The 436,294-nt window shown below is 54.7% G+C and carries 417 protein-coding genes, 7 tRNA genes, 1 other RNA gene and 2 pseudogenes; 252 read left to right on the top strand and 175 right to left on the bottom strand.

All coding sequences use genetic code 11. The features are described from left to right. The first annotated feature begins 168 nt into the window (after positions 1-168). Positions 169-245 (top strand) — tRNA-Met (locus HED22_RS11985). Between the two features lie 230 nt (positions 246-475). Here the strand turns inward: HED22_RS11985 and HED22_RS11980 are convergent. Together HED22_RS11980 and HED22_RS11975 are read right to left on the bottom strand one after the other, a co-directional pair. After that, positions 476-2,437 carry a 3-hydroxyacyl-CoA dehydrogenase NAD-binding domain-containing protein gene (locus HED22_RS11980; RefSeq protein WP_167722415.1) on the bottom strand — a complete coding sequence of 654 codons (1,962 nt, stop codon included), beginning with the start codon at positions 2,435-2,437 and terminating at the stop codon, positions 476-478. Between the two features lies 1 nt (position 2,438). Further along, positions 2,439-3,275, bottom strand: a complete 837-nt coding sequence (locus tag HED22_RS11975) for an alpha/beta hydrolase (RefSeq protein WP_167722413.1) — start codon at positions 3,273-3,275, stop codon at positions 2,439-2,441. Between the two features lie 179 nt (positions 3,276-3,454). On the opposite strand from HED22_RS11975, the gene HED22_RS11970 reads away from it, so the two are divergent. The 15 genes from HED22_RS11970 (at position 3,455) to HED22_RS11900 (ending at position 18,169) form a co-directional block, all read left to right on the top strand. Further along, positions 3,455-5,749, top strand: a complete 2,295-nt coding sequence (locus HED22_RS11970) for a bifunctional salicylyl-CoA 5-hydroxylase/oxidoreductase (protein ID WP_167722411.1) — start codon at positions 3,455-3,457, stop codon at positions 5,747-5,749. Between the two features lie 6 nt (positions 5,750-5,755). Beyond that, positions 5,756-6,514, top strand: coding sequence for an SDR family NAD(P)-dependent oxidoreductase (locus tag HED22_RS11965; protein ID WP_167722409.1), 759 nt, complete (start codon positions 5,756-5,758; stop codon positions 6,512-6,514). 2 nt (positions 6,515-6,516) lie between these two features. Continuing rightward, entirely contained in the window at positions 6,517-7,002 is a 486-nt protein-coding gene (locus HED22_RS11960) for a MarR family winged helix-turn-helix transcriptional regulator (protein ID WP_254869978.1), read from the top strand. Between the two features lies 1 nt (position 7,003). Next, positions 7,004-7,816 (top strand): enoyl-CoA hydratase family protein, encoded by an 813-nt coding sequence (locus HED22_RS11955; protein WP_167722405.1) that lies wholly within the window; start codon positions 7,004-7,006, stop codon positions 7,814-7,816. Further along, positions 7,816-8,967 (top strand): acyl-CoA dehydrogenase family protein, encoded by a 1,152-nt coding sequence (locus tag HED22_RS11950; RefSeq protein WP_167722403.1) that lies wholly within the window; start codon positions 7,816-7,818, stop codon positions 8,965-8,967. Before HED22_RS11955 ends, HED22_RS11950 begins: the two co-directional genes overlap by 1 nt. A gap of 25 nt (positions 8,968-8,992) precedes the next feature. Continuing rightward, positions 8,993-10,618: an AMP-binding protein gene (locus HED22_RS11945; protein ID WP_167722401.1), complete on the top strand. Its 1,626-nt coding sequence runs from the start codon at positions 8,993-8,995 to the stop codon at positions 10,616-10,618. Then, positions 10,615-11,808 carry a kynureninase gene (gene kynU, locus HED22_RS11940; RefSeq protein WP_167722398.1) on the top strand — a complete coding sequence of 398 codons (1,194 nt, stop codon included), beginning with the start codon at positions 10,615-10,617 and terminating at the stop codon, positions 11,806-11,808. Before HED22_RS11945 ends, kynU begins: the two co-directional genes overlap by 4 nt. Positions 11,809-11,810: 2 nt before the next feature. After that, positions 11,811-12,656, top strand: coding sequence for a tryptophan 2,3-dioxygenase (kynA, locus tag HED22_RS11935; protein ID WP_167722396.1), 846 nt, complete (start codon positions 11,811-11,813; stop codon positions 12,654-12,656). A gap of 137 nt (positions 12,657-12,793) precedes the next feature. Further along, on the top strand, positions 12,794-13,933 hold the full coding sequence (locus tag HED22_RS11930; protein ID WP_167722393.1) for an ABC transporter substrate-binding protein: 1,140 nt from the start codon (positions 12,794-12,796) through the stop codon (positions 13,931-13,933). Positions 13,934-14,011: 78 nt separating this feature from the next. Next, on the top strand, positions 14,012-14,929 hold the full coding sequence (locus HED22_RS11925) for a branched-chain amino acid ABC transporter permease (protein ID WP_175581207.1): 918 nt from the start codon (positions 14,012-14,014) through the stop codon (positions 14,927-14,929). Further along, on the top strand, positions 14,929-15,915 hold the full coding sequence (locus HED22_RS11920; protein WP_167722391.1) for a branched-chain amino acid ABC transporter permease: 987 nt from the start codon (positions 14,929-14,931) through the stop codon (positions 15,913-15,915). The genes HED22_RS11925 and HED22_RS11920 overlap by 1 nt, the downstream gene beginning before the upstream one ends. Beyond that, positions 15,908-16,657 carry an ABC transporter ATP-binding protein gene (locus HED22_RS11915; RefSeq protein WP_167722389.1) on the top strand — a complete coding sequence of 250 codons (750 nt, stop codon included), beginning with the start codon at positions 15,908-15,910 and terminating at the stop codon, positions 16,655-16,657. The genes HED22_RS11920 and HED22_RS11915 overlap by 8 nt, the downstream gene beginning before the upstream one ends. A 1-nt stretch (position 16,658) precedes the next feature. Beyond that, positions 16,659-17,348 (top strand): ABC transporter ATP-binding protein, encoded by a 690-nt coding sequence (locus HED22_RS11910; protein ID WP_167722387.1) that lies wholly within the window; start codon positions 16,659-16,661, stop codon positions 17,346-17,348. Position 17,349: 1 nt separating this feature from the next. Next, the gene (locus tag HED22_RS11905; RefSeq protein ID WP_167722385.1) at positions 17,350-17,781 is read left to right on the top strand and encodes a thioesterase family protein; all 432 of its coding nucleotides are present in this window, start codon (positions 17,350-17,352) and stop codon (positions 17,779-17,781) included. Continuing rightward, positions 17,774-18,169 (top strand): RidA family protein, encoded by a 396-nt coding sequence (locus tag HED22_RS11900; RefSeq protein ID WP_167722383.1) that lies wholly within the window; start codon positions 17,774-17,776, stop codon positions 18,167-18,169. The genes HED22_RS11905 and HED22_RS11900 overlap by 8 nt, the downstream gene beginning before the upstream one ends. Before the next feature lie 83 nt (positions 18,170-18,252). Here HED22_RS11900 and HED22_RS11895 read toward each other — a convergent pair whose 3' ends face one another. The 4 genes from HED22_RS11895 to HED22_RS11880 all read right to left on the bottom strand — a co-directional run bounded on the left by HED22_RS11895 (position 18,253) and on the right by HED22_RS11880 (position 22,726). Beyond that, the gene (locus HED22_RS11895; protein WP_167722381.1) at positions 18,253-19,413 is read right to left on the bottom strand and encodes an ABC transporter permease; all 1,161 of its coding nucleotides are present in this window, start codon (positions 19,411-19,413) and stop codon (positions 18,253-18,255) included. Next, a complete protein-coding gene (locus HED22_RS11890; protein ID WP_167722379.1) occupies positions 19,410-20,330 on the bottom strand; it encodes an ABC transporter permease in 921 nt (306 codons plus the stop codon). Before HED22_RS11890 ends, HED22_RS11895 begins: the two co-directional genes overlap by 4 nt. A 13-nt stretch (positions 20,331-20,343) precedes the next feature. After that, positions 20,344-21,441 carry an ABC transporter ATP-binding protein gene (locus HED22_RS11885; protein WP_167722377.1) on the bottom strand — a complete coding sequence of 366 codons (1,098 nt, stop codon included), beginning with the start codon at positions 21,439-21,441 and terminating at the stop codon, positions 20,344-20,346. 142 nt (positions 21,442-21,583) lie between these two features. Then, complete coding sequence (locus HED22_RS11880) at positions 21,584-22,726, bottom strand: extracellular solute-binding protein (protein ID WP_167722375.1); 1,143 nt, start codon at positions 22,724-22,726, stop codon at positions 21,584-21,586. 235 nt (positions 22,727-22,961) lie between these two features. Here HED22_RS11880 and HED22_RS11875 point away from each other — a divergent pair, with 235 nt between their 5' ends. Continuing rightward, positions 22,962-24,476: a PLP-dependent aminotransferase family protein gene (locus tag HED22_RS11875; protein ID WP_167722373.1), complete on the top strand. Its 1,515-nt coding sequence runs from the start codon at positions 22,962-22,964 to the stop codon at positions 24,474-24,476. A gap of 124 nt (positions 24,477-24,600) precedes the next feature. On the opposite strand, the gene HED22_RS11870 is transcribed toward HED22_RS11875, so the two are convergent. Further along, positions 24,601-25,920, bottom strand: coding sequence for an aminotransferase class III-fold pyridoxal phosphate-dependent enzyme (locus HED22_RS11870; protein ID WP_167722370.1), 1,320 nt, complete (start codon positions 25,918-25,920; stop codon positions 24,601-24,603). 196 nt (positions 25,921-26,116) lie between these two features. On the opposite strand from HED22_RS11870, the gene HED22_RS11865 reads away from it, so the two are divergent. From HED22_RS11865 to HED22_RS11850, 4 genes are all read left to right on the top strand, one after another. Continuing rightward, positions 26,117-26,851, top strand: coding sequence for a sulfite exporter TauE/SafE family protein (locus HED22_RS11865; RefSeq protein WP_167722368.1), 735 nt, complete (start codon positions 26,117-26,119; stop codon positions 26,849-26,851). A 39-nt stretch (positions 26,852-26,890) separates the two neighbouring features. Beyond that, complete coding sequence (locus HED22_RS11860) at positions 26,891-27,649, top strand: SDR family oxidoreductase (protein WP_167722365.1); 759 nt, start codon at positions 26,891-26,893, stop codon at positions 27,647-27,649. A 138-nt stretch (positions 27,650-27,787) separates the two neighbouring features. Next, positions 27,788-29,221, top strand: coding sequence for a sigma-54 dependent transcriptional regulator (locus HED22_RS11855; protein ID WP_167722363.1), 1,434 nt, complete (start codon positions 27,788-27,790; stop codon positions 29,219-29,221). A gap of 5 nt (positions 29,222-29,226) precedes the next feature. Further along, entirely contained in the window at positions 29,227-31,239 is a 2,013-nt protein-coding gene (locus tag HED22_RS11850) for a cache domain-containing protein (RefSeq protein ID WP_167722361.1), read from the top strand. Positions 31,240-31,309: 70 nt separating this feature from the next. On the opposite strand, the gene HED22_RS11845 is transcribed toward HED22_RS11850, so the two are convergent. After that, on the bottom strand, positions 31,310-31,858 hold the full coding sequence (locus tag HED22_RS11845) for a GNAT family N-acetyltransferase (RefSeq protein WP_167722359.1): 549 nt from the start codon (positions 31,856-31,858) through the stop codon (positions 31,310-31,312). 429 nt (positions 31,859-32,287) lie between these two features. Between HED22_RS11845 and HED22_RS11840 the strand changes: the two genes are divergently transcribed. The 8 genes from HED22_RS11840 (at position 32,288) to HED22_RS11805 (ending at position 42,510) form a co-directional block, all read left to right on the top strand. Then, on the top strand, positions 32,288-34,021 hold the full coding sequence (locus tag HED22_RS11840; RefSeq protein WP_167722357.1) for an OFA family MFS transporter: 1,734 nt from the start codon (positions 32,288-32,290) through the stop codon (positions 34,019-34,021). Between the two features lie 311 nt (positions 34,022-34,332). After that, a complete protein-coding gene (locus tag HED22_RS11835) occupies positions 34,333-35,226 on the top strand; it encodes a LysR family transcriptional regulator (protein WP_167722355.1) in 894 nt (297 codons plus the stop codon). Positions 35,227-35,337: 111 nt separating this feature from the next. Then, positions 35,338-35,802, top strand: coding sequence for a formate dehydrogenase subunit gamma (locus HED22_RS11830; protein ID WP_167722353.1), 465 nt, complete (start codon positions 35,338-35,340; stop codon positions 35,800-35,802). Continuing rightward, positions 35,799-37,355, top strand: a complete 1,557-nt coding sequence (locus HED22_RS11825; protein WP_167722351.1) for an NADH-quinone oxidoreductase subunit NuoF — start codon at positions 35,799-35,801, stop codon at positions 37,353-37,355. The genes HED22_RS11830 and HED22_RS11825 overlap by 4 nt, the downstream gene beginning before the upstream one ends. 4 nt (positions 37,356-37,359) lie before the next feature. Then, on the top strand, positions 37,360-40,239 hold the full coding sequence (gene fdhF, locus HED22_RS11820; protein WP_167722349.1) for a formate dehydrogenase subunit alpha: 2,880 nt from the start codon (positions 37,360-37,362) through the stop codon (positions 40,237-40,239). A 93-nt stretch (positions 40,240-40,332) separates the two neighbouring features. Next, positions 40,333-40,557 (top strand): formate dehydrogenase subunit delta, encoded by a 225-nt coding sequence (locus HED22_RS11815; RefSeq protein WP_167722347.1) that lies wholly within the window; start codon positions 40,333-40,335, stop codon positions 40,555-40,557. After that, the gene (gene fdhD / locus HED22_RS11810; RefSeq protein WP_167722345.1) at positions 40,554-41,363 is read left to right on the top strand and encodes a formate dehydrogenase accessory sulfurtransferase FdhD; all 810 of its coding nucleotides are present in this window, start codon (positions 40,554-40,556) and stop codon (positions 41,361-41,363) included. Before HED22_RS11815 ends, fdhD begins: the two co-directional genes overlap by 4 nt. Before the next feature lie 235 nt (positions 41,364-41,598). After that, positions 41,599-42,510, top strand: a complete 912-nt coding sequence (locus HED22_RS11805; RefSeq protein ID WP_167722343.1) for a dihydrodipicolinate synthase family protein — start codon at positions 41,599-41,601, stop codon at positions 42,508-42,510. Between the two features lie 26 nt (positions 42,511-42,536). Here the strand turns inward: HED22_RS11805 and HED22_RS11800 are convergent, their stop codons facing one another. Next, on the bottom strand, positions 42,537-43,247 hold the full coding sequence (locus tag HED22_RS11800; protein WP_167722341.1) for a GntR family transcriptional regulator: 711 nt from the start codon (positions 43,245-43,247) through the stop codon (positions 42,537-42,539). A 227-nt stretch (positions 43,248-43,474) separates the two neighbouring features. On the opposite strand from HED22_RS11800, the gene araD reads away from it, so the two are divergent. The 3 genes from araD to HED22_RS11785 all read left to right on the top strand — a co-directional run bounded on the left by araD (position 43,475) and on the right by HED22_RS11785 (position 47,529). Then, positions 43,475-45,208: an L-arabinonate dehydratase gene (araD, locus tag HED22_RS11795; RefSeq protein ID WP_167722339.1), complete on the top strand. Its 1,734-nt coding sequence runs from the start codon at positions 43,475-43,477 to the stop codon at positions 45,206-45,208. A gap of 11 nt (positions 45,209-45,219) precedes the next feature. After that, positions 45,220-45,939, top strand: coding sequence for a ribonuclease activity regulator RraA (locus HED22_RS11790; RefSeq protein WP_167722337.1), 720 nt, complete (start codon positions 45,220-45,222; stop codon positions 45,937-45,939). 72 nt (positions 45,940-46,011) lie between these two features. Beyond that, positions 46,012-47,529, top strand: coding sequence for an aldehyde dehydrogenase (NADP(+)) (locus tag HED22_RS11785; RefSeq protein WP_167722335.1), 1,518 nt, complete (start codon positions 46,012-46,014; stop codon positions 47,527-47,529). A gap of 63 nt (positions 47,530-47,592) precedes the next feature. Here HED22_RS11785 and HED22_RS11780 read toward each other — a convergent pair whose 3' ends face one another. From HED22_RS11780 to xylF, 5 genes are all read right to left on the bottom strand, one after another. Further along, positions 47,593-48,852 (bottom strand): ROK family transcriptional regulator, encoded by a 1,260-nt coding sequence (locus tag HED22_RS11780; RefSeq protein ID WP_167722333.1) that lies wholly within the window; start codon positions 48,850-48,852, stop codon positions 47,593-47,595. Between the two features lie 56 nt (positions 48,853-48,908). After that, positions 48,909-50,090, bottom strand: a complete 1,182-nt coding sequence (locus HED22_RS11775; protein ID WP_167722331.1) for a fumarylacetoacetate hydrolase family protein — start codon at positions 50,088-50,090, stop codon at positions 48,909-48,911. 17 nt (positions 50,091-50,107) lie between these two features. Further along, positions 50,108-50,935 (bottom strand): ATP-binding cassette domain-containing protein, encoded by an 828-nt coding sequence (locus HED22_RS11770; protein WP_167722329.1) that lies wholly within the window; start codon positions 50,933-50,935, stop codon positions 50,108-50,110. A gap of 11 nt (positions 50,936-50,946) precedes the next feature. After that, positions 50,947-52,212, bottom strand: a complete 1,266-nt coding sequence (locus HED22_RS11765) for a sugar ABC transporter permease (protein WP_217701883.1) — start codon at positions 52,210-52,212, stop codon at positions 50,947-50,949. Between the two features lie 101 nt (positions 52,213-52,313). Beyond that, positions 52,314-53,345 carry a D-xylose ABC transporter substrate-binding protein gene (gene xylF, locus HED22_RS11760; RefSeq protein ID WP_167722328.1) on the bottom strand — a complete coding sequence of 344 codons (1,032 nt, stop codon included), beginning with the start codon at positions 53,343-53,345 and terminating at the stop codon, positions 52,314-52,316. A gap of 241 nt (positions 53,346-53,586) precedes the next feature. On the opposite strand from xylF, the gene HED22_RS11755 reads away from it, so the two are divergent. Beyond that, on the top strand, positions 53,587-54,348 hold the full coding sequence (locus tag HED22_RS11755) for an SDR family NAD(P)-dependent oxidoreductase (protein WP_167722326.1): 762 nt from the start codon (positions 53,587-53,589) through the stop codon (positions 54,346-54,348). 60 nt (positions 54,349-54,408) lie between these two features. Further along, complete coding sequence (locus tag HED22_RS11750) at positions 54,409-56,571, top strand: dihydroxy-acid dehydratase (RefSeq protein WP_167722324.1); 2,163 nt, start codon at positions 54,409-54,411, stop codon at positions 56,569-56,571. Between the two features lie 97 nt (positions 56,572-56,668). Here HED22_RS11750 and purU read toward each other — a convergent pair whose 3' ends face one another. The 6 genes from purU to HED22_RS11720 all read right to left on the bottom strand — a co-directional run bounded on the left by purU (position 56,669) and on the right by HED22_RS11720 (position 62,912). After that, complete coding sequence (gene purU, locus HED22_RS11745) at positions 56,669-57,553, bottom strand: formyltetrahydrofolate deformylase (RefSeq protein WP_167722322.1); 885 nt, start codon at positions 57,551-57,553, stop codon at positions 56,669-56,671. Between the two features lie 82 nt (positions 57,554-57,635). After that, on the bottom strand, positions 57,636-58,940 hold the full coding sequence (glnT, locus tag HED22_RS11740; protein WP_167722320.1) for a type III glutamate--ammonia ligase: 1,305 nt from the start codon (positions 58,938-58,940) through the stop codon (positions 57,636-57,638). Positions 58,941-59,026: 86 nt separating this feature from the next. After that, the gene (locus tag HED22_RS11735; RefSeq protein ID WP_167722318.1) at positions 59,027-60,355 is read right to left on the bottom strand and encodes an FMN-binding glutamate synthase family protein; all 1,329 of its coding nucleotides are present in this window, start codon (positions 60,353-60,355) and stop codon (positions 59,027-59,029) included. Positions 60,356-60,421: 66 nt separating this feature from the next. Beyond that, positions 60,422-61,108: a GXGXG domain-containing protein gene (locus tag HED22_RS11730; protein ID WP_167722317.1), complete on the bottom strand. Its 687-nt coding sequence runs from the start codon at positions 61,106-61,108 to the stop codon at positions 60,422-60,424. 84 nt (positions 61,109-61,192) lie between these two features. Then, complete coding sequence (locus HED22_RS11725; protein WP_167722315.1) at positions 61,193-62,089, bottom strand: glutamine amidotransferase family protein; 897 nt, start codon at positions 62,087-62,089, stop codon at positions 61,193-61,195. 118 nt (positions 62,090-62,207) lie between these two features. After that, positions 62,208-62,912: an XRE family transcriptional regulator gene (locus HED22_RS11720; RefSeq protein WP_217701882.1), complete on the bottom strand. Its 705-nt coding sequence runs from the start codon at positions 62,910-62,912 to the stop codon at positions 62,208-62,210. Between the two features lie 397 nt (positions 62,913-63,309). Between HED22_RS11720 and HED22_RS11715 the strand changes: the two genes are divergently transcribed. From HED22_RS11715 to HED22_RS11695, 5 genes are all read left to right on the top strand, one after another. After that, on the top strand, positions 63,310-64,443 hold the full coding sequence (locus tag HED22_RS11715; protein WP_167722312.1) for an aminomethyltransferase family protein: 1,134 nt from the start codon (positions 63,310-63,312) through the stop codon (positions 64,441-64,443). An 83-nt stretch (positions 64,444-64,526) separates the two neighbouring features. Then, on the top strand, positions 64,527-65,138 hold the full coding sequence (locus tag HED22_RS11710) for a dimethylamine monooxygenase subunit DmmA family protein (protein ID WP_175581206.1): 612 nt from the start codon (positions 64,527-64,529) through the stop codon (positions 65,136-65,138). After that, on the top strand, positions 65,135-66,100 hold the full coding sequence (locus tag HED22_RS11705; RefSeq protein WP_167722310.1) for a PDR/VanB family oxidoreductase: 966 nt from the start codon (positions 65,135-65,137) through the stop codon (positions 66,098-66,100). The genes HED22_RS11710 and HED22_RS11705 overlap by 4 nt, the downstream gene beginning before the upstream one ends. A 14-nt stretch (positions 66,101-66,114) precedes the next feature. Further along, positions 66,115-67,155, top strand: a complete 1,041-nt coding sequence (locus HED22_RS11700; RefSeq protein ID WP_167722308.1) for a DUF3445 domain-containing protein — start codon at positions 66,115-66,117, stop codon at positions 67,153-67,155. A 67-nt stretch (positions 67,156-67,222) separates the two neighbouring features. Beyond that, entirely contained in the window at positions 67,223-68,584 is a 1,362-nt protein-coding gene (locus HED22_RS11695) for an NAD(P)-binding domain-containing protein (protein WP_167722306.1), read from the top strand. A gap of 138 nt (positions 68,585-68,722) precedes the next feature. Here the strand turns inward: HED22_RS11695 and HED22_RS11690 are convergent, their stop codons facing one another. The 4 genes from HED22_RS11690 to HED22_RS11675 form a co-directional block, all read right to left on the bottom strand. Next, positions 68,723-71,107, bottom strand: coding sequence for a DUF1989 domain-containing protein (locus HED22_RS11690; protein WP_167722304.1), 2,385 nt, complete (start codon positions 71,105-71,107; stop codon positions 68,723-68,725). 255 nt (positions 71,108-71,362) lie between these two features. After that, positions 71,363-71,527 carry a hypothetical protein gene (locus tag HED22_RS11685; RefSeq protein WP_167722302.1) on the bottom strand — a complete coding sequence of 55 codons (165 nt, stop codon included), beginning with the start codon at positions 71,525-71,527 and terminating at the stop codon, positions 71,363-71,365. 37 nt (positions 71,528-71,564) lie between these two features. Then, positions 71,565-72,911 carry an ammonium transporter gene (locus HED22_RS11680; protein ID WP_167722300.1) on the bottom strand — a complete coding sequence of 449 codons (1,347 nt, stop codon included), beginning with the start codon at positions 72,909-72,911 and terminating at the stop codon, positions 71,565-71,567. Between the two features lie 290 nt (positions 72,912-73,201). After that, complete coding sequence (locus HED22_RS11675) at positions 73,202-74,212, bottom strand: GlxA family transcriptional regulator (RefSeq protein ID WP_217701881.1); 1,011 nt, start codon at positions 74,210-74,212, stop codon at positions 73,202-73,204. A 406-nt stretch (positions 74,213-74,618) separates the two neighbouring features. Here HED22_RS11675 and HED22_RS11670 point away from each other — a divergent pair, with 406 nt between their 5' ends. The 4 genes from HED22_RS11670 to HED22_RS11655 are packed head-to-tail and all read left to right on the top strand — an operon-like array spanning position 74,619 to position 79,676. Continuing rightward, the gene (locus HED22_RS11670; protein ID WP_167722297.1) at positions 74,619-75,869 is read left to right on the top strand and encodes a sarcosine oxidase subunit beta family protein; all 1,251 of its coding nucleotides are present in this window, start codon (positions 74,619-74,621) and stop codon (positions 75,867-75,869) included. 12 nt (positions 75,870-75,881) lie between these two features. Next, a complete protein-coding gene (locus tag HED22_RS11665; RefSeq protein WP_167722295.1) occupies positions 75,882-76,160 on the top strand; it encodes a sarcosine oxidase subunit delta in 279 nt (92 codons plus the stop codon). Next, positions 76,157-79,132, top strand: coding sequence for a sarcosine oxidase subunit alpha family protein (locus tag HED22_RS11660; RefSeq protein WP_167722292.1), 2,976 nt, complete (start codon positions 76,157-76,159; stop codon positions 79,130-79,132). Before HED22_RS11665 ends, HED22_RS11660 begins: the two co-directional genes overlap by 4 nt. Continuing rightward, a complete protein-coding gene (locus HED22_RS11655) occupies positions 79,125-79,676 on the top strand; it encodes a sarcosine oxidase subunit gamma (protein WP_167722290.1) in 552 nt (183 codons plus the stop codon). Before HED22_RS11660 ends, HED22_RS11655 begins: the two co-directional genes overlap by 8 nt. 103 nt (positions 79,677-79,779) lie before the next feature. Here HED22_RS11655 and HED22_RS11650 read toward each other — a convergent pair whose 3' ends face one another. Beyond that, positions 79,780-80,517 carry a hypothetical protein gene (locus HED22_RS11650; protein ID WP_167722288.1) on the bottom strand — a complete coding sequence of 246 codons (738 nt, stop codon included), beginning with the start codon at positions 80,515-80,517 and terminating at the stop codon, positions 79,780-79,782. 194 nt (positions 80,518-80,711) lie between these two features. Here HED22_RS11650 and HED22_RS11645 point away from each other — a divergent pair, with 194 nt between their 5' ends. Continuing rightward, the gene (locus HED22_RS11645; RefSeq protein WP_167722286.1) at positions 80,712-81,266 is read left to right on the top strand and encodes a TetR/AcrR family transcriptional regulator; all 555 of its coding nucleotides are present in this window, start codon (positions 80,712-80,714) and stop codon (positions 81,264-81,266) included. A gap of 46 nt (positions 81,267-81,312) precedes the next feature. Here the strand turns inward: HED22_RS11645 and argE are convergent, their stop codons facing one another. Further along, on the bottom strand, positions 81,313-82,491 hold the full coding sequence (gene argE, locus HED22_RS11640) for an acetylornithine deacetylase (protein WP_167722285.1): 1,179 nt from the start codon (positions 82,489-82,491) through the stop codon (positions 81,313-81,315). Next, on the bottom strand, positions 82,488-83,255 hold the full coding sequence (locus HED22_RS11635; RefSeq protein ID WP_167722282.1) for an NAD kinase: 768 nt from the start codon (positions 83,253-83,255) through the stop codon (positions 82,488-82,490). Before HED22_RS11635 ends, argE begins: the two co-directional genes overlap by 4 nt. Before the next feature lie 211 nt (positions 83,256-83,466). Here HED22_RS11635 and HED22_RS11630 point away from each other — a divergent pair, with 211 nt between their 5' ends. The 7 genes from HED22_RS11630 to HED22_RS11600 all read left to right on the top strand — a co-directional run bounded on the left by HED22_RS11630 (position 83,467) and on the right by HED22_RS11600 (position 91,531). Beyond that, positions 83,467-84,201, top strand: coding sequence for a TetR/AcrR family transcriptional regulator (locus tag HED22_RS11630; RefSeq protein WP_167722280.1), 735 nt, complete (start codon positions 83,467-83,469; stop codon positions 84,199-84,201). A gap of 154 nt (positions 84,202-84,355) precedes the next feature. Next, a complete protein-coding gene (locus tag HED22_RS11625; protein WP_167722278.1) occupies positions 84,356-85,291 on the top strand; it encodes a sulfurtransferase in 936 nt (311 codons plus the stop codon). A gap of 94 nt (positions 85,292-85,385) precedes the next feature. Further along, complete coding sequence (locus tag HED22_RS11620) at positions 85,386-86,597, top strand: YeeE/YedE family protein (protein WP_167722276.1); 1,212 nt, start codon at positions 85,386-85,388, stop codon at positions 86,595-86,597. A gap of 905 nt (positions 86,598-87,502) precedes the next feature. After that, positions 87,503-89,284, top strand: a complete 1,782-nt coding sequence (locus tag HED22_RS11615) for a DEAD/DEAH box helicase (protein ID WP_167722273.1) — start codon at positions 87,503-87,505, stop codon at positions 89,282-89,284. A 78-nt stretch (positions 89,285-89,362) separates the two neighbouring features. Beyond that, positions 89,363-89,572, top strand: a complete 210-nt coding sequence (locus HED22_RS11610; RefSeq protein ID WP_008892034.1) for a cold-shock protein — start codon at positions 89,363-89,365, stop codon at positions 89,570-89,572. Between the two features lie 202 nt (positions 89,573-89,774). Continuing rightward, positions 89,775-91,016 carry an MFS transporter gene (locus HED22_RS11605; RefSeq protein WP_167722271.1) on the top strand — a complete coding sequence of 414 codons (1,242 nt, stop codon included), beginning with the start codon at positions 89,775-89,777 and terminating at the stop codon, positions 91,014-91,016. Positions 91,017-91,057: 41 nt separating this feature from the next. Continuing rightward, complete coding sequence (locus tag HED22_RS11600; protein ID WP_167722269.1) at positions 91,058-91,531, top strand: YaiI/YqxD family protein; 474 nt, start codon at positions 91,058-91,060, stop codon at positions 91,529-91,531. A 175-nt stretch (positions 91,532-91,706) separates the two neighbouring features. Here the strand turns inward: HED22_RS11600 and HED22_RS11595 are convergent, their stop codons facing one another. After that, the gene (locus HED22_RS11595; protein ID WP_167722267.1) at positions 91,707-93,164 is read right to left on the bottom strand and encodes an aldehyde dehydrogenase; all 1,458 of its coding nucleotides are present in this window, start codon (positions 93,162-93,164) and stop codon (positions 91,707-91,709) included. A gap of 533 nt (positions 93,165-93,697) precedes the next feature. Here HED22_RS11595 and HED22_RS11590 point away from each other — a divergent pair. Beyond that, entirely contained in the window at positions 93,698-94,531 is an 834-nt protein-coding gene (locus HED22_RS11590) for a helix-turn-helix domain-containing protein (RefSeq protein WP_254869974.1), read from the top strand. Positions 94,532-94,689: 158 nt separating this feature from the next. Next, positions 94,690-95,529 (top strand): DUF3750 domain-containing protein, encoded by an 840-nt coding sequence (locus HED22_RS11585; protein ID WP_167722263.1) that lies wholly within the window; start codon positions 94,690-94,692, stop codon positions 95,527-95,529. Between the two features lie 87 nt (positions 95,530-95,616). On the opposite strand, the gene zigA is transcribed toward HED22_RS11585, so the two are convergent. The 4 genes from zigA to HED22_RS11565 form a co-directional block, all read right to left on the bottom strand. Further along, on the bottom strand, positions 95,617-96,831 hold the full coding sequence (gene zigA, locus HED22_RS11580; RefSeq protein ID WP_167722261.1) for a zinc metallochaperone GTPase ZigA: 1,215 nt from the start codon (positions 96,829-96,831) through the stop codon (positions 95,617-95,619). Between the two features lie 117 nt (positions 96,832-96,948). After that, positions 96,949-97,464 (bottom strand): TspO/MBR family protein, encoded by a 516-nt coding sequence (locus tag HED22_RS11575; protein WP_167722259.1) that lies wholly within the window; start codon positions 97,462-97,464, stop codon positions 96,949-96,951. Between the two features lie 18 nt (positions 97,465-97,482). Further along, positions 97,483-98,691 carry a carboxylesterase gene (locus HED22_RS11570; RefSeq protein ID WP_167722256.1) on the bottom strand — a complete coding sequence of 403 codons (1,209 nt, stop codon included), beginning with the start codon at positions 98,689-98,691 and terminating at the stop codon, positions 97,483-97,485. Between the two features lie 178 nt (positions 98,692-98,869). Next, a complete protein-coding gene (locus HED22_RS11565; RefSeq protein WP_167722254.1) occupies positions 98,870-99,568 on the bottom strand; it encodes a glutathione binding-like protein in 699 nt (232 codons plus the stop codon). Between the two features lie 153 nt (positions 99,569-99,721). Between HED22_RS11565 and HED22_RS11560 the strand changes: the two genes are divergently transcribed. After that, complete coding sequence (locus tag HED22_RS11560; protein ID WP_167722252.1) at positions 99,722-100,414, top strand: glutathione S-transferase family protein; 693 nt, start codon at positions 99,722-99,724, stop codon at positions 100,412-100,414. Between the two features lie 111 nt (positions 100,415-100,525). Here the strand turns inward: HED22_RS11560 and HED22_RS11555 are convergent, their stop codons facing one another. After that, a complete protein-coding gene (locus tag HED22_RS11555; RefSeq protein ID WP_167722250.1) occupies positions 100,526-101,866 on the bottom strand; it encodes an MFS transporter in 1,341 nt (446 codons plus the stop codon). Positions 101,867-102,317: 451 nt separating this feature from the next. Here HED22_RS11555 and cyoA point away from each other — a divergent pair, with 451 nt between their 5' ends. From cyoA to HED22_RS11530, 5 genes are all read left to right on the top strand, one after another. Beyond that, entirely contained in the window at positions 102,318-103,448 is a 1,131-nt protein-coding gene (cyoA, locus tag HED22_RS11550) for a ubiquinol oxidase subunit II (RefSeq protein WP_217701880.1), read from the top strand. A gap of 90 nt (positions 103,449-103,538) precedes the next feature. Further along, a complete protein-coding gene (cyoB, locus tag HED22_RS11545) occupies positions 103,539-105,548 on the top strand; it encodes a cytochrome o ubiquinol oxidase subunit I (protein ID WP_167722247.1) in 2,010 nt (669 codons plus the stop codon). Positions 105,549-105,558: 10 nt separating this feature from the next. Then, positions 105,559-106,179, top strand: a complete 621-nt coding sequence (cyoC, locus tag HED22_RS11540) for a cytochrome o ubiquinol oxidase subunit III (RefSeq protein ID WP_167722245.1) — start codon at positions 105,559-105,561, stop codon at positions 106,177-106,179. Next, complete coding sequence (locus HED22_RS11535; protein ID WP_167722243.1) at positions 106,176-106,556, top strand: cytochrome o ubiquinol oxidase subunit IV; 381 nt, start codon at positions 106,176-106,178, stop codon at positions 106,554-106,556. The genes cyoC and HED22_RS11535 overlap by 4 nt, the downstream gene beginning before the upstream one ends. 94 nt (positions 106,557-106,650) lie before the next feature. After that, on the top strand, positions 106,651-107,430 hold the full coding sequence (locus tag HED22_RS11530; protein ID WP_254869973.1) for an SURF1 family protein: 780 nt from the start codon (positions 106,651-106,653) through the stop codon (positions 107,428-107,430). Here the strand turns inward: HED22_RS11530 and HED22_RS11525 are convergent. Then, positions 107,427-108,680, bottom strand: coding sequence for a DUF2235 domain-containing protein (locus HED22_RS11525; protein ID WP_167722241.1), 1,254 nt, complete (start codon positions 108,678-108,680; stop codon positions 107,427-107,429). The genes HED22_RS11530 and HED22_RS11525 overlap by 4 nt on opposite strands. A 271-nt stretch (positions 108,681-108,951) precedes the next feature. Here HED22_RS11525 and HED22_RS11520 point away from each other — a divergent pair, with 271 nt between their 5' ends. Then, positions 108,952-109,590 carry a glutathione S-transferase family protein gene (locus HED22_RS11520; RefSeq protein ID WP_167722238.1) on the top strand — a complete coding sequence of 213 codons (639 nt, stop codon included), beginning with the start codon at positions 108,952-108,954 and terminating at the stop codon, positions 109,588-109,590. A 93-nt stretch (positions 109,591-109,683) separates the two neighbouring features. Here HED22_RS11520 and HED22_RS11515 read toward each other — a convergent pair whose 3' ends face one another. The 5 genes from HED22_RS11515 to HED22_RS11495 all read right to left on the bottom strand — a co-directional run bounded on the left by HED22_RS11515 (position 109,684) and on the right by HED22_RS11495 (position 113,113). Then, positions 109,684-110,241: a peroxiredoxin-like family protein gene (locus tag HED22_RS11515; RefSeq protein WP_167722236.1), complete on the bottom strand. Its 558-nt coding sequence runs from the start codon at positions 110,239-110,241 to the stop codon at positions 109,684-109,686. A 123-nt stretch (positions 110,242-110,364) separates the two neighbouring features. Then, positions 110,365-110,988, bottom strand: coding sequence for a bifunctional 2-polyprenyl-6-hydroxyphenol methylase/3-demethylubiquinol 3-O-methyltransferase UbiG (locus tag HED22_RS11510; protein ID WP_167722234.1), 624 nt, complete (start codon positions 110,986-110,988; stop codon positions 110,365-110,367). A gap of 108 nt (positions 110,989-111,096) precedes the next feature. After that, on the bottom strand, positions 111,097-111,678 hold the full coding sequence (locus HED22_RS11505; protein WP_167722232.1) for a TetR/AcrR family transcriptional regulator: 582 nt from the start codon (positions 111,676-111,678) through the stop codon (positions 111,097-111,099). Between the two features lie 116 nt (positions 111,679-111,794). Beyond that, on the bottom strand, positions 111,795-112,319 hold the full coding sequence (locus tag HED22_RS11500; protein WP_167722230.1) for a dihydrofolate reductase: 525 nt from the start codon (positions 112,317-112,319) through the stop codon (positions 111,795-111,797). Next, positions 112,319-113,113, bottom strand: a complete 795-nt coding sequence (locus tag HED22_RS11495) for a thymidylate synthase (RefSeq protein WP_167722228.1) — start codon at positions 113,111-113,113, stop codon at positions 112,319-112,321. The genes HED22_RS11500 and HED22_RS11495 overlap by 1 nt, the downstream gene beginning before the upstream one ends. 209 nt (positions 113,114-113,322) lie before the next feature. Between HED22_RS11495 and HED22_RS11490 the strand changes: the two genes are divergently transcribed. The 5 genes from HED22_RS11490 to HED22_RS11470 all read left to right on the top strand — a co-directional run bounded on the left by HED22_RS11490 (position 113,323) and on the right by HED22_RS11470 (position 117,886). Continuing rightward, positions 113,323-113,883, top strand: a complete 561-nt coding sequence (locus HED22_RS11490) for a putative glycolipid-binding domain-containing protein (protein WP_254869972.1) — start codon at positions 113,323-113,325, stop codon at positions 113,881-113,883. A 79-nt stretch (positions 113,884-113,962) separates the two neighbouring features. Further along, positions 113,963-114,329, top strand: a transfer-messenger RNA (tmRNA) gene (ssrA, locus tag HED22_RS11485). Between the two features lie 139 nt (positions 114,330-114,468). Then, entirely contained in the window at positions 114,469-115,008 is a 540-nt protein-coding gene (locus HED22_RS11480) for an SspB family protein (protein WP_167722224.1), read from the top strand. Positions 115,009-115,185: 177 nt separating this feature from the next. Beyond that, a complete protein-coding gene (locus tag HED22_RS11475; RefSeq protein ID WP_167722222.1) occupies positions 115,186-116,802 on the top strand; it encodes a fumarate hydratase in 1,617 nt (538 codons plus the stop codon). A 163-nt stretch (positions 116,803-116,965) separates the two neighbouring features. Further along, entirely contained in the window at positions 116,966-117,886 is a 921-nt protein-coding gene (locus HED22_RS11470) for a DMT family transporter (protein WP_167722220.1), read from the top strand. A gap of 12 nt (positions 117,887-117,898) precedes the next feature. On the opposite strand, the gene HED22_RS11465 is transcribed toward HED22_RS11470, so the two are convergent. After that, complete coding sequence (locus tag HED22_RS11465) at positions 117,899-119,023, bottom strand: AbrB family transcriptional regulator (protein ID WP_167722218.1); 1,125 nt, start codon at positions 119,021-119,023, stop codon at positions 117,899-117,901. 186 nt (positions 119,024-119,209) lie between these two features. On the opposite strand from HED22_RS11465, the gene HED22_RS11460 reads away from it, so the two are divergent. After that, the gene (locus HED22_RS11460) at positions 119,210-119,842 is read left to right on the top strand and encodes an alpha/beta fold hydrolase (protein WP_175581203.1); all 633 of its coding nucleotides are present in this window, start codon (positions 119,210-119,212) and stop codon (positions 119,840-119,842) included. Between the two features lie 69 nt (positions 119,843-119,911). Here HED22_RS11460 and HED22_RS11455 read toward each other — a convergent pair whose 3' ends face one another. Next, positions 119,912-120,349: a VOC family protein gene (locus HED22_RS11455; protein ID WP_167722216.1), complete on the bottom strand. Its 438-nt coding sequence runs from the start codon at positions 120,347-120,349 to the stop codon at positions 119,912-119,914. 124 nt (positions 120,350-120,473) lie between these two features. Here HED22_RS11455 and HED22_RS11450 point away from each other — a divergent pair, with 124 nt between their 5' ends. From HED22_RS11450 to HED22_RS11435, 4 genes are all read left to right on the top strand, one after another. Then, the gene (locus tag HED22_RS11450) at positions 120,474-121,178 is read left to right on the top strand and encodes a YafY family protein (RefSeq protein WP_167722213.1); all 705 of its coding nucleotides are present in this window, start codon (positions 120,474-120,476) and stop codon (positions 121,176-121,178) included. Then, complete coding sequence (locus HED22_RS11445; RefSeq protein WP_167722211.1) at positions 121,162-121,554, top strand: TfoX/Sxy family protein; 393 nt, start codon at positions 121,162-121,164, stop codon at positions 121,552-121,554. Before HED22_RS11450 ends, HED22_RS11445 begins: the two co-directional genes overlap by 17 nt. 110 nt (positions 121,555-121,664) lie before the next feature. After that, positions 121,665-123,617, top strand: coding sequence for an EAL domain-containing protein (locus HED22_RS11440; RefSeq protein WP_167722209.1), 1,953 nt, complete (start codon positions 121,665-121,667; stop codon positions 123,615-123,617). 184 nt (positions 123,618-123,801) lie between these two features. Further along, positions 123,802-124,413: a hypothetical protein gene (locus HED22_RS11435; RefSeq protein WP_167722207.1), complete on the top strand. Its 612-nt coding sequence runs from the start codon at positions 123,802-123,804 to the stop codon at positions 124,411-124,413. A 5-nt stretch (positions 124,414-124,418) separates the two neighbouring features. Here the strand turns inward: HED22_RS11435 and HED22_RS11430 are convergent, their stop codons facing one another. After that, positions 124,419-126,488, bottom strand: a complete 2,070-nt coding sequence (locus tag HED22_RS11430) for a SpoIIE family protein phosphatase (RefSeq protein WP_167722205.1) — start codon at positions 126,486-126,488, stop codon at positions 124,419-124,421. Positions 126,489-126,491: 3 nt separating this feature from the next. After that, a complete protein-coding gene (locus HED22_RS11425; RefSeq protein WP_167722203.1) occupies positions 126,492-126,797 on the bottom strand; it encodes an STAS domain-containing protein in 306 nt (101 codons plus the stop codon). A 181-nt stretch (positions 126,798-126,978) separates the two neighbouring features. On the opposite strand from HED22_RS11425, the gene HED22_RS11420 reads away from it, so the two are divergent. Continuing rightward, entirely contained in the window at positions 126,979-128,589 is a 1,611-nt protein-coding gene (locus tag HED22_RS11420; protein ID WP_167722201.1) for a sigma-54 dependent transcriptional regulator, read from the top strand. An 18-nt stretch (positions 128,590-128,607) separates the two neighbouring features. On the opposite strand, the gene cobD is transcribed toward HED22_RS11420, so the two are convergent. Further along, on the bottom strand, positions 128,608-129,696 hold the full coding sequence (cobD, locus tag HED22_RS11415) for a threonine-phosphate decarboxylase CobD (RefSeq protein WP_167722199.1): 1,089 nt from the start codon (positions 129,694-129,696) through the stop codon (positions 128,608-128,610). Positions 129,697-129,824: 128 nt separating this feature from the next. Between cobD and HED22_RS11410 the strand changes: the two genes are divergently transcribed. From HED22_RS11410 to HED22_RS11390, 5 genes are all read left to right on the top strand, one after another. Further along, on the top strand, positions 129,825-130,697 hold the full coding sequence (locus HED22_RS11410) for a phytanoyl-CoA dioxygenase family protein (RefSeq protein WP_254869968.1): 873 nt from the start codon (positions 129,825-129,827) through the stop codon (positions 130,695-130,697). Positions 130,698-130,785: 88 nt separating this feature from the next. Continuing rightward, positions 130,786-131,127, top strand: a complete 342-nt coding sequence (locus HED22_RS11405) for an Hpt domain-containing protein (RefSeq protein WP_167722197.1) — start codon at positions 130,786-130,788, stop codon at positions 131,125-131,127. A 238-nt stretch (positions 131,128-131,365) separates the two neighbouring features. Then, positions 131,366-131,563, top strand: coding sequence for a hypothetical protein (locus tag HED22_RS11400; protein ID WP_175581190.1), 198 nt, complete (start codon positions 131,366-131,368; stop codon positions 131,561-131,563). Between the two features lie 266 nt (positions 131,564-131,829). Beyond that, the gene (locus HED22_RS11395) at positions 131,830-132,963 is read left to right on the top strand and encodes an ABC transporter substrate-binding protein (RefSeq protein ID WP_167722194.1); all 1,134 of its coding nucleotides are present in this window, start codon (positions 131,830-131,832) and stop codon (positions 132,961-132,963) included. A gap of 96 nt (positions 132,964-133,059) precedes the next feature. Then, the gene (locus tag HED22_RS11390; RefSeq protein ID WP_254869966.1) at positions 133,060-134,481 is read left to right on the top strand and encodes a diguanylate cyclase; all 1,422 of its coding nucleotides are present in this window, start codon (positions 133,060-133,062) and stop codon (positions 134,479-134,481) included. Positions 134,482-134,530: 49 nt separating this feature from the next. Here HED22_RS11390 and rodA read toward each other — a convergent pair whose 3' ends face one another. The 8 genes from rodA to HED22_RS11350 all read right to left on the bottom strand — a co-directional run bounded on the left by rodA (position 134,531) and on the right by HED22_RS11350 (position 143,516). Further along, positions 134,531-135,694 carry a rod shape-determining protein RodA gene (gene rodA / locus HED22_RS11385; protein WP_167722190.1) on the bottom strand — a complete coding sequence of 388 codons (1,164 nt, stop codon included), beginning with the start codon at positions 135,692-135,694 and terminating at the stop codon, positions 134,531-134,533. Between the two features lie 3 nt (positions 135,695-135,697). Continuing rightward, the gene (gene mrdA / locus HED22_RS11380; RefSeq protein ID WP_167722188.1) at positions 135,698-137,614 is read right to left on the bottom strand and encodes a penicillin-binding protein 2; all 1,917 of its coding nucleotides are present in this window, start codon (positions 137,612-137,614) and stop codon (positions 135,698-135,700) included. A gap of 165 nt (positions 137,615-137,779) precedes the next feature. Further along, positions 137,780-138,295 (bottom strand): rod shape-determining protein MreD, encoded by a 516-nt coding sequence (gene mreD / locus HED22_RS11375; protein WP_167722186.1) that lies wholly within the window; start codon positions 138,293-138,295, stop codon positions 137,780-137,782. After that, entirely contained in the window at positions 138,292-139,287 is a 996-nt protein-coding gene (gene mreC, locus HED22_RS11370; RefSeq protein ID WP_167722184.1) for a rod shape-determining protein MreC, read from the bottom strand. Before mreC ends, mreD begins: the two co-directional genes overlap by 4 nt. A gap of 125 nt (positions 139,288-139,412) precedes the next feature. Continuing rightward, positions 139,413-140,453, bottom strand: a complete 1,041-nt coding sequence (locus tag HED22_RS11365) for a rod shape-determining protein (protein ID WP_008892088.1) — start codon at positions 140,451-140,453, stop codon at positions 139,413-139,415. Positions 140,454-140,652: 199 nt separating this feature from the next. Continuing rightward, positions 140,653-141,558, bottom strand: a complete 906-nt coding sequence (locus HED22_RS11360) for an alpha/beta hydrolase (RefSeq protein ID WP_167722182.1) — start codon at positions 141,556-141,558, stop codon at positions 140,653-140,655. A gap of 114 nt (positions 141,559-141,672) precedes the next feature. Beyond that, positions 141,673-143,223: a 2-isopropylmalate synthase gene (locus HED22_RS11355; RefSeq protein WP_167722180.1), complete on the bottom strand. Its 1,551-nt coding sequence runs from the start codon at positions 143,221-143,223 to the stop codon at positions 141,673-141,675. A gap of 146 nt (positions 143,224-143,369) precedes the next feature. After that, on the bottom strand, positions 143,370-143,516 hold the full coding sequence (locus tag HED22_RS11350; RefSeq protein ID WP_167722178.1) for a hypothetical protein: 147 nt from the start codon (positions 143,514-143,516) through the stop codon (positions 143,370-143,372). A 337-nt stretch (positions 143,517-143,853) separates the two neighbouring features. Between HED22_RS11350 and HED22_RS11345 the strand changes: the two genes are divergently transcribed. Together HED22_RS11345 and HED22_RS11340 are read left to right on the top strand one after the other, a co-directional pair. Further along, positions 143,854-144,477 (top strand): LysE family translocator, encoded by a 624-nt coding sequence (locus HED22_RS11345; RefSeq protein ID WP_167722176.1) that lies wholly within the window; start codon positions 143,854-143,856, stop codon positions 144,475-144,477. A gap of 125 nt (positions 144,478-144,602) precedes the next feature. Continuing rightward, positions 144,603-144,935: a hypothetical protein gene (locus tag HED22_RS11340; RefSeq protein ID WP_167722174.1), complete on the top strand. Its 333-nt coding sequence runs from the start codon at positions 144,603-144,605 to the stop codon at positions 144,933-144,935. Between the two features lie 94 nt (positions 144,936-145,029). Here HED22_RS11340 and HED22_RS11335 read toward each other — a convergent pair whose 3' ends face one another. Then, positions 145,030-146,064 (bottom strand): hypothetical protein, encoded by a 1,035-nt coding sequence (locus tag HED22_RS11335; protein ID WP_167722172.1) that lies wholly within the window; start codon positions 146,062-146,064, stop codon positions 145,030-145,032. A gap of 216 nt (positions 146,065-146,280) precedes the next feature. After that, positions 146,281-147,306, bottom strand: a complete 1,026-nt coding sequence (locus HED22_RS11330) for a GGDEF domain-containing protein (RefSeq protein WP_167722170.1) — start codon at positions 147,304-147,306, stop codon at positions 146,281-146,283. Between the two features lie 317 nt (positions 147,307-147,623). On the opposite strand from HED22_RS11330, the gene HED22_RS11325 reads away from it, so the two are divergent. The 4 genes from HED22_RS11325 (at position 147,624) to HED22_RS11310 (ending at position 150,540) form a co-directional block, all read left to right on the top strand. After that, entirely contained in the window at positions 147,624-148,367 is a 744-nt protein-coding gene (locus HED22_RS11325) for a hypothetical protein (protein ID WP_167722168.1), read from the top strand. Positions 148,368-148,579: 212 nt separating this feature from the next. After that, on the top strand, positions 148,580-149,320 hold the full coding sequence (locus tag HED22_RS11320; RefSeq protein WP_167722166.1) for a hypothetical protein: 741 nt from the start codon (positions 148,580-148,582) through the stop codon (positions 149,318-149,320). 200 nt (positions 149,321-149,520) lie between these two features. Next, on the top strand, positions 149,521-149,727 hold the full coding sequence (locus tag HED22_RS11315) for a cold-shock protein (protein WP_008892097.1): 207 nt from the start codon (positions 149,521-149,523) through the stop codon (positions 149,725-149,727). 141 nt (positions 149,728-149,868) lie between these two features. Then, the gene (locus HED22_RS11310) at positions 149,869-150,540 is read left to right on the top strand and encodes a 5-formyltetrahydrofolate cyclo-ligase (protein ID WP_167722164.1); all 672 of its coding nucleotides are present in this window, start codon (positions 149,869-149,871) and stop codon (positions 150,538-150,540) included. Positions 150,541-150,563: 23 nt separating this feature from the next. On the opposite strand, the gene HED22_RS11305 is transcribed toward HED22_RS11310, so the two are convergent. From HED22_RS11305 to HED22_RS11295, 3 genes are all read right to left on the bottom strand, one after another. Continuing rightward, a complete protein-coding gene (locus HED22_RS11305) occupies positions 150,564-150,884 on the bottom strand; it encodes a GFA family protein (protein ID WP_254869965.1) in 321 nt (106 codons plus the stop codon). A gap of 159 nt (positions 150,885-151,043) precedes the next feature. Next, a tRNA-Gln gene (locus HED22_RS11300) sits at positions 151,044-151,117 on the bottom strand. An 80-nt stretch (positions 151,118-151,197) separates the two neighbouring features. Further along, positions 151,198-151,271: transfer RNA gene (locus tag HED22_RS11295), tRNA-Gln, on the bottom strand. Positions 151,272-151,517: 246 nt separating this feature from the next. Here HED22_RS11295 and HED22_RS11290 point away from each other — a divergent pair. From HED22_RS11290 to HED22_RS11270, 5 genes are all read left to right on the top strand, one after another. Continuing rightward, the gene (locus tag HED22_RS11290) at positions 151,518-152,708 is read left to right on the top strand and encodes a Ppx/GppA phosphatase family protein (RefSeq protein ID WP_368484498.1); all 1,191 of its coding nucleotides are present in this window, start codon (positions 151,518-151,520) and stop codon (positions 152,706-152,708) included. 60 nt (positions 152,709-152,768) lie between these two features. Continuing rightward, the gene (locus tag HED22_RS11285; protein WP_167722160.1) at positions 152,769-153,575 is read left to right on the top strand and encodes an RlmE family RNA methyltransferase; all 807 of its coding nucleotides are present in this window, start codon (positions 152,769-152,771) and stop codon (positions 153,573-153,575) included. Between the two features lie 187 nt (positions 153,576-153,762). Then, entirely contained in the window at positions 153,763-154,287 is a 525-nt protein-coding gene (locus tag HED22_RS11280) for a PAS domain-containing protein (protein WP_167722158.1), read from the top strand. Positions 154,288-154,483: 196 nt separating this feature from the next. Beyond that, the gene (gene guaB, locus HED22_RS11275) at positions 154,484-155,950 is read left to right on the top strand and encodes an IMP dehydrogenase (RefSeq protein WP_167722156.1); all 1,467 of its coding nucleotides are present in this window, start codon (positions 154,484-154,486) and stop codon (positions 155,948-155,950) included. A 199-nt stretch (positions 155,951-156,149) separates the two neighbouring features. After that, positions 156,150-157,487 (top strand): RsmB/NOP family class I SAM-dependent RNA methyltransferase, encoded by a 1,338-nt coding sequence (locus tag HED22_RS11270; RefSeq protein WP_167722153.1) that lies wholly within the window; start codon positions 156,150-156,152, stop codon positions 157,485-157,487. Positions 157,488-157,618: 131 nt separating this feature from the next. Here HED22_RS11270 and HED22_RS11265 read toward each other — a convergent pair whose 3' ends face one another. Then, on the bottom strand, positions 157,619-157,912 hold the full coding sequence (locus HED22_RS11265) for a hypothetical protein (RefSeq protein ID WP_167722151.1): 294 nt from the start codon (positions 157,910-157,912) through the stop codon (positions 157,619-157,621). A 290-nt stretch (positions 157,913-158,202) separates the two neighbouring features. Between HED22_RS11265 and guaA the strand changes: the two genes are divergently transcribed. From guaA to HED22_RS11235, 6 genes are all read left to right on the top strand, one after another. Next, on the top strand, positions 158,203-159,756 hold the full coding sequence (gene guaA / locus HED22_RS11260; protein ID WP_167722149.1) for a glutamine-hydrolyzing GMP synthase: 1,554 nt from the start codon (positions 158,203-158,205) through the stop codon (positions 159,754-159,756). A 164-nt stretch (positions 159,757-159,920) separates the two neighbouring features. Continuing rightward, positions 159,921-160,523, top strand: a complete 603-nt coding sequence (locus HED22_RS11255; RefSeq protein WP_167722146.1) for a formyltransferase family protein — start codon at positions 159,921-159,923, stop codon at positions 160,521-160,523. 1 nt (position 160,524) lies between these two features. Then, on the top strand, positions 160,525-161,589 hold the full coding sequence (pseI, locus tag HED22_RS11250; protein WP_167722145.1) for a pseudaminic acid synthase: 1,065 nt from the start codon (positions 160,525-160,527) through the stop codon (positions 161,587-161,589). Continuing rightward, positions 161,586-162,179, top strand: coding sequence for a YdcF family protein (locus tag HED22_RS11245; RefSeq protein WP_167722143.1), 594 nt, complete (start codon positions 161,586-161,588; stop codon positions 162,177-162,179). The genes pseI and HED22_RS11245 overlap by 4 nt, the downstream gene beginning before the upstream one ends. Positions 162,180-162,370: 191 nt before the next feature. Next, a complete protein-coding gene (locus HED22_RS11240; protein ID WP_167722141.1) occupies positions 162,371-163,057 on the top strand; it encodes an SDR family oxidoreductase in 687 nt (228 codons plus the stop codon). After that, a complete protein-coding gene (locus HED22_RS11235; RefSeq protein ID WP_167722139.1) occupies positions 163,050-164,168 on the top strand; it encodes an FAD-dependent oxidoreductase in 1,119 nt (372 codons plus the stop codon). The genes HED22_RS11240 and HED22_RS11235 overlap by 8 nt, the downstream gene beginning before the upstream one ends. Positions 164,169-164,409: 241 nt before the next feature. On the opposite strand, the gene HED22_RS11230 is transcribed toward HED22_RS11235, so the two are convergent. Then, complete coding sequence (locus HED22_RS11230; RefSeq protein WP_167722137.1) at positions 164,410-165,171, bottom strand: SDR family NAD(P)-dependent oxidoreductase; 762 nt, start codon at positions 165,169-165,171, stop codon at positions 164,410-164,412. 325 nt (positions 165,172-165,496) lie between these two features. Between HED22_RS11230 and HED22_RS11225 the strand changes: the two genes are divergently transcribed. Continuing rightward, entirely contained in the window at positions 165,497-167,971 is a 2,475-nt protein-coding gene (locus HED22_RS11225) for an FAD-dependent oxidoreductase (RefSeq protein WP_368484497.1), read from the top strand. Between the two features lie 51 nt (positions 167,972-168,022). Here HED22_RS11225 and HED22_RS11220 read toward each other — a convergent pair whose 3' ends face one another. Then, positions 168,023-168,232, bottom strand: a complete 210-nt coding sequence (locus tag HED22_RS11220) for a helix-turn-helix transcriptional regulator (RefSeq protein WP_167722135.1) — start codon at positions 168,230-168,232, stop codon at positions 168,023-168,025. After that, positions 168,232-168,711, bottom strand: a complete 480-nt coding sequence (locus HED22_RS11215; RefSeq protein WP_254869964.1) for a DUF2975 domain-containing protein — start codon at positions 168,709-168,711, stop codon at positions 168,232-168,234. The genes HED22_RS11220 and HED22_RS11215 overlap by 1 nt, the downstream gene beginning before the upstream one ends. A 321-nt stretch (positions 168,712-169,032) precedes the next feature. Between HED22_RS11215 and HED22_RS11210 the strand changes: the two genes are divergently transcribed. After that, on the top strand, positions 169,033-169,470 hold the full coding sequence (locus HED22_RS11210) for a helix-turn-helix transcriptional regulator (RefSeq protein ID WP_167722131.1): 438 nt from the start codon (positions 169,033-169,035) through the stop codon (positions 169,468-169,470). A gap of 107 nt (positions 169,471-169,577) precedes the next feature. After that, the gene (locus tag HED22_RS11205) at positions 169,578-171,992 is read left to right on the top strand and encodes a heavy metal translocating P-type ATPase (protein ID WP_167722129.1); all 2,415 of its coding nucleotides are present in this window, start codon (positions 169,578-169,580) and stop codon (positions 171,990-171,992) included. Between the two features lie 81 nt (positions 171,993-172,073). Here the strand turns inward: HED22_RS11205 and HED22_RS11200 are convergent, their stop codons facing one another. After that, on the bottom strand, positions 172,074-172,985 hold the full coding sequence (locus HED22_RS11200; RefSeq protein ID WP_167722127.1) for a sugar kinase: 912 nt from the start codon (positions 172,983-172,985) through the stop codon (positions 172,074-172,076). A 21-nt stretch (positions 172,986-173,006) separates the two neighbouring features. Continuing rightward, positions 173,007-174,053 carry a D-TA family PLP-dependent enzyme gene (locus HED22_RS11195; protein WP_167722125.1) on the bottom strand — a complete coding sequence of 349 codons (1,047 nt, stop codon included), beginning with the start codon at positions 174,051-174,053 and terminating at the stop codon, positions 173,007-173,009. A 171-nt stretch (positions 174,054-174,224) separates the two neighbouring features. On the opposite strand from HED22_RS11195, the gene HED22_RS11190 reads away from it, so the two are divergent. The 6 genes from HED22_RS11190 to HED22_RS11165 are packed head-to-tail and all read left to right on the top strand — an operon-like array spanning position 174,225 to position 178,414. After that, the gene (locus HED22_RS11190; protein ID WP_167722123.1) at positions 174,225-175,073 is read left to right on the top strand and encodes a transporter substrate-binding domain-containing protein; all 849 of its coding nucleotides are present in this window, start codon (positions 174,225-174,227) and stop codon (positions 175,071-175,073) included. 27 nt (positions 175,074-175,100) lie between these two features. Beyond that, a complete protein-coding gene (locus tag HED22_RS11185; RefSeq protein ID WP_064790506.1) occupies positions 175,101-175,763 on the top strand; it encodes an amino acid ABC transporter permease in 663 nt (220 codons plus the stop codon). Positions 175,764-175,774: 11 nt separating this feature from the next. Then, the gene (locus HED22_RS11180; RefSeq protein ID WP_167722121.1) at positions 175,775-176,434 is read left to right on the top strand and encodes an amino acid ABC transporter permease; all 660 of its coding nucleotides are present in this window, start codon (positions 175,775-175,777) and stop codon (positions 176,432-176,434) included. Positions 176,435-176,444: 10 nt separating this feature from the next. Beyond that, positions 176,445-177,209: an amino acid ABC transporter ATP-binding protein gene (locus tag HED22_RS11175; protein ID WP_167722120.1), complete on the top strand. Its 765-nt coding sequence runs from the start codon at positions 176,445-176,447 to the stop codon at positions 177,207-177,209. Between the two features lie 18 nt (positions 177,210-177,227). After that, positions 177,228-177,614 (top strand): RidA family protein, encoded by a 387-nt coding sequence (locus HED22_RS11170; RefSeq protein ID WP_175581201.1) that lies wholly within the window; start codon positions 177,228-177,230, stop codon positions 177,612-177,614. A gap of 41 nt (positions 177,615-177,655) precedes the next feature. Further along, positions 177,656-178,414, top strand: a complete 759-nt coding sequence (locus HED22_RS11165; protein WP_167722118.1) for an IclR family transcriptional regulator — start codon at positions 177,656-177,658, stop codon at positions 178,412-178,414. A 450-nt stretch (positions 178,415-178,864) separates the two neighbouring features. Here the strand turns inward: HED22_RS11165 and HED22_RS11160 are convergent, their stop codons facing one another. The 4 genes from HED22_RS11160 to HED22_RS11145 all read right to left on the bottom strand — a co-directional run bounded on the left by HED22_RS11160 (position 178,865) and on the right by HED22_RS11145 (position 184,042). Further along, complete coding sequence (locus HED22_RS11160; protein WP_167722115.1) at positions 178,865-180,004, bottom strand: DUF1513 domain-containing protein; 1,140 nt, start codon at positions 180,002-180,004, stop codon at positions 178,865-178,867. A gap of 29 nt (positions 180,005-180,033) precedes the next feature. After that, on the bottom strand, positions 180,034-181,161 hold the full coding sequence (locus tag HED22_RS11155) for an imelysin family protein (RefSeq protein WP_167722113.1): 1,128 nt from the start codon (positions 181,159-181,161) through the stop codon (positions 180,034-180,036). Between the two features lie 56 nt (positions 181,162-181,217). Next, positions 181,218-182,681 carry a di-heme oxidoredictase family protein gene (locus HED22_RS11150; RefSeq protein WP_167722111.1) on the bottom strand — a complete coding sequence of 488 codons (1,464 nt, stop codon included), beginning with the start codon at positions 182,679-182,681 and terminating at the stop codon, positions 181,218-181,220. A 92-nt stretch (positions 182,682-182,773) separates the two neighbouring features. Then, a complete protein-coding gene (locus tag HED22_RS11145; RefSeq protein ID WP_167722109.1) occupies positions 182,774-184,042 on the bottom strand; it encodes an imelysin family protein in 1,269 nt (422 codons plus the stop codon). Positions 184,043-184,383: 341 nt separating this feature from the next. Between HED22_RS11145 and HED22_RS11140 the strand changes: the two genes are divergently transcribed. Beyond that, positions 184,384-185,085 (top strand): cytochrome b/b6 domain-containing protein, encoded by a 702-nt coding sequence (locus tag HED22_RS11140; RefSeq protein ID WP_167722107.1) that lies wholly within the window; start codon positions 184,384-184,386, stop codon positions 185,083-185,085. Positions 185,086-185,219: 134 nt separating this feature from the next. On the opposite strand, the gene HED22_RS11135 is transcribed toward HED22_RS11140, so the two are convergent. Next, entirely contained in the window at positions 185,220-185,684 is a 465-nt protein-coding gene (locus HED22_RS11135) for a cytochrome c (protein ID WP_167722105.1), read from the bottom strand. 201 nt (positions 185,685-185,885) lie between these two features. On the opposite strand from HED22_RS11135, the gene HED22_RS11130 reads away from it, so the two are divergent. The 4 genes from HED22_RS11130 to HED22_RS11115 all read left to right on the top strand — a co-directional run bounded on the left by HED22_RS11130 (position 185,886) and on the right by HED22_RS11115 (position 189,705). Beyond that, the gene (locus HED22_RS11130) at positions 185,886-187,424 is read left to right on the top strand and encodes an NAD-dependent succinate-semialdehyde dehydrogenase (RefSeq protein WP_175581200.1); all 1,539 of its coding nucleotides are present in this window, start codon (positions 185,886-185,888) and stop codon (positions 187,422-187,424) included. A gap of 533 nt (positions 187,425-187,957) precedes the next feature. Then, entirely contained in the window at positions 187,958-188,119 is a 162-nt protein-coding gene (locus HED22_RS11125) for an RSP_7527 family protein (protein WP_167722103.1), read from the top strand. Positions 188,120-188,283: 164 nt separating this feature from the next. Further along, positions 188,284-189,072, top strand: a complete 789-nt coding sequence (locus HED22_RS11120) for an alpha/beta fold hydrolase (protein ID WP_167722101.1) — start codon at positions 188,284-188,286, stop codon at positions 189,070-189,072. A gap of 15 nt (positions 189,073-189,087) precedes the next feature. Beyond that, positions 189,088-189,705, top strand: a complete 618-nt coding sequence (locus tag HED22_RS11115; protein WP_167722099.1) for an NUDIX domain-containing protein — start codon at positions 189,088-189,090, stop codon at positions 189,703-189,705. Positions 189,706-189,711: 6 nt separating this feature from the next. Here the strand turns inward: HED22_RS11115 and HED22_RS11110 are convergent, their stop codons facing one another. After that, complete coding sequence (locus HED22_RS11110; RefSeq protein WP_167722097.1) at positions 189,712-190,437, bottom strand: SDR family oxidoreductase; 726 nt, start codon at positions 190,435-190,437, stop codon at positions 189,712-189,714. Between the two features lie 124 nt (positions 190,438-190,561). Here HED22_RS11110 and HED22_RS11105 point away from each other — a divergent pair, with 124 nt between their 5' ends. Beyond that, entirely contained in the window at positions 190,562-190,945 is a 384-nt protein-coding gene (locus HED22_RS11105; protein WP_167722095.1) for a hypothetical protein, read from the top strand. A 77-nt stretch (positions 190,946-191,022) separates the two neighbouring features. Here the strand turns inward: HED22_RS11105 and HED22_RS11100 are convergent, their stop codons facing one another. Both HED22_RS11100 and HED22_RS19740 read right to left on the bottom strand, forming a co-directional pair. Then, positions 191,023-192,312 (bottom strand): polyhydroxyalkanoate depolymerase, encoded by a 1,290-nt coding sequence (locus tag HED22_RS11100; protein ID WP_167722093.1) that lies wholly within the window; start codon positions 192,310-192,312, stop codon positions 191,023-191,025. Between the two features lie 701 nt (positions 192,313-193,013). After that, positions 193,014-193,145, bottom strand: a complete 132-nt coding sequence (locus HED22_RS19740) for a hypothetical protein (RefSeq protein WP_303047729.1) — start codon at positions 193,143-193,145, stop codon at positions 193,014-193,016. A gap of 809 nt (positions 193,146-193,954) precedes the next feature. On the opposite strand from HED22_RS19740, the gene zwf reads away from it, so the two are divergent. The 5 genes from zwf (at position 193,955) to HED22_RS11075 (ending at position 199,683) form a co-directional block, all read left to right on the top strand. Further along, complete coding sequence (gene zwf, locus HED22_RS11095; RefSeq protein ID WP_167722090.1) at positions 193,955-195,448, top strand: glucose-6-phosphate dehydrogenase; 1,494 nt, start codon at positions 193,955-193,957, stop codon at positions 195,446-195,448. 74 nt (positions 195,449-195,522) lie between these two features. Next, entirely contained in the window at positions 195,523-196,242 is a 720-nt protein-coding gene (gene pgl / locus HED22_RS11090; protein WP_167722088.1) for a 6-phosphogluconolactonase, read from the top strand. 5 nt (positions 196,243-196,247) lie between these two features. After that, complete coding sequence (edd, locus tag HED22_RS11085; RefSeq protein WP_167722086.1) at positions 196,248-198,080, top strand: phosphogluconate dehydratase; 1,833 nt, start codon at positions 196,248-196,250, stop codon at positions 198,078-198,080. After that, a complete protein-coding gene (glk, locus tag HED22_RS11080) occupies positions 198,080-199,018 on the top strand; it encodes a glucokinase (RefSeq protein WP_167722085.1) in 939 nt (312 codons plus the stop codon). Before edd ends, glk begins: the two co-directional genes overlap by 1 nt. A gap of 23 nt (positions 199,019-199,041) precedes the next feature. Beyond that, on the top strand, positions 199,042-199,683 hold the full coding sequence (locus HED22_RS11075) for a bifunctional 4-hydroxy-2-oxoglutarate aldolase/2-dehydro-3-deoxy-phosphogluconate aldolase (RefSeq protein WP_167722083.1): 642 nt from the start codon (positions 199,042-199,044) through the stop codon (positions 199,681-199,683). A gap of 113 nt (positions 199,684-199,796) precedes the next feature. Here the strand turns inward: HED22_RS11075 and HED22_RS11070 are convergent, their stop codons facing one another. Continuing rightward, positions 199,797-200,030: a hypothetical protein gene (locus HED22_RS11070; RefSeq protein WP_167722081.1), complete on the bottom strand. Its 234-nt coding sequence runs from the start codon at positions 200,028-200,030 to the stop codon at positions 199,797-199,799. 148 nt (positions 200,031-200,178) lie between these two features. On the opposite strand from HED22_RS11070, the gene HED22_RS11065 reads away from it, so the two are divergent. Further along, a complete protein-coding gene (locus HED22_RS11065; protein ID WP_167722078.1) occupies positions 200,179-201,048 on the top strand; it encodes a LysR family transcriptional regulator in 870 nt (289 codons plus the stop codon). Positions 201,049-201,236: 188 nt separating this feature from the next. Here the strand turns inward: HED22_RS11065 and HED22_RS11060 are convergent, their stop codons facing one another. Beyond that, positions 201,237-201,515, bottom strand: a complete 279-nt coding sequence (locus HED22_RS11060; RefSeq protein WP_167722076.1) for a DUF1127 domain-containing protein — start codon at positions 201,513-201,515, stop codon at positions 201,237-201,239. Between the two features lie 176 nt (positions 201,516-201,691). Between HED22_RS11060 and HED22_RS11055 the strand changes: the two genes are divergently transcribed. Beyond that, on the top strand, positions 201,692-202,561 hold the full coding sequence (locus tag HED22_RS11055; protein WP_167722074.1) for a LysR family transcriptional regulator: 870 nt from the start codon (positions 201,692-201,694) through the stop codon (positions 202,559-202,561). On the opposite strand, the gene HED22_RS11050 is transcribed toward HED22_RS11055, so the two are convergent. The 7 genes from HED22_RS11050 to HED22_RS11020 form a co-directional block, all read right to left on the bottom strand. Beyond that, the gene (locus tag HED22_RS11050) at positions 202,562-203,596 is read right to left on the bottom strand and encodes a nickel/cobalt transporter (RefSeq protein WP_254869958.1); all 1,035 of its coding nucleotides are present in this window, start codon (positions 203,594-203,596) and stop codon (positions 202,562-202,564) included. Continuing rightward, positions 203,544-204,239, bottom strand: a complete 696-nt coding sequence (locus HED22_RS11045; protein WP_167722072.1) for a DUF1007 family protein — start codon at positions 204,237-204,239, stop codon at positions 203,544-203,546. Before HED22_RS11045 ends, HED22_RS11050 begins: the two co-directional genes overlap by 53 nt. After that, entirely contained in the window at positions 204,199-205,350 is a 1,152-nt protein-coding gene (locus tag HED22_RS11040; RefSeq protein WP_167722070.1) for a zinc ABC transporter substrate-binding protein, read from the bottom strand. The genes HED22_RS11045 and HED22_RS11040 overlap by 41 nt, the downstream gene beginning before the upstream one ends. 334 nt (positions 205,351-205,684) lie before the next feature. After that, entirely contained in the window at positions 205,685-206,734 is a 1,050-nt protein-coding gene (locus tag HED22_RS11035) for a hypothetical protein (protein WP_254869956.1), read from the bottom strand. Between the two features lie 38 nt (positions 206,735-206,772). Next, entirely contained in the window at positions 206,773-208,341 is a 1,569-nt protein-coding gene (locus HED22_RS11030) for a SpoVR family protein (protein WP_167722068.1), read from the bottom strand. Further along, complete coding sequence (locus HED22_RS11025) at positions 208,338-209,675, bottom strand: YeaH/YhbH family protein (protein ID WP_167722066.1); 1,338 nt, start codon at positions 209,673-209,675, stop codon at positions 208,338-208,340. Before HED22_RS11025 ends, HED22_RS11030 begins: the two co-directional genes overlap by 4 nt. 99 nt (positions 209,676-209,774) lie before the next feature. Then, a complete protein-coding gene (locus tag HED22_RS11020; RefSeq protein WP_167722064.1) occupies positions 209,775-211,718 on the bottom strand; it encodes a PrkA family serine protein kinase in 1,944 nt (647 codons plus the stop codon). 611 nt (positions 211,719-212,329) lie between these two features. Here HED22_RS11020 and HED22_RS11015 point away from each other — a divergent pair. The 8 genes from HED22_RS11015 (at position 212,330) to HED22_RS10980 (ending at position 218,484) form a co-directional block, all read left to right on the top strand. Then, positions 212,330-212,689: a rhodanese-like domain-containing protein gene (locus HED22_RS11015; RefSeq protein ID WP_167722062.1), complete on the top strand. Its 360-nt coding sequence runs from the start codon at positions 212,330-212,332 to the stop codon at positions 212,687-212,689. Positions 212,690-212,824: 135 nt separating this feature from the next. Then, positions 212,825-213,379 carry a helix-turn-helix domain-containing protein gene (locus tag HED22_RS11010; RefSeq protein ID WP_167722060.1) on the top strand — a complete coding sequence of 185 codons (555 nt, stop codon included), beginning with the start codon at positions 212,825-212,827 and terminating at the stop codon, positions 213,377-213,379. A gap of 14 nt (positions 213,380-213,393) precedes the next feature. Next, entirely contained in the window at positions 213,394-213,948 is a 555-nt protein-coding gene (locus HED22_RS11005; protein ID WP_167722057.1) for a GNAT family N-acetyltransferase, read from the top strand. A 302-nt stretch (positions 213,949-214,250) separates the two neighbouring features. Further along, the gene (gene dctP, locus HED22_RS11000) at positions 214,251-215,240 is read left to right on the top strand and encodes a TRAP transporter substrate-binding protein DctP (protein ID WP_175581199.1); all 990 of its coding nucleotides are present in this window, start codon (positions 214,251-214,253) and stop codon (positions 215,238-215,240) included. 177 nt (positions 215,241-215,417) lie between these two features. Continuing rightward, positions 215,418-215,906, top strand: coding sequence for a TRAP transporter small permease (locus tag HED22_RS10995; protein ID WP_167722055.1), 489 nt, complete (start codon positions 215,418-215,420; stop codon positions 215,904-215,906). Further along, positions 215,903-217,174 (top strand): TRAP transporter large permease, encoded by a 1,272-nt coding sequence (locus tag HED22_RS10990; RefSeq protein ID WP_167722053.1) that lies wholly within the window; start codon positions 215,903-215,905, stop codon positions 217,172-217,174. The genes HED22_RS10995 and HED22_RS10990 overlap by 4 nt, the downstream gene beginning before the upstream one ends. A 6-nt stretch (positions 217,175-217,180) precedes the next feature. Next, a complete protein-coding gene (locus HED22_RS10985) occupies positions 217,181-218,065 on the top strand; it encodes an oxaloacetate decarboxylase (RefSeq protein ID WP_167722051.1) in 885 nt (294 codons plus the stop codon). Positions 218,066-218,076: 11 nt separating this feature from the next. Further along, the gene (locus HED22_RS10980) at positions 218,077-218,484 is read left to right on the top strand and encodes a GFA family protein (protein WP_167722049.1); all 408 of its coding nucleotides are present in this window, start codon (positions 218,077-218,079) and stop codon (positions 218,482-218,484) included. A gap of 62 nt (positions 218,485-218,546) precedes the next feature. Here HED22_RS10980 and HED22_RS10975 read toward each other — a convergent pair. Continuing rightward, a tRNA-Thr gene (locus HED22_RS10975) sits at positions 218,547-218,623 on the bottom strand. A gap of 109 nt (positions 218,624-218,732) precedes the next feature. After that, entirely contained in the window at positions 218,733-219,605 is an 873-nt protein-coding gene (gene rlmB / locus HED22_RS10970) for a 23S rRNA (guanosine(2251)-2'-O)-methyltransferase RlmB (RefSeq protein WP_167722047.1), read from the bottom strand. A 195-nt stretch (positions 219,606-219,800) separates the two neighbouring features. Here rlmB and HED22_RS10965 point away from each other — a divergent pair. The 44 genes from HED22_RS10965 to HED22_RS10750 all read left to right on the top strand — a co-directional run bounded on the left by HED22_RS10965 (position 219,801) and on the right by HED22_RS10750 (position 253,954). Then, positions 219,801-219,885, top strand: a tRNA-Tyr gene (locus tag HED22_RS10965). 36 nt (positions 219,886-219,921) lie between these two features. After that, positions 219,922-219,995, top strand: a tRNA-Gly gene (locus HED22_RS10960). 82 nt (positions 219,996-220,077) lie between these two features. After that, on the top strand, positions 220,078-221,268 hold the full coding sequence (gene tuf, locus HED22_RS10955; RefSeq protein ID WP_167722020.1) for an elongation factor Tu: 1,191 nt from the start codon (positions 220,078-220,080) through the stop codon (positions 221,266-221,268). A gap of 131 nt (positions 221,269-221,399) precedes the next feature. Beyond that, a tRNA-Trp gene (locus HED22_RS10950) sits at positions 221,400-221,475 on the top strand. Between the two features lie 50 nt (positions 221,476-221,525). Then, on the top strand, positions 221,526-221,723 hold the full coding sequence (secE, locus tag HED22_RS10945; RefSeq protein ID WP_022734396.1) for a preprotein translocase subunit SecE: 198 nt from the start codon (positions 221,526-221,528) through the stop codon (positions 221,721-221,723). Positions 221,724-221,726: 3 nt separating this feature from the next. Next, the gene (nusG, locus tag HED22_RS10940; RefSeq protein ID WP_167722044.1) at positions 221,727-222,257 is read left to right on the top strand and encodes a transcription termination/antitermination protein NusG; all 531 of its coding nucleotides are present in this window, start codon (positions 221,727-221,729) and stop codon (positions 222,255-222,257) included. A 105-nt stretch (positions 222,258-222,362) separates the two neighbouring features. Next, complete coding sequence (gene rplK, locus HED22_RS10935) at positions 222,363-222,791, top strand: 50S ribosomal protein L11 (RefSeq protein WP_062955407.1); 429 nt, start codon at positions 222,363-222,365, stop codon at positions 222,789-222,791. 4 nt (positions 222,792-222,795) lie between these two features. Next, positions 222,796-223,494, top strand: a complete 699-nt coding sequence (rplA, locus tag HED22_RS10930; RefSeq protein WP_167722042.1) for a 50S ribosomal protein L1 — start codon at positions 222,796-222,798, stop codon at positions 223,492-223,494. A gap of 279 nt (positions 223,495-223,773) precedes the next feature. Beyond that, entirely contained in the window at positions 223,774-224,292 is a 519-nt protein-coding gene (gene rplJ, locus HED22_RS10925; RefSeq protein WP_167722040.1) for a 50S ribosomal protein L10, read from the top strand. A gap of 55 nt (positions 224,293-224,347) precedes the next feature. After that, positions 224,348-224,725 carry a 50S ribosomal protein L7/L12 gene (rplL, locus tag HED22_RS10920; protein WP_167722038.1) on the top strand — a complete coding sequence of 126 codons (378 nt, stop codon included), beginning with the start codon at positions 224,348-224,350 and terminating at the stop codon, positions 224,723-224,725. Positions 224,726-225,103: 378 nt separating this feature from the next. Beyond that, the gene (gene rpoB, locus HED22_RS10915) at positions 225,104-229,270 is read left to right on the top strand and encodes a DNA-directed RNA polymerase subunit beta (RefSeq protein WP_167722035.1); all 4,167 of its coding nucleotides are present in this window, start codon (positions 225,104-225,106) and stop codon (positions 229,268-229,270) included. Between the two features lie 108 nt (positions 229,271-229,378). Continuing rightward, the gene (gene rpoC, locus HED22_RS10910) at positions 229,379-233,572 is read left to right on the top strand and encodes a DNA-directed RNA polymerase subunit beta' (protein WP_167722025.1); all 4,194 of its coding nucleotides are present in this window, start codon (positions 229,379-229,381) and stop codon (positions 233,570-233,572) included. 371 nt (positions 233,573-233,943) lie between these two features. Further along, positions 233,944-234,315 carry a 30S ribosomal protein S12 gene (gene rpsL, locus HED22_RS10905; RefSeq protein ID WP_007092427.1) on the top strand — a complete coding sequence of 124 codons (372 nt, stop codon included), beginning with the start codon at positions 233,944-233,946 and terminating at the stop codon, positions 234,313-234,315. A gap of 12 nt (positions 234,316-234,327) precedes the next feature. After that, complete coding sequence (rpsG, locus tag HED22_RS10900; RefSeq protein ID WP_167722023.1) at positions 234,328-234,795, top strand: 30S ribosomal protein S7; 468 nt, start codon at positions 234,328-234,330, stop codon at positions 234,793-234,795. Between the two features lie 27 nt (positions 234,796-234,822). Then, the gene (fusA, locus tag HED22_RS10895; protein WP_167722022.1) at positions 234,823-236,904 is read left to right on the top strand and encodes an elongation factor G; all 2,082 of its coding nucleotides are present in this window, start codon (positions 234,823-234,825) and stop codon (positions 236,902-236,904) included. A gap of 28 nt (positions 236,905-236,932) precedes the next feature. Continuing rightward, a complete protein-coding gene (tuf, locus tag HED22_RS10890; RefSeq protein ID WP_167722020.1) occupies positions 236,933-238,123 on the top strand; it encodes an elongation factor Tu in 1,191 nt (396 codons plus the stop codon). Between the two features lie 119 nt (positions 238,124-238,242). Continuing rightward, positions 238,243-238,551, top strand: coding sequence for a 30S ribosomal protein S10 (gene rpsJ, locus HED22_RS10885; protein ID WP_008892173.1), 309 nt, complete (start codon positions 238,243-238,245; stop codon positions 238,549-238,551). A gap of 16 nt (positions 238,552-238,567) precedes the next feature. Then, positions 238,568-239,284 carry a 50S ribosomal protein L3 gene (gene rplC, locus HED22_RS10880; RefSeq protein WP_033067188.1) on the top strand — a complete coding sequence of 239 codons (717 nt, stop codon included), beginning with the start codon at positions 238,568-238,570 and terminating at the stop codon, positions 239,282-239,284. 5 nt (positions 239,285-239,289) lie between these two features. After that, positions 239,290-239,910 (top strand): 50S ribosomal protein L4, encoded by a 621-nt coding sequence (rplD, locus tag HED22_RS10875; protein WP_167722018.1) that lies wholly within the window; start codon positions 239,290-239,292, stop codon positions 239,908-239,910. Continuing rightward, the gene (locus HED22_RS10870; protein ID WP_062953730.1) at positions 239,907-240,209 is read left to right on the top strand and encodes a 50S ribosomal protein L23; all 303 of its coding nucleotides are present in this window, start codon (positions 239,907-239,909) and stop codon (positions 240,207-240,209) included. The genes rplD and HED22_RS10870 overlap by 4 nt, the downstream gene beginning before the upstream one ends. 3 nt (positions 240,210-240,212) lie before the next feature. Further along, positions 240,213-241,040: a 50S ribosomal protein L2 gene (gene rplB, locus HED22_RS10865; RefSeq protein ID WP_167722016.1), complete on the top strand. Its 828-nt coding sequence runs from the start codon at positions 240,213-240,215 to the stop codon at positions 241,038-241,040. A 16-nt stretch (positions 241,041-241,056) separates the two neighbouring features. Next, positions 241,057-241,335, top strand: a complete 279-nt coding sequence (gene rpsS / locus HED22_RS10860; RefSeq protein ID WP_008892178.1) for a 30S ribosomal protein S19 — start codon at positions 241,057-241,059, stop codon at positions 241,333-241,335. A 2-nt stretch (positions 241,336-241,337) separates the two neighbouring features. Continuing rightward, the gene (rplV, locus tag HED22_RS10855; RefSeq protein WP_167722014.1) at positions 241,338-241,718 is read left to right on the top strand and encodes a 50S ribosomal protein L22; all 381 of its coding nucleotides are present in this window, start codon (positions 241,338-241,340) and stop codon (positions 241,716-241,718) included. After that, positions 241,718-242,404, top strand: coding sequence for a 30S ribosomal protein S3 (gene rpsC, locus HED22_RS10850; RefSeq protein ID WP_167722012.1), 687 nt, complete (start codon positions 241,718-241,720; stop codon positions 242,402-242,404). Before rplV ends, rpsC begins: the two co-directional genes overlap by 1 nt. A 12-nt stretch (positions 242,405-242,416) precedes the next feature. Then, entirely contained in the window at positions 242,417-242,836 is a 420-nt protein-coding gene (gene rplP, locus HED22_RS10845; RefSeq protein ID WP_068518266.1) for a 50S ribosomal protein L16, read from the top strand. Positions 242,837-242,842: 6 nt separating this feature from the next. Next, positions 242,843-243,043 carry a 50S ribosomal protein L29 gene (gene rpmC, locus HED22_RS10840; protein WP_008892182.1) on the top strand — a complete coding sequence of 67 codons (201 nt, stop codon included), beginning with the start codon at positions 242,843-242,845 and terminating at the stop codon, positions 243,041-243,043. A 26-nt stretch (positions 243,044-243,069) separates the two neighbouring features. Next, positions 243,070-243,303: a 30S ribosomal protein S17 gene (gene rpsQ, locus HED22_RS10835; protein ID WP_008892183.1), complete on the top strand. Its 234-nt coding sequence runs from the start codon at positions 243,070-243,072 to the stop codon at positions 243,301-243,303. 34 nt (positions 243,304-243,337) lie between these two features. Further along, a complete protein-coding gene (gene rplN / locus HED22_RS10830) occupies positions 243,338-243,706 on the top strand; it encodes a 50S ribosomal protein L14 (RefSeq protein ID WP_033067181.1) in 369 nt (122 codons plus the stop codon). Next, a complete protein-coding gene (gene rplX, locus HED22_RS10825; protein ID WP_008892185.1) occupies positions 243,706-244,023 on the top strand; it encodes a 50S ribosomal protein L24 in 318 nt (105 codons plus the stop codon). Before rplN ends, rplX begins: the two co-directional genes overlap by 1 nt. A gap of 11 nt (positions 244,024-244,034) precedes the next feature. Then, on the top strand, positions 244,035-244,574 hold the full coding sequence (rplE, locus tag HED22_RS10820; RefSeq protein ID WP_008892186.1) for a 50S ribosomal protein L5: 540 nt from the start codon (positions 244,035-244,037) through the stop codon (positions 244,572-244,574). A 13-nt stretch (positions 244,575-244,587) separates the two neighbouring features. Continuing rightward, a complete protein-coding gene (gene rpsN, locus HED22_RS10815) occupies positions 244,588-244,893 on the top strand; it encodes a 30S ribosomal protein S14 (RefSeq protein ID WP_033067178.1) in 306 nt (101 codons plus the stop codon). Between the two features lie 12 nt (positions 244,894-244,905). Next, positions 244,906-245,304, top strand: a complete 399-nt coding sequence (rpsH, locus tag HED22_RS10810) for a 30S ribosomal protein S8 (protein ID WP_062953735.1) — start codon at positions 244,906-244,908, stop codon at positions 245,302-245,304. Positions 245,305-245,316: 12 nt separating this feature from the next. Next, the gene (rplF, locus tag HED22_RS10805) at positions 245,317-245,853 is read left to right on the top strand and encodes a 50S ribosomal protein L6 (protein ID WP_167722010.1); all 537 of its coding nucleotides are present in this window, start codon (positions 245,317-245,319) and stop codon (positions 245,851-245,853) included. Between the two features lie 11 nt (positions 245,854-245,864). After that, positions 245,865-246,218 (top strand): 50S ribosomal protein L18, encoded by a 354-nt coding sequence (gene rplR, locus HED22_RS10800; protein ID WP_167722008.1) that lies wholly within the window; start codon positions 245,865-245,867, stop codon positions 246,216-246,218. 11 nt (positions 246,219-246,229) lie between these two features. Beyond that, on the top strand, positions 246,230-246,805 hold the full coding sequence (gene rpsE, locus HED22_RS10795) for a 30S ribosomal protein S5 (protein ID WP_033067174.1): 576 nt from the start codon (positions 246,230-246,232) through the stop codon (positions 246,803-246,805). Positions 246,806-246,811: 6 nt separating this feature from the next. Next, positions 246,812-247,006: a 50S ribosomal protein L30 gene (gene rpmD / locus HED22_RS10790; RefSeq protein WP_007091489.1), complete on the top strand. Its 195-nt coding sequence runs from the start codon at positions 246,812-246,814 to the stop codon at positions 247,004-247,006. Between the two features lie 29 nt (positions 247,007-247,035). Further along, positions 247,036-247,521, top strand: a complete 486-nt coding sequence (rplO, locus tag HED22_RS10785) for a 50S ribosomal protein L15 (RefSeq protein ID WP_167722006.1) — start codon at positions 247,036-247,038, stop codon at positions 247,519-247,521. An 80-nt stretch (positions 247,522-247,601) separates the two neighbouring features. Continuing rightward, positions 247,602-248,948 carry a preprotein translocase subunit SecY gene (gene secY, locus HED22_RS10780; RefSeq protein WP_064790745.1) on the top strand — a complete coding sequence of 449 codons (1,347 nt, stop codon included), beginning with the start codon at positions 247,602-247,604 and terminating at the stop codon, positions 248,946-248,948. Between the two features lie 30 nt (positions 248,949-248,978). Then, positions 248,979-249,623 carry an adenylate kinase gene (locus HED22_RS10775; RefSeq protein WP_167722004.1) on the top strand — a complete coding sequence of 215 codons (645 nt, stop codon included), beginning with the start codon at positions 248,979-248,981 and terminating at the stop codon, positions 249,621-249,623. A 119-nt stretch (positions 249,624-249,742) separates the two neighbouring features. After that, entirely contained in the window at positions 249,743-250,111 is a 369-nt protein-coding gene (gene rpsM / locus HED22_RS10770) for a 30S ribosomal protein S13 (protein WP_008892195.1), read from the top strand. 15 nt (positions 250,112-250,126) lie between these two features. Continuing rightward, entirely contained in the window at positions 250,127-250,519 is a 393-nt protein-coding gene (gene rpsK, locus HED22_RS10765; protein WP_008892196.1) for a 30S ribosomal protein S11, read from the top strand. Positions 250,520-250,642: 123 nt separating this feature from the next. Continuing rightward, positions 250,643-251,659, top strand: a complete 1,017-nt coding sequence (locus HED22_RS10760) for a DNA-directed RNA polymerase subunit alpha (RefSeq protein ID WP_008892197.1) — start codon at positions 250,643-250,645, stop codon at positions 251,657-251,659. A gap of 196 nt (positions 251,660-251,855) precedes the next feature. After that, on the top strand, positions 251,856-252,287 hold the full coding sequence (gene rplQ, locus HED22_RS10755; RefSeq protein ID WP_167722002.1) for a 50S ribosomal protein L17: 432 nt from the start codon (positions 251,856-251,858) through the stop codon (positions 252,285-252,287). Positions 252,288-252,496: 209 nt separating this feature from the next. Beyond that, on the top strand, positions 252,497-253,954 hold the full coding sequence (locus HED22_RS10750; RefSeq protein WP_167722000.1) for a DegQ family serine endoprotease: 1,458 nt from the start codon (positions 252,497-252,499) through the stop codon (positions 253,952-253,954). 59 nt (positions 253,955-254,013) lie between these two features. On the opposite strand, the gene HED22_RS10745 is transcribed toward HED22_RS10750, so the two are convergent. After that, a complete protein-coding gene (locus HED22_RS10745) occupies positions 254,014-255,237 on the bottom strand; it encodes an MFS transporter (protein ID WP_167721998.1) in 1,224 nt (407 codons plus the stop codon). 206 nt (positions 255,238-255,443) lie between these two features. Between HED22_RS10745 and HED22_RS10740 the strand changes: the two genes are divergently transcribed. The 9 genes from HED22_RS10740 (at position 255,444) to HED22_RS10700 (ending at position 263,071) form a co-directional block, all read left to right on the top strand. Beyond that, positions 255,444-256,754, top strand: a complete 1,311-nt coding sequence (locus HED22_RS10740) for a replication-associated recombination protein A (RefSeq protein ID WP_167721997.1) — start codon at positions 255,444-255,446, stop codon at positions 256,752-256,754. 118 nt (positions 256,755-256,872) lie between these two features. Beyond that, positions 256,873-257,478 carry an FMN-dependent NADH-azoreductase gene (locus tag HED22_RS10735; RefSeq protein WP_167721995.1) on the top strand — a complete coding sequence of 202 codons (606 nt, stop codon included), beginning with the start codon at positions 256,873-256,875 and terminating at the stop codon, positions 257,476-257,478. 214 nt (positions 257,479-257,692) lie between these two features. Next, on the top strand, positions 257,693-258,202 hold the full coding sequence (locus HED22_RS10730) for a DUF1499 domain-containing protein (protein WP_167721993.1): 510 nt from the start codon (positions 257,693-257,695) through the stop codon (positions 258,200-258,202). A 157-nt stretch (positions 258,203-258,359) separates the two neighbouring features. Beyond that, positions 258,360-258,752 (top strand): fluoride efflux transporter CrcB, encoded by a 393-nt coding sequence (gene crcB / locus HED22_RS10725; protein ID WP_167721990.1) that lies wholly within the window; start codon positions 258,360-258,362, stop codon positions 258,750-258,752. Then, a complete protein-coding gene (locus HED22_RS10720; RefSeq protein WP_167721989.1) occupies positions 258,749-259,852 on the top strand; it encodes an RluA family pseudouridine synthase in 1,104 nt (367 codons plus the stop codon). Before crcB ends, HED22_RS10720 begins: the two co-directional genes overlap by 4 nt. Positions 259,853-260,043: 191 nt before the next feature. Continuing rightward, positions 260,044-260,427, top strand: a complete 384-nt coding sequence (locus tag HED22_RS10715) for a hypothetical protein (protein WP_167721987.1) — start codon at positions 260,044-260,046, stop codon at positions 260,425-260,427. Then, a complete protein-coding gene (locus tag HED22_RS10710; RefSeq protein ID WP_167721986.1) occupies positions 260,424-261,767 on the top strand; it encodes a nucleoside 2-deoxyribosyltransferase in 1,344 nt (447 codons plus the stop codon). The genes HED22_RS10715 and HED22_RS10710 overlap by 4 nt, the downstream gene beginning before the upstream one ends. Further along, positions 261,760-262,383 (top strand): 7-cyano-7-deazaguanine synthase, encoded by a 624-nt coding sequence (locus HED22_RS10705; protein WP_167721984.1) that lies wholly within the window; start codon positions 261,760-261,762, stop codon positions 262,381-262,383. The genes HED22_RS10710 and HED22_RS10705 overlap by 8 nt, the downstream gene beginning before the upstream one ends. Positions 262,384-262,399: 16 nt before the next feature. Beyond that, a complete protein-coding gene (locus HED22_RS10700; protein ID WP_175581198.1) occupies positions 262,400-263,071 on the top strand; it encodes a hypothetical protein in 672 nt (223 codons plus the stop codon). Positions 263,072-263,136: 65 nt separating this feature from the next. On the opposite strand, the gene HED22_RS10695 is transcribed toward HED22_RS10700, so the two are convergent. Further along, a complete protein-coding gene (locus tag HED22_RS10695; RefSeq protein ID WP_167721982.1) occupies positions 263,137-263,403 on the bottom strand; it encodes a hypothetical protein in 267 nt (88 codons plus the stop codon). Positions 263,404-263,633: 230 nt separating this feature from the next. On the opposite strand from HED22_RS10695, the gene HED22_RS10690 reads away from it, so the two are divergent. Beyond that, positions 263,634-264,332: an HAD-IA family hydrolase gene (locus HED22_RS10690; RefSeq protein ID WP_167721980.1), complete on the top strand. Its 699-nt coding sequence runs from the start codon at positions 263,634-263,636 to the stop codon at positions 264,330-264,332. Further along, positions 264,319-264,792, top strand: coding sequence for an SRPBCC domain-containing protein (locus tag HED22_RS10685; RefSeq protein WP_167721978.1), 474 nt, complete (start codon positions 264,319-264,321; stop codon positions 264,790-264,792). The genes HED22_RS10690 and HED22_RS10685 overlap by 14 nt, the downstream gene beginning before the upstream one ends. On the opposite strand, the gene HED22_RS10680 is transcribed toward HED22_RS10685, so the two are convergent. Continuing rightward, a complete protein-coding gene (locus HED22_RS10680; protein ID WP_167721976.1) occupies positions 264,793-265,407 on the bottom strand; it encodes an HAD family hydrolase in 615 nt (204 codons plus the stop codon). It lies immediately after the preceding gene. A gap of 272 nt (positions 265,408-265,679) precedes the next feature. Here HED22_RS10680 and HED22_RS10675 point away from each other — a divergent pair, with 272 nt between their 5' ends. Then, a complete protein-coding gene (locus tag HED22_RS10675; RefSeq protein ID WP_167721974.1) occupies positions 265,680-266,504 on the top strand; it encodes a dienelactone hydrolase family protein in 825 nt (274 codons plus the stop codon). A gap of 69 nt (positions 266,505-266,573) precedes the next feature. Here HED22_RS10675 and HED22_RS10670 read toward each other — a convergent pair whose 3' ends face one another. The 3 genes from HED22_RS10670 to HED22_RS10660 all read right to left on the bottom strand — a co-directional run bounded on the left by HED22_RS10670 (position 266,574) and on the right by HED22_RS10660 (position 269,279). Next, complete coding sequence (locus HED22_RS10670; protein ID WP_167721972.1) at positions 266,574-267,344, bottom strand: ABC transporter permease; 771 nt, start codon at positions 267,342-267,344, stop codon at positions 266,574-266,576. Positions 267,345-267,362: 18 nt separating this feature from the next. Further along, on the bottom strand, positions 267,363-268,148 hold the full coding sequence (locus tag HED22_RS10665) for an ABC transporter ATP-binding protein (protein WP_167721970.1): 786 nt from the start codon (positions 268,146-268,148) through the stop codon (positions 267,363-267,365). 108 nt (positions 268,149-268,256) lie between these two features. Then, a complete protein-coding gene (locus HED22_RS10660) occupies positions 268,257-269,279 on the bottom strand; it encodes an ABC transporter substrate-binding protein (RefSeq protein ID WP_167721968.1) in 1,023 nt (340 codons plus the stop codon). 275 nt (positions 269,280-269,554) lie between these two features. Here HED22_RS10660 and HED22_RS10655 point away from each other — a divergent pair, with 275 nt between their 5' ends. Both HED22_RS10655 and HED22_RS10650 read left to right on the top strand, forming a co-directional pair. Next, positions 269,555-270,277 carry an ATP12 family chaperone protein gene (locus tag HED22_RS10655; protein WP_167721966.1) on the top strand — a complete coding sequence of 241 codons (723 nt, stop codon included), beginning with the start codon at positions 269,555-269,557 and terminating at the stop codon, positions 270,275-270,277. A 397-nt stretch (positions 270,278-270,674) separates the two neighbouring features. Then, positions 270,675-272,870: a diguanylate cyclase gene (locus HED22_RS10650; protein WP_167721964.1), complete on the top strand. Its 2,196-nt coding sequence runs from the start codon at positions 270,675-270,677 to the stop codon at positions 272,868-272,870. A gap of 13 nt (positions 272,871-272,883) precedes the next feature. Here HED22_RS10650 and HED22_RS10645 read toward each other — a convergent pair whose 3' ends face one another. Continuing rightward, on the bottom strand, positions 272,884-273,849 hold the full coding sequence (locus HED22_RS10645) for an ABC transporter ATP-binding protein (protein WP_167721956.1): 966 nt from the start codon (positions 273,847-273,849) through the stop codon (positions 272,884-272,886). Between the two features lie 347 nt (positions 273,850-274,196). Between HED22_RS10645 and HED22_RS10640 the strand changes: the two genes are divergently transcribed. The 6 genes from HED22_RS10640 to HED22_RS10615 all read left to right on the top strand — a co-directional run bounded on the left by HED22_RS10640 (position 274,197) and on the right by HED22_RS10615 (position 280,742). Continuing rightward, complete coding sequence (locus HED22_RS10640) at positions 274,197-275,729, top strand: acyl-CoA carboxylase subunit beta (RefSeq protein WP_167721954.1); 1,533 nt, start codon at positions 274,197-274,199, stop codon at positions 275,727-275,729. A 21-nt stretch (positions 275,730-275,750) separates the two neighbouring features. Next, on the top strand, positions 275,751-277,751 hold the full coding sequence (gene accC, locus HED22_RS10635; protein ID WP_167721952.1) for an acetyl-CoA carboxylase biotin carboxylase subunit: 2,001 nt from the start codon (positions 275,751-275,753) through the stop codon (positions 277,749-277,751). Between the two features lie 491 nt (positions 277,752-278,242). After that, positions 278,243-278,977 carry an HAD family hydrolase gene (locus HED22_RS10630; protein ID WP_167721950.1) on the top strand — a complete coding sequence of 245 codons (735 nt, stop codon included), beginning with the start codon at positions 278,243-278,245 and terminating at the stop codon, positions 278,975-278,977. 16 nt (positions 278,978-278,993) lie between these two features. Then, entirely contained in the window at positions 278,994-279,353 is a 360-nt protein-coding gene (locus tag HED22_RS10625; protein ID WP_167722433.1) for a DUF1244 domain-containing protein, read from the top strand. A 50-nt stretch (positions 279,354-279,403) separates the two neighbouring features. Next, a complete protein-coding gene (locus tag HED22_RS10620; protein WP_167721948.1) occupies positions 279,404-279,718 on the top strand; it encodes an acylphosphatase in 315 nt (104 codons plus the stop codon). Between the two features lie 172 nt (positions 279,719-279,890). Next, positions 279,891-280,742, top strand: coding sequence for a 5'-nucleotidase, lipoprotein e(P4) family (locus tag HED22_RS10615; protein WP_167721946.1), 852 nt, complete (start codon positions 279,891-279,893; stop codon positions 280,740-280,742). 57 nt (positions 280,743-280,799) lie between these two features. Here HED22_RS10615 and HED22_RS10610 read toward each other — a convergent pair whose 3' ends face one another. The 6 genes from HED22_RS10610 to amrB all read right to left on the bottom strand — a co-directional run bounded on the left by HED22_RS10610 (position 280,800) and on the right by amrB (position 287,281). Next, positions 280,800-281,549, bottom strand: a complete 750-nt coding sequence (locus tag HED22_RS10610) for a DUF4336 domain-containing protein (protein ID WP_167721945.1) — start codon at positions 281,547-281,549, stop codon at positions 280,800-280,802. 99 nt (positions 281,550-281,648) lie between these two features. Further along, entirely contained in the window at positions 281,649-283,061 is a 1,413-nt protein-coding gene (locus HED22_RS10605) for an FAD-binding oxidoreductase (protein ID WP_167721943.1), read from the bottom strand. A 12-nt stretch (positions 283,062-283,073) separates the two neighbouring features. Continuing rightward, entirely contained in the window at positions 283,074-284,069 is a 996-nt protein-coding gene (locus HED22_RS10600; RefSeq protein ID WP_167721941.1) for an L-threonylcarbamoyladenylate synthase, read from the bottom strand. A gap of 428 nt (positions 284,070-284,497) precedes the next feature. Then, a complete protein-coding gene (gene cysQ, locus HED22_RS10595) occupies positions 284,498-285,313 on the bottom strand; it encodes a 3'(2'),5'-bisphosphate nucleotidase CysQ (protein ID WP_167721939.1) in 816 nt (271 codons plus the stop codon). A gap of 111 nt (positions 285,314-285,424) precedes the next feature. Then, a complete protein-coding gene (locus HED22_RS10590; protein WP_167721937.1) occupies positions 285,425-285,808 on the bottom strand; it encodes a DUF2750 domain-containing protein in 384 nt (127 codons plus the stop codon). Between the two features lie 6 nt (positions 285,809-285,814). Continuing rightward, positions 285,815-287,281 carry an AmmeMemoRadiSam system protein B gene (amrB, locus tag HED22_RS10585; protein ID WP_167721935.1) on the bottom strand — a complete coding sequence of 489 codons (1,467 nt, stop codon included), beginning with the start codon at positions 287,279-287,281 and terminating at the stop codon, positions 285,815-285,817. Between the two features lie 90 nt (positions 287,282-287,371). On the opposite strand from amrB, the gene HED22_RS10580 reads away from it, so the two are divergent. The 4 genes from HED22_RS10580 (at position 287,372) to HED22_RS10565 (ending at position 290,272) form a co-directional block, all read left to right on the top strand. Continuing rightward, positions 287,372-288,196: a hypothetical protein gene (locus tag HED22_RS10580; RefSeq protein WP_167721933.1), complete on the top strand. Its 825-nt coding sequence runs from the start codon at positions 287,372-287,374 to the stop codon at positions 288,194-288,196. Positions 288,197-288,212: 16 nt separating this feature from the next. Continuing rightward, the gene (gene amrS / locus HED22_RS10575) at positions 288,213-289,289 is read left to right on the top strand and encodes an AmmeMemoRadiSam system radical SAM enzyme (RefSeq protein ID WP_167721931.1); all 1,077 of its coding nucleotides are present in this window, start codon (positions 288,213-288,215) and stop codon (positions 289,287-289,289) included. A gap of 36 nt (positions 289,290-289,325) precedes the next feature. Next, positions 289,326-289,724: a cupin domain-containing protein gene (locus tag HED22_RS10570; protein WP_167721929.1), complete on the top strand. Its 399-nt coding sequence runs from the start codon at positions 289,326-289,328 to the stop codon at positions 289,722-289,724. Between the two features lie 83 nt (positions 289,725-289,807). After that, the gene (locus HED22_RS10565; RefSeq protein WP_167721927.1) at positions 289,808-290,272 is read left to right on the top strand and encodes a GNAT family N-acetyltransferase; all 465 of its coding nucleotides are present in this window, start codon (positions 289,808-289,810) and stop codon (positions 290,270-290,272) included. Between the two features lie 11 nt (positions 290,273-290,283). On the opposite strand, the gene HED22_RS10560 is transcribed toward HED22_RS10565, so the two are convergent. Further along, positions 290,284-290,538: a DUF2798 domain-containing protein gene (locus HED22_RS10560; RefSeq protein WP_167721925.1), complete on the bottom strand. Its 255-nt coding sequence runs from the start codon at positions 290,536-290,538 to the stop codon at positions 290,284-290,286. A gap of 256 nt (positions 290,539-290,794) precedes the next feature. On the opposite strand from HED22_RS10560, the gene HED22_RS10555 reads away from it, so the two are divergent. Further along, positions 290,795-292,264, top strand: a complete 1,470-nt coding sequence (locus HED22_RS10555; protein WP_167721923.1) for a leucyl aminopeptidase — start codon at positions 290,795-290,797, stop codon at positions 292,262-292,264. 85 nt (positions 292,265-292,349) lie between these two features. Next, positions 292,350-292,805, top strand: coding sequence for a DNA polymerase III subunit chi (locus tag HED22_RS10550; RefSeq protein WP_167721920.1), 456 nt, complete (start codon positions 292,350-292,352; stop codon positions 292,803-292,805). 34 nt (positions 292,806-292,839) lie between these two features. Here HED22_RS10550 and HED22_RS10545 read toward each other — a convergent pair whose 3' ends face one another. Together HED22_RS10545 and HED22_RS10540 are read right to left on the bottom strand one after the other, a co-directional pair. After that, positions 292,840-293,445, bottom strand: a complete 606-nt coding sequence (locus HED22_RS10545; RefSeq protein WP_167721918.1) for a GNAT family N-acetyltransferase — start codon at positions 293,443-293,445, stop codon at positions 292,840-292,842. Positions 293,446-293,494: 49 nt separating this feature from the next. Continuing rightward, positions 293,495-294,451: a homocysteine S-methyltransferase family protein gene (locus HED22_RS10540; protein ID WP_167721916.1), complete on the bottom strand. Its 957-nt coding sequence runs from the start codon at positions 294,449-294,451 to the stop codon at positions 293,495-293,497. Positions 294,452-294,686: 235 nt separating this feature from the next. On the opposite strand from HED22_RS10540, the gene HED22_RS10535 reads away from it, so the two are divergent. Further along, entirely contained in the window at positions 294,687-295,334 is a 648-nt protein-coding gene (locus HED22_RS10535; RefSeq protein WP_167721914.1) for a TetR/AcrR family transcriptional regulator, read from the top strand. Positions 295,335-295,406: 72 nt separating this feature from the next. Here the strand turns inward: HED22_RS10535 and HED22_RS10530 are convergent, their stop codons facing one another. The 3 genes from HED22_RS10530 to HED22_RS10520 form a co-directional block, all read right to left on the bottom strand. Further along, entirely contained in the window at positions 295,407-296,045 is a 639-nt protein-coding gene (locus HED22_RS10530) for a hypothetical protein (RefSeq protein ID WP_167721912.1), read from the bottom strand. A gap of 30 nt (positions 296,046-296,075) precedes the next feature. After that, a complete protein-coding gene (locus HED22_RS10525; protein ID WP_167721910.1) occupies positions 296,076-298,271 on the bottom strand; it encodes a protein-arginine deiminase family protein in 2,196 nt (731 codons plus the stop codon). 202 nt (positions 298,272-298,473) lie between these two features. Next, on the bottom strand, positions 298,474-299,370 hold the full coding sequence (locus HED22_RS10520) for a hypothetical protein (protein WP_167721908.1): 897 nt from the start codon (positions 299,368-299,370) through the stop codon (positions 298,474-298,476). A 589-nt stretch (positions 299,371-299,959) separates the two neighbouring features. On the opposite strand from HED22_RS10520, the pseudogene HED22_RS10515 reads away from it, so the two are divergent. The 4 genes and pseudogenes from HED22_RS10515 to HED22_RS10500 form a co-directional block, all read left to right on the top strand. Beyond that, positions 299,960-300,682 (top strand): annotated as a pseudogene (locus HED22_RS10515) (methionine ABC transporter ATP-binding protein); the annotation flags it as partial. A gap of 99 nt (positions 300,683-300,781) precedes the next feature. Further along, positions 300,782-301,441 carry a methionine ABC transporter permease gene (locus HED22_RS10510; RefSeq protein WP_167721903.1) on the top strand — a complete coding sequence of 220 codons (660 nt, stop codon included), beginning with the start codon at positions 300,782-300,784 and terminating at the stop codon, positions 301,439-301,441. A gap of 79 nt (positions 301,442-301,520) precedes the next feature. Continuing rightward, on the top strand, positions 301,521-302,321 hold the full coding sequence (locus HED22_RS10505; protein WP_167721901.1) for a MetQ/NlpA family ABC transporter substrate-binding protein: 801 nt from the start codon (positions 301,521-301,523) through the stop codon (positions 302,319-302,321). 334 nt (positions 302,322-302,655) lie between these two features. Then, on the top strand, positions 302,656-304,752 hold the full coding sequence (locus HED22_RS10500; RefSeq protein WP_167721899.1) for an autotransporter outer membrane beta-barrel domain-containing protein: 2,097 nt from the start codon (positions 302,656-302,658) through the stop codon (positions 304,750-304,752). Between the two features lie 43 nt (positions 304,753-304,795). Here HED22_RS10500 and HED22_RS10495 read toward each other — a convergent pair whose 3' ends face one another. The 6 genes from HED22_RS10495 to HED22_RS10470 form a co-directional block, all read right to left on the bottom strand. Further along, positions 304,796-305,833 (bottom strand): helix-turn-helix domain-containing protein, encoded by a 1,038-nt coding sequence (locus tag HED22_RS10495; protein ID WP_167721896.1) that lies wholly within the window; start codon positions 305,831-305,833, stop codon positions 304,796-304,798. A gap of 661 nt (positions 305,834-306,494) precedes the next feature. After that, positions 306,495-307,223, bottom strand: a complete 729-nt coding sequence (locus HED22_RS10490; protein WP_167721894.1) for a thioredoxin family protein — start codon at positions 307,221-307,223, stop codon at positions 306,495-306,497. Between the two features lie 66 nt (positions 307,224-307,289). Beyond that, positions 307,290-308,954 (bottom strand): MFS transporter, encoded by a 1,665-nt coding sequence (locus tag HED22_RS10485; protein WP_167721892.1) that lies wholly within the window; start codon positions 308,952-308,954, stop codon positions 307,290-307,292. Positions 308,955-309,172: 218 nt separating this feature from the next. Beyond that, the gene (locus tag HED22_RS10480) at positions 309,173-309,658 is read right to left on the bottom strand and encodes an SRPBCC domain-containing protein (RefSeq protein ID WP_167721890.1); all 486 of its coding nucleotides are present in this window, start codon (positions 309,656-309,658) and stop codon (positions 309,173-309,175) included. Further along, a complete protein-coding gene (locus HED22_RS10475; protein WP_167721888.1) occupies positions 309,658-310,044 on the bottom strand; it encodes a helix-turn-helix transcriptional regulator in 387 nt (128 codons plus the stop codon). The genes HED22_RS10480 and HED22_RS10475 overlap by 1 nt, the downstream gene beginning before the upstream one ends. Positions 310,045-310,294: 250 nt before the next feature. Further along, positions 310,295-312,196, bottom strand: a complete 1,902-nt coding sequence (locus tag HED22_RS10470) for an ABC-F family ATP-binding cassette domain-containing protein (protein WP_167721886.1) — start codon at positions 312,194-312,196, stop codon at positions 310,295-310,297. Between the two features lie 420 nt (positions 312,197-312,616). Here HED22_RS10470 and ndk point away from each other — a divergent pair, with 420 nt between their 5' ends. Further along, complete coding sequence (gene ndk / locus HED22_RS10465; protein ID WP_033067122.1) at positions 312,617-313,039, top strand: nucleoside-diphosphate kinase; 423 nt, start codon at positions 312,617-312,619, stop codon at positions 313,037-313,039. A 93-nt stretch (positions 313,040-313,132) separates the two neighbouring features. Here ndk and HED22_RS10460 read toward each other — a convergent pair whose 3' ends face one another. Further along, positions 313,133-313,270 carry an aa3-type cytochrome c oxidase subunit IV gene (locus HED22_RS10460; RefSeq protein WP_167721884.1) on the bottom strand — a complete coding sequence of 46 codons (138 nt, stop codon included), beginning with the start codon at positions 313,268-313,270 and terminating at the stop codon, positions 313,133-313,135. Positions 313,271-313,649: 379 nt separating this feature from the next. Here HED22_RS10460 and HED22_RS10455 point away from each other — a divergent pair, with 379 nt between their 5' ends. Then, the gene (locus HED22_RS10455; RefSeq protein ID WP_254869936.1) at positions 313,650-314,204 is read left to right on the top strand and encodes an ATP-binding protein; all 555 of its coding nucleotides are present in this window, start codon (positions 313,650-313,652) and stop codon (positions 314,202-314,204) included. A 71-nt stretch (positions 314,205-314,275) separates the two neighbouring features. Here HED22_RS10455 and HED22_RS19595 read toward each other — a convergent pair whose 3' ends face one another. The 4 genes from HED22_RS19595 to purM form a co-directional block, all read right to left on the bottom strand. Beyond that, a complete protein-coding gene (locus HED22_RS19595) occupies positions 314,276-314,404 on the bottom strand; it encodes an aa3-type cytochrome c oxidase subunit IV (protein ID WP_197145299.1) in 129 nt (42 codons plus the stop codon). 413 nt (positions 314,405-314,817) lie between these two features. Continuing rightward, positions 314,818-315,192: a hypothetical protein gene (locus HED22_RS10445; protein WP_167721879.1), complete on the bottom strand. Its 375-nt coding sequence runs from the start codon at positions 315,190-315,192 to the stop codon at positions 314,818-314,820. Positions 315,193-315,370: 178 nt separating this feature from the next. Beyond that, the gene (gene purN / locus HED22_RS10440; RefSeq protein WP_167721877.1) at positions 315,371-316,045 is read right to left on the bottom strand and encodes a phosphoribosylglycinamide formyltransferase; all 675 of its coding nucleotides are present in this window, start codon (positions 316,043-316,045) and stop codon (positions 315,371-315,373) included. Continuing rightward, the gene (gene purM / locus HED22_RS10435) at positions 316,033-317,106 is read right to left on the bottom strand and encodes a phosphoribosylformylglycinamidine cyclo-ligase (RefSeq protein ID WP_167721875.1); all 1,074 of its coding nucleotides are present in this window, start codon (positions 317,104-317,106) and stop codon (positions 316,033-316,035) included. The genes purN and purM overlap by 13 nt, the downstream gene beginning before the upstream one ends. Before the next feature lie 372 nt (positions 317,107-317,478). Here purM and HED22_RS10430 point away from each other — a divergent pair, with 372 nt between their 5' ends. From HED22_RS10430 to rnd, 7 genes are all read left to right on the top strand, one after another. After that, on the top strand, positions 317,479-318,603 hold the full coding sequence (locus HED22_RS10430; protein WP_368484496.1) for a DUF2066 domain-containing protein: 1,125 nt from the start codon (positions 317,479-317,481) through the stop codon (positions 318,601-318,603). A gap of 24 nt (positions 318,604-318,627) precedes the next feature. Continuing rightward, a complete protein-coding gene (locus HED22_RS10425; RefSeq protein ID WP_167721872.1) occupies positions 318,628-319,722 on the top strand; it encodes an AI-2E family transporter in 1,095 nt (364 codons plus the stop codon). Positions 319,723-319,757: 35 nt separating this feature from the next. Next, positions 319,758-320,474, top strand: coding sequence for a DnaA/Hda family protein (locus HED22_RS10420; protein ID WP_175581196.1), 717 nt, complete (start codon positions 319,758-319,760; stop codon positions 320,472-320,474). A gap of 97 nt (positions 320,475-320,571) precedes the next feature. Beyond that, positions 320,572-321,072: a RimK/LysX family protein gene (locus HED22_RS10415; protein WP_167721870.1), complete on the top strand. Its 501-nt coding sequence runs from the start codon at positions 320,572-320,574 to the stop codon at positions 321,070-321,072. 148 nt (positions 321,073-321,220) lie between these two features. After that, positions 321,221-322,126 (top strand): 30S ribosomal protein S6--L-glutamate ligase, encoded by a 906-nt coding sequence (gene rimK / locus HED22_RS10410; protein ID WP_167721868.1) that lies wholly within the window; start codon positions 321,221-321,223, stop codon positions 322,124-322,126. 15 nt (positions 322,127-322,141) lie between these two features. Then, complete coding sequence (locus HED22_RS10405) at positions 322,142-323,227, top strand: succinylglutamate desuccinylase/aspartoacylase family protein (protein ID WP_167721866.1); 1,086 nt, start codon at positions 322,142-322,144, stop codon at positions 323,225-323,227. A gap of 116 nt (positions 323,228-323,343) precedes the next feature. Then, positions 323,344-324,507 carry a ribonuclease D gene (rnd, locus tag HED22_RS10400; RefSeq protein ID WP_167721864.1) on the top strand — a complete coding sequence of 388 codons (1,164 nt, stop codon included), beginning with the start codon at positions 323,344-323,346 and terminating at the stop codon, positions 324,505-324,507. An 80-nt stretch (positions 324,508-324,587) separates the two neighbouring features. Here the strand turns inward: rnd and HED22_RS10395 are convergent, their stop codons facing one another. Next, a complete protein-coding gene (locus HED22_RS10395) occupies positions 324,588-325,166 on the bottom strand; it encodes a TetR/AcrR family transcriptional regulator (protein WP_167721862.1) in 579 nt (192 codons plus the stop codon). 197 nt (positions 325,167-325,363) lie between these two features. On the opposite strand from HED22_RS10395, the gene HED22_RS10390 reads away from it, so the two are divergent. Next, positions 325,364-325,912 (top strand): carboxymuconolactone decarboxylase family protein, encoded by a 549-nt coding sequence (locus tag HED22_RS10390; protein ID WP_167721860.1) that lies wholly within the window; start codon positions 325,364-325,366, stop codon positions 325,910-325,912. A gap of 108 nt (positions 325,913-326,020) precedes the next feature. Continuing rightward, on the top strand, positions 326,021-326,485 hold the full coding sequence (locus tag HED22_RS10385) for a DUF1348 family protein (RefSeq protein WP_167721858.1): 465 nt from the start codon (positions 326,021-326,023) through the stop codon (positions 326,483-326,485). 296 nt (positions 326,486-326,781) lie between these two features. Here the strand turns inward: HED22_RS10385 and HED22_RS10380 are convergent, their stop codons facing one another. Then, positions 326,782-327,648 carry an SDR family oxidoreductase gene (locus HED22_RS10380; RefSeq protein WP_167721856.1) on the bottom strand — a complete coding sequence of 289 codons (867 nt, stop codon included), beginning with the start codon at positions 327,646-327,648 and terminating at the stop codon, positions 326,782-326,784. A 100-nt stretch (positions 327,649-327,748) separates the two neighbouring features. Between HED22_RS10380 and HED22_RS10375 the strand changes: the two genes are divergently transcribed. Further along, positions 327,749-328,663 carry a LysR family transcriptional regulator gene (locus tag HED22_RS10375; RefSeq protein ID WP_167721854.1) on the top strand — a complete coding sequence of 305 codons (915 nt, stop codon included), beginning with the start codon at positions 327,749-327,751 and terminating at the stop codon, positions 328,661-328,663. 18 nt (positions 328,664-328,681) lie between these two features. Here the strand turns inward: HED22_RS10375 and HED22_RS10370 are convergent, their stop codons facing one another. The 10 genes from HED22_RS10370 to HED22_RS10325 all read right to left on the bottom strand — a co-directional run bounded on the left by HED22_RS10370 (position 328,682) and on the right by HED22_RS10325 (position 340,007). After that, complete coding sequence (locus HED22_RS10370) at positions 328,682-329,266, bottom strand: CatB-related O-acetyltransferase (protein ID WP_167721852.1); 585 nt, start codon at positions 329,264-329,266, stop codon at positions 328,682-328,684. Further along, positions 329,256-330,161 (bottom strand): NAD(P)-dependent oxidoreductase, encoded by a 906-nt coding sequence (locus HED22_RS10365; protein WP_167721850.1) that lies wholly within the window; start codon positions 330,159-330,161, stop codon positions 329,256-329,258. The genes HED22_RS10370 and HED22_RS10365 overlap by 11 nt, the downstream gene beginning before the upstream one ends. Further along, positions 330,158-330,694, bottom strand: coding sequence for a dTDP-4-dehydrorhamnose 3,5-epimerase (gene rfbC / locus HED22_RS10360; protein ID WP_167721848.1), 537 nt, complete (start codon positions 330,692-330,694; stop codon positions 330,158-330,160). Before rfbC ends, HED22_RS10365 begins: the two co-directional genes overlap by 4 nt. Continuing rightward, positions 330,691-331,923, bottom strand: a complete 1,233-nt coding sequence (locus HED22_RS10355) for a class I SAM-dependent methyltransferase (RefSeq protein WP_167721846.1) — start codon at positions 331,921-331,923, stop codon at positions 330,691-330,693. The genes rfbC and HED22_RS10355 overlap by 4 nt, the downstream gene beginning before the upstream one ends. After that, the gene (gene rfbG, locus HED22_RS10350) at positions 331,920-333,005 is read right to left on the bottom strand and encodes a CDP-glucose 4,6-dehydratase (protein WP_167721844.1); all 1,086 of its coding nucleotides are present in this window, start codon (positions 333,003-333,005) and stop codon (positions 331,920-331,922) included. The genes HED22_RS10355 and rfbG overlap by 4 nt, the downstream gene beginning before the upstream one ends. Positions 333,006-333,010: 5 nt before the next feature. Beyond that, positions 333,011-333,781 (bottom strand): glucose-1-phosphate cytidylyltransferase, encoded by a 771-nt coding sequence (gene rfbF / locus HED22_RS10345; protein ID WP_167721842.1) that lies wholly within the window; start codon positions 333,779-333,781, stop codon positions 333,011-333,013. A gap of 42 nt (positions 333,782-333,823) precedes the next feature. Beyond that, positions 333,824-334,717, bottom strand: coding sequence for a glycosyltransferase family 2 protein (locus HED22_RS10340; RefSeq protein ID WP_167721840.1), 894 nt, complete (start codon positions 334,715-334,717; stop codon positions 333,824-333,826). A 143-nt stretch (positions 334,718-334,860) separates the two neighbouring features. Beyond that, complete coding sequence (locus HED22_RS10335) at positions 334,861-336,156, bottom strand: DUF1835 domain-containing protein (RefSeq protein WP_167721838.1); 1,296 nt, start codon at positions 336,154-336,156, stop codon at positions 334,861-334,863. A gap of 186 nt (positions 336,157-336,342) precedes the next feature. Continuing rightward, entirely contained in the window at positions 336,343-337,821 is a 1,479-nt protein-coding gene (gene ppx / locus HED22_RS10330) for an exopolyphosphatase (protein WP_167721836.1), read from the bottom strand. Between the two features lie 38 nt (positions 337,822-337,859). Next, positions 337,860-340,007 (bottom strand): RNA degradosome polyphosphate kinase, encoded by a 2,148-nt coding sequence (locus HED22_RS10325; RefSeq protein ID WP_167721834.1) that lies wholly within the window; start codon positions 340,005-340,007, stop codon positions 337,860-337,862. A 185-nt stretch (positions 340,008-340,192) separates the two neighbouring features. Between HED22_RS10325 and HED22_RS10320 the strand changes: the two genes are divergently transcribed. The 4 genes from HED22_RS10320 to HED22_RS10305 all read left to right on the top strand — a co-directional run bounded on the left by HED22_RS10320 (position 340,193) and on the right by HED22_RS10305 (position 345,009). Then, a complete protein-coding gene (locus tag HED22_RS10320) occupies positions 340,193-340,729 on the top strand; it encodes a histidine phosphatase family protein (RefSeq protein ID WP_167721832.1) in 537 nt (178 codons plus the stop codon). Between the two features lie 502 nt (positions 340,730-341,231). Further along, on the top strand, positions 341,232-343,019 hold the full coding sequence (gene aspS / locus HED22_RS10315) for an aspartate--tRNA ligase (protein WP_167721830.1): 1,788 nt from the start codon (positions 341,232-341,234) through the stop codon (positions 343,017-343,019). A 164-nt stretch (positions 343,020-343,183) separates the two neighbouring features. Then, complete coding sequence (locus HED22_RS10310) at positions 343,184-344,155, top strand: SPOR domain-containing protein (protein WP_167721828.1); 972 nt, start codon at positions 343,184-343,186, stop codon at positions 344,153-344,155. Positions 344,156-344,178: 23 nt separating this feature from the next. Beyond that, complete coding sequence (locus HED22_RS10305) at positions 344,179-345,009, top strand: DUF1849 family protein (protein ID WP_254869935.1); 831 nt, start codon at positions 344,179-344,181, stop codon at positions 345,007-345,009. Between the two features lie 78 nt (positions 345,010-345,087). Here the strand turns inward: HED22_RS10305 and HED22_RS10300 are convergent, their stop codons facing one another. After that, positions 345,088-345,405 (bottom strand): helix-turn-helix transcriptional regulator, encoded by a 318-nt coding sequence (locus tag HED22_RS10300; RefSeq protein WP_167721824.1) that lies wholly within the window; start codon positions 345,403-345,405, stop codon positions 345,088-345,090. A 704-nt stretch (positions 345,406-346,109) separates the two neighbouring features. Between HED22_RS10300 and HED22_RS10295 the strand changes: the two genes are divergently transcribed. The 5 genes from HED22_RS10295 (at position 346,110) to dxs (ending at position 351,381) form a co-directional block, all read left to right on the top strand. Beyond that, the gene (locus HED22_RS10295; protein ID WP_167721822.1) at positions 346,110-347,042 is read left to right on the top strand and encodes a histone deacetylase family protein; all 933 of its coding nucleotides are present in this window, start codon (positions 346,110-346,112) and stop codon (positions 347,040-347,042) included. A gap of 139 nt (positions 347,043-347,181) precedes the next feature. Next, positions 347,182-347,445 carry an exodeoxyribonuclease VII small subunit gene (locus HED22_RS10290; RefSeq protein ID WP_044828501.1) on the top strand — a complete coding sequence of 88 codons (264 nt, stop codon included), beginning with the start codon at positions 347,182-347,184 and terminating at the stop codon, positions 347,443-347,445. A 27-nt stretch (positions 347,446-347,472) separates the two neighbouring features. Beyond that, complete coding sequence (locus HED22_RS10285; RefSeq protein ID WP_368484495.1) at positions 347,473-348,366, top strand: polyprenyl synthetase family protein; 894 nt, start codon at positions 347,473-347,475, stop codon at positions 348,364-348,366. Between the two features lie 25 nt (positions 348,367-348,391). Further along, positions 348,392-349,360 (top strand): alpha/beta fold hydrolase, encoded by a 969-nt coding sequence (locus HED22_RS10280; RefSeq protein WP_167721820.1) that lies wholly within the window; start codon positions 348,392-348,394, stop codon positions 349,358-349,360. Positions 349,361-349,461: 101 nt separating this feature from the next. After that, positions 349,462-351,381, top strand: a complete 1,920-nt coding sequence (gene dxs / locus HED22_RS10275; protein ID WP_167721818.1) for a 1-deoxy-D-xylulose-5-phosphate synthase — start codon at positions 349,462-349,464, stop codon at positions 351,379-351,381. 79 nt (positions 351,382-351,460) lie between these two features. On the opposite strand, the gene HED22_RS10270 is transcribed toward dxs, so the two are convergent. The 7 genes from HED22_RS10270 to dctP (HED22_RS10240) form a co-directional block, all read right to left on the bottom strand. Continuing rightward, positions 351,461-352,249, bottom strand: a complete 789-nt coding sequence (locus tag HED22_RS10270) for an SDR family oxidoreductase (RefSeq protein WP_167721816.1) — start codon at positions 352,247-352,249, stop codon at positions 351,461-351,463. A gap of 101 nt (positions 352,250-352,350) precedes the next feature. Continuing rightward, positions 352,351-353,070 (bottom strand): YkgJ family cysteine cluster protein, encoded by a 720-nt coding sequence (locus HED22_RS10265; RefSeq protein ID WP_167721814.1) that lies wholly within the window; start codon positions 353,068-353,070, stop codon positions 352,351-352,353. A 254-nt stretch (positions 353,071-353,324) separates the two neighbouring features. Continuing rightward, on the bottom strand, positions 353,325-354,851 hold the full coding sequence (locus HED22_RS10260; RefSeq protein ID WP_167721812.1) for a malonyl-CoA synthase: 1,527 nt from the start codon (positions 354,849-354,851) through the stop codon (positions 353,325-353,327). 12 nt (positions 354,852-354,863) lie between these two features. Next, the gene (locus HED22_RS10255) at positions 354,864-356,180 is read right to left on the bottom strand and encodes a malonyl-CoA decarboxylase (protein ID WP_167721810.1); all 1,317 of its coding nucleotides are present in this window, start codon (positions 356,178-356,180) and stop codon (positions 354,864-354,866) included. Further along, positions 356,180-357,496, bottom strand: a complete 1,317-nt coding sequence (locus HED22_RS10250; protein WP_167721808.1) for a TRAP transporter large permease — start codon at positions 357,494-357,496, stop codon at positions 356,180-356,182. Before HED22_RS10250 ends, HED22_RS10255 begins: the two co-directional genes overlap by 1 nt. A gap of 12 nt (positions 357,497-357,508) precedes the next feature. After that, on the bottom strand, positions 357,509-358,198 hold the full coding sequence (locus HED22_RS10245; RefSeq protein WP_167721806.1) for a TRAP transporter small permease: 690 nt from the start codon (positions 358,196-358,198) through the stop codon (positions 357,509-357,511). A 100-nt stretch (positions 358,199-358,298) separates the two neighbouring features. Further along, entirely contained in the window at positions 358,299-359,306 is a 1,008-nt protein-coding gene (dctP, locus tag HED22_RS10240; protein WP_167721804.1) for a TRAP transporter substrate-binding protein DctP, read from the bottom strand. A gap of 20 nt (positions 359,307-359,326) precedes the next feature. Between dctP (HED22_RS10240) and HED22_RS10235 the strand changes: the two genes are divergently transcribed. The 3 genes from HED22_RS10235 (at position 359,327) to HED22_RS10225 (ending at position 361,103) form a co-directional block, all read left to right on the top strand. Beyond that, entirely contained in the window at positions 359,327-359,614 is a 288-nt protein-coding gene (locus HED22_RS10235) for a hypothetical protein (RefSeq protein ID WP_167721802.1), read from the top strand. A gap of 8 nt (positions 359,615-359,622) precedes the next feature. Next, the gene (locus HED22_RS10230) at positions 359,623-360,300 is read left to right on the top strand and encodes a GntR family transcriptional regulator (RefSeq protein WP_064790068.1); all 678 of its coding nucleotides are present in this window, start codon (positions 359,623-359,625) and stop codon (positions 360,298-360,300) included. Positions 360,301-360,362: 62 nt separating this feature from the next. Continuing rightward, positions 360,363-361,103, top strand: coding sequence for a TlyA family RNA methyltransferase (locus HED22_RS10225; RefSeq protein ID WP_167721800.1), 741 nt, complete (start codon positions 360,363-360,365; stop codon positions 361,101-361,103). A gap of 33 nt (positions 361,104-361,136) precedes the next feature. On the opposite strand, the gene HED22_RS10220 is transcribed toward HED22_RS10225, so the two are convergent. The 3 genes from HED22_RS10220 to HED22_RS10210 all read right to left on the bottom strand — a co-directional run bounded on the left by HED22_RS10220 (position 361,137) and on the right by HED22_RS10210 (position 362,824). Continuing rightward, positions 361,137-361,565, bottom strand: a complete 429-nt coding sequence (locus HED22_RS10220) for a heme-binding protein (RefSeq protein ID WP_167721798.1) — start codon at positions 361,563-361,565, stop codon at positions 361,137-361,139. Between the two features lie 119 nt (positions 361,566-361,684). Further along, entirely contained in the window at positions 361,685-362,161 is a 477-nt protein-coding gene (locus HED22_RS10215) for a DUF2269 family protein (RefSeq protein ID WP_167721796.1), read from the bottom strand. 57 nt (positions 362,162-362,218) lie between these two features. After that, positions 362,219-362,824, bottom strand: a complete 606-nt coding sequence (locus HED22_RS10210; RefSeq protein WP_167721795.1) for a TetR/AcrR family transcriptional regulator — start codon at positions 362,822-362,824, stop codon at positions 362,219-362,221. Between the two features lie 173 nt (positions 362,825-362,997). Between HED22_RS10210 and HED22_RS10205 the strand changes: the two genes are divergently transcribed. Then, the gene (locus tag HED22_RS10205; RefSeq protein ID WP_167721793.1) at positions 362,998-364,086 is read left to right on the top strand and encodes a hypothetical protein; all 1,089 of its coding nucleotides are present in this window, start codon (positions 362,998-363,000) and stop codon (positions 364,084-364,086) included. A 31-nt stretch (positions 364,087-364,117) separates the two neighbouring features. Here HED22_RS10205 and HED22_RS10200 read toward each other — a convergent pair whose 3' ends face one another. The 4 genes from HED22_RS10200 to fabI all read right to left on the bottom strand — a co-directional run bounded on the left by HED22_RS10200 (position 364,118) and on the right by fabI (position 368,202). Then, positions 364,118-364,732: an intradiol ring-cleavage dioxygenase gene (locus HED22_RS10200; RefSeq protein WP_167721791.1), complete on the bottom strand. Its 615-nt coding sequence runs from the start codon at positions 364,730-364,732 to the stop codon at positions 364,118-364,120. Between the two features lie 180 nt (positions 364,733-364,912). Then, a complete protein-coding gene (locus HED22_RS10195) occupies positions 364,913-366,136 on the bottom strand; it encodes a hypothetical protein (RefSeq protein WP_167721789.1) in 1,224 nt (407 codons plus the stop codon). A gap of 48 nt (positions 366,137-366,184) precedes the next feature. Beyond that, positions 366,185-367,288 (bottom strand): chorismate synthase, encoded by a 1,104-nt coding sequence (gene aroC, locus HED22_RS10190; RefSeq protein WP_167721787.1) that lies wholly within the window; start codon positions 367,286-367,288, stop codon positions 366,185-366,187. An 83-nt stretch (positions 367,289-367,371) separates the two neighbouring features. Next, the gene (gene fabI / locus HED22_RS10185) at positions 367,372-368,202 is read right to left on the bottom strand and encodes an enoyl-ACP reductase FabI (protein WP_167721785.1); all 831 of its coding nucleotides are present in this window, start codon (positions 368,200-368,202) and stop codon (positions 367,372-367,374) included. A 204-nt stretch (positions 368,203-368,406) separates the two neighbouring features. Here fabI and HED22_RS10180 point away from each other — a divergent pair, with 204 nt between their 5' ends. Next, entirely contained in the window at positions 368,407-369,765 is a 1,359-nt protein-coding gene (locus HED22_RS10180) for a YihY family inner membrane protein (RefSeq protein WP_167721783.1), read from the top strand. A gap of 76 nt (positions 369,766-369,841) precedes the next feature. On the opposite strand, the gene HED22_RS10175 is transcribed toward HED22_RS10180, so the two are convergent. The 7 genes from HED22_RS10175 to HED22_RS10145 all read right to left on the bottom strand — a co-directional run bounded on the left by HED22_RS10175 (position 369,842) and on the right by HED22_RS10145 (position 377,272). Beyond that, positions 369,842-370,510, bottom strand: coding sequence for a tetratricopeptide repeat protein (locus HED22_RS10175; protein ID WP_167721781.1), 669 nt, complete (start codon positions 370,508-370,510; stop codon positions 369,842-369,844). After that, positions 370,507-371,310, bottom strand: a complete 804-nt coding sequence (locus HED22_RS10170) for an SDR family NAD(P)-dependent oxidoreductase (protein ID WP_254869930.1) — start codon at positions 371,308-371,310, stop codon at positions 370,507-370,509. The genes HED22_RS10175 and HED22_RS10170 overlap by 4 nt, the downstream gene beginning before the upstream one ends. Beyond that, a complete protein-coding gene (locus tag HED22_RS10165) occupies positions 371,282-373,327 on the bottom strand; it encodes an AMP-binding protein (RefSeq protein WP_167721779.1) in 2,046 nt (681 codons plus the stop codon). The genes HED22_RS10170 and HED22_RS10165 overlap by 29 nt, the downstream gene beginning before the upstream one ends. 2 nt (positions 373,328-373,329) lie before the next feature. Beyond that, a complete protein-coding gene (locus tag HED22_RS10160) occupies positions 373,330-374,028 on the bottom strand; it encodes a thermostable hemolysin (protein ID WP_167721777.1) in 699 nt (232 codons plus the stop codon). Between the two features lie 107 nt (positions 374,029-374,135). Beyond that, the gene (locus HED22_RS10155; RefSeq protein ID WP_167721775.1) at positions 374,136-375,476 is read right to left on the bottom strand and encodes a mechanosensitive ion channel family protein; all 1,341 of its coding nucleotides are present in this window, start codon (positions 375,474-375,476) and stop codon (positions 374,136-374,138) included. 171 nt (positions 375,477-375,647) lie between these two features. Next, entirely contained in the window at positions 375,648-376,565 is a 918-nt protein-coding gene (locus tag HED22_RS10150) for a DnaJ C-terminal domain-containing protein (protein WP_167721773.1), read from the bottom strand. A 215-nt stretch (positions 376,566-376,780) separates the two neighbouring features. Continuing rightward, positions 376,781-377,272: an RT0821/Lpp0805 family surface protein gene (locus tag HED22_RS10145; protein WP_254869929.1), complete on the bottom strand. Its 492-nt coding sequence runs from the start codon at positions 377,270-377,272 to the stop codon at positions 376,781-376,783. Positions 377,273-377,403: 131 nt separating this feature from the next. Between HED22_RS10145 and pdxH the strand changes: the two genes are divergently transcribed. Continuing rightward, a complete protein-coding gene (gene pdxH / locus HED22_RS10140; protein ID WP_167721771.1) occupies positions 377,404-378,024 on the top strand; it encodes a pyridoxamine 5'-phosphate oxidase in 621 nt (206 codons plus the stop codon). A gap of 81 nt (positions 378,025-378,105) precedes the next feature. Here pdxH and HED22_RS10135 read toward each other — a convergent pair whose 3' ends face one another. Beyond that, entirely contained in the window at positions 378,106-378,414 is a 309-nt protein-coding gene (locus tag HED22_RS10135) for a helix-turn-helix transcriptional regulator (protein ID WP_167721769.1), read from the bottom strand. A gap of 327 nt (positions 378,415-378,741) precedes the next feature. On the opposite strand from HED22_RS10135, the gene HED22_RS10130 reads away from it, so the two are divergent. Both HED22_RS10130 and HED22_RS10125 read left to right on the top strand, forming a co-directional pair. Continuing rightward, entirely contained in the window at positions 378,742-379,599 is an 858-nt protein-coding gene (locus HED22_RS10130; protein WP_167721767.1) for a universal stress protein, read from the top strand. Between the two features lie 206 nt (positions 379,600-379,805). Then, on the top strand, positions 379,806-379,988 hold the full coding sequence (locus tag HED22_RS10125; protein WP_167721765.1) for a hypothetical protein: 183 nt from the start codon (positions 379,806-379,808) through the stop codon (positions 379,986-379,988). A gap of 84 nt (positions 379,989-380,072) precedes the next feature. Here the strand turns inward: HED22_RS10125 and HED22_RS10120 are convergent, their stop codons facing one another. Then, positions 380,073-380,750: an SOS response-associated peptidase gene (locus HED22_RS10120; protein WP_167721763.1), complete on the bottom strand. Its 678-nt coding sequence runs from the start codon at positions 380,748-380,750 to the stop codon at positions 380,073-380,075. Positions 380,751-380,953: 203 nt separating this feature from the next. On the opposite strand from HED22_RS10120, the gene HED22_RS10115 reads away from it, so the two are divergent. Continuing rightward, entirely contained in the window at positions 380,954-381,697 is a 744-nt protein-coding gene (locus HED22_RS10115; RefSeq protein ID WP_167721761.1) for an SDR family NAD(P)-dependent oxidoreductase, read from the top strand. Here HED22_RS10115 and HED22_RS10110 read toward each other — a convergent pair. The 9 genes from HED22_RS10110 to HED22_RS10070 form a co-directional block, all read right to left on the bottom strand. Beyond that, a complete protein-coding gene (locus tag HED22_RS10110) occupies positions 381,694-382,674 on the bottom strand; it encodes a hypothetical protein (RefSeq protein WP_167721759.1) in 981 nt (326 codons plus the stop codon). The genes HED22_RS10115 and HED22_RS10110 overlap by 4 nt on opposite strands. A gap of 11 nt (positions 382,675-382,685) precedes the next feature. Beyond that, on the bottom strand, positions 382,686-383,189 hold the full coding sequence (locus HED22_RS10105; RefSeq protein WP_167721757.1) for a GNAT family N-acetyltransferase: 504 nt from the start codon (positions 383,187-383,189) through the stop codon (positions 382,686-382,688). 72 nt (positions 383,190-383,261) lie between these two features. Then, positions 383,262-383,801: a hypothetical protein gene (locus tag HED22_RS10100; RefSeq protein WP_167721755.1), complete on the bottom strand. Its 540-nt coding sequence runs from the start codon at positions 383,799-383,801 to the stop codon at positions 383,262-383,264. 233 nt (positions 383,802-384,034) lie between these two features. Continuing rightward, positions 384,035-385,228 (bottom strand): 5-aminolevulinate synthase, encoded by a 1,194-nt coding sequence (gene hemA, locus HED22_RS10095; RefSeq protein ID WP_167721753.1) that lies wholly within the window; start codon positions 385,226-385,228, stop codon positions 384,035-384,037. Between the two features lie 619 nt (positions 385,229-385,847). Next, positions 385,848-385,991 (bottom strand): hypothetical protein, encoded by a 144-nt coding sequence (locus HED22_RS10090; RefSeq protein ID WP_167721751.1) that lies wholly within the window; start codon positions 385,989-385,991, stop codon positions 385,848-385,850. Between the two features lie 57 nt (positions 385,992-386,048). Further along, positions 386,049-387,353: a hypothetical protein gene (locus HED22_RS10085; RefSeq protein ID WP_167721749.1), complete on the bottom strand. Its 1,305-nt coding sequence runs from the start codon at positions 387,351-387,353 to the stop codon at positions 386,049-386,051. A gap of 322 nt (positions 387,354-387,675) precedes the next feature. Then, complete coding sequence (locus HED22_RS10080) at positions 387,676-388,518, bottom strand: universal stress protein (RefSeq protein ID WP_008891315.1); 843 nt, start codon at positions 388,516-388,518, stop codon at positions 387,676-387,678. A 156-nt stretch (positions 388,519-388,674) separates the two neighbouring features. Continuing rightward, complete coding sequence (locus HED22_RS10075; RefSeq protein WP_167721747.1) at positions 388,675-389,262, bottom strand: hypothetical protein; 588 nt, start codon at positions 389,260-389,262, stop codon at positions 388,675-388,677. 192 nt (positions 389,263-389,454) lie between these two features. After that, positions 389,455-390,336 (bottom strand): LysR family transcriptional regulator, encoded by an 882-nt coding sequence (locus tag HED22_RS10070; protein WP_167721745.1) that lies wholly within the window; start codon positions 390,334-390,336, stop codon positions 389,455-389,457. A gap of 120 nt (positions 390,337-390,456) precedes the next feature. Here HED22_RS10070 and HED22_RS10065 point away from each other — a divergent pair, with 120 nt between their 5' ends. Both HED22_RS10065 and HED22_RS10060 read left to right on the top strand, forming a co-directional pair. Next, positions 390,457-390,828: a VOC family protein gene (locus tag HED22_RS10065; RefSeq protein WP_167721743.1), complete on the top strand. Its 372-nt coding sequence runs from the start codon at positions 390,457-390,459 to the stop codon at positions 390,826-390,828. Then, positions 390,737-391,555, top strand: coding sequence for a glutathione S-transferase family protein (locus HED22_RS10060; RefSeq protein ID WP_167721741.1), 819 nt, complete (start codon positions 390,737-390,739; stop codon positions 391,553-391,555). The genes HED22_RS10065 and HED22_RS10060 overlap by 92 nt, the downstream gene beginning before the upstream one ends. A 102-nt stretch (positions 391,556-391,657) precedes the next feature. On the opposite strand, the gene HED22_RS10055 is transcribed toward HED22_RS10060, so the two are convergent. Then, positions 391,658-392,347: an orotate phosphoribosyltransferase gene (locus tag HED22_RS10055; protein ID WP_167721739.1), complete on the bottom strand. Its 690-nt coding sequence runs from the start codon at positions 392,345-392,347 to the stop codon at positions 391,658-391,660. Positions 392,348-392,620: 273 nt separating this feature from the next. On the opposite strand from HED22_RS10055, the gene HED22_RS10050 reads away from it, so the two are divergent. From HED22_RS10050 to HED22_RS10040, 3 genes are all read left to right on the top strand, one after another. After that, on the top strand, positions 392,621-392,893 hold the full coding sequence (locus HED22_RS10050; RefSeq protein WP_167721737.1) for a helix-turn-helix domain-containing protein: 273 nt from the start codon (positions 392,621-392,623) through the stop codon (positions 392,891-392,893). 131 nt (positions 392,894-393,024) lie between these two features. After that, positions 393,025-394,758, top strand: a complete 1,734-nt coding sequence (locus HED22_RS10045) for a SulP family inorganic anion transporter (protein WP_167721735.1) — start codon at positions 393,025-393,027, stop codon at positions 394,756-394,758. 164 nt (positions 394,759-394,922) lie between these two features. Beyond that, positions 394,923-395,708, top strand: coding sequence for an enoyl-CoA hydratase-related protein (locus tag HED22_RS10040; RefSeq protein WP_167721732.1), 786 nt, complete (start codon positions 394,923-394,925; stop codon positions 395,706-395,708). A gap of 28 nt (positions 395,709-395,736) precedes the next feature. Here HED22_RS10040 and HED22_RS19640 read toward each other — a convergent pair whose 3' ends face one another. Both HED22_RS19640 and HED22_RS19805 read right to left on the bottom strand, forming a co-directional pair. Further along, entirely contained in the window at positions 395,737-396,252 is a 516-nt protein-coding gene (locus tag HED22_RS19640; protein WP_254869926.1) for an EamA family transporter, read from the bottom strand. Positions 396,253-396,258: 6 nt separating this feature from the next. Continuing rightward, positions 396,259-396,699, bottom strand: a pseudogene (locus HED22_RS19805) (EamA family transporter); the annotation flags it as partial. A 70-nt stretch (positions 396,700-396,769) separates the two neighbouring features. On the opposite strand from HED22_RS19805, the gene HED22_RS10030 reads away from it, so the two are divergent. Beyond that, positions 396,770-397,678, top strand: coding sequence for a LysR substrate-binding domain-containing protein (locus tag HED22_RS10030; protein WP_167721728.1), 909 nt, complete (start codon positions 396,770-396,772; stop codon positions 397,676-397,678). Between the two features lie 59 nt (positions 397,679-397,737). Here HED22_RS10030 and HED22_RS10025 read toward each other — a convergent pair whose 3' ends face one another. From HED22_RS10025 to HED22_RS10000, 6 genes are all read right to left on the bottom strand, one after another. Continuing rightward, positions 397,738-398,250, bottom strand: coding sequence for a DinB family protein (locus tag HED22_RS10025; protein ID WP_167721726.1), 513 nt, complete (start codon positions 398,248-398,250; stop codon positions 397,738-397,740). Positions 398,251-398,419: 169 nt separating this feature from the next. After that, positions 398,420-399,829 carry a TRAP transporter large permease gene (locus HED22_RS10020; protein ID WP_167721724.1) on the bottom strand — a complete coding sequence of 470 codons (1,410 nt, stop codon included), beginning with the start codon at positions 399,827-399,829 and terminating at the stop codon, positions 398,420-398,422. Between the two features lie 22 nt (positions 399,830-399,851). After that, on the bottom strand, positions 399,852-400,421 hold the full coding sequence (locus HED22_RS10015) for a TRAP transporter small permease (protein ID WP_167721722.1): 570 nt from the start codon (positions 400,419-400,421) through the stop codon (positions 399,852-399,854). 47 nt (positions 400,422-400,468) lie between these two features. Then, positions 400,469-401,461, bottom strand: coding sequence for a TRAP transporter substrate-binding protein (locus HED22_RS10010; protein ID WP_175581195.1), 993 nt, complete (start codon positions 401,459-401,461; stop codon positions 400,469-400,471). 308 nt (positions 401,462-401,769) lie between these two features. Continuing rightward, a complete protein-coding gene (locus HED22_RS10005; protein WP_167721720.1) occupies positions 401,770-403,146 on the bottom strand; it encodes a sigma-54 dependent transcriptional regulator in 1,377 nt (458 codons plus the stop codon). A gap of 47 nt (positions 403,147-403,193) precedes the next feature. Continuing rightward, positions 403,194-405,113 carry an ATP-binding protein gene (locus HED22_RS10000; protein ID WP_368484494.1) on the bottom strand — a complete coding sequence of 640 codons (1,920 nt, stop codon included), beginning with the start codon at positions 405,111-405,113 and terminating at the stop codon, positions 403,194-403,196. A 335-nt stretch (positions 405,114-405,448) separates the two neighbouring features. Between HED22_RS10000 and HED22_RS09995 the strand changes: the two genes are divergently transcribed. Together HED22_RS09995 and HED22_RS09990 are read left to right on the top strand one after the other, a co-directional pair. Then, complete coding sequence (locus HED22_RS09995; RefSeq protein WP_167721716.1) at positions 405,449-406,453, top strand: mitochondrial fission ELM1 family protein; 1,005 nt, start codon at positions 405,449-405,451, stop codon at positions 406,451-406,453. Positions 406,454-406,522: 69 nt separating this feature from the next. Continuing rightward, entirely contained in the window at positions 406,523-407,458 is a 936-nt protein-coding gene (locus HED22_RS09990) for a DMT family transporter (protein ID WP_167721714.1), read from the top strand. Positions 407,459-407,513: 55 nt separating this feature from the next. On the opposite strand, the gene hemN is transcribed toward HED22_RS09990, so the two are convergent. From hemN to HED22_RS09970, 4 genes are all read right to left on the bottom strand, one after another. Further along, a complete protein-coding gene (gene hemN, locus HED22_RS09985) occupies positions 407,514-408,869 on the bottom strand; it encodes an oxygen-independent coproporphyrinogen III oxidase (protein WP_167721712.1) in 1,356 nt (451 codons plus the stop codon). Between the two features lie 70 nt (positions 408,870-408,939). Beyond that, complete coding sequence (locus tag HED22_RS09980; protein WP_167721710.1) at positions 408,940-409,296, bottom strand: DUF3088 domain-containing protein; 357 nt, start codon at positions 409,294-409,296, stop codon at positions 408,940-408,942. A 53-nt stretch (positions 409,297-409,349) separates the two neighbouring features. Continuing rightward, positions 409,350-409,778: an HIT domain-containing protein gene (locus tag HED22_RS09975; RefSeq protein ID WP_167721707.1), complete on the bottom strand. Its 429-nt coding sequence runs from the start codon at positions 409,776-409,778 to the stop codon at positions 409,350-409,352. A gap of 70 nt (positions 409,779-409,848) precedes the next feature. Continuing rightward, positions 409,849-410,868: an NAD(P)H-binding protein gene (locus HED22_RS09970; RefSeq protein ID WP_167721705.1), complete on the bottom strand. Its 1,020-nt coding sequence runs from the start codon at positions 410,866-410,868 to the stop codon at positions 409,849-409,851. Positions 410,869-410,963: 95 nt separating this feature from the next. Between HED22_RS09970 and HED22_RS09965 the strand changes: the two genes are divergently transcribed. Beyond that, complete coding sequence (locus HED22_RS09965; protein ID WP_167721703.1) at positions 410,964-411,890, top strand: LysR family transcriptional regulator; 927 nt, start codon at positions 410,964-410,966, stop codon at positions 411,888-411,890. A gap of 50 nt (positions 411,891-411,940) precedes the next feature. Here HED22_RS09965 and HED22_RS09960 read toward each other — a convergent pair whose 3' ends face one another. Continuing rightward, positions 411,941-412,630, bottom strand: a complete 690-nt coding sequence (locus tag HED22_RS09960; protein ID WP_167721701.1) for an FMN-dependent NADH-azoreductase — start codon at positions 412,628-412,630, stop codon at positions 411,941-411,943. 123 nt (positions 412,631-412,753) lie between these two features. On the opposite strand from HED22_RS09960, the gene gcvA reads away from it, so the two are divergent. Together gcvA and otnI are read left to right on the top strand one after the other, a co-directional pair. Further along, positions 412,754-413,662 (top strand): transcriptional regulator GcvA, encoded by a 909-nt coding sequence (gene gcvA, locus HED22_RS09955; RefSeq protein ID WP_167721699.1) that lies wholly within the window; start codon positions 412,754-412,756, stop codon positions 413,660-413,662. Between the two features lie 64 nt (positions 413,663-413,726). After that, positions 413,727-414,518, top strand: coding sequence for a 2-oxo-tetronate isomerase (gene otnI, locus HED22_RS09950; protein ID WP_167721697.1), 792 nt, complete (start codon positions 413,727-413,729; stop codon positions 414,516-414,518). Between the two features lie 10 nt (positions 414,519-414,528). Here otnI and HED22_RS09945 read toward each other — a convergent pair whose 3' ends face one another. Both HED22_RS09945 and HED22_RS09940 read right to left on the bottom strand, forming a co-directional pair. Further along, positions 414,529-415,791: a glycerate kinase gene (locus tag HED22_RS09945; RefSeq protein ID WP_167721695.1), complete on the bottom strand. Its 1,263-nt coding sequence runs from the start codon at positions 415,789-415,791 to the stop codon at positions 414,529-414,531. A 44-nt stretch (positions 415,792-415,835) separates the two neighbouring features. Continuing rightward, positions 415,836-416,585 carry a FadR/GntR family transcriptional regulator gene (locus HED22_RS09940; RefSeq protein ID WP_167721694.1) on the bottom strand — a complete coding sequence of 250 codons (750 nt, stop codon included), beginning with the start codon at positions 416,583-416,585 and terminating at the stop codon, positions 415,836-415,838. Positions 416,586-416,882: 297 nt separating this feature from the next. Between HED22_RS09940 and HED22_RS09935 the strand changes: the two genes are divergently transcribed. The 8 genes from HED22_RS09935 (at position 416,883) to HED22_RS09900 (ending at position 425,007) form a co-directional block, all read left to right on the top strand. Then, the gene (locus HED22_RS09935; RefSeq protein WP_167721692.1) at positions 416,883-417,683 is read left to right on the top strand and encodes an N-formylglutamate amidohydrolase; all 801 of its coding nucleotides are present in this window, start codon (positions 416,883-416,885) and stop codon (positions 417,681-417,683) included. Position 417,684: 1 nt separating this feature from the next. Beyond that, positions 417,685-418,854 carry a carboxylate-amine ligase gene (locus HED22_RS09930; protein WP_167721690.1) on the top strand — a complete coding sequence of 390 codons (1,170 nt, stop codon included), beginning with the start codon at positions 417,685-417,687 and terminating at the stop codon, positions 418,852-418,854. Between the two features lie 112 nt (positions 418,855-418,966). Beyond that, complete coding sequence (locus tag HED22_RS09925; RefSeq protein WP_007090950.1) at positions 418,967-419,212, top strand: DUF2312 domain-containing protein; 246 nt, start codon at positions 418,967-418,969, stop codon at positions 419,210-419,212. A 78-nt stretch (positions 419,213-419,290) separates the two neighbouring features. Continuing rightward, entirely contained in the window at positions 419,291-419,737 is a 447-nt protein-coding gene (locus HED22_RS09920) for an MmcB family DNA repair protein (RefSeq protein ID WP_167721688.1), read from the top strand. A 296-nt stretch (positions 419,738-420,033) separates the two neighbouring features. Beyond that, positions 420,034-421,176 (top strand): patatin-like phospholipase family protein, encoded by a 1,143-nt coding sequence (locus HED22_RS09915; RefSeq protein ID WP_167721686.1) that lies wholly within the window; start codon positions 420,034-420,036, stop codon positions 421,174-421,176. Positions 421,177-421,212: 36 nt separating this feature from the next. Then, positions 421,213-422,913 (top strand): methyl-accepting chemotaxis protein, encoded by a 1,701-nt coding sequence (locus HED22_RS09910; protein WP_167721684.1) that lies wholly within the window; start codon positions 421,213-421,215, stop codon positions 422,911-422,913. 42 nt (positions 422,914-422,955) lie between these two features. After that, a complete protein-coding gene (locus HED22_RS09905) occupies positions 422,956-423,426 on the top strand; it encodes a cache domain-containing protein (protein ID WP_167721682.1) in 471 nt (156 codons plus the stop codon). Positions 423,427-423,828: 402 nt separating this feature from the next. Then, positions 423,829-425,007 carry a patatin-like phospholipase family protein gene (locus HED22_RS09900; protein ID WP_167721680.1) on the top strand — a complete coding sequence of 393 codons (1,179 nt, stop codon included), beginning with the start codon at positions 423,829-423,831 and terminating at the stop codon, positions 425,005-425,007. A 43-nt stretch (positions 425,008-425,050) separates the two neighbouring features. On the opposite strand, the gene HED22_RS09895 is transcribed toward HED22_RS09900, so the two are convergent. Further along, positions 425,051-428,536, bottom strand: a complete 3,486-nt coding sequence (locus HED22_RS09895; protein WP_167721678.1) for an indolepyruvate ferredoxin oxidoreductase family protein — start codon at positions 428,534-428,536, stop codon at positions 425,051-425,053. A gap of 391 nt (positions 428,537-428,927) precedes the next feature. On the opposite strand from HED22_RS09895, the gene HED22_RS09890 reads away from it, so the two are divergent. The 5 genes from HED22_RS09890 to HED22_RS09870 all read left to right on the top strand — a co-directional run bounded on the left by HED22_RS09890 (position 428,928) and on the right by HED22_RS09870 (position 434,808). Further along, positions 428,928-429,374, top strand: coding sequence for a VOC family protein (locus HED22_RS09890; protein WP_167721676.1), 447 nt, complete (start codon positions 428,928-428,930; stop codon positions 429,372-429,374). 143 nt (positions 429,375-429,517) lie between these two features. Next, a complete protein-coding gene (locus HED22_RS09885) occupies positions 429,518-430,171 on the top strand; it encodes a Crp/Fnr family transcriptional regulator (RefSeq protein ID WP_167721674.1) in 654 nt (217 codons plus the stop codon). 222 nt (positions 430,172-430,393) lie between these two features. After that, positions 430,394-431,278: an MBL fold metallo-hydrolase gene (locus tag HED22_RS09880; RefSeq protein ID WP_167721672.1), complete on the top strand. Its 885-nt coding sequence runs from the start codon at positions 430,394-430,396 to the stop codon at positions 431,276-431,278. Positions 431,279-431,302: 24 nt separating this feature from the next. Next, positions 431,303-432,976 carry a bifunctional protein tyrosine phosphatase family protein/NAD(P)/FAD-dependent oxidoreductase gene (locus tag HED22_RS09875; RefSeq protein WP_167721670.1) on the top strand — a complete coding sequence of 558 codons (1,674 nt, stop codon included), beginning with the start codon at positions 431,303-431,305 and terminating at the stop codon, positions 432,974-432,976. A 65-nt stretch (positions 432,977-433,041) separates the two neighbouring features. Then, positions 433,042-434,808 carry a SulP family inorganic anion transporter gene (locus tag HED22_RS09870; protein WP_167721668.1) on the top strand — a complete coding sequence of 589 codons (1,767 nt, stop codon included), beginning with the start codon at positions 433,042-433,044 and terminating at the stop codon, positions 434,806-434,808. 22 nt (positions 434,809-434,830) lie between these two features. Here the strand turns inward: HED22_RS09870 and HED22_RS09865 are convergent, their stop codons facing one another. Continuing rightward, a complete protein-coding gene (locus tag HED22_RS09865; protein ID WP_167721666.1) occupies positions 434,831-436,021 on the bottom strand; it encodes a benzoate/H(+) symporter BenE family transporter in 1,191 nt (396 codons plus the stop codon). Positions 436,022-436,294 lie beyond the last annotated feature (273 nt).

Here is a 436,294-nt window from a genome sequence, read left to right as displayed (position 1 = left end):
GAAACCAGCCTGCGCCGATGGTACTTTGTCTTAAGGCACGGGAGAGTAGGTCACCGCCGGGCCTTCCAAATACAGCAATTCATATTCCCTATAATCACACCCAAACATCCAACGCCGCATCACTCCAGACGCGGCGTTATCTGTTTGAAAACAGATATATCACCCTGACGCGGGGTGGAGCAGTCCGGTAGCTCGTCAGGCTCATAACCTGAAGGTCAGAGGTTCAAATCCTCTCCCCGCAACCAACATTAGAAAAGCTCGCCCTCGTGGCGGGCTTTTTTAATGTCTGGTAGGTGGGAGCGGGCGTTTTGAGCCCCTTGTTCAAACCAAGCAAAGCATCGCTTTGCGCTGGTTCAGCGAAGCACGCAGGGCGTAGCTAAATCCTCTCCCCGCAACCAAAACAACAAACCCCGCCATTGGCGGGGTTTGTTGTTTTAGCCTTGTGGAAAGGATTTGAACCTCTGCAGTTGCCTCCCTAGTTGGAAGAGCTTGTCATAAACATCGGCCCGCCCTTGTGGCGTGGGAAGCCATAACCGTTGACCATCACGACATCAATGGCTTCGGCATTGGTGGCAATTCCTTCGGACAGGATTTTATCACCTACGTCGCGCATGGCGCCGAGGATGACATTCATGATTTCAGCATGTGTGAAGTCGCGTCGGGTGATGCCTTTTTTCTCGGACTCGGCTATCACCAGTGCGTCAACTTCCGGGTCCGGCTGAGCCTTGCCGTTTTCATCATAGCGATACCAGCCAAGGCCGTTCTTTTTGCCAAAACGTCCCATTTCACAGAGGTAATCGCCCAAGGCGACATAGCGTTCGGACGGATTGCGGAATGGGGCAAGGCGTTTGCGCGTGGCCCAGGAAATTTCAAGGCCAGCCATATCCTGCATGGCAAACAGACCCATCGGGAAACCGAATTCCACCATGGCAGCATCAATCTGATGAGGTAGAGCCCCATCTTCGAGCATGTATTCGCAATGCTTGCGATAGGCCGACATGATCCGGTTGCCGATAAAGCCATCGCAAACCCCGCATGGCACGGCAATTTTGCCAAGGGCACGGGCAAACTCGAAAGCGGTTACAAGGCTTTTGGCATCGGCCGTCTCGGTGCGGACTACTTCTAGCAGCTTCATGATATGGGCCGGAGAGAAGAAATGCAGGCCAATCACGCGGTTGGGATTTACGCAGTTGGCGGCAATCTCATTAATGTCGAGGTAGGATGTGTTGGAGGCCAAAACAGCATTCGGCTTGCAATGTTTGGAAAGCTTGCCAAACACATCATGTTTCACGGCCATATCTTCGAACACGGCTTCGACCACCAGATCGGCGTCGGCCAAGGCCGCATAATCGATGCTGGTGGAAAGAGCGGCCATCAGAGCGTCAAAGCGATCCTGATTAATCAGGCCACGCTTGAGGCTGCCGGAAAGATGTTTTTCGACGGTGGCCCGCCCATTTGCACATGCATCTTCATCACGTTCGATAATGGTGACAGCATATCCTGCCAGCAGCGATGCCGTGGCAATACCGGCCCCCATGATGCCGCCGCCGATGACGCCAACATGACGGATCGGGTTGGGTTTGATGCCCTTGAGTTCGGGTAGTTTGGCAACCGAACGCTCGGCAAAGAAGATATGGCGGAGCGCCTTTGACTGTTCGCTGTCGCGCAGTTTGATGAATTTTTCGCGCTCAAAAGCAAGGCCGGTATCGGCACCTTGCTCGATCCCGGTTCGAATGGCCGAAATGGCAGCAAGGGGGGCAGTTTGACCGCGTGCTTTCTTTTTCGCGCTCGCAGTGATGTCATCCCATTCCGTCGCGTTTGGCGTATTGACGGGGTCACGGTCAACAAGCGGTATCGGCGTTTCACGATCAAGAATGGTCTGGGCAAAATCGCGGGCGGCATCGCGGAGCGCGCCATGGGCAATTGCATCGAGTAAACCGATCGCATTGGCCTTATTGGCCGATATCGGCTTACCGCTGGTAATCATCGAAACGGCTTCAGAGATCGAAACCAGCCGTGGCAAGCGGATCGTGCCGCCTGCACCGGGGATCAGGCCAAGATTTACTTCCGGCAGACCAAGCTTCGCAGCACTGTCGGCAATGCGGTAATGGCAGCCAAGCGCAACTTCCAGTCCGCCGCCAAGGGCATGCCCGTGAATGGCAGCGATGACCGGTTTGGTTGCGGCCTCAAGGCGTTTGATCACATCGGGCAGGATGGGGGCCTTGGGCGGTTGGCCGAATTCACTGACATCTGCACCGGCAATAAAGGTTTTGCCCTCGCAAATCAGGATCGCAGCCCGGATGTCGTTATTCGCGTCAATCTGATCAAGTGCATTGACCAGGCCTTCGCGGACCGAATGGCTGGTGGCATTGATCGGTGGATTGTTGATCGTGATGAATGCAATGGCGTTTTCAAATGTCAGTGTGACGGTCGACATATTATGCATCCTCCGCACGGATGGGCGTAAGCAAGCAAGCGACGAGATCGGAGTCGGGGGCAGCCAGATCAGCAATGACATTGAAATGATGTTTGTCCGGGGCGTGCACACTGCGCGTACTTGCGCCAAGACCAGTCCAGATATTGGCAAGCAGATCATTTTGTCGAACAAATTCGGGCCGTTCATCCGCGCCAACCCAGCACGTTATCGAGCACGGTAAGGCAGGCTTCAGAAGGGCAGCGCTTTCATGTGCAGCCTCGTCCTCATCGAGATGCAGAACCTCATTCATCTTGGTTTTGAGAAGTGGGCGCAGATCATGCAGGCCACTGATCGAAACGGTGTTCGCAATCCGGCCCAGAACCGATGCTGATAGTGGTGAGGTATGGCTCACCATGCGGCTGACAAGATGTCCCCCGGCCGAGTGGCCGGTGATATGGATCGGCCCTGCAATCTGATCGGCGGCATGGGTGATGGCAGCGCCGATCTGGCGCGTGATTTCCGAAAGGCGTGCTTTGGGTGCGAGTGTGTAGCTTGGCATACAAACAGCCCAGCCCTTGGCAACTGCACCATTTGCCAGATGCGACCAGCTGGATTTGTCAAAGGCCTTCCAATAGCCACCATGTACAAACACGGCTAATCCTCTGGGCGTGCCGGTCGGCAGAAACAGATCATATTTTTCGCGTGGCGCATCGCCATAGGCAATATCAAGCCGGGCGCGATCATCATTTGTGAGCTCTTTGCGAAACTGTGCTGATTGGGTTGCCCAAAGATCCGGATAGGTTGCGGCATCGGCGATGTGATCGCCATTGGCATAGGCATCGTCCCAGTCGGTGATCATGGTCGGTTCCCTGAAATTCGGTGTTGTGGCGCAGAACGCATTCTATTTATCTGCCAAATTCTAGGCAAATCGACAGATATTTCAAACTTAAAATATTTGTGCTTGAAATAAATGAAATCGAGGCGTACCGTTTTATCAGTTTCCCGAAACAACCAAACAAATCAGGAAGGGAAAAGCTGGTGAGAGTAGCTTGTCTGGGTGGCGGTCCTGCGGGGCTTTATTTTGCAATCTCGATGAAATTGCGCGACCCCGCGCATGAGGTTGTTGTGATTGAGCGCAACAAGCCCGATGACACATTTGGCTGGGGCGTGGTGCTGTCTGACGAGACGCTGGACAATCTGGCGGAGAATGACGCCAGAAGTGCCGAGGCCATTCGCGCCAACTTTTCCTATTGGGATGACGTCGCGGTTCAGTATCGCGGTGAAAAGACGATTTCCACCGGTCACGGGTTCTGCGGCATTGGCCGTAAGAAGCTTTTGGTTCTGTTACAGGAACGTGCCCGCGAACTGGGTGTAGAGCTCCGGTTTGAAACCGAGGCGGAAAGTGCAGCCCATTATGCCAAGGAATTTGATCTGGTTGTTGCCAGCGATGGCCTGAATTCGAAAACCCGTACCGAGTTCGCCGAACAGTTTCAGCCTGATATCGATACCCGAAAGTGCAAATTTGTCTGGCTTGGAACGCATCAGAAATTCGATGATGCCTTTACCTTTATCTTTGAGGAAACCGACAAGGGTTGGGTATGGGCGCATGCCTATCAGTTTGATGATGACACCGCGACCTTCATTGTCGAATGCACGCAGGAAACCTGGGAAGCCTATGGTTTCGGCGAGATGTCCAAGGAAGAGTCGATTGCGACCTGCGAGGACATCTTCAAGGAGCATCTGGGTGGTCATGACCTGATCAGCAACGCGCATCATATCCGTGGTTCGGCCTGGCTCAGCTTCCCGCGGGTTCTGTGCAACAGCTGGTCACATGAAAACATCGTCCTGATGGGTGATGCAGCGGCAACAGCCCACTTCTCTATCGGGTCTGGCACCAAGCTTGCGCTTGAAAGTGCGATTGCGCTGGCCAACTATCTGCATTCCGAAAGCGACCTTGCGTCTGCCTTTGGCAAATATGAAGACGAACGCCGTCTTGAGGTCCTGCGTCTGCAGTCGGCTGCGCGCAACTCGATGGAATGGTTTGAAGAAATCGAACGCTATTTCGATTTTGACCCTGTGCAGTTCACCTATTCGCTTCTGAGCCGATCACAGCGTATCAGCCACGAAAACCTGCGTCTGCGTGATGCAAAATGGCTTGAAGGTGCGGAAAAATGGTTCCAGACGCAGGCGGGCCTTCCGGAAACCGCACCGGTTCGCCATCCGATGTTCGTGCCTTATCAATTGCGCGACATGTCGCTTAAAAACCGCATCGTCGTATCGCCGATGGCACAGTACAAGGCGGTTGATGGCTGCCCGACTGACTGGCATCTGGTGCATTACGCTGAACGTGCAAAAGGCGGGGCGGGTCTGGTGTATACCGAGATGACCTGTGTTTCGCCCGAAGGGCGCATTACGCAGGGCTGCCCGGGGGCATATGATGCCACCCACGAGCAAGCCTGGAAACGGATCACGGATTTCATCCACGGCGAGACTGATGCCAAGGTCTGCATGCAGATCGGCCATTCAGGACGCAAGGGTTCCACCCAGCTTGGCTGGGAAGAAATGGATGCGCCCCTTTCCGACGGCAACTGGCCTTTGATATCGGCATCCGCCATTGCTTGGTCGGATCGAAATGCCGTGCCCAAGGCCATGACGCGCGACGACATGGATATGGTCCGTGAACAGTTTGTCGCATCTGCCAAAATGGCGGATCGCGCAGGCTTTGACATGGTCGAGGTTCATGCGGCCCACGGCTATCTTCTGTCATCCTTTATCAGTCCGGTAAGCAATATCCGCGATGATGAATATGGCGGGTCGCTTGAAAACCGGATGCGTTATCCACTTGAAGTCATCAATGCCGTCCGTGCGGCATGGCCCAAGGGTAAGCCGATGTCGGTACGTATTTCGGCCAATGACTGGGTCGGGGATGCCGGCATCACGCCAGAAGAAGCGGTCGAGATTGCCCGGATGCTGAAAGCCAATGACGTCGATATTTGTGACGTTTCGGCCGGTCAGACGACAACTGATGCCAAGCCGGTTTACGGCCGTATGTTCCAGACGCCGTTTTCCGATCGTATCCGCAACGAGGCCGGTATTCCGACCATGGCGGTTGGCAATATCTATGAGGCCGATCACGTCAATTCAATCCTGATGGCTGGTCGTGCTGATCTGGTGTGTCTGGCGCGTCCGCATCTGGCCAATCCGTACTGGACGCTGCATCAGGGAGCGATGCTTGGCAACCGCACTGAAAACTGGCCAGCGCCGTATTATGCCGGGCGTGACCAGATGTACCGCTTGGCCGAGCGGGCTGAGACCATGACGGGAAAGGTATAAGCACCGATGTCTGATCTTGCCGTTCATAACGCATTGATCACTGGCGGCGGTTCCGGTGTCGGGGCCGTGATGGCCCGGATGTTGGCCGACGCTGGCGTGAAGGTTGTTGTATCCGGACGGCGATCAGATGTGCTGGCCGAAGTTGCCGAGCATCAAAACATCAGCGCCATTGTGGCTGACGTGACAGATGAAACCTCGGTACGTGACATGTACACCACGATGGTGGATGTCGTCGGCACACCCGACCTTGTGATCGCCAATGCCGGGATGGCCGAAAGTGCGCCGGTTGGCAAAACGTCGGTCGATTTGTGGCAACGGACCATGGATGTCAACCTGACTGGGACGTTCCTGACATTCCGCGAAGGACTGGCGGTGATGGACCCGGCCAAGCCGGGACGTCTGATTTCAATTGCTTCGACCGCGGGGCTGAAGGGGTATGCCTATGTCACCGCGTACTGCGCGGCCAAACATGGGGTTGTGGGTTTGGTCAAAGGTATGGCCGCCGAACTTGCCAGCAGCCCGATTACGATCAATGCGGTCTGTCCGGGCTTCATGGAAACGCCGATGTTGGCGAAATCGGTGGAAAACATCGTTGCCAAAACTGGCATGAGTGCTGATGCCGCGCGCACAAGCCTTGCCAAAATCAATCCGCAAAACCGTTTCATTCAGCCCGAAGAAGTGGCTGAAACCGTGATGTGGCTTTGTAGCCCGAATGCGGCATCGATAACGGGACAGACGATTTCCGTTTCGGGAGGAGAAGTATGAACATGAACAAGTCCGAAGCGATTTCAGGCCAAGCGGCTAATGAAACTTCCGATCTGTCCAAGGCACGCCTGCGGGCCTGGCTGCAAATCCTTAAAGTGTCGCGCAAGATCGAAGGCGAGTTGCGCGAAAAGATGCGCCTTGAATTCGGATCGACCCTGCCGCGCTTTGATGTTCTGGCCGCCCTTTATCGCGAACGTGATGGCATGCGCATGAGCGAGCTTTCCAAGTCGCTAATGGTTTCAAACGGTAATGTCACAGGCATCGTTGATCGTCTGGTCGCCGAGGGCCTCGTTGTCCGCATGCCGGTGGAAAATGATCGCCGCGCATCCATCGTGAAACTGACCAAAGCCGGTGAGAAAGACTTTGCTGAACGTGCGCTGGTGCATGAAGGCTGGGTGTCTGATCTGTTTTCCGATCTGTCATCTGGTGATGCTGATGCCCTGATCCGTATCCTGCGCAACATATCCCACCATAACGAGGCGCCCTAACATGACTAAGATGGCAAACATCACGCCCAAACATTTCAACTGGCGCATGGAAGGTGACGTCGCGGTTATTTCGCTTGATCGTCCCGACCGCAAGAACCCGCTGACATTCGACAGCTATGCGGAGCTTCGCGATACTTTCCGTGACCTGGTCTATGCCGATGATGTCAAGGCAGTTGTGTTTGGTTCCAACGGGGGCAATTTCTGTTCTGGCGGGGATGTGCATGACATCATTGGTCCGCTGATCGACAAGGACATGAAAGGCCTTCTGGAATTCACCCGCATGACTGGCGATCTGGTCAAGGCGATCATTGGCTGTGGAAAGCCGGTCATTGCCGCAGTTGACGGCATTTGTGTCGGTGCCGGGGCCATCATTGCCATGGCATCGGATCTGCGTCTGGCGACGGCGGCATCCAAAACCGCCTTTCTGTTTACCCGTGTCGGGCTTGCTGGCTGTGACATGGGGGCGTGTGCCATCCTGCCACGCATTATTGGTCAGGGCCGTGCGGCTGAACTTCTTTATACCGGGCGCTCCATGTCGGCTGAAGAAGGCGAACGCTGGGGCTTTTATAACCGGCTTGTTGATGCAGATGTTCTGGAAGCCGAAGCGATTGATCTGGCAACCCGCATTTCGAAAGGCCCGAATTTTGGTCACATGATGACCAAAACCATGTTGGCTCAGGAATGGAACATGTCGATCGAACAGGCGATTGAGGCCGAAGCGCAGGCGCAGGCAATTTGCATGCAGACCGAGGATTTCAATCGCGCCTACAAGGCATTCGTTGCCAAGGAAAAACCGATATTCGAGGGCGACTGATGGCAGACAAGACCTATCTTGATTGGCCCTTCTTTGAAGACCGTCACCGCGAACTGGCGGCAAAGCTTGATGATTGGGCTGCGGCCAACATCAAGGGCATCAATCACGAAGATGTCGATGCAGCCTGTCATGATCTTGTTGCGCGATTGGCAAGTGGCGAATGGTTGCGCCATGCCGCGATTGATCCCGGTGATGCGGGGTCGAAACTTGATGTCAGATCACTTTGTCTGATCCGCGAAACACTGGCGCGGTATGACGGGCTTGCTGATTTTTCCTTTGCGATGCAGGGGTTGGGGAGTGGCGCAATCTCCTTGTTCGGAACAAGTGACCAGAAAAGTCATTGGTTGCCAAAAGTACGTTCCGGTAAGGCGATTGCCGCCTTTGCGCTGACCGAACCGCAATCGGGTTCGGATGTTGCCAATATCGCACTTGAAGCAAAGCGCGATGGCAATGACTTTATCCTCAATGGTGAGAAGACCTGGATTTCCAACGGTGGTATTGCCGATTTCTATTGCCTTTTTGCCCGTACCGGCGAGGCACCCGGTGCCAAGGGGCTGTCGGCCTTTGTAGTACCGGCAGGCATTCTGGGCTTTGAGATCGTCGAACGTCTGCACACCATTGCCCCACATCCTTTGGCGCGCTTGAAGTTTACCGATTGTCGTATTCCGGCCTCCGCCCTGATGGGCAAGGGTGGGGATGGGTTCAAGATCGCGATGTCGGTTCTGGACGTTTTCCGGTCCACCGTTGCCGCCGCCGCCCTTGGATTTGCCAGACGTGCGCTTGATGAAACCGTCACACGTGTTCAGGAACGCGAGCTGTTTGGTGCGCCACTTTTTGATCTGCAGATGGTGCAGGGGCATGTCGCGGACATGGCACTTGATATCGATGCCTCAGCCCTTCTGGTTTATCGCGCCGCCTGGCTTAAGGACAGTGGTGCGCCGCGCGTCAGTCGCGAAGCCGCAATGGCCAAACTTTATTCAACTGATCATGCACAAACCGTCATTGATAAGGCGGTGCAAATTCATGGCGGCGATGGTGTGCGCAGTGGCCACATCGTCGAGACGCTATACCGGGAAATCCGCGCCCTTCGCATTTATGAAGGCGCATCAGACGTCCAGAAAATAATCATCGCACGGCAAACGCTGGCGTAATAATGGCTGTATCAGGGACTTCACAATGCTCGGACCAACCGCACATACCGATAGCTTCACACGGGACAAGTTGCCCCCGTTTGCAGAATGGCCGGATATCAATCTGGATGGCTTTGACTATCCCGAATATCTGAATGCCGGGGTCGAACTGACCGACAAGATGGTCGAACAGGGTTTTGGTGATAACACAGCCCTGATCGGCAACGGCCGCCAGCGCACCTATAAGGAATTGGCAGACTGGACCAACCGGATCGCCCATGCACTGGTTGAGGATTATGGCGTTAAGCCGGGCAACCGTGTTCTGATCCGTTCTGCCAACAATCCGGCGATGGTGGCGTGCTGGTTGGCAGCGACGAAGGCAGGCGCGGTTGTGGTCAATACCATGCCGATGTTGCGTGCGGGTGAGTTGGGCCAGATCGTTGACAAGGCCGAGATTGAATTTGCCCTGTGCGACACGCGCCTGATGGATGAAATGGTGGCCTGTGCCAAGGACAGCAAGTTCCTTAAAACAGTGATCGGGTTTGATGGTACGGCCAATCATGATGCGGAGCTTGATCGCATTGCGCTGACCAAATCGGTCAAGTTCGAAGCGGTCAAAACCGGGCGTGATGATGTTGCCTTGCTTGGTTTTACATCGGGCACCACGGGCAGTCCCAAGGCGACCATGCATTTCCACCGTGATCTTCTGATCATTGCCGATGGTTATGCCAAGGAAGTACTGAATGTCACCCCCGATGACGTGTTTGTCGGGTCACCGCCACTGGCCTTTACCTTTGGTCTTGGCGGCTTGGCGATTTTCCCATTGCGGTTCGGGGCGACGGCGACCCTGCTTGAAAAGGCATCGCCGCCCAACATGATCGAAATCATCGAAACCTATAAGGCAACAGTGTGCTTTACCGCGCCGACCGCCTATCGGGTTATGTTGTCTGCCATGGATGAAGGTGCTGATTTATCCTCGCTCCGCGCAGCCGTTTCTGCCGGTGAAACCCTGCCGGCGCCGGTCTATGAAGCGTGGATGGAAAAAACCGGCAAGCCGATGCTCGATGGCATCGGTGCGACCGAGATGCTGCATATCTTTATCTCCAACCGTTTCGGCGACAGCCACCCGGCCTGCACCGGTCGCCCGGTGACGGGATACGAAGCCAAGATCGTCGATGACAAAATGAACGAAGTGCCGGTCGGAACTGTTGGGCGTCTGGCCGTGCGTGGTCCTACCGGGTGCCGTTATCTGGATGATGTGCGCCAGCACGTTTATGTCCGCGATGGCTGGAACCTGACCGGTGATGCGTTCTATGTTGATGAAGATGGCTACTATCACTTCGCCGCGCGCAACGACGATATGATCGTCTCGTCGGGCTATAACATCGCCGGGCCAGAGGTCGAAGCAGCCCTTCTTTCCCACGCGGCGGTTGCCGAATGTGCCGTGATTGGCGCACCGGATGAAGAACGCGGTACGATTGTCCAGGCCCATGTGGTTCTGATGGAAGACTTCGAACCAACGCCCGAGATGGCCAAATCGCTTCAGGATCATGTAAAAGCGACCATCGCGCCGTTTAAATATCCGCGCTCCGTCGTCTTTATCGAGGCGTTGCCAAAAACCGCGACTGGAAAAATCCAGCGCTTCAGACTGAAACAGGAACCGTCTGCATGACCGACTTTGCCGCCACCAAATCCCTGTTCCATATTCCCGAAGGTGTGATTTACCTTGATGGGAACTCACTTGGCATGCTGCCAAAAAGCGCAGCAAACCGTGCCAAGGAGATGATCGAAAAGGAATGGGGGGAAATGCTTATCCGTGGCTGGAATGATGCCAAATGGATGGAGCAACCCGAACGTATCGGCAATCTTGTCGCACGTTTGATCGGGGCGGCACCCGGTACTGTGGTGATGGGCGATACCTTGTCGATCAAGGTTTATCAGGCGTTGGCAAGCGCGCTTGAAATGCGCCCGGATCGCAAGGTGATTGTTTCTGATAACGGCAACTTCCCGACGGATCTTTATATGGCTGATGGCCTGATCAAGTCGCTTGACCGTGGTCATGTGCTGAAAACGCCGAACCCGGAAGATGTCGAAAGCCTGATCAACGAAGATCTGGCTGTTCTGATGCTGACCCAGGTGGATTACCGCACGGGCCGCATGCATGACATGAAACGTATAACGGATCTGGCCCATGCGGCCGGTGCCTTGGTGATCTGGGATCTGGCACATTCCGCCGGTGCGGTTCCGGTTGATCTTGCGGGCTGCAATGCCGATTTTGCTGTGGGTTGTACCTATAAATACCTTAACGGCGGTCCCGGTGCGCCAGCCTTTATCTATGTCCGCCCGGACCATGCCAAAATGGTTCGCCCGGCACTTTCGGGCTGGCTGGGCCATGCGGCACCCTTTGCCTTTGATCCCGATTACACGCCGGCACCGGATGTTTCGCGCATGCGCGTTGGCACCCCGCCGGTCATTCAGATGACTGTGCTTGAAGAAGCCATGAAGGCTTGGGACGGCGTTGAGATGGCTGACATCCGCAAACGCAGTATCGAATTGTGTGAGCAGTTCATCGCCGGTGTTGAAGCAACCTGTCCGATGCTGGAACTGGCGAGCCCGTGTAATTCAGAAGAACGCGGATCGCAGGTATCGTTCAAATTCGATCAGGGCTACGCCGTTATGCAGGCCCTGATTGCAAGCGGTGTGATCGGTGATTTCCGTGCACCCGATATCATCCGGTTTGGCTTTACTCCGCTTTATATCGACAACGATGATGTCGAGGGTGCCGTGAAAATTCTGGCTGAAATCATGGAAACCAAGGCTTGGGACAAGCCGGAATTCCACAAACGCAATGCGGTGACCTGATCATGACAAAGCACAGCTCGCCATATGATCCCAGCACTGAGGGGGCTCGCACGGATTTCTCTGATCAGATGTCCTATGGGGATTATCTGTCGCTTGATGCGATCCTGACGGCCCAGCATCCGCAGTCGGATGCCCATGATGAAATGCTGTTTATCATTCAGCATCAGACGTCCGAACTTTGGATGAAACTTGCGATCCGTGAAATCAGTGCGGCGCGTCAGGCGATCCATGGCGGTGACGTCCGCCCGGCGTTCAAAATGCTGGCGCGCGTGTCGCGCATCTTTGAGCAGCTCAACAATGCCTGGGATGTCCTGCGCACCATGACGCCAAGCGATTACACGACCTTTCGTGATGCGCTTGGGCCGTCGTCAGGGTTTCAGTCCTATCAGTATCGCCAGATCGAATTCATGCTGGGCAATCGCAATCACGCCATGTTGCGCCCCCATGCGCACCGCGAAGACATCACCGAGATGCTCAAGGCGGAACTGGCAACGCCCAGCCTTTATGACGAAGCCCTTCGCTTGCTAAATGCCGAGGGGGTCGAGGTGCCGGCCGATGTCCTGAACCGGGATGTATCGGCCCCCTATGCGCCAGATGATGTGGTCATCGCCGCCTGGCAGAAGGTTTACAGCGACCCGGCCAAGTACTGGTCGCTTTATGAATTGGCGGAAAAGCTGGTCGATTTCGAAGACTATTTCCGGCGATGGCGCTTTAACCATGTCACGACTGTCGAACGCGTGATCGGGTTCAAGCGTGGAACTGGCGGCACGGGAGGCGTCAGTTACCTGAAGAAAATGTTGGAAGTTGAACTGTTTCCGGAACTCTGGCGGGTCAGAACCGCGCTTTGAGGATGGACGGACCGGATGCAAATACTGCAAAATCAGGGGCAGGCATCAGGTTCACAAAAACCGTGACGCACAAACACATAAATGTCGCGGGATCAACGTGTTGCTAAACGAAAAATTGTATAAACACGGAGGCTTAAATGAAGGGTTTTAAGACAACCATCGCAGCAGCGGCGGCTTTGCTTGCCGCTGGTGCGGCGCAGGCCGAGCCGGTCAAGGTGGGTATGATCACCACGCTTTCAGGCGGTGGTGCAGGACTTGGGATTGATGCACGTGACGGCTTCATGCTTGCTGTAAAACAGGCAAACAATCCGGATCTCGAAGTCGTAATTGAGGATGATCAGCGTAAACCGGACGTAGCGGTTCAGCTGGCTGATAAAATGATCCAGCAGGAAAAGGTTGATGTTCTGACTGGTATCATCTGGTCGAACCTTGCGATGGCAGTGGTGCCGTCGGCGGTTGCTCAGGACAAGATTTATCTGTCTGTTAACGCTGCGCCGTCCCAGCTTGCTGGTCGTGGCTGCAATAAGAACTATTTTGCTGTTTCCTATCAGAACGACAACCTGCATGAAGCGGCAGGTGGTTATGCGTCAAGCGCTGGCTATAAAAAGGCCTTCATTCTTGCGCCGAACTATCCGGCAGGCAAAGATTCCCTGACCGGTTTCAAGCGTTTCTTCTTTGGTGACATTACCGACGAAGTTTACACCAAGCTTGGTCAGACCGACTATGCAGCCGAAATCGCACAGATCCGTGCCTCAGATGCTGATCACGTGTTCTTCTTCCTGCCGGGCGGCATGGGCATCGCGTTCATGAAGCAGTATGCTCAGTCTGGTGTCGACAAACCGCTGATCGGTCCGGCCTTCTCGATGGATCAGGGTATTCTTGGTGCCGTTGGTGACGCAGCACTTGGCGTGAAAAACACTTCGAACTGGTCCAAGGACATCGACAATCCGACCAACAAGGCGTTCGTTGAAAGCTTCCAGGCTGAGTATGATCGTCTGCCGTCGCTTTATGCGTCGTTTGGTTTTGATACCGCGAACCTGCTGCTTTCCGCGATGGACAAGGCTAGCATTTCGGACAAGGACGCATTCCGTGCGGCCATTCGCGCAGCTGATTTTGACTCCGTGCGTGGCAAGTTCATCTTTGGCCCGAACCAGCATCCGGTTCAGGATCTTTATGTTCGTGAAGTCGTCAAAGAGGGCGACATCCTGACCAACAAGATCGTTGGAACCGCGCTGACGGATCACTCTGACGCCTATGCGTCGGAATGCTCGATGTAATGACGAGCTGACAAGAGGTTAGGGGCCGGTTTCGATTTTGTCATCGGCCCCGACCACCTTGTGACGGAGTTTCCAATAATGTTCTCTCTTTTTCTGGAGCAGCTGCTAAACGGCCTTCAGTCCGGGGTGATGCTGTTTTTGATGGCATCGGGTCTGACGCTGGTTTTCGGCGTGATGGGGCTGATTAATCTGGCCCATGGCTCGCTCTATATGGTTGGTGCATTTGCCTGTGCCGCTGTGGCTGCGTGGACCGGTTCGTTCTGGCTCGGCCTTGTTGCCAGCCTGATGGCGGCTGCCATCGCCGGTGCGCTGGTCGAAATGTTGATTATTCGCCGTCTTTATAATCGTGATCATCTCGATCAGGTTCTGGCGACTTTTGCGCTTATTTTGATTTTTTCCGAAGGCACACGCTGGATTTTCGGATCCTTCCCATTGTTTTTAAGTGTTCCCGATTTTCTGACCGGCACCGTTATCCTGCCGGGCGGATCGCAATACCCTATTTTCCGTTTGGCCATTATTGTGGCCGGGCTTCTTGTCGCCGCCGGTTTGTTCCTGCTGATTGGTAAAACCCGTCTTGGCATCCGTATCCGTGCGGGCGAGGCTGACCGTGGCATGATTGCAGCCCTTGGTGTCGACATTGATCGACTTTACACGATTGTCTTTGCCCTTGGCGCGGCCTTGGCCGGGTTGGCTGGTGCCTTTGTCGGTACGACCCAATCGGTGCAGGTTGGTATGGGCGAGCCGGTTTTGATTTTGGCCTTCGTCGTGATCGTCATCGGCGGTATCGGTTCTATCAAGGGGGCCCTGGTTGGTTCCCTGCTGGTTGGCTTTACCGATACGATGGGCCGGTTTTTGTTGCCGCACGCCTTTGCAACCTTCCTTGATCCGTCAAGTGCCACGGCCATTGGCTCGGCACTGGCATCCATGTTGATTTATATCGTGATGGCGCTGGTTCTGTTCCTGCGGCCAAGCGGTCTGTTCGGGGCGACTTCCTGATGACCATGAACCGCGAATTTCTGATTAATACCATTCTTGCCTTTGCGCTGGTCGCGGTACCGCTGATCGCGCTTGGCATGGATGAACCTTTCATCATTACTCTTGCCACCAAGGTTGCGATCTTTGCCATGGCAGGTGTCGGGCTTAACCTTGTGCTTGGCTATGGCGGGCTTGTGTCGTTCGGCCATGCGGCGTTCTTTGGCATTGGCGGTTATGCGGCCGGGATCCTTGCCAGCCATGCGCTGAATTATGAGCCGATCATGGAAAGCCCGTTCCTGATCGAAGGCACGACCCAGATGATTGTCATCTGGATTGTTGCCTTGATCGCGTCGGCATTGATTGCGCTGGTAATCGGGGCGATCACGCTTAGGACAAGCGGGGTCTATTTCATCATGATCACGCTGGCCTTTGCGCAGATGATCTATTACTTCGCGATTTCCTGGCCTGCCTACGGCGGTGAAGACGGGTTGTCGATTTATGTTCGCAATGGCTTCCCGGGCATCAATACCCTTGATCCGATCAGCTTCTTTGCGCTCTGTGCCGTGATGCTGGCGATTACGATGGTGTTCTCGGCCGTGCTGATCCGCTCTCGCTTCGGGCTCGCCCTTCAGGGCGCGCGGCAGAACCCGCAACGCATGACCGCCGTTGGTATTGCGCCGTTTCGCATTCGTCTGGTCGCCTTTGTGATTTCGGCAATGATCACTGCCCTTGCCGGGGCGCTTTATGCTGACCTCAATCGTTTTGTCAGCCCGACAATGCTGTCCTGGCATATGTCCGGTGAAATCATGGTGTTTGTCATTCTGGGCGGGGTAGGCCGTTTGTTTGGCCCGCTTGCTGGGGCGGCCCTTTATATCATTCTGGAACATCTTCTGGGGGGTGTTTGGGAATTCTGGCAGTTGCCGCTGGGTGTCCTGTTGCTTCTGGTCGTGCTGTTTGCACGCGGTGGACTTGTCGGTGTTCTGGCGGGGGAGCGTAAACATGTCTGATGCCATTCTTTCGCTTTCCAATGTCACCAAACAGTTCGGATCGCTTCTGGCCAGTGACAATGTCACGCTTGATTTGCGCCCGGGTGAAATCCACGCTCTGATCGGTCCGAACGGGGCGGGTAAATCGACCTTGATCAAACAGATCGCGGGCGAGATTAAGTCTGACAGTGGCGATATTCATTTCGACGGTCAGAACATCAACGGGTTTGATGCGGTGGCACGGTCGCGTATGGGGCTTGCGCGAACGTTTCAGGTGTCATCGCTGATGCCGGAATTCTCGGTCCTGCAAAACGTCATGCTGGCGCGCCAATCGGTCAGTGGCCAGATATTCCGGATCTTCAAGCCGGTTCTGGGTGACAAGTCGCTGGTCGAACCGGCGATGGCGCAGCTTGAACGGGTTGGATTGGCAGATCGGGCGCAAATGCGTGCTGCCGATATATCGCACGGCGAACGTCGCCAGCTTGAAATGGCGGTCGCCCTTGCACTTGAACCCAAGGCGTTCCTGCTGGACGAACCGATGGCCGGGATGGGGCCGGAAGGTTCCAAACGTCTGACCGGTTTCCTTGATGGATTGCGCTCACAGGCTCCGATCCTTTTGGTTGAACATGACATGGATGCGGTCTTTGCCTTGGCAGACCGGATTTCGGTTCTGGTCTATGGCCGGATCATCGCCACTGGCACGGTTGATGAAATTCGCGGCAATGATGATGTCAAACGTGCCTATCTCGGGGAGGACGCCTGATATGACTGCACTTCTCGAACTGAGTGGCGTGACTGCTTTTTACGGCGCTTCGCAGGCCCTGTTTGGCATTGATTTGTCACTCAATGAGGGCGAGGCGGTGGCACTCATGGGCCGCAACGGCATGGGCAAGACGACAACGATCAAGACCATCTGTCGCATGATGGATCATCGTGATGGTTCGATCCGCTTTGCTGGGCAGGATCTGGCAAAGATGCCATCACATAAGGCCGCCCGCCTTGGCCTTGGTCTGGTGCCAGAAGGGCGCCGGTGCTTTGCCCAACTGAGTGTGACCGAAAATCTGATCGCAGCGGCCCGTCCGGGCGAATGGGATTTTGACAGGGTGGCGGGGCTTTTCCCGCGTTTGGCCGAACGGCGCGATCAAAAGGCGTTGACCCTTTCTGGTGGCGAACAACAGATGCTGGCAATTGGTCGGGCACTGATGACCAATCCGCGTTTGCTGATCCTTGATGAAGCAACCGAGGGCTTGGCACCGGTCGTGCGTCAGGAAATCTGGGCGGCGATCAATCAGCTTAAAGCATCGGGTCTGACGATCCTTGTCGTCGACAAGTCGCTTAAGGAACTTTCGGGTGTCGCCGATCGCTATGTGATCGTCGAGAAGGGCATTACGGCTTGGACCGGGGCGGTGAATGAGCTGACCGACGACCTTGCCGACCGGTATCTGGGGGTCTGACATGGCGGCATTCACCCATCAACAGAAAGTCATGTTTCAACATTGCGATCCGGCGGGGATTGTTTTTTATCCTCGCTATTTCGAGATGGTGAATGCCACGGTCGAGGAATGGTTTGATCAGGTCATCGGGTTCGGGTTTCCGACCATGCATGGCCCGATGCAGGTGGCTGTTCCGACCGCAGCCCTGAGTATCGCTTTTACCGCACCAAGCAAGCTTGGCGATATTCTGGAATTTTGTCTGGTCCCAACGCGGATCGGGCGGTCCAGCCTTGAACTGGACATCACCGCACGGTCAGGTGCCGAGCAACGCCTGAAAACAACCGTGACCCTGGTCTTTACAAAGCACGGGGCCGGAAAGTCAGTGGCATGGCCAGATGATTTGCGTGCCAAAATCGAAAAAGAAATCAATCAAGTGGTAGAAAACAATGCATAAAATCATTCAGCCAGACGGATGGAAACAGCCCAAGGGGTATGCCAACGGCGTATTGGCCGATGGCGCACGACTTTACATTGGCGGCCAGATTGGTTGGAACGAAGACCAGGTCTTTGTTGCCAAGGATTTTGTCGGACAGATGGAACAGGCGCTTAAAAACATTGTCGCCGTTCTCGAAGCCGCCGGTGGCAAACCGGAACACCTTGCCCGTCTGACCTGGTATGTCACCGACAAGAAGGAATATCTCGCCCATCAGCGCGAAGTCGGGCAGGCCTATCAACGTATCCTTGGCAAGCATTTCCCGGCCATGACCATGGTCGTCGTCAAGGAACTGGTCGAAGACGAAGCGGTGGTCGAGATCGAGGCAACCGCCGCCATCCCGTCCTGATTACGATTTCACGCTTCTTAACGCAAAAGGGCAGCACATGATGTGCTGCCCTTTTTGTTGGTCAGGTTGCCGGGAAGCCCGTTTTACTGGCCGTCCGGCGCACTTGTCCCAAGGTTTTCGGGCGAGAAGATGTTGCTGCCAAACGGGCTTGGCGCCGACGCACCACCTTCATCACCACCGACTGGGCCAAGGTTGGGCATGGTCGGTGCCGGAACAGTTTGTTCCTGCGTGTTCAATGATTGCTCTTCCATCAGCTTTTGCTGCAGAGCACGCTTTTCTTCAAGGATCTGAGCCGTGCAGACACTTGAATCATGGTTCTGGATGAACAGAACGGCAGCAAGTGTCAGAACACCCAAGATCGCAGCAATCGTTCCCGGATGGGTTGCGATTTTCAAAGCCGGACGTTCGGCAATCACATGTGCCCAGCCCTTGGTGTGATAGCGATTACGGCATTCATAAATGATCGCCCCGATCAGGGTGATGGCAATAATGATTACCGCGACAGCCGAGATCGATGGATCAAGACCATAGCGCACCTTCGATGACAGAACGGTGGTAAAGGTGCTGCTTGAGACAATCGTAAACACCGTGGTGTTGTAGTTTTCAAGCGATGCCAGAAACGCCAGAACCGTGGCCGAACCAATTGCCGGTGCCATGAACGGCAAAAGCACTTTAACAAAGGCCTGCGTCGGGGTTGCCCCCATATCAAGGGCCGCCTCGGTGAGCGTGGTGTCAAACCGCTGAATGCGCGACAGGAACACCAGCATCGAATAGGCCGCGATAAAGGTGACCTGACCAAAGATCGTCAGGAACGTCCCGTCATAGAAGAAACTCTCATAGGGCGCATTGAACAATGTGCCAATCCGGTCCCAGAAAATCAGGGTCGAAAGACCAATCACAACGCCCGGAACCAGAATGGGGGCAATAAAGATCGTATAAAGCGCTGCCCGCAATTTAGGCCCAACCTGCGAAAGCGTGATCGCCGCAGCCAGACCAATCGGGATGGCAACACACACAACACCAACCCCGATCAAAAGCGAATTGCCAAGACCGGAAAGAAGCTTGTCATCGCTTGCAAGTTTGCCAAACCAGTCGGTGGTAAAGCATTCCCAAGGTGACACGCGCGGGAAGGTGGATGAGTTGAACGCAGTGATCACCATAATGATCAGCGGTCCGAACAAATAGGCAAAGAACAGGGTCAGATACAGACCGGGTATCAATGCAGTCGGGGATTTCATCTTCATTGTTTGATCTCCCCGATCGAAACCTTGAACAGGCGCATCACCAGCAGGACAAGCGCGATACAAACAATCAGAAGGACCATCGCGTAGGCCGACCCGCGCGGCCAGTTGCCGCCGGAGTTAAACCATTGATAGACCAGCTGCGTGAACCACAGGTTCGATGGGCCACCCAAAATTTGCGGTGCGGCAAGTGCGCCGGATGTCAGCATGAAGACCATGGTCATGCCGGATGCAATTCCCGGCTTGGCGTAGGGAATGACCACCTTGGCATGGACCTGCCACCAGCTTGCCCCCATGTCACGCGCCGCTTCGATCTGGTTGCGATCAAGGCTTTCAATCGCGTTATAAAGCGGGAAGATCATCAGAAGGATGTAGGCATAGGCCAACCCGGCATAGAGCGCGACATCCTGACGGATAAAGTCAATCGGTGTATCCCAAAGCCCAAGCCCCATGCCGGTTTCATTGATCACGCCCGTCGCGCCAAACAGAATACGAAATGCAAAGGCACGCAGGATTTCGTTGATCCAGTACGGGACAATAAGGGCCAGAACCAGCAAGCGTGCCTTGGCACCGGTTGAAGATTTCGCCAGAACAAAGGCAACCGGGTAACAGATGATCAAATCGAAAACTGTGACAAACACCGCCGCAAGCAATGTTTTGAACAGGATGCCGATATCAAGGGCGTTAAACCCGTCCGAAGCGCCACTTCCCTGGAAGAAGTATCGATATTGCTCAAGGGTATAAACGTCTTCCGGTCCACCAATTTTGGCCGGTGGCAGGTTAAAGCGGAACGAATAGTCCAGCATGGTCAACTGCGGCAGGATGATCAAGATGAACACCCAAAGGCTGACAGCAAGCATCAGATAGATCGAAACCGCCATCCCGTTGCGTCTGACAAGATCGTAAAAAAGATCACGCATGATACGGGCCCCCTTACGCGCTGGCCAATTCGCCCGGCTTGAGCGCAATGCCCATTTCCGGTGCGAAATCGAGTTTGACCGGGGCATTGGCATCAATCGCGTTGGTGCCATCATTGATCAGCGAAAGTTTGAGGTCCTTGCCATTCGCGTTCATCACGATGTGGCGCATGTTGCCTTCGAACTCTTCGGTGACGAAATTGGTGCTGAACTGATTGATGGCACTTTCGTCCTTTGATAGCCGAAGGGCTTCCGGACGCACGAACAGATGACACGCATCGCCGGGTGCCAAGGCCGGTCCACCCGCCGGATGGTTTTCGACCGTAAATGGTGTTCCCAGACCGGCATCAACTTGCATCGCCTTGCCGTCATTGGAAAGAACCGTTGCTTCAAGCACGTTGTTTTCACCGACAAAGGATGCCACGAAGCTTGTTGTCGGGTGATCATAGATCGCCTTGCCATCACCGATCTGTTCGATCTTGCCCTTGTTCATCACGGCAATGCGGTCTGACATGGTCAGCGCCTCACCCTGATCGTGGGTGATATAGATAAAGGTCAGACCAACCTGTTTTTGAATGGCGCGCAATTCTGTGCGCATGTGTTGACGCAGTTTAAGGTCAAGCGCCGAAAGTGGTTCGTCCAGAAGCAGGATGTCCGGTTCAACCGCAAGGGCGCGCGCAATCGCAACGCGCTGTTTCTGACCACCGGAAAGCTCGCTGACCTTTTTGTCGCCCTGACCAGGCAGGGCAATCAGTTCAAGCAACTCATCAGCGCGTTTACGCCGGGTTTTCTTGTCAACACCGCGCACTTCCAGCGGGAAGGCGATGTTGTCGGCAATCGAACGCAGTGGGAAAAGCGCAAGGTTTTGGAAAATAAGGGCAGTGGGCCGTTTGTTCGGTCCGACACCGCGCATGTCCTGACCGCCGATCTTGACCTTGCCGCGTGTGGGTTCCTGAAAACCGGAAATACAGCGCAGTAGTGTTGTCTTGCCACAGCCCGACGGGCCAAGGAATGAAAAGAACTCGCCACCCGCGATGTTCAGATTTGCTTTATGGACAGCGGTGAATTCGCCGAACTCCACCCAGACATGCTCAAGCGAAACTTCTTTGGTCATAGAACTGACAACCCCCTGAAAACGTCAAAGCCCCGATCACCGAAATGACAGGCGACACCGGAATTATTGTTGTTTGAAATGGATCAGGCCGAAAACCCAAAAAGGGCGGCACGCGCCAAGTCGTGCCGCCCCAAAATCGGATTTAAGCGCTTTCGAAGCGGTTCACATACTCGGTACGCATGTCGGCATACCACTGCGGTTCAGACGGCCACGGGTTGAGGTTGGCCAGTGCTTCGCCCGGATAGGCATCGGCAAAGTTCTTGGCATAGGCTTCGCCAGCGAACTTGTCGGCACCCAGAACCGGGGAGTTGTAACCGTGATGGTCAATTGCCTCACCTGCCAGTTCCGGCATGTAGGCATATTTGATGAACTCATAAACCTGTTCGATGTTCTCGGCACCAGTCGGCAGTGCAAGGCCATCGACCCATGCCAAGGCACCTTCTTTCGGTGCACGGTACATGACCGGCTCACCTGCGGTTTTCAGGGCAAGCGGCGGGCCATCCCAGGTCTGACCGACGATAACGCCCTCGTTCAGAAGACCGTTCTTCTGGGTGTCGGCATCGTTCCAGATCAGTTTGATATTGCCTTTGCGCGCGATGCACCATTCGGTGATCTTGTCCCAAACAGGGCGCATTTCCTCTTCTGAGGTGTAGGCTTTCCAGACCGAACCCGGTGCCAGTTCGCCGATGGTTTCCATGTAAAGACCAGCACCGAGCATCATGGAATGCGCACGGCCCATGGTTTTGCCAGCGTTTTCTTCGGCCCAGACATCACCATAGGACGGGAAGGTGCCGTCCGGCTGGAACTGGTCGGTACGCCATGCCATGCCCTCGGTGCCCCAGATGTGTGGCAGCCAATAGGTGGTGCCAGCTTCGAATGCCCAATCGGTGCTGCCGATTTTCGCCATTGCCGGGTTGACGGCCTCGATGGCGACTTTGGACATGTCGAACGGCTGAAGCAGTTCCAGTGCCTTCCACTGAAGGGCACGGTTGTTGGTCGGCGACACGATATCAAAGCCACGACCTTTGGAAGCCTTCATCTTGTTGATGATTTCCTCGTTCGAACCGATGCCGGTGTAGTTCACGGTGATGCCCGTTGCATCGGTAAACGATTTGAGGAACGTTTCCGGCAGGTAATCGGACCACATCAAAATGTTGATTTCGCCCGACGAAGCGAGTGCTTTTTTGCTGATAATCGCAGGCATTGCGAATGCCGAGCCGGCGGCAAGCGATCCTTTAAGAAGTGTGCGCCGGTTAAGTTTGGGGCCGGAATTGAACTTGGTCATCCGTATGTCTCCTGATAGCCGGGATTTTACCCTTATGTGCGGCGCACCATGCGCCTCCCTGGTGGACATAACTTCCCTGAACCGACCGCATTATGATCGCGATTCTTGTTCCTGCTTTATCGCATTGACAAAATGGTATATCTGCCGGTTACTCTAGTAATAGAGCCACAAGGCAAAAACTATGGTGCCACGCCGATAAACGTGCTGCGGTGCCGAAGTAAAAGGCGTGTTCCCGATGCTCGACATCCGACTTGAGGACCCGGCAATTGCCGGTCAGACCCTGCAGCAACAGCTGCATCAGGGGCTTGTCGATGCGATTCTGGAAGGCAGGCTGCCCTCGCATGAACCCTTGCCATCAACCCGTGATCTGGCGTCCGCACTCAAGGTGTCGCGCAACACGGTGGTGCTGGTGTATCAACGGCTTCTTGATGATGGATATCTGACAGCGGTCTGGCGGCGCGGGCATTTCGTCAATGAACAATATATCCGCCAACAACTGCGCCTGAGTGTGGACACGCGCACCGCCTCGCTGTTTTCAAAGGAACGCGATCCCGATCTTTGGCGACGCCATTTGCAGTTTCGCCCGACAGAGGCACGCAACATCGTCAAACCGGCAAACTGGCGGGATTTCCCCTATCCGTTCATTTACGGGCAGGTTTCACCGGACAAAACAACCATTTCGCGCTGGCGCGATTCGATGCGACTGGCAGGGTCACTTGCCCATTCTCAAAGCTGGGTTGGTGATCAGGTTGATATGGATGACCCGCAACTTCTTGAACAGATCATTACCCGTATTCTGCCGCATCGGGGATTGCGCGCCCATCCGGAACAGTTGCTGATCACCATTGGCGCGCAGAATGCCCTGTATCTGGTTGGGCAGTTGCTGGCCGGGCGGGGGCGCACGGTGGGTGTCGAAGATCCGGGTTATGTTGATGCGCGCAATATTTTTGCCTCGACTGGGGCGGATATCTGCCCGCTTCCGATTGACAGCGAAGGTCTTGCCAACTCATCGGCACTGTCAAACTGCGACATGGTCTATACCACGCCGTCGCATCAGTGCCCGACAAGTGTCACCATGTCGCTGGATCGCCGTTTGCAGCTGGTTGAACGGGCGCGCAAGGATGACTTCATTCTGGTTGAGGATGATTACGAGCACGAGCTCAACTATCTCGGTCATCAGCGCGCGGCGCTAAAAAGCTACGATAATTCCGGTCACATCATCTATATCGGCAGTCTGACCAAACTGATGTTCCCGGGCCTCAGGATTGGTTACATCCTCGCCGACAGTGAACTGATCAAGGAATTGCGCGCACTACGCCGTCTGAATTACCGTCATCCATCCGCGCAGGATCAGCGCGCGATGGCGCTTTTTATCGGGGAAGGTCATCTGGACTCACACCTGCGACGCACGCGTGATCGGCTGTCGGAGAAATGGCAACTGATGCAAAATGAAATTGCCCGTCAACTTCCTGAATTGCATGTAACCCCGACAACCGGTGGGTCGGCGGTTTGGGTGAAGTTGCCGGGTGACATGGATGCGTGGGCGGTGCATCGAGAGGCAGCCAAACGGGGCGTTCTGGTCGAACCGGGGGATGTGCATTATTGCGATCCTGATAGCGCTCCGCGCAATCGCCTGCGGCTTGGATTTGCCGTGATCGAACGTGATCAGATCGCACCGGGGATTACCCAATTGCGCAATGCCATCATGGCGGTACTGGCGGAAAACAGGAAAGGGACCGCCGCACAGTAAACTGTATGGCGATCCCTAGGGGCCAAGCTCACTCAGTTGCCGGGGCAATTATGAGAATGAGTTTGGACCCTAATCCCGATCCCACTCCCCCGAGACCGGAATTTGTACCCCCCCTATGGGGCGATTACATTGGCTGGCCAAGAACCTTCTGAAGGATGCCAACCATGTCATCGATGTCCTGTTCAGTGCTGACAAAGGCGGGGGCGAAGATAATCGCGTCCCCGGTAGCCTTGACATGCAGGCCTTCGTCAAACAGCGCGCGCTGGGCCCAGCTTCCTTTGGCACCCGGTGCATCGCCCGGTGTCAGCTGAATACCCGACATCATGCCATAGCCGCGAAGATCGCTGACATGGGGCAGGTTACGCAGGCCAAACACACCATCAAGGAAGTGCGATGACAGGGTTTTGGCGCGTTCAAACAGGTTGTCGTTGGCATAGATATCGAGTGCCGCAATGCCGGCAGCACACGCTACCGGATGGGCTGAATAGGTATAGCCATGGAAGAATTCCGGACGATCCGCGTCGCCCGCCGCTTCAAACACAGCCCCTTGAATTTCGGCACTGGTGGCAACCGCACTCATTGGAATCGCGCCGTTGGTCAGTGCCTTGGCCATAGTGATCAGGTCCGGCTTGACTGCGAATGCCTGGGAGGCGAAAGCAGAACCTGTTCGGCCAAAACCGGTAATCACTTCATCAAATACCAACAAGATGCCGTATTTGTCGCAAATCGCGCGAAGCTTCTCGAGATAACCTTTGGGTGGCACAATGGTGCCAATTGAACCGGCAATCGGTTCAACAAAGACCGCCGCAATGGTATCGCCGCCATAGGTCTTGCAGATTTCTTCCAGATCATCGGCGAGATCAGCATCTGTTTCCGGCTGACCACGGGTGAATTTCTGTTCTTCGGTCCAGGTGTGGCGCATATGGACAACGTCACAGGTAATGCCCGAAAAATCGCGACGGTTATTGACCATGCCCGCAAGCGACGTACCGCCAAGGTTCACACCATGGTAGCCCCACGAACGCGAAACAAAGCGGGTGCGCTGTGCGTTACCGGTGGCGCGGTGATAGGCCAGACACATCTTCATTGCAGTATCAACGGCTTCGGAACCTGATCCGGCAAAGAAAACACGATCAAGACCATCGGGCAGAATACCAGCCAGCTTTTCGGCAAATTCGAACGAAACAGGGGCGGCGCGCTGGAAATGCGGTGAGTAGTCCAGCGTGCTCAGCTGCTTGTAAACCGCATCGGCAATTTCCGGCCGTCCATGGCCAGCCGCACAGCAAAACAGACCCGATGAACCATCCAGAATTTCACGGCCTTCCGGTGTCCAGTACTTTACGCCTTCTGCCTTGGCAAACATCTGTGGTTCTTCTTGAAACAGACGGTTGTTGGTGAAGGGCATCCAATGGTTGGTCATGTTCGGCTTGACGGACACGTTCATGCTGGCTCCTGTCGGCAAGAGTGTGGGGCGGAAATATTATGCTGCTAGCTAAACCCGTCCCCCGACACAGCGTTAGTGCCAGAACTCGACAATATTTAGGTCCAGATGGCTATGTGGCTCCATTAAAAGGGCTGTTGTGGCTCTATTGTCGGGGCAGACAGTGGCGTAATTCAGGTCTGTAACAACGAGGAATTCCATGGAACTGATCTTGTCTGGCATGGTTGTCGCGGTTGCTGCCCTGTTTCGTGGAGTCACCGGTTTCGGCTTTGCGCTGCTTGCGGCGCTTGGCTTGTCAACGGTACTTGCTCCGGCAACGGCCACACCGGTCATTCTGGTTATCGACATTGTTCTGACGGGATTGATCCTGCGTGATTTTGATCGGGCCAAGGTCGACTGGCGCGCATGCACGATCCTTTTGACCTTTGGGCTTTTGGGCGCGGTACTCGGACCCTATGTCGCCTTTTCACTCGATGATCAGACCATTCGGATTGCCACCAACCTTGCTATTGCGGTGGCTGCACTGGTTGCCATGCTGCATCATCCGCCAAAATGGATGGGCCATTTTATCATCGGAGCCCTTTTGGCCTGTTCGGTCGGGATCCTGATGTCGGGTTTTGCAGTCGGTGGCCCATTGGTCGCCGCCTGGCTTCTGGCAGGTGGCACGCAGGATGTCCGGGTGCGCAACACGCTTGCGATCTATTTTGGCTCGGTCGATGTGCTTGGATTTATCACCCGGGCGGCCTCGGGCATGTTGCCAGACGATTTCATCCCGCTTGTTTTGCCATTGTTGCTGATTGCGGTGATCGCCTATTTCCCCGGCGAGATGATCTATCGCCGGATGTCAGCAGCTGTTTGGCGCCGCGTCTGCGCCACAAGCCTCGTTATCATCGCCATTATCGGGTTCGTTCAGACCATCGCGATTGGTCTGTGAGCCCCTCAATACGTTTGAATTAAACCACCGGAGATTCCCATGACCAAAACAGCACTCATTACCGGCGCAACTTCTGGCTTTGGCGCGGCAACGGCCCGCCGCTTTGTCAAGGAAGGCTGGAAAGTCATCATCACCGGGCGTCGTGCCGACCGTCTTGATGCACTGGTTGCTGAACTGGGCGAGGCATCGGTTGCGCATGCGCTGTGCTTTGATATTCAGGATGCCGATGCCATCCAGAAGGCGATTGATAGCCTTCCTGCCGATTTCGCGGAAGTCGATCTTCTGGTCAACAATGCTGGCCTGGCATTGGGCACCGGCCCGGCACAGGATTGCGATCTGTCAGACTGGATGACGATGATTGATACCAATACCAAGGGGCTGGTCGCAATCACACGCATCCTGCTTGATAAGCTGATCGTGCGCAAAGGGGCCATCGTCAATCTGGCCTCTATCGCCTCGAACTGGCCCTATCCGGGCGGCAATGTGTATGGTGCGACCAAGGCCTTTGTGCAGCAATTCTCGCTTGGTATTCGCTGCGATCTGGCGGGCACCGGTGTGCGGGTGACCTCGATTGAGCCAGGTCTGTGTGAGAGTGAATTTACCCTCGTTCGTACCGGCGGTAACCAAGAAGCTTATGACAAGCTCTATAATGGGGCGGATCCGATCCAGCCCGAAGACATTGCCGAGAGCATCTTCTGGGTCGCCAACCTTCCAGCGCATGTGAATGTCAACTCGCTTGAAGTTATGCCGGTCAGCCAAAGCTGGTCACCCTTTGCCATCCATCGCAAGGAAGGCTAGGTCGCAAAACAGGTTATTCCGTTGGTGATGTGCAACCTTTCCTTGTAATGAGGTTGCCACCATCAACGGTTTTGCTTTTCTCTTTCCGCTGAACTAAGCTTTGAAAAAATAAAAAGCATGTTTCAGCGGAGGGGCATTATGAGATCGACCGTTCTGGGTTCGTCGGACCGGACTGCGCCGCCTGCGGGCAATGACGCAGGCTATAATGGGCCGGGTCCTGAATTCGGCCCGTGGCTTGAAAAGGCATCCATTCTGGTCGTCGATGACGAACCGGGCATGCGCAATTTCCTTGTCCGTACCCTTGGTCCGCGGGCCAAGCGGGTCGAAGAAGCCGCCGACTGCGAAGAAGCCACCGCCCTTCTCGATGAACACCATTTTGATGTCGTGATTCTCGACAACATCATGCCCGGCAAAAGCGGGGTGGAGTGGCTGACCGAACAGCGCGAGATCGGTTTTTTCTCTGACGCTATCCTGATGACGGCCTATGCCGATCTCGATACTGCGATCAAGGCGCTTCGTGCCGGCGCGGTCGACTTTGTCCTGAAGCCCTTTCGTTCCAACCAGATTTTGAACGCGGTGGCGCGCTGTCTCGATCGAATGCGGTTGCGCCGTGAAAACCATGTCCTGCGCCACGAACTGCGTGCGACATCCGATCATGTGTTGTTGCGGGACAAATTGATTGGCTATTCGTCACAAATTCAGGAAATCCGTGAAACCATTGCCCGTGTGGCACCGCTGCCGACCTCTATCCTGATTTCCGGTGAAAGCGGGACGGGCAAGGAAGTCACGGCACGCTCGCTGCATGCGCTTTCTGATCGCGCGGAAAAGCCCTTTGTCCCGATCAACTGTGCCGCCATTCCGTCCGAAATGATCGAGGCGGAATTGTTTGGCCACATCAAAGGCGCCTTTACCGGCGCACAGGCCGCGCGCGATGGTCTGTTCATGCATGCGCAGGGCGGCACCCTGTTTCTTGACGAGGTCGGTGAATTGTCACTGGCAACGCAAAGCAAACTTTTGCGCGCAATTGAAAGCCGTCGGATCCGTCCGGTGGGCTCGGAACGCGAAGCCCCTGTTGATCTGCGTTTTGTCTTTGCCACAAATGCCGACCTTGAGGCCGAAGTCGAAGCGGGCCGTTTCCGCGCGGATCTGTTTTATCGCATCAATGTCATGCATATCGAAATGCCGCCACTTGCGGCGCGCGGCGATGATGTCCTTGAACTGGCGGAATTGTTCATGACCAAGCTTTCCAAGCAGCTCGGTGTGCGCGAGGTGCCAATGGATGCGGCTGTTCGTGCCGGGCTGACGCGTTATGACTGGCCGGGCAATGTACGTGAATTGCGCAACCTGATCGAACGGACCCTGATCCTTGGCAAATTCCCCGCCGAGTTCCGAGAAGAACTTGCCGATCAAGGGGTACAGGCCGAGCACGATGAAACCCTGGACGAGATGGAGCGTCGTCACATTCTGGCGATGCTGCACAAGACCAACGGCAATCGTAACGAAGCCGCAAGGCGCTTGGGGGTATCGCGCAAGACGATTGACCGCAAATGCGCAAGCTGGGAACAGGAATGACAGAAATGTCATCGCCAGTCGCCACCGGCGTCACCACGTCCCCCGCCAAAAGAACACGTTCTGTCCGTTTCAAGTTGCTGGCAATTGCGCTTTTGCCAACGCTTGTGATCCTGCCCTTGTTGCTGGGCGTGATGATGGTGCGCTGGAACACGAAGTTCGATGCGCTGTTAACATCGAAGGTCAGCGGTGACCTTACGATTGCCCACCAGTATTTCACGCACATTCTTGAAAATACCGGTGAACAGATCGAGGCCCTTGGTCAATCGGTTGCCTTTCGCGATGTGTTGCGTGCGGGCAATCAAGCTGAAATTGATCGCTTGCTGACGGAACGGCAACGCGCACTCGGTCTTGATTTCCTGTATCTGTCCCCCGGAAACGGCAGCGAAAGCGGTGACCGTCCTGAGGGTGAATGGCCGGTGATTGCCAGTGCCTATGGCGGACAGTCTTCAACCAACATTGATATTTTCAGCAATGCTGATCTGGCGGCCATTTCACCCGATTTGGCGGAACGGGCACGTCTCGACCTGATTGAAACCCCCAATGCCGTTCCCACAACGCGCGATGCGGAAACGCGCGGCATGGTGGTGCATTCGGCAAGTCATGTCGAATTGCCAACAGGCGAAAATGCGGCACTGGTGGGCGGTATTTTGCTCAATCAGAATTTGGGCTTCATCGATACGATCAATGATCTTGTCTATCGTCAAAGCAGCCTGCCTGAAGGCAGTCAGGGCACCGCGACGCTATTTCTTGATGATGTGCGCGTCAGTACCAATGTCCGCCTGTTTGCTGATCGTCGTGCCTTGGGCACGCGGGTATCAGGTGTGGTGCGCAAGACGGTGCTGGAAGATGGCAAGGTTTGGCTGGACCGCGCCTTTGTCGTCAATGACTGGTATATTTCGGCTTACGAGCCGATCAAGGACAGCTATGGCAAGCGGGTCGGCATGCTGTATGTCGGGTTCCTTGAGGCACCCTTTGCCCAGACAAAATATGAAAGCCTTCTGATCCTGATTGGGGCTTTTCTGTTTGTGGCGGCCCTGTCGGTGCCGATTTTCCTGCGTTGGGCGCGCGGTATTTTCAAGCCGCTGGAACGCATGACCAATACCATTCGTCGCGTTGAGAGTGGTGATTTCTCGGCCCGAACCAGTATTGACCAGGTTCAGGACGAAATATCACTGGTGGCGGAACATCTTGATGATCTGCTTGATCAGGTACAGGAACGCGATAAACGTCTGCGCGCCTGGAATGATCAGCTAAACGCGCGCGTTGATGCCCGCACCAGCGAGTTGCAAGAAGCCAACCGTCAGCTCGAAGCCACCACCAAGCAATTGATCATGTCCGAAAAGCTTGCCGCGATTGGCGAAATCACTGCCGGTGTCGCCCATGAGATCAACAATCCCGTGGCGGTACTTCAGGGTAACCTTGATGTCTTGCGCGATCTGTTGGGCGAGCATGCCAAATTGGGCGATACCGAGTTCCGCCTGATTGATGAACAGGTCAATCGCATCAATCTGATCGTGACCAAACTTCTGCAATTCGCCAAGCCAGAGGAATATGCCGGCTTTGTCGAGCGCCACAGCGTTGCCGAGGTGATTGACGATTGCATGCCGCTGGTTGCCCATTTGCTCAGTCGGGCCGATATTGAGGTCGTGCGTGAACATCAATCAACCCGACTGGTTCTGATGAACCGGACCGAGTTGCAGCAAGTGCTTGTCAATCTGATGGTCAATGCCCTGCATGCCATGCCTGAGAGCGGCACGCTGACATTGATTGATGCCGATGTTGATCAGGCTGGCAAGCCCGGCATAAAGATCACCGTGCGCGATACGGGAACCGGTATGGATGCCAAGGTGCTTAATCGCATTTTTGATCCGTTTTATACCACCAAGCGGCGCGAAGGCACGGGACTTGGTCTGTCAATCACCCGGACCCTGATTGATCGGCAGGGCGGGTCACTTGATGTTGAAAGTGAACCGGGCAAGGGCACGACCTTTACCATCTGGCTGCCCGAAGCAGATTAAATGAACCATGTTTTAGTAGTGGGCCGGGTCTAAGTCACGGAACGTGGTAACGCGTTGGAATTTTGTTTTTTTAGGTGTGTTGGCGCAACCATTCCTTTTTCAGGATGGCGTATTGAAAAGTGTTTTCGTATTTCGGCGTGCCGTCAGGATTGTTAACAAACGAAACAAACTCCATGAAGCAAGCTTCTTTGCGCATACCAAGTTTTTCGCAAAGCTTCTGCGATTTGAAGTTATCGTCCTCGACATAGGCATAGAGCCTTCGTGCGTTCCGTTGCGTAAACAGATGCTCGAATAAGGCACGTGCGCTCTCACTGGCGTATCCCTTGCCTTCAAACTTTCCATTGAAGTTCCATCCAACGGAATAGGTGTCGGCTTGGTGCTCGTCATCTTGATGGAGCATGAGCTCACCAATTAAAGCGCCTGTTTCTTTCAGGCACACGGCGACACACGACGCATCGTTCGCACGTTTTTGGGCCATTACCTTCGCTTGTTTCAAAGTTGAGACTTTATCAGCCATAAAGCAATTTGCGCGCGGGTTGGAGATATACTCAAAAAGCTCGGCGGCATCGGCCTCTGAAAAACGCCTGATAATCAATCTGTCGGTAACAATGTCGCGCATGTGGAGCCTATGTTTGTCGGTCAATCGTCAAAGTGCCAAGCCCTTATCGTATTAACGTTAAGGCATAATCAAAAGATTATCGCGAGCGGTAGACTGTCTTGCCGGAAGCGTATCTTGCTGATGATGTGGTGGCCTTCAATGTTTGGATTTTCAGGTTAAATTTGCTGCAAATGCGAGTGGACATTTTGTCTCTATGCAATTTATGCGCGCATAAATCCATGGACATTTTGTCCATGCGCGTGCGCTGCAGCAACCCGTTTCAGTCTGGAAGAATGACAGAAAACCGGGCTTGTTTCGCTATGGCATGGCGATTGCCACGATGAGAACTCCGGATTTAACCTTGTTTGCCTTGCACCATGACCAATCTTGGGCCAATCGCGTGACGGGGACGGGCAGGGTAAATCCCGATACAGGGAGGACAACATCGTCATGTTTGACAAGCTCAAGAAAGAACACATCGTCGCTGGCGACGATTTCAATCGCTGGAAAGTACCACCAGCATCCATCGCCATTCATTTGTGCATCGGCTCCGTTTATGCCTGGAGTATCTTCAACCCGCCACTAATCAAGGAATTTGGCGTGGTCAGTGCAAGCTCCGGTGACTGGGGCCTGCAATCCGTTGTCTGGATTTTCTCCGTGGCCATCGTGTTCCTTGGCCTTGCTGCGGCATTTGGCGGCAAATGGCTTGAAGAAGTCGGCCCGCGTATGGTCGGTGTTGTTGCGGCCTTCTGCTGGGGTGGTGGTTTCATCATCGGTGGCCTTGGCATCATGACCCATCAGTTGTGGCTGGTGTATCTGGGTTATGGCGCGCTGGGGGGCTGTGGTCTTGGTCTTGGCTATGTGTCGCCGGTATCAACGCTGATCCGTTGGTTCCCGGACCGCCGCGGTATGGCGACCGGTATGGCAATTATGGGCTTTGGCGGTGGTGCGATGATCGCAACCCCGATCAAGGAAAGCCTGCTGTCCGCGTTCTACAAGGTGCCGGAATATCTTGGTCCGGAAAGTGCCGTAAACCTCGTTACCGAGGGTGGCAAGCGCATGGCCGAAGTCGGTGGTCAGATGGTTGAAGTCGTGGTTGCAGGTGCCGCGCAGGTTGCCGCAGCACCGGTACCCATCGAAGAAGGCGTTTATGTTGCCGGAACCGGGAATACCGGGGCAGCTGCAACCTTCTTTACGCTCGGCGTTGCCTATTTCATCGTGATGATTATTGCCTCCTTCTCCTATCGCGTGCCGCGCGAAGGATGGCTGCCGGCTGGCTGGACCCCGCCGACGGCGGATACAGCTTCCAAACGTATGATCACGCATGCAAACGTTCACATTGATCAGGCGCTTAAAACCCCGCAGTTCTATCTGCTGTGGATTGTGCTCTGCTTTAACGTGACAGCTGGCATCGGGGTGATTGGCGTTGCCAAAACCATGATGACGGAAATCTTTGGCACGACGTTGCCGCTTGTTGTGAACTCTGCCTTTGCAGCGACTTATGTGTTCATGATTTCAGTGTTCAACATGTGCGGCCGGTTCTTCTGGGCGTCGATGTCTGACTATATCGGGCGCAAGAACACCTATTACTGCTTCTTCATTCTGGGCATCGTTCTTTATCTGTCGATCCCGTTTGCCGCAGAACAGGTCAGCATCAATCCGGCTGTGACATGGCTTGTCATGTTCTATGCCGCAACCATGATCATCTTCACGATGTATGGCGGTGGCTTTGCAACCATTCCGGCCTATCTTGCCGATATCTTCGGCACCAAATATGTCGGCGGTATCCATGGTCGTCTTCTGACCGCATGGAGCACGGCCGGTGTTCTTGGTCCGCTTGCCATTACCCAGCTGCGTCAGGCCTCGGTCACCAGTTCGATCAAGGATCTGGCCGCAAAGGTTGACCCGGCAGCGTTCCAGGAAAAGTTCGGTGCTGGTATTGCCCAGCTTGATCAACTGGTTGCGGCCAAAACGGTGACCATCGGACGTCTGATGGAAATCGCACCGGCAGGCACGGTCGATCCGACCTCAAGCCTCTATAACACCACCATGTATGCCATGGCGGCTCTTCTTGCAATTGCGCTGATTGCCAACAAGCTGGTCAGCCCGATCCATGAAAAGCACCACATGGAAACAGAGACTGGTGGTGCTGCGAGCACGGGCGAAGCAGCGTCCAAAGCTTAACCTGACCAGAGGCGCCAGCCAACACACCCTTGGCTGGCGCCTGTTTTACTGGCTCTGTCCACTTGCCGGTAAAACAGGGCATGAGTGGGACATCATGCCAAAGCGTCAGGGGCCAGATCCGGGTTCCGTTCATCCAGCCCGGATCTGCGTTCTGTTGCAGGAATAACCTTTATGCCCGAAGGGGTAATCGGTTATCCTGCACTCAGAACACTTTCCCGTTGAAACCAAGTGTTCAACCCGAACAACGCGATCAGATACTGCGGTCGCCGCCAATGCCCTAAAGAGCATCCACGAGCGATGCCGGATACGCCATGATTGATAAACTCGAAATGTTTATGGTCCTCGCCCGCGAGCAGCATTTTGGACATGCTGCCGAACATTGCGGCGTGACCCAACCAACCCTTTCAAGCGCCTTGCGCCAGCTTGAAGATCATCTTGGCGTCGTATTGGTCAAACGCGGATCACGTTATCAGGGGCTGACACCCGAAGGCGAAAGGGTTCTTGAATGGGCGCGCCATATTGTCGGCAGCACCCGTTCAATGCGCGATGAAATGCGCGCCATGCGGTTCGGTTTGACCGGGCAGGTGCAGATTGCCGTTATCCCGACCGCCCTTGCGATGATCCATGAACTGACGACACCATTTCGCGAAAAACACCCCGATGTCAGCTTTGCCATCCTGTCGCGAACCTCGGCCGAAATTAAGGCATTGCTGGATGACCTTCGGATTGATGCTGGCATAACCTATCTTGATAATGAGCCGCTCGGGCGGGTAACCGCCATACCGCTCTATCGCGAACGGTATCAGTTGGTGACCTCAAACCTCGATGATCTGGCCGGTAAGGAAACGATCACCTGGCGCGAAGCTGCCAAATTGCCGTTGTGTCTTCTGACACCGGACATGCAGAACCGCCGCATCATTGATCAGCATCTTGATGCCGCCGGCGCGAAGGTCAGTGCGACGCTAGAAAGTGATTCGATGATTGCGCTGTTTACCCACGTTCAGACCGGCAACTGGGCCAGCATCATGCCTGAAAAAATGGTCGAAAGTTTTGGAATGCGCGACCGGGTAAAATCGATCCCGATCATTGAACCGGACGCCACGCATAAAGTCGGACTGATCGCGGCAAAACGCGAACCTGCAACCCCTGTGGTTTCAGCACTTTTAAAAGAAGCCGCCCGAATTTCCGAGCTGCAAACCGCTTGATAGGTTTTCGCTATCGCGTAACGGGATGGCTTTATTGAACAGGTGGGCACAATGCCTGACACTGTTCAGAATAAACAAGAATTTGATAACATGCTTGAGAGAGAGGCTTGCATGTCGGAAACGACCGAGGACCAAAATGTCCGCGTCGCTGCCATTTGTGATCGGTTGATCACTTTGGAAGGGCCGCTATTGCCAATTCTGCACGAGGTGCAGGAAGAATTTGGCCATATCCCTGATGGCGCGCTTCAGACGATCGCAAAGAAGCTGAACCTCAGCCGGGCGGAAGTCCATGGGGTGGCAAGTTTCTATCATGACTTCCGCGAAGAAAAAGCTGGCAAGCATGTCATCAAAATCTGCCGGGCCGAAGCCTGCCAGGCGATGGGGGCCGATGCCCTTGGTGATGAGATCCGCCGTCATCTGAAAGTTGACTGGTCGCAAACCACGGCTGATCACAAGATCACGCTGGAACCTGTTTTCTGTCTTGGCCTGTGCGCCTGTGCGCCGGCTGCCATGGTTGATGGCAAGGTTGTTGGCCGCGTCAGTGCGGATCGCATTCTTGAAAAGGTGGGATCATGAGCATCAAGGTTTACGTTCCGCTTGATTCAGGTTCTGTCGCACTTGGGGCTGATGATGTTGCATCCGCCATTGCCGACAAGGCATCCGATGCCGGTGCCGATGTCAAAGTTGTGCGCAACGGATCGTTTGGCATGTATTGGCTGGAACCTATGGTCGAGGTCGAAACGCCGCGCGGACGTGTGGCTTATGGTCCCGTCAGTACCGATGACATCGACGCATTGTTTGACGCCGATTTTCTGACCGGCGGCGCACATAAGCTTTATCTTGGCCGCACACAGGATATCCCGTTCCTTAAAAGCCAGTCACGTCTGACCTTCCAGCGTTGCGGCATTGTTGATCCGGTGTCGCTTGAAGATTACCGTGCCAATGAAGGCCTGACCGGGCTTGAAAATGCGCTGAAGATGACGGACGAAGAAATCGTCAAGGCCGTTACCGACAGTGGCCTGCGCGGTCGCGGTGGTGCCGGTTTCCCGACAGGCATTAAATGGAATACCGTCCGCGAAGCCAAAGGCGATCAGAAATACATCGTCTGCAATGCTGATGAAGGCGACAGTGGCACCTTTGCCGATCGCATGATCATGGAAGGCGAACCGTTCGTTCTGATCGAAGGCATGATCATTGCCGGTCTCGCAACTGGCGCGACCAAGGGCTATGTCTATACCCGTTCGGAATATCCGACTGCGATTGACGTGATGAACGAGGCGATTGAAGTCGCCCGTGCGGCCGGTGTTTTGGGCGATAACATCCTTGGCTCGGGCAAGGCGTTCGATATGGAAGTCCGCATGGGGGCGGGTGCCTATGTCTGCGGCGAGGAAACATCGCTTCTTAACAGCATGGAAGGCAAGCGCGGTGTTGTCCGTGCCAAGCCGCCATTGCCTGCCCTTGAAGGGTTCCTTGGTCGCCCGACCGTGGTCAATAACGTGATTTCGCTGTGCTCGGTTCCGGTCATTCTGGAAAAGGGTGCGGAATATTACCGCGATTATGGCATGGGCCGGTCGCGCGGCACCATCCCGATCCAGATTGCCGGCAACGTCAAACATGGCGGGCTTTATGAAGTCGGCTTTGGCCTGACGCTAGGTGAAATTGTTGAGCAGCTAGGCGGTGGCACCGCATCGGGTCGCCCGGTCAAGGCGGTTCAGGTCGGTGGTCCATTGGGGGCCTATTTCCCCAAGGAACTGTTTGATACACCGTTTGACTACGAAGAATTCGCCAAGCGCGATGGCCTGATTGGTCATGCCGGTGTTGTCGTGTTTGATGACACGGTCGACATGATGAAACAGGCCCGCTTTGCCATGGAATTCTGTGCGATTGAATCGTGTGGCAAATGCACGCCATGTCGCATTGGCTCTGTGCGCGGGACCGAAGTGGTCGACAAGCTTGAACGCGGTGAAGAGCCGGAATTGCAGATCGAACTGCTGCATGATCTGTGTGAAACAATGAAGTTCGGATCGCTGTGCGCGCTGGGCGGCTTTACGCCGTATCCGGTCCTGAGCGCACTGACCCATTTCCCTGATGACTTCAAGCCACGCGCGCTTGATATAGCTGCGGAGTGATACGATGTCCTTGATCAAAGAAGTTGACTACGGAACCCCCGCCAAGAAGTCCGAAAAGACGGTAACCCTGACCATTGATGGCAAGGACGTTACCGTGCCCGAAGGCACCTCTGTCATGCGCGCCTCGATGGAGGCCGGTATTCAGGTCCCGAAACTGTGCGCGACCGATATGGTTGATGCGTTTGGGTCGTGCCGCTTGTGTCTGGTGGAGGTCGAAGGCCGCAACGGAACACCGGCATCCTGCACGACACCCGCGGCAGAGGGCATGGTTGTCCATACCCAGACCGAGCGGCTTAAGAAAATCCGCAAAGGCGTGATGGAGCTTTATATCTCTGACCATCCGCTTGATTGCCTGACCTGTGCCGCCAATGGCGATTGCGAATTGCAGGACATGGCAGGGGCGGTTGGCCTGCGTGATGTCCGTTATGGTTATGAGGGTGAAAACCACGTTGAGGTGCGCCAGAACGGCGAAGAAAATCCGCGCTACATGGCCAAGGATGAAACTAACCCGTATTTCACCTATGACCCATCCAAATGCATTGTCTGTTCGCGTTGTGTCCGTGCTTGCGAGGAAGTGCAGGGCACCTTTGCACTGACCATCGAAGGTCGCGGCTTTGAGTCCCGCGTTTCGCCGGGCATGCATGAAAACTTCATGGATTCCGAATGCGTGTCGTGCGGTGCCTGTGTGCAGGCCTGCCCGACCGCAACGCTTCAGGAAAAATCAGTCATCGAAATTGGCCAGCCGGAACATTCGGTTGTTACCACCTGCGCCTATTGCGGGGTTGGTTGTTCGTTCAAGGCGGAAATGCGCGGCGAAGAATTGGTGCGCATGGTTCCTTACAAGGATGGCAAGGCCAACCGCGGGCATTCCTGTGTGAAGGGGCGCTTTGCCTATGGCTATGCGAATCACAAGGACCGCATCCTGAACCCGATGATCCGCGAAAGCGTTGATGAACCGTGGCAGGAAGTCAGTTGGGAAGAAGCCCTTCGTTTTACTGCCGACAAGTTCAAGGGCATTCAGGCCAAATACGGCAAGGGTGCGTTGGGTGGTATTACCTCGTCGCGTTGCACGAACGAGGAAACCTTCCTGGTTCAGAAACTGATCCGTGCCGGGTTTGGCAACAACAACGTTGATACCTGCGCACGTGTTTGCCATTCACCGACCGGTTATGGTTTGAAAACCACGTTTGGGACATCGGCCGGGACGCAGGATTTTGATTCTGTTGAACAAACCGATGTTGTCATCCTGATCGGGGCAAACCCGACCGATGGCCACCCTGTCTTTGCCTCCCGCCTGAAAAAGCGTCTGCGTCAGGGCGCGAAACTGATCGTGATCGATCCGCGCCGGATTGATCTTGTGCGTTCCCCGCATATCGAGGCGGTTGCCCATATCCCGTTGCGGCCGGGCACCAACGTTGCGGTTCTGACGTCGCTTGCACATGTGATCGTCACCGAGGGCCTGTTTGACGAGGCGTTCGTGCGTGAACGTTGCGACTGGGACGAATTCCAGGATTGGGCGGCGTTCGTATCCGATCCGAAACACAGCCCCGAAGCCGTTGCCGACATGATCGGTGTTGACGGTGAAACCATGCGCAAGGCCGCGCGTACCTTTGCCACCGGTGGCAATGGCGCGATCTATTACGGTCTGGGTGTGACGGAACACAGTCAGGGTTCGACCACTGTGATGGCGATTGCTAACCTTGCCATGGCGACCGGGAACATTGGTCGTCCGGGTGTGGGGGTGAACCCGCTGCGCGGTCAGAATAACGTGCAAGGTTCGTGCGATATGGGATCCTTCCCGCACGAACTGCCGGGCTATCGCCATATTCAGGACAGTGCCACCCGCGATATCTTTGAAGATATCTGGGGCGTCAAACTGGATGACGAACCGGGTCTTCGTATCCCCAACATGCTTGATGCCGCGGTCGAAGGTACGTTCAAGGGTATCTATATTCAGGGCGAAGATATCCTTCAGTCTGATCCTGATACCAAACATGTGGCGGCGGGCTTGGCGGCGATGGAATGTGTGGTCGTCCATGACCTGTTCCTCAACGAGACCGCCAACTATGCCCATGTATTCCTGCCGGGTTCGACCTTCCTTGAAAAGGATGGCACGTTCACCAACGCCGAACGTCGCATCAACCGTGTGCGCAAGGTCATGACGCCATTGAATGGCTTTGCCGATTGGGAAGTCACCCAGAACCTGGCCCGCGCAATGGGTCTTGACTGGAACTACACCCATCCGTCGCAGGTCATGGACGAGATTGCGACGACCACGCCAAGCTTTGCCAACGTGAACTATGACCTGCTTGAAGAAAAAGGATCGGTTCAGTGGCCGTGCAATGACAAGGCCCCAGAAGGGACCCCGGTCATGCATATTGATGGCTTCGTCCGTGGCAAGGGCAAGTTCGTTGTCACCGAATATGTCGCAACGGATGAGCGCACCGGTCCGCGCTTCCCGCTTCTGCTGACCACGGGACGTATCCTTAGTCAGTATAATGTGGGGGCCCAAACGCGCCGCACGGAAAATTCGGCCTGGCACCAGGAAGATCTTTTGGAAATCCATCCGCACGATGCCGAACAGCGTGGCATTCGTGAAGGTGACTGGATCCGTTTGGCATCCCGGTCGGGCGAAACATCCCTTCGCGCCACCATTACCGACCGTGTTGCACCGGGTGTGGTTTACACCACTTTCCACCATCCGGGGACACAGGCCAACGTGATCACCACCGACTATACCGACTGGGCGACCAACTGCCCGGAATACAAGGTAACCGCCGTTCAGGTTTCGTCATCCAATGGCCCGACCGAATGGCAGGTGGAATATGATCGTCAGGCCGAACAGTCGCGTCGGATCAAACCACGCGTCGATGCCGCCGAATAGGATAACGAGCCAGACATTGTGCTATACTCCCTTGGCATGATGTCTGGCGCGTCCTGCTTGAACACGAAGTTTACAGTCAAAGAGTGAACCGCAATGGCACCCGACAAACTTGTCTACATGGCCAATCAGATCGCGACCTTTTTCAAATCCCAGCCCGAGAGCGAGGGTGTTGAAGGTGTTGCCAATCATATCAGCGATTTTTGGGAACCGCGCATGCGCAAGCAGCTGTTTGACATGATCGCCGAAGGTCGGGCCGACTTCCATCCTTTGGTCATCAAGGCGGCTCCCATGATCCGGAAGGTCAAGGAAACTGCATGACGGCCAAGCCATCGGAAAACCGTATTCTGGATGGACGCGATGTTGATCTTGCGCGTGCCGTTTCAGGCGATGATGGCAATGACGACGCACCGATCATGTTGCAGCCGGAAGTTCCGGCTGCTTTGACGTTTAATGGGCATTCCCACGCGGTGATGATGGTCTCCCCCCATGATCTCGAAGACTTCATGGTGGGCTTTGCCTTGTCCGAGGGGATTGCAGATGACATTTCCCAAATTACCCTGCGCGACGTGCGCAAGACCTTGCAAGGTTATGTGATCGAGGCCGATCTGCATGACGAAGTTTTTGATCGTCTGGCTGATCGTCAGCGCACACTTGAAGGCCGGTCAGGCTGCGGGTTGTGTGGTGTCCAATCCCTTGAAGCTGTTGCAATGGACAAGATCGGGTCGGTCACGCCATCCAACATGGCACAGGATGTCGTCTTGCGTGCGATCGACGCCCTTCCGGACCATCAGACCCGAAACCGCGAAGGCGGTGGTTTGCTTCATGCCAGCGCCTTCGTCGATGATCGCGGTAACATCGTTCTGGTCCGCGAAGATATCGGACGCCACAATGCACTGGACAAGGTGCTTGGCGCCTTGGCGCGACAGGGCATTGATCCGACCGGCGGCTTTGTCCTGATGACCAGCCGCTGTTCCTATGAGATTGTCACCAAGACCGTGCAATTCGGGGTAGGCGGGCTTGTAACCCTTTCCGGTCCGACATTGACGGCGGTAAATCTGGCGCGTAAGGCCGGTCTGACAATGATCTGCCGCGAACGGCGCGGGCTGTTTCGCCGCTTTTCCTGATCGCACGCAGTCTTTCCCAACTTGTCATTTTATTTCCCGGCGCGTTCAAACCGTTGGCATGGGTGCTGATGGCGTTGACGCACGCGCCCTCAGGCCTGTTTGCATGACAAAGGGAATTGCCATCTCCGCGCATACTTGTTATTCAAGATGTAATTAAATATTACAAGGTGAATTGGCCGTCAGTTGGATTTGTGATCCGCTGCGCACGGGTCACCGCACGGGGATCAAGGAAACCATGGCACTTTCAAAAACTGAATTGCGCGCCGTCTTGTCCGGCATCTCGGGCATTCTGGTCACGCCCTATGATGACAATGGCGATGTGGCGCCCGAAAAGCTTGTCCCGGTGATTGATCGTGCGCTGGCGGCTGGCGTGCATTTTCCGGTCGTGAATGGCAATACCGGCGAATTTTATGCTCTGACCACCGACGAGGCGATTACGATGGCAAAGTCGGTGGCCGAAATGCTGGGTGGCCGGGCACCGATGTTGGCCGGGATTGGACGCGGGGTGCGGGATGCCTGCGCCTTGGCCAAGGCATCGGCAGACGCCGGGGCAGAGGCGCTGATGATCCATCAGCCGCCAGACCCGTTTGTCGCACCACGCGGAGTTGTTGACTACATCAAACGGGTTGCGGATGCGTCCGGTGGGCTGCCGATGATGCTGTATCTGCGCAACGATGCCATCGGTACCAAGGCCATTACGGAACTGTGCGCGGTCGAAGGTGTTGCCGGGGTTAAATGGGCAACGCCCAACCCGATGAAACTGGCCGAGGCAATCCATGCCTGCGATCCGGATATTGTCTGGGTCGGTGGCCTTGCCGAAACATGGGCGCCCGCATTCTATGCCGTTGGGGCGCGCGGCTTTACCTCGGGCCTGATCAATGTCTGGCCGGAACGTTCGATGGCCATTCATGCTGCCCTTGAGGTCAGCGATTATGCCAAGGCGCGCCAGTTGATCACCGAGATGAAGGCATTCGAGGAAGTTCGGGCCGAAGAAATGAACGGCACCAACGTCACCGGCGTGAAGGCAGCGTTGAAATTACTTGGTGATGACTGTGGTCCCACCCGTCCACCTTCAGCCTGGCCGCTGACTCACGCACAGCAGGAAAAACTCGCAGCCTTCATGAAGGGAAACGGCCTGATTGCATAGGTCGTGCGGGGATCAGCCGCACCGTCCTAGAAAAAGGACGGATGGCGTTCGCGGATGGCATCGACCTTGGCAAGGGTTCCCATCAGATGTTCGCGAACGACCGCGCAGGCCGTATCGGCATCACCCTTGTCAATCGCGTCAAGAATGCGCGCATGACAATCAAGGATGGAGGCCGACTTTCCCGGGTCCGGCAGGTTGAGCTTGCGCAGGCGGTCAATATGACCCGACCGGGCTTCGATCACGCCGTAAAGTTGGGCAACACCGGCAGCCTCATAGAGCGCGAAGTGAAAATCGCGATCAAGCCTGCCAAAGGTATCAAGATCGTTCGCGGCACTGACCGCATTTTGCTGGGCAAGAATGGAGTGCGCTTTGACAGTCAGGGCAGGGTCTTTGGCATCGGCAAGACGGCGGGTGATTTCAAGTTCGACTGACAAGCGCAGGAACTGGGTTTCAAGCGCGTGTTCGACGTCGATGCGCGAAACCTCTGTCTTGGATTGCGGAAAGGTGTCGACAAGACCTTCTTCCTCAAGCTTGAGCAACGCATCGCGCACCGGTGTCTGGCTGACCCCGTATTCCTCGGCAATTTCAACCCGCGACAGGTACTGGCCAGGTGCCAGTTCCAGATCAATGATGCGCTTGCGCAAGGAATCATGGAGTTGCGTACTTGCCGAGCCCCGCTTGAGTTTGGGCAGGCGCTTTTTCGGACTTGGTGCGTCTTTGAACAGGTTTTCGACCATGATGTTCCCGCAATTCGTGTCAGGTCACGCAATTTGTATACAGGCGTCTTGCTCGATATGCACTAATATATTACTATATCAAGCAGTCACAAGTGAATATCTTTCTGTGCCTGTCAGCGGTGGCCAAAACCCTCAGACAAAGGCGTTTACGTTCAAGACCGGAGATCGCCTTTCTGATCGCCGCCCGTTGCATGCATGGTCGCGTTTTACATTCCGAGGATAAGACAATGAGTAAGAAACAGCCTCAGGACCTGAGATCGGCACGCTGGTTCGCCCCCGACGATCTGCGGACATTCGGGCATCTGTCCCGCATGATGCAGCTTGGCTATTCCGAAGACGATTTTCGTGGGAAACCGATTATCGGAGTCCTGAACACCTGGTCGGAACTCAACACCTGTCACTCTCATTTCCGCGAACGCGTTGTTGATGTGAAACGTGGGGTTACCCAGGCTGGCGGCTTTGCCGTCGAGCTGCCGTCGCTTTCGGTCGATGAAAGCTTCACCAAGCCGACCTCGATGCTCTATCGCAACCTGCTTGCCATGGAGACCGAGGAAATGATCCGCTCGCACCCGCTTGATGGCGTGGTTCTGATGGGCGGCTGCGACAAGACCACCCCGGGTCTGGTCATGGGCGCGATTTCGGCCGGTGTGCCGATGATCTACCTGCCAGCAGGCCCGATGTTGCGTGGCAACTATGCGGGCAAAATCCTTGGGTCCGGCTCGGACGCATGGAAATACTGGGATGAACGTCGCGCAGGAAATATCAGCGATGACGAATGGCTTGGCATTCAGGGCGGGATCGCGCGTTCTGCGGGGACCTGCATGACCATGGGGACCGCATCGACGATGACGGCGATTGCAGATTCCATGGGGCTGACGCTGCCCGGTGCATCCTCGATCCCGGCAGTCGATAGCGGGCATCAGCGCATGTCGGCTGATTGCGGACGCCGGATTGTCGATATGGTCTGGGAAGACCTGACACCGGATCAGATCATTACCGATGGCTCCTGCCGAAATGCTGCGATTGTTGCCATGGCGACCGGTTGTTCGACCAATGCGGTGGTCCATCTGATTGCGATGGCCAAGCGTGCCGGTGTGGGGCTCAAACTTGAAGACCTTGATGAACTTGGCCGCACGACCCCGCTGATCGCCAATGTCCGGCCATCAGGCAAGGATTACCTGATGGAAGACTTCTTCTATGCGGGCGGCTTGCGTGCGCTGATGAAGCAGATGGAAGATCGTCTGGATATCAGTTGCATGACGGTCACCGGCAAGACCCTTGGTGAAAACCTCGAAGGGGCTGAGGTTTATAATGATGATGTCATCCGCCCGCTTGATAATCCGGTCTATAAGGAAGGCTCGCTTGCCGTGCTTAAGGGCAACCTTTGCCCGAACGGGGCGGTGATCAAACCGGCCGCCTGTGATCCCAAATACCATGTGCATGAGGGACCGGCACTGGTGTTTGACAGCTATCCGGAGATGAAAAAGGCTGTTGATGACGAGAACCTTGAAATCACGCCAGATCACGTGATGGTTCTGCGTAATGCCGGACCACAGGGTGGCCCCGGCTTCCCGGAATGGGGCATGCTGCCCATTCCCAAGGCCCTGATCAAACAGGGGCATCGTGACATGTTGCGGATTTCCGATGCCCGCATGTCTGGCACATCATATGGCGCGTGTGTTTTGCATGTAAGCCCGGAAAGTTATGTCGGTGGACCGCTCGCCCTTTTGAAAAATGGCGATACGGTTCGCCTTGATCTGCCAAATCGCTCGCTTGATATGCTCATCCCCGAGGAAGAGCTTGAAGCGCGGCGCAAGGCTCTGACACCGCCCGAACCGCGTTTCGAACGTGGCTATGGCTACATGTTCTCGCGTCATGTGACCCAGGCTGATCAGGGCTGTGACTTTGACTTCCTTGAAACCGATTTCGGCAAAACTGCCGGCGAACCTGATATTTTCTGAGGACTTCGACCATGACGGAATATGTATTGTCTGATGCCACGCGCGAAAAACTGATGCGCACGTCCACGGCATCTGTTGCCACCCAGCTATACAAGCGCGGCCTGCGCAACCAGTTTATTCAGGGTGTCAGACCGGTGTCGCCGAAAAAGAAAAACATGGTCGGGCAGGCTTTTACGCTGCGCTATATCCCCGCACGTGAAGACCGCAACCCGATCGAGGTGTTCCGTGATGAAAACCATCCGCAGCGCGTTGCCATTGAAACCTGCCCGCCGGGCCATATTCTCGTTATGGACGGGCGCAAGGACGCGTCTGCGGCCTCTGCCGGTTCCATCCTTGTAACCCGTCTTGCGGTTCGGGGTGGGGCGGGCATCGTATCCGATGCCGGTTTCCGTGATGCCGAGGGCATCGGTGAGCTCGACATGCCTGCCTATTATGCCGGTCCGTCGGCACCGACCAACCTGACCAAGCACGAAGCCTTTGATATCAACGTTCCGATTGCCTGTGGCGATGTTGCTGTCTTCCCGGGCGACGTTCTTGTGGGCGATACCGACGGGGTTATGGTCATCCCGGCACATCTCGCAGACGAGATCGCCGATGCCTGTGCGGGCATGGAAAGTTACGAGGCCTTTGTGATTGAACAGGTCGCCAATGGTGCATCAATCATCGGACTTTATCCCTGCACCAAAGACGAGAATCAGAAAAAGTATGAGGAATGGCTGGCAAGTCGGTAAAGTCGCGGTTACGTTGAGGATTACGTAGTCATTTTTTACCCCCTATCCGAGAATTCCAGAGGATTGATTGAAATGTCTTATACCCTGACAGGAAAACATCTCATTGCTGGCGAATGGGTCGCCGGTGAGACGACCTTCCAGTCCGAACCTGCCCACGGGCCGGTCAATACGTTCCCGGTCGGAACGCCCGCTCTTGTTGATCAGGCCGCCAAGGCCGCCGAGGAAGCATTCTGGACGTACGGTTATTCGACCCGCGAAGAACGCGCGAAGTTTCTCAACACCATTGCCGATGAAATCGACGCACGTGGTGATGAAATCACCGAAATCGGCACCCAGGAAACCGGTCTGCCCGAAGCCCGCCTTCAGGGCGAGCGCGGCCGTACCGTTGGCCAGCTTCGCCTGTTTGCCAGCCACATCCTGGATGGTGCGTATCTTGATCGTCGTTATGACGAAGCCCTGCCGGATCGTGCGCCACTGCCGCGCCCGGATCTGCGTTTGATGCAGCGTCCGATTGGCCCGGTTGCCGTATTCGGTGCATCGAACTTCCCGCTGGCCTTCTCGGTCGCGGGCGGTGATACCGCATCGGCACTGGCTGCTGGTTGCCCGGTTGTTGTCAAAGGCCATTCGGCCCATCCGGGAACCGGTGAAATCGTTGCCCAGGCGATTGATGCCGCGATCAAGAAATGTGGTGTTCATCCGGGTGTCTTCAGCCTTATTCAGGGCGGCAAGCGTGACGTTGGTCAAAGCCTTGTGCAGCATCCGATGATCAAGGCGGTCGGCTTTACCGGCTCGCTTGGCGGTGGTCGTGCACTTTATGATCTGTGTGCTGCCCGTCCGGAGCCGATCCCGTTCTTTGGTGAACTTGGTTCGGTCAACCCGATGTTCTTGCTGCCGAAGGCGGTTAAGGCACGTGGTGCTGACCTTGGCAAAGGTTGGGCAGGGTCGCTCACCATGGGTGCTGGCCAGTTCTGCACCAATCCGGGCATTGCGGTTGTAATTGATGGTCCGGATGCGGATGCCTTTGTTGATGCAGCCAAAGCTGCCTTGTCTGAAGTCAGTGCGCAAACCATGCTGACTGATGGTATGGCGGAAACCTATCGTTCCGGTGCCAAACGTGTCGCCGCAACGGCAGGTGTCAAAGAAGTCCTGACAACCTCATGCGATCTGCGTAATGCGACGCCGTATTTGTTTGAAACCACCGGTGAAAACTGGTTGTCCAATCATGAACTCGGTGAAGAAGTCTTTGGGCCGCTGGGTCTTGTGGTTCGGGTCAAGGATGTTGCAGAAATGCGCACCATTGCCAAATCGCTTGAAGGTCAGCTGACCTGCACCCTGCATCTTGATGCTGATGATGCAGCCAATGCCCGTTCACTTCTGCCGATCCTTGAACACAAGGCAGGTCGCGTTCTGGCCAACGGTTTCCCGACCGGTGTGGAAGTTTCCGATACCATGGTTCATGGTGGCCCGTATCCGGCGTCAACCAACTTTGGCGCAACCTCTGTCGGGACCATGGCGATCCGTCGCTTCCTGCGTCCGGTTTGCTATCAGAACATCCCGACCGATGTTTTACCGGCAGACATCGCGTCGTAATCGACCCGATTTGGACTTGCAAAGGCTCAATGAAAAAGCCGCCCAATTGGGCGGCTTTTTTTATTAGTCCCGAACAGTTGCCGTGGCCTGAAACATGTTTTCGTCATGGCGTAGCAGGCTTTGGCCAATAGCCCCCTGAAGGGCAAGGTCCTTGTCCCATGGCAGATATGTAATTGTCGGATTTCGACTGAGCTCGGGCACCTGTGCCTCTTCGAGACCACGTCGGAGTTCCGGCTCCATCATGTCGAAGGCGCGCGCACCCGATCCGGTAATAAAGATCTGTTTGGGCCCCAGAAGAGCAATCAGGTTGGCAATGCCATATCCCAGAACTTTGCCGGCATGACGGAACAGTTCGGCAAGGCCGGTCTCGCCCCGCCTCGCACGGTCGACAAGATCCATCATCTGGTTTTCGCTGGGATGCAGGTTGTTGGTGTCGGGCAGGTCAATCACACCGCGCGCATCGCGCAGGATCGCATAGTCCCCGATATAGGCTTCAAGGCATCCGCGTCGGCCGCAATTGCAAAGGGGCCCGTCAGGCTGGTATTTGGTGTGACCAAACTCCGCAGCGGTTCCGAAGTCGCCATTATAAACCTTGCCGTTGAGTACCAACCCCATGCCAATACCGTAACCCAGCATGATCACGGCAAAGTCGCCATCATTATGCAGATGGGTATTTTGCGAGATTGCGGTTGCGATACAGTTCGCATCGTTCGACATCTGAACAATGCGGCCATATCGTTCGCTCAGCGATTTGACCAAGGGAATGTGGCGATGACGCAAGGCCGGTGACCAGATGATTTCGCCGCTGTTGCTGTCGGTCACACCCTGAACGGCAATGCTGACACCTGCTGGTGGATGAATGCAGAAATCGCGATTGCGTTCGAGAAAACGATCGATCAGCGCAATCAGGGTGCTGGTCAACTCGTTCGCACCAAGATCGCGGGTATTGATGCTGTGCTCGATACTTCGCTCAATCTCGCCTTTAAAGTTACCCAGCGCAATTTCGATCTGATTGATCGTAATTTTGACCCCGATGACACAGGCAGCATTCGGCACCAGATCCAGCAGGACCTTGGGGCGGCCACGCGTGGTGGCTGTCCCATTTCCGTTGCCGTTTCCATTGCCGTTATTGTTGCCACCTTCGCTTTCCTGCACCAGGCCCTGCGCCATCAGGTCGGCCGTCAGTGACGTAACGGTCGCAGGGCTTAGTCCGGTTGCCGTACCGATATCAATGCGTGCAGCAGGGCCATGCATCCGCAAATAGCGCAAGATCGCTGTCTGGGACGGCTGACGCGGGATTTCACTTTCTGTACGGCGCATCATGTGTTTGTTCAGTATCCTTATCAAGACGCCCGCTCGGGCAATTCACGTGGCCGCACTCAGAGCAATCCGCGACGCGCGAGGTTGTTCATCAAAGCACTGATCCCGAACTTCCAGGGCTGAATGGCGTCTGACCGGTCGACCTGGTTGACCAGTTTGCCAAGGCTCGGGGTGGAGATGCTGACAAGATCGCCCATTTCGTGGGTGAAGCCTTTGCCCTTGCCGCCGCGATCATCAGTCGGGGCAAACATCGTTCCAAGGAACAGCATGATGCCATCCGGGTACTGGTGATGTTTGCCAATGGCCTGCGACACAAGGCTTTCGGGTGTGCGGCTGATCTGGCTCATCGAGCTGACCGCATCAAGGTGATATCCCTCTGGTCCGTCAACGGCCATGGCAATATCGGCCGATTTAACGGTTTCAAGCGTGAACTTGCCATCAAACAACCGGATGAATGGCCCAATGGCACAAGACCCGTTATTGTCCTTTGCCTTACCGAGTAGCAGGGCAGAGCGCCCTTCGACATCACGCAGATTGACGTCATTGCCAAGCGTGGCGCCGACGATCTTGCCCTTCGAGGTCACGGTCAGAACAACTTCCGGTTCCGGGTTGTTCCAGTTTGAAATCGGGTGCAGACCGACATGGGCACCATGCCCGACGGCCGACATGGCCGGTGCCTTGGTAAAGATCTCCGCATCCGGGCCAATGCCGACTTCAAGATATTGCGACCACGCCCCTTTTTCGAGCAGCACGGTTTTGATGTCGGTCGCCTTTTGCGACCCCGGTTCGATTTGCGACAGGTCATCGCCAATAATGCCGGTAATTTCGGTGCGGATCTGATCGGCCTTGCTGGCATCCCCGCGTGCCTGTTCCTCGATCACGCGTTCAAGAAGGCTTGCAACAAAGGTGACACCACTTGCCTTGACCGCCTGCAGATCATTGGGCGACAAAAGGTGCGGGGTGTTTTCATCGGCACCCGGGCGCGACTGGTCAAGGATATCGCCAAGGGTCGCAACGGTCGGAAAACTTGCGGCATTGGAAAGCTTTGCCAGCAGGTCATCAAGCTCGAGGATTTCACTGACGGTTGGTGCAACGCTGCTGATATCGCGCAGCGTTTCACCATCAAGAAGCACCGGTGTCGGCCCGGAGACGCGCGGGTCCCAGATGCGCCCGATCAGGACGGCATCACTTGCGTCATTGGGCAGGATGTCTTGGGCTTTGAAAGGGAATCCTGTGGTCATCTCGGTGTCTCGCTTGTTTAACTGTTAGGGGCGCCATTTGATGCACCCGTCGCATTTGTCGCACCGGGGCCAGCCAGATGCAGAAGGTGCTCGGGCATTTTGCCCAGAATGATCATCCCAAGTACGTCGTCGTGTGTGACATCTTCGGTTCTTACGCTGCCGACCAGTTTTCCGTTCTTCATGACATGCAACCGGTCAGAAAGGTCAAACACATCATGAAGATCGTGGCTAATCAACAAAATACCCAAACCTTCACGTTTTAATTGGTCAATCAGTTCGCCGACCATTTTTGTTTCATGGACACCAAGTGCGGCACAAGGTTCATCCATGATCAGAACGCGGGCTTCAAACAACAGGGCGCGGGCGATCGCAACCGACTGACGCTGGCCACCAGAAAGGGCGGATACAGGGGATGTGAACTTCTTGAAGTTCGGGTTCAGGCGGTGAAGAACTTCGCGCGCCTTGTGTTCCATGGCTGCGTCATCAAGAAACCCGAACTTGTCGGTCACTTCACGTCCCAGAAACAGGTTCTGTGCGGCGTCAAGATTGTCGGCAAGTGCCAGGTTCTGATAGATCGTTTCGATGTTGTTGTCGCGCGCATCGCGGGCATTTTCGATCTTGGCTTCCTTGCCATCGACAATGATCTTGCCGCTATCGGCCTGATAGGCCCCAGACAGGATCTTGATCAACGTCGATTTCCCGGCACCATTGTGGCCAAGAACACCAACCACTTCGCCGGGATAGAGGTCGATCGATACGCCGTCAACGGCCTTAACCCCGCCAAAGCTGACATGGATATCATGCATTTCCACCAGCGGGTCTTTGGTCATGTTTGGATCAGTCATCACTGGTCTCCTTACGCGGTCGGGTCGCTGTAACGGCGATGGAAATACTTGTCGCTAAAGACAGCAAGGACAAGGACAAGGCCGATGACGATGCTTTGCAATGAGGTATCTACCCCCAAAAGCGCCATGCCACTTTGCAGGCTTTGCATCACCAGTGCGCCGATCAGCGCGCCATAGATCGTCCCCAAACCACCGGCAAGCGATGTGCCGCCAATAACCACAGCTGCGATCACGCGAAGTTCGTCAAGCGTCCCCAAATCGTTGCCCGCTGATTGCAGGCGGGCCGATGAAATGGCCGCACTGATCGCGCACAGAACCCCCATCAGGGCAAAGACTGCAACCGTCATGCGCTTGACATTGATACCTGCCAATTCGGCGGCCTGCGGGTTGCCACCCATCGCAAAGACGTAACGCCCGAACCGGGTGCGTTTGACGACAACGGTCAGAATGATCGCAACCAGGGCAACAATCAGAAGCGGGATCGGAATGCCGTGGGAAATCTGAAGGTTTTCTGGCGTGACAGGGATGCCCTTGTTTTCAAGAAGGCGCTCTGCCGCACGCGTTGGAAGGTGATAGGCATTCAAGGTCGCGATAACAATCAGAACCAGTCCTGCCTTGATCAGGGCATTGGTATATTCAGCCCATATCGGCTTGACCGGGAATTCAAACGACAGGCGACGACGGCGTTCCATGATCGCTGCATAAATGATCGCGACAATGGCCAGTAGAGCAACTATCCAGCTCCAGGTTGCGCCGATTGTGCCTTCAATACCGCCGCCAAGCAGAATGAAATTGTGATCAAGTGGTGCAACTGTACGGCCCTGGGTTACCCACCAGGCTGCCCCGCGCCAGACCAGCAGACCGCCAAGTGTGACGATGAAGGCGGGGACGCCAAGATATCCAACAGCAACCCCCTGGATACCACCGATCAGGGCGCCGATACCGATGCCGATCAAAAGCGTCAGGATCCAGGTCATTGGGTGGTTGTAGTCAAAAAACTGCGGCAGGAAATCTGTCTGCACAACGCCCATGATCATGGCCAATACGCCAAGGACAGCGCCGACCGAAAGGTCGATGTGGCGCGTCACAATGATCAGGACCATGCCGCATGCCATGACCGCGACAGAGGCCGTCTGGACCGACAGGTTAAAAATGTTTCGGGGCGTGATAAAGCGACCGCCCGAGGCAATGTCAAACCCGACCCAGATGATCAGCAGGACAACGGCAAGGCCAACCAGACGACGGTCGACTTCCATTTTCGAAAGTAGTCGTGACATGAAAAAGCTCGTAAAGCAGCGGGGCCGAACTGCGATATCTGCGCGATGCGTGAAATGCAGTCGGCCCCGGGTTTATGCAAGGTCGAAGGAAACAGGTTGGCCTAGTTGCAGGCCGCAACCTTGCTGTTGGTCACACCCTGGCAAACGACGTCTTTTGAAACCCACCCGGCATCAATCACCAGGTCGAGCTTGTCCTGCGTGATCGCGACAGGATCAAGGAAGTAGGATTTCATCGTCACGCCATTCGGGCTCTGCCAGTCTTCGGTGCCCTCGACATCGTCAAGCTTGGTGCCTTTGGCAAGTTCAACTGCGATTTCAGCAGCGCGTTTACCCAGAAGGCGTGCATCTTTCCAGACCGAAACCGTCTGGGTGCCAAGTGCAACGCGGTTCAGTGCTGCATGATCGCCATCCTGACCCGACACCGGAATGCCCTGCATGCCCTGTGCAGAAAGGGCAGCAACAACACCACCTGCGGTGCCATCGTTTGAGGCAACCACAGCGTCAACCTTGTTGTCTGCGGCGGTCAGGAACTGTTCCATGTTGCGCTGTGCGATGGCTGGCTGCCAGCTGTCGGTATAGGCTTCGCCAACCACTTTGATATCGCCTGAATCAATCGCATCCTGCAAGATTTCAAGCTGGCCTTCATGCAGAATGTTGGCATTCGGATCGGTCGGGGCGCCTTTGATGAAGACGTAGTTGCCTTTGGGCTGGGCGGCAAAAACAGCCTCTGCCTGCAGGCGTCCGACTTCCTTGTTGTTGAACGTAATGTAATAGGCGTTCGGATCTTCGATCAGGCGGTCATAGCCGACCACCGGAATACCTTCGTTCAGTGCAAGTCCAACCGCCGGGCCAATGGATGCTGAGTCCTGTGCCAGGACGATCAGGGCATCGGCGCCACGTGCGATCAGGCTTTCAATGTCGGAAAGCTGTTTGGATGGGTTGCTTTGTGCGTCGGCACTAATGTAGTCGGCGCCTGCGGCCTCAAGGGCGGCCTTGATGGCGGCTTCATCGGTTTTCCAGCGTTCTTCCTGGAAGTTCGACCAGCTGACGCCAACCGTCAGGTCAGCAGCAAAGGCATTTGCAGACAACAGGACTGTTCCGGCCAGCATGGCCGTCGATAGGAGTTTTTTCATCGGTTTCTTCCCTGAATGAATGTGTCTTCTGGTGACATTTATTTTTGTTATCGAAAAAATGTTGACGTGAAGAAGTCGTCCTGTCAAATATTTTTTAGTGAATAAATTAAAAACATCGCTTTTCACGCATTTTTATGTCGCATATCGCGATCATGGGTTGAATTATCGGTGTTGGCTGCGTGTTGCGCCGCAGCATTTAATTTGTTCACCTAAAATAATATTAAAAGAGGCAGGGAACGTTATGACAGCGACTTATCACGACATAGACGGCAAGTCCGTGCTTGTAACCGGCGGTGCATCCGGGATCGGTGCGTCGATTGTGCGCGCATTCTGTGCGCAGGGGGCCCGTGTCGGATTTTTCGATATTGATGATGGTGCTGCGCAAAAACTGATCGCATCCATCAAGGAAGAGCACGGCGTAAGCCCGGTCTACAAGTCGCTTGATTTGCGGCAGCAATCATCGATTTCCGATGCGGTTCGCGATATGTCCGTTGCGATTGGTCCGATTGATGTTCTGGTCAACAATGCGGCGCGCGATGATCGCCATTCCCCCGAAGACGTCACGCCTGACAAGTGGCGTGATGGTCTTGATGTTAACCTGAACCACCATTTCTTCTGTGCCCGGGCCGTGGCGTCGGGAATGAAGGAAAAACGGTGCGGAAGTATTATCAATTTCAGTTCTGTGAGTTATATGATGGGGCTGCCGGATCTGGTAACGTACGAGACCGCAAAGGCCGGTATTATCGGCCTTACGCGTGCGCTTGCCCGGGACTGGGGTGAATATGGCATTCGCGTGAACGCGGTGACGCCGGGTTGCATTATGACACAGCGTCAGCTTGATCTTTGGATTTCTCCCGAGGATGAAGAACGCATTCAGGAACAGCAATGCGTCAAACGCCGACTGGTGGGGGATGATGTTGCGCAGATGGTCCTGTTCTTGGCATCTGATGTTTCTTCGGCCTGTTCATCACAGAACTTCATCGTTGATGGCGGCATCGTCTGATCGTGTGTTTTGACGGGCGTTCGCCCCAAGACCGCTGCTCGAACATGGAAAAAACTGTTTATGTCGCCTGCAAACTTGTCTGCCTCACCCATCATCATTGATGAAAAAGCCAACCCGTATCGCGATTGCATTCAGGGTCTCGCCAATCAGCCGATCACCGTGGTTCGACTGTTGCGCGATGCTGTGAACGAAAATCCGGCTGTTGCCAAGGGGCGCAACTTTGCCGTGCCCGAAATCAAGGACGTGGTTGGTCGTCTGGTGGAAAACCGCCCGCGGATTGCGATCATTGGCGGTGCACCTGATCATCCGGCCCATCTTCTTGATCGCCCGCAGGCATTGATGGCGGCAATCCGCATCTGGGAAATGGGGGGCGTTCCGTTCCTGTTTCATGTTCCGGTGATTTGCGATGGCACCGCGCAAAACAATATCGGCCAAAGCTATTCACTGGCATCGCGCAACCATACGGCTGCTGCGGTCAATATTACCTTCGAGGGGCACAGCTATCATGCGGCCTATGTGATTGCCGGGTGCGACAAATCGCCCGCCGCGGTGGTTGCCGGTCTGGCTGCGGCCGATCATGCACGCGCCTGGCGCGGTGATCAGGCGCCGGTCTGGGCGGTGTTTGCCCCGTCGCACGTTCTTAAGGGCGGTGAAATTCCCGAAGGCACGCGTCGTTTGCTAGATAAGATAGCAGCCGACTCTGATGCCGCCGGGCATGATGATCTTGGCGCGGATATCCGTGAAAACATGCGCTATATCTTGCAATGCACGTCAGACGAGGCCTTTGCCGGGTTGTTGGAGCGTGCAAGGCTTCTGGGGATCATCGACGCGGCGCTTGAGCGGCGTGTACTTGACGAGCTTGCCACTGCGACCTGTGATTCCAAAGGCGGCATTTGTGCCTTTAACGGGACGGGTAATTCGTCGCGTACCATGCTGGCGGCGTTCGGTCTGACCCCGCCGGAGCTTGAATTGCTGACCGATGTCCCACCGTTTGAGGCGGTGGCCGCAGGGATTGATGCCCTGTTTGGGGTGTTTAACAAGCCGGAATATGCGATTGGCAATTTGCTTAAAGCCAACTTCGCCAATTTCGTGCGCGTTCATAATGCCACGGGATCAAGCAGCAACATGCTTTTGCATCTGCCCTTCATGATGCGCTACGCCGGTTTTGATATTTCGATTGATGATTATCAGGATGTCCGGACCCAAACCCCGGTGCCAGAGATTTTCGCCCACAGCCTGACCGAAAATCGCGACACCTTTGTTCTGGCCCAGCAAATGGCCGAAGGCAAAAACCGTGGGATGGAAAGCATCTATCGCATTCTGGCCGACCTCGGGGTGGCGATGGATCTGGATGCGCCAACCATCCTTGGAAAAACCTGGGCAGAGCGGATTGAAAATCTGGAAAACCCGGTTGATCTTGCGCTGGGCGATGCATCGGTCATTCGCGCCAATCCGGTCAGACAGCGTTCCGGTGTTGATGTCCTGACGGGAAGTTTCTTTGAAAACTGTGCTGTCAAGTCATCGGGTATGAGTGACCGGTTATTGTCGCACTTTGACGATCATGTCTTCATCGTGCGTTACTACGAAAACGAACATGTCTGTAATGCTGACTTTGCCTCGCCCGATCTGATCACTCGCCTGATTGAAACCGATGGGGTTGATGAAGAATTGATTGCGGCTGTCGTGCAGCGCAATGGCGGCAACCGCGTTGATATGGATGCGCCAAAGGACATGCTGGAACAGGGTCATCTGTCCTTTGCCTTTGTCATTGGCGGGCAGGGGCCGGAAGCCTATGGCATGCCGGAAATGTTTTCGCCGTCGCAGAATTTGCGCCATCACCGCATTCTCGAAGCTTCATCGATGTTGATCACCGATGGGCGTTATTCCGGCGTCACCAAGGGGGCGTGTATTGGCCATATGGTGCCAGAGGCCTTTACAGGTGGGGCAATCGGCTATCTCAAGGATGGCGATGTACTGCGTTTGGACCTGACCGGGCTTACGTTGGATTGGCTTGATCCCGAGGCCTTCAAAAATGGCCAGGAGCGGGCATCGGACCCGCGTGAAGTTTCAGACCGCAAGCCAATATTTGATGCGCGGTTCAAACGCATGGCGGATCGTCAATGCGATATCGCGGCAAGTAACGTGCTTGACGGGATCGGCAATGCCGCGCGCGGTATTGTGCCCCGTGCCGTGGATCGTCGGGCCACCAAATCCTGGCGCTAATAACCGCCAAGCAGTGTTAGTGCTAAAACGCAAAACGCCCCGTGCCATATCTTGCCGGGGCGTTTTTTCTAATACATCAGTAGGCTGGCTTATCGCTTTAACCCATGCGCTCGGATGCGTAGCTGCCCGGGCTTGGCGGGAAGACAATCGTGCGATTGCCGTTGATGAACGAACGGTGGTGGATATGGGCATGCACCGCGCGCGCCAGTACCTGGCTTTCAACATCGCGGCCAATCGACACATAATCAGCCGAGTTCTGGGCATGGGTGATGCGTGCAATGTCCTGCTCGATAATCGGACCTTCATCAAGGTCGGCGGTTACATAATGTGCGGTCGCACCAATCAGTTTGACCCCGCGCTCATAGGCCTGACGATAGGGGTTGGCCCCCTTGAAGCTTGGCAGGAAGGAATGGTGGATATTGATGATCTTGCCACTCATTTTCTTGCACAGGCTATCGGACAGAACCTGCATGTAGCGGGCCAGAACGATCAGTTCGACATCGTAATCCGAGACAAGATCCAAAAGCTTTTTCTCGGCTTCGGGCTTGTTGTCCTTGGTGACTGCGATGTGGTGGAAGGGAATGTCGTGATTAACGACAACCTTCTGATAATCAAGGTGGTTTGATACCACACCAACGATATCAATCGGCAGGGCACCGATTTTCCAACGATACAGCAAATCGTTCAGGCAATGGCCAAAGCGCGACACCATCAGAAGAACTTTCATCTTCTCGGAGCTGTCACGAATTTCAAACTTCATGCCAAGTTCTGCTGCGGGTGCCTCGAACCCTTTGGTCAGGGTTTCTTGATCGACACCTTCTTCGCTAACGAAGGCAACCCGCATGAAGAACAGGCCGGTTTCCAGATCATCAAACTGGGAGCTATCGGTAATGTTGCAACCGTGGTCGGCCAAATAGGTGGAAATAGCAGCAACCACCCCGCGTTGTGAGTCGCAGGAAACAGTCAGAACGTAGCTTTTCATCGCGTCTGGCTTTCTCGTTTGGAATATTCAAAAATTGCCCGGCCCCGTCCATCGGGGAATGAGATAAGGCCGGGCAGAAACATTAAATATCAAGTGTGTTCTCACGTTCCCAGCGGGAAAAGTGAGAAACGTAAGAATTCCACTCGGTTTGTTTTAGTTTGAGATAGGCACTTGAAAATTCCTTGCCCATTGCAAGTTGCAGCTCTTCGTTCGAGCCCATCTCGCGCAGGGCATCAAGAAGGTTCAGCGGCAGACGCGGTGCATCCTTGATCAAATGCCCTTCCTGATACATGTCGATATCGTAATGCTGTCCCGGATCGGCATTGGTTGCCATGCCATCCAGACCAGCCGCAATGATTACGGCCTGCAAAAGATAGGGGTTGGTTGCCCCGTCGGGCAGGCGCAACTCAAAGCGGCCCGGCCCCGGAACGCGCACCATGTGGGTTCGGTTATTGCCCGTCCAAGTGACCGTATTTGGGGCCCAGGTCGCACCCGACATGGTGCGCGGCGCGTTGATCCGCTTATAGGAATTAACCGTCGGGTTGGTGATGACCGCCATGGCAGACGCATGCTTCATTATGCCGCCAAGGAAATGCTTGCCCTTGGCCGACAGGCCAAACGGCATGTCATCATCGGCAAAGGCATTGGCACCGTCATTGTCCCAAACCGATACATGGCAGTGGCAGCCATTGCCGGTCAGTCCCGGGAAGGGTTTTGGCATGAAGGTCGCGCGCAGGCCGTGCTTTTCGGCAATTGATTTGACCATGAACTTGAAGAAGGAATGTTTGTCGGCGGTTTTAAGCGCGTCATCAAATTCCCAGTTCATTTCAAACTGGCCGTTGGCGTCTTCGTGGTCGTTCTGATACGCCCCCCAACCGAGTTCAAGCATATAGTCGCAAATCTCGGCAATAACATCATAGCGGCGCATGACGGCCTGCTGGTCATAGCATGGCTTCTCGGCGGTATCGGCCGGGTCGGAGATTTCCGAACCGTCGGTCGTGATCAGGAAGAATTCCGCTTCGACACCGGTTTTGACATTCAGGCCAAGCTCGGCTGCCTTGGCGATCTGGGCTTTCAGCACATTGCGCGGTGCCTGTTCGACCGGTGTGCCTTCCATGATGCAATCAGCAGCAACCCATGCGACTTCCGGTTTCCAGGGCAACTGGATGACGGAATCCGGATCAGGAATGGCGAACATGTCCGGGTGGGCCGGGCTCAGGTCAAGCCAGGTGGCGAAGCCTGCAAAGCCGGCACCTTCTTCCTGCATGTCGGCGATTGCCTGGGTCGGGACAAGTTTGGCGCGCTGGCCGCCAAACAGGTCGGTAAAGCTGATCATGAAGTATTTGATGCCGCGTTCCCGGGCAAAGGCTGATAGATCCTTGGTCATCGAAGTCCCCTGACGAATTTTTCAATATCCATCGGTTGCCCGGGCACGCCATGGGGCGCACCCGGTCCGGTGGTACGTTAACTGTTCTAGAATCCTCCCTGTCCCGGAACCCAGTTGGTCCCGGCAAGCGGTACACCCGCCATGGCGGCCGCTTCGATATTCAGTGCGCAGAGATCCTCGGGTTCGAGGTTGTGCACATGATTTTTGCCACAGGCGCGCGCAATTGTTTGCGCTTCAAGGGTCATGACCTTCAGATAGTTGGCCAGTCGCCGCCCGGCGGCAATCGGGTCAACCCGCTTCATCAGGTCGGCATCCTGTGTCGTGATGCCTGCGGGATCACGACCTTCATGCCAGTCATCATAGGCACCGGTTGTGGTGCCAAGCTCTTTATATTCTTCTTCCCATTTCGGGTCGTTATCGCCAATCGCGACAAGGGCAGCGGTTCCGATGGACACCGCGTCTGCGCCAAGGGCAAGCGCCTTGGCAACATCGGCACCATTTCGGATGCCGCCCGATACGATCAACTGTACTTTGCGGTGCATGCCCATGTCTTGCAATGCTTTTACCGCCGGGCGGATGCAGGCAAGGGTCGGCTGACCGACGTGTTCAATAAAGACTTCCTGGGTCGCGGCCGTACCGCCCTGCATGCCATCAAGCACGATGACATCGGCCCCGGCCTTCACCGCAAGGGCGACGTCGTAATACGGGCGTGCGCCCCCGACCTTGATGAAGATCGGCTTTTCCCAATCGGTAATTTCGCGGAGTTCCTGAATTTTGATCTCAAGATCGTCCGGGCCGGTCCAGTCGGGATGGCGGCAGGCGGAACGCTGATCAATGCCCATCGGCAAGTTACGCATTTCTGCGACGCGGTCGGAGATTTTCTGACCCAGCAGCATACCGCCACCGCCCGGTTTCGCGCCCTGACCAATAACGATTTCAATCGCATCGGCGCGTTTCAGATCGCGTGGGTTCATGCCATAGCGTGACGGCAGATACTGATAGACAAGCTGGGTGGAATGGCCGCGCTCTTCCTCGGTCATGCCGCCATCGCCCGTGGTGGTCGAGGTGCCCGCCGCCGACGCGCCGCGTCCAAGGGCTTCCTTGGCCGGTCCCGACAGGGAGCCAAAGCTCATACCAGCAATCGTGATCGGAATTTTCAGCTCAATCGGTTTCTTGGCAAAACGGGTGCCAAGCGTGACGGCGGTTTCGCATTTCTCGCGGTAGCCTTCCAGCGGGTAGCGCGACATGGATGCGCCAAGGAACAAAAGGTCGTCGAAATGCGGGACCTTGCGTTTGGCGCCACCGCCACGGATGTCATAGATGCCGGTCGCGGCTGCGCGACGGATTTCCGAAAGGGTGTAGTCATCAAAGGTTGCCGATTTGCGCGGCGTCGTAACGGGATTTTTGTAGCTCATCTTCTGATCCTGTCTTTGGGCTGAACCGCAAAGTTTATGTTTTTGGGCCGGGTTCAGCGTGCCGCATCAATAGGCGTCGAAGTTATCGACATTGAAGTTGTAAAGCGTTCTGGCGGAGCCATATCGCGTGAATTCTTCGGGCTTCACATCGGTAATTCCGGCATCGGCAAGAAGCTTGGTCAGCACTTCGATATGCTCGGCCCGCATTTCCTTTTTCTCGCAATCGGCGCCAAGACTTTTGACCGTGCCGCGCACGAAAAGCCGTGCTTCATAAAGCGAATCACCAAGCGCATCACCGGCATCGCCCAGAACAACAAGATTGCCCGATTGCGCCATGAAGGCTGACATGTGGCCGATATTGCCCTTAACGACGATATCGACACCTTTCATCGAAATGCCGCAACGTGACGACGCATTGCCTTCAATCACCAGCAACCCACCGTGCGCCGTGGCCCCGGCATACTGGCTGGCGTCGCCCTTGATCACGACTTTGCCCGACATCATGTTTTCGGCGACCCCCGGCCCGGCATTGCCATTGACCGTGATGTTGGCCTTTTCATTCATGCCCGCACAGTAATAGCCGACACTGCCGTCGATTGTGACGTTGACCGGGGCGTCGATGCCGACAGCAACGGCATGGGCGCCACGCGGATTGGTAACTTCGAAATTCTCAGACGCACCACTCTTATCAAGCGCATGAAGCGCCTGATTGAGCGCGCGCAATTCGGTGGTGGCAAGATCAAACACTGGCATATGTGTTCCTTCCTTATGTGACCGCGCGATAACTTGCGGTCGGGTCAGCGCGCGCGTGGCAGCAGCCGACAGGGTTCGTGTTAATCAGTGTTCCCAGAAATAAACGGTGGCCGGTTCCGGTTCCCAGACCTTGGCGTCTTCGATGCCTGGCAGGTTCACAAGCGCTCGGTACTCGGACCCGAATGCAACATAGGCATCGGTTTCCGCCATCACGGCCGGTTTGCAGGCAATCGGATCACGGACAACGCCAAAGCCCGATTTGGTGCCAACCACAAAGGTGAAGAAGCCATCAAGGTCATCGAGCGCACTGGTCAAAGCTTCGCCAAGGTTCTTGCCCTTGGCCATCTCACCGGTCAGATAACCAGCAGCGACTTCTGAGTCGTTCTGGGTCTCAAGGCGGATGCCTTCGCGCGTCAGTTCACGGCGCAGGTTGTTATGGTTCGACAGCGAACCGTTATGCACAAGGCACTGATCCGAACCGGTCGAAAACGGGTGTGCACCAAGGGTGGTTACCGCACTTTCGGTCGCCATGCGGGTATGGCCAATGCCGTGGGTGCCAGTCATGTCGGAAATCTTGAAACGTTCAAGTACGTCCTTGGGCAGCCCGACTTCCTTGTAAATTTCCATCGCGCTGCCGGTGCCCATGATGCGCACATCCGGGCGAAGCTCTTCAAGGGCAGTTCGGGTCGCATCAAGCTGATCGCCTGAAACGGTGATTACTGCATGGGTGCTTTTAGGCAGGATCGATGCGTTTGTGATCCCTGCCTTGCGCAGGTCTTCGGTCAGTCCGGCAAAATCTGTTTCCGGCGCCGGAGACTGGATCGTGAGTTTGACCAGATCATTCTGGTCCGCACCATAAATTGCGATGCCCGCGCTATCGGGACCACGGTCGGTCATGGTCACCAGCATTTCGGACAGCAAAGTGCCGAGTTGCGGTTCCAGACTTTTATCTTTGAGGAATAAACCAACAATGCCGCACATGGCAGGACAGTCTCCATTCTGTTTCTGAAATGGAGACTACCTGTTCGCGAATGCGGAATCAACTATGAAGAATAAAAATTTCTTCTCAGTGAATTGATTTTTTCATCCGGGTGAATGCTTATCCCCGGGCGGGATAGCAGATAATGGACAGATAACGTATTGGAAATGAAAGAAGTTCTTCCGGGCCATGACGGGCATCGGCATCAAAGAACAGGCTGTCGCCTTCTTTCATGTAGTAAAGCTGATCGCCGTGGCGGTAACGAACTTCACCTTCAAGCAAATAGATGAATTCCATGCCTTCATGCTGGAAGGCGGGGAAGCTGCTCGACTCCTCGGTAAGGGTCAGCAAATAGGGCTCAACCACCACGCCGCTGGTGTTGTTATCGATATGGCCAAGCAGATTGTATTCATGGCCGGCACGCGTGCCGCGGCGTTCAATCGCAATGCCTTCGCCCGCTTTGACAAAGACCGCATTGCGCGGTTCTTCATAACGGCGGAAGAAATCGGTCAGCGGCACACCCAGCGCACTTGCCAATGCCTGAAGCGATGTCAGTGACGGCGATGTCACACCGTTTTCGATCTTGGACAACATCCCCATCGAAATCCCGGTCGCAGACGCCAGATCGGAAATCGTGATGCCCAGTTTCTTCCGAAGCGCACGAACTTCATGGCCGATGGCGATTTCCAGATTGTTTTCCTTGGGTTCACGAAGCGCATGCGGGTCCTGGGTGAGGGCGACGGGTTTGCTCATAGTGTCCATGCCTGATCCTTGATCGCTATTGGCGTCGGTCTGCGGTGATTGTGTTTTTTTGGTCTGTGCCATGCTGGCTTATCCTCCGTCACCGGTTCTGTCCCGGTGCGGGTCCTGCTCGTTTCTGGTTTCCTCGCGCGGCCCCTTTGATGGGGTCTGCTTATATGTCGGTCGTATGGTGCCCGGGCTTTTGCCATTTCGGGTCGCAGATACGCCATAGCCATGACTTACACTGGCAGGAAATATTTATCAACTGCAGGGAAAGAATATTTGCCAATTACTTATACCAATGGCGTTGGGCGAAGTTGCTGCAATGCCGCAGAAAATAGCCTTTGAGGAATAAAAATTGAATAATATGAAAAATAATTATTGCGTTCGCGAACAAGTTGCCGCCAAAATATGGAACAAAATAAGCCAGTATTAGCGCGCTGATTGTGCGCAAAGGCGATCATATCAGGAGGCCATCACTATGACTGCAAGCTGGAGATTTTCAGCCCTTGCCGATCGGCATCGTGCGCTTGGTTCCAACCTTGAGGATTGGAGCGGCATGGGAACCGCCTGGACCTATGACAAGGACTGGGACGAGGAATATATCGCAATCCGCACCAAGGCCGGGATCATGGATGTATCGGGCCTGAAAAAGGTTCACATCACCGGTGCGCATGCCTCCCACGTGATTGACTATGCCACCACGCGTAATGTCGAGAAAATCTATCCCGGTAAATCGGTCTATGCCTGCATGCTCAATGATCAGGGCAAGTTCACCGACGATTGCGTGATTTATCGTATGGGGCCGAACTCATGGATGGTCGTTCACGGATCGGGCACCGGGCATGAGGAACTGACGAAGGCGGCAGTCGGCCGTGACGTATCGGTTCGCTTTGATGACAACCTGCATGATTTGTCCCTGCAAGGTCCGCTTGCGGTGGATTATCTGGCGGAATATGTGCCGGGCATTCGTGATCTGCCCTATTTCCATCATATGCAGACCCAGTTGTTTGGCGCGCCGGTGATGATTTCGCGTACCGGTTATACCGGTGAACGCGGCTACGAGATTTTCTGTCGCGGTCAGGATGCCGGGATGATCTGGGACCGGATCGTTGCCGAGGGCAAGGATATGGGCATTATCCCGACCCGCTTTACCACGCTTGATATGCTTCGGGTCGAGAGCTACCTGCTGTTTTACCCTTATGATAACTCGCAGATGTACCCGTTCGAAAATGAAGGTCCGGGCGATACCCTGTGGGAGCTTGGCCTTGATTTCACTGTCAGCCCGGGCAAGACCGGCTTCCGTGGTGCCGAGGAACATTACCGCCTCAAAGGCAAGGAACGCTTCAAGATCTTTGGCATTCTGTTTGACGGCAAGGAAGTCCCAGCAGAAGGGGCAGCCTTGTTCAAGGATGGTGAAAAGGTCGGTGTTGTGACCTGTGCGATGTATTCCCCGCTTAAGGATCAAACCATGGCGATTGCCCGCATGCCGGTTGAATGCGCCAAGCAGGGCGTGCGGCTAGAGGTTGAAGGAGCAGATGGCATGCTCGGCGGAATGGCCCATACCATGCCGTTTGATGATCCAAGCAAATCGAAAAGAACAGCCAAGGGTTAAGTAAGATAACCGGGGGCTGTCAGTGGCCCCCGGGATCGCACGCCTTGATCCTTGAGGTTTCTGACAGAATGGGACCCGCTACCATGTCTGAGAGTATCATCGAAGAAAGCATTATTTCCCGTCCGACATACGGCACGCTTAAAATCGTTCCCGGTCTGGCGCACTATTTTCTGGCCGATGCATCCGGTGCTGAATGTGTCATCCGTGTTGTGCAGGAAATGCCCCGCGACATGATGGAAAAGGTACATATCCTCTATGTGCCGACCCCGGGTGAAGCGGCGCTCATCACATCGCTTTATGCGCTGGGGGCAAAACGGTTCGAACATTTTCCGACCATTGAAGAAGCTGTCGCCAAACTGGGCAGTTGGCTTTCGGATGCCAAGATGGGCAGCCAACTTTATCTGGCCGGGACCGAAGGCCTTGTCGGGCAGGGCGTTGCCAAGGGCGAGGAATGCGGGCTGGATCATACAGCGGTGCAATGTGAGCATCGCGGCAGTCTGGCCCGGCGTGTTCAATGCGTTCATTGCAAGACCATGATCGAGGATGTCACCACCCAGCCGGTCAAATGTCCGTCCTGTGATTTGCTTTTATTGGTGCGCGATCACTATTCCCGTCGTCTGGCGGCCTTTCAGGGGGTCTGCATAAATGCCGAAGACCCGACCGAGGAAGTCGAGATCAAGGAGGTGTTCAAATGAGTGCATCTGATCATTTGATTCCGGTGGTTGTCAGCAACGTGGTCGAGGTCAACCCGATCATCAAACGGTTTGAATTCAAGCATGTGAATGGCGATGAACTCCCGGCATTCTCGGGGGGTGCGCATATCGTTGTCGAGATGATCGATGACGACACGAAGCGCAAAAATCCCTATTCGTTGATGAGTTCCCCGTTCGAACGCGACCAATATGCTATTTCGGTGCGCCGCGATGATACCGGGCGCGGTGGATCAAAATTCATGCATGAACAGGTGCGACCTGGCATGGAGATGAAAATCTCCGCCCCGGTTAATCTGTTCTCGCTGGACCTGCGTGCCAGAAAACACCTGATGATCGCAGGCGGCATCGGCATCACGCCATTCATCGCCCAGATGGATCAGGCCGATAAGCTCGGCGTGCCGTTCGAATTGCACTATGCCGCGCGTTCCGTATCGCAGGCGGCGTATATGGACAGCCTTGCCGATCGTTTTGGCGATCATGTGTCGTGTTATTGCGATGATCAGGGGGAAAGCGTTGATTTGGAAATGCTTTTATCCAATCAGCCGCTTGGTACCCACGTTTATGTCTGTGGCCCCAAAGGCATGATCGAACGGGTGGTTGAAACCGCCACCGCGCTCGGTTGGCCCGCTGCACACGTTCATTTCGAACACTTTCTCGCACCGCCGGTCGGCGAACCCTTTGAAGTACACCTTGCCAAGGCCGGGATTGATATCACCGTCGGCGCAGAACAAAGCCTGCTTGAAGCGGTGGAGGCATCGGGCACCCCGATCAATTGCATGTGCCGGGGCGGGGCATGTGGTCAGTGCGAAACGGTGGTTGTCGCCTGTGATGGCGAGATCATGCACAACGACCACTGGTTGGATGAAGAACAGCGCGCGGCCAAGCAACGGATCATGCCCTGCGTTTCGCGTTTCCGTGGCAAACGCCTTGAACTTGATCTGTAAGGGGAACTTCAGTCATGACAATCCAGTTTAAAGACGAAAGCTTCCGCGGCGATTTTTCCTACGCCAACAGCCCGTCAAACATTCCGCGTTTTCCGTTTCCTTTCCCGGAAGACGAATACATGTATTCCACCAATATCGAGCCGCATCATGCCGCCCGTGCGGGCAGCCCGTTTGAAAATGCGTTCGATGTGGATGAGCATTACGTCGCAGAGATGAAAGACCGCGCCCTTGTTCTCGCCGAGGATCCCGGACGTTGTCAGGCCCTGCCGCATATGGAAACAGCCGGCTGGGATTTCCTTGAGCTGGTGATGGTATCGAAGGCGCGTGACTATCCCGATCTGTTCAAGCTGACCATGGATGGGGATCGCTGGCACTGGATCAACAAGCCGCTTCAGATCGACGACACCTTTACCTTTGGTGACAGTTCGACATTGCCCTGTCATCCGATGGAATATATCGGCCGTCAGGTACAGGGTGATCATGCCATCCTTGATCAGCGTGATGGCAACCTTTGGATGGATGCCGGGATCATCACCGCACAGGCCGACTGGTCGCTTGATTTCGACATTGGCATGAATTTCTTTGAATGGCATGCGCCGGTTCCGCTGGCCCATGAGTTGGGCGTGTTCCAGCGTGCATTGAAGTTCCTTCTGACCTTGCCGCAAGGACAACCATCGCGTCGTCTGAACTGGACGCTAACGGTTAACCCGCGTCTGGATACCAGTCCGGAAAACTACCCCAAATGGGGGCCGGACAAACTGACCGTCACCCCGGAAAATATCGGCGAAAAGATCCATCTGCGTGTGGAGCTTCAGACCTTCTGGCGTCTGCCACGCTCTAACGCGATCCTGTTTCCGATCCGCACATATCTGATGGCGATGAACGAAGTCGTCACCCAGCCAAAGTGGGGCCGTCGCCTGCATCGTGTGATGCGCGATCTGCGCCCGGAACTTGTCGATTACAAGGGACTGTCACGCTACCACCCGATCCTGGTCGAGTGGCTTTCACAATTTGACGACGGTGCGCCGACGTCACCGGGGATTTTCCCCGATTAAGCAAGAACGAACCGGCAAAAAGTCGGGCGGAGGAGACGCATAACGCATTTATTGGGGATTTAAGGCTATGACACTTCGTGTTGCAATTATTGGCGCCGGCCCGTCAGGCATGGCGCAGATGCGTGCATTCCAATCTGCTGCTGCCAAAGGGGCCGAAATCCCCGAAATCGTCTGTTTTGAACGTCAGGAAGACTGGGGTGGTCTGTGGAACTACACATGGCGTACCGGGCTTGATGAATATGGTGAACCGATCCACGGGTCGATGTATCGCTATTTGTGGTCAAACGGGCCGAAAGAATGCCTGGAATTTGCCGATTACACCTTCGAGGAACATTTCGGCAAACCCATCGCGTCCTATCCGCCACGTGCAGTGATTTGGGACTACATCAAGGGACGGGTCGAAAAGGCCAATGTCCGCCCATGGGTGCGTTTCAGAACCCCGGTGCGCAGCGTTGAATTCGATGAAGACAGCCAGACTTTTGCCGTTACATCGCATGATCTGAAAAATGACGTGGTTTCGACTGAGGAATTTGATCATGTCATTGTCGCCAATGGTCATTTCTCGACCCCGAATGTGCCGGAATTTCCCGGTTTTGATACCTTTGGCGGGCGCGTTTTGCATGCCCATGATTTCCGCGATGCGCTGGAATTCAAAGGCAAGGATATCCTGATCATCGGAACATCCTATTCGGCCGAGGATATCGGATCGCAATGCTACAAATATGGATGCAAGTCGGTCACAGTCAGCCACCGGACCAACCCGATCGGCTTTGACTGGCCCGATAACTGGGCAGAGGTCCCGCTTCTGACCAAGGTTGAAGGCAATACCGCCTATTTTAAGGATGGTTCATCGCGCGATGTCGATGCGATCATTCTGTGTACTGGCTATCAGCATTACTTCCCGTTCCTGACCGATGATCTTCGGCTTAAGACCGATAACCGTATGTGGCCACTGGGCCTTTATAAAGGCGTCGTGTGGGAAGAAAATCCGAAGATGATGTATCTTGGCATGCAGGACCAGTTCTTTACCTTCAACATGTTTGATGCCCAGGCATGGTTTGCGCGTGATGTGATCATGGGGCGCATTACCTTGCCGTCAAAGGATGAAATGAGGGCAGACAGTCAGGCCTGGCGTGATCGTGAGGAAGGTCTCAAGGATGACCATGACATGATCTGGTTCCAGGGCGACTACACCGCCCATCTGATCGAAATGACGGATTATCCGATGTTCGACATCGAAGGGGTGAATAAGACCTTCGAGGAATGGGAGCATGACAAGGCTGACGACATCATGGGGTATCGCAACAAGTCATATCGGTCGCTGATGACAGGCAATATGTCGCCAGCCCATCATACGCCCTGGCTGGATGAGCTTGATGATAGCCTCGAGGCCTATTTGCAGGTTGATAAGAAAACGGCTGCCGAATAGGCAGCCGGACTTTCCAACTTTTAACACGCCTTTCAAAGAAGCGGGCGTAAGCCCGCCGTCTCCCTTAACAAAACTCGCAGTCACCCCCACAGCCCTGATGGCTGCGGGGTTTCTTTTTGGGTGTTGGTACCGCAGTCCTCAGGAGCGCGGCTTTTCCTTTTTGGGATCATAATGCGGGAAGGCGGTAATGGTGGCGGGCAGGCGGACCATATGACCGTCCAACTTGCCAATCTCGACCTCGGTGCCGATATCGGCATGCGCGATATCAATGCGTGCCAGTGCGATATTCTTGCCCAGAATGGGGGATCGCACGGCACTGGTGATCACGCCGATCTGGGCACGCCCGATATGGACGCAATCGCCATGGCTGACCGTGACATTGCCATCAATCTCGATCCCGACCAGTTTGTGTGATGGATGCTCCTTGCGCCGGATCAGGGCATCTCGACCGATAAAGTCATCTTCCTTGGATTTCAGCGGCACGGTAAAGCCGATCCCGGCTTCGAATGGGTCGGTCTGATCGGAAAATTCGTAATCGGCAAAGATCAATCCCGCCTCGATCCGCACCATATCAAGGGCGGCCAGTCCCATCGGGGTCAGTCCATGCGGGCTGCCCGCTGCCCATATGGCATCAAACACGGTGGTGGCATCCTTCGGGTGGCACCAGACTTCATAGCCCAGTTCACCGGTGTAACCGGTGCGCGATACCACCACAGGTGCGCCCTTGGCATCCCCAATCCGTCCAATGGTAAATTTGAACCAATCAACTTCTTCAAGCTTGGGTTTGTGCGGCGGGGTCCAGATGACTTCGCGCAGGATGTCACGGCTTTTTGGGCCCTGAACGGCGATGTTGTGCATCTGATCGGTTGAAGAACGGATAAGGACCTGCAGGCCAAGTTTTTCCGCCTGTTCGCGCAGCCACACACCACTGTAGTCATCACCGCAAATCCAGCGGAAGTTGTCCTGACCAAGACGCAGCAGCGTGCCATCGTCAATCATCCCGCCATGTGGATAACACATCGCGGAATAGACAACCTGACCAATGCCAAGCTTTTTGACATTGCGGGTCAGGCAATATTGCATCAGCGTTTCACTGTCCGGGCCGGTGATTTCAAACTTGCGCAAGGCGGACAGATCAATGACCACGGCCTTTTCGCGGCAGGCGTAATATTCTTCGATCATACCGTGCCCGGTATATTCATGGGCCAGCCAGAAGCCCTTATAGTCAACGAAGTTGCGGGTCAGTTGGCTTAAACGCGGATGGAAGGCGGTTTCTTTGGTCATTTTTGCTTCGGCCTCTGCAGTCGGGCGCCAGGCAACGGCATGGCTGAATTTCTCCGCGCCGTCGTAACTTCGGATATGGATGTCGGTCGGCTTCCAGGCGTTGGCCGACGATGTGTCATCCGGGCAGGCCGATGACACACAGACAAGGTCGGTCATCGCACGCAGCAGCACATAATCGCCGGGCCGTGACCAGGGCTGGTCGGCATACATCACACCATGATCATCGATGCCGGTATTGAAAAAGAAATTGATCGCCATCCAGCCGGGCCGTGGATCAACACCATGTTTTGCAAGGGCCGTGTTGAAATTGTCCGTGCAGTTCACGTGGCCGGGATAACCGATATCATCGTAATATTTCGCGGCACAGGCCATGGCAAAGGCGTCATGACGCCCGCAGGTGTCCTGAACGACCTCGACCAGCGGGTCCATATCCTGATCAAAGTATTTCCCATGCAGGCCCGGCATTGGATAGGCATGGCCCATCAGGGTGCGCGTGGTTGTCACATCAAGCGGGTTCTGAATGCCGCGATCAAGCTTGCGCGCATCAAAGCACTGAAAATCCGTGCATTGCCGCCCGTCGACATCCAGAATCTGGATGTAGTCGCCCGCCTTGATTTCATAGGCCTCGGCGGTGGCGGAATGCACGCGCAGATCCAGTGTTGGATCAGCCAGTGGGTCAGGCAGGGCGAAGCTGTAGGTGTCGTGGTGATGGGCACGTTTGATAAGTGCTGTAATTGGTGTCGCCGTATTATGCGCATCAACCTGCATCAAAGGCGCTGGCGTGGCGATGATGACATATCCGTCGAGTTGTATCGTCAACTCGACCGTGTCACCTGGCGGGCTGGCATTGCCAAAAAGCCGATGTACAAGACAGGTTTCCAGTTTGATGTCGCGTTTGCGGAGTGTTTGGGCAAAACGCGCCAGGCTGTCATCATACGGATCTGAAAGCAGCTCCATCAGGCCCTTTGGCGGGCCGTGGGCCAAGGGTTCAAAAATCTCGGGTCTTGGGGTACCTGCCTGTGTCAGGCCGATCAGTTCGACCGACTGCATGCCTTCGCAATTGCGCAGGGCAAGTTGATCGCCTTCGCGCACGGCAATCATGATCGCACCGCGTCCTGGCACTTCGTAGCGTTCGCGATTGCGGTCCATCGCCGTGCGTCCGGCATTGATGATGCGACTGGGACGGGCAGCGCGGACAGAATGGGGATAGTTTTCCGGCGTTCGGGCGAGATCAATCATTGTGGCCTCATGCGCGGTGAATGATCTGAAGGCAGCGGGAAGTCTGATGGCCCGGACAATCAGGATGAGACTGCGGCCCGTTGTCCGTTGTGCACACGTCGTTCAGGCTTACCTGAAGCGGTCTTGCGTATTATTTGTTGTCTTGTCTGGAAAGGCAGAGAGGCCAGCTTTGACACTGGCCTCTCGCTGTGTCGGTTGAGTAAAGCAGCTCCCTAAGGGGTTAGGGCAGAATGGTGCTGCGTCACATCAATCAGATTACATGTCTTTGTAGGCTTTGTTCTCGTGAATGGCCATCGAAGCGATGGTCCAAACGCACACGCCAATACCAACAAGCGTGATCGCCACGAGCAGAGCCGGTTTGTCGGCAAAGGTGAAGTAAGCTTCTGCACCTTCCCAACTGGTAATCGGAGCTGTGTTCATGTTTCAGTTTCCTTATCTAGAAAGTCGAATAACGAACTTACTCAGCCGGGGTCGGCGAAGTCGGGTCGTTGGTGAACGCAGCCGGAACAGAGCTTTCCGGATATGCACTTGCCGGGACTTCGGCTTTATCAAGACCAGCAACTTCAGCTGCCTCGGAAACGCGCAGCAGACCTACTGCCTTCAGGACGAAGGACAGAACATAGCCCGGTGCGAAACCAAGGATCATGAAGACAACTGCGCTTGAAAGCTGACCGACAAAGGAGATGTCCGGACCGGCAATGTTCGGATAACCCGAAGCAAAGATACCGGACGCGATCAGACCCCAGACGCCGCCAAAGCCATGAACCGCAACAGCCCCCACCGCATCGTCGATTTTGAATTTCTCGACGAGGATGTCGTTGAGTTTCGGCATGATGCAACCGCCGCCGAAGCTGACCAGGAAGGCAAAGCCCGGATAGTACAGGTCAAGTGCCGGTGCGGACGAAATCACACCGATCAGGGCACCTGACATCATCCAGAACGGATCGCGGGTCACCAGATACGCACCGATCATGCCGCCTGCAACGCCCATCAGGGTGTTGAATGCGAATGCCGACAGAGTTGCCGGGGTGTTGTAAATCGTGGTCCACATGTCGCCGGTATAGATGATGCAACCGCCAAGGAAGCCGAAGAAGCCCATAACGATAAGCATCAGGCCGATCAGCGACATCGGCATGTTGTGGCCGTCGATGTTGTTGACGGAGCCGTCAGCATTGAAGCGACCGATACGCGGGCCAAGATTGATCAGAACACCGAGGGTGAAGAAGCCAGCAATGGTGTGAACACAACCAGCAGCGCCAACGTCATGCAAGCCCCATTCGGTGGTGAGCCAGCCATCCGGATGCCAGCCCCAGGACGCACCAAGGATCCAGACAACAGCGCCGAGGAAAAGGGCAAGAATGGTAAAGCCGGAAATGCGAATACGTTCGATCACCGATCCCGACATGATCGAGGCGGTGGTTGCTGCAAACAGCGTGAAGGCCGCATAGAAGATGCCTGACGCGTTATCGGTCAGGTTTGGCCCCATATATTCGCTCCAGGGCAGGCCTGCCTCGGAGCCTTCGGTAATGGTGAAGCCGGTCGGGAACGCAAGATAGATCCACCAGCCGATATAGTAAAAGGCCGGGATCAGGAATGCGAACGCGATCAGGTTTTTCATGCCGGATGCCAGCGCGTTCTTTGCGCGCGATGCACCCATTTCATACGCAAGGAAGCCAGCATGAATTGCAAGCATCAGCGCAGTACACCACCAATAGAATACTTCGGAATTGATGGTCGTTGCCATGCTGAGTGATGCTTCAAGGCTGTCCAGCCTTGCCATCAACTCTGGTACGGATTGTTCCATTTTAGTCTCTCCATCACATAATGCCCCCCGATGGACATTCCTTTTATTAAAAATCAATTCCCTATAGTGAACAAGTTATAATGTGTTTTTTATTGTGCGACGCAATAAATATAATAAAATCAATAAGATATATAATTACTAAATTTAATTCTCAAAAGTTTGCGTAAAAATTAGACGTGAAAATCTACTGCATATCAAATATGCAGATTCGCGGAGTTGTGCCGATTCTGTCGAATTCGCGCGTCGGGAATGCATCCCGCAGTTGGGTTGGTTTCGGGAATGTGTCGGGTTCAGAGGCCGCGTGCTTCGCTTGGCTTGACGCCGTAGACGGATTTGTAGCTGCGCGAAAAATGGCTGCTGTTGGAAAAGCCGGTCGCAAAGGCAATCTCGGAAATGGTCAGCGCACTTTGCGTTAGAAGCTTACGCGCATGTTCAAGCCGCACCTGTCGATAGGTTTCCAGAAACGACTTGCCCAGATGCTGATCAAACAGGCGATCCAATTGTCGGGTCGACAACCGTGCAAAGCGTGCCATTTCGTCACGGGTTTTCGGATCTTCGATGGTGGTTTCCATCTTTTCGATAACCCGAAGCAATCCCGCATGGTGAACGTTATAACGTTCGGCAAGCGATGCACGTTGCGGTCCGCCCGACTTCCCGACCTGGGTATGCAGATACCAGTCCGACACTCGGGTTGCGAAAGCCGCGCCGAGGTTTTCGGCGATCATGGCATGCATCATATCCAGCGGTGCCACCCCGCCGCCGCATGTGATGCGATCCCCGTCAATGACAAAGCGGGCGCGCTTGGGTTCAAGATCGGGAAAGGCTTCGATCAGGGCCGGGGCATGTTCCCAGTGGATGGTGAATTGGCGCTGTCCCAAAAGGCCTGCCGCTGCCAGCACATAGGCGCCGCTTGAAATGCCGCCCATCCGAACGCCCCAGCGTGCCAGTTTGCGCAAATTGCCAAGCATGCCCGGGGCTTGCCATTGCGACGGATGCCCACCGGCACAGACAAACAGCGTATGCAGGTTGGTCGGGGCCTGTGAAAGCGGGGTGGTCGGCACCATGGTGCCCGACGAGGACAAAACATTTCCGCCCGCCGCCGAATAGTTCAGAACCTTGTAAATCTGCTGGCCAGCCAGAAGGTTGGCTGCGCGCAATGGCTCAATCGCCGAGGCATAGGACATCAACGCAAAATCGGGCAGCAGCATGAAGCCGACATGCTGGGTGGCCGGGAGCGGTTTGTTACCGGTCTGTCGGACAGGCGCGGCAGGTGTGGCCTTCGATTGGGTCTCTAATGTCATGATGGCCAATGCCCCGCTTTGGCGCGACAATAACAGTGAAATGTCGCATATGTGTTATTGGATGTCTTTAATAGACAAGCTGTAATTTACGCCTCTGTCAAGATTGTTAGGGTCAGGTCCTATTGATTTGGTTTGAATGGCAGACGTCATATTTGTGAAATCCAAGGAAAAGCCCGCCGGGCGGGCTGGTATCCCGGCCAAGGGGTTTGACGCCAGAGTTTGCAAATATGACGTCTGTCCTTCGGATTCACCGGATTTGCACGGGCTACTTTGTCGCAAAGCCTTGAAAGATAGTTATCTTCCTGCGGTTTTGCTTCGCGTATCCGCACAAATCCGGTGAACCATTCAAATCAAATCAATAGGTCCTGCCCCTATACCCGATGTGGGCAACAGCGAAAGATCGACGATGCGTTATTCAGCCCTGTCATTGCTTGGCAATGCGTTTTCCAAGAACAAGAACTGGAAGCCAGCATGGCGCAATCCGGATCCGAAACCCCGTTACGATGTGATCATCATCGGAGGTGGCGGACACGGTTTGGCAACCGCCTATTACCTTTCGAAGGTGTTTGGTGTGCGCAATGTCGCGGTGCTTGAAAAGGGCTATCTCGGATCGGGCAACATTGGCCGTAACACGACAATCATTCGATCCAACTACCTGCTGGAAGGCAACAATCCCTTCTACGAGTTCTCGATGAAACTTTGGGAGGGGCTCGAGCAGGATTTTAATTTCAACGCCATGGTGTCCCAGCGCGGCGTGATCAATCTGTTTCATTCCGATGCCCAGCGCGATGCATACACCCGACGTGGAAATGCCATGCGCCTGCACGGGGTGGATGCGGACCTTCTGAACCGGGACCAGTTGCGTGAAAAGTTGCCGTTTCTTGATTATGAAAATGCCCGCTTCCCGATCATGGGCGGCCTGATGCAGGCGCGCGGCGGCACCGTGCGCCATGACGCGGTGGCGTGGGGCTTTGCCCGCGGGGCCGATCAGAACGGCGTTGATATCATCCAGAATTGCGAAGTGACCGGCATTGACCGGGACGGCGATCAGATTACCGGGGTTCAAACCACGCGCGGTGCGATCACGTGCAATAAGCTCGCGATGGCCGTTGCGGGCAGTTCAAGCCACGTCGCCAAAATGGTCGATATGCGTCTGCCGATTGAAAGTCACGCCCTGCAGGCCTTTGTCTCCGAAGGCCTAAAACCGTTCATCGATACTGTGGTGACCTTTGGCGCCGGGCATTTTTATGTGTCGCAATCCGATAAGGGCGGTTTGGTGTTTGGCGGGGATATCGAAGGTTATAATTCCTACGCCCAGCGCGGAAACCTTGCCTGCGTTGAACATGTTGCCGAGGCCGGCATGGCGATGATCCCGGCATTGTCGCGGGTACGGATCCTGCGCAGTTGGGGCGGGATTATGGATATGAGCATGGATGGCTCGCCGATCATGGATCGCACCCATTTATCCAACCTCTATTTCAATGGCGGCTGGTGCTATGGCGGGTTCAAGGCGACCCCGGCATCGGGATATTGCTTTGCCCATTTGCTGGCAACCGATACGCCGCATGAAACCGCAACCGCATTTCGCATGGATCGCTTTGCGCGCGGTTATCTTCTGGATGAAAAGGGCGTTGGCGCCCAGGCCAACCTGCATTGAGGAAATTTGGAAATGAGTAGTCTTGTCAAATGTCCTCACTGCGGTCTGCGCCCACGCGAGGAATTTACAATCCGCGGCGAAGTTGCCACCCCGCGCCCGGCTGCCGGTGCCGACGAAGCCGCGTGGTTTGATCATGTCTATTTGCGTGACAACCCGCGCGGCGAACATCGCGAATACTGGCATCATTCTGGCGGTTGTCGTCGCTGGTTGGTTCTAAGCCGCAATACCTTGACCCATGAAACGTCTGAGGTGGTTGATGCAAGCACCTTGAAATCGGAGGGCGGAGCATGACCAGTTTCCGGATTGATGGCGGTACGCTGATTGACCGCAACGATGTGCGCCGCTTTACCTTTAACGACGAAGCCCTGACGGGATTTGGCGGCGATACGGTGGCATCAAGCCTGTTGGCCAATGGCAAGCAACTGGTTGGGCGCAGTTTCAAATATCACCGCCCGCGCGGCATCCTGACGGCAGGGGCAGCGGAGCCCAATGCGCTTTTGACCATCGGGCGCGACGGGCGGCGTGGTCCCAATACGCGCGCGACCATGGCCGAGCTGTTTGACGGGCTTGAAGCCAGGTCGCAGAACTGCTGGCCGAATGTAAACTTTGATATTGGCGCCATGAACGGGGTGCTCGGGCCGCTTTTGGGTGCCGGGTTTTATTACAAGACATTCATGTGGCCCGCCGCCTTTTGGGAAAAGGTCTATGAGCCGCTGATCCGTAAGGCCGCCGGTTTGGGGCGGGCAAGCTATGACCCGGATCCCGGCTATTACGAAAAATGCTGGGCGCATTGTGATCTTTTGGTGATCGGGGCGGGGCCCGCTGGTCTGGCTGCGGCACTGACCGCCGGGCGGGCTGGCGCGCGGGTAGTCATTGCCGATGAAGGCGCACATCTTGGCGGTGGTTTCCTCGCCGAAGGCAGTCCGTTGGGAGGCAAGCCCGCTGACGCAGTGCTTGCAGATATTGTTGGCGAACTGCACGCCCTTCCCAATGTCGAGATCAAAAAACGCACCACGGTATTTGCCGCCTATGATGATCAGGTGTTTGGTGCGGTCGAACGCGTGCAAAAGCATCTGCCGGAGCATGAAATCAATCCGCACCGCGCCATGGAACGGCTTTGGCGGATTGTCGCCCGGAAAGTTGTTCTGGCAACCGGGGCCGAGGAACGGCCGATTGTCTTTGGTGGAAATGATCGCCCGGGTGTGATGATGGCTGGTGCCATGCGCACATACCTCAATGCCTATGGCGTTGCGCCGGGCAAGCGGGTGGCATTGTTTGCCAATAACAATCAGGCCTATCAGACCGCGATGGATCTGGAAGCGCGCGGTATCGATGTCGCTGCGATCATTGATCCGCGCACCTGCCCGAATACCGGTTATGACGGCAAGGCGCGCATGATTGCCGGGGCAATGGTGCGCGATACCGCTGGTCGCAAGGCCATCAAGTCCATCACCGTCCGACATGATGATGGCCGCGACGAAGTGATTGCGGTTGACGCACTGGCCGTGTCTGGCGGTTATAGCCCGATTGTGCATCTGGCCTGCCATCGCGGCGGCAAACCCGTCTGGTCTGATGAGCATGTCGGTTTCATGCCGCCGGAAAGCACCGACGGCATGACGCCCTGTGGGGCTGTTGCCGGAAAGACCGGCATTGCGGCCTGCTTCGCCGCCGGTGGTGCGGCGGCTGTGACCGCGCTTGCCGAACTTGGTGTAATGGGCGAAGCCGCTTCGCTTCCGGATATCAAGCAGGGTGACGAGAAAACCGATCATATCCAGCCAATCTGGTCGGTTCCATCAAGCAAGGGCAAGGCCTTCGTTGATTATCAGAACGACGTTGCAGCATCTGACATTACGCTTGCGATGCGCGAAGGTTATGATCATGTCGAACTTGCCAAACGTTATACCACCAACGGCATGGCAACCGATCAGGGCAAGACATCGAATGTGAATGCCATTGGCATTCTGGCCGAAAACAAGGGTGTCTCACCCGGTGAAATCGGCACGACAACCTTCCGCCCGTTTTATACGCCAGTGTCATTTGGCGCGTTGGTCGGGGCTTCCAAGGGAATGGAATTCCAGCCGGTGCGGAAATCACCGCTACATGGCTGGGCGGAACGCAATGGCGCAAAGTTCGTTGAAACCGGTCTTTGGTACCGTTCAAGCTGGTTCCCCAAGGATGGCGAGACTTTCTGGCGTGACAGTGTTAACCGCGAAGTCAAAGCGGTTAGAAGCAAGGTCGGCGTCTGCGATGTCTCCACCCTTGGCAAGATCGAGGTTTTCGGTGCGGATGCGGCAGAGTTCCTGAACCGGGTTTACTGCAATGCCTTCCTGAAACTGCCTGTCGGAAAGGCGCGCTATGGCATCATGCTGCGCGAGGACGGCTTTGTGTATGATGACGGCACGACAAGTTGTCTTGGCGAAAACCATTACTTCATGACGACGACAACGGCGCTTGCCGCCGGGGTTCTGACCCATCTGGAATTCTGTGCACAGGTGTTGTGGCCAGAACTTGATGTCCGTCTGGCATCAGCAACCGATCAATGGGCACAGATGGCTGTTGCCGGACCAAAATCCCGCGATGTGCTTGCCAAGATCATTGATGAGGACATCTCAAACGAAGCCTTCCCGTTCCTTGCTGCACGCGAAGTTTCGATGTTTGGCGGGCGCCTGAAGGGCCGGTTGTTTAGAATTTCGTTCTCGGGCGAGTTGGCTTACGAAGTCGCGGTACCTGCCGGATATGGCGAAAGCGTAGCCGATGCGATCATGGCTGTTGGTGAGGAATTCGGTATTACGCCCTATGGTACCGAGGCGCTTGGCGTCATGCGGATTGAGAAGGGCCATGTCACCCATGCGGAAATCAACGGGACGGTTACACCGGCTGATCTGGGCATGGGCAAAATGGTCTCGGTGAAGAAGGATGATTTTATCGGCCGGGTGATGAACCTGCGCGAAGGGCTGGTTGATCCGGATCGCCCATCGCTGGTCGGAATCAAACCGAAATCACCGTCTGATAAGTTCGCCACCGGATCGCATATCCTTAATCCCGGCGACGCGGTCAGTCTTGCTAATGATCAGGGCTATGTCACCTCGATGTGTCATTCACCGACCCTTGGCCATGCGATTGGCCTGGCACTGGTCAAGAACGGGCCAAGCCGCCATGGCGAGGAAGTTGTGATCTGGAATGGTCTGGCCGGAACGACCGTGAACGGCATCCTGTGTGATCCTGCCTTTGTTGACCCGGAAAATGAGAAACTCCATGCGTGATTATCCATTAGAAAACCGTTACGCATTTCCAGCCCACGAGGTGGCGTTCAACAAGGGCGCATCCATCAGTCTTTCCCCGGTCAAGGGTGGCTTTGTCGTTCATGTTCTGGGCGATGCCAAAAGCGATGAAGCGGCCTTGAAGCAGACAATCAATAAGATTGCCCCGGAGCTTGGCACAGATGTGCGTGGCCATTCACCAAATCAATGGTTCTGGGTGGGAAGTGTCGATATTTCGAATGATCGCCTGGCAGAGATTTCAGCAGCCTTGCACCCCCAATTCGTTATGACGGACCAGACGCACGGGCGGGTGCGCATGAAATTGTCCGGGCCGTCATCGCGCGTGGTTCTGGCAAAGGGCACAATGGTTGATCTGTCGCCGGATCTGTTTGCGATTGGTCAATCGGCCATGACCCAGATCGGACATATCGGCGCCATGATCACGCGTGTAGCAGATGACAGCTTTGAACTGATTGTTCTGCGAAGCTTTGCAGGCAGTCTTTGGGACGAGTTGCAGCATATGGCTGCCGAGTTCAGTCACGGATAGGATGGGCTTTGTTATCGGTGCCAACCGTAGCAAAGCAGTAACGATTGGGCGGAGCATCATATGCTCCGCCCAGCTTTGGTATGCCTGTTGCCATCCATCAGGGTCAGGCGAGCGCCTCTGATGACGTGCGGGATTCCTGACGCAGTCGGGAAATCGCGATGAAATGGAAACCAAGAAAGATCGGAACGAAGAAGCCCGGGAACATCGCCAATGGATAGTCATTGATGATGTTGGGGGCATCGAGTGCATAAAGATGTGCAAAGCCCGGTGATGTGATAATTCCGAACAGGACGGCAAAGAAGAAGTCGACGATCCCGATGAAAGTCGCGCGTGCCAAAAGGTACCTGGCATTTGGTGCGCCATTGGCAAGAGCACGACTTGCCTGCCATCCGGCGATACCGGCCAGAATGTCTCCCAGACCAGCCGGCAGGGCGAATAGTGCCGGGATATCTCCGACCGCCCAACCAATCAGAAACAAGCCACCCATGATGCGTGGAATTTGAAACGCCGCGATTGCGCCAAGTGGGATCGCGTCAGTCATGCGTCTGCCAAGCGGGGTCAACCAGGCAAGTGCCCAGATCAGGAACGCGCCGCCGAAAAGGAACATCAGGACATAGGGCGGATCGCCAAGCTCTGCCGGAACGTTGAATATCCCTGATCGTGTGAAAGGCAGGGCAACCGCGAACCACCCCCCAAAGATAACCGCAGCAACAGTGATGAATACAGCGAGCTGGTTGGGTGAAAAGGACGCACGGGCCGCCCCTATGCTGGCAATCGCAATAGCAAGGAGCGGAATGCCAACACCAAATGCATGCACATAGAACTCATAAAAGCCGGACATGGTTTTGATAACTCCATTACGTGGCGGTGCATGCCACCGAATTGTTTCGGAAGTCGGAAACCGTTGCGGCTGTTTATCTGAATGCCGGGACGGTCCCGTTCACGATCACGCACCAATATAGATGATGATTGTCATCTATAAATTTAGATGATATATAAAATCTAAATTGTCAATCCTCAATCAGCGAGTTCGCCATGCCACGTGTTTCCGAGGCGGAAAAACAGAAATCCCGCAAACGCATTCTCGATGCGGCCGCCAAGCTCATTCGTGAACAGGGGATCGAGGCAACAAGTGTGGCGGAAATCATGGAGGCGGCCGGCATGACCCACGGCGGGTTCTATCGCCATTTTTCCAACAAGGATGAACTGATCAGCGCCGCGTTTCTGGAGGCGGTCGACAGATCGGTCAGGTCTATGGAAGTTCCCGATACCGATGCATCACCGGAAGAAGCACGCAACAAATATGTCGCGACTTATCTTTCCCGGGAGCATGTCGAGAACAGGGGAGTTGGGTGTCCGCTTGCCGCGCTGGGGGCGGAACTTGTCCGTTCCGACGGGGCAGCAAGGCAGGAAGCTGCTGCGACCGTTGATCGGCTTGCAAAGCTTCTCTCGGATGGATCTGACAAGCAGGAAGGTTACGAAAAACTTGCTCTGCTTCTTGGTACGGTAACGCTTGCGCGTCTTGTTGATGACCCAGATCAGCGCCAATCAATCCTTGATGCCGGTGTTGTGGCAATGGATCGGGCGTAAGATCACATAAGGCACGGATGCAAGGTCTAGGGGGCAGTGCGACCGGTTACTTCACCAACACACCCAAAAGTTTGTCGAGGAACACTTCGCAGCGCCCCAGCTGATCAAGTTCGATGAACTCGTCGGGTTTGTGGGCCTGTTCGATATTGCCCGGTCCGCAGACCACAGTCGGGATATCCCCAAGCGCAGAAAACGCGCCGGCTTCTGTGCCAAAACTAACCTTGCCGGTGGTGTTGGCGCCGGTCAGGGCCATTACCAGTTTGGTGACTTCCTCGTCATCGCCAGTGGCAAGGCCCGGCATATCGGAAATGACTTCAACCTCGATGCCAACATCGTCATAGATCTCGCGCATTTCGGGTTGCAGGGTGTTTTCGATATAATCGTAAATTCTGCCCTTAAGGGCTTCGCGGTCATCATTGGGCAGATTGCGGAACTCGAAATCAACAAAGCAGTTCTGCGGAATGATATTAAGCTGCGTACCGCCCTTGATCACCCCGGTATGGAAGGTGGTGTGGTTTGGTACGAACTCGTCATCATGCGGGCCGTGCTCTCGACATTCACGGCCAAGTTTGCGCAAGTAGACAACGAACTCGGATGCGAACTCGACGGCATTAACGCCTTCGGCCGGAAGTGACGAATGCCCTGAACGACCCGTGAAGTGCGCGCGGGCGGAAAACTTGCCCTTGTGCTGGGTGATGACCTTCATTTCGGTCGGTTCGCCAACGATGCACATGGCCGGTTTGTGCGGCAGGTTGTTGATGGCCTCAACAAGGCTTGGCACACCAAGGCAGCCGACTTCCTCGTCATAGGTGAAAGCCAGATGGATCGGTACGCGCAGATCGGCATTCTTGAAGGTTTCGGCCTTTGCCAGAAGGCAGGCCAGAAAGCCCTTCATGTCACACGTGCCGCGGCCATACATCTTGTCGTCACGAATATCGATCTCATAGGGATCTGACGCCCAGTCCTGACCCTCGGTCGGGACCACGTCACTATGCCCTGACAGGATCACGCCGCCCGCCACGTTCGGCCCGATGGTGGCATAAAGGTTGGCCTTGGTTTCTGTCGGGTCGCGCACCACCAGTGTGTCATAGCCCAACCCGTCAAGGAATGCCTTCACCTCGTCAATCAGCGCCAGGTTTGGCGTCATGCTGACGGACTGGTGACGGATCAGTTTGCGACACCATTCAACGGTGTCTTTTGATGGGGCAAGGGCAGCGGTGGTCATTCGACGAATTGTTCCTTGAGGATGCGTTCTTCAAGATTGTGTTCCGGATCGAAAAGCAGCTTGATTTTCATGCTGCGGTCTTCACGGATTTTCACATGGGAGACATCGCGAACCTCGGTATAGTCGGCCACGGCGGAAACCGGGCGCTTTTCGGGATTCTCGATATTGAACACGACTTCTGCGCCATGTGGCAAAAGCGCCCCGCGCCAGCGACGCGGGCGAAACGGGCTGATCGGTGTAAGGGCAAGCAATCCGCTTCCCATCGGCAGGATCGGACCGTGTGCCGACAGGTTATAGGCCGTGCTTCCGGCAGGGGTACAGACAAGCGCGCCATCGCAGACCAGTTCGGCAAGGCGTTCAACGCCATCAACCTTGATGCGAAGTTTTGCTGCCTGTCGGGTTTCACGCAGAAGCGATACTTCGTTGATTGCCAGCGCACACAGGCTTTCGCCTGAAACGGTGTGGGCTTCCATCTGCAGGGGATGGAGTTCGACGGTCTGCGCCTCGGCAATGCGGTCGGTCAGATCCATTTCCCGGAATTCGTTCATCAGGAAACCAACCGTGCCGCGGTTCATGCCATAGATCGGCACCTTGCGGCCCATATAACGGTGCAGGGTTTCAAGCATGAACCCGTCACCCCCAAGCGCAACGATTACCTCGGCCTTGTCGGGCGTAATGTGACCGTATCTGTGTTTCAACCGATACATCGCATCCTGTGCGATCTTGGTGTCGGCTGCAACGAAGGCGATGGAATCAAGCTGCATCTGCGATCCAAAGGATGTTTGAGGCTCGGCCCGAAAGGGCGTGGTCGAACAATAGAGTACGCTTTGACCTGAATTGCAAGGGGCTGCGTGATGATCCCCCTATACAGAGGTTTCGATTGGACTGCTGTATTATTGACGCCGCGGAAAAAACAGTAGAACCTGATGCTTAAGGGTTCCAACCCCCGGTTCAAATCAAAAAAAGAACGGCTCTATGACAAAAGAACCTTTTAGCTTCTCTGCTGCCCTTTCGCGCATTTCGCGTCCGGATGAAATTCCCGACGACGAGGTGTTGGAAGTCGGCGAAAGCATGGAACTGGAAGGGTCGTCAGAAACCGCGTTGGTGGCCAAAAGGGTGCGTAATCCTGATGCCACCCGTCAGAAGCTGCTTGATGCCGCTTTTGGTGAAATCCGCCGGTCCGGCTTTGGTGGCGCATCAATCAGTAATATCCTTGAACAAAGCGGCTGCACCAAAGGCGCGCTATATCACCACTTTTCGGGCAAAGCCAAGCTGGTCAATGCCGTGATCGAGGAATGCCTGCCGGGCTATGTTGATGAAGTCTGGCTTGATGACCTGGAAGGGGCCGATGATATTCTGCCGGTTCTGATGGGGCAGGTGGATCGACTGGGTGGTGAAAATGCCCCGGATATGCTGGCAGGTGGTTGCCCGTTGGCGCGACTGGCATCCGGTGCAGGGGAGCTTGATGAAAACCTGCGTAAACGTATTGATGGTGTTTATCGTTACTGGCGGCGCGGGTTGGCGTCCCACATCGGCAAGGCCCAGTTCAACAAAACCGTGCGCACCGATATCGAACCGTCAGCAGTCGCCGAATTTATCATTGCCACCCTGCACGGGTTCCTGACGCGCCCGCCCGCCTTGCGCAATCTGGAAACCCAGGATTCTTTTGCGCGCGAATTTGCCCGTTATCTGAACAATCTTCGTCCCTGAAAGCCTTTGTGTGTAAACCCTTAGCGCGGGGCTTCTGTTCCTTTGCCTATATAAAACAAAAAAATAGTGTATTAATGATCGTATTGACATTTATTTTTGTTCAATTAGGTATAATGCACAAAATCGTGATGAATTGATCATTGGAGACAGTCCCATGCGTTCCCTCATTCTTTCTGCCGTTGCGGCGATCACCTTTGCCTTTGCCGGAAGTGCTGCGCAGGCGGAACGTCTTACCGAACAGCCGTTGGTTGATGCCAACTGGGTTGCGGACAATCTTGATAATCCGTCGCTGGTGGTTGTGGATATCCGTTCCCTGACCAAAAGTGGCAGCCCGTACGAAGCAGGTCACATTCCAGGTGCGGTCTACGCGCCTTATGGCAAATTCGGTTGGCGCGCAAAGGTCGACAATGTGGTTGGTATGCTGCCGCCGGTTGATGTAATTTCCAAACGCATTGGCGCCCTTGGTATCGACAATGACAAACAGGTTGTTGTTGTTCCGGCGGGACAGAACAGCTCTGACTTCGGTTCGGCCACCCGTGTTTACTGGACCTTCAAGGTTCTGGGGCATGACGCGGTTACCATCCTTGATGGCGGTCAGCGCGCATGGCTTGCCGCAGGCAAAGCCGTTTCGACCGATCCGGTTGCACCACGTGCAGTGGCCTTTAACGCCGATTTCCGTCCTGAGCTTCTTGCAACCGCCGATGATGTTGCCAAGGCACGCGCTGAGGGCATTGAGCTTGTTGATGCCCGCCCGGTTGCACAGTTTACCGGTCAGGCAAAAAGTGGTGTTGTTGCCCGTCCGGGTGCCGTGCCGGGTGCGAAAAACATTCCGCAGTCGCGGTTCTACAGCGATCAGGACGGTGCCTTTGTTGCAGCTGACGTGATTGAAAACCTTGTTGCCGATGCTGGTGTTGCGACGGATGCGAAGGAAATCACCTATTGCAATACTGGCCACTGGGCATCGGTTGCATGGTTTGGCCTGTCCGAAGTGATGGGCAACAAGAACACGGCCATGTATGATGGCTCCCTGACCGAATGGGCGGCTGACCCGAAACGCGAAATGGTGATCCCGGAAAACCCGGGCTCCTGATCGGTTCCAGGCAGTATAAGAACATTTTGGACGGAACCGGTCAGCCGGTTCCGTTTTCATTTAAGTATCTGATTTCAGGTTATTGAGCCTCACCATGTCTGAAACGACCTTAAAAGCAAATCCGGGAACGTCTGGTTTTACCTTTGACAAGGGACCGGCTGCGATTACCGCCGTCCTGTTTGTTATTGTCGGCATCGCGATTTCACAGGCGGTTGATCTTAAGCAGGCTGTTCTTTACGGCCTTGGCGGGTTGCTGGGTATTGCGCTTTATCATGCGTCCTTTGGGTTTACCGGGGGCTGGCGACGGTTTTCTGTTGAAAAGCGCGGCCGTGCCTTGCGCGCGCAGCTTCTGATGATCGGGGTTGCGGCGGCGGCGTTCATACCGATGCTGTCGCTTGGCAGTCCGTTGGGCGGATCGGTTGTCGGTGCGGTGGCACCTGTTGGCATGTCGGTTCTGATCGGGGCATTTCTGTTTGGTCTTGGCATGCAGCTTGGTGGTGGCTGTGGTTCGGGCACGTTGTTTACCGTGGGCGGTGGCAGTGCGCGGATGCTGATCACGCTTGCATTCTTTATTATCGGTGCCGTGATCGGGACGGCCCATCTGCCGATGTGGTTGGAACTGCCATCCTTGCCGCCAATGAGCCTTGGTCGCGAATATGGCATCGGGGGCGGCCTTGCGGTGACCTTTGGCGGTCTGGCGCTGGTGGCGCTTTTGACCGTACTTGTTGAAAAGCGTGCCCATGGCGGGCTTGAGGTTGTTTCAAGTGCCCCGCGCGAAGGCATTGCACGTTTTTTCCACGGCCCTTGGCCGCTGGTTTGGACCGGTCTGCTTTTGGCCGGGCTCAATGTTGCGACGCTTCTGATTGCAGGCCATCCATGGTCGATCACCTTTGGCTTTGGCCTTTGGGGGGCAAAGATCGCGCAGGTCATCGGCATCCCGGTTGAAACCTGGGAATTCTGGAACTGGGGTGGCCCGGCGCGCGCACTTGGCAACTCGGTCCTGGAAGACAACACCTCGGTGATGAATTTCGGCATTGTGATCGGGGCTGCTTTTGCCGCTGCGCTGGCTGGCAAGTTTGCGCCCAAGGTTTCTGTTCCGGTCACATCCCTTGTGGCGGCGGCGATCGGCGGGCTTCTGATGGGCTATGGCGCGCGTCTGGCCTTTGGCTGCAACATCGGCGCGTTCTTTAGCGGGATTGCCTCAGGCAGTGTGCATGGCTGGTTGTGGTTTGTGCTGGCCTTTGCGGGCAGCTGGGTTGGCATCGCGCTGCGCCCTGTCTTTGGAATGGATGGTTTCCGGAAATGAGCGAGAAAAACACACTTCTGTTTGGTGCGGTCTTCCTTGCAGCAACCGGCGCCGTCGCGCTTGATCACTATAGCCACACGGCAAATATCCCGGCGGTCGCCAATCCGGCCCCGGTGAAACTGCCAGCAGCAGGCAGTAATCCCTGTGGTGCGAACCCGTGCGCGGCAAATCCATGTGGTGCCAATCCATGCGGGGCGAACCCGTGTGGCGCTGGATATAATCCATGTGCGGCGAACCCGTGTGCTGCAAATCCATGCGCAGCTGGTTACAGCCCCTGTGGTGCAAATCCGTGTGGTGCGGGATACAACCCTTGTGCGGCAAGCCCGTGCGTTGCCAATCCTTGTGCGGCCTATAATCCCTGTGCAGCGGCACCATGCAGCGCCAATCCGTGCGCCGCGGCTAGTCCCTGTGCGGCAGGGAATCCGTATGCTGCGTATAACCCATGTGGTGCTTCGCCTTGTGCCGCGTCACCGTGTGCTGCATCACCGTGTGCGCCAGCGGCAAGCAACCCGTGTGCAGCCAGCAATCCTTGCGCAGCCTATAATCCGTGCGGCGCGGGGAACCCTTGCGGTGCGTTTTGATCGCGCCCAATGCGGCATGCATTTGTAGTCACAACGGCATGGCAGCGCAAATCTGCCGTGCCGTTGTGCGTAAAACGCGGGGCTTAAAAAAAATAGCTGTTTGACAAGGGGATAAAACTCTGCGCATGGTGTGGCTGTTATTTGATCGCTCCAGAAGCGTAGAGGGGATGAAAGTCCCCCACTGTTGAGCGATTAACCTGAGAACGCATTGAAGTATCCAGCTACGCGGGTGCTTCCAGAACTGCAAGGCGCAGACCTGATTACTATTTTTTACCGGGCGAAGTCCCAGCTGTCTGCAGCCTCCAATTTACGAGTTACCCTTATTTGACCCAGTTTTCCGAACTCGGCCTCGCCGAGCCGGTCTTGCGCGCGCTTGCCCAAGAAGGCTATGACGCGCCGACCCCGATCCAGGCACAATCCATCCCCTCACTTCTTGACGGCAAGGACCTGCTTGGTATCGCACAAACAGGTACCGGCAAGACGGCAGCGTTTGCCTTGCCGATCCTTGACCGACTTTCCAAAATCGATACCCGCACGCCCAAAGGGGCATGCCGTGTTCTCGTTCTTGCGCCGACGCGTGAACTTGCCGCCCAGATCGGCGACAGTTTCCGTGCGTACGGCCGCTTTCTTAATGTCCGCATGACTGTTGTCGTTGGTGGTGTTGCCCCTGGTCCGCAGATCAAGGCCATAACCCCCGGTGTCGAGGTCCTTGTCGCTACCCCTGGTCGTTTGCTTGACCATGTCGATAGCGGCAAGCTCAGCCTTAAGCATGTTGAAGTGGTGGTGCTCGATGAAGCCGACCACATGCTTGATCTCGGCTTCTTGCCGCCGATCAAGCGGATCATCAAGATGCTGCCGCGCGATCGCCAGAACCTGTTCTTCTCTGCCACCATGCCCGGCCAGATCGGCCAGTTGGCAGGTGACATGCTGTCTGATCCGGTCAAGGTGTCGGTAACCCCGGTTGCCACCACCCAGGAACGTGTCGAGCAGTCAGTCTATCTGATTGAACGCACGCGTAAGCGTCAGCTGCTGGCAGAACTTCTGGATAATCCAGTTTTCAAACGCACACTGGTCTTTACCCGCACCAAACGCGGGGCGGATCGGGTTGCGCGCCATCTTGAAGCCAACAAAATCAGTGCCGCCGCCATTCATGGCAATAAAAGCCAGAACCAGCGTGAGCGCGCCCTGAATGCCTTCAAGGATGGTCAGATCAACGTCCTCGTCGCAACCGATATCGCCGCACGCGGTATCGATGTCGACAGCGTCAGCCACGTTGTAAACTTCGAGCTTCCGAACGTGCCGGAAAGCTACGTTCACCGCATCGGCCGTACGGCCCGTGGTGGCGCAAGCGGAACCGCGATCGCGTTTTGTGACGAAGAAGAACGTGGTCTGCTGCGTGATATTGAAAAAACCACCCGTCAGTCGATCCCTGTGATTGATCGCCGTGATGCGAAAGCAGCAGCGGCTCAGGAAGCAGAATCTGCCGAAGCGCGTGAAGCCAACCGTGGACGTCGTTCCAGCGGTGGTGGTCAGGCGCGCGGCAATGCTGGACGCGGTGGTGCAGGCGGTAATCGTGGCAATGGCCGGGGCGGTCGCAGCGATGCACGGGGTGGCAATGCGCCGCGCCGTGATCGTGATGACGCCCGCAAGGCAAATCAGCGTCGTGACGGCGAAGGTTCGGCCAGTGCCAGCAATGATACCGCAGCAAAAGCACCGTCCAACCCGGCATTGGAAAAATCCAAAAGCCGTTACAAGGGCGGGCTTAAGTCCAAACCGGCGAATGGTCGTGGCAATGGCAGCGATAATGGTGCCAGCCACAACGATGGCCGCAAACGCCCTGCCAAGAAGGTTGATTCCAATGGCAACCGTCGGGATCAGCCCAAGGGCGATAATTCAATTTCTTCCGGTTTGTCCTTTTTGGGCAGCACCGAGGAACGCCGCGCGAATGGTAATGGGGGCAATGGTTCCCGAAATACCGGACCGCAAGGCAAGCGCGGCGGTGTAAACCGCAATCGCAATCAACGTGGCGCACAGTCCGGCGGGCAGCCGGGTGGTGCAGGCCGCGCCAACACTTCTGGAAAACAGCCACGGCGCGAACGTGCCTGATTGTTTTTCAAAATCCCATAGGCGCACCCACGCGGGGTGTGTCGAAACGCCAATCAATACTCGATAGGAGATCTAAAGATGGCAACTGGTACCGTTAAATGGTTCAACGCAACTAAAGGTTTTGGTTTCATTCAGCCGGACGAAGGCGGAAATGACGTATTCCTGCACATCAGCGCTGTAGAACGCGCTGGCATGGGCCACCCGCAGGAAGGCGACAAAATCAACTACGAACTGCGCACCGACTCACGTTCGGGTCGCGTTTCGGCTGATGACCTGACCGCCGCCTAATTCGGCTTGTCCTTCCTTGTGAAGGGCGCCGCATTAACGAAGCCCCCATCCGGGAAACCGGGTGGGGGTTTTGTTTTGGATATCCTTTCACAGATGATGCTTTTGTGACATTTTCGTTCAATGCCTTGAAAGGCTTAGCAATTCCAAAACAAGGCGCTAGAAGCGTTTGTCGATATTGTAATCAAGATGATAGGGCGCCTTCATGAACCATGATGCCGAAACAAATGTGCAGGCAAAATCACCTATGCATCGTTCGGCGGTGATGGGGCTGCTGGATCGTTATCCGCTTCTGGTCCTGGGTTTGCTTCTGATGGGGGCCTTTACCTCATCAAGTGCGGCACCATTGGCCGGGCTCTATGTTGTCGAGGGGCTTGGGCAAGCGCCCTGGAAACTGAGCCTTGTGGCGATTGTTCAGGTATGTGTGACGCTTCTCGTCAATCGCAGTTTTGGCCGCGCGATTGATCGGGCAGTACCCGTCAAATTCCTGCTGATCACCAGCATTTTGTGCTTTGCTGCCGGGATGACATTGCTGGGTCTGTTTCAGATTTACTGGGTTTATCTGGGCATTGTATCAATCCTGCTGGGTGTTGGATCAGGCGCGCTGTCGGTCATGTACAGTTTCGGCCGTCTGTTTGCCGAACAGACCGGGCGGGATGTGGTCAAATTCAATGGTTTTCTGCGCATGCAGACCTCGCTTGGCTGGATGGTCGGGCCTGCGGCGTCGCTGTCATTTTACGGCGTCTACGGTTTCGCGCCGACCTATTACGCGATTGCCGGACTTGCCGCCATTTGGTTCGCTGCATGTTTGCTTATCGTCCCGGCGGCGTTCAAAACCCATCATCCCAACAGTCTCAAAAGCGGCGAAAAAGTCCCGTTTAATTTCGGGCTGCTATCTGCGTGCGTGCCGGTGTTTTTCATTGGTGCGGCCAATGTGGTGTTTGTCTCGGCCATGCCGCTTTATTTCTCGACCGAACTCGGACTTGTGGCGTCTTCGGCGGGCTTCGCCCTGACGGTGAAGTGCTTTGTCGAGGTGGTGGTGATCTATTTCTGCGCATCCCTGATCAAGCGTGTCGGCGAGCGCAAGGGGATGCTGATCGCAGCACTTCTTGGAGCGATATTCTTTGGCCTGATTTATCAGGCGACAACGCTTGTTGATGTGCTGGTACTTGCGACACTTGATGGCATCTATTACGGCATCTTTGCCGGGATCAGCATGACATTCGTTCAGAATTTCGCCCCCGATCAGCCCGGTGTCGCGACAAGCTATTATGTCAGCACGTTGTTTGTTGGCGGTCTGATCGGCAACCTTTTGACCGGCGTGGTTGCAAGTGTCTTTGATTTTCAGACAACCGTTCTGATGGCTTGCGCGTTTGCCTTTGTCGGGGCAGCGGTTTTGGCGTTCATGCGTGATGCGAACAGGTCTGAGCCGATTGGGCAGGGATGATGATCTCTTGACTTTGATCGCTTCCCGACGATTATCGCGGCATGAACGAAAAGACTGAAAATACCAGACCGCGTTTGCTGGTCGACGCCGATGCCTGCCCGGTAAAGGCAGAGTGCGAACGTGTGGCTGAACGTCACCGGATCGAGATGATCATGGTGTCAAACGGTGGCATTCGCCCGTCACGTAATCCGTTGATCAGCATCGTGATTGTTCCGCCGGAACCAGACGCGGCCGATGACTGGATTGCCGAGAATGCGCGTGCCCGTGATGTGATCATTACCAATGATATTCCACTGGCATCGCGCGGGATTGAAATTGGTGCACGGGTCCTGAAAGCCAACGGTCAGGAGTTTACAGAGGCCAATATTGGCAATGCGCTGGCCGGGCGCGAGATCGCGGCCCATATGCGCGAAGTCACCGGCGAACAGGGGCGCAATGCCGCCTTTACCCAGAAAGACCGGTCGAAGTTTTCAAGTGCGTTGGAAGTTTTGGTGCAGGCCGTTTTGCGCGGTTGATCAAACCATCCCCGAAAAAACACGGGCCGCCAGATGAAAAATCTGACGGCCCGCACACAGGTCCTGATTTGATGAGGAAACAGGTCTCACAAATCAGGCTTCCCCCCTGCGTATGCTGTTGTGATAACGGAAAGGCCCGGCGGATGTTCCGCGCGTGCCAATCGTCTTTTGCGGCTTAGAACGGATAGTGACGTTTGCCGCTCTGGATCGTGATCCAGCGCATTTCGGTGAATTCATCAATCGATGCCTGTGAACCGAAACGGCCATAGCCGGATGCTTTCACGCCACCAAACGGCATCTGGGCTTCGTCCTGTACGGTCGGGCTGTTGATGTGGCAAATGCCGCTTTCAATGCGTTTGGCAACTTCCATCGCACGGGGAATGTTGCTTGAGAAGACCGCCGAGGACAGACCATATTCGCTGTCATTGGCGATGCGAACGGCTTCGTCTTCATCGCCAGCACGGATGACAACGCAAATCGGGCCAAAGCTTTCCTCGGAATAGATTTTCATCGCCGGGGTCACATGATCAAGCAAGGTGGCATCCATCAGAACGCCGTCCTTGGCCTTGCCCGAACCGGCAACCAGCTTTGCACCCTTGGAAACGGCATCTTCAACCAGTTCTTCGATGCGATTGACCGCCTCAACACTGACAACACCGCCAAGGATGTTTTCAGCCTTGGCCGGATCGCCTGCGGTCAGTGTCTTGGCCTTGGCGGCCAATTTGGCAACGAAGTCATCGGCAACGGCATTGTCAACGATCAGACGTTCGGTCGACATGCAAATCTGGCCCTGGTTCATGTAGGCGCCAAAGGCTGCACCATTGACCGCTTCGTCAAGGTCGGCGTCATCAAGCACCAGGAACGGTGCCTTGCCGCCCAGTTCAAGCAGAACCGGTTTCAGGTGCTCGGCACCCAGTTTGGCGATGATGCGCCCAACACGGGTCGAGCCGGTAAAGTTGATGCGACGCACGGCCGGGTGGGCAATCAGGGCTTCAACGATTTCGGGGGCATCTTCCGGGGCATTGGTGACCACGTTAACGACACCTTCTGGCGCGCCAGCCTCAACCAGGCAATCGCCGATCAGGCGATGCAGGGCCGGGCAAAGCTCGGACGCCTTGAGGATCACGGTATTGCCACATGCCAGCGGCATGGCAATGGCACGCGTGCCAAGGATCACCGGCGCGTTCCACGGCGCAATGCCCAGAACAACGCCAACCGGCTGGCGAATGCCCATGGCCATCAGGCCCGGGGTGTCGGACGGGATGACATCGCCTTGAATTTGCGTGGTCATACCACCGGCTTCACGCAGCATGTTGGCGGCAAGATGGGCATTGAAGCCACCCCACATGCGTGTGCTTCCGGTTTCGTCAAGAACCAGCTGACCGAACTGATCGCCCTTGGCTTCCATGATGTCAGCTGCCTTAAGCAGGATCTTGCGGCGTGCGCCCGGACCCATTTTCGACCATTCCGGGAAGGCTGCGGCTGCGGCATCGGCTGCCTTGCAGGCATCTGCGGCATTGGCCGCGGCCGCCACAGTCGCGACTTCGCCGGTGACCGGGTTTTTGCGTTCAAAGGTGCGGTTGTTTGACGCACCCACGTCCTTGTTATTGATCAAAAGCTGGGCCTGGTTCATGACGTTTCTCCTGAACTTTCATTATCTGCTGTGCTGTGACAAGTCAGGATGAAGTTGCGATCAGAAGGGCAAACATCCGCGTCAGCCAGCAGGTTGATTATCCGGACCGGAGCCCGGTTTGCATATTTTCGGGAGGATGCAGTCGTGTGTTTTCCAAGAAACGTCGCATCGCGAAGTAAACTTGGTGGTTATCCTCCCTCCTGTTTCTTTGGTTTTCCAAAATAACAGGTTTGAATTCGTTGTATTTTTTTCGTTTTCGACGGTTTCTTTGACCTTTTTCCAGTAGGCAATGGAAAGGTTCCAATGTAAAGACGTCCAAATTGACATTTTAAGACGAAAAATTGTACATTTATACCTATAACTATTTCGGAATAGATGGGTGACAAAAAGGCATGATTGATCGACCGCGCCACCCGTTTCCATCCTCAGGTCCGGTCAAAGATGCCGACAGTCCGATCGCGGATCTTATTCCCGTGACAGCGCAGGCAGTGATGGATCGGTTCGATCATCCCTTGTCGGAGCAAGCATGGGTAATGAACGATCCCGGGCGCCGTGATCGATGTTATGCCGTGCTGTTGCAAAGTGGTCAGGCCGAGGTCGGGCTCAAGCGTGGTACGATCACTTGCAAGGCACCGGCACTTGTCTGGTTGCCGCTTGGCGAAACACAGCGTTTCAGCGTCAGTCCGGGCAGTGATGGGTATTTGTTATCTGTGGCCGAGGATCTGGTTGCGCGCCACTGTGGTGACGGCAGTGGTGTTGCAAGTGGTGCCGCCCGTAATGGCGTTCCTCTGCGCTTTGTCGCAGACACCGTTCATAACGTGACCCCACAACAAGGTAGCGGAAATCTCTTATTGCTAGAGCAAAGCTTTGAGGCAATCCGGGCTGAGCTGATGCAAAATGCGCTTGGCGCAAGCCTTGTGGTTGGCGCGCATCTTCAGATCATTCTGACCATGGTGCTGCGTCTTGCCGATGGTGTCATGACCCAGCGCACCAAGCATGGTCCGGGCTCGATCACATTTCAGCGGTTCTTGCAGGTTCTTGAACTTCATTTCCGTGAACACTGGAATGTTGCGGATTATGCCGCGTCGCTTGGAATCAGTGAACGCCGATTGGGGTCGGCAGTGTTACGCGCGACAGGAAAGCCACCTTTGACGATTATCCATGAACGTGTCCTTCGCGAGGCCTGCATGCGGCTTGAACAATCACCGCTGGATGTGGCCCAGATCGCTTATGGTCTTGGTTTTCGCGACCCGGCCTATTTCAGTCGTTTTTTCAAACGCTATATGGGTGAGGCGCCGGGTGCCTATCGCCGAATGCGACGTGCGCTCGAGCGGGTGCGTGACGATACCTTTGCGGCCTGGCCTTAGACGCTAACTGGCGCTGGAAGATGACATGCACCTGGTTGCTATAGGTCGGGTTTCGTCATCTTCCCGTGAAGATAGAAGATTGCATTGCCTTTTTTTGATCCTACTTCTTTGCTTTAAGCGTACCAATACTGCAATGCAGAACGTGATTGGATCAAGCCGTGCCCAAAGGCAAAACCTTTATACTTGGCCTGTTGGCCGTCCTTGTCCTGCCATTTGGCATCAGCCTGGCAGAAGATCCGCCCGGTGAAAAAGCCAAGGAACGCTATACGTGGCGCAATGCGCCGCGCCATTCATCGGGTGTCGCACCGGATGCAGAAGCCAACCGCGACCAGGCGATTGTCATGGTGATGGCGGCTGATACGTTTGGCTGGCGCAGCTATTTCGCAGTGCATCCGTGGATCATTTACAAGCGCGCTGGCGAAACCCGCTATACCCGCTATGACGTGGTTGGCTGGGGCAGTGGCAATGTGGTGCGCCAGAACTATGCGATCCCGGATGGTCTTTGGTATGGATCGGAACCGAAACTCATGGCCGATCATCGCGGGGAAGCGGCTGAAAAGCTGATCCCCCAGATCGAAGCCGCGATTAAATCCTATCCGTTCCCGCGCGAATATCGCAGCTACCCGGGGCCGAACAGCAATACCTTTATCGCCCATATCGGCCGTGAAGTGCCGGGACTGAACCTTGATATGCCGGCCAATGCGATTGGCAAGGATTATCGTCCGATCACTAATCCGGTCGGACTTTCATCCAGCGGGCAGGGCGTGCAAGCCAACTTGCTCGGTGTTCTTGGCATGTCGCTTGGTCTGGAAGAGGGGATTGAGCTTAACCTGCTGGGGCTGAATTTCGGGATTGATTTTAACCGTCCGGCTTTGCGTCTGCCATCTATTGGCCGGTTGGGTATGGATAGCGTTGAACAGGTGACGGCCGAAGAGGTCGCAACCGATAAGGCGGCCCAAGCTGAAAGTGCAGAAGCCGGCCTTGAGCCCAGCAGCTAACAAGCTTGCACGCAGATACTATCCAGCGCCTAAAAGAAGAAAACGCCACCCTGAAAGGTGGCGTTTTTGTTTGTGTGCCATGCCGGTTCAGGCAGCCCGGCCCCAGCGTGGGAACGGGTCTGGTAAGTTTGCGTAACGTGATGGATCAAAACGTACTGCAAGGGTGTCATCGTCTTCATCAATCAGACATGCTGAAAGCCGTGCGCGCAGGGCGGCCTCGTCGATGTCCTGACCGATAAAGACGATTTCCTGTCGCCGGTCGGCAAAGACCGGGTCCCATTTCGACAAGACCATATCGCGCCATGCCGGATTGTCTGGCCATTGTTCGCGCGGGACTGCACACCACCACGTACCAAGGGCTTCGGTCTTGACCGCCGCACCGGCCTGACTGATTTCACCGACCCAGTTGGGGCGGTTGGCCAGCCAGAAATGGCCCTTTGCCCGCAGGACACCCGGCCATTCACTGTTGATGAAGGCGTGAAAGCGTTCGGGGTGGAAAGGCAAGGACGTTCGGAACGTAAAGCTCTTGATGCCATATTCCTCGGTCTCTGGCACATGATCGGCAAAACCGTAAAGTTCCTTGGCCCATAGGGGATGGTTTTGCGCGCGATCAAAATCGAAACGACCGGTGTTCAGGATCTTTTCGGGCACGACAACGCTGTTGCTGGTTTCAATGACCTCTGCATCGGTATTAAGCGCCTTGATAATCGCAAGGACGGTTTTGCGTTCGTCATCGGAAATCAGATCAAGCTTGTTCATCACAATGACGTCGGCAAATTCGATCTGATCGACCAGCAAATCAACAATGCTGCGATTGTCCTCGTCACCCAGGCTTTCGCCCCGGTCTGTCAGCATGTCGGTGGAACTGTAATCGGCAATCATCCGCGCGGCATCGACCACGGTGACCATGGTGTCGAGCTTGGCAATATCACCCAGTGACTGACCGTTTTCATCGCGAAAATCAAAGGTGGCCGCAACGGGTAGCGGCTCGGAGATGCCAGTCGATTCAATAAGCAGGTAATCAAAACGGCCTTGCTCGGCCAGACGGCGAACCTCGGCCAGAAGGTCATCGCGCAGCGTGCAGCAGATGCAGCCATTGGTCATTTCGACCAGTTTTTCGTCGGTTTGCGAAAGCTCCGATCCACCATTGCGGACAAGGTCGGCGTCGATATTGACCTCGCTCATGTCATTGACGATCACGGCGACCCGCAATCCACGGCGGTTGTTCAGGACATGGTTCAGAAGGGTGGTCTTGCCCGCGCCGAGAAAGCCGGACAGGACAGTAACGGGAAGGCGTTTCATCAATCGTCCTCGGTTGGATGCTGTGATAAATGTTATGTTATAACGTAACATTTATCGATGAGGCACGAGGAACGCAAACAAAATTTCGTCTGTCCGGTAAAAGGTGTGGGGATGATCTTAGCCGTTCAGATGCCAGATGGCCGCATTCAGAAGGGTAGCAAAGCCGACCCAAGCCACATATGGCAGCAACAGCAATCCGGCAAGGCGATCCAGCCGGAAGAAAACAATCGTGTTGATCACGATCAGGACAAATAGGGGGATGATGTCAATAAGACCCAGCAACGGCGACTGTGCGCCAAAGAACAGGAATGACCACGTAAGATTAAGCAGCAATTGCGCGCCATAAATGCCAAAGGCCATCTTGGTCCGTGCAAACCCGTTGGTTAGCCAAACCCGCCAGCCACTGAAGGCAATCATGAAATAGATCGCCGTCCAAACCGGGGCGAACAGCCAGTCGGGCGGGTTAAAGAACGGCTTTTGCAGGTTTGCGTACCAGTCATTGACGCTGGTTGCGGTCACCGCCCCGCCGGAAGCGGAAATGATCAGGCACAGCACCATGAATGCAATCAGGGCAAATACCCGCGTGCGATGATTGGGGCGCGGGTTCAGGGTTTCCTGCGTGCTGTTGGTCATGATGGTACCCGATCCTCGTCAGTTGGTGACTTCGCCTATGGTGTCGATCAACGTGTCGAAATAAGGGTTCCAGGTCAGGCGGCCATGATATTTGCCCGGCTCGGTATACCCCCAACTGCTGCGCCAGATGGTCGATAGATCATCGGGCAGTGCGATGTCTTCCTGACCGTTTTCAACAAAAACAAAGCTGCCTTTCACGCCATAATACGGGTTGTCGGGCGAAAACAGCACGCTCAGATGTGAAAAGGTACTGATCTGTTGTTCGGGCAGGTTGCTGTTGAGCGTTGCCACCCGGTCATCATTGCTTGGCGCCTTGGCGTCATCATACCAGACAAAGCGCGATTTGGGGTTGGTAAAGCGGTCCTCAAAGGCGCGCAGCGTCTCAACCGGGGCCAGTACACTGTCATCGGCGCTCATGGTCAGGACCACCGGTCTATCAAACGGTTTTGCATCGAGGTGATCCTGAACATCCTTGACGGTCCGGTAATAAAGCTCGGACGCCTTGGATGAAAGCGACTGGTAGTTGATGGCATTGTCTTCGGGATCAACATCAATCCAGTCCCAGAGATACTTGATCACCGGGGTCAGGAACAGCAGGCCGTTATCGGGGTAGATGCCAGGCGAAAACAGCAGTAACCCGGAGATTTCCGAATGTTCTGCAGCATAGCTGGTGACAAGGTTGCCACCGGTCGAAAAACCGCCAAGCCAGACTTCATCAACTTCGCGCTCCAAAAGGGCAACCTGATGGGCAACCGCCGCAGTCCAGTCGGTATAACTCGGGATGCTCAGATCGGCCGGGCGGGTGCCGTGACCGGGCAGCAGCATCGAACGGGCCAACCAGCCGTTCTGTGCCATTTCGTTGGCGATATCATGAAAATACCACGGGCTTGCGCCCAGACCATGGACAAACAGGACGCCGCGTGTCGGGGCTTTGCCGTCCGGTGTTGTTCGGCCCAGTTCAAACGGAATATTGCGCGCCAGTTCGGTTTCGCGGTCATCGGTGATAAAGACGCGATGTTTGGCAACCCAGTCACGGGTTTGCGCAACATATTCGTCAAAACTGTCCTGTTTGTAGGGCGGGATATCAGGCGACTGCTGATAAAGTTCGCTTTCTGGCGGGAAGGCGCAGGATGCGATGGCGATGGACGGGATCAGAACAACAAGGATATTTCGGGCAGTGCAGGCCATGCTGGTCAGGCAATCTCTTACAATGTTCGATGGGCTCATAAATCGACGCATCTGATCCCCGTTGCGTGGTTGGTCGTCAGGCAGTGGCGACAGCATTTCGCGCAACTGTTTGAAAATATACGTCGAACTTCATCCCGACAGATCACTGTTGCCTGTTTCAGGATCTGCAAACAAAAGCCGCCCTGCATCATATCAACGCAGGGCGGTGTGGTTTGTTTCAGGCCTTGGTGGTTTTGGCCGTCTGGCCAAACAGGACTTTCTTGTCCTCTTCACTCATTTGCCATTTGCTGAGCTCTTCGCCGGCCTTGTAGGCCGCAACCGTCGCCGGGCGGGCCTTGATGGTTTCAAACCAGCGTTTGAGGTTCGGGAAATCATTAAGGTCCTGCTGTTGTTTTTCATGGCTGACAATCCATGGATAGCACGCCATATCGGCAATGGTGTAGTCATCACCGGCAATGAATTTGCGGCCTTCAAGGCGCTTGTTCAAAACACCATAAAGGCGGTTGGTCTCGTTAACATAACGGGTGATGGCATACGGTATCTTTTCCGGCGCATAGGCACTGAAATGATGGTTCTGACCTGCCATCGGGCCAAGTCCGCCCATCTGCCAGAACAGCCATTCCATCACTGTCTTGCGTTCGCGCACACCGGTTGGCAGGAACTTTCCGGTTTTCTCAGCGAGATATTGCAAGATAGCACCGGACTCAAACACCGTGATCGCCTCGCCGCCATCTGCCGGATCATGATCAATGATGGCGGGCATGCGGTTGTTGGGCGAGAAGGCGAGAAATTCCGGTTTGAACTGATCACCCGCGCCGATATTGACCGGCACGATCTTGTATTCCAGCCCGGCTTCTTCAAGGAAGAGCGTGATTTTGTGGCCGTTGGGTGTCGGCCAGTAATAAAGATCAATCATGAACCATGGGCTCCTTCAAAGCATTCGTGTGGCAATTTCGATAATCAAAGCTTGCCAATCGGGACGTTATCGGTCAATTTAAAACGATCGTTCCAAAATGCAAGAGCAGGTCACGCCATTGTGTAAAGGCAAGTTCCTGCAAGGAGACCCAAAATGATCCGCTTCTATTATCATCCGACGCCGAACCCTCAGAAAATCTCGATGATGCTTGAGGCATCCGGGCTGCCCTATGAGGTTTTGCCGGTTGATACCCGTAAAGGTCAGCAGCATGACCCGGCCTTTCGTGCGATTAACCCGAATGGCAAGGTTCCGGCGATTGTCGATACTGATGGCCCGGGTGGCAAGGAAGTGCGGGTGTTTGATTCAAACGCGATCCTGCTTTATCTCGCCGAAAAATCCGGCAAGTTCCTTGGCAAGCCGGAAGACCGCGGTGAATTTCTGTCCTGGCTGATGTTCATTGCCACCGGTCTTGGGCCGTTTTCCGGGCAGGCCGTGCATTTCCAGCATGTCGCGCCCGAGGGTAACGACTATGGCGTAAATCGCTATCGCAACGAGATCGCGCGTCACTATCAGGTGCTTGAAGATCACCTCGAAGGGCGCGAATTTATCGTTGGCGATGACCTGACGATTGTCGATATCTCTGCCTGGGGCTGGATCGACAAGGCGCCATTTGTCCACAAGAACCCGGACATCTGGGACAAGTATCCAAACATCAAGCGCTGGTTTGATGAGATCAATCGCCTGCCGGCCGCCATCAGCGCGCGCGAAGTTGGCAAGGATCACACGTTCAAAACCGAAATGGACGAAGAAGCAAAACGCGCCATGTTCCCGTCGAACTATTCATAGGTCTTCAAAAGTTTGCTTGGATATCCTCTGGGCCAAACTTTGGAAAACAAAAAACACCCCGACCAATCCGGTCGGGGTGTTTTGCGTTTAGAGGTTTGTTTTAGAGGGCAATCAATCCGTGGTTTTGGCGCCGAACTGCTTGTTGAATTGCAGCACCAGAAGCGTGACAACCGCACCTGACAGAAGATAGGCACCCACACCGGGCAGACCGAACTTGTCACAGAGATAAAGTGCGATCAGCGGTGCGAACCCAGCGCCCAGCAACCATGCAAGGTCAGAGGTCAGGGCCGATCCGGTATAGCGGTATTCGCGCTTGAAGTTTGAGGCAAGCGTTCCGGCCGCCTGACCAAAGCACAGGCCAAGAACCGCAAAGCCACCCAGAACAATCATGCCCTCATTGATGATGTTATAGGTATACAGAAGCGGTGTCAGAACCGCCCCAAGCAGGATGATCCCGGCACTGTAGCCCAGCAAGCGGCGACGGCCGAGCTGATCGGCGATAAAGCCCGATGCAATGATGCCAAAGGCACAGAGCACCGCACCGACACCCTGGGTCAGAAGGAACTGACCCGGATTACCGTCGGCATAAAGGAAGACCCAGGTCAGTGCGAAGACAGTGACCAGATGGAACAGGGCATAACTGACCATCGGCACCAGAGCGCCGAGCACAACGGTACGGCCGTTATGTTTCAGCGTGTCAATCACACGGGCTGCTTCAAGTTCGTTCTGGTCAAGCAGATGACCGAACTCTGACGTTGCCACCAGACGCAAACGGGCAAACAGCGCGACGACATTGATTGCAAAGGCGACAAAGAACGCATAGCGCCAGCCAAAGCTCAAGAAGTCATCGGGGTGAAGGGTCAGCAGCAGGAAGGCAAACAGCGAAGATGCCAGCATGAAACCTAGTGGTGCACCCAACTGCGGGATCATCGCATACCAGCCCTTGCGGTTGTCTGGTGCATTAAGCGCCAGAAGCGATGCAAGCCCGTCCCAAGCGCCACCCCATGCAAGACCCTGCAGGAAGCGGAAGGCGCAGAGAAGATAAATTGCAATCACGCCAGAAGATGCAAAGCTTGGCAAAAACGCCATGGCTGCCGTGGACCCGCCAAGCAGGAACATGGCGATTGTCAGTTTCACGCCGCGTCCATACTGCCGATCAACCGTCATAAAGACGAGTGAGCCGACAGGGCGCGCGATAAAGGCCAGAGAGAAGATGGCAAAGGAATACATGGTGCCCATGAGTGCGGTTTCACCGGGAAACAGCAATTGCGGGAAGACCAGTACCGATGCGATGCAATAAACGAAGAAGTCGAAAAACTCGGATGTCCGGCCAATAATCACGCCAAGCGCGATCTGTCCCGGATCATTGGTGGCGTCGGCATTGTGATGCCGCGCATCGCGTTCCAAACCCGACGAGGTGGCGGTCGCGTAGTGTTCTGTCGTTTGGGTCACGCCGTTCTCCCTAATTCACTGGTCGGACCTTTTTGGTCCTAACTGCTTTTGATTGGATCACAAATTCGGATCGCTGAACGATACGACTTTGGACCGAGTCTAAGTATAGACATGTGAATTTCAAACGTCAGTGTCAATTATTGTGATGCACCGCACAACGTCCGGTTTACATTGGAATGATAATTGTCATTACGACCCTGCTATGCGCCGCGCGTACCTTGACATTGCTGCGATGCAGCTATAGCAATCTCGCCAACTTTCCGATCCGGCATTTTTTTGAAAAAAAATTGCTTTCTTTGTGCCTTCTCCGTGGATGTTTGGAATTAGAATTCCTATATGCGGTTGCGGCGGGGTACGACGCGTAGCGGTCTTTGACGGACCGCTTATGCGGCTCATTGGCATATGGTTGTCATTGAGAACATCTTCCAGAGACTGAGGAAGTATGAAGCACATGCTTTCAAGATTTGTACGTGGCGCCGCTGTAGCTTCGATATTGCCGCTTCTGGCCGGTTGCAACCTTGTTGTGATCGACCCATCCGGTGATATCGCGTCCCAGCAGTCCGACCTTATTATCGTTTCGACCATTCTGATGCTGCTGATCATCGTTCCGGTGATGGCACTAACTGTGTTCTTTGCCTGGAAATACCGGCAGGGCAACAAGGATGCCGAGTACGATCCCGAATGGCACCATTCCACCAAGCTTGAAGTCGTCATTTGGGCGGCTCCGCTGGTGATCATTATTGCCCTTGGTGCGATCACCTGGGTCACGACGCATACGCTTGACCCTTATCGTCCGCTTGACCGCATCGATGCAGAACGTCCGCTCGCCAAAGATGCAGAGCACATGGTGATCGAAGTTGTTTCCCTCGATTGGAAATGGCTGTTCCTGTATCCGGAACAGGGCATTGCAACGATCAACGAGCTTGCAGCGCCAGTCGATACGCCGATCGAATTCAGGATTACCTCTTCGGGGATCATGAATTCCTTCTTCATTCCGGCCCTTGCGGGGCAGATCTATTCGATGGCGGGGATGGAAACCAAACTCCATGCCGTGATCAACGAAGAGGGCGTTTTTGACGGGTTCTCCGGGAACTATAGCGGTGAGGGCTTCTCTCATATGCGCTTCAAGTTCCATGGTCTGAGCCAGGACGGCTTTGATGCCTGGGTTGAAGACGTAAAGTCCGATGAGACTTTCCTTGGTCGACCGCAATATCTTGAACTGGAGAAACCCAGCATCAAGGAACCGGTCCAGTATTACAGCTCGGTCGATCCGGAGCTTTATCAGGCCATTCTCAATATGTGCGTCGATCAGTCCAAGATGTGCATGAACGAGATGATGTATATCGACCAGAATGGCGGCGGCGGTCTGGCCGGGATCTATAACGTCATGTCTTTGACGTATGACGTCCCGCAGATGCGCGGCTCTCAGCCATTGCCTGATAGCAAATCCTTCGTCGCAACGTTGTGTACGGCTCCAGATGGTGGATTTTCTAGCGAAATCGCAAACCTTCCGTTGTTTGACAACGTACAGGAATCATCAGCCATGAGCGTCGCACCCGTTGGTGTTTCGGCAGGGTTTTAAATGCAGTGTCGGTTGGTGAATGCCAACCGGCCCTTCGCAGTTCTGGCATCGGTTGCGGTGCCATTCTGCAGTTGAAAGAAGAGTAATCCGATGTTCTCCAATCCGGACCTTTTACATTTTATATTTGGCCGGCTGTCCCTCGACTCATTCCCGTTTCTCCATGATCCGATCATTCTTGTGACGTTCCTGGGTGTGGTTGTGGGTGGCATCGCCGTCGTCGGTGGTCTTTCCTACTTCCGTCTGTGGGGATACCTCTGGCGCGAGTGGATCACGTCGATCGATCACAAAAAGATCGGCATCATGTATATCATTCTGGCAATCATCATGCTGCTGCGTGGCTTTGCCGATGCTCTGATGATGCGCGCCCAGCAAGCCATAGCGTTTAATGGTGCCGAGGGTTTCCTTCCGCCGCACCACTATGATCAGATCTTCACCGCCCATGGCGTGATCATGATCTTCTTCGTTGCGATGCCGCTGGTGACCGGTCTGATGAACTTCGTTGTGCCGCTTCAGATTGGTGCACGCGACGTTGCCTTCCCGTTCCTGAACAATTTCAGCTTCTGGATGACCACCTGTGGTGCCGCACTGATCATGGCGTCGCTGTTTGTCGGCGAGTTCGCAATGACCGGTTGGCTGGCCTATCCGCCGCTGTCTGACATTGTCTACAGTCCGGGGGTCGGGGTTGATTACTATATCTGGGCCTTGCAGATTGCCGGTGTCGGTACGTTGCTGTCGGGTGTGAACCTGATTGTGACCATCGTCAAGATGCGTGCACCGGGCATGTCCATGATGAAGATGCCGGTCTTTACCTGGACCGCGCTTTGCACCAACATCCTGATTGTTGCAGCCTTCCCGGTTCTGACCGCTGTTCTGGTTCTGCTTGGTCTTGACCGTTATGCAGGCACCAACTTCTTCACCAACGATCTTGGCGGTAACGCCATGATGTACATTAACCTGATCTGGATCTGGGGCCACCCCGAGGTGTACATCCTGATCCTGCCGGCGTTTGGTGTGTTTTCCGAAGTTGTGTCGACCTTCTGCCGCAAGCGTCTGTTTGGCTACAGCTCGATGGTATACGCCACCGTGGTTATTACCATCCTGTCCTACATCGTCTGGCTGCACCACTTCTTCACCATGGGGTCGGGTGCAAGTGTGAACGCCTTCTTTGGCATCACGACGATGATCATCTCGATCCCGACAGGTGCCAAGGTCTTCAACTGGCTGTTCACCATGTACAAGGGCCGCATCAAATATGATGTGCCGATGCTTTGGACCATCGGTTTCATGCTGACCTTCGTGATTGGTGGCATGTCGGGCGTGATGCTTGCTGTTCCGCCGGCCGATTTTGTCTTGCACAACAGCCTGTTCCTGATTGCCCACTTCCATAACGTGATTATCGGTGGTGTCGTCTTCGGGATGTTTGCCGGGATTGTCTACTGGTTCCCGAAAGCGTTCGGTTTCAAGCTGGACGAGTTCTGGGGCAAGATGTCCTTCTGGCTGTGGACCATTGGTTTCTACTTTGCCTTCATGCCGCTTTATGTCCTCGGTCTGATGGGCGTCACCCGCCGTATGAGCCAGTTTGACGATCCGTCGCTACAGATCTGGTTCATCATCGCGGCCTTTGGTGCGCTTCTGATTGCCGGTGGTATCGGTTCTTTCATCATGTCGATTGTTGTTGCAGTGATCAAACGCGACAAACTACGTGATGAAACCGGTGACCCGTGGGGTGGTCGTACGCTGGAATGGTCGACGTCGTCGCCGCCTCCGGCATACAACTTCGCCTTCACCCCGGTCGTTCATGAACTGGACGCCTGGGATGACATGAAGAAACGTGGTTTCGTCCGTCCGACGTCGGGCTTCATGGATATCCACATGCCGAAAAATACCGGCGCTGGCTTTATCCTGGCTGCGATCTCGCTCGTTCTTGGCTTTGCCCTCGTCTGGCACATCTGGTGGCTTGTTGCGGCAAGCTTCATCGTGCTGATCGCCGGGTCAATTGCCCACACCTTCAACTATGACCGCGATTATCACATCCCGGCATCCGAAGTTGTGAAGACCGAAGAAGAACGTACCGCCCTTCTGGCAAAACAGCAGGCGTAAGGGAATGACAATGGCGAATACAACTGCCTCTCAGACCGAAGCGCCGGTCTTTTATCTGAAAGAAGAGCATCACCCGGAAACGGGTACGATGCTCGGCTTCTGGATCTATTTGATGAGCGATTGCCTCATCTTTGCGATCCTGTTTGCAACCTATGCCGTTCTTGGTCAGAACTACGCAGCTGGTCCTGCACCGGCTGACCTGTTTGATCTTGAACTGGTGGCGATCAACACGTCCATGCTGCTGTTCTCGTCCATCACCTATGGCTTTGCCATGCTGTCGATGGAAAAGGGCAGTATTGCCGGCACGCAGCTTTGGCTGGCGATCACCGGTCTGTTCGGCATCGCGTTCGTGGGGCTGGAGCTTTATGAGTTCCATCACCTCTGGAGCCTTGGTGCGACGCCGATGCGCAGTGGTTTCCTTTCTGCGTTCTATACGCTGGTGGCAACCCACGGTCTGCACGTGACGTTTGGCATCATCTGGCTTGTCACCCTGATGGTTCAGGTCGCCCAGCGCGGTCTGATCGTCGAGAACAAGCGCCGTCTGATGTGCCTGTCGATGTTCTGGCACTTCCTTGACGTGATCTGGATCGGTGTCTTCTCCGTTGTTTATCTGCTGGGAGTTCTGGGATGAGCGCACATTCTCACGCACATGATGACCATCATGATGGCGGGGCCTCGCATGGCACCTATAAGAGCTATGTGATCGGGTTCGTCCTGTCGGTCATTCTGACCGCGATCCCGTTCTGGCTGGTAATGGACGGTGTTCTTGACAGCAAGGTTGCGACCGCCCTTTGGGTTATGGGTCTTGGCGTGATCCAGATCATTGTTCACATGGTCTATTTCCTGCACATGAACACCAAATCCGAAGGTGGCTGGAACATGCTGGCCTTGATCTTTACCCTTGTGATCGTGGCGATTGCCATCGCCGGTTCGATGTGGGTGATGTATCACCTCAACACCAACATGATGCCGCAGATGGATCACGACATGATCCCGAGCTTCGGCTAGGGACTGCTTGATATTTGAAGGGGGCGCGATACCTGTATGGGGATCGCGCCCTTTTTGTTTAACCAGCCTGTTACGAGCTATGAAAGAACCCGGCATGCCCGACAATCATGTTTCTGCTGCTGAATCCGATAGCGCGAAAAAAGGCCCGTCAACGAGAACCAGGATCGTTGTCCTGATGCTGGCGGCCATTCTGTTTTCCGGGTTCTGTGCCCTTGGCTATTGGCAGGTCGAACGACGGGCCTGGAAGCTTGACCTGATCGAACGGGTCGATGCGCGTGTGCATGGTGACGCGGTGGCAGCCCCGGCGCGTGATGACTGGGAAAATGTGACGCGTGCACGCGATGAATACCGTAAGGTCACGGTGATCGGCACCTATCGCAACGATCTTGAAACGCAGGTCTATACCGCAACCGATTACGGCGCGGGCTATTGGGTTCTGACACCACTGATGCGGGGTGACGGGACGATTGTCATGATCAATCGTGGTTTCGTCCCGACCGAAAAGCGCGACCCGGATACGCGCCCCGAAGGCATGGTCGATGGTGACGTCAAAGTGACCGGCCTGCTTCGGATCAACGAGCCAGTTGGCACCTTCATGCGCGATAATGTGCCTGCTGAGGAACGCTGGTATTCACGTGACGTGCATGCGATGGCGACCAAGCGTGGCCTTGATGCGACAAATGTCGCCCCATATTTCATTGATGGTGATAGCGCGGAAAACCCGGCCAAGCTGCCGCTTGGCGGCCTGACCAAAATTCGTTTCCCCAACAACCATCTTGTCTATGCCCTGACATGGTTTGGCATGGCGTTGCTGACACTTGTGGCTGCCTGGATTGTTTTGCGCCCGCGCAAGAAATCGGACAGCGACGACTAATCCAACTCCGATTGTTCGGGCCACGGAATGTCTTTGCGCATGTTGGCCCCGCTCCAATTGATGATGTTGGGTGTGTGTTTGCCCACATAGTGCGCCCGAAGCACAGCGTTAAGATTAGGGGGACGATAAAGAACGCGTTCGAGTGACCCTTCGGCCGAATTGTCATGCAGCACCCCCGTGCTGATGTTCCAGCGTTCCAGGGCACTGACATGGATGGCTTCGTTGATCGTCTCAAGACCCTCGGGTATGATGTTGCGGCAGTCAAATTTTGGGCATTTCAGGCGGAGTTTATCGAGATAGGTTTTCTCTTCCGGGACGATCTGACTGATCAGCCGCTGGTAGGGATATAGGTGAGACAAGAAATATAACTTTGTGCGGCTTTCATAACCGCGTCCTTCGACCGATGGCGTCAGTTTGGTTTTCAGGCCCGCCTCATCAATCTTGAGCTTGGTGTGTTTCTTGACCCGTTTGATCATCCAGTCGAGCGTGATGTCAGACAGGCCGCAATCATCATAAGATCCGCCGATATTGCTGTGCACGCCGGGAAACCAGACCTGTTCGACGATCTGCTTGTCTGGCAATTTGGTGCCCTTCTTCTTGACCCACAAGGTCGGCGAAAAGGCACTGCGTTTCTCATCAATCGCCATGGCATGCAGGGCAACCCGGACGTTCGAGCCAAGCTGAACATCATGGAAATGATATTTGGCCGGGATCAGGCGGCGGCCAAGATCGCCCGGAATGCCAAGCGATCCGACCGTATCCCAGACGCCAACGCATTCAATGGGCACGTCCTGATAAGCATCGATATCAAGGGTCGAAATCTTGGTGCGTTTTGCCTCTGTCGATAAGTCGGAACTGGCAATTTTCGCAATATCGTCCTGAAGGGTATGGCCAAGATAGGGTGGTTTTAAAATGCCGCAAAGACCGATCAGTCCGGCCAGACTGCGGGCGGTAAAGGCGCCACGCGAAAAGCCAAAGATAAAGATCTCGTCGCCGGGCTGATAGTTGTTGCCAAGAAACCGATACCCATCGACGACGTTTTCAAGCAATCCGTTGCCAAAAGCACCGCCGCGTACTTTGTCCAACAGATTGCCGGTGCCAACACCACGGTCATAGAACACGATCTGGGAGGTATCCCCGGAGCTGCTGGGGACGGCGCGCAGAAGTTTGACGACATTGGTCGGTTGGGGCGTGTTGGCCGGCTCCTGCCAGGTGCCGTCGAAAAATACGATCAGTCTGCGTTTGCTCATCTGAAGTCCCCTGTGTGTGATGTGAAGCCCGCTGATCCTTTTTGATTCTAGTTTCTGGGTCACTATACAACTCAAAGGTGATTTTATTAAGGGATATCGAATGTAGCGAGGTGCTGCCGGTTCAAATGCGGTCCGGGTGGACGGCTGACTGACTCCTGCCATACTGCTGTCAGGAACCTGTGGGGCGTGCGATTTACATTGTTGGGAAACAAGGGGAAATTGCCTTCGCATATCGCACATAAAGACACGCGCAAACCGAGGAGCCTTTTAAATGCCATCAGACCGAAACTTGACCTTTTATCATGCGGTGCCATCGCGGAGCGGCACGGTGCATTGGATGTTGCAGGAACTGGGTATTCCGTTTGATGTCAAACTTCTCGACATTCGCGCTGGGGCGGGGCAAACGCCGGAATTTCTGGCACTCAATCCACTCGGCAAAGTACCAACCATCGTACATGGTGATACGGTCGTGACAGAGGCCGCAGCGATTTGCTGTTATCTTGCTGACTTGTATCCGGAGGCCGGATTGGCGCCCACGTTTGATGATCCGAAACGTGCTGAGTATCTGCGATGGTTGTTCTTTTCGCCGTCCACAATCGAGCCAGCCCTTATCGACCGTGTACGCCAGTATGAGGCCGAAGACAGCAGCCAGAATTCCTACCGCGACTGGGAGACGTTGGTGCCCATTTTGCTTGATGTGGTTGGCAAAGCTGACCCGTGGTTGCTGGGGCAGGATTTCACGACCGTTGATGTTGTGATGGGATCGACAATCCGGTTTGGCTGCATGTTTGGTATTCTGCCAAAAGATCCGGTGTTTGATGCCTATATTGCCCGCATTGATGCGCGCCCGGCCTATCAGCGTGCGCAGGAACTCGATGCACCGCATTTTGCCGCCGCGATGGCGGGTTGATCGCATCAAAGTAATTGTATGAAGAATAAAAGGGCCGGTTCCTGCGCTTTTGGAACCGGCCCTTTGTTGTTTTATCGGCGTACTGCCGGGCGGTCAGGGATTGGTATGATCAATCACTTCGCCGCGTGCCGGATAGTTTTTGGCAATCACAAAATCAAGCGCGCCAAGGATCTGGTCAAAGGCCGGGCGGGCGAATGGCATGGTCTGAACCGTGCCGAAATAAAGCGTGCCATCCGGGCGGACCAGAAACAGTCCGGGTTCGGAGAAAACGGACGGTTCTTCATAACCGCTTGAGGTAACACCGTTCGAGGTCGAGATATAAAGACCCCATTCGCGGGCGTTATCAAGATCAAGGCCATAAGCCAGATCAACATTCTCAAGGCCCCATTTTGCCTTGGCTTCGGTCGCGCGATCTTCGCCGTCAGACGAAACCACAACAACATTCACGCCACGCTTGGCAAAGTCTTCAAGCTTGGTGTCGAGGTCTTTGAGGTACTTGCCACAGATCGGGCAATGCAGGCCGCGATAGAAAACGACCATGGTGAAGTTTTCCGGGCTTTGATCGGCAAGCGACCATGCACCGCCACCAACAAGCGGGACGGAAAGGGATGGCACCTTCTGGCGCGGCATAAGCGGGGTAATTGCAGACATTTCGTTCCTCATGACTTGGGTCGGGGGTGTTGGATTGCATTATGGAATGATCATTCCATAAATCAACAACAAAGCACCAGCATCACCGAACTGTGATGGCAAGGCTTGTAGCCGGAACTATTATTAAACCCGCTTGGCGACGATGAACCGCGATCCGGTGCTGGTCGGATAGGTGCCGGTTTCGATCACCTCAAATCCGGCAGCACGGATCATGTCTTCGAGACGTGCGAAGTTCAAAAAATGCACGTGTGGTGCCTTGCCAAGTTTCTGCATAACCCAGATCAGGGGTTTGAGGTAGGAAAGCTTCTCGCCCAGACACGGCGTCTTGCTAATGAACAAGCCGCCGGGCTTTAGGCTTTTATGCAGGGACGCAATGGCGTCTTCGGGCTCATCAAGCAAATGCAGGATGTTAAAGCCGAGCACAACGTCATAGCGCTCTGTGCCGGTGGCAATGTCATCAATCGTCTTCTTTGCAAATGTGACATTGCGGATCGCCTGGTCTTTGGTTTTGCCTTGGGCAATTTCGATCATGCGCCGGGAAATATCGGTCGCGGTGAGTTGACCGATATTGGATGCTAGTTTCAGTGCGGTCGTCCCCGTACCACACCCGATTTCAAGAACATTTTGATCTGTCGAAAGATACGCGCGGGTGCGATCAAGGGTTTGCGCATATGCCGCTTCATTGCCGATTGGCTTGCGGGCGTATTTGTCGGCGACAGAGTCCCAGAACGTGTCGTTGCGTTTCATTATGTGTCCGGCTTTTGTAATTGGTTTGCAGGCATTGATTGTCACGCAGGTCTATCAAGGAGTGCGCGGCAACGTGCAATCAGAATGGGCTGTGAGATGCGCTTTGACTTAGTCCAGAGCCGCCAGAATGGTGTCGGTGTAGTCCTGCAGAGTTTCCTGATCTGCCCCGCGGCGCGACATCAGTTGGACGCCCTGAAACGATCCGACCAGAAAGCGCGCAAGGGCGCGGACGTTTTTGTCCTTTGAAATCGTGCCTTGCTCAATGGCACGCTTGAGTGCAGCGGCAAAAATATCCTCTGCCCGACGGAAAGCCTGATGGGCGATGGCGGCCGTTTCCGGATCGTGCGGGGCCAGTTCCATGCCGGAATTGACCATCAGGCAGCCCTTATGACGGCCTTCGGCACAGCCGGTTTTGGCAGTGTCGCGGAATGTCTTTTCAATTGCCGTGCGACCGTCTTCGATGGTGCGCAGATCGGCAAATCGTTTGGCACTGATTTTCTGGCTGTAATGATCAAGAACACGCAGGAACAACGCCTTCTTGTCGCCGAAGCTTGCATACATGCTCGCCCGGTTCAGGCCGGTTTCATCCACCAGATCCTGAATAGAGGTCGCTTCAAACCCCTTGCTCCAGAAGATGTTCATGGCGTTATCAAGAACGCTTTCTTCATCAAATGCACGTGGCCGTGGCATAGGCAGTTCCTTCGATCATATCCAGGCTTTGGAACGAATGTTCTAGTATTCCACTGAAGATGGGTCTATTGCGCCGCAAAATCAATAAGAGCTTTTTGTTTGCCAGACGACGGGGCTTACGAGGCGATCCGGTTCAGTGTGACAAAGCTGTAATCCGGCCCTTCGGGATTGTCGATTTTCTGGCGTGCGGTTTCGTGCCATTGATCGGCGGGCAGGGGATCAAGGAAGGTGTCGCCGTCAATCTCGGCATGGACTTCGGTCAGCTCATAGCGCGTCGTAAAGGGCAGGGCGAGGTGATAGATCTGCGCACCCCCGGCAATGACCACTTCGTTGACGCCATCGCGCACGGCAATTTCATCAGCTACTTCAACGGCTTCTTCAATAGTGTGACAAACCCTCACATTTTCGTGGTCAAACGACCAGTCGGTATCGCGCGTCACAACAATTGTCGTACGTTTGGGAAGCGGACGTCCAATGGCCTCAAACGTGACGCGGCCCATGATCATTGGCTTGCCAAGCGTCAGTGCCTTGAACCGTTTAAGGTCTTCGGGCAGTTCCCATGGCATCCAGCCATCCTTGCCGATCGCGCCATTGGCCGCAGCCGCGACCACGGCAGCCCGTTCAATTTTTTGATCCGTCATCAGACAGCAACCTTGCCGGCAATATGCGGATGCGGGTCGTAACCAACCAGTTCGAAATCATCATACTTGAAATCAAAGATCGATTTGACGGCCGGGTTGATCTTCATGGTCGGCAGCGGGCGGGTATCGCGCGACAGCTGTTCTTCGACCTGATCAAGATGGTTGGTGTAAAGATGCGCGTCCCCAAGGGTATGGACAAAATCACCGACACCAAGGTCACAAACCTGCGCAATCATCATGGTCAGCAGGGCGTAGGAGGCGATGTTGAACGGAACACCCAAGAAGATATCCGCACTGCGCTGATAAAGCTGGCAGGACAATTTACCGTCGGCGACATAGAACTGGAACAGGCAGTGACATGGTGGCAAGGCCATGTTGGGCACATCGGCAACATTCCAGGCCGACACGATCAGGCGGCGGGAATCGGGATTGTTTTTGATCTGGTCAATCAGGCCCGTGATCTGGTCAATGGTTTCGCCATTGGCACCCTGCCATGACCGCCACTGACCGCCATAAACCGGGCCAAGGTCGCCGTTTTCATCGGCCCATTCGTTCCAGATTCGAACGCCATTGTCCTGCAGGTATTTGATGTTGGTGTCGCCATCAAGGAACCACAGCAATTCATGAATGATCGATTTCAGATGCAGCTTTTTGGTGGTGACCAGCGGGAAACCTTCGGAAAGGTCAAAACGCATCTGGTGACCAAAGATCGAAACAGTCCCGGTGCCGGTTCTGTCTTCCTTGCGCGTACCGGTGTCACGCACCAAGCGCATCAGATCAAGATATTGCTGCATGCTATGTCCTGCATTTTTGGAATCACTTTTGTCGCAGCATAGTCAGGTCGCGTGGCACGGGCAAGCGACGCCATCTGATCTTTGTCAGGCCGCTAATCAAACTGCTTCTGCTGACAGGAGGTGTCAGGACATGTCGCGCAAAATCTTAAAGGGTGGGTATACTCAACCGCCTGAATCTTGGTTGCAAACGCCGCATGGGAGTGTCGATCTTGCAAGAAGCTGTTCAATGGGTTGATTGGGATGGAAACGGTCTTGAATATTGTGTCTGTCAGTCCGGGCCGGACGGGATAAGGCTTGAAGGAGTCGTGATCGGGACGCGTCACGGACACTATGGCGGGTCTTACCTTGTGGTGACGGATGCCGCGTTTGCCACACGCGAGGTCAAGGTAAGCTATGTCGGCGGGGCGGACATGCATGTGACAGCGGACGGCAAGGGAAACTGGTTTGACTGCATTGGGCAGCGGGAATTGCCGTCTTTGGCGGGGTGCTTTGACGTTGATATCGGTATTACACCGGCGACAAACATGCTTCCGATCAAGCGATTGAAGCTGTCTGATGGTGAAGCGCGCGATATTTCGGCGGCTTACGTGCCACTGCCAAGCCAGATAGAGGGTGACTTTCTGCCAAGCAGCGCGCAGCAGCGGTACACCTGTTTGGTTCCGGGCCAGCGCTATCGCTATGAGGGGTTGTTTCGCGATTTCTCTGCGGAGCTTGAGATCGATGATACGGGTCTTGTGATTGATTACCCGGATACCTTCCGTCGGGTGTGATGGGGCGTAAAATCGGCGATTGCACGTTACCCCGATCACGAAATGTTCCCGCGAAAATCAAAAAAAGATTTCCCGATTCCCCTTGTGAAAAGGGGGCGGTTTACCCTATATAGGGGCTGTCGGGGCAACTCGACTACGGCGCTAAACTGCGTGACAGAATAGGCTTTACGGACCCGGGGGCGGTACCCGGCGGCTCCACCAAATTTATCGGTTGTCCGACTCAGACAATCTTCGTGGGGCCGAAATAGGATCGACGTGAGCAGTAAAAGTCAATGTGGGCGCTCGGCATGGTACCACCGCATCGGGCCAATGTTTGTAAATGCAAACGACAACAATGCTCCGGTTGCTGTTGCTGCGTAAGCGGTACTAGCACCAAAGCGAAATTCCGATTGCCGGGAGCGGTAATTTGGTGGGGGACGGGGCACCTAGCAACAGAACGCCCCACTCTTGTATTTCTTTCCCGCTTCGTTATGAATAGAGTCATGATCAAACGCGCCAAGATGCAATTGGCGTGCAGAGATGCCATATGACAATGACGGGACACGCCGGACATCCCCGGTGGTTTCGCCAGATACAGGATTACTGATGCAAGAACCGGAAGAATTCCGCTACGATCTTATGGTCGACCAGGCACTGCGCGGCGTGGTGAAAGATATCCTCGCGCGCGTAGCCGAAGAGGGCCTTTTCGGAGAGCATCACTATTATATCACGTTCCAGACCAATCATCCCGGTGTGGCGCTGCCTGAAAGTCAGCGCAAGGCGCATCCCGACAACATCACGGTTGTCCTGCAGCACCGGTTCTGGGATTTGAAATCTGAGGATGATCACTTCTCGGTGGGCATGAGCTTTGATGGTATGCCGACCACGGTTGTCGTGCCTTTTGATGCGATGCTGGCCTTTGTCGATCCTTCTGCGAACTTCATGCTGACATTCAGTGTCGAAGAAGAAATGGATGATGCAGATTTCGACTATGATGAAGATGATGATCTTGATGCTGATTTGATCGAAGACGAAGACGGCACACCGACCCTGGTGACTGAGGCGTCCAAATCTCGCAAAAAGCCGAAGCCGGATGCCAATGAAACCGGCGAGGTCATCGCACTTGATGCGTTCCGTAAGAAATAGGCTGTTTAAAGGGCGGGTTTAATCCGCCCTTTTTCTTTGCCTGTTCCCGTTGATGCTTCCCGCGTCCGGTGCAAGGCGTACCCCTAATGTATCGTGGCAATTTGATACAATTGGCGCTAAAACCAGCCACACAAAGAACAAACCCACCTTGTTTTTGAGAGAGACGAGAACCTTCCCATGAGTGATTTTGTCTATAAACCCATGTTTGATCAGGGTAAGGACACCACCCCTTATCGCAAGATCGGGGACGAGGGTGTTTCGACCGTTGACGTCAATGGCGAGACCTATTTGAAAGTCGAACCCGAAGCGATCGAGAAACTGACCCTTCAGGCTTTCTTTGATTGCTCGCACCTTTTGCGTCCGGGGCACCTCGAACAGTTGCGCAAAATCCTTGATGATGAAGAAGCCACGGCCAACGACAAGTTCGTGGCGATGGATCTTCTGAAAAACGCCTCCATCGCATCGGGCGGTGTCTTGCCGATGTGTCAGGATACCGGGACGGCCATCGTCATGGGCAAGCGTGGTGGCAAGGTCATCACCGATGGTTCTGATGAAGAGGCGCTTTCGAAGGGTATCTGGCAGGCCTATCAGAAACACAATCTGCGCTTCTCGCAGGTTTCGCCGAAAAACATGTTCGAGGAAAAGAACACCGGCTCGAACCTTCCGGCACAGATTGATCTTTATGCGACCAAGGGCGATGAATACAAATTCATGTTCATGGCCAAGGGCGGTGGATCTGCCAACAAGACCTTCCTGTTCCAACAGACCAAGGCACTTCTGAACCCGGAAAGCCTGCGCAAATTCTTGGATGAGAAAATCCGTACGCTGGGGACCTCGGCATGCCCGCCTTACCATCTGGCTGTTGTCATTGGTGGTACCTCGGCCGAGGCATGCCTTAAAACCGTGAAAATGGCATCCGCACGTTATTACGATAACCTGCCGACCGAAGGCGGCGATCATGGTCAGGCCTATCGCGATCTTGAATGGGAACAGAAGATCCTTGAAATGACCCGTGAAATGGGCATCGGTGCACAGTTCGGTGGCAAGTATTTCTGCCACGATGTGCGTGTGATCCGTCTGCCGCGCCATGGTGCAAGCTGCCCGGTTGGTCTGGGTGTGTCGTGCTCCGCCGACCGTCAGATTCTGGGTAAGATCACCAAGGACGGTATCTTTATCGAGGATCTCGAACATGATCCGGCGAAATACCTGCCGCATGTCACCGATGAGCATCTTGATGACGAGGTGGTCAAGGTTGACCTCAACCGTCCAATGGATGAGATCCGCAAGCAACTCTCGCAATATCCGGTTAAAACCCGTCTGTCGCTGACCGGGACCGTGATCGTTGCGCGTGACATTGCACATGCCAAGATCAAGGAACGCCTTGATGCCGGCGAAGAGATGCCGGAATACCTGAAAAACCATCCGGTGTATTACGCAGGCCCGGCCAAAACGCCCGAAGGCATGCCGTCCGGATCGTTCGGACCGACCACGGCTGGTCGTATGGATGCCTATGTTGAACAGTTCCAGGCTGCTGGCGGTTCATTCGTCATGCTTGCCAAAGGTAACCGTTCCAAGGCGGTCAAGGATGCGTGTAACAAGTATGGCGGGTTCTATCTGGGCTCCATCGGTGGTCCGGCTGCCCGTTTGGCACAGGATTGCATCAAGAAGGTCGACGTTCACGAATATCCGGAACTTGGCATGGAAGCCGTCTGGAAGATCGAAGTCGAAGACTTCCCGGCCTTCATCGTGATTGATGACAAGGGCAATGATTTCTTTGCCGAATTTGGCATCTGATCAGAAATCACTGACTTGAATATCCAAACGGCGCAGGGGCAACCTTGCGCCGTTTTTGCTTTGCATGGCAGGCTCTACGTCAAAGGGGTTGCCGTCTTCGCAGATGCGTGATCGAATTCAGTATCAATCGCCCCAAATTCAACCCCTTACTGGATAATATGTTATGTCTAAAACGTCCGCGCTCTCTGCCACCGGTGCGACGGAAAGCCGACTGGTTGGTGTGACCGCCGCACTTGCGACGGTTTGCATCTGGGCCGGTTGGCTGATTGCCACCCGCTATGCCATGACATCAAGCTTTACTGCTGTTGATATTGGCCTGATGCGTTTTGGAGTGCCTTTTGCGCTGCTTGCCCCGATATGGATTAAGAAAGGCATTTGGCCCAAGGGTCTTTCCGTGACCAATGGTCTTCTGATGATCCTCGGTTCTGGCGCGTTTTATACCCTTATGGTTGCCAGTGCCCTGCAATTTGTCCCGGTCAGCCATGTTGGCATTCTTTTGCCCGGTGTTATGGCCGTTTGGGCCGTTTTAATTGCCATCCTTCTGTTTGGTGAACGTCCGGGCAAGGTCCGTATCGTTGGCTACGCAGCGGTTATCGTTGGCGTACTGTCACTGGTTGCTTTGAAACCGGCTGGCGTGATCAGCAGTAACATGCTGATGGGGTATGGTCTTGTATCGGTCGGGGCGTTCATGTGGGCGTGCTATACCCACGCCATGCGTCAAAGCGGTCTTGGTGCGCTGGAAGCGGCATCCTTTGTCGGTTTCTGGTCTTTTGTTGTCATGGCGATCATTGCGTTGTTTACCGGAACGACCCTTGGCGATGCTCCGATGGGCGAAATCATGATTCTGATCACAGCCCAGGGCCTTTTGGCCGGATGTGTTGCTGTGATCACCTATGGCCTTGCCGTGCGCCATATCGGATCGACCGGTGCATCTGCGTTTGGCGCCATGACACCAGCACTCACAGCCCTTGGTGGTGTAATCCTGCTGGCGGAACCGGGCAATCTTGCGCTGGTTCTGGCCGTGGTTCTGGTGATCATGGGTGTGATGACCGCATCGGGCGTATTTCGTCGCATTCGGGTTTAAACCCGATACACTCTATTGCCCGGCGTTCTGGCCCGTTAAATGGGCGGTACGCCGGGCCACCATCCGTGCCAGTGGTGGTCCAAAGGCCAGCACCATGAAGAAGCGTGTGGCCTGCAGCACCAGAATGAAGGAGAGATCGACATTCGTGCTGGCGGCGATGATGGCAACAGAATCAAGTCCGCCCGGACTGGTTGCCAGATAGGCAGTCAGTGGATCGATATCCATAAACACCACCAGAATGCCTGAAATCCCGGCACAGAACCCGATCAGAACAAAGATCGATAACAGTATTTTGGGCAGTGCATAGGCGGCGTGACGCAGGACAGGCGGGGTGAATTTCAAACCGATCACCCATCCGATCATGGCGTAGGTCAGCCCCAGAAACCATTCCGGCAGTACCACATCGAAAAAACCACTGACATGCAGGATCATGGTGACAATGATCGGCACCAGAAGCGGGCCGGACGGCAGGCGAGATTTCTGTCCGACAAAACAGCACAGCGCTGCCAGACAAACCGTCAGGACAAAGCCGCCCGGATCAAAGGCCGGGAACCAGTCATGTGGCCCCATGGCCACCAGCATATCCGGATCGACCCAGAAGTTGGCAACACTTGATGCCACCCCGACCACGATCACCACGCGGACATATTGCATAAAGGCGACCAGCCGCGCATCTGCGCCAAAGGCATCCGCCATGATTACCATCGCGGATGCGGCACCGGGTGTTGATCCCCATATCCCGGCGGTTCCGGGCAGAACCTGCTTGACGCATAAAATCCAGCCCAGAAAGCTGCTGGCAAGCAGCGTGATGCCGGTAATGCCAAGGATCATCGGCCAGTCGGTGGCAAAGGATGTCAGGATGCCAACTGTCATCGATCCGCCGATCATCACGCCCAGTACCGCTTGGGCTCCGAGATAAAGCGGCGTGGGGGCAGCAATGGTAGCACCATTGGTTCCCATCAGAATGCCAATGATCATCGGACCCACCAGAAGCGATGCCGGAACCTGCCAATGATGGAGCAGAACTGAAAACACCAAAGAGATAGAAATCAGCAATAGCCATTGAACTGGTTTGGGGAGGCGGCCAAGCCGTTCTTTAGGTGGATTTGTCGATAACGGATCTTGTTCTGGGGACACGATTGGGGCCTTTGTCGTGGATGTCAGGCATCTGATCGCGGGTGGCGCGATGTGACGTTGGTATGGCGCTGTGGGGCGCGCCAAGGTGGGGAAGGTAATTATAGCGGCCTACCGCGAAGGATGCGAGTATTTGAATGACATCGTCGGAACCTGCCCGCACGCCCAACACTCAGAAAGGACCCTGTTTTGAGCACCGATCCAATCCGTTTTCAGTTTGATGGTGATGAAAATGCCACCCATACCATCGTTCTTGCCCATGGGGCCGGGGCGGCGATGGATAGCCCGTTCATGAACGAGATGGTGGGGGAACTGGCAAAGGCAGGTTTGCGCGTTGTGCGGTTTGAATTCCCCTATATGGCCAAACGCCGGATTGATGGCAAAAAGCGCGGACCGGACCGGGCGCCGGTTCTGATCGAGTTTTACGGCGACGTTGTGCGCCAGCTTGGCGGGCCGGAAAAACTGATTATTGGCGGGAAGTCGATGGGTGGCCGGATCGCCAGCATGGTGGCAGATGATCTGGGTGTGGCCGGGCTTGTTTGCCTTGGATATCCGTTCCATCCGCCCGGCAAACCAGAAAACCTTCGGACCGAACATCTCGAAACCCTAAGCACACCAACCCTGATTTGTCATGGCACCCGGGATCCATTCGGCAAGCCAAACGAGATTGCGGGTTATACGCTCTCCGATCATATCGGGCTTCATTGGGTCGAAGACGGTGAACATGACTTCAAGCCGCGCAAAAGTTCCGGACGGACCCAAAGCCAGAACATCGCGGAGGCAGCCCTGGCCATAGCGCAGTTTGCCAAGGCGCGCGTGTAATCAGGACGGCCCGCCATATCGGCGGGCCGTTGATCTGCATTTTGCGGGGCTTTGGGGCGCAAGGGAGGTTTAGGCGAGTGCGCCTTCGCCGATATCCTTGAACAGCTGCGCATATTCAGGGGCCAATTCGCCCGTCGGGCTTGCGATATCAATGCGCACGCCATTGGGGTCCAGAAGCGCGAAATGCCGTTGTCCCCAAGGTTCATCACGCAATTCCATTGCGAACTCGAAACCGGCATCGCGCAGTTCTGCCGCGGCATGGCGGGCTTCTTCGACTTCAAGACACAGCACGCTTCCTTCGCCACTGGTTGCAGCATGGAAAATATCGGGCTGGGTATCGTGATTTGGTCTCATCAGACCAATCTGGACCGACGGGGCAGATGACCAGACAAGCTGGCAATACCATTCGCCATCAAAGACGGGTGTAAAACCCAGCTTTTTGTAAAAGGCCCGGCTTTGGGTGAATTTCTCGGTGATGATGATCTTATGGGCGTTGGTGACTTTCATCGTCATGCTCCTGACGTTGGGGGTAAATCCTGTCCCGATTTCGCAATGGTTACACAACCCTCCTGACAGGAGCCTGTCAGGAGCGGTATGATAATTTTTGGGGCAGGATGACGAAGGAGTGAACATGAGACGGGCCGACCGACTATTTCGCCTTGTGCAGATCTTGCGCCGCCGGAAACTGTGCCGTGCATGTGATCTGGCCGAGGAACTTGAAGTTTCCGAACGCACCATTTACCGCGATATTCGCGACCTTGCCGCGTCAGGAGTCCCGGTCGAAGGGGAGGCCGGCGTTGGTTATATCCTGCGCGATGGCTATGACTTGCCGCCCTTGATGTTTGATGCCGACGAGATCGAGGCCCTTGTTGTTGCAGCCCGCATGGTTCAAAGCTGGACTGATCCGCAAATGGCACGTGCTGCGGGTGATGCACTGACCAAGATCGAGGCGGTCCTGCCCGAGAAAATTCGTGGCCTGGTCGGTGGTGTTCCGATTGCGATTGCCGAAATCGCGCAGGAACCCATTGCCATTTCGATGCCGGACCTTCGCCGCGCCATTCGAGAACGGTTTTTGATCGATATCGATTATACCGATGCAAAGGGGGACAATACTCGCCGCCGCGTCTGGCCGCTTGGCATGCTGTTTTTTGGCAGTACCTGGCTGTTGGCCAGTTGGTGCGAGTTGCGGGAAGCCTTTCGCGTTTTTCGTGCCGACCGGATTGCCCATATGGACATATCGACCGCACGTTTTCGCCCGGTTCCCGGGCGATCCTTGCGTGACTATCTGATTTCCGAAGGGGTCGAGGGCGAGATACTCAATGGCATCGGTCGATAATGAATTTGTCTTGATGGTCACAGAGCTGTTGTCGCCGCTTGGAACGATCCGCCCGCGACGGATGTTTGGTGGCTTTGGGCTTTATTGTGACGGGATGTTTTTCGCGCTTGTGTTTGATGACGTCCTTTACCTCAAAGGTGATGAACAAACACAAGCGACTTACGACAAGATCGGGATGGCGCGGTTTGTGGTGCCATCGCAAAAAGCCCCCCATACCATTGCCTATTTCGAAGCGCCGGGTGAATGGCTCGACGATCAGGATCGGTTGCTTGAATTTGCCCAGATGGCGTTTGGTGCAGCCCTTCGCGCACAGGCGGCAAAGAAACGCCCCAAAAAGAGCGCAGGCAAAAGATCACCGCGCGAGAAGAAGCCTTAGTATGCCCGCGCGCAGCGGATCTTTCATTGCAGTCCACAATCAGGGATGTTCCGTTGGATAATTCTGTGTAATATTTTTACATGACAACGAATGCATTAGGTCTCTGACAGGTGGCAGCCCCTCGTATCTGGCAAGGTATTGCCGACACGCTTAAAATTCGGACCGACAAGCCGGAACTGCTGCGCGCGCAGGTCGGTGCGCTTTCGCGTCAGATTCCCTTCCTTTACATGCTGCTTCTGGCCAATGCGGTTGCCCTCGCCTACACCCACTATGGTAGTGCACCTGACTGGATGACGATCTATTCCGTGATTGTTCTTGGTACGATTTGTATCGTTCGCGCAATCGCGTGGGACAGGGCTAAAATTGATGTTGATGATATTGATGCCTGCATAAGACATCTGAAACGTATCAGGGTGCTGGCGGTTGTCATCGCCGTCCTGTTTACCGTGTGGGCCATCACCATGTTTGGCTATGGCGATGCTTATCAGCGCGGCCATGTTGCCTATTTCATCTCGATCACGGTTGTTGGCTGTATTTTCTGTCTTGTGAACTTCCCGCCTGCGGCACTGCTGGTTGTTGCGATTGTGCTTGGCACCTTCGTGATTTTCTTTGGATCCAGCCACAACGAGGTTTACGTCGCGATTGCAGTGAATATGGCGTTGGTTTCCGTGATGATCATTCAGATCATTCGAAGCTTTTATGCCAATTTTTCCGGCCTGATCGAAACCCAGAAGGATCTGGAAGTCCAGCATCAGGCAATGATCGAGTTGTCACGCCAAAATGAGAATTTGGCGCTTATTGATCCTCTGACCGATTTATCAAACCGTCGCGCCTTTTTCTCCGTGCTGGAAAACACGGTGAAAGATGCAAAGGACAATGAAACATTTGCTGTTGCGATGATTGACCTCGACGGGTTCAAGCCTGTCAATGATGTGCATGGTCATCCATCTGGTGATGAGCTGTTGCAGCAGGCGGGAAAGCGGCTTCGCAGAATCCTTGGTCCCGAGACGCTTCTGGCGCGTTTGGGCGGGGATGAGTTTGGTTTGCTCCTGAAGGGTTATGGCGACCCGCTGGAACTGATGGCGCTTGGCAAGGAGCTGTGTGACGACCTCAATCGACCGTTCATTCTGAACGGCGTTACGGTTCAGGTGTCGGCATCTCTTGGGTTTGCGACCTATCCGACTGTGGCGCGCAGTCCGAACGGTTTGTTCGAGCGTGCCGACTTTGCCCTGTATCACGCCAAAAAGAATGCCCGGGGTGAAGCGGTCCTGTTTGCGGCCCACCATGAAACACTGATCCGCCATGATTCCCAGATCGAACAGGCGCTTCGCAAGGCGGATTTGTCGAAGGAACTCAGCCTGTATTATCAGCCAGTCTTCGATATCCAGTCCGGCGAGGTCTGCTCACTTGAGGCGCTTGCCCGTTGGGAAAGTGTCCTGATGGGGCCTGTTTCGCCGGGGACATTCTTCCCGGTTGCCGAAAAGACCGGGCAGGTCAGTTTTCTGACGCGGGTTTTGTTCGAAAAGCTCATGAATGATATGGCCGACTGGCCTGAAAAGCTGCCAGTATCCTTTAACCTTTCTGCACGCGATATTGTCTTGTCAGACACCGTGGAATGGCTGATTGAGGAGATCAAGAAATACAATATTGATCCCGGTCGGTTGACCTTCGAAGTCACTGAAACCGCATTTTTGCGCGATTTCGCGGCGGCACGGACCAGTATCCGGTATTTGCGCGATCACGGCGCGCGCATTGCCCTTGACGATTTCGGGATTGGTTATTCCAGCTTGCGCTATGTTCACGAGCTGGAATTCGATGTGCTCAAGGTGGATCGCAGCTTCGTCTCCCCGTTGCCACAGAACGAACGCAGTCGCCGGATCGTCAAGACGGTGATCGATATGTGCCAGAACCTTGGCATTGATTGCGTGCTTGAAGGGATTGAAAACGAAAACCAGCGCGATGTCCTGACCACCTTGGGGGGGCGGTTGATGCAAGGCTATTTCTTTGCACGTCCCAATCGTGAAGTCAGGCTTGATGCGTTAGAGGATGCCCTTAAGCATTAGGTCCTGAGCACTGGGTCCAAGCGTCCGCGTCAATGCTATGTCTCGTCATAGCAGGCCTCCCAAGCTGCGACTCGGTTAATCTTCTCGCAACTGAATGACGGTACTCTGTCAAAAGGCGAACCGATATCTGCACAAAATAGCACAATCATCGGTTCCGGATTTTGGCGGGAACGGGGCCGTGACCATGTCGTCGCAGACAGAGACTTTGCAAACCTCAGCAATGGCCATCGCGGGCGAGATTGACCTTGCGCCTGAAATCCGCTCCCGTCTGCGTGATCTGATTGACAGCCTTCCCGACCAACCGGCTCGTCTCAGGGTTCTGGGCCATGTATTGCTTGATCTCGGTCTTTCCGAGTTGGCCCTGAATGCGTTTGGTCGTGCATTGCTGATTGATGATCTGGATGGGGCAACCCATTTGGGCCTGACGCGGGTCTATATCCAGACCGGTCGTCGTGATCTGGGTCTTGAACATCTTGAAATCGCCATTAGCCTGCGTCCGGACGCACGGGAATTACGGGTTCTTGCCGCCGATTTGCTTGGTTGTCGTGACAAGCTGCGTGCCCTTGATCAACTTGGTGCGGTTCTGGCCTCTGAGCCGGATCACGCCGGAGCGCGCAAGGGGCTTGCCAATCTGGTTCGCGCGGTGATCGCGAACCGTCTGCAGGTGAGTGCCGGTAATTCTGGTCCAACCCGCCCTGAAATGGTTTCGGACCATCGGTGTGTTGTTTGGGGTGATATCGAGCCGTTCGGCGACCTTGTGCAATCCAGTATTGGCGGAAAGCATTACGCTTCCTGATCTTGTCAGCCTGAAAGGGCTGACGGAATCTGCGCTGATTGCAAGGACACAATCGTAAAATCATCGTCAAGTTTTGCCGGGGCCCGATCCATGAACTGATCGGCGATCTGTGCTGCCAAATCAATATCGGCGCCACCTTCAGTAACCGTATCCTGCAACATTGTGAGCAGCCCTTCCTCAGACAAGAACTGCCCGTGATCAAGTGTGGTTTCAATCAGCGCATCACTGTACAGCAGCAGGAAGCTGTCCTTGTCGAATGGTACTTCGCGGGTTTCGTATTTTGCATCCCGAATGACGCCAAGCGGCACCCCCGATCCATCAAGATAATGCGCATCACCGGTTACAGTGTTGCCCAGCACCGGTGACGTGCAGGCGGCACTGGCATAGGAAAAAACGTTCTTTTGCTTATCAATGATGCCATAGAGCATCGTCGCATACTGGCCGACCGGCAACAGCCCCTTGAGACGGCGGTTAAGCACCTGCAAATAGGCATCTGGCGTCTGATCATGGAACTGTTCTGACCATATCAGGGAATGCAATCGGAATGTGTTCAACGCGGCCCCAAGTCCGTGACCGGCGAAATCAACGATATAGACCCCAAGGCGGTGGGCATCGATCGGTACCAGCCCCCACATGTCCCCGCCCAGCTCCGACGACATCTGGAAGGTCGCACTGATGCGCATGCCGTAATCCATCCCCACACCGCGATAATGTTCCGGCGCAGGGTTGAGGTTTTCCTGCATGTCGCGCGCAAGTTCGAGTTCGGATTGCGTGCGTTCCTGATAGGCCTGAAGCTGTTGGACCAGAAGCCGGTTTTCAAGATGGATCTTGGTGCGTGCGATCAGCTCGGCCTTGTTCAAAGGCTTTAAGATCAAATCCGTCGCCCCGTCATCGAAAATGCGGGTGCGCCCCTCGTTCTCTTCAAGCGCTGTCTGGGCAATGATCGGGGTTGTGGCATAGGCCGGGTCGGCACGAAGCGCCTTGCATACCGCATAGCCGTCAAGCTTGGGCATGATGATATCAAGAATGATCAGGTCAGGATTGTGTGCCTTGACCTGGGCAAGGGTATCTTCACCATCCTTGGCAAATACAAGGTTGGTAAACCCGTCGGCACGCAAATAGGATGCGATAATTTCACGCGACAACATCGTGTCATCGGCGATCAGGATGGTTGCGTTTTGGGGATTACGAAGTCCGGTATCGGTTGATGTTGCCAACCGATGTTCAAGGTCGGAAAGAAACGCGACCTCCGGGCTAAGCTTGGCGGATTGGTCATCGTCAAATGTCAGTTCGATGGTGCGTCCATCGCGTAGAAAACTGACCGACTGGCAAAGACTTCTGATCAGGGGTAATCCCCGGCCAAAGGTGCTGTCCTTGCGGGTAATGTCGAGGGTTGCCTGTTCGTCAGGTGGGGTGAAGCCCTGACCCTGATCGCTAATGCTGATTACGACCTGACCATTCTTGCGGCGTCGCGCTGTCAGGATAATCGCACGGGCACCATGGTTTGCAGATGCAAGACGGCGCTCTGTTTCCTCACCAAGTTCCTTGAAGCGGTCCATGGATAAATGGCCGCCAGTATTGAGTTCCAGATTGCCGTGCACCAGCGAGTTGGCAAAAGCCTCCTGAACGGCCATTTCAACTGATGATGCGATGCTGTCACCAATCAGTCCGCGATGGCGCAGGCTGGTGACAAACTTGCGCGCAACGGGCAGGTGATAGGCACTGCGTGTGGAAAGACAGACCATGAGGTCCTGTTTGGGGCGCGACTTTTTACCAGATAGCGGAGCAAGGTCGTCCAGATCGAGTTCCGGGAAGCATTCGACAAAGGTTTCGCAATTGAGCCGGATCAGACTGCCAAGCCAGTCACGTCCAACATACGGCGGCATAATACAAAAGGAAAAATGCCGCTGACTTGAAAAGTCTTCCGGTGTTTGACCAAACGCGTATTTGACGGAAAATGCATCTGGCGTTTTCCAGATGTTTGAGCTTTGGACAAGTCGATCGACGTCTTCTTGCGCAACAGATTGCGCAACGGCGATCAAATGCTTTGCACGTGATTCCCCGCCAGCAGGCATTGATCAGTCTTCCAAACGGAAGAGGGTGTCAAAACGGGCGACTTCAAGCATGCGCTTTACTTGCCCCTGTGCACCACGCAAGACGACAGTGGTGTTGGTTTTTTCACTCTCATCGCGGGCTAGCAGCAACATCCCTAGCCCGGCGGAATCAATGAAATCGACACCGGAAATGTTCAGGACAAGCGTAGATGCTTCATGTCCTCGGACTTCTTCGATCAGTTTGCGAAAACTCGAATGATCCCCAAATGTAAAGCGACCGGTCACTTCAACTGTGGTGGTACCATTGGTGAATTCTGTCTTGTAGTTCAAGTCCGTACTCCCTTGAAGCGAGTAGCCAAGGCCGAAACCCCGGTAAAGGCTATGCTTTTCTTAACGTTGGTATGATTGTGTATGGTTTGGGCGGTGACCGCAACAAATGTTAGTAGTTGTGGGATAAGCAACACTGTCGGTATGCTGACCCATAGTTGTATATCGGGATACGAACAAGAAAATGCCAGAGCAGGCACGCATTGTAATTGTTGAAGATACACTTTCGCTGGCGCGCGTGTATCAGGATTACCTGCGTGCGGATGGCCATTTTGTTGACCATGTCGTCAGTGGCACCGACGCCATTGAACGACTGCGTCAGAACCCGCCGGATGTCCTTGTTCTTGATTTGATTTTGCCTGACATGGATGGTCGCGAGGTTCTTCGTGCCGCTTCCCAGATTGCGCCCGACTGCAAGATCGTGGTTATCACCGCGCACGGATCAATCAATGTCGCTGTCGAAGCCATGCGTGAAGGCGCGTGGGATTTTCTGTTAAAGCCGTTTACAGCAGACAAATTGCGCGAAACCGTGGCAAAGGCTGTCGAAGGTGGGCCGTCGCCACAGCCAGACGCCGAAGTTGACCCACAAGACGCTGATACCGACGAGATGTATTTTGACATCATCGGCGGTTCGGAAAACATGCGCGATATCTATCGCATCATTGAAAACGCTGCCCCGAGCCGTGCGACCGTGTTCGTGACAGGTGAGTCGGGCACCGGCAAAGAGCTTGCAGCAGAGGCAATCCATCGCCGTTCGGAACGTGCAAGAGAACCTTTCATTCCGCTAAACTGCGGCGCCATCCCCAAAGACCTGATGGAAAGCGAGATTTTCGGTCACGTGAAAGGCGCCTTTACCGGTGCTGTATCTGATCGTGAGGGGGCTGCGCACCGCGCTAACGGCGGCACATTGTTCCTTGATGAAATCTGCGAAATGGATCTGGATCTACAGACCAAGCTTCTGCGATTCATTCAAACCGGGTCCTTCCAGAAGGTCGGTGGCAGTTCGATTGAAACGGTCGATGTGCGTTTTGTCTGTGCAACCAACCGCGACCCACTTGAAGAAGTCCGGTCCGGCCGGTTCCGTGAAGATCTTTATTATCGGCTGCACGTCATACCGCTGCATATGCCGCCACTGCGCGATCGCGATAATGACATTCTGCAGATTGCCAATTTTTATTTGCAACGCTTTACCCGGGAAGAGGGGCGCGATTTTGAACGCTTTAGCCCCGAAGTCTCAGCCCTGTTTGCGCGTTATTCCTGGCCAGGGAATATTCGCCAGCTGCAAAACATCATCCGTAACATTGTTGTTCTGAATAACGGGACGGAGGTCACGCTGTCGATGGTGCCCCGTCCGGTCAATAGCGGTTCGGACGGGGATCAGTTCGGCTCAGGTACGATCGAGGCCCCGCCACCCCATCCGGTTGTTTCAAACGAGCCCGGTAGCCCGGGACGCCTTTGGGAAGGCGACCCCGAAGCGCTCGCCTTCCTGGCGGGTGCACGTCAGATGCGCAAGGTTGTTGAAAATCATCATTCCGAGCGCAGCAATCAATTGCTTGGTGCAAGTGTCGGGGTTAGCGTCGGTGCAGATGAAGGCCCAGCTCTGTCGCCATCTCCATTTGCAGCTGATGGCAGAACCTTTGGCGAGATCAAGCCCCTGTGGCAGGTTGAAAAACAGGCCATTGAAGACGCGATAGAACGCTGTGGTGGATCCATTCCGCGTGCGGCTGATGCGCTCGGTGTCAGTCCTTCGACCATCTATCGCAAAAAGCAATCCTGGGAAGAAAGTGAACGCTAAGGCGTCGTAGTCATTGGGCTAGCCCAATGCTGCCATGGCTTCTTCAAGGCGTTTCCAATCTGCAGCCGTCCCGGGCAAGCCGAAGCGAACCTTGTTGGCGTCATGATCAAACAGTCGGACCAAAATCCCCTTTTGACCAAGATGATCGGCCAAGGCCTTACAATCTGTGCCTTGATAGTACCGAAACAGATCTGTTCCCCCTGAAAGCTTTAGCTTGCTGTTCTCTGTCACAAGCTGATCCAGCCGTGCTGCATCATTGCTCAGTCGGGTTCGTGTATCCTGTTGCCAGGATTGATCCAGAAGGGCTTGTGTGCCGACAACCAATGTAGGCCCTGGAATGGCCCATGGACCGATGCGATTTTCAAGGTCGCGCGCAAGGTCGATATCCATTATGGCACAGCCAAGCCGTGCCCCGGCTAGCCCGAAAAACTTGCCAAATGACCGCAGGATAATCGTGGTTGGTAATTGATCAATATACCGACAGACTGACTGGTTTGGTTCGCAGTCCATAAAGGCTTCGTCGACCACAAGCCAACAATCACGTGTTGCTGCGAGTTGACCAAGCGCGATGATATCTGTGGGTGGATAGATGGCCCCGTCCGGGTTGTTCGGATTGACCTGCACAACGACTGTTCCGGCATCTGCCGTGCGCAAGATATCCTTAGCCCGGTCGCATCTGTCATTTGGAATGGTTTGATGGTTATCGACCGGATAACAGGCGCGCAACCAGCAGCGCTCATGCTCGCCATATGTTGGCCCCATGATATGCACGTTTGGCTCAGTCGGGGATGCCATCCGGTCTTTAAGCCAGAAGGGGATCGTCTGGATCAGGGCCTGCGTGCCCGGTGCGCAGACAATGTGCTTTGTTGTGGGTGTCTGATAGTAAGCTTGCGCTGCCTGCTTTAACGCATCGAGTTCTGTTGCCAGCGGCAGTCTTTGCCAATGTGCGCCATCAATGCCGCGAACCGGGTAGGCTAACGGATTGATGCCAGTGGATAGATCAAGCCATTCAATTGCAGGAATACCGTATCGCTGCGCTGCCCGATCAATTGCCCCGCCGTGATTGATCGGGGCCTCTGGCTTGGGGTGAATGAGGTCTTTTGTCATGTCGGGTGCCAAGCCTGATCCTGATTGCCATCGAGAAAGCGTTGCGACTGTGTGCTGTGTTTTACGCGCTTGCTATTGCAGAATGTGCTGCGTATCGTCCGGCCATATTCAATACCGGACATTTTCCCATGATCACACCCCAAAACGCGACCGACATCAAGGTCTGGCAAAAGCTTAATCCGCAGCTGTCCATTTCCGAGGGGGGAAGCCCGGATGACGGGCGTTGTGGTGGCTTTGACGCTGGCGTGCTTTCTGATCGTTTCTGGGATGAAGGCTATTTTCTGATCAGGGATATTTTGCCAACCGACGATCTTATGAAACTGCGCATCGGCATTGAGGCGCTGGTTGCTGGCGGATTGTCGCCAGCGTTGATCTATCTCTATGACGAAGCGTGGGATGTGTTTCGTCGCCTGCGTCCATTGCTGACGCATTTTCTGGGGGACCGGGTTGCGCTGTTACCGCATTTCTGGGCCTGGCACGTTGATCCCCGGACAGATGGGAGCGGATGGCCACCCCACCGTGATTATCAGGGGGAGAGTGTGATTGGGGATGACATGCTGATCAGCCTTTCTCTTTGGGTGCCGCTCAGCAATGCGACGCCTGATAATGGCTGTATGCATGTCTTGCCGCGAAACTTTGAAAAGAGTTACCAGACGCCGGTTTCCGAACCGAGCCAGGTGCGTTTGCAGGATGTTCGCGCACTTCCCGCCAAGCCCGGTGCCGTCATGGGATGGCGGCAAGATCTATATCACTGGGGCGGGCGGGCAAGCCCCCATGCCAGCGAGCCACGGATCAGCCTGTCCCTTGAATTTCAGAATGCTGCTTTCGACCCGCTTGCCAATGAATTGCTGGCACTGGATAATCCGCCTGCGTTTTTGCAGCGTCTGGCTTTGATCGCCGCACAGTTTGACAAATACCGTCACATGCAGTCGACGGATGCCAAAACCCTAAATTGGGCGCAAGAGGTGATAAATGCGTGCTCGGCCCTCGCGACCAAATAGCCGACGATGAGATTGCGCTTGTTTGTCCGTCTTGAGAAATATCGTGTGAACGCCGATAATGATCTTTGCAGCACGGGAAGGTGTGCAGATGGAATTGATTGATATCGCCCGGTTTGACGAGTTGTGCGACGCCCTTGGCAAGGATCAGGTCCTGCTTCTGGTTGATTTGCTGCCTGCCTCCTATGAGGAAGAACGCGCGCGTCTTGTGGAAGCCTTAGACAACAAAGACCAAGGTGGTGTTCATCGGTCTGCTCATGCGATCAAGGGCATGGCTCGAAATATGGCAGCCCTGAGGCTGGCCGAAGAGGCCCTCGCACTTGAAAGTTTCGACGGCGATTTTGGTGATCCGCTTCGTGATCGGATCGCGGCGCTCGATACGACAGCGAATGAAACACTTGTCGCGATGCGTGACCTATTGACGACCAAATAGTCTGCAGGCTGGCTGTAATGCTGACCCGGACCAAGAACGGGTCGCCTCATAGAAATTGCCGCGCCGAATTTTTCTATTTTTGCTCAGTTTGTTAGACCTGATGACGGTGAAAAATGTCATTGGTCGATAGAAAATTCCGCAAAACCCCCCTACATGAAATGTGGACGCACTTCAATTCAGCGAAGCTGAACAAAGTGCGCAGACTGCTTGTGACCGTCCCACATAGGAGGCAAGAGTGGTGAACTACAATAAACTCTCTGGAGAAACTGATCGGCAAACTTCTACGCGTCGGCTGCACAATGCGCCCAAATACGATAAGTGGCGAAGAGATGACCTGTACCATCTGGCCGTACAGAAGGGGATCAAGAACCGGGCAAACATGTCGAATGAAGAACTGGTGGCCGCCTTGCGACATGCCCAGTCAGGTGCGGGCTAACACGCCCGAGATTTCATATTGAAAGTGTGAAGTACCGGTTTCAATTTTAACGCCAAGTTTGTATACAGATGTATATTCAAATCTGCTAAACGGGTTGGATGATATCCGACAATTGATCGGGTTATTCCAAGGCATTGCAGGACTTGAAGGCGTCTGTCTTTCATGGGTTGTATGGCAGTTTGATACCCAGCAATGCCAGCGCAAGCGATGAAAGATTGCTTTGGCAGATGGAAACAAGAACAAAAAACCGAAAACAGGAAACACCTTTGAAGCCCCTCGCCGTGCCTTTTCTTTTGGGACTGATTGCTTTGCTGGTGATGCCAGCACAAGCCCAAGTGATGAATTCCGGTCCTGCAGACACGCCGCCGCGCATTGCTTTCATTAATCCGGGATACGGTGATCGCGGTTTCTGGAAAGACGTCCGTGATACCATGCAGGCTGCGGCCGATCAGTTCGGGTATGAGCTGATTGTTTTCGATAGCGACCGCGACAGCAAAAAGATGATCGAAAGCGCACAGAATGTTTTTGCGCTTGATCCTGCACCCGATTACATCATTGCCGTGAATGAGCATCAGCAAGGAACCCGGATCGTTCTTGAAGCGGAAGAGCGCGGTATTCCTGTGGCAATGTTGCTGAATGATCTGACAGATCAACAGAAGAAAGCGCATGGCTACCCGGGGAAGGATTTTGAAAACTGGATCCTGTCACTGACGCCAGATAACGAACGGGCTGGTTACGATATTGCCAAATCCCTGATTGATGGTGCGCGGCTTGAAAGTGAACATCAGCAGCCCGCGCCGTTGTGCCTCATTTCAATCGCAGGTGATCGCAAAACCCCGGCTTCACTTCAGCGCTTGCAGGGCCTTGATCATGCGCTCAGCCGTTTTCCACTTTTAAAGGAACAGCGCCGCCTGGTCGCCAACTGGTCATATGATGAAGCGTACCGTCAAACCGAAAACTGGCTGAACCGCGGTGGATGTGTTGATGCCATCTGGGCGGCAAATGACGATATCGCGCTTGGCGCAATTGCTGCGCTTGAGAAAGCGGGTCGCAAGCCGGGAAAAGATGTGTTCGTCGGCGGTCTGAACTGGTCGCCTGATGGTCTGCAAAAGGTCGCAGAAGGCAAGATGACCATGACCCATGGAGGGCATTTCTTTGCCGGTGCATGGGTCATGGTTTTGCTACATGATTACATCGAAGGAGTTGAATTTCTGTCCAACCATCCCGAAATTTCTTTCAGGATGGAGGCCATTACGCGCGATAATATCTCCTACTTCGCAGATGTTCTTGATGGCAGGGATTGGACGCACCTGAACTTTGGTGATTTTAGTATTGCCAATTCTCCATCTGGCACAGACTATAGCTTTATGCTGCATCCCGGAGATGGCCAACCGGATTGACAAACAAAAGCCATTCCCGGTAACCCCATCAGGAAGACGAGGTAGATACGGTTGGCAAGGGACTCTCACGAAACGCAAGGAAATGCTCTTGCCAGTTTGAAACTGGGCAGCACGATTGCCGCTCGTCAGTTGAAATATTCACTTTTGCTGGCTGTGGTCCTTGGGCTTGTGATCATCGCAATCCGTGGATATCAGGACTATAAATGGCTTGATGGCGTCTATCATCAGGCCAATCAACGAATCATTTCCTCAAGCGTCCCGGTCGCAACGCAGGTGCTGGTTAAGCGGGACCGTGAATTGGCCGATGTTCTGGCGCGCGGGATGCTTAACAATCGTTCCATCGCGCGCGTGACCCTGACCAATGCCCAGGACGGAATTTTCTTTGAGCTCAAGCGGCCGGCTGGCGAAATTTCAACATCGCACTGGGCAGAGAAGATGTTTGGTGGTTTACAAACCATCACGGTTCCGGTTCGCGATCCGGATCGCACACCTGTCAGCACCATCGGCGAAATGATCATAGACCTGAACCCGCAAGTCTATGTGAACGCTTATACGACACGCCTTTCATGGTCTTTTCTGGCAACCATGGTTCTTGCCGCGACGATGGCGATGTGTTTTGCCGCCATGAGTTACTATGTGTTTTCCCGGCCCGTGATCCGGTTGGGAAACTATATTGTCAACTCCGACCCGACTGACGTTAGCCGTCCGTTGCAAATGCCGCCAGAACATCGCCATGACGACGAAGTGCAATTGCTTGGATCGGTGACGGTTGGCCTGTTTGGCACGATCCGTCAGCAACTTGGTCAATTGCGAAGGGCGCGCGACGAACTCCAGAATGCGAACGTCACCCTTGAAGAGCGTGTCAAACAACGTACTCAGGAACTAAACGAAGCGATGGGCAAGCTTGAAGTGCTTGCCTCAACGGATCCGCTTACGGAACTGCCAAACCGGCGTGCCTATCTTGGACGGCTGGAAGAAGCCATCTCGATCTGGCGCCGTCGCGATACTCCTGTATCCGTTATTCTGCTTGATATCGACCGTTTCAAGGCGTTGAACGATACATATGGTCATCAGGCCGGTGATGCTGTTCTGGTTTCCTTGGCCGAGACGCTACGCAAAACCTTGCGCACAATCGATCTTCCGGCCCGTATGGGGGGCGAAGAGTTCGCAGTCCTTCTACCCGGCGAGGAACTGGAAGGTGCGATGATCGTGGCCGAACGTCTGCGTAAGGAGCTTGAAGCGAGCAGCGTCGACTACGAAGGAAATACGCTTTCCTTTACCTCAAGCTTCGGTGTTTCCGGTCTGCCGTCGACGCAGGGGATGGCAGAGCTTGACCCGGACGTGGCAAAGCAGTTTGAAGCCCTGCGAAGTTCGGAACGAGCCGATATTTCGGGAATACTTTACTCGCTGGCGGACCGGGCGCTTTATGACGCCAAGACCACGGGCCGCAATCGTTGCAAGCTGGCGGATTTCAAAACGCTTTGCGAGTTGAAAGACCTTTTCCCGTCCGACGTCTGAGCGGAAAACTCAGCCGAAACGAAATACTTGAGTGTGATATCGCAGGTCTTTAGCTGCGCCCGTCGTCATTACCCTGACGCGAAATTCGAATATCGCGGTGGATTGAGACGCTCATCAACAGACCAAAACTGACAAGGATGGTCATCATCACCGTGCCACCATAGGACACAAGGGGCAGGGGAACACCCACGACCGGAATAAGCCCCATCACCATGGCGATATTGATGAACACATACAGGAAGAAGGTTGAGGTCACGCCGATGGCGACAAGGCGACCAAACTGGTTCTGACAACGTAGCGCAATGACATAGCCATACGTGATCACCAGTGCATAAAGCCCAAGCAGCGCCATGCCGCCCACCAGACCGAATTCTTCGCCCAGCATGGTAAAGATGAAATCGGTCTGCTTTTCCGGCAGGAAGTTCAGATGGCTTTGGGAACCAAGCATAAAGCCCTTGCCAAACAAGCCGCCAGAGCCCAGCGCGATCTTGGACTGCGTGATATGGTAACCGGCTCCCAGCGGATCGTTTTCCGGGTTCAGGAAGGTCAGAACGCGGTTTTTCTGATACTCACGCAGGAATTGCCAGCCGATGGGGATGGCGGCCAATGCGCTGCCAAGGACGAGGGCAAATTTCCAGATGCGCACACCCGCCAACCAGAAAATCACACCACCGCCGGCGATCAAAAGCAATGTCGTGCCAAGGTCAGGCTGGCGCAAAACAAGCGCGGAAGGGGCGGCGATCATCAAAAGTGGTGGGATCAAAAGCGTGATGCGCCCGACATCCTCAGCGGTCAATCCATGGAAATAACGCGCGAGCGCCAGAACCAAAGAGATCTTCATCAATTCGGAGGGCTGTAGCTGAAAGAAGCCAAGGTTGATCCAGCGTTGTGCCCCCATGCCGATATCACCCTTGATCTCGACGGCAATCAGCAAAATCAGCGCGACGAAATACGAAAAATAGGCAAGCTTCAGCCATATGCGTATGTCGGTAACCGCGATAATGATCATAAGTGCCGCACCAATGGCAAAACGCACCATCTGGCGTTCTGCCCAGGGTTGCAGCGATCCGTTGGCGGCGGAATACAGCATGGCAAAGCCGATCCCCGACAAGGCTGCAATCAGCAGAACAAGTGTCCAGTTAAGCAATAGCAACCGCCGCCCAATCGGGACGTAATCAGGATCTTCACCAATACGATATCTGCTTCCCGCCATGGTTTAACCCTCATCCTGATCGGTTTGGGATGGATCGCGACGCAGGCTGGCGCTATTGGGCAGGTCAGCTGCGGAGATACCTTGGCGCGCAGATTGAAGTTCCTGCGCCTTTTGCAGCAGGTCACGGACGATTGGCCCGGCGACGCTTGATCCGCCGCCGCCATGTTCAACGACCACCGCGCAGGCATAGCGGGGATTTTCGACCGGTGCAAACGCGACGAACAAGGCGTGGTCACGGTATTTCCACGGCAGAACATCGTTATCAAGAACGCCGGTTGTCTGACGTTCACGCATGGTGATGCGACGCACCTGACTGGTACCGCTTTTGCCAGCCATTTCCATGCCTTTGATGGAAATACGGGCACGATGGCCAGTTCCGCGCAATTCATTGGTCACACCGTTCATGGCGTCGCGAATGCGTGCAAGATTGGCGCGGTTGACCTGAAGTTCCGGGAATTCTTCCGCCTGACGGCTGGTGACACCTTCAGGGGTGACATTGTCGCGCGTCAAATGCGGACGTACAGCTTTGCCTGATGCCAACCTGGCGGTCATCGTGCAAAGCTGCAGCGGGGTGGCCAGAACATACCCCTGCCCGATAGACGCAATCAGGGTTTCACCCCCTTGCCAGCGTTTGCCCAACTGGATTTCTTTCCAGTCCTTGGTCGGGATCAGCCCGCTGCGTTCATTGGGCAGGTCTATGCCGGTGTCCTCGCCAAGGCCAAGCTTGCGTGCCATGGCAGCGATGCGATCAATTCCGATTTTCTGGGATATCTCATAGTAGTAGACGTCACAGGAATGCTTGATGGAATCATGCATGTTCATCCAGCCATGACCACCGCGTTTCCAGCAATGGAACCGCGCATTGCCAAGATCAAGATGCCCGTTGCAGAAGAACTTCTGGTGCGGCGAAATAATGCCGGCTTCAAGCCCGGCCAGTGCGACACACATTTTGAACGTCGAGCCCGGCGCATAGGTGCCGTTCACCGCCTTGTTTGACAGCGGTGCGTAGGGGTTGTTGATCAGACTGTTCCAAAGCTTGTGCGAAATACCGTTGGTAAAGGCATTGGGGTCATAGGTCGGGTGCGATGCCAGTGCCAGAACTTCGCCATTATGGATGTCCATGACAACGGCAGATGCACTTTCCTTGTCCGAGAGGCGCTGATTGGCATAGCGCTGCAAATCAAGATCAAGTGTCATGACAACGGTATTGCCGCTGTCGCCTTCCTCGCGTTCCAGTTCGCGAATAACGCGCCCCAGTGCGTTGACCTCTACTTGGCTTGTGCCAGCCGTTCCGCGCAGTGCCAGATCATAAACCTTTTCAACGCCGCTTTTGCCAATGGTAAAGCCCGGCAGTTCGAGTAGGGGATCGCCCGTCAGTTCCTTTTCCGATACAGCTGCAACATACCCCAGTGTGTGGGCTAGGTGCGGGCCTTCGGGATAGTCACGTGACCGTCCGGCATCAATAATCAGGCCCGGCAGATCCGGCGCATTTACACCGACACGTGCGACTTCATCCCATGTCAGATTGTCGCGCACCGTCACCGGGACGAAGGAACGCCTTCGCTCGACATCGCGTTCGACGCGTTCGATGGTGTCTGGACCCAGTTCGATAATCTGATCAAGGATTTCAAGTGTGCGGCGGACATCTGGTGTCTGCTCGCGCACGATCATGATGTGATAGTTCTGCCGGTTGATGGCCAGCGGTGCGCCAAACCGGTCGGTAACCAGTCCGCGCGGCGGTGGCAGCAAGCGGTGCGAAATGCGGTTTTCGTCGGCCAGTGTCTGGTAACGATCACTTTCAAGCACCTGCAGGTAATACATGCGTGCGGCAAGACCTGTCAGCAATACCCCCTTGCCCGCACCAAGCATCAGGGCGCGTCGGGTAAACAGTCTGAACCGGTCTGAGTCACGATGCCACATGGGCGATGGATACCTGTATTTCGTCAGTAGCCGTAAGGCCGGGTGTTCAATTTCGGGCCCGTTTTATCCCGCTTCGACGGGGATGAAAACAGACTTGTTTCAGCATAGCCGATAGCCGTTGCCAAAACATCAATATTGCGCAGATTCTTCCCGATGCAAGTGGCGCTAGACGTATCGCAGAAGACCGTTCTGCGCACGTGCGAGAACCCAGGCGACAACCGGAAACAGCACAGCAGTCAGCACGTAACTGATCAGGGTCGCCTTGATCGGCAACAATGCGCCGAGCAGGGCCGAACTTAACAGCCATTGCACCAGAAGTGCGGGAATGGCGACAAGTGCAAAGCCCCACCACATCACGCTGAACGGTTTGTTATGGAAAAAACGTCCCTGACTTGCCGATCCGGTTTGTACCAGCAATAGCACAAGCGAACTGACGCCAAGCGGTAGTCCCATCAACAGATCCTGCAACAGGCCCAACAGGAAGGCAGTGACAGCGGTCAAAAGGTCGGGGCGGTTCACCGACCAATAGAACACGGCCATCAGGGCCAGGGCCGGTGAGGCCGTTGACAATAACGGCACGCTGATCGGCAGAAGGTTGATCAGCAACAGGACAAAGACACTGAAAGCAGGTAAGAGGCCCCGCGCAATAATGTCCAGTCTATGCCAGACGCCGGGTTTCACTGGGCTTCCCCTGCCGCGCCAGGGGTGACCGTTTCGTTTCCGCCATCTGCCGGGCTTGCCGGTACAATGCCGACCCCATCAGGAAGCTCTGGCGAGAGCTCTGTGGTGTTTTCTGTGTTCGCAGGATGACTTTGGCGAATGCGTTCGTTGCTCAGAATGCCCTGAAGGCCGTAATCAGCAACCCGAAGATATTCAAGCTGATGGCGTCGGAACATTGGTGCAACCCGAACGGCATTTTCCGAGACCGATGATACGATCCCGATCGGAATTCCCGGCGGGAAGGCCCCACCGTGGCCCGATGTCAAAATACGATCGCCCGGTGCGACTGCCGCATCGGCGGTCAGGAAGGTCAGCAACGGACGGTTTGTGTTGTCACCCGACAGAAACGCACGGTCGCGGGAGTTTTCAATAACCACCGGCACACGCGAGTTGATGTCAGTAATCAGAAGAACACGCGATGCCTGATATCCAGCTTCTGCAACACGACCGATCAGGCCTTCGTCGGAAATCACAGCCTGTCCCTTGGCAACGCCGTCGCGTGATCCGGCAGAAATCATCAAGCTGTGGGCATAGGCACCGCCCATATCCGCAATCACGCGTGACGTCACCAGATGCAGGGCAGGCGGGGAGGTGTAGCTTGCAAGATCGCGCAGGCGCGCGTTTTCATGCGAAAGATTGCGTGCCGCTTGCTGCCAAGCCAGCAATTGCTGGTTTTCACGGCGCAGGCGCTCGTTCTCTTCATAAAGGTGGGCAAGGTTGTAAATCTTGTCGGTCAGTTCATTGATACTGGCCGCAGGGCGGGAAACGATGTTCATGACCGGGGATACGAGATCAGCCGACGCCGCACGGATGCGTTCGATCAAAACAGTATCGGCCTTGCCCAGAAGCATCAGGCCGAAAGCCGAAAAAATCAGCAATATAAAAGCGAAGCGGTGAAGGGCCGTGCGTAACGGCGAAAAGATACGCTGCTGCGGACCACCATGCTGTGCCAATGTATTCCCCGCGAATTCCCAAAAGGTTGTTCTTCATCCCGTGCGGGATATTCAACCATAACGAAATCACCGAGTCGCGTCCAGTAAGGATACGACCCGGTGATTAAAATTCAAGCCGACCTTGTTTAGTATGCTGTGTGCAGAACGTTACGCAGCATTTTCTTCTCTTCCAGCGCGCGACCGGTACCCAGAGCAACGCAGGAAAGCGGATCATCTGCAATCGAAACCGGAAGGCCGGTTGCATGACGCAGAACATAATCAAGGTTGCCCAGCATTGCGCCGCCACCGGTCAGGACAATACCCTTGTCCACGATGTCAGCAGCCAGTTCCGGCGGGGTCTGTTCAAGAGCGACTTTCACCGCCTCGATGATCGCCGATACCGGCTCTGCAAGGCTTTCTGCGATTTGACGTTCAGAAATCAGCAGTTCCTTCGGAACGCCGTTCATCAGGTCACGACCACGAATTTCAACCGTCGCGCCATCGCCGTCATCCGGGGCGCAGGCCGAACCGATCTCTTTCTTGATACGCTCTGCGGTGCTTTCACCGACCAGAAGGTTGTGGGTGCGGCGGATGTAAGCAATGATCGCTTCATCCATCTTGTCACCACCAACGCGGACCGAGCGTGCATAGACGATACCGCCTAGCGACAGAACGGCAACCTCGGTAGTCCCGCCGCCTATATCAACAACCATGGAGCCGGTTGGCTCGGTTACCGGAAGGCCGGCACCGATCGCCGCAGCCATCGGTTCGTCAATTAGCCAGACCTTGCGAGCACCCGCACTTTCAGCACTTTCCTGAATGGCGCGGCGTTCAACTGCGGTCGAACCGGACGGTACACAGATGATGACTTCCGGACTTGCAAAGTTGCGACGGTTGTGAACCTTGCGAATAAAGTGCTTGATCATCTCTTCGGCGATGTGGAATTCCGCAATAACGCCGTCACGCAGCGGGCGGATCGCCTGAATGTACCCCGGGGTACGACCGAGCATCTGCTTGGCTTCTTCACCTACGGCAAGGACCTGTTTCTTGCCTTTTTCATCGGTGATGGCAACCACGGATGGTTCGTTCAGGACGATGCCGCGTCCCTTGACGTAAACCAGTGTGTTAGCGGTACCCAAATCCACCGCCATGTCGGAGGATAAAACCCCAAGAAGCTTGGAAAACATTCCTGCCCTGTGCCCCGGTTAAAAGTAAAATCTTGAATACGAATGTATCGGCTTTGATAGCGCAAGGATTAAGCCGATGCACGAATAATCTGCTCAGGGGATTGAGGAATAATTAAGGCGCGTAATTTTCCTGAAATAAGGCAGCAAAAACATGATCAGGAATATGATCTTGGCGGAAGAATTCAAATTTTGACGTTTTTCATTTTGATAGCGCGCGCGACAGAAAGTCGCTGATCAGAGTGACTGTTTCGACGTTTGTCTCAACTGAAAGCTGCCTGCGAGTCGTTTGGTCTTCAACCTTTTCACTGCTTTCGACTGTCTTGAAGGTGACGTCTTGCCGATTGGGCTTAAGGTCCCGATCTATCCGCCAGTGGCACCATGCCGGTGGATTGAACGGATCATTCTTGACGCCCACAAGCAGGCTGGGGACGAAGTTGTCCATTTCCGACATACATTGCGGTCTGAGCCCGACAAGTGCGTTAAAGCGGTGTTGGTAGTGTTTGGCGTGCCCATCACGATAAATCGCAAGCTGACCGGCGCCAGCACCATATCCATAACCGAAGACAGCAATATTTTCAGGGTCGATCACCTTTTGCTCCGAAAGGTAATAAAGCGCGCTGATTGCATCGAATGCCCAATATGACAAACCATGTTTGGGCGTTTGAAGGTGACCGCCACCACAATAATCCTGCGTCGGATGCGCATTTGGTGGCGAAATGAGCAGTACCGCGTATCCGGATTTTTGGAGAGTTGATATCCACGCCTTGGGAAAATGGTTGTCGCAGTCGGGCAGGGCGACGACCGCAGGATAAGGGGCGTTGACCGTTCCGTTATCCGCATTCGGTTCAAAATAGAGCGCCGGGATGTCAGCTTGCAGGCTTTCATCCACGTCGGGGATGGATTTCCCGTCGGCAATCAGGCGCTGTCGCAGCCCGCTTTTTGGGTAAGGCAATGACGGGACGGTAATGGACTGGCCCGAAGCGCTGGTTTGAGCTTTTGCGGGTGTTCGCACAAATGTCGCTGCAATGACAACAGACAGGGTCATTGCAAACAAAGCGATCGGATTGCGTCGAAAGGCACGGAAAGGTTTGCTGGCGCAGGCCATGGGCAACTCCTGTCACGGTTGCCGATATCCTATCACAGGGCATGTCTTGCTGCTATTCAAACGTGAAAAGGGCGGCACACGTGCCGCCCTTTGATTGCGATCTGCAAGCTTTGCTTAGGATGCCATGGCATCGGGTGCCGTTTTCTTGCTTTTCTCGATCAGCTTGTTCACCGCTGTGACATAGGCGATGCATGATGCGACGACCGTGTCGGTGTCCGACGCGTTGCCGACAACCGTGCGGTCTTCCCCGTCAAGTTTGACCGTTACCGTACCTTGGGCATCGGTGCCCTCGGTGACAGCATGCACCTGATAGAGTTTCAGGCGCCAGTCATGCGGATAGATTTCCTTGATCGCGTTAAACGTCGCATCAATCGGACCATCGCCGGTGGTTTTGGCGGTACGGGTTTCGCCGTCAACGGTCAGTTCCAGCTCGGCAGTTTGCGGGCCTTTGGAGCCGCAAGTAACCGTCAGGCCAACGAACTTGATGTGTTCGTTGTCGCGCATGCCGTCATCGACCAATGCAACGATATCATCGTCATAGACTTCTTTCTTTTTGTCGGCCAATTCCTTGAAGCGAGCGAATGCGTCTTCAATGGCATTGTCGCCCAGTTCGGTAAAGCCCAGTTCCTTGAGTTTTTCCTTGAAGGCATGACGACCGGAATGTTTGCCCATCACCAAGCTGGATTTGTTCAACCCGATCGATTCCGGTTTCATGATTTCATAGGTTTCGGAATTCTTCAGGAAGCCGTCCTGGTGGATGCCGCTTTCATGGGCGAAGGCGTTCGCGCCGACGATGGCCTTGTTCGGCTGTACGACAAAGCCGGAAACGGCGGACACCAGACGCGATGCATTCATGATTTTGGTCGTGTCGATGCCTGTGGTGAACGGGAAGGCATCGTTACGGGTGTTGATCGCCATGACAATTTCTTCGAGTGCGGCGTTACCCGCGCGTTCGCCCAAACCATTGATCGTGCATTCGATCTGACGGGCACCGGCATTCACAGCCGAGATCGAGTTGGCAACCGCCATGCCCAGATCGTTGTGACAGTGAACTGACAGGATGGCCTTGTCGATGTTCGGTACACGGTTAAACAACATCGTCATCAGTTCGGCATATTCGGTCGGCGTGGTGTAACCGACAGTGTCCGGGATGTTGATCGTGGTGGCACCCGCATCAATGGCCGCTTCAACGCAACGGCACAGGAAGTCATGCTCGGTGCGCGAACCGTCTTCTGCCGACCATTCAACATCGTCAGTGAAGTTGCGAGCCAGGGTCACACTTTCGACCACCTTTTCCAGAACGCGTTCCGGTTCCATCTGCAGTTTGTATTTCATGTGCAGTGGGCTGGTGGAGATGAAGGTGTGAATACGCTTGTTCTCAGCTGGCTCCAAAGCCTCTGCGGCGCGTTCGATATCGCCCTTGGCCGCACGGGCCAGCGAACAGATGGTCGGGCCCGATATCTGTTTTGCGATTTCATTGACGGACTGGAAGTCACCGTTCGATGCAATGGCAAAGCCTGCTTCGATGACATCAACCTTCAGTTCCGCCAGTGCCTGCGCCACACGCAGTTTTTCATCAAGCGTCATCGATGCACCTGGGGACTGTTCCCCGTCACGCAGAGTGGTGTCAAAAATGATGACGCGATTGTCGTTTGCACTAGCCATTATCTTGTTTCCTGATCAAACGGGTCTTTGCCCGGTATGTAAATTCTGTCTGGAAGGAGTGCGGGCCGTTTGGCGCGACTTTTTCCCCTGAGCTGCGGCAATTGGATCGACATGTAGAAAACGTGATCCGGGCCGGCATGATTTGCTCAGGGGCGCGTAAGTCGTAGCGCGCCTAGCTCTGCTAGACCAAGAAGACCGGCAATAAGGGAAAGGGCAGACAGCACGAATGTGCCAGAAGCGCTTGCTTCGGCACGGTCGGCATATGCATCAATGTTGCAAATGTCTGCGGTCATCGGTCTTCATCAATTGGCTTTGGATGCCAGTCAGTACTGGCGACGCCCCCAATTTCGTCTCGGGGCTCCTTTAGGTCAAGTAATTTTTGTACCTTTTGTTGTGTTTTTTGGGTGGAATTTAGCGGCACCTCTTCGGCTTAGCTTTCTTCCCCGCGCGTTTTCGCCGATACGGCATTGATTTTGGGGCAGTCAGGCGTAGTGACTTTGATGTGATTGCCGCCATGTCAAAAAGATGCTGGTCCGGATTTCACTAATCGGGTAGTCATTTTCGCCCGACGATGTCATGCCCCAACAATGACCGTCGGGATTTAGCGCCATCCAAGCCACAGGAAAGACCATGCTGAGTTTGTCGTTGATCGGGGCTTTCATCCCCACGGCCTTTTTTGTCTCCATTACACCGGGCATGTGCATGACACTTGCCTTGACCCTTGGCATGACAATTGGTCTGAAACGTACGCTCTGGATGATGGCGGGCGAATTGGTTGGTGTCGGTATTGTTGTTGTCGCGTCCGCGCTTGGTGTGGCCGCGGTGATGTTGCAGTACCCGTCTGTCTTTGCGGTGTTTAAGTATGTCGGTGGGGCCTATCTGGCCTGGCTTGGCATTCAGTTGTGGCGCTCACGCGGGCGTATGGCGATTTCGACCGAGGTCGAAAGTGCCAAGACAGCCTCGGCTGGCGGGCTGGCCGCGCAGGGTTTTATTACGGCGATTGCCAACCCGAAGGGCTGGGCTTTTATGATTTCCCTGTTGCCACCGTTTATCAGTCTTCAGCATGCCATAGCACCCCAGCTTTCCATTCTGGTCGCAATCATTCTTGTGACTGAGCTGATTTGTATGACGCTGTATGCCACGGGTGGCCGGTCACTGCGCAAGTTTCTGGAAAAAAGCGGTAATGTACGTATTCTCAACCGTGTTGCCGGAACTCTGATGATTGGTGTTGGTATCTGGTTGGCCAGCAGCTGAGGCATATGCTTAATGCTGCGTTGGGGGATCAGCATTATGTCTGGTGCGAACTCCACAATTGATGTTTGCGTTGTTGCTTCACAATAACAATATGTAATCAAACAACTGTTTTAGGATTTCTGGCCATGCGTGAGATACGCTGCATCGTTTTTGAGGATGGCGAACTGATCAAGGCCATTCTGGCCCATGGTCGTCGGACCGGTAAGACGTTACCGGCTGGTCAGATCAGCAGTTTCGAAGTTGAACGCAAACCGGAAGTCATCGCCCGTATGACAATTACATCGGATGAAGGGCAAAAGGCGATTGTGCCGACTGCCGGTGCTGAACTTGCTGCCGCAATGATCGCCTATTGTATCGACCGAAAGGTTCCTGTACCGGCCAATGCCGCCAAGTCGATTGCGGTTCTTGACGAACATGTGGCGCTTAAGATCACCATGACGGGTGAGCAAACCCGTTAGGGGCCGACACGGGATTGATGCCCGGTCCGTAAAAAAACAAAAGGCGCGCTGATCAGCGCGCCTTTTTGAATTTCATAAAGAGCCGGGCAGGGGCCTACCACTGCATCATCTTGCCTTTCAGCTTGCCCATGCGTTCGTCTTCATTTTTGAAGTTGTGCTGCTCGGAAATACCATCCTGCACCTTGGTCATCAACAGCCATTCCTTGACCTTCATGAAACGCGGCGCAAGGAACTGATAGGTTTTTTTGACTAGATTGACGGCCTTTGGACCGCGTTCAAGTTCCAGTTCTTCCCACTCTTCGATCAGCGGCTGCCATGCGCGCAAGCGCTTATAAAGGTCATCGCGCTGGCTGCGGATATATTGTCGCTGGGAGGTGAAGTTACGCAGGACTGACATGATCTCGCCGGTGTTGGCGTCAAGCTCGTCAAACGTGGTTTCGAACTTTTTCTTGGCATCATCCAGCAGGCGAATGGCCTGTGTAACGGTCTCAAGAACACCTTTTTCATGGGCATAGATGCGACGCAGTTCCTGCAACTTGCGATCTACCATCAGGATACTGCGGTACTTCACGCGCAAAGTTTCGATATAGGACAGCTCATCGGCAACCTGATGGACAAGATTGACGACCTCTTCGCGGTTTTCCCTACCCAAGCCGAGTTTCTCGGCGACTTCATCAAAGGCCTGGTTGATCTTCTTTTTGGTGTTCGGGTCTTCAGCGATTTGCATCAATTCGTCCGGGTCGGTGATGAGTTCCTCGCTCCCCGACATCCAGGTTACCAACTGCATGGTAATACGGTTATAGGCAATGGCCTTGTGGTCTTCGTCAACAGCCCAGGATGCTTCACCGGTCAAGACTTCGCGTGGCAGGTTGTCGCCCGGGCGCAGTACGTTGACAAAGTTAAGCGCCTTGTCGATCAGGCCGATCAGGTCGCCGTCCTTGGAATTCGGATCAATATCAAATTCACGGCAAATTGCTTTCAGCGGCAAAGACACGACCGATCCTTCTGCCATTTTCAGGACAAAAAGAGCTTCGTCTGAAATATCAGACTTCTGGAAGTGGCATTCTTCGAACGTTTTGAAAATCTTGTGTTCAAGCTCGATCTTACGTTCGTTGTTCGGTGTGTTCATCTGCTTCTCCGCCCTGCAAAGCCACTGCACCCCATAAGCATGTTGTACATGACAGACCCGATTTTTAGATCATCGACCCTGTTCTTTTCGGCCTATTCGGACACGTGTGTTAGCTCGGTGTCTTATTGGTTTTGTTATTGTTTTTAAATTCATGCTCTCTGTGTTCAGAGATGTATTCATTCATGTCCTGTTTTGCTGCTTTCCGAGAAGGCGCCTCTACTGGGTTATGCAGGTGTTTCTGCCGTCCTGCTTTGCCATATAAAGTGCGTTGTCTGCCCGGTCTACGAACTCCAGTATATTCTCTCCAAGATTATAAGCCGTCAAGCCAATTGAAACGGTTAACTTGCCGAAATCCTTGCCGGTTTTTTTATTTATAATGTGCTGGTTTGAAACGTTCTGGCGCAACTTGTCTGCAAGTTTTGCTGCATTTTCGAGCTCGGTGTCAGGCAAGATGATCGCAAACTCCTCGCCGCCATACCGCGCAACCGTGTCTGCACCCTTCGTTGAGCTGACCAAAACCCTTGCCACGGCCTTAAGCACGCCGTCCCCGGCACGGTGCCCGAAATTGTCGTTAAAGTCCTTGAAGTGATCAATGTCGATCATCAAAAGCGAGAGCGGCGCACCGGATTCCATGGTCGTCGTCACGGCATCACGCAACGAGGTGTCAAAGTTCTTCCGATTGGCAATCCCGGTCAGTGTATCGGTAAGAGCATCACGGCGAACAAGTTCAAGCTCGGTTCGAACCCGAAGGACTTCCTTGTGGTACTCCTCAAGGTTGCCATTGAACGAGCTGTAACAATTGCGCGCTTTGGTCGATTTTTCCGATAGATCGCGACTGACCGATCTTGCTTCCTGCAAGGTGATGTCTTCGGCAAGCAGCTGTTTTGATGCCACATCAATGTCACCACAGAATGTATCGGTCTCGCGCATGACGGATGTGACCGCCTCTTCAACCCGTTCGACCGCAGACTGAAGCCCTTCGACCCCCTGTTTGAGATGCTGTTGCATCGCGTGAGTGCCCAGGTACTTGTGGTAAATCCGAAACACAGTCTCTTCATCAAGGTCCTGCGTGTTGCGAATCAGAACTTTGATCAATTGGCTGAGTTCGGGAACCTCATCCGTCAAATAGCTGTAGAACACATGGTAAACCTGTGGCGTCGGCTGCAGGTTAAGTTCGTTAACGAGCGCCATAACGTTATGCGCTATGTCGCGCGGGTTCGCGATCTTGGTTGTCGCTGTCACTGCCTGTTATCCGATCCGAATTCCATACCCATTCAGTTGGCGGTGTCCCAATTTGAACCCTCATCGTTGTTAACCGATGCTTTAGGGTGCTCGTGCACGATTAAGAGCACGTTATACGTTTTTATACGATTGGCTCTATCATCGTCTAAAGCATAGGGTTTTGTCACGTATTTCTATCCCTGACAAAATGACAAAATCAGTCATTTCGACTAAATGGGCGGTTAAGTGTTTGGTTACAAGCGCTTGTCGGGAGTGTTTTTTAGGGGCCACATCGAAGTTAAAAAAAGAAAGCAGTCATCGCCAAAGGGGACGGGTCAATGCTGTTATCACAACTTGTTTGCCGTGCAGCCCAATTGCTTTCACCAGCAACAATTTTGTTCATTGTGCTGGCATTTCCCGGGCGCGCCGAAGAGCAGGGTCTTAAGGATCTTTCAGCGGTCGAGGAGGTTTCGGTCGGGAACGTCGCCGTTGTCACACCCCGCTGGCTTTCGACTCTCGACAACGCACAACGCACCTTTTATGACGCGCTGATCACGGCGCCGAATATCATCTGGAATGACGGCGTGCCGTTTGATCGGCTTATGGCGCTTTATCACAATTCCGAATTTGACTGCATTGTTGGCGAATCGCTAAGGCCAATTGCCGGTTCTGTGCACTCCAACTACGACATCCGTTTTGAAATGGTCATTTATGGGCGGCGTGGCGAAGATCTGTTCAACCGCAATGTCGTTTCCGTCGGGTATCTGGCAACTCTGCCTAAATTCAATCTGCCATTCGAAATCCCCGTAGAATGGTATGGCTTGCGGACCATCGACCAAGGTGCTGATTTGGTCAAAATCGGTCGCATTGATCTCTTGATTGCCCATGCTGGCCTCTTTGCAGATGATCCGGAATTGCAAACCGTTCCTCTGCCGCCGGTTCATGTGGTTGACCTTACCCTGCAATGCCATGACACACCGCTGAACCGTGATTTTCTGTTTGCATTGGATCAACGCATTCATCAACTGCGCAACGATAACAATGATCCTGACATGCTAACTCCCAAGCCCTACATTCACTGAGAACTCGGCCCGGGAACCTGCGGGTTTGTTCTTTCTCCCGGCGGGCCTAGCTATCGGGTCGGTGCACGTGGAACCATCTTGTTTGCAGTGTCGGAAAGGTGACGCTGTCTGTGCTGGTGCATCTGTTATTTGGAGCGCGCGACATTATATGAATGTCATTGGCATGCCGGGCTGCGGTTCTTCATGCACGTCAGTTGCCGGGATAATTAAAAATGCAGGGCGTTCAAGTGATCCGTAATACCCGTCACACAATGCGATGGATGGCTGTATTGACCGGTTCCATTCTGGTTTTGGGCTTTGGTGTTCCCGTTGCAAAGGCGTCAGATGCGGTCCGTGTTGCCACCAATATCGTGTTTAATCCGAATTGGGGCCGTCATGCCCTGCCTGGACAGAGAAAGTTCATAACCCGTCTTCAGGCTCAGGTGCGACCAGTCGCATTTGATGTGTTTCCCTACAACCGGTTCGGTGAAGCCCTTGATAGCGAATTGACCGACTGTGTTCTGGCATCCGATCCGATAAAATTTGAAAACACGATTGCATCGGCAAGCAAGGTCCGCTTTGAACTCAGAGTGTTTCAGCGTGCTGGCATCGATATCCGCACGCTGCCAAATGTGGATATCGGCATCCTTGCCAATTTGCCGCGGCCCGAACTGCCGCTGCGCGGTGAGGTCGCCTGGCATGACCTTAGCAGCCTTGAGCAGGCGGTAGACCTTCTGGTTGCCGGTCGCCTGACCGGGATCATCGGTGACAGCACCAATATCCGCATGTTTGGTCGAACCGACATCGTCGAGGCCGATCTACCCCCGGTTATTGTGGTCGACTTGTCGCTGATTTGTCGCGATACAGAACCTTTACGGGAATTCGTGTCAGGGTTTGATTTATCTATGGGTGTATCCGGTTCAGGGCAGTTAAAGCCCAGTGATACACATCACATGGCGAATAATGTCTGGTAGCGAAAAAAGAACTTAATGCATGAATCCATTGCACTACGCCGAAAATTCGGTAATTATTGAAACGATGCAGTGCATCTTTCAAGTGCGTGGTTGCTCTCTGGTTGATGGTAATTGTGCCTTTGTCCGGTGTAGTGCAGGGACTGTTTTCAAGCATTTCTGAGTTTGGAAATGCGCATACTAAACTAAGGACGACTACGGATATGGCTACCGGAACGGTTAAGTGGTTCAATGCGACCAAGGGTTATGGCTTCATCACCCCGGACGAGGGCGGCAAAGATGCATTCGTGCACATCACCGCTGTTCAGCGTGCTGGTCTGCAGGGACTTGATGAAGGGCAGAAAATTCAGTTTGAGCTGATTGAAGGTCGCAACGGCCGCATGTCGGCAGAAGAACTCGCCATTCTCTAAATTTCTATCTGGCTTGCAGCTTTCTTTGCTGACAACCGTTAACGCGCCGGGTTTCCGGCGCGTTATGCGTTTTCGGGGGCCTCTTGTTGGTGTAGCCTCGTCAGGTGACGTTTTTCAAACCAACAAACTCTCCGGGCATTCATGATCCTTGATCTTCCAGCCGCCCCTGTCGACGGCGATGCAATCAAACAGACGGAATGGCGTCATGCTGTTCGGCAGGCGTTGTTGGGATGGCGGTCCGGGCTTGATGCGGGGACCCACCAAAAACTATCCGATGAAATCCGTGGCCATTTTACGATGTTCCTGAAGGATCGCCCTTCCGCGACGATCGGGTTTTACTGGCCGATCCAGAACGAAATTGATCTGCGTCCTGTGGTCACTGCCCATGTCAAATCAGGGGGGAAGGCAGCCCTTCCCGTTGTTCCGGGCAAGGATCAGGCGATGATTTTTCATGACTGGACGCCAGATACCGAAATGGTGCCGGGTTTCGCACGGATCCCCGAACCAGCCAATAGCACGGAAATCGCTGTGCATGTGCTTCTTGCGCCGTTGGTCGGGTTCGATCCGGCAGGGTATCGTCTGGGATATGGTGGCGGTTTCTTTGACCGGACACTGGCGGCGCTAAAGCGAAAACCGTTGGTGGTTGGTATTGGGTTTGAAGCCACCCGGCTCGAGAACATTTTCCCGCATCAATATGATGTTCCGGTCGACGTGCTGATCACTGATCATGGCACGCGCTATATTGATGGGCAGAAGACAGGTGATGCCGATAAAACCGATCAGGCATCACCGCCTTGTCACTTAAGTGATTAGGGGCCGTTGCAACAGATGATCGGTCAGTCGCGCTCGTAACAGTGTTTGACAGCAAAATCCGGTAGCCACTTTTCCCGTCGGATCGTCCAAAGCTCGTAAGTCGGGGTGAACTGATCCGGGGCATCCATCGCGCCCAGATGAAGCTCGATCTCGTCATCAGTGCATGAAAAGACCGATGATCCGCACTCCGGGCAAAAATGCCGTCCCTGATAGCTTTGGGTTTCTCCAATAATCTCGACCGCCGTTTCCGGAAAAATCGCCGAGGCGTGAAACAGCGCCCCGTGATGTTTGCGACAATCAAGACAATGACAGACCCCAACCCGAAGTGGTTCCGTCTGTGTCATAAAGCGGACTTTGCCGCATAAGCAGCCGCCAGTAACCTTCTTCATGCAATGCCCCGATCAAGATTAAGTGACAAAGTACTCTAGGGCGAAGACGGTTCTGCTGCAATTCTGCTGCGTTTTGGAAGGTCTGGATGTTCTTGCGGGGTGGTTGGTGCAAAGTGGCTGGGGAACCTGGATTCGAACCAGGACTGACGGAGTCAGAGTCCGTAGGTCTACCGTTAACCTATTCCCCAGCAGGACTTTCCGTACGTTATTTATCGTCCGGAACGTACCACACGCAGGGCGAAGAATGCACTGCGATCTCCGGAAAGGTTGGCTGGGGAACCTGGATTCGAACCAGGACTGACGGAGTCAGAGTCCGTAGGTCTACCGTTAACCTATTCCCCAACAAAACTTGGTCCACCGTGTGCAACGTGCGGCGCGGTGTGGGCCGCTATGTATAAAACCCACCCGGTTTTGGCAACCCCTTTTTTGTTTCGATCTGTTCAACCATGCGATTACCGCATACGGGATTTGCCTTGCGGGTGTTTGTCGTTACACTCATATAGTTGATTCGCAAGATCGTCACATAAATGTCTTGATGATCGGCGATACAAAATGATGAGCGCGCAATAGCAGACAGGTTTTCAAACGGTGAAGCAGGTTTCCCCCCATAGCAACTCGCACAGGGCCAACAGCCCGGCAGGCGGCGCTGCAATGGGCGGTAATGTCGTGCTGGATGGTCCCGACAAGCCGGGCATGCCGCAACCGGGAACAGCTGTTCATGTGCCCGACCACGGTGGAAAATCATCGCGCATGGTCGATTGCATCACCGCCCCGCTTTATGCCGCGATTGATCTTGGCAGTTCAAACTGCCGACTTCTGGTCGCACGCCCGTGCAATGACGGTTTCAAGGTGATTGATGCTTTCTCACGTGTTGTGCGCCTTGGCGAAGGGGTGCGTGAAAAAGGCTATCTTTGCGATGCCGCGATGGATCGCGCGATTGATGCGCTTAAGGTTTGCGCCAAGAAACTGCGTCGTCATCCAGGGGCAAAGCTGCGCGCTGTTGCGACCGAGGCCTGCCGAACCGCAAATAACCGCGATGAATTCGTTAAGCGCGTTCATGACGAAACCGGTATCACGCTTGATATCATCAACCCGGATGAAGAAAGCCGTCTGGCGCTTCAGGCCTGTTCGGCACTTCTGGATGAACGCCCCTATGCGGTGGTGTTTGATATTGGCGGTGGCAGTACCGAGATCTGCTGGATCAAGGTTGATAAAACCGGCAAGACCCAGTGCATCGAAACCCTTTCCATGCCGTGTGGTGTTTTGTGCCTGACCGAACGCTATGCCACGGTCGAGGAGCGCCGCGAACGGTTTGAAGCCATGCGCAGCGAAATCCGCCAGCGGCTTGAGGAATTCGCCCAACGCAATTGCTGTTCGGACATGCTGGATGATGACAAGGTCCAGATGGTCGGGACATCGGGAACCGTGACGACATTCTGCGGGATTGCCCTTGGCCTCGAACGGTATGAACGCCACAAGGTTGATGGATCTGATCTGCGTTTTGATGATGCAGAACGCGTGACCGAACTGTTGCTGCGCATGGGATCGGACAAGCGTAAGGGCCATCCATGCATCGGCAATCAGCGCGCCGAACTGATGGATGCTGGCGCCGCGATCTTTGCCGCGATTCGCGATATTTGGCCGTTGGCGACGCTTAAGGTCGCAGACCGAGGCTTGCGGGAAGGCATTCTGGTCGATTTGATGCGTGCCGATGGCCATGCTATTGACCCATGCGACGCACGCCGTCATACAGTGTCGCATATTTCGGCTTCCTCCTGATCGGTTGACGTTCGCGTCCCGACAGATATGGCCACAACAGAATTCAGTTCAGGATAAATCATGAGCGAAAATCGCAGCGGAAAAGGCGGGCAGCGCCGCCGCAAGGGTTCGGCCATTGCAGCCATCGATACCGGCGCACGCCGTGGCCTGCGTACGCGTGTAAAAAGTGCCAAGGGCCGCAAGCTGTCCTCAACCCGTTGGCTTGATCGGCAGCTGAATGACCCGTATGTGCAGGAAGCCAAACGTCTCGGCTACCGTTCGCGTGCGGCCTTCAAGCTGATTGAAATCAATAACCAGTTTGATCTGCTCAAACCCGGCATGCGCATTGTTGACCTTGGTGCGGCCCCGGGGGGGTGGACGCAGGTGGCTGTTGATATGGTCGGCTCCAAGCATGGCAAGGGGCAGGTCGTCGGGCTTGATATTCTGGAATGGGAAGGAATTTCGGGCGCGACCTGTTTGCAAGCCGATTTCCTTGATCCCAAGGCCCCCGATATGATCAAGCACGAATTGCAAGGCCCGGTCGATGCGGTGATTTCCGACATGTCACCGGAAACCACCGGCCACCGTCAGACAGACCATATCCGAATTATCGATCTGGTCGAACATGCGCTTTTGTTTGCCGAAGAAGTTCTGGCGCCGGGTGGGATTTTCATTGCGAAGGTTTTCAAGGGCGGTACCGAGAACGATCTTCTTGATCGCGTTAAGAAGAATTTCCGCGTCACCAAGCATGCCAAACCACCGGCATCGCGTCCGGAAAGCCCCGAGGCCTATTTGATTGCCACAGGCTTCCGTGGTCAGAATAACGCCGAAGACGACATCAAAAATGCGGAGATTTCCGACGACGACAGCTGGTCGCCCGTCGAATAAGAAGCAGAATCCTATCCCAATACATACAAAGGGCTAGGCTGGAATAGTTATAATTCTTCAGGCATTCTTGCGTTACATCAAACCCTGATCACGCCCAAGTCGTTAATGATCAGGGGGCAAGGTCATAGTCTTGCAGATAGGGTGGAACGGGCCATGTGGGGTGGCCATTGCTTGTGGGATTTATTTGATGAAACAGGACAATCTAAGCCTGACAGGGATAGAACGTCATTTTGACGAGCACGAGATCATTGTCTCCAAGACTGATCTCAAGGGCAGGATTACATACGCGAATGACACGTTCCTGCGTGTCGCCGGATATCGGGAACGCGATATCCTTGGTCAACCTCACAGCATCATCCGCCATCCCGACATGCCCAGATGTGTTTTTGCCTTGCTGTGGCAAACGATCGAGGCCGGGCGCGAGATTTTCGCCTATGTCATCAACCGCAGTGCCAATGGCGATCACTATTGGGTATTGGCCAACGTAACGCCGACCTTTGGTCCGGATGGCAAGATCATCGGATATCATTCCAACCGCCGGGTGCCGCGTCGTGATGCGGTCGAAAAGGTCATTCCGCTCTATAAGGCGCTGTGTGATGAAGAGGGTAAGGAGGCCAACCGCAAGGAAGGAATGGCGCGTGGCATCAAGATGGTCACCGACCTGCTCAATGATGCCGGCATGGATTACGACCAGTTTGTCTTCAGCCTGTAACGGCGGAGCTGAGGCACGCATTCCTGAAAATAAAAAAAGGGGCTCGCCTGACGGCAGCCCCATCGACCAGTTTCTAACGGAATGCGCAAAATAAAGCATCAACAAAATCACAGGGCTGTTATGGGCGCAGAAAACTTGGCATTTGGGGCATAACGTGTATAAATTCCGCGCCAACTCAGATTAACGAGGTGGCCAGATGACCCGCATTGCCGAAGCCCTGACGTTTGACGACGTATTGATCAAACCCGCAGCCTCCGAAGTGCTGCCTGCTCAGGTGCAGACCAACACCCGCATTACCAAGAATATTGAACTCAGAATCCCGCTGCTTTCCTCGGCAATGGATACCGTGACCGAAAGCGCAATGGCGATTGTCATGGCACAGCATGGCGGTATGGGGGTCATTCACAAGAACCTCGATATTGCTCAGCAGGCCGAAGAAGTTCGCCGTGTGAAAAAGTTCGAATCGGGTATGGTCGTCAACCCGATCACCATTCATCCCGATCAGACGCTGGCCGACGCGCTTGACCTGATGGATGCCAACCACATTTCCGGCATTCCGGTTGTCGAGCGCAGCTCAAACAAGCTGGTAGGCATTTTGACCAACCGCGATGTCCGCTTTGCATCCAACCGTTCACAGCCGGTTTCCGAACTGATGACCCACGAAGGTCTGGTCACGGTGACCGAGAATGTCGAAACCGCCGAAGCCAAAAAGCTCCTTCACCAACACCGCATTGAAAAGCTGCTTGTTGTTGACGAAGCCTATCGTTGCACCGGCCTTATCACGGTCAAGGACATCGAAAAGGCCAAGCTGCACCCGAATGCCTGCAAGGATGAAAGCGGTCGTTTGCGTGTCGCGGCGGCAACCGGGGTTGGCGAAGCTGGCTTTGAGCGGGCCGCTGCCCTTGTTGAAGCCGGTGTTGACGTCCTTGTCATCGATACCGCACACGGCCATTCGGCAGGTGTGATCAAGGCTGTTGAGCAGATCAAAGCACAGGTTGGTGACACCCAGATCATCGCCGGGAACGTTGCAACCGCCGATGCCATCAAGGCACTCGCAGAAGCCGGTGCCGACGCCGTCAAGGTCGGTATCGGCCCGGGGTCAATCTGTACAACCCGTATTGTTGCCGGTGTTGGCGTGCCGCAGCTGACAGCAGTGCTTGAATGCAGTGAAATGGCGCAGAAGCTCGATATTCCGATCATTGCTGATGGTGGTATCAAGTTTTCCGGCGATATCGCCAAGGCGATGGCTGCCGGCGCTAATACTTGCATGGTGGGCTCGCTTCTGGCCGGGACTGACGAAGCACCAGGTGAAGTTATCCTGTATCAGGGCCGTTCCTACAAATCCTATCGTGGCATGGGCTCGGTCGGGGCGATGGCCCGTGGCTCTGCGGACCGCTATTTTCAGCAGGACGTTCAGGACAACCTGAAACTGGTCCCCGAAGGCATCGAAGGCCGCGTTCCTTACAAAGGTCCGGCGGGTCAGATCATTCATCAGCTGGTTGGTGGTCTTAAGGCATCGATGGGTTATACCGGTTCGGCAACCCTTGCAGACTTCCGTGAACGTGCAGAGTTTGTGCGCATCACCAATGCGGGCCTGCGTGAAAGCCATGCTCATGATGTGACCATCACCCGCGAAGCACCGAACTATCGTCCGGGCGGCTGATGCGCTTGCGCCTGCTGATTGGCTGAGCTGCCTTGCGTTTCACGCTGTTGGCGAATGGTTCCTGCCATGATATGAGGCGCATTCAAATTTCGATGGCGGCAGGCGTCCCTGCCGTCATCAGCTTTTTTATCGTAAGGTGTTGGCATGCTTCCCATATGCGAAGCAGCCCGTCACCCGCAAACAGGTTGGATTTTTCGCTTTGAAACCCGGTGCCCGCATAGCAGCCGTTATCGAACTTTACGATGGCTGGACCCATAACCGAGATGACGCCGACCGCGTTGTGTCAGGCTATTTCGGATCACGCCGATATATCGGTGGCGGGGATCGTCGTGAAATCAGCGAACGTTTCTATAACCTGATCCGTCATCAGGCCCGCCTGGGCTGGTGGTTGGCCGAATGTGACTATCAGTTCCAGGACGGTCGTGCACGCATGATCGCTGATTTGGTCCTGCATGATGGTCTGGACAAGGCAGATATCGAAGATCGCTTTAATGGTGAACAGTTCTGCCCGGAATCGCTTCATCCGAATGAAAAGCATCTGATCAACAAGCTGTCTGGCAAGACACTTGATCACGATGGTCAGCCCGGTGCCGTAAAAACCGAACTGCCGAAATGGCTCTATGCAGAGCTGCTTAAGCTCCATCACGAAAATCTTCCTGCAGAAATGGCGGCTTATAATCAGCCAGCCAAACTCGATCTGCGTGTAAACCGCCTGCGCGGTTCCGTCGAAGATGCGATCAAGTCGCTGAAAGCCGATGGCATCAAGGATATCGAACGCACCCCGTATGCGCCCAATGGCCTTCGTTTGCCGCTTGGTCTGAACATGCTGGTAACAGCCGCCTACAAGGACGGCTTGATCGAAATTCAGGATGAGGCCTCCCAAATTTGCGTCCATCTGGTTGATGCCAAACCCGGCATGACGATTTTGGATATGTGCGCTGGTGGCGGTGGCAAGACGCTTGGTCTGGCTGCCGACATGCGGGGCAAGGGCCGGATTTTGGCCTGTGATACCCATGGTGGTCGTCTGGACAATGCCCGTAAGCGCGCACGCCGCGCGGGGGCTGGTGACTGCATTCAACAACGCATCATTGCCGACGAACGTGACAGCTGGCTGCGCAACAAATCGGGTTTCTTTGATCGGGTGTTGCTGGATGTGCCGTGCTCGGGCCTTGGTACGTTGCGTCGTAATCCGGCATTGCGCTGGCGTATCGGGCAGCGTGACCTGCGCGGCCTGATGGCTGAACAAAGCAAGATCCTCAAGGCCGGTGCCGCCAAGGTTACCAAGGGCGGGCGCCTGATTTACGCGACCTGTTCGATCATGCCCGAGGAAAACGAACGTCTGATTGAAACCTTCATGCGTGACCGCAAGGATTTCAAACCGGTGCCGGTTAATGAAATCTGGCCCGATGCACCAAAATCGGTGCCTGTACCGGGTGGCAAGGACAAGCCGTGGCTGCGCCTGTCGCCGAATGTGCACGGAACGGACGGGTTCTTTGTCGCGGTGTTCGAACGGACCGCAAAAGGCAAGGTAAAGTAATGGCAGTTGCGGTGATGGCATATGGAAACCAAGCCAAGCCTCACCCCGCCCTTGCTCTGCCTGCAGAGAAAAAGGCCCTGCGAACATTGCTCGCAGGGCCAATTTTGTTCAACCGCCAGCGCGATAACGCGTTACTCGGTTGTCTGCACCGGTTCATCAAAGATGGTGCCAGTACCTGTTGCGCCGCCATCGCTGCCTTTGGACGCGTCGCCGTTCTCAAGGTTTTTCATGCCCGGAACGATTTCTTCGACGCTATCGGGGATCAGGCTTTTGGTGTTTTCCGCAGGTGCGGGTTCCTCGGTGCCGATCAGGGGCAGGGTGGTGCCACCGTCTTTCTGGGTCATGGCAATTGCGGTGGCCGTTCCGGCAATCAGAATAAGGCCCGCAACGGCCATGGCGATTTTGCTACCGGTGGAAGTGCTCATGATGATGTGTCCCTTGCGTTAATCAATCATTTGATGCTCGTGTTTGGACGTGGTGTTTCCCGCGTTCCGTTAGGTTGGATACTGCGCGGCCATTGCGCAGAAAAAAGGGACCAATTGTGGGAATTTCAGGGTGCCCTGCGCGCAAATCCGCCGCAATTGCACTTCTGGTCCCGCACGCTTGTGAAAAGTTTTTTGAATGCATCGTTGGGGGACCGCCTGCGCCGGGTTGCCCATGACGATGGTTTGACGTATGTACGGCGCAACCCAATCTTCGACGGAGATACGGCCCGATGACTGATCGCGTGCTGATTATTGATTTTGGATCCCAGGTCACCCAGCTGATTGCGCGTCGCGTGCGCGAAAGCGGTGTCTATAGCGAGATCCATCCTTTTAACAACATCTCGGATGCGTTCCTGGAGGAATATGCCCCCAAGGCCGTGATCCTTTCGGGTGGCCCGGCATCTGTCCACTGGGACAAGGCTCCTTCGGCCCCGGCAAAGGTCTTTGAGCTTGGCATTCCCGTTCTGGGCATCTGCTATGGTCAGCAGACCATGGTTAATCAGCTGGGCGGCAAGGTCGCGACCTCTGACCACCGTGAATTCGGCCGCGCCTTTGTTGATGTGATCGAGGATTGCGACCTCTTCAAAGGGGTCTGGGCTGAAGGCGCACGTGAACAGGTCTGGATGAGCCACGGCGACCGTGTTGATGCGCTGCCTGATGGTTTCCGTGTTGTTGGCAAGTCTGACGGCGCACCGTTTGCGGCTATCGCCAATGACGACAAGAAATTCTACGCTGTGCAGTTCCACCCGGAAGTGGTGCATACACCGCATGGCGCCCAGCTGCTCAAGAACTTCACGCACGGTGTTGCCGGCTGTTCCGGCGACTGGACCATGAACGCCTACAAAGACGATGCGATTGACAAAATCCGCAAACAGGTCGGTGATGGCAAGGTCATTTGTGGTCTGTCAGGCGGTGTTGATAGCTCGGTGACTGCGGTTCTGATCCACGAAGCAATTGGCGATCAGTTGACCTGCGTGTTTGTGGATCATGGCTTCATGCGTGCCGGTGAAGCTGATCAGGTCGTGACCCTGTTCCGCGACCATTACAATATCCCGCTTGTGCATGTGGATGCGTCGGATACCTTCATTGGTGCCATCGAAGGCGAAACCGATCCGGAAACCAAACGCAAAACCATTGGCCGTCTGTTCATCGAAGTGTTTGAGCAAGAAGCCAAAAAAATCGGCGGTGCCGACTTCCTCGCACAAGGAACGCTTTATCCCGATGTGATTGAAAGTGTGTCCTTCACCGGCGGCCCGTCGGTTACCATCAAATCGCACCATAACGTTGGCGGCCTTCCGGAACGCATGAACATGAAGCTGGTCGAACCGCTTCGTGAACTGTTCAAGGACGAAGTCCGTGATCTTGGCCGTGAACTTGGCTTGCCTGACAGCTTTGTCGGCCGCCATCCGTTTCCGGGGCCAGGCCTTGCCATCCGCATCCCCGGCCAGCCGATCACGCGTGAAAAACTTGATGTGCTGCGCAAGGCAGATGCGATCTATCTCGAAGAAATCCGCAATGCCGGTTTGTACGATGCCATCTGGCAGGCCTTTGCTGTGCTGTTGCCGGTCCGCACCGTCGGCGTGATGGGCGATGGTCGTACATACGATTACGCCTGTGCGTTGCGCGCCGTCACCTCCACCGACGGCATGACCGCCGACTTCTTCCCGTTCCCACCGGAACTGCTTGGCCGCATCGCCAACCGTATCATCAATGAAGTCAATGGCATTAATCGTGTGACCTATGACTTCACCTCGAAGCCACCGGGAACCATCGAGTGGGAATAAGCTTAGCTCAGTCTGCCGATCAGGAAAAGCCAGAGCTTTTTATAAAGCTCTGGCTTGTGTTTAACTTCCTGCATACGTAAATGAGACAAAACTGGTAACTATTAACTTTCTCTTTGGATTGACGCTGTTTGCAACAGCCATTTTTTTGAATATCGCAGGCATGAATGACAAACTCTAAATCGGGTAAGAAATTGTCGGCCAAACGCGTTCTTTTTTTAGGATATGGTCGAAAGCAGACATCTCTGATTGGTGTGCTTTCAAAGGCGGGATGCGAAGTCGATCACTCTGCCGATCCGATAGACGAAGTTGATTATGATCTGATTGTAAGTTTTGGATATCGCCATATCATAAGGCAGACCACACTTGCTCGCATCAATTGCCCGATCATAAATCTCCACATCTCTTACCTCCCCTACAATAAAGGGGCTCACCCGGGTTTTTGGTCTTTCTTCGATGGTACGCCGTCAGGTGTTACAATACATCTGATTGATGGTGGTCTTGACACCGGGCCTATCATTTATCAGAGAAAGGTAACTTTCGATGCTGGTGAAACTACATTTTCGGATGCGCACAAGCGCCTAATCTACGAGATTGAGGATCTTTTCGTCAGTCATTTGGATGAGTTACTGACTGGTGATTGGACTGCTGTACCCCAGTGCGGTGATGGTACCAAGCACTATGTAAAGGATTTACCTTCGGATTTCGCTGGTTGGACCAGCGAAATAGAACCCGAAATTACAAGGTTGCGGAAAATTGGTGAGAAATAAAGTGGCTGGAGAAAACGTCTGCATCAATGGTCGCGAGATTTCCAGATCATCAAGGCCTTACGTGATAGCCGAAGTTTCGGCAAACCATAACGGCTCGCTGCAGCGCGCATTGGAAACCATAAAAGCTGCCAAAGAAGCTGGTGTTGATGCGGTCAAGATTCAGACTTACACGCCGGAAACAATGACCATCCCCAGCAGCAAGGAAGATTTCCTTATCAAGGATGGATTGTGGAAAGATCGTACTCTTTTTGATTTGTACGGTGAAGCCTATACCCCGTACGAATGGCATGACGAAATTTTCACTTACGCACGTAAGATTGGTGTTACGCTTTTTTCTTCGCCATTTGACGAAACGGCTGTTGATCTTCTCGAGAAACTCGACACACCTGCATACAAAGTTGCCTCGTTTGAGCTGGTCGATTTGCCTTTAATAGAATACATCGCGAAGAAAAAGAAACCGATGTTGATGTCTACGGGTATGGCAAGTCTCGAGGAAGTTGGCGACGCTATAGAGACCGCCCGTTCGAACGGTTGCAACCAACTGGCCATTTTCCATTGTATAAGCAGTTATCCCGCTCCGATAGACCAAGCAAATATCAATAACATTCCGTTCCTGAGAAAGGAATTTGGTGTGGAAGTGGGCCTATCTGATCATACCCTTGGGAATGTCGCGAGTATCGTTGCTACGACCGTTGGTGCATCTGTAATCGAGAAACACTTTACATTGGATAGGTCCGAAGGCGGCGTAGATAGCGCATTTTCGCTTGAGCCGGATGAAATGAAGGAATTGGTTGAGGCTACGAGTGACGCGTTCTCTGCACTTGGCAACGGTGATTTCAAGCGGTCAAAGGCGGAAACAGAAAATATGATTTTTCGACGGTCATTGTATTTTGTCGAAGATCTTAAAAAGGGTGAAGTGATTACTAGTCAGCATATCCGCAGAATTCGCCCTGGCTTCGGATTGTCCCCCAAGTATCTTCCGGAAGTCATTGGCTCGACAATGAAGGAAAACGTGACAAGGGGCGATCGTGTTACCTTTGAGAAAATTGCACTGCCAGAAAAATGAAGAATGAATCAGGCCAATCGACTGCGGTCCTAGTACTGGCCCATTTAATGGGAAGCAACGGAGAGCTCGGCGAGGAGACCCAAAAGAGGGTGGAGGCTGCTGTTTCGCTTTTTCGTGACGGTGACGCCAGTCACATTATCACGACCGGTTGGGATTATCGTAAGGACTCTGATCTGAAAATAGCTGAGGTCATCAGGCACTACCTTATCGACATATGTCATCTCGATCCAGATTGCGTACTTTCTGATATCAATTCAAGAGATACGGTCGGTGACGCCTATTTTGTTAAGCGTAATATTGTTGGCAAAATGGCATTTGGGCGATTGACCGTTGTCACTAGCGGTTATCATGTAAAGCGGACGCGAGAGATATTCGAACGCTTTTTTTTGCCGAATGTGGCTATTGAAGTTTTTGGCGTTGATGTACCCAGCAACTATGATTGCGATATTTTAGCACATGAACGATCATCGCTGCAGGCCTTCAGGAAGACCTTTGCAGGGGTAGATTTTACTTCGGATGAAGATGTTTTTGCCGCGCTTTCTTCAAAGCACCCTTTCTATAACGGCGAAGTTCATCCCGGAATATTGTAATGATTGATGAAATGCATGATCGGATTAGCCGTGTATTTCATTTTGATCCAATCGGTTTCGGATGATTATATGTGCTGTCGGGAGGCAAGGCATGTCTGGGCGCTATTTTGCATTGAAGATGTAACCGTTAGAGATGTGGTCTGAAACGGTCTAAGATACTAATGGATTAGGTCGCAGGTACTTACGTTCGGGTGAATATTTTGAATAAAACATGTTTTGTCGTCGGAGCAGACTCTTCCGTTGGACGTGCATTGGTTGAATATTATGATAGCGCTGGGTACCAAGTGATTGGCACAACGCGCAGGGCACCAGACCCAGCCAGTGAGAATATATTCAATGTCAATCTTGAAGATGCAGAGAGCTTGCAAACTCTGGCGAAGAGAGTTGAAGCAATAGACGCGCTAATCATCTGCATTGGAGTGCTTCCGGGCAAAAGTCTCGAACAGTACTCAGATACGGAACTGAGCGCAGTGTTTCACTCAAATGCAATCGTTGTAATGAAGGTTGTCAGGGAGCTGCTGGATCATGTGCGTTCTGGCGGGGCAGTATTGTTCATGGGGTCTATAGCCGGTTCGGCTGGAAGTTATGACGAGGCCTATGCGGCATCCAAGGCAGCGCTGGTCGGCTTAACCAAGTCGCTCGCGAAGAAATCGAAGAATGGCGTTCGGTTTAATTGCATCGCACCGGGATTAATTGACGGCTCAAGGATGTTTGAGGGCTTCACTGCAGACGAAGTCGAAAAACATGAACAGCAAACCCCGGTTAGAAAATTGCTTGCCCTCGAAGATTTGGTGCGAATTTGCTTTGATATTACTCAACCGCACTGGAACTCATTGAATGGGCAAGTAATTGATATTAATGGCGGCCGATATGTCTGAGCAAATGAGTGCTGATGTTATTGTCGTCGGCGGAGGTGTTTTTGGGTGCCTGTCGGCTATCGAGATTGCCAAGAAGGGTTTGAGCGTCAAGCTTCTGGAAAAAAATGCTGATTTGATGCTTGCCGCAACCCTCAACAACCAGAACAGATTGCATCTCGGATATCATTACCCGCGTGATGTCGAGACTGCTTTACAATGTCAGCGCGGCTTCAAAGACTTTTACAGAAAGTATAAGAATTGCATTCTGGACGGCTTCGATAACGCTTACTTTGTTAGCGCCGAGGACAGTAAGGTCGATTTTGCCGCTTACGCAGAATTTTGTGATAATGCATCGCTTCCTTTTCGGAAACTTGATCTATCGGGATTCGGCGAGCCTGTCCGGAATGTTGAAGGCGGTATCCTTACAGACGAAGTCATCTACGATTCTAAACTGCTCCGTGCGGAAGTCTTGCATGAGCTTTTGCAAAATGATGTTGAGGTAAGGTGCGGCCATAATACTGATGGGATTAAAGAAACTTCGACCGGTTTTGAGGTGGGCTGCGGAACCGAACGACTGAGCGCGCGTGCAATCGTTAACTGTACCTATGCGAATTTCAATTCATTCAATAAAGCGCTTGGTCTGCCTGTCAGAAAACTGCAGTACGAACTGACAGTGGTTCCAGTGATCCGCTGGCGCATGGGAAAACCGCCGATTGGTGTGACGGTCATGGACGGCGCATTTTTTACTGTTCTGCCTTTTGGCAAAAGTGGAAACTATTTACTTTATCATGTGAAGCACACAGTTTGTAAGACCGTCGTAGGGGAGACTTATCCGCAAGAATGGTCGCAGCCTAAAAGCATTGTGGATGAAATTGAGGCGCGCCGGATTTTTGGCGATATGGTTGATGCTTCTTCCTATTGGCTCCCAAGCATAAGAGATGCCGACTTTGTTGATTATCTTGCAACTGTACGTGTCGTGTTTGCGAATTCAGATGACACGGACCGGCGGCCTTCCCTGATCGAAAAGCAGCAAACAGCTGCGCCGTTCTACAGCATTTTTTCAGGTAAGATTGATCACTCTATTTGGGTGTCCCGTGACGTCGCAGACGACGTTTGTAAACTCATTTCGTGATTGTTAGAACTCAACTGAGTTACGGTCCGCTGGCTGAATGATGCTGGTGTCATGCTTCCAGTTTGCCAACGAGTTTACCTAAGGTGCAGGACCCTCAGACCCACAATCCCCCGTCGCGTTACACGCGTTTGACAATGCCTGTTGCACGCTGCGTTGCCAGTTGAAGGTCAGGCAGGATGACAGCGACAGGATTGCGGCAAGCGTAATAATCACGCGAAGGGGGCGCATGGTTCCAAAGCCTTTACTTATCTGCCCGAAGGGCCGGCAGACCAACACCGGTGCTTTCAAATCCGCCATCGGCAGCAATGGTCTGGCCGGTTACAAAGCTTGCCTTGTCCGAGCACAGGAACGTAATCACCTCGGCGATTTCGTTTTCCGTGCCATAACGGTTGAGCGGCATAGCATTCAGATACGCCGAAATAATGTCAGTTGAATGCACAGCCATGGCAAGTTTGGTTTTGACCGGGCCGGGGCAGACGCAATTGGCGCGGATGCCATATTCGCCAAGCTCAGCTGCCTGCTGTTTGGTCATGTGAATGACGGCGGCCTTTGATGTGCCATAGGCGACACGGAGTGTGGATGCCCGAAGGCCGGAGATCGAACCGATATTGACAATCGCGCCCTTGGTTTCCTTAAGCGCCGGTATGGTCGCCTGCGACACCAGGAAAACGCCATCTAGGTTGGTTTCCATGATCCGGCGCCAGGTTGCGAAGCTGGTCTCCTCGACCGGTAGGAAGTCGGCAACACCGGCATTGTTCACCACGGCATCAAGCCGCCCAAAGGCCGACAGCACTGCATCGATCATTTGATCAACCTGTGCGGGGTCGGATACGTCATATTCAAATGCCGAGGCCGCATCCGATACGGTTTTTGACGCAGCTTGAAGTTCCGGTCCGTCGCGATCGATCATGGCGACTTTCCAGCCCTGATCGATAAACAGTTTGGTGGTGGCAAGGCCGATACCGCGTGCAGCACCTGTGACCAATGCGACTTTCTGCGTCATTGAATGACTTCCTTTCTCGAGGCGTTTTCCCTGTTGGTGCGGGCTTTGCCCGCCAATGCGGTGCGTATTTGCAATCGCGCTTGTTCTTGATCTTCATATAGGCAAATCAGATTGCCAGCAGCAAGGACTCTATGCCCGGTCGTGCAAAGTGGGCTGAATGTCTGGTGGTGCCAGTTGGCTTGATTTTATAGTGCCAAGCCGCCTTTTGGCTCCATCCTCCCTTGTCGCGTTCATACTTGTTGTCTAGCGTCAGACCGATAATCAGAACGGCCCGTGTTCTATAGCGGAATGCCGTTAGTAAAGGGAAACTGTCCCGGAAGTTCTGGTGCATTTCGATGAAGGGGCTATGGCGTTGGCAAATATTCAGGACAAGGCCCGTGTGGTCATTATCGGCGGTGGTGTGATTGGCTGTTCGGTGGCCTATCATCTGACCAAGCTGGGTTGGAAAGATGTTGTCTTGCTTGAACGCAAGGAGCTGACATCCGGCACCACATGGCATGCTGCGGGCCTGATTGCCCAGTTGCGTGCAACCGCCAACATGACGCGCCTTGCCAAATATTCGCAGGAACTATACGGCACGTTGGAGGATGAGACCGGGGTCGCAACCGGTTTCAAACGTGTCGGTGCCATCACGGTGGCACTGACCGAAGACCGCAAGGAAGAACTGTTTCGTCAGGCCGCCATGGCGCGTGCCTTTGGGGTTGAGATTGATGAACTCTCCCCGGCCGAAGTTGGCGAACGCTATCCGCATGTCAATCTGGAAGGCGTAACCGCCGGTGTCTATTTGCCCAAGGACGGGCAGGGCGATCCGGGCAATATCGCGCTTTCCCTTGCACGTGGGGCAACCAAACGCGGGGCCAAGATCCATAGCCGCACCAAAGTTACCGGCATGACCAAACAAGGATCACGCATCAAGGGTGTTTTCTGGCAATCTGAGGACGGCGATCAGGGCGAAATTGCCTGTGACATGGTGGTGAATTGTGCAGGCATGTGGGCACGCGATGTTGGCAAAATGGCCGGTGTGAATGTGCCGCTGCATGCGTGCGAGCATTATTACATTGTCACCGATAGTGTGCCGGATCTTGGTAACCTGCCGGTTTTGCGTGTTCCTGATGAATGCGCCTATTACAAGGAAGACGCCGGTAAGATCCTGCTTGGGATGTTTGAGCCCAAGGCAAAACCATGGGGCATGGATGGCATTCCCGACAGTTTTGAATTTGATGAGCTCCCGCCAGATTTCGAACATTTCGAGCCGATCCTTGAAATGGCGATCAACCGCCTGCCGCTTCTGGGGCAGACCGGCATTCATACCTTTTTCAATGGTCCCGAGAGCTTTACGCCTGATGATGCTTATCACCTTGGTTTGGCGCCGGGCATGGAGAATGTCTGGGTGGCAGCAGGGTTCAATTCGGTCGGGATTCAGTCGGCCGGCGGTGCGGGAATGGCGCTGGCGCAATGGATGGAAGATGGCGAAAAACCGTTTGATCTGGGCGATGTTGATATTGCCCGCATGCAGCCGTTTCAGGGCAACAAAACCTACCTGACGGAACGTGTGTCGGAAACGCTGGGCCTGCTGTATGCTGATCATTATCCGTTTCGGCAAAAGGCGACGGCGCGCGGCATTCGCCGGTCGCCGGTGCATGAGCAGTTGAAAATCAACGGCGCAGTATTTGGCGAGTTCGCCGGTTGGGAGCGCGCCAACTGGTTCGCCAATACCGATCAGAAACCGGAATACGAATATAGCTGGAAGCGCCCCAACTGGTTTGATAATGCCAAGGCCGAACATCTTGCGATCCGCACTGGGGTTGGACTGTACGATATGTCATCCTTTGGCAAAATCCGGGTCGAAGGCCCGGATGCCACCCGCTTTCTGAACCATATTTGTGGTGGGCAGCTGGATGTGCCGGTTGGCAAGATCGTCTATACACAGTTCCTCAATTCCCGCGCCGGGATTGAGGCCGATGTCACGATCACCCGATTGTCTGAAACCGCCTATCTGGTGGTGACCCCAGCTGCAACACGCCTTTCCGATGAAACATGGATGCGCCGTCATCTGGGCGATCATATGGTGGTGATTACCGATGTCACCGCCGCCGAGGCGGTGCTGGCCGTGATGGGGCCGAAGTCTCGAGACCTGCTTGGTTCGGTATCGCCCAATGATTTCTCCAACGATACCAATCCGTTTGGTACAGCACAGGAAATCGAAATCGGTATGGGGATCGCACGGGCGCACAGGGTTTCCTATGTTGGCGAATTGGGGTGGGAGATTTATGTCAGCAGCGACATGGCTGCCCACGTATTTGAAACCCTGCTGACGGCAGGTGAAAATCACGGCTTGAAGCTGTGCGGTCTTCACATGATGGATGGGTGCCGGATCGAGAAGGGTTTCCGCCATTTCGGCCATGACATCACCTGCGAGGATCACGTGCTTGAGGCTGGACTTGGCTTTGCTGTTAAAACCGACAAGCACTATTTCATTGGTCGGGATGCGGTGCTGACCAAACGCGAAAGCGGGCTTAAGCGCCGTATGGTGCAATTCCGGCTGAGCGATCCGGAGCCACTGTTGTTCCATAACGAACCAATCCTGCGCGATGGCAAGATCGTCGGACATCTGTCATCGGGGGCCTATGGGCATCTTCTCGGCACGGCTGTTGGTATGGGCTATGTCGGTTGCGAGGGTGAAAGTGCCAGCGACATTTTGGCATCAAGTTATAGCATCGATGTCGCCGGAACCCGCGTGACGGCCGAGGCTTCACTAAAGCCGTTCTATGATCCAAACAGCGACCGGATGAAGGTGTGATGTGACTGTGCCGGTGGCAAACTTGCCACCGGCACATTGGTTGTCTGACGATCAGGTCTCGTCTTCAAATTCCAGAATGTCTCCCGGCTGACAATCAAGCTCCCTGCAGATCGCAGCCAGGGTTTCAAATCGTACACCGCGAACTTTTCCGGACTTCAACAGGGACAGGTTCTGTTCACTGATGCCAATCCGTGCGGCGAGATCCTTGGATTTCATCTTTCGGGTCGCCAGCATGACATCAAGACGTACAATGATGGGCATCAGACGAAACTCCGGTTTTCGTCTTCAATGCGAACAGCTTCACCCAGGACCCAGGCAATCACGATGATCAGCCCGCCAAGAAACAGGGTATGGATATCCGAGTTACCCAGCCCGATTGAAATAAAGCGTTCCCCTTCCGGGCGGTTGAATGTCGCCAGCGCAGATGACGCTGCACCGGTCAGCGGTGAAATCAGGGTCTGGATAATCAGTGCAATCCCGAATGCCTTGAAGTGACCAATCGCCTCTGTATTGAAAATGATGTTATTGGCAAATGCGCCAAACATTTTGCGCAGCCGGTAAATGCCGTAGGCAATCACAAAGGACGGGATCATCATCACCGCCAGGGTCGCAATTTTTTGCCAACCTTGGAGTGCCTGCACATCTGCAACGCTGATCGTCATCTGGCTTGTGCTGGCTTCAACCCAGCCCGGCGCATAGATCACCAGCGGAACTGTGGTGATTTCAAACAAAATCGCCAATGCGCAGATCCAGTATAAAAAGGTGCTGATTCTGCGAACGTTTTTTAAAGTGTCGCGTTTGCCTAATTCCGTCATGTGGGGCTCCGATAGCTTGGTTTGTTTTTGTTTTGGGTAATTAAATTAAAATAAAACATGAATAAATTAATGATATGAGTCAATGAGGATTTTCTGGGGGTGTCTGACATCGTAACGGAAAGGCTCTGAAAGGCATGATTTAGAGCGTGCTTTTGCAGCAGAGATCCGTATGCAGGATCATACCGATATGATGCGTCATATGATGCTGCCCCTTGCCATTACCCGGCGGCCATGGAAAATAGAGCCATGTCAGTACGAAAACCAAAATCAACCGAGACCCTGCCTGCAACCGGGACAGAAGCACCATGTGCCGAATGCGATACGGCGGCACGGCTTGGGCTCAGTCATGCCCAGGGGGCGGCTGTCACCCGGGACGCGTCACGTGCGACGGGTCAGAACCTGTCCCTGCCCGATATTGAGGCGGCGGCAAAGATCTTTGCCCTTCTGGGGGATGCCGGGCGACTGCAGCTGGTGCTGCGTTGTATGGAAAAGCCCCAGACGGTTTCGGAACTGGCCGAGGCAACCAACATGTCGCAATCGCTCTGCAGTCATCATCTGCGTCATTTGCGAGATCAACGCATTCTGGCCTCTGAACGCCGCGGGCGGCATATCCTTTATCGGATTGATGACGATCATATCTCGCACGTTGTCCGTGATACCTTTGCCCATGTGACCCACGATTAGCTCGACCCAACATTCAAATATTCATTTGAATGTCCTTGACAGAAGCATATCTGCAAAATACGTTTGCTTTAATATATGAATGAATATTTGATTGTTTGGGGTGATGGATGTCTTTCATCGCGAAATGGACGGACTTGCCGACTGTCGGTTCCTGCACGCATTGCCGGGAAACCGTGATCAATGCGCTTGCGCAGGCGATGCCACATCAAAGCTTTTCTGATGACGGGCAGGGCATTTCCACATCGACACCGCTGGGCAAGGACGATGATGCGATTGTTCAGCGAGTCCTCAAAGACCAGGAAGCCAACATCGTCCATTACAAATGGCACGTGACGGGCATGGATTGCGGGTCTTGCGTGTCCAAGATCGAAACGGCACTGGGGCGTATGGATGGTGTTGCCTGCGTCGATGTCTCGATGATGCGTGAAAGCGTCACCCTGGGTTTTGCTGCCGATCAGGCGGATCAAAGCCAAGCGGTAACCCCGACACTGGTCAAGCTCGGTTATCCTGCAGAACAGGCTGATACTGGCGTTGGCACTGCGGGAAGCAGTACGGCTGAGACTGCTTGCGGTTCTGCGTGCTGTAGCAGTGCTGCACAACAGGACACGGATAAAGTCAAAAGTACGCCATCAGTGAAAGCGATCCTGCGCCGCTTTGTGCCCTGGTCATCGGAAAATGACGAGATCGCCTTTGCTGCCATCTGTCTTGCACTTGGTGGCCTGATCGGTGCGCTATTCCCGATCACAACACCTTATGCGATGTCGGTGGCATCGCTATTGGCCGCTCTTCCGATCATGAAAGTGGCGGTTCGTCTGGCACAAAGCGGGGCGATCTTTTCCATTGAGCTCCTGATGTCGGTTGCCGTTATCGGTGCGGTCGCGATTGGTGAAAGTCTTGAGGCAGGGATGGTGGTGTTGCTGTTTGCCATTGGCGAACGGCTTGAAGGTGTTGCTGCGGGCCGGGCGCGAAGCGGGGTCAAGGCGCTGATGAAACTGGCTCCTGAAACCGCCCGGCGTGTTGCGGGCGACGGATTTGAGACTGTTTCACCTGGTGCGCTTGCGATCAGCGATGTGATCGAAGTACGCCCGGGCGAACGTGTGCCAGCCGACGGTGTCATCAAGGACGGCACGGCCGAGATTGATAACAGCCACCTCACAGGTGAATCCGTTCCGGTTTATAGCGAACCGGGGACAGAGGTCTTTGCCGCTGCCATCGTTACCGACAGTCCGGTTAGGATCTCTGTAACCCGTTCGGCAGGCCATACCATGCTGGATCGCGTGATCGAGCTGGTTGAACAAAGCGAAAAGCACAAGGCACCTGTCGAACGCTTTGTTGCGAAGTTCGCGCGTATTTATACGCCGATCATTATGGGGCTCGCGCTTGCCACGGTTTTGATCCCGTCGGTGCTGTTCGGGCAAGGCTGGGAAGAATGGATTTATCGCGGTTTGGCATTACTCCTGATCGGCTGTCCTTGTGCGTTGGTGATTTCGACGCCTGCGGCGGTGACGTCTGCCTTGGCACGGGCGACCAGGATCGGCCTGTTGGTCAAGGGTGGGGCGGCGCTCGAACTGATTGGGTCAGTCCGCACCATGGCGTTTGACAAGACCGGTACCCTGACCGAAGGCAAACCAAAACTAAGCGCAATCAAGACGGCCGAAGGCTATGGTGAGAATGGCGTTCTGACCATCGCCGCCGCGCTTGAGGCCGTTACTTCCCATCCCTTGGCGCGGGCAGTCGTGCAGGCGGCGGAAAACCGCAATCTTGATCTTCCTGTGGTGGAGCAGGCCAAAACCATCGCCGGTGCCGGGGTTGAAGGGCATATCGATGGGGCCTTGTATCAGGTTGGGGCAGCCAGACGCCTGAACGTGACGCCCGATGGCGATATACGCGATTGGCTGAGTGCGCAGGAAGATGAAGGCAGCACTTCTGTGGTGATCCTGAAAAACGGTGAAGTGATTGGTGCATTGGCCTTGAGCGATGTTGCGCGCAGTGACGCAAAGAACGCCCTTGGTGAACTTAACAGGCTTAACATCACACCGATGATGTTGACCGGGGATGCGGATCGGGTCGCCAAACGCATGGCAGCAGAGCTTGGCATGGACTATCGCGCCGAACTGATGCCCGAAGATAAACTGAATGCACTGGCCGAACTTCGCGATGATCCGAAACGATCCGGTCCGGTTGCCATGATCGGCGATGGTATCAATGATGCCCCGGCATTGAAGGCGGCCGATGTCGGTATTGCGATTGGCGGTGGAACGGATATCGCGCTTGAGGCCGCCGATGCGGTGGCGGTCAAGGATCGGCTGGGTGATGTGGTCAATCTGGTTAAACTTTCGCGTGCCGCGCGCCGGGTGATCCGTGAAAATATCACGATCGCATTGGGCCTTAAGGCGATCTTTCTTGTGACGTCCATCACCGGCTTAACCGGCCTTTGGCTTGCGGTGCTGGCGGATACCGGGGCAACAGTCCTTGTGACGCTTAATTCGCTGAGGCTGTTGATTGCCTTGCGCAAGGCTTAGACCACAATAAAAACAGGCCGCAATGAATAAAGCCCGGCATCATGCCGGGCTTTTGCGGTGACAATGGGTTTGATCTGGTGATTAAAGGTCTGTCATCAGATCAGCCGGGATAATCGCCCCGCGATGGGTGATGACCTTGCCGGCCAGCTTATGTCCCGACAGGGTTGCGGTGACACCGTCTTGGCCCTTGAGCAAGCCCGCCAGAAAACCGGCATTAAAGCTGTCACCAGCCGCCGTGGTGTCAACCGGCGTTACCGGACCCGGGATCGGGATATGGCTGATTTCCTCATCTTCATAAAGCAAACACCCCTGTTCACCCTGTTTGACGACAATCAGGGCAGGGCCAAGATTGGCAATTCGGTTCATCGTGTCTTGCGCGGTTTCATCGCCCCAAAGAAGCTGTTCGTCATCGAATGTTGGCATAACGACATCGGAAAGGGCGGTGATGCGGGCATATGTCTCGCGCGCCTGTTCTTCCTTGCCAGACCAAAGCTTGGGACGGAAATTACCATCAAACGCGATCTTGCCGCCCTTGTCCTTGTGCGCCTGAAGGATATGGAACAGAAGCGTCGTGTCATCTTCAAGCACATGCAAGCTGATCCCGGAAAGATACAGCCAAGGCGCATCTTCAAGCGCTTGTATATCGGCAGGACTTGCCAACGATATGGTCTGGCGTGCAGCAGACTGATTGCGCCAGTAATGGAAAAAGCGTTCGCCGTCTGCGCGGTTGGTGATGGAATAAAGCCCGGTGTTGGCCTGATCCGTGCTAATCAGGAACGCATCGCAGACCTGGTTGGCCTTCAGAAGTGACCGGATTTGTTCGCCAAACGGATCTTTCCCAACCGCAGAGGCAAATGCGCATGTGATCCCCAAACGACCAAGATAGATCGCAGTGTTGAACGTATCCCCGCCAACCTTGACACCGGCATTTCCCAGCGGGTCGAAGGAAATCTCGCCCATGGCTTCGCCAATGCAAATGACATCGACAGACATCACAAAACTCCTTGATGCGGTTTAACGCAGCATGCCGCGTGCGGCGACGGTCATTTCCGTCATCTCGCCGTTCGCATCCTTAACCCACACAGTCGGAAACAGGTTCGACACGACACAGATGTGATTGGGGATAATCGAAATAACGTCACCAACTGCCGGGTCCCAATCGCTGTCGCCAAGCTCGATAATACCATGCTCTTCAGACAGGCCGACGATGGATGTATCGGGGGCCTCGCGAACCATGCCAAAGCCCTCCAAGCCCAAAAGGTCGGAGCTCAGCGCCTTGGAGCCTGCATCAATGATGGCGCGTGTTTTGGTCGGGCGGGACACGACGGTGGTTTTGACAACCGCCGCACAGTTTTCAACACCGCATGCGCCACGCGCGATCAGGGAACGGTCATTATAAATGTATGTTCCCGCGCGGTGTTCGGTTGCGTGGTTAAAGGCGTTTAACGAGTCCAGATTTGGCGTGCCACCGGTCGAGACAACCGGGCATGACAGTCCTGCCTTCTCGATACCGTCCTTGGCGTCACTCAGCCATTTATCAACGTTATCAGCATGATCCATTGGCGGGTAGGTCATCAGCCCGCCAAATTGCAATCCGGGCAGCTCGTTGATTTTTGATGCCAGTTCGGTCGCATCCGCCGGGCTTTGCACGCCGCAGCGTCCTGCTCCGGTGTCGCATTCGACAAAAACGGTTAATGGCGCGTCTTCCTTGGCAAAGCGTGCCGATAGGCCCTTGGCAACGGTCAGATTGTCACAGGTGACCGCAAGGCTGCATTTGCGCGCAAGGGCCGCCAGGCGATCAAGTTTGGCATCACCGATGACATTGTAGGTCAGCAATATGTCGCGGAGTCCCCCTTCAACCATCACTTCGGCCTCACCAATTTTTTGGCAGGTGATGCCGATTGCGCCGGCTGCAATCTGTCGTTTGGCAAAAAACGGCAGCTTGTGCGTTTTGATATGCGGGCGTGTCTTGAGGCCTGCCGCATCGGCAAGGTTTTGGAAACGCGCAATGTTTTCATCAACGACGGGGAGGTCAATCACAAGGCAGGGCGTATCAAGCATGCTGGTTCCTGATTGGTTTTGGGGTGACGTCTCAGCTTTTTGCAAAACGAAATTGACATATCTTGAACGCCGCTGCTAGGGTAAATCCGAAATAACGGCATATGTTCCGTTATAGCGGAATAAAAATAAACGATCCAAGAATGTGTGGCTCATTTGAAACTGGAGACAAAAATGGCTTTTCTTAAAAAACTGGCAGTCGCGGCTGTCATGACCGCAACGGCTGCGTCGGCGGTTGGTTCTGCATCCGCAGACGAAACCAGCAAACTTCAGCAGGTCCTTGATCGCGGTTATCTGATCCTTGGCACCGGCTCGACCAATCCGCCGTGGCACTTTGTGGATTCAGACAACAAGCTGAAGGGCTTTGACGTTGATATGGGCCGTCTTGTTGCCAAGGCGCTGTTTGGCGATCCCGACAAGATCGAATATGTCCAGCAGTCCGGCGATGCGCGCATCCCGAACCTTGTCACCGACAAGGTCGACATGACCTGCCAGTTCATGACGGTCACTGCCGAACGTGCCCAGCAGATCGAATTCACCATTCCCTACTATCGCGAAGGTGTTGGCCTGCTGTTGATGGCAAATGGCGATTACGCTGATTATGATGCGCTTAAAGCTGCCGGTGATGACATCACCGTTGCGGTTCTGCAGAACGTCTATGCCGAAGAAATGGTGCATGCGGCCCTGCCGGATGCGGATGTTGATCAGTATGACAGTGTTGATCTGATGTATCAGGCGCTGAATTCCGGCCGTGCAGAAGCAGCGGCAACTGACCAGTCTGCACTTCGCTGGTTCATGGTTCAGAACCCGGATCGTTACAAGGACGCCGGTTATGCCTGGAACCCGCAAAGCTACTCTTGCGGTGTAAAACCGGGCGATCAGCGTTGGTTGAACTTCGTCAATACCGTTCTGCATGAAGGCATGACCGGTGTTGAATTCCCGTTCTATGCTGAAAGCTTCAAAACCTGGTTTGGTGAAGATCTCGACACCCCGAAAATCGGCTTCCCTGTCGAGTACAAGTAATCAACGCAAGCATCCGGGAACTCCGTTGTGAATTACGATTTCAACTTTGACGTCATCTGGCGTAACTGGGATCTCCTCGCAGAGGGACTTGGACTGGGGCTGTTCTTGGCCATTGTCTCGATTGCGATTGGATGCGGGATCGGTCTTCTTGCGGCGTTCGGGATGCTTTCGCGTCATAGAACCTTGCGCTGGATCGCGGTGGCGTATGTCTCCGCGATCCGCAATACCCCGATCCTTGTTCTGATCCTGTTTTGCTATTTCGCCCTGCCGCAACTGGGCATCGCGCTCGATAAAATCTCGTCCTTTATCTTTACGCTTTCGATTTATGCCGGGGCGTATCTGGCCGAGGTTTTCCGATCCGGTCTGATGGCACTGCCCAAGGGGTTGCGCGAAGCCGGGCTTGCGATTGGTCTGACAGAATTCAAGATCAAGACAAACATCATCATTCCGGTGATGTTTCGAAATGTTCTGCCGTCACTTTCAAACAACTTCATTTCGCTGTTCAAGGACACGTCCCTTGCCGCGGCCATCGCCGTGCCGGAACTGACCTTTTATGCGCGCAAGATCAATGTCGAAAGCTTCCGTGTGATTGAAACATGGATGGTCGCGTCAATGATTTATGTGGTTGCCTGTTATGTGATTGCTGCTCTGCTGCGCCGTCTTGAACTGCGCCTTGCAGTTCCGCGCTAAAGGGGTATCAGATGAATTTCTCTCTTTTCCTGACAGAACTGTGGAACGCCCGCCTGAGCCTGCTTTCAGGGTTGGGTAATACAATTCTGATTTCTGCGGCATCGGTGGTTCTGGGCTCGGTCCTTGGCGTCTTTATCGGTCTTGCCATGACCTATGGGGCGAAGTGGCTGCGCTTTATCGTTCGGTTATATATCGACTTCCTGCGCGGAACCCCGGTCTTTGTCCTGATTTTGGCCTGCTTCTATATTCTGTCGGTTGTCGGACTTGACCTGACGGCATTTCAGGCCGGTGTTTTGGCACTGACGCTGTTTTGTTCGTCGCATGTCGGCGAAATCGTCCGCGGTGCCTTGATCGCCATTCCGGCAGGCCAGACCGAAGCCGCCAAATCCGTTGGCCTGACATTCGGACAGACCTTTGTCTATGTGCTGTTGCCCCAGGCATTGCGCCAGATATTGCCAACCTGGGTCAATACCGCGACCGAGATCGTCAAGGCATCGACCCTTTTGTCGATCATTGGTGTGGTGGAGCTTCTGCTTGCGACCCAGCAGGTGATTTCGCGCACATATCTCAGCCTTGAGTTCTATCTCTTTGCGGGCTTTGTCTATTTCCTTTTGAACTTCGTGATCGAGCAGGCTGGCCGTGCCGTCGAACGCCGCATCTCGATCCCATAAAGAGGCAATCATGTCCCCAATTTTGACTATTTCCGGCCTTCACAAAAGCTTTGGCAAGGTCGAAGTCCTCAAGGGCATTGACCTGACGATGAAGCAGGGCGATGTGGTGTCGCTGATCGGATCTTCCGGCTCTGGCAAGACGACACTTTTGCGTTGTGTAAACCTGCTTGAAGATTTTGAGCAGGGCTCGATCGAACTGGCAGGTCAGTCCATCGGTTACAAACAGGACGGCGGCCAACGTCGCCGCCTGTCAGAACGTGAAATTGCCCGCCAGCGCGCCATGACCGGCATGGCATTTCAGCAGTTCAACCTTTTCCCGCATATGACGGCCATTCGCAACGTCATGCTTGGTCTGATCAAGACCAAGAAAATGGGCAAGGACGAAGCACGTGCCATTGCCGAAAAATGGCTTGATCGTGTTGGGATGGGGCAGCGTCGCGATCATTATCCGGGGCAGCTTTCCGGTGGTCAGCAACAGCGCGTGGCAATTGCACGCGCCATCGCGATGAACCCGCAAATCATGCTGTTTGACGAAGTGACCTCCGCACTTGATCCCGAACTGGTGTCCGAAGTGCTGGCCGTGGTCCGTGATCTCGCGACTGAGGGCATGACCATGTTGCTTGTGACCCACGAAATGCGGTTTGCGCGTGATGTTTCAACCAAGGTCGTTTTCATGCACCAGGGGCGTATTCACGAAGAAGGCGCCCCCGAAGAAATTTTCGGTGCGCCGAAAACCGAACGTTTGCAGGGTTTCCTTGCAAAGTCTGAATTTTAAGAACCAGGAGATATTTTTATGAGTATTAAAAGACACGGCGTTGGCGAAGGTAAGGGCAACGGTCAAAAGGCACTGCCATTTGCCAAGGCCACCGAAGCCGACGGCTGGCTTTATGTGTCCGGACAAACCCCGATGCGCGATGGCGAAGTTGTCGGCAACGGCATCGTCGAACAGTCCCGTATCGCGATTGATAACATGCTCAAGATCGTTGAAGATGCCGGTTACACCGCAGCCGATATCATGCGCATTGGCGTATGGCTTGATGATGCCCGTGATTTCTGGTCCTTCAACGGCGTGTTCGAGGAATATTTCGGTGAAAATCCGCCGGCACGTGCCTGTGTTCAGTCTTCAATGGTTGTTGACTGCAAAGTAGAGGTCGACTGCATTGCCTTTCGTAAGGCATAACAGTCTGCAACTATTACGGTAAGGCGTTAAATGAGGGGTTTATGACAGAACAGCAGATACGCAAGCGTGCGCGCGGCATTGATCGGGCGTTTGATATTCTTGACCATCTGCGTGATGTCAAAACCTCTCAGCGTCCTGCCGAGATCGCCCAGGCCCTGGGCGCGCCAACCTCGACGGTTTATGACCTGATCGGCACCTTGGTTGATCATGGAATGCTTGAAGTCACCGATGCCCATGGCTCGGTCTTTTTGGGACGGCGGGTTTATTTCCTTGGGCTTGCCTATCGGGACTATTTCGATCTGACCCGACAGGCGGCCGGGATGCTTGATGAAATCACCGCAAGCACCAAGGAAACGTCGCAGTTCTGTATGCTCGATGGCAATAAATACACCGTTGCCCTGCAGCGTGAAGGCAGCCGCCCGTTTCGTATTTCTGCCGATGTTGGCGAACGCACCGCCATTCCATGGACGGCATCCGGGCGCTTGTTACTTGGGCATCTTAGTGATCAGGAAATCCGCGATCTGATCCCGGCCGAGGACTTTATCCTGCCCGATGGTCGTCAAATGGATTTTGACGCCTATATCGCCGAAATCCGTCGTGCGCATGACGAACGCTTTTTTTCGTTCGACAGCATTGTTGATACCTTCACGCATTGCTTTGCCGCACCGGTCTATGATCAAAGCGGGATCTGTTCAGCGACACTGTGTATCGTCGCCCCAAAGGACGATGCCCGGAAAAACTATGACCTGTATAAGAACGTGCTGCAGAGCGCGGGCGACAAGCTTTCCAAAACCGCCTGAACCGACACAACATCGGTTTTAGAAACACATCACCCGGATCAGCCATCCGGGTGTTTTTGCATGTGGTCTAGGGGGAGTGTTGGCACCGAAAAGAGAAAGCGGCGGTTATCGTTTCCCGCATCAATAACCACCGCTTTTCCACCTTGAGAGGCCTATGGGGAGAGAGGACCCATAGGTCTGAGAGACAAGCCGCTTGGGGACAAGTGCGAATGGGTTGCATTCGCGGGCTGTGTCGAGACCCGTTATAGGGGAAGGGAAAACAACACGCAAGTGAAAATCGTTCTCATTTGCGAAAAACTTTTGGTTGATGCATGGCTAATGCAAATATCCCGACCAAACAGTTGGTTGATCGGGCTGGGTATGCCCGGATTTCTGCGATTTTCAGCCGTCAGAAAGAACAAAGCCCGCAGCGTTTGTGCGGGTTTTGTGTAATGTCGATTGTGGACGGGATCAGGCGATGATGCGCCGCAAATGGTTGTCCCAATGCTGCGATTTCAAAGAATCGTCGGGCAGTTCGACGCGCTTGCGACGAATCGCATCCATGCGCCAACCATTGCCGAGGCCACTGGTGCCGACAAATTCACCCGCCCGATCCGTTGCCGCAAGGCCGCAGCCATCCGGGGCGGCGATATGCGTCAGGAAGTCTTGTGTGTTCGCATCCCAGAAGGTCACAAGCCCGCCACGCGGACAGGAAATGCCAAACACCTGGCCGGATGCATCAAAGCGCACCGACCCGCAATATTGCCGCATACGGTATTGGACCGTGTCGGGGGCTTCAATTGGGCGGATGTCCGATCCTGGTTGCCACAGACCGACAAGCGGCACCTGATCGGTCAAATCGCCCTGATACTGGAACCCTGCGGCAATCGTGCCATTGGCGGCAACATCAAGATGGCGGATCGAAAGTTTGTGCCAGTCATGTTTAAGGGCGGCTTGATGCACAAGCTTGCCGGTGCGGCGATCAATGATCGACAGGTTCGGTTCCATCGAACTGATATTAAGTGGCGTGCGCCCGTCCTGATCGGGATGGGTGTGCAAGCCGCCATTGGCAATCACCAGATGGTCGCCACCCGGCATCAGATGCAATTCATGCGGGCCGGTGCCAAAACTGTCAAATTCCGCCACCCGGCGATAGCCATCCTCGGCATCCCAGACCGAAACCACCCCGCGGGCATGATCAAAATCGTTTTCGGTGATGTACAGGTATCGACCATCATTGGAATAAATCGCATGGCCGTAAAACCGTCGGTCTTCCGGGCAATGCAATTTGGCGCGGACATCGCCGGTATGTCGATCCAGGATCAGGCCATAAAGCCCCGGGCGGCGTTCAACTGCCGCCACGTCAACATGATTGGGACGCAGGCCAATGTCATGACCGCGTCCAGGCAGGGGCTGTTCAAACAGGATTTTGCCCGATGCGTTAAACGCACTGACATAATATGTGCCATCATCCCCGGCGCTGGCAGAGATATAAACCGCGCGGTCTTCGGGGCTTGGCGTCGTCCCCGCACGTGCAAGGCCAACCGGCAACAGGGTTACTGCACCGCCAACGCCCAGCAGTTTCAGGAATGTGCGACGTTGATATTCCATCTTTGATCTCCGTCCGGAAAGTCTTTTGCTTAATCGCCATCCAGCGCGTTAAAGCCGCCACCAAGCTGGGTGTTGCCGCCAACATCGTTCTCAACCAGCATCGTCAGGAAGTCGATCTGACCCTTAAAATCTGAAAGTGTCGCATAGCCATCGGACTGTTCGAGCACCTCTGCGACAGAAGGCGGAAGTTCCGCAAACGTGTCTTCAACGGTCTGCCAGTTCAGCCGGAAGGAACGATCCAGCAGGCTGTTATCAATCAAGTCCGCCAGGCCTTTGCCTTCTTCGCCAACCTCGCCCCATTTGCCGTCATAAATGGCAAACAGGCCAATCAGATTATGTTCGATATTGCGAAGGGAACGTTCTGCAAGTGGGCTTTCCGCACGGCCTGCACGGGCATCCTCGGCGCTATCGCCAAGCGGACGGGCAAGCTTCTGACTTGAGATGATCAAAAGACCTTCATGCAGGGCACGATAAAGGTCCGTCGCAGCAAACTTGGCGGTGGGATAATCCATGCTGTCCGGCCCGGCATTTTCCATCGCGGTGGCAAATGCGGGCCATTCGTCCTGTAATTCGCCCGACAGGGTGCCAAGGTTGGTGGCAATTGCCGTTCCGTACTGACAGAGAAATACACCATCTTCATCGGCGGCAATCATCTGATCGCCGTGATCACCAGCAAACAAAACTTCCTCAAGCGCCGGGAATCCCTGAAGCGCGGCACTGGCACCCGATAGCTTTTCGGGGTCTGTATAGGCAGAAGGCTTGTCAAACATAAGTTTGCGGAACTGCCGTGCCGCTGTGCCATGTTTGTCCGGCCAGTATTCGATATGCTGATCACGGCCATTGGCGACCAACGGTCCCATACGCCAGGGCTGGATTTCCTGCCAGATATCCATCGCTGCATGAAAGGCACTTTGCGTGTCTTCTAGTCCGCCCGCATCTGGATCATTGCAGAAATCCTTGAACTCGGCCGTCAGTTCCTTGGTCGCATCATGGAACTCGTCGAGTTTTGGCGGCATGACCGTGCCCAGCAAATGGGCCAGAACCGGTTGATAGTCCGTATCGGGGATGTCGGCTTGGGCCGCAGGGCTGATCAGACCAAAAGCAAGAACCGTTGTGGTCGAAAGCAACAAGGTGCGCCTGCTGAATGTGAAGAGCATATGACTTATCCCGATATTCACTTGGTTGGGTGTGCGGTTCTGCAACATATAGCGCGTCACAATGACTTTAGAAATGTCAGCAATTGACTGCGCTCTGATGGTGGCAGCTTTGTGACCGCGTCGCGGGCATTTTCGGCTTCGCCACCATGCCAAAGGATTGCTTCAAGAAGGGTTCTGGCCCGCCCGTCATGCAGGAAGCTGGCGCGCGGATCAATCTCTTGCGCGTGGCCAATCCCCCAAAGTGGCGGGGTGCGCCATTCGCGCCCGGATGCCTGTGCTTCGGGGCGGTGATCGGCAAGACCCTCGCCCATGTCATGCAGTAACAAGTCACTATAAGGCCAGATCACCTGTCCCGATTGTTCGGGCAGGTCAGCGCGTTCGGGCAATTCATAGCGCGGCGTATGGCAGGATGCGCAACCAATCGCCCCAAAGATCGCTTCGCCCGCGACGACGTCCGCATCATTGGCGTTGGGGCGTGCTGGCGGGGCAATGTTGCGCGCGTAATAAAGCACCAAATCCGTCATGACCGAATGGACTTCAAGGCCTTCGAATTCCGGGTCATTGCCATCAGGCGCTTTGAGGCAGGCCGTTTGTGCATCGGTGCAATCCCCGCTGCCATTCGGGTAAAGCGAGGTTGAAAGGCCGATATCGAACTGAAATGCATTCTGGTTTTGCTGATCAAGGCTCGGCATGCCAGCCTTCCAGCCAAAGCGGCCAATGGCCATGTCCCCCTTGGCAATATCCCAGACCTGATTAAGCCGCCCGGAAATGCCATCGCCGTCTGCGTCCTGCGGATCACTGGCGGCAATCAGGGTGCTTTCGGGGATCGCTTCCAGCAGGCCGAGCCCGATCATCGGCGGGGCAAGCCGCGGGGAGACCATGATATCGGCGTGCAACGGCCCATAGGCCACATCGGTCATCTCGTAGGTAGGGTTGCGAAGGGTGACGGTTTCACCCCCGGCAAGGAAGACGTCCGTCGTTTCATAAGTCACCTTCACCCGGCCCTCGGCCTCGATCCCCGGAATTGAGAAATCCTGAAACTGCCCGCCATAGACCGGATCGGGAATGGTTGCCAGTTTGCCATCCAGATGATCGCGAAGCTGTTCGGGCGTTTGCGGCGGGATCGACAGGCGCAGCAACATCGATGTTGCCCCGGCCTCACGATCGTTTTCATCGATCGGGTGACCACGGCCATTACGGATGTGGCATCCGCTGCAGGCGCGTGAATTAAACAGCGGGCCAAGGCCATCTGCCGCCTTGGTGCGGGTTGGTGCGGTAACCCATAACCTTTGAAAAAGGGCTTCTCCCAGCTTGAAATCAAGCCGCTTTTCAAAGCTCATGTTGGCCGATTGATGGGTGAAGGCATTGCGTCCCTTCGCACCGATCCAGCTTGTTTCGCCGCCGGGCAAGGCCGCGTCACCTATGGCTTCGGCACTGACGGTGACGGGCGCAAAGGCAAGGCCGATGGCCGCCATCCAGAACGGGGCAGAGAACAGAGAAATGCGTGCGGGACGGTTCATGGAAGTCTTCTAATTCGGGGTCAAAGCAAAACGGCGGGAGACATCATCCCCCGCCGTTCACTCTCATTCAGGCAGGTGCCTGATGATCAGGATTAGTTCACGGCAGCCGGATTGTCGAGGCTGTCAGAACCTTCGAACTCGATGCCGTCGATGCCGACAGCAGCAATGATCTGTTCGATCGATTTGGTCTGATCAACAAGCGCATCAACAAAGTTCTGAACGACGGCATTGCCATCATCGTTGCCCATGCCGATCAGCTGGTCAAAGGCTTCGCCGCCCTGTGCGCGGGTAACCATGACCTTGCCGGCAACAACCGATGCCGCCAGTTTGGCACGCAGTTCGGTATCCAGTGCTGCGTCATTGGCCGCAACCAGATCGGAAAGCGACGGGCCTTCAACAACCGAACCGTCAACACGGGTGTAACGGCCAAGGTAAACGTTCTGGATGCCCAGCGCGTCATAGTAGTGGCTGTTGTGGGTGTTGTCCGAGAAGCAGTCATGCTCTTCTTCCGGATCATGCAGCAGCAGGCCAAGCTTGGTGCGCTCGCCGCCAAGTTCACCATAAGAAAGCGAACCCATGCCGGTCACAATCGCGGTCAGGCCCGGAACGCCGTCACCTTCAAGAACGGTTTCGCGGGCTTCGCCGCCATCGGCCCACTGCGCGGTCATCCATTCCAGATCGGACACCATCAGATCCGCCGCTGCCTGAAGGTACTCGCCGCGACGGTCACAGTTGTCATTGGTGCAGGCATCGCCAGATGCATAGTCGGTCCATTTGCGTTCGCCGGCGCCGGCATCGGTCCCATGCAGGTCCTGACCCCAAAGCAGGAATTCAATCGCGTGGTAGCCGGTCGCAACGTTTGCTTCGACATCATCGATTTCATGCAGGCTTTCAAGCAGGTCCGCATCGATGGTCGAGGCATCAACGGTTTCGCCTGAAATGGTCAGGGTCGGGTTGGCAATCACGTTGGCGGTGTAAGCCGGGTTTTCTTCGCTTTCTTCGCCATAAAGCCCGGTTTCGACATAGTCGATCAGGCCTTCATCGAGCGGCCAGGCATTTACCTTGCCTTCCCAGTCATCAACAATCGCGTTTCCGAAACGATAGACTTCGGTCTGCTGATACGGAACGCGCGACGCCAGCCATGCCGATTTTGCCGCATCAAAGGTGGAGGCTGACGGGTTGGCAACCAGTGCATCAATTGCCGCCTGCAGTTCTTTGGCGGTGATCAGTGAATCTTCGTAACCGGCATGCGCGATATCGGCATATGTGGTCAGCACGTCTTTGGCGGCCGGTGCGGCATATGCCTGCGCGCCAAGGGTAGAGACCAGCGCGGCCGTACCCAGAATCTTTGCGATCTTCATAGGAGTTCCCATCTATCCCTGAATGGTGAGCCAAGGGCAAAAGCCCCGTCGATCAAGGCGAAAATCCGGTACGCCCAAAGATATTGAACGCGCACATGAATTGTGACCCTGATCACTGTGCTGCTGCTAGTTGATACTGCTTGTGAGAATGATTTTCAATTAAAGAATTGCGAATTTGCGAAGTTTTACGTTTTCGCAATGTGATGACCACCGATGGGAGATAGCCTGTATCGAACATGTTCGACCGGGAAAATTGATCTGTTTTTAAGCTTCTTGGTCGACAGTACGGTATGGCGTTTCCCATAATGTGAAACCACTGATCGTGCAAAGTGAGGGGCCCGATGAGCAACGCGATGTCAGAAGAAAAGAAAGTCAAACTCTGGGATTTTCCGGTGCGCCTTTTTCACTGGGCCCTTGTCATTGCCATCGTTACCGCATGGTGGACCAATCGGCAGGTGATGATCGATATTCATGCCATTGCCGGATATAGCGTGCTGACCCTTGTGCTGTTTCGCATCATCTGGGGCTTTGTCGGCAGCTCAAACGCCCGTTTTGCCGATTTCCTGACCGGCCCCAAGCGCGTGGTTGGCTACATGTTGAAAATCCCCAAGGGTTCGATGTCTGACCTGACCTATGCCGGGCACAACCCGGCGGGGGGCTGGATGGTTGCAGTGCTGATTTTTCTGGTCGGGCTGCAGGCTGTATCGGGCCTGTTTGCCAGCGAGGATACCTTCCTGTTCTTTGACGGCCCGCTTGTTGCCTATGTCAGTTCCGATTTTGCTGGCACCATGAACTGGATCCACCACACCAATATCAATCTGATCTATGCGGCTGTCGGCCTGCATGTGTTTGCCGCCGTGTTTTATCTGGTTGTCAAACGCGAGAACCTGATCCGTGCGATGGTGACTGGCACCCGCCAGATACCAGCCGAACTGGCAGGGCGCTTTGCAAGCATTCGCTTTGCTTCACCAATCCTCGGGATTGCGATCCTGATTGTCTGTGCGCTTTTGGTCTGGGGCGGGGTAACGTTGGCGCGCGGATAATTTCGGGTTTTCAAATCCTCGGCCCACAACCGACAAAAACAAAGGCCAACGCCCGACAAGGGGACGCTGGCCTTTTTTTGCGTAACAGCCCAATGATCGGGCGAGGCGCCCGCACAGGGTGGCAAATTCAAATGTTACTTGGTGCGGTATTCGTCATGGCAAGCTTTGCAGTTCTTGCCAAGATTGCCCATCGCTGCCCCCATGGCACCCTTGTCACCAACAGCATCGGCAAGGGCAAGGGCGGCGGTCTCCAATTCCGGGAAGCGGCCAGCGAAATCATCCCAATTGGCCCAGATGTCGGCACTTGACGTTGTCTTCACAGATGCATCCGGAGTCTGGGGTTCAAATGCCGCCGGGGCAGCGCCCGCAGCAAAGGCAATACCCTTTGCCAGATTGGCCAAAACCGGATCCGGGAGGTTGCACTCGCCCTTCATATAGCAGCCAAGTGTTCCCATAGCGCCGCCAATGCCATCCATCAGCATCTTGCGGTTTTCAACCGCCGCATTGTCAGACGCTTCATCAGCCTGTGCCACCATCGGGTACATGGCACCTGAAAGCATGATCGTGCCGAGCAGTCCGGCAAAAACGAGTTTCTTCATCGTGGGTTCTCTCTCCAAAACGCGTTGAAAGTGACTCTCTGGGCGCAGCGCATAGTGTTATTTTGTTATATTGAGATGTAAGCATGTTATTGCCATCAACCCGCCGCACAGCTTAGTGTCCCAGCAACGCCCCCGAAACAGTAATCACAAGCGCGTGATCACGATTTTTTTTCGTTACTGCGTGCCAAGGAACGTTCGCCCATGCCTGCTGCCACCCGGAATACCCCATCAGCCGCACAATCTGCCCCGGACCCGCAGACGAATGACGCCCTTGTCCATGAGGGCCGCGCACGTGCGCGGGCTGTCATACGGGACTGGAACCTTAAATACGCATATATCAATGGTGTCTGGCGGTCTGCCGACAGCCGTGAAACTCTTGATGTTGTCGATCCGGCGAAGGGGGATGTGATTGGGGCGGTGCCATTTATGCGCACATCCGAGGCACGTCAGGCGATTGATGCTGCCCACGGCGCCTTTCCGGCTTGGTCGGGCATGCTTGCACGCGAACGGGCAGATATTCTGCGCCGTTGGCGCAATCTGCTGGAAGCCCATCAGGAAGAGCTCGCGGCCCTGATTACGCTTGAGCAGGGCAAGCCACTTGATCAGGCGCTGCGTGAAGTCGTCGGTGCGATTGCCTATGCCGAATGGTATAGCGAAGAGGCCAAGCGCGCCTATGGCCAGACCATGCCCGCAACCCAGCGTGATCGCCGTGTTGTGGTCCAAAAGCACCCCGTGGGCGTCGTGGCCGCCATCACGCCGTGGAACTTTCCGCTGACAATGGTGGTGCGCAAATGTGCACCGGCGCTGGCGGCAGGCTGTACCGTCATTGTCAAACCGGCTGAGGACACCCCGCTTTCCGCATTGGCTGCGGCCAAACTGGCCGAAGAGGCCGGTTTCCCGGCCGGTGTCTTTAATGTCGTTACCGGTTTGCCGCATCCGATTGGCGAGGCCCTGACAGGTGATGGCCGCGTGCGCATGTTGTCCTTCACCGGTTCAACCTCCGTCGGCAAACGGTTGATGGAACAGTGTGCACCGACAATGAAAAAGCTCTCGCTTGAGCTTGGCGGCAACGCGCCGTTTATTGTCATGGACGATGCTGATCTTGATGCCGCAGTTGCCGGGGCGATGATTTCAAAGTTCCGCAACAGTGGTCAGACCTGTGTGTGTGCCAACCGCATTTTCGTGCAGGACGGGCTTTATGACGCCTTTGTCGAAAAGTTCGTTGCGGCCTGCAAGGCGCAGACAATCGGGAATGGTTTCGTGCCTGGCACGGAGTTGGGGCCATTGATCAATCGCCAGGCGGTGGCCAAGGTCGAACGCCTTGTCGCGGATGCCCAAAAGCGTGGCGCAAACCTGATCTATGGTGCCACGTTGCCGGAAGAAGGCTTTTTCACGCGCCCACTGGTCATGACAGATGTGCCCCATGATGCAGATTGCTTTGACGAGGAGCTGTTTGCCCCGGTTGCGCCGATCTATCGGTTCAGCACCGAGGATGAGGTGATCGAGCTTGCCAACCGTGTGAACACCGGACTGTCTTCTTACATCTACAGCCGCGATGTCGGGCGCATTCAGCGTCTGGCGGACCGGCTCGAAACCGGTGTGGTCGGCATCAATGATGGTACCACCAGTCATGAAGGCGCGCCGTTTGGCGGGGTCAAGGAAAGTGGTCAGGGCCGTGAAGGCGGCCACTGGGGGCTTGAGGAATATCTTGAGCCTAAATACCTCAATTATGCGCTTTAAGCTCAGGTATTTGCCAAACGACAGGACAGCTTAATGCCGACATGTTCATCGTGAAAACCAAAGATCGGTAAACGGCAATATCCACACAGGATATTGCCGTTTTCTTCTTTCGGCGAAGCTATGCAAAATTGTTTGACCGGATTCCGGAAAAAACTTTCTGGACTTGACCGTGTTTGGCGAAAAAACACGCTGCATCAAATATTTTTCCATGATCATTTTTCTGGCAGACAGTTGAAAAAATGCTCCTGATGAAACGGGGGTAAAGGCGTTCGACCCCTTTGATCGTGCCGGATACGGCTAGTACGGTTCGAAAATATCAAGCAAATCCGCCAGTTTATTTGTCATGAGACAAGCATGCGAATTGTGCATGATGAAAATATGACGTCACCGGAAATAGCTATGCGTTGATTGCATGCTTGGGCTGAGAAAACTCTTCTCGTAGAAGCCCAAGAACAGGCGTACACCAGCTTTAACGAAACACATAGCGAAACCCCGGCGAGAATAACGCTGGATGCTTTTATGAGGAAACGGACATGAAAATGTATCGTGATTATGGTCTGGTTGCCCTGCAGCGCGAAGCTGAACACCTCCGTGCACAGGCCATGCGCAACATGCTTGTCGCACTGGTTCGCAAAGTTGGTGCCCTGTTTGGCGCCCACAACAAACCACACGGTGGTGTTGCTGCTGGCGCATAATTGCGCTGCCAACCACACCCTGCGACCGTTAAATCGGTACGCTTAAAAACGCCCCCACATCTCGTTGTTGTGGGGGTGTTTTTGTTTGCGCACTTCACCTTCGCAGTTTGCACCGCTATTAAGGGGGACCGACCCCCGTTTGAATTGCGCAGAAGTTGGTCCTTATGAAGCTTGCCCATTACGCCTTTGGCGAAGAAAACCGCGACAACGGCACCATCGTGATTGTCCATGGCCTGTTTGGTCAGGCCCGCAACTGGACGGCGATTGCGCGCCGACTGGCCGAAAAGTATCATGTTGTCACTGCTGATTTGCGCAATCACGGACGGTCCGATTGGGACGCGGAAATGACCTATCTCGCCATGGCGGCGGATTTGGCCGAACTGATCGGTGATGTTTCCGATAAGCCTGTGCATCTGGTCGGTCATTCCATGGGGGGCAAGGCATCCATGGTGCTGGCACTTTCTGCCAATGCCGGGTTGGTTGCCGATCTTGTGGTGGTGGATATCGCCCCGGTTTCCTATGACCATGATTACAGTGATTACATTGAAGCGATGCGCGCGGTTGATTTTTCCAATATTTCGCGCCGCTCCGAAGTCGAAGATGCCCTGGCATCCGGGGTTTCGGAAAAAGGCGTTCGCCAGTTCCTTGCCCAGAATGTTACGACCGACAAGGAAAGTGGCGCGATGTCCTGGCAGGTCAATATCGATGCCATGGCCGATCATCTCGATGATATCATCGGCTGGCCACAAGAAGGGCTTGCCGATCAGTATGATGGGGATGTGCTGTTTATTTCGGGTGCCAACTCGCACTATGTCGATCCCAAGGACCGCGATCATATCAAGGCGTTGTTTCCCAAGGCGGCCTTTACCAGCATCAAGGGCGCTGGTCACTGGGTGCATGCCGAAAAACCCGACGCAGTCCTTTTGACGCTGTCTGCGTTCCTGAAACGCTAATCTGGTAACGCCATTATGTCCGATCTTCCCAAAGGCTGGTCGATCCCCAAGCAGGATCACGTAAGGGTGCAGGACATCGATTGTCTATCCGATAACTGGTATCGCCTTTATCGTGTCGGTTTTGACCTGAGGCGCACGGATGGCGCATGGCAAAATCAAACCCGCGAAGCTTATGATCGCGGCAATGGTGCCGGCGTGTTGCTTTATAATCTGGCTGATCGCAACGTGATCCTGACCAGGCAGTTTCGGATGCCAAGCTTTGTGAATGGCAATGAAGACGGCATGTTGATCGAAGTACCCGCAGGTGTGCTTGATGATCGGGATCCGATGTCAGCGGTAATTGCCGAGGTGGAGGAAGAAACGGGCTACAAGATTGGAAAGCCCGTGCAGGTCTTTGATCTGTTCATGAGCCCGGGTTCCGTCACCGAACGCCTTCATCTCTTCGTGGCGGAAGTTACACGTGCTCATCGCGCGGGCGAGGGCGGCGGCCTGCATCATGAAGGCGAGGATATTGATGTTCTCGAAATCCCGTTTGATGACATCTTGCCAATGATCAGCGACGGTCGCATTCGCGATGCCAAGACGGTCATTCTGTTGCAGCACGCGCTTCTGACCGGACTGTTTGGCAAATAGGGTCTGCTACCAGGGCAGCGCTTTGCCGTCATAGGCATAAAAACCGCCTGAGTTCTCAGCTGTCAGGTGATCAAGAACCGCGAGCATATTGGATGTGGCTTCTTCGGGGCTTTGAACCCGAAGGCCGGATTTGGCAAACGGGCCAGACAGGCCGGTATCCACCGTACCCGGATGCAGGGCAACACAGACGGCATCACGCTTGTTGCGCCCGATTTCAATCGCACTACATTTCACCAGTTGATTAAGGGCTGCCTTGGCCGCGCGGTAGCCATACCAGCCACCCATGCGATTATCACCGATGCTGCCAACCTTGGCAGATAAAGTGGCAAAGACCGATTTGCCAGATCGCGGTAACAATGGGCAGAAATGCTTCATCAACAAGGCCGGCCCGATTGCATTGATGTGAAACTGTTTGGCCATGTAGTCCGGGTCAATCTGGCGCAGGGATTTTTCAGGCTGAAACGCCTCATCATGCAGGTAGCCGGTCGCATCAATGATCAGGCGTACTTCACCGCCCAGCGTTTTGATGAAATCGGCACATTCCGCAATTGAGTCTGGGCGATCAAAATCAAGCGCCGGGCTGGTTGAACGTGAAAGGGCAATTACCCCGGCAAAACGACCGCTTGCCCGAAGGTGCGTGACAAAGGCCTGCCCGATCCCGCCGGTCGCACCGCACACCACCGCAAGGCCATCTTGGGCGAAGCTATCGAATGCTAACGGTGTGGTGGTCATGCTGTACGGCCCGGTTCTGTGATGGATATTTTGGGTACGGCTTCGGGGGTTGGTCGGTTCACATGTGCTTGGGGCGGTACGTCGTCGAACGCTATTTCCTTCACAAGCATAAAGGATATCGAAAATGGCGTTTGCTTATAGCGAGGCCCAGGACGATCAGGCCGTTGCCGAACGGCAATGGGCGAAGGCCGATAAGGTTATGTTCACAAAGTTTACATCCTGTATCGGCCTGATGGGGATCAAGGGTAGTCAGGTTATCGGCGTGCATTTGCCGCTGCGCGATGGCCAGAATGCGGTAACCAATGGTGATGTCGATGCGGCGATTGCCTTGCTGGATGGCGCGGCAAACCCGGTGATCATTGGGGCCATCAGTGCATGGAAGGCCAGTGCGTCGGATGTGTTTGATCATCTTGTTGCCAACCTTAAGCCGGTCAAACAATACGCTTTGGGCGATGGGACCTATGGCGGCTCGGTCAATAATGGCCATGTGCAGCCGGAATATGTTTGATCACAAGCAGATGTGAGCACGGAAAAAAGCCGCCTGCTTTGAAACAGGCGGCTTTTAAATTTTGATCACTGCGTGCGTTATTCGGCAGCGTTGATATGCGTGACATTGGGGGCGCTGCGTGCGCCTTTGCCCTCATGATCGTGGCGGCGGATGAATTCCTTGATCCGCGGGCTGATCTGTTCACGCCAGCGACGGCCGTTAAACACGCCATAATGGCCAACGCCCTGCTGCAAATGATGCATGCGCATGCTATCAGGCAGGTTGGTGCAAAGCTTGTGCGCGGCCCGGGTCTGTCCCATGCCGGTAATGTCATCGCGCTCGCCTTCGACCGTCAGAAGGGCGGTCTTGGTAATCGCTGACGGATCAACCGGCACACCTTGCCAGCGCATGGTGCCTTCCGGCAGGCTGTGTTCATGGAACACGACCTTCAGCGTCTGAAGATAGAATTCCGCCGTCATATCCATGACAGCCAGATATTCCTGATAGAAATGACGCTTGGCATCGGCACTTTCGCCGTCACCTTCGACAAGGTGATTGAACATGTCGTGATGGGCCGAAACGTGGCGGTCCCAGTTCATGCTCATGAAGCCTGCAAGCTGCATAAAGCCCGGATAGACACGGCGCATCACGCCAGCATGGGGCAACGGAACATGGGAAATCACATGCTGTTCAAACCAGTCAAGGCTGTGCTGCTTGGCGAACTTGTTGACCTCGGTCGGGTTTTCGCGGGTATCAATCGGCCCACCCATCAGGGTCATCGAGGCCGGCTGGCAGGCTTCGTTCCCGTCTGCCATCAGCGATGCCGCCGCAACCACCGGCACAGATGGCTGGCACACAGCCATCATATGGGTGTTCGGGCCAAGCTTGCGCAGGAAACGCATGATGTAGTCGATATAGGTATCAAGATCAAAATGACCAAGATGGACCGGCACCAGACGGGCATCAATCCAGTCAGTGATATAAACGTCGTGATCGGGCAGGAGTGCCTCGACAGTACCGCGCAGAAGCGTTGAAAAGTGACCCGAAAGCGGGGCGACGATCAACAGGCGCGGGTCATCTGGTTGGGTTTTGAGATGACCGGTTTCGCGCTTGAAATGCAACAGGTTGCAAAAAGCTTCGCTGTGGACGATTTCTTCGGTGATGGGCACCGTTTCGCCGTTGATCACCGTACTGTCCAGATCAAACTCCGGCTTGCCATAACGATGGGTAATATGCGTGAACACGTCACACGCCGCGGCCGCTGCCCGACCCTGATGGGTATAGGACATCGGATTGGCCGGATTGCGCAGCCACTTCTTGCTGGCATCAGCAGCCATGCGAAGCGGGCTTATTGTGGCGTGCTGCAATTCATAAAGGTGATACAGCATTAAATCTCACTCCCGGGTGACCGACACACATTGTGTGGTCACCAACCTGGTTTACGGCATTTCACCCAGTTTCTTTTCGCGCGCAGCGCACCTGCACACGAAGTCTGGCTTTTTTCAGAATTCCGGTCTGGACGAACATTTGCCGTTGGCCGACCTGATGCCCATTGATCAAGATCTGGGGATCAGCGATCTGAAATCCAATTATTGCTTCAAAGCCTACTTGAGTTCTGTATACAAGCAATAGCCTTAAAGTATGAGGAAATGGCGAATTATCCTTTTTCACCCTGATTCAAGCGAAATTATCCGGTTTTGTCGAGTGAAATTTTGCAATGCGGTGTAAATTGTTGCGTTGCAACAAATGTTTTTGGGTATTCGCGATCAGATATGGCGATGGCAACATGTTTGCCAAATATGACGAAGACTCGCATTTCTGTTTGCATGGGCCTTGGTCCCGATATGCCTAAAGCAAAAAAAGCACCGCTATCGGGGAGATAGCGGTGCCAGTATGCGGAGTATGCGGAAGTCATTATTGCGGTCGATGAGGCCAGTTGGGGAAGACCGGGCGTAGGGAAGGTCTGACCGACAGGCGGGACAGGGTTTGGGTGCGGGGTTGCCTGCCGGTCAGACGCCCGTGATGGACAAAAGCTGGGTGGCTTATGGTCCGGGCCTCATAAACACAGATAACGTGTGTTGGGAATTTTTCAGATCAGACCACGAAGGGTTTGCGCCATGCCAAGTCCGATCACGAACAGGAAAAATCCCGTGCTACCGACAACAGCAACGGTGCTGCAAAGCTCGTTCAAGCGGGTCGGGTTTTCGATCAGTTTCAGCATGGTCTGTCCTCCTCAATCTGTCTGAACAAACCATACTGTTCTGATTTTGTTCTCGCAAGAACAAAATTGGAACAAAAGGGGGTGATGTAGTGTAAGTAATTGATATTTATCGAATTAAATACGTTTACAAATGTTCTCACTTTTAAGCTGGACCAGGAACACGAACAGCATTCTAGTCCGAGAACGTGATCAAAAATCCCGGAAATCTGCGAGTCTTTGCGAGTCTGCACATATTTGACTGAGTTATTCTTCATGTTGAGGTTGGGTGAGGACAGAAGAAACGGGCATTGATTGATACCAATGAGACGCCGTTTGCGAACAAAAGGCGCGCGCTTTATCAAAACTGTGAACTGTTTTGTCGGCAGGCGGATCTGTGCCGTTGGAATCAAATTGTTGCACGATGTTTCAACTGTCCTAAAATGCAGGAAATCCGGCTGTAATTGCAGTGATTTTGCAACAAATTGTTACGGTTAAACCGGATTTCGGTAAAACGTCTTCTATCGCGCGTGATCGCAGTGGTCTTGCCCCCATGGATCGTGTAACAGTGCGCGTTAGGGCCATGACAAATTAGCCTTGCTGCTCAGGACACAGCATTGCCGGACGTCACGGCCCGGTTGTCAGGTATCTGGCGACGGAATATCGGTCATGGACAGGGTGTCATATTCCTGTCGGGTGACAAAAAGCAGACAGGATCGGAAAATCCGGTTCTGTATCACGGCATCGGCCGTGCCCCGATTGTCTGCCAGGATCGCAAGATCCGGGGTCCCACCTTGGCGACGGGAAGGAAACGTTGGAAGGCTAAGGGCATAATGAAACAAAGGCAAAGGCTTAAGCATCGTATCGCGGATATCGTGATTTTCGGTGGGACCGGAGATCTGGCGTTACGCAAACTTTTTCCCGCACTGTATGAAATGGAGCGCACCGGGCGTTTCGATGATGAAACCCGTATCTTTGGCGCATCGCGCAGCGAACATAGCGACGAAGATTTCCGGGCCAAACTGCAAGAAGCCGGGAAGAAATTCATTCCCGAAGGCGAGTTTGATGCTGAAACCTGGACGAAGTTCGCCAGCCGCATCGCCTATGTGCAGGTATCTGCGGGCGATGAGGCCGGTTTCAAGGTTCTGAATGAAAAGCTGTCCGATCAGCCTGATCGCGACCGCGTGTTTTATTTCTCCACCAGTCCGGCACTGTTTGCCGACATGGCCTTTAACCTTAAAAAGGCAGGCTTGGTCACGCCGAACTCCCGTGTCGTGCTTGAAAAGCCGCTGGGCCATGATCTGGACAGCTGCCGTGAAATCAACGGCCAGATCGGTGAAGTGTTCGAAGAACGCCAGATTTTCCGTATCGACCACTATCTTGGCAAGGAAACCGTGCAGAACCTGATGATTCTGCGCTTTGCCAATGCGATGTTCGAGCCGCTCTGGAACAGTGCGCATATCGATCACGTTCAGATCACGGTGGGCGAGGAAGTCGGTGTCGAAGGGCGCTGGTCCTATTATGACGATGCTGGCGCCATGCGCGACATGGTACAGAACCATATGTTGCAGCTTCTGTGCCTTGTCGCGATGGAACCGCCCTATGTCCTTGATCAGGACGCGGTCCGTGATGAAAAGGTCAAGGTGCTTAAGGCGCTTCAACCGATCAACGATTCCAATATCGATAGCTCCACCGTGCGCGGCCAATATCGCAAAGGGGCCGTGGGCGGCAAGGAAGTACCGGGTTACCTCGAAGAGGAAGGTGCCAATACCGACAGCACCACCGAAACCTTTGTCGCAATCCGGGCCGAGCTTGATAACTGGCGCTGGTCTGGCGTTCCGTTCTACTTGCGCACGGGCAAACGTTTGCCCAAACGCCATTCGGAAATCGTCATCCAGTTCCGCGATGTTCCGCATCAGATTTTCCCGCTGGCAAAATCCATGACCAATTATCAGGCCAACAAGCTGGTCCTGCGCCTGCAGCCTGATGACGGTATCCATCTTGTGCTCAACAACAAGAACCCGGGGCCGGGTCTTGTGCGTCTGCGCCCGACAGCCTTGAATCTTTCGTTTGCCGAGGCGTTCGGGGGCCGAAGCCCGGATGCCTATGAGCGTCTGTTGCTCGATGCGATTGATGGCAACAACACCCTGTTTGTGCGTCGTGATGAACAGGATATTGCCTGGCAGTGGGTCGATGCCATTCAGGATGCGTGGCAAAACAATCATGTCACGCCCAAGGGATACACCGCCGGAACGTGGGGCCCGTCTGCTGCGATCGCATTGATCGAGCGTGATGGCCGGACCTGGAATGAAGAGGCCGGGTTCTAGCTTTGTGCATCCCCGATGCATATGCGTCGGGGACTTGCGCAACCTCGCCATGATCCCAACTTCGGGAAGAAGACATGACAAACGAACGCACATTTAAAAGCGGCGATGAAATGCTTGCGGCAATGGTCAAGGAGACCGTTGATCGGCTGGAATTTGCCATTGCGACCCGCGGCCACGCCAGCATCGCTGTTGCCGGTGGACGCTTTCCCAAGCCGCTGTTTCAGACCCTCTCAAAGGCCCGCCTTGACTGGTCAAAGGTGATTGTGACCCTTGGTGACGACCGCTGGGTGGGGCTTGATGATGATCAGTCCAATGAAAAGCTGGTCCGCGATAACCTGTTTATCAACGAAGCCCAGAACGCGCGGTTTGTGTCACTGAAAACATCTGACAGCAGCCCGGAAGATGCGGTCGAAACCGTAAGCTCCCGTCTGCGCACCGAAATGCACTGGCCGCTTGATATCGTATTTCTGGGGATGGGGGATGACGGCCATACCGCATCGCTTTTCCCGTCCTCAACCCCGGAAGCCCTGAGTAATGGGCTTTATCCCAAGCATGGCGAACTGGTCGCCGCTGCCCGCCCGACCGTATCACCGGTCCCGCGCATCAGCATGACTTTACCTGCCATCCTCAATGCCCGGTATATTGCAATCCATATTACCGGACAGTCCAAATGGTCGACCTTTGAGACCGCGAAAAACGGCACGGAAATCGAAGAAATGCCAGTTCGCGCAATCTTGCAACAGACTGACGTCCCCGTCGATCTGTGGTGGAGCGCCGAGAACCCGAAAGGCTGAACCCCATGAAACGTGAAATAGAACAGATTACAAAACGCATTATCGAGCGTTCCAAACCAACCCGCGAAGCCTACCTTGCCAAGATCGAGGCAGCGGCATCTGACCGCCCGCATCGTTCCGCACTTTCATGCGGCAACCTTGCACATGCCTCGGCTGGGTGTGGCGCAGCAGAAAAGCAGCGCATCAATGGCGAAGACGGTGCCAATCTGGGTATCGTGACATCTTATAACGATATGCTTTCGGCCCATCAGCCGTTGGGTGTTTATCCCGACCGCATCAAAAAGGCCGTGTTTGAAGCAGGCGGTACCGCACAGGTCGCCGGTGGTGTGCCCGCCATGTGCGATGGCGTGACGCAAGGCCGCCCGGGCATGGAGCTTAGCCTGTTTTCGCGTGACGTGATTGCGATGTCGACGGCCGTGTCGCTGTCCCATGACGTCTTTGACGCCGCGATGTATCTTGGCGTTTGTGACAAGATCGTTCCCGGTCTTGTCATGGGGGCACTTTCCTATGGTCATATTCCGGCGGTGTTTGTGCCGGCTGGTCCGATGCCATCGGGTCTTCCCAACAATGAAAAGGCCCGCATCCGCCAGCTGTATGCACAGGGCAAGGTTGGCCGCAAGGAACTGCTTGAAGCTGAAACCGCATCCTATCACAGCCCGGGGACCTGTACTTTCTATGGTACGGCCAACTCCAACCAGATGCTGATGGAAGTTATGGGCTTGCATCTTCCAGGTGCTGCGTTCGTCAACCCGAATACCGATCTGCGTGACGCGCTGACCGAAGAAGCCGCAAAGCGTGCGATGCAGATTACCAAGCTTGGCAACGACTATCGCCCGATTGGCAAAATCCTTGATGAAAAGGCGTTTGTGAACGGGATTGTCGGTTTGCTGGCCACCGGCGGGTCGACCAACCATACCCTGCATCTTCCGGCCATGGCACGTGCTGCCGGGATCGAGCTGCGCTGGGATGATTTCGACGAACTGTCGCGTCTGGTGCCGCTGCTGTGCCGCGTTTATCCGAACGGGCAGGCGGATGTGAACCACTTCCACGCTGCTGGCGGCATGGGCTTTGTGATTTCTGATCTGCTCAAGAACGGTATTTTGCACCCGGATCTTGAAACGATTCATACCGGTGGCATGGCCGCCTACGGCACCGAGCCATATCTGGATAATGGCAAGCTTTCCTGGCGTGATGCGCCGGAAACCAGCCATGACGAGGAAATCCTGCGTCCGACCGAAAAGGCGTTCAGTGCTGATGGTGGTCTGCGGATGCTGTCGGGCAATCTTGGCCGTTCTGTCATCAAGGTTTCCGCCGTTAAGCCGGAAAACCGCGTGATCGAAGCGCCGGCAGCCGTATTCACATCCCAGGAAGAAATGATGGAGGCCTTCAAGGAAGGTAAACTCCATCGTGACGTCGTCTGTGTTGTCCGCTTCCAGGGCCCGAAAGCCAACGGTATGCCGGAACTGCACAAACTGACCCCGCCGCTTGGCGTTCTTCAGGACCTTGGGTACAAGGTTGCCCTTGTCACCGATGGTCGTATGTCTGGCGCATCGGGCAAGGTGCCTGCTGCCATTCACGTCACGCCAGAAGGCATGATGAACGGCCCGATCGCCAAGGTTAAGGACGGTGATATCATTCGAGTTGACGCCGAAAGCGGCGAGCTGTTGCTCAATGTCACCGACGCCGAACTGGCCAAGCGTGATTTTGCGACCTTTGATAACAAGGCCGAACATCAGGATGGCTTTGGCCGCGAGATGTTTGGTGTTTTCCGCGAACATGTTGGTCTGGCCGAACTCGGTGCCAGTGCGGCCTTCCCGGGGGAGGCTGAAGTCGCGTAATGCAGCTGGTTGGTGATATTGGCGGGACCAATGCCCGCTTTGCCTGGCTGGATGAGGCTGGCGATCCCTATACACCCATGACATTGCCGGTGCGTGACTATGCCACCATCGGCGATGCCATGCGCGATTTCATGGCCAAAACCGATTGCACGGATTTGCGTGAGTTCGCTGTTGCTGTCGCATGCCCGGCGATGGCCGATACAGTCAAGTTTACCAATAACCCGTGGGTGTTTTCCAAAGACGCTCTTAAGGCCGAATTCGATCTTGATCGCCTTGTGGTGGTCAATGATTTCACCGGTCTTGCCATGTCTGTGCCTTATCTTGGCAAAGAAGACCTGATCACGCTGTTTGATGGTCCGGGGCGTCCGGGGCTGCCATTGGCAGTGGTCGGTGCCGGAACCGGGCTTGGTGTGTCCGGGCTTTTGCCGCACGAAGGCAAATGGTTGCCTATTCAGGGTGAAGGCGGGCACGTGTCGCTGCCAGCGATTGATGATCTGGATTTCGAGATCGTCAAGTTTCTCGACAAGGAACTTGATCGCGTATCCGCCGAACGTGTGTTGTCGGGCATGGGGATTGAGAACCTCTATCGAGCGCTTGCCGCGATTGATGGTATTGATGTTCCGCCGAAAACGGCTGCGGAGGTGGTTGAGGCCGCGCTTGGGGCCAATGATCCGCTCTGCTGCAAGGTGCTGGATCGGTTTTGCATGTTCCTTGGCGGGGTCGCCGGGGATCTGGTTTTAACACTCGGTGCCTTTGACGGGGTCTTTATCGGCGGCGGTATTGGTCCGCGCATTAGCGATTACATGAAGAAAAGCGCGCTCAAGGAGCGCATGATCGCCAAGGGGCGGTTCCGTGATTTGATGAATGATGTGCCGGTGCGCCTGATGACGGCGAAATACCCGGCCCTTATCGGTTGTGCCAAAATCCTGACGGCCTGACCGGGAAACTGGAGGAAGAGTTTATGAGCCTTTCATCGCGTGAGATTCTGTCCAAGGCCCCGGTGGTGCCGGTTCTTGTGATCGAAGACGCCAACGATGCCGTGCCGCTGGCCAAGGCGCTTGTCGCTGGTGGTTTGCCTGTGCTTGAGATTACCCTGCGCTCGTCCGCAGCGGAGGAAAGCATCAAACGCATCATCGCCGAAGTTCCTGACGCCATTACCGGTGCGGGGACGGTGATCAATGCCAAACAGATGGAACGTATGGCCGAAATCGGCTGTGCCTTTGCTGTTTCGCCGGGGCATACGGAAGGGTTGCTTAAGGCCGCCAAAGATACCGGATGTCCGTTGCTTCCGGGGGCGGGAACCCCGTCCGAGATCATGAACCTGATCGATCATGGCTATGACATTCTGAAATTCTTCCCGGCAGAACAGCAGGGTGGGGTGTCGATGCTGAAATCGCTTTCGGGGCCGTTGCCGCAGGTCAGCTTCTGCCCGACCGGGGGCGTGTCGCTTTCAAACCTTGCGGATTATCTGGCCTTGCCAAACATCATCACGGTTGGCGGTTCGTGGATTGCGCCCAAGGATGCGGTCAAGGCGGGTGACTGGGCAAAGATCACAAAGCTTGCGCAGGAAGCCACTGACAAGGTCAAGGCATTGCGCGGCTGATTTTCCGCAGCCTCGTTTACCATAACCAGAATGCGAAAAAGGGACCCAATCGGGTCCCTTTTTCTATCAGGGTAGTCCATGCGACGGTATCGGTGCCGCAGCCGGGTCAAGGCCTAGCCTTTGATACGGTCGACATACCAGGTCGAACCGTTGAACTTGCGCTGCAGACCGAGGTCGGCAAGTTCAGCATGGCTAAGAGAATCCCAACCATAGCTGGCGGCCTTATGAGCACGCGCCGGACCAATTTTGGCGGTGATCTGGCTCAGAAGTGACCCGAACGGCATACGTTTGGTGAACGGGTCTGCAGAGACGTTGAACTGCGGTGCAGCGGAAACCGTGTGTGCCATAGTGGCCTCCTTTGATCTACGGTTGATTACGTTTCGATAAGCGGAAAATGTCATATGCGAAATAAAACGGGAAGTACTTTGTTTTGCATAGTTACTGTGCAAAAATGCACGGAAATCTGGGGTGATTCTAAAGGGTAAAATAGCGGCTATGAATTGGAATGATTTGCGCTACTTCCTTGTTCTTGCTGAAGAAAACAGTCTTTCCGGTGCTGCGCGACGTCTGCGAAAAGAGCATACCACCGTTGCAAGAAGGATTGAGGCACTCGAAAGTGATCTTGGCACCAAGCTTTTTGACCGCTTGCCGCGTGGCTGGCAACTTACCGCGGCGGGTCGAAATCTGGTTCCGGTTGCTGAACGAGTCGAAGAGGAAGCCCTGACCTTCGAACGCCAGGCAAAAGGGGACGAAGCCGCCCACGGGGTGGTGCGCATTTCGGTGCCCCCGGTCGCCGGGCGCGTGTTGTTTGCACCACGTCTGGCCCGTCTGCTGAAAGCCCATCAGGGGCTTGAGTTTGAAATCGTCGGGGCGGCCAATATCGTCAACCTCGCCCGACGCGAAGCCGATATCGCCGTGCGTATGATCACCCCCCGCGAACCGGGCCTGATTACCCGCAAGTTGGTTGAACTGGGTGTGGGGCTGTATGGCGCGGTCGGCTATCAGGAACGCGTGCCCGAAATGTATTGGGAATTCTGCGGCTACGAAGATACCACCTATGGCGCTTCGAAAAGGGAATGGGTGCGTACGGTCCTTGACCGTGAACTGCCTTGCCGGTTCCGGGCCGATGACACAGAAACCGTGCGACAGTTCATTGCCGCCGGGCACGGGGTCGGCGTGTTACCGCGTTATCTTGGCGATCAGGACGAAGAACTTGAACTCATTCACGCCGACATCGACGGGCGCAGCCGCGAGAGTGTTTGGATGGTGGTGCATCCTGATATGCGTCGGTCGCCCGGTGTGCGCCTTGTAATGGATGCATTGATCAGGGCTGCGGACAACATCGCCGAGGAATATCAGGTCTGATCAATTGTGACCCGTGAACAAAGGGCCTCTGCGTTGCAGAGGCCCTTGCCTGCCTTGAGGGAGGCATTCGCCAATCCGAGCAACATTGCTGTCGCCCGGTCGGCGGGATCAAAGCGTGTCGATTGCCAATAGTTCTGTTTGGAACCAGGGCCGCTTTGATTTTCCGGGTCGTGGCGCAGAAGTGGCAGTTAATGCCAGTCAAAGGGCATATATCCGTCACGTGTGCGTTCCAGACCGATGTCACGCAGTTGATCGTCGCTAAGCTTATTCAGAGCATTGCGTTCCTGATAACGCTTCTGCGTTGCAATCAACGCATTGAGGATCGTCGGGATGATCGCACGAATGCCCAAGGTGGCATAGGGGCGCGAGGCAGGGGGGCACGGACTTTGTGCAAGCATCTCCGACGATGACTTGTTTGATAGGTGACCAACGACGGGATGACATTCGATATGGTTTGATGCCGCCATTTTGATGCTCCTTGATCGTGTGGGCTTTGCAATGTCGACAAGGTTGACATGCGCAAAAACACAAATGAATTCCGATAAACTGCGCTACAGTTGTGCAAATTTGCGCAATGGTGGAGCATCGTTTTCAGCGTTACGCAGGGTACCGATTTTGTACTAGCCGCGCCGGGATGGGGTTCATGAACTGGAATGATTTGCGTTTCTTTGTTGCTGTGGCAAAGGAGGGAACTTTGTCCGGTGCGGCAAGATGTCTTGGCAAGGACCACACGACGGTTTCGCGAAGGATCGAGGCGCTAGAAGCAGATTTAGGTGCACACCTGTTCGATCGTCTGGCCACAGGCTGGAAACTGACGGAGGCAGGCGAAAACCTTATGCCGGTGGCCTTACGTGTCGAAGAAGACGTTCTGGCGTTCGAGCGCCAGGCACGCGGGGACGAAACCGCCCATGGGGTCGTCAAGATTGCCGTCCCGCCAAGTGCTGGGCGATTGCTGTTTGCCCCGCGTTTGGCAGAGTTGCTTCGCGATCAAAAGAACCTTGAATACGAAATACTGGGATCAAGCGTTGTCGCCAATCTGGCCCGACGCGAGGCGGACGTGGCTGTGCGCATGGTGCGTCCCGATCAGAGCGGGCTGATTGCCCGAAAACTGGTCGACTTGCGTTTTGCGGTTTATGCCGCCAAGGGCTACACCGAACGTGTCCCAAGGGAAAACTGGGAATTCTGTGCGGATGGCCGTAACACATTTGGTGATTATCAGCAGGGATGGGTTTGGGATACCCTTGAACAGGAATTACCAGTGCGGATAAAGGCCGATGATACCCAGACAGTTCAGGCCTTTGTTGCCGCCGGTCACGGACTGGGATTGTTGCCGCGCTATATGGCAGATGAAGATGACCGTCTGGAAGTGGTTGCCGATGACACCCTGGCAGAGGTCAGCAAACCGGTTTGGCTGGTTGTCCATCCTGATATGCGGCGCTCCCCCGGTGTTCGCATGGTGATGGACGCCTTGATCAAGGCAACAGACAGCATCCCGGCCGCTTATAAATCCTGATCATAACCAGCCCAGTTGTCGGGCAGACGCCATCAGAAGCATCACACCAAACAAGGTAATGATAGTTGCCCCGGTAAAGCCGACCGTGCGGCGAATGATGCCAGATGATGCTTCTGACAGGTTGAACAGGTGCTGTGTGCCTGTGCGAATGCCAATAGCAGCCAAACCAATCAGACTTACAGTGATGGCAACACCGAGTGCCATGGCAAAGGCGGCCCCGATGCCGATCAAAAACATGCCGTTGGCCAAGGTAAACAGCAGCACAAGGATCGATCCGGTGCAGGGGCGCAATCCTGCGACAATGCCGGTTGAGATCATTTGCCAGTTGGATTGGCCGACAGGTTCATCGTGATCAGCATGATCGTGATGATGATTGTGGTCATGATGATGTGCATGATCATGATGGTGGTGATCACCATGTGGTCCGTGGTGATCACAGCAGTCATCACGGCCTTGCAAGATGCGGAGCGCCATCAAGGCGCCAAGCCCGGCAATCAAGGCGTATGAGATGGCCTCCATGATCAGGCCATTCTGGGTGACGGCTGCCGGACCAAGATTAAAGATCAGCGTCAGGCCTCCGACCATGATGATGGCCGAAACCGCCTGAACGGTGGCAATCAGGCTGCCCATGGCGACGCCCTGTTTCCATCCGGCATCCCGTGACAGGAAATAGGTGGTGGTGATCATCTTGCCGTGACCAGGGCCCGCCGCGTGAAAAATCCCATAGCCAAATGAAAGCGCAATGATGACAAGGCCGGGCCAGACGCTGCCGCCTTCCTTTGCTTCGCGAAGCGTTGCGGTGATTTCACGATTGAGTTTGGTCTGAATGACAACCGTTTGACCGATAATATCTGACAGCCAGCGGGGCAGGGTGATCAGGCTGTCATCTTCATTCCCGGCGTCTTGTGTGGGTGCAGGTGCGCTCTGGCCGCTGTCACTCGCCCCGCGGCCCAGAAGGTTTGCAGATTGTGCGAATGCCGGATTACTCGACGAGAACGAAATCGCCAGGAGCAAGGCCGTTAGAACTGCTGCCATCTGCCACCTTGGCCGCGCAAACAACATCGGCACGGACCGGAGCGACAAGGTCAAAATAGATGCGGTTCTTTTCATCTTCGCTCATCTCGAAATGACAGGACAGGTTCTTCGCCCCGGAAAACAGGACGGGATCGACCTGTGTGTAGGCGACATCGATATAGTATTCGGCATCATAAACCGACAGGCTGACGGCATCCCTGATCGGGTCCAGCGGCGTTTCCAGCATCAGCTTGAAGTCATAGGTTACGCGGCGATCATCGGTGATATCGGCGACAAAATCGGTCGCGCCTGCAAAGGACACCAGTTCCTCGTTCTTGCGCAGGTGCGTTAGCCAGGAAAACTCGGAAAGGGCGGTAAAGGCGTTGTCACGAATGGCTGTGTTTTCTTCGCCAAAGAACCGGGTGTCGTAGTTCTGATCAAACTCGTCGATCAAGGTCATGCTGAACAGGTCGTCAAACACCCAGTGAACATGCACAGCGGTGATATTGTTGTCTTCAAAAACGAATTCGGCATTTGCGTCGATCCAGACATGCGGATGCGCAAATGCCGATTGTGTGGTTGCCAGCACCGAAATGCCGGCAACCAAAATCGCTGTGACGTTTTTACGAACCGTTGTCCAGGCAGTCGACAAGGGCATCGACATTCTGCGCCAGAATCTCCTGATAGGCATCCGGTCCCGCCGCGATGTCAGAGCCAAGCGGGTCAAGCGTGCCGGTCCGGATACCGGTGTCAGATACCACGGCCTCAACGATGGCCGGTCGGAACTGCGGTTCTGCGAAAATGCAGACAGCACCGGTATCGTGGATTTTGTCTTCGATTTCATGAAGTCGTTTGGCTCCGGGCTTCTGATCTGGCGATACCGTAATCGATCCGACCGCATTCAGGCCAAGACCGCTTTCAAGATACTGGTACGCATCATGGAAGACTACATATGGTTTGTCCTGGATCGGCGCAACTTTTGCCCGAAGATCATTACCAAGGTTGGTAAGGCTTGCAAGCAGTGTCTGCAGGTTTGCGCGGTAGTCGTTGGCATGTTCCGGGTCGATCTCGGCCAGTTCATCGGCGATTGCGATTGCAATGGTTGCGCCATTGGCCGGATCCATCCAGATATGCGGGTCAACATCGTCATGTTCGTGGTGGTCGGCCGCTTCATGCTCGTGATCATGATCGTCATGCTCTTCATGCTCGTCACTGGCATGTTCGTGGTCATGATCATCATGCGCCGCGTGATCATGCTCGGCTTCATGGTCATGGTCGTGGTCATGGTCGTGATCGTGATCGTGATCATCTTCATGGTCATCATGATCATCGTGCGCGTCATGTGCCGCGTCACCGTCTTCATGCCCATGATCATGCATATGCGCTTCCCATGTGCCGCCTTCGCGCATCTCGCGCAGCGACAGCTGCGGCAGTGCAACCAGTTCAAGCTGATGACTGTGACCTGACAGGCTTTCAAGCGGCTTTTCAAGGAAGCCTTCAAGCGCATGCGAAACATAGATCACCAGATCGGCATCACTCAGCGCACGCGCTTCGCTTGGGCGGAGCGAATAGGTATGTGGTGAAGACGCACCGTCAATAAGCAACACCGGCTCCCCGATATCCTTCATGATGGCACTTGCGATCCCGTGTATCGGCTTGATGGAAGTCACGACGTTCGGGGCATCATCGCCATGAGCGGTTGCGCTCAGCGGTGCTGCAACAAAAAGCGGGGCCGCAAGAAGAATTCGACGGAGGGTTGGGCGCAAGGAGGGCATATGGTTGATCCGATTTGAAGTGGGTCTGTTATCTGCTTTGATTTGTTATGATATAACATAACAAACGGTCAAGGGAAAAACATGTTGTCACTGCAAATACGCCTTACCTTTTCAACGCAACAGACATCCGTGAAGTGTCATTCCCCGCGCTGTTTCTGATGCAGGCAAGGGGCAGAGTTTCCTGATCGGGAATTGCGGTGATGATGCAACGGGACTGCTTTAAACCGGTCATTATTTGATAGTGGAATTGCACTATTTAAAGATCATTGCCTGATCCAAATAAGATCATTTTGTATTGAGAACGAAAAACCTACATATGCAGTAACGCGTTATCCTATTGATAAACATAGGTGTACATCTGGTCGTGTGGCTCATAGCCATAGTCATCATCATAGCTGCGCTGAACGATGTTTTCCCAGAGTGCGGGGTCTATGTCCCGTGCATTATTGCTCATATCCGGGTTTTCAATCCGGAAAATATGAGTGCGGGCGTCTTTGAGCGTTTCGAGCGCATACCGAAGATCCGGGTTGGACAGGAAATGGCGCATGAAATCACCATTGCTGTAAGCGCGTGAAAGGCCCTGGGTCAAAATACGATGCAGTCGTTTGTTGTTGCGATTGACGTAAATAAACAGATCAAAGGGATAGGCCAGAACCGTCGAGGTGCTGAAAACGATTTCGGGATGCTGTTCGCGGATTGTGTCGATTTCTCGGGAACCTTCGTGCACGGCACGGCTTAAAAGATCAAATCTCTTATTGGCCAGCATCGCCCAAAGCTGGTCGCGCGGTGCGCGATCAACACAGAAACCGTTTTTCTCCATAATACTGGCGTCGGGCCAATCCGATCCGGTGCCGATACAGAACTTTTTCAATTGTTCAAGAGATTGGACTTGCTCAAGGGCCGGGAGGTTTTCCACATGTGTCAAGAAGGCACGATATCCCAAGAGACCGCGTGTCATCGGGAAGTTAACTTGCAGGAACGTGGTTTCTCTCTCAATGCTGTAGCCGGTGAACATGACATCCACCTTATCCTCAAGCATCATCGAGCTGATGCGTGACTGCGTCATGGCCGGAAATTCGTCGATTACCAGCCGAAAGTCGCCATCGGCGTGCTCAAGTGCCAGTTCAATGACTTCGAGCTCGTAGCTGAAAAACTCGGCGGCGCCTTCCGGAAAAGCCATGCGCACGATTTCTTCGCCCTTCGAGGGGTGGGCGGTACATAAAAACATGACGGCGGATATCAGCAATATCCCAAAGCGGTTTTGCAATCTTTGCTCCTGGTCTACCCGAAAACAAAACACAGCAGCTGATAATTGATATTGTACTTCGCTGAGCGCTTTGTAAGGGGGGTGGGCATGCCGATAAAGCTGGCGTTCAGCCGCCATTACTGCAAAAGCCTGATGTCAATCCGATGCCGGGAAGGTCAATTTGCAAGGTCTTCGGGCGTGTAGTTCGTCTCATGCAGGATTTCGCCGCTTTCATAGTCGACTGCCTGCAACGTCACTCCATATCCCCATAACTGCCCGATATAGCCCAGCGTCATCTCCGCCTCGGATTTTTCAAGTCGGATACCTTCATGCTCGGTATGCTGGATGTAAAGCTGACGGTTACCCCGGATGTCGACATCAACCACCTGCATGTCCGGTTCACGTACCGAAATGTCATGCATGCGTGCCAAGGACCGGCGCACCTTGCGATAGCCATTGTCGTCATGGATGGCGGCGACTTCGAGATGCGGTGATGTGCTCTGATCGTCAATCATGAACATCCGCATGTCGCGCATCAGTTTGGGTGACAGGAACTGCAGGATAAAGCTTTCATCGCGGTAATGCGCCCAGGCTTCCTTAAGTGTTTCGACCGGCGCGTTGTTGCCCGCAATATCGGGGAACCATTTATGGTCTTCCTCGGTCGGGTCAACACAGATGCGATGGATGTCCTGCATCATGGCAAAGCCAAGCGCATAAGGGTTGAACCCGGAATAGCGTTGATCATCATATTCGGCCTGAAACACCACGCGCGAATGGTAATCGATGAATTCCATCATCGCCCCTTCGGAAATCAGGCCCTTGTCATAAAGGCTGTTCATGATCGCGTAATGCACATAACACGCACAGCCCTCATTCATCATCTTGGTCTGTTTCTGCGGATAGAAATACTGCCCGATATTGCGCACGATGCGCAAAATTTCGCGCTCCCACGCCTGCAGGGTCGGTGCATTCTTTTCGAGGAAATAAAGCAGGTTTTCTTCCGGCAGGCCAAATTGCGCACGGCGTTCTTCGACCCGCATCTTGCGTTTAAGCTCATCCACGTCCTGATCGCCCGGATCAGACTGGGGCAGGGTGCGCCACAGATCGTTATAGGTTTCGTCTTCGTACTTCGCCCGTTCGCGTTCGCGCTTTAGCTCTGCCGCCAGATTGGGTTTTTCCGGCCGGGAATAGCGGTTCACCCCTTGATCCATCAGGGCGTGCGCAGCATCAAGAATACGTTCAACCGCGTCAAAGCCGTATCTGTCTTCGCACTTGGCGATATAGCTTTTGGCAAATTGCAGATAATCCAGAATGCCGTCGGCATCCGTCCATTGCTTGAACAGGTAGTTGTTCTTGAAGAAATGGTTATGGCCAAACGCCGCGTGGGCGATCACCAGCGCCTGCATGACGATGGTATTTTCTTCCATCACATAGGAAATGCACGGGTTGGAATTGATCACGATCTCATAAGCCAGCCCCTGATAGCCCTTGCGATACATGACATCGTCGCGCACGAAGCGTTTGCCAAACGACCAGTGGTGATACATCAACGGCATGCCGATCGATGAATAGGCATCAAGCATCTGCTCGGATGTGATCACCTCGACCTGGTTGGGATAAACATCAAGCTTGAGCTCGTTGATCGCGATATCCTCAATCGCGTCATAAGTGGCCTTTAACGTATCGAAGTCCCAGTCGGCACTGGTAAAAAGCAATTTGTCGGCGGCTTTGGTCTTGCTGCTCATCGCGTTGCCTCCGCACGGTTCTTGGCAAACAGTTCTCGGAATACCGGGAAGATATCGGCCGCTTTGGTAACCCGTTTCAGGGCAAATTGCGGATGGGTTGCCGCCAGGGGCGCATAGGCCTTCCAAAGGGCGGTTTCACCTTCGGCGGCAGCGAAAATCTCGGCCTCGCGCTCGTCAGTGATTTCGATATAGGCGTAATACTGGCACTTGGGCAAAAGATCCTCCGCCAGAAGGGCAGTACATTTCGCCCCGTCATTGGAATAGTTATCGCCATCCGATGCCTGCGCTGCATAGATGTTCCACTGATCTGTGGGATAACGATCTTTCAGCACCTTTTTCATTTCCTCAAGCGCGGTGGACACAATCGTGCCGCCGGTTTCGCGCGAATAGAAAAAGGTTTCTTCATCGACCTCGGCCGCGCGGGACGTATGGCGGATAAATACCACCTCGACATGTTCGTATTTGCGATGCAGGAAAAGATGCAGCAGCATGAAGAACCGCTTGGCCAGTTCCTTCATCTGTTCGGACATGGACCCCGACACATCCATCAAACAGAACATCACCGCCTGTGTATTGGGATCGGGGATCTGTTGAAACTGGTTAAAACGGGTATCAATCGGATCAATGAACGGGATCGCCTTCATCCGCCGCTTGGCTTCTTCGAGATCAGCCAAAAGGGTATGAAGCGTTTCATCATCGGCTTTGGTCAGTTTGCCGTTCGGGCGCTTTTCCGCCTTGGCCTGAAGGGCTGATATCTTTTCTTCAAGTTCGCGCACCTCGGCCGATTTGGGCCGACGCAACCCGATACGCCGTGCCAGTGAATTGCGCATGGTCCGAACAAGGCTAAGGTTCGATGGCGTGCCTTCGACCGAAAAGCCCGCACGTGTGGTGCGAAACGCGGTGGTCTGCTTCAGGCTTTTTTTCAAAAGATCGGGCAGCTCAAGATCTTCAAAGAAGATATCAAGGAACTCGTCACGGGTCAGGGTGAACTGGAATTCATCCTCTCCCTCGCCATCTGGGCTGGCTTGTGATCCGCCAGCGCCACTGTCGCCGCCTTGCGGGCGGGCAATGCGATCACCCTGAACAAACTTCTTGTTGCCGGGCAGGACGTAATTGCGGTTGCCCCCGCGTCCCATGTGGTGAAAGCCCGGTTCCTTTAACGTCTTGCCCGGAATGGTGATCTGGTCGCCGCCGCTGATGTCGGTAATGCCACGCGACCGGATGGTGCTTTCAACCGCCTTTTTGATCTGCGCCTTGGCACGGCGCATAAAACGTTGCCGGTTGCCAAGGCTTTTGCCGGTCGGGTTCTTGCGACGATCAACAATATAAAGCATGGGCACTCACATCCTTTGGCAGGCCATCCTGCCGGGAAAGAGAGCCGGGCGGACAAGGGATGAACCGCCCGGCAAGGGCCGGAAAGACAAGGGGGAAGCTTAACCGGCCTTATTCACACGCATGTACCACTCGACCAGACGGCGGGTCTGACGTTCGGTATATTTGCGATCAATCATGCGTTTGACGAACTCGTTGTGTTTCTTCTCGGTCTCGCTGTCTTTCTTCGAGCCGAACGAAATCACCGGCAGCAGGTCTTCGACCTGACTGAACATGCGTTTTTCGATCACATCGCGCAGCTTCTCATAGGATGTCCATGCCGGGTTCTTGCCCTTGTTATTGGCGCGTGCACGTAGCGCGAACTTGACGACCTCGTTGCGGAAATCCTTGGGATTGGCGATGCCCGCCGGTTTCTCGATTTTTGACAGTTCCTGATCAATGATCTTGCGATCCAGCAACTGACCGGTATCGGGATCCTTGAAGTCCTGATCCTCGATCCAGGCATCGGCATAGGCAACGTATCGATCAAACAGGTTCTGACCGTAATCGGAATAGCTTTCCAGATACGCTTTCTGGATTTCCGCCCCGATAAACTCGGCATAGCGCGGGGCCAGCTCGGACTTGATAAAGTCCATGTAGGCCTTTTCACGTTCTTCGGGGTATTGCTCGCGCCGGATGGCCTGTTCCATCACATACATCAGATGCACAGGATCGGCCGCGACCTCGTGCGTGTCATGGTTGAACGTTTCCGACAGAACCTTGAAGGCAAAGCGGGTTGAAATGCCATCCATGCCTTCATCGACACCGGCCGTGTCGCGGTATTCCTGCATGGATTTCGCCTTGGGATCGACATCCTTCAAGGTTTCGCCGTCATAGACCCGCATCTTGGAATAAAGATTGGAGTTTTCATGTTCCTGCAAGCGCGACAGCACTGAAAACTGCGCCAGCATTTTAAGCGTGCCCGGCGCACAGGATCCGTGTTCAAGCTCTGATCCCTGCAACAGCTTGTCATAGATCATGGTTTCCTCAGTCACCCGCAGGCAATAGGGCACCTTGATCACTGATATACGGTCGATAAACGCTTCGTTGTTCTTGTTGGCCTTGAAGGTCTGCCATTCGGCTTCGTTCGAGTGGGCCAGGATCAATCCCTGGAATGGAATGGCCCCAAGGTTTTCGGTGCCGATATAGTTGCTTTCCTGTGTTGCGGTCAGCAACGGATGGAGCATCTTGATCGGCGCCTTGAACATCTCGACAAATTCAAGAAGGCCCTGATTGGCGCGGTTCAGGCCACCGGAATAGCTATAGGCATCCGGATCGTTCTGGCTGAAATATTCAAGCTTGCGGATATCGACCTTACCGACAAGCGATGAGATATCCTGATTGTTTTCATCGCCCGGTTCGGTTTTAGCAATGGCGATCTGACGCAGGCGTGACGGGATCAGTTTAACGACCGAGAACTTGGTCAGGTCGCCGCCAAACTCATCAAGACGCTTGACCGCCCATGGCGACATCAAACCCGTCAGGCGGCGTTTGGGGATACCGTATTTGTCCTCGATCGCGTCACCCATCTTGGCCGGGTTAAACAGACCAAGCGGGCTTTCAAACACCGGGCTGATTTCATCCCCGGCTTTCAGAACATAAATCGGTTCACGTTCCATCAGCTCTTTCAGCCGTTCGGCCAACGAGCTTTTGCCCCCGCCGACCGGGCCCAGCAGATACAGAACCTGTTTGCGTTCTTCCAAACCCTGTGCGGCATATTTGAAGAAACCGACAATGCGTTCGATGGTTTCTTCCATGCCGTAAAAGTCTTCGAAGGCGGGATAACGTTTGATGGTTCGGTTCAGGAAAATGCGGCCAAGTCGGGAATCTGTCGAGGTGTCGATCAGTTCCGGTTCACCAATCGCAGAAATCATGCGTTCAGCGGCAGAGGCATAGGCAGTCGGGTCTTCGCGACACAGATTAAGATAATCGCGGATGGTCAGTTCAGTTTCCTGCTTTCCGTCATAGCCTTCCGCATACAGCTCGAAGATATCCTTCTCAGCCATGGCGCGGTCTCCTTTCAAACGTTATCGCACTGTCAAACTTACGTTTCCTGTTTCAATCCTGTTCTTGCGCAATGTTGCGCTTTGTTCTGATTTGACCGGGATATACCCGGCCCCGTCTTGGGGCGTCGGCAGGCCTTTTCTGCAAGGGCACTGCCAGCGGTCATGCATTAACAAAAGGCGTTCGCGGTTAATCTCTGGCGGAACATGCCAAGCTTGTGAAAATTCGATTGTGCAGTTGCGGCCTATATGCCGTTTTACAGTCTTGATCAGACTCTTTTGGGTCCCGTTGCGGCGACCAATATGCCGACACTGAAGATGTCGGGACAGGCTTCTGTCGAAGGAATGTCAAAGTGACCTTTGAGCCTGCCGAGGCAATTTGCCCTGTTATTGAGACGTGGGAATAAGGAACTGATTTCGCAAGACGATGCTTAAGTCGAACAGCATAAATTTATGTGGTCGTGTTCACATGTAAGTGACCGCTGGTCCAGCTTTGGTGCCGCTTTTTGATCTCATGCGTCGGGCAAAAAAATTTTGCATTTGCGTAATAGTCAGACCCGGCGCTATCACGGGCGGACAGGATCGGGCCTTGCAAGGGACCAAAGGACATCATGATGAGCGACGAAACCGTAAAGTTTATCGAGCCGCACGAACTCGATCGTCTGATCGGCGAAGAAGCCGTAACCGTTATTGATGTTCGCGAGGCCGAAGAATTCGCAACCGGCCATATCGAAACGGCGATCAATATCCCGACCTCGAACTTCGACATCCCGGCCCTTGTCGATCTCACCGATGAAAGTGACACCGATCTGGTCTTTGTCTGTTCTGTCGGTCAGCGCTCCTTCGGTGCGGCCAACGCTGTTCTTGAACATGTTGATTGCGACGTCAGCAACCTCAAGGGCGGTATACAAAGCTGGACCCGCGCCGGCTTTGATCTGGTGCGCACCGGTTCATCTGATAAATCCATCACTTAAGCTGGACGTTTCAATCCACAATTTGTGATCCCGGAAAGGTAAAGCGCGCTGGTTAAGGCCACGCTCGGGACTTTTGCAATTGACGATATCTCAAAAATGGGAAATATTTCCAAATAAGAGAAATCGGGGTTTGCAATGGACGAAATTGAAACACGGCTGGCCCATCGATTGGCGGCTTTGCGCTCTGAGCGGGGATGGTCGCTTGATGAGCTGGCGCAGAAAAGTGCTGTAAGTCGCGCCAGCCTGTCGCGGATCGAGAAGGGCGAGGTCAGCCCGACGGCAAATGTGCTTGGCAAACTCTGTGTCGCCTTTGGCGTGACCCTGTCGCGTCTGATGCAGATGGTTGAGGATGACTTTGCACCTGTTGTCGCACGCACCGACCAGGAAGTCTGGACTGACCCGGAAACCGGATATCAAAGACGGCTGGTTTCCCCGACATCCAAACAGTTGTCGGGCGAGGTGATCGAAGTCGAAATCGGGCCCGATCAGCGCATTGAATATGACGGTTCGCCACGCGACGGACTTGAACATCATCTGGTGATGCTTGAAGGCGCACTTGCAATGGAAATCGATGGTCGAACCCATCACCTGCGGGCGGGTGATTGCCTGCGCTATCAATTGCGCGGTGGCAACGTGTTTCAAACACCGCGTGATCAGGGTGCGAAATATCACCTGTTTATCATCGACTAAGCGAAAGAGCCGCCATGACTTCGAAGCCGCACGCAGCACATACCCTCGAAATCGTTACCCTTGATGCCGACCAAGTCACAGAACGCCTCGATCAGTTTGCCGACATGCTTCGTGCCTGCGTGCATGACGGGGCCAGTATCGGTTTCATCGAACCGTTCCCTGTGAGCGAGGCCGAAGCGTTCTGGCGCGACAAAATCGTCCCCGCACTGAACGGCGGAAAGCGCACGCTGTTTGCCGCCCTTGATCAGGATCGCGTGGTTGGCACGGTCCAGCTTGATTATGACACCATGCCCAATCAGGCCCATCGCGGGGATATCAGCAAACTTATGGTTCGCCCGGATTGCCGCAGGCGCGGGATTGCGAAGCTGCTGATGGCCTCCGCCGAAAACCGTGCCCGTGATCTTGGGCGAACTCTTCTGACCCTTGATACCCGTACCGGGGATAGTGCCGAGGTGCTCTACGCTGCGCTTGGTTTTGAAACCACCGGGGTCATTCCCGATTTCGCGCGCGATCCGGACTCCGAAAAACTCAGCGGCACCACGGTGATGTATAAGCGTATTACCAGATAGTGTTTTGAAACCGTTTGCGATTCTCGGGTTTGTATTCAGAACAATCGTTCTGGCATGCCAGATGAGTGCTTTTTCTGATCGGGCACCAATTAAATTTGATTGCCGCAGTGCCGTAAACAAATCCGTATCCATCTTCCTCATGTCTTTCGACCGTAGAGTTTTACCTCTGTGTGCGGCGCGTCAAAGGTGTTTGTGTAAGGGTTTCGCCTTAGTCAAAACATGTTGAACAGCTCCGAAAAATGGGCGCATCCTTGCCGTCTTGAACAAAGAAACGGAATAAAAATTCTCGGAGGACGTTCATCATGAAGAAATTTGCCTTTGCTGCCGCCTTGATGGCAGCCGTCGGATTTTCCGGCACTGTTCAGGCTGCAGACCTGACCTTACGTATTTCGCTGCAATTGCCGATGAAAAGCCACCTCGGCCAGAACCTTTTGATGTTCAAAAACGAGGTTGAGGAAAAATCAAACGGCGACATCGAAGTCCAGATTTATGACTCTGCCCAGCTTTACAAGGACAAGGAAGTACCGGCTGCTGTCGGTTCCGGTGCCATCGAAATGGGTGTGGCCTCGCTGACACGTTATGTCGGGGATGTCCCGGCGGTCGATATCTTCTATCAGCCGTTTGTTTTTGATTCCGAGGAAAAAGTCCGCAAGGCCACAGCCAAGGATTCCCCGGTCCGCGGGCCGCTTGATGCTGCGATTGCCGAAACCGGATCCACGGTTCTCTGGTGGCAGGCTTATGGTGGGGCGATCATGCTGTCCAAGGACGCGCCGCTGCACGGCCCGGCCGACATGGAAGGCAAAAAGGTACGCGTGTTTGGCAAGACACTGGGTGACTTCACGGTCGCCGCGGGCGGGGCACCAACCCTGATTTCCGGTTCCGAACAGTATATCGCTTATCAGCGTGGCACGGTTGATATCGGCATGACGGGTGTTTCCGGTGTCAAATCCCGTCAGCTTTGGGAAGTCATGGACAACATCACCGTGACCAACCATGCCGATATCGAGTTCATTGTTGTCGTCAACACCGACTTCTGGAACGGGTTGACCGATGAACAGCGCGACATCATCAACACCGCGGCGATGAATGCCGAGGCAGATGTTCGCAATCGCATGACCGAGATCGAGGCAGCGGCCTACGCCGCCTCGGAAGAAGCCGGCATGACGGTCTATAAACCGACGGAGGAAGAACTGGTCAAATGGCGCGCTGTTGCACAGCCGGTCTATGACTCCTTCTTTGAAGAGGCCGGTGACCTTGGCAAGCAGGTCTTCGAGGCTGCCCAGAAGTTCTAAGTCCTTTGACGTTCGCTGGTCGGGTGCCATGTGCCGCATATCGCATTAATGCACATGGACGCCGACCGGGGCGTCATCTGAGCTTGATCTGATTTGTTGTCATCACCGTGCGGGTATGGGAAAGCCCATGCCGTGGCGGTGATGACGCCCCGTCTTCCAACATGCACTGTTTAAATCATGTTTGATCGATTAACGCTTATCCTTGCGTGGGTCGCTGCCATCCTGTTTGTGCTGGCTGGCTGCATGCTGACCTACGAAGTGCTGGCACGCTATTTCTTCGTGCGCCCGACCATCTGGGCAGCCGAGCTTTCCCAGCTTTGTCTGATTTGGGGATCTTTGTTGGGCATGCCCTGGGCGCTGTCCGCACGCCGCCATATTTCGGTGGATGCGCTCACCCGTCTTCTGGCCCCCAAGGTTCAGCGCGTGGTCGAAATCATTGCCATGGCCTGCATTCTGGCCTTTTCGGTGATGGTGACCATCAAGGGTTGGGAAATTTTCTATGAAAGTTTCGAACGGGGGCGCACCAGCGGCACCATGCTGGATCTTCCGGCATGGATTGCCGAGCTGCCCGTCGCCATCGGGTTTGCACTGCTCGCCATTCAGGCCGTGATCGAGATTATCGGGCTCGCGCGGGGCAAGGCCATTCCGAAAGGGGCACACGAATGACGATTGTCCTGACCTTGGCTGCGATGTTCACGTTGCTTCTGATGCGCGTGCCTGTCGCCTTTGCGCTGGGCGGACTTGGCCTTGCCATGCTGATCCTCGGTGGTTTTTCACCCCTGATGGCCCCGCAGGCCGTTCTTTCAACGCTTGATGGCTTCATCCTGCTGGCCGTGCCGCTGTTTCTTTTGATGTCAAACATCCTGCTGCGTGCGGGGGTGGGCAATGACCTGTTTGCCGCGGTCAGTGCGTGGGTCGGTCATTGGCCGGGCGGCCTTGCGGTGGCGACTATCCTGTCGTGTGGTGTGTTTGCTGCCATTTCCGGGTCCTCGGTTGCAACGGCGGCCACCATCGGGACCGTTGCCATCCCTGAAATGATCAATCGTGGCTATAACAAGCGGTTTGTTTATGGCTTGCTGGCGGCTGGCGGAACGCTTGGTATTCTGATCCCGCCCTCGATCCCGATGATCATTTATGGCTTTGTCACCGAAGAATCGGTGATTTCGCTGTTCCTGGCGGGCATCGGTCCGGGGATCGCATTGCTGCTGTTCTTTATCGTCTTCTCGATGATCTATGCCCGTATGGGCGGGCAGGAACTTGAACCGAAAAAAGACTGGGCAGAACGCAAACGCGCAACCATCCGCGCACTGCCATCGGTTGTTCTTGCGGTTTTGATCATTTCGGGGATCTATTCCGGCGCTTTCACCCCGACAGAGGCCGCCGCAATCGGCTTTGCCGCGGCCCTTATCATCACCGGCCCGATCATGCGGGTTTTGACTTGGGATGCGCTGAAAAAGGCGGTGTTTGACAGTATGGCCACCACAGTTGCGATCATTCTGATCATTGCCGGGGCAAAGGTGTTCGGCAAGGCGATCACCCTGTATCGCATCCCGCAGGACATCTCGGTGATGATCACCCAAGGGGTTGATACCGAACTTGGCTTCATCCTGATCGTCACTGCCGTGCTTCTGGTCATGGGGCTGGTATTCGAAGCGCTTTCGATGGTGCTGATCATGACGCCGGTGCTGTTGCCGGCTGCCTTGGCCCTTGGATTCGATCCGATCTGGTTTGGCGTCTACATGGTGATCATGGTTGAATGTGCCCTGATTACGCCACCGGTAGGGCTTAACCTTTATGTCATCCAGTCGGTCGCCAAGGCCCGACTGGGCGAGGTGGCCCGTGGCGTTGCGCCGTTCCTCGCATTGATGTTTGTCTGTGCTGCACTTCTGTATTTGTGGCACGATCTCGCCCTGTATATTCCCTTCAAGCTGTAAAGACCGATGACCAACGTAAAATCACCTGCCGATGCCCTGCGCGCGCTGCTTGCCACGGGCGATCTGATTACGATGCCGTGCTGCTTTGATGCGCTTTCTGCCAAGCTGATCGAACAGGAAGGATTTGGCCTGACCTTCATGTCGGGCTTTGCCACCTCTGCGGCGCGGATTGGCGAACCCGATCTTGGCCTGATGTCCTATGGCGAGGTCCTTGATCAGGCGCGCAACATCACCGATGCCGTATCGATCCCCGTGATTGGTGATGGCGATACCGGCTATGGCAATGCCATGAATGTAAGGCGCACGGTGACCGGCTTTGCCAAGGCGGGCTGTGCAGCCGTCATGATCGAAGATCAGCTGGCCCCGAAACGCTGCGGCCATACCAAGGGCAAGGAAGTCGTTGGCCGTGATGAGGCGTTTGATCGCATCAAGGCCGCCGTCGATGCCCGCGAAGCCGGGGCAGATATCCTGATCCTGGCGCGCACCGATGCCCGTCACCAACATGGGTTGGCGGAGGCGATTGACCGTGCCGCGAAGTTCAAGGAACTCGGTGCGGACATCCTGTTTGTCGAAGCCCCGAAAACCGTCGATGAAATGCGCACGCTGTGTGCAGAGCTTGATGGTCCCAAGATGGCCAATATCGTCGAAGGCGGCGAAACCCCGGATCTGTCGCCCGAAGAACTCAAACAGATCGGCTATCAGATCGCAGCTTACCCGCTGTCTCTGATGGCTGCCGCCATGAAGGCCATGGTCGAATGCCTGCAAACCATGAAGGACGGACAGCCGCGTGACGACAAACTGATGAGCTGGGCTGATTTGCGCCAACGCATCGGCTTTGATGAGTATTACGACGTTTCGGAACGCTACGCGTCGTCGAGACGCGACGGTTAGGAAACAGGTTCATGGCAGACAAACATCATGGCGGCTGTCTGTGTGGCGCTGTGCGCTATGAAGTCACGGGTGACTTCGATGCGTTCTTCCTGTGCCATTGCAGCTATTGCCAGAAGGATAGCGGCTCGGCCCATGCCGCCAATTTGTTTTCAAGCTCGGCAACGCTTGGCTGGCTTGCAGGGCAGGAACAGATACAATCCTTCAAGCTGCCCGGTACGCGTCATGAAAAGGCGTTTTGCCAGACATGCGGGTCGGCACTGCCCTATACGCAGATGGCAGGCAAGCTTGTAGTCGTACCGGCCGGCAGTCTCGACAGCCCGGTATCAATACGCCCAAACGCCCATATCATGATGGGCAGCAAGGCTGATTGGGATCATGAGCTTGATGAAATCGAAAAGATCGACGGCCTGCCCAAATAACATCCCGACGAGACACCAAAAGAAAACCCCGCAGCCATCGGCTTGCGGGGTTTTCTTTTAAGTGGTGCCGGCAGAGAGACTCGAACTCCCAACCTTCTGATTACAAATCAGCTGCTCTACCAATTATAGCTATGCCGGCCCGAGCGGCGCGAAACATAATCCGGGCCGCCCATGATTGCAAGAGTTTGCAGCAGGGAAATTTACATCCCGTAAAAACCCTTCAAAAGCCCGCGTTCGCGGGCTGTTACCTACTTGCGATACAGCTCATACAGCGCGACCGCAGCCGCGTTTGAAACATTAAGGCTTTCGATGCGATCCGACATCGGCAGTTTAACGAGGAAGTCACAGCTTTCGCGCGTCAGGCGCCTAAGGCCTTCGCCCTCCGATCCCATGACAATGCCCACACGCCCATGCAGCTTTGCCTCGGCCAGTGTCTGGGTGGCATAGCCATCCATCCCCGCCAGCCAGAAATGCGCGCCTTTTAGTTTATCAAGCGTCTGATTGAGGTTCCCGGCATGGATATAGGGCACGGTTTCAAGTGCGCCACTGGCCGATTTGGCCAAAACCCCGGTTTCAGGCGGTGCGTGACGGTCAGGCACGATAACGGCGGATGCGCCAAAGGCCGCGGCACTGCGCAGGATCGCGCCGACATTGTGAGGGTCTGTGACCTGATCGAGGATCAGCACCGTGCATTGCTCGGAATCGCGGTGGTCGGCAATCAATTCCTCGACCGACAACTGGGGGAGGGGGGCGCAATGCATGGCCATGCCCTGATGCACCGTGCCCGGCGGCAGCATTTCATCAAGGTCGGTGCGCCCGGCCGAATCTACGGCGATGTCGTTGCGCTCTGCATCGGCAAGGGCGGCGTTGACTTCATCGCGGACGTTTTCGGTGGCCCAGATTTTGTGAATCGTGCGCTGCGGATTGGCAATTGCCATCATTACCGGGTGACGTCCGAACAGAATCAGGCGTGAATTACCCCCCTGACCACCACCGTCACGGCCGCGTTTTCGTCCGCGGCGCGAATTGCCTTCACGGTTTTCATCGCCTTGCGGGAGGGCATCGGGTGCCCCGTCACCGTGATGACGATTTCCTGAACGGGATTTGTTGCGACGCGACATAATGGCGGAAACCTCCGGGCCGTAGGGGACTGAATGCACTTTGCTTCGGTTGATCTTCGAAACTTGGGGAACATATAGGAAAGGAAATACGATTTCGTGCTTTTTTTGCTGTTGACAGGGGTGGTCCCTTCGCCGTATTCCCTCCCTCGCCGCAACGAGGCCGGGGTCAAACCCGGATGGCGTTACGACCCTGATGGAGGGGTGGCAGAGCGGTCAAATGCAGCGGACTGTAAATCCGCCGACTTAGTCTACGCAGGTTCGAATCCTGCCCCCTCCACCATTCTCTCGCCCTCGCGAGAGCTCGCAGCAGAACTATGCGGGTGTAGCTCAATGGTAGAGCAGAAGCCTTCCAAGCTTACGACGAGGGTTCGATTCCCTTCACCCGCTCCAATATTCTAGTGATGCAACCCGTCGGCTCGTGCGGTGGGTTTCTACGTGTTTTTTTGGTTCGGATAATTAGGATCTGAGGGCAATGGCCAAGGAAAAGTTTGAGCGTACAAAACCGCACGTTAACGTAGGCACCGTCGGCCACGTTGACCACGGTAAAACCACGCTGACCGCAGCAATCACCAAAGTTCTGGCAGAAGCCGGCGGCGCTTCGTTCCAGGACTACAACGACATCGACAAAGCACCGGAAGAGAAAGCTCGTGGTATCACGATCTCGACCGCGCACGTTGAGTACGAGACCGAGAACCGTCACTACGCACACGTCGACTGCCCGGGCCACGCTGACTATGTTAAAAACATGATCACTGGTGCGGCACAGATGGACGGCGGTATCCTCGTCGTTTCCGCAGCTGATGGCCCGATGCCGCAGACCCGCGAGCACATCCTGCTTGCACGTCAGGTTGGCGTTCCGGCACTGGTCGTCTTCATGAACAAAGTTGACCAGGTCGACGACGAAGAGCTTCTCGAGCTCGTCGAAATGGAAATCCGTGAACTTCTGTCGTCCTACGACTTCCCGGGCGACGATATTCCGATCATCAAGGGTTCTGCTCTTGCTGCTCTGGAAGGTCGCGATGATGAAATCGGCAAAAACGCTATCCTCGAACTGATGAAAGCGGTTGACGAATACATCCCGGCTCCGGATCGTCCGAAAGACAAGCCGTTCCTGATGCCGATCGAGGACGTGTTCTCGATTTCGGGTCGTGGTACGGTTGTGACCGGTCGTGTTGAGACCGGTGTTGTTAAAGTTGGCGAAGAAATTGAAATCGTCGGCATCAAAGACACCGTTAAAACCACCGTTACCGGCGTTGAAATGTTCCGCAAGCTGCTCGATCAGGGTGAAGCTGGCGACAACATCGGCGCGCTGCTGCGTGGTACCAAGCGTGAAGACGTCGAACGTGGCCAGGTTCTGGCCCATGTCGGCTCGATCACCCCGCACACCAAATTCGAAGCAGAAGCCTACATCCTGACCAAGGATGAAGGTGGCCGTCATACGCCGTTCTTCTCGAACTACCGTCCGCAGTTCTACTTCCGTACGACTGACGTAACCGGTTCGATCGAGCTGCCGGCTGGCACCGAAATGGTTATGCCGGGCGACAACGTTCAGATGACCGCAACCCTCATTGCACCGATCGCAATGGACGAAGGTCTGCGTTTCGCAATCCGTGAAGGCGGTCGTACCGTCGGCGCGGGTGTTGTTGCGAAAATCATCGAATAATTTTTGAGATTTTGCACGATTGAGTGCTTGATCTTGGATGTGCGGGCGGCTATAACCCGCCCGCACACCCCGCCACCCGGGCGGGATTTAGTCAGAAAGAAGATAAGCTTTTCAACTTTCTGATGCCTTGTAGGAGTGTAGCTCAGTTGGTAGAGCATCGGTCTCCAAAACCGAGTGTCGGGGGTTCGAGTCCCTCCTCTCCTGCCAATTTTTCCGGGTTGTGAAACAAAGCATTAGAAAGCGGTGTAACCCCGACAATGGCTAAAACGTCGCCAGCACAATTCGTACAGCAGGTCCGCACCGAGGCTAAGAAAGTCTCGTGGCCGTCCCGTAAGGAAACGACTGTTTCGACCATTATGGTTTTCGTAATGGTTGCTCTTGCGTCTGTTTTCTTCTTTGTTGTCGATCAGCTCCTCGCATGGGGTGTCAAGCTGGTCTTTGGTGTTGGGGGTTAAGTCATGGCGCATCGCTGGTACGTTTTGCACGTTCACTCCGGTTTCGAGAAAAAGGTCGCCCAGTCGATCCGCGAACAGGCCATCAAGAAAGGTCTGGAAGGCGAGATCGAGGAAGTACTGGTCCCGACCGAAGAGACTGTCGAGATGCGTCGCGGCACCAAGGTCAATGCCGAGCGGAAGTTTTTCCCGGGCTATGTCCTGCTGAAGATGGATCTCACCGACGAAAGCTGGCATCTGGTCAAGAACACCGCCAAGGTTACCGATTTCCTCGGCAGCCGTGGCAAGCCGATGCCGATTTCCGAAAAGGAAGCTCAGCACATTCTGCATCAGGTGCAGGAAGGTGTTGATCGACCGAAGCCGACCATCGTTTTCGATATCGGCGAGGAAGTCCGTGTTTCCGACGGTCCGTTTGCATCGTTTAACGGTATTGTCGAAGGGGTTGATGAAGAACGTGCACGCCTGAAGGTGTCTGTTTCGATCTTCGGTCGTTCAACTCCGGTCGAGCTGGAATACACCCAGGTCGAGAAGCTTTAAAAAACGATCTTGAAAATTTAAGTCGCTACCTGTATACGCAGGCAGCAATCAAGGCGCGGGAGGTCAGCCATGGCCGGACCGCGCGCTTCTTTAAGAGGTACCCTAATGGCGAAGAAAATCGACGGCTATCTTAAGCTGCAGATTCCCGCCGGCAAAGCCAATCCGTCGCCGCCTGTCGGCCCGGCTCTTGGTCAGCGCGGCGTGAATATTATGGAATTCTGCAAGGCGTTCAACGCAGCGACCCAGCAGATGGAACCTGGTATGCCGATTCCGGTCGTCATCACCGTTTATTCCGACCGTTCCTTCTCCTTCATCACCAAAACCCCGCCGGCATCCTACTTCCTGAAAAAGGCAGCAGGTATCGCCAAGGGTTCCGGTACCACCGGTAAAGGTTATGTTGGTAAAGTAACCAAAGCACAGGTCAAAGAAATCGCAGAAGCCAAAATGGCTGACCTCAACGCATTTGACGTTGATGGCGCGATGGCAATGATCGAGGGCTCTGCCCGTGCGATGGGTCTCGAGGTTGTGGAGTAAGACGATGGCCAAGACTGGTAAACGCCTTGCCCAGGCCTATGAGGGCATCGACCGTAACACCCAGTACGATCTGGCAGCTGCTGTCAAAATCGTCAAAGAAGGTGCAAAAGCCAAATTCGATGAAACCATCGAAATGGCAATGAACCTTGGTGTTGATCCGCGTCACGCTGACCAGATGGTCCGTGGTGTTGTTTCCCTGCCGCATGGTACCGGTAAAACCATGCGCGTTGCTGTCTTCGCAAAAGACGCCAAAGCAGAAGAAGCCCAGAAAGCTGGTGCAGACGCTGTTGGCGCTGAAGACCTGATGGAAGCAATGCAGAAAGGCGATCTGAACTATGATCGCGTTATTGCAACCCCGGACATGATGGCTGTTGTCGGCCGTCTCGGTAAGGTTCTCGGCCCGCGTGGCCTGATGCCGAACCCGAAACTCGGCACCGTTACCATGGATGTTGCGACTGCCGTTTCTGACGCGAAAGCTGGCCAGGTTCAGTTCCGCGCAGAGAAAAACGGTATCGTTCATGCAGGTATCGGCAAGGCATCGTTCAGCGAAGAACAGATCCTTGAGAATGCAAAAGCATTCGTAAACGCGATCGTAAAAGCAAAACCGACCGGCGCAAAAGGGACCTACCTTGAGCGTGCAGCGATCAGCTCCACCATGGGTGCTGGCGTCAAGCTGTCGATTGCTGACATCGCGTCGAAGTAAGAATTTTCGAATTCTGACCGGTCTTCGGATCGGTCAGGACCGGAGAGGGCGCATAGCCCTCTCTACCTGTCTGTCCCAGACTGCAGGTGAGCGAGATTTGTCGCTCTTAATTTCCTGCATAGGCAGAGGTTCCGGTTCTTAGGTTTTCCCATCGGGGATCCACACAAGGCTTGAACATCTGGCAAACGGACGGGCGTAACAGACCGGTTCGAAAGGACAGGTCACGTCTGTGAACCTCCTTGTGGGGTTCAGGGCAACAAGCAATGTCGGAGACTAAAAGTGAACCGCGATGATAAACAACAGTTCGTAGCAGAAATGCGCGAAGTGTTCGAAGGTGCGGAAGGCGTGGTCATCACCCAGTACAAAGGGTTGACGGTCGCAGAAATCACCGCTCTTCGTGCACAGATGCGTGAATCTGGTGCGGGCTTCAAGGTCACCAAAAACCGGCTTACGCGACTTGCTCTGGAAGGCACCAAATTTGCTGGTCTTGCAGACTACTTCACCGGCCCGACCGCGATTGGCTACTCAGCTGATCCGGCATCGGTCGCAAAAGTAGCCTCCGAGTTCGCAAAATCCAACGACAAGCTCGTGCTTGTTGCTGGTGCCATCGGCGAACAGATTCTGGACGAGCAGGGCGTTAAAGCTCTGGCAGAACTGCCGTCGCTGGACGAACTTCGTGCGAAACTGGTGGGTATGATCCAGACCCCGGCACAGCGTATCGCTACGCTGACCTCCAAGCCGGCGGGCCAGATCGCCCAGGTGCTGAAGGCATATGCCGACAAAGGCGAAGCCGCGTAAACCAAAGTAATCAGATATCTCAGATATCTAAGTTCAAGCCTAGGAGTATAGTAAAATGGCCGATCTTAAGGCACTCGTTAAAGAGCTTTCCGAGCTCACCGTTCTTGAAGCTGCAGAACTTTCCAAACTGCTCGAAGAAGAGTGGGGCGTTTCCGCTGCTGCTCCGGTAGCAGTTGCTGCTGCTGGTGGCGCTGCTGGCGGCGCTGCTGCTGCAGAAGAAAAAACCGAATTTGACGTCGTTCTGACCTCTGCTGGTGACAAGAAAATCAACGTCATCAAAGAAGTCCGCGGCATCACCGGTCTTGGCCTCAAAGAAGCCAAAGAACTGGTTGAAGGCGCTCCGAAAGCCGTCAAAGAAGGCGCTTCCAAGGACGAAGCCGAAGAAATCAAGAAGAAGCTGGAAGAAGCCGGCGCATCCGTCGAACTCAAGTAATCGACGGCTTCTTGCCAAGGTCTGGGTCGGCGTCCTTTGGGCGCCGACCCTTCCGTCTCTGTGCTTCCAGGCAATTGTGTCTGGTGGGTGCAGCGGCGCGAACAGGAATTTAACGGTTGACGCTGCCAAAGGTAATCGTACATAACGTAAGGCCGTTTAGGTCAAAGGTTATCTTTGACGGCGTCGACAGCCGAGGGATCAGTGATCTCAATCAAGTTGGATGTCAAATAACATCCACGGTCATAATCAAGTGAACGCCCGCCCCGTACGGGGCTCGGGCGTCGTTGTGCTGTATGCGTTTTGTGCGACTCGCAAACGCGGCAGAGCAGGGACGAACGAGTTCGGACGGTGTGGGGAGGCGCGATTAAAGGAACGATGATGGATAAGTCCTTTACTGGTCGAAAGCGCATCCGCAAAAGCTTTGGACGGATCAGCGAAGTCGCTCCGCTCCCGAACCTCATCGAGGTTCAAAAGAATTCCTACGATAAGTTTTTGCAGACCGGAATCTCGCAGGAGCAGCGGGACGATGCAGGTCTTCAGGAAGTATTCAAGAGCGTCTTTCCGATTAAAGATTTTTCGGAACGCGCAACCCTTGAATTCGTTTCGTATGAGCTTGAGCAGCCCAAATACGATACCGAAGAGTGTCGCCAGCGTGGCATGACCTTTGCCGCACCGCTGCGCGTAACTCTGCGCCTGGTTGTCTGGGATATCGATGAGGACACGGGCGCACGCTCGATCCGCGATATCAAAGAGCAGGACGTCTACATGGGCGACATGCCGCTCATGACCGAACACGGTACCTTTATCGTGAACGGCACCGAGCGTGTGATTGTTTCCCAGATGCACCGCTCGCCGGGTGTCTTCTTCGACCACGACAAAGGCAAGAGCCACAGCTCGGGTAAATACCTGTTTGCCGCACGTGTCATTCCGTATCGTGGTTCCTGGCTCGATTTCGAATTCGATGCCAAAGACATTCTGTATGTCCGTATCGACCGTCGCCGCAAACTGCCGGCGACCACGCTGCTTATGGCTCTTGAAAACGAAGAGTCCGAAGCCCTGCGTGCACAGCGTGCCGAAGAAGGCCGCTCTGTCGATCCGTCGGAAATCGAAGGTCTGACCCCGGAAGAAATCCTCAACTACTACTATGAGTCGGCTGAATACCGCCGTACCAAGGATGGTTGGGTTACCGATTTCTCTGCGGAGCGTTATATCGGCCAGAAGCTTGTCTTTGATCTGATTGATGCCAAAAGCGGCGAAGTTGTCGCTGCTGCCGGCTCCAAGATCACCAAGCGTTCCGCCAACAAGATCGCCGAACAGGGTGTGGCCGAGATCCTCGTGCCTGAAGAGCAGCTTAACGGCTGGTTCATGGCCGATGACCTCATTGACGGCGAAACCGGTGAAATTCTGGCAGAAGCCGGCCACGAACTGACCGAGGAAGTGTTCGAGCAGCTTAAAGAATGGGGTGTAGATTCCGTTCGCCTGCTGATGATCGATCACAACCAGGTTGGTCCGTATCTGCGCAATACCATGGCGCTGGACAAGAACAGCAACCGCGAAGAAGCCCTTGTGGACATCTATCGCGTTATGCGCCCGGGCGAACCGCCGACCCTCGAGGGTGCGGAAGCCATGTTCAAGGGCCTGTTCTTCGATTCAGAGCGTTATGATCTTTCCGCGGTTGGCCGTGTGAAGATGAATGCGCGTCTGAACCTGGAATGCGAAGACACCGTTCGTATCCTGCGTCGCGAAGACATTCTGGAAGTCGTCCGTGTTCTGATCGACCTGAAAGACGGTCGTGGCGAGATTGACGATATTGACCACCTCGGTAACCGTCGTCTGCGTTCGGTTGGCGAGCTGATGGAAAACCAGTTCCGCGTTGGTCTGCTGCGTATGGAACGTGCGATCCGCGAGCGTATGAGCTCGGTCGAGATCGACAACGTCATGCCGCATGACCTGATCAATGCCAAGCCGGTTGCGGCTGCTGTTCGTGAATTCTTCGGCTCCTCGCAGCTGTCGCAGTTCATGGACCAGACCAACCCGCTTTCGGAAATTACCCACAAACGTCGTCTTTCGGCGCTTGGCCCGGGTGGTTTGACCCGTGAGCGTGCAGGCTTTGAAGTGCGTGACGTGCATCCGACCCACTATGGTCGTATCTGCCCGGTTGAAACCCCGGAAGGTCCGAACATTGGTCTGATCAACTCGCTGGCGACCTTTGCACGTGTCAACCAGTACGGCTTCATCGAAAGCCCGTATCGTAAGGTTGTCGACGGCAACGTCACCGCAGAGGTTATCTACCTCTCGGCGATCGAAGAAGGCCGCTATGTCATCGCACAGGCAAACGAACCGCTTAACGATGATTTCAGCTTCACCAACGAACTGATCAACACCCGTAAGGCCGGTGACCACTACATGGCCCGCTCCGAAGAGATCGACCTTATGGACGTCTCGCCGAAGCAGCTGGTATCGGTCGCATCCGCGCTCATTCCGTTCCTTGAGAACGATGACGCGAACCGCGCACTGATGGGCTCGAACATGCAGCGTCAGGCGGTTCCGTTGATCCGCTCTGAAGCACCGTATGTCGGGACCGGTATGGAAGTTCCGGTGGCACGTGATTCGGGTGCAACCCTGATCGCACGCCGTGACGGTGTTGTTGAATCCGTTGACGCGACCCGTATGGTTATCCGCGCAACTGGTGACATTGCTGCCTCGGAATCGGGTGTCGATATTTACACCCTGCTGAAATATCAGCGTTCCAACCAGGGCAGCTGCATCAACCAGCGTCCGCTGGTGAAAGTTGGCGATGTTGTCCAGAAGGGTGACATCATTTCGGATGGTCCGTGTACCGATATGGGTGAACTGGCTCTCGGCCGTAACGTGCTCGTCGCGTTCATGCCGTGGAACGGTTACAACTTCGAGGATTCCATCCTTCTGTCCGAACGTATTGCCCGTGATGACGTCTACACCTCGATTCACATCGAGGAATTCGAAGTCATGGCCCGCGATACCAAACTCGGCCAGGAAGAAATCACCCGTGATATTCCGAACGTCGGTGAAGAAGCGCTCAAAAACCTCGACGAGGCGGGCATTGTCTACATCGGTGCGGAAATCAAACCGGGCGATATCCTTGTTGGTAAGGTAACGCCGAAGGGTGAAAGCCCGATGACGCCGGAAGAAAAACTTCTGCGCGCCATCTTCGGTGAAAAAGCCTCTGACGTTCGCGATACCTCGCTTCGTGTCCCGCCGGGACAGTTCGGTACCATTGTTGAAGTCCGCGTGTTCTCACGCCGTGGCGTTGACAAGGACGAACGTGCTCTGGCCATCGAACGCGCTGAGATCGAACGTCTCGCACAGGACCGCGATGACGAACGCGCGATCCTCGAGCGTAACTTCTATGGTCGTCTGCAGAACCTTCTGGTTGGTCAGAAACTGGTTGATGGTCCGAAGGGCCTGACCGGCGAGTTGACCGAAGAAAGCCTGTCGGGTGTTGCCCGTGGTCTTTGGCGCCAGATCGCTGTTGCAGATGACAATGTCATGTCTGACATCGAAGCTCTGAAAAAACAGTTCGAAGAATCGATTGCTGTTCTTCAGGCCCGCTTCGATGACAAGGTCGACAAGCTGCAGGCCGGTGACGAACTGCCGCCGGGCGTAATGAAGATGGTTAAAGTCTTCGTTGCAGTGAAACGTAAAATGCAGCCGGGTGATAAGATGGCCGGCCGTCACGGGAACAAGGGTGTCGTATCGCGCATTATGCCGGTCGAAGACATGCCGCACCTCGAAGACGGTACGCCGGTCGATATCGTTTTGAACCCGCTGGGTGTTCCGTCGCGTATGAACGTCGGCCAGATCCTTGAAACCCACCTTGGTTGGGCGTCTCGTGGTCTGGGCGAACAGATCGGCGAACTCGTCGATGCTGTTGCTGACGGTCGCGGCGAAATGGATGCTCTGCGCAGCAAGCTTGATGATGTCTACGAAGGCGAAGAATATGTCGCTGGCATCAAAGAGCTTTCTGATGGCGAAGTCATTGAGCTTGGTAACAACCTGCGTCGCGGCGTCCCGATGGCCACCCCGGTCTTCGACGGTGCCCGTGAGCCGGATGTTGTTCGTATGCTTGAAAAAGCAGGCCTTGATGGTTCTGGCCAGGTTGACCTCTATGACGGTCGTACCGGCGAGAAATTCCATCGCAAGGTGACAGTGGGCTATATCTACATGCTCAAACTGCACCACTTGGTCGACGACAAGATCCACGCACGTTCGATTGGTCCGTACTCTCTTGTTACCCAGCAGCCGCTGGGTGGTAAGGCGCAGTTCGGTGGCCAGCGTTTCGGGGAGATGGAAGTATGGGCACTCGAAGCTTACGGTGCTGCATACACGCTTCAGGAAATGCTCACGGTCAAGTCGGACGACGTTTCGGGCCGTACCAAGGTCTACGAAGCCATTGTTCGTGGCGAAGACACGTTTGAAGCCGGCATTCCGGAATCCTTTAACGTTCTCGTTAAAGAACTCCGTTCGCTTGGCCTCAATGTCGAGCTTGAGCAGAACGATTTTTAAGTGTTTGGCTGACAGGGGTGCCCATCCGGGCATCCCGGTCGTCAAATCGCATCTTTCGGCCTGAAATTGGCGAAACCCGGCGAGACCGGGCATAGCGGGAGAGCCTTTATGAACGAGTTGATGAAGATCTTCGGGCAGCCGCAAGGCACCCAGAGCTTCGATCAGATCCGGATTCAGATTGCCAGCCCGGAGCGTATCCGCTCCTGGTCGTTCGGCGAGATCAAGAAACCGGAAACCATCAACTACCGGACCTTCAAACCGGAGCGCGACGGCCTGTTCTGTGCGCGCATTTTTGGTCCGGTGAAGGATTACGAATGCTTGTGCGGCAAGTACAAGCGTATGAAGTATCGCGGCATTATCTGTGAAAAATGCGGCGTCGAAGTGACTCTGGCCAAAGTACGTCGTGAACGTATGGGCCATATCGAACTGGCGGCACCTGTTGCCCACATCTGGTTCATGAAGTCGCTGCCGAGCCGTCTGGGTCTGCTGCTGGACATGACGCTCAAGGATCTTGAGCGCATTCTGTACTTCGAAAACTATGTGGTTATCGAACCGGGCCTTACCCCGCTGAAAATGGGTGAGCTCCTGTCCGAAGACCAGTATATGACCGCCCAGGAAGAATATGGCGAAGACAGCTTCCGTGCCGGCATCGGCGCAGAAGCCATCCGCGATATGCTTTCGGCGATCGACCTTGATGAAGAACGCGAAACTGCGAAAATCGACCTCAAGGAAACCAATTCCGAAGCCAAGCGCAAGAAGCTGGTCAAGCGTCTCAAGCTGATTGAGGCCTTCCAGGAATCTGGCGCGCGCCCGGAATGGATGATCCTTGAAGTGATCCCGGTCATTCCGCCGGAACTGCGCCCGCTGGTTCCGCTGGATGGCGGTCGTTTCGCGACTTCGGATCTGAACGATCTGTACCGTCGTGTGATCAACCGTAACAACCGTCTGAAGCGCCTGATCGAGCTTCGTGCGCCCGATATCATCGTGCGTAACGAAAAACGTATGCTTCAGGAATCGGTTGATGCGCTGTTTGACAACGGCCGTCGCGGTCGTCCGATCACCGGTGCCAACAAGCGTCCGCTCAAATCGATGTCGGACATGCTTAAAGGTAAACAGGGTCGTTTCCGTCAGAACCTTCTGGGTAAGCGCGTCGACTATTCCGGTCGTTCGGTTATTACCGTGGGTCCGAACCTGAAACTGCACCAGTGCGGTCTGCCGAAGAAAATGGCGCTCGAACTGTTCAAGCCGTTCGTTTACGCGAAGCTGGAACTTTACGGGATGGCCACCACCATTAAAGCTGCAAAGCGCATGGTGGAAAAAGAGCGCGCCGAAGTTTGGGATATCCTCGAACAGGTTATCCGTGAACACCCGGTCATGCTCAACCGCGCACCGACCCTGCACCGTCTTGGTATTCAGGCGTTCGAGCCTACCCTGATCGAAGGTAAGGCCATCCAGTTGCATCCGCTCGTTTGTACGGCGTTTAACGCCGACTTCGACGGTGACCAAATGGCTGTCCACGTACCGCTGTCGCTTGAAGCCCAGCTTGAAGCACGTACCCTGATGATGTCGACCAACAACATCCTGTCACCGGCCTCGGGTAAACCGATTATCGTGCCGTCGCAGGATATTGTCCTTGGTCTGTATTACATCTCCATGGAACGTGACGGTCAGCCGGGCGAGGGCATGTCGTTTGTCAACATCGCCGAGATCGAGCAGGCTCTGGATGAAGGTGTTGTAAACCTGCATTCCAAGGTCAATGCCCGTTACCACACGGTTGATGAAAACAACGAACCGCTCACCATTCGTGTTGCGACGACCCCGGGCCGCATGTTGCTGTCGGAACTTCTGCCGCGTCATCCGCGCATTCCGTTCTCGACCATCAACAAGCTGCTGACCAAGAAAGACGTCTCGAACGTTATCGATGTCGTCTATCGTCACTGTGGCCAGAAAGAGACCGTTATCTTTGCTGACCGCATGATGGGCCTTGGTTTCAACTGGGCATGTAAAGCCGGTATTTCGTTTGGTAAGGATGACATGATCATTCCGGACGCCAAGGAAACCCTGGTTGGCACGACCCACGAAAAGGTCAAGGAATACGAGCAGCAGTACCAGGATGGTCTCATCACCCGTGGTGAGAAATACAACAAGGTTGTTGACGCCTGGGCACAGTGCACCGACGACGTTTCCGAAGCGATGATGAAAGTCATCTCGGCAACGGCAGAAGGTGACAATGTGAACTCGGTTTACATGATGGCGCACTCCGGTGCCCGTGGTTCTGCCGCCCAGATGCGTCAGCTGGCTGCTATGCGTGGCCTGATGGCGAAACCGGATGGCTCGATCATTGAGACGCCGATTATTTCGAACTTTAAAGAAGGCCTGACCGTGCAGGAGTACTTCAACTCCACTCACGGTGCTCGTAAAGGTCTTGCTGATACCGCACTGAAAACGGCGAACTCGGGTTACCTTACCCGTCGTCTCGTTGACGTGGCCCAGGACTGCATCATCACCCAGCATGATTGCGGTACCGACCGTGGCCTCGACATCGCAGCCGTCGTCGACTCCGGTGAGGTCATCGAAACCCTGTCTGATCGTATCCTCGGTCGCTTCACCGCCGACGAGATTGTCAATCCGTCGACCGGCGAAGTCATCGTACCGAAGAACGAGATGGTCGAAGAAGACCACCTTGATGTGATCGAAAAGGCAGGCGTCGAAATGGCGCGTATCCGCTCGGTTCTGACCTGTGACGCCGAAACCGGTGTTTGCGGCCATTGCTATGGTCGTGACCTGGCACGTGGTACCACGGTCAATATCGGTGAAGCTGTCGGTGTTATCGCCGCACAGTCGATCGGTGAACCGGGTACCCAGCTGACCATGCGTACGTTCCACATTGGTGGTGCCGCGCAGCGTGGTGCAGAAGTTTCCGGTGTCGAAGCCAACTTCGATGCTACCGTGAAACTGAAAAACCGCGCGGTTGTCGAGAACTCGTCGGGCGTGAACATCGTCATGGCGCGTAACCTCGAAATCCTGCTGATCGACAAAACCGGTCGCGAACGTGCGAAATACCGCGTTCCGTATGGTGCGAAACTTCTTACCGATGAAGGCGCGCAGGTTACCCGTGGCCAGAAACTGGCTGAATGGGATCCGTACACCCTGCCGATCATCACCGAGAAAGAAGGTTACGTGAACTATGTCGACCTTCTCGAGAACGTAACCATTCGCGAAGTCTATGACGAAGCGACCGGTATCGCCTCGAAAACGGTTATCGACTGGAAGAGCATGCCGAAGGCATCCGACCTTAAGCCGCGCGTTACCCTGCGTAACGAAAACGGCGAGGTCATCAACTTGGATAACGGTCTTGAAGCCCGTTACTTCCTCTCGGTTGATGCTATTCTCTCGGTCGAGAACGGTCAGAAGGTCGCCGCTGGTGACGTGCTTGCACGTATCCCGCGTGAAGGTTCGAAGACCCGTGACATTACCGGTGGTCTGCCGCGTGTTGCCGAGCTGTTCGAAGCCCGTAAACCGAAAGAACACGCGATTATCTCGGATATCCCGGGTCGCGTCGAATTCGGCAAGGACTACAAGAACAAGCGTCGCGTCGTCGTGCATCCGCTCGAAGACTCGGGTCTGACCGAACCGGTCGAATACCTGATCCCGAAAGGCAAGCACCTTGCCGTTCAGGAAGGGGACTTCGTCGAAAAGGGCGATCAGCTCCTCGATGGTTCACCGGTTCCGCACGACATTCTGCGTGTTATGGGCGTTCCGGCACTGGCAGATTACCTGGTCAACGAGATCCAGGAAGTCTACCGTCTGCAGGGCGTGAAGATTAACGACAAGCACATCGAAGTCATCGTACGTCAGATGCTGCAGAAAGTGGAAATCACCAAACCGGGTGACACCACGCTTCTGGTTGGCGAGATTATTGACCGTGATGATTTCGATGCTGAAAACGATCGTGCTCTTAAAGAAGGCGGCGAACTGGCCGAAGGCGCACCGGTCCTCCAGGGGATCACCAAAGCCTCGCTCCAGACGCACTCCTTCATTTCGGCCGCGTCGTTCCAGGAAACCACGCGCGTTCTTACCGAAGCAGCTGTTTCGGGCAAAACCGATACCCTTATCGGTCTGAAAGAGAACGTCATCGTGGGTCGTTTGATCCCGGCTGGTACCGGTGCGGTGATGAACCGCTTCCGTGCACTGGCTGCCGAACGCGACAAAACGGTACAGATCGAAGCAGAAGAGGAAATCGGCGACAACTTCGGTCCGCAGACCGATGCCGATACCGCTTCACTGCCGGCAGGCGAATAAGTTCGTCGCGCCAGACAGTTAAAAAGAATCAGAAACGAGCCGGACTCTTATCGACGCACCGGCTCGTTTCGGCGTTTGAAGCGCCAACTCGAAGGCCCAGAGGGTTTTGCTTGACGCAATAGGGGCCCGTCACTAGTATGCGCCCACCGAATCTAGGGGGGTGTGGCTGTGCCGGTGCCGTATTGTGCGGTAGCGGGCGGTTTTCGCCCCCCATCGCTTGAGTGCGACTCTGACGGCCGTCGAGGCAGGAACTCCTGCTTTTATGGGCGTCCGCGCGTGTTTTTGTCCTTGTACAAAGACGCGTGGTCGCTCGTCGTGCGTCGATATGAGCAGCGCCCTCGTGGCGTCCGTTGAAGTAAAAGGGAAAGTTAATGCCCACTATTAACCAGTTGATCCGCAAGTCGCGGACTCCGCGCACCCAGCGCGATATGGTTCCGGCACTGGAAGCATGCCCGCAGAAACGCGGCGTTTGCACCCGTGTCTACACCACTACCCCGAAGAAGCCGAACTCGGCACTTCGTAAGGTTGCTCGTGTTCGTTTGACCAACGGCTACGAAGTAACTTCTTACATTCCGGGTGAAGGCCACAACCTTCAGGAACACTCTGTCGTGATGATCCGCGGCGGCCGTGTGAAGGATTTGCCGGGTGTGCGTTACCACATCATTCGCGGTACCCTCGATACGCAGGGTGTCAAAGACCGTAAACAGCGTCGTTCGAAATACGGCGCGAAGCGTCCGAAATAAGGAGCAGCTCAGATGTCACGTCGTCACGCTGCTGAAAAGCGCGAAGTTCTGCCTGACGCCAAATATGGCGATAAGGTTCTGACCAAGTTCATGAACGGTCTGATGCTCGACGGTAAAAAATCCGCCGCAGAAAAGATCGTTTATGGTGCACTGGAAGTCATGGAAGGCAAGGGTCAAGACCCTGTTGCCCAGTTCCACGAAGCCATGGATAACGTGAAACCGAACGTCGAAGTTCGTTCGCGCCGTGTTGGTGGTGCTACCTACCAGGTTCCGGTTGAAGTTCGTTCCGAGCGTCGTCAGGCGCTGGCCATTCGTTGGCTGGTTGACGCTGCTCGCAAGCGTTCCGAAACCACCATGGTTGGTCGTCTTGCCGGTGAACTGATGGACGCAGCCAACAACCGTGGCTCGGCCGTCAAGAAACGTGAAGACACCCACCGTATGGCCGAAGCCAACAAGGCTTTCGCTCATTATCGCTGGTAACCCAGACCTCAAGATCAAGAGTCGATTATGGTAAAACGCACTCCGATCTCTCGGTATCGTAACATCGGCATCATGGCACACATTGATGCTGGTAAAACGACGACCACCGAGCGAATCCTTTTCTACACCGGTAAGTCCTACAAGATCGGCGAAGTCCACGACGGCGCCGCGACCATGGACTGGATGGAACAGGAACAGGAACGTGGCATTACGATTACGTCTGCTGCGACGACCTGCTTCTGGAACGACCACCGTGTCAACATCATCGATACCCCGGGCCACGTTGACTTCACCATTGAAGTTGAACGTTCGCTTCGTGTTCTCGATGGTGCCTGCGCCGTGTTTGATGCCGTCTCCGGTGTTGAACCGCAGACCGAAACCGTCTGGCGCCAGGCTGACAAGTACAACGTTCCGCGTATGTGCTTCGTCAACAAAATGGACCGTACCGGTGCGGACTTCTTCCGTTGCGTCGAAATGATCAAAGAACGCCTTGGTGCCAACGCCGCTGTCATGCAGCTGCCGATCGGTGCCGAAGGTGAGTTCGAAGGCGTTGTCGACCTCGTGAAGAACCAGGAAATCGTCTGGAAAGACGAAAGCCTTGGTGCAGAGTTCGAATATCGCGACATTCGTGATTCCCTTGCTGACCAGGCCGCAGAATACCGCGAAGCCCTGATCGAGCAGGCGGTTGAGTGCGACGAAGAAGCTATGGAAGCTTACCTTGAAGGTGAGCAGCCGAGCGAAGAGAAGCTCAAAGAGTGCATCCGTAAGGGCACGATCGCTGGTGAACTTGTTCCGGTCCTTCTGGGTACCGCGTTCAAGAACAAAGGCGTTCAGCCGCTTCTCGATGCTGTTGTCGACTACATGCCGGCACCGGACGATATCGACGATGTTCGTGGCGTTAAGCCGAACACCGAAGATGAACCGGATTCCCGTGCATTGAACGACGACGCACCGTTCTCAGCGCTTGCGTTCAAGATCATGAGCGATCCGTTTGTCGGTTCTCTGACCTTCGCGCGTATCTATTCTGGCGTGCTCGAAGCAGGCTCCTACGTTCTGAACTCTGTTAAAGAGAAAAAAGAACGTATCGGTCGTATGCTTCTTATGCATTCCAACAACCGCGAAGAAATCAAATACGCTTGCTCGGGCGACATCGTTGCTCTGGTTGGTCTCAAAGACACCACCACTGGTGATACCCTTTGTGACCCGGCCAAGCCGATCATCCTCGAGCGCATGGAATTCCCGGATCCGGTTATCGAAATCGCTGTTGAGCCGAAATCGAAAGCCGACCAGGAAAAAATGGGTCTCGCCCTGGCACGTCTTGCCCAGGAAGATCCGTCGTTCCGTGTTAAATCCGACCACGAATCCGGCCAGACCATCATTTCCGGTATGGGCGAGCTTCACCTCGACATTCTTGTCGATCGTATGAAGCGTGAATTCAAGGTCGAAGCAAACGTCGGCGCGCCGCAGGTTGCTTATCGTGAAACGATCTCGAAAGAAGTCGATATCGACTACACCCACAAAAAACAGTCGGGTGGTTCGGGTCAGTTCGCACGTATCAAGTTGACCTTCACCCCGGGTGAACCGGGTTCGGGCTTCTCCTTCTCCGATACTGTCGTTGGCGGTAACGTTCCGAAGGAATACATCCCGGGCGTACAGAAAGGCCTCGAAAGCTCGCTGCAGAGCGGTGTTATCGCAGGCTTCCCTGTAACCGATTTCTCGATCAAGCTGACCGATGGTGCATACCATGACGTTGACTCGAGCGTCATGGCCTTCGAAATCGCTGCTCGCGCAGCGTTCAAAGAAGGTCTGTCGAAAGCTTCGCCGAAGCTGCTTGAGCCGATCATGAAGGTCGAGGTTGTGACCCCTGAAGAGTACATGGGTGACATCATTGGCGACCTGAACAGCCGTCGTGGCCAGGTCCGTGACATGGACTCCCGTGGTATTGCGCGCGTTGTTAACGCCTTCGTACCGCTGGCCAACATGTTCGGTTACGTCAATACACTGCGCTCCATGTCTCAGGGCCGTGCCCAGTTCGTGATGCAGTTCGATCACTATTCAGACGTCCCGCAAGCAGTTGCGGACGAAGTCAAAGCTAAGTCGGCCGGCTAAGGCCAAGCCAGAATAAACGGAGTTAGAAATGGCTAAAGAAAAGTTTGAGCGTACAAAACCGCACGTTAACGTAGGCACCGTCGGCCACGTTGACCACGGTAAAACCACGCTGACCGCAGCAATCACCAAAGTTCTGGCAGAAGCCGGCGGCGCTTCGTTCCAGGACTACAACGACATCGACAAAGCACCGGAAGAGAAAGCTCGTGGTATCACGATCTCGACCGCGCACGTTGAGTACGAGACCGAGAACCGTCACTACGCACACGTCGACTGCCCGGGCCACGCTGACTATGTTAAAAACATGATCACTGGTGCGGCACAGATGGACGGCGGTATCCTCGTCGTTTCCGCAGCTGATGGCCCGATGCCGCAGACCCGCGAGCACATCCTGCTTGCACGTCAGGTTGGCGTTCCGGCACTGGTCGTCTTCATGAACAAAGTTGACCAGGTCGACGACGAAGAGCTTCTCGAGCTCGTCGAAATGGAAATCCGTGAACTTCTGTCGTCCTACGACTTCCCGGGCGACGATATTCCGATCATCAAGGGTTCTGCTCTTGCTGCTCTGGAAGGTCGCGATGATGAAATCGGCAAAAACGCTATCCTCGAACTGATGAAAGCGGTTGACGAATACATCCCGGCTCCGGATCGTCCGAAAGACAAGCCGTTCCTGATGCCGATCGAGGACGTGTTCTCGATTTCGGGTCGTGGTACGGTTGTGACCGGTCGTGTTGAGACCGGTGTTGTTAAAGTTGGCGAAGAAATTGAAATCGTCGGCATCAAAGACACCGTTAAAACCACCGTTACCGGCGTTGAAATGTTCCGCAAGCTGCTCGATCAGGGTGAAGCTGGCGACAACATCGGCGCGCTGCTGCGTGGTACCAAGCGTGAAGACGTCGAACGTGGCCAGGTTCTGGCCCATGTCGGCTCGATCACCCCGCACACCAAATTCGAAGCAGAAGCCTACATCCTGACCAAGGATGAAGGTGGCCGTCATACGCCGTTCTTCTCGAACTACCGTCCGCAGTTCTACTTCCGTACGACTGACGTAACCGGTTCGATCGAGCTGCCGGCTGGCACCGAAATGGTTATGCCGGGCGACAACGTTCAGATGACCGCAACCCTCATTGCACCGATCGCAATGGACGAAGGTCTGCGTTTCGCAATCCGTGAAGGCGGTCGTACCGTCGGCGCGGGCGTTGTTGCCAAGATCATCGAATAATTTTTCTCTTGATCTTTGTGAAGCGGGCGGCTATTTAAGCCGCCCGCAACACTTTTGCGGCAATCGTCAACTCCAGTTGAGGGGCCGGTGTCCTTTTGAGGGCTCCGGTACATAATTACATGGATAGTCAGAACATTCGCATTCGCCTCAAGGCGTTTGACCATCGCGTGCTGGATCAGTCCACACGTGAGATCGTCAATACGGCGAAGCGCACTGGCGCAGAGGTCCGCGGCCCAATTCCGCTGCCGACCCGCATCGAAAAGTACACTGTTCTGCGGTCTCCGCACGTGAACAAAAAATCACGCGAACAGCTTGAAATCCGTACGCACAAGCGTCTTCTCGACATTGTCGACCCGACCCCGCAAACCGTCGATGCTCTTATGAAGCTCGACCTTGCGTCCGGTGTCGATGTCGAGATCAAACTTTAATCGGGAGTAAGCCGCAATGCGTAGTGGACTTATTACCCAGAAGGTCGGTATGACCCGCGTCTTCAACGACGACGGTTCCCACCTTCCTGTAACCGTTCTGAAGGTCGAAGATCTTCAGGTTGTCGCCAACCGTACCAACGACACCGACGGCTACGTCGCTGTTCAGCTTGGTTATGGCAAAGCGAAAGTGAAAAACGTATCCAAGCCGATGCGTGGCCACTTCGCCAAAGCCAAGGTTGAGCCGAAAGCCAAACTTGCTGAATTCCGCGTAAGCGAAGACGGCCTGATCGAAGTTGGTGCAGAACTTGCTGCAACCCATTTCGTCGAAGGCCAGTTCGTTGACGTAATCGGCACGTCCATCGGTAAAGGTTTTGCCGGTGCGATGAAGCGTCACAACTTTGGTGGTCTGCGTGCGTCGCACGGTGTGTCGATTTCGCACCGTTCGCATGGTTCCACCGGTCAGTGCCAGGACCCGGGCCGCGTCTTCAAAGGTAAGAAGATGGCCGGTCATATGGGTGCCGCACGTGTAACCGTTCAGTCCCTTAAAATCGTCTCTTCTGACGCTGATAAAGGCCTGATCCTGGTTCACGGTGCAGTCCCGGGTCACAAGGGTGCCTACGTCCTTGTTAAGGACTCTGTGAAGCGTGCTGCACCGGAAGGTCTTCCGTTCCCGGCTGCGCTCAAGGGTGCTGCCCCGGCTGCTGAAGAAGCTGTCGCCGAGGATAAGGAATAAGCATCATGAAGCTCGACATTCTCAAACTTGACGCTTCCAAGTCCGGTAAGATTGATCTTGCAGAAGACATCTTTGGTCTGGAAGTACGTCGCGACGTCCTGCACCGCATGGTGAACTGGCAGCTGGCAAAACGCCGTGCCGGTACCCACAAGGTAAAGGAAAAGTCGGAAGTTTCCGCAACCACGAAAAAATTCGTGCGTCAGAAGGGTAGTGGCGGTGCACGTCACGGTTCCCGTAAAGCCGCACAGTTCCGTGGTGGTGGTACCGTGCACGGTCCGCGCGTTCGCGACCACGCACACGATCTGACCAAGAAGTTCCGTAAACTCGCGCTGAAAACCGCTCTGTCGGCCAAGGCAAAAGACGGTAAGCTTATCGTTCTTGATAATGCGGAATTCTCGGACGCCAAAACCAAGAATCTGGTCGCAGTTTTCAACAAACTCGGCTGGAAGTCTGCACTGATCATCGACGGTACGCAGGTCAATGAGGGTTTTGCACGCGCAGCGCGCAACATCCCGCAGGTTGATGTGCTTCCGCAGATTGGTGCTAACGTCTATGACATCCTGCGCCGTGACACCCTGGTGCTGACCAAGGGTGCGGTCGAAGCGTTGGAGGCACGTCTCAAATGACGATCATCAGCAAAGAGCGGATGTACGAAGTCATCCGCGCCCCGCATATCACTGAAAAGTCGACGTTGATTTCTGAACACAACGCTGTTGCGTTCAAAGTCGCGATCGACGCCACCAAGCCGGAGATTAAGGCTGCTGTGGAAGGTCTGTTCGGGGTGAAGGTCAAGACGGTCAATACCTCTGTGGTAAAAGGAAAAACCAAGCGTTTTCGCGGTATTTCCGGTCGTCGGAGCGATTTCAAGAAAGCGATGGTTACCCTCGAAGAGGGTCAGTCCATCGACGTGACTACGGGAATCTAAGACATGGCTTTGAAGAAGTTTAAACCAACCTCTCCTGGTCGCCGTCAGCTGGTTCTCGTGGATCGTTCTGATCTCCACAAGGGCAAGCCGATCAAAGCGTTGACCGAAGGTCTTCGCAAGAAAGGTGGCCGTAACAATACTGGTCGTATCCCCGCCCGCCGTATCGGTGGTGGTCACAAACGTCGTTACCGTATGATTGACTTCAAACGTACCAAGTTTGATGTCGTCGGTACCGTCGAGCGTTTGGAATATGATCCGAACCGTACTGCGTTTATCGCACTGGTTCGTTATTCTGACGACGAATTGGCCTACATCCTCGCACCGCAGCGTCTCGCTGTCGGCGACAAAGTCGTTGCCGCTGACCGTGTAGACATTAAGCCGGGTAACGCCGCACCGCTGAAGAATATTCCGGTCGGTACCATTGTCCATAACGTCGAACTGAAAGCCGGTAAAGGTGGTCAGGTCGCACGTTCAGCAGGCTCGTATGTACAGCTTGTTGGTAAGGACCAGGGTTACGCCCAGCTTAAGCTGTCCTCCGGTGAGGTACGTTTGGTTCGTGGTGAATGCATGGCTACCATCGGTGCCGTGTCCAACCCGGACCATCAGAACTCAAACCTTGGTAAAGCCGGCCGTAATCGCTGGCTTGGCAAGCGTCCTTCGGTTCGTGGTGTTGCCATGAACCCGATCGATCACCCGCATGGTGGTGGTGAAGGTCGTACATCGGGTGGTCGTCATCCGGTTACGCCGTGGGGCAAGCCTACCAAGGGCAAACGTACCCGCTCGAACAAAAAGACCGACGCGCTTATCATGCGCCGTCGTCACAAGAGCTAACGGAGGAGGCTAGACTATGGCGCGTTCCGTTTGGAAGGGTCCGTTTGTTGACGGATACCTTCTTAAGAAAGCCGATACTGTCCGTGCCTCAGGCCGGAATGAGGTAATTAAGACCTGGTCGCGGCGCTCGACGATTTTGCCGCAATTCGTAGGCCTCACCTTTGGGGTTTACAATGGCCAGAAATTCCTGCCGGTGCTGGTGACCGAAGACATGATTGGTCACAAGTTCGGTGAATTCTCGCCGACCCGTACCTACTATGGTCACGCGGCCGACAAAAAGGCGAAGAGGAAGTAACGATGGGTAAGAAAGCTGACATCCGTCGGCTGGCGGATAACGAGGCTGCGGCTTCGCTCCGGGCAGTACGCATTTCCCCGCGTAAGCTCAACCTCGTCGCCGAGTCGATTCGTGGAATGAAGGCAGAAGCTGCTTTGGCAGAGCTGACCTTCTCCAATAAACGTATTTCGCAGGACGTCAAAAAGCTGCTGGAATCGGCAATTGCTAATGCCGAAAACAACCATCAGCTCGATGTTGACCGTCTCTACGTTAAAGAGGCATCTGTTGGTAAGGCCTTCGTAATGAAGCGCTGGCGCGCCCGTGCACGCGGTCGTGTTGGTAAAATTCTGAAGCCGTTCTCCAACATGCGCATCGTCGTTTGCGAACGTGAGGAGGCCGAGTAATGGGTCAGAAAATCAATCCGATCGGTCTGCGCGTTGGCATTAACCGTACCTGGGATTCCCGCTGGTACGCCAACAAGTCCGATTTCGCTGGTCTTCTTCACGAAGATCTCGCGATCCGCAATTTCATCTTCGACCGCCTCAAGCAGGCTGGTGTTTCGAAGGTGATTATCGAACGTCCGGCGAAGAAAGCCCGCATCTCGATCCACACCGCTCGTCCGGGCGTTGTGATCGGGAAGAAAGGCCAGGACATCGAGAAGCTCAAGAATGATCTGCAGAAACTGGCGAATGCCGAAGTGCAGGTTAACATCATCGAGATCCGCAAGCCGGAACTTGATGCCAAGCTGGTCGCTGACAACATCGCCCAGCAGCTTGAGCGCCGTGTTTCGTTCCGTCGCGCTATGAAGCGCTCGGTTCAGAACGCAATGCGTCTCGGTGCCGGTGGCATTCGTATCAATGCTGCTGGTCGTCTTGGTGGCGCTGAAATCGCTCGTACCGAATGGTACCGTGAAGGTCGCGTTCCGCTGCATACCCTGCGTGCGGACGTTGATTATGGCACTTCGGAAGCACACACCACTTACGGTGTTTGCGGTCTGAAGGTCTGGATCTTCAAGGGCGAAATCATGGCACATGATCCGTTGGCTTCTGAGCGTAAAGCGCTCGAGTCGGCTGGTTCTGGTCGTAAGTAAGGAGATCCAGATATGCTTTCTCCGAAACGTACAAAGTTCCGTAAAGCCCACAAAGGCCGCCTTAAAGGTGAAGCCAAGGGTGGCACGGATCTTAATTTCGGCGCTTATGGCTTGAAAGCCTTGGAGCCTGAGCGTATAACGGCGCGTCAGATCGAAGCGGCACGCCGTGCGATCACCCGCCACATCCGCCGTCAAGGTCGTGTGTGGATTCGCGTTTTCCCGGATCTCCCGGTCTCGCAGAAGCCTGCCGAAGTCCGTCAGGGTAAAGGTAAAGGCTCGCCTGAATATTGGGCGGCACGCGTTAAACCGGGTCGGATCATGTTTGAACTCGACGGTGTTCCGTTGGATCTTGCACGCCGTGCTTTCGAGCTGGCGTCGGCAAAATTGCCGATCAAGACCAAGTTTGTCACCCGTCTTGGTGAAGGGGAGTAATTAGTGATGAAAATTGCTGATCTCCGCGCTAAAAGCGCTGACGAACTGAAGCAGCTGCTTCTGGACCTGCGTAAGGAATCGTTCAACATGCGATTCCAGCAGGCTTCCGGGCAGTTCGAGAACACTGCGCGGGTCCGCCAGGTCCGTCGTGATATTGCCCGCATTAAAACCCTTCTCGGTAACGAGAAGGGTGCAACCGCGGCCTAACTGGACACGCAGAGGAGTATACACACATGCCGAGGCGTGTATTGCAGGGGACAGTCGTTTCGACCAAAAACGACAAGACCGTGGTGGTCCGAGTGGAGCGCCAGGTCATGCACCCGCTGTATAAAAAGTACGTGCGTAAGTCGAAGAAATTCCACGCGCACGATGAAGAGAACCGCTTCAAAACGGGTGACGTTGTTCGCATTCGCGAATGCAAACCGATCTCGAAGTTGAAGTCTTGGGAAGTAGTGGTCGAGGAGTGAGTCCTCAGCCCAATCATAGTCAAGGGGTAAACCCATGATCCAGATGCAGTCCAATCTGGACGTCGCCGACAACAGCGGCGCTCGCCGCGTCCAGTGCATCAAGGTGCTGGGCGGCTCGAAGCGCAAAACCGCTCACGTTGGTGATGTTATCGTGGTTTCCGTCAAGGAAGCCATTCCGCGCGGTCGCGTTAAGAAGGGTGCAGTTCACAAAGCTGTCATCGTTCGCACCGCAAAGGAAATTCGTCGTGCCGATGGCTCGGCGATCCGCTTTGACCGTAACGCTGCCGTTCTCATTAATGCGAACGGCGAGCCGATCGGCACGCGTATTTTTGGCCCGGTAACCCGTGAACTTCGTTCGAAGGGTTACATGAAGATCATTTCGCTCGCTCCGGAGGTGCTGTAATGGCTGCCAAGATTAAAAAGGGCGATCGCGTCGTTGTTCTGACGGGTAAAGACAAAGGGAAAACCGGCGAAGTTCTCGCCGCTTTCCCGACCGAGAACAAGGTTCTGGTTTCGGGCATCAACCTGGTGAAACGTCACCAGCGCCCGACCGGTGCTGATGCTGGTGGCATCGTCGAAAAGGAAGCAAAGATTGCTGTTTCCAACGTCGCGATTGTTGACCCGAAAGAAAACAAGCCGACCCGCGTCGGTTTCAAGACCCTCGATGATGGTCGCAAGGTTCGCGTAGCGAAGCTCAGCGGCGAAGTCATCGACAACTGAGGGACGGAAAAATGACGCGCCTGCGCGAACATTACAAAGAAGTGGTGCGTGACGCACTCCAGAAGGAGTTCTCCTACGAGAACACCATGGAGATTCCGCGCCTCGAAAAAATCGTGATCAACATGGGTGTCGGCGACGCCACCCAGGATCGTAAAAAGCTGGAAGGTGCGGCTGCGGATCTCGCTGCCATCACCGGTCAGAAGCCTGTCTTCACCAAAGCGAAAAAGTCGGTTGCGGCTTTCAAGCTGCGTGAAGGTATGAACATCGGTTGTAAAGTGACCCTGCGTCGCGACCGTATGTTTGAGTTCCTGGACCGCTTGGTCACCATCGCGCTTCCGCGCGTTCGTGACTTCCGCGGCCTGAACAAAAAATCTTTCGATGGTCGTGGCAACTTTGCCATGGGCTTGAAAGAACAGTTCGTCTTTCCTGAGGTAGAGTACGACAAAGTCGACTCTGTTCGCGGGATGGATATCATCATTTGTACCACGGCTAAGTCCGACGATGAAGCTCTTGCCCTTCTTAAGGGTTTTGATCTTCCGTTCGGAAACTAACGGAGGTTGGCCCATGGCCAAGAAAAGCGCTGTAGAGCGTGAACTCAAACGTGAACGCCTGGCAAAAAAATATGCTGCCAAGCGTGCCGCCCTTAAAGCGGTTATCGCAAATCGCGAGACGACCCCTGAGGATCGTATCGTTGCTGTGATGAAACTCGCCCAGCTGCCGCGTAACTCGGCTCGTATCCGTCAGCGTATTCGCTGCCAGGTATCCGGTCGTCCGCGTGGTGTCTATCGCAAATTCCGCCTGTCCCGTATCGCCCTTCGTGAACTTGCTTCACGTGGTCAGATCCCGGGCATGGTGAAGTCGAGCTGGTAAGGAGGACATCACATGTCGATGACTGATCCAGTCGGTGATATGCTCACGCGTATCCGTAACGGCCAGCGCGTTGGTAAATCCAGCGTCGTTTCGCCGGCTTCGAAACTGCGTACCGGTGTGTTGGATGTTCTCCAGCGCGAAGGTTATATCCGCGGTTATAACATTAATGAAATTCGCAAGGGCGTCAGCGAAATCACCATCGAACTCAAATATTTTGAGGGCGATGCCGTGATCAAGCAGATCGACCGCGTCTCGACCCCGGGTCGTCGTGTATACTCGAAGATCAAAGATCTTCCGAAGGTATATAACGGTCTGGGCATCGCAGTCCTGTCCACTCCGCGAGGGGTTCTTTCGGATCAGGAGGCTCGCGAGCAGAATGTCGGCGGCGAAATCCTCTGCAAGGTATTCTAAGGAGGGCCAACGATGTCGCGAGTAGGAAAAAACCCGGTGGTCGTGCCTAACGGCGTTACCATCAACTTGACCGAACAGCAGATCAGTGCAAAAGGCAAGCTCGGTGAGCTTAACCTTCCGCTGAACAGTGCTGATATCTCAGTCACCCAGGAAGATAACCAGATCTTCGTGAAACCGAAAAACGATACGAAGCGCGCACGTGCCCTTTGGGGTACCACCCGTGCAAACATCGCGAACCTCGTCACCGGGGTCTCGGAAGGTTTCACCAAAAAGCTGGAAATCACCGGTGTTGGTTATCGTGCACAGGTTCAGGGCAAAAAACTTGTTCTGCAGCTTGGCTTCTCACACGACGTAGAAATGGAGATCCCTGAGGGTCTTAACGTCGTCGCTGAAAAGCCGACCCTCGTCGCCATTTCTGGCGCAGATAAACAAGTCGTCGGTCAGTTCGCTGCAAATGCACGCGGCTGGCGCGGTCCGGAGCCTTACAAAGGCAAGGGTGTCCGCTACGAAGGCGAGTATATCTTGCGCAAAGAAGGCAAGAAGAAGTAAGGACAGGCACGATGAAAAACGTGAGAAGCCTTTTCGAACGCCGCAAGCGTCGCGTTCGTTTTGCGATCCGCCAGAAAGCGGCCGGTCGCCCGCGCCTCAGCGTGCACCGTTCGAACGCCCACATCTATGCTCAGATCATCGACGACGTCAAAGGCACCACCCTGGTGGCTGCTTCGACGATGGAGAAAGATCTGAAGGCGAAAGGCAGCAATGCCGACGCCGCTGCAATCGTCGGCAAGGCAATTGCCGAACGCGCAGTCAAAGCTGGTGTGAAAACGGTCGTTTTCGATCGTGGCGGGTATCTGTTCCATGGCCGGGTGAAAGCTCTGGCCGATGCCGCCCGTGAGGGCGGTCTGGACTTCTAAGGAGCACGACCATGGCACGTAACCAGAATCAACAGCAGCAGGCGCCTAAAGCCCGTGAAGAAAACGAACTCGTCGACAAGCTGGTTGGTATCAACCGCGTCGCGAAAGTCGTTAAGGGCGGCCGTCGCTTTGCTTTCTCCGCAATGGTGGTTGTCGGTGACCAGCGCGGTCGCGTCGGATACGGAACGGGTAAAGCCCGTGAAGTTCCGGAAGCGATTCGCAAGGCAACCGAAGCTGCTAAACGTAACATGATCCGCGTTCCGCTGCGTGAAGGCCGTACCCTTCACCATGATACGCAGGGCCACTTCGGTGCAGGCAAGGTTGTCCTTCGCTCTGCTCCGGCTGGTACCGGTATCATCGCAGGCGGTGCGATGCGTGCGGTTTTCGAAACCATGGGCGTTCAGGACGTTGTGTCCAAATGCACCGGTTCGAACAACCCGCACAACGTGATCCGCGCAACCCTTGACGCTCTGGTCAACGGTGCTTCCCCGCGTCAGGTCGCTGCTAAGCGTGGCCTGAAAGTCGGTGACGTCGTTGCCCGTCGCGATAGCGGTTCGGCTGCTGCCGCCGTTCTCGAAAAGGAGTAATTCGATATGGCTGCTAAGAAAAAAGCGACCGTACGCGTTACCCAGACGGGTTCGCCGATCGGACGTCCGGCTGATCAGCGCCAGACCCTTGTGGGTCTTGGCCTGAACAAACTGCACCGGACTCGTGAGCTGGAAGATACTCCGGCTGTTCGCGGTATGATCGCAAAGGTCAAGCACCTCGTCCGTGTGGACGAGGCTTGATTGACCCCAGATCGAAAAGGTGTTGAACGATGAAACTCAACGAACTCGCCGATAACCCGGGTGCCCGCAAGGCGCGCACCCGCGTCGGTCGCGGCATCGGTTCGGGCAAAGGCAAAACTTCTGGCGCAGGTCAGAAGGGTCAGAAGTCCCGTTCAGGTGTAGCCATCAATGGCTTCGAAGGCGGGCAGATGCCGGTCTATCGCCGTCTTCCGAAACGCGGCTTCAAAAACCCGTTCAAGAAACAGTTCGGCGTTGTGAACCTTGGTACCCTTCAGACTGCCGTTGATAACGGTGTTCTTGAAGATGGTGCAAATGTCACCGTCGCTGTTCTTGCGGAAAAAGGTCTGGCCCGTCCGCAGAAAGACGGTCTGCGTCTTCTTGCCAAAGGCGAACTGAAAGCGAAACTGAACATCGAAATCACCGGTGCTTCCAAAGCAGCTGTCGAAGCTGTCGAGAAAGCTGGTGGCTCGGTCAAGGTTCTTGCTCCGGTCGCTGCTGCAGAATCCGCAGAATAAGCCTAAATTGACTTCGAGAGGGTCCGGTTCCAGTACACGGGACCGGACCCTCCAGTTTATGTGTATTGGGAGATGAGTGCATGGCATCGGCCGCCGAGCAGCTTGCCGCGAACCTGAATTGGTCCGCTTTTTCAAAGTCAACCGAGCTTAAAAAGCGTATTTGGTTCACTTTGGGCGCGCTTATTGTTTACCGCCTTGGAACCTATATTCCGGTTCCGGGTGTCGACCCGTCCATTCTTGCTGACATTTTCCGTCAGAATGCGGGCGGTGTTCTGGGCATGTTTGACATGTTCGCCGGTGGTGCGCTGGGTCGTATGACGATCTTTGCGCTGAATATCATGCCGTACATCTCGGCCTCGATTATTATTCAGTTGATGACGACTGTTTCGCCAACCCTTGAGCAGCTCAAGAAAGAAGGCGAACAGGGTCGTAAAAAGATTAACCAATATACCCGCTATCTGACGGTGTTGATTGCAACGGTGCAGGCGTGGGGCATTGCCGTTGGTCTTGAAAGCATGACCGGTTCAACCGGTGCAGCTGTTCCGGATCCGGGCATGTTCTTCCGCATTACCGCGGTGATCACCTTGGTTGGTGGCACGATGTTCCTGATGTGGCTTGGTGAGCAGATCACCCAGCGTGGCATCGGTAACGGTATTTCGCTGATCATCTTTGCCGGTATTGTCGCCGGCTTGCCAAGCGCGATTGCAGGGACCCTTGAACTGGGTCGTACCGGTGCGATCTCTGCACTGGTTATCGTTGCCATCATCGTTCTGGCGATTGCGGTTATTGCCTTCATCGTCTTTGTTGAACGTGCGCAGCGCCGCGTTCTGATCCAGTACCCGAAACGCCAGGTCGGCATGAAGGTCATGGAAGGTCAGAGCTCGCACCTGCCGCTCAAGATCAACACTGCCGGTGTTATTCCGCCGATCTTTGCAAGCTCGCTGCTGCTAATGCCGCTGTCGGTTGCGCAGTTTACCACCGGTGTTGATGCGCCGGCATGGTTGACCACTGCGACCGCATTGCTCGGTCGTGGCCAGCCGCTGTATATTGCGCTCTATATCGGTTTGATCGTCTTCTTTGCCTTCTTCTACACCGCGGTTGTTTTCAACCCGGAAGATACGGCAGACAACCTGAAGAAACATGGTGGCTTTATTCCGGGCATCCGTCCGGGTAAAAATACCGCGAATTATCTGGATTTCATTCTGACCCGTCTGACGGTTATCGGTGCAGCTTATCTCGCATTTGTCTGTATCCTGCCGGAACTGCTGATCGCGGAATGGTCGGTTCCCTTCTACTTTGGTGGGACTAGCCTCCTGATCGTTGTCACGGTAACCATGGATACAGTGGCACAGGTTCAGTCACATATGCTGGCGCACCAGTATGAAGGCCTGATCAAGAAATCCAAACTGCGTGGTCGCCGCCGTTAACAAGCGACCACCGCATTCAGGGGGAAGACGATGAACATTATCCTTCTTGGCCCTCCCGGCGCAGGGAAAGGTACCCAGGCCAAGCGTCTCGAAACCGGACGCGGCATGATCCAGCTCTCGACGGGCGACATGCTCCGTGCAGCGGTTGCTGCCGGTACGGAACTTGGGCAGAAGGCAAAGGAAGTCATGGATGCGGGCCAGCTCGTATCTGACGATCTCATGATCGGTCTGATTTCTGAACGACTTGACCAGGATGATACCAAGGGTGGTTTCATTTTGGACGGGTTCCCGCGCACGACGGCCCAGGCAGAAGCCCTGGACGTCATGCTGGAATCCAAGGGACTGGCACTTGATTACGTGATTGAACTGCGTGTTGACGATGCAGCACTGGTCGCCCGTGTGGTTGGCCGCTATACCTGCGCGAAATGCGGGCAGGGCTATCACGACGAGTTCCAGAAACCTGCCAAGGAAGGTGTCTGTGACGTATGTGGCAGCACCGAATTTAAACGCCGTGCGGACGATACCGCCGAGACGGTCACATCGCGACTGGAAGCTTATCACAAGCAGACAGCACCGATCATTCCTTACTATGAAAAGGTCGGTAAGCTGAAAACAGTTGACGGGATGGCCGAAATCGACGAAGTTACGCGCGAGATTGAAGCCATCCTGGGGTAATTTCCCGGGCAGGGCGTTTTTTTGCTGGCGGGTTGGCAGTAATGCTGGCCCGCTTTTGCAGCGTCCTACCCTACCGGATCTGCCCTTGGGTTTGTTAACAGGAAACAGGAGTTCACATAGTGGCTCGTATTGCTGGCGTAAACATCCCGACCGCGAAGCGTGTCGTGATTGCGCTTACCTACATCACCGGCATTGGCCCGGCGAAAGCTAAAGAAATTTGCGCAAAGGTCGGAATCGAATCCGCAACCCGCGTTCATCAGCTCTCTGATGACCAGGTTCTCAAGGTTCGTGAAGTTATCGACGCTGATTACACCGTCGAAGGCGACCTCCGTCGTGAAACCGCAATGAACATTAAACGTCTGATGGACCTGGGCAGCTATCGCGGCCTGCGTCATCGTCGCGGTCTCCCGGTACGCGGTCAGCGTACCCACACCAACGCTCGCACCCGTAAGGGCCCGGCTAAGCCGATTGCTGGCAAGAAGAAGTAAGGTAGGGGAACGACAATGGCGAAGACTCCTCAGACTCGCGTGCGTCGCCGCGAGCGCAAGAACATTACGAACGGTATCGCGCACGTAAACGCGACCTTCAACAACACCATGATCACCATCACCGACGTTCAGGGAAATACCATTTCCTGGTCGACCGCTGGTGGTATGGGTTTCCGCGGTTCGCGTAAATCGACTCCGTATGCTGCACAGATGGCTGCCGAAGACGCAGGTAAAAAAGCTGCTGAACACGGTATGAAAACCCTCGAAGTACAGGTTAAAGGCCCGGGTTCGGGACGTGAATCTGCACTGCGTGCGCTTCAGGCTGTCGGTTTCACCATTACGTCGATCAAAGACGTAACGCCGATTCCGCATAACGGTTGCCGTCCGCGTAAACGTCGTCGCGTCTAATCGCGTCGATCCTTGCGGACGACCCCGCGTTTGGGCCCGGGATGACCGGGCCTCTTCGCGTTTCTCGTGGGGGCAATTTATTTGCCCTCCTTTCCATAGGCTCCAGTTGCGAAGGTGGGTCTCGTGATTCAAAAGAACTGGCAGGAACTGATTAAGCCGACGAAGCTTGATGTTACTCCGGGTACTGATGCCAGCCGTATTGGTACGATCGTGGCAGAACCGCTGGAGCGCGGTTTTGGTCAGACCCTGGGTAACGCGCTGCGTCGCATTCTGCTGTCGTCGCTCCAGGGTTCGGCAGTTACTGCGATCCAGATCGACGGTGTATTGCACGAATTTTCGTCGATCCCGGGTGTGCGTGAAGATGTCACCGACATCATCCTGAACATCAAGACCATGGGCGTGCGTATGCATGCTGAAGGTCCGAAGAAAATGGCTCTGAAGGCGACCGGCCCTGGTGCCGTCACCGCAGGTCAGATCGAAACCGGTGCGGATATCGAAATCCTTAACCCGGATCTCGAGCTTTGCCATCTTGATGATGGTGCTACGCTCAACATCGAATTCACCGTTGATAACGGTAAAGGCTATGTTGCAGCCAGCTCGCACAGCTCGTCGGACGCGCCGATTGGTCTTATTCCGATCGATGCGATCTTCAGCCCGATCCGTAAAGTGGCCTACAAGGTGGAAAACACCCGTGTTGGTCAGGATACCGACTTTGACAAGCTGTCACTGACCGTTGAAACCAACGGCGCATTGACCCCGGAAGATTCGGTAGCCCTTGCGGCCCGTATCCTTCAGGACCAGCTGTCGCTGTTCGTCAACTTCGAAGAGCCGGAAGCGGTTGTCGAAGAGAAGAAAGAAGACGAACTGCCGTTCAACCGTAACCTTCTGCGTAAGGTTGACGAGCTTGAACTGTCGGTCCGTTCGGCAAACTGCCTGAAGAACGACAACATCATCTATATCGGTGATCTTGTTCAGAAGACCGAAGCAGAAATGCTCCGTACGCCGAACTTCGGCCGTAAGTCGCTGAACGAAATCAAGGATGTTCTGGCTCAGATGGGTCTGCATCTCGGTATGGAAGTCGGCGGTTGGCCGCCGGAAAACATCGAAGAACTTGCTCGCAAGTTCGAAGATCCGTTCTAAGAACGGGTCTTCGGCCTTCGGGCCGATATCGGAACATTACGTTCCAACCCGGAGAACCCAGTTGTTTGGGCATCCGGCGGGCTTGTTGCCCACACCGCACGTGCATGACCTGGCCTCGTATCACGAGTGATCAGGGTGGCGGCGCGGTTTTACAATCGGTTTCGTGAGCGAAGCCAGGCTATTAAGGAGAGTTACCATGCGTCACGGTATGCAAGGCCGTAAGCTTAATCGTACTTCGTCCCATCGTAAGGCGATGTTTGCCAACATGGCAGTTTCGCTGCTCACCCACGAGCAGATCAAAACCACTCTTCCGAAGGCCAAGGATCTTCGCCCGTATGTCGAAAAACTGATTACGCTGGGCAAGCGGGGCGACCTGCATGCACGCCGTCAGGCCATTTCGATCCTGCGTGACGACAAAGTCGTAGCCAAGCTGTTCGGCGAAATCGCTGACCGCTACAAAGAGCGTTCCGGTGGTTACACCCGCGTTCTCAAGGCTGGCTTCCGTTACGGCGATGCGGCTCCGGTTGCTGTGATTGAACTTGTTGATCGCAACGCCGATGCAAAAGGCGCGGAAGACCGTGCTCGCCTCGAAGCAGAGGGCGAAGGCGACGAAGCTGTTGCTGAATAAGCAACGTTTCGGCCTTTAAGAAACAGAAACGGGCGATGCCTTACGGTGTCGCCCGTTTTCTTTTGGCAAAATGTTCCTAAATGCCAAATCGTTCATATTTCCGCCAAGGTTGCGCGGCAATTCTAATTTCCCTAATTGATCTTGATTAGATCATGCGTCTTTTCGGTCATAGCACCGCGAGCAGCAAACCAAAACAGAGAGAGTGTGACGTGCAGGCAAGATGGATTTCGAAGATTGTCGCCTTTGCCCTGATCGCAATGGCGGCTGTATCTGGCCCAGTCAATCTGGCCCATGCCCAAAGCGATGAAACCATGCTGGATCGGCGTTTGCCGTCGAGCCAGGCCGAAATCAAGATGTCGCTTTCGCCATTGGTCAAGCAAACCGCGCCAGCGGTTGTCAACATCTACACCAAAAAGGTGGTCGAACAACGCCAGCGCACGCCGTTTTTCAATGACCCGTTCTTCAAGCAATTCTTCGGGGATCGGTTCGGCGGCGCCTTTGGCGCGCCGCGCCAGCGCGTTGAACGCTCGCTTGGCTCGGGTGTGATTGTCTCGGGCGATGGCACTGTGGTTACCAACCATCACGTCATTAATGGGGCCAGTGAAATTCGCGTTGTCTTGCATGACAACCGTGAATTTGACGCCGATCTGGTTGGCTCGGACGAACGCACCGATCTTGCGGTGCTGAAACTGCGCGATGTGGATAAGGAATTGCCGGCCATCCCGTTTGGCGACTCTGATGCGGTTGAGGTCGGTGACCTTGTGCTTGCCATCGGCAATCCGTTTGGCGTCGGTCAGACCGTGACCAGCGGCATTGTTTCGGCACTGGCGCGTGCCGGTGTCACCGGTCAGGACTACCAATCCTTCATTCAGACCGATGCGGCGATTAACCCGGGCAACTCCGGCGGTGCGCTTGTTGACATTGATGGCAATCTGATTGGCGTCAATTCGGCGATTTTCACCAAATCCGGCGGATCAAACGGTATCGGCTTTGCGGTTCCGGCCAATATGGTCAAGGTTGTCATGCGCGGTCTGATCAGTGGCGACCTTCGCCGTCCGTGGCTCGGTGCGGCAGGGCAGTCGGTGACGGCCGATCTGGCAGCATCCCTTGAGCTGGATCGCCCGCACGGGGTTCTGATCAACAAGGTCCGTGAAGGCAGTCCGGCGGCACGGGGCGGTCTGCAATCTGGTGATGTTGTTGTCGCGGTCAATGGTCTTGCGGTCGATAATCCCAACGAGCTTAAATTCCGCATCGCGACGCTTGAGCTAAAAGGCGAGGCAAATCTGTCCGTTCTGCGTCGTGGGGTCGAAACCGTGCTGGCCATGCCGCTTGAAGTCGCTCCGGAACTGCCGGCGCGCGATGAAAGCATCATTGATGGCCGCAATCCGTTTAGTGGCACCAAGATCGCCAATATGAACCCGGCACTGGCCGATGAACTTGGCATCGACACACTCAGCGAAGGTGTCATGATCCTTGCGGTTGCCCGCGACAGTCTGGCACGCCGCACCCGTCTTCAGGCGGGCGACTATATTGTCGAGGTCAATGGACAGCCAATTGACTCGGTCGCGCGCTTCAAGGAAGTGATCCGCGCCGGAGAACGCAGTCGCGACTGGAAGATTTCAGTCAAACGGGATGGCAAAGTCCTGACCGGCGATTTCACCCTGTAACCGGTTGGCGATATCAGTCCAAAAGAAAAGGCACGTGCCACTTGGTGCGTGCCTTTTTCTTATCGTTGGTCCGCGGCCTCGCCCGGCGTGTAGGGACGATGGCGCAGCATCATCAGGGCGACAAAGGTCACAAGCCCCAATGCGATGGTCAGTAAAATGGCATACTGCCCGTAATCATCAATCAGAAGCCCGAAGACAAACGGGGCGGCGGCCTGTGCAAAGCGTGACGGTGCCATGATATAGCCTTGCCGGGCGCCATATCCGGCCGGGCCAAAGGTCGCCAGCGGTAATGTGCCCTTGGCAATGGTCAAGATGCCATTGCCGATCCCGTGCAGGCTGGTAAACAGCATCCCGACAGGCCCGCCAAAGATCAAAAGCAACACAGCCCCAATCGGATGGGTCAGGGCCGAAAGCCGTGAAGAAATCAGCGGATGCATCTTTTTAAGCAAACCGAATTCCGCCAATCGACCGGCAACCTGCGCCGGACCGACCAGCGATGCCGCAATCAGGGCACCGGCCGCATCCATGCCCGATATTTCTAACAGGCGCGGCAAATGCGCGGCCATGGCGGTTGCCGTAAACCAGCTGGCGGCAAACACAATGGCCAGCAGGATCATCGGCATATTGAAGATATCCTGTCGCGAAAGCTTGGTCGGGGCAGGGGCCGGTTTTGCAGTGTCATCTTCCTTCTTACCGTGATGACCATCGCGGGTGCGCGGGATCAGAAACAGGTTAAGCGGCAAGCCCAGCACGATATGCATCACCGCCCAGAAATAACACGCCGTGCGCCAGTCAAATTCGGCCTCGATCCCGGCGGTAATCGGCCAGCAGATCGTACTGGCAAACCCGGCAATCAGGGTGATGCCGGTAATCGGCCCGCGCGCATCATGGCCGTAAATCCAGCTCAGTGTGGCAAAGGCCGATTCATAAAGCCCCATCGACATGCCAACCCCAATCACACACCAGGCCACACACATCATGGTCAGGCTGTCCGCCGTGCCCAGCATCGCAAGACCGGCAGCAAAGATCAGGCTGGACACAGCCAGCACCGTCCGTCCACCAAACTGATCAATCCGTGCCCCTGCCTTGGGACCAAGCAGGGCGGCAAAAACCAGTGCCAGTGAAAAGGCGCCAAACGCCCAGCCGGGCGGAATGCCAAGCTCAACCGCCATCGGCTCTGCCAGAATGGCGGGAAGATACAGCGTGGTGCCAAATGCAAGGGTCTGTCCTGTACCCAACCCGATCACGATGGGCAGTTTGGCCGGTGTACCAGGCGATGTCATATCAGACCCCGGCAAGGAATGCAGATCAGGCAGGCGGGAACAGGCGTCACAAACAGGTTCTTTTTGTTGTTTGGGCGGGAATAAGTCTGAAAGCTATGCCGCACGTTTGGAAGCGTCAATGAGCGATGTTTCATCTGTCCTGATTGTCATCTGCGTGTTACGTTTCGCCAAAGTCACCAACCCGTTCAACATCATGATGTCGCTGCATGGTTTCCCTGTTTGAAAGTCAGGTCACGCGCCCGTTGGCCGACAGACTGCGCCCCGCCAAACTCGACGAAGTTGTCGGGCAGGGGCATCTGTTTGGCGATGATGGCCCTATCACCCGCATGATCAAGACCGGACGCGTTCCCTCGGTCGTGCTGTGGGGGCCGCCGGGCTGTGGCAAGACGACACTGGCCCGCCTGATGGCGGATGTTGCTGATATGGCGTTTGAGCCGCTTTCGGCGATCTTTTCCGGTGTTGCCGACCTGCGCAAGGTGTTTGAGCGCGCGCGTGCGCGTCGGTCCACCGGCGGGGCGACATTGCTGTTTATTGACGAGATCCACCGGTTCAACAAGGCCCAGCAGGACAGCTTCCTGCCCTATGTCGAAGACGGCACCATTACGTTAATCGGTGCGACCACCGAAAACCCGTCCTTTGAGCTGAATGCAGCATTGCTGTCACGTTGTCAGGTGCTGGTGCTCAAGCGCCTTGATGATCAGGGCCTTGAAGAATTGCTGGTGCGTGCCGAAAAGGAAATGGGCTTTGATCTGCCCGTCACACCCGAAGCACGCGAAACCCTGCGCGCCATGGCCGATGGCGACGGGCGTTATTGCCTGAACTTGGCTGAGGAACTCTTTTCCTTGCCGCCCAGCGATGATGGCCCGCTTGGCGTGGCCGAGCTTGCCCGCACCGTGCAAAAGCGCATGCCGATTTACGATAAGGGCGATGACAGTCACTACAACCTGATCAGTGCGCTGCATAAATCCATTCGCGGCTCGGACCCGGATGCGGCCCTTTATTGGTTTAACCGCATGCTGGCTGGTGGCGAGGACCCCAAATTCGTTGCCCGGCGTCTGACACGCATGGCGGTCGAGGATATCGGCCTTGCCGATCCGCAGGCCCAGCAATTCTGCATCGGGGCTTGGGAATCCTACGAACGCCTTGGCAGTCCCGAAGGCGAACTGGCCTTGGCGCAGGCGGTGATCTATCTCGCCCTGGCGCCCAAATCCAATGCCGGGTACGCGGCTTATAAAAAGTCGCTCAAGATTGCGCGGGATACCGGATCGCTGATGCCACCGGCCCATATCCTCAATGCGCCGACCAAACTGATGGCCGATATCGGGTATGGCTCCGGCTATGCCTATGATCATGATCAGGAAGATGGTTTTTCCGGGCAGAATTACTTCCCCGAAGGCATGCGCCGCCAGAACTTTTACGAGCCGGTCGAGCGCGGATTTGAGCGTGATTTGAAAAAGCGGGTTGAATATTTCGACCGATTACGCGCAGAGCGTCAAAAGAAACGCGACAATAACTAGCTATCGGTTAGTTAGGTGCCAAAATGGAAACAATATGGTGAAGAGTCTCTGGCTAAACAGAAATGTTTGGCGGGGTTAAGTTCGGGGCAACAAACAAACCCGGACTAGGAGACTGAAAATGACCAATATTCTGCATGTCAGCGCATCTGTGAATGGTGAGAACTCGAACTCCCGCCAGATCGCCCTGAAACTGATTGACCGTATCAAGGCTGCCGATCCTTCGGCAAAAGTTGCTGAACGCGATACCAATGAAGCGCTCGTTTCGGCCATTACCGGCGAAACCGTCGGCGCCTATTACACCCCGGCCGAAGATCGCTCGGACGCGCAAAAAGAAGTCATCGCCGCATCTGACAAGATGGTTGCCGAACTTCTTGATGCCGACATTCTTGTGATCGGCGCGCCGATGTACAACTTCTCGGTTCCCTCGACGCTTAAGGCCTGGGTTGATCTGATTGCCCGTGTTGGTGTGACCTTCAACTACACCGAAAACGGTCCGGTTGGCCTGGTCGAAGGCAAAAAAGCCTATATCGTTGCGGCCACCGGCGGTGTTCCTGTGAACAGCCCGGCTGATTTCGCGACCCCGTATCTGAAACAGGTACTGGCCTTTATCGGCATCACCGATGTTGAAGTCGTCGAAGCCTCGGGCTTTGGTGTCAACGCCGAAGAAGCCATGGCCAAAGCCATTGCCAATGTCGAAGCAGCAAAGCTCCCGACTGCGGCTTAAAACGGCCAAAATACAGCGTCCCGATACTCATCCGCCGATCAGCGAATTTCCATATCCCCCCCCTTGGTTCGCTGATTGACGGGTTGGTAGCCCGAAATGCCCGACGGTTGCTCCGGTCGGGCATTTTGATTCTGCACTGTTTGGTCTATGGTGTTCTTGCTCGTGTGGGCAAACGCTTGGTCTTTGGCAGGTGGTATCATTGAAACGGTTGGCGATGTTTGCAATTTGGGGACTGCTTTTACTGGCAGGCATTTTCATAACCGTCCGCTTTACCGGGCTGATGGACCATATGCTGCCAGCAGGTGATCCACCCAATATCACCTTTGGGCGCGATGCCGACCTGCCGACAACCAGCAATTTCTTCCTGACATGTCCGGCCGACCGGTTGCCCGAAACCGACCGTGCCATGCAAAGCCCAAGCTTTAATACATCTGTCGCGACATTGACCGAGGTGTTGATTGATACCGCGCGCGATCATGGTATGGCGCTCAAGAACGATGTGCCGGGCGGCGAGGCGGGTCGTCTTTATTTCCTGGCGCGCACGCCGGTCTTTCGCTTCCCCGACTGGGTCGAGATCGAGCTGATCCTGCCGGAAACTGGCGATAATGTGACATTCTGTATGTTGGCCAAGTCGGTCTATGGCGTTGAAGACTTGGGACAAAATGAAAAGCGCACGCGTGCCTGGCTGGCGGATGTCGTGACCCGGATGGGCCAGAACCAATAAGGCACCAATAAGATTGATCATCTGCGCCCCTTGGTGTTTGATGCCAAAAAGGGGACGCATACAGGTCATGGCTTTGAAACAGGCCTCTTATTCTTGCCATGGCCCCATGCCGTATTCACACGTGACATTTCAGGACTGAGGGAATAGGTTCCGCGCCATGCAATTTTCACCGTTGTTAATCGCATCCATTGCCTTGGGCGGTGCCATTGGTGCCGTCGCACGTCACAGTGTGTCCGTTATGATGGGCTCTGTGATGGGTTCTGGATTTCCCTGGGGAACGCTGACAGTCAATATCGTCGGGTCTTTCCTGATGGGGGTGCTGATCGAGGTTTCCGCCCTGAAACTGTCCATGGGGCTTGAAACGCGCGCACTTCTTGTGACCGGTTTTCTGGGGGCGTTTACAACTTTTTCGACGTTTTCGCTGGATGTTGCGACCTTGTATGAACGGGGCAGTATGGGGCTTTCGGCCCTCTATGTGATTGTTTCCGTGGTGGTCGGCATTTCGGCATTGTTTGGCGCTATCGCGCTGGTAAGGGGTGTTCTGCAATGAGTGGTGTCACTCTGCGCAAGGTCAAGGCAGACGAGGGCGATATTCGCCTCGATCGCTGGTTCAAGCGCAACTGCCCTGAATTCACATTCGGTCAGGTCCAGAAGTTCCTGCGCGGCGGTCAGATCCGTGTCGATGGCAAACGTGCCAAGGCCAATCAGCGTGTCGAACCGGGCCAGGAAATCCGTGTCCCGCCCGTGCCGGTGATGTCTGGCGGCGGTACCGGCCCTTGGGCCGAAGACGGTTTGGGTTATAACCCGTCCGAAGTCCAGCAACGCAAACAGGCCGGCCCCGCCAAGTCCGATGCGACCGAGGCAGAGCTGCAGGCGCTTCGCGATTCCGTCATTTTCTATGATGAGTTGGTGCTGGCGATCAACAAGCCCGCCGGTCTTGCCGTGCAAGGCGGGACCAACACCAATGTCCATGTCGATGGCATGCTTGATGCCCTTAAACTCGATAGCAAGGAACGCCCGAAACTGGTTCACCGTCTTGATAAGGACACCAGTGGTGTTTTGCTGTTGGCGCGGTCGGCCAGTGCGGCCCATGCCCTGACCAAGGCATTCAAGGACAAATCGACCCGTAAACTTTACTGGGCAATTGTCACCGGTGCGCCATCCGAACGCGAAGGCATGATTGACGCGCCGCTTGCCAAACTGGCAGGCAAGGGCGGTGAGAAGATGGTCATCGACGAGAAACTTGGAAAATCGGCGCAATCGGTCTTCCGCCAGCTTCATCGCGCCGGGCGCAAGGCCGCCTGGCTTGCCCTGTCGCCACTGACCGGACGTACCCATCAGCTTCGCGTTCACTGCGAGGCAATTGGCTGCCCGATCCTCGGCGATGGCAAATATGGCGGACCCAAAGCATTCCTGGATGGCGTGTCGAACAAGATGCACCTGCATGCGCGTGCGATTGACTTCCCGCATCCGGTGACCGGGCAGCGGGTCGTGATCGAAGCACCGGTGCCTGAACATTTTGCCGAAACGCTCAAAAAGCTGAATTTCGATCCGAAAACACCGACCAAATTCCTGACCCCGGAAATTCACCGCGAGAAGGAAGAAAAGCCCAAGCCAAAGGCAAAGCCGTCGCGCGCCCGCAAGAGATAGGGCAGGGTTGATAGACCATTAGACACCGAAAAGCCGACGCATTGCGTCGGTTTTTTTATTGGTGCCTATGGGCTTGCTCACCTTATATAAGAAAAAAATGTTTGATTTGTGTATAACAGGTATGTTTGTGTTGAATATCAACCATAGGTAATTTTATCCAATTAAAGGTCATACTTATAGGGAGGAGTAAAATGGGAAGTACTGGTTCAGGTAGTTTTTCCGATTATCCGGGTTCTTCCGGCAGGTCAGGAGGTTCCGGATCTGGAAGTGAAGATGGTAATGGTGGTCAAGGGGATCGGTGTGAAAGGGCGTTCTCTATTGCGCTGGAAGATGTAAACCATAGTGGGTATTTTACCTCGCACAATACCGTCCCACCTGTCGGAACAAAGGTGGTCCTAGTTCACAATAAGCGACTGGTCGCGCAGACAACTTCTGGTGACGACGTTGGCAACCTGCCAACTAAGATGAACTATCTCGCGGCTTGTATGAGAGGTGGATATTCTTACGAAGGGGAAGTCATTAGCTCGAGCGTCGGCGCAGTGGCCAAAGTGACTGTGGATTTTGCTCCAAAATGACAGGCGCAAAAGAAAGAAAAAAAATTCTTATAGTTGGTGAGGTGATCGTTGATGTGACGATTATGCCGAGAGGGAGCGAAAACAAGCTCAGGCTTGGTGGCGTCACTCATGCGGCAAGAGGAATGTGGGCTTGGGACGCCGATTTCGATGTCGCCGTTAGTCTCCCAAGCTACCTTGAGGACAGTGCAAGGAAATATTTTTCTTCTCTTGGATGCTCTAATTTTCGTGTGCTTGGTTATGTTAATGGGGCTCCAAACGTAACGCTAATTTTCGATCCTAGGGAAGTTGGGGATCAAGAGTACGATAGCCTGCTGCGTGACGAGAAGTCGTTCAGTCGTAGTTCTGAAATTGATCAAAATGTTGAGAAATATAGTGATGTCCTGATTTTCCCCGGAGAATTTCCAATTGAGGTAATTGAACCGTTCTTAGATGACAGTTCGAAACTTCACATCGACGTTGCATACGATATCAATGACTTAAACGAGTTGCGCGTTGGGAACTCAAAGCTTGAGAGTATCTTTCTTTCTACTTCGTCCAAGTTGTTCTTGGATAATTATCAGCAAGATATAGAAAAAATTGCAGCGGACTGTGCCAAATTGGGCGTGTCGAGTTTTGTTTTTAAAGAAAACCGAGGTGGGGCCCGTGTGTTTCGACAAGGTATGGATCCACTTGGATTGCCTGCTCAGCTAGGTACAACAATAAATTCCGTTGGTGTAGGTGATGTTTTTGCAGCTAGGTACGTCTCTGCTCTCGTAAAAGAGCAAGACATCAGTGAAGCCGGAATTCGAGCTGTACAAGCAAGTTCAGCCTACTCTCAGACAACTAATGTAGATACGTTCAAGGCCTATGTGGCACGTTCTGAAACTCTTAGTGTAGAAGATTTGGAGCACTTGGGAGGGACCCAACTTCCATGGCAAGATAGACAGAATCTACACATCTATATTGCTGCGCCTGATTTTGACTACATCGACCGATCGCATATTGAGCGGGTGGTTTCTTCACTTAGGTATCATAATTTTAGCGTCAGACGTCCTGTTTTCGAAAATGGTCAATTACCGTTAGGTTCCAGCCTCGGTGCGCTTCAACAGACATATGATCGAGATATTGAGCTACTTAACGAATGCTGTTTGGTCTTTGCTATTCCATTACATAAAGATCCGGGAACACTTGTCGAAGTCGGCATCGCTATTGAGCGTGGCATACCAGTTGTGGTCTACGATCCCAATCAAGAAGCAAATAATACGATGGTTGTCGCGGGAGCGAATACCTACTCATCTGATATTGATTGTTGTCTGAATGCCGTTTTTACTCTGCTCTCGAAGGGCGGTAAACATGGATAAAGTCATTGTACTGGCATCTGGGGGCTTGGACTCAACTACAGTTATATATTCGTTGATTGCTCAAGGAATACGAGTCGCCCCACTTTTTTTCGACTACGGCCAACATTGTGTGGAGAAAGAATGGGAAACCCTTCACAAGGTGCTTCCTCCGCATTCGGTAGATAAACCTGTTCGAGTTGATATTTCAGATATTTTCCAATTCTCGACGTCTCGATTAATTCGTGAGCCAAATTTGTGGGAAGAGCAAGTTAGTGACAGCGACATGTATATCCCATATAGAACCCTCATGTTCTTTTCTGCTGCGTCCGCATTTGCCCAAACGCTGCGAATTCAATCGGTCTATTCAGGATTTATCAATAGTAATCACGCAAAAGAGTTGGATTGTTCGAGCGCATTTTTCAACGAGTTGGGCGAGTTTTCAGAAGATATCGGCCCGGTAAGGTTTGAGTTACCCTTGAGGGAAATGAATAAGGCTGAAGTGGCAAGGATGGCGGAGACGCTCAGTGTTCCAATTGGAACTACATATTCCTGCCAGATATACAGCGACATTCCTTGTGGTGCTTGTCCGAACTGCGTCGAGAGAATTGCCGCGCTTGAAGAAGCCGAACTTATCTAGAGACATGGGGGTGGATATGAGTGAATTGCTTGGTCATGCTCGGTTGGTAGCAGACTTTGCAGTATCCAATGGGGCTTTGGAGTTTCCAACCCCAAACAGACAGCCTGTTAGACACATGGGTGCTCTTCTCGCCGATTCAGTTCTTCAAGCCGGATTGAACTACAGGTCAGTTGTTCGCCCGAGGGTGGAGCGCATCTACGCTCTATATCCCAGTGCTCACACAACTTCTGGAATACTCAAGTTAATTGATACGATCGGAACTTCAGAGTTCTTGATGTGGGGACACAACGTGAAAATCGCCAGATTTGAACGTCTGTTGAATTTTCTTCATTCTAAAGACATCGATACGACGGCAGTGTTAAGAAGTTACCTGCTGAACGATGAGTTTTGCGATGATCTTCTTAATGTTAATGGCGTTGGACCCAAGACAGTTGATTATCTCTCTTGTTTGGTGGGCCTTGATTCAGTAGCCGTCGATAGACACGTGAAGTTGTTTGTAAAAAACGCCGGAGTTGAAGCTTCAGACTACGATACAGTGAAGATTATTTTCTCATATGCCGCAGATCTTCTCAATATTCCAAGGCGCGCATTTGATGCATGGGTGTGGGAATTTATATCTCAACGTTCTAGTGCTTCAGAGCAATTCTCGCTTTTCCATAGATCCGGAGCAACGGCTCTAGTTGGGTGATACCGAAAAGCCGACGCAATGCGTCGGCTTTTTCGTCCTCCTGATCAAACGGCGTTGAAACAGAACTAGGTTTTCACTTTGTCGAAACGCTTGATGAAGGTGTCATAGACCCGGTTCAGCTGTTCGGCATGAACCGTATTGCCCATACGTTCACACATTTCGGCCTGACCCTTGATCATCACGGCAAGCTGTTTGCGGCCGTGTTTTGTGTGCACCAAGCACTCACCCTCCTCAAGGGCGGTGACGATCGGGATGTGCTCGCACTCGGCAATGGCAAGCACTTCCTCCTCGGTGAGGTCGCTGAAGTCGATGCAATCGCTAAGTGTAAGCATGGTGTTCCTCCTGTCGCTGAGGCCCTGCCTCTGTCGGGCTGGGTCCTGTTGGCCAGATTTCAATTATAGCGCGCATTTTCCGGTCAAAACAGTAATACAAAATTCACTTGTAGTTTCTGGTGCTTCCCGCAAAGCACAAAAATCACCAGACAAACAACGGCGGGAGACTCGATCTTTGAAACGCTTTCGATTAGTCTCCGCTTTCCCAAAATCAGGATGAAAGACCCTACATGACCAATGATCCGCTCCGACTTGTGATTTTTGACTGTGATGGCACCCTTGTTGATAGCCAGCACGCCATTGCGCATTGCATGGATCATGCCTTTGCCGAGCATGGGCTGGACTGCCCGGGGCTGGAAAATACCCGTACAATCATTGGTCTGAGCCTGCCCGAAGCCATCACCAAACTGGCAAGCCCGGCACCGGTAAATGATGACGTCATTGATGCCGTGACCGCGGCTTACAAAACCGCCTTCTTTACCCTGCGCCAATCACCTGATTTCCACGAACCGCTGTTCCCCGGTGTGCGCGAAGTCCTTGGCGAACTCGACAGCCGCCAATGGCTGAGTGGTGTGGCGACTGGCAAGGCCCGTCGGGGTCTGGATGCGGTTCTGGCGCGCAATGAACTCGAAGGCCGGTTTGTCACCCTTCAGACCTGCGACAATCACCCGTCAAAGCCCAACCCGGCCATGCTGATGGCCGCCCTCGAAGAAACCGGGGTCGATGCGCCCAATGCGGTGATTGTCGGTGATACCAGCTATGACATCGAAATGGGTCGGGCGGCAGGCATGATCGCCATTGGGGTGGATTGGGGCTATCATGAGGTCGATACCCTGCACAATGCTGGCGCGCATGCCGTCATCAGCCACTTTGATGAACTGGCCGCTGCCCTCGAAGAAATTTGGGAAATTGACCGTGACGCCGCTTAAAAACCCGGAACTGGCCCCCATCCGTTTTGAACTGACCCTTGCCATTGATCCCGATGACGCGTTTGACGCATTCACATCGGGCTTTGGCGACTGGTGGCCAACCGATAACTATTCGATCTCGAAAAAGGATTGCCTGACGGTCGAGTTCAATGACGGTGTCGGGGGGGAAATCATCGAACGCACCAAGGGCCAGAAAGACATCCCCTGGGGTAAGGTGCGAAGCTGGCAACCGGGTGAACATCTGTCCTTTACCTGGCATCCGGGCTGGAATGAAGGCGACTTTACCCTGGTCGAGGTCTCATTTGACCTCAACGAATTTGGCCGCTGCGTGATCCGGCTTGAACACAAGGCATGGGAAAATGTCGGCGATATCGCACCCGCACTTCGTGAAGGCTATCTCAAGGGCTGGGAATTTGCCTTTGGCGAATGCTTTGGCAATTACCTGCGCCAAAAGCGCTGATCAGAACAGCCGGTATTCGATCAATTCACGCTGCAATTTGACCGGATCGCGGAACCAGTGGGTGATAAAGCCCAGTTCACGCGCCTGCTGAATATTGCGGTCGCTGTCATCGATAAACAGGGTTTCGCGCGGGTTCAGGTTGAAGCGCGAAATGGCCAGGTCAAAGATCCGCGGATCCGGCTTGGCCAGTTTTTCCTGACCCGACACCAGAATGTCTTCGAACTGATCAAGAAAACCAAACCGTTCCAACGCATGCGGCCATGTTTCGGCCGACCAGTTGGTCAGGGCAAACAGACGCACCTTGTTGCGCTTTTTAAGGTCCTCCAGAACCGCGACTGTGCGGTCAATCGCCCCGTTTAGCATCTCCGGCCAGCGTTCCTGCCATGCGGCGATCTGATCAGAATAATGCGGATAGCGGTGCTGAAGGTCGGGAATGGAGTTGGCAAAGCTCAGCATCCCCTGATCATGCAGGTGGTTCCAGTGCGGATGGCAAACCTCGGCAAGGAACTTTTCCATCTCCGCATCGTCATTGAAAATCTTGCGATACAGATGGCGCGGGTCCCAGTCGACAAGGACCCCGCCAAGATCAAACAGAACTGTTTCAATATCGCGCATGTCTTCTCCGTATGCTTGGTGCGGGGCGCTCTGCCCGTGGACGGGCCCTGTTAAATCAGCTGCGGCTCTTGGGCGCAAGCAGCAGTTGCGTGATCCTTGTTACGAAACGCACCGTACAAAAACCTGAACAAAACGAAGCGGCGTGAGGTGATGGGTGAAATGCCCGGTGATGGGCCAGATGACGGGAATGTCATTTGCCAACGCAACTCTTTGTCGCAAACAATGTTAAGTGGGGATATCCCCGGAAAACAGGAATAAGAGGAGGCTAGAACATGTGTACGCTTGACGGATGTGGCTCCCACGAACATCTCGGTCCGCCGCCCAAGGCAACCGACGAACAACGCCGACTGTTTCTAAAAGGCGCAGTTGCTCTGCCTTTGGCTGTTATTCTTGCCGACCCGATGCTGGCCCATGCGGCGGGCATGGGACTTGATAAAGTGACCATCACCACGCCAGAAGGCGATGAAATGGTCGCCGAAATTGCGATGCCCGCAACCTTGCCAGCACCGACGGTCATTCTGATCCATGAATGGTGGGGGCTTAATGATCATATCCGTGCAGTGGCAGCCGAATATGCCAAGCAGGGCTATATCGCGCTTGCCGTCGATCTGTATGGCGAACCGCCCGCAACCACGCCAGATGGTGCACGTGCCCTGATGTCGGGCATGGATCCGGTGGTCGCAACCCGCAAATTGCAGTCCTCGGTCGAATTCCTGCGCAACCACAAGGACTCAACGGGCAAGGTTGGCTCGGTCGGCTGGTGCTTTGGCGGTGGCTGGTCGCTTAATACTGCGCTTGCGACCGATATCGATGCGGCTGTGATCTATTACGGCAATGTCAACAAAACCCCGGAACAGGTTGCAACACTTAATGCGCCGCTGATGGGCCATTTCGGCACCCTTGATAAAAACATCAACAAGGAAATGGTCGAAGGGTTCGAGAAATCCCTGCGTATTGCCGGCAAGTCGGATTACGAGTTCTTCTGGTATGACGCCGATCACGCCTTTGCCAACCCGACGGGCGGTCGCTATGACAGCGAAGATGCCATGTTGGCCTGGCAGCGCACGCAGGCCTTCTTTGATGAGCATCTCAGCTGATCATCGCCAATGGTACGAAGAAAAAAGGCCGGGAAATTCCCGGCCTTTTTATTTGTCTGAAGATTGGGCTTAGTTCGTTGGATTGCCGCGGTTTGCCCATTTGGTCGACCGGCGTTCGATCACGTTAAAGATCTCATACATCGCAATCCCCATCACCGCGATCACCAGCAATCCGGCGAACACCAGCGGCATGTTGAATTTCGACGATGCCGACAGCATCAGATAACCAACCCCAACATTCGATGCCACGGTTTCGGAAATCACCGACCCGACAAAGGCCAGGGTGATCGCGACCTTAAGGGACGCAAAGAAATACGGCATCGCACGCGGGAAACCGACCTTGATCAGGATGTCACGCCGTGTTGCGCCAAGGGATCGCAAAACATCGCGCAATTCCGGCTCCAGGGTTGCAAGACCGGTTGCGACGTTAACCACAATCGGGAAGAACGAAATCAGGAACGCGGTAATGATCGCGGGTACCGTCCCGATGCCAAACCACATCACCAGAACCGGGACAAGCGCGACCTTGGGGACCGAGTTAAACCCGACCAGAAGCGGGTTGGCCGCGTCATAGATTGCCCGGCTGGATCCGACCAATGCGCCAAGCACCACGCCGAACACCACGGCAATGGCAAAGCCCGCCAGTGTCGTATAAAGCGTGTGATAGGCATGCATCCAGATCGCTTCATGGAACTGCCAGCCGACAATGATGCTTTCCGACGGGGTCGGCAGGACATAGGGCGGAATGTTGAAAATCCGCACAACCAGCTCCCACAGGACGAAAAGCCCGATGGCACTCAACCATGGTGTTGCTTTGCGAAGGTTCAATTTCTTTTTCATGATTTTTCCCGCCCTTCCTTAGGATTCTCGCACGTCACGGATGTGACTGCGCAATTCGTGGACAAGATCGGTGAAAGGCTGGGTAAAGGTGGTTTCCTGATCACGCGGGCGGACAAGGGTGTTTTCACGCTCCACCAGGATTTTGCCCGGGCGTTTGGACATCACATAAATCGTATCGGCAAGATAGGCCGCTTCGCGCAAATCATGGGTAACCAGAATGACCGTAAACGGCTTGATCATCCAAAGGTTCTGCAAAATGTCCCACAGTTCTTCGCGGGTAAATGCATCAAGGGCACCAAACGGCTCATCAAGCATCAGAAGTTCAGGCTCATGGATCAGCGACCGGCAAAGCGATGCGCGCTGTTGCATGCCACCCGATAGTTCCCACGGGTATTTGTCTTCATGTCCTTCAAGGCCAACCGTCGCCAGAAGCTTGCGCGCGCGTTCTTCATATTCCGCGCGATACTTGCGCAGGCGGTGGCGATGCGGTTTGACGATTTCCATCGGCAACAGGACGTTATCAAGGGTCGTGCGCCACGGCAAAAGGGTCGGGTTCTGAAATGCCATCCCAACGATTTTAAGCGGCCCGGCAACTTCCTTGCCATCGACAATGACGCTGCCTTCGGATGGCGGCATCAGGCCGGAAACGAGTTTCAGCAAGGATGATTTACCACAGCCCGAAGGCCCCACAACGGCAATGAACTCGCCCTTGTCGATCTTCATGTTTGTGGTTTCAAGCGCCAGATCATCGCCTTCGCTGTAGCGAAGTTTGACGTCGTTGAGTTCGACGAAGCTATTGGACACTGCAGTTATTCCCCCTGCTTGGCCTTGGTCTTTATTCTTTATCTGTTCTGCACGGGCAGATGAAAAACAGGGCAGCCGAAAACCCGACTGCCCCGCTCAATACGGTGATTATTTCAGCATGCGGTCTTCGGCAGACGGCATGAAGGCATCGGTATAGATGTCATCAACGCTTGGCTTGTTTTCGAACCCAAATGCAAGGGCAACCTGATCGATGGCCTTGGCCATACGGTCGGCTTTGACAAGGCCCATGCCTTCTTCAAGGGTTGCCGGGGTGATGACGTTTTCGTCAATCGCCATCTGCAGGCGCTGCTGTTCAAGATCCGGGTTGATCAGCGGATCCGCTTCCTTGAGTGCTGCGATGGCAGCAGCCGGATCGGCAATCGCCGCGGCCCAGCCTTTGACCACACCGCGCAAGAAGCCTTTAAGCTCTTCCGGGTGGTTTTCCATCATGTCCGGCGATGCCAGGATGCCGTTACCATAGAAGTCCATGCCATAATCTTTGTACATGAAGACGGTCAGGTCTTCCTTGGCAAGACCCTGTGCCTGCAGGTTCAGGATCGAGGTGAAGTAGTGACCGGAAATCGCATCCACATCGCCACGCACCAGCATCGGTTCACGAAGCGGCGGGTCCATGCTTTCCCAGGTCACCGCATCCAGATCAAGGCCGGTGGCCGACGCAAATGCCGGATAAAGCTTGCGCGATGCATCGAAGACCGGTGCGCCAAGGGTCTTGCCAACAAGGTCTTCCGGTTTGGTGATGCCGGAGTCTTTTTTCATGAACAGCGCAAACGGCGGGCGGTCATAAACCATGAAGATCGACTTCATGGCGCGATCCGGGTTGGATGCGTTGAACTCGACCAGCGAGTTGATGTCGGCCAGTGATACGTCATAAGCGCCGCTGGCAACGCGGGTGATCGCACCGACTGAGCCATTGCCTGAGTCAATGGTGACATCAAGGCCTTCATCTTCGAAATAGCCGTTCTTCTTGGCCAGAAGGTACGGTGCTGCCGGACCTTCGAATTTCCAGTCGAGCGAGAATTTGATCGCCATATCTGCCAGGGCTGCCTGTGCGCCAAGGGCAACAGCTGCACCAATGGCTGCACCCAAAAGTCGGTTCGTAAGCGTGGTCATGTTTAAAGAAGCCTCCTGATTGCGGATTGATCGAACAATCCAGCCACCTGATAAAATCCAATGCGCACTTAGCAATGGTCATGCCATGTCACCAATGCGCCCGCTTTGTTGCGGTTTTGTAACCTTCGTCCAGCAGAGTAGAGTTGTTTATTATTTGGTCAATGGGGCAATTTGATCAAAAATTATACAGAAATTCTTGATAATCGCTCATTCGACATGCTTTATCCGGCAAATTGTTTGGCAAACCTCTTGCGCAAAACGTCGGTTTTGGGCATATGGCGGTCATGGTTACACAATCGATCAAACGTTTCTATAAAAAGGCCGATGCCGCCGCTGATGAAAGCGGGGCAGGCTGGTGCGTGCTTCTGGATGGTCGGGCGGTGAAAACGCCGGCCAAGGCTGACTTCCTGCTGCCCACCGAGGTGCTGGCGCATGAAATCGCTGCGGAGTGGGATTCCCAAGGGGAAAAAATCCAGCCAGCCACGATGCCAATCATGCAGCTTGCTGCAACCGCAATTGACCGGGTGCGCCCGAACCGGTCGGCCGTCATTGCCGAACTGACCGGTTATGGCCGCTCGGACCTTTTGTGCTATCGCGCCCCATACCCGGAAGATTTGATCGAACGTCAGGCCAAGGCCTGGCAGCCGCTGCTTGACTGGTCGAAAAATGATCTTGGCGTGGCGCTCAACGTCACCGAAGGTGTGATGCCGATTACACAGGAAGACCAGTCTTTGCTGCGTTTGCAGGATCATGTCGAAGCGTTTGATGATTATTACCTCACCGCTTTGCACAGCGTGACCACGGTCTCGGGATCGGTGATTATTGGTCTTGCGGTGATCAACAAGCAGATCGATGCAGAGGCCGCCTTTGAGGCAGCACAACTTGATGACGAGTATTCCATGGAAAAGTGGGGCGACGACGCCGAGGCCAAAGCCCGCCTTGATCGCCATCGCGCGGAACTTCTGGCCGCTGGCCGCTATCTGGAGCTGCTTGGCTAAGGCACAAGGTCGCGTTCTCAGGTCCGATCCCCTACAAAGGAGCAGGTAACTGCTCCTTTTTTGTGCGCCTTTTTCATGCTGCTTGGGTATGAGGCCCTATTCGACTATCGAAGGGATTGTTCAGCGCACTATATAAATCAATAAGATAGGCCGGAAAAATAATCCGTCCCTGCGTTGTAAAATCTGCTTTTCATCAATTTCTAATTAGTATAAAAATATACCTATACGTTGGTATCGTTTGTTGTGGGTGTCCAGCTATGGACCGGGCGTAGTTATGGCAGTGCCCGGCGGTGATTCTGAACTGCAATCATGTCCCAACCACAATCAGGGTGTGCTGCTTCAACAGTCGGCTCATCCGGTTTTCTGAAGGAGACGCCAGTAAGGCGATGGAATGAACGTGTCGGTAAACTTGACCAGTCAGACAGGAAGCCATGCTGGCGCAGCTGTGCCGGCGACGGTCCTGTATGAGTTTTTCCGCAATGATCCGTCGCGAAACTATGTCGGGGCCGGGCTTCTTGACTTGCTTGGGTATGATCCCGTCGGTGACGAATTTGATCGCGCGCAGGGTTGGGGGCCTCTGATCCATCCTGATGACGCAGACACATTCGCCAAAACCGCCAAAACCGATAAGTCCACCGATCAGACGACCGTTGATGGCACCCAGAAGCGCGCAACTTTTCGCCTGCGTCATAAAAATGGCGACTGGGTCGCGGTCGAAGACTGTGCCATCAGCCGCACCCTTGCGACTGGCGAGGTCGTGACCTCGGGCTGTTTGACCGAACTTGAACGCGGGGCGGATCTGTCATCGTGTGATGGTAAGGTTTCTCCGCTGCGTAACAGCGACAAATTGCACAAGCGACTGCTTGATTCGCTTGCCGAAGGTGTCGTGGTCCATGATGCGAACGGTGCGGTTGTCGAATTCAATAATACCGCGCTTGAGATTCTCGGACTGACCAGCGACGAACTGACGCACAAGGTCCCGCTGCGCGATGGCTGGGGCTTTATACGCGAAGACGGCACTCCGCTTGCGCGGGGCGAACTGCCGGGCCGCACGGTTCTTGTCACCGGCAAGCGCGAATACGGCGTCGTTCTGGGGATCAAACGCCCCGATGACGCGTTTGCCTGGATCCGCGTAAATGCCGAACCCCTGCATAACGAAGAGGCTGGCACCTTTGATGGCGTCGTTGTTTCATTTGCCGATATCACGGATGTAAAACAGGCTGAAGCGGCCTTTCGCGAGCGTGGATTGCTCTATCGCCAGATGTTTAGCAACACAACGGCGGTAAACATCCTGGTCGATCCGGAGGACGGCCGGATCGTCGATGCCAGCCAAGCCGCCGAGGCCCTGTACGACTTCGCCGATGGCGGCCTTGTCGGGCGCAAGATACCTGATCTTGACGTGGATGGCGCGCCATCGCTGCACAAACATGTCGCCGATGTATTCGAAAAAGGTGTGCTGTCATTCGTCGTGCGTCATCGGTTGGGCAACGGTGAAATCCGCAAGATGGAGGTTCATGCCGGCGTCATTGAGCTGCACGAACGTAAATACATTCACACCACCAATGTCGATATTACCGATCGCGAACATTACGAACGCATGCTCACGGATGCCAACCGCAAACTCGACGAGGAACGCCAGCGTCTGAATGAGATCATCTGGGCGACCAATGCCGGCACCTGGGAATGGAATGTTCGGACCGGCGAAACACGCTTTAATGAACGCTGGGCGGAAATCATCGGCTATACGCTCGAAGAATTGGAGCCCGTGAGCATTGATACGTGGTTGTCGCACGCGCATCCCGAAGACCTCGAAAAGTCCGAAGCCCTGTTGCATGGCACCTTTAACAGCGAAACCGAATACTACGAGTGCGAATGCCGCATGCGCCATAAGAACGGCAGCTGGGTCTGGGTGCTGGATCGTGGCAAGGTCGTTGAATGGGACGAAGAAGGCAAGCCGTTGCGCATGTCGGGAACGCATGCAGATATCACGCCGTCCAAAGCGGTCGAGGCCGAAATTCGCAGGCTCGCTCAGACCGATCAACTGACCGGGCTTTCCAATCGCTATCAGTTCAATTCGATGCTCTCGCAGATCATTGAGATCAACAAGCGCTTTGAAAAGAAAATCGTTCTCATGCTGCTTGATCTTGATCGTTTCAAGGCGGTCAACGATACCTTCGGTCATCCGGTAGGGGACAAGCTTCTGGTTGAAGTGGGCAAGATCATCAAGCGCAATTGCCGCGAAGCCGATGTGGTGGCGCGTCTTGGCGGCGACGAATTCGCCGTCGTCTTGCCACTGATGGAAGATGTGCGCGATGCGACCATCCCCGCCCAGCGGATTATTGATGAAGTCTCGCGTCTGCAGATGATCGATGGCAACGAAGTACATGTCGGAATCAGTATCGGCATCTCAACCTGCGCTGATCATAACGCCAATCCGGACTCCATCTATCGCGATGCCGACAAGGCGCTCTATCGCGCCAAAAATTGCGGACGCAATCGTTTTTGCTTCTTTGTCGAAGGCAGCTGCAATGATTGCAGTTGCATCGATGCTAAGCTGTGCGGCCGAAACGCGGTCAATCCCGACCAGGCTTGACCGCCAGTCGGTGTTACTGCATCCAGCGTGCAATCATCTTGTGCTGAACGGCCGCCTGCGCAGCCACCCGGTAATAGGACAGCAATTCGCGCATCGGCGATGACATCCGGTCAAACCCGGATATGAATGCGACAATAATACCGACCGATGTCTGCCCCTCGATCACCAGATAGCCGCCAACAAACAGCACACAAATCGGTGCCAGCGCATTAAGGAAGTTGATCAGGGCCTTCATCCCGAATTTCAACAGGAACAGCCGCATGCGATTGTCAAACAGCGCGGTGATGCCCTTGTTGATCGGATCAAGCTGTTCGTCGTCGCTTTTATCCGATGAAAGTTCGGACAGCTCGTCACTGACGGTACGCATTTTCTCCACCCGGTCTTCGATCAGCGCGTTGATGCGCTTCTGGATGACCGGGACAAGGGCAACCTGCGGGATCAGGGCAATCACCCCGATCAGGCCAATGATCGGCTCGACACTGATCATGTAGCCAAGCCCGAAAATCAGCATGCCGCTATTGACCACCGGCTGGGACAACCCATCGCCGACAAAACCGCCAAGTTTCTCGATCTCGGCCCCGATGATCGAAACCGCGCGCCCGTTGCTGTCATCGTCACTGCCGGCCTGATTGTGGGCGCGCAATCGCGTCAGGTGCTTGCGATTATACTGGATCGCGCTTTCACTCAGCCACCCTTCATACATCCGAAGCACAAGCTTGATGCCACCATGCACGACAATAACGCCGATATAGATGGCCGCCAGCACGATCAAAAGATCAAAATTCTGCGGCGTGATGGCATTATCGACAATCCGGCGCTGAAGCTCGATCGGGGCAATGCCAAGGGCGGCGACAATCACGGCAAGGCTGCATACCACAACCTGATGCCAGCCACTCATGCGCCAGACATAGCCCCATAATGAAGAGGCCGGGCGATCATCGCCGGTGCGTTCGGGATTGCGGGGAGTGAATGTCAGCATGGGGCTCAATCGGTTGTGTCAACATGTGGCGATTTCGCGCGCAGGAACGGGGCCTGCGGCACTTTTCAGACTACCGTAAAACGCGTGGCGGCAATATCTCAACGTGTGCGACGCCGAAATGATCCCTGTCTATCGCGATAACATGGACGCTCTAGACTTTAGTCCAGCCCGGTCTCGAATATTAAAATGACGCTAGGGAAATCAGGTGTTTAGGGCTTATTCTGGACCTCTGTCAGAACAGTAAAAATAATTGGCATTCCAGTACCGAATAATGCTATTTCATTCTCGAGACGCGCACATTGGGCCGAAATGTGCCGAATGGCCGATCACAGCAAGGAAAACGCAACATGCAGGATATTGTCGCCAAACTCGAAGCGAAGCGCGCCGAAGCTGCCATGGGCGGTGGCCAGCGCCGCATTGATAATCAGCACAAGAAAGGCAAGCTCACCGCGCGCGAACGCCTTGACGTGCTGCTCGATGAAGGTTCGTTCGAAGAATGGGACATGTTCGTCGAACATGATTGTGTCGATTTCGGCATGACCGAAAACCGCATTCCCGGCGACGGTGTCGTGACCGGCCACGGCACGATCAATGGCCGTCTGGTGTTTGTTTTCTCGCAGGATTTCACCGTTTTCGGTGGCGCACTTTCCGGGGCGCACGCGCGCAAGATCGCCAAGATCATGGATCAGGCGCTCAAGGTTGGCGCGCCGGTGATTGGCCTGAATGACTCTGGCGGCGCCCGTATTCAGGAAGGTGTCGAAAGCCTGGCCGGCTATGCCGACGTCTTTCAGCGCAATGTCGAGGGTTCCGGCGTCATCCCGCAAATCTCGCTGATCATGGGGCCGTGTGCGGGTGGGGCGGTCTATAGCCCGGCCATGACCGACTTCATCTTCATGGTCAAGGACAGCTCCTATATGTTTGTGACGGGGCCTGATGTGGTCAAAACCGTCACCCACGAAGAAGTCACCCACGAACAGCTGGGCGGGGCCTCGACCCACACCAGTGTTTCCGGTGTTGCTGATCTGGCCTTTGACAACGATGTTGACCTGCTGCTGCAGACGCGCCGCTTCATGGACTTCCTGCCGCTGTGCAACAAGGAAGAGCCGCCAGCACGCCTTTGCGAAGACCCGATCAACCGCGAAGACTTCTCGCTCGATACCCTGGTGCCGGAAAACCCCAACATGCCCTATGACATGAAGGAACTGATCACCAAGGTCGTTGACGAGGGCGACTTCTTTGAAGTCCAGCCCGACTACGCCAAGAACATCATTATCGGCATGGCGCGCATGGATGGTCGCACGGTCGGTGTCGTCGCCAACCAGCCGATGGTTCTGGCCGGTTGCCTTGATATCGACAGCTCCAAAAAGGCCGCGCGCTTTGTGCGTTTCTGCGATGCCTACAACATCCCGATTGTCACCTTTGTTGATGTTCCGGGCTTCATGCCGGGCACCGCACAGGAATATGGCGGCATCATCAAGCACGGTGCCAAGCTGCTTTACGCCTTTGCCGAGGCCACCGTGCCGAAAGTCACTGTGATCACCCGCAAGGCCTATGGTGGGGCCTACGACGTGATGTCATCCAAACATCTGCGTGGTGACGTCAACTATGCCTGGCCGACCGCCGAAATTGCGGTGATGGGTCCCAAGGGGGCAGTGGAAATCATCTTCCGGGCGGACATGAACGATCCCGAAAAGATCGAAGCTCGCACCGAAGAATACCGCGAAAAATTCGCCAACCCGTTTGTCGCGGGCCGCAAGGGGTTCATTGATGATGTCATCATGCCGCATGGCACACGCCGCCGCGTCTGCAAGGCGCTGGGTATGCTGCGCAACAAGGACGTCAAGAACCCTGAAAAGAAACACGGCAACATTCCGCTGTAAGACAAATTGGGAGACAGAAAAATGTTTAGCAAGATCCTGATTGCCAACCGCGGTGAAATCGCCTGCCGTGTGATCAAATCAGCCCAGAAAATGGGCATCAAAACCGTCGCGGTCTATTCCGATGCGGATAAGAACGCCCTTCATGTCCAGATGGCTGACGAGGCTGTTCGCATTGGCCCGGCGCCAAGCAATCAGTCCTATCTGATCATTGAAAACATCATCGAGGCCTGCAAATCCACCGGTGCCGAGGCCGTTCATCCCGGTTACGGCTTCCTGTCGGAAAATCAGGCCTTCGCCAAGGCGCTTGATGCGGCCAACATCGCTTTCATCGGCCCGCCGAATGGTGCGATTGCCGCCATGGGCGACAAGATCACCTCCAAGAAAATCGCCGCCGATGCAGGCGTTTCGACCGTGCCCGGTTTCATGGGCGTCATCAAGGACACCGCCGAGGCGGTCAAGATCGCCAACGATATCGGCTACCCGGTGATGCTCAAGGCTTCCGCTGGCGGTGGTGGCAAGGGTATGCGTATTGCGCGCAACGATGCCGAATGCCGCGAAGGCTTTGAACGTGCAACGTCTGAGGCCGCCAGTTCCTTTGGCGATGATCGTGTTTTTGTCGAAAAATTCGTCGAAGAACCGCGCCACATCGAAATTCAGGTGCTGGCCGACAAGCACGGCAATGCGATCTATCTGGGCGAACGCGAATGCTCCATCCAGCGTCGTCATCAGAAGGTCGTCGAAGAAGCCCCGTCACCATTTATTGATCCCGCCACCCGCAAGGCCATGGGCGAACAGGCCGTGGCACTGGCCAAGGCGGTGGATTATTGCTCTGCCGGGACGGTGGAGTTCATTGTTGATAAGGACAAGAACTTCTACTTCCTTGAAATGAACACCCGCCTGCAGGTCGAACATCCGGTGACCGAACTTGTCACCAAGCAGGACCTTGTCGAATGGATGATCAAGATCGCCGATGGCGAGAAACTGACCCTTAAGCAGGAAGACGTGACACTCACCGGCTGGGCCATGGAGACGCGTGTTTATGCCGAGGATCCCTTCCGCGAATTCCTGCCCTCGACTGGGCGTCTGGTGCGTTATCAGCCGCCAGCGGAATCGGACACCGTGCGTGTTGATACCGGCGTCTATGAAGGCGGCGAGATTTCGATGTTCTATGACCCGATGGTCGCCAAACTGATCACCTATGGTGAAAACCGTGATCAGGCGATTGGGGAAATGCGCCAGGCTTTGGATGCCTATTACATCCGCGGTATTTCGCACAACATCCCGTTTTTAGCCGCTGTCATGGCCAACAAACGCTTCCAGGATGGCAACATCACCACCAACTTCATCGCCGAAGAATATCCTGATGGTTTCTCCGCCGATGATCTGCCCAATGATGATCCTGCAACCCTGATCGTGGTCGCGGCCTACATCAATCAGCGTGTTGCTGAACGCAATGCCGGGGTCACCGGTCAGGTCAGCGATCATCCGCTTGAAATTGCTGAAAGCTGGGTGGCGGTATGTGGTGATGACCATACCCCGTTTGATATCGAATTCGATGGTGTTAACGGTGATTACATCGTCGCCATCGGTGATCGCAGCTATGGCGTTGTCTCGGACTGGAAAATCGGCGATCCGATGTTTGTCGGTGAAATCGATGGTGCGCCGGTCTGTGTGCAGATCGACATCGAAGGCATTGGCTACAAGCTCTCGGCCAATGGCATTCAGCGCAGCTTCAAGGTCATGCTGCCCCGCGTGGCAGACCTCCAGAAGCTGATGCCGTTCAAGGCCCCGCCAGACATGTCGAACTTCCTGCTCTCGCCAATGCCGGGCTTGCTGGTCAAGGTTTCGGTCGAAGAAGGTCAGGCCGTCCAGCCGGGCGAGGAACTCTGCATCCTTGAAGCCATGAAAATGGAAAACGTGCTTAAATGCGAAAGCAAGGGCGTGGTCAAAAAGATCCATGCCGAGCAGGGCGCCAACCTCTCGGTCGATGCCATCATCATCGAGTTCGAAAAAGACGAATAAGCCACCCGATCCCTCAAGGGTGAATTTCGAAAAGGCGCTGACCGGAAACGGTCAGCGCCTTTTTTAGGGTTCAGACTCATTCACATAATCGTCCCGGTCTCCCGGATTTGTGCGGATATGCGGAGCAAAATCGCAGGAAGATCTATATCTTTCAAGGTTTTGCGACAACATAGCCCGTGCAAATCCGGGTGATCCGCAGGACAACTGATATGAGAAAGCCTCTGCGTCAAATCCCTTGACCGGGGATCACCCCGCTCTGCGGCATTTTCCTAGCTTTTTCTCTCATATCAGTTGCCGGGACGGTCATGTGAATGAGTCTGAACCCTAACCTGTTCAAACACTTGTGTTTTCAAGGGCTTTCGGAACAGTTTCACGCATATTAAATACAGATAACGGGGCTTTACGGCGCGTTTGCACTGCCATATGGTCATTAATCGAGGCTGTAATCCCGTTATTTGCGGCCATCCAATAACAAGAAACGAGGCGTGTATATGTATAAGCTGATTGCTTTTGATGGCGACGATACCCTGTGGCACAACGAGCCGCTTTTCCGACAGGCCCATGTAGAGCTGCGCGAAATGCTGGGACATTATGTTGATCCCGAACAGGTTGATGATCGTCTCTATCAGGCCGAGTTGGCCAACCTCTCCATCTATGGCTATGGCGTGACGGGCTTTACCCTGTCGATGATTGAAACGGCGATCGAACTCTCTGATCGTAAAATCAGCGCCGAAGACATCCACAAACTGGCCGAAATCGGCAAATCAATGCTGCGTGCGCCGACCCGTATAATCGACGGGGCAGAGACCGTGCTGAAACACTATGCCAAGCACCCGGAATACAAGGTCGTTCTGGTCACCAAGGGCGATCTGATCGCCCAGCAGCTCAAGATCGACCGTTCCGGCTTTGAAGACCTGTTTGACGGCATTGAAATCGTCTCGGAAAAAGATCCGCTGACCTACCGCAACATTTTCGGCCGCTATGGTGTTGAGCCCGAACAGGCCGTGATGATCGGCAATTCGATGAAATCCGATATCCTGCCGGTCCTTGCGTGCGGTGGCACTGCGATCCACATTCCCTATGAAATCACCTGGGTCCATGAAATGGTTGATCAGACCGAAATCGACAATGAAAAGGTCGTCACGGCCGAAAGCATTGCTGATGTGCCCGGGATCATCGCAAAGCTTGAGCAGGAAAAGACCAGCGGGAGTATGGAAAATGTCTGATTGCGCCGGTTCTGAAATGTCCTCCGAGGCCGTGCTGGCCAACGGTCCGGCAGCCGATCTTGATCCGCAAACCAAACTCGAACTCGAAGCGGCTGCCTTTCGCGGACTGGTCACCCATCTTCAGAACCGCAAGGATGTTCAGAACATCGATCTGATGAACCTTGCCGGTTTCTGCCGCAACTGCCTGGCCAAATGGTATCTGGCCGCGGCCCGCGAAAAGGGTGTTGCCATGGATTATGATGGTGCGCGCGAAGTCGTCTATGGCATGACCTATGACGCTTGGAAGGACAACTATCAGGCGCCGGCAAGCGACGAGCAGAAACAGAAGTTTCAGGACACCGCCCATCTGCATGCCAAAATCCCCGGCGCGAAGTAAGCCCCATTTGGCACCATTTGGGCACCATCGACAAGGGAGGAGGCCCGATCATGACTGATACAAGCCCCGACCCGTCAACGGGTGACGGCAATATCGCCGTCCACGCCCGGATCGAAGGCCGGGTGCAGGGTGTGTGGTATCGCGCATGGACCGTCGAACAAGCCCGCAAGCGCGATCTGACCGGCTGGGTGCGCAATCGCCATGACGGCTCGGTCGAGGCGGTTTTTTGCGGCCCGGCCAAGGTCGTACAATCAATGATTCAGGCCTGTCACGAAGGCCCGACCCATGCGCGCGTCGATCGCATTCACGAAGAACCCGCCCTTGAAGACGGCTTTGCGTCCTTTGAAAAACGTTCGACCGCATAAAAGTACCGTGCGTTCAATCATTTGGCGTCTTTATCAAATGCCGGACAAACGCCTTTTTCAGCCATGATGTTGAAAAAGGCTTTTTCTTTATCGCAGTGCAGTGGCATGGTTATGAAATCCTGTCTGCATGGTCAGTATCCATGCAGCCCGGAAATCAACAGGGAGACTACATATGACTTTTATCGCAAGATCATTTGGCGTTGCTGCCATTGTGGCGACCAGTGCGCTTTGCGCGTTTGGCGCCCAGGCGGAGCCAGAACAGAATGATGGCCTGAACGGCACTTTGTGGCTGCAGACCTCGGTCGAGTACAAAACGACCGCCATGTCGGTTTATGCTGGTGCAACCCGTCTGCTTGATGCGGCGATTGGTGATCACAGCTGGACTGCCGCCCTTGAGCAGGACGGCAACTATATGACCAAACCGCCGGCTGTTATCCTTGATGTTGATGAAACCGTTCTTGATAACTCTGCCTATCAGGCATGGGTGGTCGCGGATAAAACCCATTACAGCTCCAAAACCTGGGCGGCCTTCGTCCATGACATGATTTCCACTCCGACCCCGGGCGCGCTCGAATTCACCAAGGCGGCTGCTGCCCGTGGTGTCGAAGTCTTCTATGTCTCAAACCGCAAGGCACCGGAAGAAGAACCGACCATCGAGAACCTGAAGAAGTATGGCTTCCCCTATGCGGACGAAAAACACGTCATGCTGCGTGGCGAGGTCGAAGAATGGGGCTCCAACAAAACCCCGCGCCGTGCCGCTGTTGCCGAGGATTACCGTGTGATCATGCAGTTCGGTGACAACTTCGGTGACTTCACCGACGAAATCGATGGCTCGATCGCAGAGCGTCTCGAAGTCATGGAAAAGTATGGCAATTACTGGGGTGAACGCTGGTTCATGCTCCCGAACCCGAGCTACGGCTCCTGGGAATCAGCCGCCTTTGGTGGTGATTGGGGCAAGTCGGGCGACGAACGTCGTCAGGACAAGATCAACGCCATGACCCCGTGGGCCGGTCCGGCTGAATAAGCCCGCCGACCTTGATCATATGAAAGGGCGTCCCATCGGGGCGCCCTTTCTTGTTGGCTATCGCAAAACCCAGGAAAAGGCGCGTCTGAGTTCATCAACGCAGCGGCTGTCATAGCAACGCCCATGCGCCAGAACCACATAGTCAGGGTTCCAGTCGATCATGGTTTGGACCGCCTTGTGCAGCCCGTCCTTGTATCCGGCAAAGGTCAGGCGCATGTCGCGCGGCATGCTGCCATGTGGGTCCATGGTGCCAAACAATCTGACCATAAACCGCCAGATCGGGCTTTTGATTTTGGGGGCTTCGAAATTCTCGATCAGGTCGGTCAGGATCAGGGTTTTGGACTTGGTGTGGAAAAACACCGCCTCGTTCAGGTAACTGCCCCGCACCAGCACCTGTTCGATTTCATCGGCCCATTCGGCTTCCGGCGTATCGGCAAGCTCCGCGTCAAATTCAACCGAAATGCCGACCGACTTGGCCCGCTTGATGACACCGGGCGCACAGAACGCCTTGGCATCCGGATAGGCTTTTTGCCAATCAGGCACCCCGGCATAATGGATGGTGTTGGGCGCAATCAGATAGGCAACCTCGCCCAGGGCATCGACAGCGGCCCTGAGTTCGTCATTAAGGCGGATCGGCGAATGGACAAACAGTTTGCCATCGCTCAGGCGGACAACGGTCATTCGGGTGGGAAAGGGCAGTTTAAGTCCGGCATACTGAAATCCGATCACCGGACCATCAAAGATCCAGACATTGTCGGCAACCGGTTTTGCCTGATCAAGCGGCGCATAAGTTTCGACAGAGAACATGGGGCGATCTTCCATCTTTGGGGTGGGCGTATTGCTCGGCGGTGCATATGCGTGAAAGGTGGCAATGCTTGCTGCGCATAATGCGGATGGTGGACGCTATTATACAATCTTGCCCGGATTAAGCCGGCCATCTGGATCAATGGCATCCTTGATCGCGCGCAGCAGTTTGAGTTTTTCAATGCTGGCATAATGGGCCAGTTCGTCGCGTTTAAGCTGGCCGATGCCGTGCTCGGCACTGATCGATCCGCCAAGCTCGGTGACGATGTCGTGAATGACGCTGTTCAGGCTTTGCCACTCTGCAAGGTAGCGCTCCTTGTCCATGGTGGCGGGCTGGGTGAAATTGAAATGGATATTGCCATCACCGACATGGCCAAACGGGCAGGGGCGAATGCCGGGAATAAGCGCATCTGCTGCCGCCATCCCTCGCTTCAGAAGATCGGGCACTTTCGAGATGGGCACCGACACATCATGCTTGATCGACCCGCCTTCAAAGCCTTGCGCCTCGGGGATGCCTTCGCGGATCGCCCAAAGGTTTTCACGCTGGGCTTCGGACTGGGCAAGGGTGGCATCAGATGCCAGACCAATCTCGACCGCCTGTCCCAGAAGGTCCACCAGAAGCGTTTCCAGATCATCATTCGGGCGTGATGAGGTCAGTTCGATCAACACATGCCAGTCTGTCTTGGTCGCAAGCGGGCGCGTCAGGCCCTTAAGGTAGGTCACCGACAGATCATGGGCGAATTTGCTGATCAGCTCGAACGCCGCAATCGCATCACCGGTATGGCGACGTGCAAGGGCCAAAAGATCAAGCGCACATTCCGGCGTTGGCACGGCAACCCATGCGGTGGCGACGTGTTTGGGTTGGGCAAACAGCTTTAACGTCGCCTTGGTGATAATCCCAAGCGTTCCCTCGGCGCCGATAAACAGATCGCGCAGGTCATAACCGGTATTGTCCTTGCGAAGCTTGGATAACCCGTTCCACACGCTACCATCGGGCAATACGACCTCAAGCCCAAGGCAAAGATCGCGCGCATTGCCATATCGGATCACGTTCAGGCCGCCTGCATTGGTCGCAAGGTTGCCACCAATCTGACAGGTGCCCTCCGCCCCCAGTGACAGGGGAAACAGCAAATCCTGCTTTTCGGCCGCTTCCTGAATGTTTTGCAGGATCGCACCGGCTTCAACGGTGGCTGTGAAATCCCGCGCATCAATCTCGATCACGCGGTTCATGCGTTTCAGGTTGATCAGAACCTGTTTGTCATCGGCAACCGCCCCGCCGCAACGCCCGGTATTGCCGCCTTGCGGGACAACCGCGATGTTATGGGCTGCACAGATGGCAACCGCCTTGGCAACTTCTTCTGTGCTGGCCGGAAACAGGATGATCTCAGCGTGGCCTTCAAACTTGCCGCGTGCCTCGGCGTTGTGGGCCGCAAGCACATCGCTTTCCATGCTAAAGCCCTTCGGGCCCAGCAGGTCTTTGAGGTCTTGAAGTGCGGTATCTGGCAGGAACGACATCGCGCTGTTCCCTTACGGCTCGGAATGCGGCGCGCGCGGGGCGCTCGCACGTTTCAAACGGTCATTGATCGCAATGCCCAAGCCCGCATCGGGTATCGGCGCAATCGCAATCCCGTCAAAGTGGCTCTGATCGGCTTCATGCAGTTTGGCAAAAAGGTTCGCCGCCGCCTCGATATCATCGCCTGATTTCGACAGCCAAAGCACCGTCTCAAACCCCTTGGTATTGCAATCGCCAAAGCCGAGTAGCACCTCATGGCCGTATTTGGCCGTGTTGGCGGATTTGGCATCAAGGCGCACCGGAAGGCCGGGCGCATAATGGCTGGTCAGCATGCCGGGGCTTTTGGGTGCGCTATCATCGCTTTCTGCCATGATGACATCACAGTCCAGCAATTCTGAAACTTGTTCGGCTGTCACCCCGCCGGGGCGCAACATCACGACCCGATCAGTGGTCAGGTCAATCACTGTGCTTTCAAGCCCAACGCCGCACGGCCCGCCATCCAGGATCATGCCAATCGCATCGCCCAGCGACTGCGCCACATGGCCCGCCGTGGTCGGGCTGATCTTGCCAGACCGGTTGGCCGATGGGGCGGCGACGGGGCGACCGACCGCGCGCAACAATTCACGCGCCATCGGATGGGCCGGAACCCGCACGGCAATGCTGGGGAGGCCTGCCGTCACCAGATCACAGACATCACTGTCCGCCTTGCGCGGCAAAACAAGGGTCAGGGCACCCGGCCAAAAGGCCGCGGCCAGTTTGTCGGCGCGGTCATCAAATTCGGCATGTTTGGCGGCCGCATCGCGGTCGGGAAAATGGCTGATCAGCGGATTAAAGCTCGGCCGTTTCTTGGCGGCGTAAATCCCCGCTACGGCATCGGCATTGGTTGCATCCGCGCCCAGCCCGTAAACCGTCTCGGTCGGAAAGGCGACAAGCTCGCCCGCGCGCAGCTTTGCTGCCGCCTGACTAAGCGCGCCTTCGGAATAGGGACGGATGGTAAGAGCCGGTGCCATGCCACAATCTCTGAAAAGATAATCTATCTCAAATACCTAGCGATGATGCACTGCCATGACAAGGAAGATCGCGCGCAAAGCTCGCAATCCGGATTGAAAAACCAACGGTGATGATCAGGAAAACAGGCTCAAACAGCGCAGAGCCGCCATAAAGAATGGCGGCTCCATTTTACGCTCTAGCCCCATCTCGCCCTGCAGTGGTGAGACAAGACCGCGTCGCCGTGATTCCGGCGGCTATTTACGTCACCTACACTCTGTGTGGCGATAAGGAATTGATAGCGCAAACTGCCCGGAAAGTCAAGGAAACTGCGGTATGTAGCAGTTTCAAGCTTTCCCGAAAAATGCGGTTTTAAGCCGTGTTGCACTGCGCAAAAGTCAAGCTGCTGATCGTGCTTTGAAATTCGGATTTGATCCCGCTTTGCGAAGGATCAGCCTTCGTACTTTACCGGCACGGACGGGCTGCGCGCGATGAAGAACGGGTTGCGGAAATCGGCCTTGCCATAAAGGAATCGGGATCCGTCCATATTTTCAACCACACCGCCTGCGGCTTTCAATACCGCATGCCCCGCGCCGATATCCCATTCCATGGTCGGGCCAAGGCGGGGATACAGATCGGCTTCACCCGCCGCAACAAGGCAAAGCTTGAGCGAGCTACCCGCCGGACGCAGTTCCTTGACCGCAAGGTCGCCGAGAAACGCTTTCATCGCTTCGGGATCGCCGTGCGAGCGGGACCCGACAACAACAACCCCGTCTTCGGGCATGTCACGCACCCTGATCTCGGTGGTTTTCGGATCGGCATCGCCTTCAATCAGTTTCGCGCCATCCGGCCCGCCGTAATAAAGCTTGTCGATTGCCGGGGCATAGACAACGCCCAATACCGGCTGACCCTTGGCGATCAGGGCAACATTAACCGTGAACTCGCCATTGCGCTTGATAAATTCCTTGGTGCCATCCAGCGGATCAACCAGCCAGAAAAAGTCCGTATCCCCATTCACATCGGGCACATCACCCTTGGCAGCACTTTCCTCGGAGACGATTTTGACATCCGGGGTCAGGGCGCGCAGACCGGGCAGGATCACGGCCTCTGCCGCATCATCGGCCTCGGTCACCGGGCTTGCATCATCCTTGGAACGGACTTCGAAGTCGGTCTGATAGATTGCCATCATCGCTGCCCCCGCCTTGCGGGCGATTTCAATCAGTCCGTTTTCAAGGGTATGCGCATCGGCGGGCAGGGCAATGGTCATGGCAATCTCGTTTCTCGGGATAAAATCAAATATCCCTCGGGAATAGGGAATTTTGCCCGCAACGTCCAGCCCGGCTTTGCGTTGCCGCGCTATTTCAGGCGTGCCGTCTTTTCAGCTTTGGTTGCCAAACCGTTCGTCCATGACGTCCTTAAGGGCCGCCATCAAATCATTGCTGAGCTGATCGGGGCTGACCACGATGGCGGGCAAGGCCTGGGTCGGACAGATGCCTGCCATGATGTCCTCGGCCCGCCATTGCACCATCAGGCTCTCGGTGAGCTCAACAAGGGTGATGGCGGTGGGGACATGATCGCTTTGAACGCTGGCTGCAAAGCTTTTGGCTTCATCACGCAGTGCAAAGATCGGGCAGAATTTCTCGCCGGCATCATTTGTCTGCAGCAACCAGCCATTATGATAAAGCCCCCAGACACCTTCCCATTCGGCAACCTCGGCGATGAAGTCGGCGTAGCGCGTATCATCTTGTGTTTTGCTTGCCATGATCTTTTAACCTTGCTGATCCCAGAACCCGCTGGGGCGGACGTCTTTGGATGAAATCCCTCGGGTAATAAACCGCTCTGCGCGCATATTGGGTGACCAATGATCCATGGCAAGCCCCGCCTTGCGTTTCAGATGGGCCAGAAAGTCTCTCGGATCGGGCAGCTGATCCCAAACTTGCGGCAGGAATAATCCCCGCCGATTGCCATCCGATAAAATGATCCCGTCCTCAAACGGGGTTAGCTTGCCAATCAGATCGGCCTCGCTGTCAAACCCGAACGGGGCGGGTGGCGAAAGGACTGAAATCGAAAGTTCAAGATCATCATTGATCTCATCGCGCGTAAGCCCGGCAAAGCGCGGATCGCGAAACGCCGCCTTGAACGCATTCTCGCACAGATCACGCGCAAGTGGTGCATGGGAAATGATCGACCCGATACAGCCGCGCAACTGCCCGGCTTTCTTCAGCGTCACAAAACACGCCCCCGGTGCGGCAAGGGCCGGGGCAACCTCACTGGGCGAAACCTGTAACGGCGCGCCGGTCTCAAGCCCATGCAGGATCGATTGCCGACACAGGCCCAGCATCTCGGCCCCATGCGCCTTGATCAGATTTTCGGTCGCCTTGGTGAAATCGGTCTCGCCATCATCCCGCATATCTGATGCATCCGCCGCATAAATCGCCCAGGCGCCATAGCCGACCACGCGCGATTTATCGCCCGTGACATCGCCGGAATTGCGCATGCCCAGTGTCTTGATCTTCATGGCGCGATTGCGCGCCGCCATCAGCATCCCGGCAACCGGCAACGCGCCGCAGGCATCACTGGTATCGATATTTTCGGCATCGAAGTTTTCGATCATCGCGCGTGTGCGGTTATCCATACGCTGGGCGGTGTCATAATCATGGAAATGCGACAGATCCGATGAAATCACGATCAGGGTTTCCGGCCCGCCCCAAAGCTTTTCGATCACTTCGTGCACCTGCCGCGGGCTGCACCGGCTGACCAGAAGCGGCACAATGCCGAAATCCGCCCCCTCGCCAAACAGGCGCTGAATAAATGGCAATTCAATCTCAAGCCCGTGCTCAAGCGTATGCGCTTCATCAAGCATCTGAACATGCGGCAGTGAAAGGGCTGATTGCAGGGCGGGCAAATCACAGCGCATCGACCCAAGTGGCGTCGCAAACTGATCAGCGCGCGCCAAGGCAATCCCCTGAAACGCCATGCGATGCGCCGGGCCAATAATCACAATGCGTTTGACGGTGTTTTTAAGCGCCCGCACCGTGGCAAAGCCAAGGGCCGCCAGACTACCCGAAAACATCAACCCCGCATGCGGCACAATGATCGCCTTAGGCGTTGCAGGTCCCGATACGGCATCTGAACGCAGGGCCGCATCCAACAGTCCGTCAATCTCGCTGCGAAGCAAGTCGGCATCGGCCGGATAAAACGTCCCGGCAACAGCAGGCGGGCGGATGATGGACATTAAGTTATTGCCTGTAATCGTTTTGGTTTATATCGTTATTTTCTATCTTAAGTTGGTTTTTGTCTTTCTGTCTTGTGTCTTGGAGCTGATATGGTAACCCGTACGTCTGAAAACAATAAAGAAGAAAAAACCGCACGTGAAGTTAACAAAAACTTATTTCCGGAGTTTTGTTTTACTCATCCTTTGTACGAAAAAATCAGATTAGGAAAAGATAACCCTCTTCAGGCACTAGAGTTTTATCAATGGAATGGAAAATTTGACTCCTTCTGCCCGTGTTGTGATCGCGAAACTGTGTACTTTGTTGAACACAGTGCATATTCCTATACATGTGAAGTTAGGAGCGATATTTTTGAGAAGAAATACTTCGCTATCGATTTTAAATGCTCTCGAGATCATTCGCATGTAGTTAAGGTTTTCATACTGCATGATGGAGAGTTTCTAACGAAAGTTGGACAGCTCCCTTCTCTTGCCGATTTGCATTCGGGAGATTTATCCAAATACAGATCTGTCTTGGATAAAGGAAGCTCGACCGAGTTTTACAAGGCAAATGGCTTGGCGGCACACGGCGTAGGTGTTGGTGCATTCGTTTATCTGAGGCGTGTGCTGGAAAGAATGGTGTCCGTAAGGGCTGAAAATGCCATTTCCAACGGAGACATTACTCGTGAAGCGTATGAAGGAAAAAGATTTGCTGAAAAGATCAAGTCCTTAAAGGGACACCTGCCAGATTTACTGGTTGAGAATACAAAAATATATTCTGTTCTCAGCAAGGGGGTGCATGATCTTGAAGAGCAAGAGTGTTTGGAGATTTTTCCTGCCATTAGAAGCCTAATGCTCTTCATTCTTGAAGAAGATCTTCAGAATCGCGAAAAGGAAAGCAAACTGGAGGCAGCTAAAAAAGCTCTCGAAGGGTTGTAGTCGAAAGGTGAATGCGATGAACACCGTCCCCGGACGCTACTGGCACCATCTGGACGACGGCCGCATTCAGTGCGACGTCTGCCCGCGCTTTTGCAAGCTCAAAGACGGGCAGCGGGGCTTGTGTTTTGTCCGCGCCCGCCAAGGCGATCAGATGGTGCTGACGACTTGGGGCCGATCCTCGGGCTTTTGCATCGATCCGATTGAAAAGAAGCCGCTTAATCATTTCCTGCCCGGCACCCCGATCCTGTCCTTTGGCACGGCGGGCTGTAATCTGACCTGCAAGTTTTGCCAGAATTACGAGATTTCCAAGGCGCGCGAGATGGACAAGCTTTCATCCCTCGCCACCCCTGAAATGATCGCCAAAACCGCCAAGGCCCATGGCTGCTCGGCGGTGGCATTCACCTATAATGATCCGGTGATCTTCCTTGAATATGCCGTCGATGTCGCGCAGGCCTGCCGCGAAATGGGCATTCGCACCGTCGCGGTCACGGCAGGTTACATTGGCGATAAGGCCCGCGAGGAGTTCTTTCGCCACATGGATGCCGCCAATGTCGATCTAAAGGGTTTCACGGATCGCTTTTATCATCAGCTGTGCTCGGCCCATCTGGATGATGTGCTTGAGACGCTTAAATATCTCCGCCATGAAACCGGGGTGTGGGTGGAGCTGACCAACCTTGTCATTCCCGGCGAAAATGATGGCGATGGAGAGTTCCATGAAATGACCCAGTGGGTTCATGAAGAACTCGGCCCCGATGTGCCGATGCATTTTTCGGCCTTTCATCCCGACTGGAAAATGATGGCGACCCCACGCACCCCGCCTGAAACGCTGGTGCGCGCCCGCAAGATCGCCATGGAGAACGGCATCCGCTATGCCTATGTCGGTAACGTGCATGACAAAACCCATAGCAGCACCTTCTGCCATGCCTGCGGCGAAATCCTGATCGGGCGCGACTGGTATCAGTTGTCTGACTGGAACCTTGATGCCCATGGGGCGTGCAAAAGCTGCGGCACCCATTGTGCCGGTGTGTTTCAGGCGCGGCCTGGAACATGGGGCCCGAAACGCCAACCGGTGCGCTTGATGGCCGGGCAATAAATCATCACACTTAATAAACCATTCAGGGAAAACGTCATGGAAATCAAACGCGCCGGATCGCAGGCCTCCACCGTTGCCTCGCCCGAATATTTCACCGGGCAGGTCCGTATTGAGCCGATCATCAGTGCCCCTGATCCTGCACGCGTCGCGGCCGCCAATGTGACGTTTGAGCCGGGCGCACGCACCACATGGCATACCCATCCGCTGGGCCAGACCCTGATTGTCACCGCCGGTTTTGGCCGGGTGCAACGCGAAGGCGGCCCGATCGAGGAAATCCGGCCGGGCGATATCGTCTGGTTTGAACCGGGTGAAAAGCACTGGCATGGCGCGGGCCCCGAAACCGCCATGACCCATATCGCCATTCAGGAAAAGCTCAATGGCTCACCGGTTGATTGGTTGGAGCCCGTAACCGATGCGGAGTATCTCGGCCAATAATTTTGCTAGTACTTTGGCCTAACATCGCTAAATTGCCGCGACGTTGGGCGCAGTTGGAAAGAAAGAACACGCGAGTGGCCGGGATGAAAATTCGCAAAGCACGCTTGGGCGATGTCGGGGCAATTTTTGCCATCCGAAGCCGTGTCCGCGAAAACCATCTTTCCGCGTCCGAGCTGGCCGAACGCGGCATCACCAAGGCCGCCTTTGGCAAGTGGCTGGAACAGGGCTATGGCATCTGGCTTGCCGATCTTGATAGCTCTGCCGCCGGATTTGCCATAGCCATCCCCCATGAAGCCACCCTGTGGGCGCTGTTTGTCGATCCGGAATTCGAAGGACGCGGTGTGGGGGCGGCATTGCTGCGCACCGCCGAAGACTGGCTGTTTGCCAAGGGATGCAATGACATCTCGCTGACGACGGCGGCCAATCCCGCCAACCGCGCGCACGGCTTTTATGAAAGCCATGGCTGGCATCCCACGGGCGATATCGAAAACGACGAGATGGAATACATCAAATCCAACCCGTCGCTTTCGCTGTTTGATTTTGGCTGATTGGGACCGGATTACGCCGCTTGCGCGCTGCTGTCGGGCTTGACGATGCGTTTCAGTATCCGCCGTACCAAGGGCGCGACAACCAGAACGCCCGGGAACGCAATTGCCCAGGACGAGACATAGGCGCCCATCCACAATTCAAAAAACTTCGACCAGTCGGAAATCGCAATCGAGGTCGCGATGCCCGAAATCAGGAATGACTGAATGCCTGACAACAGGAATGCAAAGGCGACAGGCTCCAGACGGCGGGGAATAAAAGGCTGCATGGGGTCTTCTTCCGATAATGCGAACAATATACCATAAAATTATGATGTAATGGTTTTGTTCGCAAGTCCCTGCGCAATGTCAATTTGCCCTGCAAGAAACATCACGTGCCCTGACTGTACGCGGGGCGCATCGCGTTCTTTTTCAACGATAAGCCTTTTCAACCGCGTTTAACGCGCTAGATTAGGGACATCCAATTTCTTTGCAGTTGCTTGATCAAGGACTGCGCCCCGAAACATGACAGGAGTCCTGTTCACCATGAAGATCACGTTTTCCGATCTCGCCATCCCGAAAACCGGTGCCGTTATCGCCTTCGCGACCGAGGGTGCCGATCTGATGCCCAGTGCCGTTGCACTTGATGAGGCAACCGGTGGTGCGATCACCAAGGCGATCAAGGCGTCGACCTTCAAGGGCAAATCGGGCCAGAGCCTGCAGGTGTTGGCCCCGGCCAATGTCGATCTGTCGCGCGTGATCATTTTCGGGATCGGCAAGGAAGCCGAGTTTGACGTGATTGCAGCCCAGAAGCTTGGTGGCTCGGTCACCGTCCGTGCGCTTTCGACCGGCGAGAAAGAGCTTTCCGTTCTGTTTGACATGGAAGGTCTGGCATGTGATTTCGCAACCGGTGCGATGCTGCGCGATTATCGTTTCGACAAATACCGTACCACCGAAACCAAGGACGACAAGCCTGTCCTGAAGGGCATCTCCATCGCCGCGCGCGATTACAAGGAAGCCAAGAAACAGTTTGAGTCCGCCAAAAAGGTCGTCGAAGGCGTGTTCTTCACCCGCGATCTGGTGTCCGAACCGGCCAACGTTCTGTACCCGGAAAGCTTCGCCAAGGAAGTCAAGGCGCTTGAAAAGCTTGGCGTCGAGATTGACATCCTTGATGAGAAGGAAATGAAGAAACTTGGCATGGGCGCGCTTCTGGGCGTTTCCATGGGTTCGGCCCGCAAACCGGCCATGGTCATCATGCGCTGGAACGGTGGCAAGAAAAAGGACGCACCGGTCGCCTTCGTTGGCAAGGGTGTGACCTTTGATACCGGTGGTATCTCGCTCAAACCTGCCGGCGGCATGGAAGACATGAAGTGGGATATGGGCGGTGCCGGTGTGGTATCGGGCCTGATGAAGGCACTGGCCGGCCGCAAGGCGAAATGCAACGTGGTTGCCGTGCTGGGCCTTGTTGAAAACATGCCATCTTCAACCGCGCAACGTCCGGGCGATGTTGTCACCTCGATGTCCGGTCAGACGATTGAAGTCATCAATACCGACGCCGAAGGCCGCCTGGTTCTGTGTGATGCCCTGACCTATGTGCAGGAAAAATACGATCCGCGTCTGATCGTCGATCTGGCCACCCTGACCGGTGCGATCATTATTGCCCTTGGTCATGAAAATGCCGGCCTGTTTTCCAACAATGATGACCTCGCCACCCAGATCAGCACCGCTGGCCTTGCGGTTGACGAGGGTGTCTGGCGTCTGCCGCTGTCGCCTGCCTATGACAAGCAGCTTAAATCCGACATTGCCGATATGAAAAACGTCGGCGGTCGTCCGGCGGGTTCAATCACCGCCGCCCAGTTCCTCAAACGCTTTATCACCAAGGACCGCCCGTGGGCGCATCTTGATATTGCCGCCATGGCCTGGTCGACGTCCGACAAGGAAGTCGTGCCAAAAGGCGGCACCGGCTTTGGCGTGCGTCTGCTTGATCGCTTTGTCGCCGATAACTATGAGTCCTGATCTTAAGGGCTGATATCTGAATAAAAGACGGGGCAGGGTGATGATCATCTTGCTCCGTTTTTGCTTTCGCGATACTCAATTGGCTATGGCTGATATCTGGTTTTACCATCTCACCAGCATGCCGCTGGAACGGGCCTTGCCCACGCTGCTCTCCAAAACGCTGGAGCGCGAAAAGCGTGCGGTGGTGATGACCGGCGTTGAAGAACGCATTGAGGCCATCAATACCCTGCTCTGGACCTATGATCCGGCAAGCTGGTTGCCGCACGGCTCCAAATCCGATGGCGATGCCGAAATGCAGCCGGTGTGGCTGACGTCCGAGGATGAAAATCCCAACGGGGCACAGTTTCTGTTCCTGACCGACCGCGCCATGAGCGACAAGGTCGCTGATTATGAACGCGTCATCATGCTGTTTGATGACCGCGATCATGATGCGGTGGCAGAGGCCCGCACGCGCTGGAAAGACTGGAAAGACGCCGGGCACAAGCTGTCCTATTGGCAGCAAACCCCGCAAGGCGCGTGGGAGAAAAAGGCCGAAAGCTGAGCGCAATCGGCCTTTGATGTTTTTAGAGCTGTTTTCAGATTTCCTTGATCAGCAAGATCCAGTTTTCACCGGGATTTTCCCAACCTTCCTTGACCATCTTGCGCGATGCGCAGGCGGTATAACCAAGACGTTCATACAGGCGCACGGCACCGGGATTGCCATCGGATGCGATAATGCTGACCGATGTCTTTCCGGCTTTGCGGGCGTCTTCCTCTGCGGCGCGGACCAGAAATGATCCGATACCGCGATTGTGAAACGGTGGATAGACCGCCAGAACATTGATGTACCAACTGCCCGGTGCCAGGCTTTCAAGCTCAAGGATCGGGACAAACATCGCCGGAATTTCCGCCGGGTCAATCGGGTCAAAATGATCCGGCTGGGCGTAGGCAATGATCGCGCCCATGATCTGGTTTTCACCAAACGCAAAGCGGGTGTTGTGGTACGAGAACCCGCCTTCTTCGCGCAGGGCGCGACGGCGCCCAACGTCCCAGGCGGTCTCGTCGCCTTCGATCATTTCCTGCCACAGATAAACCGGCAGGCCTTCACCCGCGAGGTTGATCAGCTTGGCCATGTGATCAGCGTCATTTCTTGTGGCCTTCCGCAGTTCGATATCGGCGGCGTGTGTTGGTTTGAAACTCATATTCATTGTCCGTTTCCCGGTGTTTTTTTATCAGTGTGTGTGGTGCGTCTTAGGCAGTGCGCAGATGTGCCAAGGCATGTTCGGCCATGGCGTTGACATGTCGATGGTCGGTCCCGCAGCAGCCGCCAAGAACCGACAGGTTTGGCAGCAGATCGGCAAGATCACGATACAGGCGTCCCAGTTCATCCGGATTGCCATCATCAAGATGTTCCGAGGCATCCAGTTCCGCATGGCTTTGGCGTGATGCATTGGCCCGGATGCCGCAGATGCGGTTCTTCCACGCGCCATCATCTTCAAGCTTGTCGCGGAAATGGTCCGGATGGGCGCAATTGATCATGTAATAGGCCGGATAGCCTGCTGTCATGTCATCGACCATCGCGATGGCATCACGGAGGGGCTCGCCACTTGGCAGATGTCCGTCCGTTTCAACCGTAAACGAAATGACGCACGGCATATCGACATCCCGGCAGGCAAGCGCAATGCCGACGGCTTCGTTGGGATAGTTGATGGTGACGACCGAAACCATGTCGACACCCGCCTTGGCAAAGGTGACGATCTGTGGTACGTGATAGGCGCGCGCCTGATTAACCGTCATGCAAAGCGACGGAACGTAACCATCACCGCGCGGGCCGATATTGCCACTGATCAGGCAGGGCGTCGTCTCGCTATGGTACCGATCACGAAGGTCGGCCATCAAATCAATGGCCTTGCGGTTCAGCTCGGCCAGTTCAGCCTCGTCATAGCCGATCTTTTCTGCCCAGTCGCGATTGGCCCGCCATGTCGGGCTTTCAAGGATAAAGCCCGCCTGCGCTTTCTTGGCCAGTTCAAGGTAACGCTCGTAATAGGCGGTGATATGCGCGCAGCCCTCATCCGTTTTCAAAAGGTCAAAGGATGCAAAATGCGGCAGGTCGATCCCGTCATGAAAGATCAATGTGGTCTCAAGACCGCCATCGGTGATGAATTTTGTCTGCCCGTGTGGCGGCAGGTGTGAAGTGCGTGTGCTCATGTGTCCGAATTTCAGTTTTGGGTTTTAAATTTTGGATCGCGGGGGTATGTAAACGCGGGTCGGAAATCTCGCCCTGATTGGGTTTTGCTTCTAGTGGGCACACGGTCTGGTTTTTCAGATTTCCAAAAACATATTCAAAACAATTGTTTACGAAGGGTTCGGTGCTTTTCGGCGCGGCCAGACCGGCCCGTGGCGACGAAAAACTGTACCGACGGTAGGGTAACGGGTGAGCACGATGGAAAAACTGACAATCACCGAGACGTTCGGCGGCCCCAAACGCAAGGGCGAACGCACGCGTGAACGCATTCTGGAAATCGCGTCAAAATCGGTTCTGGAAAAGGGCTTTGGCGCGACCTCGATCGAGGAAATCATTGCAGAGGCCGGGCTGACCAAGAGCGGGTTCTTCTATCATTTCTCGGACAAGAACGAACTCGCGCGGGCTTTGCTGCAACGCTATATCGAACAGGATGACGAAATCCTTGATCAGGTGTTTGACCGGGCCCGCGAACTGGTTGATGACCCGCTGCATCAGTTGCTGGCAGCGCTTAAAATGCTGGCCGAGGTGCTCGAAGATCTGCCCAACGGCCATCCGGGCTGCATCGTTGCGGTGTATTGCTATCAGGAACGCCTGTTTGACAAGGAAGTGCGTGACCTTAACCGGCATGCGGTTCTGGCCTGGCGCATTCGCTTCCGCGCGATCCTTGATGATATCGCGGGCCAGTATCAAACGACCGAACCGGTCGATCTCGAACAGGTCGCCGACATGATTTCGACCGTGCTCGAAGGCGGGATTGTCATGTCAAAGGCACTCAACGAACCGCGCAAACTCGCCGAACAGGTCATGCTGCTCAGAACCTTCGTCAAGCTGCTTTTCACCCGGTGATAGAGCGTTCAATAGCAAGGCGTGGGGAAAAAGGCCGAAAGCTGAGTGCTCTTTTCGCCTGTTGCTGATCGCTTAAGGTTTGGCTGTCGTGGTGCCAGAGGTGCCAGCCGTTGTCAGAAATTCTTCAAATAAGATATTGATCAGGCCTTTGGTGACGTCATCTTCGCTCAATTTCCCCGATGCGAGTTCGTTAATGGCCGGAAAGCTGTCTGCCGAGAGACTAAATAGTTTTTCCTGAATTTCAGAAGCTCTGACGGGCCAGTCAGGGTCAAGCTGTGCAAGAGCCAAAAGCATCGCACGCACCATCTTGTCACTGTTGCCAGACGAAATTGCATCGGTAACTGCTTTTAGTTTGCGTGCTTCCGCGACCGCGACATCAAGGGTCGCAAGCAAATCGGCCAGTTCCTTGGCTTGTTCTTGGATGACTTCAATTGGGTAATTTTTCTCGATCTCACGCAGGGGCTGCACGGCATCTGACGTGCCGTAAGTGCCGAGATATTGCAACATACCACCCAGTTGCCAGCTTTCGAGTTTCTTCCAAGTTCCGGATTTCAAATCATCCGTCATTGGCTTGGCGATAGTGCCAGAATAAGCGCGCAATATCTGGACCGTCGCCTCAGGAGACGGGCGACCCGTGATCCGGCCAGCTTCAGTTTTTGCCAATGCGGCGATGTCCGATAGAGCCTGTTGGTAGTCCGATTGGGCGGTCATTGTTGTGCTCCCGATGAGATGTGGAACCAATCATGCATTGACGGCTGTCCACCAATTGGCGTAGCGCGCATTCCCAAACGCAACTTGCCCGTTGTAGGGGGCGCGTAGTTCGTTGGTGCCGCAGTGAATTTCCCCAAGGGCCGCATGGTAGTCATTCCAGTCATTGATGAAGACGCATGTCGGGCCGTTATGTATGGCCGCTATTTTCTGAACAAGATCCTGCTCAAAAAGATCATACCCGTTCCTGTCTTCATCGGTTGCTGCATGGACGTTATGCCCCGGCGCTTCGATCCACGGCCCAAATGGTTTGGGGACCATCAGCCGGTCGTTGCCGACAAACATGTTGGGCATGTCTGCGGTAAGTGCGCCAACCTGAAAACCACCTTGCTTGCCCGGGAAAACATTAAATCCTTCTCTGCGCCCCCAAGTCATCGGGGAAATCTTGTTGGCAAAGGTAAAGTTGCCAGGCAAGAAGCCTTCGGGGAAGAAGATCACGGGAACACGAATAATGTCTTGGTCAGACAGATCAAATGCAACCTTCATCAGGTCAATATTGCGTTGGATGACGACCTCGACGCCATCGATGTTCCAGTTCCGAAGGTCTTCATAGGTGTAGCGGATTTGCTGCCGTTTGTCCCGCCGTGGGTTGTGAAGTGGCGCTTGTCCATTTCCCAGAAAATCATTAATGGTCCCGTTAACATCAACAGCGACATCGTGCCAGCGATTGTTGACGGTATCCCACTGCTCGTTCCAAAGCTGAAGGTTGTCGTAATTAAAACGGTTGTTGACGTTGTCCCAATCCGGTTCGACCAACATTCTCGCGTTGCCATGGGCGCCACTATTTGCATTCAAAATGCGATAAGCCTCTGCCGGGCTTGCCACCAGCAATTTCCATTTCTTGAAACTGTCAGCAGGATTGTTGTCGGGGATAAAGGTCATCATTTCATCTACATGCCCGACATAGAGCCAGTCGGTATCAAGCTCAATAGGCGGCTGCATGCTCTGGGCAGCCATGAAATCGCGGCTGCTTTGATCGACCGTATGGTAGCGATTGTGACCGTAATAAAAACGACCGTACAAATAGTTGGTTGTTGCGCCGTTAACGGTTTTCTGGACAGGGGGGGTAACAGCAATATTGCCGCCGGAATTTGCCGATGTGATGGCATCAGTGCTACCTGCGGCCGGATAGGAAACTCCGACATTGGTGCTTAACAGGCTTTCATAGACCCAGTTTTGGAGTTCACGCCAACGATGCGCCTTCATGAAGATGTCCTTGTGCTGAACACCTGCACCTATGCCAGGCCAGGTACTGTGACCCGAAACCACGGTATCGCGCATCCAGACGTCATCGTCCTGCAATGGTGGAACAGTTTCACCAATCGGCGCATAAGTTGCCCACGCATTTGCATTCAAATAGCGAACCTGGGTACGCGTCGCTATGCCGGGATTGCCAGCAGTAACCGGAATTACCGGGTTATCCGCGCCCGCAGCGTTGCCCAAATCTCCGCGAAACGCGACATTGTTGGCGTTTGCGACATATAGCCTGCTGACGGTTTGCCGATGGTGATTGCCAATCCAGCGGGCTGCTACCAACCGTTCGGAGAAAAAGTAGGTCTGGTTTCCTGCGCCAGTGACTTCGGGTTGGCAAACATACAGGTTCAAAATGCCTTCACCTGATGTGAAACTGCGCCCGGCAAAGCGCACAGCTTCGATCCCGTAGGTTTTGCTTGCACCGACAGAAACTGTTGTAATGGCCGCCAGATGATTTGTTTCCGGCCCGATTATTTCGGTACTGTTATTGGCATCCCCGTTAAAGACCCTGAAGTGATTTCTTGCCGGGTTTTCATTGATGTTTGCCCGATTGATATGTAGTTGCAATGTCCAGTTGCCAGGAACATTTGCGATTGGTCCGACGATGTTGCGGCGGACTTCAAACCGAGCAATGCCCGTCGGAAGGTCTGGATTGCCGTTGATGCGTTGATCCTGATTGTCAGCATAGCCAACAGCAGTGTTATTGCCATCCCGATTGCAATTGACAGGGATAATTGCGCCACTGCCATTCGGTCCATAACTGATGGCATTAGGCACCGAAGCATTCAGTGTGCCCGGTCCATCAAGATTGCCATCCCGGTTTCGGTCTGTGTGAAGCGTATAATACATCACCGTCAGGTTCTTGGCGTTTGTTGCATTGCCATTCACATTGATGTTTTGCTCATCAACTGGCACAAAACCGCGCCCTGTAATTCTCAAACGCCATTGCCCGTTTGCAATGTCAAAGACGTGCTGTTGGACGCGCGCATTGAGTTGAAACGTCAAAGTTCTATTTTGCGGAGGTTGACCTGCACAGCTCAGTGAGACGCGTACGGAATCAAACGGGTAGTTGCCCGCTGGTGCAGTGAGACGAACTGTATATTGCGCCATGGCGACCTCAAATTTTCGGGGTTTCGACTGCTGAGGCAGGATCTTTAAAGGGCAGGGCCTCATCCACTGCCTTGCGCGTTTCTGCTGCGTTGCGCAGGACGAACATGCGGTCGTCAAGTGTGCCAAGGCTGCTGTCTTTGAGAATGGCTGCCGACCAGTCCTGTTTCTGCAGGTCCTGTCCGCTTATGACCGAAGCAACGGTAAAGTCGGTGACACCGTCGGCTGTCTTTGCGCCAAGCTTGATCGCAGTTTTTCCGGTGGACGTGCACAGGGAGGAGAGTTGTTCTGGGTCATAATTTGCAACGTCGTCGGGGTACGCTGCCTGCAGATAGCCCGGCATGTCGGCGATTATGTCATTGAGTGAAGGCTCAGGCGCAGGTTGTGCTGATGTATCTGAGCTGGGTTTTGGTTTGGTTTCCGGTGTACTGTCTGGTGGTGTACTGTCAGGTTTGGTATCCGGTTTTGCATCCGGTTTCCCGGTTTCGCTCTTGCCCAGTGCAGCGACCGTTTTGGCTTCCTGCTTCAGCAGTGTTGAAACCTCGTCGGCATAGCGCTTTTCAGCCGACAGACGGTTCTTTGCGTAGGCATCAAACTTCTGTTTGCTGATGATGCTCATCGATTTCAGACGTTCGGTGTCTTGTGCGGCAAAGGCTGTCAGCAGGGATGAAATCTGCGATGCGTTGAAGTCCAGCCTTGTGGAAAGCCCTGCCGGGTCCTTGCAGGAGCCACTTGCTATGGCCGTGTCTCCTTCGGTGGCCAGTGCTTCGAGCTTTGTGGTTTCGGCAGACAGTGTTGCCAATTGCTCCTTGGTGCGCACATCCACTTTTTTGTCCATGACCGTGACAACAGTCGGGTATTGCGCCAGTGTTCTGGCAAGGTCGCTGATCCGGTTGGCAAAGGCCATCTGTCCAATCCCGCATTAGTATTGATGACTAGGGTCTGAACCCGACTGAATGCTTGAAATGGTCGCGCGGCATTTGTGCGGATATCAGGAGCTTCGTCGCAGAAAGGCTTGCTGCCTTTCAAGGTGAAGCGACGCAATAGGCCGTACAAATGCCTCCGATCCGAAGGACATCAGGACGATCTGCGATCTGCTTCGTCAATCTCCTTGCGCGGGGATCACCCCGCATTTCGGCGATTTCCTGGCATCTCTTGATTGTTCTGATGCCATTTTAAGCATTCAGTCGGGTTCAGACCCTAATAGACGGGCAGGGTCCGGCTTTGTGATTTCGCGATCTTGCGCGCCAATTAAACAGTATTTTCATGTTGTATTTTCGGGAATCATACGCGCCATGCGTAAAATGCATGATGTTCGTCATTGAACAATGACATCCGGTCAGATAGACAGGACGTGTTGAACGCGCCGATTTGCTCCTCAGCTTGCGGGCGCGCTAAAAATGCGGCTAAAGCGAGAGGGCGTATATGCTCCGTATGTACGACCGCCTCGGTAAAGCCGTGGCGGTTTTTTTGTATTTACGGAAAGGTTGGGATCCATGATCCGGCTCTCGAACGTCCAGAAAACATATGCAGCCCGACGCGGCAGCGACGAACATATCGCGCTGCGCGGCATCAATCTTGATATTGCCGCTGGCGAAATCGTCGGCGTTATTGGCCGCTCCGGCGCGGGTAAATCGACCCTGATCCGCTGCATCAACCTGTTGGAAACCCCGACATCGGGGACAGTGACAGTGGATGACACCGATGTCACCCGGCTTTCCAAGCGCGACTTGCCGCTGTTTCGCCGCCAGCTTGGCATGGTGTTTCAGCATTTCAATCTTCTGTCTTCGCGGACAGTCTATGACAATATCGCCCTGCCGCTTGAACTGGCGGGCGCCAGCAAGGCCGAGATTGCGGCTGCGGTTGATCCGCTTTTGCCGCTGGTCGGGCTTGAAGACAAGCGTGATCGCTATCCGGCGGAATTGTCCGGCGGTCAGAAACAGCGTGTTGGCATCGCCCGCGCGCTGTCATCAAACCCCAAGGTTCTGCTGTGTGACGAGGTGACATCCGCCCTTGATCCGGAAACCACCCGCCAGATCCTGACGCTCCTTAAGGACATCAACAAACGCCTTGGTCTGACCATGGTGGTGATCACCCATGAAATGGCGGTGGTCAAGGCGCTCTGTGACCGTGTGGCGGTGATGGATGGCGGCGTGATCGTTGAAGAAGGTGGTGTTGAGGGCATTTTTGCCGATCCCAAACACGCCACCACCCAATCGCTTCTGGCCGATGAATTCATGGATTTCCGCGCCGGATCAGAGGGCAATAACAACACCGGTGCCGCATCTGCGCAAACAGCCGGGCAGGAGGGCTAAGTCATGTTTTCAACCCTTGCACCCATTCTGCTGCAGGCGACCTGGGAAACCGTTTACATGGTCGCCGTCTCGCTTTCGATTGCGACGGCCTTTGGCTTGCCGCTTGGTGTTTTGCTGGCAACTTCCGGCCGCGGCGAGCTGTTCGAGGCGCTCTGGTTCCAGCGCGTGTTTGGCCCGATTGTCAATGCGACCCGTTCGGTGCCGTTCATCATTCTGGCGGTGGCGATTATTCCGTTTACCCGCTTTGTTGTCGGCACCTCAATCGGTACTTCTGCGGCCATCGTGCCGCTGACCGTGGCGGCCATTCCGTTCATCGCCCGCATCATCGAAGGCGCGATCCGCGAGGTCGATAGTGGCCTGATCGAGGCGGCCCAGGCCATGGGCGCGCGCCCGGTGCAGGTCGTGACCAAGGTTCTGCTGCCTGAAGCGCTGCCTGGCATCATTCATGGCCTGACCCTGACGGCGGTCACCCTGATTGGTTATTCGGCGATGGTCGGCGCGGTGGGGGCCGGTGGGCTTGGCGACCTTGGCATTCGCTATGGCTATCAACGCTTCCGCCCGGATGTGATGGCAGCCGTTGTCATCACGCTGATTGTCGTGGTGCAGGCGGTGCAAAGCTTTGGCGATTATCTGGCGCGCAAGGCCGACAAACGAAACATCTAATCACCAAAAAAACGAATGTGAGGAATGCTCACATTGTTCGAATTCCCGCACAAAACAAAATGAAATCAAGGAGTTTACAATGCGGTTTCTGCTTAAACTGACGGCTGCGGCCGTTCTGGCATCGGCCCTGACCGGTCAGGCACTTGCCAATGAAACAATCAAAATCGGCGTCACCCCGGGTGCGCATGAAGAAGTCATGGAAGAAGTCGCGAAAGTCGCGGCCACCAAGGGGCTGGACATCGAAATCGTCAGCTTCTCGGACTATGTTATTCCCAACCAGGCGCTTGATGATGGCGATCTGGATGCCAACAGCTTCCAGCACAAGCCGTATCTTGATAACCAGATCAAGGACCGTGGCTATGACCTGTCGGTTGTCGGCTACAACATCCTGACCCCGATGGGCATTTATTCCAACAAAATCAAAAGCCTGGATGAGCTGCCAGAAGGTGCGGAAGTCGGCATTCCGAACGATCCGACCAATGGTGGTCGTGCGTTGCTGGTGCTGCAGTCCCAGGGTCTGATCAAGGTTGATCCGGCAGCTGGTCTGGTTGTCAGCCCGCTTGATATCATCGAAAACCCCAAGGATATCAGCTTTGTAGAGCTTGACGCGGCACAGCTTCCGCGGTCGCTTGATGATCTCGATGCGTCGGCGATCAACACCAACTACGCACTCGAAGCCGGTCTGAACCCGATCAAGGATTCGATTGCGATCGAAGGCAATGACAGCCCGTATGCCAATGTTATTGTTACCCAAACCGCCCGCAAGGACGAACCGTGGGTCAAGACGCTGGTCGAAGCTTATCACGATGATGCGGTCCGCAAATTCATCGACACCAAGTATGAAGGATCGGTCCTGCCGGTCTTCAAAATTTCTGAATAATTAGACCGATTATTCAAAAGAAATGAAAAATCCCGTGAGGCGCGCGTTTCACGGGATTTTTTTATGTCGCGAGCGATTTTGATGCAAAATCAAATTGTATGAGGAATAAAGTCGGCTGCCTGAAATCAAACCACCATCCCCGCATATTTTTTCTGTTGTTCCAGCCTTCGTATTTCGATGTCGCCGGTCCGTTCTTGGTTGGCAGGTATTTTTTGGTGTCAGACAGGTCTGGCTGGGACGTTGGTGCCAATGATTTGGGACTGTCAGTCAAAACAGACGCCAAGGCGGCGTGTATTGTTCCCCAAAACCAATCAAGTGCCGGTAGGGGATATCAATGTCGAAGGGGTTCAGGGGGCTGTTCCGGGCGGGTGCGCGGCGCGGCGGCGGGGTGGTTGTCATCACCTTGTTATGTGTGGCGATCTTTGGGATACGGGTGCAGGCCGCGGAATTTACGGTGTCCAGCGGTGTCACCGATACGGTTGCCAAAACCCTGACCGCCGGGGAAACCGGATTGGTGGAGCAGGGCGGGGTTCTTAATGTGACAGCGGGTAATGCTATCACTGCCAGTGGTGATGCGGTGCAGGCGACCAATAACGGCACGATTTCGACCGAAGGAGGCGGGGCAAGCGGCATGCTTGGTGATGCCGCTGCGACCAATGCCCGGCTTGTCAATAATGGAACAATATCAACAGATGGATTTACGGACAGGGGGATTTACGGCCAAGGCGCAAATTCCACCCTTATCAATCGCGGCGCGATTACGACCAGCGGAAACGGTGGTGTCGGGATCCTAAGCACCGGGAGCAATCCGACGCTTTTAAATAGCGGGACGATCACGACAAGCGGAACAAATGCAACCGGCCTGTCCAATACCGGGGCAAATGCGACATCTATCAATAGCGGCACGATCACGACCAGCGGCAGTAATGCGGGTGGCATGGTCATCGCAGGTATCAATGCGACACTTGTCAATAGCGGCACGATCACGACCAGCGGCAGTAATGCGCGTGGCATGGAAGCCGGAGGTATCAATGCGACACTGGTCAATAGCGGCACGATTACCACCCAGGATGGTCATGGAGTTCTAGTATCAGGCAACGGTAGCACCATTACGGTTACGAAGAGCGGGTCCATCACCGTTTCAGGTTCCGGAACGTTCGGGATCCTCTCCCAAGGAGTCAACGGGACGATCAATGTCAGCGGGACGGTGATTGCGACCGGGGCGGCGACCCAGGCGATTTCCGGAACGCTCAATCAAACCCTGAACATCAAGCCGGGGGCGACGATTGTCGGGACGATTGATCTTGGGGCAGGCACAAATGCGGTGAATATCGATACATCTGCGGGGGCGCGGTCATCGACCCTGACCATCGCCAATGCCGGTACGGTGAATACATCGGCGGGCGGTGACGGGATTGCCCTGCAAAGCGGATCGACGGTGGTGATTGTTGACCCCACGGGGATTGCGGCCAACCGGGCGGCACTTGGAATAACGACGGTCGGCATTCATCAGGCGGTGAGCCAGCAACTGGCACGATCAAACAAACCACAACCGGTTGTGGTCGCAGCCAATGACCTTGAACCGGGTATGTTATATGCGCCGCAGAAGCCGTTTGTCTGGGGGCAGGTTTTTGGCAGTTATCTGTCACACGGCGATGACGGGGCGAATTTGGGGTATCGCAGCCGTGTTGGCGGCGCGGTTGGCGGATATGAAAAGCCGATTGATGACCACAGTATCGGTGTGTTTGGTGGCGTGTCTGTTGGCGGGATGAAAACCGACGAGGCATCGCTTGAAAGCGACAGCAGCGGGTTTTTTGTTGGCGGCTATGGTGAATATGTGGTTGGCGACTGGGCGATTGATGGCACCATGGTTGTCGGGTACCAGCGCCATCAGGATCGACGTCTTGTGGTTGATAACCTGATTGGCGAGGAAACCGCACAATCCGATTACAACAGCGTCTATGTCAGCCCGTCACTGGCGGTGATCCGGTCGATTGATATCGGGGGCGGGATTGCGCTTCGCCCGTCAGCCCAGGTTAATTACACCTATGGTTATTACCAGGGATATGACGAAACCGGCACGACATCTTCGAACCTCAGGGTCGATGCGCATGCTGTGGATGTGATCAATGGCCGTTTGCAGTTGGTCGCGCGTCAGGATCTTGAGGATGGCGTCGGCGAGATGGAACTGCGCGGCGGGATGAAATACAGCTATTTCGGGCGTGACAGCGTTGATGTCGGCCTGAGCAATGGTCCGCTTGTTCGGTATCAGGGAAGCGGGGAGACGTCATCGCATGGCGGTTATGTTGGCGGGAATTTGCGCTATGACCTTGATCGACAGATGACGTTTGTCGCCGATATCGAGCTGGGATTTGCGACAAGTGATGAACGCACGGCGTCGGGTTTTGTCGGTTTGGAATACAGGTTCTAGAGCAGGGATGGCGGCAAGGGGGAGATGGCCTTGGGCCTGGTCGTCAGAGCTGTCGGACCCAGTTCGGTAAACCGGCTGCGTAGGTGGATGGGGCCTCGTTGTTGGCTTGATACCGGTTGCGGGCAGCCAGCGCATCGGCGCGGACCTGACGTGGCGTTATCTTGAATTTGGCGCGAAAAGCCCGACTGAAATGGGATTCACTGTTAAAACCGCAGTCAAAGGCAATCGTGCTGATATTTTTGTGGCTGTAACGATGCTGCGAGAGTAATTGCAGGCTGCGTTGCAATCGGCGGTCCCACAGGTAATTGGCCACCCCGCCATGCGGGGCGAAAATACGGTATATCTGTGATCGTGACATGCGGAAGGTTTGCGCAAGGCTTGCCGGGGTCAGGTTTTCGGAAAGATTGGCCTCGACATAGCGTGATATGACTTTTGCAAGGGCAATTGATGTTGGCGTGTCGACGGCATCGGGCATCATGCTTTCGCGCCTGAGGCATCCTTGCATCAGGTTGAGCGTGCCTTGCATGGCGCCGCCCGCCTGATGGGTTGTCATATCGGGAATGCTGTCCCACAGGTTCAGGAAACCGGTCGCCATAAAGCGTATCATCGGGTTGTCGGCAGACAATTTCAAACCGTGCAGCGGGGCGAGCATGTCGGAGATATCCGGTCGCAATTCCCGTGGCAGGACAAGGGTGAGATTTTCAAAGTCGGTGTTGATCATGTCATGGGGCTGATCAAGATCGATGATCAGCATGTCGCCCGCGGTAATGTTCTGGTTGTCGCTGGTGACCCCGCCGCCCTTGAGAAAGAGCTGGACCAGAATGTGGTCCATATTGTCTTGAATGATTCGGTGGTTGTTGCGGGTAAAACGCTGGGTTTGTGATCTGGTTACGCCAAAAACGGCGTCTCCGAGGTCGCAAACGTCAATCCGGGCATCCACATTCGCAGGTGGTTTTTCGTCATCGGGCATCGAAAGATCGAAAAATATCCCGATATTTTCCTGCCAGGCATCAAAGCGGTGGCGTGGATCAATTTCTGCTGTATCGAAATTTGAGACCGGAACCGGTGTCGGGGCTGTCAATCCGGGGTTCTTTCATGTCAAAGGCAGAACCAGAAATGATGACAAGAAATCGCCCGCCCTTTGAAACCGGACTAAATCATCGGTTGATGTGATCCAATGTTTTTTAAACGAAAAAAGTGACGTTCACAAGTACTTACGGCCGATGCTGATGCCTTGGTGCGCGGCATTCGAGCGCAACCGGTGATATTGGTTGAATGGTTGAGAAGCCGGGTTTTCCCCGGCTTACGCCACCATCGCGTCATATTCTTCCTGCGTCGTGTTCTGTTCCGGTAATCTCGTCGTTGCCGTCGGTTCCATAGATGTTGTCAACCATGACCATCTCCTGCGTGGAATTCCTTTACCCCGGCGATCAAAAAGTGCGCGTGAATTTGGGCGACTTGATGACTGGTTGCCGACGGGCTTGTTCCGTGAGGAAGTGCTGGGCAAATGGCAGAAACAACACAGGCCCGCAATCATGATTGCGGACCTGTGTGTTGATCAGATTGAGATGAGGGTGTCAGGCCACCATCGCGTCGTATTCTTCCTGCTTGTCGAGCCATTTCTGTTCGACCATGGTCAGTTCGTTTTCGATCTGACCGAGTTCCTTTTGGATGTCGGCCAGTTTTTGCGCGTTGGCGTCTTCGTAGAGCGATGGGGCATAGATTGTCGGGGTTTGTACCGATCAATGGCAGCATGCGTCCGCTGTTTTGTGGTCTTCATACTGATCGTGCAGCTTCACCCAATCCATTGTGCCGTTTTCGTTGCGGCCAAAGGGCGTGAGATCAAGGAAGGCATGCGTCCCGATCAGCGGATCGCCCCCACGGCTGTAAGATGAATAGGTATGGAAAATCTCGTTGGTGTCGGGATCGTGGTAAAACACGCTGATGCCGTGCAAGTCTTCCATCTTGCCGCTATAGGGTGCGAAATTGTATGTCGCCTTGCCCGCTTCGACATCATCGGGGCGGAAAGAGGCATCAAAATCATAATTGAAATCGCTGCCATGTGAGGACACCCAGGGGAAATGCCAGTTCATCCGTTTCTTGAAGGGCAGGAATTCCGCCAGCGGGGCACGCGAGACCACCATCAGTGTCACGTCATGATGGCGCAGATGCAGATTGGCTCCGTCAAAGTGATCGGCAAGGAAGGAACAGCCGTCACAGCCTTCTTTCCAACCGGGACCGAACATGAAGTTATAGACGATCATTTGACTGCGACCGTCAAACAGGTCAGCCAGCGATTTTTCACCATCGGGCGTTTCAAAGACATAGTCCTTGTCCACCCGGACCCACGGCAGGGCACGGCGTTCTTCACACAGACGGTCCCAGGCACGCATATGGTCCTTTTCGCGTTTCAGATGCGCCTTGCGGGCTTCGAGCCATTCGGCGCGGGAGACGATTTCAGGACGGGTCATGTTGGTTATCCTTTCCGATTGGGGTGGGGAGTTTCCCCCGGGGCTGGCGTCGTGGCCCCAGAGTTTCTAGTCCACGCGGCCGGCCACACAGGCCGCCGGTTGCAGGGGCGGATCAATCACAGTGTTGCCACCCGGATCGTCATCGGATCCAGTATCGGTCCCTGCATCGGGTCCGGCGTCGGCTTTGGCATCGCGCAACACGATCACTGTGCCGATTGCGGACAGAACCATCAGAACCGCACAGATGATTGAAATCACCTGCAAGCTGTCAGAAAAGGCCGTGCGAGCCTGCAATAGGACGTCATGTGCGAGGCTCGACTGGGCGTCTGCGGTGCTGTTTAGGGCGTGGACCGCACCCCCCAATGTGCTGCGCAGGGCATCAATGGCATCAAGGCTCAGATTGGTGGGCAGGGGCGCATCATGCATAGCGTCGCGATAGATTGCGGTGCCGACACTGCCCAGAACGGCAATGCCAAGGGCCCCGCCCAGTTCGGCACTGGTTTCGGACATCGCCGCCGCCGATCCGGTCCGGTCGGCCGGGGCGGCTGTAACCACCATATCAGTACAGATCATCGCAACCGGCGTGATACCCAGTGAAAAGATCGCTGCCCCGGTGGCAAGAATATAGAGACTGCCGGCTGAACCGGGAAAGGACAGCAGGCCAAAGCCAAACGCGGTCAGGACAAGGGCGCCGGTCATCACAGAGCCCGCGCGAAACCGGCCCAGCAATACCGGGGCCACGAGGGAGCCGACAATACCCGAAACGGTGCCGGGCAGCATGGCCATGCCGGCCTGAATGGGCGTAAGGCCGATCACCAGTTGCAGGGACTGGGACAGGAACATGAAATAGGCCATCCCGACAAAGATTACGGCCGTCTGAATGACAATCGGAACCGAGATCGTCCGCCGGTACAAAAGACCCAGATCAAGCAGGGGATCGTCAAGTTTTCGCTGACGTCGGATGAAAACCCATGTGCCCAAAAGGCCAAGCATGATGGCGCCAAGTGCTTCACCGCCAAAGCCGTAGGCCGCAACGACCTTGACCCCGTAAATGATTGCTAGAATCGAGGCCAGCGAAAGGGCCGCACTTGGCAGGTCGATCCGGCCAAATTTTTCCGCCCGGTGTTCTGGCAAAAGCATCGGTGCGGCCAGCAACAGCAGCGCCATGACCGGAACATTGAGCAGGAAGACCGCCCCCCACCAGAAATAGCTTAACACCAGACCGCCAAGCAACGGCCCGGTTGCAGTCCCGACCATGAAGGTCGTCATCCATGCGGCAATGGCAAAGGAGCGTTCCTTTTCATTGTGAAACATGTTGCGGATCAGCGACAGGGTAGAGGGCATCAATGTTGCCCCGGCAACACCCAGAACGCCACGTGCGAAAATCAGCATTTCCGATGTATTGGCAAAGGCGGCCAGAACCGATGCCGCCCCGAAACATGCCGCCCCGATCATCAGTAGTTTACGGCGCCCGATGCGGTCGCCCAGCGTGCCAATGGTGATCAGCGACCCGGCAATGAAAAAGCCATAGATATCCACAATCCACAGCAACTGGTCGCTGGTCGGTTTGAGGCTTGCGGTCAGATGCGGCACGGCAAGATGCAGGACGGTCATGTCCATGGCAATCAACAGGCACGGCAGGGCCAGAACCAGAAGGCCTATCCATTCGCGGCGGGTGGCCTTGGTGTCGGTGCCTTGCGGGGCGGTGTCGCAGCGGGTTGGGACGCTCATGTCTTGTTCCTGTTTTTCCTTGGCGGTAGCGTATGGTTGGCCGCCTTGAGTTTTGTTTTGTGTTGTTTTGCGGTGCTGTCTGGATGCCCGCCTTCGCGGGCATGACGGAACCGGGGGTGTTCTTTATGCTCGTCACTCCCGCGCAGGCGGGAGTCTATGGTGCAGCGGTGGTGCTGCGGTTTTCATTCACAAAGCTCCGACCTTAACCAAGGTTACGGTCAACGTCCTTTTGAGGTCCGCGCGAAAAAGGTTTCGAGCTTGTCGAGCGCGCTGCTCCAGCCGCCTTGATGGCCGTCACGTGCTGCTTCATCGGCGAATTGTTCATGATGCAGGACAAGGATGGTGGCCTTGCCGTCATCGTCGGGTGCCAGGGTCAGGGTGACGTGGGATTTGCGTTCGGGCATGGTGATCCATTGCCAGCTAAAGGACAGCTTCTGGTCAATTTCAACTGCGTCATAGGTGCCACTGACATCGTGGATTTCACCATCCGGGCCGGGTTCCTTGAAGCGGATGCGAAAAGTGCCGCCGACGCGGGCGTCGACATTGGCATCGATCATCTCGCAATCCCCCGGTCCCCACCAGTGCGCCAGTTTTTGCGGATCGGTCCAGGCGGCAAAGACCATTGCGGGCGGGGCGGCAATGCGCCGCCGGATGGTCAGGCTTGGTTTTTCATCATGCGGGGAGGTTTGCTGTTGCGGGTGCATTACCGGTCCTCCTGATCCTGCGGGGTCGCGGGATGTGTAGGTGTCTCGTTTTGTGCCGCGTTCTCGACAAAGGCGGCCAGGCGGTCAAGCCGATCCGTCCAGAACCGTTCATAGCGGCGTAGCCATTCCATGGCGTGCGCCATCTTTTCGGGTTGCAGCCGCACGCGCACCGTGCGCCCGGTTTTTTGCCGGGCAATCAATCCGGCGCCTGACAGTACATTGAGATGCTTCATCACCGCAGGCAATGACACATCAAACGGCGCTGCCAGTTCACTGACCGAAAGCGCATCGTCGTCTTCCTCCAGCCGTGCGAGCAGGGCGCGGCGCGTCGGATCGGCGAGGGCGGAAAAAATGTCGTTCAGTTCAGCTTCTTGATACTTAACCATGGGGTTAAGTATTGAAGGAAAAAATCAGCTGAGTCAATCATGGGTTGTTTGCGGCGGGATAAAATCATACGGCTCCTGACATTCTGGTGTCAGGAGCGGTTTGGAAATCTGGGATTTTCAGACAGGCGGGAAGGGGTGTTATGCCGCAACCGGAGAGGTCACCGGGCGGGCGCGCATGGCATAGATGGATTCCCGCTTGCGCGGGAATGATGGGCTTTAAAGGCGCGGGGAATAGGCGGGCGGTGGCGGATCACGCCACCATCGCGTCGTATTCTTCCTGCTTGTCGAGCCATTTTTGTTCGATCATGGCGAGGTCATTTTCGATCTGGCCGAGTTCCTTTTGGATGTCGGCGAGTTTCTGGGCGTTGGCATCTTCATACAAGGTCGGGTCGGCCATTTTTTCTTCGATGCCGGCTTTGCGCTCTGAGAGCTTTTCCATCTGTTTTTCAAGCTTTTCGACTTCGCGCTTGATGGGGGCGGCTATTTTGCGCTTTTCGGCGGCCTGCTGGCGTTCGGCCTTGCGGTCGCGTTTGGCGGGTTTGCCGTTGCCCTCTTCGCCGCCATTCTTGTTGGCACGGCGTTCCATGCGCGCGCGATCAAGAAGGTACTGGCGGTATTCGGCAACGTCGCCGTCAAAGGATTTGACCGTGCCATCCGCGACCAGCACCAGACGATCGGCACAGGCTTCGATCAGGTAGGGATCGTGGCTGATGATGATCACAGCCCCTTCGTAGGCGTTGAGCGCATGGTTCAGCGCATCGCGGCTGTCGATATCAAGGTGGTTGGTCGGCTCATCGAGGATGAGCATATGCGGGGCATCAAGCGTCATCAGCGCAAATAGCAAACGAGCCTTTTCACCGCCTGAAAGGTCCTTGACCTTGGTGTCGCCTTTCTGGCCTTCGAAGGCAAAACGGCCAAGCTGGGCGCGGACCTTGTGTTCGATGACATCGGGCATAAGCGACGCCATGTGCTGATAGGGAGTTTCATCACCGCGCAGTTCGTCGGTCTGGTGCTGGGCAAAATAGCCGATGCGCAGTTTGTTTGACGCATGCTTTTCACCCGACATCAGGGTAAGCCGGTTGGCCAGAAGCTTTGCCAGTGTGGATTTACCATTGCCGTTGGCACCGAGAAGGGCGATGCGGTCATCCATATCAATGCGCAGGCTGATATTGCGCAGGACCGGTTTGCCTTCTTCGTAGCCGACATCGCCTTCGTGAATGTTAATCAGCGGTGGTGGCAGTTCCTTGGGGCTTGGGAAGTCAAAGGAAATGCCGCGATCCTCGACCACCGGGATGGCCGGGCCCATTTTTTCGAGCATTTTGACACGGCTTTGCGCCTGCTTGGCCTTGCTGGCCTTCGCACGGAAACGGTCGATGAAAGATTGCAGATGCTTTTGCTGGGCGATCTGTTTTTCATAATGCTTGGAGGCAAGTTCCATCTGTTCGCGGCGGGTCTTGGCGAATTTGTCGTAATTGCCGCCATAAAGGGTGACGGTGCCGTCATGCAGATGGGCAATCGATTTGACCACACGGTTCAGAAGATCGCGATCGTGACTGATCAGGATGATCGTGCCGGGATAGTTGATCAGATAGTTTTCAAGCCAGATGGTGGCTTCGAGATCAAGGTGGTTGGTCGGCTCATCGAGCAGCAGCAAATCAGGGCGCAGGAAAAGGGTCGCCGCCAGCGCCACACGCATGCGCCAGCCACCCGAGAAATCATCGCACGGGCGTTGTTGGGCATCGCCATCAAAACCAAGGCCGGACAGAATGGCGGCAGCGCGCGCCTCGGCCGTGTGGGCGTCGATATCGGCCAGACGTGTGTGGACCTCGGCAATGCGGTGCGGGTCGGTGGTTGTTTCGGCCTCGGCCAGCAGGTCAGCGCGTTCGGTGTCCGCCGCCAGAACCGTTTCCAGCAGGGAACGCGCGCCCGCCGGGGCTTCTTGCGATACCACGCCCATGCGCGCACGCTTGGACAGGCGAATGTCGCCGCCATCGGTGGCCAGATCGCCCGAGATCAGTTTGAGAAGGGTGGATTTCCCCGCCCCGTTGCGGCCGATCAGGCCGACCTTGTGCCCGTCCGGGATGGTCAGCGATACCTGGTCAAGAATGACACGGCCGCCAATGCGGTATGTGAGGTCGGTAATTTGCAGCATGGTCTCTTTCGCCGGTATCGTGTCGCTTATCGGGACGTTTTCGGGGGAATCGCAAGGATTTCTGTGCTTTCAATAGGGCAGGCGGGGCTTGGACGCAAGGATTCTTCAAATTGTCATTCTCAGTGTGAATTGGATGACAGATATCGGCAAAACCCGCCCTAAATCGCAGTTTCATGCCTTTTGGCAGCGTTTTGCAGGCGAAACGGGTGAATGCAACGGCTGCAAGTCTGCTTTGCGGCGGTAGAACTATGTGTTGCGTTGCGATCCAACCCCGTTTATATAGCGCCAACCTTCGGGTCTGTGGATCATAAGGGAGTTCTTATGTATGCTCCTTTATGTTCCGCAGGCCCTTTGTACTCGGGGGGCTTCTTGGGAGCCTTCTTTGGGGGTAACGAAATTTTACAAAGCTAGGTGAAACCAATGGCTGTCGAACGCACTCTTTCGATCATCAAGCCGGACGCAACGCGCCGCAACCTGACTGGCAAAATCAACGCCGTCATCGAAGAAGCTGGCCTGCGCATTGTCGCACAGAAGCGCGTCGCTTTGACCCGCGCTCAGGCTGAAGGTTTCTATGCAGTTCACAAAGAACGTTCGTTCTTTGGCGAGCTGGTAGACTTCATGGTCTCTGGCCCGGTTGTTGTTCAGGTTCTCGAAGGCGAAGATGCCGTCGTTAAATACCGCGAAGTAATGGGCGCAACCAACCCGGCGAACGCCGATGAGGGCACCATCCGCAAACAGTTTGCAGAATCCATCGAAGCGAACTCGGTCCACGGTTCGGACTCGCTCGAAAATGCTGCAATCGAAATTGCATACTTCTTCGCTCAGACCGAAATCGTCGGCTAAGCGTCGAAAGACAAATACCGGTCCAACCGGATGCAAAAACGCCCCGCAGATTGCGGGGCGTTTTTTGTTTGGGAATTTTCCGGGATCTCGCGATCAGTCGATCAGGAATGCGGCCATCAACAGTAAAAAGACAGCCAGCGAAATCACGCTCCAGAGGACGAACTTGGTCCAGTGGTGCCAGCCTTCTTCGTGGACGGCGACAAGATCGGTATCGTAATCACTTCCTTGCATGGGTTTCCTCCCTGATTGTGGATCATGATTTTCCGCGCCGGTTATCTGTTTGCTTTTGTCGGCCGGATATCGCGCAAGGCGACCCAAAAATGATAGCCCTAAATAACTTATGGGTGAATAAGAATTATTGATTTATCCGATTGTGCGATGCGATATGCGGCGTCATGCCGTGTCCTGACGCTGGACAAGCAGGCACGTGCGTGGCATGGTTTGGGGATGGAAAACGTCGTTGCACAGATGAGTACCGTTATTTTTACCGCCTCTCATAGAGTGGCGGGGTAGCGACGTTTTGACCAAATGAGACCCACTCGCCGGCGAGGCGGGTTTTTTTATGGCTGTCTCCCGGCCAGACCAAGTTCGCACATTACGGGAGACAGAGATGACCAAGCCCTTATCAGAGTTAAACCAAACCGACCGGGTTTTGATGCCGCAAAACGGGACAAAGACCGGTACGCTTCATATGCTGTGTGGCAAGATTGCCGCGGGAAAATCAACCCTTGCCGCCGAACTGGCGCGCAAACCCGGCACGGTTTTGATTGCCGAGGATGAATGGCTGTCGACCCTGTTTGGCGATCAGATGCGATCGGTTGCCGATTATGTCCGGGTATCAGACAGGTTGCGCGGCGTGATGGGGCCGCACGTGGCGATGCTGCTGCGTGCGGGGATTTCGGTGGTGCTGGACTTTCCGGCCAATACGGTTGGTTTGCGGGGCTGGATGCGCGGGATCCTTGAGGATGCCGGGGCGGATCATGTTTTGCATTATCTCGACCAGCAAGATGATGTCTGTATCAACCGCCTTCGGGTGCGCAACCGGGCCGGAACCCATCAGTTCGCGGCCAGTGATGCGCAGTTCCATCAGATCAATGCGGCCTTTGTCCCGCCCGGCGCGGAGGAGGGATTCAATGTCATTCGTTATGAGACAGACACGCTTTGAGCACAAAAAAAGCTGCCGGTGAACGGCAGCTTTTGCGCTTGTGAGCTATCGGATCAATGCCGATTGGCAGATCACAGAAGGAAGATCGCCATCAGGACCAGCAACGCAATGATGGAGATGGTGCCCCATTTCACGAAGTTGGTGTAGCCGTGATAAATGCTGACGTGGGTTTCGGTGAGTTCGTAGTCGTTACCCTGCAAATTTGCCTCCTGCGCATTGGGATTTTTCCAATGTATATCCACGAAGTTGATGCAGTGCAAGATGCAGATTAACCTAAGGGTCAGAACTCGTTCACATAACCGCCCCGGCAACTGATATGAGAGAAAAAGCAAGGAAAAGCCCGCAGAGCGGGGTGTTTCCCGGTCAAGGGGCTTGACGCAGAGGCTTTCTCTCATATCAGTTGTCCTTCGGATCTCCCGGATTTGCACGGGCTATTTTGTCGCAAACCCTTGAAAGATATCGATCTTTCTGCGGTTTCGCTCCGCATATCCGCACAAATCCGGAAGACCGGGACGATTATGTGAACGAGTTCTGACCCTTGATATCAGACGTTTGACCGACTTCACATTTTTGGGGCTTAGTGTTTGATCCCAAGGGCTTATTGAAAACGGGGTTATTGGATGCTGGATTTGCAACCATAGGGCAGGAAGGTGCCCGACAGCCCGTGGCTCATCATCGCAAACGACATCTTGTTGGCGTAGTCGAGTTCTGTCTTTGATTTCGGGCAGGCATAGGCCCGGCCAGAGCAGCCATTTGCGATATAGTCTTCTTCGGCCTTGGCAAATTCGGGGCTGAGCGCGGCGCGCGGGACGGTTTCAAGCATTTCAGCCCGGGTTTCCTGATAGACCGCGCATTTTTGCGCCCGCCAGGACTTTTCGCCGGTTTGCATATCGGCTTTGTAGGGATCGGAATCAGCCATCGCAGGACTGGCAAGAGCAGCCAGAAGGGCAGAGGCGACGAGAAGTCCGGGGATTTTGCGCGTTATCATATCTGTGTTCCGTGGCGGTGGTGGCATTGATCGCCCCCATCACAGCAGCAGAATGCGCAAAGATTATGACCCCGGTTACTGATGTGAACGTCTCTGAGCATTGCGCACTAAAAAAGGCGGGCCAAAACCCGCCTTTCTATGCATTAAGCACCTTGCGCAGCCAGCGCCAAAGGTTCTTTCATCCGGGCTCAAGCGCCGGGTTGATTTCGGCAAAGTCGGCCTTGGGGGCGTCCGCCACCGTCACGATGCCCTTGTCATCGACAGAAACGCGGCCTTCGGCGATCCAGCGGATGACCTGCGGGTAAATGCGGTGTTCCTGTTTGAGGATACGCTGGGCCAGTTTGCCGGCATCATCGCCGGGCAGGACCGGAACGACGGCCTGGGCGATGATCGGGCCGCTATCAACTTCGGGCACGACATAATGCACGGTGCAGCCAGCGAACTTCACCCCGGCATCAAGCGCCATCTGATGCACATGCAGGCCCTTGAAGCTTGGCAGAAGGGATGGGTGGATGTTGATCAGGCGATCCTTCCAGCGCGCGGTAAAGCTTTCGCTGACCAGACGCAGGTAGCCGGCCAACACAACCAGATCCGCACCGCTTTCTTCGATCAGGGCACTTACGGCATCATCGTAAGCTTCGCGTCCACCGGGATAGCCTTTGTGCGAGATGGCCTCTGCGCGGATGCCTGCACGGCGGCCGCGTTCCAGCCCGCCAGCGTCAAGCTGATTGGAGAAAACCAGCACGATCTCGGCCGGATAGCCGGGCGTGTTGCACGCATCGATGATGGCTTGCAGGTTGGACCCGCCGCCTGAAATCAGAACGGCGAGTTTAAGCTTCTTTATTTGTCCCATGACCGGGCCATGTTTTTGATCACGACCTGCGGGCCGTCGCCTGCGCGCGGGCCGATCACACCGATCTGGCTGACGGTTTCACCGTTTTCGCGCAGCAGGGCTTCGGCTTCATCGGCCTTATCCGCCGGAACGACGACGCACATGCCAATGCCGCAGTTAAAGGTGCGTGCCATTTCGGTGGCCGGAATGCCGCCCTGTTTGGACAGCCATTTAAAGACCGGCAGGTATTCCCAGGTGCTGGCGTCAAAGACAGCGGTCAGGTTTTCGGGCAGAACGCGCGGTACGTTTTCGGTCAGGCCGCCACCGGTGATGTGGGCAAGCGCCTTGACCAGACCGGCCTTATGCGCCGCCAGGCAGCTTTTGACATAAACCTTGGTTGGTTCAAGAAGGGCTTCGCCAACCGTCTTGCCCGGTGCGAACGGGGCATCGTCGGCGTAGCCGAGGCCCGCCATATCGACAACCTTGCGCACCAGCGAATAGCCGTTGGAATGCACACCACTTGACGCGAGGCCGAGGATAACGTCGCCCTCAGATACGTTCGAACCATCAAGCAGTTCGCCGCGTTCAGCTGCACCGACCGCGAAACCAGCCAGATCATATTCGCCATCAGCATACATGCCCGGCATTTCGGCGGTTTCGCCACCGATCAATGCACAGCCTGCTTGTTTGCAGCCTTCGGCAATGCCCGCGACAACACTTGCGGCGTTATCAACCGAAAGCTTGCCGGTTGCGAAGTAATCAAGGAACAGAAGCGGTTCGGCACCCTGCACGACGAGGTCATTGACACTCATGGCAACCAGATCAATGCCGACCGTGTCATGTTTGTCCGCCAGAAAGGCTACTTTCAGCTTGGTGCCGACACCATCGGTGCAGGAAACGAGTACCGGATCGTTATAGCCGGCCGCCTTCAGATCAAAAAGGGCGCCAAAGCCGCCAAGACCACCGGCAACACCGGAACGGGTCGTTGCTTTTGCAAGCGGTTTGATTCGTTCGACAAGGTCATTCCCGGCATCGATATCGACACCGGAGTCCTTATAGGTAAGGCCGTTAGAGGTGGTCATTTCGGGGTCCCTGGCATCAAACATGCATGAATAAAAGGCGGCAAAACCGCGTTTTTCATCAGTACGTATCGACTTCCAATTGACGGGCACCTGTCGCATTGCGGTCCGGGTCGCAGGGGGAACCTGCTGTTTGACCAATCCGCCTTACTGACGCCTTTAATCAGATATAGAGGACAAAGCGATCCTGCTGATAAAAAACGCGGGCTTGATAATTTCCGCTGGGCCGAAAATACTCAAACGCGGACAATATGCAATGATCACCTGCGCATGACAGAGTTTTCTTTGCAGAATGCGTTCAACATGCCACAAAGAGCGTTATAGAAGAATTCAACAAGACACGACTCAAAATAAGACTAGGGCAAAGAGGCATACGTGCTTACTTCATTGAAAAACATCAAGATGTGGGCTGGCGCAGCAACTGTTGCGGCGATTATGGCCTTCCCCGCGAGTGCGCAGGACATTTTCACCGTCAGTGGTGTTCATGTTGACGAGAGTGCGGAAACCGCCGCTGCGGCGCGCGAACAGGCGCTTGAGATCGGTCAGCGCAAGGCGTTTGAAGAAGTGGTTGCCCGCCTGACCCTGCCCGAAGATCGCGCGCGACTGGCGACACCGGAAACATCGGTGATCACGAACATGGTGCGTGATTTCGGGGTGTCGAATGAAAAGACATCCTCGGTGCGCTATATCGCGGATATGACGGTGCGCTTCAAGGATGACGAGCTTAGGCGTTTCCTGCGTTTCCGCGACATTTCCTTTGCCGAATTGCAGTCCAAACCGGTGATGATCGTGCCGGTTTATCACACGAATAATTATGTCAGCCTGTGGGATGACCCCAACCCGTGGCGCGAAGTCTGGTCACGCAATATCGCGACATCGGGGCTTGTGCCGATCAAGGCACCGATTGGTGATTTGACCGATATCAGCACGGTTTCAGCCGAGCAGGCCGAAAACGGATCCATGGAACGCCTGACCCAGCTTGCCAAGCGCTATGGCGCGGATGTGGCGGTCGTGGCCAGTGCGGATGTCACCGGACCCGAGGGCGGCGAGAGCGTTAATGTTTCCGTGACCCGCTATGATCCGAGCGGCGCACCGCAGATTTTTGGTGTGCAGGAAAATACCCTTCCGGGTGAGACACTTAACGAGACACTGGTGCGGGCCGCCAAAGCGGTTCAGGACCAGCTTGCGGATGGCTGGAAACGCGCCAACCTGATCAATTACAGCACGGGTGGCAACCTGATGGTGTTTATCCCGATTACCGGTCTTGGTGACTGGGCAGGGATTGAGAAAAAACTGATCGGGTTGCCGGTGGTGCGCAATTCGCGGGTTATCGCGATGTCCAAGCGCGAAGTGCAGCTGTCGCTTGATTATGTCGGATCGACCAATCAGCTGCAGACCGCCCTTAATCAGCAGAACCTTAATCTGAGCCGGATGGGGCAGCTTTGGTTCATTCAGCCGAGCGGTTCAGACCGCCTTCAGGGACTTTCGTTTGGCGGATAATCCAGGCATCAAGGGGGCCGGGGCATGACATTACGACAGCAAGCACGTTTCTGGCTGATCTTTGTCGTCGGATTCTTTTTCCTGATCTGGCTGTTTTCGAGCATCCTGCTGCCGTTTGTGGCCGGGATGGCGATTGCCTATTTCCTTGATCCACTGGCCGACAAGCTTGAAGCACGCGGGGCCAGCCGGGTGGTTGCGACCAGCATCATCACGGTGTTGTTCTTCCTTGTTTTCCTGCTGGTGCTTTTGATTGTCGTGCCGATGATCGGCAGCCAGTTGGCAGGGTTCCTTGAACGCTTTCCGGGCTATGTTGATGTGTTGCGCACCAATGTTGCGCCTTACTTGCAAAACGTTCTGGACCGGGTGGCCCCCGAGACGCTTCAAAGTGTATCGGATGCGATCAAGGGACAGAGTGCCAATGCCCTTAAATGGGTGGGCAATGTCTTAAGCAACGTGCTGTCGGGTGGCCTTGCGCTGTTGAACTTCCTGAGTTTGCTGTTCATTACGCCGGTGGTGTCGTTTTATCTGCTGCGCGACTGGGACAAGATCGTCGCCAAGGTGGACAGTTACCTGCCGCGTCGCTCGGCCAAGGATATCCGCCAGTGCGTTATAGAGATTGACGAAACCCTTGCCGGGTTTGTCCGCGGGCAGGCGATTGTGTGTTTGTTGCTTGGCCTGTTTTACGGGTTGGGTTTGACGCTTGCCGGGCTTGAGTTTGGCTTTGTCATCGGGTTGATGACCGGGCTTGTGTCCTTTGTGCCCTATTTCGGGATGATTGCCGGCTTTGCGGTGGGCATGGGGGTGGCGCTGGCCCAGTTTGGCTTCGGCCTTGATCTTGGGCTTGTGGCGCTTGTGTTTTTGATCGGGCAAGTGCTTGAGGGCAATTTCCTGACACCGAAGCTTGTCGGTGACAAGGTGGGGCTTCATGCCGTCTGGGTGATGTTTGCCTTGCTTGCCGGTGGTGCAGTTTTCGGACTTCTTGGCGTGATGCTGGCGGTGCCGGTGGCAGCCGTGATCGGCGTGCTTGTGCGTTATAGCTTAAGGCAGTATCTGGATAGTCGGCTTTATGATCACGGACTGGATGACGGCAGCAATGCCAATGCCGATACCGAGAACTAGAACCGCAAGATCGAGATCAGCAAATTGAGTTTACTTTGACCCGGGTACCATCCAAGCCGGATAAAGATAACGACCCGCAGCAATTGCCGCTGGCCCTTGAAATGCGTCCAGCGCTTGGCCGCGATGATTTCATGGTGGCCGATTGCAATAGCGAAGCGGTGGCGTGGATCGACCAATGGCCGAAATGGCCAGCCCCGGCATTGTGCCTTTATGGGCCAAAGGGCTGCGGGAAAAGTCATCTGGCGGAAGTCTGGCGGGCGCGGTCGGGCGCGCTGCAGGTCGCAGCAAAGGACTTGAACGGTGTTAACCCGGATACGCTTTTGGGTGAGTCCACTGGTCTTGTGATCGAGGATGCGGACCTTGTCGCCGGGCAGGGGCTTGATGAAACCGTGTGTTTCCATCTTTACAATATGCTGAAAGAACGCGGTGGGCATTTGCTGTTGACCGCAAGCCAGCCGCCATCGCGCTGGCAGATCGAATTGCCGGATCTGCGATCCCGGTTGGGTGCGGCATTGGTGTGCGAGATTTCCCCGCCGGATGATGATTTGATTGTCGGTCTTTTGATCAAGCTGTTTGCTGACCGGCAAATCCCGGCCAGCCCGCAAATCATCAGTTATGTGTTGCCACGGATCGAACGGTCCTTTGCGGCGTTAAGTGAATTGGTGGCCGCGATTGATCGCCGGGCACTGGCCGAAAAGCGCGCGGTGACCTTGCCGCTGGTGCGCAGTGTGATGGATGACATGGCGGCTTGATCGGGATGGCGAATACGAATTTCGCAAGCCGATCAGGTTGTTACCGGGTATAGTCGTTCACATCTAAGAATTTGCGTTCAATAACTGGAAGCTGCATGTGAGCCCGCAACGCGCAAAAGCAAAACCGTCGCTCAAGACACAGACTGCATCGCTGATTGCCGATGGGCATGTTCTGGGCTGGCGGGAATGGATCGGCCTTCCCGATCTTGACGTGCCTGTGATCAAGGCTAAGGTTGATACGGGGGCACGGACATCGTCGCTGCATGCGATCAATCCCAGACAGGTTGAGCGCGAAGGGCGCGACTTTGTTGCTTTTACCCTGCCGCACTATCCCGGAGACGGGCATGGCCGGATGGACTGTCTGGCCCCGTTGGTGGAGATTCGCGAGATTCGCTCTTCGAACGGAAGTGCTGAAGAACGTTTTGTGATTTCGACCCATATCCTGGTCGGGCATCACAAATTGAAAGTTGAAGTGTCGCTGGCAAACCGGTCGATCATGGGCTTTCCCATGCTTTTGGGCCGTACGGCAATGAAGGCAGGAAGATTTTTGGTGCTGCCATCAAAATCTTATCTTGCAGGGAAGCCGGAACAGCGATAGACGCGCAGAAGAACGACCCGAAAACCGGAACAAACAACGGATAGGGTCGTTTCACTTTCTGACACCATTTCATCTGCTCGCAGCCGGCAATGGACCGTGTGCGCGCTTGGTCATGCAAAACGTCATGGCAAACTTGGGGGTATATTCAATGAAAATCGCGATGCTGGCCCGCAACCCGAACCTGTACTCCCATAAAAAGCTGGTGGAGGCAGCAGAGGCGCGCGGCCATGAGCTTGACATCATCAATACCCTGCGCGTGTCGATGAATATCACGTCGCTGAAACCGGAAATCTATTATGGCGGGTCGAAACTGACCGGCTATGACGCGGTCATCCCGCGTATCGGTGTGTCGGTGACCCAGTTCGGTCTGGCAGTGTTGCGACAGTTTGAAATGATGGGTGTTTATCCGCTCAATGAATCGGTTGCCATTGGCCGGTCGCGCGACAAGCTGCGCTCGCTGCAGATTTTGGCGCGCCGCGGTATTGGCCTGCCGGTAACCGCCTTTGCCCATGATCCGAAAAAGACTGATGAAGTTCTATCCATCGTTGGCGGTGCGCCAGTGGTGATCAAGCTGCTGGAAGGCACGCAGGGCATCGGTGTGGTTCTGGGCGAAACCGAAAAATCTGCCAAATCCGTGATTGAAGCGTTCCGTGGGGCCAATGTGGCGATCATGGTGCAGGAATTCATCAAGGAAGCCGGGAACAGCGATATCCGCTGCTTTGTGATTGGTGGCAAGGTTGTCGCCAGCATGGAACGCAAAGGGGCGGAGGGCGATTTCCGGTCCAACATTCATCGCGGCGGGTCTTCGCGATCAATCCGCATCACGCCACAGGAACGCTCGACTGCGGTTGAAGCGGCCAAGGCGATGGGGCTCAATGTCTGTGGTGTTGATATCCTGCGGTCCAACCACGGGCCGGTGGTGATGGAAGTTAACTCATCCCCCGGACTTGAAGGGATTGAGAATGCCACGGGCAAGGACATTGCCGGTATGATCATTGATTTCATGGAAAAAGACTTCAAGCCCGGCAAGGTGCGGACCAAGGGCAAGGGATAACCAGGGAACAAAGCCATGAGCGAAACCGGATCAGCAACCAAACGTGGGCAACGCAGAACCCCCAAAACCCCCGATTTTGAAATTTGCGGCAAAAAGGTTGCAGCCGGTACCCGCCAGATTGTTGATATTCCGATCTCGCTTCTGTCCAACCACACGCCGGTCAACCTGACGGTTAATGTGGTGCATGGCAAACGGCCCGGGCCGGTGATTTTTGTCAGTGGGGCGGTGCATGGGGACGAGATTGTCGGGGTGGAGGTCATTCGCCGTGTTTTGAAATCACCGGCCCTTCGCGGTATGCGGGGCACGTTGCTTGCCGTGCCGGTGGTTAATGCGTTTGGCTTTTTAAACCATACGCGGTATCTGCCTGACCGCCGCGATTTGAACCGCTGTTTCCCCGGCCATTCGCGTGGATCGCTTGCCGCCCAGCTGGCGCATCTGTTTTTAAATGAAATTGTCGAACGATCCGATTTCGGCATCGATCTGCATTCGGCGGCGGTTAACCGTGTTAACTTGCCCCAGATCCGCGTCAATGAAGATGATCCGAATATCATGGAATATGCCGAGGCATTTGGCGCGCCGATCATCCTGACCAGCCCGCTGCGTGAAGGGTCGCTGCGCGAAGCCGCGCGTGAGCTTGGCGTGCCGATCCTGCTGTATGAGGCGGGTGAAGGGCTTCGGTTTGATGAAATGTCGATCAGGGCCGGGGTTTCGGGCGTTTTACGCGTCATGCGCAAACTGGGCATGCTATCGCAACGCACCGTGCGCGAACCACGGGTGGCGTCGTTTAAATCATCGAACAGCCATTGGCTGCGCGCACCAGCCGGGGGGATATTGCGGACCTTCAAGCTGGCGGGCGATTTTGTCCATGCCGGTGATGTTGTCGCCGCCGTGTCTGATCCGTTCGGGCAGCGTGATGAGGATATCTATGCACGTGAAGACGGGCTGATTATCGGGCGGACCAATCATCCGATTGTCAATCAGGGGGACGCGCTGTTTCACGTTGCAGCCATCAAACGGCCATCCGAAGTCCAGGAACGCATGGACGCCATCGAAACCCACCTGCAGTCCGATCCGCTTTTGGATGAGGACGAAATCATCTAGGGGCATGGGCCTTGGTGCGGTGGTGCGTGGTGGTCATGATCGCCTGAATACGGCGAAGATCAGCCCTGCATTGAAGCCACTGGCGGATTGTGCCGTGCAATGCTATAGCAATCGACATGGAACCGATTACAACTACAGAAGAACTTCGCGATCTCTGTGAAAGATTGCGCAAGTTCGAATATGTCACTGTCGATACCGAATTCATGCGGGACTCGACCTATTGGCCGCAACTGTGTCTGGTACAGCTGGCAAGTCCGGAGCCGTCCGATAACGGGGCCGCGGTCGATCCGCTGGCCGAGGGCATTGACCTAGCGCCGCTGTTCGAGCTGATGCAGGACGAAAACGTCGTCAAGGTGTTTCACGCCGCGCGTCAGGATATCGAGATTTTTGTGCATCTGTCGGGCAAGGTCCCCCATCCGGTGTTTGATACCCAGGTGGCGGCGATGGTGCTGGGCTATGGCGATCAGGTCGGCTATGAGACGCTGGTCAACAAGGTGGCGCGCAAAAATATCGATAAATCGATGCGCTTTACCGATTGGTCACGCCGCCCGCTTTCTACCAAACAGATCAGTTACGCGCTGTCGGATGTGACCCATCTGCGCGTGATCTATGAGGCATTTCATGAACGGCTTGAGGCCAATGGCCGTGCTGTTTGGCTGTTTGAGGAAATGGAACGCCTGACCGATCCGTCGATCTATTCGATTGAGCCGGCCGATGCATGGAAGCGGCTTAAAACCCGGTCCAACAGCCCGAAATTCCTGGCAGTCGCCCGTGCGCTTGGTGAATGGCGCGAAACCGAAGCGCAGCGCAAGAACCTGCCGCGTAACCGGATTTTGCGCGATGATACCTTGCTGGATATTGCGGCCCGTCAGCCGATGACGGACAAGGACCTTGATAAAACCCGTGGTGTCGGGCGGAACTTTGGCAGTTCCAAGCCGGGGCAGGCGATTATCGAGGCGATCAAGGCAGCGTTGGACAGCCCGCAGGATCAGTGGCCGAAGCCGAAACAACGCATCGAACTTCCTGCTGGCATCGGCCCGACGGTCGAGTTGCTTAAAGTCCTTTTGAAGCTTTGTGCCGAGGAAAAGGGTGTTGCCCAGCGTCTGGTGGCCTCAAGCGATGATCTGCAGAACATTGCAGCTGATGATGAGGCGGATGTGCCTGCGATGCGTGGCTGGCGCCGCGATCTGTTCGGGCAATATGCGCTGCGCCTCAAACACGGGCAGCTTGGCCTTAAGCTGAAAGACGGCGAAGTGGTCTTTGTCGAACTTGATAGCTAATTAGCTTTCGACTAAAGCGAACAAAAAACGGGGCCTTATATGGCCCCGTTTTGTTTTTTTAGACCGGCTTACTGACGCCGTCAGGCGGGAAGGGCCGCATCGAGCAATCTGGTTGCCATGGTCTTGGCGATTCGGGCCGATTCGGGCATGCCGCGGACCTGTGCTGTAACAATCGCACCTTCCTTGAGCAGGGCCAATTCCTCGGCGAGTTGTTTGGGGTTGGATGCGCCGGCCTTCTCACACAGATCAGCAATATGTTCGAGAACACAGACCTTGTGTTCGGCTGCGATCTTGTGAGCGGGGTGGTCAAGCTTGGCGAACTCGCTTGAGGCATTGATAAAGGCGCAGCCCGAAAATCCCATGCCCTTGAAGGCGCGCCCGTGGAACCATTCTTCGAGCGCATCATACATCGCAAGAATCTGTTCGCGCGGATTGGTGGACGCCTTTTGCATTTCCGATGTCAGCCAGTCGCGGAACTGTTCATCGCGGCGCGTGAGGGCGGCGAGGATCAGCTCGTCCTTGGACTTGAAGTGTTTGTACATCGTCATTTTGGCGACGCCGGATTCGGCGAGAATCTTGTCGATTCCGGTGGCATTGAAGCCCTGAGTATAGAAAAGACGCAGGGCCGTATCGACGAGAACGTCGCGTTTCGATTTCAACTTTTTTCACTCCAGTGGTCGGATTCGGCACTTCGATAGTCAGACCGGTCTGTATCTTTGTGGCGGGAAAACCGCAGAAATGCAACCTTTGCTCATAACAGAACGATCATTTCAAAATTATATTTGACAAGTAGACAGACCTGTCTGTATATATGTTTTCAACACTGATCAACCCGAACTTGTTAAGGAGAGTTTCAATGACCCGCATTTCTCTGCCTGCTTCGATCGACGCAGCACCCGAAACCGCCCAGCCGCTTCTTGAAGGTGTCAACAAGATGCTTGGTTCGGTTCCGAACCTGTTCCGTCTGACGGCAAACAGCCCGGCAGCCCTTGAAGGTTATCTTGGTTTGAATGGTGCGCTTTCCAAAGGCGCACTGGATCCGCAGACCCGCGAACGCATTGCCCTTGCAGTTGCCCAGCTCAATGGCTGTGACTATTGCCTGTCGGCGCATACCTATCTTGGTAAAAACCTGGCGAAACTTGATGACGCCGAGATCGCGGCAAACCGTAACGGTACGTCGACGGATCAGAAGGCTGATGCGGCTGTACGTTTTGCCGTGGCCCTGGTGAAAAACCGTGGCCAGGTCAGCGAAGGTGATGTCAGTGCGGCCAAACTTGCCGGTTACAGCGAGGCCGAACTGGTCGAGATCGTGGCCCATGTCGCGCTCAATACCCTGACCAATTACCTCAACGAAGCCTTTGATACCCCGATTGATTTCCCGGTGGTGAATGCCTCTGCTGCCTGAGGGCAGGGCAAACTCCCGGAACTTCCCCCGGTCGGCGATCCCCCCTCCGCATGTTGCTCCGAGCTGACCGGGGGCCCCTTATTGACCACAGACCAAAGGATCAGATTGATGTCACGGCCGCCACTTCCGCCCTTTAACGTTGAAACTGCCAAACAGAAAGTCCGTTTGGCCGAAGATGGCTGGAACAGCCGAGATCCTGAAAAGGTGTCGCTGGCCTATACGCCAGACAGCCGCTGGCGCAACCGGTCCGAAATGTTTGCCGGTCGCGAAAACATCGTTGCCTTCCTGACCCGCAAATGGGCCAAGGAACTGGACTATCGCCTGATCAAGGAACTTTGGGCGTTTCATGAAAACCGCATCGCTGTGCGCTTTGCCTATGAATATCGCGATGACAGCGGCAACTGGTTCCGGGCCTATGGCAACGAGAACTGGGAATTTGATGAGGACGGGCTGATGCGCCATCGCGTGGCATCCATCAATGACAAGCCGATTTCGGCTGAAGACCGCCTGTTCCATTGGCCGCTTGGCCGCCGTCCGGATGATCATCCGGGGCTGTCAGACTTGGGATTGTAATCCCGATTTAGATCACCCCGCCATGTTCCGGTTCCCTGAAGGGACAGGAAAGTTCGGCGGAAACGAGTTCTACCCGGCAGGCAAGGTGGTGCGACCCCGGTGCTGACTTGCCTGCCACCCCGCAAAGGAACCTGAACATGATTATCAAGTATATCGCTTTTTCGATCACATCGACCGCCGTGCTTTTTGTTTCCTCCCTGCTGACTTTTGCTCCGTAAAGTCAGCTTCATGATGCCTCCCTGAAAACTTGCCGGGCCCCTTTCGGGGCCCGTTTTTTTGTGTTTTGGGACTTTGGCCTAGCGTGCCAATGCGGACTTGATGAAATCCTCGACCGATTGTGGCTTGCGACCCACGACCTTTTCGAAATCGGGGCTGACGGTTTCGTAATCGCCTTTTTTCGCCCCGACATAAAGGCCCGAAAGGGCTTCGACCAGATGGTCTGGCAGGCCGAGGCTTCCGAGGATGCCGGTATGGACTTCTGCTGGCAGGTCGACGAACTTGACCGGCTTGCCGGTGGCATCGGCGATGTAGCCTGCGATTTCGCTATGGGTAACACCCTTGGTGCCCGTCAGGTCATAGATCTTGTTGATATGATCGGCCGGGTTGGCAAGCACGACCGCTGCGGCTTCTGCAAGGTCATTGCGCGGGATATAGGTGATTTTGGCATCCCCGGCCGGTGCACCGTAATCGCCGGTTTCAAGCGCGTGCGGGACACCTGCCAGCAACAGATCGGCATAGAAGCTGTTGCGCAAGATCGTGTAGGCAAGGCCGGTTTGGCGGATGTAGTTTTCGGTATCAAGGTGAATGGCCGAATAGGTGAAATCGGCATCGGCCTTGGGATCGACAATGCCGGTATAGACGATGTGTTTGACGCCTGCGGCCTTGGCGGCATCGACCGCCGTTCTGTGCTGTTTGATGCGGGTTGCGTTGTCGTCCTCGGCCGAGATGATGAGTGCGGTGTCGATACCCGCAAAGGCCTTGGTCATCAGGGCTACGTCGTTGAAATCGCCCTTGCGAACATCAATGCCCTTGGCAGCGAGCTCTGCGGCCTTTTCGGGGGTGCGCACACTTACGGCGATATCGCTTGCCGGAATGCGATCCAGCAGATGTTTAACAACCAGCGTTCCAAGTTGGCCGGTCGCGCCGGTGATCAATACGGTCATGTCAGTTTCTCCGTTAAGGGGCAGGCAGTGCCTGTTGATGGGAGAAGTGTGATCCGAACAATGCATATGATCAATTCGATGGGTGTGATAATACATATGCATGAATATCGATGAATTGGATCTTGATTATCGCCTGCTGAGGCTGTTTCTGACAATTTATGACGAGGGATCGGTGACGGCCGCTGCACATCGTCTGGATATCGGACAGCCAACCGTCAGTCATGGGCTGGATCGGTTGCGCCAGATTATTGGCGATCCGTTGTTTGTGCGCTCCGGCCGATCAGTGGCGCCAACCGCCCATGCCGATGAAATCGCGCCCCAAGTACGCTCGTTGCTACAGGGGATGCACGGGCTTACGCGGGTTGTGACGTTTGATCCGGGGAACGCCGATCACAGCGCACGGTTTGTGATTGGTGCCAATGATTATGAGGTGGCGGTGATCCTGCCTGCGCTGATGCAACGGGTACAAAACTGTGCGGCCGACATCCGGCTCAAGGTTTTGCCGGTGCCGGGCCTGGAGCGGATGGTCAAATGGCTGCGCGATGGCACGATTGATCATGCGATCACCATCGATTCATCTGGCAAGCATGGCGATATTACGCGCCAAGGCCTGTTTCGCGAACGGATGCGATGTTTTTATGATCCGGCATTTCACGATACACCGCCCGCGACGCTGGACCGCTACTGTGCGGCCAGCCATGCACGGGTGATGATCGGGGCCAATGACAGCTCGGAAGTTGATGACATCCTGCGCAGTCTTGGCCGATCCCGCCGCACCGCCCTTCAGGTGCCGACCTTTGCCAGTGTCGCTAATCTGATCCGCGGCACAGAGATTATCGCCACCCTGCCATCGCGCCTGTCAGGCACCATGATGCAGGGCTTTGGCGAATTCGATCTACCGTTCGAGTTCCGCGAATATGGCTTCGCCCAATACTGGCACGTCCGCAACGCCGCCAACGCCGCGCATAAGTGGCTCCGCAACGAGATATTCCGGGCGTCGCGCGGGTTGGGGTAGGGCTTTTGGGAGTGTTGATCAGGTGCGGTTCTGCAAGGCTGCAAGAAAGGCATCGACATCGCCATAGAGCAGATCAGCCATGTCGCGAAGTTCGGTGTCGCTGCGCTCCCACCAGCGGGTCGCAAGCAGCTTTTCGATCTGCTGATCGTCAAAACGCTTTTTGATGACGCGCGCCGGGTTGCCCCCGACAATGGCATAGGGAGGCACATCCTTGGTGACGATGGCGCCTGCTGCGACAACAGCCCCGGTGCCGATATTGACGCCAGAGAGAACAATCGCACGCGCACCAATCCAGACATCATGGCCGAGCGTGATTGGCCCTTTGGTGATGGCGTCACTGTTTGGTTGATCCGGGGACCAAAGGCGCGTTTTGAATGGATATGTGCTGGGATAGTTCAGCGGGTGATCTACCTTGCACAGAAACAGCACGTCCGGCCCGATGGAGCAATAGGACCCGACAGAAAGGCCCGCATCCGGACCAGCACCAGCGACCATGTTCTTGTTCAGGCCATAGGTATGCCGGCCGATGGTGACATTGGCGGGAAGTTTTGCCGACTTGGGCTTGATGCCCAGCAATTTCCGAAGACGGTCTTTAAGTTTCATCGTGCTGCCACCAATCAATGCAATCGCGCAATGCCGATGTTAGGTCAAACTGACACTTGAAACCAACGGTTTGCGCAAGTTTTGAAGTGTCAGCGACCAGATAGGGTGGGTCATCGGGGCGGTCTGGTAGGCTGCCCGCAGCGATGGTGCCGCGTCCGATCAGGCTTTTGATGGTTTCCGCGACGGTTAGCAGGCTGTGACCTTCACCGCTGGCGATGTTGATCAGGCCGGTGAAGGAATGATCGACCAGCTTGGCAAAGGCAGCGCCCGCATCGGCCGTATGCATGAAATCGCGGATTTGTTTGCCGGAACTCATTTTGGCGGTATCACCCACCAGAAGGGCACATGTGATGGCCGGGACGAAGCGTGCGGTTGGTTCTTTGGGACCGCAAAGCAGAAACAGCCGCCCCCAGGCGATTGAGGCACCTTGGGCATTCAGATCAAGGCAGTGTTGGGCGAGCTTGAGTTTTTCCTGCCCATACAGCGTGTGCGGTTTGCACGTTGCGTCCTCGGTCAGTTTCTGGCCCTGTGCAATTCCCTGCCAGTCATACTCTGCACAGCTTCCGGCAAGGACAGCGCGTTTGCCGCCGTGATCATGGAAGCGTTCGAGAAGATCAATGCTGGCATCACGCCAATCGGGGTTGTCCGGTGCGTTCCAGAAATGGCCATGCTTGGTCTGCCAAGCCAGATGGAGCAGACCTTCTGGACGTTCGGTTTTTATCAACTGTTTGCGAAAGCTGTTATCAAGTAGATCACCGGAGACCTGCTGTCCGGGGAGGTCGCCGGCATTTGGCGTGGAACGGCCGCAGGTGATGACGTCATGCCCCGCTGCGATCAATTTTGCGCAGGCATAGGGGCCGATCAGGCCGTTCGCGCCGGTGACAAGAACCTTCATTTTGATGGCTCGTAATCAGGATAGTTGGCATCGCGATCATTGATGATCGCAGGCTTTTGCGGCCACTTAATGCCAAAAGCCGGATCGTCCCATCGCACCCCGGATGCGAGGTCGGGCACGAACGGTGCGCCCATCAGATAGAGGACCTCGGTATCGGGTTTCAGGGTCAGGAAGCCATGGGCGCAACCCGCCGGGATGATCAGGGAGTTGCGGTTAGCGGCAGATAATTCAGCCCCAACCCATTGGCAATAGGTCGGTGAATTGGCGCGCAGATCAATCACCACATCATAGATCGCGCCGGAAATGCAGCGAACGATTTTGGGATCACCGACCGGTGCGGCCTGACAATGCATACCGCGCAGCGTGCCCGCATGATGATTAAACGACAGATTGGCCTGATCGATCTCGAAATCATGGCCGTTGGCAGCGAGTTCTTGCTTGCAGAAGGTGCGCGCAAAAAAGCCGCGATCATCGCTGTGCGTTTCAAGCGTGATCAGGTCGACACCTGCGATATCTGTCGGGATGAACTTCATCCGATCACTTCGACCTTGGGGATGGCAACCATGAATTGACCGCCCCAATCGCTGACATGCGACATGCTTTTCATGATCTCGTTCGACAGGTTCCACGGCAGGATCAGGACATAATCCGGTTTGGCGACCTTAAGGTGGTCTGGCGCGTGGACCGGAATATGGCTGCCGGGCAGAAGCGTGTTTTGCTTGTGCGGGTTGGCATCAACGACGAAATCAATCAGGTCGCTATTGATGTCGCAGTAGTTCAAAAGCGTGTTGCCCTTGGCGGCGGCACCATAACCGGCGACGGTTTTACCATCAGCCTTGGCCTGTTTCAGGAAGGCCAGAAGGTCTTCGCGGATTTTGCGGCATTTGGCGTCAAAGCCCTCGTAGCAGGCAAGAGTTGCGATGCCTGCGTCTTCTTCCTTGGCACGAAGGGCCTTGAGGCGGTCAGTCTCGGGGCGTGTGCCAACGGTCTTCTGAGCCCAGACGCGCAGGCTACCACCATGGGTTGGCAGTTCTTCGATATCAAAGACCTTTAGTCCATTTTTCTCAAAGCATTTCTCAACGGCATAAAGCGAAAGGTAGGAGAAATGTTCATGATAAATGGTGTCGAACTGGGTCTTTTCCAGAAGGTTCAGAAGGTGCGGGAATTCAAATGTCGATACCCCGTCATCAGCCAGAACCGTGGCAAAGCCCGATACGAAGTCATTGATATCGGGCACATGGGCCAGAACGTTATTGGCGGCAGTCAGGTTTGCGTGGCCATGTTCGGCAATGATTTTTTCGGCCGTTTCCTTGCCAAAGAAGGCAACGAGGCTTTTGACACCCTTTTTCTCGGCTTCCTCGGTGACATTGGCTGCGGGCTCGACGCCCAGAACCGGGATTGATTTGGCGACAAAATGCTGAAGCAGATAGCCATCGTTGGAGGCCACTTCGACAACGAGTGAGTCTTTGCCAAGACCAAGTCGCTCCGCTGCGGTTTCGCAGTATTTGCGGGCATGTTCGACCCAGCTTGAGGAATAGCTCGAGAAATAGGCATAGTGGCTGAAGATTTCGGATGGCGGGACAACGTCATCGACCTGCACAAGGAAGCAGTTGCTGCAGACGCGCGCATGCAACGGGTAACGCGCGTCCTTCTGTTCTGCCTGATCAAGCGGCACATAGGAATTGGCAAGCGGGCTCAGGCCAAGATCAACAAGCGTGTGTTTCAGGTCGGTTCCGCAGGCGCGGCAGGTTGGCGTTGTCATTTCTTATCCATCATCATCTCAAACGAGGCTATCTGTGCCTCGGTCATATCACGCATGTTACGTCCATCAAGCTGTGCCTTGTGCCAAGCGACAATCCATTCCACACAGGTCAGCAGGTCAATGCGCGGTTCCCAAGAAAGGGTTTTGGTGGCAAGGCTTGAATCCAGCGCAAGCGTAAGTGCCTCTTTGCTGCCACCGGTATTGTCCTGTTGCGTGATGCCAGTTTTAGATCCCCAAGCATCCAGCATCAGGTTGGTCACATGGCCCACGGTGTGCGACTCATGCGGGCCGAAATTAAGCGCTGAAATGGTTGTTTTGCCTTCAACCGCAGCCTGAAGATACATCAGATAGCCTGAAACAGGTTCGATGACATGTTGCCAAGGACGAGTGGTGCCGGGGCTGCGTAGTTCAACCGGCTGACCGTTGGAAATTGCACGAATGATATCGGTCATCAGACGATCTTCGGACCAGTCCCCGCCTCCTACCACGTTGCCGGCACGTGCGGTTACAACCGGGGTGTTTGCCGCGCGGAAATAGCTTTGACCAAAGCTGCGCGCAACAATTTCCTGACAGCCTTTCGACGCGCTGTAGGGATCGCGACCACCCAGTGCATCATCCTCTTTAAACACGATTTCGCCGTGTGCCTGATCGTAACTGTCATTGTCATAGGCCTTGTCGCTGGTAACCACCAGAACACCCTTAAGGCCCGGACTATCGCGCAGCGCGTCCAGAAGATGCGCGGTGCCCATGATGTTGGTTGCCATGGTTTCGACCGGTTCTCGGTAGCCCCGGCGGACAAGCGGCTGGGCTGCCATGTGCAACACAAGTTCCGGTTGGACGTTTTTTACCGTGGCAGTGATGTCAGCCCGGTCGCGCAAATCGGCAATGGTTTCGGACGCATAGTCCAGATCAAGCAGGTCATGCAGGCTGGGATCGGTTTCCGGCGCCAATGCAAACCCATGGACTTCTGCGCCCATTTGCATCAGCCAGCAGGCTGCCCAACTGCCCTTGAAGCCGGTATGGCCGGTCAGAAGAACGCGTTTACCTGACCAGAATGAACGAAGGTTTTCGCTTGGCCGCATGAGGGTTACCAAACCTTCCAGGGGGCGCTGCCCTCTGTCCAGAGGTTCTCAAGCATCTGTTTTTCGCGAAGTGTATCCATCGGCTGCCAGAAGCCATCATGACGCCAGGCGGAGAGTTCGCCCTGATCAGCCAGATTGCGCAGTGGTTCAGCCTCCCAGACCGTTTTGTCTTCAGCAATCTCGTTCAAGACGGATTTCTCGCAGACAAAGAAGCCGGCATTGATGCGCGCACCATCGCCCAGCGGCTTTTCCTGAAAAGTCGAAACCCGGTCACCCTCCAGAACGGTCGCACCAAAACGGCCGGGCGGGGAGACGACGGTCATGGTGGCCTTGCGGCCCTGTTTTTTGTGGAAATCAATGCTGGCGGTGATATCAACATCGCCCAGACCATCGCCATAGGTCAGGCAGAAGGGTTCATCATCATTGAGATAGTCACCAACGCGCCGGATGCGGCCGCCGGTCATGCTGTTTAGCCCCGTGTCGACCAGTGTGATCTTCCACGGTTCGGCATTGGCATTGTGGTATTCAAGCTGGTTGGTCGCCATATCAATGGTGACATCGGCGTGGTGCAGGAAGTAGTTAGCAAAGTATTCTTTGATCACATAGCCCTTGTAGCCAAGGCAGATCACGAATTCATTGACGCCGTGGGCAGCGTAAATTTTCATCAGGTGCCAAAGGATTGGCTTGCCGCCGATTTCGACCATCGGCTTTGGCTTGACCGAGGTCTCCTCGCTCAATCGACTGCCATATCCGCCTGCAAGAATTACTGCCTTCATTTGAAAAGATATCCGCTCATTCAGGTTTTGATGTCAGTCGACCTAGTGTTTTGCTGCGCGCGGTAGTTTCGATGCCCTCACACCAAGGACCGCTGCCAGAGAGCCAGCAGACCTCGCCAGATCGCGCCAGCCTTTCTTGCGTTTGAAGGTCAGCCCGTACAAAAGGGCCTTTCCGGCAAACCGCGTAGCGTATTTGATGCCAAGACAGCTTCCTGCGAGGCGGCCTTTGTATTTGCGTTCAAAGTATATTCTGGACCATGCGATGTTCCAGAACTTTTCCCAGTAATATGCCCGGTTTGGACGAACCGAGCCGCCATTGAGATGTGTCACCACTGAATCGGCGACGAGGATAAGACCGTGTCCGGCGCGACGCAGGCGCGTGCACATGTCGTCATCTTCGTAATAAAGATAGATCTCCGGGTCATAGAACCCGATCTGTTTCATGACATCCATGCGCACAAGGTTGACCGCACCCGACAGAAATTCGACACAGAGTGGGCCTTCGGGAACACAGTGGTAGGCAAGTTTACCAAAGTCTCCACGTTTCCAGAGTTCGACATCATGGCTAGGTTCGATATTGCCGTTGCCATCTTTATGCAGCGGCCCGAACATGGCAGCGTCGGTATATTGGTCTGCGGCGGAGACCAGAGCGTTTACGGCATCCGCGGTCATCAGTGAGTCCGGGTTGGCAAGCAGTGCGAATTCGGTTTCAACGGCTTCAAGTCCCTGACTGGCAGCAGCACCATAGCCCAGACCCTCGCTGTTGCGGATGACTGTTGCGTCCGGGCGCAGCTTGGCAACAATATCAAGCGTATCGTCCTTGGAAGCATTGTCGACGACGATCAGTGGCAGGTCGGCAGGAAGCGATTGCAAAAGCCCGCCAATGACGAGCCCCCCGTTGTGGGTGATCGTGATAACTGTCGTTCTCGCCGCCATTTAGGTTCCCTGCAGAATGTCCAAATCCCCGTGAGGCAGAACATATTCAATCCGGGCTCAATGTCCAATCAGAGATTCTTGACACAACGAAAATAATTGTTCCTTTGCACCGTCCCAATGCGACAAATGCGGACGCGCCGGTGTCATGACACAAGAGAAGGACTGATCCGGATACCCCCAACCCAACGGGTGCCTGTGAAGTTATCAAGGAAGTTGCGGGTGCCGGACAGGGTTTCGTGGCCGGTGTCTGTGAGGGTGATGATCCGTTCTGCCCAGTTGGTTCCTTGATCGGCGTCTGACAGGGTGAAAAGCGGGGCGTGGCAGTCCATCATCCACTGGATTTCTGACCAGAACATCAGATCGCCGAGATAGGGCAGCGGATCAACGCTTCGCATCAGGTGGCCGAAGACCTTGCCGACAGGCAGCGGGCCATGATCATTGATGATTTGCAGGGTGAGCTTTTGCGTCAGGCCAAGGCCGGTTTCGGGATCTGGGAGTTCGGCCAGATGGCGTTTGAGGGCGCCGATCATGTGGGGCAGGGGTGATGTGGTCGATGTGACCAGAGCGTGAAGATCATCTGGTGTTTCGGATCGGATGGCGCGCCAGGTTTGGCTGCCAAAGTCGAGCATGTCTTGCGTGATTGGTTTGCGATGGGTGTCCCAGCACCAGATCAGAAGTTCCGGGGATAGTTGCCCCAGGCCGATAAAGCGCTCAATACCCGGTACTTTCCCCACCGATATCACTTCCAACCGCGTATCAGGCCGCGTGGCATTGATGTAATCAAGCAAGAAGGCCAGGATCAGTTGGTCGTAACTGTCATGTTCGAACCACAGCACAACATGATCAAAATCGCCCAGCGTTGCCAGCGCGCCATATTCGCGTTTTGAACGCGCAAGTGCGTCTTTGGCGGCGATGTCATAGGCCTTGGCGATAAAATCGGCGCGGGTTTGGACGAATTGATCGAGTGGCAGGTCGGGGACAGGACCCTGACAGAACGGATCGGAAAATTCGAGAAAGGCACCGGTGAAGCCGGCGGTCTTAAGACCGTGGCGGATGTCTGATCCGCAGCGCAGATGCAGGGTGTTGGCGGTATCAAGCGATGATGGTGCGCCATTGGCAATCTGGCGATTGCGCTCGGTGATTTGATCGATATGGGCCTTCATTTTCGGCCAGCTGGCAAAGCCGTTTTCACGCGCAATGATTAATTGAGCATCGGCAAGCTGGGCGGTGTCGGGCGAGATTTTATGGCCCGCACTTTGAGCGCGCGTGCTTGCGGAGGGCGTTTCGGCGCGGAGATTACGCAGCAATTCCTTGGCGCGTTTGCGCTGTTGTTCAAGGTTCAGGCGACCGTCAAAGATCGGGCTTTTGCGCGCAGAGGGTTTTGGCGCAGCGTTGGCGTTTTGGGTGTGATCGGATTTCGATGTGCGTGACGCAGACATACGATTCCCCTGTTCATATCGCCTGTGTCCGCCAGACAGGCAAGGAAACCGTGTGTTTCATATGCGATAAACCGGGCGCAGCCCTTTCCGCGGACGGGGTGCTTGGAAAGCATTTCCAAAATACCGGTTTTGGCAGGGATTGCAAACTGTTCGGGGAAGCTTAAGCGTCTGGACCTGTTCCCTGTCCTATGCCAGACGCACTTCGCTTTCACGGTTCATCAGTTTGGCCAGTTTTGACAGGCGCTGTTCGACGACTTCGCCGTACAGAGTGGCGGCCTGTTTTTCGAATTGCAGGACGAGCTTGCCGTCTTCGAGGAGCAATTGTGTTTGTGGCAGGATACCCTCGACACCGCCAGAAAGCGTATGGCCCAAACGAATGACATGACCAAACAAGCGGCCGGTCAGGCGGTCATCGTCGCTGAGGATACGGTCACTTGCCGCGTCCCCCTTGAAGTTGCCTGCATAGCGCGAGCCAATGGTGTAGGCGAGGAACACCCGGTCATGGTGATTGAGGTCGATATAGGGGTGGCGAAGGATGCGGTTGTAGCTTTGAATGGCACGGTAATCGGGATGTTCGTTCCAGCCGATATCGCCAATGATGCAGGCAGCCAGACGCAGGCGTTCGATATTGACCGGCAATTCGGAAAAGACCGGTGCGCACCACTTGGCGACTTCTTCGCCATGCTGCTGGAAACGTTCGCCGTCTTCGGCAAAACTGAAGCAGGCTTCCAGCACCGGATCGCGTTGACGCAGATCTTCGGGCAAAACTTCATACATCCAGCCTTCGCGAAGGCCGTGCCCGGAGAAAACGACCTCGTTTGGTTTCATGCGCGCGAGCAGCATGTTCATGACAAGCGAGGCATGGGGCAGGCTGTCGATACGGCGTTTGGATACGCCACCGATTTTTTCAAGCGACACCCGGCTTTGCTGGGAGATGATGTGGGTGAGCTCGGCCATTTCCGATTGCGGCATGGCAAGATTATGCACCACCGAAATCGGATAGTTTTCCTGGGCAATGAACAGCTTGGCGATTGAACGCCACGAACCGCCAACCGCATAAAGTTGCTGACCCTTGGCATCAGAGAGCCAGTCGACCGTATCAAGATGCTTGTTGATTTCGGCCGTCAGGCGCGCGCGATCAGAGCCAAACACCGTATGCAGGCGCATCGCACCCAACGGCAGGCTGACGCGCTGTTTGATTTCACCCTTGTCAAGCAAGACCAGTTCAAGCGATCCGCCGCCGATATCACCCATTATGCCTGAAGCCAGCGGGTCGCCTGAAATGATGCCAAGTGCGGACAGACGGGCTTCTTCAAGGCCGTCGATCACTTTGACCTTAAGGCCGGTCTCAGCCGCCACCCGGTCGCAGAATTCCTTGCCATCGGTTGCCGCGCGCACGGCTGCAGTCGCCAGCACATCGACATGGGTGACTTTCATCGCCCGCAGAAGGTTGGCAAAACGGTGCATGGCGACAACGGCGAGCTCGACCCCTTCCGGATTGAGCTTGCCAGTGTTGTCGGGATCGCGGCCGAGGCCGCACATGACCTTTTCATTGAAGATCGGCACAGGCGCACGGGTCATGCCATCGAAAATGACAAGCCGCACAGAGTTGGAGCCAACATCTATGATCGCGATGCGGTTGGAAGCCCGTTGGTCAGTCAGCATAAGATGTTGGCACCTGTTGGTCGTCTTGGTCGTCGTCTTTAGTCGTCAAGCTGTAGCACGGGAACATTGGGGTCGGCTTGATCCAGCGCACTTCCGCGGCCGGAAAGTGACGGGTTTGTCATGAAATATTTGTGCGACGAGAATGCATTTTCACCGGCCTCGCAGCGTTCATAGGACCCGTCCGGCTGCAGATGCCATGCCTGTGCCGTGTCCTTGAGATTGGCAATCATGATCTGTTCAACAATCTGTTGCTGACAGGTCGGATTTTCAACCGGGACAAGGGTTTCAACACGGCGATTGAGGTTGCGTGGCATCCAGTCGGCCGATGAAATAAACGCCTTGGCCTTGCGCGAGGGCAGCTTTGCCCCGTTGGCAAAGACAACAATGCGCGAATGTTCAAGGAACCGTCCGACAATCGATTTGACGCGGATATTTTCCGAAAGGCCGGGGACCTCTGGACGCAGGCAGCAAATGCCACGCACCACCAGTTCGATATGCACACCAGCCTGACTTGCGCGGTAAAGCGCGTCAATCACCACTGGATCGACCAGACTGTTCATCTTGGCCCAGATGCCAGATGGTTTGCCTGCCTTGCAGTTCTCGATTTCCTGATCAATGTGGGTGAGAAGGGTCGGCCGCAGGGTATGCGGTGCAATCGCGATTTTTTCAAGCGAGCGCGGGGTGGCATAACCGGTCATGAAATTAAAGATGCTACCCGCGTCACGGCCCAGTGCCGGATCGCATGAGAAGAACGAAATATCGGTATAGAACTTGGCCGTGATCGGGTGATAGTTGCCGGTTCCGAAGTGGGTATAGGTCTTAAGGCCGTGGGTTTCACGGCGGACCACCAGCGACACCTTGGCATGCGTCTTCCAGTCCAGGAAGCCATAAACCACCTGACAGCCGGCACGTTCAAGGTCGGCCGCCCAGCGCAGGTTGGCTTCTTCGTCAAATCGGGCTTTAAGTTCGACCATCGCCGTAACCGATTTACCCGCCTCGGCCGCAGCGATCAGGGCCTTGACGATCGGGCTGTTTTCAGACGTGCGGTACAGCGTTTGTTTGATGGTGACCACATCCGGGTCACGGGCTGCCTGCAACAGGAACTGCACCACCACATCGAAATCTTCGAACGGGTGATGGACGACCAGATCCTTTTTGCTGATTGCAGCAAAGCAATCGCCGCCAAAGTCACGTACCCGTTCGGGATAGCGCGCCGCATAAGGTGAAAACAGCAAGTCGTGATGCAGATCGGAATCGATCAGCTGTTTGACATCCACAACGCCGAGCAAGCCGTCAACCTTGACGACTTCCTCAAGTGCGACATCGAGTTCATCAATGACAAAATCAAGCAGGTCTTCGGGCATTGCCGCATTGACCTTGAGGCGGATGATGCTGCCGCGACGGCGGCGTTTCAGCGCAGTTTTAAAGACGCGCACCAGATCTTCGGCTTCTTCTTCGATTTCCACATCCGAATCCCGGATGACGCGGAAGAAACCGTGTTCGATCATGTCAAAGCCCGGGAACAGCTTGCCAAGATACAGCAGGATCGCCTGTTCGACCGGAAGATAGCGTTCATTGCGGCCTGGCAGGCGCAAGAAACGGCCGATCTTTTGCGGTACGGGAATAAGACCGCGCATATTGTGCCCGTCAGCCGGATCAAACAGCTGCATGACGATGGCAAAGCCAAGGTTGGGAATAAACGGGAAGGGGTGCGACGGATCAATGGCAAGCGGGGTCAACGTCGGGAAGATTTCACGGGTGAAATAGCCATCCAGCCATTTGCGGTCGGTTTGGGTCAGGTCGGACTGATCAATGACCGAGATGCCCTTTTTTTCCATTTCGGTGCTGAGTTGCCGCCAGACGCGCTGCTGATCCTGCATCAGCTGGTTGGCGTCAAAGGTAATGGCGCGCAACTGTTCGGACGGGCTCATGCCATCCTGACTGACCTTGGTCATGCCTGCTCGGATCTGACCGACGAGGCCGGCGACGCGCACCATGTAGAATTCATCAAGGTTGCTGGCTGAAATCGACAGAAAGCGCAGTCTTTCAAGCAGCGGGTGACCCGTGTTCTGGGCTTCTTCAAGAACGCGATTGTTGAATGCCAACCACGATAATTCGCGGTTAATAAAGCGGCTTTCCGACTCAATGGTGATCGCGCTTGATTGAACTGCAGCGGCGTGTGTCACGCTATGCCTCCTGCGGATTGAGGGAACGTCTTTGAATTTATGCGACAGTTCCCGGTTGCAAATGGAGTATAGGATAACTGCTTGGGTGGGTGCAATTTTCTTAAATTTATGTGTCAGTTTTTATAATAGCTTCCCGGCGTGCGATATGGCATGGAAGAACACCGTTTGATCCGAGATACGAAGACATGAAAACGCTGTTGTTGCTTCGGCATGCCAAATCAAGCTGGGCGGATCCGGGTCGGGCCGACCATGACCGCGAACTGAACCGTCGCGGTGAAAAGGCAGCACCCTTTATGGGGCGCTATCTGCGCCAGCATGAGCTGGTGCCGGACCTGATCTGGTGTTCGACAGCGGCGCGTGCGGTACAGACCCTTGGCCTTTTGGGGCGGGATTTCGCAACCGATGCCGATGTGATCTATAACGAAGATCTGTATATGGCAGGGGAGCGGGTCTTGCTTGAAAACCTGCACCACACCCATGAAGACGCCAAGCATGTGATGTTTGTCGGCCATAATCCGGGGATCGAGGTTTTTGCCCAATCGCTTTATGGTGGTGGCAATGATCAAGCCCGCGAGATCATGGCGCGCAAATACCCGACCTGTGGTCTGGCGCATTTCGAGTTCGATGTTGATCACTGGGGCGAAATCACGCCGGGCACCGGGCGTCTGATCGACTTTATCAAGGTCAAGGATCTGCAGGCGATCAAGATCAGCGCGGAATGATTTGCTGATCTGCATTAGCGGCACTTGACGAAGAGCGCGTCTGCGCGTTTTATACCGCTGAATTTGGTAGGGTCTAAACCCAACTGAATGTTTAAAATGGCATCAGAACAATCAAGAGATGCGAGGAAATCGCTGCAGGGCGGGTGCTACCCGGCCAAGGTGATTGACGAAGCAGGTCGTAGATTCTTCTGATGTCCTTCGGATCGGAGGCATTTGCACGGGCTATTGCGTCGCTTCACCTTGAAAGGCAGCGAGCCTTTCTGCGGTAAAGCTCCTGATATCCGCACAAATGCCTCGCGACCATTTCAAGCATTCAGTTGGGTTTAGACCCTATACACCGCGCCGTTTGGGCAGGGGAACATCACACATAATCGCCCGGATCATGCTTTGATCATCGCGTGGCGGGCATGTTGTGGTGCGTTTTTTGTTTGACAGCGCGGGTCTGGCATGCACCTTTGCGGCCAAATTTGCGGCCCAAAATACAAAGCAACCTGGAATGACAATGCATCCTTTTCGCTCACACAATTGTAATGCGCTGCGCGCGACTGACGCCGACGCGGAAGTTCGCCTGTCTGGCTGGATTCACCGTAAACGTGACCACGGCAACCTTCTGTTCGTAGACTTGCGCGACCATTACGGCATCACCCAGGTCGTGATCGACATTTCAAGCCCGCTGTTCGAAACGCTTGATAAAGCGCGTGCCGAGAGCGTGATCACGGTCGATGGCAAGGTTGTCAAACGTACGGCCGAGACCATCAACCCTAACCTGCCGACCGGCGAGATCGAAGTTTATGCCTCGAACATCGAAGTCCAGTCTTCGGCTGAAGTTCTGCCGATGCCGGTCTTTGGCGATGTCGAATATGGTGAAGAGGTTCGCCTGCGTCACCGTTATCTCGATCTGCGTCGCGAAAGCGTGCATTCGAACATCGTTCTGCGCTCGCAGGTGATTTCGGCCATGCGTCAGAAAATGACCGCGCAGGGCTTCCTGGAAATCCAGACGCCGATCCTGACCGCAAGCTCGCCGGAAGGCGCGCGTGACTTCCTGGTGCCGTCGCGCATGCATCCGGGTCAGTTCTATGCCCTGCCGCAGGCGCCCCAGCAGTTCAAGCAGCTGCTGATGGTTTCGGGCTTTGACAAATACTTCCAGATCGCACCGTGCTTCCGCGATGAAGATGCCCGTGCCGACCGTTCGCCGGGCGAGTTTTATCAGCTCGACTTCGAGATGGCGTTTGCCACCCAGGAAGACGTGTTCGCCGCGATTGAGCCGGTTTTGCATGACATCTTTGTCGAGTTCGGTGGTGGTCGCGATGTGACCCCGTATCCGTTCCCGCGCATTCCGTTCGATGAGTCGATGGCGAAATACGGTTCGGACAAGCCCGATCTGCGTAACCCGCTGATCATTTCCGACGTTACCGAGCCGTTCCGTGGATCAAGCTTTGGTATCTTTGCCTCGAACATCGAAAAAGGTTCGGTTGTTCGTGCGATCCCGGCAACCGGTGCCGCAGCACGCCCGCGCAGCTTCTTTGACAAGCTGAACAACTGGGCGCGTGACGAAGGTGCGGCGGGTCTTGGTTACATCGTTTACGGTGAAGACGGCGAAGCAAAAGGCCCGATCGCCAAGAACCTTGATGCTGACCGCATCGCACAGATCAAGGAAATCACCGGTGTTGCCAATGGCGATGCGGTGTTCTTTGCCTGTGACAAGGAACTGGCGGCTGCCAAGTTTGCCGGTAAGGTTCGTGACAAGGTTTGTGACGAACTCGAACTGCGTGAAGAAGGCATGTTCAAGTTCTGCTGGATCGTTGATTTCCCGATGTATGAGGAAGATGACGACGGCAAGATCGAATTCAGCCACAACCCGTTCTCGATGCCGCAGGGTGGGCTTGATGCGCTGGAAAACATGAACCCGCTGGATATCAAGGCGTGGCAGTATGACATCGTTTGTAACGGTATCGAGCTGTCGTCCGGTGCCATTCGTAACCATCGCCCGGACATCATGTATCGTGCGTTCGAGATTGCCGGTTATGGCAAGGACGTTGTCGAAGAACAGTTTGGCGGTATGCTCAACGCATTCAAATACGGCGCCCCGCCGCACGGTGGTTCGGCCCCGGGTGTTGACCGTATCGTCATGTTGCTTGCCGATGAGCCGAACATTCGTGAAGTCATTGCCTTCCCGCTGAACCAGCAGGCACAGGATCTGATGATGAATGCCCCGGCTGAAGTCGAAGACAAGCAGCTGAAAGAACTGCATCTGCGTGTTCAGATGCCGCCGAAGGCGAAAAAAGACTGATCTGCCTTTCGGGATTGTCCGAAGCAGTGATCGATCAAACGGCCCGGAGTTCTCCGGGCCGTTTTCTTTTGGGCGTATTCAATTGCTGATCGTTACCTAATATTAACGGGCTCTGGGCCACTGTAGCGAAGGAAAAGAACATTTGATCCTTCGGGGGATGGCCTGTGAGAAAGATTCTTGTTGTGGTAGCGCCTTTGGCGCTTAGCGCGTGCGGTGGTCCGATTGAACTGACTGTCGCCAAGCTGGCCGGTGATTTGATCAGCTATGTGTCGACCGGTAAAAGCACGACCGACCATGCGGTATCGTTTGTTGCCAAACAGGATTGCGCGCTTCATCGCCCGCTTCTGGAACAGGACATCTGCAAGGACGAAGAAACCGTTCTGGCCGAAGAGGCCGCAGCCCTTGCCGTGATGGGCGAGCCTGACGTCAAAAAGGAACTGCGGGTTGCCCGTCCGGAAATCTACGCGGTGAACGCACCGGCAGAAGACTGGTCAGAGCCAAGCACTACAGCGTTGAAATCCAATGCGATTGTCACAACAAATCTGCCGCCGCTGAACCCGAAAAAACCGTCTGATGATGCGGTTGTTGCTGCTGAGGTTTCTTCTGAAACCGGCAAGCCGGTCGAAGTTGCATCGGCGCGTGATCAGATCGAAGTTGAAGACGTTTCGGTGGCACTTGGCGATCTGGGGCCGATTGACCCGCAGGTCGAAGCCGATGCCGCCGTTGCGGGCTATGTCGAAGACAAGCGCCTGCCAGAAGTTCAGGCCCCCAAGGAAACCGTAACCGCCGCCCTGGTTGATCCGACCACCATGGAAGATGGCGTTGATTCCATGGTGAAACCGGTCGAGCCGACACTGGATGGTGACGCGTTGGCGGGCGATGATCTTGCCGCGCCGCTGCCGGGTGATTATGTGGTATTGGCAAGCTTTGCTGATGAGGGCCGGGCGCAGAAGGCACTTGGCATTTATGCGGAATATCAGCCGCGTCTTTTGAATGCCGAAGTCAAGGGTAAGCCTTATCTTCGGGTGGCTGTCGGACCGCTTTCGGTTGAGCATGCACGTGATCTGCGCCTTCTTGCTGCCAAAAAGGGGATTAAAGATCCCTGGATTGTCGGAGTTACCGCCACCGGAGAGTGATGTTGTCTGGGATTTTTTCAGAGATGAAGCAACGTCAGCGTTCCTTTAAAGGAGCGCTGATCTTATGTTTGGGCCTTGGTGGCTGTGCCGCGCAGGCGGGAAGTGTTTCCGGCGTTCAGGATGCCATTGTCCCCCATGTTGCGGAATACCACTTCAAGCTGACCCATGCCGAACAGGGCAGCTCGATCGTTGATGCGTCCGGTGTGCTTGGCTATCGCTTTGAAAAAGTGTGCGATGGCTGGGTGACCGAAATGCAGCAGATCATGATCCTGCAAGGCAGCGAAGGTACGCCGATCAATTCGGCTTATTCCATGACCCAGTGGGAAGATTTTGACGGGAACGAATATCGGTTCCGGATGCGTGATTATCTTGACGGGACGAAGGTTGACGAGGTCGTCGGCAAGGCAATCCGTGAAGACGACATGGTCAGGGTCAGCTATGAGATCCCGGTCGAGGTCGAAGAAGAGTTGCCTGCAGACGCGATGTTCCCGACCCAGCATTCGCTGGTGCTGCTCAAACGCGCACAGGACGGGATTCGGTTCGGCAATGATCTGGTGTTTGATGGCAGTGGCGATGCCCCGACCAGCCGAGTGGCGGTGGTGATTTCCGATCGCAAGGAAGCTGCGAACGCGGCCGATGATCCCGACGATATAGCCCGTGGCGCGTTTCATCGCATGAGCCTTGCGTTCTATCCGCTGGGCGCTGCTGAAAACGGTCCGTCGACCGAGATGGCGGTGGATTTCGCCGAGAACGGCATCGCACACGGGATGCGATTTGATTATGGCGAGTTCGAAGTGCTGGGCACGCTCGACAAGGTCAGTCGATTGCCGTTACCTGAATGCGGCCCGCAATAAAACCGCCTGCACAGCTTTGAAATAAAAAAGCCTGCCCTAAAAAAGGCAGGCTTTTTTAATGGGGATTGCCCTGGTGTTTTACGCAGCAGCGGGTTTACGCGAGGCGTTGCAATAAAGCCCGTGAAGTGTCTCGATCACGCGCAGAGCATCGTCACCATTCAGGGAATAGTAGATGGTCTGTGCTTCGCGACGAGTCTGAACGAGCTTGTCACGACGCAGGCGTGCGAGATGCTGCGAGAGCGCGGACTGGCTTAGTCCAACGATACGTTCGAGTTCGCCAACCGACTTTTCGCCTTCGTTGAGTTGGCAAAGGATAAGCAGTCTGCTCTGATTGCTCATGGCCTTTAACAGGGTGCTTGCCTGTTCGGCCTTTTCTTCTAGATTGTTAAGTTCCATTTGGCTTCCTTATAAGCCTGACCGCGAGCGGCCATTGTCCCAATGAAAATTCGACAATTCACCAGACGGCGCCTTTAGATGGCGGTTATCCGACTGGCGCGAAGTCACTTCGGTAATGATACCTATAGGATAGCGACTTCTACCACCAATAAATTACAGGAATTGGTGGGTAAACTTATTCTCAAGTATATTACAAATCTGTCAAGAGAGTGTTTACTCTGATCTTACCTGCAACTGATAGTGTTTTTCCCGGAAAACCGGCTTGTCTAGCTTCCTTCCATGCATCAGTTTTTTTCCTGATGGTCTCATTTTGATCCTTTTGTGCCTGTCCCGACGCGCATGTGAGCGTTGCGGTATTTCATCAAAAGGATCGGCTCCTATTCGATAGAGCGTCCGGTTGCTTGGCCGAAAACCCATCGAACAGAGCATATACAAACCCGAGAAAACGGCAAAACTGTGAAAGTAATAGTGGTGGTCGCGGTTGCCATGGGTGATGCTTTTGTCGAAGGCCAAAGAGCTTGCAAATGAGATGTTTGATGTGCTGATTTAGAACAAAGAAAAGCAAATCGTTTTGCGGTAGAAATATCCAAACAGCGTAGGGGCATACCCCTAGAACAAGCGGGAAACGGTAAACGTAAACCCGTGATTGGGGCCTTGGTCCCGACCGACAGCATGTTGGCCCTTTCAGGAGGCGACCCAGAAAAATGGCGACTTTGTTCGTGACCCATCATGATTGCATTGATCATGACACCGGCCCGGGACACCCGGAATGTGCGGACCGTCTGCGTGTGGTGCAGCGTGTCTTCGAGGCCGAGGAGTTCATGTTCCTTCACCGCGAAGAAGCGCCACTGGCGGATCTTGAATTGATCAAGACGGTGCATGACCCGGCCTATGTCGACAAGGTGATGGCAACAATTCCCAAAGAGGGGATCGTATCGCTTGATGGCGATACCTATGTCTCGCCCGGATCGGGCAAGGCTGCACTGCGTGCGGCGGGCGGGGCCTGTGTTGCGGTTGATGCGGTGATGGGTGGCCATGAAAAGAACGCCTTTGTTGCCACAAGGCCACCGGGGCACCACGCAGAATATGACCGTGCCATGGGCTTTTGCCTGTTTAACAATGCTGCCATCGCTGCCCATCATGCCCGCAAGGCATTTGGCATCAAACGCGTGGCGGTAATGGATTTCGATGTCCATCACGGCAATGGGACGCAGGACCTGTTTTATAACGATGCGGACCTGTTTTATTGCTCGACGCATCAATGGCCGCTTTATCCCGGTACTGGCGCTGAAAGCGAGCGCGGCTGTGCGAACAATATCCTGAATGTCGGCCTTCCTGCCGGTTCTGGCACTGTCGAAGTGCAAGAAGCCTTCAATTCAACTGTCTTGCCGGGAATTGCCGCATTCAAGCCGGAACTTCTGATTATTTCGGCGGGCTTTGACGGGCACAAGAATGATCCACTGGCCGGGCTGTGCTTTGTTGCCGAAGATTTTGTCTGGATGACCAAGCAGCTGATGGATCTGGCCGAGGAACAATGCGAAGGCCGGGTCGTATCGTTGCTTGAAGGGGGCTATGATTTGCCGTCGCTTGCAACGAGTGCCGTGCAACATGTCCGGACCCTGATGGGGGCGCATTGAGTGCGCAAAGCTGACGCTGTGTCAGGTCTTGTGCAATGCGGGTCAAAAGCGTTTCAGTGAGACGAAATTGCGTTCTGTCCGGTTGCCCTGATCGTGACTTGCGCGTAAACTCCGCGCCGATCAAAGAAATGGAGCTTACATGTCCGAGGCTACTGCATCTCCCGCTATTCCTGAAGATATCGCGAAACTGAGTTTCGAAGAGGCGCTTGGGCAGCTTGAAACCCTTGTGCGTCAGCTTGAACAGGGGCAGGTCGGGCTTGATGATGCCATCGCGTCCTATGAACGCGGTGCGGCGCTTAAACGCCATTGCGCGGACAAACTGCGTGCGGCAGAAGAGCGCATCGAAAAAATTACCCTGAATGCGGATGGCCGCCCGTCGGCAACCCCGACCGAAATCGAATAACCAGATATTGAATAATCGGAGACCGTCGTGAGTTACGACTTGCTTGCCGGACTGAGTGCGGCGTCTGCTGATCTGGGCGAGACGCTTGACGGGATTCTGCCCCGTGCCAATGGCCAGATTGAACAGCGCCTGTATCAGGCGATGCGTTATTCGACGCTGGGCGATGGCAAACGCCTGCGCCCGTTTCTGGTGTTAAGCTCTGCCGGGTTGTTCAAGGTTTCGCGTCGCTCGGCCCTTCGCGTGGCTGCTGCGGTTGAGATGGTGCACAGCTATTCGCTGATCCATGACGATTTGCCAGCGATGGATGATGATGATCTGCGGCGCGGCAAACCCAGCTGTCACAAGCAATATGACGAGGCGACGGCGATTTTGGCCGGGGATGCTTTGCTGACCCAGGCGTTTGAAGTGCTGGCCGATGAAGATACCCACCCAGACCCGCGTGTTTGCACCGATCTGGTACGTGCGCTTGCCCGTGCGGCAGGGCCGTATGGCATGGTCGGCGGGCAGATGATTGATCTGGCCGGCGAAGGGCAGAGCTTTGATCAGGCACAGGTGACACACCTGCATTTGCTTAAAACCGGGCGGATGTTTGCCTTTGCCTGCGAAGCCGGGGCAATCCTTGGCAAGGCACCAAAAAGCATTCGTTTAGCGCTTCGGTCCTATGCCCATGACATGGGGCTGGCGTTCCAGATCAAGGATGACATTCTTGATGTCGAGGCCAGCAGTGAAGAGCTTGGCAAGACGGCTGGCAAGGATGCCGATCAGGAAAAATCGACCTTCGTCAAACTGCTGGGTCTGGAACAGGCGCGGGAACAGGCCAGCATGCTGTGCGATCAGGCGATCAATCACCTGAATTGCTTTGACGGCGAGGCCGAGCCGCTGCGTGCGGTGGCACGTTTCGTTGTTGAGCGCGGCCGCTGATCGTTTGCGGTCTTAGAAAACTGTCATGACGGACAAGCCCCCATACACAGCCGGTTTTCGCGACCGGCTGTTTGACAAAGATCCGTTTCCGCTGGCGATCTGGTATCCGGCAACGGCGCCGGAAAACGCCGTGCGGCATATGGGCGTGGCATCGAGTGCGGCGCGTGGTGCCGACTTTGCGGCTGACGGTCCGTTTCCCATCGTGCTGTTTTCGCATGGTTCGGAAGGGCATCGGTTCAATCAGTTCTGGTTGGCGGAATATCTGGCAAGGCGGGGCTATATCGTGGCTGCCCCGCAGCATCACGGCGATAATTACCTTGATGCTTCCGAGGCCCGACAATTGGCGATTATCGAGCGTCGTCCGCAGGAAATGCGCCTCGCACTTGATTTGTTGCTGCAGCATTCCGAGATCGGGCCGCAGATTGATCCCGATAAAATCTATGCCTTGGGGCATTCGGCGGGTGGGGCAACAGTTCTTAAGCTGGCCGGTTGGGATTTTGATGCCCAGGCCTGGCAGGATTATTGCGAAATCAATGCCGAGAATGATCGGGTCATTTGCCAGCACGCGCCGAGCGACCATCATATCGACCGGTTACACAATGTGTATGGCGGACCGGTGATATCGGAACGCGATGACCGGGTTGCTGCCATCATCGCGATTACGCCTGCCTTCGGGGTGGCGGCCACCGATGAAGGCGTTGGCGATATTGATATCCCGATGCTGTTCATCGAAGCCGATACGGATGAAATCCTGCATGATCATGCGAATGCCGCCCATTTCCGCAATCTTTTGCGCGGGCGCGCAAAGTTTGTGAAGGTCAAAGGGGCCGGGCACTATTCCTTCTTGCCGAAATGCACCCCATATATTGCCGAGAACTTCGGCTATCTCTGCCGGGATTTTGGACAGGATCGTGACACCATTCACCGGGCTGTCGAGCAGGTGATCCACCGTTTCCTTGAGCGGGTAAAATCAGGTGAAATTCAGGGTCGCTAATTCAGTCGAACCCCGCTATTTTACGCAGCTTGCAACATGGCGCCATAACAGTCACCCTGTTGTAAATAACGCCATACAAAAAATTGAAAATCGAGATCGGAATGAGCACGACCTCCAAGACCCCGCTGCTGGATACCATCAATACCCCTGAAGAGCTGCGCACATTGCAGCCTGCCCAGATGAAGCAGGTTGCCGATGAATTGCGCGCCGAGGTGATTGATGCGGTATCGGTCACAGGCGGACATCTGGGGGCGGGGCTTGGTGTTGTCGAGCTGACCGTTGCGATCCACTACCTGTTTGATACGCCCTATGATCGTTTGATCTGGGATGTCGGTCATCAGTGCTATCCGCATAAAATCCTGACCGGGCGGCGTGATCGTATCCGCACCATCCGTCAGGGTGGCGGGTTGTCCGGTTTCACCAAGCGGTCCGAATCCGAATATGATCCGTTCGGGGCTGGTCATAGCTCCACCTCGATCTCGGCAGGCCTCGGTATGGCGGTTGCCAACCAGCTTTCCGATGACAAACGCAAGAACGTGATTGCCGTGATCGGTGATGGGTCGATGAGTGCGGGCATGGCCTATGAGGCAATGAACAATGCCGCCGCCACCGACCAGCGTTTGATTGTGATCCTGAATGACAACGACATGTCGATTGCCCCGCCGGTGGGATCAATGTCGGGGTATCTGTCGCGTCTGATTTCGGGCAAGGGCTATCAGGGCTTACGCAATGCGGCCAAGGGCCTGACCAAGCATCTGCCGCGCCAGATCGAAGAAGCCGCCCGCAAGCTTGAAGAATATACCCGTGGCATGGTCACGGGCGGGACCCTGTTTGAAGAGATGGGCTTCTTCTATGTCGGGCCGATTGATGGTCACAACATGGATCATCTGTTGCCGGTTCTAAAGAACGTGCGTGATGCCGATGTTGATGGCCCGATCCTGATCCATGCGGTGACGCAAAAGGGCAAGGGCTATGGCCCCGCCGAAAATGCCGCCGACAAATATCATGGCGTTGCCAAGTTTGACGTTGTGACTGGCAAGCAGGCCAAGCCGACGCCGAACGCGCCAAGCTACACCAAGGTGTATGGCGAAACGCTGGTGAAGCTTGCCGAGAAGGACGAGAAAATCACCGCGATCACCGCCGCCATGCCATCAGGCACGGGCGTGAATATTTTTGCCGATCATTTCCCTGATCGTGCTTTTGATGTCGGGATTGCCGAACAACACGCGGTGACCTTTGCCGCCGGGATGGCGTGCGAAGGATACAAACCGTTCTGCACGCTGTATTCGACTTTCCTGCAGCGCGGCTATGATCAGGTCGTACATGATGTTGCGATCCAGAACCTGCCGGTGCGTTTTGCCATGGACCGCGCCGGTCTGGTCGGCGCGGACGGCGCGACCCATGCCGGGGCCTATGACATTGCCTATCTGGGCTGTTTGCCGAACTTCGTTCTGATGGCAGCTGCTGATGAGGCGGAACTGGTGCATATGACGACGACCGCATGGGCGATTGATGATCGGCCATCTGCGTTCCGTTATCCGCGCGGCGAGGGTGTTGGCGTTGAAATGCCAGCTGAGGGCAAAGTCCTTGAAATCGGCAAGGGTCGTATCCTGCGCGAAGGTGGCAAGATTGCCATTCTTTCTTATGGTACGCGACTGGCCGAGGCGCTTGTTGCGGCTGAGGATTTGGCTGCACGCGGTCTTCCGGCGACGGTGGCCGATGCGCGCTTTGCCAAGCCGCTGGATCATGAATTGATTGCGGACCTTGCGCGCAACCATGAAGTCCTGATCACCATCGAAGAAGGGTCGATCAACGGCTTTGGCGCGATGGTTCTGCAGCATATGGCAGGGCAGGGATTGCTGGATAACGGCCTTAAGGTCCGCACCATGGCATTGCCTGATGCGCTGATTGATCACGACAAGCCGGAAATCCAGTACGAGAAGGCCGGGCTTGATGCCAAAGCCATCGTCAAGACAGCGCTTGGCGCACTTGGCATGAGCGAGAACAAGGCGCGCGCCTGAGCGAAGCGAAGACTTTCCGAAAAACAAAAGGCCGGTCGTCAGAAATGACAGACCGGCCTTTTTTCATTCTTTGGCTGGTTTAATCGACGTAAATCATCTTATGCGTCATGCCGCCATCAATGCGGATGGTTTCGCCGGTCATGAAGCCTGACTTGTCACCATCCAGCAGGAAGGAAACGGCCTGTGCGATGTCGTTGGGGGTGCCGACACGACCCACCGGGTGCTGTGCCTTGTCGGCGACGCTGTGATCGGGGTTGGTTTTGTTGGCCTTTTTCTGCCAGTCACCGACTTCGATCCAGCCCGGTGCGATGGCGTTGACGCGAATGGCGCCAGAAAGACTGACGGCCAGGGCATGGGTCAGGGCAACGATGCCGCCCTTTGACGCTGCATAGGGTTCTGTGTTGGCCTCTGACTGGAAGGCGCGGGTGGAGGCGATATTGATGATCGCGCCCTTGGTGTCACGCAGGTGCTGTGTCGCGTGTTTGGTCGCAAGAAATACACCACCCAGATTGACGTTGATCACGCGTTGCCATTGATCCCATTCAAGGTCTTCGATGTTGGGCACGTGCGGATCGGCAATGCCGGCATTGTTGATCAGGCCATCGATGCGGCCAAACCGGTCAAAGCATTGCTGAATGGCAAGCTTGATATCGGCTTCAACCGCGACGTCGCCCTGAAAGAACAGCGTGCGGTCGCGCTCTTTAGCATCAAGGGTATCAATGGCCTCGTGCCCAGCCGTTTCGTCGATATCAAACATTGCGACCTTCCAGCCAAGGCCCAGAAGATGACGTGAAATGCCAAGGCCAAGCCCCTGTGCGCCGCCGGTGATGAAGGCCACGCGCGGTGCTTGTGCGGACGGGTTTTGCATGTCTGCCCCATTGGTTTTGATGGCAAGGTCAGGCGGCTGCCCAACCCTTGAGGAACCTTGGGGAAATGGTCGTGTTTGCGCGAAATTGCAAGGCGTTTATATCAGGCCGATGCCGGTCCGTTTTCAAGTCCGTTATCAAGCCGATCCAGCAGGGCATGGACAAAGCCTTTCTGCCGACCCTCAAGGCCGCGTCGGGTTGCCAGATTTTGCAGGGCTTCGGTGGCCTCGATATGCAGGCGATAGTGGCCGGGGTCCTGATCAATGCGGGCCGTTTGCTGTGCGCTGTCGCCAAATACCATGGCGTGGCACAGACCGGCATCCGCCGAGGTAAAGGCACGGCAGGTCAGCGGGCGCATGTCATAGATGCTGCAACGGTCCTGCTCATCAAGCAACGGACAGCGGGCGCGAACCTCATTGGTTTTAGTAAACTGTTCAATTTCATTGGCCGCAACGCGCAGACGATCCAACAGGGCGTTTGTTTGCGCGGCCGTGAAAGTTGCCTTGATGTGGGATGCGATCAACTCAGTCACGCCGGGTGGCACACTGACAAACAGGTGGCAGCAGGCACTGCATTGATCACGGCAGGCGCGCGGCTGCGGGTTGGGGAAGCTGTCACGCAAAAGGTTTGATGCCTGTTCGAGCATCGCCATGGTGGCCTGTGCGGCATCGGCAAGCGTTTCGGACGCATCAAGTGTGCGGTCCAGCTCCACGCGGAAATCGGCAAACATCTGTTCGTAGCGACGCGATGCCTCTTTTGTCAGGGCGCCGGTCTGGGCGATGTTGCGCGAAACCCGGTCTATTGCATCATCAAGCTTGGTCATCAATCCCAGTTATTTTTGTTTCTGGTATTTTTGGACGCGCCTTCAGGTTGAATTCTAATTTAGCATTGTTTGCGTATATTCCCTAATAATTGCACAACGTTAGAAATGACGGATTTCGATTTCCGTGGAGCAGGCAAAAAAAACCGGCCAGATAAATCCGGCCGGAAGGTTGGGTCAGAGACCCGATGGGTGCTGCGGGGCAGGGCTTTCTGTTAGCAGGAAAGCCCTGTGCAGCGGGAGTATGGCTACAACGTCTAGGTCGCAGGGGAGGTAAAGGTATCTTCGTATTGCTTGCGCAACTGGGCCTTTTGAATCTTACCCATGGTGTTGCGCGGCAGTTCCTTGATCACCCAGATGCGTTTGGGGACCTTGAATTTGGCAAGCTTGTCCTGGGTGCGTTTGATGAGGACGTCGGTGTCGGGCTGATCACCATTGGCAGCCACAATCACACCGGCAACGGCTTCGCCAAAGTCCGGGTGGGGCAGACCAAAGATCGCGACTTCGTCGACCTCGTCATACTCGGCGATGACTTCTTCGACTTCCTTGGGATAGACGTTAAAGCCACCGGAAATGATCAGGTCCTTGTCACGGCCAACGATGGTGACATAGCCGTCTTCGCCGATGGTGGCGAGATCGCCGGTGATGAAGAACCCGTCAGACCGGAATTCGGATGCGGTTTTTTCCGGCATCTGCCAGTAACCCTTGAAAACGTTCGGGCCACGGACTTCAAGCACGCCGATTTCACCAGCACCAAGAACATTGCCATCCTTGTCACACACGCGTGCCTCGATCCCGGGCAGGGTCGGGCCAACCGCACCCGGACGGCGTTCACCATCAAGCGGGTTGGAGGTGTTCATGCAGGTTTCGGTCATGCCGTAGCGTTCAAGGATCTTGTGCCCGGTGCGTTCAAAGAACGCGTCATGGGTTTCGGCCAGAAGCGGGGCCGAGCCCGAGACAAACAGACGCATGTTCGCGGTCACATCACGTTCAAACTTGGGATGCGCCAGCAGGCGGGTATAGAAGGTCGGAACGCCCATCAGGACGGTGGATTGCGGCAGACGTTCGATCACGTCATCGGCATCGAATTTCGGCAGCAAGATCACCTTGCCGCCATTCATCAGCATGATGTTGATGGCGACAAACAGACCGTGGGTGTGAAACAGCGGCAGGGCATGCAGCAGGGTATCGCCCGGCTTGAAACCCCATGCCTGATGCAGGGTCTTGGCGTTTGACCCCAGATTGTTGTGGGTCAGCATCGCGCCTTTGGATCGGCCAGTCGTGCCCGATGTGTAAAGGATGGCAGCAACGTCATCCTTGTTAGCATCGACAATATCGATCAGGGGTTTGACGTCGGAAGCCTCGTCATTGAGGCTGCCATCGCCGTTTGTGCCCAACGACAGAACAGCGGCGACGCCGTTTTGCGCCCCGAGTTTGTTGGCCGCATCCATATGGGCCGGACGGCAGACAAAGGCGCGCGGGGCTGCGTCGCCAAGGAAATAGGCGATTTCATCGCCGGTATAGGCCGTATTGAGCGGCAGGTGAATGGCACCAAGTTGCAGGCAGGCAAGATAAAGCGCGATCACATCTGATGATTTGTCGACCTGTGCGGCCACCCGGTCGCCCTTGACCACGCCATGAGCGGCAAGAACAGCTGCATAGCGACCGGTCTGATCCAGCAGCCAGGCAAAGCTGCGTTCGGTGCCGTCGCGTTCGATCAGGAACGTGCGGGATTTGTCGGCCGGAAAACGGTCCAGAAATGTTTGAAAAAGATTATCTGACATGGTCATACCTGTTTAAATTCCGGCAAGTTGTGCGACGGATTTCGATGTGGCGATCTTTCCGTCATTCATCAGTGCTTCGTGGTTTTTCTCGATATCATCAAGGTGATAGGCGTAATTCACCATCATGCCGCCCGCCTGACGCAGACCCTTGTCCGACGTGTCGCCAAGCCAGTTCAGGCGTTCAAGCTGTGCACCATTGCCAAGATGGAACCGCGCGGTGGGATCAAGCGGGGATTTGCCGCGCTTGCAGGTGGCAAGATAGGTCGCACACAGCGAAAGCGTCGGCTTTTGCAGCTTGGCGACTTTGACCGGATCGTTGATCCAGCCATCCTCGCTTAAGCCTTCAAGTACCTGACCGGCAAGCTGGGCGTCGTTGGCCTTGCTTTTCTGACGGGTGCGCAGCCAGCCCATGAAGCCCGGAATGGGCGACAGGGTGGCGAACTGTTTGAGCTGCGGGAATTCGCGTTTGAGTTCCTCGACCACCTGTTTGATCAGGAAGTTGCCAAATGAAATGCCCTTGAGCCCCGCCTGACAGTTGCTGATCGAATAGAAGATTGCCGTGTTGGCGGTTTCAGGCGCCTTTTCGTCAATGGCGGGTGCCAGAAGCGCCTGAACGCTGTCGGCCAGACCATGGACAAGGGCGACCTCGACAAAGATCAGAGGATCGTCCGGAATGGCCGGATGGAAGAAAGCAAAGCATTTCCGGTCGGTCGCCAGACGACGGCGCAGATCTTCCCAGCCCTGAATTTCATGGACCGCTTCGTAACGGATCAGTTTTTCAAGGATGGCGGCCGAGGTGTCCCAGTCGATATGGCGCAGTTCAAGGAAACCACGGTTAAACCAGCTGGTCAGCAGGTGCTGCATATCGGCATTGAGCGGTTCAAGATCACGGTTGTTTTTCAGAAGCCCGATCAGGGTTTCACGCATATCGACAATGGCCCGCGTTCCGCCCGGCGCCATGTTGATCTTGCGCAGCAGTTCCTGACGGATCGGCTCGGACGTCTGGGTCAGGACCGCCAGATTTTCCTCGGACGGGTCCTTGGCAAAGGCCTCGGCGGCTTTGGTGACTTTTGCGCGGTCTGCACTAAAGTCGTTCTGCATCATTCGGAAGAAGGCCAGATGGTCTTCTTCTGGCAGGTTTTCCCAAAGCCGGACGACTTCGCGTGCAGCCGCAGTGCCGCGTGCCTCGCCCTTTTGCGACACAAGGTCCTTGCACATGGCACCGAGCTGCTTGAGCGGCTCCTGCGGGGTGGAAATCGGCAGATCAAGCAGTTCCCGACCACGATCAGCAATGCTTGAAAGCCAGCTTTTGACAGACATGCCTGACATTAGCGTCCTCCAATAACCGTTTCCGGAAGCCAAGTGGCGATCTGCGGGAAGAAGCACAGAATGACGATTGCCAGAATCATGCACACAACATAAGGGAACGCGCCCTTAAGGATGCTTTGCAGGCGGATGTCCGGGGCAATGCCATTGATGACATACAGGTTCAGGCCGACCGGCGGGGTGATCAGACCGATCTCCATGTTGATGGTCAGGATCACGGCAAACCAGTAGGGGTCGAAACCGGCATTGATGATCACCGGCAACAGGATCGGCGCACTCATCAGGATCACGGCAACCGGCGGCAGGAAGAAGCCACTGATCAGCAGGAACACGTTGATGAAGCCCATCAGGACCCAACGGTTGACCTCAAGGGCGGAAATCCACTGGGCAATCGACTGGGTGATGAACAGCGATGACAGCATATAGCTGAACAGGCCAGCCGCCCCGATGATGAGCAAGATCATCACCGACTCTTTGGTGGTGTCACGCATGACATTCCAAAGCTGGCCCGGTTTCCACATGCGATAAACGATCATTGCCGTAATCAGGCAGAACAGCGCACCAACGCCTGCGGTTTCCGATGGGGTGGCAACGCCGCCATAAAGGGCAAACAGAACGGCACCAATGATCACCAGGAAGGGCAGAACACGCGGAAGGATTTCAAACTTTTCCTTCCAGCTGTATTTGACCACACCAAGGGCAGCCTGGGCATTGCCCTGACGCCAGGTCGAATACAGTGACCAGGACATGAACAGGACCGTTACCAGCAGGCCGGGCAGCAGACCGGCAAGGAACAGGCGTCCGATGGATGTTTCCGTCGAGATGCCATAGACGATCATGGTGACACTTGGCGGGATCAGGATGCCCAGCGTACCGCCAGCAGCAATCGAGCCGGCCGCGACGGTATCGGGGAAGCCGCGTTCGCGCATCGCCGGGATACCCATCTTGCCAATCGCAGCACAGGTTGCAGGCGACGAACCCGACAGGGCAGAAAAGATCGCACAGGCGCCAAGGTTTGAAATCACAAGCCCGCCCGGGACACGGGTCAGCCAGCGATCAAGTACGGAATAAAGGTCGCCGCCAGCACGCGACGAGGCCACAACCGCGCCCATCAGAATGAACATCGGGATGGCGAGAACTTCGAAACTTTCAAGTTTGCCAAACAGAATTTCGGGCAAAAGCGGAAGCGATCCGGTGCCGTCAAAGATGACGATAAAACCGATGCTGACCAGTAGAAGGCCGATACCAACCGGAATTCCTGAGAAAAGAACAAGTGTGGTCGCGATGCCAACAATGGCCGCAAGAAGCAAGGGATCCATGGTGCGGCCTCCTTAAAATGCGCCTTCGCGAATATCGAACGGGGTCGATCTGCGGGTGATGAGGGACAGAAAATCGGCGAAGAACTGCAAGAACAGCAAACCGAAACCAATCGGCAGGGCAGAGAACGGTTTCCACAGCGGAACGGCCCAGATGGTTTCGGACAACCAGCCGCCTTCATAGGCTTCGATCACCAGTTCCAGACCATAGAAAGCAAACATTGCTGCGATGGCCATGCCAAAGAGCAGGGTGACAACGGCAAGGGTCATGCGGGCGCCACGTTTGAGATAGAGCGGCAGCAGATCAACATTCACATGACCGCGCAGCAACTGCACATAGGGCAGGCCGACAAGGGTTGCGCCGATCATCAGGAAAATAACGGCTTCGGTCTGCCAGACGGTTGAGTCGTTCAGCACATAGCGCATGAAGACCAGCTGGCAGATGATCAGCATGGCAACCGCAAACATGGTTGCCGAGGCAACGCCACATACCCGCGATGCAAAATGGATGGCGTTGATCACCGGATCAAGCGGCCCCTTGGGCGGTTGGCGGTATGTATTGGCGGCTGCATCCTGCGGGTCGATTGGCTCGACATCGGGCGGAGGTGGCATATCTGATTTAACGGAATGCGACGCACTTGGGGTCTGCGCGAAATCATCGGGCAGATCAATGGGCAGTGGGTGCGGGGACATGGCGTTCGACACGCGCTTACTCCTCTGACGTAACCGTATTGATCGGTATTATGTCTTCTTGGGGAATTGGGTGGTGCCGGAAAACCGGCACCACCGACACATCAGGGATGGATCACTTTACAGCAAGTGCCATATCCAGAAGTTCCTGACCGTTCGGGGTTTCTTCCACGAACTTGGCATAGGAGGTTTTCATGGCGATCGCCTGCCATGCTGCGAAGTCCTCGTCAGAAAGATCGGCGATTTCCACGCCGGCTTCCTTGAAGACTTGAACACTGTCGGAGTCCTGTTTGCGGCCTTCGGCGGTGTAATAGGCTTCTGCCTTTTTCGCAGCAGCGGCCAGTGCATCTTTCTGCGCATCATTGAGCTTGTCATAGCTGCGCTTGGACATCAGGACCGGCTGATACATGAACCACAGCGCGTTGCCTGCGGCAGGCGTGTAGCATTTGACCTGCTCGTAGATACGATAGGAGACAAAGCTGGAAGAGCTGGTGTTTGCGGCATCAAGAACGCCGGTCTGCATGGCCGGATAGATTTCCGAGCTCGGCATGGCGGCGATGGAACCACCGGCACCCTGCAGCATCTGTTCGAAGGATTTACCAGCAGCACGAATCTGCATGCCTTTGACGTCTTCAGGCTTTTTGATGCAGCCCTGGGTGGAAGCAAAACCACCTGCGAGCCAACCCTTGGCAACGGTGACAACACCGTCCTCATTGAGGAGCTCTTCGATTTTGGCCATGAACGGGGATTCGTTGATACGCTGCGCGTGGTCATGGTTTTTGACCAGAGCAGGCATCAGCGTCAGGTTGGTTGCCGGAATACGACCACCAGCATAGGCCAGCGGATAGACAATCATGTCAAGCTGGCCGCGCGTCATCGGGGTCCACTGTTCTTTTGCCTTGAACAGCGAGCCGGACGGGAAGATCTGGATTTCCAGATCGACATCAGCAGCTTTGACTTCATTGGCAATGATCTCTGCCACCTTGTGGCGAACATCGCTGGTCGACCACTGGTGCGACAGTTTAAGCGTTTCGGCACCGGCCGACGCGGACATGCCAAAGGCGGCAACGGACATGGAAATGGCGGCGACGGACGCCGTAAGAGTCTTATTGAAAATCTTCATCTTTTCCTCCCGGATGAAGCATGCGTTTTGAATGCATTGTGACGGTTATTGCGCGTCTTTTTATTGATGCGGTTTTCGCATTGGAGGGAAGCGTTACAGATTTCTGGCATGCTGTCCATGCAATTTTGTATACCAGAAGAGCATTTTGCAGTGCCACAAATGCGCGGGCGAGTATTCGTCGCCATGTCGCAGCAATCCGGGACGAAACTTTTGCAACGCAATACGAAAACCTTGCAAGGCAGCATGGAAAAGGCTTTGATTGGTACCACGTAATATGTTCTGGTATACCAGTAGGTGTTGATGAATGAGGGTGCACATGTCGCAAAACGGAAAGCTTGCCACCGATCTGGTGCAGAAACTTGAACGCGATATCGTGACCGGCGTGCTCAAGCCCGGCGACAAGCTTGATGAACGTTCATTGAGTGAGCGTTTTGGCGTTTCGAGGACCCCTGTGCGCGAGGCCTTGCAGACCCTTGCCGGATCAGGGCTGGTGGCGACCATGCCGCGTCGGGGCACCATTGTGGCGTCCATTACGGTTGCCGAACTGATCGAAATGTTCGAAGTCATGGCCGAGCTTGAAGCCATGTGTGCCCGTCTGGCGGCACGGCGCATGCCGCGTGTTGATATTGAAAACCTGATCGCGCTTTCTGAGGAATGCAGTGCGCTTAAGGATCACGCGGATGCCGATGCCTATTACGAGGCCAATGTGCGTTTCCACGAGGCGATCTATGCCGGATGTCGCAACAGTTTCCTTGAACGTCAAACCAAGAATGTGCGCAACCGTCTTGCCCCTTATCGCCGTTTGCAACTGCACCGTCCGGGACGTGTGAAGACGTCAAACAACGAGCATGCCGATATTCTTAATGCGATTTCGAATGGCGAGGCGGAAACAGCCGGCAAGCTGATGCAGCAGCATGTGGCGGTGCAGGGCGAATCGCTTAATGATCTTCTTGCAATCGTACCGCGCGGATATCTTGAGCCGCTGGCAAGCTAAAACCTCCTTGTTTCACTTACCAAATGCGTGACCTTTTTGGGCGGTTACGTTAAAACGCGCTCATGGCAAAGAAACGTTTGGATCAGTTGCTTGTGGAACGCGGACTGGTGGAAACCCGGTCCAAGGCACAGGCTTTCATCATGGCAGGCAATGTCTTTAGCGGCGAGCAACGGCTCGATAAGCCGGGCATGCCGTGCAAGGAAGACATTTCGATCACGCTGCGCGGGCAACCCCATCCGTGGGTGTCACGCGGCGGGCTTAAGCTTGAAAAGGGCCTCGCCGAATTCGAGATCGATGTCACCGGGTTTATCGGGGTTGATGTCGGTGCGTCTACGGGTGGTTTCACCGATGTGCTGCTTCAGAACGGGGCGGCGAAGGTGTATGCCGTTGATGTCGGGCAGGGGCAGCTTGACTGGAAGCTGCGCAATGATGACCGCGTTGTCGTCATGGAAAAAACCAATGCGCGCCATCTGACCGAAGAACAGATCCCCGATACCATCGATATCGTTGTGTGTGATGCCAGCTTTATCGGCCTGCGGACCGTGCTTCCGGCCAGTATGGAGCGGGTCAAGGATGGCGGTTATCTGATCGCGCTGATCAAGCCGCAATTTGAAGTCGGCAAGGAACGTGTCGGGAAAAAGGGTGTTGTCCGAGAACCCGAATTGCATCAGGAAGTCTGTGACACGATTTCTGATTGGCTTGCAAACTTGCCGGGCTGGGACGTGCTGGGCATTACCAAAAGCCCGATCACAGGTCCCGAAGGCAATGTCGAGTTTCTGATTTGCGGGCGGAAAATGGCCTGATCATTTGCCAGCCTTCCACCCGCAATCAGGAGATTACTTGCCGATCTTCTTCATGAAGAAATCAATGCCGGCCTGGGCGCAGTCCTGATCCTGCGGCGGGGTGCCGGAACTGACCCCGATACCGCCAACGCATTCCCCATCGACAAAGACCGGAAGGCCGCCAGCGACAATCGACAGGCGACCGCCAATTTCGGAATCGATGCCATAGGCCGGTTTGCCCGGTTGGGCGGCAGCGGCATATTCGTGCGTGCCCTTGCGTGCGCCCGATGCGGTAAAGGATTTGTCCTGGGCGATGGTGGCACTGGTGACCTTGCCGCCATCCATACGTTCAAACGCGATCAGAACACCGGACTCGTCGGTAATCGCAATGCACATCGGTACCCCGATTTCATTGGCGCGGTTGCGTGCGCCTTCGATCAGGATATAGGCATCCTCAATGGACAGGCGTTTGATGGTCAGCATCGGACTTCTCCCGGGAACTTAATGGAACTGGCGGCATCTTAGGCGCAGCGCCAAAAACCGATCAATCATATAAAACGGCTTTCCGTATGGTGGAAGGCAGTTGGGCTGTCGCCCTTTATTTAGAAGTTCTGGCGCGTGATCATGAAGTAAAGTGCAGCCAGCGGAAACAGGATGGCGATACGACCGACCATGTTCCAAAGCCTGCGGCATTTTTCGTAAGCAGCCGGCATTTCGGTTTCGCCGTTCGCCACGGTTTTTGCCGCGATCTTCGACATATAGATCTGCAGCGGCAAAAGCCCTGCCAGCCATAGCATCGCTGCCATGCCAAACAGGCTGATGCCATAGATCAGATACGGGGCATCTGAAAGCGATATGCCTGTCGCGTAGAAAAGACCAATGCCGCCAATCACGATCAGGGCAGACCCAAGGGTGGTGAAGGCCAGATCGGTAATATTGATCAGTCGGCAGGCAAAGGCGATCACCACCGGATCGTTGGTGCGGTCTGCCTGGATTTTCCAGACGGCCGAGACAATGATGTTGCCCAAAAACAGGATCGCGCCAAGAACGTGAATGAGTTTGACGGTTGTATATTCCATCGTGAGTTCCGGTTGGTTAAGGCAGATGCCAATAAGGGGACGGGGTGCGTTCGAATTTTACGCGCCTGCGGGGATGGTTAGATCTTCGGCCAGAAGGCCCAGAACGAAGCTTGAAAGATCCTGATCAGCGGGGGGCACGATCAAGCCATCAATCACCAGCATCGCGATGCCGTGTGCGCGGCTCCAGGCAGCAAGGGCACGGTTATAGGCGGTTGCTGCTTCTGTCAGGGTCATCTCGGCCTTGCGATCAAGCGAGGTGACAGCACGTTGCAGCACCTCGAACGCGTTATCAGCTGCTTCGCGCAGTTCAGGGTATTGGTCAAGCGGCGGGCGTTCGCGGCCAAAGATCAGACGGAAATGCTGCGGGTGTTCAACAGCGAACTGAACGTATGCCGCGCCAAGCGCCATGATGCGTTCTTCGTGGTTTTCCGTGCTGGCAGCGGCGACTTCAAGTTTCTCGGCAAACCGTTCAAACACGGCAATTGCCACTGCCGCCAAAATGCCATCCTTGCCGTCAAAATGACGGTACGGGGCTGCTTCCGACACACCGGTCAGCCGCGCCAGACGCCGCAGTGACAAACCAGCAGGGCCTTCTTCGGTCAGGATGTTTTCAGCTTGTTGCAGGAGGACGTTGCGGACATCACCGTGGTGATACTTTCCCATTTGCGCGTATCTCTATTTTCTTATGTTAACTTTGTTAACATTAACCGGCTTCGTATTGATAAACAAGTCTCATTTGCTTTGATATCGACCAGAAGATGATTTCGATATAGATTCTTGCGTGTATAATTTCCTGATGCTCTCGCATCAGTATGGTCTAATGAATGGATGGCAGAGTGATCGGTAAAACACGCATAGAAAAACGCCGTTTTTGGATTGCTCTGTTGTTCGCAGGTATCGTGTCTTCTTCATGGGGTACGTTCGGTAAATCTTGGTTTTATTCAGTTCCGTCAACGCTTGCGTTTGATGAGTTCAGCAAGCGTTGTCTCGCAAACATTGATGATTTCAATGGTCTGGAAGCGGATTTGATCCTGCGTCCTTACAAAATGGATGCAGAGACATTGCCACAGTGGATGAAGGATATTGGTGGCAGCGTCTGGCGCTATGCACACATAGAGCACGAAGATGTCGAAGTTACCCTAATGGCATTGGAAAATGTACTTTGCAGTGTTCATCTTGAGGGTGTTGATTTCAAAGAGCAAAACACGGCTCTTGTGAATAATTTACCTTTGGTTCCGGTTCAGTATCCAGAGGGCCACGAAAATGTCGAAGAGTATCTTTTACAGTTCAATTCTGCTTCAGAAGTAAAAGCCCGTGTTGCTATCGAAGGCGTGCCGGAAGAAGGGAATATTGGAGTCTTTGTTTTACTCGACGGTGGAGCGAAAGGGATAAGTAGCGGGTTGGGAGACGTACTATACGGCTCTCCGCCGGAAGACCTTTTGTATCAAGAGTTTGCTCGCCTATGTATTGATCACGTTGGGAAATGGGATCAGTTAATTGAGAATCCGCTCCTTTCCGGACAAGCAATGACTGAAGGCGAGATAAAGCGCATTGGGCCAGCAGTTTTGAGAGGTTGGGTTTATAGCGTTCCGCCTTTCAAGCATATGAAGATCAGCTTGATTCTCGACAATACAGGCGTGTGTACAGTTCACGGTTCAGGAAAAAATATCGGTGCGAATATCAAGGCTCTTAACCAGCACCAAAGGGTTACACAACTCGCTGTGAAGATGCCAACAGAAGAAGGTCAAGCACTCCGGCTGGAGAGTGATACTGTGCCTGGAGGCGTCGCTCTGGTAATGACGATGCCTGGCAGGACGAGCGATACAGGTGAACCCAGTCTTGTTATGTCAATCCAGTCAGAACAAGATTTCAAAAATACGGAAGGGTATTCTATTCGCGCTTTGAAAACACGAGGTTCTGACTAGCAGCGCGGGATGCTTGGAAAGTTGTCCACTCTTAGGCCAGCACGAAATCAAACCGCCCGATTTCGCCGTCACTGGCGGGATGCATATTCATCAGAAGAGCACTGTCAAACAGGTGATCGAGCTCGTTGAGCGGTTCATCGGGGAAGTAGAGCTGGGTGGTCAGTGTCCGGCCATTCGACGGGGTGACCTTGACGTGGTAATGCGGGGTGCGCCCGGCATATTCAGCAGGTCGGATGGTGTCAAAGTAATAGCGTCCCTGGGCATCGGTACGCTGATAGCCGCGCATGTTAAAGCCCTGATTGTCATACTGACCAGCGCCATCCGCATGCCACAGATCGACAATCGCATTGGCAATCGGTGTACAGGTGGCACTGAGCACATACCCAATCAGGGTTACCGGTGTGCCGCCCGTATCTGTTCGGAAATTGCGTTTTTCAGGCGGGTTTTGGGAATAAAAGGGCCCTTCGGTCATGGTGCGTGTCGGACCGATATCCTCGCCGCAGGCAGGGGTCTCCAAGAGGATTCTGTCATTGGCATGGCTGACCGGTGAAAGAATGGAATTTCCAATCAGTGCCGAGCCTGCTGCAAACCAGCCCTTAAGCGCAGATCTGCGCGACAGGCTGGATAAATCCAGATGTGCTGTCATTGGTCTTGCCTTTTCCCAACCGCATTTTGGGACTGTGTTTTTTGTTATGGTGTAAAGATGTGGTCGCGCCGTGAGACTACAAGACGCGGCATGGTAAAAATTACTTCGATCAACAAAAAAAATGCGCCATCCATGACAGGATGACGCAAGGGAGCTTGGTGCTTCAGGTTTCGGGGCGTATCAGGCGGGGCTGTTTTCGCTTTGATTTGATTGGGTTTCTGGTGTTTTTGCATCGGGTGCAGCTGATTGTGTTGCCGCTGGTTCCGGTGCGGCTGGTTTGGCCGGTGTGTTGGTGTTTTCTTCTGGCTTGCTCGATGTATCGGGTTTCGCCGTGCTGTCTGCTTTATCGGCACTCTCTGACGATGTGTCGGCGGGGGCTGTATTTGCCTCGGTCGTTTTCCCGGCATCGTCTGCAGGCTGTGTGGCGGCATCCTGTGAAGCCGCAGCTTGTGCAGGGTCAGCCGTTTGGGGTGCGGTCGCAGACTGTGGCGTATCTTGATTGGGGTCAGCGTTGCCGGCTGCCGTTGGCTTTGCCTCTGCTGCGCTTGGCGCTTCAGGGCTTGGATCTGCGGGGGCGGCTGGCGCGGGTGTTTCGGCAGGTGCCGCCTTGGCCGTATCCGGGGTGGCTGGGTTTTCCGGGGCAGGTTTCGTGTCGGGATCAGCTTTGGCGCCCTCATCCGCAGGCGGTGTTGCGGGGGTATCTTTGTCCGCACCTGTTTCGGTTTTTTCGGCTTCCGGTTCCGGGGTTTTGGCCGGGGCAGGTGCAAGGTCAACCGATGGGGATTTCGGGGCTTTTTGATCCTCGGGCCGGTCCGGTCTGATGAGGAATTTGTCAGCAAGTGTGTCCTTGCCGATCAGAAGCGGTTGATCAAGGCCACCCATTTCCAAAAGGCCGATTTCAACATCCCGCTCTACACCGCCCAGCTTAATGCGCGTTTTGATGACAGGGGCGTGCACGGGGGCACTGTTGGCACCGGTTTGCACATCACGAAAGCCTGCGACCGGCAAGGAAAGTTTCCAGACAATGGTGCGCGCCTTAAGCGTACTTTCAGGTGCCGGTGGGCTTTTGATGGTCAGCGAAAAGGATACCGAACCAGCGGGCTTTTCATCGTCATCATCGCCAGAGGCGGTTGTATCAGTGTCATCTGCGTCCTTGGAATCGTCGTCGACGTCAAGGTCGCTGACAAACAGGCAGGTTTGCGGCGCGGCCCCAAGGATCATGGCCGGAAGCCCCGAAATGCCCCAGTCGGGCAAGTTCACGGCTTCGTCCGCAAACAGAACGATGCGATTTTTCAGATGCGCGTCACTGCCAACCGACCCGGCGAGGGCGGGCTTTTTGTTTGACGCAGCAAGTGTGATCAGGGTTTTGAGCAATATCGGGTTCATGCCACTTAGACGCGGCATTTGACCCGTTGTGATGTGATATTCGCAAGACCCGACAAAGTCGGGAAATTAGCTTGGAAAATGTTTGTCCTTGTTCCAGCCTTCGCATTGAGCGCGATGGCGCAGAAGGTGGTCTGCCAGAACAATTGCTGCCATGGCTTCACCAACCGGAACGCCACGAATACCGACGCAAGGATCGTGGCGACCCTTGGTGACGACATCGACTTCCTTGCCATAGATATCGATGCTTTTGCGCGGGGTCAGAATGGAACTGGTCGGTTTGACGGCAAAGCGCACGACAATGTCCTGACCCGATGAAATCCCGCCCAGAATGCCACCCGCATGGTTGGAGCCAAAGACCGGCTTGCCATCGTCGCCCAAACGCATTTCATCGGCGTTTTCAATGCCGGTGAGTTCGGCGGCTTCAAAGCCATTGCCGATTTCGACACCCTTGACGGCATTGATCGTCATCATCGCCTTGGCGAGATCGGCATCGAGCTTGTCATAAACCGGATCACCCAGACCGACCGGAACACCGGAACAGACAACCTCAATCACCGCACCAACCGATGAGCCATCCTTGCGCAGGCCATCAAGATATTCTTCGAACACCGGCACGGCTTGCGCGTCCGGGCAGAAGAACGGGTTGTTATCAACCTCGTCCCAGTCCCAGTTATCGCGATTGATTTCCTTGGTGCCCATCTTGACCAGGGCCGCACGGATTTTGATATCGTCACCCAAAATCTTGCGCGCGATGGCACCTGCGGCAACCCGCATGGCGGTTTCACGGGCAGAAGACCGCCCGCCGCCGCGATAGTCGCGCGTGCCGTATTTTTCCCAATAGGTGTAATCGGCATGGCCCGGGCGGAACTGGTTTTTGATCTCGCCGTAATCCTTGGAACGCTGATCGACATTTTCGATCAGAAGGCCAATGGATGTGCCGGTGGTTTTGCCTTCGAACACGCCTGAAAGGATCTTGACCTGATCAGGTTCACGGCGCTGGGTGGTAAAGCGCGACTGACCGGGTTTGCGTTTTTCAAGGTAGTCCTGAATGTCGGCCTCGGAAAGTTCGAGAAGTGGCGGCACACCATCAACGACGCAGCCGATGGCCGGGCCGTGGCTTTCGCCAAAGGTGGTGAAGCGGAAAAGAGTTCCAAAACTGTTGCCAGCCATAACCGAATATCCAGAATTCAAATAGTTAAGAGACAAAACGGGCCGCCCATCAGGGCAGCCCGCAAAATCATATCATGCCCGGATCAGGATTTCTGGACATTGATGTCAGGTGCGTCTGCCTGCTTCATGCCAACGGTGTGATAGCCGCAATCGACATGATGGGTTTCGCCCGTAACACCGGTCGAAAGATCCGAAAGGAAATACAGACCCGAGCCACCAACATCATCAAGGGTGACGTTGCGGCGCATCGGTGAGTTGTATTCGTTCCATTTCAGGATATAGCGGAAATCACCAATTCCCGAAGCCGCCAGGGTTTTCATCGGACCCGCCGAAATTGCATTCACACGGATGCCATCCGGGCCAAGGTCATTGGCAAGGTATTTAACACTGGCTTCAAGGGCGGCTTTGGCAACGCCCATGACGTTATAGTGCGGCATCACTTTTTCGGCGCCGTAATAGGACAGGGTCAGCATCGAGCCACCGTCGGTCATCAGTTTTTCCGCGCGCTGTGCGACAGCGGTAAAGGAATAGACCGAGATGTTCATCGACATCGCGAAGTTTTCCGGCGACGTATCGACATAGCGACCGCGCAATTCGTTTTTGTCGGAGAAACCGATGGCATGCACGACAAAGTCAAGCTTGCCCCATTTTTCCTTGAGCGTGTCAAAAACGGCATCCATGCTGGCCGCGTCGGTCACATCACAAGGAAGAACGGTGTCGCTGCCGACCGATTCTGCGAGCGGGCGCACACGTTTCTCAAGGGCTTCGCCCTGATAGGTAAAGGCGATTTCGGCACCGGCAGCCGCAGCCGCACGGGCAATGCCCCAGGCAATGGATTTGTCGTTCGCGACGCCCATGATCAGGCCGCGCTTACCGGCCATAAGGCCCGAAATGTTGTCGGTGGACAGGCTCATATTTCCTCTCGTTCCCACGATCTCTCTATCTGGCAGGTAGAGGCATTCAAAAAAAGCCGCGACCGCCCCAGAAGGCATTAGACATTTGGCGCATCCTACACAAAGCGCGTCCAAGGTCAATCTGACCTGTTATAACGCGTGTAGGCGCGCTATCTTGTTGATCAGGTGCAGTATAACCGGAAAATGCGTGGGGATAAGCGTTTAATGGCCGATTTCCAGAAATTGCTCTCTGATCGAACTGCGTTCTGGCGCTATGCCATTATGCGTTTCGTGCATGACAAATCCGTGCAACGCGCGGCGGGATTGTCATACACGACGCTGCTGGCGATGGTGCCGTTTCTGGCGATTGCGCTGACTGTTTTGTCCGCATTTCCGGTGTTTGACCAGTTCAAGGATCAGATCATGGATGTGGTCCTGAATAACTTCCTGCCCGAAACCGGTGCGCAGGTGACAGATTATCTGGGCGGATTCCTGCAAAATACCGGGCAGATGACAGCAATTGGGACAATCGTTCTGGGCCTGACGGCGGTGATGCTGCTGTCAGCCATTGAAGGGGCGATGAATGATGTCTTCCGGGTGACCAGCCCGCGCAAATTGTTGTCGCGTCTGGTCGTATTCTGGACGCTTCTGACAGTCGGGCCGATGTTGCTCGGACTTAGCCTGTCACTGGCGTCCTACATCTTTGCCATGCGCCATCTTGTGGGGGGTGAGGCGCTTGGCGCGCAGATTGGCCAACTAACGTTTCTCGCACCGTTTATTCTGTCGGCTGCGGCGTTCTCGTTGCTGTTTGTCGGCATGCCGAACCGTTCGGTCGAGATCATTGATGGTGTGGCCGGTGGCGTCGTCGCAGCCGTTTTGTTTGAGACGCTGAAGAAGGCTTTTGCGTTTTATGTCACCACATTCCCGACCTATCAGACCATCTATGGTGCGGTGGCGATTGTGCCGATCTTTCTGTTGTGGATGTATCTGACCTGGATCGTGATCCTTTTGGGCGCACAGGTGGCCGCCGCGCGATCCGAATGGCGTGCGGCACGGGCCGCAGGGCTGATCCCTGATCCGCGCGGGGCAGTGCCCGGCCATATGGAACGGATCATCGCAGTGTTAAGGGTTCTGGAATATCTGCAGGGCCGTTTCCATGAGGCCGCCAAACCGCCGACCTATCGCAAGATGATGCGCGAAATCAAACTGGGTGGGCGTGATTTGAACTGGGCGTTGGCAGCATTGCGGCGTGAAAAACTGATCGATAGATCCGAAAGCCATCGCTGGTTGCTGTCGGGTGATCTGTCGCGGATTTCGCTGATGGATCTGATGACGCGTCTTGGGCTGTTTCTGGATTATGACCGGCTGCTGGTTGTGCAAACCGATGGCGGCTGGCCGGTCGCGATGCGCGAACGTTTGATCGAGCTTGAAAAGAAACGCCAGACAGTTCTGGATGTGAAGGTGGGGGAATTGCTTGATACACCGCGCCCAGAAGACAAAATCCCAGAGCAGATCAAAAAAGACCCGGATGAAGGCAAAACAGCGGATATTGATCAGAAAGAGATGACCGATACCATCAGCTGACAATTGGTCGTGCAATAGACAAAAGGCCGGAAAGCATAAGCTTCCCGGCCTTTTTTGATGGTTGGCGGGCAGAGGGTTAGTTGCTTGCCATCTCGTTGAGGGCACGGGCTATTTCAGCGCGGCGTCCGGCATCGGCAAGCGGGCGATCTGGTCGATCAGGCGCATTGAGTGCCTTTTCGAAATAGATCCGGGCTTCGTCATAACGTTCCTGTTGGCGCAGGAAATCGCCATAAAAGAAGTTCGGGTCAATGCCGTTTGGATTAAGCGCCAGTGCCTTTTTGAGGTTTTCCTCGGCCTTGGTGTCACTGCCAAAAGCCAGTGGCCAGGGCGGGACCTGATAATACAGCGATCCGAGCGAGGTATAGGCAGAGCCATCCATCGCGGTCGGGGCTGTTTCGATCACGTTTTCAAAAAGTTCACGGGCATCGCGCACTTTGCCAAGTGCTGAAATACCACGGACAATTCCGGCATCGGTCGAAAGAATGATGCCTTGCCAGATTTGTACTTCCGGGCTGTCGGGGAACTGTGCGCGCAGCTTTTCGCCGTCGGCCTCAAGCTTGTGAATGGCATCGAGTTGCGCATCTTCGTCTGTGATGTCGTATTTGATATGCGCCCATTCGCGTTGCAAATGTCGGACACCGTCCATTGCGGCAGGGGTTGCGCTTTGGGCATATGTCGCTGCCGACAGACCCAGAAGAAGACCGGTCGCAATGGCGAATGAGGTAATCTGTGGTTTGATTTTCATGCGATGTTCCTCTGTGCGTCTTGCCGGTCGGCTTTTGTGATCAGTTCCGGCCGGGTTGGTATCGTGCCGGTCTGGAGTATTTCTTCGCCGATCCGGGTGTTCTTGCGCAGTCCTTTGTCGATCATCGAGGGGACAAGTGCATTGAGCGAGGCAAACAGACGTTCTGGCCAGCCAATGCGAAAATCGCTGGCGTTGCGTTCAATCGCGTTGGCAATGCGAAGTGCAACATCGCGCGGGGTATCTTCGCTGGCCTTGGTCATGCGATTAAGCATGCCAAGTTTACCGCTGTTCATGCTGGTGCTGACAGCACGGGGTGCAATATGGCTGACCGCAATCGACGTGCCGCACAGTTCCCGGCGAAGCGCGTCGCTATAGCCTTTGAGGCCGGATTTGGCAGCGGCGTAGCCCGTCATGTGCGGCAGCGGTATCAAGCCGACCATCGAGCCGATATTGACGATCTGGCCGTGGTTGCGGCGTCGCATGGCGGGCAGAACCGCCTGACAAAGACGCATCGGCACCAGCAGGTTCAGGGTTAGCAGCGCGTCGTAATCCTGATCTTCGGCATATCCGAAATCATTGATCCCGGCGAGGTTGATCAGGATGTCAGGTGTGTCTTCACGAAGCGCCTTGCAGGTCGTATCGATCCGTTCCATCAGATCGCCTTGCGATGCCCGGTCATAGGACCGGACATTGGCACCGCGTTCTTTGAGGATCGCAACAAGCGGTTTGCCGATCCCACCGGTTGCCCCGGTGAGAAAGATGTCTTTTTCCTCAAGCAACATTTTTCCGTTGTCCTTCATGCGGGATCGCTGCGAACAGGTTGGCAAACAGGCGGAAGGTGTTATTGGCGACTTCGATGATCGCGGCCTGATCGTCCGGGTCAGTGATCTGGTTGACGGTTTTCTCGAAGAATTTCATGTGCTCGATATCCAGCGATCCGTGCGAGAACAGATAGCTGAAGGCCGATTTCGGCAAATCAAGACCGGTCATGACGGCGTCTGCACCCTGACTTGCGATCTGGGTCGAGGTGCTTTCAAGCATGAAGACCATGCCAAGGAAACCGACCGGGTTTTTACGCGCGATATAGTCGTAGTTATAGGCGACCATCACCTGGGTTTCGAGGTTTGGTGTTGCGTTGCGGGCCGCTTCGCGATCGCCACCAGCGGCCTCGATATCATCAAGGATCCACTCTTCGTGGCCTTCTTCTTCTTCAAGATATTCAATCACCGCCTTGTGCAGCCAGCGTTTGTCATCGGGCAGGCGCGATCCCATTGCCATCAGGAAGGGAACGGTATGTTTGACGTGGTGATAGGCCTCCGTCAGGTAGGCGACGTAGGTCGATCTCGAAATATTGCCCGACAGTCCGTCAACGAGTTGCGGAACGTGATAAAGCGCGTTGCGGGCGTCAGCGGTCTGGGCAACCAAACGATCATAGAAATTCATGGCAGGCTCCGATGGATTGGATAAGGAGGAATACTGGCTGAGGATCACATCGCGCTTGGGCCGACCATTTCCGGTCAGGCAGCCATTCTGCGCGGTGAAGGGGGCAGCAAGGGTGAAGTGTTTGATTTGGGCATATTCAGGCAGGCTGGCATTTGCAGCCGCGACGGCGGCATTGATACCGGCATCGGCCCGGCTTGGCACGATCAGGGCTTCGAGATGCGGTTTGCCGTCGCCAAAAACGATGGCCTGATAGATGTCAGGCTGGGCAAGCAAGGCGGACTCTGGCCATTCGGGGGAGATATTGCGCCCGAGCGAGGTGATCAGAACGTTTTTGCGCCGCCCGGTCACGGTGACAAAGCCATCTTCGGAAATCTGGCCAAGATCACCGGTTGCAAAGCGTTCGATGGGGGATGAGGTTGCATCCCCGTTTGACGACGGATCGCCGACATAACCCAGAAAACCGGGATCGCGAATGATGATTTCATCGTCGCAGATTTCGGCCTTCACATGCGGCAGCAACGCACCGGTCGTGCCCGGTTTATCCTTGCCCGGAACGTTCATCGACAGCACCGATGCACATTCCGACAGGCCGTATCCTTCGTAAACCGGCAGTCCGATGTGGCGGGCCTTGGCAATCAGGGTCGGGTCAATCCTTGAACCGCCAACGGCGATGAATTCAAGGTTGCTCAGCGGACCAAATTGCATGACCTGCATCATCAGCACACGCAGGAGTTCCGGCACCAGAATGGCCGAGGTCGCGTCGGCGCCTTTTAACAATCCATGCAGGTTTTCGTACTGGGCGCCAAAGCTTTGCAATCCGGTCAAATGAACCGTGCATCCGGCCAGCAAGCCAGCATAGACACCAGCGACGTTTTCAAGCAGGACGGCCAGTGGCAGGACAGAAAAATGCGTGCCGGCAAAACCATCGCCCAGGATCTGATAGATCGAGCTTGCAACATTCATCATGGCTGACGCTGGCAGGCATACGCCCTTGGGCGTGCCGGTGGTGCCGGATGTGAAGGTGATTTTTGCCGTTCGTGCCGGAATGGTTGCGGATTTGGCAAGGCCGGTTTGAACCATGCCATTTGGCGTGATCATGTGGGTGATGCCCGCCGTCGCCGTGGCGTGATCAATCTGTGCCTTGGTAAAAAACGGCGGGATCGGAACGCATACGGTTTCTGACTTCATCGCCGCCAGATCCCAAATCACCCAGTCGATTTCGTTATCAAGGGCAATGCCGAGCACGTCGACATCCGCAAGGTCTTTGGCATGTGTCTCAATGCGTGCGATCAGGTTGCCATAGCTGACCTGGTCGGCTTCGGCGCGCAGGGCGACCTTGTCGGTTGGATGTTCGGCAATGCGTGAAAACAGCATGATCAAACCTCGCCATTATGTTGGAATTGGGGGTAAAGGCGCGGGCGCATGTGGCTGTATTCTGCGCCGAAAAGCGATTGCAGGCGCAGATATCCCAAGGTGACAGAGCCCGAAAGAACATGCGGGCAGGTGTCGTAATAACAGCCCCAATGGGTGTTGCCGCATTCAAGCAGGGCCGGGTCGGCCAACGCATGGCGTACCGGTTCGAGGCCCATTTTGCGCAGACGCTTTTCAAGCGTGTCCGTGCCGGTCACGACGGCCTGTTTGAAACCGCTATGATACAGATAGGCCGAAAGGGCGGTGAACAGGAACGATGATGCGCCTGATCCATTCGATGCCAGATTGCCGATTTCAGCGATCTGATGACGTGGAATGCCCAGAACGGAATTGATTGGACGACGGAGATACTGTTCAAGAAACAGCGGACCATGCCCGGCAGAACGGAACCCGAGGGCCGCAACGATGTCGCCGTGGTCATCGCGCACACTCATCAGTGTGTCGTAATGCACCGAAATGTCGGCTTCATAGGTGTGGGCATAAATGCCGGAAATGAAATCCTCGACTTCGGATCGTTCGTGGGCCGATCCGGTCAGGATTGAAATTGCGCAGGCATGCATGGGAACGCGCGACAGAAACCCGTTCTTCTGCAAACGAAGTCTGGCCGAGGGATTGCCGTTTTCGTTGTAATTAAGCTGCAGCATTCAGTGGACGCCTTTTGATACGTGAATAACGCATTCTGGCGTCGCAACCTGACAACAAGCTGAAGACGGTGAAACCGGCCTAACTCATAGGGTTTGGTTTGGCAGGGTCAGGACTGTTTGGAGGAGGGGCCTTGCGTCATTTCGACGCGGATCGGGGCATCGCCACTGCGCAAATGCAGATCGCGCTGCGGGAACGGGATTTCGATATTGTGTTCGATGAAAGCGTCCCAGACATTGAGCAATACTTCGCTGATGATGTTGCCGCGTCCGTTTTGCGGGTCATTGATCCAGAAGCGGATTTCCAGATCAACCGAGTTGTCACCAAAACCGCGCATCAGGGTATTGGGACCGGGGTTGTCCTGCACGCGCGGGCATTTTGCGGCGGCCTCGTTACAAAGCTTGATCGCAAGATGCGGGTCGCAATTATATGAAATGCCGACCGGTACTTTCAGGCGCAGCTTGACGTCCGAGTGGCTCCAGTTTTCGACCTGATTTGTGATCAGGTCTTCATTGGGGATCAGAAACTCTGTTCCGTCGCGGGTCCGAACTGCGGTGTAGCGTGCGCCCAACGATTGAATCCAGCCAAAGGTTTCGCCAATGGCGATGACGTCGCCGGGCTTGATTGACCGGTCCAATAACAGGATCACACCGCTGATCAGGTTGGCGAAAATGCGTTGCAGACCAAAACCGATCCCGACACCAACCGCACCACCAAACACGGCAAGTGCGGTCAGGTCGACGCCCATGGTCGACAGCGCAAACAGAACCGCAATCGACAGCAGCACAAGCTTGAGAAGCTTTGCCATCAGCACCTGCACCGACGGGGTCAGGTGATGGACCTTGCGGATGCGTTGTTCAAACAGGCGCGAGGCAAAGGACGCGACCCACAGCAAAACCGCAAGCGACAAAATGGCCTTGATGATGCCATAGACCGAAATGCGGAATTCACCGATATTGACCGCCAGCCCGTCAAGAATTTCGATGCCGGGTTCCAGCCAGCCAACGATGTTGAGCGCCGCCCAGGTCCATGCAACGGCGGCAATGGTTCGTGACCAGACAGGGTCATTGACGATGGCCGCGGCTAGGCGAATGACAATCCAGGCATTCAGAAGGCTTGCGACAAGACGAACAACGTTGTGGCGATACCCCGCCTGAACGGCAACGGCATCAATCAGCCAAATCGTGATGACCAGAATAAGCGGAAAGGCAAGACTGGGCAGAACCGTCGCAAAGCGGCGAAAACCGGCATAGGGTAAAAGCGGTTTCCAGTCCTGCAATCGTGCAACAAGGGACGCCAGACGACCGCGCAGCAAAAAGGCCGGGATAGTGGCAAGCAGACAGGCAGCAATCTGGATCAGAATCGGGACCAGCAGGACATTTGCAGATAACCAGGCGATTGCCTGTTCAAGCCATTGCAAATAGATGTCCGGATTGCTCAGCTGTTCCATATTCTGCCTTATGATCGGTTTCGCTCTTGGCGACAAAGCCCGTTAAAACAATATGGTAACACGGAATGCGATTAACAGGCACCATTCAACACAGGGCCTGAGTTCCGGTAAGAGGGATGTTGGCATTACGGCAAGAAAAAAGCCGGCATATGCCGGCTTTTAATTGATCGGTCAGCGTGTCTTGTAGGGATGTTTTTCTGACCAGTCCTTGATGAATTCAATCAGTTCATCATCGCGTTCTTCGGGCAGCTTGACCGTCAGGTGGACATATTGGTCACCGCGCTTGTTTCCGCGATCATAAGGTGCCCCCTTGCCACGCAGACGCAGCTTGGTACCGCTGTTGGCGTTGGCGGGCAGCTTCATATTCACCTTGCCATCGACAATCGGCACTTCGATGGAGCCACCCAGAATGGCCTCGGACAGGCTGATGGACAGATCACAATGAATGTCATTGCCTTCGCGGCGGAAGGTTTTGTCAGGATGGACATGCAGCTTGATCAGCGCATCGCCAGCCTCGCCGCCATTCATCCCGGCCATGCCCTGGCCTTTCAGGCGGAGCGTCTGTTCATTTTCGCTTCCGGGAGGAATGCGGACTTCAAGGCTTTTGCCGCTGGCGAGATTGATGCGTTTGGTCGTGCCCAGGATCGCCTCGGCGAAATCAAGGCTCAGCTCGTAGGAGATGTTCGGGCCTTTGACCTTTCTGGGTTTGCGTTCCCCGCCAAAGCCACCAAAACCGCCGCCGCCACGCGCTCGTCCCTTGCCGAAAATCTCGTCAAAGATGTCCTCGGCATTTGCACCGGAAAAGCCAAACGGGTCACCGCCGCCGGCATGCGCATGTCCGCCACCACGGGCAAAAGGACTGGTTTCGCGGCCATCGGCGTCGATTTCACCATTGTCGAATTTTTTGCGGCGTTCTGCATCGCCCAACAGGTGATAGGCGCTTGATACCTTTTTGAAGCGTTCTTCGATTTTGGCATCACCCGGATTGACATCGGGATGAAGTTCACGCGCAAGTTTGCGATAGGCCTTTTTGATTTCGTCCTGCGTGGCTGTTTTGGCAACGCCAAGTGTCTTGTAGGGATCCTGCATTTACTGACCGGTTCCAAAAACTATAAGCACGTTAGGTAGAGTGAACGTTGCGTTCATTATTAGATCATGCGCGACAAAAGATGAACCTTTTTGCCGCATATGATCCGAAACAACGATATTGGGCGGGCTTATCACCCGAACCGAACAGCAGATATGAAAAGGCGGCGCAGATCGCAAGGACCGCACCGCCTGTTATTTCAGATTTTTGGCAGGGTTTAGTTCACGACTTCCCAGCTGCCGTCCGGTTTGCGACACGCGGTGCCATAAGCGGTTTCTTCCTGACCACCGATCATCACCGTCTGCTGGTATTCACGGCAATATTCCTGGGTCTTGGGTTCCTGATAGGTGCGGGTCGGGGTCACTGTGCCCTGTACGCCACTATCGGGGTTCTGCCAGGTGGTGGTCTGACCGGTCGGCGTTGCTTCAAGCGTGCGCTGGGTGCTTTTTGCCATGATGGCGCGGTCTGCATTGTCAAGCGACTTGCCGACTTCGCTGCCGATGAAGGCGCCGGCAAGCGTACCAAGTGCAACGCCGACAAGCTGTCCGCTGCCCTTGCCGAACTGCGCGCCTGCGACGGCACCACCAACGGCACCAAGAAGCGTACCGGCGGTTTGTTTCTGCCCCTGGTCCTGGGCACAGCCGGCGATAAAGGCGGTCATGACGACCGGAATAATGATCTGACGGAATTTCATATTTGATTTGCCCATCTTGTCTTTACAGTCCCAACCGATATTCTTTGGGTATATATATTGATCCAACGCTGTTGCTGCCACTGTAGTTCCGAAATAAGTCGTCCTGACGGCAACAAATCCAATCAGCCAAGGGAATTCCTTTTATAATGAACGAACAAAATACGCCAAAAATTGGGCATGAACCCCACGATGCCCCGTTCGAGATGTTCGAAACCTGGTTTGCAGATGCCAAAAAGGCGGAATCGGCCTATCCTGATGCGATGACACTTGCGACTGCTGACGCGCAAGGTCGACCATCAGCACGTATTGTGTTGCTCAAGGATTTCGATACGCGCGGATTTGTATTCTACACCAACTATGAAAGCCGCAAGGGCGACCAGTTGGGCGAGAATGGCTTTGCTGCATTGTGCTTTCACTGGAAGACACTTGAAAAATGCGTCCGCATCGAAGGCAAGGTTGCCAAAGTCGATGCAAGTGAGTCCGACGAGTATTTCGCGTCACGCCCGCGCGGCAGTCAGTTGGGGGCTTGGGCATCCATTCAGTCCCGCCCGATGAGCGGCCGGTTTGACCTGGAAAAACGGGTTGCCGAATTCACGGCAAAGTTCGGTCTTGGCAAAGTGCCGCGCCCGGAACATTGGGGCGGTTTCCGGCTGGTTCCCGATCGCATCGAATTCTGGGCAGAAGGAAAATTTCGTCTGCATGACCGCAAACTGTTCACCCGCGATGACGCCGATAACGGTTGGGATACCTGGAAACTGTTTCCGTAAGGGTAGGTCTTTTGGGCAAATAAAAAGCGCACGTGGGATAAAGGCCACGTGCGCTTTTTCATGGGAATGGTTTCAATACTTTCAGGCAACAGGTTCCGGCGGACAGAAGGTATCTTGCAAAACAGCAATGATCTTCATGATGTCCGGATTGGCCAGAGAGTAGTATATCGTTTGCGCATCACGGCGGGTTTTTACAAGTCCTTCACGACGCAACCGAGCAAGATGTTGCGATAACGCTGACTGTTTGATTCCCAGTTCATTTTCCAGGGTGCCAACCGACTTTTCAGTTTCCCCAAGGGAGCACAGAATAAGCAGGCGCCATTCATTGCCGAGCGTCTTGAGAAATTCCGCTGCCTCACGCGCATTTTCGTGTAGTGCGTTATAGTCCATCCGCGAGTAACCCCGTTCTTATCTCCGCGCGTCAAGCCATCGTTGTGTCTTGTACGCCCGGTACCCTACCCAAGAGAATAATCGTCCCGAACTCCAGAGCGACATCGTAATCGCTGCTATTCATGTTACAATCATTTTATTCGCGGTTGAGCGAGAAAACTGAACCATCATCAGCAAGATATAAGAATAATAATAACTTTCGCAAATTTTTGATCTTGAACAAAGAATGTCGACGCAAAAGAATTCAATCTGCTTGTGTATATGGTAATCATCAGTCCAGATTTCGAGCAGGTTCAATGACCTGGCGGACAGGCGGGAGTAATTAAAATGGCAATTCGCACAATTTTGGCACCGGTGGCAGGCACGGCGATTGATGAACGTGTGATGGCAGCGGCCTTCAAACTGGCCAAAACGTTTGATGCTCATCTTGAAGCGCTGTTCGTTGCTGCCGAACCGCAGGACGCTATTCCGATCGTCGGCGAGGGGATGTCGGGTCTGATCATCGAAGAAATGATTCAGGCGGCAGCCACCGAAACCGAAAAGCGCGAAGCCAGCGGCAAAGTCACGTTTCAGGCGGCGGTAAAAAATTCAGGGATTGCTGAAACCAACACACCGACAGCAGACGCCAAGCCAACCTGCACCTGGCGCAAAGATAGTGGCCGCGAAGATGAAACCGTTGCCCGTCGTGGGCGTCTGTTTGATCTGGTCGTGATTGGCCGAGATCCCAAGGAAGCTTCAGCGTCGCTGACCTTTGACGCAGCATTGATGGAAACCGGGCGCCCGATCCTTGTCGCCCCGGAACGTACCCCGGCGACAATCGGTGAAAATGTAATGATTGCCTGGAATGGCGGGATTGAAGCTGCGCGGGCGGTAACGTCTGCCATGCCGATGCTGAGAAATGCCAAGCAAGTCACCATCGTCAGTGTTGGCGAGGTTCCTTATGGCCGGGCATGTGCAAAAGCATTGGCCGAACAATTCAGCTGGCATGGAGTCGATGCCAAGGTTGTTGAAAGTGGCGAAACGGGACAGGTTGCTAATACCTTGATTTCCGAAGCGGAAAAGTGCGGTGCTGATACCATCGTTCTCGGTGCGTATAGCCATTCGCGTTTCAAGGAAATGATCCTTGGTGGGGTCACGCAGGATATGCTGTCAAAATGTGCATTGCCGCTTTGGATAATGCACTAAGGCAAGGCGCCGCCTAAGCGCCTGAAATCACGAAATTATATTACCTATCTGATGGTATATTGCTGAAAAGGCGTACTTTTGTGCGCCTTTTTTTGTTGCATCCGCGAACAAATCGCGAGAGGGTTACTGGAATATGACAAAGACGAAACCCCGGCAAACGAGGCGTTTCGCACCAAGGGAAATAAACGTCTGACAGGGGAAAACCGATGTTGTCTCTGCGCGATATCATTGATTTCGCTTCCATGTCCGAAGACCTGGCACAGGAACTCAACAATCCGAATGTTGGTCTGCCTGATCTTGGCGCGTTGATCGCCGGTCAAAACGGTCTTGGCGGTTTGCGTGCATGCACTGCAGCACCATGTGCCGCGAACGACATAGAAAGCGACTAACAGCTTCATTCTGAATTAGATCGGCTAGCGCTGCACCTGTGGCGCTGGGCGGTATTGTGTCTCCGCATTGTGGTCTATGACGACCTATTTGGAGAACAGATCAATCTGATCTGTATCCTGTTTCGTTTCGGGCGCGTCTGTGGGGTCTTCCTGCCAGGAAAGAACATGGTCGGGCAGCGGGCCCAGCATGTATCCCAAATCTTCAAAAGCCATACGTGGATCAAGCCAGGCCGCCAGATGTTTCGGGCCGATTACAGCCGGCATCCGATTGTGAATATGTGCGATTGAGCCCGATGGCGCACAGGTGATGATGGTGGCTTCACGCCCGTTTTCCAGACCGGCAAACAGAAATGGCTGATGATCGGGAAGGGTAATGCGGTTTTTATGCTTTGCCTTGCCATCCTTGCGCCATTCGTACCAACCACTGGCAGGTATCAGGCAACGGCGGTTCAAAAGTGGGCGGAAGGTCGGCTTTTCAGTCAGGGTTTCAGCGCGTGCGTTGATCATCGGGCTGTTCATGCCCGGAATGCCCAGTCCCCAATAGCGAATGGCAGCCTTGTGATGCGGCAGGATGACGGCAATCGGGTCTGTTGGTCGACGCGTTCCGGTCAGGCTGTCAAAAGCAGCGTCTTCGGCGTCATTATCCGACCCGCTGCGATCAAACCCATCGGGCAGAGGCATGCGAATGATATCTTCCATTTCCAGTCCGAGCTGAACCTGAAAGGCGCGGATGTCGCTGTTAAGATCAAAGCGGCTGCACATGGTCTGGCCTATGTTTCTGAGGCCAAAAACATAGCCTGTTTTCAGGCCCTTGCCAAATCCCTGTGGGGGAACCTATATCGCGATGGTGGTTGCAGAAAATTCTTGCAGTACAAGGCTTTTCCTTCGGTGGGGCTGCCTTGGATGCTATAAGAAAGTCAGCAAAATCCTGTTTGCGCGCATATCTCGTGAAGTGAGTAGATCCAATGAGCAGCAATGCCCCGAAAACAGTCGTTCTGACAGGTGCCAGTCGTGGCATCGGCCATGTCACGGTTGGATATTTTGCCAAACGCGGCTGGCGGGTGATTTGCTGTTCACGCGAAGCCCCGCCACCAAGCTGCCCGCGCGATCCCGCATTGGGCATCCACATCCGCGCCGATCTGTCCAAACCAGCCGAGGTCGAAGCCTTTATCGCCGAGGCCAACGAGGTGCTGGACGGTGATCCGCTGCATGCCCTGGTCAATAATGCCGGGGTGTCACCCAAGACTCCATACAAGGAACGGCTTGGCTGCTTGAATGGTGATATTGCCGCGTGGCGCGACGTGTTTGAACTGAACTTCTTTACGCCGCTGACGTTGTCGCGCGGGTTTGCATCTGTACTTCATCAGGGCAAGGGGGCGATTTGCAACATCACCTCGATCGCAGGGCACTATGTCCATCCATTTGCCGGATCGGCCTATTCGACCTCAAAGGCGGCACTTTCCGGCCTGACGCGTGAAATGGCTGTCGAGTTTGCGGAACTTGGGGTTCGGGTCAATGCGGTGGCCCCGGGGGAGATCAAAACAGACATGATTTCCCCGGAATACGAGGCGCTTGTACCGCGTATTCCGATGAACCGCATGGGAACGCCCGAGGACGTGGCGGCTGCGGTACATTATCTCGTGGGAGAAGACAGTAGTTACGTCACCGGCACGGAAATCTTTGTGACCGGCGGGCAGCATTTGTATTAAACGCCGGTTTTTACACGCTCCCATTCTCGTTTTAGGATGGCGTTCGAAAGTCGGATTGCTAATGTAATCAAGTACTTTTGATCTGTGCGACGAGTAACAAGCGTCCGGAAAGCATCTACATTCTTGTAAACGTGCTTATCAACGTCTAACACGTGCGCGAAACCCTCATCAGCTTGGTTGTTGCCTTTGGGATTCCACCAATTCCAAAGCTCGTTTGGATCAGAAATTCCGTAAGCGATTCGTATCAGCGTGCTTAGCGCTCTGTGGTCTTCTTCTGAAGGGTTGATTAGAAGCTCCAACTTAATCCTGTGTGCTTGTCCTTTGACAGCAGAGGCTCCTGTTACGATTCTATCTTCTGATGATCTACAAAAAACTCTAAAATTTTTGTCTCGATCTTCATCTGTGGGAATGTTGTTGATCGTTTCGGATAAAGATTCCCTGACCCGTTCAAGCCATTCTTGCCGATTCCTAGAGCGTAAGTTCGCCCGAAACTGAAGGAGAAAAGCAAGAACGCTGCCAACGCCACCAACCACGTAAAATAAAGCGGTATCCTTGCCTTCTGGCAACAGATTTGCTGCGTCGGAGAGTTTTTCTGTTGAGTTTGGAAAGTCGGTTAATAAGTAAGCTAGAAAAAATAATATGAGCACGATCAATAGCGCTAAAATTACAGTTTTTGGCAATAAGCGTATTGTTTGAATTACTCTGGCTTTGGTCCAAAATGGCCTTTGATCTAATTCTAGAGGGTCACCCTTCATAATTAAATCAACGCTATGCCAACTCTTGACACCCACTGGAGCAAACCACTGAGTTTTATTAAGTTTCCAACAGCGTTGAGCCAAGTGGTAGCACGTGTAAATTATAATTAAAGAAATAAAAGTGGTTGCAGTTAATTCGATGCAAAGAATAATATTCTGTTCAGTGTAAAATAAGTTCCAGAACTCGATTATATCACCAATCCACTGATTTAAAGAGAGCATATTATTCTGCCTCACAGCGGTTTGACGTAAAAGGCCGGATCGTATTCGACCATGCCGGCCGGGACTTCATCAACCAATGGGCGTGCCATGAAATATTCATCGGGCACGCCTTCAAGTTTCAGATCGGGCAGGGGGGCAAAGCCAAACCGGCTGTAATAATCGGGTTCACCCAGAACGACGCAGCCACGGGCATCTTCGGCGCGCAAATGTCGGATGCCGCTTTGGATCAGTTCGGACCCAATGCCCAAGCCTTGACGATCCGGTTTGACCGCAACGGGGCCCAAGCCAAACCAACCACAGGGTTTGCCATCGATTTTTACCGGTGAAAACGCAATGCAGCCAACAATCTCATCGTCCTTTTCCGCGATCAGGGAGAGGGAGAGTTGACCACTTTTTCGGAGCGCATCGACGATCAAATGTTCGGTCTGCTGACTGTGGGGTGCGGTTGCGAAGGCACCATCCAGCAAAGCGTGAATCGCCGTAATATCGTTTTCGGTTTCTTCACGGATTAACATTTTCCGTCCCTGCCTGTGACGTTGGACCTGCTTCCTGCTGGCCTTCGGTCACGACTATAGCGGGAAAATGCCTTAGGCCAAAAGGGTTTTAAGCCAGTCGCGTTTTTGCTCGAGACGTTTGACTTCCATTTCAAGCCAGCTGGTGAAGTTTTCGGCCTCGTTTGCGTGCTCGTCACGCAGGGCCAACACGCGTTCGAGATCAAGCTCGCAGACGTCTTGCAGAATCTCGATTTGTTCGGTGCGGATGTCGTCCTCAAGCAAATGCAAGAAACGCATCTTGAGCGCCATGATCAGGCGCGAAAGCTCGCCGGATGTATCACGCAGGTTTCCCTGCATCAGTTCAACAAACTTTCTATGCCCGGCATCGGTCAGGCTTAATTGGGCATCGGAAAAACCACCATCTTTGGTGTCTTCCTTGACCAGTCCTTCGAGTTTGAGGAGCTGAAGCGAGCTTCCCATCATGTCCAGAGACGGCCCCATGATGTGCGACATGAAATGACGCACCGCATTGGCCAGATCGCTGTAGCTGATCGGCTTGTCAGAGAGGGCAAGTGTGCCAAGTGCACAAAGGCGGAGACATTCTTTGGGAAGCAAGGTTTTATCCGAATACATGAGCGGTCCCTGTTTGATGGCAGGTCCGACGTTAACGCGAACGGTTCTTAATTGCAAATTGTTATCTATTCCGGCGTGAAACCGGATAGACAGCCTGAATATAGAACGCAGCCCGGCGAAAGCAAACGTCGCAACATCACAGCATTCAGATACGGGCAGTCTTATCGCGCAGATCAGGAAAAAGGCCGGGGCAGTAATGCCACCGGCCTTTATATTACGTGACGCCTATGGCCTTATGCGACCTTGGAAATCCCCAGCTGGCCCCAGACAGAGAGCAGCGAGTCGATCAGATGATCGGTCAGTTCGTCATTGTGCAGCGGCCCGGGCGTGAAGCGCAGGCGTTCGGTGCCGCGCGGTACGGTGGGGTAGTTGATCGGCTGGACATAGATGTCGTGTTCGAAAAGCAGGCGGTCGCTGGCTTCCTTGCACATGGCAGGATCACCAACCATCAGCGGGACGATATGGCTTGGTGCATCCATAACCGGTAGGTCGGCCGCACGCATGCGCGCACGCAGGGTATCAGCGCGTTCCTTCTGGGCGATGCGTTCGACATTGCTTTCCTTCAGGTGGCGCACAGAGGCCAGTGCGCCAGCCGCAATGCTTGGCGGATGGGAACTGGTAAAGATAAAGCCATTGCCAAAGCTGCGCACGAAGTCAACGATTTCCGGCTTGCCAGCGATATAGCCGCCGATGACACCGAATGCCTTGGCAAGGGTGCCTTGGATGATGTCAACGCGATCCATGACGCCATCGCGTTCGGCAACGCCGCCGCCGCGCGGGCCATACATGCCAACCGCATGGACCTCATCAAGATAGGAGATGGCGTTGTATTTTTCGCAGAGATCAAGAATCTTGCCAATCGGGGCGATATCGCCATCCATTGAATAGACAGACTCGAACGCCACAATCTTGGCGCGCTGTGGGCCAAGGTCTTTGAGGATTTCTTCAAGATGGGCGACGTCGTTATGTTTCCAGATGCGGCGCTCTGCCTTGGAATGGCGCATGCCTTCGATCATGGAATTGTGGTTATCGGGGAGTTTGGACCCCAGCGTCGACAGCGTCGTCCAGTTTGCGACATAGCCCGAGGTCATCAGAAGGGCGGCTTCCTTGCCATGCAGGTCGGCGAGCTCACGCTCAAGCGCGACATGCAAATGGTTGGAACCCGAAATGTTACGTGTGCCACCGGCACCGCCACCCTGACCGGTAATGGCACTTTGCATTGCCTCAAGCACTTTGGGATGCTGGCCCATGCCGAGATAATCGTTCGAGCACCACACGGTGATTTCACGCGGGGCTTCGCCGTTATCGGGATGATAGAGCGCCTTGGGGAATTTTCCGACAATACGTTCGAGATTGGCGAATACACGATACCGGCCCTCAGCCTTGAGGCCAGCCAACGCATCTTTGAAGAAGGTGTTGTAATTCATACTTGTTTCTTTCGCCTGTCTCTTTGCAGTGTCACGCCCCTTGCCGTGGGTGGTGGCATCACAAAGCTCTGGTCTCGTCCAGATCAGCGAGCTGATCCTGAACATATCCTCCGGTTTGACCGGGTCTTTATGGTTCCCTTATCGACCATGGTGGACGATATGGCATTGACCCTTGTCAAAAATTAAAGCGATTCCAGTCTTCTTTGGAACCATCAGATCAGAGAAGGCGATCCATCTCTCTTTTGTCGATCTCTTTTCGGAGCAAGCTCCGTTTTGCGATAAGATCCAATTTGGCCTTAATGGTTCCATTTGGCAAGGATTCGAACAGCTTTTACGCCACAATTAAATCGTTCTCATCCATCGGAAAAATCAATCATGACAGAAATTACATATGTTTTTCAATATGTATTGAGGCCGATTACAGAATAAAATTCACGAAGGGTACCGTGAAAACTGCCAAAGTCGCGGGAACTGAGACCATTATTTTGGTTCTCAATATATGATACCCCCACCCGATTTCTTACGCGGCGAGTGGGGGGCAGAGATAAGCCTGCTTCAAATACTCATGCAAAAGTTTCCCCGGTATCGGGATAAAGAGAAACCCGGTTCTCCAGATGTCTCAATTAAACACGATAGTGACAGTGTAACTGCCGTTGGTTGTTTTCTTGCACTTCACTTCCTTGACATCCGGGCGGTCCAGATAAACCAGAATGACATTCGTTACCTGTTCGCGGGGTAGGTCCGTAATAACTTCATCCGGCATAGTTTTTTCCTTGCTCTGAAGGGCTTTTGGTCAGACACGAACCATCAATTCCGTGGATCATTGAGTGATCCCGGGATTGGCTGCGAGAAACTCCTTGAGGATCAGGTCATATTCCGGGAACAGAAGGTCTGTCGGATCGACCGGGAACGGAAGTGCCTCTGTGAATTCAAGCGCCTTTGCCCTGTTGCCCGGCTTACTTAGCCATTTGAGGTAGTCGTCTGCTTCGGTCGTATTACTGATTTTGCGACCTTCGGCGAAGTTCTGGCTGCTGACATTTCCGTTGATCACCGAGAAGCTTGGAATAGGGGTGCTGAGCGATCCGTCGCTCTCGACCTTGACGTCAAATCCGACAAAACCAATGGTCAGTGGAACAGCAAATTCCTGCTTGAGCGATACGGTTCGTGCGGTGACTTGCGTGAAGGTGGCTGATCCACCAACACCAGTTGAATTGACATTTAACGGTTCGCTAAGGGAGTCGAGAACGGCTTTATAGCTGTCGAGCTTTCCGTTGAGCTGATCTGTGGTGAAAGTTTCGAGTGTTTCTGGCTTCAACAGCTTGCTGATGCCGACATCAAGTCCTGCGGCGGTAGATCCGTTATTCATGATTGTGACATCTAGTTTGCGTGTTTGATAAACACGCGTCACTACCCTGAAATAGAGTTCACTTGGCTGCCCATCTTCTGTTTGGCTTGCGCTTACCATCATCCGGAGCGTTTCCTTGATGGCGGGATCGGTTGCATGCCAGCCAATCAGGCGGCGGTAGATTTCAGCACTCGAGACACCATAGGTGAAAGCATCATCTATGGTGACGGTTGCCGAAGCACTATCAGCGTTCAGGAAACCCATGCCGACTGGAATACCCTGGATCGGTAGTGCGAGCTTAAGTCCGCCTTGGCGTTCAATATCGAAGCTGTAGCTTGGGAACGCTGCGCGTGGTGCCAAGACAACATCGCCACTTTCTGTCGGCTTCTCGTGAGGAACGTTGGCATAGACACCTTTCCAGAAGCCATCCTGATAAAAATCGCTGTAGTTCAGGTTGCTAAGACGTTCAACATGCTGATCAATCGGAAGAAATCCGTCCTCCTCGTAGGCGGCAGCCTGTTCACTGATCGGGACTGGAACAAGGAAAATGTCGCCCGGTTGTACATCTTCGGTAAGGGGGTAGACGGGGATGATCTGACTTGCCCGGATGGTCATCGACCAATCTCGTGCAACTTTGGACAATTCATCAGACGGCGTAGCGCAGCCCGCCAGTGAGGCAGAGATAAAAGCTGCAGCTATAAACTTGTGTACTCGATTTTTGCGCTTCTTGTGCGATGGGATATCTAAGTTATCGCCAGTTGGCCCGTTGAAGTTGTTCATTGTCCCCTCCTGAAGGAAAAAGGGGATGCGCCGTGCAGGCCCCCATCCTGCTTAAGTGCGATGGGAATAGTATTTTCTAATGTATCGTTTTGGTCAATTGAATTATCAACCTATGGTTATGTTGCGTTGTCGGAAGACAACGCTTTTCGTTTGGGTGGAGTGGTTTTGACAGTTTTCGGCCCGCCATGGATCCGAATTGGGCGATTGTATTTGCGTCGCTTCTTTGTCGACTTGATGCGGGTTTTGCGGGAAGTCCATTCGCCGCCAACAAAAAACCGGCCGGAAATTCCGGCCGGTTTTCTAGAGCGTGAAATTCGGGTTCTTAGTGCGACATCAGGACCGGGACGGTCATGTGGCGCAGAAGGTGCTGGGTCACACCGCCAAGCATCAGTTCGCGCAGGCGCGGACGGCCATAGGCGCCGCAGACGATCAGATCGATGCTTTCGTCAGCCGCACGTGACAGAAGCAGGTCGCCCACGCTTATGCCAGATGCATTCAGGGTTTCCTTTTTCGCATTCACGCCGTGGCACTTCAGGCGCTCACCGATATCAATACCGGGAACCGGCATGGTGTCACGTGCACCCTTGTTCGGGTCGGCGCACAGAACCAGTGCGGATTTTGCAGCTTCGAGGAACGGCATGCTGTCATTCATCGCACGGACCGCTTCGCGATAAGGTTTCCAGGCCACCATCACCCGTTCGCCAATGCTGTCGAATTTGCCGACATACGGCACGATCAGAACCGGCGCGCCAGAGGTCAGAATGGCCTTGTCAGGCATTTCCGAGACAGAGCACGGATCGGAACTTTCGGGATTGTGCTGACCGAGAACCGTCAGATCATGATGGCGGGCATACATGGCCGTGGTATCAGCAATTTCAGATGCCGGGCAGGAGGTTTCCTGCCAGCTGAAAGCAACACCCGCTTCCTTGCAGGTTGCTTCGAAATCCGTGCGGGCGGTCTTGGCGGTTTCGGCCATCGCAGCGCGCTGCTGGTTGATGATTTCCTCGGTGATCTGGACTTCCATGAAGCGTGGAATTTCAGGATAGGGCAGCAGGAAAAGACCGGTAAGGTGCGCGTCCTGCGCCTTGGCAACTTTCAACGCAACAGAAAGGCGTTCCTTGCAGGCAGCTGAGGTGTCGATATGGACAAGAATATCCCGATACATAATCCGATCTCCATTCGGTAGGGGGCGTGGCGCAAACCCGAAATCTGTCAAACTGCTTCGGGGCTTAACGTCAGGGGCACCATACCCTCGGCGCGGGATGGTTTCTTTGCTCTATCTCAAATTAAATTATTCCAAGTTGTATTTTCGCGCTAACTGTCATCCATCCGCGCCCGGTTGGGTCATCGGAATGGTTTTCTCCATGGTAGGTGCATCTCCGCCTGACGGTTCCTGCATGGTCGGCGCGGTTGCCGGTGTCATCGGCGCAGTTTCATCCATGGCGGGCATTGCCGGATCATCGGTCGGAATGTCTGATGGCATCTGCATCGCATCATTCGACATCATCGACAGGGTTTTGTGCAGTTGTTGTGACAGGCTGCTCCAATTTGTTTGAAGCGTTGCACAGGCGGCCGCATCGCCAGCCTGAACGCAGCGCTGCGCCATTCGATCAAGGATGCCAAGTGCGATCCGGGCTTCGTCGATCTGCTTTTGGCGAATGTCATCAAGCACCCTGCGATTGGGGTCTTCCATCATGACCAGATTGTCATTTTCCGGCGCAGGGTTTGCCATCTTCGCCGAGCTTGCCGGACGCGCATTCTGCGACGGTGCACCCCAAGGCGTTACGATGGTATCGGAACTGTTGGAAACCGTGACCGGTTTCTCGACCGGGGCCATGCAGCCAGACAGGGCAAGGCTCATTCCCATTCCCAGTGTAAGTGCGGGCAGACATTTGGCAGTCTTGCGCATCAACATGCGTAGCTCCTCCGACCGGTGGCGGGCGCGCCGTGGCCACATCAGTTTGTTGTCCCGAAATAACTCATAGTCGCTGCTATGGCTTTGCTTTTGTTCGTGAACATATTGAACTTCGTTACGGAACCTGTCCAGTCCAGGTAGATCATTGCAGGTGAAGCGGACCCAGGCAGGAGACACATCGTTCCTTCATGTTGCAGAGGTCTCGGGCAGCAGCAGCCGGGGCTCGTGCTTGAGGGATTTACTGATCCACCGCATTGTTTCGCGAATGCGCGATATATTTCGCAAATCAGGATGGGTCAAAACCCAGAGTTTATTTGCCGTTATCTCCGGCAAGGGGGCAAGAAGTTGCAAGCCGGGAATGGCGATATCTGATGGCAAACAGGCCAATCCGCATCCTGCGCGTGCCAGATAGGCCATAGCGATCAGGTCATCTGTTGTTTGCTTATGGTGTTTTCTGCTTTTTGCATCGAGCCATTTGTAGGGTGAATAGCTGGCCAGTGTGCCTGACGCACCGATAAAGGGTTCGCCAAGCAAATCATCGAGCTTTGTGGGTACGTATTTATCGGCAGCACCATAAATACCCCATTCAAGTGTTCGGATTTCCTTGCCAACAAGATGTTCGGGCGGGTTCGCTGCAACCCGGACGGCAACATCCGCATATCGCTGTGTCATGTTGAACTCCTGATTGCTGGCAAGAAGCTCTATCTGGATGTCGGGCCAACGTTCCTGAAAGCGTGCGATATGGTCTGGTAAAAGGAAGTACGAGAAACTGGTCGGCGCCGTGATGCGTACCAGCCCCGAAGGCACCCCGTCTGAGCCGGAAATTGTGGTGTTGATGATATCGAAGCTGTTCATGATCTGACGGGCAGGGACAAGCATTTCTGTCCCGGCATCTGTCAGGCTGTACTGGCCGCGTATCCGGTCAAACAGCCGTACCCCCGCCTGTTCTTCAAGCGCGTGGATGTGGCGGAATACTGTGGTTGAACTGACCCGAATGTTCTGAGCTGCCTGTTCAAGCGACCCTGTTTCGGCGATGGCAAGAAACGACTTGATGTAGTTCCAGTCCAATCAATCCTCCAATTTCAAATTTGCAATTTTATACTACAAAATTGCCTATTCATTGCAAAATTGAAATTTCCTACGGTGAACTAACAAAGGTACTCAATATCCCAGTACAGGAAAGAAAACATGATTGGTTATACGTCGCTTGGTACCAACGATCTGGTACGTTCGGCTGCGTTCTATGACGCATTTCTTGCCGAGTTTAATGCACAGCGTGTCTTTGAAGGGCCGGACTTTATCGTTTGGAGCGCTGGTGAAAATTCTCCGGCATTTTCGATCCATATTCCGTTTGACGGTAATAAGGCCACAATCGGCAATGGTACCATGATCGCACTTGCGGCAAGCTCACGCGATAAAGTTGATAAGCTTTATAAGAAGGCAATATCCCTTGGTGCCGCAAATGAGGGTGAACCAGGACAGCGCCACGAAAATGGCTTCTACGCGGCTTATTTCCGTGATCCGGATGGCAACAAACTCAATGTCCATTTCATGGGTTGAAGAAATGACGTCGTATCATTTGATCGGACATCGACTTTGCCCCTATGTCCAGCGGGTTGCGATGGTGCTGGCGCAGAGCCGGGTCGCGCATAAACGCACTGACATTGCCCTTGATGCCAAACCGGACTGGTTTCTTGAGCTCAGCCCGACGGGGAGTGTCCCCGTTCTGGTTATTGACGATGAGCGAATGCTTTTTGAGGCCGCCGCCATCTGCCAGTACCTTGATGCGATGTGTTGGAAAAGCCTGTATCCCGCGGATACCTATTATCGTGCGTTGGAGCAGGGCGTGATTGCCATCGCGGACAAGATTTTGGCACTCACTGCAGATCTGATTTATCGCGATTTGTCCGAGCAAGCTATGGATGCAACCATCCACGCAATCCACATGCAAATGTCGATTGTGTCCGATCTGATAACGCCATCGATCATTTTCGAAGATAAAGATCTGTCTATGCTCGATATCGTTTTTGCCACTGTCTTCCGGCCTTTTGCCCTGATTTCGATCGGGTTGAACAGGGATCTTTTTGCCGGTTTTCCGGGGTTGCGAGGCTGGGCAAGTGGTCTTGCAGCGCACCATACTGTCAGGAATGCAGTGCCCGCGACATATCATCGGGAAATGCACGAATTCATCGCGTCCAAAGAAGGGTATCTGGCAAAGCGTATAAGAATGATCCCCCCAAATGAAATCACGCTAGCCAACGACACGCCTGCAATGAAATTGGTGTAATCAGCCAATCAACAGGATTGTTTAAGGGACTGAGCAACACAAACGCCCGCCGAATTCTTCGCGCGGGCGTTTGTTTGTATTTCCGACGATCGGAGCTTCAGGTCAGTCGTGCTTGCCGCCGTTGGACTTCGACCAGCCGATCGGGTCGTTCAGGAAGGAACGCACACCTTCGATGGCATCCTTGCTGAAATACTGGCCTTCCTCGGCAACGGCGAGGACATCGGCCCACGTCGCAAGGTAATGCATTTCGATGTCGTCCTTGCGCAGTTCGTCAAGCGCACCTTCGAAGATGTCATAGAAGAAGACGACAAAGGCGTGTTTGCACTCTGCACCGGCTTCGCGAATGGCATTGACGAAGTTGACTTTGGAAGCGCCGTCGGTGGCAAGGTCTTCGACCAGAAGCACGCGCTGACCTTCATGGATGTCACCTTCAATCCGGGCCTTGCGGCCAAAGCCCTTGGGCTTTTTGCGGACATACTGCATCGGCAGGTCAAGGGCATCGGCAAGCCACGCGGAATAGGGAATACCAGCCGTTTCGCCGCCGGCAACCGCGTCAAAGGCCTCATAGCCAGCCGCATCGGATACCTGACGGGCAGCGAGTTCAATGACCTTGCGACGCGCACGCGGGAAGGAAATCAGTTTGCGGCAATCAATATAAACCGGGCTGGCCCAGCCTGATGTCAGGATATAGGCCTCTTCCGGGCGAAAATTCACAGCCCCGATATCAAGCAGAATCTTGGCAACTGTTTTGGCAGCGTAAGTGCAATGCGCGGTCGGTTTTTCAGTGGTCATGGCAGCTGTACCTTCTCCGGATCGAATATTTGCGCACCTCTTAGCGCTTTTGGCTCAAAAGCGCAAAGAAAAGCCGCTGACCATTTGGTCAGGGTCTTTGACGATTTCAGTTTCCGTCACAAGTGGGGGCAGCTGGGATTCTGTTGCCATCTTGTTGATGTCATTAGTGCCAATTTTGATATTTCAGATATCAAAATTGAAGTTTTTAGATTGCTTTGTTATACACAGGACTTGATGCATGGTTCATAATCTGCCTGTTGAAAGGGTGAGTTGATGATTACAGCTGCACAGATGCGGGCCGCGCGTGCCCTTTTGGGAATTGACCAGAAGACGCTGTCAGAAATGTCAGATGTTTCGGTTCCGACCATTCAGCGCATGGAAGCTAGCCAGGGGAATGTACGAGGAGTCGTAGATACCCTTTCAAAAGTAGTTGAGGCGCTTGACCGCGCTGGTATCGAACTCATCGGCGAACAGGTTCAGAGTATGGGAACCGGTCGGGGTGTTCGGCTGAAGGAAACTGAAACCCGAAAATCAAGCGACGGTTAGTGTGTGCTCACAGAATGCCGATCCATGCAGGTTGCCGGATATAGTGACGGCTTATTCGGAAGAGCCTCTGTTGCACCGGCCATGCCGGGAAACCTGATGTGTGTAATCACCCAACAAGGGTGCCGAGCGAAATGAAGACTGAAAACCCAGAGAAAAGTCGGTATCCCAAACCGGACTTTATTGAACTGTTTACACCGAAACTGATCACTGTTCTGCGAGAAGGTTACGGTCTTGCCCAACTGCGCGCCGATGCGATTGCCGGGCTGACAGTTGCAATCGTGGCCTTGCCGTTGTCGATGGCGATTGCAATTGCGTCCGGTGCGACACCGGCGCAAGGCATTTACACTGCGATTATTGGCGGAATACTGGTCTCGCTTTTGGGGGGGAGCAGGTTTCAGATTGGTGGTCCAGCAGGCGCCTTTATTGTTCTGGTCGCAGCGACCGTTCAGGCGCACGGCATGGATGGCCTGTTGCTGGCAACGATCATGGCAGGTGTTTTTCTGCTCTTGATCGGTTTCTTCCGGCTTGGCACGTATATCAAGTTTATTCCCTATCCGGTGACGGTTGGCTTTACGGCTGGCATTGCATTCATCATTTTTGCAAGTCAGATCAAGGATCTGCTGGGGCTGAATCTTTCTGGCCCGGAACCGGGACCGTTTCTGGAAAAACTGCCGGTTATCTGGGCTGCATTGCCGGGTGTGGATCTTCCGACCGTCATGCTGTCCGGTTCCACTATTCTTGTGATTTTCGGGCTCAAATATGTCCGTCCACATTGGCCGGGAATGCTGATTGCAGTTGTTTGCGCAGCATTGGTCACGGCCGTGTTCGATCTTCCTGTCTCAACAATCGGCAGCGTTTATGGCGGTATTCCAGGCAGTTTGCCGATGCCATCCTTGCCGGATGTAGATTTCGCGAAAGCACAGGCTGTTTTGCCGAATGCCATTGCCTTTGCACTTTTGGGGGCAATTGAATCGCTGTTGTCGGCCGTGGTGGCAGATGGCATGACCGGACGCAGGCACCGGTCAAATTGCGAGCTTGTAGCTCAGGGCGTTGCAAACGTTGCATCGGGCCTGTTTGGTGGAATTTGTGTTACCGGCACAATCGCACGTACGGCAACCAATGTTCGTTCGAAGGCACACGGACCGACCGCAGGAATTCTTCACGGCATCTTCCTGTTACTGTTCATTCTGATTGCGGCTCCTTTGGCTGCGTTTATTCCCCTTGCTTGTCTTGCCGGCGTTTTGGCCACCGTTGCCTGGAACATGATCGAGAAGCACGCCATCATTACCTTGCTGAGATCTTCTCGTGGGGATGCGGCGGTACTTTTAACAACGCTGCTGTTAACCGTATTTCGTGATCTTCTTGAGGCCATCGTTGTCGGTTTTGCCTTGGGATCGGTTTTGTTCATCCGTCGTATGTCGCGCATGGCAGATATCGAAAGTGCGACACCGTTTGTTGCCGAAGACCGGGCAGATAATCAGGTTGTGTTGATGTCCGAGGACAACGTTTCGGGCGCTGACCCCGATATTGTTGTCTTTAGAATTTCCGGCGTATTTTTCTTTGGTGCGACAGCGGCCTTCGGATCGGTGTTGGATCGCATCGGCGATACGCGCCGTGCGCTGGTTGTTGATTTCTCGTCGGTACCTTTTCTTGATTCTACGGCGGCCAATACGCTGGCAAGCTTGGTTCACAAAGTTCGCAGCCGTGGCGGCCTGATTGTCTTTAGTGGCACGAAACACGATATTCGCCGGGATCTGTTTGTCCACGGCATGAAGCCGCCTGTAATTCACTACGAGGCCGATGTTACACATGCTGTCAAATGGCTGGACGAGAAACTTGCCAAGGCAGGGCACCCACGGCAATAGGGGCTATAAGACAACCGACCTTTGCAAGCGGTAAACATGCAGACATTGTTGTTGGAAACGTTTGTCTTTAGTTGGCAAAGCAGGATTTTGGGTTTATTCGGTATAGTTATACCGATTTAAGCCGTATCCAGCCAGCAAGCCCCACAAGCCTCAGAGGAAATGCCATGACCGACCAGACCGGATTGAATGTCACCATCGAGGATCGTGTTGCCACCATCGCGATCTGTCAGCCGGAACGCAAGAATGCCCTGACCAAACCGATGTGGGGGGAGCTTGCCAAGATCGTTCAGGAATTGTCCGATGATCTTGATCTGCGGTGCGTGATCATCCGTGGTGGTGAAGGGGCCGGGTTCGGGGCCGGGGCCGACATCCATGAGTTCGTTCGTGAACGGTCCGGGTTCGAGAAGGCACGTGACTACGGCATGCTGCATGCCGAGGCACTTCAAACCATACAGAATTGTACCCATCCGGTGATCGCCGCAATTGACGGGCCGTGTATGGGCGCATCATTCGTGCTGGCCGCGTCTTGCGATATGCGCATTGCTGCGGATAACGCAAAGTTCGCCGTGCCGCCGATGAAATTGGGCGCGACGCTGGGTTATCCGGAACTGGAAATCATGCTGGATCTGCTGGGTGAGGCCGCATTATTTGAAATCCTGCTTGAAGGTCAGGTCTTTGATGTTGCGCGCGCCCGTGAGATTGGCTTTATCGCGCGCCATGTCGCGCTTGAGACGTTTGACGAAGAAGTTGCCAAGACCGGCAAGCGCATTGCCGGTGGTGCACCGCTGACCCAGCGTGCACATAAAAGCATGTTGAACCGCCTGCGTCAGGGCGGGGCAGTTGATGCGCATGCGTTTGATGAAGGCTACCGCGCCTTTGAAAGTGCCGATTTCAAGGAAGGCTACACCGCGTTCCTTGAAAAGCGCAAACCGGTCTTTACCGGAAAGTAAGCACCCATCTGCCGGGTTATAACGGGACCTATGATGTCTTGAGGCGGATATTGCGGCGTGGGAGCGCGGACATGACTGCCGCCCCTGCGAGCAATGTGATTCCTGCCAGACTCATCGGATTGGGGATGTCACCGAACAGCATGATGCTCCAAATGACGGCGAAAACAAGATAGGCATTGTCAAACAAGCCAACTGTGACCGAGGTAGACGTCTTGTAGGCATGTGCAACGGAAACGGCGATATAGGTCATGAAGACGGCAAGCAGGCAAATAATCCCGAAGTCTGTCAGGGAAAGCGTGCGCCAGCCGTCCATAAGGAACGATGGTGTTGTGCTGGTTATTTCTGGACTGATGCCTGCAATAACCACTAACGCGATACCGCTGCCAGCGGTCAGGCAAAGATTTAGATTGATCGCCATGCCCAAAGACGTCTCGTTGCGGCAATGAGCCCGTGTCAGAACCGCCGACATCGCATAGCAGGCGGCCGCGCCAAAAGGCAGCAGCAGGGCGGGCGATACGTTTTCGGGATTGGGTTGGACAGCCATCACAACCCCGATCAAACCAGCCCCCAAGGCAACCTGGTCGGGAAGATCAATTGGTGTTCCAAGGATCAGGCGGGCAAATACCGCCATAAAAAGCGGAGCGGTATATAAAGCAGCGGCGGCAAGCGCGAATGACATGTCCGGAAGGCCGCAATAATAAAGAAACCACATCGCACACAGAAGCAAGCTGCGCACGATCACCCAACGTGTGGGGCGCAAGCGTGATCTGGCGCCCGGTGTTCTGAACCACCAGATCACGAACAAAAAGATGCAAGCCAGTGCGGAGCGCAGAAAAATCAGTTGGGCAAGGCTGAAGCGGTCGTTATGCAGTTTGACAAGGGCGTCGGACAGCGAAAGAAGACACACTGCAGACGTGATTAAGATAACCCCAAGGAATGTACTGTTCCGGGGCAGGGGGATTTCAGTGAATTTGCCAGTGTTCGAGTTCATAGGGTTGTGTCTATCTTTATTTGCGGGCAATCTGAAACGACTTCTGATCTATTTTTCATGAGTTTTGGTTATGGAAAAATGGCAGCGCAACTTGCCGCCCCTGACATCCCTGTTGCCGTTTGAGGCTGCTGCACGGCATGAGAGCTTTACGCTGGCCGCGGAGGAGCTTGGGCTTACACAGGCAGCGATTAGCAAACAGATCCGAGTTCTGGAAAAGGATCTTGGGGCTGTATTGTTTGAACGGCGCAACCGGGCCGTCTTTTTGACAGAGGAGGGGCGTCGTTTCGGGCGAATTGTTGGTCTGGCGTTGGGCGACATTTCACAAGAAGCCGCGTTTTTGCGCAAAACCGGGACATCTGGCGAGATCGTCTTGTTTTGTCAGCTGTGCGAGGCGTTTTATTGGCTGATGCCGCGCCTGTCGGATTTTCATCATCAACATCCCGAAATCGAACTTCGGGTCAAAAGTTCGGTCACGCCGATTGTGGATGCCGATCAACCGTTTGATGTCGCCCTGCAAACAACAGGGCGCAGGCACGGTTCCTATCCACTGGCCTTTACGGCGTCCGATGCTGTTTTTCCGGTATGCAGCCCGACTTATCTTGGGTCAGATCAGACGCCCTTGAAGCTTGAAAACCTGCCGGATCATGTTTTGCTATCGCATCGGGTCGTGCCGCAGGATTGGCTTGATTGGGATGGTTGGCTTGATGAGGTCGGGGCGACGGATATTGGGCATGTGAAAACGAAGGACTTTGATAGCTATCCACTGGTTTTGCAGGCTGCCGTATCAGGGCAGGGGATCGCACTGGGTTGGCAGAGAACCGTCGAACAGATGCTGGATCAGGGCGTGCTGATACGCCCCTGTACCGAGCAGGTGTTTCATCCTGCCGGGATATCGGTTTTCAGAGGATTGCGCGGTCAGGTTTCTGACCCGGCCACCGAGGCGCTCGTTGCCTGGTTGCGGGCGGAATTGGGGGCCTGATCAGGGCAGCGGGACATCAGAACGGCCCTGATCAAGGCTTGGTTTTGACGTTCGCTGTTTCAATAAAGTGGCAGGTCAGGCGTGTAGGGCACGTCGGTGTTGCCATAATCAAGTCCCATCTTGTGCAGCTCGCTTGTGATCTGTGCACGATGATGGGTTTGATGGTTGAACAGCTGAACGAGAAATAGCTGGCGTGGCAATTTGCGTGTAACACCATCCGGGAAGGGCAGTTCGCGGATTTCATCCTGCCAGCTGTGATCCGTGCCTTCGACAAATTCGCTGATTTCAGCATCAACTTCCGTCCGCATGGCTTTGAGCGTTTCAAAGTCATCGGCGACGGTCGAGGTTGCGTCGAAAGGCCCCGCTTCACCAGTGCGCAAAATGGTCAGAATGCGCAGATCGACATAAAGGATATGGTTGAGCGTATTGTGGATGGATCCGAAAAACATGCCGCGATCCTGACGCCGTTCGACATCGCCGATCTGTTCGCACAAATCAAACAACACGCCATTCTGCCAGCTGTTATAGGTCGCCATGCAGCGGCCATAGTCGTTGAAGTTCATCTTGGACATATCGATACCACTCCTTTTCAGGGACGCAGTTGGTCTGCGTTTTTCTTGGTTGTTGTGGACATGCTTAATACTACCGCATGTGACCTGCTATGGCACTGAAATACATCAAGGGCGGCATCCGTTTGAATGCCGCCCTTGGTCTTGGTGCTTGTATTTTGCTGGCTGCCCATTAGTGGGTCATGATGCGTTCCGGCCCCATCAGGGTGGTCGGAAGCCAGGTCGATATCGCCGGGACATAAGTGATGATAATCAGGAAGCCCAGCAGGATCAGAAGCCACGGGAAGGCTGCCTTGACGACCTTGAGCAACGGCATGCCCGTAATCCCGGATGTCACGAACAGGTTCAAGCCAACCGGCGGCGTGATCATGCCGATTTCCATATTGACCACCATGATGATGCCCAGATGGATCGGATCAATGCCAAGCTGCATGGCAATCGGAAACAGGATCGGCGCCATGATCAGAAGGATCGCGCTTGGCTCCATGAAGTTCCCGGCAATCAGCAGAACGATGTTCACAACAATCAGGAAGCCCCATGCCGGAAGTCCCCAGCCGATGATGGTTTCGGCAATGGTGTGCGGGATACGTTCGGATGTCAGAACATGGGCAAACAGCATCGCATTGGCGATGATGAACATCAGCATGATCGTGACTTTACCGGCATCCAGAAGGACGTGACGAACTTCCTTGTCAAACGGCAGCAGGGCAAGTGCCTTGCCCATTTTCGGCACATTGTGGGCGATCAGGCTGCCAATTGATGTGTTGCCGCTTTCCGGTACCCAGGATTGCTCCTTGATCGGGCCCATGTCGCGGTAAAACAGCACGGCGACAAACATGGCATAGAACGCGGCCACAGCCGCGGCCTCGGTCGGGGTGAACACGCCGCCATAAATACCGCCCATGATCAGGATCACCAGCAACAAACCACCCGATGCGGAAAACAGTGCGCTTCCCCATTCGCCAAGGGTCGGGCGTGGCTGGCTTGGCAGTTTCTTCACGCGCGCCACGATATAGATCGCGGTCATCAGAATCAGTCCCACCATGATCCCCGGAATGACACCACCAAGGAACATACGGCCCACCGATACTTCGGTTGCGGCGGCATAAACCACCATCACAATCGATGGCGGGATCAGGATGCCAAGGGTGCCGGCGTTACAGATGACGCCGGCGGCAAAGCTTTGCGGGTAGCCAGCGCGCACCATGCCGGCAATCACGATGGAGCCAATGGCAACAACCGTGGCCGGGCTTGATCCGGAAACAGCCGCAAACAGCATGCAGGCCAGAACCGATGCCATGGCAAGGCCGCCCGGGAACCAGCCGACCGTATCAATGGCAAAACGGATCAGGCGGCGGGCCACCCCACCGGTCGACAGAAAGGCCGATGCCAGAATAAAGTAGGGAATGGCAAGTAGGGTGTAGTGTTCCATGCCGCCAAAAAGTTTCTCGGCCAGCGTGGCAAGGCTGTCATCGCCAAACATCAAGATGGTTGAGAGCGACGCAACGCCCAGCGAAATGGCAATCGGTGCGCCCATCGCCATCAGGCCAAACAGCAGGATAAACAGGAATGCAATCGTCATTTAAATGTTTCCCCCGTTCGGCTTACGATTTCGGCGTCGAAGCAGTGGCGGACTTGTCGTCATCTGCGATGCTTGCGCCAAGTTGGTCAATGGCTTCGCGTGCTTCGTCTGCCAGATTAAAGCCGACCTGTTTGCCGGTGATGATACGCCAGCCAACCTGTGCCAAGCGGAAAGCCAGCAAGGCTGCGCCGACCGGCATGATCAGATAGACGAACCACAGCATGACCGGGCTGTCTTCGGCTTCCATTTCAAGCATGTGGTTGAAGCTGACAAGCTCCCAGCCGCCAATGATCAGCCAGCTTGAATACAGGATGCCTGCTGCGACCACGATCAGGCCGATCACGCGCTGGACGCTGTTGGGGAACAGGCGGACAAGGGCATCGACACCGATATGGGAGCCGACCTTGACCCCATAGGACATGCCAAACAGGATCAGCCAGGCAAACAGGAATTCGGTGATTTCCAGCGCCCAGGTCAGGCCGGAATTAAACACATAACGCATCACGACGTTTACAAAGGTAAGCGACGTCATGGCGGCGAGCAGGAGGGCAATAATGCCCTCCTCCAGCCGGTTAACGACCGTTGAGATCATCGTAAACGGTCCTTTTCCGATAATGTTGGATTTCAAACAGTGCGTGATCAGTTACACGCAGCAGCCGCGTCGATGATGTCCTGACCGATATCGTCTGCGAACTCATTCCAGACCGGTTTGACGGCGTCACGCCAAGCGGCAAACTCGGCATCGGTCAGTTGCAGAACTTCGGTTTCACCGGAATCGATAACTGCCTGACGCTGTTCTGCGGTCAGATCGGCCGACAGGTTGTTGGCATATTCGGATGCTTCGGTCATCGCCTGTGCCAGACCTTCGCGGATTTCCGGATCCAGACCTTCCCACCATTTGGTCGAGGTTACGACCATATAATCGAGCAGGCCATGGTTGGACTCGCTGATGTAATCCTGAACTTCGAAGAACTTCTTGGAATAGATATTCGACCAGGTGTTTTCCTGACCATCAACAACGCCGGTCTGAAGGGCCGAATAGGTTTCCGAGAACGCCATTTTCTGCGGGACGGCATCGACAGCTTCGAACTGTGCAGCGATCACGTCAGATGACTGAATACGGAATTTCAGGCCTTCGGCATCGGTCGGCATGCGCAGCGGCTTGTTGGCGGAAAGCTGTTTCAGGCCATTGTGCCAGTAACCGACACCGGTCAGGCCCTTGGATGACATGGAACCCAGAAGTTCCTGACCTTTTTCACCGTTCTGGAAGCAGGAAACGGCGTCCATATCCTTGAACAGGAACGGAAGATCATAGACCTGAAGTTTTTTGGTCCATTTGCCGAATTTTGCCAGCGACGGTGCGCCGAACTGCACGTCACCGCGCAGGATGGCGGCCAGAACCTTGCTGTCATCAAACAGCTGCGAGTTCGGATAGACTTCGATTTTGACCTTGTCGCCAAGAATCTCTTCTGCGCGTTTCTTGAAGAATTCCGCACCCTGACCCTTCGGGGTGTTCGGCGCAACGACGTGCGCGAACTTGATCACTTCCTGTGCGGAAGCGGCAAAGTTGGTACCCAGAAGTGCTGCGGCAGCAACGCCAGCAGCAAGAATGCTTTTGCTGATAGGACGCATTATTACGTCTCCCTTGATGAATTAAATCTGTTTTCCCGTTAGCGCGCCTTTTTGGCGTCATTCTAAAACGCCGTTTGGCGCTGTGCCGTCATCAGCAAGCAGCGGGCCAGTTCAAGGGAGGTGATAATTATGGAGTTATATCAATGCGATAAGTTCAATTTCGCGTTGCTGCAGCGCAGCAAATTTGTCGTATTATGTTTGTGATTTCACGCATGTTTTTCCCAATAATGTGTGGTTATTCACACATTATATTTCGCACATGTTTGTGTCATAGGGGGCGGGCAAAACCAGATATAAAAAAAGCCCGTCTATTTGACGGGCTCTGAAGTATTTCCGCTGCGCGGGCGTCTGAATTCGGCGGGCACGATGCTGTATTTGGTCAGCTTGTCATAGAATGTCTTGCGTGGCACGCCGAGTGCAGAAACGGTGGCGGTGACATTGCCACCGTGTTCACGCAGGGCTTCGGTGATCAGGCTTCGCTCAAACGCTTCGACCTGCTGGGGCAGGGGAACGCCATAATTTTCTTTGTCGTCCTCAGCCGTTGCCAACGGGTCAAGGCCCAGTACGCGGCGTTCGGCAGCATTGCGTAATTCGCGGACATTGCCCGGCCAGTCATAGGCACTGAACCTTGCCAGTTCCGCGGGTGTTAGCGGGGCTACCGTTCGATCAAACCGTTTGGCAGCGTCACGCGTGAAATATTCAAGCAACAGGGCAATGTCATCCTTGCGGTCGCGCAATGGCGGGATATGCAGTTGCACGACATTCAGGCGGTAATAAAGGTCTTCTCGGAATTCACCCTGGGAGGATGCAGCGCGCAGGTCGACCTTGGTGGCGGCAACAACGCGCAGGTCAATTGGAAGAACCCGGTTCGATCCAAGGCGCTCAAGCGCGCGTTCCTGCAAGACACGCAGCAGCTTGATCTGCAGGGCAAGCGGCATGCTTTCAATTTCATCAAGGAACAGCGTGCCTTTGTCGGCGAATTCGAACTTGCCGATGCGTTTGTGATCAGCACCGGTGAAGGCGCCAGCCTCGTGACCGAACAGCTCGGATTCAATCAGGTGTTCGGGCATGCCGCCGCAATTAACCGCAACAAAAGGCCCGGGCCGGCCCGACATTTCATGCAGGTTGCGCGCGATGACTTCCTTGCCTGATCCGGTTTCACCGTTGATCAGGACATGTGCATTGGTGCTGGCGACATTGCCAATCAGGGTCCGGAGTTTTTCCATTGCCGGGTTGCGGCCGATGAAGTCCGATGCGTTTTTGGTATGGCGGGCCAGTTCGATCTTGAGCGTGCGATTTTCAAGGACAAGCTTGCGGTGGTTCATCGCGCGCCGGGTGATATCGATGAACAAATCCGGCGCATAGGGTTTTTCGATAAAATCAAACGCGCCATCATGCATGGCCTGAACGGCGGTTGCGACATCGCCATGGCCAGTCACCAGAATGACCGGCATTTCCGCATCGATCTTTTTGACTTGAGACAGAAGTTCCAGGCCATCCATTTTGGGCATGCGAATGTCGGAAATCACCACACCCGGCCAACCATTTTTCAAGCGGTCAATCGCAGAAGATGCGTCGGCAACGACTTCGACGGGGATGTCGGCAAGCTCCAGCGTTTGCTGTGCGGCTTCACGCACATCTTCGTCGTCATCAACAAACAGAACGCATTCGGCACTTGTCGGCACTGGTTTATCCTCTGACCCGGAACGTGGATCAGAGGCGCATAAATGCGTCAGCTCTGATCGTAATGTTCTTCAAGGTGTGTCGTCGTTTGAGCCGATGTTTTAGCAGTCGGAAACTCAGGCGTCGAGATACTGTTTTCCCCGGTGCTGTCACCAGGCCCGTCATAGCGCAGTTCGACAATAAAGGATGCGCCGCCTTGCGGGCGGTTTTCCGCACGGATTGTGCCGCCAAAGCTTCGGATGATGCCATAGCAGATCGAAAGCCCAAGTCCCAGCCCATCGCCAAATGGTTTGGTCGTAAAGAAGGGATCAAAAAGCTTCGGCAGGTTTTCTGGCAGAATGCCATGGCCGTTATCGTTGACCTTGATGATCATGCGGTCGTCGCCACCGGTAATCGAGATGTCGATTTCCGGGTTGTCCATGTTATGGCAGGCATCGGCAGCGTTATTGACCAGATTGGTAAAGACCTGGGTCAGTTGATTGGCCTCGGCAATCACCGGTTTGATATCGCCGTGCTGATGCAGGGTGATGTTCTCAACACCGGCTCGCCCGGTTTCAAGGGCAAGGTCAATTGCGATTTTCATCTGGGCCGGGACATCGACCGGATGGTTATCCTGTTCCGGACGACGTGAAAAGGTCTTGAGGTTGCTTGTGATCCGCCCCATGCGATCAGTCAGTTCGGAGATACGCTGCAGGTTGCGGTTGGCGGTTTCAGCATTGCCGCGCGCAATGAATTTCAGCGCATTTTCTGCATAGTTCCGAATGGCCGTCAGGGGCTGGTTGATTTCATGGGCGATGCCAGCCGACATCTGACCAAGGGCGGCAAGCTTGCTGGTTTGAACCAGTTCAGCTTGTGCAGTTCGCAGGGCGTCTTCGGTCCGCGACCGTTCGGTGATTTCTTCTGCAAGACGCTGGTTGGTGTTCATAAGGTCGGTGGTGCGCAGCCTGACCTGACGTTCGAGTTCGCGTTGTGACCAGTCGCGCATTTCCAGTTGCTCAAGCATCGAACGCCGGCGCTGCAGGATGATGAAAATCAGGCCTGTCAGGATGATATGTGCGGCCCCGCCCATAACGCCGGCACTGATGACAGAACGATCCAGAACTGACTTGTTTGTCAGAAGATACATCCGCCATCCCTGCTTGGGCAGGGTGCTGGCCGTCGCCAGATAGGTGGTCTTGGCGGGCTCGTCGGGGCGGGTCTTCAGGGTGCCGGTCGTTTGTGGAATGGCGGCACTATCATTTGCATCTTGGGCGACTGGTCCAAGGCTGAGTGTTGTAGGATTGTCATCGATGGGCCACGCACCATCAAGCAGTGGCATCGGTTCAAGCGGGTAGTTGCCATATTTGCGCGATGCGATCAGGCGCGGGCGATCCTTGCTGTCGAGGCCTGCAAGATCACGGAACCGCCAATCCAGATTGGATGAAATGATCACGATCCCGTTCTGGTCGGTGACCAGAACACTCTCGCTGCCGCGCGTCCAGCGTTGCACAAGCGCTTCAAGGTGGGTTTTGACAACCACGGCGCCAGCAAAAGTCGTCCCGTCCGGGCGCACGGGGTGGGAGATGTAATAGCCCGGCACGTTCGAGGTGATCCCAAAGGCAAAGTAATGCCCGGTCAGGCCTCTTTTGGCTTGTTGGAAATAGGGACGGAAGGAAAAGTTGCGTCCGATAAAGGAGGCATCGCTGTTCCAGTTGCTCGCAGCCAGGGTCGCACCATTGCGATCCATGAAATAGATGTCTGAAGCGCCGCTGTCGGCTGCAAGCTTTTGCAGATAGATATTCACTGCCTTGGCATTGCTCGGGTCGGCATATAGTGCCAGATCTATAATGCGTTTGTCGGATGCCAGCGTAATCGGAAGGTATTCATGTTCCTTGATCGCGCCCTGAAGGTTGGAGCGATAAAGCTCAAGCTTGTTGCGTCCGTCCTCGGTGATGTCGATCAGTTTTGCTTGATGCCAGAACGTGGTCACGAGCCACACAGTTACCGGGAGCAATACCAGCAAGGCACACAGGACGATCCGTGATGTTCTTTTGACTGAAACTGAGCTGCTGAGCATTCTGTCCACGTTGGCCTTGGGCTTTTGATGGCCCATTCTTTGGAATAGGTTTTGATATCTTACAGGTGGGGCGCCGGGATTAGATTACAAAAAGATTTCAAAGCCCAGCGCAATTTTTCTTCAAGCTCCTGGCGCTTGATAATCGTCTGATCAGGCTGTACCTATCAGAAAAGCAATCGCGGGATTTTCGCTTCACACTTTCAGCGCCCGAAACAAACCCGAACCAACCTGTCAGGAAAGTTCCCTGCATGAGCGAAGAAGAGACACATCTGATCTGGGTGCTGGCTGATGACCGTACCGGCAATGTCAATCAGTGCTTGGGGGTGGCCGAGGCGCTTGCAAAACCTTTCAAGCGTATCGATATCGGGTTTACGAAATCTGTTCGTCTTCCGAACTTTATCCGCAGGTCCAGCCTGATTGGCATTGATGATGCTTCGCGCAGGCGGCTGGTTGCGCCGTGGCCAGATCTTGTCATTTGTTGCGGTCGGCGCTCTGCGCCGGTGGCGCGCTGGATCAAAAAACAAAGTCGCGGACATACACGCATTTGTATCATCATGCGCCCGGATGGTGGCGAAAGTGCCTTTGATCTGATTGCCGTCCCTGCCCATGATCGATCCATCATTCGTGAAAACATCGTTGAAATTCCGGGCGCACCGCATCGTGTGACCGAAAGCAGGCTTTTGATTGAGGCCGACAAATGGCGCCCGCAATTCAAAGGCCTTCCTGAACCGCGGTTTGCGCTGATCATTGGTGGCAGCACCAAGAGAACGACCTTTACCAAAGACATGGCAGAGACACTGATCGACAAGGCGGTTGGGGCTGCAAGTGCAGTCAATGGATCCTTGCTTGTCACCACCAGCCGTCGGACGGGTTTGGAAAACGAGGCCTTGATTGCAGAGCGTCTTGCGACCTCGGGCGTGCCTTATCATCTGCATGACTGGACATCGCAGGCCGAGAACCCCTATTTCGGTTATCTTGCCCTTGCCGATGTAAAGATCGTGACCAGTGATTCGGTTTCCATGTGCTGCGAAGCAGCTGCGGCCCCGGGGGGCGTATATATCTTTGATCCGGATGGTCTGGCCAACAAGCGCCACAAACGACTGCATCAAAGCCTTTATGAAGGCGGCTATGCCCGACCGCTTTTGCCCGATACCGAACTGGTACCATTCAAGCACCCGTCCTTGCAGCCCGCGCGCATGGTTGCGCAACGCTGTCTTGAATTGCTTGGTGCGCCTTCCCATCCGGATGTTTGATAAAGCCTTGTTTTATCTGGGGCTGTGAGGTCTATTCGTTGGGCGCCACCACTTTGGAAATTCGCCCCCATGTCGTCATCCGGTTCCCGTCCTGCGAACGCACCGCAATTATTTCCACGCCATATTGCCGTTGCGTTTTTGGCGACTGTTGCCTGTTTCTTTGCCGGCAACCATGTCGCCGCCCGTCTGGCTTTTGAAAATGGTACCGGGCTTCTTTTGGCGATATTGTGCCGGTCTGGGGTGGCGCTTTCGATCCTGATTGCGATTGTCTTTATCAAACGCCATTCGATCCGGCTGCCACGTCGACTGGGGCGTTGGCAGTTGGTTTTGGGATTGATGATCACCATCCAAAGCCTGTGTCTTTATTCTGCAGTGGCCCGTGTGCCGGTTGCGCTGGCGTTGCTGACGGCAAATACATTTCCGATCATTCTGGCCTTGCTGACATGGGCGCTTGGCGGCCCGCGCCCGACGCTACGTGCCACAGGTCTGATGCTGTTTATTCTGTTCGGTTTGGTGCTGGCGCTTGATCTTCCCGCCATTTTGACGGGCGGGGCAGAAGTCACGTCAAGCTGGTGGTTGGGCATCGGGTTTGCCTTGATGGCGGCAACCGTTCTTTCGGTGGCCTTCTGGGTGACCGATCACAAGCTTGCCGGGATAAGTGGGCCGGTGCGCTCCATGTTCACCATGTTGGTTGTTTTCATTTGCATGATCATAGCCGGGATCGGTGATGTGTTGCCCGGCGGCATGGGGCTGCCACAAGCTGCACCGGGATGGATGGGACTTGTGGCGTTGATGTTGCTGTATGGCGGGGCATTCGCGGTTCTGTTCATTAATGTACCGCGCCTTGATATGGCCCGTAATGCGCCGGTGATGAATATGGAGCCGATTGCGACTTTGTTGTTTGGCTGGGTCATTCTGGGACAGATAATCAGCCCAATCCAGATGTTGGGTGGTCTGGTTGTGGTCAGCGGCATTGCTATCCTGTCGCTGCGCAAAGGGGCCTGAACCCTATTAAAAAAAGGGAGCCATCAGGCTCCCTTTGTTGTCGCGGTCAGTTCTATCAAACAGCTTGTGAATGTCGCCCGTGGGCATGGTCCAGATAGGTATCGAACGCAGCACAAACCGCACGCACCAGTGGGCGGCCGAGCTCACTTAGTTCAATGTGATTACCGTTAACTTCGACAATGCCATCCTGGGTCATGGCCTTGATGCGTTCAAGCTCTGGCGCGAAACGATCTGCTGAAATGCCGTGGCTGGTGCACACCTGATCAAGGTCAACGGCAAGATTGCACATCAGTTCGTTGATAATATCGCGGCGCAATTTGTCGTCTGCTGTCAATGCAACACCCTTTTCGATGGCGCATTTGCCATCTTCAACCGCACGCTGCCAGCGGGCCAGTGCCGGGTCGTTCTGGGCATAGCCCTGCGGCAGCGATGAAATCGCAGATGGGCCAAACCCGATCAGGGCCTCGGCACGGTCGGTGGTGTAGCCTTGGAAGTTACGGTGTAACTCGCCATCGGCAAGGGCCCGCGCCATGCTATCGGCCTGATGGGCAAAGTGATCAAGCCCGATGGCAACAAAGCCATGCTTGGCAAGGCGGTTCTGGATTTCCTCATACTGGGCCCAGCGTTCCTCGGTATTTGGCAGGGCCTCGACCGGGATAAGCTGTTGGTGCTTTTTCATCCAGGGCACATGGGCATAGCCAAACACTGACAAGCGATCGGGGCACAGTTCGACGGTTTGATCGACGGTTTCACGCAATGATTCAACGCTCTGGAACGGCAGGCCATACATCAGATCGACATTGATGCCGCAAATCCCGTGCGAACGCAGCTTGGCGATCACATCCCGGACAAGCTGCATGCTTTGAATGCGGTTGACCGCAGTCTGGACCTGTTGGTTGAAATCCTGAATGCCAATGCTGGCCCGGTTAAAGCCGCATTCGACCATGGCTTCCATGAAGTCATCGGTCGCGGTGCGCGGATCCATTTCAATGGCGATTTCGGCATCATCAAGGATATCAAGGCGTGCACGGATTGCGGCCATGATGGCGCGCAGGTCTTCGGCCTTGAGGATGGTCGGGCTGCCGCCACCAAAGTGAATGTGCGAAACGCTGAAATTCTTGTCCCTCGGCAGTTTGCCAAGCGTGCCTTCGATCTCTGTCAGAAGGGCTTCGACATAACCGTTCACCGGTTTGTAGTTCTTGGTGATCTTGGTGTTGCAGCCGCAGAACCAGCACATTTCCTCGCAATAGGGGACATGCAGATAAAGCGACAGCGGTTGTTCGGGATCAAGATCACCCAGCCAGCCTTCAAACACCTTACCATCGACGCCAGCATGGAAGTGCGGCGCGGTCGGATAGCTGGTATAGCGCGGCAGTCGCAGGTCGTATTTTTCGTAAAGCGCAAGCTGCATGACGGACATCCCGATTAATTCGTTCTGTCCGTCTTTTGCATTATTCCAAACTTGCCTGCCTTGATGTGCGTCAAGGGTGGGGAACAGGAAATCCATGACGCTCGCTAAGGGCGAGCAAAATGGCATCTTTGTCGGCGATAAAGGCTTGGCCATTGGCGTGCCCGGTCTGCAGCGAGGATGTATCGCCCGATTTAAGGATCATGACCGGAAGCGATTGATGCTCTTCACCCAGTATTTCGACCACCTCGGCGCGCGGACGGTCCCAAGCAATATGGTGAATGTCCAACGCGCCCTGCAAATCCGGGAATGAGGCAAGTACCCCATCAATCAGTGCACAATGCCAGCAATAGAACCGCTGACCGGGCCATGCCGGATCCTTGAAATCCGGCTTTAGCAAAAAGATCGTGTCGCGTTCGGCGTCGGCCATGGGGCGGTCCTTTTCATGAGGAAGGGATATGGCGCTATTTCGGTCTTAGAGGTTCAGAGATGTTTGAAGGCCGATACCAGATCGGCGCGCAGCGCAGCCAGTCGGTCGCGTCCTGCTTCTTCTTCATAAGGTTCTGCTGTACCGACACCCCAGACCGGGCCCGGCCATGCCACGTCATCCTTGAAACGTCCGATGACGTGGCAATGGAGTTGCGGCACCATATTGCCCAGCATTGCCACATTGGTCTTAAAGGCATCAAAGCGGCGTTTGATCACGCTTGAAACCGCGGCGACCTCATCGCCCAGTATTTTGCGATCTTCGGCACTCAGGTCGTCGTAATCAACAAGGTCGGGATGACGGGGTACCAGAATAAGCCACGGATAACGCGCATCATTCATCAACAGAACATGTGAAAGCGGTCCGTCGGTAACCAAGGTGGTATCGGCGGCAAGTTGCGGATGAAGGGAAAAACCGTTGTTCATATGGGACCTTCTTTTCTGCGGCTGAATTTGATGTGTTATAGCCCGCAAAAATGGCAATGTCTTGAAATCCTTATGCCGGTTGGATTTGCGACATCGGGTCCGTTTGCGACTTTTGCTTTGGTGTGATGCAGCCAAGGCCAGTTAACGTTGCCAAAACAGCATCGTTAAGGTCGGTGTGCGGCTCGGTTCCGAGCACTGAGATCAGCGGGCTGTTTTCCATCCTGCTTTCTGTCTGCCAGAGATAGCGAACTTCCGATACTTCACGACAGAAGGAAGAGAATGGCCGAAGCAAATTGATAAAGCCCCAGGGCAGGCGCCGAAGCGCAACTTCTTGCGGGGCAAGGCATTCGCGTATGGCATTGATCATTTGCATGCCGTCATGGTCCCAGTGACCTTCCATATGGAAACGCGCAAAGTTATCAATCGTGTCATCGTGATCAAGAAGCCGTACCATCGTTTCTGCAACATCGGGCAAATAGGCCCATTGATGACCGATGTTTTTGGGGCCGGGATAGGTTATGGCTGAGATGCTGCGACCTGGTTTGACCAGACATTGCGAAAACCAGTTATTGCCAGCACTGGCACCAAAATAATCGCCGGCACGGAGGATCAGGGCCCTTGCACCTTGCAGGGTGGCATCGTAAATGCGTTTTTCCATTTTCGCCCGAATGATGCCCTTGCGTGTGTGCGGTTGCTGCGGGCTGTCTTCGGTCAGGCCATCAAGCACATTAGGGCTGAAATTATAGACCGTGCCGGGCAGAACGATCCGTGACTTGTTCACGATGGCTGCACGGATGGTGTTATCAAGCATCGGCAAAGCCAGTTTTTCCCAATTGCGGTATCCCGGCGGGTTAACAGCGTGGACGATAACATCGGTACCACGTGCGGCATTGAGAACATCGTCTGAAGACATTGCGTCACCAATGCACCAATCAATCTGATGATGCGGTGCGCGATCGGTGCTTTTTGCCTGTTTTCTGACCAATGCGCGGACATGCCATCCGCGGCACAACAGGGCGTTGGTCACTTCGCGTCCGATCCCGCCGTTGGCACCAATGACCAAAGCGGTTTTGTTTTTCGAATTCGACATGGTGTAATCCTCTGAGTGTTGCGATGGGCAGAGGATAGAAGCCGAACATAAAAAACAAAATTCTATAAAAGTGTTTCTATGCTATACAAAAATGTATGGAAAAGAATGAGCCTGACTGGAACCTTTATCGAACCTTCCTTGCAGTGATGGAGTGCGGCTCCTTATCGGCGGCGGCCCGTGTGCTTGGTCTGACGCAGCCGACGGTCGGGCGCCATGTTGACGAGCTGCAAGATCACCTGGGTGTGGTGCTTTTCACCCGGTCACAAGCGGGATTGGTCCCAACAGACACCGCGATATCACTGTTACCACATGCAACCGCAGTTCAGTCTGCTGCGCGCGGTCTTCGGCGGGCGGCCAGCGGTGATGTTGGTTCTGTACGTGGGACCGTGCGTGTGACTGCGGCCGAGGTTGTTGGCATAGAGATTTTACCACCGGTCCTGACGCAACTTCGTCGTGATCATCCCGACCTTGAGATTGAGCTGGTCCTGTCAAATCGGGTCGAGAACCTTTTGCGGCGCGATGCCGATATTGCTGTGCGGATGGTCGCGCCAGAACAGGGTGCCCTGATCGCCAAGCATATCGGCAATATTGATCTGGGATTTCATGCAATGTCGGACTATCTCGACCATGCGGGATGGCGTGGACGTGAAGGCGAAATTGGTTGGGATCAATTGGGCAAGCTTGATTTGATCGGGTTTGATACGGTCAGTGCCGATGTGCGTGCCATGGTTGACCGTATGCCTGAAATTGCCAATGCCCATTTTGCGATGCGTGTTGACAGCAATGTTGCCCAGCTTGCCATGATGCGGGCGGGATTTGGTGTTGCTGCTTGTCAGCTTGGCCTGGCGCGCCGCACAGAGGGATGTATGCGGCTGTTGCCCGATTTCACCCTGGCACTTGATACTTGGGTGACGATGCATGAAGGGCTGCGTGATCATTTGCGCTGTCGCGTCGTGTTTGATGCACTCGTGGCTGGAATGCAGGCATATCGCCGTGAGAGCCTGAATTCCAGTACAGTCTGATCAGACAAGCTCAGGCGGACGTCTTGGGCTGTCACGCCCGCCTGAGCCACTTAGGCGGCGTTGATGTTGCAATGCTTGGCCATAAGCGTGTCCACCAGCTTTATGACTTTTTGCTCAGCTTCCTTGATGGATTGCGCAGTTCGCTCATCGGCAAACTCGTCATATTCGATGGCTGCGCCATATTGATCGCTGATACCGATATATTGCAGCGGGGTGAACACACCGCCTTCGACATGGTTCATATGTGCAATACGCCCCTTGGGGTCATAGCCGTAATCGCCCCGTGCAGAGAGAACGACGACTGATTTGTTGTCTGTAACCAGAGGCCAATACGGAACGTCGCCGCGTGCGCGATCAAAACCAAAGGTTCGCCCGACACGCACGATGTTATCGACCCATGCCTTCATCTGTGCGGGCATGCCGAAATTATACATCGGTACCCCGGCAACAATGATGTCAGCGGCAAGCAACTCATCAACCAGCTGATCACTTTCGCGCAGCGCATCCTGCATCCAGTCTTCGCGGTCAGCGGGGTTGGTAAAGGCCGCATGGACCCAGTCACCCGTGGTGGGTTGTGGCGGGTTAGTCCCGACATCGCGATAGATGACCTCGGTGTTCGGGCTTTTTTCCAGCCAGTTCTGTATGAATTGTGCGGTCAAGCGACGGGTGTGCGAGCCGTGCTGTTTCTGATCGGAGCGGCCGGGGCGGGAGCTGCTGTCGATGTGAAGAATTCTGGTCATCACGTTCTCCATCTGATGAGGTGTGTTCATCTGCTGTAAGGTTCTGGAGATAAAGTTTGCCTTGGTTAAGTCGATACGGCAAAATCGAATTCCTCAGCCAATAGATGAGTTAAATTCATTCATATGTCGTTGCCGCCACTTGCAACCCTGCGCGCCTTTGAGGCTGCCGCACGGCATCAAAGTTTCAAGAATGCCGCATCCGAGCTTGCCGTCACGCCGACCGCGATCAGTCATCAAATCCGTCTACTTGAGGAAACGCTTGGTGTTCGGCTGTTTGACCGCAAACCACGGCAGGTTGTCCTGACAGAAGCCGGGCAGGAGCTATATCCGGTTTTTCGGGATGGCTTTGCCGCCTTTGCCAAGGCGGTTGATCGGGTGCGAAGCCGCCCCGTATCGCGCAGCATAACGGTTTCGGTCATTCCATCCTTTGCGGCAAAATGGTTGTTGCCACGCCTGCCTCGGTTTCAGGCAGAATATCCTGGTGTCAACTTGCGACTTCATACATCCCCAGAGGCCGTCGACCTTGCCGGTGGTGTGGCGGATGCTGCCATTCGATATGGTGTCGGTCCTTATACGGGATTGGTTGCACACAAGATGTTTCGCGAACAGTTCGTGCCACTTTGCAGTCCGGTGCTAGGCCTGAAAAAACCCGAAGACTTGCGCAATGCGACCTTGCTGCATTTTGACTGGCTACGCCCCGATGATGCGACCCCGACATGGCAAAGATGGGGGCAGGTGGCAGATGCGGTAAATCACTTGCCATCCGCAGGGATCAGTTTTTCCGATGACAGTCACGCCATTCAGGCGGCGATTGCAGGCCAAGGAGTTGTTTTGGCCAGTCCGGAGATGGTTCGCGCAGAAATTGATGCAGGATTGCTGGTGATGCCATTTGGCCCTGAAATCAAAGGGCATTGTTATCACTATGTGCACACCGGTCGGGGCGATAACCTTCGCGAAGTTGAAGCATTCGGTGCCTGGATTGAAAGCGAGGTGGCCTCTGCCGCGCCGATCATTGAGCAATCCGGTGATTGATGATTGACCTTGCGGGGTGGATCGGAAACCATGTGACACTGTTAATCATTCTTGTGGATCGATCATGCCCCGCTTTTCTGCCAACCTTTCGTTCCTGTTTGCCGACTTGCCGTTTGAAAAACGGTTTGCTGCGGCTGCTGATGCAGGCTTTGTCGGGGTGGAGTATATCGGCGCCTATGACATGCCACTCTCGACGGTCAAATCGCTTTTGGCTGACAACGGTCTTGAACAGGTTCTATTTAACCTGCCCGCCGGTGATTGGGAGGCGGGGGATCGCGGTCTTGCCTGTCGACCGGGGCGCGAGGATGCCTTTCGTGATTCTGTCGTGACGGCCCTTGATTATGCGGCGGCAACCGATTGCAAGATGCTCCATTGCATGGCCGGTGTGATGGGCAAGGGTGAAGATTCTGGCAAGCTCGCGCGGCTTTATTGTGACAATCTTCTTTATGCCGCCGATCTTGCTGATCAGGCCGGTGTTGATATCCTGATCGAGCCGATCAACCCGCTGGATATGCCGGGCTATTTGCTTAATTCCATTGAACAGGCGGCCGTGATCCTTGAACAGCTTGATCACCCGCGCCTGAAACTGCAGTTCGATATTTATCACGCGCAGATTGTTGGCGGGAACATCGCCGCAAGGTTGGACAAGCATATCGACAGCATTGCCCATGTTCAGGTCGCGGGCGCGCCGGGCCGTCACGAGCCCGACAGTGGGGAGCTTAACTATCCCTTCCTGTTCTACATGCTGGACCGCATCGGCTATGAAGGCTGGATCGGCTGCGAATACAAGCCGCATGGCAAGACCGAAGACGGGCTTGGCTGGGTCCGTCCATGGATGCCAAAACCCGGGGCCTGAACACCCGGTTCTACTCAATCAGAATGGCACGGAAATCGTTCACATTGGTGAGCGTCGGGCCGGTCACGATCAGATCATCGATCTTGTCAAAGGCGCTATAGGCGTCGTTATTGGCAAGATATTCCCGAAGGTCGATGCCAGCCTTTTGCGCGGTCTGCCAGCTTTTGGCGTCCATAATCGCCCCGGCATTATCTTCGCTGCCATCGATACCATCGGTATCAATCGCCAGCCCACAGAAGCCCGGTTGATCGCGAAGTTGCAGTAAAAGCGACAGCAAAAATTCGCTATTGCGACCACCCCGGCCACCCTTGCCCCGCACTGTGACGGTGGTTTCACCGCCGGAAAGCAAAACGCATGGCTTTGCCGCCGGTTGGCCATGATTGGCAACCTGATGGGCGATCCCTGCGTGCATGATGGCAACTTCGCGCGCTTCGCCTTCGATTGCATCGCCCAGAATAACGGGGTTAAGACCCATGTCGCGCGCAACCGATGCGGCGGCCTCAAGGCTATCCTGCGGGCGGGCCAGCATGATGGTCTCGTGACCTTCAAAGCAAGGATCATCGGGTTTGATGGTTTCATCCGCAGCACTGCGCAGCAGGTCTTCGGCGGCCTTGGGGATGTCGATCTGATAGTGGCGGATGATATCAAGCGCATCCTGACCTGTGGTTGGATCGGACACTGTCGGACCCGATGCAATGATCGCCGGATCATCACCGGGTACGTCAGACACAAGATAGGTCACCATGCGCGCAGGTGCGCTGGCCTTGGCCAAGCGGCCGCCCTTGATGGCAGAGAGGTGTTTGCGCACACAGTTCATTTCCGAAATGGTCGCACCACTACGCAAAAGCGCCTTGCTGATGGATTGTTTGTCTTCAAGCGTCAAACCCGGTCCGGGCAGGGCAAGAAGGGCTGATCCACCGCCGGAAATCATGCAGACCACCAGATCATCGGGCCCAGCGTTGGAGACAATATCAAGAATACGCTTGGCGGCCTTTTCGCCTGCGGCGTCAGGTACCGGGTGGGAAGCCTCGACAATTTCGATCCGGTCACATTCGACCGCATGGCCATAACGCGTCACCACCAGACCTTCGACATCGCCTTCCCAGGCCTTTTCGAACGCGCGCGCCATGTTCGCTGATGCCTTGCCGGCACCAATGACGATGGTTTTGCCCTTCGGTGCGGTTGGCAGGTTGCGCGGGATCTGAACCCCGGGGTCGGCAGCCTTGAGTGCCGCATCCATCAAAGCCAGAAGTTTTTCGCGCGAAGTGCTCATGTTCGAGTTCCCTGATTGGATTTTGGCCTGGTTGGTCCGGGGCCTTAAGTCGACTGTTTGTCGGAGGCTGTCTTGAAGAAGTCGATCACGGCCTGCAGATGATTTGACATCGCCTTTTCGGCGGCATCCGGATCGTGGGCGGCGATGGCTTCGATGATGTCACGGTGATGTTCCTGCACCATCCGGTCAAAGGTCGGGCCGGCCATGCCATTGAAGCGGATTTCGGTCAGCGCGGCCTGCAGCACATCATGAAGCATTTTCATCACGTGATAGTAAATGATCGATCCGGTTGCCCGTCCAATCATCATATGCAGGCGATGGTCATCATCGGCCCGGTACTTCGCCGCGCGCCGTGGATCATGAGCCTGACGGAATGCCATGCGCAAAAGCTTGATATCCTCGTCACTGGCATTGATCGCGGCCCGCCGGGCGGCCCATGTTTCAAGCGTGCAGCGGATTTCCTGCAGATCGCGCAGATTGCTGATCGAATCGCGCACCAGATCGGTCATGGCGGTATCCATGTCGATCCCGGTTGATGACAGGATTTCTGTACCGCCACCCTGAACCGCGCGCAGATACCCGCGGGTCTTGAGTTTCTGCAGGGCTGCGCGCACAGATACACGGCTGACCGACATGCTTTCGGCAAGCTGGCGTTCGCCGGGTAGGCGATCACCGGGCAGGAAAATGCCATCCGAAATCTTTTCAAGGATCTGATCGGCTACCTGATCGGCGACCCTTTTGGGACGCTTGGGATCCTGATCGTCTTGTGCCTGAACCGGCTTTGCAGACGGCATGTTGGGTTGTCTCCAATCGTGTTTTTCTGTGCCAGTGCAGCGACTTCGATGCTGTTTTTCGCGCAATGGTCATACCAGTTTAAGGGATGTTTGGGGGTGACGCAAAGTGTCGATATGCTCAGGCTCCGCTTATTGCAGTGCAATCTTGTTTCGGCGGCGATAAATTGATAGTTCAACAGGTGCAGGATGGCATATCCGCCCCGCTTTCATCTGTTGTGCGGGGCAGTGAAACCAAGGAATACCCACCCGATCCAACCTGCTGATACCCAAAGACCACCAGAATTCAGGAGAACACGCGTGCCGAACCAAGCCGGGACCCTTTTGGGCCATGATGATCCTGCCCCGTTTGAAATATTGAATGAAAACGGCAAGGGTCACTCGCTTTTTGTCTGTGACCATGCGTCCCGGGATATCCCCAAAAGCCTTGGCACGCTTGGCCTGCCCGAGGAAGAGCGCAAACGCCATATTGGCTGGGATATCGGCGCTCGCAAGGTAACAGAAATTCTGGTCGAAAGATTTGACTGCCCAGCGGTTCTGGGCGGGTACTCGCGCCTTGTCGTTGATTGCAACCGCCAACTTTGGGATCCGACCGGGATGCCCGAAATCGCGGATCAGACCGTGGTGCCGGGCAACAAGAATGTCTCGCCCAGCGAACATATGAAACGCATCCGCGAGATTTTCCTGCCCTATCACTGGGCGATCGAAGTACAGATTGCCACGTTCCACGTCCATAAAATTGCCCCGGCGCTGATTGCCATTCACAGCTTCACACCCGTGTTTCAGGGTTTTGAGCGCCCATGGGAAATCGGTGTTCTGTGGGATAAGGATGATCGTATTCCTGTGCCGTTGCTTGAAACGCTGCGCGCGCAGAATCCAGATCTGACCATTGGCGATAACGAACCTTATTCCGGGCAACATATGGCCGACTACACCATTGATCATCACGGCGAGGCGGCGGGTCTTCCGTGTGTGTCGATTGAAATTCGTCAGGATCTGATTGATACTGACGAAGGATGTGAAAAATGGGCAAAGATCCTGGGCGATGCCTTTGTCGACATCCTGGCGGATCCGAATCTTTACAAGATCAGGAGAGACTGATTTGGCAGGGACCAAGGCACGCGAGCCGGGATTTTCCATCGGCATTGAAGAAGAATTCTGGCTCGTGGATCGCGAAACCCGCGATCTTGCCAAAGACCCACCTGCCGATTTCCTGAAAGACGCTAAGGCAAAACTTGGCGATCAGGTGTCTTCCGAATTCATGCGCTGTCAGGTCGAAACCGGCAGCAAGGTCTGCAATAGTGCGCTTGAAGCGCGCGAGCAGCTTATTGAGATGCGCAGCACACTCTCAGAGGTGGCGGCGAAATATGACATGGCGCTGCTGGCGGCATCGACACATCCCTTTGCCCAGTGGGATGATCAGAAACATACCGATGGCGAGCGTTACAACACCATCGCACGTGACCTGCGCACGGTGGTTGATCGCTTGCTGATTTGCGGTATGCATGTCCATGTCGGGATTGAGGATGATGATCTGCGCATCGAATTGATGGCGCAGGCCAGCTACTTTTTGCCCCATCTTCTCGCACTCACCACCAGTTCGCCCTTCTGGCGGGGCAAGGAAACCGGTCTGCAAACATTTCGGTTGTCGGTGTTCGATAACCTGCCGCGCACCGGCTTGCCTGAAGTGTTCGGCTCTTGGGCGGAATATCGCCGCCATGTCGATATGCTGATTGATGCCGGGGTGATCGAGGATGGCACAAAGCTTTGGTGGGATTTGCGCCCAAGTGATCGTTGGCCGACTCTTGAAATGCGCATCGCTGACGTTTGCACTGATCTGGAAGATGCTGTCTGTGTGGCTTCCATCACGCGATGCCTAATGCGTATGCTCTATCGTCTGCGCCGCAATAATCAGCGCTGGCGGATTTATGCCAATATGCTGGTGCGTGAAAATCGCTGGCGGGCGTGTCGTTATGGCAGTGATCCGGGGGAGAAGGCGGGTTTGATCGATTTTGGCCGAGGCGAAATCGTACCTTATGCCGATCTGCTTGAGGAAATCCTCGAACTGATCCGTCCGGATGCCGAGTTCTTTGGCTGTGTCGATGAAGTCGAACATGCACGCACCATCATAAAACGCGGCACCAGCGCACGCAGACAACGCGAAATATATGATGCGGCAATCGAACTTGGGGCCAATTCAAAGGAAGCTTTGGTTGCTGTGGCTGATGTCCTGATCGAACGAACAGATCCCCACGCAAGATCGGATACCTAACGGGCTTGTCAGCGACGAATGCATTGAGTATCGTCGCGCCGAAACGGGTTTGGGCCCTTTGAATTCCGCGCATCGGATATCCGCTGTGCAATCCATCATCGGAGAAGAATTGATGACCGAAGTCGGTGGTATCGCAGCCGATCAGCTTGCGAGTTATGTCGAGCGTATCGAACGCCTTGAAGAAGAAAAAGCCAACCTTATGGCTGACATCAAGGAAGTTTACGGTGAAGCCAAGGCGCTTGGCTATGACGTGAAAATCCTGCGCCAGATCATTCGTCTGCGCAAAATGGAAGACCACGAGCGCACCGAACAGGAAGAAATCCTGGAAGTCTACAAACGTGCGCTGGGTATGAGCTGACAGCACCCTGTCAGCAGACCAGAAGAGAATGCCAAAAGCCCGCTTTCAAGCGGGCTTTTGCTTTTGTAATCTTGGCATATGACAGCTTTATCCCGCCCTGAAATCACTGCCGAAGTTACCGAAGGTGTCTGTCGGCTGTTATATCACCATCAGATGGCCTGCCTGACGGAACTGCGTTTGGGGAATGGCCGCCGGCTTGATGTGTTGGCCCTTGGTCCCAAGGGGGAACTCTGGGCAGTCGAGGTGAAATCATCGGTGGAGGATTTCCGGGTTGATCAGAAATGGCAAAGTTATCTGGATTATTGTGACCGATTTTTCTTTGCCGTTCCGATGGACTTCCCCAAGGAGCTCATTCCTGATGGTCATGGGCTGATTGTGGCTGACCGATTTGAGGCCGCGATTATCCGGCCAAGTACCGAAAAAAAGCTTTCCGCAGCGCGTCGAAAAAAGCTTCTGATCTCCTTCGGACAGACCGCAGCAGGGCGGGGAAACAAGTTTTCTTCAAAGGAAAATGTATTGGGATAGGCTCTCAAAAGGATAGCATCCTGTTATTATTTCAAATTGATGAAGGCAACTATCTGATTGTTTTTAAATAAAAAAATTAGATTTCAACTTATAATATACACCTGAATAGCATCAGAACGTATAGGTTTAGGTGTGACGAAGCGCACTGGTCTAGAGGTTGTGTTTGTGCGATGCAATATATGCACTGCGAGAACGTTTGGGCCAGACTAAGCAGTTTTCGATTTCTGTCTTTGACCTTTGTGTCGACTGGCCCGTGTTGGGTGTAATGCCCGGTTCCTTAAACGGGGGACGACGACATGGCGGAAAAGAAACGTGCGATCGCTTTGGCTGGTGGTGGACCAGCAGTTGGTTTGAGTATCGGTGCGCTGAAAAGGCTGCACGAAGAACCCGATCTCAAATTTGATGTCTGGTCGACAGCCTGTATCGGCGCCTGGCTTGCGGTGTCCTGGAACCAGTCCGATCCCGGCCGCGAGTATGAGCAGACCGTCGACTTTTTCAAACGCATCTGTCGACCGGAAAAAGTCTATGACCGGTTCCCGATTGCCGCGGCATTTGCGCCTGATTTCTTTTCCCAGACCAGTAATACGATCGCCTATATGCTCGATCCCAGAAGCTATCAGGGATTGATCGTGCCCGAAGCCATCATGGAGGCGGTATCCTATGTGCAGGAGTTTCTGGCAAAGCCGAAATACTGGACGCCGGGCAATATCAACTCCCTGATCCTGAATGGATTTATGGTCGCCAACCCGCTGTCACGGTTCATGATGGGGGCGATGTATCAGTCGCGAAATCGCGGGCTATCGCGCATTTACTATCCTGACAGTGCTTTCCTCGACTTGCTGGATTTCGACCGGCTTTACGAAGATGACAAACCCGCCATCCTGCACAACGCCTATAACCTGACGCGCCAGCGCCTTGAGCTGTTTACCAATCGCCCGATGCAGTATGGCCTGCAGGGGATGAATGCCCAGACGCTGTGTGCCTGTTCCGCGCTGCCCTATATCGAGGAGCCAGTGGTTATCGGGGCGGATACCTATTGCGAAGGGGCCACGGTTGATACGGTCAATTTCTATGACCTGCTGAGGCTTAATCCGGATCTGGACGAGGTTTGGGTCAGTCGTATCCTTGACGTTAAACAGATACGTCAACCTGATAATCTTTATGACGCGCTGAACAATCTGGTGATGCTGTTTGCGGCAACCACCAGCGAAGATGACGTCAAGCTTTTCAAATACAAGGTCGCCGAAAGCGGACGCGATATCCGGGTCATCGAAATCCCGGTAGAGGCCAATATCAGCTACGACTGGACGTGGGAAAACCTCGATCGGAGCATCGAGGACGGCTATCGCGCGACCAATGGTGTTCTTTCTGCATATCGAAATACGACCGGCGACGTGACTGTTGCCAAACTTCAGGCGGCAAGTAACGACGCCGCCTGATGCCATCTGTGAATGTCAATTTTGGATATCCAAAGAATGAAGACTTTTGCGAATCTGAATATCGGGACCAAACTTTCCATTTTGCCGGTTATCGCCGTTGTCGCGATCATCGCTGTCAGTCTGATTGGCGGGCGTGCCATCCTGTCACTTTCTGACGGTCTGGAATTCGCCGTCAGCAAGGCGTATCCGGAGGTCAAGGATATTAGCGAGATTGATCGCAATGTGACCAGGGTGCATCAGACCCTCTATCGTTTGCTTTCCTGGTCCGCAGCCGGTGTTGACGAAGACCGGATGAATGCCGTTTTGCAAGATCTTGAAACCCAGATCAGCGATGCGCGTCAGTCCTTTGTAACCCTGCTTGACAGCGACAGCCTTACAGAAACCGGTCGCCAGATGTCGGTTGACGCCCAAGAGCGCTTTGACGGTTATCTTGGCAAGGTCAATCAGGTTCTTGGCATGCTCGATATTGATTACACGGGTGCGCTCAGCTTCTCCTGGTCGGCACAGTCCGATTATGAAGCACTGATGGATATTCTTTCCAAGCTGCGCGGAACCGCAGAGCTCAGAATGGACAGTGCAAGCGGTGCGGCCATGGCGGTCGGCAGCTCTGCACAGGATCAGACAATCATTGCCGCGGTTCTGGCATCGGTTGCCATGGCGGTGATCAGTTTTGTTATCGCATCCCTTATCGGCGCACCGGTCAAAAAGCTGACGCACGTCATGCGTGAGATTGCCGAAGGCAAAACCGATATTTTGGTGCCCTTCACCGGTCGCAAAGACGAAATGGGCAAAATGGCCGATGCGGTCGAAGTGTTCCGTCAGAATGCCGAAAGCCTGGAAGCCGCCGAAGAGCAACGTCAGGAGGACGAAGCCCGCGCGGTTGAGGAAAAGCGCAAGATCATGCAGGAACTGGCCCATGATATCGAGACTTCGGTACAGGGCACGGCGACTGCGGTCAGTGCCGCGATTGAGGAGATCGGTGCTTCTGCATCGGCACTTCTGGGCAATGCCGAGCGTACGGATCAGCAAAGCGAAAGCGCCTTTGATGCCTCGGGTAAATCCAGCCACAACATGGGCGAGATTTCCCAGGCAGCGTCCGGACTTGCATCTGCGATTTCCCATATCAGCGAGGAAATCCAGAAAAGTAGCCGTCAGGCACAAGAGGCCAGCGAACAGGCACTTGATGCGGACGAAAAAATTCGCCGTCTCGAAGATGCCAGCATTCGGATCGAAGATGTTGCTGCGTTGATTGGCAGTATTGCCGAACAGACCAACCTTCTGGCGCTGAATGCAACGATTGAATCGGCCCGTGCCGGCGAGGCGGGCAAAGGATTTGCCGTGGTTGCCAATGAGGTCAAGAACCTTGCCAGCCAGACGGCAAAATCGACCGAAGAGATCGCATCGGAAATTGCCAATGTCCGGGCGGAAACCGGTCAGGCTGTCGATGCAATCCGGACGATTGTCGAGAGTGTTCAGAGCATCAACGAAATTCTGAAAATGACGGCAGAGTCCGTCATGGAGCAGGGCAATGCTACTGGTCAGATCAGCAGCAGCATTTCCGAGGCAGCCGGTTATGCCGAAACCGTTTCGGGCGGCATTGGGGACGTGCGTGAGATCGCTCGTGCCACCCGTGATTCCGCAGGCAGCGTTGGCGAGGCAACCAGCGAACTTAGCCGCGAAATGGCAGGGCTGAGCAGCTCTGTCGATGAACTCGTCGCGCGCCTGCGTGCAGTTTAATTCCTTCACCAACTCAACTTTCATCACTAAGGGGTATTCAGGATGAAAATCGTTTTGCGTTCTTTCGTTGCGGCGTGTGTGTCGTTTTTGATGGTGTTGAACGTGTCATCAGCCATGGCACAGGACAAGGAAGCAACGGCCAAGGATCTGGTCGACAAGGCAATCGCCCTGTATGACGAAGTCGGTCAGGAAAAGTCATTTGCAGTGTTTGATGACAAGTCCGGTGACTACGTATTTGACGAGTTTTACGTCATCGTTGCCGACGGGGAAAAAGGAACGTTTCTGACCCATGCGATCAACCCGAAGCTTGTGAACAACCCGGGTCTTTGGGATCTGCAGGATGTGAACAGCAAGTTCATCATTCGTGACATGGTCGAAACCGGCAAAACAAGCCCGGATGGTGGCTGGTCGAACTACACATGGACTCATCCGCAAACCAAAAAGCTCGCTGAAAAGAAAACTTGGGTGAAAGCCCACGACGGCAAGATTTTCATGGTTGGTTATTACGAATAATAAATAATAAAATCCGAATCCAAAAGCCGCCATTGGGCGGCTTTTGTGATTCATGGGATTAAATAAGTATAGTTTGATAGTTTTGTTTCAAAATGTATCAGAATCATTTTCAAATTTATTTAAAAATATAAAAGTAAACCGTTCAAAAGTAAAATTTAGTATAGATATTCGAAAATTATATATATCGATGTATATGAATTTTCGTGTTCTTTCACATCACTATTGAACATTTGTCTCAAATGATTTGGCTTAAAATCATTATAATAATCACTGTATCTACAAGTCCGCAAAGACGGACTGGTATCTCCTGGGGGTGAACGATGGTGCACGCAGCGGCATCCGTGGCGTTTGCACCAAGTTGTTCAAGTCGACCCGTTCGGCTTTCAACAAGGAGACTGGGACGTGGACAAAATCAAACGAGCCATCTTTCTTTCAGGCGGTGGGCCTGCTGTAGGATTGAGCATCGGCGTGCTCAAACGCTTGCAGCAGGAACCAGATATCAAATTTGATATTTGGTCTTCAGCCTGTATCGGCGCTTGGCTTTCGGTTGCCTGGAACCAGGCAGACGAGGGCCAGGAACTTGACCAGACCATCGCCTTCTTTCGTAAAATTTTCCGACCGGCAAGTGTTTATGAACGGTTCCCGATTGCTTCGGCATTTGCCCCGGATTTCTTTTCCGATTTCACCAACAAACTCAATTATTTCTTTAACCCCGGCAGCTATCAGGGCTTGATTGTTCCTGATGCCATCGGTGAAGCCGTTGAACATGTTCAACATTTTATGGGCAATCCGAAATACTGGACCCCGCATAATTTCAACGATGTTTTGCTAAATGGTTTCTTGGCGGCAAATCCGTTGTCGCGTTTTCTGGTTGGATCAATCTATCAGACCCAGACAAAGGGGCTGGCCAAGATCTATTCCCCGGACAGCATGTTTCTTGACCGGTTGGATTTTGATCGCCTTTATCAGCCTGATAAACCAGCCATGTTCCACAATGCCTATAACCTCACCAAACAACGTCTGGAACTTTTCACCAACAAACCAGATCACTACGATCTGCCACAAATGAATGCCCAGACGCTGTGTGCCTGCTCGGCCTTGCCGTTTATCGAAGAACCGGTCGAAATCAACGGTGATACATATTGCGAAGGCGCGACCGTTGATACCGTCAACTTCTTTGATTTCCTGCGTCTCCATCCGGATGTCGATGAAGTCTGGGTCAGTCGTATTCTTGATCTCAAACAGGTGCGTCAGCCCGAAAATCTCTATGATGCGCTCAATAATCTGATCATGCTGTTTGCCGCATCTGCCAGCGAGGACGCGGTAACAGCGTTCAAACGCGAAGTCGCCGAAAGTGGTCGCAAGATTGATATCGTTGAAATCCCGGTTTCGCCGCACATCAATTATGACTGGACGTGGGAAAACCTTGATCGCGGGATTGATGACGGGTTTGAAGCGACCGAACACATGATCGCCGACTATCGCAAACAAAAACGTCACGCCAAGTCGGTGCGCGACTTGCGCGATGAAGCCATGCGACTGTTGCCGGATTTTCAGAACCGCGCACCGCGCTTCGTTTAAACACCAAAAAGGGCCGCATCATGCGGCCCTTTTGACTGGTTTGTTATTCTGCCGCCTTAAGGTGTTCGGGCGGGTTGCGGAACTGTTCAAGCAGTTCGGCTTCGCGTGCCTTGACCTTTTCGATGTGCTCTTCCTTGACGTGGCCATAGCCGCGAATGTGTTCAGGCAGGGCCAGCAACGCCTTGGCGATGCGGGCATTCTCATGGCTCAATCCGTCAATCACCTCGGTCACCAATTTTTCGTAGTCGGCAATCAGCTGGCGTTCGATCTGACGTTCCGGGTTGCGGCCAAACGGATCAAGTTTGGTACCACGCAGGAACTTCATTTTCGCCAGCATCCGGAAGGCCGTCATCATCCACGGGCCATAGACCGATTTCTGAGGTTTGCCACTTTCCGGATCGGCATTGGCCAGTGACGGCGGCGCCAGATGGAAGTTGATCTTGTAGTCGCCGGTGAAGGTCTGGGTGACCTTCTTCATGAATGCCGGGTCGGTATATAGGCGCGCAACTTCGTACTCGTCCTTATAGGCCAGAAGTTTGAAGTAATATTTCGCCACCGTGCGGGCCAGATCATCCTCCCCGCCAAGGCGTTTCTCGGCAGCCGCCACCTTATCGACAAGGGCACTAAAGCGATCCGCATAGGCCGCGTTCTGGTAATCGGTCAGGAAGGCACGGCGCTTGGCGATGATATCGGAAAGCTCGGTGGCAATCGGGTGCGCTTCGGCTTCGTTCGGACCGACGACCGCAATCACGCGGTCACGATCATGGGCATAAAGGCGTCCCCAGTAGAAGGACTGCTTGTTCATGTCAATCGACACGCCATTGAGCTCAATCGCCTGCATCAGGGCTTCTTCACTGATCGGGATCAGTCCGCGCTGCCAGGCAACGCCCAGCATGAACAGGTTGGTCGCAATCGAATTGCCCATCAGGCGGGTTGCAATGTCACTGCCTTCGACGAAATGCACCGCATCAGCACCACAGGCATCATTGATGACCTTCATGTGCTCGTTGGTTTTAAGCTCGAAGTCCGGGTTGTGGGTAAATGCACCGGTGACGGTCTCATGGGTGTTGATCACCGCCTGGGTGAAGTTGCGGCGCATTTTGGCAAGCCCTTCGAAGCTTGCCGCGACCAGAAGGTCACAACCCAGCACGACATTGGCTTCACCGGCCGGAATGCGCGCGGCATGCAGCTTGTCCTGGTCATTGGCAAAGCGGATATGGCTGACAACAGCCCCGCCTTTCTGGGCAAGGCCTGCCATATCTAGCCCGACAATGCCCTTGCCCTCGATATGGGCGGCCATACCAAGCAACGCCCCGATGGTGACAACACCCGTGCCCCCAACACCCGTGACCAGAACCGACCACGGTTCGTCAATTTCAGGCAGGGTCGGGCGGGGCAGGCTGGCAAAGACCGTATCCATACCGGTGTCGCCTTTGGCGGCAGCATCGGGCTTGCGAAGCTCGCCCCCTTCGATGGTGACAAAGCTTGGGCAGAAGCCCTTAAGGCACGAAAAGTCCTTGTTGCAGGCGGATTGGTCAATCGCGCGTTTGCGGCCAAATTCGGTTTCAACCGGCACAACCGCAAGGCAGTTGGACTGTTCACCGCAATCGCCACAGCCTTCACAGACCAGATCATTGATAAAGACGCGCTTGGGCGGATCAACCATCAGCTTGCGCTTGCGGCGGCGGCGTTTTTCCGCCGCACAGGTCTGATCAAAGATCAGGATCGAAACGCCTTCGATTTCGCGCAGTTCTTTCTGTGTTTCGTCAAGCGTATCGCGATGACGCACGTCAACGCCCGGCGCAAAGTCCGCGCCCATCGGGTATTTATCGGGCTCGTCTGACAAAACGATGATGCGTTTGGCGCCTTCGTCAAACATCTGGCGCGTGATTTGCGGCACGGTCAGCGGTCCGTCGACCGGCTGTCCACCCGTCATGGCGACCGCATCATTGAACAGGATTTTATAGGTGATGTTCACGCCAGATGCCACGGCGGCACGCACAGCAAGCGAGCCGGAATGGTAATAGGTGCCATCCCCCAAATTCTGGAAGACATGCTTTGTGCTGGTAAACGGCGCCTGTCCGATCCATGTGGCACCTTCGCCGCCCATATGGGTAAAGGTCTCGGTGGAGCGATCCATCCAGTTGACCATATAATGACAGCCAATACCGGCCATGGCGCGGCTGCCCTCGGGCACCTTGGTGGAGCTGTTATGCGGGCAGCCCGGGCAGAACCACGGAATGCGTGCAACATCCGGGCGCGGCTCGGCGATTTCGCGTTCTTTTTCTGTCAGCCAGTCGATGCGTTCATGAATGGCCGGGCTGTCATAGAAACGCTTGATCCGTTCGGCCAGAACCACAGCAACCCGTGCCGGGGTGAGTTCATCCATCGATGGCAGGATCCATTCGCCCTTCTCATCGAACTTGCCGATCACCTGTGGGCGGACGTCTTCGCGCCAGTTATAAAGCTGTTCCTTGACCTGGTTTTCCATCACCGCGCGCTTTTCCTCGACGACGATGATTTCTTCCAGCCCCATGGCGAATTCACGCACGTCATCACGGTTGAGCGGCCAGCTCATCCCGACCTTGAGAACGCGAATGCCGATTTTGGCCGCGTCTTCTTCGGTGATGCCAAGGTCATCAAAGGCCTGCATGACATCAAGATAGGCCTTGCCTGTGGTGATGATGCCAAGCCGCGCATTCGGACTGTCGATCACTGTTTTATTGAGCTTGTTCGCCCGGGCATATGCCAGTGCGGCATATAGCTTGTATTTCATCAGGCGATGTTCTTGCTCTTTGGGCGTGTCGGGCCAGCGGATATGTAGGCCGCCCTCCGGCATTTCAAAATCGGTCGGAATCACAGGCGTGATGCGATCCGGGGCGACATCGGCGGCGGCCGAGCTTTCCACCGTTTCGGCAATGGTTTTCATCGCCACCCAACAGCCGGAATAGCGGCTCATGGCCCAGCCATGCAGACCGTAATCCAGAATGTCCTGAACACCCGACGGGTTCAGAACCGGGATTTGCGCATCAATGAAGGCATATTCGGTCTGATGGGGCAGGGTGGATGATTTGCAGGAATGGTCATCACCGGCCAGAACCAGAACACCGCCATGTTTTGACGTGCCGGCATGGTTGGCGTGCTTGAAAACGTCACCGGATCGGTCAACGCCCGGTCCCTTGCCATACCACATGCCAAAGACGCCATCATATTTGGCATCGTTGTACATGTTGACCTGCTGGCTGCCCCAGACGACGGTGGCGGCAAGGTCTTCGTTCACCCCGGCCTGAAATTCGATCTGCTGTTTGGTCAGGAATTTCTTGGCGCGCCAAAGCTGCTGATCCAGCCCACCCAGCGGCGATCCGCGGTATCCTGAAATGCACCCGGCGGTATTCAGGCCTGCGCGCGCATCAAGCTGGCGCTGCATCAGAGGCAAACGGACCAAGGCCTGAATGCCGGTAAGGTAAACCCGGCCTTCCTCAAGCGTGTATTTATCGTCGAGTTGAACTGCCGCCAATTGTTGTGCCATGACCGGTCTCCCTCGGATCTCTCTGATATGCGGGGTCATTTCGGGCCCAATGCACTGCTTTTATTGATATGGGTGTTGGTGCAGTGTTTCGGTATGACCTGTAAATTATGTTTCAGCGCGGTTTACGGGACCGTCACCTGATCCTCAAATGGTAATGAATGCTGACCTTTTTTTAAACCAAACTCGCATCGCACTATGCAAAACGCCTGATTGTATCCGTTGACGTTAGGTCAACTTAATATTTACTTATTCCGGTACCGATTTATGCGCAATAAAATTGCGTAGATGGTGCGGTGCGAAATTGCGCAGTGTGTCGAGTCCGGGCTCGGCAGTGCAAAACTGCTATGTTAAGTTCGTGCGGGTTTCGGGTGCGCAGAGCAAGGAGCGTATAATGGAACAGCGTGTTTCGCTGATTACTCTGGGTGTTGCGGATCTGGATCGGTCGCGTCGGTTTTACGAAGACGGGCTGGGATGGCAGATGACCGAGATGGTTGAAGGGCAGGTGGTGTTTTACCAGCTCTCCAATGGTCTTGCCCTTGGCCTTTTCGGGCGTGAGGCGCTTAAAGAAGATGGCAAGTTCGATGATGATACCGGTGCAAGCTTTGCCGGATTGACCCTGGCCTACAACGCGCGCAGCGAGGAAGAAGTCGATCAGGTCATGGCGGAGGCCAAGGCAGCCGGTGCAAAAATCCAGAAACCTGCCGAAAAGGTCTTTTGGGGCGGCTATTCCGGCTATTTCCGTGATCTGGATGGCCACGCCTGGGAAGTGGCCTTCAATCCGTTCTGGACAATTGATGACAAGGGAAACCTGCATATCCCGTCCAAACAGTCCGACTGATCACACCAATCACATCCGAACTGCCGGGCAGCATCATGCTGCCCGTCTTCGGAAATATTCCAAAGTACAGTTGCATCAGGGATAATTTCCTTTTACATCAATTTCGATGTATTTTGATCAGCGTTTCAAAGGGGGATAGGGTTTTGAGTTGGATTGACCAGTTTCCGGGTCTGTCACGTTTGCCTGAAGGCATCCGAACCTATCTTCTTAATGAAAGCAAAATTGTTACCGTTCCGGCCAATACGGTCATTTTCGGGCCGGGCAAGTCACCGGAAAATCTGCTGCTGCTGCTTGATGGTACGGTCAGGGTGCAGCAGACATCTGATACCGGCCGTGAAATCGTCCTTTATCGGGTCCATGCAGGCGAAAGCTGTGTTCTGACCACGGCGTGTCTTCTGGCCTATGAAGACTATTCTGCCGAAGGCATTGCCGAAACCGAAACCCGCGCAGTCGCGATCCCCAGAGCCGTTTTCGACAAGCTGGTTTCCGACTCTATCGAGTTCCGGCAGTTTGTCTTTACCGCCTATTCGAAACGCATCACCGACCTGTTCATGGTGATCGAAGAAATCGCCTTTCAGAAGCTTGATATCCGTCTGGCGCACAAGCTGATCGAACTGGCAGCGGGCGCAGAAACGGTTTCTGCCACCCATCAGAAACTGGCCGTTGAACTGGGCACGGCACGCGAAGTGATTTCGCGCCAGCTTCAGGAATTCCAGCGACGTGGGTGGATTGAACAGTCACGTGGCACCATTCGTCTGATCGAACCTGCGCCGCTGGTGAAACTGGCGCAAAGCTAAGTAACGGGCCGCTAGCAGGGCGGCTCTACAACTTTAGAATTATTAGTTGTTAATGTTTTGATGTTTGGTGACAACGTCACTGAACCCCATATCGTGAATTCGTAAAATTAAAAGAATAGCCAGATGTTTTGTCCGCAAACTTGTCGGGCAGACGGCGTTTTGACCCCATCCGATGCAAGCCGGTCATAAGGCGGCGCGGAGGCAGTTGTTTAGGAGGAATCCATGTCTGCATACCCGGTAAACATGTCCGTAAAACCGGAAGTTACGGCCTTTTTCGACGAAGATACCAACACCATCAGCTATGTGGTCAAGGACCCCGAAAGCAATGCCTGTGCGGTTGTCGATTCCGTCATGGACATCGATTATGCCGCTGGTCGCATTACGTTCGATCATGCCGACAACATCATCGCCTTTATCAAGGACAAGGGCCTCAAGCTGGAATGGATCATCGAGACCCATGTCCATGCCGACCACCTGTCCGCAGCCCCGTATATCCAGCAGGAACTTGGCGGCAAGCTTGGTATCGGCAGCAAAATCACGGTGGTGCAGGATACCTTTGGCAAGGTGTTTAACGAAGGCACCGAATTTCAGCGCGATGGCAGCCAGTTTGATCGCCTGTTTGAAGATGGCGATACCTATCAGGTTGGCAATATGACCTGCTTTGCCATCTATACCCCGGGCCACACCCCGGCCTGCATGGTTCATGTCATGGGCGATGCTGCTTTTGTCGGCGATACGCTGTTCATGCCTGATGGTGGTTCGGCCCGTGCCGACTTCCCGGGCGGTGACGCCGGGACGCTTTATGACAGCATCCAGAAACTCCTCGCCCTGCCGGACGATATGCGTCTGTTCATGTGCCACGACTACGGCCCCAATGGCCGTGACATCAAGTGGGAAACCACCGTTGGCGAAGAGAAAAAGCACAACATCCACGTCGGCGAAGGCAAGACCCGTGAAGACTTCATCAAGTTCCGGACCGAACGTGATGCAGAGCTTGATATGCCGCGTCTGATCATCCCGTCGCTTCAGGTCAATATGCGCGCCGGTCAGGTGCCGACCGACAGCAGCGGCAAAAAAATGCTGAAAGTCCCGGTAAACGGGCTCTGATCAACACTCAGGTGAGGAAAAGCCATGGAAATCAAGAAAATCAGTGACGGGCTTTCCGTCAGTCCGCAGATCGTTGCAGACGATGTCAAGGAAATCGCCAAGCTCGGCTTCCGTTCCATCGTCTGTAACCGTCCGGACGGCGAAGGATCCGATCAGCCGACCTATGAAGAGATTTCAAGCGCGGCAAAGGAAGCCGGGCTTGAAGTCCGCTATCAGCCAATTGTTGCAGGCAAGGTCAGCGATGACGACGCCAGTGACTTTGGACGTCTGTTTGACGAACTGCCAAAACCGGTCTTTGCCTATTGCCGGACAGGTACGCGATCGACAACGCTTTGGTCGCTAAGCCAAGCCGGGAAGCTTGATACCAGTGAAATCCTGCGCGCCACGAAGGCGGCGGGGTATGACATGGGCGGTGTCGTGCGTCGTATCGTCAATGGTGGGAAGACACCCACCGATCAGGGCGATGCGAAATATGACATCGTGATCATCGGTGGCGGTGCAGCCGGTATTTCCGTCGCATCCAGCCTTATCGCCCGCCGTTCCGGGCTTGAGATTGCCGTGATCGACCCGGCCGATATTCACTATTACCAGCCGGGCTGGACCATGGTGGGGGGCGGTGTCTTCGAAGCCAGCACCACGGCCCAAACCATGGGTTCGCTGATCCCCAAAGGCGTACACTGGATCAAATCCGCAGTCGCCGCGTTCGAACCGCAAGACGATGCCGTCATTCTCGATGGGTGTCGGGTGGTCAAATATGACCGTCTGATCGTTTGCCCGGGGCTTAAGCTTGACTGGAACCGGGTTGATGGTCTGGTTGAAACGCTTGGCCGCAATGGCGTGACATCGAACTATCGCTATGACCTTGCACCGTACACGTGGGAATTGGTTTCCTCGATGCGTGAAGGCAAGGCGATCTTTACCCAGCCACCCATGCCGATCAAATGCGCCGGTGCCCCGCAAAAGGCCATGTATCTGTCAGCCGATCACTGGTATCGCAACGGTGTTCTCAAGAACATTGATATCGATTTCTGCAATGCCGGTGGTGTGCTGTTTGGCGTTAAGGACTATGTGCCCGCCCTTGAAAGCTATGTGAAGAAATACGACGCCCATTTGAACTTCTTCCACAATCTGGTGGCAATTGACGGTCAGGCGAAGAAGGCCTGGTTCGATGTTGCCAAGCCTGACACCAAGGTTGAACGCATCGAGAAGTCCTTTGACATGATCCATGTCTGCCCGCCGCAGGTGGCACCGGACTTTATTCGCGTATCGGCGCTGGCAGATGCGGCTGGATGGATCGATGTCGATCAGGCAACCCTTCGCCACAAGTCGTTTAGCAATATCTGGTCGCTGGGTGACGTGATGAACGCACCCAATGCCAAAACCGCTGCAGCGGCGCGTAAACAGGCGCCGGTGGTTGCCGAAAACGTGGTTGCCGATATCGATGGCAAATCCCCGGTCGCGCAATATGACGGCTATGGATCCTGCCCGTTGACGGTGGAACGTGGCCGTATTGTTTTGGCCGAGTTCGGTTATGGCGGAACGCTTTTGCCGTCCTTCCCGAAATGGCTGATCAACGGCACGCAGCCGTCGCGCCTTGCGTGGCTGCTGAAGGAAAAGATCCTGCCGCCGATCTATTGGAAGGCAATGCTGCGTGGCAAGGAATGGCTGGCCAAGCCTGAAAAAGTCACGACCAACTAAAATACCCTTCGTCCAAGGCAGCGATATCGCTGCCTTGGACCAACTCTTATCCAAGAGATCGACGAATGCGCCTTAACATGCTCCGGAAATATGTCCCGATCTTTGACTGGGGACAGACCTATGACAGGACAGCCTTTGGCAATGACATGATTGCAGCTGTGATCGTGACGATCATGCTGATCCCGCAATCGCTTGCCTATGCGCTGCTGGCTGGTCTGCCGCCCGAGGCGGGGCTATATGCCTCCATCGCACCGATCATTCTTTATGCCATCTTTGGCACCAGCCGCGCGCTTGCGGTCGGGCCGGTTGCGGTGGTGTCGCTGATGACAGCGGCAGCTGTGGGCAATCTGGCTGAAACCGGTACCATGGGGTATGCGCTTGCCGCCCTGACCCTTGCGGCCCTGTCCGGGGCGATCTTGCTGGCCATGGGTGTGTTCAAGCTGGGCTTTCTCGCGAACTTCCTGTCACACCCTGTGATTGCCGGGTTCATCACGGCATCGGGGATGATCATTGCGGCCAGTCAGCTCAAACATATTCTTGGGGTTGATGCCAGCGGGCATAACCTTTGGGAAATTGTCACGTCCCTGATTGCCCATATTCCTGAAACCAATCAGACGACCCTGATCATTGGCATCTGTGCCACGGGCTTTCTGTTCTGGGTGCGCAAGGGCCTTAAACCCGCGTTGCGCAAACTGGGGCTCGGCGCACGCGCGGCTGATATCCTGACCAAGGCCGGGCCGGTCTTTGCCGTTTTCGCCACCACGGCGGCGACCTGGTATCTTGGGCTGGCGGACCGCGGTGTGAAGATTGTCGGTGAAGTCCCGCAAAGCCTGCCTCCACTGACCATGCCCGATTTCAGCCCGGGTCTGATGACAGACCTTCTGGTGCCGGCCATACTGATTTCAGTGATCGGGTTTGTTGAATCAATTTCGGTCGCGCAGACATTGGCGGCAAAACGTCGTCAGCGTATCAACCCGGATCAGGAACTGATTGGTCTGGGGGCTGCCAACATCGGCGCAGCCTTTACCGGCGGTTATCCGGTAACGGGCGGTTTTGCCCGCTCTGTCGTGAATTTTGATGCCGGGGCGCAAACGCCTGCGGCCGGTGCCTTTACCGCTGTCGGGCTGGCAATTGCCGCCGTCGCGCTGACCCCGCTTGTTTATTTCCTGCCAAAAGCCACCCTCGCGGCCACCATTATCGTTGCGGTGCTGTCGCTGGTTGATTTCTCGATCCTGAAAACCAGCTGGCAGTATTCCAAGGCGGACTTTATCGCGGTTTTGGCGACCATCCTTCTGACCCTCGGTCTTGGGGTGGAAGTCGGGGTGACAGCCGGTGTCGTGCTCTCCATCGGGCTGTTTTTGTATAAAACATCACGCCCGCATATTGCCGAGGTCGGGCTGGTTCCCGATACGCAGCATTTCCGGAACATACTGCGCCACAAGGTGATTACCCATCCCTCTGTCCTGACCATTCGGATTGATGAAAGCCTGTATTTCGCCAATGCGCGATATCTGGAGGATTATCTCTATGACCGGGTGGTGGCGTGCGAGAACCTCAAACATGTGGTTCTGATGTGCTCGGCCGTGAACGAGATCGACCTCAGTGCCCTTGAATCGCTTGAGGCGATCAATCATAGGCTTGAGGAAATGGGCATTTCCCTGCACATGTCCGAGGTCAAGGGCCCTGTGATGGATCGCCTGAAAAAGACCCACTTCCTTGATGAGCTGACCGGCGATGTCTTCCTGTCGCAGTTCGACGCCATCTCGAAGCTGACAGAAGGGAAGGCGGGCGAAACGCCACCAAGTTCCGAACCAAAAGTAAAACTGGTTTAGGTTGGAAAAACGGGCTGAAATCTCAGCCCGTTTTTTTTGGGCGATTGCGCAAATGCGTCAGGAAATAAATCAGTCCACCAGCAAGCAAACCCCAGAACGCACCCGAAATCCCGTAGAATGTCAGGCCTGCCGCAGTGACGATAAAGGTTACAGCCGCTGCTTCGCGCCCGTCTTCTTCCTTGAATGCCGCGACTGCTGATCCGGCAAAGGCGCCAATCAGGGCAAGGCCGGCAACCGCTTCGATCAAAACACCCGGTGCCAGACTGATAAAGGCTGTAACCAGCCCGGCGAGCAACCCAAACACGACATAAAAAACACCGCCTGATACCGCCGCCCAATAACGTTTGGACGGATCGGGATGCGCATCCTTGCCCGCACAAAGGGCTGCGGTGATGGCCGCAAGGTTAACCGCGTGACCACCAAACGGTGCAGAAAGTAACGAGAAGATGCCAGTCACCGTAAACAGCGGTCCCGGTGGGGTATCGTAATCATTGGCACGCAAAACGGCTGTGCCCGGAATGTTTTGTGATGCCATGGTGACGATGAAAAGCGGCAAAGCAATGCCGATCAATCCGGTCAGGGTAAATTCAGGCATGACAAATTCGACGGGGGGCGCAATTGCACTGCCCAGATCGGCGATGGCATTTTCAGGAAACTCGACGCCAAACACCATCACCGCGACGAATGCAAGAAGGGCGGCAGGGATCGCAAGCAACCGGTTAAATCGCCCCATCACGATCCACGCAATCACAATCGGAAGACCAAGCAACGGGTCAAAGGCAACCGCCTTGACCGGTGCCAGACACAGACCCAGCAAGACACCGGCCAGCATTGCATTGGCAAGCGGGGCCGGGATCCCTGCAACCGCACGGCCCAATGGTTTCCAGATGCCACTGATGATGATCAGGATGGCACAAACGATAAAGGCACCAACGGCAACGGCAAAGCCCCCCTCAACCGCACCGGATGTCGCCAGAAGCGCCGCGCCGGGTGTTGACCAGGCAATGCTGATCGGAAGACGGGTTTTAAGCGACAGGACAATTGCGCAAAGCCCCATGGAAATGGACAGGGCCATCAGGCCGGATGCAGCTTGTTCGGGGCTGGCACCGACCCCGGCAAGACCTTGCAAGACAACCGCAAATGAACTGGCCGTCCCGACAAAACCGGCCAGCAGGCCCATGAATATACTTTGGGGCGAAATATCACGCAGCATGGGGGCTCCGACGCAAGAAAGGTGTTTCAAAATCTGGTGGCGAGCGCAAAGGCCTTAGGGTCCTGACCCTAACCATAAGCCGCAAGTCAAGCCAGCGAAAACCACCGTCCTCAATGCCGTAAACGTGTCAGAACAACCGCGACGGTGAGTGTCGATCAAATGACAATGCAGCACTGACAAAGCGGAAACACGGCACTGTTTTCACACGAATTTTTTTTCGCACTGAGCTGACCCTACATTGACAAATATCATCGTACTCGTTTGATAAGTTAA

Origin of the sequence: Thalassospira sp. HF15 (genome assembly GCF_011806525.1) — a bacterium.
Lineage (GTDB): Bacteria > Pseudomonadota > Alphaproteobacteria > Rhodospirillales > Thalassospiraceae > Thalassospira.
The sequence above is the reverse complement of the archived record's forward strand: the minus strand, read 5'-3'. Positions and strand labels throughout refer to the sequence as shown.

Excerpts from the sequence above, each read along its gene's own strand:
- HED22_RS11835 (WP_167722355.1), top strand. The coding sequence starts at position 34,333 with ATGATTGATAAACTCGAAATGTTTATGGTCCTCGCCCGCGAGCAGCAT.
- HED22_RS11565 (WP_167722254.1), bottom strand. The coding sequence starts at position 99,568 with ATGATTGATCTTTATTACTGGCCGACACCCAACGGCCACAAAATCACG.
- HED22_RS10480 (WP_167721890.1), bottom strand. The coding sequence starts at position 309,658 with ATGCACCCGCAACAGCAAACCTCCCCGCATGATGAAAAACCAAGCCTG.
- HED22_RS11495 (WP_167722228.1), bottom strand. The coding sequence starts at position 113,113 with ATGCAGCAATATCTTGATCTGATGCGCTTGGTGCGTGACACCGGTACG.
- HED22_RS09945 (WP_167721695.1), bottom strand. The coding sequence starts at position 415,791 with ATGAGCACTTCGCGCGAAAAACTTCTGGCTTTGATGGATGCGGCACTC.
- HED22_RS10045 (WP_167721735.1), top strand. The coding sequence starts at position 393,025 with ATGAAGACTGAAAACCCAGAGAAAAGTCGGTATCCCAAACCGGACTTT.
- rplC (WP_033067188.1), top strand. The coding sequence starts at position 238,568 with ATGCGTAGTGGACTTATTACCCAGAAGGTCGGTATGACCCGCGTCTTC.
- hemN (WP_167721712.1), bottom strand. The coding sequence starts at position 408,869 with ATGCAGCTTGCGCTTTACGAAAAATACGACCTGCGACTGCCGCGCTAT.
- HED22_RS11155 (WP_167722113.1), bottom strand. The coding sequence starts at position 181,161 with ATGCTCTTCACATTCAGCAGGCGCACCTTGTTGCTTTCGACCACAACG.
- HED22_RS11060 (WP_167722076.1), bottom strand. The coding sequence starts at position 201,515 with ATGGCGGCATCAAACCATATCGAATGTCATCCCGTCGTTGGTCACCTA.
- HED22_RS09915 (WP_167721686.1), top strand. The coding sequence starts at position 420,034 with ATGGCGGAAAAGAAACGTGCGATCGCTTTGGCTGGTGGTGGACCAGCA.
- fdhF (WP_167722349.1), top strand. The coding sequence starts at position 37,360 with ATGTCCTTGATCAAAGAAGTTGACTACGGAACCCCCGCCAAGAAGTCC.
- HED22_RS10020 (WP_167721724.1), bottom strand. The coding sequence starts at position 399,829 with ATGACGATTGCATTCCTGTTTATCCTGCTGTTTGGCCTGATGGCGATG.
- rpsC (WP_167722012.1), top strand. The coding sequence starts at position 241,718 with ATGGGTCAGAAAATCAATCCGATCGGTCTGCGCGTTGGCATTAACCGT.
- HED22_RS11650 (WP_167722288.1), bottom strand. The coding sequence starts at position 80,517 with ATGTCCGGCTTTTATGAGTTCTATGTGCATGCATTTGGTGTTGGCATT.
- glk (WP_167722085.1), top strand. The coding sequence starts at position 198,080 with ATGCAGCTGGTTGGTGATATTGGCGGGACCAATGCCCGCTTTGCCTGG.
- HED22_RS10145 (WP_254869929.1), bottom strand. The coding sequence starts at position 377,272 with ATGGGCAAATCAAATATGAAATTCCGTCAGATCATTATTCCGGTCGTC.
- HED22_RS11345 (WP_167722176.1), top strand. The coding sequence starts at position 143,854 with ATGCTGAGTTTGTCGTTGATCGGGGCTTTCATCCCCACGGCCTTTTTT.
- HED22_RS10055 (WP_167721739.1), bottom strand. The coding sequence starts at position 392,347 with ATGACCACTGAAAAACCGACCGCGCATTGCACTTACGCTGCCAAAACA.
- kynA (WP_167722396.1), top strand. The coding sequence starts at position 11,811 with ATGACAAAGCACAGCTCGCCATATGATCCCAGCACTGAGGGGGCTCGC.
- rplD (WP_167722018.1), top strand. The coding sequence starts at position 239,290 with ATGAAGCTCGACATTCTCAAACTTGACGCTTCCAAGTCCGGTAAGATT.
- HED22_RS11865 (WP_167722368.1), top strand. The coding sequence starts at position 26,117 with ATGGAACTGATCTTGTCTGGCATGGTTGTCGCGGTTGCTGCCCTGTTT.
- HED22_RS11665 (WP_167722295.1), top strand. The coding sequence starts at position 75,882 with ATGAGTAGTCTTGTCAAATGTCCTCACTGCGGTCTGCGCCCACGCGAG.
- rpmC (WP_008892182.1), top strand. The coding sequence starts at position 242,843 with ATGAAAATTGCTGATCTCCGCGCTAAAAGCGCTGACGAACTGAAGCAG.
- HED22_RS11850 (WP_167722361.1), top strand. The coding sequence starts at position 29,227 with ATGTCATCGCCAGTCGCCACCGGCGTCACCACGTCCCCCGCCAAAAGA.
- HED22_RS10460 (WP_167721884.1), bottom strand. The coding sequence starts at position 313,270 with ATGCAAGGAAGTGATTACGATACCGATCTTGTCGCCGTCCACGAAGAA.
- HED22_RS10730 (WP_167721993.1), top strand. The coding sequence starts at position 257,693 with ATGTTTGCAATTTGGGGACTGCTTTTACTGGCAGGCATTTTCATAACC.
- kynU (WP_167722398.1), top strand. The coding sequence starts at position 10,615 with ATGACCGACTTTGCCGCCACCAAATCCCTGTTCCATATTCCCGAAGGT.
- HED22_RS10995 (WP_167722055.1), top strand. The coding sequence starts at position 215,418 with ATGTTTGATCGATTAACGCTTATCCTTGCGTGGGTCGCTGCCATCCTG.
- HED22_RS11595 (WP_167722267.1), bottom strand. The coding sequence starts at position 93,164 with ATGAACCAGGCCCAGCTTTTGATCAATAACAAGGACGTGGGTGCGTCA.
- HED22_RS11190 (WP_167722123.1), top strand. The coding sequence starts at position 174,225 with ATGGCTTTTCTTAAAAAACTGGCAGTCGCGGCTGTCATGACCGCAACG.
- HED22_RS11160 (WP_167722115.1), bottom strand. The coding sequence starts at position 180,004 with ATGGAATATCAACGTCGCACATTCCTGAAACTGCTGGGCGTTGGCGGT.
- HED22_RS19740 (WP_303047729.1), bottom strand. The coding sequence starts at position 193,145 with ATGCTGAAACTGATCGAAAACCCGACCCGCTTGAACGAGCTTTGCAGC.
- rplA (WP_167722042.1), top strand. The coding sequence starts at position 222,796 with ATGGCCAAGACTGGTAAACGCCTTGCCCAGGCCTATGAGGGCATCGAC.
- HED22_RS10105 (WP_167721757.1), bottom strand. The coding sequence starts at position 383,189 with ATGTTAATCCGTGAAGAAACCGAAAACGATATTACGGCGATTCACGCT.
- HED22_RS09925 (WP_007090950.1), top strand. The coding sequence starts at position 418,967 with ATGACCGAAGTCGGTGGTATCGCAGCCGATCAGCTTGCGAGTTATGTC.
- HED22_RS10710 (WP_167721986.1), top strand. The coding sequence starts at position 260,424 with ATGACAGGCGCAAAAGAAAGAAAAAAAATTCTTATAGTTGGTGAGGTG.
- cyoC (WP_167722245.1), top strand. The coding sequence starts at position 105,559 with ATGGCGAATACAACTGCCTCTCAGACCGAAGCGCCGGTCTTTTATCTG.
- HED22_RS11420 (WP_167722201.1), top strand. The coding sequence starts at position 126,979 with ATGCCAGAGCAGGCACGCATTGTAATTGTTGAAGATACACTTTCGCTG.
- HED22_RS11445 (WP_167722211.1), top strand. The coding sequence starts at position 121,162 with ATGGCATCGGTCGATAATGAATTTGTCTTGATGGTCACAGAGCTGTTG.
- rplV (WP_167722014.1), top strand. The coding sequence starts at position 241,338 with ATGGGTAAGAAAGCTGACATCCGTCGGCTGGCGGATAACGAGGCTGCG.
- HED22_RS11715 (WP_167722312.1), top strand. The coding sequence starts at position 63,310 with ATGACTGCAAGCTGGAGATTTTCAGCCCTTGCCGATCGGCATCGTGCG.
- HED22_RS11360 (WP_167722182.1), bottom strand. The coding sequence starts at position 141,558 with ATGGCCTGCGCCAGCAAACCTTTCCGTGCCTTTCGACGCAATCCGATC.
- HED22_RS10265 (WP_167721814.1), bottom strand. The coding sequence starts at position 353,070 with ATGACCAAGCTTGATGATGCAATAGACCGGGTTTCGCGCAACATCGCC.
- HED22_RS11975 (WP_167722413.1), bottom strand. The coding sequence starts at position 3,275 with ATGATCACCGACTGGGACGATGCCTATGCCAATGGCGATCACATCGCC.
- HED22_RS10075 (WP_167721747.1), bottom strand. The coding sequence starts at position 389,262 with ATGCGCAAGACTGCCAAATGTCTGCCCGCACTTACACTGGGAATGGGA.
- HED22_RS11255 (WP_167722146.1), top strand. The coding sequence starts at position 159,921 with ATGACAAACTCTAAATCGGGTAAGAAATTGTCGGCCAAACGCGTTCTT.
- HED22_RS11635 (WP_167722282.1), bottom strand. The coding sequence starts at position 83,255 with ATGCAGCTTGATTCCATCGCCTTCGTTGCAGCCGACACCAAGATCGCA.
- rpsJ (WP_008892173.1), top strand. The coding sequence starts at position 238,243 with ATGGATAGTCAGAACATTCGCATTCGCCTCAAGGCGTTTGACCATCGC.
- HED22_RS11510 (WP_167722234.1), bottom strand. The coding sequence starts at position 110,988 with ATGAAACGCAACGACACGTTCTGGGACTCTGTCGCCGACAAATACGCC.
- HED22_RS11660 (WP_167722292.1), top strand. The coding sequence starts at position 76,157 with ATGACCAGTTTCCGGATTGATGGCGGTACGCTGATTGACCGCAACGAT.
- purM (WP_167721875.1), bottom strand. The coding sequence starts at position 317,106 with ATGACCACCTCTAACGGCCTTACCTATAAGGACTCCGGTGTCGATATC.
- HED22_RS10490 (WP_167721894.1), bottom strand. The coding sequence starts at position 307,223 with ATGACCCGTCCTGAAATCGTCTCCCGCGCCGAATGGCTCGAAGCCCGC.
- purU (WP_167722322.1), bottom strand. The coding sequence starts at position 57,553 with ATGAAAAGCTACGTTCTGACTGTTTCCTGCGACTCACAACGCGGGGTG.
- HED22_RS11235 (WP_167722139.1), top strand. The coding sequence starts at position 163,050 with ATGTCTGAGCAAATGAGTGCTGATGTTATTGTCGTCGGCGGAGGTGTT.
- rpoC (WP_167722025.1), top strand. The coding sequence starts at position 229,379 with ATGAACGAGTTGATGAAGATCTTCGGGCAGCCGCAAGGCACCCAGAGC.
- guaB (WP_167722156.1), top strand. The coding sequence starts at position 154,484 with ATGACCCGCATTGCCGAAGCCCTGACGTTTGACGACGTATTGATCAAA.
- HED22_RS10545 (WP_167721918.1), bottom strand. The coding sequence starts at position 293,445 with ATGAGTTTCAAACCAACACACGCCGCCGATATCGAACTGCGGAAGGCC.
- HED22_RS11015 (WP_167722062.1), top strand. The coding sequence starts at position 212,330 with ATGAGCGACGAAACCGTAAAGTTTATCGAGCCGCACGAACTCGATCGT.
- fusA (WP_167722022.1), top strand. The coding sequence starts at position 234,823 with ATGGTAAAACGCACTCCGATCTCTCGGTATCGTAACATCGGCATCATG.
- rplB (WP_167722016.1), top strand. The coding sequence starts at position 240,213 with ATGGCTTTGAAGAAGTTTAAACCAACCTCTCCTGGTCGCCGTCAGCTG.
- rpsG (WP_167722023.1), top strand. The coding sequence starts at position 234,328 with ATGTCACGTCGTCACGCTGCTGAAAAGCGCGAAGTTCTGCCTGACGCC.
- HED22_RS11130 (WP_175581200.1), top strand. The coding sequence starts at position 185,886 with ATGCCTGCTGCCACCCGGAATACCCCATCAGCCGCACAATCTGCCCCG.
- HED22_RS10570 (WP_167721929.1), top strand. The coding sequence starts at position 289,326 with ATGGAAATCAAACGCGCCGGATCGCAGGCCTCCACCGTTGCCTCGCCC.
- HED22_RS10735 (WP_167721995.1), top strand. The coding sequence starts at position 256,873 with ATGACCAATATTCTGCATGTCAGCGCATCTGTGAATGGTGAGAACTCG.
- HED22_RS11030 (WP_167722068.1), bottom strand. The coding sequence starts at position 208,341 with ATGAGCAGCAAGACCAAAGCCGCCGACAAATTGCTTTTTACCAGTGCC.
- HED22_RS11720 (WP_217701882.1), bottom strand. The coding sequence starts at position 62,912 with ATGGCACAGACCAAAAAAACACAATCACCGCAGACCGACGCCAATAGC.
- HED22_RS11220 (WP_167722135.1), bottom strand. The coding sequence starts at position 168,232 with ATGCCCATCATTGTACGTCTTGATGTCATGCTGGCGACCCGAAAGATG.
- HED22_RS11710 (WP_175581206.1), top strand. The coding sequence starts at position 64,527 with ATGTCTGAGAGTATCATCGAAGAAAGCATTATTTCCCGTCCGACATAC.
- HED22_RS09905 (WP_167721682.1), top strand. The coding sequence starts at position 422,956 with ATGAAAATCGTTTTGCGTTCTTTCGTTGCGGCGTGTGTGTCGTTTTTG.
- HED22_RS11735 (WP_167722318.1), bottom strand. The coding sequence starts at position 60,355 with ATGAGCTACAAAAATCCCGTTACGACGCCGCGCAAATCGGCAACCTTT.
- HED22_RS19640 (WP_254869926.1), bottom strand. The coding sequence starts at position 396,252 with ATGGCTGTCCAACCCAATCCCGAAAACGTATCGCCCGCCCTGCTGCTG.
- dctP (WP_167721804.1), bottom strand. The coding sequence starts at position 359,306 with ATGAAGATTTTCAATAAGACTCTTACGGCGTCCGTCGCCGCCATTTCC.
- dxs (WP_167721818.1), top strand. The coding sequence starts at position 349,462 with ATGAGCACGACCTCCAAGACCCCGCTGCTGGATACCATCAATACCCCT.
- HED22_RS10220 (WP_167721798.1), bottom strand. The coding sequence starts at position 361,565 with ATGCTGACCATCAAACGCCTGTCCATTGAGGATGCCTATATCCTGATC.
- HED22_RS11560 (WP_167722252.1), top strand. The coding sequence starts at position 99,722 with ATGATCCGCTTCTATTATCATCCGACGCCGAACCCTCAGAAAATCTCG.
- HED22_RS10510 (WP_167721903.1), top strand. The coding sequence starts at position 300,782 with ATGTTTTCAACCCTTGCACCCATTCTGCTGCAGGCGACCTGGGAAACC.
- HED22_RS09965 (WP_167721703.1), top strand. The coding sequence starts at position 410,964 with ATGGAAAAGAATGAGCCTGACTGGAACCTTTATCGAACCTTCCTTGCA.
- HED22_RS11120 (WP_167722101.1), top strand. The coding sequence starts at position 188,284 with ATGAAGCTTGCCCATTACGCCTTTGGCGAAGAAAACCGCGACAACGGC.
- HED22_RS11145 (WP_167722109.1), bottom strand. The coding sequence starts at position 184,042 with ATGAAGATCGCAAAGATTCTGGGTACGGCCGCGCTGGTCTCTACCCTT.
- HED22_RS10405 (WP_167721866.1), top strand. The coding sequence starts at position 322,142 with ATGAGCGAAACCGGATCAGCAACCAAACGTGGGCAACGCAGAACCCCC.
- HED22_RS10695 (WP_167721982.1), bottom strand. The coding sequence starts at position 263,403 with ATGCTTACACTTAGCGATTGCATCGACTTCAGCGACCTCACCGAGGAG.
- HED22_RS11055 (WP_167722074.1), top strand. The coding sequence starts at position 201,692 with ATGAACTGGAATGATTTGCGTTTCTTTGTTGCTGTGGCAAAGGAGGGA.
- HED22_RS10605 (WP_167721943.1), bottom strand. The coding sequence starts at position 283,061 with ATGTCGTTCCTGCCAGATACCGCACTTCAAGACCTCAAAGACCTGCTG.
- HED22_RS10470 (WP_167721886.1), bottom strand. The coding sequence starts at position 312,196 with ATGCTGCAAATTACCGACCTCACATACCGCATTGGCGGCCGTGTCATT.
- HED22_RS11350 (WP_167722178.1), bottom strand. The coding sequence starts at position 143,516 with ATGACCGCAGACATTTGCAACATTGATGCATATGCCGACCGTGCCGAA.
- ppx (WP_167721836.1), bottom strand. The coding sequence starts at position 337,821 with ATGCTGACTGACCAACGGGCTTCCAACCGCATCGCGATCATAGATGTT.
- HED22_RS11785 (WP_167722335.1), top strand. The coding sequence starts at position 46,012 with ATGTCTTATACCCTGACAGGAAAACATCTCATTGCTGGCGAATGGGTC.
- HED22_RS10215 (WP_167721796.1), bottom strand. The coding sequence starts at position 362,161 with ATGGAATATACAACCGTCAAACTCATTCACGTTCTTGGCGCGATCCTG.
- HED22_RS10375 (WP_167721854.1), top strand. The coding sequence starts at position 327,749 with ATGAATATCGATGAATTGGATCTTGATTATCGCCTGCTGAGGCTGTTT.
- accC (WP_167721952.1), top strand. The coding sequence starts at position 275,751 with ATGTTTAGCAAGATCCTGATTGCCAACCGCGGTGAAATCGCCTGCCGT.
- fdhD (WP_167722345.1), top strand. The coding sequence starts at position 40,554 with ATGACGGCCAAGCCATCGGAAAACCGTATTCTGGATGGACGCGATGTT.
- HED22_RS10390 (WP_167721860.1), top strand. The coding sequence starts at position 325,364 with ATGACCCGCATTTCTCTGCCTGCTTCGATCGACGCAGCACCCGAAACC.
- HED22_RS11905 (WP_167722385.1), top strand. The coding sequence starts at position 17,350 with ATGGCGGCATTCACCCATCAACAGAAAGTCATGTTTCAACATTGCGAT.
- HED22_RS11890 (WP_167722379.1), bottom strand. The coding sequence starts at position 20,330 with ATGCGTGATCTTTTTTACGATCTTGTCAGACGCAACGGGATGGCGGTT.
- HED22_RS09960 (WP_167721701.1), bottom strand. The coding sequence starts at position 412,630 with ATGACCAGAATTCTTCACATCGACAGCAGCTCCCGCCCCGGCCGCTCC.
- HED22_RS11535 (WP_167722243.1), top strand. The coding sequence starts at position 106,176 with ATGAGCGCACATTCTCACGCACATGATGACCATCATGATGGCGGGGCC.
- HED22_RS11950 (WP_167722403.1), top strand. The coding sequence starts at position 7,816 with ATGGCAGACAAGACCTATCTTGATTGGCCCTTCTTTGAAGACCGTCAC.
- HED22_RS11320 (WP_167722166.1), top strand. The coding sequence starts at position 148,580 with ATGCAGGGCGTTCAAGTGATCCGTAATACCCGTCACACAATGCGATGG.
- HED22_RS11005 (WP_167722057.1), top strand. The coding sequence starts at position 213,394 with ATGACTTCGAAGCCGCACGCAGCACATACCCTCGAAATCGTTACCCTT.
- HED22_RS10340 (WP_167721840.1), bottom strand. The coding sequence starts at position 334,717 with ATGGCGGCGAGAACGACAGTTATCACGATCACCCACAACGGGGGGCTC.
- HED22_RS09875 (WP_167721670.1), top strand. The coding sequence starts at position 431,303 with ATGGAAATCAAGAAAATCAGTGACGGGCTTTCCGTCAGTCCGCAGATC.
- HED22_RS10500 (WP_167721899.1), top strand. The coding sequence starts at position 302,656 with ATGTCGAAGGGGTTCAGGGGGCTGTTCCGGGCGGGTGCGCGGCGCGGC.
- argE (WP_167722285.1), bottom strand. The coding sequence starts at position 82,491 with ATGACCACCGCTGCCCTTGCCCCATCAAAAGACACCGTTGAATGGTGT.
- HED22_RS11725 (WP_167722315.1), bottom strand. The coding sequence starts at position 62,089 with ATGTGCGGCATTGTTGGTTTATTCCTCAAAGATAAAAGTCTGGAACCG.
- HED22_RS11150 (WP_167722111.1), bottom strand. The coding sequence starts at position 182,681 with ATGAACCGTCCCGCACGCATTTCTCTGTTCTCTGCCCCGTTCTGGATG.
- rplE (WP_008892186.1), top strand. The coding sequence starts at position 244,035 with ATGACGCGCCTGCGCGAACATTACAAAGAAGTGGTGCGTGACGCACTC.
- HED22_RS10085 (WP_167721749.1), bottom strand. The coding sequence starts at position 387,353 with ATGAACAACTTCAACGGGCCAACTGGCGATAACTTAGATATCCCATCG.
- HED22_RS09990 (WP_167721714.1), top strand. The coding sequence starts at position 406,523 with ATGTCGTCATCCGGTTCCCGTCCTGCGAACGCACCGCAATTATTTCCA.
- HED22_RS11180 (WP_167722121.1), top strand. The coding sequence starts at position 175,775 with ATGAATTTCTCTCTTTTCCTGACAGAACTGTGGAACGCCCGCCTGAGC.
- HED22_RS11705 (WP_167722310.1), top strand. The coding sequence starts at position 65,135 with ATGAGTGCATCTGATCATTTGATTCCGGTGGTTGTCAGCAACGTGGTC.
- HED22_RS11775 (WP_167722331.1), bottom strand. The coding sequence starts at position 50,090 with ATGACCACAGGATTCCCTTTCAAAGCCCAAGACATCCTGCCCAATGAC.
- zwf (WP_167722090.1), top strand. The coding sequence starts at position 193,955 with ATGAAACAAAGGCAAAGGCTTAAGCATCGTATCGCGGATATCGTGATT.
- HED22_RS11010 (WP_167722060.1), top strand. The coding sequence starts at position 212,825 with ATGGACGAAATTGAAACACGGCTGGCCCATCGATTGGCGGCTTTGCGC.
- HED22_RS11230 (WP_167722137.1), bottom strand. The coding sequence starts at position 165,171 with ATGACGCAGAAAGTCGCATTGGTCACAGGTGCTGCACGCGGTATCGGC.
- HED22_RS11115 (WP_167722099.1), top strand. The coding sequence starts at position 189,088 with ATGTCCGATCTTCCCAAAGGCTGGTCGATCCCCAAGCAGGATCACGTA.
- HED22_RS11470 (WP_167722220.1), top strand. The coding sequence starts at position 116,966 with ATGTCTAAAACGTCCGCGCTCTCTGCCACCGGTGCGACGGAAAGCCGA.
- HED22_RS10380 (WP_167721856.1), bottom strand. The coding sequence starts at position 327,648 with ATGACCGTATTGATCACCGGCGCGACCGGCCAACTTGGAACGCTGGTT.
- HED22_RS09940 (WP_167721694.1), bottom strand. The coding sequence starts at position 416,585 with ATGCCGTCTGCAAAGCCGGTTCAGGCACAAGACGATCAGGATCCCAAG.
- HED22_RS10670 (WP_167721972.1), bottom strand. The coding sequence starts at position 267,344 with ATGAAAAAGAAATTGAACCTTCGCAAAGCAACACCATGGTTGAGTGCC.
- rfbC (WP_167721848.1), bottom strand. The coding sequence starts at position 330,694 with ATGAAGTTCATCCCGACAGATATCGCAGGTGTCGACCTGATCACGCTT.
- rplQ (WP_167722002.1), top strand. The coding sequence starts at position 251,856 with ATGCGTCACGGTATGCAAGGCCGTAAGCTTAATCGTACTTCGTCCCAT.
- HED22_RS11340 (WP_167722174.1), top strand. The coding sequence starts at position 144,603 with ATGCGTGAGATACGCTGCATCGTTTTTGAGGATGGCGAACTGATCAAG.
- HED22_RS10425 (WP_167721872.1), top strand. The coding sequence starts at position 318,628 with ATGACATTACGACAGCAAGCACGTTTCTGGCTGATCTTTGTCGTCGGA.
- HED22_RS11880 (WP_167722375.1), bottom strand. The coding sequence starts at position 22,726 with ATGACCAAGTTCAATTCCGGCCCCAAACTTAACCGGCGCACACTTCTT.
- HED22_RS10250 (WP_167721808.1), bottom strand. The coding sequence starts at position 357,496 with ATGGATCCCTTGCTTCTTGCGGCCATTGTTGGCATCGCGACCACACTT.
- rpsK (WP_008892196.1), top strand. The coding sequence starts at position 250,127 with ATGGCGAAGACTCCTCAGACTCGCGTGCGTCGCCGCGAGCGCAAGAAC.
- xylF (WP_167722328.1), bottom strand. The coding sequence starts at position 53,345 with ATGAAAAAACTCCTATCGACGGCCATGCTGGCCGGAACAGTCCTGTTG.
- rpsQ (WP_008892183.1), top strand. The coding sequence starts at position 243,070 with ATGCCGAGGCGTGTATTGCAGGGGACAGTCGTTTCGACCAAAAACGAC.
- HED22_RS11265 (WP_167722151.1), bottom strand. The coding sequence starts at position 157,912 with ATGAGCACTTCCACCGGTAGCAAAATCGCCATGGCCGTTGCGGGCCTT.
- HED22_RS11790 (WP_167722337.1), top strand. The coding sequence starts at position 45,220 with ATGACGGAATATGTATTGTCTGATGCCACGCGCGAAAAACTGATGCGC.
- HED22_RS10335 (WP_167721838.1), bottom strand. The coding sequence starts at position 336,156 with ATGTCTGCGTCACGCACATCGAAATCCGATCACACCCAAAACGCCAAC.
- HED22_RS10630 (WP_167721950.1), top strand. The coding sequence starts at position 278,243 with ATGTATAAGCTGATTGCTTTTGATGGCGACGATACCCTGTGGCACAAC.
- edd (WP_167722086.1), top strand. The coding sequence starts at position 196,248 with ATGAAACGTGAAATAGAACAGATTACAAAACGCATTATCGAGCGTTCC.
- HED22_RS11050 (WP_254869958.1), bottom strand. The coding sequence starts at position 203,596 with ATGGCAGCAGTTCTAACGGCCTTGCTCCTGGCGATTTCGTTCTCGTCG.
- HED22_RS10655 (WP_167721966.1), top strand. The coding sequence starts at position 269,555 with ATGGCGGTCATGGTTACACAATCGATCAAACGTTTCTATAAAAAGGCC.
- aspS (WP_167721830.1), top strand. The coding sequence starts at position 341,232 with ATGCATCCTTTTCGCTCACACAATTGTAATGCGCTGCGCGCGACTGAC.
- HED22_RS11590 (WP_254869974.1), top strand. The coding sequence starts at position 93,698 with ATGAACGATCCCGGGCGCCGTGATCGATGTTATGCCGTGCTGTTGCAA.
- HED22_RS11450 (WP_167722213.1), top strand. The coding sequence starts at position 120,474 with ATGAGACGGGCCGACCGACTATTTCGCCTTGTGCAGATCTTGCGCCGC.
- HED22_RS11040 (WP_167722070.1), bottom strand. The coding sequence starts at position 205,350 with ATGCCCTCCTTGCGCCCAACCCTCCGTCGAATTCTTCTTGCGGCCCCG.
- HED22_RS10475 (WP_167721888.1), bottom strand. The coding sequence starts at position 310,044 with ATGGTTAAGTATCAAGAAGCTGAACTGAACGACATTTTTTCCGCCCTC.
- HED22_RS10305 (WP_254869935.1), top strand. The coding sequence starts at position 344,179 with ATGAAGCAACGTCAGCGTTCCTTTAAAGGAGCGCTGATCTTATGTTTG.
- HED22_RS11475 (WP_167722222.1), top strand. The coding sequence starts at position 115,186 with ATGAGTGATTTTGTCTATAAACCCATGTTTGATCAGGGTAAGGACACC.
- HED22_RS10560 (WP_167721925.1), bottom strand. The coding sequence starts at position 290,538 with ATGCAGCCTTTTATTCCCCGCCGTCTGGAGCCTGTCGCCTTTGCATTC.
- rplK (WP_062955407.1), top strand. The coding sequence starts at position 222,363 with ATGGCGAAGAAAATCGACGGCTATCTTAAGCTGCAGATTCCCGCCGGC.
- secY (WP_064790745.1), top strand. The coding sequence starts at position 247,602 with ATGGCATCGGCCGCCGAGCAGCTTGCCGCGAACCTGAATTGGTCCGCT.
- HED22_RS10025 (WP_167721726.1), bottom strand. The coding sequence starts at position 398,250 with ATGTCCAAGATGAACTTCAACGACTATGGCCGCTGCATGGCGACCTAT.
- HED22_RS11195 (WP_167722125.1), bottom strand. The coding sequence starts at position 174,053 with ATGCTTGATACGCCCTGCCTTGTGATTGACCTCCCCGTCGTTGATGAA.
- HED22_RS11755 (WP_167722326.1), top strand. The coding sequence starts at position 53,587 with ATGACAGCGACTTATCACGACATAGACGGCAAGTCCGTGCTTGTAACC.
- HED22_RS11900 (WP_167722383.1), top strand. The coding sequence starts at position 17,774 with ATGCATAAAATCATTCAGCCAGACGGATGGAAACAGCCCAAGGGGTAT.
- HED22_RS11925 (WP_175581207.1), top strand. The coding sequence starts at position 14,012 with ATGTTCTCTCTTTTTCTGGAGCAGCTGCTAAACGGCCTTCAGTCCGGG.
- HED22_RS10565 (WP_167721927.1), top strand. The coding sequence starts at position 289,808 with ATGAAAATTCGCAAAGCACGCTTGGGCGATGTCGGGGCAATTTTTGCC.
- HED22_RS11910 (WP_167722387.1), top strand. The coding sequence starts at position 16,659 with ATGACTGCACTTCTCGAACTGAGTGGCGTGACTGCTTTTTACGGCGCT.
- HED22_RS10680 (WP_167721976.1), bottom strand. The coding sequence starts at position 265,407 with ATGCGCGATATTGAAACAGTTCTGTTTGATCTTGGCGGGGTCCTTGTC.
- HED22_RS10015 (WP_167721722.1), bottom strand. The coding sequence starts at position 400,421 with ATGATCTCAACGGTCGTTAACCGGCTGGAGGAGGGCATTATTGCCCTC.
- HED22_RS11140 (WP_167722107.1), top strand. The coding sequence starts at position 184,384 with ATGAGCAACGCGATGTCAGAAGAAAAGAAAGTCAAACTCTGGGATTTT.
- tuf (WP_167722020.1), top strand. The coding sequence starts at position 220,078 with ATGGCCAAGGAAAAGTTTGAGCGTACAAAACCGCACGTTAACGTAGGC.
- HED22_RS11110 (WP_167722097.1), bottom strand. The coding sequence starts at position 190,437 with ATGACCACCACACCGTTAGCATTCGATAGCTTCGCCCAAGATGGCCTT.
- HED22_RS11045 (WP_167722072.1), bottom strand. The coding sequence starts at position 204,239 with ATGTCGATGCCCTTGTCGACTGCCTGGACAACGGTTCGTAAAAACGTC.
- HED22_RS11825 (WP_167722351.1), top strand. The coding sequence starts at position 35,799 with ATGAGCATCAAGGTTTACGTTCCGCTTGATTCAGGTTCTGTCGCACTT.
- crcB (WP_167721990.1), top strand. The coding sequence starts at position 258,360 with ATGCAATTTTCACCGTTGTTAATCGCATCCATTGCCTTGGGCGGTGCC.
- cyoA (WP_217701880.1), top strand. The coding sequence starts at position 102,318 with ATGCTTTCAAGATTTGTACGTGGCGCCGCTGTAGCTTCGATATTGCCG.
- HED22_RS10455 (WP_254869936.1), top strand. The coding sequence starts at position 313,650 with ATGACCAAGCCCTTATCAGAGTTAAACCAAACCGACCGGGTTTTGATG.
- HED22_RS11980 (WP_167722415.1), bottom strand. The coding sequence starts at position 2,437 with ATGTCGACCGTCACACTGACATTTGAAAACGCCATTGCATTCATCACG.
- HED22_RS10110 (WP_167721759.1), bottom strand. The coding sequence starts at position 382,674 with ATGCTCTCTTTAAATCAGTGGATTGGTGATATAATCGAGTTCTGGAAC.
- HED22_RS11105 (WP_167722095.1), top strand. The coding sequence starts at position 190,562 with ATGGCGTTTGCTTATAGCGAGGCCCAGGACGATCAGGCCGTTGCCGAA.
- secE (WP_022734396.1), top strand. The coding sequence starts at position 221,526 with ATGGCTAAAACGTCGCCAGCACAATTCGTACAGCAGGTCCGCACCGAG.
- HED22_RS11170 (WP_175581201.1), top strand. The coding sequence starts at position 177,228 with ATGAGTATTAAAAGACACGGCGTTGGCGAAGGTAAGGGCAACGGTCAA.
- HED22_RS10355 (WP_167721846.1), bottom strand. The coding sequence starts at position 331,923 with ATGACAACGCCAACCTGCCGCGCCTGCGGAACCGACCTGAAACACACG.
- HED22_RS11685 (WP_167722302.1), bottom strand. The coding sequence starts at position 71,527 with ATGAACACAGCTCCGATTACCAGTTGGGAAGGTGCAGAAGCTTACTTC.
- amrS (WP_167721931.1), top strand. The coding sequence starts at position 288,213 with ATGAACACCGTCCCCGGACGCTACTGGCACCATCTGGACGACGGCCGC.
- HED22_RS10235 (WP_167721802.1), top strand. The coding sequence starts at position 359,327 with ATGCGTTTTGAATGCATTGTGACGGTTATTGCGCGTCTTTTTATTGAT.
- HED22_RS11815 (WP_167722347.1), top strand. The coding sequence starts at position 40,333 with ATGGCACCCGACAAACTTGTCTACATGGCCAATCAGATCGCGACCTTT.
- HED22_RS10090 (WP_167721751.1), bottom strand. The coding sequence starts at position 385,991 with ATGCCGGATGAAGTTATTACGGACCTACCCCGCGAACAGGTAACGAAT.
- HED22_RS10580 (WP_167721933.1), top strand. The coding sequence starts at position 287,372 with ATGGTAACCCGTACGTCTGAAAACAATAAAGAAGAAAAAACCGCACGT.
- HED22_RS10775 (WP_167722004.1), top strand. The coding sequence starts at position 248,979 with ATGAACATTATCCTTCTTGGCCCTCCCGGCGCAGGGAAAGGTACCCAG.
- rfbF (WP_167721842.1), bottom strand. The coding sequence starts at position 333,781 with ATGAAGGCAGTAATTCTTGCAGGCGGATATGGCAGTCGATTGAGCGAG.
- HED22_RS11870 (WP_167722370.1), bottom strand. The coding sequence starts at position 25,920 with ATGAACGTGTCCGTCAAGCCGAACATGACCAACCATTGGATGCCCTTC.
- HED22_RS11070 (WP_167722081.1), bottom strand. The coding sequence starts at position 200,030 with ATGGCACACACGGTTTCCGCTGCACCGCAGTTCAACGTCTCTGCAGAC.
- HED22_RS11365 (WP_008892088.1), bottom strand. The coding sequence starts at position 140,453 with ATGTTTTCCAAGCTTCTTGGGGTTTTATCCTCCGACATGGCGGTGGAT.
- HED22_RS10165 (WP_167721779.1), bottom strand. The coding sequence starts at position 373,327 with ATGCTGTTTTCACGCATTGCCGAACATCCAACCGACAAGGTCGCCCTG.
- HED22_RS11965 (WP_167722409.1), top strand. The coding sequence starts at position 5,756 with ATGTCTGATCTTGCCGTTCATAACGCATTGATCACTGGCGGCGGTTCC.
- HED22_RS11020 (WP_167722064.1), bottom strand. The coding sequence starts at position 211,718 with ATGGCTGAGAAGGATATCTTCGAGCTGTATGCGGAAGGCTATGACGGA.
- cobD (WP_167722199.1), bottom strand. The coding sequence starts at position 129,696 with ATGACAAAAGACCTCATTCACCCCAAGCCAGAGGCCCCGATCAATCAC.
- HED22_RS10620 (WP_167721948.1), top strand. The coding sequence starts at position 279,404 with ATGACTGATACAAGCCCCGACCCGTCAACGGGTGACGGCAATATCGCC.
- rpsL (WP_007092427.1), top strand. The coding sequence starts at position 233,944 with ATGCCCACTATTAACCAGTTGATCCGCAAGTCGCGGACTCCGCGCACC.
- HED22_RS10295 (WP_167721822.1), top strand. The coding sequence starts at position 346,110 with ATGGCGACTTTGTTCGTGACCCATCATGATTGCATTGATCATGACACC.
- HED22_RS11680 (WP_167722300.1), bottom strand. The coding sequence starts at position 72,911 with ATGGAACAATCCGTACCAGAGTTGATGGCAAGGCTGGACAGCCTTGAA.
- fabI (WP_167721785.1), bottom strand. The coding sequence starts at position 368,202 with ATGAGCCTGTCCACCGACAACATTTCGGGCCTTATGGCCGGTAAGCGC.
- HED22_RS10720 (WP_167721989.1), top strand. The coding sequence starts at position 258,749 with ATGAGTGGTGTCACTCTGCGCAAGGTCAAGGCAGACGAGGGCGATATT.
- HED22_RS10550 (WP_167721920.1), top strand. The coding sequence starts at position 292,350 with ATGGCTGATATCTGGTTTTACCATCTCACCAGCATGCCGCTGGAACGG.
- HED22_RS10100 (WP_167721755.1), bottom strand. The coding sequence starts at position 383,801 with ATGTATTCGGATAAAACCTTGCTTCCCAAAGAATGTCTCCGCCTTTGT.
- HED22_RS10135 (WP_167721769.1), bottom strand. The coding sequence starts at position 378,414 with ATGGACTATAACGCACTACACGAAAATGCGCGTGAGGCAGCGGAATTT.
- HED22_RS11600 (WP_167722269.1), top strand. The coding sequence starts at position 91,058 with ATGAACGAAAAGACTGAAAATACCAGACCGCGTTTGCTGGTCGACGCC.
- HED22_RS11885 (WP_167722377.1), bottom strand. The coding sequence starts at position 21,441 with ATGACCAAAGAAGTTTCGCTTGAGCATGTCTGGGTGGAGTTCGGCGAA.
- HED22_RS10715 (WP_167721987.1), top strand. The coding sequence starts at position 260,044 with ATGGGAAGTACTGGTTCAGGTAGTTTTTCCGATTATCCGGGTTCTTCC.
- HED22_RS10370 (WP_167721852.1), bottom strand. The coding sequence starts at position 329,266 with ATGAAACTTAAAGACCGTCTTCGGAAATTGCTGGGCATCAAGCCCAAG.
- rplF (WP_167722010.1), top strand. The coding sequence starts at position 245,317 with ATGTCGCGAGTAGGAAAAAACCCGGTGGTCGTGCCTAACGGCGTTACC.
- HED22_RS11875 (WP_167722373.1), top strand. The coding sequence starts at position 22,962 with ATGCTCGACATCCGACTTGAGGACCCGGCAATTGCCGGTCAGACCCTG.
- HED22_RS10050 (WP_167721737.1), top strand. The coding sequence starts at position 392,621 with ATGATTACAGCTGCACAGATGCGGGCCGCGCGTGCCCTTTTGGGAATT.
- amrB (WP_167721935.1), bottom strand. The coding sequence starts at position 287,281 with ATGTCCATCATCCGCCCGCCTGCTGTTGCCGGGACGTTTTATCCGGCC.
- HED22_RS11575 (WP_167722259.1), bottom strand. The coding sequence starts at position 97,464 with ATGACCAACAGCACGCAGGAAACCCTGAACCCGCGCCCCAATCATCGC.
- HED22_RS11780 (WP_167722333.1), bottom strand. The coding sequence starts at position 48,852 with ATGATGCGCCGTACAGAAAGTGAAATCCCGCGTCAGCCGTCCCAGACA.
- HED22_RS09970 (WP_167721705.1), bottom strand. The coding sequence starts at position 410,868 with ATGTCGAATTCGAAAAACAAAACCGCTTTGGTCATTGGTGCCAACGGC.
- rpsN (WP_033067178.1), top strand. The coding sequence starts at position 244,588 with ATGGCCAAGAAAAGCGCTGTAGAGCGTGAACTCAAACGTGAACGCCTG.
- mrdA (WP_167722188.1), bottom strand. The coding sequence starts at position 137,614 with ATGTGGCATCGTGACTCAGACCGGTTCAGACTGTTTACCCGACGCGCC.
- HED22_RS10705 (WP_167721984.1), top strand. The coding sequence starts at position 261,760 with ATGGATAAAGTCATTGTACTGGCATCTGGGGGCTTGGACTCAACTACA.
- dctP (WP_175581199.1), top strand. The coding sequence starts at position 214,251 with ATGAAGAAATTTGCCTTTGCTGCCGCCTTGATGGCAGCCGTCGGATTT.
- aroC (WP_167721787.1), bottom strand. The coding sequence starts at position 367,288 with ATGGCTGGCAACAGTTTTGGAACTCTTTTCCGCTTCACCACCTTTGGC.
- HED22_RS11435 (WP_167722207.1), top strand. The coding sequence starts at position 123,802 with ATGTCGTCGCAGACAGAGACTTTGCAAACCTCAGCAATGGCCATCGCG.
- ndk (WP_033067122.1), top strand. The coding sequence starts at position 312,617 with ATGGCTGTCGAACGCACTCTTTCGATCATCAAGCCGGACGCAACGCGC.
- HED22_RS09865 (WP_167721666.1), bottom strand. The coding sequence starts at position 436,021 with ATGCTGCGTGATATTTCGCCCCAAAGTATATTCATGGGCCTGCTGGCC.
- HED22_RS11135 (WP_167722105.1), bottom strand. The coding sequence starts at position 185,684 with ATGAAGAAACTCGTTTTTGCCGGACTGCTCGGCACGATCATGCTTTCA.
- HED22_RS10520 (WP_167721908.1), bottom strand. The coding sequence starts at position 299,370 with ATGGCCTTTGCCAACCGGATCAGCGACCTTGCCAGAACACTGGCGCAA.
- HED22_RS11895 (WP_167722381.1), bottom strand. The coding sequence starts at position 19,413 with ATGAAGATGAAATCCCCGACTGCATTGATACCCGGTCTGTATCTGACC.
- HED22_RS10660 (WP_167721968.1), bottom strand. The coding sequence starts at position 269,279 with ATGACCACGCTTACGAACCGACTTTTGGGTGCAGCCATTGGTGCAGCT.
- HED22_RS09910 (WP_167721684.1), top strand. The coding sequence starts at position 421,213 with ATGAAGACTTTTGCGAATCTGAATATCGGGACCAAACTTTCCATTTTG.
- HED22_RS09920 (WP_167721688.1), top strand. The coding sequence starts at position 419,291 with ATGACAGCTTTATCCCGCCCTGAAATCACTGCCGAAGTTACCGAAGGT.
- HED22_RS10195 (WP_167721789.1), bottom strand. The coding sequence starts at position 366,136 with ATGCCGCGTCTAAGTGGCATGAACCCGATATTGCTCAAAACCCTGATC.
- HED22_RS10700 (WP_175581198.1), top strand. The coding sequence starts at position 262,400 with ATGAGTGAATTGCTTGGTCATGCTCGGTTGGTAGCAGACTTTGCAGTA.
- HED22_RS11620 (WP_167722276.1), top strand. The coding sequence starts at position 85,386 with ATGTCTGAAACGACCTTAAAAGCAAATCCGGGAACGTCTGGTTTTACC.
- HED22_RS11065 (WP_167722078.1), top strand. The coding sequence starts at position 200,179 with ATGAATTGGAATGATTTGCGCTACTTCCTTGTTCTTGCTGAAGAAAAC.
- HED22_RS11695 (WP_167722306.1), top strand. The coding sequence starts at position 67,223 with ATGACACTTCGTGTTGCAATTATTGGCGCCGGCCCGTCAGGCATGGCG.
- HED22_RS09975 (WP_167721707.1), bottom strand. The coding sequence starts at position 409,778 with ATGAACAACGGTTTTTCCCTTCATCCGCAACTTGCCGCCGATACCACC.
- HED22_RS11655 (WP_167722290.1), top strand. The coding sequence starts at position 79,125 with ATGCGTGATTATCCATTAGAAAACCGTTACGCATTTCCAGCCCACGAG.
- HED22_RS11025 (WP_167722066.1), bottom strand. The coding sequence starts at position 209,675 with ATGCTTTATATTGTTGATCGTCGCAAGAACCCGACCGGCAAAAGCCTT.
- HED22_RS11730 (WP_167722317.1), bottom strand. The coding sequence starts at position 61,108 with ATGCCAGTGTTTGATCTTGCCACCACCGAATTGCGCGCGCTCAATCAG.
- HED22_RS11430 (WP_167722205.1), bottom strand. The coding sequence starts at position 126,488 with ATGCCTGCTGGCGGGGAATCACGTGCAAAGCATTTGATCGCCGTTGCG.
- HED22_RS09980 (WP_167721710.1), bottom strand. The coding sequence starts at position 409,296 with ATGGCCGACGCCGAACGCGACACGATCTTTTTGCTAAAGCCGGATTTC.
- HED22_RS10170 (WP_254869930.1), bottom strand. The coding sequence starts at position 371,310 with ATGAAGGACAACGGAAAAATGTTGCTTGAGGAAAAAGACATCTTTCTC.
- HED22_RS11315 (WP_008892097.1), top strand. The coding sequence starts at position 149,521 with ATGGCTACCGGAACGGTTAAGTGGTTCAATGCGACCAAGGGTTATGGC.
- HED22_RS11645 (WP_167722286.1), top strand. The coding sequence starts at position 80,712 with ATGCCACGTGTTTCCGAGGCGGAAAAACAGAAATCCCGCAAACGCATT.
- HED22_RS10485 (WP_167721892.1), bottom strand. The coding sequence starts at position 308,954 with ATGAGCGTCCCAACCCGCTGCGACACCGCCCCGCAAGGCACCGACACC.
- HED22_RS10255 (WP_167721810.1), bottom strand. The coding sequence starts at position 356,180 with ATGTCAGGCATGTCTGTCAAAAGCTGGCTTTCAAGCATTGCTGATCGT.
- HED22_RS11840 (WP_167722357.1), top strand. The coding sequence starts at position 32,288 with ATGTTTGACAAGCTCAAGAAAGAACACATCGTCGCTGGCGACGATTTC.
- HED22_RS11280 (WP_167722158.1), top strand. The coding sequence starts at position 153,763 with ATGAAACAGGACAATCTAAGCCTGACAGGGATAGAACGTCATTTTGAC.
- HED22_RS10505 (WP_167721901.1), top strand. The coding sequence starts at position 301,521 with ATGCGGTTTCTGCTTAAACTGACGGCTGCGGCCGTTCTGGCATCGGCC.
- HED22_RS10980 (WP_167722049.1), top strand. The coding sequence starts at position 218,077 with ATGGCAGACAAACATCATGGCGGCTGTCTGTGTGGCGCTGTGCGCTAT.
- gcvA (WP_167721699.1), top strand. The coding sequence starts at position 412,754 with ATGTCGTTGCCGCCACTTGCAACCCTGCGCGCCTTTGAGGCTGCCGCA.
- pgl (WP_167722088.1), top strand. The coding sequence starts at position 195,523 with ATGACAAACGAACGCACATTTAAAAGCGGCGATGAAATGCTTGCGGCA.
- HED22_RS09890 (WP_167721676.1), top strand. The coding sequence starts at position 428,928 with ATGGAACAGCGTGTTTCGCTGATTACTCTGGGTGTTGCGGATCTGGAT.
- HED22_RS11210 (WP_167722131.1), top strand. The coding sequence starts at position 169,033 with ATGTCAGTACGAAAACCAAAATCAACCGAGACCCTGCCTGCAACCGGG.
- HED22_RS11605 (WP_167722271.1), top strand. The coding sequence starts at position 89,775 with ATGAACCATGATGCCGAAACAAATGTGCAGGCAAAATCACCTATGCAT.
- nusG (WP_167722044.1), top strand. The coding sequence starts at position 221,727 with ATGGCGCATCGCTGGTACGTTTTGCACGTTCACTCCGGTTTCGAGAAA.
- HED22_RS10990 (WP_167722053.1), top strand. The coding sequence starts at position 215,903 with ATGACGATTGTCCTGACCTTGGCTGCGATGTTCACGTTGCTTCTGATG.
- HED22_RS11200 (WP_167722127.1), bottom strand. The coding sequence starts at position 172,985 with ATGTCTGTCGATGTCATTTGCATTGGCGAAGCCATGGGCGAGATTTCC.
- HED22_RS10225 (WP_167721800.1), top strand. The coding sequence starts at position 360,363 with ATGGCAAAGAAACGTTTGGATCAGTTGCTTGTGGAACGCGGACTGGTG.
- HED22_RS10385 (WP_167721858.1), top strand. The coding sequence starts at position 326,021 with ATGTCACGGCCGCCACTTCCGCCCTTTAACGTTGAAACTGCCAAACAG.
- HED22_RS11175 (WP_167722120.1), top strand. The coding sequence starts at position 176,445 with ATGTCCCCAATTTTGACTATTTCCGGCCTTCACAAAAGCTTTGGCAAG.
- HED22_RS10675 (WP_167721974.1), top strand. The coding sequence starts at position 265,680 with ATGTGTACGCTTGACGGATGTGGCTCCCACGAACATCTCGGTCCGCCG.
- rpsH (WP_062953735.1), top strand. The coding sequence starts at position 244,906 with ATGTCGATGACTGATCCAGTCGGTGATATGCTCACGCGTATCCGTAAC.
- HED22_RS09995 (WP_167721716.1), top strand. The coding sequence starts at position 405,449 with ATGAGCGAAGAAGAGACACATCTGATCTGGGTGCTGGCTGATGACCGT.
- HED22_RS11500 (WP_167722230.1), bottom strand. The coding sequence starts at position 112,319 with ATGACGGATCAAAAAATTGAACGGGCTGCCGTGGTCGCGGCTGCGGCC.
- HED22_RS11325 (WP_167722168.1), top strand. The coding sequence starts at position 147,624 with ATGCTGTTATCACAACTTGTTTGCCGTGCAGCCCAATTGCTTTCACCA.
- HED22_RS10690 (WP_167721980.1), top strand. The coding sequence starts at position 263,634 with ATGACCAATGATCCGCTCCGACTTGTGATTTTTGACTGTGATGGCACC.
- HED22_RS10280 (WP_167721820.1), top strand. The coding sequence starts at position 348,392 with ATGACGGACAAGCCCCCATACACAGCCGGTTTTCGCGACCGGCTGTTT.
- rodA (WP_167722190.1), bottom strand. The coding sequence starts at position 135,694 with ATGGCGGGAAGCAGATATCGTATTGGTGAAGATCCTGATTACGTCCCG.
- HED22_RS11165 (WP_167722118.1), top strand. The coding sequence starts at position 177,656 with ATGACAGAACAGCAGATACGCAAGCGTGCGCGCGGCATTGATCGGGCG.
- HED22_RS10320 (WP_167721832.1), top strand. The coding sequence starts at position 340,193 with ATGAAAACGCTGTTGTTGCTTCGGCATGCCAAATCAAGCTGGGCGGAT.
- cysQ (WP_167721939.1), bottom strand. The coding sequence starts at position 285,313 with ATGACCATTGCCCTGCCCGCCGATGCGCATACCCTTGAAAACGGACTG.
- HED22_RS10260 (WP_167721812.1), bottom strand. The coding sequence starts at position 354,851 with ATGTCAGATAATCTTTTTCAAACATTTCTGGACCGTTTTCCGGCCGAC.
- HED22_RS09870 (WP_167721668.1), top strand. The coding sequence starts at position 433,042 with ATGCGCCTTAACATGCTCCGGAAATATGTCCCGATCTTTGACTGGGGA.
- HED22_RS10590 (WP_167721937.1), bottom strand. The coding sequence starts at position 285,808 with ATGGCAAGCAAAACACAAGATGATACGCGCTACGCCGACTTCATCGCC.
- HED22_RS11960 (WP_254869978.1), top strand. The coding sequence starts at position 6,517 with ATGAACAAGTCCGAAGCGATTTCAGGCCAAGCGGCTAATGAAACTTCC.
- HED22_RS10040 (WP_167721732.1), top strand. The coding sequence starts at position 394,923 with ATGACCGACCAGACCGGATTGAATGTCACCATCGAGGATCGTGTTGCC.
- HED22_RS10155 (WP_167721775.1), bottom strand. The coding sequence starts at position 375,476 with ATGGAACAGCTGAGCAATCCGGACATCTATTTGCAATGGCTTGAACAG.
- rpmD (WP_007091489.1), top strand. The coding sequence starts at position 246,812 with ATGGCTGCTAAGAAAAAAGCGACCGTACGCGTTACCCAGACGGGTTCG.
- HED22_RS10125 (WP_167721765.1), top strand. The coding sequence starts at position 379,806 with ATGTTGTCTCTGCGCGATATCATTGATTTCGCTTCCATGTCCGAAGAC.
- HED22_RS11125 (WP_167722103.1), top strand. The coding sequence starts at position 187,958 with ATGAAAATGTATCGTGATTATGGTCTGGTTGCCCTGCAGCGCGAAGCT.
- HED22_RS10600 (WP_167721941.1), bottom strand. The coding sequence starts at position 284,069 with ATGGCACCGGCTCTTACCATCCGTCCCTATTCCGAAGGCGCGCTTAGT.
- rnd (WP_167721864.1), top strand. The coding sequence starts at position 323,344 with ATGGAACCGATTACAACTACAGAAGAACTTCGCGATCTCTGTGAAAGA.
- HED22_RS11570 (WP_167722256.1), bottom strand. The coding sequence starts at position 98,691 with ATGAGCCCATCGAACATTGTAAGAGATTGCCTGACCAGCATGGCCTGC.
- HED22_RS11750 (WP_167722324.1), top strand. The coding sequence starts at position 54,409 with ATGTCGCCTGCAAACTTGTCTGCCTCACCCATCATCATTGATGAAAAA.
- HED22_RS11100 (WP_167722093.1), bottom strand. The coding sequence starts at position 192,312 with ATGCTGTATCACCTTTATGAATTGCAGCACGCCACAATAAGCCCGCTT.
- HED22_RS11455 (WP_167722216.1), bottom strand. The coding sequence starts at position 120,349 with ATGAAAGTCACCAACGCCCATAAGATCATCATCACCGAGAAATTCACC.
- HED22_RS11690 (WP_167722304.1), bottom strand. The coding sequence starts at position 71,107 with ATGATTGATCTCGCCCGAACGCCGGAAAACTATCCCCATTCTGTCCGC.
- HED22_RS10120 (WP_167721763.1), bottom strand. The coding sequence starts at position 380,750 with ATGTGCAGCCGCTTTGATCTTAACAGCGACATCCGCGCCTTTCAGGTT.
- guaA (WP_167722149.1), top strand. The coding sequence starts at position 158,203 with ATGACTGATCGCGTGCTGATTATTGATTTTGGATCCCAGGTCACCCAG.
- HED22_RS11355 (WP_167722180.1), bottom strand. The coding sequence starts at position 143,223 with ATGGCTAGTGCAAACGACAATCGCGTCATCATTTTTGACACCACTCTG.
- HED22_RS11765 (WP_217701883.1), bottom strand. The coding sequence starts at position 52,212 with ATGTCACGACTACTTTCGAAAATGGAAGTCGACCGTCGTCTGGTTGGC.
- rimK (WP_167721868.1), top strand. The coding sequence starts at position 321,221 with ATGAAAATCGCGATGCTGGCCCGCAACCCGAACCTGTACTCCCATAAA.
- HED22_RS10870 (WP_062953730.1), top strand. The coding sequence starts at position 239,907 with ATGACGATCATCAGCAAAGAGCGGATGTACGAAGTCATCCGCGCCCCG.
- HED22_RS10010 (WP_175581195.1), bottom strand. The coding sequence starts at position 401,461 with ATGCGTCCTATCAGCAAAAGCATTCTTGCTGCTGGCGTTGCTGCCGCA.
- rplR (WP_167722008.1), top strand. The coding sequence starts at position 245,865 with ATGAAAAACGTGAGAAGCCTTTTCGAACGCCGCAAGCGTCGCGTTCGT.
- rplX (WP_008892185.1), top strand. The coding sequence starts at position 243,706 with ATGGCTGCCAAGATTAAAAAGGGCGATCGCGTCGTTGTTCTGACGGGT.
- rpoB (WP_167722035.1), top strand. The coding sequence starts at position 225,104 with ATGGATAAGTCCTTTACTGGTCGAAAGCGCATCCGCAAAAGCTTTGGA.
- HED22_RS11205 (WP_167722129.1), top strand. The coding sequence starts at position 169,578 with ATGTCTTTCATCGCGAAATGGACGGACTTGCCGACTGTCGGTTCCTGC.
- HED22_RS10230 (WP_064790068.1), top strand. The coding sequence starts at position 359,623 with ATGTCGCAAAACGGAAAGCTTGCCACCGATCTGGTGCAGAAACTTGAA.
- HED22_RS11505 (WP_167722232.1), bottom strand. The coding sequence starts at position 111,678 with ATGCCACGGCCACGTGCATTTGATGAAGAAAGCGTTCTTGATAACGCC.
- HED22_RS11530 (WP_254869973.1), top strand. The coding sequence starts at position 106,651 with ATGCCCGACAATCATGTTTCTGCTGCTGAATCCGATAGCGCGAAAAAA.
- HED22_RS10160 (WP_167721777.1), bottom strand. The coding sequence starts at position 374,028 with ATGCTGCAGCTTAATTACAACGAAAACGGCAATCCCTCGGCCAGACTT.
- HED22_RS11245 (WP_167722143.1), top strand. The coding sequence starts at position 161,586 with ATGAAGAATGAATCAGGCCAATCGACTGCGGTCCTAGTACTGGCCCAT.
- HED22_RS10210 (WP_167721795.1), bottom strand. The coding sequence starts at position 362,824 with ATGGGAAAGTATCACCACGGTGATGTCCGCAACGTCCTCCTGCAACAA.
- HED22_RS10640 (WP_167721954.1), top strand. The coding sequence starts at position 274,197 with ATGCAGGATATTGTCGCCAAACTCGAAGCGAAGCGCGCCGAAGCTGCC.
- rpsE (WP_033067174.1), top strand. The coding sequence starts at position 246,230 with ATGGCACGTAACCAGAATCAACAGCAGCAGGCGCCTAAAGCCCGTGAA.
- HED22_RS11035 (WP_254869956.1), bottom strand. The coding sequence starts at position 206,734 with ATGGCGGCTGAACGCCAGCTTTATCGGCATGCCCACCCCCCTTACAAA.
- HED22_RS10625 (WP_167722433.1), top strand. The coding sequence starts at position 278,994 with ATGTCCTCCGAGGCCGTGCTGGCCAACGGTCCGGCAGCCGATCTTGAT.
- HED22_RS10080 (WP_008891315.1), bottom strand. The coding sequence starts at position 388,518 with ATGTATCGGGATATTCTTGTCCATATCGACACCTCAGCTGCCTGCAAG.
- zigA (WP_167722261.1), bottom strand. The coding sequence starts at position 96,831 with ATGAAACGCCTTCCCGTTACTGTCCTGTCCGGCTTTCTCGGCGCGGGC.
- HED22_RS11675 (WP_217701881.1), bottom strand. The coding sequence starts at position 74,212 with ATGACATTAGAGACCCAATCGAAGGCCACACCTGCCGCGCCTGTCCGA.
- HED22_RS10180 (WP_167721783.1), top strand. The coding sequence starts at position 368,407 with ATGGCCGATTTCCAGAAATTGCTCTCTGATCGAACTGCGTTCTGGCGC.
- otnI (WP_167721697.1), top strand. The coding sequence starts at position 413,727 with ATGCCCCGCTTTTCTGCCAACCTTTCGTTCCTGTTTGCCGACTTGCCG.
- tuf (WP_167722020.1), top strand. The coding sequence starts at position 236,933 with ATGGCTAAAGAAAAGTTTGAGCGTACAAAACCGCACGTTAACGTAGGC.
- HED22_RS10365 (WP_167721850.1), bottom strand. The coding sequence starts at position 330,161 with ATGAAGGTTCTTGTCACCGGCGCGAACGGCCTGATCGGCCCCTATGCC.
- HED22_RS10030 (WP_167721728.1), top strand. The coding sequence starts at position 396,770 with ATGGAAAAATGGCAGCGCAACTTGCCGCCCCTGACATCCCTGTTGCCG.
- rplL (WP_167722038.1), top strand. The coding sequence starts at position 224,348 with ATGGCCGATCTTAAGGCACTCGTTAAAGAGCTTTCCGAGCTCACCGTT.
- HED22_RS10445 (WP_167721879.1), bottom strand. The coding sequence starts at position 315,192 with ATGATAACGCGCAAAATCCCCGGACTTCTCGTCGCCTCTGCCCTTCTG.
- HED22_RS10610 (WP_167721945.1), bottom strand. The coding sequence starts at position 281,549 with ATGTTCTCTGTCGAAACTTATGCGCCGCTTGATCAGGCAAAACCGGTT.
- HED22_RS11335 (WP_167722172.1), bottom strand. The coding sequence starts at position 146,064 with ATGAACACACCGAACAACGAACGTAAGATCGAGCTTGAACACAAGATT.
- purN (WP_167721877.1), bottom strand. The coding sequence starts at position 316,045 with ATGGGACAAATAAAGAAGCTTAAACTCGCCGTTCTGATTTCAGGCGGC.
- HED22_RS11915 (WP_167722389.1), top strand. The coding sequence starts at position 15,908 with ATGTCTGATGCCATTCTTTCGCTTTCCAATGTCACCAAACAGTTCGGA.
- hemA (WP_167721753.1), bottom strand. The coding sequence starts at position 385,228 with ATGAATTACAACACCTTCTTCAAAGATGCGTTGGCTGGCCTCAAGGCT.
- HED22_RS10555 (WP_167721923.1), top strand. The coding sequence starts at position 290,795 with ATGAAGATCACGTTTTCCGATCTCGCCATCCCGAAAACCGGTGCCGTT.
- rplP (WP_068518266.1), top strand. The coding sequence starts at position 242,417 with ATGCTTTCTCCGAAACGTACAAAGTTCCGTAAAGCCCACAAAGGCCGC.
- glnT (WP_167722320.1), bottom strand. The coding sequence starts at position 58,940 with ATGACCAAGGATCTATCAGCCTTTGCCCGGGAACGCGGCATCAAATAC.
- HED22_RS10200 (WP_167721791.1), bottom strand. The coding sequence starts at position 364,732 with ATGACAGCACATCTGGATTTATCCAGCCTGTCGCGCAGATCTGCGCTT.
- HED22_RS10150 (WP_167721773.1), bottom strand. The coding sequence starts at position 376,565 with ATGCAGGATCCCTACAAGACACTTGGCGTTGCCAAAACAGCCACGCAG.
- HED22_RS11930 (WP_167722393.1), top strand. The coding sequence starts at position 12,794 with ATGAAGGGTTTTAAGACAACCATCGCAGCAGCGGCGGCTTTGCTTGCC.
- cyoB (WP_167722247.1), top strand. The coding sequence starts at position 103,539 with ATGTTCTCCAATCCGGACCTTTTACATTTTATATTTGGCCGGCTGTCC.
- HED22_RS11480 (WP_167722224.1), top strand. The coding sequence starts at position 114,469 with ATGCAAGAACCGGAAGAATTCCGCTACGATCTTATGGTCGACCAGGCA.
- araD (WP_167722339.1), top strand. The coding sequence starts at position 43,475 with ATGAGTAAGAAACAGCCTCAGGACCTGAGATCGGCACGCTGGTTCGCC.
- HED22_RS10175 (WP_167721781.1), bottom strand. The coding sequence starts at position 370,510 with ATGAAAATCAAACCACAGATTACCTCATTCGCCATTGCGACCGGTCTT.
- HED22_RS11610 (WP_008892034.1), top strand. The coding sequence starts at position 89,363 with ATGGCAACTGGTACCGTTAAATGGTTCAACGCAACTAAAGGTTTTGGT.
- HED22_RS11770 (WP_167722329.1), bottom strand. The coding sequence starts at position 50,935 with ATGACTGATCCAAACATGACCAAAGACCCGCTGGTGGAAATGCATGAT.
- rplN (WP_033067181.1), top strand. The coding sequence starts at position 243,338 with ATGATCCAGATGCAGTCCAATCTGGACGTCGCCGACAACAGCGGCGCT.
- HED22_RS10270 (WP_167721816.1), bottom strand. The coding sequence starts at position 352,249 with ATGCAAAACCCGTCCGCACAAGCACCGCGCGTGGCCTTCATCACCGGC.
- HED22_RS09895 (WP_167721678.1), bottom strand. The coding sequence starts at position 428,536 with ATGGCACAACAATTGGCGGCAGTTCAACTCGACGATAAATACACGCTT.
- HED22_RS11520 (WP_167722238.1), top strand. The coding sequence starts at position 108,952 with ATGCCATCAGACCGAAACTTGACCTTTTATCATGCGGTGCCATCGCGG.
- HED22_RS10300 (WP_167721824.1), bottom strand. The coding sequence starts at position 345,405 with ATGGAACTTAACAATCTAGAAGAAAAGGCCGAACAGGCAAGCACCCTG.
- HED22_RS11855 (WP_167722363.1), top strand. The coding sequence starts at position 27,788 with ATGAGATCGACCGTTCTGGGTTCGTCGGACCGGACTGCGCCGCCTGCG.
- pdxH (WP_167721771.1), top strand. The coding sequence starts at position 377,404 with ATGAACGAACAAAATACGCCAAAAATTGGGCATGAACCCCACGATGCC.
- rlmB (WP_167722047.1), bottom strand. The coding sequence starts at position 219,605 with ATGTCGCGTCGCAACAAATCCCGTTCAGGAAATCGTCATCACGGTGAC.
- HED22_RS11285 (WP_167722160.1), top strand. The coding sequence starts at position 152,769 with ATGAGCGAAAATCGCAGCGGAAAAGGCGGGCAGCGCCGCCGCAAGGGT.
- HED22_RS11075 (WP_167722083.1), top strand. The coding sequence starts at position 199,042 with ATGAGCCTTTCATCGCGTGAGATTCTGTCCAAGGCCCCGGTGGTGCCG.
- HED22_RS11845 (WP_167722359.1), bottom strand. The coding sequence starts at position 31,858 with ATGCGCGACATTGTTACCGACAGATTGATTATCAGGCGTTTTTCAGAG.
- HED22_RS11405 (WP_167722197.1), top strand. The coding sequence starts at position 130,786 with ATGGAATTGATTGATATCGCCCGGTTTGACGAGTTGTGCGACGCCCTT.
- HED22_RS11830 (WP_167722353.1), top strand. The coding sequence starts at position 35,338 with ATGTCGGAAACGACCGAGGACCAAAATGTCCGCGTCGCTGCCATTTGT.
- HED22_RS10065 (WP_167721743.1), top strand. The coding sequence starts at position 390,457 with ATGATTGGTTATACGTCGCTTGGTACCAACGATCTGGTACGTTCGGCT.
- HED22_RS11305 (WP_254869965.1), bottom strand. The coding sequence starts at position 150,884 with ATGACACAGACGGAACCACTTCGGGTTGGGGTCTGTCATTGTCTTGAT.
- HED22_RS11410 (WP_254869968.1), top strand. The coding sequence starts at position 129,825 with ATGATCACACCCCAAAACGCGACCGACATCAAGGTCTGGCAAAAGCTT.
- HED22_RS10645 (WP_167721956.1), bottom strand. The coding sequence starts at position 273,849 with ATGCTGACATTCACTCCCCGCAATCCCGAACGCACCGGCGATGATCGC.
- HED22_RS10745 (WP_167721998.1), bottom strand. The coding sequence starts at position 255,237 with ATGACATCGCCTGGTACACCGGCCAAACTGCCCATCGTGATCGGGTTG.
- HED22_RS11800 (WP_167722341.1), bottom strand. The coding sequence starts at position 43,247 with ATGGTCGAAAACCTGTTCAAAGACGCACCAAGTCCGAAAAAGCGCCTG.
- HED22_RS10130 (WP_167721767.1), top strand. The coding sequence starts at position 378,742 with ATGGCAATTCGCACAATTTTGGCACCGGTGGCAGGCACGGCGATTGAT.
- HED22_RS11670 (WP_167722297.1), top strand. The coding sequence starts at position 74,619 with ATGCGTTATTCAGCCCTGTCATTGCTTGGCAATGCGTTTTCCAAGAAC.
- HED22_RS10540 (WP_167721916.1), bottom strand. The coding sequence starts at position 294,451 with ATGAGCACACGCACTTCACACCTGCCGCCACACGGGCAGACAAAATTC.
- HED22_RS10740 (WP_167721997.1), top strand. The coding sequence starts at position 255,444 with ATGGTTTCCCTGTTTGAAAGTCAGGTCACGCGCCCGTTGGCCGACAGA.
- HED22_RS11945 (WP_167722401.1), top strand. The coding sequence starts at position 8,993 with ATGCTCGGACCAACCGCACATACCGATAGCTTCACACGGGACAAGTTG.
- HED22_RS10615 (WP_167721946.1), top strand. The coding sequence starts at position 279,891 with ATGACTTTTATCGCAAGATCATTTGGCGTTGCTGCCATTGTGGCGACC.
- HED22_RS10530 (WP_167721912.1), bottom strand. The coding sequence starts at position 296,045 with ATGACCGCCCAATCGGACTACCAACAGGCTCTATCGGACATCGCCGCA.
- HED22_RS11805 (WP_167722343.1), top strand. The coding sequence starts at position 41,599 with ATGGCACTTTCAAAAACTGAATTGCGCGCCGTCTTGTCCGGCATCTCG.
- HED22_RS10115 (WP_167721761.1), top strand. The coding sequence starts at position 380,954 with ATGAGCAGCAATGCCCCGAAAACAGTCGTTCTGACAGGTGCCAGTCGT.
- rpsS (WP_008892178.1), top strand. The coding sequence starts at position 241,057 with ATGGCGCGTTCCGTTTGGAAGGGTCCGTTTGTTGACGGATACCTTCTT.
- rplO (WP_167722006.1), top strand. The coding sequence starts at position 247,036 with ATGAAACTCAACGAACTCGCCGATAACCCGGGTGCCCGCAAGGCGCGC.
- HED22_RS11630 (WP_167722280.1), top strand. The coding sequence starts at position 83,467 with ATGACAAAAGAACCTTTTAGCTTCTCTGCTGCCCTTTCGCGCATTTCG.
- HED22_RS09880 (WP_167721672.1), top strand. The coding sequence starts at position 430,394 with ATGTCTGCATACCCGGTAAACATGTCCGTAAAACCGGAAGTTACGGCC.
- HED22_RS10985 (WP_167722051.1), top strand. The coding sequence starts at position 217,181 with ATGACCAACGTAAAATCACCTGCCGATGCCCTGCGCGCGCTGCTTGCC.
- rfbG (WP_167721844.1), bottom strand. The coding sequence starts at position 333,005 with ATGCGGCCAAGCGAAAACCTTCGTTCATTCTGGTCAGGTAAACGCGTT.
- HED22_RS10290 (WP_044828501.1), top strand. The coding sequence starts at position 347,182 with ATGTCCGAGGCTACTGCATCTCCCGCTATTCCTGAAGATATCGCGAAA.
- HED22_RS11700 (WP_167722308.1), top strand. The coding sequence starts at position 66,115 with ATGACAATCCAGTTTAAAGACGAAAGCTTCCGCGGCGATTTTTCCTAC.
- HED22_RS11525 (WP_167722241.1), bottom strand. The coding sequence starts at position 108,680 with ATGAGCAAACGCAGACTGATCGTATTTTTCGACGGCACCTGGCAGGAG.
- HED22_RS10535 (WP_167721914.1), top strand. The coding sequence starts at position 294,687 with ATGGAAAAACTGACAATCACCGAGACGTTCGGCGGCCCCAAACGCAAG.
- HED22_RS11860 (WP_167722365.1), top strand. The coding sequence starts at position 26,891 with ATGACCAAAACAGCACTCATTACCGGCGCAACTTCTGGCTTTGGCGCG.
- HED22_RS11515 (WP_167722236.1), bottom strand. The coding sequence starts at position 110,241 with ATGTCTGCAATTACCCCGCTTATGCCGCGCCAGAAGGTGCCATCCCTT.
- HED22_RS11310 (WP_167722164.1), top strand. The coding sequence starts at position 149,869 with ATGATCCTTGATCTTCCAGCCGCCCCTGTCGACGGCGATGCAATCAAA.
- HED22_RS11625 (WP_167722278.1), top strand. The coding sequence starts at position 84,356 with ATGCGTTCCCTCATTCTTTCTGCCGTTGCGGCGATCACCTTTGCCTTT.
- HED22_RS11955 (WP_167722405.1), top strand. The coding sequence starts at position 7,004 with ATGACTAAGATGGCAAACATCACGCCCAAACATTTCAACTGGCGCATG.
- HED22_RS11920 (WP_167722391.1), top strand. The coding sequence starts at position 14,929 with ATGACCATGAACCGCGAATTTCTGATTAATACCATTCTTGCCTTTGCG.